Source organism: Microcoleus vaginatus HSN003, assembly GCF_022701255.1.
GTDB classification, from domain to species: domain Bacteria; phylum Cyanobacteriota; class Cyanobacteriia; order Cyanobacteriales; family Microcoleaceae; genus Microcoleus; species Microcoleus vaginatus_B.
On sequence record NZ_CP031705.1, the window covers coordinates 5,252,910 to 5,714,282 of the forward strand.

General features: G+C 46.1%; 366 protein-coding genes, 2 tRNA genes, 10 pseudogenes, 1 CRISPR repeat array and 2 riboswitches (2 of these 381 running past the window's edge). Of the genes and pseudogenes, 181 read left to right on the forward strand and 197 right to left on the reverse strand.

The window, feature by feature from the left end; genetic code table 11:
- A protein-coding gene (locus D0A37_RS22740; protein WP_242717773.1) for a coiled-coil domain-containing protein crosses the window boundary here: on the forward strand, nt 1-574 show its 3' portion. Its footprint begins 365 nt before the window's first position; only the last 574 of its 939 coding nucleotides appear in the window; its start codon lies beyond the left edge, outside the window; it ends in the stop codon at nt 572-574.
- Between the two features lie 75 nt (nt 575-649).
- Here the strand turns inward: D0A37_RS22740 and D0A37_RS22745 are convergent, their stop codons facing one another.
- The 3 genes from D0A37_RS22745 to D0A37_RS22755 all read right to left on the reverse strand — a co-directional run bounded on the left by D0A37_RS22745 (nt 650) and on the right by D0A37_RS22755 (nt 3,045).
- Nucleotides 650-1,606: a DUF6282 family protein gene (locus D0A37_RS22745; protein WP_242717775.1), complete on the reverse strand. Its 957-nt coding sequence runs from the start codon at nt 1,604-1,606 to the stop codon at nt 650-652.
- Nucleotides 1,607-1,674: 68 nt separating this feature from the next.
- Entirely contained in the window at nt 1,675-2,580 is a 906-nt protein-coding gene (locus D0A37_RS22750; RefSeq protein ID WP_242717776.1) for an alpha/beta fold hydrolase, read from the reverse strand.
- Between the two features lie 18 nt (nt 2,581-2,598).
- Nucleotides 2,599-3,045, reverse strand: coding sequence for a SufE family protein (locus D0A37_RS22755; protein ID WP_242717778.1), 447 nt, complete (start codon nt 3,043-3,045; stop codon nt 2,599-2,601).
- Between the two features lie 196 nt (nt 3,046-3,241).
- Here D0A37_RS22755 and D0A37_RS22760 point away from each other — a divergent pair, with 196 nt between their 5' ends.
- The 3 genes from D0A37_RS22760 to D0A37_RS22770 all read left to right on the forward strand — a co-directional run bounded on the left by D0A37_RS22760 (nt 3,242) and on the right by D0A37_RS22770 (nt 6,385).
- Entirely contained in the window at nt 3,242-4,240 is a 999-nt protein-coding gene (locus tag D0A37_RS22760) for a FecCD family ABC transporter permease (protein WP_242717780.1), read from the forward strand.
- Nucleotides 4,241-4,373: 133 nt separating this feature from the next.
- Nucleotides 4,374-5,159 carry an ABC transporter ATP-binding protein gene (locus D0A37_RS22765; protein WP_242717781.1) on the forward strand — a complete coding sequence of 262 codons (786 nt, stop codon included), beginning with the start codon at nt 4,374-4,376 and terminating at the stop codon, nt 5,157-5,159.
- Between the two features lie 320 nt (nt 5,160-5,479).
- A complete protein-coding gene (locus tag D0A37_RS22770) occupies nt 5,480-6,385 on the forward strand; it encodes an ABC transporter substrate-binding protein (RefSeq protein WP_242717782.1) in 906 nt (301 codons plus the stop codon).
- Between the two features lie 152 nt (nt 6,386-6,537).
- Here the strand turns inward: D0A37_RS22770 and D0A37_RS22775 are convergent, their stop codons facing one another.
- Nucleotides 6,538-6,903: a hypothetical protein gene (locus D0A37_RS22775; protein ID WP_242717783.1), complete on the reverse strand. Its 366-nt coding sequence runs from the start codon at nt 6,901-6,903 to the stop codon at nt 6,538-6,540.
- 325 nt (nt 6,904-7,228) lie between these two features.
- On the opposite strand from D0A37_RS22775, the gene D0A37_RS22780 reads away from it, so the two are divergent.
- From D0A37_RS22780 to D0A37_RS22800, 5 genes are all read left to right on the forward strand, one after another.
- The gene (locus tag D0A37_RS22780; protein WP_242717784.1) at nt 7,229-7,960 is read left to right on the forward strand and encodes a response regulator; all 732 of its coding nucleotides are present in this window, start codon (nt 7,229-7,231) and stop codon (nt 7,958-7,960) included.
- A 6-nt stretch (nt 7,961-7,966) separates the two neighbouring features.
- Nucleotides 7,967-8,566: an adenylate/guanylate cyclase domain-containing protein gene (locus D0A37_RS22785; RefSeq protein ID WP_242717785.1), complete on the forward strand. Its 600-nt coding sequence runs from the start codon at nt 7,967-7,969 to the stop codon at nt 8,564-8,566.
- A 186-nt stretch (nt 8,567-8,752) separates the two neighbouring features.
- Entirely contained in the window at nt 8,753-9,688 is a 936-nt protein-coding gene (locus tag D0A37_RS22790; RefSeq protein ID WP_242717786.1) for a fused MFS/spermidine synthase, read from the forward strand.
- Between the two features lie 236 nt (nt 9,689-9,924).
- Nucleotides 9,925-14,193 (forward strand): HEAT repeat domain-containing protein, encoded by a 4,269-nt coding sequence (locus tag D0A37_RS22795; protein ID WP_242717787.1) that lies wholly within the window; start codon nt 9,925-9,927, stop codon nt 14,191-14,193.
- A 185-nt stretch (nt 14,194-14,378) separates the two neighbouring features.
- On the forward strand, nt 14,379-14,600 hold the full coding sequence (locus D0A37_RS22800) for a HEAT repeat domain-containing protein (protein WP_242717789.1): 222 nt from the start codon (nt 14,379-14,381) through the stop codon (nt 14,598-14,600).
- A 78-nt stretch (nt 14,601-14,678) separates the two neighbouring features.
- Here the strand turns inward: D0A37_RS22800 and ccmS are convergent, their stop codons facing one another.
- The 3 genes from ccmS to D0A37_RS22815 all read right to left on the reverse strand — a co-directional run bounded on the left by ccmS (nt 14,679) and on the right by D0A37_RS22815 (nt 18,116).
- Nucleotides 14,679-15,110: a beta-carboxysome assembly chaperone CcmS gene (gene ccmS / locus D0A37_RS22805; protein WP_242717791.1), complete on the reverse strand. Its 432-nt coding sequence runs from the start codon at nt 15,108-15,110 to the stop codon at nt 14,679-14,681.
- Nucleotides 15,111-15,272: 162 nt separating this feature from the next.
- The gene (locus tag D0A37_RS22810; protein ID WP_242717793.1) at nt 15,273-17,069 is read right to left on the reverse strand and encodes an ABC transporter ATP-binding protein; all 1,797 of its coding nucleotides are present in this window, start codon (nt 17,067-17,069) and stop codon (nt 15,273-15,275) included.
- A gap of 207 nt (nt 17,070-17,276) precedes the next feature.
- Entirely contained in the window at nt 17,277-18,116 is an 840-nt protein-coding gene (locus tag D0A37_RS22815) for a prephenate/arogenate dehydrogenase (protein ID WP_242717795.1), read from the reverse strand.
- Nucleotides 18,117-18,154: 38 nt separating this feature from the next.
- On the opposite strand from D0A37_RS22815, the gene D0A37_RS22820 reads away from it, so the two are divergent.
- From D0A37_RS22820 to D0A37_RS22845, 6 genes are all read left to right on the forward strand, one after another.
- On the forward strand, nt 18,155-19,717 hold the full coding sequence (locus D0A37_RS22820) for a pentapeptide repeat-containing protein (protein WP_242717797.1): 1,563 nt from the start codon (nt 18,155-18,157) through the stop codon (nt 19,715-19,717).
- Nucleotides 19,718-19,813: 96 nt separating this feature from the next.
- Nucleotides 19,814-21,376 (forward strand): pentapeptide repeat-containing protein, encoded by a 1,563-nt coding sequence (locus D0A37_RS22825; protein ID WP_242725710.1) that lies wholly within the window; start codon nt 19,814-19,816, stop codon nt 21,374-21,376.
- Nucleotides 21,377-21,456: 80 nt separating this feature from the next.
- Nucleotides 21,457-22,986 carry a pentapeptide repeat-containing protein gene (locus D0A37_RS22830; RefSeq protein WP_242717799.1) on the forward strand — a complete coding sequence of 510 codons (1,530 nt, stop codon included), beginning with the start codon at nt 21,457-21,459 and terminating at the stop codon, nt 22,984-22,986.
- A 22-nt stretch (nt 22,987-23,008) separates the two neighbouring features.
- A complete protein-coding gene (locus tag D0A37_RS22835; RefSeq protein ID WP_242717801.1) occupies nt 23,009-24,517 on the forward strand; it encodes a helicase C-terminal domain-containing protein in 1,509 nt (502 codons plus the stop codon).
- Nucleotides 24,518-24,582: 65 nt separating this feature from the next.
- Nucleotides 24,583-24,795 carry a DUF2839 domain-containing protein gene (locus tag D0A37_RS22840; RefSeq protein WP_242717803.1) on the forward strand — a complete coding sequence of 71 codons (213 nt, stop codon included), beginning with the start codon at nt 24,583-24,585 and terminating at the stop codon, nt 24,793-24,795.
- 125 nt (nt 24,796-24,920) lie between these two features.
- Nucleotides 24,921-24,992, forward strand: a tRNA-Val gene (locus tag D0A37_RS22845).
- A gap of 141 nt (nt 24,993-25,133) precedes the next feature.
- Here the strand turns inward: D0A37_RS22845 and D0A37_RS22850 are convergent.
- Genes D0A37_RS22850 through D0A37_RS22865 form a run of 4 tightly spaced genes read right to left on the reverse strand, consistent with a single transcriptional unit; the run spans nt 25,134 to nt 30,880 of the window.
- Nucleotides 25,134-26,216: a hypothetical protein gene (locus D0A37_RS22850; protein ID WP_242717805.1), complete on the reverse strand. Its 1,083-nt coding sequence runs from the start codon at nt 26,214-26,216 to the stop codon at nt 25,134-25,136.
- A gap of 1 nt (nt 26,217) precedes the next feature.
- The gene (locus tag D0A37_RS22855; RefSeq protein WP_242717807.1) at nt 26,218-27,855 is read right to left on the reverse strand and encodes a restriction system-associated AAA family ATPase; all 1,638 of its coding nucleotides are present in this window, start codon (nt 27,853-27,855) and stop codon (nt 26,218-26,220) included.
- The gene (locus D0A37_RS22860; protein WP_242717809.1) at nt 27,852-29,426 is read right to left on the reverse strand and encodes a restriction endonuclease subunit S; all 1,575 of its coding nucleotides are present in this window, start codon (nt 29,424-29,426) and stop codon (nt 27,852-27,854) included. Before D0A37_RS22860 ends, D0A37_RS22855 begins: the two co-directional genes overlap by 4 nt.
- Nucleotides 29,423-30,880, reverse strand: coding sequence for a class I SAM-dependent DNA methyltransferase (locus D0A37_RS22865; RefSeq protein ID WP_242717811.1), 1,458 nt, complete (start codon nt 30,878-30,880; stop codon nt 29,423-29,425). The genes D0A37_RS22860 and D0A37_RS22865 overlap by 4 nt, the downstream gene beginning before the upstream one ends.
- Nucleotides 30,881-31,118: 238 nt before the next feature.
- Between D0A37_RS22865 and D0A37_RS22870 the strand changes: the two genes are divergently transcribed.
- Nucleotides 31,119-32,069, forward strand: coding sequence for a nucleotidyltransferase domain-containing protein (locus D0A37_RS22870; RefSeq protein WP_242717813.1), 951 nt, complete (start codon nt 31,119-31,121; stop codon nt 32,067-32,069).
- 45 nt (nt 32,070-32,114) lie between these two features.
- Entirely contained in the window at nt 32,115-32,876 is a 762-nt protein-coding gene (locus tag D0A37_RS22875) for a nucleotidyltransferase domain-containing protein (RefSeq protein WP_242717815.1), read from the forward strand.
- Between the two features lie 183 nt (nt 32,877-33,059).
- Here D0A37_RS22875 and D0A37_RS22880 read toward each other — a convergent pair whose 3' ends face one another.
- Nucleotides 33,060-33,845, reverse strand: a complete 786-nt coding sequence (locus tag D0A37_RS22880) for a DUF8692 domain-containing protein (protein ID WP_242717817.1) — start codon at nt 33,843-33,845, stop codon at nt 33,060-33,062.
- 96 nt (nt 33,846-33,941) lie between these two features.
- Here D0A37_RS22880 and D0A37_RS22885 point away from each other — a divergent pair, with 96 nt between their 5' ends.
- Both D0A37_RS22885 and D0A37_RS22890 read left to right on the forward strand, forming a co-directional pair.
- Nucleotides 33,942-34,193, forward strand: coding sequence for a hypothetical protein (locus D0A37_RS22885; protein WP_242717819.1), 252 nt, complete (start codon nt 33,942-33,944; stop codon nt 34,191-34,193).
- 82 nt (nt 34,194-34,275) lie between these two features.
- Nucleotides 34,276-34,464, forward strand: coding sequence for a helix-turn-helix domain-containing protein (locus tag D0A37_RS22890; protein ID WP_242717821.1), 189 nt, complete (start codon nt 34,276-34,278; stop codon nt 34,462-34,464).
- A gap of 335 nt (nt 34,465-34,799) precedes the next feature.
- On the opposite strand, the gene D0A37_RS22895 is transcribed toward D0A37_RS22890, so the two are convergent.
- Both D0A37_RS22895 and cobJ read right to left on the reverse strand, forming a co-directional pair.
- Complete coding sequence (locus D0A37_RS22895; RefSeq protein WP_242717823.1) at nt 34,800-35,585, reverse strand: DUF8692 domain-containing protein; 786 nt, start codon at nt 35,583-35,585, stop codon at nt 34,800-34,802.
- Between the two features lie 525 nt (nt 35,586-36,110).
- A complete protein-coding gene (gene cobJ / locus D0A37_RS22900; RefSeq protein WP_242717825.1) occupies nt 36,111-37,865 on the reverse strand; it encodes a precorrin-3B C(17)-methyltransferase in 1,755 nt (584 codons plus the stop codon).
- Between the two features lie 219 nt (nt 37,866-38,084).
- Here cobJ and D0A37_RS22905 point away from each other — a divergent pair, with 219 nt between their 5' ends.
- Entirely contained in the window at nt 38,085-42,083 is a 3,999-nt protein-coding gene (locus D0A37_RS22905; RefSeq protein WP_242717827.1) for a cobaltochelatase subunit CobN, read from the forward strand.
- Between the two features lie 170 nt (nt 42,084-42,253).
- Here D0A37_RS22905 and D0A37_RS22910 read toward each other — a convergent pair whose 3' ends face one another.
- Complete coding sequence (locus D0A37_RS22910; RefSeq protein ID WP_242717829.1) at nt 42,254-42,868, reverse strand: COP23 domain-containing protein; 615 nt, start codon at nt 42,866-42,868, stop codon at nt 42,254-42,256.
- Nucleotides 42,869-43,227: 359 nt separating this feature from the next.
- On the opposite strand from D0A37_RS22910, the gene D0A37_RS22915 reads away from it, so the two are divergent.
- The 3 genes and pseudogenes from D0A37_RS22915 (at nt 43,228) to D0A37_RS22925 (ending at nt 47,418) form a co-directional block, all read left to right on the forward strand.
- Complete coding sequence (locus D0A37_RS22915) at nt 43,228-44,913, forward strand: potassium channel family protein (RefSeq protein ID WP_242717831.1); 1,686 nt, start codon at nt 43,228-43,230, stop codon at nt 44,911-44,913.
- Between the two features lie 169 nt (nt 44,914-45,082).
- Nucleotides 45,083-46,941: pseudogene (locus D0A37_RS22920) on the forward strand (N-acetylmuramoyl-L-alanine amidase).
- A gap of 81 nt (nt 46,942-47,022) precedes the next feature.
- Nucleotides 47,023-47,418 carry an SH3 domain-containing protein gene (locus D0A37_RS22925; RefSeq protein ID WP_242717834.1) on the forward strand — a complete coding sequence of 132 codons (396 nt, stop codon included), beginning with the start codon at nt 47,023-47,025 and terminating at the stop codon, nt 47,416-47,418.
- Nucleotides 47,419-47,534: 116 nt separating this feature from the next.
- On the opposite strand, the gene D0A37_RS22930 is transcribed toward D0A37_RS22925, so the two are convergent.
- The gene (locus D0A37_RS22930; RefSeq protein ID WP_242717836.1) at nt 47,535-48,095 is read right to left on the reverse strand and encodes a Uma2 family endonuclease; all 561 of its coding nucleotides are present in this window, start codon (nt 48,093-48,095) and stop codon (nt 47,535-47,537) included.
- A gap of 78 nt (nt 48,096-48,173) precedes the next feature.
- On the reverse strand, nt 48,174-49,151 hold the full coding sequence (locus D0A37_RS22935; RefSeq protein WP_242717838.1) for a metallophosphoesterase: 978 nt from the start codon (nt 49,149-49,151) through the stop codon (nt 48,174-48,176).
- 63 nt (nt 49,152-49,214) lie between these two features.
- On the opposite strand from D0A37_RS22935, the gene D0A37_RS22940 reads away from it, so the two are divergent.
- Both D0A37_RS22940 and D0A37_RS22945 read left to right on the forward strand, forming a co-directional pair.
- Nucleotides 49,215-50,411 (forward strand): CapA family protein, encoded by a 1,197-nt coding sequence (locus D0A37_RS22940; RefSeq protein ID WP_242717840.1) that lies wholly within the window; start codon nt 49,215-49,217, stop codon nt 50,409-50,411.
- Nucleotides 50,412-51,025: 614 nt separating this feature from the next.
- Nucleotides 51,026-51,664, forward strand: a complete 639-nt coding sequence (locus D0A37_RS22945; RefSeq protein WP_242717842.1) for a prepilin-type N-terminal cleavage/methylation domain-containing protein — start codon at nt 51,026-51,028, stop codon at nt 51,662-51,664.
- Between the two features lie 232 nt (nt 51,665-51,896).
- On the opposite strand, the gene D0A37_RS22950 is transcribed toward D0A37_RS22945, so the two are convergent.
- The gene (locus D0A37_RS22950) at nt 51,897-53,822 is read right to left on the reverse strand and encodes a peptidoglycan D,D-transpeptidase FtsI family protein (protein WP_242717844.1); all 1,926 of its coding nucleotides are present in this window, start codon (nt 53,820-53,822) and stop codon (nt 51,897-51,899) included.
- A gap of 304 nt (nt 53,823-54,126) precedes the next feature.
- Complete coding sequence (locus D0A37_RS22955) at nt 54,127-54,702, reverse strand: hypothetical protein (protein ID WP_242717846.1); 576 nt, start codon at nt 54,700-54,702, stop codon at nt 54,127-54,129.
- A gap of 337 nt (nt 54,703-55,039) precedes the next feature.
- On the opposite strand from D0A37_RS22955, the gene D0A37_RS22960 reads away from it, so the two are divergent.
- The 3 genes from D0A37_RS22960 (at nt 55,040) to glgB (ending at nt 58,760) form a co-directional block, all read left to right on the forward strand.
- Complete coding sequence (locus D0A37_RS22960; RefSeq protein WP_242717848.1) at nt 55,040-55,255, forward strand: serine protease; 216 nt, start codon at nt 55,040-55,042, stop codon at nt 55,253-55,255.
- A 257-nt stretch (nt 55,256-55,512) separates the two neighbouring features.
- Nucleotides 55,513-55,815 (forward strand): hypothetical protein, encoded by a 303-nt coding sequence (locus D0A37_RS22965; RefSeq protein WP_242717850.1) that lies wholly within the window; start codon nt 55,513-55,515, stop codon nt 55,813-55,815.
- Between the two features lie 650 nt (nt 55,816-56,465).
- Nucleotides 56,466-58,760, forward strand: a complete 2,295-nt coding sequence (gene glgB, locus D0A37_RS22970; RefSeq protein WP_242717852.1) for a 1,4-alpha-glucan branching enzyme — start codon at nt 56,466-56,468, stop codon at nt 58,758-58,760.
- Between the two features lie 379 nt (nt 58,761-59,139).
- Here glgB and D0A37_RS22975 read toward each other — a convergent pair whose 3' ends face one another.
- Complete coding sequence (locus D0A37_RS22975; protein WP_242717854.1) at nt 59,140-60,057, reverse strand: glycosyltransferase family 2 protein; 918 nt, start codon at nt 60,055-60,057, stop codon at nt 59,140-59,142.
- Nucleotides 60,058-60,143: 86 nt separating this feature from the next.
- A complete protein-coding gene (hpsJ-B, locus tag D0A37_RS22980; protein ID WP_242717856.1) occupies nt 60,144-60,974 on the reverse strand; it encodes a hormogonium polysaccharide biosynthesis protein HpsJ in 831 nt (276 codons plus the stop codon).
- A 793-nt stretch (nt 60,975-61,767) separates the two neighbouring features.
- Here hpsJ-B and rfaE2 point away from each other — a divergent pair.
- From rfaE2 to D0A37_RS23015, 7 genes are all read left to right on the forward strand, one after another.
- Nucleotides 61,768-62,262: a D-glycero-beta-D-manno-heptose 1-phosphate adenylyltransferase gene (rfaE2, locus tag D0A37_RS22985; RefSeq protein WP_242725712.1), complete on the forward strand. Its 495-nt coding sequence runs from the start codon at nt 61,768-61,770 to the stop codon at nt 62,260-62,262.
- 117 nt (nt 62,263-62,379) lie between these two features.
- A complete protein-coding gene (locus D0A37_RS22990) occupies nt 62,380-63,249 on the forward strand; it encodes an STAS domain-containing protein (protein WP_242717858.1) in 870 nt (289 codons plus the stop codon).
- A 56-nt stretch (nt 63,250-63,305) separates the two neighbouring features.
- Nucleotides 63,306-63,683, forward strand: coding sequence for an STAS domain-containing protein (locus D0A37_RS22995; protein WP_242717860.1), 378 nt, complete (start codon nt 63,306-63,308; stop codon nt 63,681-63,683).
- Between the two features lie 288 nt (nt 63,684-63,971).
- The gene (locus tag D0A37_RS23000) at nt 63,972-64,370 is read left to right on the forward strand and encodes an anti-sigma regulatory factor (RefSeq protein WP_242717862.1); all 399 of its coding nucleotides are present in this window, start codon (nt 63,972-63,974) and stop codon (nt 64,368-64,370) included.
- A gap of 210 nt (nt 64,371-64,580) precedes the next feature.
- Nucleotides 64,581-65,600, forward strand: coding sequence for an ATP-binding SpoIIE family protein phosphatase (locus D0A37_RS23005; RefSeq protein WP_242717864.1), 1,020 nt, complete (start codon nt 64,581-64,583; stop codon nt 65,598-65,600).
- Complete coding sequence (locus D0A37_RS23010; protein WP_242717866.1) at nt 65,597-67,153, forward strand: ATP-binding protein; 1,557 nt, start codon at nt 65,597-65,599, stop codon at nt 67,151-67,153. Before D0A37_RS23005 ends, D0A37_RS23010 begins: the two co-directional genes overlap by 4 nt.
- Before the next feature lie 697 nt (nt 67,154-67,850).
- Nucleotides 67,851-69,323 carry an MBOAT family O-acyltransferase gene (locus tag D0A37_RS23015; protein ID WP_242717868.1) on the forward strand — a complete coding sequence of 491 codons (1,473 nt, stop codon included), beginning with the start codon at nt 67,851-67,853 and terminating at the stop codon, nt 69,321-69,323.
- A gap of 491 nt (nt 69,324-69,814) precedes the next feature.
- Here D0A37_RS23015 and D0A37_RS23020 read toward each other — a convergent pair whose 3' ends face one another.
- On the reverse strand, nt 69,815-70,639 hold the full coding sequence (locus tag D0A37_RS23020; protein WP_242717870.1) for a sulfurtransferase: 825 nt from the start codon (nt 70,637-70,639) through the stop codon (nt 69,815-69,817).
- A gap of 25 nt (nt 70,640-70,664) precedes the next feature.
- On the reverse strand, nt 70,665-71,666 hold the full coding sequence (locus D0A37_RS23025; protein ID WP_242717872.1) for a hypothetical protein: 1,002 nt from the start codon (nt 71,664-71,666) through the stop codon (nt 70,665-70,667).
- A 504-nt stretch (nt 71,667-72,170) separates the two neighbouring features.
- Here D0A37_RS23025 and glmU point away from each other — a divergent pair.
- Complete coding sequence (gene glmU / locus D0A37_RS23030; RefSeq protein WP_242717874.1) at nt 72,171-73,559, forward strand: bifunctional UDP-N-acetylglucosamine diphosphorylase/glucosamine-1-phosphate N-acetyltransferase GlmU; 1,389 nt, start codon at nt 72,171-72,173, stop codon at nt 73,557-73,559.
- 185 nt (nt 73,560-73,744) lie between these two features.
- Here glmU and D0A37_RS23035 read toward each other — a convergent pair whose 3' ends face one another.
- The 5 genes from D0A37_RS23035 to D0A37_RS23055 all read right to left on the reverse strand — a co-directional run bounded on the left by D0A37_RS23035 (nt 73,745) and on the right by D0A37_RS23055 (nt 77,211).
- Entirely contained in the window at nt 73,745-74,488 is a 744-nt protein-coding gene (locus tag D0A37_RS23035) for a hypothetical protein (protein WP_242717876.1), read from the reverse strand.
- A gap of 385 nt (nt 74,489-74,873) precedes the next feature.
- Complete coding sequence (locus D0A37_RS23040; protein ID WP_242717878.1) at nt 74,874-75,362, reverse strand: hypothetical protein; 489 nt, start codon at nt 75,360-75,362, stop codon at nt 74,874-74,876.
- 73 nt (nt 75,363-75,435) lie between these two features.
- Nucleotides 75,436-75,573 carry a hypothetical protein gene (locus D0A37_RS23045; protein WP_242717880.1) on the reverse strand — a complete coding sequence of 46 codons (138 nt, stop codon included), beginning with the start codon at nt 75,571-75,573 and terminating at the stop codon, nt 75,436-75,438.
- A 31-nt stretch (nt 75,574-75,604) separates the two neighbouring features.
- Nucleotides 75,605-76,675, reverse strand: coding sequence for an IS630 family transposase (locus D0A37_RS23050; RefSeq protein WP_242717882.1), 1,071 nt, complete (start codon nt 76,673-76,675; stop codon nt 75,605-75,607).
- Between the two features lie 44 nt (nt 76,676-76,719).
- Nucleotides 76,720-77,211 carry a DUF3021 domain-containing protein gene (locus D0A37_RS23055; protein WP_242717884.1) on the reverse strand — a complete coding sequence of 164 codons (492 nt, stop codon included), beginning with the start codon at nt 77,209-77,211 and terminating at the stop codon, nt 76,720-76,722.
- Nucleotides 77,212-77,398: 187 nt separating this feature from the next.
- Here D0A37_RS23055 and D0A37_RS23060 point away from each other — a divergent pair, with 187 nt between their 5' ends.
- The 3 genes from D0A37_RS23060 (at nt 77,399) to D0A37_RS23070 (ending at nt 78,898) form a co-directional block, all read left to right on the forward strand.
- Nucleotides 77,399-78,271, forward strand: coding sequence for a WD40 repeat domain-containing protein (locus D0A37_RS23060; protein WP_242717886.1), 873 nt, complete (start codon nt 77,399-77,401; stop codon nt 78,269-78,271).
- A 21-nt stretch (nt 78,272-78,292) separates the two neighbouring features.
- Entirely contained in the window at nt 78,293-78,649 is a 357-nt protein-coding gene (locus tag D0A37_RS23065) for a WD40 repeat domain-containing protein (RefSeq protein WP_242717888.1), read from the forward strand.
- Between the two features lie 75 nt (nt 78,650-78,724).
- Entirely contained in the window at nt 78,725-78,898 is a 174-nt protein-coding gene (locus tag D0A37_RS23070; RefSeq protein WP_242717890.1) for a hypothetical protein, read from the forward strand.
- 83 nt (nt 78,899-78,981) lie between these two features.
- Here the strand turns inward: D0A37_RS23070 and D0A37_RS23075 are convergent, their stop codons facing one another.
- The 6 genes and pseudogenes from D0A37_RS23075 to D0A37_RS23095 all read right to left on the reverse strand — a co-directional run bounded on the left by D0A37_RS23075 (nt 78,982) and on the right by D0A37_RS23095 (nt 81,783).
- Nucleotides 78,982-79,254, reverse strand: coding sequence for a hypothetical protein (locus tag D0A37_RS23075; RefSeq protein WP_242717920.1), 273 nt, complete (start codon nt 79,252-79,254; stop codon nt 78,982-78,984).
- A gap of 413 nt (nt 79,255-79,667) precedes the next feature.
- Nucleotides 79,668-79,895: a hypothetical protein gene (locus D0A37_RS23080; RefSeq protein WP_242717922.1), complete on the reverse strand. Its 228-nt coding sequence runs from the start codon at nt 79,893-79,895 to the stop codon at nt 79,668-79,670.
- 23 nt (nt 79,896-79,918) lie between these two features.
- A pseudogene (locus tag D0A37_RS29570) lies at nt 79,919-80,077 on the reverse strand (IS630-like element ISAcma32 family transposase); the annotation flags it as partial.
- Nucleotides 80,078-80,300: 223 nt separating this feature from the next.
- Nucleotides 80,301-81,236, reverse strand: coding sequence for an isoaspartyl peptidase/L-asparaginase (locus tag D0A37_RS23085; RefSeq protein ID WP_242717923.1), 936 nt, complete (start codon nt 81,234-81,236; stop codon nt 80,301-80,303).
- Between the two features lie 72 nt (nt 81,237-81,308).
- The gene (locus tag D0A37_RS23090; RefSeq protein ID WP_242717924.1) at nt 81,309-81,464 is read right to left on the reverse strand and encodes a DUF2256 domain-containing protein; all 156 of its coding nucleotides are present in this window, start codon (nt 81,462-81,464) and stop codon (nt 81,309-81,311) included.
- A gap of 142 nt (nt 81,465-81,606) precedes the next feature.
- Nucleotides 81,607-81,783 carry a hypothetical protein gene (locus D0A37_RS23095; protein WP_242717925.1) on the reverse strand — a complete coding sequence of 59 codons (177 nt, stop codon included), beginning with the start codon at nt 81,781-81,783 and terminating at the stop codon, nt 81,607-81,609.
- A gap of 55 nt (nt 81,784-81,838) precedes the next feature.
- Here D0A37_RS23095 and D0A37_RS23100 point away from each other — a divergent pair, with 55 nt between their 5' ends.
- The 3 genes from D0A37_RS23100 to D0A37_RS23110 all read left to right on the forward strand — a co-directional run bounded on the left by D0A37_RS23100 (nt 81,839) and on the right by D0A37_RS23110 (nt 84,982).
- Nucleotides 81,839-82,627, forward strand: a complete 789-nt coding sequence (locus D0A37_RS23100) for an RNA methyltransferase (protein ID WP_242725714.1) — start codon at nt 81,839-81,841, stop codon at nt 82,625-82,627.
- Nucleotides 82,628-82,925: 298 nt separating this feature from the next.
- Entirely contained in the window at nt 82,926-84,515 is a 1,590-nt protein-coding gene (locus D0A37_RS23105; RefSeq protein WP_242717926.1) for a serine hydrolase, read from the forward strand.
- Nucleotides 84,516-84,580: 65 nt separating this feature from the next.
- Nucleotides 84,581-84,982 carry a hypothetical protein gene (locus D0A37_RS23110; protein ID WP_242717927.1) on the forward strand — a complete coding sequence of 134 codons (402 nt, stop codon included), beginning with the start codon at nt 84,581-84,583 and terminating at the stop codon, nt 84,980-84,982.
- Between the two features lie 130 nt (nt 84,983-85,112).
- Nucleotides 85,113-85,514: a CRISPR direct-repeat array (repeat unit 28 nt; unit sequence GTTTCAATCCCTGATAGGGGTTTAGGTT).
- A 278-nt stretch (nt 85,515-85,792) separates the two neighbouring features.
- Here D0A37_RS23110 and obgE read toward each other — a convergent pair.
- From obgE to D0A37_RS23125, 3 genes and pseudogenes are all read right to left on the reverse strand, one after another.
- Nucleotides 85,793-86,833, reverse strand: coding sequence for a GTPase ObgE (gene obgE, locus D0A37_RS23115; RefSeq protein WP_242717928.1), 1,041 nt, complete (start codon nt 86,831-86,833; stop codon nt 85,793-85,795).
- 566 nt (nt 86,834-87,399) lie between these two features.
- A pseudogene (locus D0A37_RS23120) lies at nt 87,400-88,295 on the reverse strand (Mo-dependent nitrogenase C-terminal domain-containing protein).
- Between the two features lie 416 nt (nt 88,296-88,711).
- On the reverse strand, nt 88,712-89,785 hold the full coding sequence (locus tag D0A37_RS23125; RefSeq protein WP_242717930.1) for a class I SAM-dependent methyltransferase: 1,074 nt from the start codon (nt 89,783-89,785) through the stop codon (nt 88,712-88,714).
- A gap of 373 nt (nt 89,786-90,158) precedes the next feature.
- Here D0A37_RS23125 and D0A37_RS23130 point away from each other — a divergent pair, with 373 nt between their 5' ends.
- On the forward strand, nt 90,159-90,302 hold the full coding sequence (locus D0A37_RS23130; RefSeq protein ID WP_242717932.1) for a hypothetical protein: 144 nt from the start codon (nt 90,159-90,161) through the stop codon (nt 90,300-90,302).
- A 196-nt stretch (nt 90,303-90,498) separates the two neighbouring features.
- On the opposite strand, the gene D0A37_RS23135 is transcribed toward D0A37_RS23130, so the two are convergent.
- Nucleotides 90,499-90,798 carry a 30S ribosomal protein PSRP-3 gene (locus D0A37_RS23135; RefSeq protein ID WP_242717934.1) on the reverse strand — a complete coding sequence of 100 codons (300 nt, stop codon included), beginning with the start codon at nt 90,796-90,798 and terminating at the stop codon, nt 90,499-90,501.
- Nucleotides 90,799-90,987: 189 nt separating this feature from the next.
- On the opposite strand from D0A37_RS23135, the gene D0A37_RS23140 reads away from it, so the two are divergent.
- Together D0A37_RS23140 and D0A37_RS23145 are read left to right on the forward strand one after the other, a co-directional pair.
- Nucleotides 90,988-91,776 (forward strand): TIGR01548 family HAD-type hydrolase, encoded by a 789-nt coding sequence (locus D0A37_RS23140; RefSeq protein ID WP_242717935.1) that lies wholly within the window; start codon nt 90,988-90,990, stop codon nt 91,774-91,776.
- 439 nt (nt 91,777-92,215) lie between these two features.
- Nucleotides 92,216-93,487 carry an RNA-guided endonuclease InsQ/TnpB family protein gene (locus D0A37_RS23145; RefSeq protein WP_242717938.1) on the forward strand — a complete coding sequence of 424 codons (1,272 nt, stop codon included), beginning with the start codon at nt 92,216-92,218 and terminating at the stop codon, nt 93,485-93,487.
- Between the two features lie 119 nt (nt 93,488-93,606).
- Here the strand turns inward: D0A37_RS23145 and D0A37_RS23150 are convergent, their stop codons facing one another.
- Together D0A37_RS23150 and D0A37_RS23155 are read right to left on the reverse strand one after the other, a co-directional pair.
- Entirely contained in the window at nt 93,607-94,425 is an 819-nt protein-coding gene (locus D0A37_RS23150; protein ID WP_242717940.1) for a tetratricopeptide repeat protein, read from the reverse strand.
- A gap of 87 nt (nt 94,426-94,512) precedes the next feature.
- Nucleotides 94,513-94,653 (reverse strand): hypothetical protein, encoded by a 141-nt coding sequence (locus D0A37_RS23155; protein WP_242717941.1) that lies wholly within the window; start codon nt 94,651-94,653, stop codon nt 94,513-94,515.
- Between the two features lie 118 nt (nt 94,654-94,771).
- On the opposite strand from D0A37_RS23155, the gene D0A37_RS23160 reads away from it, so the two are divergent.
- Nucleotides 94,772-95,551 (forward strand): cobalt-precorrin-6A reductase, encoded by a 780-nt coding sequence (locus D0A37_RS23160; RefSeq protein ID WP_242717942.1) that lies wholly within the window; start codon nt 94,772-94,774, stop codon nt 95,549-95,551.
- A 293-nt stretch (nt 95,552-95,844) separates the two neighbouring features.
- Here D0A37_RS23160 and D0A37_RS23165 read toward each other — a convergent pair whose 3' ends face one another.
- From D0A37_RS23165 to D0A37_RS23185, 5 genes are all read right to left on the reverse strand, one after another.
- The gene (locus D0A37_RS23165; RefSeq protein ID WP_242717943.1) at nt 95,845-96,432 is read right to left on the reverse strand and encodes a prepilin-type N-terminal cleavage/methylation domain-containing protein; all 588 of its coding nucleotides are present in this window, start codon (nt 96,430-96,432) and stop codon (nt 95,845-95,847) included.
- Nucleotides 96,433-96,477: 45 nt separating this feature from the next.
- Nucleotides 96,478-97,533 (reverse strand): hormogonium polysaccharide secretion pseudopilin HpsC, encoded by a 1,056-nt coding sequence (gene hpsC / locus D0A37_RS23170; protein WP_242717944.1) that lies wholly within the window; start codon nt 97,531-97,533, stop codon nt 96,478-96,480.
- 64 nt (nt 97,534-97,597) lie between these two features.
- On the reverse strand, nt 97,598-98,284 hold the full coding sequence (hpsB, locus tag D0A37_RS23175; protein WP_242717945.1) for a hormogonium polysaccharide secretion pseudopilin HpsB: 687 nt from the start codon (nt 98,282-98,284) through the stop codon (nt 97,598-97,600).
- A gap of 46 nt (nt 98,285-98,330) precedes the next feature.
- A complete protein-coding gene (gene hpsA / locus D0A37_RS23180; RefSeq protein WP_242717946.1) occupies nt 98,331-103,550 on the reverse strand; it encodes a hormogonium polysaccharide biosynthesis protein HpsA in 5,220 nt (1,739 codons plus the stop codon).
- 441 nt (nt 103,551-103,991) lie between these two features.
- Entirely contained in the window at nt 103,992-104,159 is a 168-nt protein-coding gene (locus D0A37_RS23185; protein WP_242717948.1) for a hypothetical protein, read from the reverse strand.
- 47 nt (nt 104,160-104,206) lie between these two features.
- Between D0A37_RS23185 and D0A37_RS23190 the strand changes: the two genes are divergently transcribed.
- Nucleotides 104,207-104,836 (forward strand): sulfotransferase domain-containing protein, encoded by a 630-nt coding sequence (locus D0A37_RS23190; RefSeq protein ID WP_242717950.1) that lies wholly within the window; start codon nt 104,207-104,209, stop codon nt 104,834-104,836.
- 273 nt (nt 104,837-105,109) lie between these two features.
- Here the strand turns inward: D0A37_RS23190 and D0A37_RS23195 are convergent, their stop codons facing one another.
- The 3 genes from D0A37_RS23195 to D0A37_RS23205 all read right to left on the reverse strand — a co-directional run bounded on the left by D0A37_RS23195 (nt 105,110) and on the right by D0A37_RS23205 (nt 105,966).
- A complete protein-coding gene (locus tag D0A37_RS23195; protein WP_242717952.1) occupies nt 105,110-105,517 on the reverse strand; it encodes a hypothetical protein in 408 nt (135 codons plus the stop codon).
- A 64-nt stretch (nt 105,518-105,581) separates the two neighbouring features.
- A complete protein-coding gene (locus D0A37_RS23200; RefSeq protein ID WP_242717954.1) occupies nt 105,582-105,722 on the reverse strand; it encodes a hypothetical protein in 141 nt (46 codons plus the stop codon).
- Nucleotides 105,723-105,777: 55 nt separating this feature from the next.
- Nucleotides 105,778-105,966 (reverse strand): plasmid partition protein ParG, encoded by a 189-nt coding sequence (locus D0A37_RS23205; protein WP_242717956.1) that lies wholly within the window; start codon nt 105,964-105,966, stop codon nt 105,778-105,780.
- A 257-nt stretch (nt 105,967-106,223) separates the two neighbouring features.
- Between D0A37_RS23205 and D0A37_RS23210 the strand changes: the two genes are divergently transcribed.
- The 3 genes from D0A37_RS23210 (at nt 106,224) to D0A37_RS23220 (ending at nt 108,812) form a co-directional block, all read left to right on the forward strand.
- Entirely contained in the window at nt 106,224-106,436 is a 213-nt protein-coding gene (locus D0A37_RS23210) for a hypothetical protein (protein ID WP_242717958.1), read from the forward strand.
- A gap of 142 nt (nt 106,437-106,578) precedes the next feature.
- Nucleotides 106,579-107,439 (forward strand): 3-deoxy-7-phosphoheptulonate synthase, encoded by an 861-nt coding sequence (gene aroF / locus D0A37_RS23215; RefSeq protein ID WP_242717960.1) that lies wholly within the window; start codon nt 106,579-106,581, stop codon nt 107,437-107,439.
- Between the two features lie 1,175 nt (nt 107,440-108,614).
- Nucleotides 108,615-108,812, forward strand: coding sequence for a heavy-metal-associated domain-containing protein (locus D0A37_RS23220; protein ID WP_242717962.1), 198 nt, complete (start codon nt 108,615-108,617; stop codon nt 108,810-108,812).
- 121 nt (nt 108,813-108,933) lie between these two features.
- Here D0A37_RS23220 and D0A37_RS23225 read toward each other — a convergent pair whose 3' ends face one another.
- Entirely contained in the window at nt 108,934-109,344 is a 411-nt protein-coding gene (locus D0A37_RS23225) for an ArsR/SmtB family transcription factor (RefSeq protein WP_242717964.1), read from the reverse strand.
- Nucleotides 109,345-109,490: 146 nt separating this feature from the next.
- Between D0A37_RS23225 and D0A37_RS23230 the strand changes: the two genes are divergently transcribed.
- Nucleotides 109,491-109,658, forward strand: coding sequence for a metallothionein (locus tag D0A37_RS23230; protein WP_242717966.1), 168 nt, complete (start codon nt 109,491-109,493; stop codon nt 109,656-109,658).
- A gap of 287 nt (nt 109,659-109,945) precedes the next feature.
- On the forward strand, nt 109,946-110,206 hold the full coding sequence (locus tag D0A37_RS23235; protein WP_242717968.1) for a DUF7219 family protein: 261 nt from the start codon (nt 109,946-109,948) through the stop codon (nt 110,204-110,206).
- A 259-nt stretch (nt 110,207-110,465) separates the two neighbouring features.
- On the opposite strand, the gene D0A37_RS23240 is transcribed toward D0A37_RS23235, so the two are convergent.
- The gene (locus tag D0A37_RS23240) at nt 110,466-111,542 is read right to left on the reverse strand and encodes a metal ABC transporter solute-binding protein, Zn/Mn family (RefSeq protein WP_242717970.1); all 1,077 of its coding nucleotides are present in this window, start codon (nt 111,540-111,542) and stop codon (nt 110,466-110,468) included.
- A 90-nt stretch (nt 111,543-111,632) separates the two neighbouring features.
- On the opposite strand from D0A37_RS23240, the gene D0A37_RS23245 reads away from it, so the two are divergent.
- Together D0A37_RS23245 and D0A37_RS23250 are read left to right on the forward strand one after the other, a co-directional pair.
- Complete coding sequence (locus D0A37_RS23245; protein ID WP_242717972.1) at nt 111,633-112,352, forward strand: metal ABC transporter ATP-binding protein; 720 nt, start codon at nt 111,633-111,635, stop codon at nt 112,350-112,352.
- 320 nt (nt 112,353-112,672) lie between these two features.
- The gene (locus D0A37_RS23250; RefSeq protein ID WP_242717974.1) at nt 112,673-113,509 is read left to right on the forward strand and encodes a metal ABC transporter permease; all 837 of its coding nucleotides are present in this window, start codon (nt 112,673-112,675) and stop codon (nt 113,507-113,509) included.
- 347 nt (nt 113,510-113,856) lie between these two features.
- Here D0A37_RS23250 and D0A37_RS23255 read toward each other — a convergent pair whose 3' ends face one another.
- The 8 genes from D0A37_RS23255 to cynS all read right to left on the reverse strand — a co-directional run bounded on the left by D0A37_RS23255 (nt 113,857) and on the right by cynS (nt 121,547).
- Nucleotides 113,857-114,537, reverse strand: coding sequence for a CADD family putative folate metabolism protein (locus D0A37_RS23255; RefSeq protein WP_242717976.1), 681 nt, complete (start codon nt 114,535-114,537; stop codon nt 113,857-113,859).
- Between the two features lie 121 nt (nt 114,538-114,658).
- Complete coding sequence (locus D0A37_RS23260) at nt 114,659-115,747, reverse strand: WD40 repeat domain-containing protein (RefSeq protein WP_242717978.1); 1,089 nt, start codon at nt 115,745-115,747, stop codon at nt 114,659-114,661.
- A gap of 122 nt (nt 115,748-115,869) precedes the next feature.
- Nucleotides 115,870-116,046 carry a hypothetical protein gene (locus D0A37_RS23265; RefSeq protein WP_242717980.1) on the reverse strand — a complete coding sequence of 59 codons (177 nt, stop codon included), beginning with the start codon at nt 116,044-116,046 and terminating at the stop codon, nt 115,870-115,872.
- A gap of 46 nt (nt 116,047-116,092) precedes the next feature.
- Nucleotides 116,093-117,064: a CobW family GTP-binding protein gene (locus D0A37_RS23270; RefSeq protein WP_242717982.1), complete on the reverse strand. Its 972-nt coding sequence runs from the start codon at nt 117,062-117,064 to the stop codon at nt 116,093-116,095.
- A gap of 182 nt (nt 117,065-117,246) precedes the next feature.
- Entirely contained in the window at nt 117,247-118,281 is a 1,035-nt protein-coding gene (gene cobW / locus D0A37_RS23275; RefSeq protein WP_242717984.1) for a cobalamin biosynthesis protein CobW, read from the reverse strand.
- Nucleotides 118,282-118,647: 366 nt separating this feature from the next.
- Nucleotides 118,648-119,106 carry a DUF1636 family protein gene (locus tag D0A37_RS23280; RefSeq protein ID WP_445242433.1) on the reverse strand — a complete coding sequence of 153 codons (459 nt, stop codon included), beginning with the start codon at nt 119,104-119,106 and terminating at the stop codon, nt 118,648-118,650.
- Nucleotides 119,081-119,227: riboswitch (cobalamin riboswitch) on the reverse strand. It overlaps the preceding gene by 26 nt.
- 266 nt (nt 119,228-119,493) lie before the next feature.
- Entirely contained in the window at nt 119,494-120,876 is a 1,383-nt protein-coding gene (gene clpX / locus D0A37_RS23285; protein ID WP_242717986.1) for an ATP-dependent protease ATP-binding subunit ClpX, read from the reverse strand.
- Between the two features lie 227 nt (nt 120,877-121,103).
- Nucleotides 121,104-121,547, reverse strand: coding sequence for a cyanase (cynS, locus tag D0A37_RS23290; RefSeq protein ID WP_242717987.1), 444 nt, complete (start codon nt 121,545-121,547; stop codon nt 121,104-121,106).
- A gap of 444 nt (nt 121,548-121,991) precedes the next feature.
- On the opposite strand from cynS, the gene D0A37_RS23295 reads away from it, so the two are divergent.
- From D0A37_RS23295 to D0A37_RS23305, 3 genes are all read left to right on the forward strand, one after another.
- Nucleotides 121,992-122,336 (forward strand): slr1659 superfamily regulator, encoded by a 345-nt coding sequence (locus D0A37_RS23295; RefSeq protein WP_242717988.1) that lies wholly within the window; start codon nt 121,992-121,994, stop codon nt 122,334-122,336.
- 147 nt (nt 122,337-122,483) lie between these two features.
- Nucleotides 122,484-124,619: a sensor histidine kinase gene (locus tag D0A37_RS23300; protein WP_242717989.1), complete on the forward strand. Its 2,136-nt coding sequence runs from the start codon at nt 122,484-122,486 to the stop codon at nt 124,617-124,619.
- 676 nt (nt 124,620-125,295) lie between these two features.
- Nucleotides 125,296-125,448 carry a hypothetical protein gene (locus D0A37_RS23305; RefSeq protein ID WP_242717990.1) on the forward strand — a complete coding sequence of 51 codons (153 nt, stop codon included), beginning with the start codon at nt 125,296-125,298 and terminating at the stop codon, nt 125,446-125,448.
- 77 nt (nt 125,449-125,525) lie between these two features.
- Here the strand turns inward: D0A37_RS23305 and D0A37_RS29175 are convergent, their stop codons facing one another.
- Nucleotides 125,526-125,651 (reverse strand): hypothetical protein, encoded by a 126-nt coding sequence (locus D0A37_RS29175; RefSeq protein ID WP_278187103.1) that lies wholly within the window; start codon nt 125,649-125,651, stop codon nt 125,526-125,528.
- 124 nt (nt 125,652-125,775) lie between these two features.
- Here D0A37_RS29175 and D0A37_RS23310 point away from each other — a divergent pair, with 124 nt between their 5' ends.
- Nucleotides 125,776-128,163, forward strand: coding sequence for a PAS domain S-box protein (locus D0A37_RS23310; RefSeq protein ID WP_242717991.1), 2,388 nt, complete (start codon nt 125,776-125,778; stop codon nt 128,161-128,163).
- 93 nt (nt 128,164-128,256) lie between these two features.
- Here D0A37_RS23310 and D0A37_RS23315 read toward each other — a convergent pair whose 3' ends face one another.
- The 10 genes from D0A37_RS23315 to D0A37_RS23360 all read right to left on the reverse strand — a co-directional run bounded on the left by D0A37_RS23315 (nt 128,257) and on the right by D0A37_RS23360 (nt 143,921).
- Complete coding sequence (locus D0A37_RS23315) at nt 128,257-128,718, reverse strand: VOC family protein (RefSeq protein WP_242717992.1); 462 nt, start codon at nt 128,716-128,718, stop codon at nt 128,257-128,259.
- A gap of 492 nt (nt 128,719-129,210) precedes the next feature.
- On the reverse strand, nt 129,211-129,696 hold the full coding sequence (locus tag D0A37_RS23320) for a glutathione peroxidase (RefSeq protein WP_242717993.1): 486 nt from the start codon (nt 129,694-129,696) through the stop codon (nt 129,211-129,213).
- A gap of 296 nt (nt 129,697-129,992) precedes the next feature.
- A complete protein-coding gene (locus tag D0A37_RS23325; protein WP_242717994.1) occupies nt 129,993-130,886 on the reverse strand; it encodes a YsnF/AvaK domain-containing protein in 894 nt (297 codons plus the stop codon).
- Nucleotides 130,887-131,107: 221 nt separating this feature from the next.
- Complete coding sequence (locus D0A37_RS23330) at nt 131,108-131,968, reverse strand: DUF2382 domain-containing protein (RefSeq protein ID WP_242717995.1); 861 nt, start codon at nt 131,966-131,968, stop codon at nt 131,108-131,110.
- Nucleotides 131,969-132,358: 390 nt separating this feature from the next.
- Nucleotides 132,359-132,874 carry a DUF1499 domain-containing protein gene (locus D0A37_RS23335; protein ID WP_242717996.1) on the reverse strand — a complete coding sequence of 172 codons (516 nt, stop codon included), beginning with the start codon at nt 132,872-132,874 and terminating at the stop codon, nt 132,359-132,361.
- A gap of 68 nt (nt 132,875-132,942) precedes the next feature.
- Nucleotides 132,943-134,601: an adenylate/guanylate cyclase domain-containing protein gene (locus D0A37_RS23340; RefSeq protein WP_242717997.1), complete on the reverse strand. Its 1,659-nt coding sequence runs from the start codon at nt 134,599-134,601 to the stop codon at nt 132,943-132,945.
- Nucleotides 134,576-136,558 (reverse strand): PAS domain-containing hybrid sensor histidine kinase/response regulator, encoded by a 1,983-nt coding sequence (locus D0A37_RS23345; RefSeq protein ID WP_242717998.1) that lies wholly within the window; start codon nt 136,556-136,558, stop codon nt 134,576-134,578. The genes D0A37_RS23340 and D0A37_RS23345 overlap by 26 nt, the downstream gene beginning before the upstream one ends.
- Before the next feature lie 227 nt (nt 136,559-136,785).
- On the reverse strand, nt 136,786-137,589 hold the full coding sequence (locus D0A37_RS23350; protein ID WP_242718000.1) for a cache domain-containing protein: 804 nt from the start codon (nt 137,587-137,589) through the stop codon (nt 136,786-136,788).
- Between the two features lie 457 nt (nt 137,590-138,046).
- Nucleotides 138,047-140,788: a family 10 glycosylhydrolase gene (locus D0A37_RS23355; RefSeq protein WP_242718002.1), complete on the reverse strand. Its 2,742-nt coding sequence runs from the start codon at nt 140,786-140,788 to the stop codon at nt 138,047-138,049.
- A 382-nt stretch (nt 140,789-141,170) separates the two neighbouring features.
- Complete coding sequence (locus D0A37_RS23360; RefSeq protein WP_242718004.1) at nt 141,171-143,921, reverse strand: DEAD/DEAH box helicase; 2,751 nt, start codon at nt 143,919-143,921, stop codon at nt 141,171-141,173.
- Nucleotides 143,922-144,164: 243 nt separating this feature from the next.
- Here D0A37_RS23360 and D0A37_RS23365 point away from each other — a divergent pair, with 243 nt between their 5' ends.
- Nucleotides 144,165-145,298: a succinylglutamate desuccinylase/aspartoacylase family protein gene (locus D0A37_RS23365; protein ID WP_242718005.1), complete on the forward strand. Its 1,134-nt coding sequence runs from the start codon at nt 144,165-144,167 to the stop codon at nt 145,296-145,298.
- A 68-nt stretch (nt 145,299-145,366) separates the two neighbouring features.
- Here D0A37_RS23365 and D0A37_RS23370 read toward each other — a convergent pair whose 3' ends face one another.
- Entirely contained in the window at nt 145,367-146,728 is a 1,362-nt protein-coding gene (locus D0A37_RS23370) for a protein kinase domain-containing protein (protein WP_242718006.1), read from the reverse strand.
- A 237-nt stretch (nt 146,729-146,965) separates the two neighbouring features.
- On the opposite strand from D0A37_RS23370, the gene D0A37_RS23375 reads away from it, so the two are divergent.
- Nucleotides 146,966-148,393: an IS4 family transposase gene (locus D0A37_RS23375; RefSeq protein WP_242718007.1), complete on the forward strand. Its 1,428-nt coding sequence runs from the start codon at nt 146,966-146,968 to the stop codon at nt 148,391-148,393.
- Nucleotides 148,394-148,802: 409 nt separating this feature from the next.
- Here D0A37_RS23375 and D0A37_RS23380 read toward each other — a convergent pair whose 3' ends face one another.
- Nucleotides 148,803-150,296, reverse strand: a complete 1,494-nt coding sequence (locus D0A37_RS23380) for a serine/threonine-protein kinase (RefSeq protein WP_242718008.1) — start codon at nt 150,294-150,296, stop codon at nt 148,803-148,805.
- 375 nt (nt 150,297-150,671) lie between these two features.
- Here D0A37_RS23380 and D0A37_RS23385 point away from each other — a divergent pair, with 375 nt between their 5' ends.
- Nucleotides 150,672-151,529, forward strand: a complete 858-nt coding sequence (locus D0A37_RS23385) for a transposase (protein WP_242718009.1) — start codon at nt 150,672-150,674, stop codon at nt 151,527-151,529.
- 1 nt (nt 151,530) lies between these two features.
- The gene (locus D0A37_RS23390; RefSeq protein ID WP_242718010.1) at nt 151,531-151,953 is read left to right on the forward strand and encodes a transposase; all 423 of its coding nucleotides are present in this window, start codon (nt 151,531-151,533) and stop codon (nt 151,951-151,953) included.
- Between the two features lie 176 nt (nt 151,954-152,129).
- Here the strand turns inward: D0A37_RS23390 and D0A37_RS23395 are convergent, their stop codons facing one another.
- The 3 genes from D0A37_RS23395 to gcvH form a co-directional block, all read right to left on the reverse strand.
- Complete coding sequence (locus D0A37_RS23395) at nt 152,130-153,557, reverse strand: IS4 family transposase (protein WP_242715793.1); 1,428 nt, start codon at nt 153,555-153,557, stop codon at nt 152,130-152,132.
- 214 nt (nt 153,558-153,771) lie between these two features.
- Entirely contained in the window at nt 153,772-156,738 is a 2,967-nt protein-coding gene (gcvP, locus tag D0A37_RS23400) for an aminomethyl-transferring glycine dehydrogenase (protein WP_242718011.1), read from the reverse strand.
- A gap of 311 nt (nt 156,739-157,049) precedes the next feature.
- The gene (gene gcvH / locus D0A37_RS23405; RefSeq protein ID WP_242718013.1) at nt 157,050-157,439 is read right to left on the reverse strand and encodes a glycine cleavage system protein GcvH; all 390 of its coding nucleotides are present in this window, start codon (nt 157,437-157,439) and stop codon (nt 157,050-157,052) included.
- A 60-nt stretch (nt 157,440-157,499) separates the two neighbouring features.
- Between gcvH and D0A37_RS23410 the strand changes: the two genes are divergently transcribed.
- Nucleotides 157,500-158,333, forward strand: a complete 834-nt coding sequence (locus tag D0A37_RS23410; RefSeq protein WP_242718015.1) for an alpha/beta hydrolase — start codon at nt 157,500-157,502, stop codon at nt 158,331-158,333.
- Nucleotides 158,334-158,442: 109 nt separating this feature from the next.
- Here D0A37_RS23410 and gcvT read toward each other — a convergent pair whose 3' ends face one another.
- The 3 genes from gcvT to D0A37_RS23425 form a co-directional block, all read right to left on the reverse strand.
- Nucleotides 158,443-159,594 carry a glycine cleavage system aminomethyltransferase GcvT gene (gcvT, locus tag D0A37_RS23415; protein WP_242718017.1) on the reverse strand — a complete coding sequence of 384 codons (1,152 nt, stop codon included), beginning with the start codon at nt 159,592-159,594 and terminating at the stop codon, nt 158,443-158,445.
- Nucleotides 159,595-159,787: 193 nt separating this feature from the next.
- Nucleotides 159,788-159,860, reverse strand: a tRNA-Ala gene (locus D0A37_RS23420).
- Nucleotides 159,861-160,013: 153 nt separating this feature from the next.
- The gene (locus D0A37_RS23425) at nt 160,014-160,217 is read right to left on the reverse strand and encodes a hypothetical protein (RefSeq protein ID WP_242718019.1); all 204 of its coding nucleotides are present in this window, start codon (nt 160,215-160,217) and stop codon (nt 160,014-160,016) included.
- A 361-nt stretch (nt 160,218-160,578) separates the two neighbouring features.
- Here D0A37_RS23425 and D0A37_RS23430 point away from each other — a divergent pair, with 361 nt between their 5' ends.
- The 5 genes from D0A37_RS23430 (at nt 160,579) to D0A37_RS23445 (ending at nt 162,173) form a co-directional block, all read left to right on the forward strand.
- Complete coding sequence (locus D0A37_RS23430) at nt 160,579-160,839, forward strand: hypothetical protein (protein WP_242718021.1); 261 nt, start codon at nt 160,579-160,581, stop codon at nt 160,837-160,839.
- Between the two features lie 83 nt (nt 160,840-160,922).
- Nucleotides 160,923-161,066 carry a DUF8810 domain-containing protein gene (locus D0A37_RS29665; RefSeq protein ID WP_508632748.1) on the forward strand — a complete coding sequence of 48 codons (144 nt, stop codon included), beginning with the start codon at nt 160,923-160,925 and terminating at the stop codon, nt 161,064-161,066.
- Between the two features lie 283 nt (nt 161,067-161,349).
- Nucleotides 161,350-161,583: a hypothetical protein gene (locus tag D0A37_RS23435; RefSeq protein ID WP_242718023.1), complete on the forward strand. Its 234-nt coding sequence runs from the start codon at nt 161,350-161,352 to the stop codon at nt 161,581-161,583.
- 6 nt (nt 161,584-161,589) lie between these two features.
- Entirely contained in the window at nt 161,590-161,988 is a 399-nt protein-coding gene (locus D0A37_RS23440; protein ID WP_242718025.1) for a type II toxin-antitoxin system VapC family toxin, read from the forward strand.
- A 32-nt stretch (nt 161,989-162,020) separates the two neighbouring features.
- Nucleotides 162,021-162,173, forward strand: coding sequence for a hypothetical protein (locus D0A37_RS23445; protein WP_242718027.1), 153 nt, complete (start codon nt 162,021-162,023; stop codon nt 162,171-162,173).
- A 238-nt stretch (nt 162,174-162,411) separates the two neighbouring features.
- Here D0A37_RS23445 and D0A37_RS23450 read toward each other — a convergent pair whose 3' ends face one another.
- Nucleotides 162,412-162,858, reverse strand: a complete 447-nt coding sequence (locus tag D0A37_RS23450) for a hypothetical protein (protein ID WP_242718029.1) — start codon at nt 162,856-162,858, stop codon at nt 162,412-162,414.
- A gap of 230 nt (nt 162,859-163,088) precedes the next feature.
- Between D0A37_RS23450 and D0A37_RS23455 the strand changes: the two genes are divergently transcribed.
- Nucleotides 163,089-163,322, forward strand: a complete 234-nt coding sequence (locus tag D0A37_RS23455) for a hypothetical protein (protein ID WP_242718031.1) — start codon at nt 163,089-163,091, stop codon at nt 163,320-163,322.
- A 279-nt stretch (nt 163,323-163,601) separates the two neighbouring features.
- Nucleotides 163,602-164,909, forward strand: a complete 1,308-nt coding sequence (locus D0A37_RS23460; RefSeq protein WP_242716831.1) for an NF041680 family putative transposase — start codon at nt 163,602-163,604, stop codon at nt 164,907-164,909.
- Nucleotides 164,910-165,090: 181 nt separating this feature from the next.
- On the opposite strand, the gene gltB is transcribed toward D0A37_RS23460, so the two are convergent.
- On the reverse strand, nt 165,091-169,818 hold the full coding sequence (gene gltB, locus D0A37_RS23465; protein WP_242718033.1) for a glutamate synthase large subunit: 4,728 nt from the start codon (nt 169,816-169,818) through the stop codon (nt 165,091-165,093).
- A gap of 581 nt (nt 169,819-170,399) precedes the next feature.
- Nucleotides 170,400-170,675, reverse strand: a complete 276-nt coding sequence (locus D0A37_RS23470) for a hypothetical protein (protein ID WP_242718035.1) — start codon at nt 170,673-170,675, stop codon at nt 170,400-170,402.
- 879 nt (nt 170,676-171,554) lie between these two features.
- Between D0A37_RS23470 and D0A37_RS23475 the strand changes: the two genes are divergently transcribed.
- The 5 genes and pseudogenes from D0A37_RS23475 to D0A37_RS23500 form a co-directional block, all read left to right on the forward strand.
- Complete coding sequence (locus tag D0A37_RS23475) at nt 171,555-177,047, forward strand: trifunctional serine/threonine-protein kinase/ATP-binding protein/sensor histidine kinase (protein ID WP_242718037.1); 5,493 nt, start codon at nt 171,555-171,557, stop codon at nt 177,045-177,047.
- Nucleotides 177,048-177,162: 115 nt separating this feature from the next.
- Nucleotides 177,163-179,421 (forward strand): phosphodiester glycosidase family protein, encoded by a 2,259-nt coding sequence (locus tag D0A37_RS23480; RefSeq protein ID WP_242718039.1) that lies wholly within the window; start codon nt 177,163-177,165, stop codon nt 179,419-179,421.
- Nucleotides 179,422-179,541: 120 nt separating this feature from the next.
- Nucleotides 179,542-179,862: pseudogene (locus D0A37_RS23485) on the forward strand (IS1 family transposase); the annotation flags it as partial.
- Between the two features lie 351 nt (nt 179,863-180,213).
- The gene (locus tag D0A37_RS23490) at nt 180,214-181,086 is read left to right on the forward strand and encodes an MBL fold metallo-hydrolase (RefSeq protein WP_242718041.1); all 873 of its coding nucleotides are present in this window, start codon (nt 180,214-180,216) and stop codon (nt 181,084-181,086) included.
- Nucleotides 181,087-181,203: 117 nt separating this feature from the next.
- Nucleotides 181,204-181,452 (forward strand): annotated as a pseudogene (locus D0A37_RS23500) (IS1-like element transposase); the annotation flags it as partial.
- Nucleotides 181,453-181,467: 15 nt separating this feature from the next.
- Here the strand turns inward: D0A37_RS23500 and D0A37_RS23505 are convergent.
- From D0A37_RS23505 to nfi, 13 genes are all read right to left on the reverse strand, one after another.
- Complete coding sequence (locus tag D0A37_RS23505; RefSeq protein WP_242725869.1) at nt 181,468-181,632, reverse strand: hypothetical protein; 165 nt, start codon at nt 181,630-181,632, stop codon at nt 181,468-181,470.
- 61 nt (nt 181,633-181,693) lie between these two features.
- Nucleotides 181,694-182,932 carry an HhoA/HhoB/HtrA family serine endopeptidase gene (locus D0A37_RS23510; RefSeq protein WP_242718043.1) on the reverse strand — a complete coding sequence of 413 codons (1,239 nt, stop codon included), beginning with the start codon at nt 182,930-182,932 and terminating at the stop codon, nt 181,694-181,696.
- 863 nt (nt 182,933-183,795) lie between these two features.
- Complete coding sequence (locus D0A37_RS23515) at nt 183,796-184,878, reverse strand: AI-2E family transporter (protein WP_242718045.1); 1,083 nt, start codon at nt 184,876-184,878, stop codon at nt 183,796-183,798.
- A gap of 261 nt (nt 184,879-185,139) precedes the next feature.
- Nucleotides 185,140-186,210 (reverse strand): D-alanine--D-alanine ligase family protein, encoded by a 1,071-nt coding sequence (locus tag D0A37_RS23520; RefSeq protein ID WP_242718047.1) that lies wholly within the window; start codon nt 186,208-186,210, stop codon nt 185,140-185,142.
- A gap of 185 nt (nt 186,211-186,395) precedes the next feature.
- Complete coding sequence (locus tag D0A37_RS23525; RefSeq protein ID WP_242718050.1) at nt 186,396-186,611, reverse strand: hypothetical protein; 216 nt, start codon at nt 186,609-186,611, stop codon at nt 186,396-186,398.
- Between the two features lie 132 nt (nt 186,612-186,743).
- The gene (miaB, locus tag D0A37_RS23530) at nt 186,744-188,087 is read right to left on the reverse strand and encodes a tRNA (N6-isopentenyl adenosine(37)-C2)-methylthiotransferase MiaB (protein ID WP_242718052.1); all 1,344 of its coding nucleotides are present in this window, start codon (nt 188,085-188,087) and stop codon (nt 186,744-186,746) included.
- A 195-nt stretch (nt 188,088-188,282) separates the two neighbouring features.
- Entirely contained in the window at nt 188,283-189,422 is a 1,140-nt protein-coding gene (locus D0A37_RS23535; protein ID WP_242718054.1) for a DNA cytosine methyltransferase, read from the reverse strand.
- Nucleotides 189,423-189,593: 171 nt separating this feature from the next.
- Nucleotides 189,594-190,022, reverse strand: coding sequence for a hypothetical protein (locus D0A37_RS23540; RefSeq protein WP_242718056.1), 429 nt, complete (start codon nt 190,020-190,022; stop codon nt 189,594-189,596).
- 411 nt (nt 190,023-190,433) lie between these two features.
- Nucleotides 190,434-192,437 (reverse strand): FHA domain-containing protein, encoded by a 2,004-nt coding sequence (locus D0A37_RS23545; protein ID WP_242718057.1) that lies wholly within the window; start codon nt 192,435-192,437, stop codon nt 190,434-190,436.
- Nucleotides 192,434-192,610 (reverse strand): hypothetical protein, encoded by a 177-nt coding sequence (locus D0A37_RS23550; protein WP_242718058.1) that lies wholly within the window; start codon nt 192,608-192,610, stop codon nt 192,434-192,436. Before D0A37_RS23550 ends, D0A37_RS23545 begins: the two co-directional genes overlap by 4 nt.
- Nucleotides 192,611-192,668: 58 nt before the next feature.
- Nucleotides 192,669-193,199 carry an FHA domain-containing protein gene (locus D0A37_RS23555; protein WP_242718059.1) on the reverse strand — a complete coding sequence of 177 codons (531 nt, stop codon included), beginning with the start codon at nt 193,197-193,199 and terminating at the stop codon, nt 192,669-192,671.
- A gap of 464 nt (nt 193,200-193,663) precedes the next feature.
- Nucleotides 193,664-193,894: a KGG domain-containing protein gene (locus D0A37_RS23560; RefSeq protein ID WP_006631632.1), complete on the reverse strand. Its 231-nt coding sequence runs from the start codon at nt 193,892-193,894 to the stop codon at nt 193,664-193,666.
- 454 nt (nt 193,895-194,348) lie between these two features.
- Nucleotides 194,349-195,002: a deoxyribonuclease V gene (nfi, locus tag D0A37_RS23565; protein WP_242718060.1), complete on the reverse strand. Its 654-nt coding sequence runs from the start codon at nt 195,000-195,002 to the stop codon at nt 194,349-194,351.
- 653 nt (nt 195,003-195,655) lie between these two features.
- Here nfi and D0A37_RS23570 point away from each other — a divergent pair.
- From D0A37_RS23570 to D0A37_RS23580, 3 genes are all read left to right on the forward strand, one after another.
- Nucleotides 195,656-196,489, forward strand: coding sequence for a prohibitin family protein (locus D0A37_RS23570; protein ID WP_242718061.1), 834 nt, complete (start codon nt 195,656-195,658; stop codon nt 196,487-196,489).
- A 269-nt stretch (nt 196,490-196,758) separates the two neighbouring features.
- The gene (locus D0A37_RS23575; RefSeq protein WP_242718062.1) at nt 196,759-199,770 is read left to right on the forward strand and encodes an EAL domain-containing protein; all 3,012 of its coding nucleotides are present in this window, start codon (nt 196,759-196,761) and stop codon (nt 199,768-199,770) included.
- Between the two features lie 163 nt (nt 199,771-199,933).
- Entirely contained in the window at nt 199,934-200,671 is a 738-nt protein-coding gene (locus D0A37_RS23580) for a Uma2 family endonuclease (RefSeq protein WP_242718064.1), read from the forward strand.
- Nucleotides 200,672-200,730: 59 nt separating this feature from the next.
- Here the strand turns inward: D0A37_RS23580 and D0A37_RS23585 are convergent, their stop codons facing one another.
- The 3 genes from D0A37_RS23585 to D0A37_RS23595 all read right to left on the reverse strand — a co-directional run bounded on the left by D0A37_RS23585 (nt 200,731) and on the right by D0A37_RS23595 (nt 205,006).
- The gene (locus D0A37_RS23585) at nt 200,731-202,191 is read right to left on the reverse strand and encodes a DUF1802 family protein (protein ID WP_242718066.1); all 1,461 of its coding nucleotides are present in this window, start codon (nt 202,189-202,191) and stop codon (nt 200,731-200,733) included.
- Nucleotides 202,192-202,193: 2 nt separating this feature from the next.
- Nucleotides 202,194-203,999 carry an ATP-binding protein gene (locus D0A37_RS23590; RefSeq protein ID WP_242718068.1) on the reverse strand — a complete coding sequence of 602 codons (1,806 nt, stop codon included), beginning with the start codon at nt 203,997-203,999 and terminating at the stop codon, nt 202,194-202,196.
- 284 nt (nt 204,000-204,283) lie between these two features.
- Nucleotides 204,284-205,006: a hypothetical protein gene (locus tag D0A37_RS23595; RefSeq protein WP_242718070.1), complete on the reverse strand. Its 723-nt coding sequence runs from the start codon at nt 205,004-205,006 to the stop codon at nt 204,284-204,286.
- A gap of 378 nt (nt 205,007-205,384) precedes the next feature.
- Here D0A37_RS23595 and D0A37_RS23600 point away from each other — a divergent pair, with 378 nt between their 5' ends.
- Nucleotides 205,385-205,897, forward strand: coding sequence for a rhodanese-like domain-containing protein (locus D0A37_RS23600; RefSeq protein WP_445242434.1), 513 nt, complete (start codon nt 205,385-205,387; stop codon nt 205,895-205,897).
- 301 nt (nt 205,898-206,198) lie between these two features.
- Here the strand turns inward: D0A37_RS23600 and D0A37_RS23605 are convergent, their stop codons facing one another.
- From D0A37_RS23605 to D0A37_RS23625, 5 genes are all read right to left on the reverse strand, one after another.
- Nucleotides 206,199-206,633, reverse strand: coding sequence for a bis(5'-nucleosyl)-tetraphosphatase (locus D0A37_RS23605; protein ID WP_242718072.1), 435 nt, complete (start codon nt 206,631-206,633; stop codon nt 206,199-206,201).
- A gap of 89 nt (nt 206,634-206,722) precedes the next feature.
- Nucleotides 206,723-207,454 (reverse strand): peptidase, encoded by a 732-nt coding sequence (locus D0A37_RS23610; protein WP_242718074.1) that lies wholly within the window; start codon nt 207,452-207,454, stop codon nt 206,723-206,725.
- A gap of 238 nt (nt 207,455-207,692) precedes the next feature.
- Nucleotides 207,693-207,932 (reverse strand): preprotein translocase subunit SecG, encoded by a 240-nt coding sequence (gene secG / locus D0A37_RS23615; protein WP_190659521.1) that lies wholly within the window; start codon nt 207,930-207,932, stop codon nt 207,693-207,695.
- Between the two features lie 459 nt (nt 207,933-208,391).
- Nucleotides 208,392-209,993 (reverse strand): 2,3-bisphosphoglycerate-independent phosphoglycerate mutase, encoded by a 1,602-nt coding sequence (gene gpmI, locus D0A37_RS23620; RefSeq protein WP_242718076.1) that lies wholly within the window; start codon nt 209,991-209,993, stop codon nt 208,392-208,394.
- Between the two features lie 426 nt (nt 209,994-210,419).
- A complete protein-coding gene (locus tag D0A37_RS23625) occupies nt 210,420-211,091 on the reverse strand; it encodes a retropepsin-like aspartic protease family protein (protein ID WP_242718078.1) in 672 nt (223 codons plus the stop codon).
- Nucleotides 211,092-211,320: 229 nt separating this feature from the next.
- On the opposite strand from D0A37_RS23625, the gene D0A37_RS23630 reads away from it, so the two are divergent.
- The 4 genes from D0A37_RS23630 (at nt 211,321) to D0A37_RS23645 (ending at nt 215,844) form a co-directional block, all read left to right on the forward strand.
- Nucleotides 211,321-213,261 (forward strand): hypothetical protein, encoded by a 1,941-nt coding sequence (locus D0A37_RS23630; RefSeq protein ID WP_242718080.1) that lies wholly within the window; start codon nt 211,321-211,323, stop codon nt 213,259-213,261.
- A gap of 216 nt (nt 213,262-213,477) precedes the next feature.
- Entirely contained in the window at nt 213,478-214,230 is a 753-nt protein-coding gene (locus tag D0A37_RS23635; RefSeq protein ID WP_242718082.1) for an MORN repeat-containing protein, read from the forward strand.
- A 102-nt stretch (nt 214,231-214,332) separates the two neighbouring features.
- Nucleotides 214,333-215,046, forward strand: a complete 714-nt coding sequence (locus D0A37_RS23640) for an MORN repeat-containing protein (protein ID WP_242718084.1) — start codon at nt 214,333-214,335, stop codon at nt 215,044-215,046.
- 177 nt (nt 215,047-215,223) lie between these two features.
- Nucleotides 215,224-215,844 carry a DUF6391 domain-containing protein gene (locus tag D0A37_RS23645; protein WP_242718087.1) on the forward strand — a complete coding sequence of 207 codons (621 nt, stop codon included), beginning with the start codon at nt 215,224-215,226 and terminating at the stop codon, nt 215,842-215,844.
- Between the two features lie 278 nt (nt 215,845-216,122).
- Here the strand turns inward: D0A37_RS23645 and D0A37_RS23650 are convergent, their stop codons facing one another.
- Nucleotides 216,123-216,851 (reverse strand): Uma2 family endonuclease, encoded by a 729-nt coding sequence (locus tag D0A37_RS23650; RefSeq protein WP_242718089.1) that lies wholly within the window; start codon nt 216,849-216,851, stop codon nt 216,123-216,125.
- Between the two features lie 194 nt (nt 216,852-217,045).
- On the opposite strand from D0A37_RS23650, the gene cax reads away from it, so the two are divergent.
- On the forward strand, nt 217,046-218,146 hold the full coding sequence (cax, locus tag D0A37_RS23655) for a calcium/proton exchanger (RefSeq protein ID WP_242718091.1): 1,101 nt from the start codon (nt 217,046-217,048) through the stop codon (nt 218,144-218,146).
- Nucleotides 218,147-218,283: 137 nt separating this feature from the next.
- On the opposite strand, the gene D0A37_RS23660 is transcribed toward cax, so the two are convergent.
- Both D0A37_RS23660 and D0A37_RS23665 read right to left on the reverse strand, forming a co-directional pair.
- A complete protein-coding gene (locus D0A37_RS23660; protein WP_242718093.1) occupies nt 218,284-218,625 on the reverse strand; it encodes a hypothetical protein in 342 nt (113 codons plus the stop codon).
- Between the two features lie 504 nt (nt 218,626-219,129).
- On the reverse strand, nt 219,130-220,794 hold the full coding sequence (locus D0A37_RS23665) for a DUF655 domain-containing protein (RefSeq protein ID WP_242718095.1): 1,665 nt from the start codon (nt 220,792-220,794) through the stop codon (nt 219,130-219,132).
- A gap of 191 nt (nt 220,795-220,985) precedes the next feature.
- Here D0A37_RS23665 and D0A37_RS23670 point away from each other — a divergent pair, with 191 nt between their 5' ends.
- The 4 genes from D0A37_RS23670 to D0A37_RS23685 all read left to right on the forward strand — a co-directional run bounded on the left by D0A37_RS23670 (nt 220,986) and on the right by D0A37_RS23685 (nt 224,284).
- Entirely contained in the window at nt 220,986-221,387 is a 402-nt protein-coding gene (locus tag D0A37_RS23670) for a DUF7682 family zinc-binding protein (protein ID WP_242718097.1), read from the forward strand.
- Nucleotides 221,388-221,461: 74 nt separating this feature from the next.
- Complete coding sequence (locus D0A37_RS23675; protein ID WP_242718099.1) at nt 221,462-222,634, forward strand: cysteine desulfurase family protein; 1,173 nt, start codon at nt 221,462-221,464, stop codon at nt 222,632-222,634.
- 97 nt (nt 222,635-222,731) lie between these two features.
- Nucleotides 222,732-223,511: a Uma2 family endonuclease gene (locus tag D0A37_RS23680; protein ID WP_242718101.1), complete on the forward strand. Its 780-nt coding sequence runs from the start codon at nt 222,732-222,734 to the stop codon at nt 223,509-223,511.
- Nucleotides 223,512-223,627: 116 nt separating this feature from the next.
- Nucleotides 223,628-224,284 (forward strand): hypothetical protein, encoded by a 657-nt coding sequence (locus tag D0A37_RS23685; protein WP_242718103.1) that lies wholly within the window; start codon nt 223,628-223,630, stop codon nt 224,282-224,284.
- A gap of 71 nt (nt 224,285-224,355) precedes the next feature.
- Here D0A37_RS23685 and D0A37_RS23690 read toward each other — a convergent pair whose 3' ends face one another.
- From D0A37_RS23690 to D0A37_RS23705, 4 genes are all read right to left on the reverse strand, one after another.
- Nucleotides 224,356-224,694 carry a hypothetical protein gene (locus D0A37_RS23690; protein WP_445242435.1) on the reverse strand — a complete coding sequence of 113 codons (339 nt, stop codon included), beginning with the start codon at nt 224,692-224,694 and terminating at the stop codon, nt 224,356-224,358.
- Between the two features lie 61 nt (nt 224,695-224,755).
- The gene (gene thiL / locus D0A37_RS23695) at nt 224,756-225,553 is read right to left on the reverse strand and encodes a thiamine-phosphate kinase (protein WP_445242436.1); all 798 of its coding nucleotides are present in this window, start codon (nt 225,551-225,553) and stop codon (nt 224,756-224,758) included.
- Nucleotides 225,554-225,902: 349 nt separating this feature from the next.
- The gene (locus D0A37_RS23700) at nt 225,903-226,217 is read right to left on the reverse strand and encodes a hypothetical protein (protein ID WP_242718105.1); all 315 of its coding nucleotides are present in this window, start codon (nt 226,215-226,217) and stop codon (nt 225,903-225,905) included.
- A gap of 238 nt (nt 226,218-226,455) precedes the next feature.
- Entirely contained in the window at nt 226,456-227,580 is a 1,125-nt protein-coding gene (locus D0A37_RS23705) for a peptidylprolyl isomerase (protein ID WP_242718107.1), read from the reverse strand.
- Nucleotides 227,581-228,019: 439 nt separating this feature from the next.
- On the opposite strand from D0A37_RS23705, the gene efp reads away from it, so the two are divergent.
- The 3 genes from efp to D0A37_RS23720 all read left to right on the forward strand — a co-directional run bounded on the left by efp (nt 228,020) and on the right by D0A37_RS23720 (nt 229,764).
- Nucleotides 228,020-228,577: an elongation factor P gene (gene efp, locus D0A37_RS23710; RefSeq protein ID WP_242718109.1), complete on the forward strand. Its 558-nt coding sequence runs from the start codon at nt 228,020-228,022 to the stop codon at nt 228,575-228,577.
- 206 nt (nt 228,578-228,783) lie between these two features.
- On the forward strand, nt 228,784-229,341 hold the full coding sequence (gene accB, locus D0A37_RS23715) for an acetyl-CoA carboxylase biotin carboxyl carrier protein (RefSeq protein ID WP_242718111.1): 558 nt from the start codon (nt 228,784-228,786) through the stop codon (nt 229,339-229,341).
- 30 nt (nt 229,342-229,371) lie between these two features.
- On the forward strand, nt 229,372-229,764 hold the full coding sequence (locus D0A37_RS23720) for an ArsR/SmtB family transcription factor (protein ID WP_242718113.1): 393 nt from the start codon (nt 229,372-229,374) through the stop codon (nt 229,762-229,764).
- A gap of 270 nt (nt 229,765-230,034) precedes the next feature.
- Here D0A37_RS23720 and D0A37_RS23725 read toward each other — a convergent pair whose 3' ends face one another.
- The 5 genes from D0A37_RS23725 to cobG form a co-directional block, all read right to left on the reverse strand.
- Nucleotides 230,035-230,802: a GerMN domain-containing protein gene (locus tag D0A37_RS23725; RefSeq protein ID WP_242718115.1), complete on the reverse strand. Its 768-nt coding sequence runs from the start codon at nt 230,800-230,802 to the stop codon at nt 230,035-230,037.
- Between the two features lie 435 nt (nt 230,803-231,237).
- A complete protein-coding gene (psbA, locus tag D0A37_RS23730; RefSeq protein WP_242718117.1) occupies nt 231,238-232,320 on the reverse strand; it encodes a photosystem II q(b) protein in 1,083 nt (360 codons plus the stop codon).
- 227 nt (nt 232,321-232,547) lie between these two features.
- Nucleotides 232,548-233,258 (reverse strand): precorrin-2 C(20)-methyltransferase, encoded by a 711-nt coding sequence (locus D0A37_RS23735; protein ID WP_242718119.1) that lies wholly within the window; start codon nt 233,256-233,258, stop codon nt 232,548-232,550.
- A complete protein-coding gene (locus D0A37_RS23740) occupies nt 233,255-233,884 on the reverse strand; it encodes a precorrin-8X methylmutase (protein WP_242718121.1) in 630 nt (209 codons plus the stop codon). The genes D0A37_RS23735 and D0A37_RS23740 overlap by 4 nt, the downstream gene beginning before the upstream one ends.
- A gap of 148 nt (nt 233,885-234,032) precedes the next feature.
- Nucleotides 234,033-235,616, reverse strand: a complete 1,584-nt coding sequence (cobG, locus tag D0A37_RS23745; protein WP_242718123.1) for a precorrin-3B synthase — start codon at nt 235,614-235,616, stop codon at nt 234,033-234,035.
- Nucleotides 235,617-235,624: 8 nt separating this feature from the next.
- Nucleotides 235,625-235,704, reverse strand: a riboswitch (adenosylcobalamin-variant (AdoCbl-variant) riboswitch).
- Nucleotides 235,705-235,913: 209 nt separating this feature from the next.
- Between cobG and psbA (D0A37_RS23750) the strand changes: the two genes are divergently transcribed.
- Entirely contained in the window at nt 235,914-236,996 is a 1,083-nt protein-coding gene (psbA, locus tag D0A37_RS23750) for a photosystem II q(b) protein (RefSeq protein ID WP_242718117.1), read from the forward strand.
- A gap of 316 nt (nt 236,997-237,312) precedes the next feature.
- Here the strand turns inward: psbA (D0A37_RS23750) and fabF are convergent, their stop codons facing one another.
- Both fabF and acpP read right to left on the reverse strand, forming a co-directional pair.
- Nucleotides 237,313-238,566 carry a beta-ketoacyl-ACP synthase II gene (fabF, locus tag D0A37_RS23755; protein WP_242718124.1) on the reverse strand — a complete coding sequence of 418 codons (1,254 nt, stop codon included), beginning with the start codon at nt 238,564-238,566 and terminating at the stop codon, nt 237,313-237,315.
- Between the two features lie 97 nt (nt 238,567-238,663).
- Nucleotides 238,664-238,918 carry an acyl carrier protein gene (gene acpP / locus D0A37_RS23760; RefSeq protein WP_006633716.1) on the reverse strand — a complete coding sequence of 85 codons (255 nt, stop codon included), beginning with the start codon at nt 238,916-238,918 and terminating at the stop codon, nt 238,664-238,666.
- 385 nt (nt 238,919-239,303) lie between these two features.
- Between acpP and D0A37_RS23765 the strand changes: the two genes are divergently transcribed.
- From D0A37_RS23765 to glmS, 3 genes are all read left to right on the forward strand, one after another.
- Nucleotides 239,304-240,209 (forward strand): CoB--CoM heterodisulfide reductase iron-sulfur subunit B family protein, encoded by a 906-nt coding sequence (locus tag D0A37_RS23765; protein ID WP_242718126.1) that lies wholly within the window; start codon nt 239,304-239,306, stop codon nt 240,207-240,209.
- Nucleotides 240,210-240,478: 269 nt separating this feature from the next.
- The gene (gene psaC / locus D0A37_RS23770; protein ID WP_015175986.1) at nt 240,479-240,724 is read left to right on the forward strand and encodes a photosystem I iron-sulfur center protein PsaC; all 246 of its coding nucleotides are present in this window, start codon (nt 240,479-240,481) and stop codon (nt 240,722-240,724) included.
- 161 nt (nt 240,725-240,885) lie between these two features.
- A complete protein-coding gene (gene glmS / locus D0A37_RS23775) occupies nt 240,886-242,808 on the forward strand; it encodes a glutamine--fructose-6-phosphate transaminase (isomerizing) (protein ID WP_242718128.1) in 1,923 nt (640 codons plus the stop codon).
- Nucleotides 242,809-242,954: 146 nt separating this feature from the next.
- On the opposite strand, the gene D0A37_RS23780 is transcribed toward glmS, so the two are convergent.
- Nucleotides 242,955-244,514, reverse strand: coding sequence for an O-antigen ligase family protein (locus tag D0A37_RS23780; protein ID WP_242718129.1), 1,560 nt, complete (start codon nt 244,512-244,514; stop codon nt 242,955-242,957).
- A 43-nt stretch (nt 244,515-244,557) separates the two neighbouring features.
- Nucleotides 244,558-245,403 (reverse strand): YaaW family protein, encoded by an 846-nt coding sequence (locus D0A37_RS23785; RefSeq protein ID WP_242718130.1) that lies wholly within the window; start codon nt 245,401-245,403, stop codon nt 244,558-244,560.
- A gap of 272 nt (nt 245,404-245,675) precedes the next feature.
- Here D0A37_RS23785 and D0A37_RS23790 point away from each other — a divergent pair, with 272 nt between their 5' ends.
- Entirely contained in the window at nt 245,676-246,743 is a 1,068-nt protein-coding gene (locus D0A37_RS23790; protein ID WP_242718131.1) for an NAD(P)/FAD-dependent oxidoreductase, read from the forward strand.
- 39 nt (nt 246,744-246,782) lie between these two features.
- Complete coding sequence (locus tag D0A37_RS23795; RefSeq protein ID WP_242718132.1) at nt 246,783-247,349, forward strand: Uma2 family endonuclease; 567 nt, start codon at nt 246,783-246,785, stop codon at nt 247,347-247,349.
- A gap of 58 nt (nt 247,350-247,407) precedes the next feature.
- Here the strand turns inward: D0A37_RS23795 and D0A37_RS23800 are convergent, their stop codons facing one another.
- Nucleotides 247,408-248,313: a Uma2 family endonuclease gene (locus D0A37_RS23800; protein ID WP_242718133.1), complete on the reverse strand. Its 906-nt coding sequence runs from the start codon at nt 248,311-248,313 to the stop codon at nt 247,408-247,410.
- Between the two features lie 74 nt (nt 248,314-248,387).
- Between D0A37_RS23800 and D0A37_RS23805 the strand changes: the two genes are divergently transcribed.
- Nucleotides 248,388-248,570, forward strand: coding sequence for a hypothetical protein (locus tag D0A37_RS23805; RefSeq protein ID WP_242718134.1), 183 nt, complete (start codon nt 248,388-248,390; stop codon nt 248,568-248,570).
- 148 nt (nt 248,571-248,718) lie between these two features.
- Here D0A37_RS23805 and D0A37_RS23810 read toward each other — a convergent pair whose 3' ends face one another.
- On the reverse strand, nt 248,719-249,657 hold the full coding sequence (locus tag D0A37_RS23810) for a polysaccharide deacetylase family protein (RefSeq protein ID WP_242718136.1): 939 nt from the start codon (nt 249,655-249,657) through the stop codon (nt 248,719-248,721).
- 496 nt (nt 249,658-250,153) lie between these two features.
- Between D0A37_RS23810 and D0A37_RS23815 the strand changes: the two genes are divergently transcribed.
- Nucleotides 250,154-250,309 carry a hypothetical protein gene (locus tag D0A37_RS23815; RefSeq protein ID WP_242718138.1) on the forward strand — a complete coding sequence of 52 codons (156 nt, stop codon included), beginning with the start codon at nt 250,154-250,156 and terminating at the stop codon, nt 250,307-250,309.
- A 104-nt stretch (nt 250,310-250,413) separates the two neighbouring features.
- Here the strand turns inward: D0A37_RS23815 and D0A37_RS23820 are convergent, their stop codons facing one another.
- On the reverse strand, nt 250,414-252,003 hold the full coding sequence (locus tag D0A37_RS23820; RefSeq protein WP_242718140.1) for a bifunctional pantoate--beta-alanine ligase/(d)CMP kinase: 1,590 nt from the start codon (nt 252,001-252,003) through the stop codon (nt 250,414-250,416).
- 194 nt (nt 252,004-252,197) lie between these two features.
- Nucleotides 252,198-253,298, reverse strand: coding sequence for a septal ring lytic transglycosylase RlpA family protein (locus D0A37_RS23825; RefSeq protein WP_242718142.1), 1,101 nt, complete (start codon nt 253,296-253,298; stop codon nt 252,198-252,200).
- A 468-nt stretch (nt 253,299-253,766) separates the two neighbouring features.
- Here D0A37_RS23825 and purM point away from each other — a divergent pair, with 468 nt between their 5' ends.
- Nucleotides 253,767-254,795 carry a phosphoribosylformylglycinamidine cyclo-ligase gene (gene purM, locus D0A37_RS23830; protein WP_242718144.1) on the forward strand — a complete coding sequence of 343 codons (1,029 nt, stop codon included), beginning with the start codon at nt 253,767-253,769 and terminating at the stop codon, nt 254,793-254,795.
- 962 nt (nt 254,796-255,757) lie between these two features.
- On the opposite strand, the gene D0A37_RS23835 is transcribed toward purM, so the two are convergent.
- Both D0A37_RS23835 and D0A37_RS23840 read right to left on the reverse strand, forming a co-directional pair.
- The gene (locus D0A37_RS23835) at nt 255,758-256,381 is read right to left on the reverse strand and encodes a DedA family protein (RefSeq protein ID WP_242718146.1); all 624 of its coding nucleotides are present in this window, start codon (nt 256,379-256,381) and stop codon (nt 255,758-255,760) included.
- 57 nt (nt 256,382-256,438) lie between these two features.
- On the reverse strand, nt 256,439-256,702 hold the full coding sequence (locus tag D0A37_RS23840; RefSeq protein WP_242718148.1) for a hypothetical protein: 264 nt from the start codon (nt 256,700-256,702) through the stop codon (nt 256,439-256,441).
- 25 nt (nt 256,703-256,727) lie between these two features.
- Here D0A37_RS23840 and D0A37_RS23845 point away from each other — a divergent pair, with 25 nt between their 5' ends.
- On the forward strand, nt 256,728-257,072 hold the full coding sequence (locus tag D0A37_RS23845; RefSeq protein ID WP_242718150.1) for an STAS domain-containing protein: 345 nt from the start codon (nt 256,728-256,730) through the stop codon (nt 257,070-257,072).
- Between the two features lie 44 nt (nt 257,073-257,116).
- Here the strand turns inward: D0A37_RS23845 and D0A37_RS23850 are convergent, their stop codons facing one another.
- From D0A37_RS23850 to psbN, 7 genes are all read right to left on the reverse strand, one after another.
- Nucleotides 257,117-257,767, reverse strand: coding sequence for a hypothetical protein (locus D0A37_RS23850; protein ID WP_242718152.1), 651 nt, complete (start codon nt 257,765-257,767; stop codon nt 257,117-257,119).
- Nucleotides 257,760-258,314, reverse strand: coding sequence for an Npun_F5560 family protein (locus D0A37_RS23855; protein WP_242718154.1), 555 nt, complete (start codon nt 258,312-258,314; stop codon nt 257,760-257,762). The genes D0A37_RS23850 and D0A37_RS23855 overlap by 8 nt, the downstream gene beginning before the upstream one ends.
- A 397-nt stretch (nt 258,315-258,711) precedes the next feature.
- Nucleotides 258,712-259,311, reverse strand: a complete 600-nt coding sequence (locus tag D0A37_RS23860; RefSeq protein ID WP_242725720.1) for a class II aldolase/adducin family protein — start codon at nt 259,309-259,311, stop codon at nt 258,712-258,714.
- Nucleotides 259,312-260,161: 850 nt separating this feature from the next.
- Complete coding sequence (locus D0A37_RS23865; protein ID WP_242718157.1) at nt 260,162-261,085, reverse strand: GumC domain-containing protein; 924 nt, start codon at nt 261,083-261,085, stop codon at nt 260,162-260,164.
- Nucleotides 261,086-261,718: 633 nt separating this feature from the next.
- Complete coding sequence (locus D0A37_RS23870) at nt 261,719-262,630, reverse strand: MBL fold metallo-hydrolase (RefSeq protein ID WP_242718159.1); 912 nt, start codon at nt 262,628-262,630, stop codon at nt 261,719-261,721.
- A 1-nt stretch (nt 262,631) separates the two neighbouring features.
- The gene (gene aroC, locus D0A37_RS23875; RefSeq protein WP_242718161.1) at nt 262,632-263,732 is read right to left on the reverse strand and encodes a chorismate synthase; all 1,101 of its coding nucleotides are present in this window, start codon (nt 263,730-263,732) and stop codon (nt 262,632-262,634) included.
- Nucleotides 263,733-263,980: 248 nt separating this feature from the next.
- On the reverse strand, nt 263,981-264,112 hold the full coding sequence (gene psbN, locus D0A37_RS23880) for a photosystem II reaction center protein PsbN (protein ID WP_193971847.1): 132 nt from the start codon (nt 264,110-264,112) through the stop codon (nt 263,981-263,983).
- 212 nt (nt 264,113-264,324) lie between these two features.
- Here psbN and psbH point away from each other — a divergent pair, with 212 nt between their 5' ends.
- The 4 genes from psbH to D0A37_RS23900 all read left to right on the forward strand — a co-directional run bounded on the left by psbH (nt 264,325) and on the right by D0A37_RS23900 (nt 265,866).
- Nucleotides 264,325-264,528 (forward strand): photosystem II reaction center phosphoprotein PsbH, encoded by a 204-nt coding sequence (gene psbH / locus D0A37_RS23885; RefSeq protein WP_242718163.1) that lies wholly within the window; start codon nt 264,325-264,327, stop codon nt 264,526-264,528.
- Between the two features lie 151 nt (nt 264,529-264,679).
- Entirely contained in the window at nt 264,680-264,940 is a 261-nt protein-coding gene (locus D0A37_RS23890) for a TatA/E family twin arginine-targeting protein translocase (RefSeq protein ID WP_172189683.1), read from the forward strand.
- A complete protein-coding gene (gene pth / locus D0A37_RS23895) occupies nt 264,941-265,603 on the forward strand; it encodes an aminoacyl-tRNA hydrolase (protein ID WP_015176009.1) in 663 nt (220 codons plus the stop codon). It abuts the gene before it with no gap.
- Complete coding sequence (locus D0A37_RS23900) at nt 265,600-265,866, forward strand: DUF3146 family protein (protein WP_006633689.1); 267 nt, start codon at nt 265,600-265,602, stop codon at nt 265,864-265,866. Before pth ends, D0A37_RS23900 begins: the two co-directional genes overlap by 4 nt.
- Nucleotides 265,867-265,947: 81 nt before the next feature.
- Here the strand turns inward: D0A37_RS23900 and D0A37_RS23905 are convergent, their stop codons facing one another.
- Both D0A37_RS23905 and D0A37_RS23910 read right to left on the reverse strand, forming a co-directional pair.
- On the reverse strand, nt 265,948-266,322 hold the full coding sequence (locus tag D0A37_RS23905) for an S-layer protein (RefSeq protein ID WP_242718165.1): 375 nt from the start codon (nt 266,320-266,322) through the stop codon (nt 265,948-265,950).
- 84 nt (nt 266,323-266,406) lie between these two features.
- Nucleotides 266,407-267,237 (reverse strand): CPBP family intramembrane glutamic endopeptidase, encoded by an 831-nt coding sequence (locus D0A37_RS23910; protein ID WP_242718167.1) that lies wholly within the window; start codon nt 267,235-267,237, stop codon nt 266,407-266,409.
- A gap of 495 nt (nt 267,238-267,732) precedes the next feature.
- Here D0A37_RS23910 and D0A37_RS23915 point away from each other — a divergent pair, with 495 nt between their 5' ends.
- Nucleotides 267,733-269,181 carry a GTP-binding protein gene (locus tag D0A37_RS23915; RefSeq protein ID WP_242718169.1) on the forward strand — a complete coding sequence of 483 codons (1,449 nt, stop codon included), beginning with the start codon at nt 267,733-267,735 and terminating at the stop codon, nt 269,179-269,181.
- 356 nt (nt 269,182-269,537) lie between these two features.
- Here D0A37_RS23915 and D0A37_RS23920 read toward each other — a convergent pair whose 3' ends face one another.
- A complete protein-coding gene (locus tag D0A37_RS23920) occupies nt 269,538-270,746 on the reverse strand; it encodes an argininosuccinate synthase (RefSeq protein WP_242718171.1) in 1,209 nt (402 codons plus the stop codon).
- Between the two features lie 308 nt (nt 270,747-271,054).
- Between D0A37_RS23920 and D0A37_RS23925 the strand changes: the two genes are divergently transcribed.
- From D0A37_RS23925 to argZ, 3 genes are all read left to right on the forward strand, one after another.
- Nucleotides 271,055-271,993 carry a glycosyltransferase family 2 protein gene (locus D0A37_RS23925; protein ID WP_242718173.1) on the forward strand — a complete coding sequence of 313 codons (939 nt, stop codon included), beginning with the start codon at nt 271,055-271,057 and terminating at the stop codon, nt 271,991-271,993.
- Nucleotides 271,994-272,564: 571 nt separating this feature from the next.
- The gene (locus D0A37_RS23930; protein WP_242718175.1) at nt 272,565-275,327 is read left to right on the forward strand and encodes a PAS domain-containing protein; all 2,763 of its coding nucleotides are present in this window, start codon (nt 272,565-272,567) and stop codon (nt 275,325-275,327) included.
- Nucleotides 275,328-275,709: 382 nt separating this feature from the next.
- Nucleotides 275,710-277,824: a bifunctional arginine dihydrolase/ornithine cyclodeaminase gene (gene argZ, locus D0A37_RS23935; RefSeq protein WP_242718177.1), complete on the forward strand. Its 2,115-nt coding sequence runs from the start codon at nt 275,710-275,712 to the stop codon at nt 277,822-277,824.
- A 216-nt stretch (nt 277,825-278,040) separates the two neighbouring features.
- On the opposite strand, the gene D0A37_RS23940 is transcribed toward argZ, so the two are convergent.
- The 9 genes and pseudogenes from D0A37_RS23940 to D0A37_RS23980 form a co-directional block, all read right to left on the reverse strand.
- The gene (locus tag D0A37_RS23940) at nt 278,041-279,351 is read right to left on the reverse strand and encodes an IS701 family transposase (protein WP_242718179.1); all 1,311 of its coding nucleotides are present in this window, start codon (nt 279,349-279,351) and stop codon (nt 278,041-278,043) included.
- A 38-nt stretch (nt 279,352-279,389) separates the two neighbouring features.
- A complete protein-coding gene (locus D0A37_RS23945; protein WP_242718181.1) occupies nt 279,390-280,511 on the reverse strand; it encodes a hypothetical protein in 1,122 nt (373 codons plus the stop codon).
- A complete protein-coding gene (locus D0A37_RS23950; protein WP_242718183.1) occupies nt 280,501-284,016 on the reverse strand; it encodes a sacsin N-terminal ATP-binding-like domain-containing protein in 3,516 nt (1,171 codons plus the stop codon). Before D0A37_RS23950 ends, D0A37_RS23945 begins: the two co-directional genes overlap by 11 nt.
- A 375-nt stretch (nt 284,017-284,391) precedes the next feature.
- A complete protein-coding gene (locus D0A37_RS23955) occupies nt 284,392-285,537 on the reverse strand; it encodes a citrate synthase (RefSeq protein ID WP_242718185.1) in 1,146 nt (381 codons plus the stop codon).
- A gap of 234 nt (nt 285,538-285,771) precedes the next feature.
- Nucleotides 285,772-286,266: a phosphohistidine phosphatase SixA gene (gene sixA / locus D0A37_RS23960; protein ID WP_242718188.1), complete on the reverse strand. Its 495-nt coding sequence runs from the start codon at nt 286,264-286,266 to the stop codon at nt 285,772-285,774.
- Nucleotides 286,267-286,359: 93 nt separating this feature from the next.
- Nucleotides 286,360-290,004 carry a diguanylate cyclase domain-containing protein gene (locus tag D0A37_RS23965; protein WP_242718190.1) on the reverse strand — a complete coding sequence of 1,215 codons (3,645 nt, stop codon included), beginning with the start codon at nt 290,002-290,004 and terminating at the stop codon, nt 286,360-286,362.
- Between the two features lie 289 nt (nt 290,005-290,293).
- Nucleotides 290,294-291,249: pseudogene (locus D0A37_RS23970) on the reverse strand (IS630 family transposase).
- Nucleotides 291,250-292,095: 846 nt separating this feature from the next.
- Nucleotides 292,096-293,373: a DHH family phosphoesterase gene (locus tag D0A37_RS23975; protein WP_445242437.1), complete on the reverse strand. Its 1,278-nt coding sequence runs from the start codon at nt 293,371-293,373 to the stop codon at nt 292,096-292,098.
- A gap of 235 nt (nt 293,374-293,608) precedes the next feature.
- Nucleotides 293,609-294,106, reverse strand: a complete 498-nt coding sequence (locus tag D0A37_RS23980; RefSeq protein WP_242718192.1) for an HNH endonuclease — start codon at nt 294,104-294,106, stop codon at nt 293,609-293,611.
- 345 nt (nt 294,107-294,451) lie between these two features.
- On the opposite strand from D0A37_RS23980, the gene D0A37_RS23985 reads away from it, so the two are divergent.
- Entirely contained in the window at nt 294,452-294,916 is a 465-nt protein-coding gene (locus D0A37_RS23985; protein ID WP_242718194.1) for a COP23 domain-containing protein, read from the forward strand.
- Between the two features lie 288 nt (nt 294,917-295,204).
- Here the strand turns inward: D0A37_RS23985 and D0A37_RS23990 are convergent, their stop codons facing one another.
- The gene (locus D0A37_RS23990; protein ID WP_445242438.1) at nt 295,205-297,061 is read right to left on the reverse strand and encodes a WD40 repeat domain-containing protein; all 1,857 of its coding nucleotides are present in this window, start codon (nt 297,059-297,061) and stop codon (nt 295,205-295,207) included.
- A complete protein-coding gene (locus tag D0A37_RS29575) occupies nt 297,061-297,978 on the reverse strand; it encodes an AAA-like domain-containing protein (protein ID WP_445242439.1) in 918 nt (305 codons plus the stop codon). Before D0A37_RS29575 ends, D0A37_RS23990 begins: the two co-directional genes overlap by 1 nt.
- A 117-nt stretch (nt 297,979-298,095) precedes the next feature.
- Here D0A37_RS29575 and D0A37_RS23995 point away from each other — a divergent pair, with 117 nt between their 5' ends.
- A complete protein-coding gene (locus tag D0A37_RS23995) occupies nt 298,096-298,842 on the forward strand; it encodes a 5-formyltetrahydrofolate cyclo-ligase (RefSeq protein ID WP_242718196.1) in 747 nt (248 codons plus the stop codon).
- Between the two features lie 50 nt (nt 298,843-298,892).
- On the forward strand, nt 298,893-299,402 hold the full coding sequence (locus D0A37_RS24000) for an O-acetyl-ADP-ribose deacetylase (protein ID WP_242718198.1): 510 nt from the start codon (nt 298,893-298,895) through the stop codon (nt 299,400-299,402).
- 304 nt (nt 299,403-299,706) lie between these two features.
- On the opposite strand, the gene D0A37_RS24005 is transcribed toward D0A37_RS24000, so the two are convergent.
- A complete protein-coding gene (locus tag D0A37_RS24005; RefSeq protein WP_242718200.1) occupies nt 299,707-301,569 on the reverse strand; it encodes an AAA-like domain-containing protein in 1,863 nt (620 codons plus the stop codon).
- A 276-nt stretch (nt 301,570-301,845) separates the two neighbouring features.
- Between D0A37_RS24005 and D0A37_RS24010 the strand changes: the two genes are divergently transcribed.
- From D0A37_RS24010 to D0A37_RS24020, 3 genes are all read left to right on the forward strand, one after another.
- A complete protein-coding gene (locus D0A37_RS24010; RefSeq protein WP_242718202.1) occupies nt 301,846-302,019 on the forward strand; it encodes a hypothetical protein in 174 nt (57 codons plus the stop codon).
- A gap of 44 nt (nt 302,020-302,063) precedes the next feature.
- Nucleotides 302,064-302,396 carry a hypothetical protein gene (locus tag D0A37_RS24015; RefSeq protein ID WP_242718204.1) on the forward strand — a complete coding sequence of 111 codons (333 nt, stop codon included), beginning with the start codon at nt 302,064-302,066 and terminating at the stop codon, nt 302,394-302,396.
- A 291-nt stretch (nt 302,397-302,687) separates the two neighbouring features.
- Nucleotides 302,688-304,019 carry a serine hydrolase gene (locus D0A37_RS24020; RefSeq protein WP_242718206.1) on the forward strand — a complete coding sequence of 444 codons (1,332 nt, stop codon included), beginning with the start codon at nt 302,688-302,690 and terminating at the stop codon, nt 304,017-304,019.
- 213 nt (nt 304,020-304,232) lie between these two features.
- Here D0A37_RS24020 and D0A37_RS24025 read toward each other — a convergent pair whose 3' ends face one another.
- Nucleotides 304,233-304,604, reverse strand: coding sequence for a DUF4342 domain-containing protein (locus tag D0A37_RS24025; protein WP_242718208.1), 372 nt, complete (start codon nt 304,602-304,604; stop codon nt 304,233-304,235).
- Nucleotides 304,605-305,104: 500 nt separating this feature from the next.
- Between D0A37_RS24025 and D0A37_RS24030 the strand changes: the two genes are divergently transcribed.
- Nucleotides 305,105-305,452: a hypothetical protein gene (locus D0A37_RS24030; protein WP_242718210.1), complete on the forward strand. Its 348-nt coding sequence runs from the start codon at nt 305,105-305,107 to the stop codon at nt 305,450-305,452.
- Here the strand turns inward: D0A37_RS24030 and D0A37_RS24035 are convergent.
- Together D0A37_RS24035 and D0A37_RS24040 are read right to left on the reverse strand one after the other, a co-directional pair.
- Nucleotides 305,427-306,443 carry a histone deacetylase family protein gene (locus D0A37_RS24035; protein WP_242718212.1) on the reverse strand — a complete coding sequence of 339 codons (1,017 nt, stop codon included), beginning with the start codon at nt 306,441-306,443 and terminating at the stop codon, nt 305,427-305,429. The genes D0A37_RS24030 and D0A37_RS24035 overlap by 26 nt on opposite strands.
- Nucleotides 306,444-306,496: 53 nt before the next feature.
- Complete coding sequence (locus tag D0A37_RS24040) at nt 306,497-306,649, reverse strand: hypothetical protein (protein ID WP_242718214.1); 153 nt, start codon at nt 306,647-306,649, stop codon at nt 306,497-306,499.
- A gap of 44 nt (nt 306,650-306,693) precedes the next feature.
- Between D0A37_RS24040 and D0A37_RS24045 the strand changes: the two genes are divergently transcribed.
- Nucleotides 306,694-306,891 carry an XRE family transcriptional regulator gene (locus D0A37_RS24045; RefSeq protein ID WP_242718216.1) on the forward strand — a complete coding sequence of 66 codons (198 nt, stop codon included), beginning with the start codon at nt 306,694-306,696 and terminating at the stop codon, nt 306,889-306,891.
- Between the two features lie 180 nt (nt 306,892-307,071).
- On the opposite strand, the gene D0A37_RS24050 is transcribed toward D0A37_RS24045, so the two are convergent.
- Nucleotides 307,072-308,229, reverse strand: a complete 1,158-nt coding sequence (locus D0A37_RS24050) for a PIN domain-containing protein (RefSeq protein ID WP_242718218.1) — start codon at nt 308,227-308,229, stop codon at nt 307,072-307,074.
- A gap of 198 nt (nt 308,230-308,427) precedes the next feature.
- On the opposite strand from D0A37_RS24050, the gene D0A37_RS24055 reads away from it, so the two are divergent.
- On the forward strand, nt 308,428-310,350 hold the full coding sequence (locus D0A37_RS24055) for an ABC-F family ATP-binding cassette domain-containing protein (protein ID WP_242718220.1): 1,923 nt from the start codon (nt 308,428-308,430) through the stop codon (nt 310,348-310,350).
- Nucleotides 310,351-310,621: 271 nt separating this feature from the next.
- Here the strand turns inward: D0A37_RS24055 and D0A37_RS24060 are convergent, their stop codons facing one another.
- Nucleotides 310,622-311,743: an IS630 family transposase gene (locus D0A37_RS24060; RefSeq protein WP_242718222.1), complete on the reverse strand. Its 1,122-nt coding sequence runs from the start codon at nt 311,741-311,743 to the stop codon at nt 310,622-310,624.
- A gap of 485 nt (nt 311,744-312,228) precedes the next feature.
- Here D0A37_RS24060 and D0A37_RS24065 point away from each other — a divergent pair, with 485 nt between their 5' ends.
- Entirely contained in the window at nt 312,229-313,470 is a 1,242-nt protein-coding gene (locus D0A37_RS24065; RefSeq protein ID WP_242718224.1) for a hypothetical protein, read from the forward strand.
- 186 nt (nt 313,471-313,656) lie between these two features.
- A complete protein-coding gene (locus D0A37_RS24070; RefSeq protein ID WP_242718226.1) occupies nt 313,657-314,232 on the forward strand; it encodes a TIGR04376 family protein in 576 nt (191 codons plus the stop codon).
- A gap of 201 nt (nt 314,233-314,433) precedes the next feature.
- Here the strand turns inward: D0A37_RS24070 and D0A37_RS24075 are convergent, their stop codons facing one another.
- The 4 genes from D0A37_RS24075 to cbiD form a co-directional block, all read right to left on the reverse strand.
- Nucleotides 314,434-315,423 carry a pirin family protein gene (locus tag D0A37_RS24075; RefSeq protein WP_242718228.1) on the reverse strand — a complete coding sequence of 330 codons (990 nt, stop codon included), beginning with the start codon at nt 315,421-315,423 and terminating at the stop codon, nt 314,434-314,436.
- A 62-nt stretch (nt 315,424-315,485) separates the two neighbouring features.
- Entirely contained in the window at nt 315,486-315,701 is a 216-nt protein-coding gene (locus D0A37_RS24080) for a hypothetical protein (RefSeq protein ID WP_190659239.1), read from the reverse strand.
- Between the two features lie 383 nt (nt 315,702-316,084).
- Nucleotides 316,085-317,698 carry a glutamine-hydrolyzing GMP synthase gene (guaA, locus tag D0A37_RS24085; RefSeq protein ID WP_445242440.1) on the reverse strand — a complete coding sequence of 538 codons (1,614 nt, stop codon included), beginning with the start codon at nt 317,696-317,698 and terminating at the stop codon, nt 316,085-316,087.
- A 335-nt stretch (nt 317,699-318,033) separates the two neighbouring features.
- Nucleotides 318,034-319,197, reverse strand: coding sequence for a cobalt-precorrin-5B (C(1))-methyltransferase CbiD (cbiD, locus tag D0A37_RS24090; protein WP_242718230.1), 1,164 nt, complete (start codon nt 319,195-319,197; stop codon nt 318,034-318,036).
- 709 nt (nt 319,198-319,906) lie between these two features.
- Between cbiD and D0A37_RS24095 the strand changes: the two genes are divergently transcribed.
- From D0A37_RS24095 to D0A37_RS24110, 4 genes are all read left to right on the forward strand, one after another.
- Nucleotides 319,907-321,349 (forward strand): MFS transporter, encoded by a 1,443-nt coding sequence (locus tag D0A37_RS24095; RefSeq protein WP_242725727.1) that lies wholly within the window; start codon nt 319,907-319,909, stop codon nt 321,347-321,349.
- Nucleotides 321,350-322,353: 1,004 nt separating this feature from the next.
- Nucleotides 322,354-323,673 carry an IS4 family transposase gene (locus D0A37_RS24100; RefSeq protein WP_242725472.1) on the forward strand — a complete coding sequence of 440 codons (1,320 nt, stop codon included), beginning with the start codon at nt 322,354-322,356 and terminating at the stop codon, nt 323,671-323,673.
- Between the two features lie 167 nt (nt 323,674-323,840).
- Nucleotides 323,841-326,603: a phospholipase effector Tle1 domain-containing protein gene (locus D0A37_RS24105; RefSeq protein WP_242718232.1), complete on the forward strand. Its 2,763-nt coding sequence runs from the start codon at nt 323,841-323,843 to the stop codon at nt 326,601-326,603.
- 395 nt (nt 326,604-326,998) lie between these two features.
- On the forward strand, nt 326,999-328,201 hold the full coding sequence (locus D0A37_RS24110) for a catalase family protein (RefSeq protein ID WP_242718234.1): 1,203 nt from the start codon (nt 326,999-327,001) through the stop codon (nt 328,199-328,201).
- 235 nt (nt 328,202-328,436) lie between these two features.
- Here the strand turns inward: D0A37_RS24110 and rpsD are convergent, their stop codons facing one another.
- Nucleotides 328,437-329,045 (reverse strand): 30S ribosomal protein S4, encoded by a 609-nt coding sequence (gene rpsD, locus D0A37_RS24115; RefSeq protein WP_193975783.1) that lies wholly within the window; start codon nt 329,043-329,045, stop codon nt 328,437-328,439.
- A 195-nt stretch (nt 329,046-329,240) separates the two neighbouring features.
- On the opposite strand from rpsD, the gene D0A37_RS24120 reads away from it, so the two are divergent.
- Together D0A37_RS24120 and D0A37_RS24125 are read left to right on the forward strand one after the other, a co-directional pair.
- Nucleotides 329,241-329,870, forward strand: coding sequence for a hypothetical protein (locus D0A37_RS24120; RefSeq protein ID WP_242718236.1), 630 nt, complete (start codon nt 329,241-329,243; stop codon nt 329,868-329,870).
- Nucleotides 329,871-329,989: 119 nt separating this feature from the next.
- Nucleotides 329,990-330,337 (forward strand): rhodanese-like domain-containing protein, encoded by a 348-nt coding sequence (locus tag D0A37_RS24125; protein WP_242718238.1) that lies wholly within the window; start codon nt 329,990-329,992, stop codon nt 330,335-330,337.
- Nucleotides 330,338-330,429: 92 nt separating this feature from the next.
- On the opposite strand, the gene D0A37_RS24130 is transcribed toward D0A37_RS24125, so the two are convergent.
- Together D0A37_RS24130 and D0A37_RS24135 are read right to left on the reverse strand one after the other, a co-directional pair.
- Nucleotides 330,430-330,843 carry a GGDEF domain-containing protein gene (locus D0A37_RS24130; protein ID WP_242718240.1) on the reverse strand — a complete coding sequence of 138 codons (414 nt, stop codon included), beginning with the start codon at nt 330,841-330,843 and terminating at the stop codon, nt 330,430-330,432.
- A 27-nt stretch (nt 330,844-330,870) separates the two neighbouring features.
- Nucleotides 330,871-331,575 (reverse strand): AAA-like domain-containing protein, encoded by a 705-nt coding sequence (locus D0A37_RS24135; RefSeq protein ID WP_242718242.1) that lies wholly within the window; start codon nt 331,573-331,575, stop codon nt 330,871-330,873.
- A 302-nt stretch (nt 331,576-331,877) separates the two neighbouring features.
- Here D0A37_RS24135 and metK point away from each other — a divergent pair, with 302 nt between their 5' ends.
- The 6 genes from metK to D0A37_RS24160 all read left to right on the forward strand — a co-directional run bounded on the left by metK (nt 331,878) and on the right by D0A37_RS24160 (nt 339,725).
- The gene (gene metK, locus D0A37_RS24140; RefSeq protein ID WP_242718244.1) at nt 331,878-333,140 is read left to right on the forward strand and encodes a methionine adenosyltransferase; all 1,263 of its coding nucleotides are present in this window, start codon (nt 331,878-331,880) and stop codon (nt 333,138-333,140) included.
- 204 nt (nt 333,141-333,344) lie between these two features.
- On the forward strand, nt 333,345-334,520 hold the full coding sequence (locus tag D0A37_RS24145) for a glycoside hydrolase family 10-like protein (protein WP_242718246.1): 1,176 nt from the start codon (nt 333,345-333,347) through the stop codon (nt 334,518-334,520).
- Between the two features lie 126 nt (nt 334,521-334,646).
- Nucleotides 334,647-334,769 carry a hypothetical protein gene (locus tag D0A37_RS29180; protein WP_278187104.1) on the forward strand — a complete coding sequence of 41 codons (123 nt, stop codon included), beginning with the start codon at nt 334,647-334,649 and terminating at the stop codon, nt 334,767-334,769.
- Nucleotides 334,770-335,139: 370 nt separating this feature from the next.
- Nucleotides 335,140-337,056, forward strand: a complete 1,917-nt coding sequence (locus D0A37_RS24150) for a HEAT repeat domain-containing protein (protein ID WP_242718248.1) — start codon at nt 335,140-335,142, stop codon at nt 337,054-337,056.
- Nucleotides 337,057-337,182: 126 nt separating this feature from the next.
- On the forward strand, nt 337,183-337,329 hold the full coding sequence (locus tag D0A37_RS24155; protein WP_242718250.1) for a hypothetical protein: 147 nt from the start codon (nt 337,183-337,185) through the stop codon (nt 337,327-337,329).
- A 431-nt stretch (nt 337,330-337,760) separates the two neighbouring features.
- Nucleotides 337,761-339,725 carry a sensor histidine kinase gene (locus D0A37_RS24160; RefSeq protein WP_242718252.1) on the forward strand — a complete coding sequence of 655 codons (1,965 nt, stop codon included), beginning with the start codon at nt 337,761-337,763 and terminating at the stop codon, nt 339,723-339,725.
- 115 nt (nt 339,726-339,840) lie between these two features.
- On the opposite strand, the gene D0A37_RS24165 is transcribed toward D0A37_RS24160, so the two are convergent.
- The gene (locus tag D0A37_RS24165) at nt 339,841-341,355 is read right to left on the reverse strand and encodes a mCpol domain-containing protein (protein WP_242718254.1); all 1,515 of its coding nucleotides are present in this window, start codon (nt 341,353-341,355) and stop codon (nt 339,841-339,843) included.
- A gap of 304 nt (nt 341,356-341,659) precedes the next feature.
- Between D0A37_RS24165 and D0A37_RS24170 the strand changes: the two genes are divergently transcribed.
- The gene (locus D0A37_RS24170) at nt 341,660-341,974 is read left to right on the forward strand and encodes a tetratricopeptide repeat protein (protein ID WP_445242441.1); all 315 of its coding nucleotides are present in this window, start codon (nt 341,660-341,662) and stop codon (nt 341,972-341,974) included.
- A gap of 42 nt (nt 341,975-342,016) precedes the next feature.
- Here D0A37_RS24170 and D0A37_RS24175 read toward each other — a convergent pair whose 3' ends face one another.
- Complete coding sequence (locus D0A37_RS24175) at nt 342,017-342,601, reverse strand: hypothetical protein (protein WP_242718256.1); 585 nt, start codon at nt 342,599-342,601, stop codon at nt 342,017-342,019.
- A 66-nt stretch (nt 342,602-342,667) separates the two neighbouring features.
- On the opposite strand from D0A37_RS24175, the gene D0A37_RS24180 reads away from it, so the two are divergent.
- Both D0A37_RS24180 and D0A37_RS24185 read left to right on the forward strand, forming a co-directional pair.
- Nucleotides 342,668-344,239 (forward strand): phytoene desaturase family protein, encoded by a 1,572-nt coding sequence (locus tag D0A37_RS24180; protein WP_242725730.1) that lies wholly within the window; start codon nt 342,668-342,670, stop codon nt 344,237-344,239.
- A 310-nt stretch (nt 344,240-344,549) separates the two neighbouring features.
- Entirely contained in the window at nt 344,550-346,316 is a 1,767-nt protein-coding gene (locus D0A37_RS24185) for an Rqc2 family fibronectin-binding protein (protein ID WP_242718258.1), read from the forward strand.
- A 577-nt stretch (nt 346,317-346,893) separates the two neighbouring features.
- Here the strand turns inward: D0A37_RS24185 and D0A37_RS24190 are convergent.
- A complete protein-coding gene (locus tag D0A37_RS24190) occupies nt 346,894-349,035 on the reverse strand; it encodes an iron uptake porin (RefSeq protein ID WP_242718260.1) in 2,142 nt (713 codons plus the stop codon).
- A gap of 301 nt (nt 349,036-349,336) precedes the next feature.
- Between D0A37_RS24190 and D0A37_RS24195 the strand changes: the two genes are divergently transcribed.
- From D0A37_RS24195 to D0A37_RS24220, 6 genes are all read left to right on the forward strand, one after another.
- The gene (locus D0A37_RS24195; RefSeq protein WP_242718261.1) at nt 349,337-350,506 is read left to right on the forward strand and encodes a glycosyltransferase; all 1,170 of its coding nucleotides are present in this window, start codon (nt 349,337-349,339) and stop codon (nt 350,504-350,506) included.
- Nucleotides 350,507-350,746: 240 nt separating this feature from the next.
- Entirely contained in the window at nt 350,747-351,478 is a 732-nt protein-coding gene (locus D0A37_RS24200; RefSeq protein WP_006631924.1) for an undecaprenyl-phosphate galactose phosphotransferase family protein, read from the forward strand.
- 456 nt (nt 351,479-351,934) lie between these two features.
- Complete coding sequence (gene gmd / locus D0A37_RS24205) at nt 351,935-352,966, forward strand: GDP-mannose 4,6-dehydratase (protein WP_242718263.1); 1,032 nt, start codon at nt 351,935-351,937, stop codon at nt 352,964-352,966.
- Nucleotides 352,967-353,369: 403 nt separating this feature from the next.
- Nucleotides 353,370-354,314, forward strand: coding sequence for a GDP-L-fucose synthase family protein (locus D0A37_RS24210; RefSeq protein ID WP_242718265.1), 945 nt, complete (start codon nt 353,370-353,372; stop codon nt 354,312-354,314).
- Between the two features lie 680 nt (nt 354,315-354,994).
- Entirely contained in the window at nt 354,995-358,219 is a 3,225-nt protein-coding gene (locus D0A37_RS24215) for an efflux RND transporter permease subunit (protein ID WP_242718267.1), read from the forward strand.
- Between the two features lie 513 nt (nt 358,220-358,732).
- The gene (locus D0A37_RS24220; RefSeq protein ID WP_242718269.1) at nt 358,733-360,880 is read left to right on the forward strand and encodes an intein-containing RctB family protein; all 2,148 of its coding nucleotides are present in this window, start codon (nt 358,733-358,735) and stop codon (nt 360,878-360,880) included.
- A gap of 12 nt (nt 360,881-360,892) precedes the next feature.
- Here D0A37_RS24220 and D0A37_RS24225 read toward each other — a convergent pair whose 3' ends face one another.
- Both D0A37_RS24225 and D0A37_RS24230 read right to left on the reverse strand, forming a co-directional pair.
- A complete protein-coding gene (locus tag D0A37_RS24225) occupies nt 360,893-361,195 on the reverse strand; it encodes a DUF433 domain-containing protein (RefSeq protein ID WP_242718271.1) in 303 nt (100 codons plus the stop codon).
- Nucleotides 361,192-362,147 (reverse strand): annotated as a pseudogene (locus D0A37_RS24230) (IS630 family transposase). Before D0A37_RS24230 ends, D0A37_RS24225 begins: the two are co-directional and overlap by 4 nt.
- Before the next feature lie 330 nt (nt 362,148-362,477).
- Between D0A37_RS24230 and D0A37_RS24235 the strand changes: the two are divergent.
- Both D0A37_RS24235 and D0A37_RS24240 read left to right on the forward strand, forming a co-directional pair.
- Nucleotides 362,478-363,143, forward strand: a complete 666-nt coding sequence (locus D0A37_RS24235; protein WP_242716793.1) for a hypothetical protein — start codon at nt 362,478-362,480, stop codon at nt 363,141-363,143.
- A 112-nt stretch (nt 363,144-363,255) separates the two neighbouring features.
- On the forward strand, nt 363,256-363,621 hold the full coding sequence (locus D0A37_RS24240) for a hypothetical protein (RefSeq protein ID WP_242716792.1): 366 nt from the start codon (nt 363,256-363,258) through the stop codon (nt 363,619-363,621).
- Between the two features lie 79 nt (nt 363,622-363,700).
- Here D0A37_RS24240 and D0A37_RS24245 read toward each other — a convergent pair.
- From D0A37_RS24245 to D0A37_RS24265, 5 genes and pseudogenes are all read right to left on the reverse strand, one after another.
- Nucleotides 363,701-364,027: pseudogene (locus D0A37_RS24245) on the reverse strand (transposase); the annotation flags it as partial.
- A gap of 47 nt (nt 364,028-364,074) precedes the next feature.
- Nucleotides 364,075-365,671, reverse strand: a pseudogene (locus D0A37_RS24250) (IS1182 family transposase).
- Nucleotides 365,672-365,767: 96 nt separating this feature from the next.
- Nucleotides 365,768-366,943, reverse strand: a pseudogene (locus tag D0A37_RS24255) (IS5 family transposase); the annotation flags it as partial.
- Nucleotides 366,944-367,116: 173 nt separating this feature from the next.
- The gene (locus D0A37_RS24260) at nt 367,117-367,542 is read right to left on the reverse strand and encodes an NACHT C-terminal alpha/beta 1 domain-containing protein (RefSeq protein WP_445242559.1); all 426 of its coding nucleotides are present in this window, start codon (nt 367,540-367,542) and stop codon (nt 367,117-367,119) included.
- Between the two features lie 15 nt (nt 367,543-367,557).
- Complete coding sequence (locus tag D0A37_RS24265) at nt 367,558-370,665, reverse strand: NACHT domain-containing protein (RefSeq protein WP_242718275.1); 3,108 nt, start codon at nt 370,663-370,665, stop codon at nt 367,558-367,560.
- Between the two features lie 235 nt (nt 370,666-370,900).
- Here D0A37_RS24265 and D0A37_RS24270 point away from each other — a divergent pair, with 235 nt between their 5' ends.
- Nucleotides 370,901-371,197 (forward strand): hypothetical protein, encoded by a 297-nt coding sequence (locus D0A37_RS24270; RefSeq protein ID WP_242718277.1) that lies wholly within the window; start codon nt 370,901-370,903, stop codon nt 371,195-371,197.
- 110 nt (nt 371,198-371,307) lie between these two features.
- Here D0A37_RS24270 and D0A37_RS24275 read toward each other — a convergent pair whose 3' ends face one another.
- The 10 genes from D0A37_RS24275 to purC all read right to left on the reverse strand — a co-directional run bounded on the left by D0A37_RS24275 (nt 371,308) and on the right by purC (nt 382,073).
- A complete protein-coding gene (locus tag D0A37_RS24275; RefSeq protein ID WP_242718279.1) occupies nt 371,308-371,679 on the reverse strand; it encodes a DUF4278 domain-containing protein in 372 nt (123 codons plus the stop codon).
- A 241-nt stretch (nt 371,680-371,920) separates the two neighbouring features.
- Nucleotides 371,921-372,265 carry a BON domain-containing protein gene (locus D0A37_RS24280; protein WP_242718281.1) on the reverse strand — a complete coding sequence of 115 codons (345 nt, stop codon included), beginning with the start codon at nt 372,263-372,265 and terminating at the stop codon, nt 371,921-371,923.
- Between the two features lie 485 nt (nt 372,266-372,750).
- Nucleotides 372,751-374,013, reverse strand: coding sequence for a DNA cytosine methyltransferase (locus tag D0A37_RS24285; protein WP_242718283.1), 1,263 nt, complete (start codon nt 374,011-374,013; stop codon nt 372,751-372,753).
- A gap of 136 nt (nt 374,014-374,149) precedes the next feature.
- Nucleotides 374,150-375,322: a lipid-A-disaccharide synthase gene (gene lpxB / locus D0A37_RS24290; protein WP_242718285.1), complete on the reverse strand. Its 1,173-nt coding sequence runs from the start codon at nt 375,320-375,322 to the stop codon at nt 374,150-374,152.
- A gap of 9 nt (nt 375,323-375,331) precedes the next feature.
- Nucleotides 375,332-375,934, reverse strand: coding sequence for a Uma2 family endonuclease (locus D0A37_RS24295; protein ID WP_242718287.1), 603 nt, complete (start codon nt 375,932-375,934; stop codon nt 375,332-375,334).
- Between the two features lie 41 nt (nt 375,935-375,975).
- The gene (lpxA, locus tag D0A37_RS24300) at nt 375,976-376,770 is read right to left on the reverse strand and encodes an acyl-ACP--UDP-N-acetylglucosamine O-acyltransferase (RefSeq protein ID WP_242718289.1); all 795 of its coding nucleotides are present in this window, start codon (nt 376,768-376,770) and stop codon (nt 375,976-375,978) included.
- A 245-nt stretch (nt 376,771-377,015) separates the two neighbouring features.
- Complete coding sequence (fabZ, locus tag D0A37_RS24305) at nt 377,016-377,537, reverse strand: 3-hydroxyacyl-ACP dehydratase FabZ (protein WP_242718291.1); 522 nt, start codon at nt 377,535-377,537, stop codon at nt 377,016-377,018.
- A gap of 89 nt (nt 377,538-377,626) precedes the next feature.
- Nucleotides 377,627-378,484, reverse strand: coding sequence for a UDP-3-O-acyl-N-acetylglucosamine deacetylase (gene lpxC, locus D0A37_RS24310; protein ID WP_242718293.1), 858 nt, complete (start codon nt 378,482-378,484; stop codon nt 377,627-377,629).
- 197 nt (nt 378,485-378,681) lie between these two features.
- Nucleotides 378,682-381,159: a BamA/TamA family outer membrane protein gene (locus D0A37_RS24315; protein WP_242718295.1), complete on the reverse strand. Its 2,478-nt coding sequence runs from the start codon at nt 381,157-381,159 to the stop codon at nt 378,682-378,684.
- A gap of 185 nt (nt 381,160-381,344) precedes the next feature.
- The gene (purC, locus tag D0A37_RS24320) at nt 381,345-382,073 is read right to left on the reverse strand and encodes a phosphoribosylaminoimidazolesuccinocarboxamide synthase (RefSeq protein ID WP_242718297.1); all 729 of its coding nucleotides are present in this window, start codon (nt 382,071-382,073) and stop codon (nt 381,345-381,347) included.
- A 257-nt stretch (nt 382,074-382,330) separates the two neighbouring features.
- Here purC and D0A37_RS24325 point away from each other — a divergent pair, with 257 nt between their 5' ends.
- The 5 genes from D0A37_RS24325 to D0A37_RS24345 all read left to right on the forward strand — a co-directional run bounded on the left by D0A37_RS24325 (nt 382,331) and on the right by D0A37_RS24345 (nt 389,531).
- Nucleotides 382,331-382,762: a response regulator gene (locus tag D0A37_RS24325; protein WP_242718299.1), complete on the forward strand. Its 432-nt coding sequence runs from the start codon at nt 382,331-382,333 to the stop codon at nt 382,760-382,762.
- Nucleotides 382,763-382,887: 125 nt separating this feature from the next.
- Nucleotides 382,888-386,304: a response regulator gene (locus D0A37_RS24330; RefSeq protein ID WP_242718301.1), complete on the forward strand. Its 3,417-nt coding sequence runs from the start codon at nt 382,888-382,890 to the stop codon at nt 386,302-386,304.
- 211 nt (nt 386,305-386,515) lie between these two features.
- Nucleotides 386,516-388,828 carry a DNA phosphorothioation-associated putative methyltransferase gene (locus D0A37_RS24335; protein WP_242718303.1) on the forward strand — a complete coding sequence of 771 codons (2,313 nt, stop codon included), beginning with the start codon at nt 386,516-386,518 and terminating at the stop codon, nt 388,826-388,828.
- A 123-nt stretch (nt 388,829-388,951) separates the two neighbouring features.
- Nucleotides 388,952-389,248, forward strand: a complete 297-nt coding sequence (locus D0A37_RS24340; protein WP_242718305.1) for a BrnT family toxin — start codon at nt 388,952-388,954, stop codon at nt 389,246-389,248.
- Nucleotides 389,249-389,282: 34 nt separating this feature from the next.
- Nucleotides 389,283-389,531, forward strand: a complete 249-nt coding sequence (locus tag D0A37_RS24345; RefSeq protein WP_242718307.1) for a hypothetical protein — start codon at nt 389,283-389,285, stop codon at nt 389,529-389,531.
- 331 nt (nt 389,532-389,862) lie between these two features.
- On the opposite strand, the gene D0A37_RS24350 is transcribed toward D0A37_RS24345, so the two are convergent.
- The 4 genes from D0A37_RS24350 to D0A37_RS24365 form a co-directional block, all read right to left on the reverse strand.
- On the reverse strand, nt 389,863-391,035 hold the full coding sequence (locus D0A37_RS24350) for a TRC40/GET3/ArsA family transport-energizing ATPase (protein WP_242718309.1): 1,173 nt from the start codon (nt 391,033-391,035) through the stop codon (nt 389,863-389,865).
- Nucleotides 391,036-391,247: 212 nt separating this feature from the next.
- Entirely contained in the window at nt 391,248-391,649 is a 402-nt protein-coding gene (locus tag D0A37_RS24355) for a hypothetical protein (protein ID WP_242718310.1), read from the reverse strand.
- Nucleotides 391,650-391,662: 13 nt separating this feature from the next.
- Nucleotides 391,663-391,971, reverse strand: coding sequence for a hypothetical protein (locus D0A37_RS24360; protein WP_242718312.1), 309 nt, complete (start codon nt 391,969-391,971; stop codon nt 391,663-391,665).
- Nucleotides 391,972-391,993: 22 nt separating this feature from the next.
- Nucleotides 391,994-392,386 (reverse strand): C6orf136 family protein, encoded by a 393-nt coding sequence (locus D0A37_RS24365; protein WP_242718314.1) that lies wholly within the window; start codon nt 392,384-392,386, stop codon nt 391,994-391,996.
- A gap of 137 nt (nt 392,387-392,523) precedes the next feature.
- On the opposite strand from D0A37_RS24365, the gene D0A37_RS24370 reads away from it, so the two are divergent.
- Nucleotides 392,524-393,132 carry a glutathione S-transferase N-terminal domain-containing protein gene (locus D0A37_RS24370; RefSeq protein ID WP_242718316.1) on the forward strand — a complete coding sequence of 203 codons (609 nt, stop codon included), beginning with the start codon at nt 392,524-392,526 and terminating at the stop codon, nt 393,130-393,132.
- 258 nt (nt 393,133-393,390) lie between these two features.
- Here D0A37_RS24370 and D0A37_RS24375 read toward each other — a convergent pair whose 3' ends face one another.
- The 3 genes from D0A37_RS24375 to ahcY all read right to left on the reverse strand — a co-directional run bounded on the left by D0A37_RS24375 (nt 393,391) and on the right by ahcY (nt 397,046).
- Complete coding sequence (locus tag D0A37_RS24375) at nt 393,391-394,815, reverse strand: NADP-dependent isocitrate dehydrogenase (protein WP_242718318.1); 1,425 nt, start codon at nt 394,813-394,815, stop codon at nt 393,391-393,393.
- A 176-nt stretch (nt 394,816-394,991) separates the two neighbouring features.
- Nucleotides 394,992-395,594: a DedA family protein gene (locus D0A37_RS24380; protein WP_242718320.1), complete on the reverse strand. Its 603-nt coding sequence runs from the start codon at nt 395,592-395,594 to the stop codon at nt 394,992-394,994.
- 174 nt (nt 395,595-395,768) lie between these two features.
- The gene (gene ahcY, locus D0A37_RS24385) at nt 395,769-397,046 is read right to left on the reverse strand and encodes an adenosylhomocysteinase (protein ID WP_190658315.1); all 1,278 of its coding nucleotides are present in this window, start codon (nt 397,044-397,046) and stop codon (nt 395,769-395,771) included.
- A 396-nt stretch (nt 397,047-397,442) separates the two neighbouring features.
- Here ahcY and D0A37_RS24390 point away from each other — a divergent pair, with 396 nt between their 5' ends.
- On the forward strand, nt 397,443-397,604 hold the full coding sequence (locus D0A37_RS24390; RefSeq protein WP_445242442.1) for a mechanosensitive ion channel domain-containing protein: 162 nt from the start codon (nt 397,443-397,445) through the stop codon (nt 397,602-397,604).
- Between the two features lie 577 nt (nt 397,605-398,181).
- Here D0A37_RS24390 and D0A37_RS24395 read toward each other — a convergent pair.
- Both D0A37_RS24395 and D0A37_RS24400 read right to left on the reverse strand, forming a co-directional pair.
- Nucleotides 398,182-398,874 carry a PEP-CTERM sorting domain-containing protein gene (locus tag D0A37_RS24395; protein ID WP_242718324.1) on the reverse strand — a complete coding sequence of 231 codons (693 nt, stop codon included), beginning with the start codon at nt 398,872-398,874 and terminating at the stop codon, nt 398,182-398,184.
- A 626-nt stretch (nt 398,875-399,500) separates the two neighbouring features.
- Nucleotides 399,501-400,100 carry a sulfite oxidase-like oxidoreductase gene (locus D0A37_RS24400; protein WP_242718326.1) on the reverse strand — a complete coding sequence of 200 codons (600 nt, stop codon included), beginning with the start codon at nt 400,098-400,100 and terminating at the stop codon, nt 399,501-399,503.
- Nucleotides 400,101-400,411: 311 nt separating this feature from the next.
- Here D0A37_RS24400 and D0A37_RS24405 point away from each other — a divergent pair, with 311 nt between their 5' ends.
- Nucleotides 400,412-400,645: a hypothetical protein gene (locus D0A37_RS24405; protein ID WP_242718328.1), complete on the forward strand. Its 234-nt coding sequence runs from the start codon at nt 400,412-400,414 to the stop codon at nt 400,643-400,645.
- A gap of 339 nt (nt 400,646-400,984) precedes the next feature.
- Here D0A37_RS24405 and D0A37_RS24410 read toward each other — a convergent pair whose 3' ends face one another.
- Together D0A37_RS24410 and D0A37_RS24415 are read right to left on the reverse strand one after the other, a co-directional pair.
- Nucleotides 400,985-401,683, reverse strand: a complete 699-nt coding sequence (locus tag D0A37_RS24410) for a potassium channel family protein (protein WP_242718330.1) — start codon at nt 401,681-401,683, stop codon at nt 400,985-400,987.
- 140 nt (nt 401,684-401,823) lie between these two features.
- Entirely contained in the window at nt 401,824-403,158 is a 1,335-nt protein-coding gene (locus D0A37_RS24415) for a TrkH family potassium uptake protein (RefSeq protein WP_242718333.1), read from the reverse strand.
- Between the two features lie 221 nt (nt 403,159-403,379).
- Here D0A37_RS24415 and D0A37_RS24420 point away from each other — a divergent pair, with 221 nt between their 5' ends.
- The 4 genes from D0A37_RS24420 to D0A37_RS24435 all read left to right on the forward strand — a co-directional run bounded on the left by D0A37_RS24420 (nt 403,380) and on the right by D0A37_RS24435 (nt 415,462).
- Nucleotides 403,380-404,333 (forward strand): methyltransferase domain-containing protein, encoded by a 954-nt coding sequence (locus tag D0A37_RS24420; RefSeq protein ID WP_242718335.1) that lies wholly within the window; start codon nt 403,380-403,382, stop codon nt 404,331-404,333.
- A gap of 98 nt (nt 404,334-404,431) precedes the next feature.
- Nucleotides 404,432-405,427, forward strand: coding sequence for a homogentisate phytyltransferase (locus tag D0A37_RS24425; protein WP_242718337.1), 996 nt, complete (start codon nt 404,432-404,434; stop codon nt 405,425-405,427).
- Nucleotides 405,412-405,582, forward strand: a complete 171-nt coding sequence (locus D0A37_RS24430) for a hypothetical protein (protein ID WP_242718339.1) — start codon at nt 405,412-405,414, stop codon at nt 405,580-405,582. The genes D0A37_RS24425 and D0A37_RS24430 overlap by 16 nt, the downstream gene beginning before the upstream one ends.
- A gap of 58 nt (nt 405,583-405,640) precedes the next feature.
- Nucleotides 405,641-415,462 carry a tetratricopeptide repeat protein gene (locus D0A37_RS24435; RefSeq protein WP_242725733.1) on the forward strand — a complete coding sequence of 3,274 codons (9,822 nt, stop codon included), beginning with the start codon at nt 405,641-405,643 and terminating at the stop codon, nt 415,460-415,462.
- 114 nt (nt 415,463-415,576) lie between these two features.
- On the opposite strand, the gene D0A37_RS24440 is transcribed toward D0A37_RS24435, so the two are convergent.
- Nucleotides 415,577-418,015: a class I SAM-dependent methyltransferase gene (locus D0A37_RS24440; protein WP_242718341.1), complete on the reverse strand. Its 2,439-nt coding sequence runs from the start codon at nt 418,013-418,015 to the stop codon at nt 415,577-415,579.
- Between the two features lie 184 nt (nt 418,016-418,199).
- Between D0A37_RS24440 and cobA the strand changes: the two genes are divergently transcribed.
- From cobA to D0A37_RS24455, 3 genes are all read left to right on the forward strand, one after another.
- Nucleotides 418,200-419,771 (forward strand): uroporphyrinogen-III C-methyltransferase, encoded by a 1,572-nt coding sequence (cobA, locus tag D0A37_RS24445; RefSeq protein WP_242718343.1) that lies wholly within the window; start codon nt 418,200-418,202, stop codon nt 419,769-419,771.
- A gap of 183 nt (nt 419,772-419,954) precedes the next feature.
- Complete coding sequence (locus D0A37_RS24450; protein WP_015177921.1) at nt 419,955-420,146, forward strand: hypothetical protein; 192 nt, start codon at nt 419,955-419,957, stop codon at nt 420,144-420,146.
- A 16-nt stretch (nt 420,147-420,162) separates the two neighbouring features.
- Nucleotides 420,163-420,525 (forward strand): type II toxin-antitoxin system death-on-curing family toxin, encoded by a 363-nt coding sequence (locus tag D0A37_RS24455; protein ID WP_242718345.1) that lies wholly within the window; start codon nt 420,163-420,165, stop codon nt 420,523-420,525.
- Nucleotides 420,526-420,582: 57 nt separating this feature from the next.
- On the opposite strand, the gene D0A37_RS24460 is transcribed toward D0A37_RS24455, so the two are convergent.
- Nucleotides 420,583-420,747 (reverse strand): hypothetical protein, encoded by a 165-nt coding sequence (locus D0A37_RS24460; protein WP_242718347.1) that lies wholly within the window; start codon nt 420,745-420,747, stop codon nt 420,583-420,585.
- A gap of 144 nt (nt 420,748-420,891) precedes the next feature.
- Here D0A37_RS24460 and D0A37_RS24465 point away from each other — a divergent pair, with 144 nt between their 5' ends.
- The 4 genes from D0A37_RS24465 (at nt 420,892) to D0A37_RS24480 (ending at nt 424,131) form a co-directional block, all read left to right on the forward strand.
- Entirely contained in the window at nt 420,892-422,076 is a 1,185-nt protein-coding gene (locus D0A37_RS24465) for a tetratricopeptide repeat-containing S1 family peptidase (RefSeq protein ID WP_242718349.1), read from the forward strand.
- 87 nt (nt 422,077-422,163) lie between these two features.
- Nucleotides 422,164-422,742 (forward strand): Uma2 family endonuclease, encoded by a 579-nt coding sequence (locus D0A37_RS24470; protein WP_242718351.1) that lies wholly within the window; start codon nt 422,164-422,166, stop codon nt 422,740-422,742.
- Nucleotides 422,743-422,835: 93 nt separating this feature from the next.
- Nucleotides 422,836-423,453 carry a hypothetical protein gene (locus D0A37_RS24475; protein ID WP_242718353.1) on the forward strand — a complete coding sequence of 206 codons (618 nt, stop codon included), beginning with the start codon at nt 422,836-422,838 and terminating at the stop codon, nt 423,451-423,453.
- A gap of 57 nt (nt 423,454-423,510) precedes the next feature.
- Nucleotides 423,511-424,131: a restriction endonuclease subunit R gene (locus D0A37_RS24480; RefSeq protein ID WP_242725737.1), complete on the forward strand. Its 621-nt coding sequence runs from the start codon at nt 423,511-423,513 to the stop codon at nt 424,129-424,131.
- 79 nt (nt 424,132-424,210) lie between these two features.
- Here D0A37_RS24480 and D0A37_RS24485 read toward each other — a convergent pair whose 3' ends face one another.
- Nucleotides 424,211-429,361 carry a CHAT domain-containing protein gene (locus tag D0A37_RS24485; RefSeq protein ID WP_242718355.1) on the reverse strand — a complete coding sequence of 1,717 codons (5,151 nt, stop codon included), beginning with the start codon at nt 429,359-429,361 and terminating at the stop codon, nt 424,211-424,213.
- 204 nt (nt 429,362-429,565) lie between these two features.
- Between D0A37_RS24485 and coaE the strand changes: the two genes are divergently transcribed.
- The 4 genes from coaE to patX all read left to right on the forward strand — a co-directional run bounded on the left by coaE (nt 429,566) and on the right by patX (nt 432,604).
- Nucleotides 429,566-430,297 (forward strand): dephospho-CoA kinase, encoded by a 732-nt coding sequence (gene coaE / locus D0A37_RS24490; protein WP_242718357.1) that lies wholly within the window; start codon nt 429,566-429,568, stop codon nt 430,295-430,297.
- A 414-nt stretch (nt 430,298-430,711) separates the two neighbouring features.
- The gene (locus D0A37_RS24495) at nt 430,712-431,377 is read left to right on the forward strand and encodes a hypothetical protein (protein ID WP_242716793.1); all 666 of its coding nucleotides are present in this window, start codon (nt 430,712-430,714) and stop codon (nt 431,375-431,377) included.
- Between the two features lie 112 nt (nt 431,378-431,489).
- Nucleotides 431,490-431,855: a hypothetical protein gene (locus tag D0A37_RS24500; RefSeq protein ID WP_242716792.1), complete on the forward strand. Its 366-nt coding sequence runs from the start codon at nt 431,490-431,492 to the stop codon at nt 431,853-431,855.
- A 542-nt stretch (nt 431,856-432,397) separates the two neighbouring features.
- Nucleotides 432,398-432,604, forward strand: coding sequence for a heterocyst-inhibiting protein PatX (gene patX / locus D0A37_RS24505; RefSeq protein ID WP_242718359.1), 207 nt, complete (start codon nt 432,398-432,400; stop codon nt 432,602-432,604).
- A 307-nt stretch (nt 432,605-432,911) separates the two neighbouring features.
- Here the strand turns inward: patX and D0A37_RS24510 are convergent, their stop codons facing one another.
- Nucleotides 432,912-434,318, reverse strand: coding sequence for a TldD/PmbA family protein (locus D0A37_RS24510; RefSeq protein WP_242718361.1), 1,407 nt, complete (start codon nt 434,316-434,318; stop codon nt 432,912-432,914).
- A gap of 268 nt (nt 434,319-434,586) precedes the next feature.
- On the opposite strand from D0A37_RS24510, the gene D0A37_RS24515 reads away from it, so the two are divergent.
- On the forward strand, nt 434,587-436,203 hold the full coding sequence (locus tag D0A37_RS24515; protein WP_242718363.1) for a sensor histidine kinase: 1,617 nt from the start codon (nt 434,587-434,589) through the stop codon (nt 436,201-436,203).
- A gap of 506 nt (nt 436,204-436,709) precedes the next feature.
- Here D0A37_RS24515 and D0A37_RS24520 read toward each other — a convergent pair.
- The 3 genes from D0A37_RS24520 to D0A37_RS24530 all read right to left on the reverse strand — a co-directional run bounded on the left by D0A37_RS24520 (nt 436,710) and on the right by D0A37_RS24530 (nt 444,397).
- Complete coding sequence (locus D0A37_RS24520) at nt 436,710-442,226, reverse strand: trifunctional serine/threonine-protein kinase/ATP-binding protein/sensor histidine kinase (protein ID WP_242718365.1); 5,517 nt, start codon at nt 442,224-442,226, stop codon at nt 436,710-436,712.
- A gap of 167 nt (nt 442,227-442,393) precedes the next feature.
- Nucleotides 442,394-443,896: a UDP-N-acetylmuramoyl-L-alanyl-D-glutamate--2,6-diaminopimelate ligase gene (locus D0A37_RS24525; protein ID WP_242718367.1), complete on the reverse strand. Its 1,503-nt coding sequence runs from the start codon at nt 443,894-443,896 to the stop codon at nt 442,394-442,396.
- 195 nt (nt 443,897-444,091) lie between these two features.
- Nucleotides 444,092-444,397, reverse strand: a complete 306-nt coding sequence (locus D0A37_RS24530) for a glutaredoxin family protein (RefSeq protein WP_242725741.1) — start codon at nt 444,395-444,397, stop codon at nt 444,092-444,094.
- 351 nt (nt 444,398-444,748) lie between these two features.
- On the opposite strand from D0A37_RS24530, the gene D0A37_RS24535 reads away from it, so the two are divergent.
- From D0A37_RS24535 to sbcD, 3 genes are all read left to right on the forward strand, one after another.
- A complete protein-coding gene (locus tag D0A37_RS24535; RefSeq protein WP_242718369.1) occupies nt 444,749-446,026 on the forward strand; it encodes an ATP-dependent DNA ligase in 1,278 nt (425 codons plus the stop codon).
- 89 nt (nt 446,027-446,115) lie between these two features.
- Nucleotides 446,116-446,691, forward strand: coding sequence for a Uma2 family endonuclease (locus D0A37_RS24540; RefSeq protein ID WP_242718372.1), 576 nt, complete (start codon nt 446,116-446,118; stop codon nt 446,689-446,691).
- 109 nt (nt 446,692-446,800) lie between these two features.
- A complete protein-coding gene (gene sbcD / locus D0A37_RS24545) occupies nt 446,801-448,042 on the forward strand; it encodes an exonuclease subunit SbcD (RefSeq protein WP_242718374.1) in 1,242 nt (413 codons plus the stop codon).
- Nucleotides 448,043-448,126: 84 nt separating this feature from the next.
- Here the strand turns inward: sbcD and fmt are convergent, their stop codons facing one another.
- Nucleotides 448,127-449,125, reverse strand: coding sequence for a methionyl-tRNA formyltransferase (gene fmt / locus D0A37_RS24550; RefSeq protein ID WP_242718376.1), 999 nt, complete (start codon nt 449,123-449,125; stop codon nt 448,127-448,129).
- 173 nt (nt 449,126-449,298) lie between these two features.
- Nucleotides 449,299-449,454 carry a hypothetical protein gene (locus D0A37_RS24555; protein ID WP_242718378.1) on the reverse strand — a complete coding sequence of 52 codons (156 nt, stop codon included), beginning with the start codon at nt 449,452-449,454 and terminating at the stop codon, nt 449,299-449,301.
- Nucleotides 449,455-449,528: 74 nt separating this feature from the next.
- Here D0A37_RS24555 and D0A37_RS24560 point away from each other — a divergent pair, with 74 nt between their 5' ends.
- From D0A37_RS24560 to D0A37_RS24605, 10 genes are all read left to right on the forward strand, one after another.
- Entirely contained in the window at nt 449,529-449,735 is a 207-nt protein-coding gene (locus tag D0A37_RS24560; protein WP_242718380.1) for a hypothetical protein, read from the forward strand.
- 123 nt (nt 449,736-449,858) lie between these two features.
- Nucleotides 449,859-450,452: an RsmB/NOP family class I SAM-dependent RNA methyltransferase gene (locus D0A37_RS24565; RefSeq protein WP_242718382.1), complete on the forward strand. Its 594-nt coding sequence runs from the start codon at nt 449,859-449,861 to the stop codon at nt 450,450-450,452.
- 79 nt (nt 450,453-450,531) lie between these two features.
- Nucleotides 450,532-451,872 carry an ABC transporter substrate-binding protein gene (locus D0A37_RS24570; protein WP_242718384.1) on the forward strand — a complete coding sequence of 447 codons (1,341 nt, stop codon included), beginning with the start codon at nt 450,532-450,534 and terminating at the stop codon, nt 451,870-451,872.
- A 572-nt stretch (nt 451,873-452,444) separates the two neighbouring features.
- Nucleotides 452,445-454,958 (forward strand): sensor histidine kinase, encoded by a 2,514-nt coding sequence (locus D0A37_RS24575; protein ID WP_242718386.1) that lies wholly within the window; start codon nt 452,445-452,447, stop codon nt 454,956-454,958.
- Nucleotides 454,959-455,526: 568 nt separating this feature from the next.
- Entirely contained in the window at nt 455,527-456,768 is a 1,242-nt protein-coding gene (locus D0A37_RS24580; RefSeq protein ID WP_242718388.1) for a response regulator, read from the forward strand.
- A complete protein-coding gene (locus D0A37_RS24585; protein ID WP_006631823.1) occupies nt 456,761-457,135 on the forward strand; it encodes a response regulator in 375 nt (124 codons plus the stop codon). The genes D0A37_RS24580 and D0A37_RS24585 overlap by 8 nt, the downstream gene beginning before the upstream one ends.
- A complete protein-coding gene (locus D0A37_RS24590) occupies nt 457,132-458,196 on the forward strand; it encodes an adenylate/guanylate cyclase domain-containing protein (RefSeq protein WP_242718390.1) in 1,065 nt (354 codons plus the stop codon). The genes D0A37_RS24585 and D0A37_RS24590 overlap by 4 nt, the downstream gene beginning before the upstream one ends.
- Before the next feature lie 34 nt (nt 458,197-458,230).
- Nucleotides 458,231-458,749 (forward strand): Ycf51 family protein, encoded by a 519-nt coding sequence (locus D0A37_RS24595; protein WP_242718392.1) that lies wholly within the window; start codon nt 458,231-458,233, stop codon nt 458,747-458,749.
- Nucleotides 458,750-458,919: 170 nt separating this feature from the next.
- The gene (locus D0A37_RS24600) at nt 458,920-460,251 is read left to right on the forward strand and encodes an AAA family ATPase (protein WP_242718394.1); all 1,332 of its coding nucleotides are present in this window, start codon (nt 458,920-458,922) and stop codon (nt 460,249-460,251) included.
- Nucleotides 460,248-461,373, forward strand: the start of a protein-coding gene (locus D0A37_RS24605) for a tetratricopeptide repeat protein (protein WP_242718396.1). Its footprint extends 1,187 nt past the window's final position; the window shows 1,126 of its 2,313 coding nt (coding positions 1-1,126); the start codon lies at nt 460,248-460,250; its stop codon lies beyond the right edge, outside the window. The genes D0A37_RS24600 and D0A37_RS24605 overlap by 4 nt, the downstream gene beginning before the upstream one ends.

The window sequence follows — 461,373 nt, forward strand, 5'->3', positions numbered from 1 at the left end:
TGAGTCGCAGTTAGCAGAAGTGGCAGAACTTAAAAATCAGTTAGAAGTTGGGGAGCAGGAGCGATCGCACCTTAACGCTCAATTACGGGAAATGCAAGCAGAATTAGAGACGGTTGATGCAGAACGTACTCAATTTCACGCTCTGCTGTCGGAATTTGAGAGTCAGTTGGAAACGGCTAGTCAAAGCAGATTGCAGGTACAGTACCAGTTGTCGGAAATTCAAATTAAGTTCGATCGCTCGATTGAAGAGCGGGAGCAACTTCAGTCTCAACTGTCGGGTTTGCAAACTCAACTGCAATTAGTCGAAGCAGAGCGATCGCAACTGCAATCTCAGTTAGAAACAGCTAACACAGAGCGATCGTATCTTTACTCTCAAATGTCGGAATTTCAAAGTCAAATCCATACAGCTAATCAGGCTCAAAATCAACTGCAATCTCAAGTAGACGAATTAGAAAATCATTTAGAAACCGTCTATCAAGAACGTTTGCAGCTAAATTCGCAGCTAGCCGAATTGCCAACCCAATCCCCAGCGGGCGAGCCAGAATCTCAAGAACCTGAAGTAGAGTCAAATTGACGAGAAATCAAAGATATGACAGACTTCTTCAGTACAAACTTTAAAATAGTTATGCCATCCGACATAATATTACTCCTAAATCCCTAACAATCGAGCTGGGTTTTCCTTCATCATTAAATCAATTTCAGGTTGAGAAATGCCTTTATCCTTCAACTTTTTAACAAATAATTTGTAACCTTCCGCAGGTAAAGGATCGGGTTTTCTTCCCAAATCGGTACTCATAACAAAATGCTCCGCTCCGATTAGTTTAATCGCTGCTGCCATCTGACTAATAGAAACTTGATGCCAGTTTTTGTGTCCGTCATCAGCGGCATTTTCTCCCATCAAATCGTTGACAAATGCGAGTTCTAAGAAAGCTCCGGCTGCGGCGGCTGTTTGCATATTTTCTAGGGACAAACCGGGTACATCCGCCATTGCGTGGGTAATCAAGATGTTCTTAATGTTGAGAAGGTTAGCTTCAGTTACAACTGCCATCACTTCTTCTGAGGAAATATGACCAGTTTCCAATATCAAATTCTCTTTGGCTACAATCTTCAACACCGCTACTGTTTCCGGTAAAACCTTGCCCTTTTCCGCAACTTTAATCCCTATTCCCGATTTGTGAAAAACCTGCAAGTGATGCTCAGCATCAACCGTTGGCAGCCACACTACTTTACCGTATTTGCCACCGATGCGGTGCATTGCTTCGACAGCTTGGGGATTAATGCCGCCGACAGCATAATTGAGAACAACTCCCCCGAAAACTTGGATTTCTGGTACTATTTTATTCACCAAAACTGCCCGTGCTGCTGTGCTGGCATAATGATTTTTTAATACAACAGCTTTCATCTTCGCCCTAGCAGCTAATTTCGCTACTTCAAAATCATCCAACCTGCGAGGAATCACATCAGGAGAAGAATGAATGTGAAAGTCGATCGCACCTTGGATCGTACTCTTTGGCAAATTGATTATCGGCGACTCTCCCATAGCATAAACTGGCAGACAAAACCAATAGCAAACAATCCAAACTAACGTTAAAAAAACAGCTTGCATTCCTCCCCTCTTCCCTTCTCCCCTCTGCGTTCTCTGCGCCCTCTGCGGTTCATTCCCTCTTAATTCTCTCAAATAAAAGATTTAACCGCATTTGCCAAAGCTTCTGCATTCTCTTCGTGCATTCCCAAAGAACCGGGAACAACTCGCGATTCAACACCCGGTAATTCCGTTAATGCTTCCATTTCAGCCTTTGATTTGGGCGGCGCACTTTCAGCAATTACAACCATCACCGGCACTGCTAATTGTTGAAAATTATCTGTAAATTCCGATCGCACTTTTGCCGGATCTAAACCACCAGTCACAAAGGCAGCGGGACCGTAGCGAGCACCTGGTTTTTGCGTAATTTTCCACTTATTTTGAATGAAATCGGGCGTGACTTTTGCAGCATCCACATAGACGTGGCGCCGATACATCAAACTCAGGAAAGACGGCGCAGTGTTGAGTTTGTATAGGAATTGTCCCAGTAAGGGCGATCGAACTAATTCTCTCACGATTCCATGCCACCCGCTTTGCTGTTTGCTCATCGTCGGCAAAGGCCCGCGCCAAGTCGGCGCAGCTAATACAATCTTTGACCAAACATTGGGCTTGGATTGCGCTAATTGCATCACATAACCCGCAGCGTGACCTGCCGCAACTACAGCAACCGGACTCTTAAAATTTGCCTCAACAAAATCCTTGAGAAATTGATGATATAATTGCGGTTGATAGTCGGTTCGCGGGCGATCCGATTCGCCGAAACCCGGCCAATCTAAGCTCACAACTTGAAAGTTAGAAGCTAACAATTCTGCTAAAGGACGCATTTCTTCTCGCGTGGAAACCGTACTGAAAGCAGGCAGCAGCAATACTGGATTGCCCTGTCCTCTGGTTTCGTAAATAACTTTAATTTGCGTTTCTTTCCAATTCCACAGATATTCTTGAACTGCGGCGGGATAGTTGCCAAAATTGGATTTTGTTAAATCTGTAGTTTGAGTCATGGCTGTTGATTCTTTCTTTTAATTTGTTTCAGCTTGCTTGCTCAATTCACAAGCAAGTGCCTTATTTTTCATCATTTGAAAGATGTTATAAAATCCGTTAGCGCGGGAAGGTGTGAGACTCACATTTAATCCCGTGTCTTGAATAAAATCTGGGGTGATGGTAACAATTTCAGCAGGCGTTAATCCGCTCAAACCTTCCACCAACAACCCAACTAATCCTTTGACTAACTGAGCGTCTGAATCGCCTTGATACAAAACTTTTCCTTCTGCCAAGTTTGCAGTAACATAAACTTGCGACGCGCAGCCAGAAACTTTGTTTTCCGGCAGTTTGTCGCTTTCGGGAAATGCTGGGAGTCGCTTGGCATACCACAGCAGTTGTTCGTACCGCTGTTTCGGATCGGAATGTCGCTGAAAGCGCTGGACGATTTTAGCTAGGGCTGCGGGTAGCGCGGTGTTTGCAGACATGATTCACTCGTAGCGGTTTACTTCGTTAATATTATACATTTAATTTTGCCGGCGGGTGCGATCGCCTGCTCATGTCCTCCCACTGAAGCCGTCTTCAGGTGAATCGGTTATTGTTATTGTAGTTAACGAGTTCGAGCATTCAAAACAGAGGAAATATGGGATTTAGTGCTGTTAAGGAAGATTGTGGTGTAATGTAGTGACTCTGCAAAAAATCTGGCTAAAATATCGAATTCTTCAGGCCGTTGTATTCTTAGGATTGGGTTTGCTGTTAACCATAGCCCTTTCGCTTTCTTTTGGTGCGGTGCCGATGAGTGCCGATCAATTGTGGCAAGCATTTCTGCACCGAGGTGATGCTGTCAATCAGACTATTTTCTGGGAATTGCGTTTGCCCAGAGTTGCCGCAGCGCTGACGGTTGGTGCGGCTTTAGGAATGTCGGGGGCTTTGCTGCAAGGGTTGCTCCGCAACGGTTTAGCCGATCCTTTTGTATTAGGAATTTCGGCGGGGGCAGGGTTGGTTGCGATTACCATGCTGACTTTGGGAATATTTCAAACTTGGGTGCCTTTGGCGGCTTGGATAGGTGCTATTTTAACTTCGATGCTCGTCTACTTTTTGGGAAAAACTAAAACGGGGATTTCCGTTGAACGTTTGGTTTTAGCTGGTGTGGCTGTGAGTTCTCTGTTTGGGGCCATACAAACTACACTGCTGCTGTTAGCTGAAGACAGCCGTTTGCAAGCTGCTTTGAATTGGTTAATCGGCAGTTTAAACGGTCGCGGTTGGTCGGATTTGCAGGTAGCTGCACCTTATATTTTGACTGCTTTGTTGTTAGGATGTTTTTTGGGTCGATCGATAAATTTGCTGGCTTTGGGCGACGATTTAGCTGTTGGTTTGGGGGTGTCGCTGGTGCGATCGCGCTTGTTGATTGGGGGTGTTGCTACTTTGCTAGCTGCGAGTGCTGTCAGCATCGGCGGATTGATTGGTTTTGTGGGATTGGTTGTGCCTCACGGGGTGCGTTTGTTGGTTGGTAATGATTATCGGTTTGTGTTGCCGCTGAGTGCGATCGGCGGTGCTTGGGTGTTGACTTTTGCTGATTTTTTGGCTCGTTTGGGTGCGGTAGAATTGCCCGTGGGTACGGTTACGGCTTTGTTGGGCTCTCCGCTGTTTGTCTGGCTGCTTTATCGGCGTTCTAGTTATTAAAAAGAAGGAAGAAGGAAGAGGGAAGAGGGAAGAAGGAAGAGGGAAGAGGGAAGAAGGAAGAGGGAAGAGGGAAGAAGGAAGACGCAAAATTAATTACCGATTACAAATAATCAATAACCAATAACAAAATATAATGTCTTTAGAAATTCAAAATTTAACTGGTGGTTACGGCGAAGTTGCGATCGCCCACAACATCACTTTATCTTTACAACCAGGTGAATGGTTGAGTCTCATTGGTGCCAACGGTTCTGGTAAGTCTACTTTCTTGAAGTTAGTTAGCCGCATCCTAACTCCGCAGCAAGGAAGTGTGTTGCTTGATGGCAAAGCAATTCATACTGAACCTGCTGCTGTTGTCGCTCAAAAATTAGCGATTTTGCCGCAGCAGCAAACAGTGCCAGAAGGTTTGACGGTAAGGCAATTAGTTAGTTTGGGGCGTTCTCCTCATCAGGGTTGGTGGCAGTGGGAATTGAGCAAGGAAGATGCAGAAAAGGTGGAAGTTGCGATCGCTCAAACTGGGATTGAGGATTTTCGCGATCGCCCTGTGGAACAACTCTCAGGAGGCGAACGCCAGCGCGCTTTCCTCGCCTTAGCTTTGGCTCAAAATCCGCAAGTTTTGCTATTAGATGAACCTACTACTTATTTAGATATTTGCTATCAGTTGCAATTGTTAGAGTTGCTTAACCAGCTCAATCTAAAACACAAAATGACGATTATTACGGTGCTGCATGAAATTAATTTAGCTGCTAGGTACAGTTCGCGGATTGCTATGTTAAATAAAGGGGAACTTTTTTGTGTAGGAACTCCGGCACAAGTTTTAACTCCTGATAATTTAGCTCAGACTTTTGGCGTAGAAGCTATCATTTTAGAAACTTCTGTAGGCTTGCAGATTTGTGCGATCGCTCCTACTATTCACACTTAATTAATTTATACTAAGCATAAGTTAACCCTCGCACGAAGTTCTCAATCTCTTCATAATTATTTCAATTTACTTATGCGCGCAATCTGCTGTTCTATCGGAGTGCCACAGGCTTTAAACTATTGCCTAGTATTGATTTCAAAGGATCGAATAAAACTTAAGAGATACTTAAAAAATCCGAATTCAGACAATAAATGCGGCTTTTTATACAAAATATCCAGTAAACTATTGATATTTAAATCATTAAGCGCTCACGTGCGCTCGAACTTCCCGTCAATTCTGTCTCAACCTGGTCTAAACTTGCTGTAACTCCAGCCTAAACTATGTACAAAACTTTTTTTTCTCGTACCGCTATCCTGTTGCTGAGTTTAGCATTTACCGCTTGCTCCGCCGCCACTTCACCCCAAATTCAGCAATCAACTCCTGCTGGTTCGCCAGCCAATCGACCACAAACAACTAACAGCGAATCAGCACAAAAAGTTGTAGCTTTAACACCTTTAACCGCCGATATTATTTATCAACTCGACCCAACCAAACTTGTAGGAATTCCCGGCAGCGCATTAGTCAGCAGCAACCCCAAATTTACAGGGATTACCGCAGTCACTGCCGAACGCACCCCTCCTAATTTGGAAAAAATCATCGCATTGAAACCGGATTTGGTCGTAGGTGCGTCGGGATTTCATGACCAAACAATGCAAAAATTGCAGCAGCTTGGAATTAAAACTTTACTCACTCAAGTTGATAGCTGGAAATCCCTAGAAGAGTTAACAACAACTTTAGCTAAATCCCTCAATGCCACTCCAGAACCTCTTTTAAAACGCTACCAAACATTTTTAGCAGACATCCCAAATCAAAGCCCCGCCACTTTAGTTTTGGTAAGCAGACAACCGATTTTATCGCCCAATCAAAGCAGTTGGGCTGGAGATTTGCTGGGTAAGTTTAACGTGAAAAATGTCGCAGCCCAATTGCAAGGAGATAGCCCCGTTCGAGGCTACGTGACGCTTTCAGCGGAAAAGGTTTTAGAGGCTAATCCGGAAGTAATCATTATAGTCGATCGGGGAGAAGGAATTTTAGACCAATTTAAATCTGATTCATTTTGGAATCAACTAACAGCCACAAAAAATAATCGAGTTTATGTTTTTGACTACTACGGATTGGTCAACCCAGGGAGTATCGAAAAAATTGAGCAAGCAACTGCTCAACTTAAACAAGTTCTCGCTAAAAAGTAGAGACCCGATTTTGAAAGATAAAAAAACTCTAGAAATCAGGGAACAAATTGACTACAATTTCTCTAAATGTGAGAAAGCTAAAGGCACTCAAAAGCGCGCAGCGATCGGAAACCTGGTTTTTAACCCTGACTTCCTATGCTGTCGGATCGCCCTCAAGAAGCTAGATCCAGAGGCGGCAAACCGCGCAACTGCCGCAGCGAGTTGATACATAACTGACAATCGCAGCCAAACAACGCCGAGGCTGCATTACTTTCTTCTTCCGAAAAATCCAGCATTGCCACCTGCTGATCATCGGGCCGCTGCCAACTGATTTTTACTTTAGAATTAGCAGCAGCAGCTTTGGCTGGGAGGCGCACGCAAGTCAGACGCTGACCGTGGGGCGATCGCACGCATTGGGGCGAATCAGCCGATTGGCTTGGTGTTTCGCCAATTAGAGCGGGATTTGCGATCGCGCTCAAAGACATCACAGATCCAAAGAGCGTGGGACTTACCAATAAAGTGAGGAGCAATCGATTCATTTGTCGTCCTTCAGAACTTCAACGTATACAGTAGCCGATTATCTGTTGCAATTCAACAAGGTTTTCGTTCGAGATCAGTACGATTTGCCGTTATTAAGGCTTAAAAGCCGAATATTTACCGCCTAAACCTTCAACAATTATCAGGGTATTAGCAATCAGCATTTTTTGATAAGTATCACCTTCGCTCCCCAGTTTAAGATTTGTTGCAATTTGAGTAAGTTTAGCTCGCCAGTGATAAGAAATTCCTCCAAGGCGGGTAAACTGATGTCAGCAAGGGTGACTCGAAGCAGCGAACAAGTTTACCTCAAAAACCAGGTGGGGAGTGATGAGAACAGTTTTAGTGGTGGAAGATTCCCGCAGCCAGCGGGAGTGCATTTCACATCAGTTGAGATGCAGCGGATTGAATGTAATTCAGGCTTCTGACGGTGTGGAAGCGCTGGCTAAAGTTGAGAAAAATGGCCCCGATTTAGTATTATTAGATGTCATAATGCCCCGTCTCGACGGCTACGGGGTTTGCCGTTTAATTAAAGCTAATCCCGAAACTCGGAACATACCGGTGGTATTTTTAACAGGCAAGGGACAGCAGTTAGCTTTATTTTCGAGGTTCCAGGGCGATCGCGCCGAGGCTTATGTTAGCAAACCTTGGCAGCCGAGGGAACTTTTGGCAACGATCAAAAAAGTTTTGCTCAATGCCAATATTAAGTTCGATCGAGCTTCAGCCGACGCTTGGACGGAATATGGAATTTTAAACTTAAACACAGTCGAACTTTATCAAAGCCATGCCGATGCTTGGACAAAATACAGCTCCCAAATTATTAAATTGTACGATTCCAGCTTAGCAGCTTTCGAGCAAGCTTTGGCAATTGAACCGAGTCACTCGAATGCAAACAAGTATCGCAACCGAGTCCAGACAATCCGGGCAATTTTGATGAAAAAATTAGAGCAAACTAAACCCTGCAAAGTGTGCGATTATTATTACGGCAAGGACGGCATCAATTGTGCGGTGCATCCTGCTGGCCGCCCTCAAGAACTGTGTCGCGATTGGGAATTTAATTAAACCAAAATGAAAACAAATAACCGCGCTAACTTGGAAAAGTTGCTGCAAGAAAGAAACGAACATCCCGAAAGAATGGCTGAAATTGATGAAAAAATTAATGCCACTTTCCGCAAAAGTTACGCAATTTTAGTAATGGATATGTCGGGATTTTCGCGCACGACAGTCCGCTACGGAATTATTCATTTTTTGGCAATGATTCACCGGATGCACGGAATTGTCAAACCGATAATTTCAGAATACGGTGGCACTGTAGTTAAGGAGGAAGCAGACAATGTTTTTGCAGTTTTTGCCGATGTAAAATCGGCGGTGGAAGCTGCGATCGACTCTTTGAAACAAACTGCCGCTGTCAACACGACACTGCCACCGGAGATGGATATTTACCTCTGCATTGGTATTGGTTGTGGCGATGTTTTGATGCTGGAAGGAGAGGATATGTACGGATCGGAATTTAATCTGGCATCCAAGCTGGGAGAGGATTTGGCGGAACGGGGAGAGATTTTGCTAACCTCAGCAGCCTTTGAAAAGTTGGAAGGTGACAAGCAAGATTGGGAAAAAGTGGAACTTTCGGTTTCAGGTTTGGAATTGGTGGCGTACAAGCGGCTGTAATCGGGTGACTTTCTCTTGTCTTCTCGTTCTTTGCCCTCCTGGAAAATGAGAACATGACTTGCCCCAGCCTTCACTAGAAACCCGGTTTGTTCGCAGATATCGGGCGACTCAGCCATTTTGGTAGAAACCGGGTTGATGAGGCTATATTCTTAGAGAATATCGACTTTAAATAAAATTTAAAATCAGATGATTGATGAACACCAAACTTGGCAATCTATTAATTTATCCGCTATTGGACAGCGGCTGGCTTGGCTACAGCAACAGCCAGACAAAGTTATTTTTTGCAAAGAGTCGGGCGTTCACTATGTTGCAGTCACAAAAGAGCGATCGCACATTAAGCTATCTTTAGTAGAAAAAGTCAATCAGCACACAGATTTACTGCAATCTGTTTTCGATTTCAACAATCCTTTACATCTAGTGTCTGAATATACTCAGGCGATGATGTTGGGTTTAGTGTGGGAAAGCCAACCTCAAAGAATCTACATGGCTGGATTTGGTGGCGGCAGAGTTCCCTTAGTTTTGCACCACTATTTGCCGCACACTGTTATAGAATGTGCGGAGGTCGATCCGATCGCGATCGAAGCAGCTACACAGTGTTTTGGGGTAAAATTGGACGATCGGCTAACTGTAACAATTCAAGACGGCCGAGAGTATTTAGAGCAGCAAAAATCAGATACTCAGTACGATATCATCATGATCGACGTAGCTTTTGGCAACGGCTACTTTCCGCACCGCCTATCCACCAAAGAATTTTATCACATCTGCGAAAAACACTTGTCAAGCGAGGGAGTGGTGCTAGCAAATCTGCTGCACAGAGATGAGTTTTATGCCGAAAAAATCACAACTTTTCAAAGTGTGTTTTCTCAGGTGTGCGTGTGTGTTTGCCAAGAAAGTAATAGCATTTTAATTGGTAGCAACAGCCAGATTTTGGAGAAAGATGAGATTGTTGATAAGGCAAAATATTTGCAAGATAGCCATCAATTTTCCTTTCCATTAACAGACAGGGCGCTTGAGGTAAAAGTAGGTAGAGAATTGGCGGAGGCTGTACCTACTTTAGACAAAGCTCAAATTTTTCATGACGATTCGCCGCCCGCTGGTTATTTTGATTGCTGGTTATTCTGATATTGATAATAATATCTCGGTTTTATCGAAGTTTCGATCCCCCTCGTATCCCCCTTAATAAGGGGCACTTTGAATGAATGCTCTTGTCCCCCCCTTGTGTTTTGGGGGGTTAGGGGGGAGCGAGATGATGGTTACTCACACAGAATATTGATGCTACTTTTTCCCGGAATTTTCAGCGCCGCTCGCGTATCTAGAAAAAATCTATAATCAATCCATATTCTAAAATCTATAATCAAATGGCGACACCAGTTGATTTTCCTAAATATCTGCAATCCCTGGTTGAGTCTTATAAAAAACAAGAGCATCTCTACACGCTGACGGATTTACAGGTGGAGGTGCGGGTGGAAAAGCCACCGGAGGATCGATCGCAACCTCGATCCGCAGAAAATAAACCAGAAACGAAAATCGAGCGGCTGGAAGTGCTGGCGGGACTCCGCAAGTACGTGCAGCAGGGAAAAGTGCTGCTAGTGGGCAAGCCCGGTTCGGGAAAATCGACGGTATTGCAGCGTTTTCGGTGGGAATGGGCACTAGAAGCGCTGGAAAATGGCGATCGACAGATTCCGGTGTTGGTGCAGTTGAGGAGCGATCGCTCGATCGTAGATGCAATCTGTGCCGAATTTCGACAAGCAAAACTCAGAGTTGGCGAGAAAGAGGTGGATGATTTGCTGCTGGATGGCAGGTTGTTGCTGTTGCTCGATGGCGTGAATGAGATGCCATCGCAACAAAGGCGGCAGGATTTGCAGCTATTCCACGACGACAATCCCGATACGGCGATGATTTTCACGACGCGGGATTTGGCGCTGGGCGGATCTTTGGGCATTGAGAAAAAGCTGGAGATGTGCGCGCTGACGCAACCGCAGATGCGGGAGTTTGTGCACAAGCATTTGCCGCAACATGGGGATTCGCTGCTGCGACAATTGGGCGATCGCCTGCGAGAGATTGCCGAAACGCCGTTACTGCTGGAAATGATGTGTAAGGTGTTTAAAAATAGCGGGAAAATTCCCCAGAGTAAGGGCGAGTTGTTTCAGGAGTTCGATCGCCAGTATGACGAGTTTAAGCGCGGTGCGTGGGTTTCGGATGATTTTCGGCGCTTCAAGTCGGAGGTTTTGCAGCAGTTGGCTTTTGTGATGTTGCAGGGTGACTCGCAGCGCCCCACGGATGGTTGGGTGGCGATTTCTCGCGATCGGGCTGAGAGGATTTTGGAGGGTTGGTTGCGCGATCGGGGGGTGGTGGATGCGCCAACCAAGGCGAAGGAGTGGCTAGAGGATTTGCTGGAGCACCATCTGTTGCAGGTGGCGGCAAAACCGGAGGAAATAGAGTTTCATCACCAATTATTTCAGGAGTATTATGCGGCGCGGGCGTTGCGGAAACTGTTTGATGATAAGCATCCTGATGCGATCGACGATCGACGGTTGCAGCATTTCTATTTGAATTATTTTAAATGGACGGAGCCTCTGGCGTTCATGCTGTCGTTGTTGGAGGATGAGAAGCAGGCGGTGCGGGTGGTGCGGCTGGCATTGGATGTGGATTTGAGCTTGGGGGCGCGGCTGGCGGGGGAAGTGCAGCGGGAGTTTCAGCAGCGCACGGTTGGGTTGGTGGATGGGTTGGAGGTGCCGGGGTGGTTGAAGGCTGCGCTTTTGGGGGAAGTGCGATCGGATGAGGCGATTTCGGGATTACTTAGACTCCTTGAAGATTCAGACTCTTATATGCGTAAGAAGGCGGCAGATGCCTTAGGCAATATCCGTGATGATCGGGCGATTCCGGGATTACTTAAACTCCTTGAAGATTCAGACTCTGATGTGCGTTGGAGGGCGGCAGATGCCTTAGTCAAAATCGGTGACGATCAGGCGATTGCGGGATTACTTAAACTCGTTGAATATTCAGGCTCTGATGTGCGTTGGAGGGCGGCAGATGCCTTAGGCAAAATCGGTGACGATCGGGCGATTGCGGGATTATTTAAACTCGTTAAACATTCAGATTCTGATGTGCGTAAGAAGGCGACAAATGCCTTATGCAATATCGGTGGTGATCGGGCGATTCCGCGATTACTTAAACTCGTTGAACATTCAGAGGATTATGTGCGTAAGAAGGCGACAGATGCCTTATGCAATATCGGTGGCGATCGGGCGATTCCGCGATTACTTAAACTCGTTGAACATTCAGACGATTATGTGCGTATGAGGGCGGCAGATGCCTTATGCAAAATCGGTGACGCTCAGGCGATTCCAGGATTACTTAAACTCGTTGAACATTCAGACGATTATGTGCGTATGAGGGCGGCAGATGCCTTATGCAATATCGGTGACGCTCAGGCGATTCTAGGATTACTTAAACTCCTTAAAGATTCAGATTCTGATGTGCGTATGAGGGCGGCAGATGCCTTATGCAAAATTGGTGACAAGGCGGCAATTCCCGGATTACTTAAACTTGTTGAAAATTCAGACTATGATGTGCGTAAGAGTGCGGCAGATGCCTTAGGCGAAATTGGTGACAAGGCAGCAATTCCCGGATTACTTAAACTTATTAAAGATTCAGACTCTTTTGTGGGTTGGAGTGCGATATATGCTTTGGGCAAAATCGGTGACAAGGCAGCAATTCCCGGATTACTTAAACTTGTTGAAGATTCAGACTCTTTTGTGCGTAGGAATGCGGCAGATACCTTAGGCAAAATTGGTGACAAGGCGGCAATTCCCGGATTACTTAAACTTGTTGAAAATTCAGACTATGATGTGCGTAAGAGTGCGACAGATGCCTTAGGCAAAATCGGTGACAAGGCAGCAATTCCCGGATTACTTAAACTTGTTGAAGATTCAAACTCTGATGTGCGTTGGAGTGTGGCAGAGGCCTTAGGCAAAATCGGTGACAACACAGCAATTCCCGGATTACTTAAACTTGTTGAAGATTCAAACTCTGATGTGCGTAGGAACGCGGCAAAAGCCTTAGGCAAAATCGGTGACAAGGCAGCAATTCCCGCATTACTTAAACTTGTTAAAGATTACCACTATGATGTGCGTTTGAGTGTGGCAGAAGCCTTAGGCAAAATTGGTGACAAGGCAGCAATTCCCGCATTACTTAAACTTGTTGAAAGTTCAAACTCTGATGTGCGTAGGAATGCGGCAGAGGCCTTAGGCAAAATTGGTGACAAGGCAGCAATTCCCGCATTACTTAAACTTGTTGAAAGTTCAAACTCTGATGTACGTAAGAATGCGGCAGAGGCCTTAGGCAAAATTGGTGACAACGCAGCAATTCCCGCATTACTTAAATTTGTTGAAGATTCAAACTCTGATGTGCGTAGAAATGCGGCAGAGGCCTTAGACAAAATTGGTTACAAGGCAGCAATTCCCGCATTACTTAAATTTGCTGAAGATTCAAACTCTGATGTGCGTAGGAATGCGGCAGAGGCCTTAGACAAAATTGGTTACAAGGCAGGGATTCCCGCATTACTTAAATTTGTTGAACATTCAAACTATGATGTGCGTAGGAATGCGATATATGCTTTGAGTAAAATCGGTGACAAGGCAGTAATTTCCGGATTACTTGAAATTGTTGAATATTCAGAGTATTATGTGCGTAAGAGTGCAATAGATGCTTTAGGCGAAATTGGTGACAAGGCAGCAATTTCCGGATTACTTAAACTTGTTGAACATTCAGACTATGATGTGCGTAAAAATGTGGCAGATACCTTAGGCAAAATTGGTGACAAGGCAGCAATTCCCGGATTACTTAAACTTGTTAAAGATTCAGTCTCTTTGGTGAGTAGGAGTGCGGTAGATACCTTATGCAAAATCGGTGACAAGGCAGCAATTTCCGGATTACTTAAACTCCTTGAAGATTCAAACTCGGATGTGCGTAGGAATGTAGCATATACCTTAGGCAAAATCACTAAGCAGCACACAGAAGGAGTCGTCCCCTATCTCCCGCACCTCCTCACCTTAATTCCCTCCGAATCCGGCAAAGAAGTTCACGGCCTCATCCTTGCCATCCAAGCCGCCTGCAAATACTACAACTATGAGATTTGTCAGTTGTCCCTAGCACCGGACATTGGCAGGCATCCGGCGAATGTTTCTGCTAGCGTATATATACAATCTCTCAAGGAACTCACAGTGATGTCAAACCAATCACCCATCTTTAACCAACCAAATGCCAACATAGCCCTTAACTATGCCGCTGAAAACAGCAATCCCAACGTTACTCAAAACATCCAAGCCGCCCAGCAATTCTCCCCAGAAGCTGCACTGAATGCAGTAGTGCAAATCATTCAGGCATTAGAAAAAAAGCATACAGAAGTGCAAGACGAGCAACAAGCACGCAATATTATTGATGCAAAATTTAAGGTAATCAAAGAGCAAAAACCCATCGAGTGGCAAAACCTAATCAGCTTCAAACAGGTTTACAACGGTGGCAAAAAAGCAGCGCTGAAAGTTGGCGAACACTTCGCCGAATCAAACCCCTGGGGCAAAGGACTTGTTGCCTTCATTGAAGGCGTATCCGAAGACGTGAAATAGCCAACTAACCCAAAAGTTTGCTGAAATATTGCAACATTTTTAATAAGGCTTTCAGGGCGGGCGAGACTCCCACCCCAGAAGAAAATTTACTCTTTGTGGAACAGGCCGAAAAGCCTGTTCCTGACAGAGATGCAAGATGTAAAATAAAACAGCAGTAAGCTCTATGCAAACCCGAGGCTCACAGCATGATTCAAAATCCCGCATACTATCAGATGGTGCTAGACACTTTGTGCACCGCCCTAGAGGATGCCCGCCCCGCTGTCAGGGCGAAAGCATCAGAAGCACTGGGAAAAATAGGAGATGTGGCGATGGTGCCCATATTAGTTAAAGCCTTCAAAGACACCTCGCCAGAAGTCCGTTCCAGCGTCATCCAAGCCCTCGGACAACTGATACTAAATGAGGCTTAAATACTCCTTTCATTTCTTAGTCCCCCTCTGCTCGGACTTCCTTTGTGTAGACGCGATTTCAAGATCCGAGTAATCTTATCATTTCATACATTCAACCATCTGCTGTTCCAGCTTAGCCAACAATGTATCAACATCTGTTGCAGCTTCCTCAAAACAAACAGGAGGTTCAGGCTTAGGTTCAAAAAGAATCAACTTAATTTGACCTTCGCCGATCGCCAAAATCGCCACTTCCTTCTCAGGCTTGTGAGCGTTCAACACACCTACAACTTCCTGAATATGACTTCTCACTTGACGGTTCAACTCCTCAACCGCCTCTTTCTTACAATACACAAAACGCGCAGTTTCCGCAATATCAATTGCTAAAATCTCCTCGCTTTCCTCTCCCCTTTCCAGAAATAGCCCCCAAGCCAAAGCAGCCAATTCATTTTGATTAGCTTTCACGAATTTATCTAATTTGCGGCTCCAGCTATTTTCGTTGGGTTTGGACTCAGGGCTATCAAATAGAAACATTTTCTCTTCTTGTTTGTATAAACTAATATTTTACAGTCAGCAGTCAGTAGTCAGTTGGCAGTTGGCAGTTGGCAGTTGACTGTTGTCATTAGTTACCCATGCCCAATGCCCCATCCCCAATTCCCAATTAGCAATTCCCAATTACCCAAAACCGCTGCGTTTCTATCTTATACCAGATTGCACGCGCCAGAGCGCCGCATAAATTCCGTCCTGTTCGATCAGTTGTTCGTGCTGCCCCGATTCTACCACTAGCCCCTCTTCCATGACACAAATGCAATCGGCATTGCGGACAGTAGAAAGACGGTGGGCGATCGCAATTGTAGTGCGATTCTTGGTAATTCGTTCGAGCGATCGCTGAATTGCCGCCTCAGTCTCGTTATCCACCGCTGAAGTAGCTTCGTCAAGAATCAAAATCGGCGGATTCTTCAAAACAGCCCGTGCAATTGCAATTCGCTGCCGCTGACCCCCCGACAATTTTTGACCGCGTTCCCCAACAATAGTGTTGTAACCGTCCGGCAATTGGGCGATAAACTCGTGCGCTTCTGCAATTTTAGCAGCATTTACTATCTCTCGATTACTTGCCTCAAAACTGCCGTAAGCAATATTTTCTGCCACCGTACCGTGAAACAAAAACACATCTTGACTCACCAATCCGATCGCTCTCCGTAAATCTTTTAAATTCAGGTCATTTAATTCTATACCGTCGAGGTAAATATTGCCATACTGTACCTCGTACAGCCTTAAGATTAGTTTCACCAGCGTACTTTTTCCCGAACCAGTAGCGCCAACAATCGCAGTAGTTTTTCCAGCAGGCAGAGTCAACGAAAAATACTGCAAAATCGGCTTTCTTTGATTGTAAGAAAAAGTAACATTTTTAAATTCCAACTCACCCTTAATCGAACTAACAGGCCGCCGAATATCACCCGTGCGAATTGCGATCGGAGTATCCAACAAATTCATCACCCGATTAGTAGAAGCCATAGCGCGCTGGTATTGATCCAGAGTATCTCCCAGGCGAGTCAGCGGCCACAACAACCGCTGGGTCAAAAACACCAAAACGCTGTAAGTTCCCACAGACAACCGGCCCGCCACAACCTCCAAACCGCCCAGAAATAGCGTTGCAATAAACCCCAAGAAAATCACAACCCGAATCAGCGGAATAAAAGCTGCCGAAAGTACGATCGCCCGTCGGTTGCTTTGGCGGTAAGCTTGGCTTTGTGTTTCGATGCGCTGAATTTCATAATCTTCGGAAGTAAAACTTTTAATAGTAGTAATTCCCATCAAATTATTCGAGAGTTGCCCGTTCAGAAAACTCACCTTTTCCCGCACATCAGCATAAAAAGGAGCCAGGCGATTTTGAAAGGTAATCGAACCCCAAATAATAAAAGGTATCGGCAGCATTGACAGCCCAGCCACACCAGGAGAGGCAGCAAAAAAAGCGGCCCCAATCACGATAACCGTTGTAATTACCTGAATCACCTCATTAGCACCGTCGTCCAAAAAACGTTCCAGTTGATTGATATCATCGTTGAGAATAGAAATCAAACCGCCCGTGCTGCGTTCTTCAAAATAAGCTAATTCTAATTCCTGCAAATGGCTGTAAGCTTCCAGACGCAAATCGTGTTCAATATCCTGAGCCAAATTGCGCCACAAATAATCATAGGCATATTCAAAAACCGATTCCAACGTCCAAACAATCGCGCTCACAAAAGTGATAATTGCCAGTTGCCAAAAGACATCTTTTATGCCCCACTGAGCGAGCATAGAATCTTGCTGTTTCACCACCACATCAACAGCAATACCGATTAAGGCTGGCGGCGCTAAATCAAAGAATTTATTGAGCAGCGAACAGATACTTGCCAGCCAAGCTTTCAGGCGGTAGCGACGCCCGTACTTCAGCAGCCGCTTTAGGGGATGGACAGGTTTTGATGGATTTGGTGATGCTTGAGAATCATTCATAGGGCATGGGGAATGGGAAATAGGGCCGAGAATTAAAAATTAGTAGGGTGCTCCGCGCGCACCTTACTCTTGTTTAATTTTAAATTCTCAAAAGCCCCGTTCCTAGGCTTCAAACGTTAACACTGGCTTCATTTTAGCGACTACACCAACTATTTGCGCCTCAATCGGAACGTGAATTACTGGTTGAATAGGGTTGTAAATTTTGGCTCACAAGTTGTAATTCTGTCTCGCTTGTTGAGTCTGCTTCAGCTTGTGTTCGAGAGCTTGCCAATTTTCGGCTTCGATATCAGTGATGAACTCGTCAAGACTGTCGCGGTAAATAGAGAGCGATCGCAACAATTCCTCTCGATTGTACTTCGCCACCATCACTCCCAGCTCGGGATTGCCGCCCCCAACGCGGCTCGTGTCCCGAAAACCCGAACTCGCCAAATGTTGGGCTAAATTAACAATATGCCGATCGCCCTCTCGATCGCAGGCAGCAACCAGCGTCGCGCTCGCCATTAGCGGCAAATGAGAAATCCAAGCCACAGCTCGATCGTGCTCTTCCGGCTCACATCGGTAAACTTTAGCACCCAGCAACCGCGCAATTTCCTCAACCTTATCCACCGCAAGCGTCGGCGTCTGGGGAGTCGGCGTCACCACGTAAGGCCGCCCGACAAACAAATCCGACACCGCCGCCTCGATTCCGCTTTCAGCAGTCCCCGCCATCGGGTGTCCCCCCACAAAGTTCGGCCACAGAGAAGACACAGCCTGCACTATGGGTGTTTTTACGGAACCGACATCCGTTACAATAGTATCCCGGGAAAGATAGGGAACCAAGTCTCGGACGATCGGCTCGATCGACCCCAGCGGCGTGCAAATAAAAACCACATCGGCTGCTGCCATTAGAGACAGGTGTATGCTGGCTTCATTGACAACACCACGAGCTTGCGCCCGAGAGCAAGTCTGCTGGCGACTCGAAACCCCAAAAACATTAAACCCGCGCAATCGCAAATCCAGCCCGATCGAGCCACCAATTAAACCTAGTCCTACAATACCGATATTCATAGCAATAAAATGGGGATATTTGATACGGTGCCGCCCCCATGACAGTCGAGGAACTCCTGAAAAAATATGCCGCCGGAGAAAGAAATTTTGCCGGAATCAACCTGACTGAGGCCAACCTCAGCGGCGTCAACTTGAGCGGAGCCAACCTCAAGGGTGCGAATCTGAGTGTAGCAAACCTAAGCGGAGCAAACCTCAGCAAAACCAACCTCACAGGTGCCAAACTCAACATCGCCAGACTCAGTGGCGCCCATCTAGGTGGCGCCGACCTCACCGACGCCGACCTCAACGTCGCTTATCTAGTGCGAGTTGACCTCAAAAAAGCCATACTCATAGGAGCGAAACTGATCAGAGCCGAGCTCATTCGAGCCGAACTCAGCGGCGCCGACCTCAGCGGCGCAAACCTCAGCGGCGCCACCCTCACCGAAGCCACCCTTCGAGGAGCCAACCTCGCTCAAGCCAACCTTCGAGGCGCTCATCTCAGCGGCGCGTGCTTGACAGAAGCCAACCTCGAACAAGCCAACCTGCAAGGAGCCGACCTTAGCCGGGCCGACCTCAGCGGCGCCGACTTGCGAGGCACAGAACTGAGACAAGCCAACCTTACTCAAGCCGTACTCAGCGGCGCCGACCTCAGCGGCGTCAATTTGCGTTGGGCCATCCTCAGCGGCTGCAATCTCCGCTGGGCCGACCTCAGCGAAGCCAAATTGAGCGGTGCCGACCTCAGCCGAGCCGACCTCTGCCACGCCAACTTGCTGAATGCCAGCTTAGTTCACGCCGACCTGTCAAATGCCTATCTGATCCGCGCCGACTGGATTGGAGCCGACTTAACCGGAGCCACCTTAACCGGAGCCAAACTCCACGCAGTTTCGCGACTCGGCATCAAGACCGAAGGCATGACCTGCAAGTGGGTTGATCTCAGCCCCAACGGCGACCACAGCCAAATTTACTGGTTGAACTCTGGAGGAACGCAGGACTTTTTTCACGAAACCTTGCCCACAGTTCGGATTGTGATTGACTCGCCCTTAGACCAAGGCGCTCATTTTGCACTAGCTGCAACTTATTACCAAATTGCCCAACAATACCCGAGTTTAAGTCAGCCTCCCACTATCGAAGTCAGCTCCAGGCGCACCGTACTCGCCTTTAAAATGGACAGCGACGATAAATTATTTGCCACCGCTTACGTTGCCATCATTCCTTTTAACGACGCTGCCATCACTCAAAAAAACCTAATAGCTTTGATGAAAATGATTCAATCCCACGATGCAGGAAAACTTAGCGTCAAAGAATCTAAACACGTCCAGTTATGCAGCAAAGCTCTCAACCAAGCTATTAGCAAAGTAGACCAAATCAAAATTTCCAGTTCTTTTCCAAAAATCGGCGAAAGCATCAATTTTTTTCAAATTCCAACACAAATGAGCTTAATTAATTCCCGCGATCAAAGACTCAGCGTATATCACCACCCTGCCTTCGGGAAGCGCCTGATTAAAAAATACGAGCCAAGTAACTTACCATCTGGTAAGTTAGCCGAAAGCACAAAATTGGCTCAAGCTAATATCACTAGCATTTTGGATTTTATAAAAGGCTTCCACAATATAGATGTCTAGGCATATTGCATCAAGTTACAAAAAATGCTTATTCTAGTTTAAAGGTTGGCACAACAAAGCTTTGTTCTAGCTAACACATCAGGGAAATTGAAAAGCATGGATGCCGAAGAACTCATCACCAAATATGCCGCAGGAGAAAGAGACTTTTCTGCTATCCTCCTTTGTGAGGCAAATCTCAGCAGGATCGATCTCAGCGGGGCTAATTTCAGTGAGGCAATCTTGAGCCTCACCAACATGAGCGGCACCAATTTGTCAAACGCCAACATGAGAAAAGCCAAACTCAATGTTGCCAGACTCAGCGGTGCTAATCTCTACAAAGCTAACCTCAGCGGCGCTATCCTCAACGTGGCTAACTTGATTCGAGCCGACCTCAGAGAAGCCCAACTCGTCGAAGCTACAATGATCAGATCCGAACTGATCCGAGCAGACCTCAGCAGTGCAAACTTGAGCGGTGCAAATCTCAGCGAAGCAGATTTGAGAGAAGCCACCCTTAGAGAAGCCAATCTAGAGCAAGCCGACCTCAGCGGGGCCCACCTTAGAGGCGCTTCCCTAACAGCGGCCAACTTGGAACGGGCCAACTTGCACAGAGCCGACCTCAGCAGAGCAGACTTGCGAGGAGTCAACCTCTGCAATGCCGAACTCAGACAAGCTAATCTGTCTCAGGCCAACCTTAGCGGCGCTGACTTGCGAGGCGCTAATCTCCGGTGGGCTGACCTCAGCGGGGCGAACCTGACCGGCGCTGACCTCGATGAAGCGAGATTGAGCGGGGCCAACTTGTACGGAGCAAATTTGAGCAATGTCAATCTGTTGAACGCTACTCTGGTACACGCGGATTTGACTCAAGCTAATTTGATTCACGCTGATTGGGTGGGCGCAGATTTGACGGGGGCGGCCCTGACGGGGGCAAAAATTTACGCGGTGTCGAGGTTTGATGTGAAAGCAGATGACATTACCTGCGATTGGGTTGACCTCAGTCCTAACGGCGATCGCAGCCACATTCAGCGCTTTACCCCAGAAGAATCTCAAAGGTTTTTCAACGCTACACCGCCGACAGTTCAAATTATTGTCGATCGACCCCTCGACCCCGATGCTAACTTTGTCCTCGCGGCTACCTACCGCCAAATTGCCCGTCAATACCCTGGTTTGAGCCATCCTCCCAGTATCCAAGTTAATTCCAGACGCACAATCATATCATTTAAAATAGAGCAGGACGAGCAACTATTTCCCACAGCTTTCGTTGCGATTATTCCCTTTAGTGATGCAGCATTTACTCAGAAAAATTTGATTACTCTGATTAAGATGATTCAACCCCAAAGTGGTAATAACCTGGGCGTGAGAGTCTCAAATATGGTAGTGCAATTAAACGTAGCTCTGACCAAAACAATGAGAAAAATAGGTGAAATGAAAATTCAGCCGATTCGCCTCGATCGCGAACCGATGTCCAGTTTTTTCCAATCGCCTACCCAAACTGTACTGGCTAACTCCAGCGCCGAAAATTTGATGATTCACTATCACCCAGACTTTGGCAGAAACTTGACCAATTTGCCGGGAGTCAACAAAACCTCTATCAGTCCTGCAATTAAAGCCCAAAGATTTACCACCCCGCCGCTAAATACGGTCATTGAGTTTGTCAAAAGCTTTTATCAGCTCGGTGAGTAAATACTATAAATTAATTTGATATCCTTTCTCTTCATGCCATATAAAAGTTAGCTCATTGCCATTTCATTCAAGTAAAAAAAATGCAAGCTGAAGAACTGCTCAAACGATTTGCACTCGTCAAGAGATACACAGAAGGTGACAGAGATTTCACAGGAATCAACCTGAATGAAGCTAATCTCAGCCGCATCAACCTCAGCCAATCAATTTTAAGGCGGGCTAGCTTATTTGTCACCAACCTCAGCGGCGCTAACTTGAGCGAAGCTAACTTGAGCGAAGCTAACCTGAATGTGGCTAGACTCAGCAGTACCAACCTCTCGCGGGCAATCTTAAACGGGGCTACTCTCAACGTATCAAACTTAGTGAGAGCCGATTTAAGTGCAGCTCAATTAATCCGAGCATCCCTGATTAGAAGCGAATTAGTCCGCTGCGAGCTCAGCAAAACTAACTTCAGCGGCGCTAACATGACTGAAGCAGATTTAAGAGAGGTAAAACTGACTGAAGCTAACCTGTGCGGTGCTAATCTTTCCGGTGCAAATCTCAGAGGTGCTTCGGCTTCTTCAGCTAACTTTCAAGAAGCTAACTTGCATGGCGCGGATTTGGCGAAAGCAGAACTTAGTGGCGTCAATTTGAGCAATGCTGATATGAGGCAAGCTTCTTTGCAACAGGTGAATCTCAGCAGAGCCAATTTGAGCGGAGCTAACCTCAAATGGGCTGATTTGACGGGAGCTAACCTCAACGGCGCCGATCTGAGCTGTGCTAAATTGAGCGGAGCTAACCTTAACGGAGCAGATTTAAGAAATACTAATTTAGCAAGTGCTAGTTTCGTTCACGCGGATTTGACAGAAACAAATTTGATTAATGCTGATTGGGTGGGCGCTGATTTGAGGGGAGCAACTTTAACAGGAGCAAAACTGTATTTAGTTCCTCGGTGTGGTATCATTGCAGATGATATTACTTGCCAGTGGATTGACCTCAGCCCGGCTGGCGATCGCACTCAGATTCAACAATTTAATTCGCCGTCAGAATCGAGAAAATTTTTCAATCACACGCCTGGGTTAGTGCAAATTGTGGTTGACGCACTTTTAGACTACTCAGCAAACAGCACTTTAGCAACAGCTTACAGCGAAATAGCTCGGCATTACCGGGCTATGAAGTTTCCTCCTAATATTGAAGTCGGCTACCGCCGCACAACTCTAACTTTTAGATTGGAGAGCGATGAGCATTTATTGCCAGCAGCTTTTTTAGCGATTCTTCCTTTTAAGGATGCTGTACAAACTCAGAGAAATATTATGGTTATCGGCCAAAATATCGAAAGTCAAAATTTGGAGGAGAAACGAATAGTGCAGTTGCGTGAAGCATTGAGTGCAGCTACAAATAAATTAAATGAGTTGATAAATTTTGTCTCTAATATATCAGGGGTTAGTCAACCAACAAAGTTTTTTGAGTCACCTACCCAAACTATTTTAATTAGTTCGGGACAGGAGAGTTTGATTGTGAATTCTCACGGGAATTTTGGGAAGGGAGGGGCGACTCATCAGGAGAGTAAATTCAGTTTGCCTCTCGGTCAAAAAGTAGTTGATTTTCTGGCGAGTTTTGATTATGTTGAGTGAGAAATATCAATTTTAAAACCGCTTGATTGAGGTAGAAGTCCACAACTCATTGCTCCGCTTCCTGCGATCGAACTCCGAGCCGCACTGGCCACACCATTTAACGATGGCGCGGCTCGTGGCGCGGGCTTTGCGCTTGGGGCGCAGCGCTCTGATCCAAACAGGGCTTCCCGCTGGAGCTTACCGACAGCGGTATCGAGTTAGCTATTTGATGCCGATTTTGATGTGGCCGGAGCCTGTGATTTTAGTGGCGCCGACACCGCTGATTGAGCATTTGAGAGCAGTGGAAATTCCGCGTTTGCAAGAGTGGCTGCAAACAGAGGGGTCGATCGAGACTTATTCGGATCGTGCCACTGGACGAGGATTGATGCTAGCAGATCCGCAGTCTTGGCTGGCGGCTCGCTTGGCGGGGAATTCGCAACTGCACAGGAATATTCCGACAATTATCGACGGTGTGGATGACTTGGAAGTTTGGACGCGCCAGCAATTGACGGCGGGTTTGCAACCGGCTGATTGGAATGATTTAATGCAATCTCAGCCTTTGGAAGCCGATGCAATCCTCCAAGGGCGGGTAATGCTAACGCGGGCTTTCTTTCGGCATCCGGCGAAACCTGAGGAGTGCTATTTGCTGGAAACGGCAGAGCAAAATATTTTGCAGGGGCTGTTTGAAAAAATCGAGCCAAACCCCCTCATTCCGGCTGCTTGGAGCAATTTTTGGCAGCGGTGGGAAACAAACGGAAAACTGCGGTGGGCGGAAATTCATCGGGAGGCTGGGTCATTTTCTCTGTACTGCGCGCCGGTGCAGGTGGGAGAGGTTTTGAGCAAAATTTGGGACGATCAGCCCGTGGTGTTGATTGGTGGGGCGGTGGATGTGGAACCGAAGGCTCCGATTTTCCGAGAAATGCTGGGACTTCCAGAATTGACGAGCGTTAAGTTTTCGCCCGATCGACAAAGCGAATTAATTCAACTGTACATTCCCAACTGGCTGCCGCTGCCAAATACGCCGGAATTTCAGGGTGTTTTAATAGAAGAAATTCGGACTTTGCTGTTGATGAGTGTGTCGGTGGCGGGTTTAACGGTGCTGATTGTTGGTGATGTACCGCTGAAGGCTCGGCTGGCGGCAATTTTGGCTTCTGAGTTCGGTTCTCGGGTGCAGGTAGAAAAGACTGATGTGGGCGAGAATGCGATTTTGGTGACTGGGTGGGAGTTTTGGCGGGAACATCAGGGGGAATTGAGGGCGCCTCACTTGCTGGCGATCGCAACTTTGCCGCTACCTTCTTTGGAGAATCCTTTGGTGACGGCGCGTGTGGCTTATTATAAGGAACGGCGCAAGGATTGGTTTCGGTTGTATTTGCTGCCGGCGGCGCTGAATGAGTTGCAACGGGCGATCGCGCCGGTGCGAGAACGTCAAGGGGTGGTGGCGATTTTTGACAGTAGGGTGATTCACCGCAGTTATGGACAGCAGGTTTTAGCGGCTTTGAGTCCTTTTGCGAGGATTGATTATTTGGATACGACTTGGCTGACGCAGGCTTGAGATCACCTGTTGGCGTATAATTTGGTTAGGTATCCAGTTGAAATCTAATTTAGTAGACAAAGATTATGGGTGAAGCTAAGCGTCGCAAAGAGTCGATCGGCGACGAATACGGTAAAGAAGGACGCATCGTTTCCTGGCTGCCAATCACGAAAACCCAAAGCGAAGATTTTGTGAAGTGGACAAGTCGCGGAAGCTGGATCGGGATTAGCGTTTTGGTGGCTTGGTGGGTGCTAGTGCGATTTGTCGGCCCCGCGGCGGGTTGGTGGCAGGTTAACTGATGCCAGACTCGACAAATGCCTGTATTCTTGGCATTGTGTCGAGTTTAACTCGGAAACCAGTGGCTGAATTTTTAGGAAAATTTTAGTTGCGAATTTGGACTTGGTATGGTATCTTAGTTATCTGCGGGCAATTAGCACAGTGGTAGCGCACTTCCTTCACACGGAAGGGGTCACAGGTTCAAATCCTGTATTGCCCATATTTTTCTTTGGTAGACTGACAAATTAAATGTCATTGTTGATACATGGATGTCGTCAAGACAAATTAGATGTCGTTATGACAAGAGGTTGAAGTTTCTCTGTATCCTCTTGGACGTTACCTAAAGTTATGAAAGAGGCAATCATTTCTTAGTTGGCGGTATCAGCACATTCCTAATAAAGGAGATGAGCCTTCGATCGCCGTTATTGCAATGTGTGTGCAGCATTCGGAATACAGCAGCTTTTAAGAAAGCTCGATCGCTAATTCCCATTTCCTCATATAAAGTTGCATAACGATCGATCCCATCCACCAATTCTTGGTCAGAAAATTCTTGGTCAGAATTAGGTAGAATGTTTGCTGATTTACACCAATGCTTAAAATCATCGAGCCAGCTCTTGAATTTGGGATCTAGCACGTCTTTTTCATATCGTTCTCGGATGTGGAACACCTCATCCCAAGTAAGTACCTCTTCGGTGTTCTGCTCAAACTCGATTTGCCATCTTGGTACTTGACCAGTTGTTGTAACTGTGCCAGCAAAAGGCTGACTGTTTTCGAGAGAGGGTCTGATTCCTATACAGTTATATGGATCAAACGACTTGCGACGAGTACCGTCATCCCTAGTGAGAATGTCTTTAGCGAGCTTGTAGCGAGAATTGCATTTATTGCCCATGGGAACAAGGTTACGCAAATTTGAAGCAGCAAATGGGTATTTGCTTTCTGCCAGGTAATGATCCAATGCCTCGCGGGGTACTCTTGGTGCATCAAAGTTCTCACACCCGCAGAAAGGACATGTGTGAGACGGAACTGCATCATAAATCTCTTTGTAATGCTTATCACGAATTTCCAGATCAGTGAGAAGTTTAAACGCAAATTCAAAAAGTTCTTTCACTGGTTCACGAATAAGTGTTGGCAGGTCAGTGATAGCCTTACAGTTACGCTGGCAAGACAAGAGAAGAGCAATCTCATTTTGGTCATGGAGCGCTTGAAGAATTCGTTCTTGTTCTGCGATTGTAAGCTGTTCCACTGCTATCTGGTAAGTCTTCAACCTGTCTTTAAGTCCTGTACGTTTTTGCAGTCTGTTGCGATATGGGTCTGGAATAATTTCAGGCCATGGTGGCGGCGTTTTTGCTGCCTGTATACTGGCATGAATTGAACACAGAATCTCGCACAAGCACTCGTGGAGCCAGTTTGCCGCTGTTGCTGAAATGGGATAGCCAAAAAGCATCCTACACCCCATCCCTATTTGTTAGCTGCCGCGCTCGATCGGCAAGAAATGCTTTCTCGACAGAATCACCTAAATGCTGCATCCCTACCCTGATGTCTTCGGGATTTTCACTTTCCATAAGCCTTTTAATCTCATCATGAGCAACGTCCGAGATAGGCGGACGGATGTTAAAGCATTCCTCAATTATCGTGCCAAATGTATTGCCGAATGTTTCAATATTGGGATTTTCGACTTGAATCTTCCCTTCTTCGTCTTTGCTGAAAATAAAAACTTTCTCTCTGTGCAGATCTGAGGGAACGAAGGGCGAGTGTGTGGTCAGCAAACACTCTTGTTCAGTAGCTTTTGAAGATTTTCTGCGATCACCATCTTTCGTAGGTAGATCGAGTATTCGGGAAATGAACTTCACCCGCCATAGCGGATTGAAATGCGACTCAGGCTCATCCAGCAAGAAAAGCACATTAGCAGATGACAACATACAGAATGTTCCCAGAATCTGCCCAAGCTGATGTTCGCCATCAGAAAGCGATACATAGTCTACCTCTTTACCAACCCTTTTGGCCTTAAACATAACCCGTTCAAATCGGAAAACCTTATCCTCATCTTGAGGTTCTGGAAGACGTGAAGCAAACCTTCTTTCTTTAGTCTCTTTCTGAAATCGCTTGCGTGTCTCCCTCGGAAGTGCCAAGTCATTTAACATTGCAAGCTTGTGGAATGACGAGTATAAATCGAGTGTGTTGTTCCAAAAGGCTCGAAACGCTTCCCTCGTGTGGTCATTAATCCAATAGTCAAAGGTGTACGTTTCTGTCTGTTCTTCATAAGTGTAGCAAGTGGCACAGCGTTTGAGATGGTCGAGATATTTTTCCAGTTCTTTAGTGAGTTGCACTCCTTTTCGACTGTTTTGTGAGCCTTTTCTGCTTGGAAGTTTCGGAGCCGCCCTGTGTGCAAGTTGCACTATGCAACGAAATGAATGCAGGTCTTTTAGTTGCGCGTCCTGTAACAGAGCCACCCACTGTGGAGCATCACCCAACAAAAGGTTAGCCACAAGAACCTCAAGATGTGTTCCATAATCGATCAGCATTAATCTAGTATCGGGAATAGGCCTATCGCGCATTGCTGCGTTCAATGCTCCTCCACCCACTTCGTCTGCATATCCACTACGGCTAACTAAGAATGGTAGGCTGAGTGTTTCATTATCACCTGATGTATAGCCAATAATCTTTTCAGGCAATAATGCGCGAGTCTTAGGATCGTTTAGGTCACAGTCTATCCACTCGTATTCCTCTTCATCTCTCCGCTCAATAATAAGGGTCGGACGCTTTCTACCACTGGCTTTCCGTGAAATGCGGACGCGGACAGGTAGCTGCTCATCGTCTGGGTGAATGAGGTATTCAAGCTCGAATTGCAGGTCAGGATTTCCTTCAAGACGTTCCTCCTCGCTAATGCACTTGTGGAACACACACTGAAAAATCTCTGCTAGTACCTGCAAAAACTGAGATTTACCTGCACCATTCGGCCCAATTAGACATAGAGGATCGAACGCGGAATAGTCACTCAATGGGCTTCGTAACCGTAAGTCGAGCCCATCAAGTAACCCGCCGCAGGTTTTAGCTGAAATGATATGAACCCTTAAAAGCTTCATTTGCCCGGCCGAACGAAACGCATCGTTTGCTCCTCTCTATCGAAGACTTGCGTAAGACTCGGCTCGGCTTCACTGAGGAGTGCGAACAGGATGTCCTTGAGTGAGTCGTAATCACCAGAGATGTTTTCACGCAGTTCATCAAATGAAAACTTGTCCTTGGGTAATTGGCTAATTGCTTCCTTAACAGATTCTTCGGTCATCTTGGTCATGGTTTGTTTTCTAGAAGCCTGGGATCTCTTTGGTTTGGCTGGTTGTGCTGCTCGTTCAGCACGAATCCCTTCCAACAACACCGACGCTGGTTCATCGTTGGGGTCTTGGGGCACCAGTTCGCCACGAAAAGCTTTAGTTAAAAGTGCGGGTGTCAAACGATCTACTTGGGTGCGGGCGGCTTGATAACGAGCTTCGAGGCGATCGGCATAAGCCAATAATGCTTCGGTGCGGCGAACGATCTCTGCTTGTTCTTCTATAGGTGGCAGTTCAAACTGAAATGCTGCTAGCTTCCTCGCATTGATATTTGACTGACTGATAGCATCAGACTTAACCTGCCAGCAGTAATCGCGTCCTGCTGGGCTGTTGAGGCAGTAGTTAAGATAGTCAGGAAGTAGATCGGCACTACAACGAACACGAATCAGGTAGCCTGCATAGATAGCTGGTCGCTCGCCTTTATAGACTGCTGTCTTGCCCACTAATTCAGGACTATTGGTTCGATTAAATAGTACATCTCCAGTGAGCAATTGGTATTTCTCGATCTCCTTTATATCAGAAGTGAAGACCAGATTATTCCAATCTAGTTTGGCATCTTGAATATTACCCATACGTAATACGGGAACAGAACCTGATGGCGATGACTTGGCGGATGAGCCATAGCTAAACTCTAATGCAACATCCTCAAGCGAAACCCAACGTACTATCTTGTTAATGCTTTGCACGTCCCGCCAATCTTCCGTAAGCTGCCCTGATGTTGCCGCAGCAAGGATAGCTTGGCGGAAGCGTTTGAGGATACTGGGAATGCGGTCGAGCCTCTCTCGACAAGCATCTACCCGCGCAAGTAGAGCATCGAGCTTATCAGCGATGCGTTTTTGTTCGTTGAGGGGAGCGATCGGAATCTGTATAGAAGCGATGGCTAGCCGACTAAGTTCTATTTGATTCGTTGTACCAGTAGCAAGACTCGAAATGTTTTCTTGGATTTCAGGGCTTTGAATCCAGGAAAACAAGAAACGAGGCTCTATTGCTGCCTGGTTGGGTCTGACAATAGTGACGTGGCTGTCTACGACCTTTGGTGGTTCTACGTCGCGTTGCGTGACTAAACATGCTCGTCCAATTGTTCCTGTACCCGTGCTGTTCCAAAGTACATCCCATATGCGGATAAACCGCTCCGGTGTCCAGAGATCGAACTGAGCGGGATCAACGTATTTAAGATGTTCCTGTTGAATACCGAACCATCGGATCGCTCTTTGATTTACCACCGGAAGACTGCTGTGATGGGTATATTTCGGCGACTTGCCACGAGATATGTATTCGGTGACATCGGCGAGCGTTGCTGTTACCCATCCTGGAGGTTGTTTGCTCACACTTCTACCTCCTCACCCAACTCCTCCAGAATTCCGCGCAGTTGTTCCATCGCGGCTTCCAGTTCACCGATCGCTTCTTGTGCGAGTGCTGCTGGTTCAGGCAGTTCATCAGTTCCGCCTTCGCTTTCATCATTGAGCCAAGAAATGTCCAGACTGTCACCAAGTTCTGCTATCGAGTCGCGGGTAAATTTTCTGAAACGCCCTTGCTCCCCAGTATCTACACGCTTGGCAAGACTCGCAGGGCTACCGAATGCGTCATCGCCAAAGGCAACTTCAAACTCGACAAAGTGCTGGCGGGTGAGTTGGGTGCGCTTGCCAAACTGCGACATATTGGTACGCAGGTCGTATACCCAGACTTCTTGGGTGTTACCTTTTTCCTTCTTGCCACGAGTAAAAAACAAGACATTAGTCTTAACTCCCTGTGCGTAGAAGATGCCAGTCGGTAGGCGCAGGATAGTATGTAGATTACACTTGTCCATCAAGTCAGCGCGAATCTGCTTCCCCGCATTGCCATTGAACAGTACATTGTCAGGCAACACCACCGCAGCGCGACCACCCGGCTTGAGACCTTGGTATATGTGTTGCAGGAAGCAGAACTGTTTATTGGTGGTAGGAAAAGTAAAATCCTTGCGAGTAGGGAAGCCACCCCCTTTCTTGGAACCGAAGGGTGGATTGGAGAGAATTAGCGTTGCTTTTGGCAAGGCTTCTCCCTCCGGCGAGAGCGTATCGCCGTAGCGAATACCAGCCCCTTGTGGGTCAAATTCAATTCCATGCAACATCAAGTTCATTAATGCTAAATGGTGCGTGTCCTGCACATGTTCCATACCGTAGAAAGTGTTGCGGCGGTATTTGCGTTGCTGTTTTTCTGTCCAGTTATCTGGATCGCTGTTTTCGCGTATGTAGCGATTAGCCGCAATCAAAAAGCCGCCCGTACCTGCTGCCGGGTCTTGAATAATGTCTTCTAGCGTAGGACGCATGATATGCACAATGCTATCGATCAGCGGACGGGGTGTGAAGTATTGACCAGCACCGGACTTCTTTTCATTAGCATTCTTCTCCAGCAGCCCTTCATACACATCGCCCAGACCTTCCTGTTTGGCGCTGTACCAGTCAAGCTTATTAATCTCAGTGACCAGTGTAGAAAATGTGGTGGACTTTTTGATGGAGGAACTAGCATTAGAAAAAATTTCTTTAACGAGTGTAGAACCGCGATTACCAAGGTGGATCAACAGCAGCTTGTAGAACTCCAGGCGCTCAAGTGCGGCTTTACCTTTTAGGTCATCCCAGCGATAACCGTCTGGAAGTTGGTTCTCCGTGCTGGTCTCCTTGGCCATCTTCAGGAACAGCAGGTACGTGAGTTCGATTACGTACTGGTGATAGGTCACTCCGTCGTCCTTGAGGACGTTACAGAGATTCCAGAGTTTGGCAACGATGTCGTGGGTGATGTTATTCATAAGCAAAGTTATTGTACCTCTTGCTCTGCTCAGGCAACAGGTTTTTGCCCCAGTTTAGGGAAATTAAAACTCGTCCATTCGTTTCCCACATCCCAGAAATAACGTCATATCCCCATTACTTACAAAAGCAAAGGCGCGAAAACTCTGGTGCTTCTTAATTTTCGTTACTTAGTACCCTTATATACTACACATATGCTACACTAACATTGTAGCTCGTGCCCCCGCAGGAGGTTTCCTCATGGCAAATGCCAATATTCCTCAAAATTTCAACTTAATCATCCCCGCAGGAACCCAAATTGTCACCAAAATCGAGGTCAAAAACCCCGCCAGTGACCAATCTTGGAAACCGGGATTAGTAGGCGTCATCGTTCAATCGCCTACGGACAATTCCCACGCATATTTAGTCAAACTCCCAGACGGAACAGAAGTTAGTCTGCGGCGGCACGAACTCAGCATCCGCAAGCAGTTTCAGAGCGAAGGATTGCAGTCAGGAGGAGATTTTCTTGCAGAATACAACCTCTATGATTCTGTAATTTACCGCTGCATTCTTGGTTCGAGAGCTTATGGTCTTGATAACGAGCAATCTGATACAGACAGACGCGGGATTTACCTGCCGCCCGCAATACTTCATTGGTCGCTTTACGGCATCCCAGAACAATTGGAAAACAAGGAAAATCAGGAATGCTATTGGGAACTGCAAAAGTTTTTAATCTTGGCACTAAAAGCTAATCCAAATGTGCTAGAATGTTTGTACACGCCTTTGGTAGAAACGGTTTCTCCGGTCGCACAAGAATTGCTGGAAATTAGGGAAATCTTTCTTTCTCAATTGGTTTACCAAACTTACAATAGCTACGTTTTATCTCAATTTAAAAAAATGGAGCAAGACCTCCACAATACCGGGGAAATTCGTTGGAAGCACGCGATGCACTTAATTCGCTTGTTGCTGTCAGGAATTACGGTGCTAAAGGAGGGGTTTGTGCCTGTTCGGGTGCAGGATTATCGATCGCAACTTTTATCTATTCGCAACCAAGAAATATCCTGGGATGAGGTGAATCGCTGGCGGTTGAGTTTGCACGGTGAGTTCGATCACGCTTTTGCTGCAACTAAATTGCCAGAACGTCCTAATTACGAGAAAGCGAATCTGTTTTTGATTAAATCTCGCAGAGGTGCGATCGAAATCGGATCTTGAAATCGCTTCTTGTGAAACAAAGCCCGCCTGCATGGACTGGAATAAATGACAGAATACCTCTCGAATCTCGCCCAAATTATCTCGGTTCAACCTTATCCGCTGCTGTTTGCGACTGTCAGCGGTTCGCATTTATACGGCTTTCCTTCCGCCGATTCTGACTTCGACTTGCGGGGAGTACACATCTTACCGCTACCGAAAGTAATTGGACTGATTTCTGCAGAAGAAACGATCGAAGTTTCGGAAGTTCGGGATGGAATGCAACTCGATTTAGTAACTCACGACATCAAGAAATTTTTTGAGTTGCTGTTGAAGCGCAACGGCTACGTCTTGGAACAACTGTATTCGCCGCTCATAGTTTACAGTACAAAGCAACACGAGGAATTAAAGGATATCGCCTCGAACTGCATTACCAAGCACCACAGCCACCACTATCTGGGTTTTGCTAAAACTCAATGGAAATTGTTTGAGAAAGAACGCCCGCGTCGGGTTAAGCCGCTGCTGTATGTTTACCGGGTGTTGCTAGCTGGGATTCACTTGATGCAAACGGGGGAAGTCGAAGCGAATTTGGTGAAACTTAACGAGAAGTTCGAGTTGTCGTATATTCCTGATTTGATTGATCGCAAGCTGGCTGGGGAGGAAAAATCAGTGCTGGAAGATACAGATATTGAATTTTATCAGCAAGAGCGCGATCGGCTAATTAATATATTAGAAGATGCAAGTTTTACAAGTCATTTGCCGTCAAATCCTCATGCAAAGGTTGCTCTTAGCGATTTTCTGGTAAAGGTGAGGATGTCATCTGTGAAGTAAGCTGTTCCACCTCTAATTAGTCTTTTCGTGCAGCAAGCAGCCTATATATTAGTCGTTGTGTGCGCTGGCGATCGCAGAACCTCCAGTCCCGCGCGCATCAGTACCAAAGAAACCGGGTTTTTTATCCTGAGCAAAGGGGATAATGCAGCATTTTCGTCTACATTAAAGCCGGTTTTAAGTGATTCACTTTAATAGATTTGTGTGGGCTGGTTCGCTAAGGGCAGGTAGGCCGATATTTTGATAGTCGGTAGCTTGTGAGTTTTTTCCTGGGATGTAAATATTCCAACCTACGCCGCCTAAATATGTCTTGATATATGAAATCAAGGCGTGGATAAATACAACGATGCCAAGCATTTCTAATGACTCTTCAATGGTGGTTACTAGGGCGTAGGCTAGACTCCCCTCCCCCGTTGTAGAAGATAGGTATCCGCCTAGCATTTCCATCCCGATTCCTCCTCCAATATAAAGAGCGCAGGCTGCAACAAACAATTTTTTTGTAGAAACCGGAAGGTGGAACACAAACTTACTATAGGATAAGAGAAATATCGCTACCAGAAAACCGATCGGCACAACCCAAGTAAAGTAAAGAAATCCTGAGGCATTTAGCAGGCTTCGCATCGGCTCCATAAGCTTTTCGTGCAAACTCCCCGCTTCGTCTAAACATAGAAATAAAAATATGAATGATAAAATTTTCCAGTGATTCTTGTAGGGATCGCTATCCAAATTTTTCGCATTGGCGATCGCGCCCAGCAAGAGAGAACTAAACAGCAGTGCCAAACATGAGTATAAGGTTGGAACGTTTTTCTCGGCATCCAGGTTGAAGGCTTTTGCAAAGAAGTTTGCCCACTTGACCTCTGGCAAGAAGTACACACTCATCTGACTTAAGAAAGATAGTACAACTAGACAGGCCACCAGTCGAAGCAAAAATTGGGTTACAGCCCCAGGAGTTAACGCAATTTGAGATTTCATATTTTTTTTAACCTTAGTTTAACATATGTTTAAGGAAAGCGTATCAATAAGCCAAAAACATTCTCTATACCTAAAGATAGAGAAGACTCCGGGAGAATGTCAAGGAAAGCAGCCCAGGTAGAAATTGGAGTTGGGAGCCAGAAGCCAGGAGCCATAAGGAAAGAGGAAGAAAGAAGGAGCCAGAAACAAGGAGCCAGAAGCCCGGAGCCAGAAGAAGTGTTTTTACAAATTGGAGATGCTCCCGAATACTCCTCCGGGTGGAGGCAATCTTTTTGTTACCGTAGAATTATCGTAGGATTAAGGAATTTAGCAGACCTCGATCGCCTTCTATTTACTCTGAATATATAATAATAAAATATTTACTGAGAAGTAAATTCCAGCAGATTCCATGTATATAGGATGCACTGTATGTAGTACATCAGCGAAAAAAATGAAACCTTATTCGAGCGATTTTGGTGAGGAAATAGTTAAAATCTATGCACAAGGTGATACATCAATTAGGAAATTAGCCACTCGATTTGAGGTGAGTAAAGGGTTTGTTCAAAAAATTTTAAAACACAAACAAACGACTGGTCATGTTCAGCCCAGAAAACAGGGTGGAAGCCCCAAAACTGTGTGACACTCGCGCAGAACTGAATTGACCCAGAGGGTAAAAAAATATCCGGATAGCACGTTGTCAGAATATTGTGAATATTGGCTTATGAACTACAAGGAAGCTATCAGTCCTAGCATGATGTGTCGTGAACTAAAAAAACAAAATTTGACGCGGAAAAAAGACCATACGCAGTAGCCAGTCGGCCACTGAAAGAGTGCAAACTTATATGTGTGAATTATTGGGAGAAAGTGAAAAAAATTGACCCTGACAACTCAGTACCAAAGAAACCGGGTTTTTTATCCTGATCAAAAGCCATAATGCAGTATTTTCGTCGTCCATTAAACCCGGTTTTAAGTGATTCACCTTAATAGATTTGTGTTGGCTGGTTCGCTAAGGGCAGGTAGGCCGATATTTTGAGGCTCGGTAACTTGTGAGTTTTTTCCTGCTATGTAAATATTCCAACTTACGCCGCCTACATATGTCTTGATATATGAAATCAATCCGTGGATAAATACAACGATGCCCAGCATTTCTAAAAACTCTTCAAGGGTCGCTACTATCAGGTAGGGTACACTCTCCATTCCCATGGTAGAAAATAGGTATCCCCCTGGAAGTTCCATCCCGATTGCTCCTCCAATATAAAGAGCGCATGCTGCAACGAATAATTTTCTTGTGGCAACAGGAAGGTGGAACACAAACTTACTATAGGATAAGAGAAATATCGCTACCAGAAAACCGAACGGCACAATCCAAGTAAAGTAAAAAACTCCTGAGGCATTTAGCAGGCTTCGCATCGGATTTATAAACTTTTCGTGCAATTGACCAGCTTCGTCGAACGATAAATATAGAAATATGAAGGATAAAATTTTCCAGTGATTCTTGTAGCGATCGCTATCCAAATTTTTCGCATAGGCGATCACACCCAGCAAGAGAGAACTAAACAGCAATGCCAAAAAAGAGTAGAAGGTGGGAAGGTTCCGCTCGGCATCAACGTTAAATATTTTTGCAACGTACTCTATCAACGGGTAGTCCGGCAAGTAGTACAGACTAATCTGACTTAAGAAAGAGAGTACAGCTAGACAGGTCACCACTCGAAGCAAAAATTGGGTGACAGCCCCAGCAGCTAAAGGAATTTGGAATTTCATGCTTTTTTAACAGTTTTCTTAATCTTTGTTTAAGGGGATCTTATCAAAAGAAAAAAAAAACTCGGTCTACCCCAAGACAGAGAAGACTCTTCCGGGTGAAGACCCTCTTTTTGTAACCGTAGGATTATCGTAGGATTAAGGAATTTAGCAGACCTCGATCGCCCTTGATTTTATCGTGACCATAAAAAAACATTTTTGTTTCCTGAGGAGTAAATTATATCTCTCCCAAAATGAAGCTGAAACCCTTACTAGGGTTGAGTCTAGTTCTAAATTCGCTCGATGTCTGCCAGAAAAACTCGGCTTCCGCAAGCCGAGATCCCTGATTACCGAGGATTTCTGTAATCAAAGGCGATTACTGATCAATCGAGAGTGACAACTATGAGATGAAATAAGAAGTCGATCGCGATCGAGTGATTCAGCACCATTTGTTAACCTAGACTCCCCCCAGCGAGAGCAAAATATTTTATTGTCAAAGTCAATTAGCTTTCAGTCAATTGCTGATTTCCTAAGTTTTTGCTGCTTTACTTATTTTTCATACCTGCGCGGCGTGTAAACCCAAACATCTCCATATTTGCGGGGAATAATCCGAGTTTGACTCGAACCGACAATCACTAAAGTTCTCATGTCGGCGTCTTGCGGCTGGAATTCGCCGAGGGTGCAAACCCGCACAGATTGACCGGGCCGGCCGAGGTTTCGCCCCAATATGACGGGGGTTTTAGCATCGCGACTTTGCAACAAAATCTCGATCGCCCTTGAGAGTTGCCAAATCCGCTGTTTCGAGATCGGATTGTAAAATGCGATCGCGAAATCTGCGATCGCAGCAGCGGAAATCCGCTGTTCAATGACCTCCCAGGGCTTGAGAATATCCGAAAGCGAAATCACGCAAAAATCGTGTCCGAGGGGTGCTCCGATCGCAGCAGCGGCCGCCTGCATGGCTGAAATGCCCGGTGCTACCCGAATATCGATGCCTTGCCATTCGGGTTTGGCATCAAAGTCGATCGCCTCAAACACTGCCGCCGCCATCGCAAAAATACCCGGATCTCCCGACGAAACCACGGCTACAGATTTGCCGGATGCTGCTAAATCTAGGGCAAAACGGGCGCGATCGATCTCTTCGCGGTTGTCGGAATCGTGCCGCTTTTGTCCTTCCCGCAGGGTTCCGGCTAAGTCGAGATAGAACTTGTAACCCACCCAATCCGTGGCTTCGCGCAGAATTTCCTTAACCTCCGGCGACATCCAGGGCGCGCCACCAGGGCCCGTACCGACGATCGCGAGTTTGCCGCGACTAAATCCGATCGCGTTAGCATTTATGGGTTCGGCGGTCAGGGCGATCGCGCAATTCAGGGATAAAGTGCGATCGCATTCGATTAACTGACTGTTTGCACCTGCTGCTGTTAGGGCAATTTGTGCAGCCTGATTTTCGATGAATTCAATAGAGTTTAATTCGACAAGTTCGGAGAGATTGAAAAAGCGGACGGGGACTTTAAAATATTGTGAAAGTGCTTCAAGTGCCGGATTTCCCATCTCATGTTTTAATGCAAAAAATCCAGCAACAGAAGCTGCTGCTAAATTGGTTTTTGCCAGTAATTCCTGCACGCAATACAGGGCTATTTCTGGCTGAATATTCGATAGGTTCGCGAGTGCAACTGCTGCAATTTGCGGATGGTAAACCAAACAATCGGGCGTTGGCGCAATTGCTTTTTCGGTGACGCGGATAGTTAATTGGGCGTCGGGGGCGATCGGCAAATTGCTCTCGGAAAGCCAGCTTGCAGCACCTTCTAGGCGTACTTTTGCCCCGGCGAGCAAATTTGAAATAAAAGTCTTCGCATCTTCTGGATTCGCCAAATAATAGCCTTGGGGAGGACTCAGCAAGGCGGTGCGAAACCGAATATCTCCGGTGGTGGTAATTGCAGGTTGTACGCCTAGGGCTGCTGCAATCTCTCTGGCCAAATCATTAACGCCGTGCAAACCGCCCAGCAGCGGTACGACGGCGCTTCCGTCTTCTGCGACGGCTAAAACTGGCGGTTCGGCGCGTTTGTCTGACAGCAGCGGGGCGAGGGTGCGGATGATTATTCCGGCGGCGCAGATGGCGATGATTGGGGTTTCTGTTGCAAATAATTCCCGCAATGTTTCGCCGAAGTTGCTAAAGTTGATGTCTGTGTCGTTCGTGCGATCGATTAAACCGTAAATCTGGGAACCGGGGAAATGTGCGGAGATTTTTTTGGCGATCGGCAGGCTGTTTTGACCTAATATGATAATGGCGGGAGGAATTCGCTTCACTGTTTTAATTATGCTTGTGTTTGGATTGGTTTGATTATTTTAATCTTTTGTTACTTTCAGAATAAATATTTGACGAACCGCGAAGGCGCGAAGGGCGCGAAGGAAGAGTAAGAGGTGAAGCAAGAAGTTTTTCTGTTTTATTAGGGGCACAGGCATCTTGCCTGTGATTTTCTGCAATTAGTCTATCATTAAAAGAAGCAAATATTTCGAGGTAGGGCTGTGAAACGCATTGTTTTAATTGCAGGGTTTGAATCTTTTAATGCTGATTTGTACCGCAAAGCTGCCGAGTTGGCTGTTTCTGGGTGTCAGGGATTGGAAGTACGGGTTTTTAGCGATCGGGCCCTCGCAGATGAACCCGATGCTGTAGCAGCCGCCCTCTCTAATGCTGATGTGTTTTTCGGGAGTTTGCTGTTTGATTACGATGCGGTAATGTGGCTGCGAGAAAGGGTGCAACATATTCCAATTCGCCTGGTTTTTGAGTCTGCTTTGGAATTGATGAGTCTTACTCAAATTGGCGCTTTTAAAATTGGCGACAAGCCGAAGGGAATGCCGAAACCGGTTAAGTTTATTCTGGATAAGTTCAGCAATGGGCGAGAAGAAGATAAGCTGGCTGGTTATATCAGCTTTTTGAAGGTGGGGCCGAAGTTATTAAAATATGTGCCGGTGCAAAAAGTCCAGGATTTGCGTAACTGGCTGATTATTTATGGTTACTGGAATGCGGGCGGGGCGGATAATGTTGTCTCGATGTTTTGGATTATTGCCGAAAAGTATTTGGGGCTGAAGGTTGCAGAAATTCCGCCGCCTGTGGAAACTCCCAATATGGGTTTGTTGCATCCTGATTATAATGGTTATTTTGAATCGCCTCGGCAATATTTGGATTGGTATCTGAGTCATCAAAGTGCTAGGGGCGGGCAAGATGCCCGTTCCACAAAAGAGGCTAGACATCTTGATAGAAAGGGTTATAACGGGCAAGATGCCCCTTCCACAAATTTTGAGACTAATTTGTCGGAAAATTCTGACCAGGTTTCTAACGGGCAAGATGCCCGTTCCACAAAATTTGGAACCAATTGGTTCCCTAATTTTAAGCAAGTAAAATCCCCTGTTGTGGGCATCTTGCTTTACCGCAAGCACGTTATCACCAAGCAGCCTTATATTCCTCAATTAATTCGCTATTTTGAAGATGCGGGAATTGTGCCTTTGCCGATTTTTATCAATGGCGTTGAAGGCCATGTGGCGGTGCGGGATTGGATGACGACTGCTGATGAAACGGCGCGCCGAAAACAAGGCAATATTGAAACTCTTTCGCTTTCTAAAGATGCTGTGGAAGTTGATGCGATTGTTTCTACTATTGGCTTTCCTTTGGTTGGCGGGCCTGCTGGTTCGATGGAGGGTGGAAGGCAGGTGGAAGTTGCTAAGCGGATTTTAACTGCTAAAAATGTACCTTATTTTGTGTCCGCACCTCTGCTGATTCAGGATATCCATTCTTGGACTCGTCAGGGGATTGGGGGTTTGCAAAGTGTGGTATTGTATGCTTTGCCTGAGTTGGATGGCGCGATCGATCCTGTTCCCCTGGGCGGTTTGGTGGGTGAGGATATCTATCTGGTGCCCGATCGCGCGAAACGCCTGACAAGTAGAATTAACAATTGGGTGAACCTGCGCCAAACTCCGCCATCTGAAAGGAAAATTGCGATTATTCTCTACGGGTTTCCTCCCGGTTACGGTGCGGCGGGTACGGCTGCTTTATTAAATGTACCGAAATCGCTGCTAAATTTCCTGCACAAACTTCAAGCAGCAGGTTATACAGTTGGAGAAATTCCGGCAGACGGTGAGGAGTTAATTCGCAGGGTGAAAGAGGCGGATGAACCTACTTGTGACGGGCAAGATGCCCGTACCACAAAAGAGACTGTTAATGTCAAAACTTTAGAAAAATGGCTGGGCTATCTGTTAACAAGTCGTATCGAAAAACAGTGGGAATCTCTGACTGGTACTGGCATTAAGACAGACGGCGACGAGTTCCTAATCGGTGGCATTCAACTGGGGAATGTTTGGATAGGTTTGCAGCCGCCGCTGGGAATTTCTGGCGATCCGATGCGCTTAATGTTCGATCGCGATTTGACGCCTCACCCTCAATACGCTGCTTTTTACAAGTGGCTGCAAAATGATTTGCAAGCCGATGCTGTGGTTCACTTCGGAATGCACGGCACTGTTGAATGGTTGCCCGGTTCTCCTCTGGGAAATACGGGCTATTCTTGGTCGGATATTTTGTTGGGAAGTTTGCCGAATCTTTATATCTATGCTGCCAACAATCCCTCGGAATCGATGTTAGCAAAACGGCGCGGTTACGGTGTTTTGATTTCTCACAATGTGCCGCCCTACGGTCGCGCTGGCTTGTACAAGGAATTGATGGCTTTGCGGGATTTGATTGCGGAATATCGGGAAGATACGGCCAAGAATTATGTGCTGAAAGAGGCTATTTGTAAGAAAATTTTAGATAGCGGTTTGGAGGCGGATTGTCCGTTTGATGAGGCTCGCCAGTTGGGGATTGCTTTTAGTTTTGAGAATGTGGGAATGTTCAGTGCTGATGCTTTTAATCGCTATTTGGTGAAGCTTTACGAGTATTTGCAGGTGGTGGAATGTCGTTTGTTTTCTTCGGGTTTGCACGTTCTCGGGGAACCGCCTAATTCTGAGGAAATGACCTCTTATCTAGAGGCTTATTTTGGGGATAGGTTGTCGGAGGAACAGGTGAAAGCAATTGTTTCGCAAGCAAGCACAGGCAAGATGCCTGTGCCACAAACAAGCACAGGCAAGATGCCTGTGCCACAAGCAAGCACAGGCAAGATGCCTGTGCCACAAGCAAGCACAGGCAAGATGCCTGTGCCACAAGAGGGGTTTGGTGGGGTTTTTGAGGAGGGTTTGTTAGTTAGAGATTTGTTGTTGCAAACGACGGATGAGTTGACTAATCTTTTGCGCGGTTTGAATGGGGAATATATTCTGCCTGCACCGGGTGGGGATTTGTTGCGGGATGGGGCTGGAGTGTTGCCAACTGGTCGGAATATTCACGCTTTAGATCCTTATCGAATGCCTTCTCCGGCGGCTTATGAAAGGGGGCGCGAAATTGCTCGGAAAATTATTGAGAAGCACCTTGAGGAACAGGGGAATTATCCTGAGACTGTGGCGGTGATGTTGTGGGGTTTGGATGCGATTAAAACACGGGGCGAATCTATTGGAATTCTGCTGGAATTGGTGGGGGCTGAACCTCTGAAAGAGGGAACAGGCCGCATTGTTCGCTATGAATTAAAACCGTTAGCTGATGTCGGTCATCCCCGGATTGATGTGTTGGGAAATCTTTCGGGGATTTTCCGTGATAGCTTTGTGAATATTATTGAATTGTTGGATGATTTGTTTGTGCGGGCGGCGGATGCTGATGAACCGGAATCGGAGAATTTTATTCGCAAACACGCTTTAATTTTGCAGGGACAAGGTGTGCAGAATTATTCGGCAAGGTTGTTTTCTAATCCGGCTGGGGATTTTGGTTCTTTGGTTAATGATCGGGTTGTGGATGGTAGTTGGGAATCGGGGGATGAGTTGGGGAAAACTTGGGAAAGTCGCAATGTTTTTAGTTACGGGAGGAAGGATAAGGGGGAAGCGAGGCCGGAGGTTTTGACGCAGTTGTTGCAAGGGTGCGATCGCATAATTCAAGAAATTGATTCTGTGGAATACGGTTTGACTGATATTCAAGAGTATTATGCGAATACTGGCGGTTTGAAGAAAGCCGCAGAAAAGCAGCGTGGCAAAAAGGTTAACACGAGTTTTGTAGAAAGTTTTTCTCAGGATACCACTCCGCGCAATTTAGAAGATTTGCTGCGCTTGGAATATCGAACTAAGTTGCTAAATCCTAAGTGGGCTAACGCGATGGTCAATCAAGGTTCGGGCGGCGCTTATGAAATTTCGCAGCGCATGACGGCGTTAATTGGTTGGGGCGGAACGGCTGATTTTACTGATAGTTGGGTTTACGATCAAGCGGCTGATACTTATGCTTTAGATCGGGAAAGGGCGCAGAAGTTGCGGGAGGCAAATCCTGAAGCTTTTCGCAATATTGTCGGCAGAATGTTGGAGGCTAACGGGCGAGGTTTTTGGCTGCCGGATGCGGATAAGTTGCAGCAGTTGCGCGAGTTGTACGAGTTGACTGATGAGAAAATTGAAGGGGTGACAGTGTAGTTTTTTTAGTCTAAATATTTAGGGGCGGGCTAGAAGCCACCCCACAATAGTTTCAAAATTTTTCAGGTGCAAGCATTGGAATTAATATTACCCACAGCCAGGACACGGCAGTGCCGTGTCCTCTATGTCATGTCTCAATGCAACCGGGAACGATATTAGAGGCGCGGCTATTAAATACCCCGATCGCCCTGCGGTTTTGCTACAGGAACTGACGGTTTCTTATTGGAAGAATTAAAAGCTCGATCGACCATATCTCCAAAGGGAACAAACTGCGGCGCAGACGATTGAGCTCCGGTTCTGAACACTGTCACGGGCCCGCTGCCGTCTTGGGCAAAATTAATCAATCTCGTTAAAGCATCACCGGGATTTTTAGCATTTCGCTTGTCTAAGGTGAACAGCAGATTTTGAGAGTTGCAGCGCCCCCGTCCGTTCACGTAACAAACTACGGGCAAGTTATTAACAATTCCTGTTGTTAACTGCAAGTTGCTCAATCTTCCACCATTCTGGGCAACAGCTTTGGTCAATCTATTGGAAACAATTTGACAGCGCTGCCAAGGTGTATATTCGCGACCGAACTCGGTAGATTTCCAAAGAATCATCGGATCTGTCGTGACATTTCCCCGGCGCGCAATTGTAACAAAATCCCGACCGGAAGTAACGCACTGAAATGTTGTTCTAGTGCTATTCCAAGAGTTGCTGGCTGGAGCTGCTTGCACTTGGCTTGCAAAGGCGACAGTACCGGCGAACACTAAAGCGGATGCTAATAAGGGTGCAGTGAATTTCATAATAACTCCTGCCACTAAGGCAGCTAAATTTATGTAGGAAGTCATAGTTGTAGGGACAGGGCTGTGTCCCTACCTATTCAATTTCTGCTGGTTGGCTGTCGCACCCGGATATTTTCCATTAAATTACGTTATTGCACCTCATATCTGTAGGTACAGAGCACTGCTGTGTCCTTGTTTCAAAACTTGGGAACGCGACTTTAGGCACACGGCACGGCCCTTTCCTTGTTCCAAAACTTCGAGACTGTGGAACAAGCATCCTAGATAGTGTTTTTAGCTACATTCTTCAAAGCCAGAGCCGTCAACAATGGTAGGTAAAACTACAAAGCACAGCTCCGAAATTGGCTGGCAAATAACTTTTTATGAAACCTCGAATCATTGTTTGCGGGTTGGGCCACACGGGACACAAGATTTTTTGTTTGTTGAGACAGCAAGGAGCGATTGTGGTTGGTATTAGCGATCGCCCAATTCGTGGCGAAACTTCTGATGTGGTTGTCGGCAATTTGCAAGCAGCTTCTACCTTGTTGGCGGCAGGCATTCAAACCGCTCACACTTTAGTAATTGCAGCAGACGATGATGCTGTGAATTTGGCCATTTTGATGCAGGCGAGGATTCTCAATCCTCAGATTCGCATCATCAACAGATTGTTCAATACTAGCTTGGGCGTCAGGATTGACCACACTTTGCCTGATCACGCTTCCATGAGCGTTTCATCATTGGCGGCCCCGGTTTTTGCCTTTGCGGCTCTCGGAAGTCAGGCGATCGGACAGTTGCGTTTGTTCGATCGCACATGGCCGATTCACGAAGAATATATCGATGAAACACATCCTTGGAAAAATCGCAAACTGAGCGATTTGTGGGACGATCGATCGCGAATGTTGATTTATTATCTGCCGGCTGCTAACAAAACTGATTTAGTATCGGCGGTGCTGGCCGAGCGGCAGTGTCAGCAGGGCGATCGGCTAATTGTTGCCACTCAGCCGACTATCCGCAGCTCCCAAAAAACTTTAACTCAAAAACTGCTCAAAACAGTAACTAGGCTGCACAGATTTCAGCAGCACAGCCAAGCAGCAGTAATTGTTGTATTGACGCTGCTGTCAATGATTGCCGTTGCTACTGCTACCTATATTTGTGTTGACAATAATATCTCACTTGTTGATTCTCTCTATTTTTCAGTAGGGATGATTACGGGAGCCGGAGGTCATGAAAAAGTAGCCGAACAAGCTCCCGAAAGCATTAAACTATTTACAGTTGTGATGATGTTAGTGGGAGCCGGAATCATCGGCATCTGCTACGCACTGCTCAACGATTATGTATTGGGAACTCGCTTTACCGAATATTGGGATGTGGCGCGAGTGCCGCAGCGCAATCATTACATTATTTGCGGACTCGGAGGAATTGGCATCCAAATTGCTAAAGAACTGCACACTAACGGTTACGATATTGTGGCGATCGAACAAGATCCGAACAGCCGATTTCTGAGTACCGCTCGCTCAATGAAAATTCCGGTCATTCAGGGAAGTGCTAGTTTGCCGGCAACTCTGGAAGCTGCTAATGTTAAGCAAGCGGCAGCACTTTTGGCGGTAACTAGCAGCGATATGTCTAATGTCGAAATTGCCTTGAGCGCTAAAGGATTGGCACCAAAACTATCAGTTATTGTCCGCAATCAAGACCCACATTTTGCTTTGATGGTGCAGCAAGTTTTTGAGTTTGAAGGAGTGTTGAACCCGACGGAATTGGCGGCTCCTGCTTTCGCGGCGGCGGCGATTGGAGGCAGAATTTTGGGCAACGGGATGACTGCTGATAGTCTCTGGGTTTGCTTGGCCACATTGATTACGCCAAAACATCCTTTCTGCGGCCAGCGCATTCAAGATGCTGCTAAGTCTGCGGATTTTGTGCCTCTTTATGCGGAAACTAAGTGTCAAACTCTCCACGGCTGGGATTTACTGAATTGTTGTTTGAGTACGGGGGATGTTTTGTATTTGACGATGCCGGCGAATCGGTTGGATCAACTGTGGAGAACGACCTCGGAATTAATTAAAACTTAATGGTTTGACGCGGGAATTTATGTTGGTGATCGCTCAATTGCAACTACAAACCTGATAAAATGAGCCGTGTCTAGTAAATAAGACTTACGGCTAATCCTCAGAAATCCGGTTTCTGAGGGCAAGTTCTAGTATAAATAACCAACAGAGTGTCAATTAGTTGCGATTTAGAATGAGAAAATTTTTAGGATTATTTGTGTTTGGGATGATCATGGCGATCGCCTCTGTAGCTGTGGCGGCTCAACCTTTGTTCGTCTCTTATCCTCCACCCAACCACAAAACTACAGCAGATCGCATTTTTTTAATCGGCACAGCGCCCGCACCGGGACAAGTGTTAGTAAATGGCAACCAAATTTCGCGCACCGCAGTCGGCCATTTCGCCCCGACTTTTCCGCTGCAACTCGGGGAAAATGTCTTTACATTGCGTTACGAAAATCAGGAAGTCAAAATTAAGGTGACGCGCCAGTCGAATCAGCCGGAAGTCCCTGTAGGATTGGCTTTTGCTAAAGATTCCCTGACGCCTAAAGTCGATGTGGCGAGTTTGCCGGGGGAATATATTTGCTTTGGGGCGATCGCACCTGCGAATGCTCAAGTTTCGGTAAAATTGGCGGGCGTTACTATTCCTTTAAAAGCGCGATCGCAAGTCGAACTACCCGACAACAAATCTGTACTGTTAGGTGAAAACTCCCCGATCACAAAAGGCGGCAGCGAACAGTATCAAGGCTGCGCTCAAACCCCCCCAACCCCCCTTTGCTAAGGGGGGGCAATGAGTCTAATGCTTCCTTCGTCACGGGGGAAAATGAGTCTAACTCCTCGCTACCAAAAACGGAAAAAGTGGATTTAGGAGTGCCTGTATTTGAGCTAACAATGAATAATCAAACTATCAGCCAGCAGGGTACTGGCAAGATTTCTATTCTTTCTCCGGCTGACTTAGAAATAGCCGAAGTAACAGCCGAGCCAGGTGTTGCCCGAACCGGGGCGAGTACAGATTTTTCTCGGATGACACCGCTGCCGAAGGGCACGCGAGCAACAGTTATCGGGCGCGAGGGAGAATGGCTCAGACTCGATTACGGTGCTTGGATTAAAGCATCAGAAGTGCAAATTGTCAAAGATGCCGTGCCTCCGCGATCGATTATTCGCAGCGCCAGTTCGCGTCAAGTTTCCGGCTGGACAGAGGTCTTATTTCCCTTAGAAATACCCGTCCCAGTCACTGTGCAAGAAGGAGAACGCACTTTCACTTTAACTCTGTACAATACTACCGCTCAAACTGACATTATTCGCATCCAGGATGACCCCGTAATTTCGCGTTTGGAATGGCAACAAATATCGCCGCTGCAAGTACAATACACTTTTAATCTCAAATCCGCCCAGCAGTGGGGCTATAAGTTGAGATACGAGGGCACAACTTTAGTGTTGTCTTTAAAACACCCGCCAGTCAATACAAGCGCGGTGCCCAATTCGCAAGCAAAGCCGCTGTCGGGAATTAAGATTCTCATCGATCCGGGACACGGCGGGCCGCAGGATGGAGGTGCTGTGAGTCCAGTGGGGATTAGAGAAAAAACAGTAGCTTTAACTGTGTCAAAATTGGTGCGAGAAGAATTGGTAAATCGGGGTGCGAATGTGCTAATGACGCGGGTAGAAGATGTCGATTTGGATTTGCCACCCAGGGTGGAAATGATTCAAAAAGAAGAACCTGCGATCGCAATTTCAATTCACTACAATGCTTTGCCAGATAACGGCGACGCCATTAAGACTAAAGGCGTCGGCGCTTTCTGGTTTCACCCGCAAGCGCACAGTTTGGCAACCTTTTTGCACAATTATTTAGTTGCCAAGTTGAACCGTCCAAGCTATGGTGTATTCTGGAACAACTTAGCCATGACTCGTCCTGCCGTTGCTCCATCTGTTTTAATGGAATTGGGATTTATGATCAATCCCGAGGAGTTTGAATGGATTGTGAATCCGACAGAACAGAAGAAGTTAGCCGAGGCGATCGCCCAAGGTGTTACCGAATGGTTTGCCTCTGTCAAATAGCAGTTAGTAGTAAGGGCTGAAGTCTTGCTCAAAAAGTTCATAGTCAGGACTTCAGTTCTGCCAATCCAAGGAAATGAAATAATGCTAATTTTTACTCAATCAAAAGCCTTTTTTATTGCAGCCGTCGTTGCAAGTTTTAGCTTCTCACTTTACAGCTTTCCTGTTTTCGGCAAGCAGCAAAGCCTTGCTCCCGCAAAAGCAGAAGCTTTAAAAAAGCAAACTCAATGCTCGTTTATTACAGGTGAAGGTGGCGCTGTTAACATTCGCAAAGGCCCAGGGAATCAGTACCCGGTTGTAGCTAAATTGAAAAGAGGAGACGGAGTTAGGGCTGTCAGCAGACAAGGTAATTGGGTGAAAATTGCCGCCAGATTTTCGGGTAATCCTCCTAATGAAACTTTGACAATCCTTGACGGTTGGGTGAACAATCAATTTATTAATGGGTGTTCCGAAGACCAATTTGAAAGGTGGCGGCAATAGGGGATTTGGTTTGTAGTAAGGATTTCAGTCCTTAGTTGAGATGAAAGCTAAAGTTTTCACTACAAACCACACCGGAAGATTTTTAAAAGTGGTACAAAAAAGACGATCGCCCTGATTCATTGTTGCATTCTCAACCAGCTAAACACCTGTTCGGCGGTGATATTCAGGGGAATCATTTCGGGAACAGGAAGGACATCGCTACCTTCGCAGAATTGCGGTTGTTGGTTGGGCAAAAATGCTAAAATCGATCGATCGTCTGGATCGATTAGCCAGCCCAACTGACAATTATGTTGAAGACAGTGAATAATTTTTCTAGTTACGCGATTTGAGCTTTGCTGTGGCGACAGGATTTCGATCGCCCAATACGGCGCAATTCGCACATCATCCACTGGTTCGCCGCTGTCATCAAATTGAATCTGTTCCCACAATAGTACCGCAATATCTGGAACAATCGATCGACCGCCAAAGGTACACCGCAACTCTGGAAAAGCGTAAGCTATCTTGGGTTCCTCTACCACTTCATTAATGACACGCAGGAATTGCCCCTGGAGACGAGAATGTTTAGTTTTCGGCATAGGTTTTTGGATAATCTCCCCCTCAATATATTCGCTAGCAGGTTTAGTTTCTGGCAGTTTCAAAAATTCTTCCAGGGTGAAGCGCCCAGTTGCGATTGTCATAAATAAATTCCTCGATTCTACCTATCTTCAGTGTAATCCAAAAATTATTTATCTTGCATAAAAATGGTGTTACATAGCCTAATTTTCCGGGACAATCTGCTGTTTAAATTCAAACAAATTAGGATTTGTAGGGTCATAAAAAGCCCGCAACCAATGCACGTTGGGAGAACCAAAAGTTTCAACTCTAGTAAAATTTTTCATTCTCGGTAGTTGAGTCTCATCGGTAAAAAGGGGTAAAGGCTTATCGATGCGGAAATAGTGAGTATCGCCGTGGACGAATACAACTTGTCCTGGGAAATTGCCTGTTTCTGTTTCCAGAGTTGCCATAAAATCGTTGTAGCCACTTCTTCTTTTGTCCGTCGGATCGAGTTCAAATCCCGGATTTGCCTGTGCAACTAACACAATTCCTTTGCTGTTGCTGCGTTTGGCTAAAGCAAAACATTCTTTGATCCAGGCTAAGTTAGCTGAATTGCGATCGGCATATTCTGCATCTCCTTCGGGAGTGCGGCCAAAATTGTTGTTGCTTCCCGGCATATTAATCGCGAAAAACACAACTCCATGATAAATCCAGCGAACATTTTCGCGGAATTTAGCAAACTGCAGGTTTTCGCTTTGACGGGTGAGAGTTAAGGTGCGCTTGCCCAAACTTTGATTACCGTTGCTAAATATTTCCCGCAGTTTAGCGAGTCTTTCTACCGGATCGTAACTGCCATTTTTTGATCGGTGGCAATCCGTCCATTCATTATCGCCATAGGCAAGAATAAACGGCATCTCAAAATTGTCAAATAACTGCTTGCGGCTGACAAAAGTTGCATCATCGCAGACACTAGAACCGTTTTTAATGTCGCCGTCGTGGACGACAAACGCTGCGGGCGATCGATTGATATCTGCAATCAAACTCGGAAATTGTGCTTCCTGTTCGGCACTATAAGGCAAATCGCCAATTAAGGCAAATTCAAAAGGTCTATCGCCCGAAGTTTGAGCATAAGTTAAAACCCCAAAACCCGTAATTGCTACAAAAACAATCAAGGCAAGAATTAGATAGTTTTTTTTCATTTTTTGAGTCGGAAGTAAATTATTTATGATACCATATTAGCCGACAAATCACTCTAAAAAATCATGAATTTTCGTCGGTTGCTCTCGGTAATTGCCATGCTTTCGATCGCAGGCTGCAATCTCGAAACGCCACAAACCAACACACAGCCTACAGAAAGTCGATCGCCAATTGCAACCCCTGTTCCCGCCCAACCAAAGTCTGAGATCAAAGAAGCAAAACTAATTGCTGTCGGCGACATCATGATGCACAGTACCCAAACGCGATCGGGCTACGACGCAAAAAAGAAAACATACAATTTTGACAATTTCTTCGCACCAGTTAAAAGTATCCTATCAACAGGCGATTGGGTCATCGGAAATCTCGAAACACCTTTAGCGGGCCAAGATGCGGGCGGATATACGGGATATCCGCTATTTAACGCACCGGCTCAATTAGCAGATGCTGCTAAAAAAGCCGGATTTAATATCTTGACAACGGCGAACAATCATGCTTTAGACCGTGGAGAAAAAGGAGTAATTAGGACGATCGCCAATCTGAGCGATCGCAAAATTGCGTTCACAGGAACAGCCACATCAGCCGCCGAAGCTTCACGCACTTTAATCAGCACCAAAAACAACATTTCACTAGCCCTGCTAGCCTACACCTACGGCACAAACGGCATTCCCATACCCAAAGGCAAAGATTACTTAGTTTCCCTAATCGACCAAAAAAAGATAATCAAAGACATTGCCAAAGCCCGAAAACAAGGAGCAGATATTATCGCAATTTCCCTGCATTTTGGCGATGAATATCAGCGACAACCAAACACCCAACAAAAACAATTAGTTGAAAACCTATTAAAAGCTGGTGCAGACATCATTCTCGGCAGCCATCCCCACGTCGTCCAACCTTACAAAATTTTTAACTTTCCCGGAAAAAATGGCAAAACCCGCAAAGCTGTAGCAATTTATTCAATGGGAAACTTCATTTCCGGTCAGAAGAAAAAATATACAGACTTAGGCGTAATTTTGCAAGTAAATATTCGCAAAAAATTTCCTGAAAAAACCACAGAAATTACAGATGTAAAAACACATCCTACTTGGGTGCACCGCTATGCTTTGAACAATAAAACGAACTATCGCGTTTTGCCCTTAGAAACAACGGTCAGCCAGAAAAAAGATGCACTACTAGCAACTTCACAGTATCCAATTTTATCAAAATATTTGCAGGATATGAACAATCATCTTAACTCTTTGAATAGTCCGAAAAAATCCAAATAATTTGGCATTGGAAATTGGGAAGTGGGCATTAGTTATTGGAATTGGAGGCCTAGCCGAGCGATTTGTATTCCCAGGCAGTGCCCATTGCGGCGTTGCTGGATACAGGTATCAATTCAAGATTTCGCAAGTGCTATGGGCCAAGTCGGGTGAGTTTTGTAACATCAAGCGAAAAGTTGATTCATACCGTGAATCAGCAACGCCCGACTGTGTTATCATCATATGTCGCCAGATTCCCAGCTTTGCCTCTTGACCTCCAAGGAGTCCTGTACCGAGCTGTGCCTCACTTAAAAAAGGGCAGCAATTAGAGACCAGGGTTGAGTTCTCCAAAGCCACTGTTTTCTCTACTTAAAACTCAAAAAAGTTTTCTGCACCACTAAGCTACATACCTTCGGGCTCTGATGCGATCATCGGGCGATCGACAAAATTGCTGTAGGGAAACCGCACTACCTTTTCCTGACTGCCGTTTCCTTACCCGCAGTTTTTTTAAAGTCGCATAAATTTTCAGTAAATTCCGATCTACACACTCCCCAAATCCAAAGTTAAAATATACCCAATAAAAAATAGCTTCTCCTAGCTGTTTTTTTGGCAAGCTAAATATCAGGGAGTTCATCTACGTGTCAATAAATAAAACGCTCCAAGGCAGAGCCACTACACCTGCTGCCGGTTTTACAATGATTGAGCTATTGATAATTATTTTAATCATAGGAATATTTTGTGCGATCGTCGCCCCCTCTTGGCTAATGTTCATCAACCACCACCGTTTAAAGGCATCGCTCGATCGAGCTTATTGGGCAATGGAACTTGCCCACAGCAACGCCAAACGCGACAAAATTTCATGGCAAGCCAGCTTTAAACCAGTAGGAGAAAATGTACAAATAGCCGTTCACCCAGCCGACATTCCCCCAGGCCAAGTACCAGCCAGTCAATGGAAAAACCTAGAACGGCAAATTCAAATAGATACAGTTATCAACGACAAAGGAGGTTATGAAACAACACTACTTCCAGTAAATGAAAATAACGAGCAAAAAGCAAACGGCACAATCCGGCGCGTCATGTTCAACCACAGAGGTTGCCCCGTCTCTCGAAGCGACCATGACTGCACGCTAACGAGTATAAGAGCCAAAGGAACCCTAACACTATTTCATCCCAACTTAAGAAACAGCCAACGCTGCATCATCATCTCCACTCTTTTAGGACATAAACGCACCTCCCAAAGACAGCCCAAAGCTCAAGACAAAAGATATTGTTACTGAGTCACTGATGTAGGGTGCGTCAGGGAAAACAATATTACCCGAAATCTGGACACGGAAGTGCCGTTTCCCTACAAATTGGGCGATCGTTACATCTGATCGCCCGATCGCCCGGAACCCGGCAAGCTACGATTATTTTGGAGTAGGGAAACGGCATTGTCGCGTCCTCAATAGCCTTGTTATCGATCGTTATATTCGATGTCAATTCCTGACGCCACATCTCAGCTCTAATCAACTACTTCTTACTCGGCGCAATCTTCTCAATAGAAATCAGCGCCTCCATCACCGACTCCACAATCGGCGCCGCCACCGTACCCCCCGAACCGTCCTTCGGCTCATCAATCACCGCTAAAACCACATACCGAGGAGCCTCCACAGGCATGATCCCCACAAAGCTAGTAATAATCGCCTTGTCAGAATAACCCCCACCAGCATTAGCTTTTTGAGCCGTGCCCGTTTTTCCAGCAATCCGATACCCAGGAATTTGTGCAGCTTTCCCCGTACCACCATCAACCACAGTTTCCATCATTTCTAACACCTGCTTAGTAGTTTCCGGCGAAAAAACCTGCTTTGGAACCGCCCTCGGAAGCTTCCAATAAGCTTCACCGTCCCTATCAAAAAGTCCCCGCACAACGTGAGGAGTCACCAACTTGCCACCGTTAGCCAAAGCGCCGTTAAGCTGCACCAACTGCATCGGAGTAATCGAAAAACCTTGCCCAAAAGCCGTAGTAGCAACTTCCACCGGAGAGTTAATAAATTGCTCTCGATTTTTAAGCTGACTGGTTACTTCAAAAGGCAAATCTGTTCCCGCAGTTTGTCCGAGTCCGAGTTTTTCTAAAGCTTTATAGTAAAGAGAAGCTTTCATACTTCTCATTACGTGCACCATCCCCACATTGCTAGAATGTTTCAAAATCTCAGTAACAGTAGAAGGGCCGCGCGCGCCTACGAATTTGTAATCGGAATTTTGGATAGTCCAGCCATCCATGAAAATCCGACCTTCGTCCTTAAAGACAGTATTAGGTTTCACCGCACCCGCTTCCAGAGCGATCGCCACATTAATCGCTTTAAAAGTCGAACCAGGCTCATAAACATCAGTTACAGCCCAATTTTTATAGCGCGACAAATCGAAATTAAAATATTGATTCGGGTCATAAGAAGGTTCCGCTACAACTGACAGCAATTCCCCGTTACGGGCATCCATCACAATCACTGTGCCCCGCTTCGCATCGTGTTGCTTCATTTTTTCCTTAAGCGCAGTTCGGGCAGCCCGCTGCAAGCGACTGTCGATCGTCAATTGCAATTTCAAGTCATCAAGCTGCACAAATCCGGCCGTCAGTCGATCGGGAACCCAATTGCCATTGCTCGACCTGCTAAACTGAATCGACGGCATCGATCGTTCCAACAAATTCTGCTGGCTGTATTCCACCCCGGCTTGTCCCTTCCGTTCCCCGTCCACATAACCGAGGATATCCGCCGCCAACTCCTGCTGTGGGTAAAAACGCTGCTGCTGTCGCAGCAACTCCAAGCCATCGACCAGACTCTCTTTAATTTGCATCTGAGCGACGCGATCGGCAACCTCTTGGGGCAGAGAGTCCGCAATTGTAATACCGCTTTCCGCAAGATTAAACCTGCGTATCAGTTCAGTTTCCGACGTAGTGCCCGGACTGCGTTCGATCGCCAGCATCGGAGCCAATTTAGCAGCAATTTCCGCCTTTGAGTGGTTAAACAACTTCGGGTGAGCGTAGAGCGTGTACACCTGTCTGTCGATCGCCAAAACATTACCTGCGCGGTCAATTATCGGGCGTCTCGGTACAAACGGCTTCGTTTTGAGAGTTTGCTGCTGCTCGGCCTGTTTACGCAGCGCCGGAGCTCGCGTCACCTGCAAATAAAACAAATTCACAGCCAGCCCCAGCCCTCCCAGCATCAACACCGCCCACACCGCCCACAAACGGAACTTGCTGCGCTTTAAACGCTCCACAGGTCGCCCCCAAGAGGCAGCCGTCTGTTGTGGTGATCTGCCGGAACTGCCCGGATATCTAGGTTTAGCTGGTTTTTCCCACCCAGTACGCGCGGCGAAGCTATCCCGTAGGGAATCGCCCGACTGTTTTGGGCGTTTGAAATTCGGCGATCTGTAGCGGTCAAAACGGGGATCGTAGCTCATGGCATTAAAATTTCAATAGCAAGTGAGAGCGTTTTAGAATTTATAATTTAGATTTTATAATTTAGATTTTATAATATAAATTTCAAGACTTGGGAATGAGCAATCCCTATCAGGGTTTGGATCAGACCTAGAGTTGCATTCTTTTTTTTGAAGAGGTTTTAATTATTTTTAAATTGTAACTTCCGGTGGGAAGCCGAAAATTGAGCGCGACTTGCTGCAAAAAAGTCAAAAAGGAAATTAGCTCCTCAAATTCTCAGGCCCTCGGACACTCAGGCCCTCGGGCGCTCTCGGCTTTGACACAGGTTTAATAGCCCAGTGGTGTTTCCACACCGGCTCGATTCTTGAGAACGGGCTCAGAATTTGGTGCCGCAAGGGGCGATCGGGTTTCAGGCGCCGGCTGCAAGAAAATCGTGTCGCCAGGATTTTGCGGAGCCAAACCGGTTTCGGGATTTTGGGCTTCTTTAGCAAGTTGGTGTTTCAAGACTTCGCTAGAAGAACTCAACTGCTGTTCCTGGAGACGCAGAGTTTCCAGTTTTTGATAATCCTGACTCCAGCGCTGCTCGCCGTAAACTGTCAAGCCGTAGAGACTCAGAGCACCGCCCAAAAGCATAAGTGCTCCCACTGAGGAGGCGCGCTGTACCTGCAGGAGCGATCGCAACCACACTGGCTGCTGCTGGCGATCGGGCAAAACTTTCAGCACCGATGCGGACGACCGAGCATTCGCCTGTTCGTCGGCTGGCGAGTAGTTGGGCAATACCGGCCCTGTCTTCGCCCGCCTAGCTTTGGCAATAGAAGTAACTTTGCTTTTGGCTGGGCCCGCAGCGGGCTTGCGGGTCGATCGGGAGCGGGGAGAATCCGGGGATCTGATAGCAGCGGTCATAGAGTTCACCAATACGTAAAGTGGGGTAGCTTCAGCTTGATTGAGGTTAAGAGTTTTTTGTCTCCCAGATCGCCAGTTGTGGCAATCTGCGTTCGATCGGTTATCCTTACCAAAGATACCTCACAAGCCAACCAACCCATCCTACCACTGGTCTCTTTGACTTCAGGATTTGCAAAAAAAAAGAAATCTTTGCTGGTTAGCGATAATCTATGTGAAATTTATTAATAAATGCAGTATTGTAATCAACGAGCGAATCGTTGATCTATTCGTGCCAGCATTGTTTCTCAAGTACACTATCCCCTTCCTTGCGATGGGTTTTCAATCTTAAGGAGTTTTTATGAACAAGGGATTAATTCGTTTGACTTTGGTAGTGGGCTTGGCAGTAGCCCTCGGCGCCTGCGGAGATACCGGCAGCAACGGTAACTCTAGCCCCTCTCCGGGCGGCGCTGGCGGCGCTGGTGGCACTGGCACTACTACTCCTCCTGTTTCTTCTCCATCTCCAAAGACAACTCCACCTACTAGCCCTGCCCCTGCTCCTAAAAAGACTCCCTAACTAGGGTTCTCCCGGATTCGGTGCCCAACGAGCCTAGCCTCGGGGTGAAAAATGGTTCGCTCCTCGCATTTTTTCATCTCATCGGTCTAGGTCTCAAGTTGGGTGGTAGTGATGATCTGATGCTTTTACTACTAAAGTTCAGTACGTCCCCTTACAGCAGCAAAGTCCGCTGATTCCCTGCGTTACAAGAGCGTTCCCTTTCAAGTAGAAAATTTGACTCCCGGCCTGCACTTTTTGAAACTCAAGCCTGTGACAGGATGTTTGAGGACATTGCCGGTGCTGCTGCCTCAACTGAATATCAACCGGAGGATCTCGCAGACTCGACGCAAATTTTGCACTATCGATCGAGTCTCGCTTTCTTTCCCCGCCACTGTGGCTCGCAGACGAGAAGAAAGCAAGCTGAGCCTTGGATGCTCGTCGAAGACTTGCTCGATGACAGCATCGCCATGGCTACTCGATTTGTTGACTACGAGTTTCGTGTCGGTGCGGGCAAGCAAATCTACCCGTCTGTTTTGAGCCAGTTTAGTGATTCAATTGGCGCCCTGCCAGTTCGGTATTAACCCTGCCTCGGCAAAACTCACTTCTGTTACGCATGAGTTCTGCTTTAAACCTCTTGCACCGTCGCTGGTAGGATGGTGCTAGTTTTTTGGTAGGCGATTCCTTGAGCATGGCAGATATTGCTGGCTGCTGTCGCCCTGCTGAGTGCTTTAGCTTTGATTCCTAAATACCGAGTTGAGCATCCTTCGCTGTTTGAGCGTATTGCAAAAATTCACCGACTTTGTGGGGAAACCCAGCCTCCGGGATGTGAAATTCTACCGATCGGGGGATCGCCCCTGCCTGAAACTTCCAGGTAAACTATTAACTGCTGCTCAACACTTACAGGGTTGACCCTCCTACAGTGTCAAATCGACAATAGGAAAAATTTTCATATCACATATTAAATAAAAAGTCAATGATATTTGGGAAAAAATATAAATTTTTCAATTTGTTTTAATATTTCTATACTTAGAGGTTAGCAGTAAAACCCCAGCTCGGCCGCCGGCAAGGCAACAGCCTGCTGTGTGTGCAAGGGCGCGCGCTGGAGCTGCAGCAGGCAAGATTATGCTAATCAGTGGTAGGATCAGCGATCAAAAATGTATCGAAATGTAAAGTGCAGCGCCACTCTAGGTTTTGAAAGCCATTTAGTTAAAAGATTGAGGTAAATAGTTTTATGCCCGCGACCGTCCCCTTTGAACAGATTGACCGCATTATTGGGAATCAGCACCACGATCCATTTGAAGTGCTAGGCCCTCACGCGATCGAAGAAAATGGCAAAAAAGTCTGGGTCGTCCGAGCTTATCTGCCGAATGCGAATGCGGTATCCGTAGTTGTGCCGGAGGCCAGGGCTGAATACCCGATGAAATCAGAGCATCACCCTCACTTTTTTGAATGTACGATCGACACCCCAGAACTAGCAAACTATCAATTGCGGGTCAAAGAAGGGGAACACGAGCGCTTCATCTACGATCCCTACGCCTTTCGATCGCCCAAACTCACAGAATTCGACCAGCACCTATTCTCAGAAGGCAATCACCACCGGATTTACGAAAAGCTCGGGGCGCACCTCACCGAAGTAGACGGCATCACAGGAGTATATTTTGCCGTTTGGGCCCCGAATGCCCGCAACGTCTCTGTTTTAGGAGATTTCAACTATTGGGACGGCCGCAAACATCAAATGCGGAAATCGCAAAACGGCATCTGGGAATTATTTATTCCGGGAATATCCGTGGGAACTTCCTACAAATACGAAGTGAAAAACCAAGACGGACATCCCTACGAAAAGTCCGATCCTTACGGTTTCCAGCAAGAAGTGCGGCCGAAAACAGCATCAATTGTCACCGACTTAAACACCTACACTTGGAACGACAGCGCTTGGATTGAAAAGCGGCGGCACACAGACCAACTGACGCAGCCGGTTTCGGTTTACGAATGCCACATCGGTTCTTGGCTGCACGCCGCTACTGACGAACCCGCCGTGCTACCAAATGGGGAAATACAACCCGCCGTGCAGGTTTCGGAACTCAATCCCGGGGCACGCTTTCTGACTTACCGGGAATTGGCCGATCGGCTGATTCCCTACGTCAAAGATTTAGGATTCACCCACATCGAAATGCTGCCCATCGCCGAACATCCTTTCGACGGTTCTTGGGGCTATCAAGTCACCGGTTATTTCGCCCCAACTTCCCGCTACGGCACACCTGAAGATTTCATGTATTTTGTTGACCAGTGCCACGCCAACGGCATTGGCGTACTGGTGGACTGGGTACCGGGACATTTCCCCAAAGACGGCCACGGTTTAGCTTTCTTTGACGGAACTCACTTGTACGAACACGCCGACCCCCGCAAGGGCGAGCACAAAGAGTGGGGAACCCTCGTATTTAACTACGGCCGCAACGAAGTGCGGAATTTCCTAGTATCAAACGCTCTGTTCTGGTTTGACAAATACCACATCGATGGGATTCGCGTAGATGCCGTAGCCTCGATGCTTTATTTGGATTACTGCCGCGAACCCGGAGAATGGCTGACCAACCAGTACGGGGGCCGGGAAAATATCGAGGCGGCAGATTTTCTGCGTCAGGCGAATCACGTCATTTTTAGCTATTTCCCAGGTGCGTTGTCGATCGCCGAAGAATCTACCTCTTGGCCGATGGTATCATGGCCGACCTATGTAGGGGGTTTGGGCTTCAACCTGAAGTGGAACATGGGTTGGATGCACGATATGCTCGACTATTACCACATGGACCCGTGGTTCCGCCAGTTCCACCAGAACAACATAACTTTCAGTATGTGGTACAACCACAGCGAGAATTTCATGCTGGCTTTGTCCCACGATGAAGTAGTCCACGGCAAAGCCCACATCATCGGGAAAATGCCAGGAGACGAATGGCAAAAGTTTGCAAACGTGCGGTGTTTGTTTACTTTTATGTTTACTCATCCCGGAAAGAAAACGATCTTTATGGGGATGGAGTTTGGTCAGTGGCACGAGTGGAACGTTTGGGGGGATTTGCAGTGGCAGTTGCTGCAATTCGAGCCGCACCAAAAGTTGAAGCTGTTTTTTAAAGATTTGAACAATTTGTACCGCACCGAAAGAGCACTTTACAGTCAAGATTTTGCTGAGGATGGGTTTGAGTGGATTGATTGCACCGATAATCGGCATAGCGTCGTGGCATTTGTGCGCCGAGAGAAGGATGGCGACGAGTTTGTGGTGACGGTGTGCAATTTTACGCCGCAGCCGCACTCTCACTATCGGGTAGGAGTACCGGAACCGGGTTTCTATACGGAGTTGTTTAACAGCGACGCGCGGGAATACGGCGGCAGCAATATGGGGAATTTGGGCGGTAAGTGGACTGAGGAGTGGTGGTTCCACAACAGTGCTTATTCGATCGACTTGTGTTTGCCACCTTTGGGGGTGTTGATTTTAAAGCTCGATCGGGCAAAAACAACAGCAAAATCTCAAGAGTTTTAAGTGGTGAGTGGTGATGTTTTGAGTTAAGAATCAAAGCTTTATTAAACCTAAAACTTTGAGGGTATTCAGAAACCCGGTTTCTCCAAGAAACCGGGTTTTTTCTGTTTTGTTGTGGCGAAAGAAGGAAGTTTTACAACGGATTCGCTTTCTTCGGATTTAAGGAATTTAATATTAATTCCGGTTGCCTCGGAATGATTTAACCGCAGAGTACGCAGGGTTCACAAAGGAAGAGAAGAGAGAGATGAATAATTTCGATGCACACGGAAAGGATATAATACCACTTCTAAATACTTCGGCTAACCCTCGATTATCGGCGGGGGAACCGCGAGGGTACAAGTTCCAAATACTACGGCTAGGCGAGCTTACCTATTACCCATTTTTAATTTCTAGTATCGGAAGCTCCAAGATTATAAGAAACTTTTGACTGCTCAACTGTTACTACTTCCGAAATAGATGGTTCCTCCACTCCGTCTAATTTGGGCAGCGGCATATGCTTCATTTCCCAAACTTTCAGCAAAATTAGATATTCATAAAAAGCTTGCAGCGTACACCAAGCCAATCCCGCTTGACCGTCAAGAAATCCGCCGAGTAAAATATACATATAGAAAAAGCGCACCACAGGCCGCAAAGGCAAGCGCAAAGAAAAATCTTTCAAAGCGCGGCGCCTTTCCACCTCCGACGCGCCAAACAATAAATCCCACCAATTTACTTGACCCGCTTCTAATTGGCGGAGAGTTTCAGCCGCCTCGTCAGTCGAGTAGCGGTTGTGCTTTTCAATCCAGCGGGAAAGACCTTTGCTGCAAGTATAGTGAGGGTAACTTTCCTTCAAAAAGTGAGTAGGCCCGTTGCAGACTTCCCGTTCAGTGTGACCGTAGTCAGTAAACCACACTCGGTCTTTGCGAAAGAGGCGCATTTGATAGCGGGGATATTGAGTGCTGCGGCGAATCCAGCGCTCCATAAATATTACTTTTTCAGCTACGTAATAGCCGATATATTCTTGAGTTTCGATCGCCTTTAAGCATTCAGCAAACAGTGCAGGCGTCATCCGCTCGTCAGCTTCGAGGATATAAACCCATTCGTATTTGCAGGGGACTTCTTGGAGCATCCAAGTCCGCTGGCGTCCGTGAGTTTCAAAGCGGTGCTGTACTGTTTGCACGGCATAGTTCTGAACAATCTCAAGGGTGCGATCGGTGCTGAAAGAATCAACTACAATGATATCGTCACAAAGCCGTGCCGATTCAATGCAAGCGGCGATATCAATCTCTTCGTTGTAAGTCAGAATATAAATTGAGAACATTCCCAGCTTTCAGTAAGGGCAAACTATTGGGTAAACAAACTATTTCTCAGGGATGTCTCGACCAGCGCGATCCCTGCCAGCGCCGATCAATTTTGGCGGCGGCCGAACCGCAAAATCCCCATACTTCTCAATCCCGTCCAACCAACAGTAATGTAGCCGATCGCTAACAGCAAACTGCTGATTCCCGTCTGCAAACTCGAATTTCTCGATCGAGTTCTTAACTCTTTCTCTTTTTGTTGCTTGCGGGTGCGAATCTCGTTGCGAGCTTGAGTAGGAAGTTCTTGAGCTTGCTGTTCCAGGAACTTGTCGAGGGCTTTCGGGTCCTTTTTCGACTCCTGAAGCACAGCTTTCAATTCCTTGGGAACCTCTGGACTCTTGAGTGCTTGTTGCAGCTTCCCGTCGTCTTGCAGCAGCGCGGCTATCTGGGTGCGACGCTGGCTTTTGAGCTCTTCTACCTGAGCTTTAAATTGAGGGCTTTTAAGTTGTGCCTCAAGTTGACCTTCCGCTTGTCCCGCCTCTTGATCGACTTGAGCCAGAGCATCCTTGAGTTCCAAACGAGTATTGTTGAGGTGAACGGGAACCAGAGATAGGTAAACTAGACCTAACAAGCTGGAAATCAACAGCGCCCAAAATCGCAAGTCCAGCCAAACCTTGCGTCGCTCAATAGAGACTCCACTACTACTGTCAACCCAAAAGCCAGTCATCAGGAGGGCAATACCGATCAAAGGAATAATGCCCCTGTCAACTATCTGAGTTGCAGCAGTCAACTGCCAGCCTCTATTGAGAAGGTCTGAACTTTCTCCCGGCAGCGACAGAACAATGCCGTCAAGCAAAGCAGAGAGAATCAAGATAATCCCGACTACTTTGAGAGTTCGAGCAGCTACTGAAGAAAATTGACGGCTATTACTTGCTTTCATAAATTCGTGTTAGATAATTCTACACCGTTAGATTCAAGGGGGTAGTTGAGTGGATTTTGTTGAACGAGTTAAGCTATTTTCCACCAAAATAGCTGTTTCGGGTACCGACCTCGACTTTCCTCTGGGTTTTCACAGGCTGCGGTTGCGACCCAAAAGGTCGAGTTTCTGCACAGCTATACAGAGTTGGACACAGGAGGCTGTAAGCTTCTGGGGTGGCTGTAAGGCTTGGTCAAGATAGCGCCCAGACACTGCAGCAAGCAACTGCTGGCTTCTTCTATAGTCTGACGAATCCAGCATAAAGATGAGTTCTGCACGCTTGGGTTCCCGCTTTTAACTAGCTTTCGCTCACGCGGCGGTGTCAGAAATAATAGACACAGGAGGAGCGCGTTTTGCTGGGTTTCACCCCCTAGGGTTCTCACAACCCGATCGTCTGCCCGAGGGGGTGAAACTAAATCCCATGTCTTATAGTAATTGATATAAGAGAGGGCGGGAATAAATAATTGTTTCCCAACCTTTTTAACCCCCAATTACCAACAGCACGATGCGGCAATCACACATACAGGAGTAGCAGTTTTTTTGGGGGAATTCTGTTTTCCCTATCAGCTTCGGTTTCAATCATTTTGAGTTTTTCATTCTTGCTTAAAAGGAATCAATTACTAAATACTCATTACTAATCACCAACTACTAATTATTGGCATTTTGAGGGATGAATTATTCAAGAGCAAAAGTGCAAAATTTCACATTTTTTGGTAGGATATTTTATCGCTGTTAAAATTTGTTGGTAATGACTGCAATGATTTCTGGTGTTTACACGTTGAGAGAACTGGAAAGATCGATCGCATCCGCTCCGGACAACTGGCGTCCGCTCGTGTTTACTAACGGCTGCTTCGATATCCTGCACTGCGGCCACGTCCGCTATTTGCAAGCGGCAAAAAAATTGGGGCGATCGCTCGTGGTGGGCTTGAATAGTGACGCCAGCGTGCAAGCTATCAAACCGCAGCAGCCAGGATTGCCACCCCGCCCGATCGTACCAGAAAATCAGCGAGCCGAAGTGTTAGCTGCTCTCAAACCAGTAGACGCGGTAGTAATTTTTTCCGAGATTACAGCAACTAAACTGATAAATATCCTGAAGCCTGATATATACGTTAAAGGAGGCGACTATCAAGTCGAAACTCTGCCGGAAGCACCGGCCGTTATCGCCGGAGGTGGCAAGATTTCCTTGATAGAAATAGAAGTTCCGAGTTCTACCAGTGCGATTGTCAAACGCATTTTACAATTAGGTACTTAACCCTTGATCGCAAACAGCAAACAGTGAGCTAAACTCAGAAGTTGCCCCATCAAAAAACACGCTTGGTGCGATCTCTCGTACAACTTCATCCCAATTGCTAAGCAGGAGATAATTTTAATGGAACTCACAAGCAATACCACGATCGCGGAAATCCTACAAAGACACAAAGCAGAGTTACTAGCAGACTGGCTCAAAGAACTGCAAAATACCGGGCTGCGGCGGGACGACTTGATGAGAGCCAAAGAATTGCGCTCCGAGTGTCAAGAGTTTCTGCAATTGCTCCACATTGCAGTCGGGCACGGTAACTTTAGCGACATCCAGACACCCGAATGGGAAAATATGCGACTGCTGCTAGCAGAAGTTTCGCGATCGCGCGTTCAGAGAGGCTTTACTCCCTCAGAGATAGCGAGTTTCATTTTATGCTTCAAAAAGCCATTGTTCGATCGGCTTTGTCATGAACTGACAGAAAACCGCGACGCACTTGTCGAACAACTTTGGCTTTCCACCAGTTTATTAGACCAGCTTGGCCTTTGGGTGACAGAAATTTTTCTCAAAGCTCGCGAAGAAGTCATTGAACGCCAGCAGCAAGAAATGCTCGAATTGTCAACACCCGTAGTCAAACTTTGGCAAGGCATTCTCGCTTTACCCATGATCGGGACTCTCGACAGTGCCCGCACTCAAATAGTCATGGAAACTCTGTTGCAGGAAATCATGGAAACCGGCTCCGAATTTGCGATTTTAGACATTACAGGCGTGCCGACTGTTGACACTTTAGTTGCTCAACATTTATTAAAAACTGTCGCGGCCGCCCGTTTAATGGGTACTGAGTGCATCATCAGCGGCATTCGCCCGCAAATAGCTCAAACCATAGTTCATTTAGGAGTTGACTTGCAGGATATTCTCACAAAAGCTACTTTAGCAGATGCTTTTAAAGTCGCTTTGCAGCGCCAAGGTTTAACTATAAAAAATCTTCAAGAGGAAAGATAAAAAATATTGCCTATTTGCCTAAAAGATTAAGTGAAAATTAAAATAGAGGTGGATTTGTGGAACGGATACCGATACTTCAAATGGGAGAATTTCTGCTAGTAACAATTCAAGTAGATATGCACGACCGCTTGGCAATGACGCTGCAAGACGACCTGACAAACCGCATCGTCAAAACAGGCGTCAAAGGTGTTTTAATAGAAATCTCTTCTCTAGAAATAGTAGATTCTTTTATCGGTCGTATTATCAACAATATCGCTAGTATGTCGCGAATTTTAGATGCTGAAACAGTTGTTGTCGGGATGCAGCCAGCAGTTGCGATCACGCTCGTTGAGTTGGGGCTTTCCCTGACAGGAGTTCGCACAGCTTTAAGCGTTGAAAAAGGCATGATTTTGTTGAGAAAATCCTTGGGTTTCTCTCCTGACGAGCAACCGTAAGCAGTCGATTAATTGGCCCATGACTGAGGCACAGGCAGTAAAGAAACCTAGTTTGTTTGTAGATCCCTTGTTGACAAACTGAAGATTTCTGAGGAGAGGGCTTACGCACTCAAGAGGGTTAAATTAAGGGTTTGAGACTTGGGTTGAGCGTAGCCGAAACATTGCTTCACTATGTTCTCTATTGAGAGAAAATCGTAGTAAGTGCGTAAGTCCTATTAGGAGAAACTAAGTTGACAAGCGTAAGTCCTATATTGTGTGGAGAAGTTCTATTTTGGTACAGTAGCCGCCATGTCAAAACGTGAGACACTAGAAATCCGATCGTCATCCGATATAGTCCACGTCCGACAGCAAGTGCGAAGTTGGGCTGTAGCAATGGGATTCGGTTTATTAGACCAAACGAAAATCGTTACCGCAGCCAGCGAACTCGCCCGCAATACTGTAGACTACGGCAAAGGGGGAACTGTAACTCTCGAAACGCTGCAATTAGGAACCCGCCAAGGGCTGCGGCTGATATTTGAAGACAAGGGCCCGGGAATTCCAGACATCGAATTGGCAATGACTGACGGTTATACTTCTAATCACGGTTTGGGTTTGGGGCTGAGTGGTTCCAAGCGGTTGATGCACGAATTTGAGATTGTTTCCAAAGTGGGTAAAGGGACTAAAATTGCGATCGTCCGCTGGCGCTGAAGAAGTAATACGATTCGAGAGTTGAGATTTTAGATTAAAGAATTGGGAATGAGTGAGGACGATCGGGGTTTGGAGCTTGCGTATAGTTGTATTATTTTTTAAATTGGTATAAACAGTAACCAGCAAAGCCAAGAAGTGATTCTTGGAATCCCACACCATACTCGGAGAGGGTTGGCGTATAAAGGATTTCATTATGAGAGCTGATAAAAAATGATAGATGCTGTAGCCCTGCCCGTCACAGAAGAAAGTCAAGTAGGAGAAGCGCGGCGAATCGCAGTCGCCCTGGCGGCCGAAGTCGAATTTAACGAGACCGATCGCGGTAAAGTGGCAATTGTTACCACCGAAGCAGCAAAAAACCTGGTCAAGCACGGGGGCGAAGGAGAAATTTTGCTGCGAACATTCAAAACAGCGGCAGGATATAGCATTGAAATAGTAGCGCTAGACCGGGGCAACGGAATGGCAAATGTCGCGCTGTGTATGCGGGACGGTTTTTCTACAGCGGGAAGCCCTGGAACTGGACTGGGGGCAATTAAACGCCTCTCTACTTTTTTTGATATTCATTCTGTACCAAAAGTGGGGACAGCCTTATTAGCGCGGCTGGAACCGACCCAAAATAGCCGGGAAGCGTCCCAAAACAGCAATTACTTAGAATTAGGGGTGATCCACTTACCGAAAGCAGGAGAGAAAATTTGCGGCGATTCGTGGGCGGCAGAAAATCACCTTGACAAAAACCTGATCTTAGTTGCAGACGGGCTCGGCTACGGGGATTTGGCGGAGGAAGCGTCTAGCGAAGCAGTGCGGGTATTTGAGGAAAACGCCAAACTCGGGCCGAAAGCAATTTTAGAGAAGGCGCACGCTGCTTTAAAAAATACCAGAGGAGCGGCTGCGGCGATCGCCCAAATCGATCGTACTCAACAAACAGTTTGTTTTGCCGGAATTGGCAACATCAGCGGTGTAGTTGTCACAGATAACCAAAGCCGTAGCATGGTTTCCTACAATGGCACAGTTGGACATATGATGCGAAAAGTAGCAGAATTTGTCTATCCCTGGTCGCAGCAGTCCCTACTCATCATGCACTCCGACGGTTTGGCGGCGCAGTGGAATTTAAACCGCTACCCGGGTTTAGCCTCCAGACATCCTGCTTTAATCGCAGCCGTGCTCTACCGGGACTTCAAACGCACTCGCGATGACATGACAGTTATAGTAGCCAAGGTGAGAGAAGCAGCGTGAGTTATCCAATCCTGACGACGGAAGTCCGCTTTGAACAAGACATCGTACAAGTACGCCAAAGAGCTCGCCAAATAGCTAAAGGGCTGGGATTCGATTCCCAAGTACAAACCCGCATCGCCACAGCAGTTTCCGAAATTGCCCGCAATGCTTTTAAATATGCAGGCGGTGGCAAAGTAGAATTCATTGTGGAAGGGGAATCGCCCCAAATTTTTCGGACTCGGATTTCCGACACGGGGCCGGGAATTGCTGATTTACCGGCTGTGTTAAGCCCCAATTTTCGATCGCAAACCGGTGCGGGACTTGGTTTAGCAGCAGCCAAACGGTTGATGGACGAAGTGCAAATCGACTCGGCGCCCGATCGCGGAACGGCTGTACAATTAATTAAACAGTTTTCCAAGCATATGCCTGCGCTGAGTGCGATCGAACTAAATCAATTAGTTGACAAACTAGCGCGCCAAATTCCCGAAGATCCCTATGCCGAAATTCAGCAGCAAAATCAAGAATTACTACGCACTTTAGACGAACTCCGCCAGCGTCAAGAAGAACTCGTACAATTAAATCAACAACTAAAAGATACCAATCGCGGAGTTCTCGCACTTTACGCTGAATTGAACGACAAAGCCGAATCTCTCCGGCGCGCCAGCGAACTCAAAACCAGCTTTCTCTCCAATATGAGCCACGAGTTTCGCACTCCGCTAACGGCAATTATGAGCCTTTCCGAAATATTGTTAAATCGCCTCGATGGAGAACTTTCAGCCGAACAGGACAAGCAAGTAAATTACATTTACAAATCCGCCGAGTCTCTCGCGGAACTTGTCAACGACTCGTTAGATTTAGCCAAAGTGGAAGCCGGAAAACTAACGGTTCGCGTGGCTGATTTTGAAGTCGAAGATTTGTTCAGCGCGCTGCGAGGAATGATGCGCCCCCTGCTTCCCCAAAACTCTGCCGTTTCTATAATTTTTGAAGATCCTCTCGAACTTCCAATCCTCACAACCGACGAGGGCAAAGTTTCTCAGATTTTGCGAAATCTGATTTCTAATGCCCTCAAATTTACCGAAGCAGGTGAAGTTCGAGTTGCTGCGGAAATGGGAGAGGAGGGAACAGTTACTTTTTCAGTAGCAGATACGGGCATCGGCGTTGCCCCAGCCGATCAAAGGCGGATTTTTGAAGAATTTGTCCAACTCGAAAACCCCTTGCAGAAGGGCGTCAAAGGCACGGGATTGGGATTGTCTCTGTGCAAAAAACTCGCGGAATTTCTGGGGGGAAGCATTGAAATCACAAGTTCACCCGGAGTGGGTTCGACTTTTTTGGTCACACTGCCGATTCTGTATCCTGGAGAGGAAGAAAACCCTTTGGAAATGTCCGCTGCTAAGGGAGATGAAATATTGCTGAAAAGCGCAAATTCTCGTAGCTTGCGGGGCTCCGGGCCATCGCCAGCGACGGATTCAGCAGCCAAACTTTTGCGTGGGGAGGATGAAGATAGTTTTTCGGTATTTGCTGAAAAACTTGCCACCAATTCATTGTATTGCGATATAGGTCGCCAACGGTGCTGAAGGTTTGGGTGCGGCTGCTCTTTGAGCAACCGCAAGCAATTTTTATCGACATTGTGATACCGGATCTGACCGAATTGGAGGTTTGAGAAGGGTTGAAATGCGATCGCACTACTTGTCAAATACCTGCTATCGTGATGAATTCAAAACATTTTGGGTTACATCAATTTTTTGCTGTGCGGGATGCTAAGCTGTTGTGCATTTAATTTGTATGTTGAGGGCGGGCAGGATGCCCACCCCACAAGAGGAAAAAATTATTTTACTATGCAATTTAAATGCGGATTAGCTTAGGCCTGCACGGTGAAAAATATTATTCCGATGCAAAGGGAAACGATATCAGGCATTGTAGCTTTTGAGGACTGAAGTCGGATCCTGCGAACCTAATTATATTTTTTTCACCGTATTTTATATTGTTCGTAAGCGAGTTAATTTATAGCAGGCAAGATTTATTTAATTTGCAACAGCATTTAACCTTTGTGCTGTAAAATGTAGCAGTTCTCAGTTGCCGACTATATAGTAGGAACTTACCGAGGGCCTGTTTTCGTGTGGGCGATCGGCTAAAACCCATGATAAATCTCGTTCTTAGCAAAGTCTCGATTATTAAAAATAATGCAACAGTAAACCCGCGATCCAAACCCATATCAAATAAGCCATTCTCAATTCTAAAATCGAAAATCTAAAATCCAAAATCTAAACTGGTATGACTTTCATTTCCCTTCAATATGCCCTGTTTCTATTGGTTTTGTTCGCGGCTTACTGGTTGGTTCCGCTGCGGTGGTGGCGGCTGTTCATCATGTTGGTGGGTAGTTTGATTTTTTACGCTTCGCTGCAAATTTGGTACATTCCTCTGCTGTTAGTTGGTGCTTTGTTTAATTACTGCTTGGCGATGGCGATTGGGGAACCTCTGGATTGGCGGATTGCTAATGAATCTTGGAACCGCCGCCGTTTGTTGCTGCTGTGGATAGGCATCTGCCTGAATGTGTTGCTGCTTCTGGGCTTTAAGTATGTGCCTTTTTTATTGAGTTCGATCGGCACTTTGTTCAATTGGCCTTTAGCTATCGACGGGGCTGACTGGGTGAAAAGTCACGTGATCGCACCCCTGGGATTGAGTTTCTTTTGCTTTGAGTGCATTGCTTATTTGATTGATGTGTACCGAGGCGCGCCTGCTGCTACTTCGTTGCTGCACTTTGCTGCTTACAAGTTGTTTTTTCCCAAGCTGATTTCCGGCCCGATTACTCGGTATCACAACTTGATCTATCAACTGAAAACCCAGCAATTCCCGACGCCCGATCGCATTTCTGAGGGACTTTGGACGATCGCCTTTGGTGCAGTAAAAAAAGGTCTTTTCGCCGATAACTTGGGAATTTATGTCGATTTAAGCTTTACGAACTTGCAGCGGGCGGGTAGCGGGGATTTGTGGCTGGCTATTTTTGCTTACGGGCTGCAACTTTATCTCGATTTTAGTGGCTATGTTGACATGGCGCGCGGTACTGCTTTGCTGCTGGGTTGGTATTTGCCGCCAAATTTTGATTTTCCTTATTTTAGTGCCAGCATAGCTGATTTTTGGCGACGCTGGCACATGACTTTAGGCGATTGGCTACGCAATTATTTGTATTTTCCTTTGGGCGGTTCGCGAGTCGGTTTGTGGCGCACTTGTCTGAATTTGTCGATCGTCATGTTAATTGCGGGAATGTGGCACGGGGCAGCTTGGGGATTTATTGTGTGGGGGGGTTTACACGGTTTAGCTTTGGCGGTTCACAGGCTGACTGATGTGGTGTTTAAACGGTTGCGGATCGAGTTTTTGTGGGAAAATCCGATCGGGATTGCGATCGGTTGGCTGTTGACTCAGGCGATGGTTTTTGGTAGTTGGATATTTTTCCGCCTTCCCGATTTAAAGGATTCTGGATGGGCGATTTCGCATTTGTGGGGACACGCTGCTGACGTGCAGTTTGCTGAGAAAGTTTATGGCGAAGCTTTGGGTTTGCAAAGAGTGCATTTAACTTGGATGTTGGCGGCTTTGGCTGCGGCGATGCTGGGGAATTATGCGTTGAGTCGGGGTTTGAAATTGGAGTTAAATTGGCCGATGAAATTGGTGTTAGTGCCGCTTTGTTTGTATGCGGTTTGGCTGTTGGCTCCCGAAGGGGGTTTGCCTTATATTTATTTTGATTTTTAGGGTATTATTTAATTCGCCGTAAGGTGCAGCGCACCCTACAACTACATTGAGGTGCGCCGAAGTGATTACCCGCTACCTATTAGTGTTAACTTAAGCTTTGAGTTCGCCAGTTTTCCCGCTCACCCAACAGTCCGCCAGGGAATGAATTCCCTGTCTCATAGCTAAAGTCCTCTCAAAGAGGACTGAAGAACTCCTTAGCCCTCATAAGCTGTCGCGCATTTAAATTGTATATTCAGGGCGGGCGGGACGCCCACCCCACAAGACTTTAAGTTTTTTTGACATACAATTTAAATGCAGAACAGCTTAGCGAGGAATTTCGTTTTGAGGCTCTTGTTTCAACCGCTGCTGGACTGAGGGTTTAACGTTAAGTTGGCATCAATGCCGGCTACCCTACAACTCACACTCAACAGTCAACAGTCAACAGTCAACAGTTAACAGTTAACAGTCAACAGTCAACAGTCAACAGTCAACAATCATCTTGCTCCTGCACCCTACAACTGATAAGAACACCAGTCACTCCAACTACCGACATAAAGTTTAGCATCGGGAATTCCGGCGATTTCTAAAGATAGTAAATTGACGCAAGCCGTCACCCCGGAACCGCAATAAACGATAATTTCTTCGGCGTTTTCTAATTCCGTCCAGCGATGTTTTTGTTCGGATGCCGATCGCACTTTTCCAGTTTCATCCGTCACCCCTTGCCAAGGATAGTTAACCGCACCCGGAATGTGACCTGCAATGGGGTCGATCGGCTCCCGCAAACCTTCATATCTCTCGCTTTCTCGCGAATCAACCAAAACCTTTCCCGGCAAGTCTTTACGCTCTTTCACAGCCTCAATATCTACCGCCAAATTCTGCTGCAAGTGGGTCACAAATTTACCCTCGCGGGGTTCTGGCAAAATATTTGTTACCGGATAGCCCGCCGCTTTCCAGCCGCTGAAACCGCCGTCTAACAAAGCGACTTGGCTGTGTCCCATATATCGCAGCAGCCACCACAAACGAGCCGCAAAAGCCAGCCGGGAATCGTCATAAGCTACGACTAAAGTTTCTGGTGAATTAATACCGATCGCGCTCAATTTCTCAGCTAATTCTTCAATATTTGGCAGCGGATGTCTACCGCCGTGTTTGCCCACTGAACTCGCGAGATCGCGGTTTAAATCTAAATAAAAAGCTCCGGGAATGTGACTTTCTTGATATTGTTTTTGTCCCAATTCAGGGTCGGCAAGGGAAAACCGACAGTCAATAATTACGACTTGCGGATTGTCGGTATTGGTGGCTAACCATTCAGGAGAAACGATTAAAGTGTTGTCAGTCATAATTATTCAAATCTATATTTTAACATTATCTAGAAGGAGATTTTTTCTCTGGTTCTGCTTGGTCGGAAGGAGATTTCTTAGAATTGGCTTTCTCTGAAGCTCTATTTTCAGAATTGGATTTTTTAGGAGTTGCTTTTTCCGAAGTTTCTTTGGGAGAATTGGATTTTTTAGGAGTTGCTTTTTCTGAAGGTGATTTTTCGGCGGGTGCGGGAGTTGGAGTTGGCACAGGGGGAGTTACTGCTGCTTCTTGAGCGTAAAGTAGATATTTCTGATACTCAATTACTTTTGCTTGAGCTAGTTGATGGTTGGGGCTAGAGACTGGTACTCTTCTCATTAATGAGACTGCTTCTTGCCAGCGATCGATAACTGTAGTCCAATCTTCCTTGGTTTTTGCCGCTCGCCCCAATTCTGCTGCTTTGAGTGCGCTGTTAACGGCTTCTCGAAAAGTATCTGGTGCAGTTGCTAAATCTACTGTTTCATCGGGATTATTCCCCGCAGTTGCTGTCGGCTCGTTTAAAATCTTACCGACAAATGCCGCCACCGCGATCGCCAACATACCCGTCACCAGCCCGACTACAATGAAAGTCGATCGCAGCCGATTCTCAAATGCAACAAGTTCCGGCTGTTTCTCCTCCTCAATAATATTGTTCTCCATCTCTGTGCGATCGTCCATATTAGCAACAGCAGTATTTGGTACAGCTTCTCCTGCAAAGCTCTGTCGTTCAAAAGTGCTGTTCTCCAAACTAAAGTCTTGACTCCAAGCAGCAGCAATCTGACCGCTTTCTCGGCCCTCAACCTTCACTTTGCGAATCGAATCCGGCTGCAAATTCGTCAGCTCGGTGCGGACAAAATCAACTAATGTATTTTCTCTGGGTACCTGCTCGGCCTCAAGAATTACATCCAAACAGTCGCCGTCGAGATTCGCGGAGGCGGTGATGCCTTCAGATTGCAACTGGCTATTGAGCCAAGATGCGATCGCCTGCGGATTTCCCTGCTTGGCAAGTTCCTGAAAATTAACCTCTGTCATAGCTGGACACCTGATAACGCAGAAGATAGAAGGTAGAAGGAAGAAAAAATCCAAAAGTCAGAAAGAGTTTTTTGGAGTTGAAAACACAATAACTGAAATTCAACAAATAGTATAATGTATCGTGGCAAATCCCAGCCCAAAGATGCAAATTATCACTCGCGCTAGCCCTGGCATCCCTTGGGAAAAGACTTCAGTCGTTTCTGCGAACCGAACTCTGGTTTGCAGGACAGCCAAAAATCCTCTCGCTAAGTCGCCAAATACCCTTGCTTCAAGCTGGTAATTGATACCGGGGGCGCAACATCAGATACTGCAACGGCATTAAGTTGAACCGCAAGCAGCGTCCCTAAAACCGACATCCGGCTCAAAAAAGCCTCGATCGCGCGGATGCCAGATGGGACATTTTAGATGAAAAATTTGTGCGATCGCAGTGCCATCGGCGGACAGCGAGTGATATCATCAGTTAGTCAATATTCAAGTTTTTATAGCAAATAACTCGATCGTACAATGGTAGCAATAGCAATTTTAGCTGCTGGACGCGGCACGCGCATGAAATCTGACTTGCCCAAAGTTCTACACGAATTGGGCGGTCGATCGCTGGTTGAGCGAGTCCTGCAAAGTTGTCAAGAAATTCAAATTACCAGGCGACTTGTCATCGTCGGTTATCGAGGCGAACTCGTTAAAGAATCTCTGATGAGAGGTCAAGAAATATCAGGGAAAAATCCTCAATCTCCTCCCCTAGAATTTGTCGAACAAACCGAACAATTGGGAACAGGTCACGCCATTCAACAATTGCTGCCTCACTTAGAGGGGTTTCAAGGAGATTTGCTGGTCTTAAATGGGGATGTACCTTTGCTGAGGGCAGAAACTATCAGACAATTGATGGCAATTCACAAACAGCACCAAAACTCTGCTACTTTATTGACAGCTAATTTGCCTAATCCTCAAGGGTACGGGCGAGTATTTACCGACAGTCAAAACTTAGTCCAGCAAATTGTCGAAGACCGCGATTGCACACAAGCTCAAAAGCAAAATCACCGAATCAATGCAGGTGTTTACTGCTTTCACTGGCCGGATTTAGAGAAAATTTTGCCAGAATTGAAGGCAGATAATGACCAAAAAGAATATTACCTAACTGATACGGTAAATTTCCTCAATCCGGTGATGGCGGTGGATGTGGAAGATTATCAAGAAATATTGGGAATTAACGATCGCAAACATTTAGCCACAGCTTGCGATATTTTGCAAACGCGGGTAAAGGACAAATGGATGACGGCGGGAGTCACGCTGCTCGATCCCAACAGCATTACGATCGACGATACCGTGGAGTTGCAGCCGGATGTGGTAATTGAACCGCAAACTCACTTGCGGGGAAATACTTCGATCGCCTCTGGGAGTCGCATAGGCCCCGGCAGTTTGATCGAAAACAGTCAGATTGCAGAAAATGTGACTGTGCTTTATTCGGTAGTTTCTGACAGTATGGTTGCTGAAAATTCCCGAATTGGCCCTTACGCCCACTTGCGGGGACACGCAGAAATTGGGGCAAACTGCCGCGTCGGCAATTTTGTAGAATTGAAAAATACTCAAATCGGCGATCGAACTAATGTTGCTCACTTGTCTTATCTAGGCGACTCGACTTTGGGAGAAAAAGTCAACATCGGTGCTGGGACAATTACGGCAAATTATGATGGAAAAAACAAGCACAAAACTCAAATAGGCGATCGGAGTAAAACGGGTTCTAACAGCGTGCTGGTTGCACCGATAACTTTGGGAGAAGATGTTACTGTAGCGGCGGGTTCTGTGGTGACAGAAGATGTACCGAATGATTGTTTAGTAGTTGCCCGTTCCCGGCAAGTTGTCAAGCCAGGCTGGAAGTTGAAAGAACCAAAAAAGTGAACGATTGTTAACTTTTTAGATGATGAGTTTCCACCCGATCGCGAGTTTCGCACTGGATACCAAAGAAACCGGGTTTTTATAACGGGAGCGATGGCGCACTCGGGTGAAATTGGGGTGGAAAACCCGGTTTCTGCGTAAGTCGGCAAGCTTGAGAAATCGGGTTTTGGGCGATCAGCTATTTTGTCTTATTTTTGGGCGTTCAGATAGTGGTTAATCGCTTTGGCAATTTTTTCTTGCTGGTAGAGGTTCATAGTGTTGGGCATGGATATGCGAGATCCTCCACCAACTAACAGTCTGACTTGGTACCAAGTGTCATTTTGCAGATCTTTGGTTCGATCGACTTCCACGCCATAAATCTCGCACAGAGAGTATTCAATTACTTTCCGTGCCCACAAACCCCGCTGTTCAACAGTCAAGGTGTTTAAAGTTCCATCGAAGCTGTAGGTTTCATTATTTCTCAAGACGATCACTGCGGCTGCTGCGAGCAAAAATATGCCTCCTGTCCATCCCAACCAGCGATCTTCTTGACTTAAGCGCAGCAATCGATCTTTTGCATTTTTAACATAAAAATTGATGTCCGAAGCAACAGCGTCTTGGGTTCCCCAATTAGTGGAGTTAGCAGTGAAAGGAACATAGCCAACAGAAGTCAAAAGTAGAACTCTGGTTTTATAGCCGCATCTTTGAACTTTAGCTCCCCGCAAAGAAGCCAGCTCAATTTCTTGGGTGTTTGAGCCCAGTAAATTCGATCGCACCAACTGGCAACTGCCTTGTTTTGCCTGCAATCGCTGGCAGATCAGGGTTGCTTTATGATAATCAAAAGCCAGCCCGAACACTCCAAAGGCCAGGAATAAACAACTAGGCAACCAAAAATCAAATATGCTTTGAGTCTGAATTATTAATTCACTGGCTGTTTGCTTGATTATTTTCATTTATCTCGCCCTTACATTCCCAAAAGGATGTTACAGATCGCCTTGCTAATCCCGATCAGCCGAATTGTTAACTTATATATTATTTGAAGTCGTCCTCTGCCATGACCCTTTTTGTTTTGGTAAAAGGTTAGCACTAGAATTTCGCACTGACAACAAATGTCGCGAGTTTACCTGCCGCTTAGTTTAAGATAGCTTTCCATGATTTAAAATACATGAATCTTAAAAATATATTAATTATGTTATGGGAATGAAACGTTAGCTTCGTGCTCCGTAGGAAAGTAATCACCTAGGTGAGGACAGGTTTACATTTTGTTACATTATCAGGTTTATGTGCGCCTCCTTAATTATCGTTAGTTATTAATTTGGGGGATTCCCTACAGGATAGCTACGATTCACGGACTTGCAGGGCAAATACATTGCTAAGGGTGCGATTATCCCTAATCGAGATATAGCTGCGAATCAAGTCAGCCATTTTGTATTGTTCTGTTAGTGAATAGCTTCTTAAACAGATGATATCGCCCCCGAACATCCACAAATCAACATAATAGCTACTATTTCCCTCGCTATCTCCCACTTCCTCTAATTCCACCGCAGAAATCTCGTGAGTCGAGCATTCGGCAACATCATGAAGCCACACACCCCGCCGTTTAATGGTCATTTTGCTAAAAGTTTTATCAAAAATGTATGTTTCCTCTATCGCGCCGTCCAACAAAGACAGTGAGAACAACAGAAATATGCCTCCCCCTATCCAATTTGAAGCTAAAATAATCTGCAATAGTCCAATCACGATGAAGGGAGAAATTAATAGCCAAACATCCCAGACGCTAGAAGTTTGAATTGTTAGTTCATTCGGTGTTTGCTTGAGAATTTTCATCAGTTTATTTTGGGATATTAAAAACAAGGTGAATTACTGATACTGCCGCTGTCCCAAATTTTTCAGGCACGGCTTATTTGACACTGCTTTGGACGATCGCACTTTTGGTGTTGTAAACAGCCTTGACAGCATAAGCATCGCCCGGACGTAGCTGTAAAGCTCTGTTAAAATTGATTAAAGCCGTTTGATAGTCTCCCTGTCCGTATAGCAATCCTAAATGATTTTCTATATCTAGAGCAATCCTAAATGATTTTCTGTGTGTAAGTATATTGACGTATTTTGGGGAAATCAAATTTATGTTCGTTAGTAAAAAACTCAAACAGAAACTTGACAATCTTAAAAGACCTACATAAATACCAATACTTTCTTAAAAAGTTTTTAGCTTGTAACCAAATATCTTCAACGGGGTTCTGTTGGGGAGCATTGGGAGCAAATAAAATACAAGTAATTGACCAATTAGCAGGTTCTTTGGCAGCATTGAGTTCTAATAAAAAGTCTCTAAATTCTCCATATTTATGATAACTAGCTCCATCCCAAATCAAGATAATCTTGCGATTTTTATATTTATCTTGTAAGTATTTTATGAATTTAACTGTTGATTTTCCATCACCAGATGGATGGCTCTGAACATGGAATTCTTTGCTTTGATAATTGAGTGCGCCAAAATAAGTTTGTCTATCTTTTTCATTGGTAATTGGGACTTCAATTCGGATTTGGGATTGACCCCAAACATAACCAGTCAGATCACCATGAAGTAGATGACATTCATCTAAAAACAATACTATTATTTCCCCAGACTCTATACCAGCCTTGTTTTTAAATAAAATATCGTTAATTTCTTCCGTCTTTTTTTTTACCAGTTCTTTATCAAATTTAGGATTAATTTTTTGAGTTTTTTTCCAACTAATTTTCGCCCGGTCAAAAAGTTCATAGTAACTCTGTTTTGATTTATATATCACACCAAATTCTTGTTCTAAATAAGTAACTAGCTCATCTAAATTCCAATATTCTTTATTTCTTAACCACTCGATTACTTCAGTATTTTGTAGAGCTGTTAAATACCCTTTTGAGCCTTTATGTCCTAGTTTGATTCCGGCGATGCCTTTGGTTTTAAATTGTTTTTTCCAATAACCAATAAAAAAATTACTTACACCTAAAATTTTGCTGATCTCATGGTAGATATTACCTGAGAGCGCCATCCTTACAGCTATTGCTCGTTTTAGTTCTCTGGCATCTATATCGCTTTTAATGAAAGATTCTAAACAATCTATTTCTTTTTGCCTATCTTTTTGTTGCAGTTGTAAGTTATTCATTTTTTTATGGTCACGATCGAGTATTGCATATAATTGTATCACAATCATGATAATGATTTAGGATTGCTATAGTAGGTATAGCCGAGTTTCATCGATTGTTTGAAGTCATCTTTTGGAGCAGCAAAAGGTGCTGCGGAAGCAGGAGATGACTCGAAAGCAGGAGATAACTCTTGATAGGGTGATGGAGAAGTGTTGAAATCAGAAGGAAAAGAAGACGGTGATTGCTCGTTATACTCCTGCTCTAAATTAGGCGGCGAGTCAGAGGTTTTTACAAAATTTTTGCCATAAAATACTGAAGCAGTCATGCCTCCCAATAAAAACATTAGCAATCCTGCACATTGAATTAAGAAGGTTTTTCTGATTTTTTTATTGCTCCAATTTTTGATATAAAAAACCAAGGAGGCGAATGGGACAAGCCAGTAAAGCACTCCCCAAATAGTTTCCTCTCCAAAAGCTTGAACTAATCCCCAAAAATAGCCAACAAGACTTAAAACTAAACCTAGGATGAAAAATAAGCCGATCGCAATTCCAGGCATTTTGTATTTCTCCGATTGATGTATAGTTATTTTGCAAACTGTAAAGGAGCGGATTTTCTACCTGAAACTCATTCCCCTGTTTGCTGTGTTAAAAATAGATTAGCGGTGAAAACAGTTCGATCGCGCACAGCGAATGTTAGGATTTTGGTTAGGATTTTGACTAGGAACTCGATCGCGACTGCCGCAAATGATACCCTCTACCCTCGATCGACCAGAAGAACCATTTGCACGGGCAAGCAACGGCTGGGACATCCAAAAGCTTTATACCGACTTGGCAAATGCCAAACAACAATTCGCCCCCCACACCAGAAGAGGGCTGACACCCGTAGAAAAGCGGCATCTCTGTGGCTTGTTGTGCGGCTACAGCCCAGCGGAAATTGCGGTTTTTCTCAACAAACAAATCAAAGGTGTCGAAGTTGATTTGTCAAAAACTTTGTACCGATACATAGAATTATTGACAAATCGACCCCGAAATGCCCTCAAAAATTGGAGAGATGCGATCGACTGGCTGGAAATAGCGGGATATAAAACGCAGCCAAAAACCTCAACCGGCGCCATCTTAAAAGCTACTCTTCACCATTCAGACAGGATTTTGTCTGCAGCTATCAGTCCGGACGGACAATTCCTCGCAACGGGCTCAGAGGACAGTACAGTGAAAATTTGGAGTTTGCACAGCGGGGAACTGCGGCAGACGATTTTCGGACATTCAACAGCCGTGTTGCTAGTGGCTTTCAGTCCCGCCAGCAAAACCCTGCTGACAGGATCGCGCGCGGGCACAGTCAAACTCTGGAACCTGCAAAACGGCGAACTGCTGAAGCGTTTGGCAGACGTACACCGCCACGAATCTGTCGCCGTCAGCCCCGACTGGCAAATTTTGGCGATCGGCACCACCCGCGGCACAATCAAGCTTCTGCACCTCAACAGCGGCCAACTGCTGCAAGTTTTAGAAGGCTATCAAGGGGATGACATTAGTGCGATCGCCCTGAGTCCCAACGGCAGAATGCTAGTAGCCAGCGGCCTCAATGCAGCCAGCGGTTTCTGTCGCGCCACAGTCACTTAGTGGGAATTGCCGGGAGGCGAAGTGAGACGAACATTTGGCAGCGAAAATTATGTAGCGATTTCTTCCGATAGCCAAATTCTTGTCAATCATGGCGGCAAAACTATCAAGCTGTGGAATTTGCAAACAGGCGAATTATTGCATTCGCTGCATACAGGAATTCGCATCACTTCCGCCGCCGCAATTAGCCCTGATGGGAAATACTTGGCAGTGGGGTGTTTTGACGGTACTGTTAGACTTTGGAATCTTCGCGGCGAATTGCTGCACACTTTAGATGGACATTCTAGCCCTGTGTCTGCGGTGGCGATCGGGCTTTTGGGCGAAACTCTGGTCAGCGGCGGGGAGAATGGTACTGTTAAACTTTGGCAACTGCGGATTTAAGATTAGAGAGGTTAGGGGCGATGATTAAATTATTGCAGTATAATTGATTTAAGGTTTTTTAGAGGAACCCAGACAATGCAACTGCCAGAAGAAAGAAATCGTGCATTGAAACAGAAGCTTCTGGCAGAACTAAAACAGAAAATTGCTAGTGGCACCGAGCAAATTGCTCAGGGAAAAGTAACTGATGGTGAATTAATTTTTACCAGATTGCAGGAAAAAATTCGCTCGATTTCTGAGTCTAAGGAATAAAAAATGAGGACACGGCATGGCCGTTTCCTACCCCAAAATAATCAATCTTCCTCGCTCGGATATACTCCCTTCCCGCTGTCAGATTATAGAATCAGGTTGTAGATCTGCTGAATTGTCTTTGCGATTTGACTTTGTGTCGGCAATTGTTCCGTTTCAAATAATTCTTTTATTCGTTTTTCTACCTCTTCTATGCTCGTTCCCACTGGCAAATGGTGTAGTAGCCTCACTCTTAGTAAATGAATTTGATATTCTGCTAGATTGAAGTTCGGTGAGTATGTTGGTGTATAAATTAACTCTACTGTGATCTTTTCCTCTATCTCTAATGCTATTTGATCAGCTATTAAATATTTCTTCATCTTCTTTCTCTAGGTCGAATTATTATCCAACAATATTTTTATATGATGCGCTTTTTGTTTGATACTTTCTTGGGACAATTCTCCTATATATAATGCTATATCTTCTGTTTGTCCTGTGGGTGATAGCCTGACAAACTCCTTTACATAGCATCTATCGCTAATAGTCCATTCAGCTTCTCTCTTTTTTTCCCTTCATTTGATGCCACTTCTGGTCGCGTATTTTTTTCTGCCCATCCATAGTATAGGCTTGGTCGATTCGTGACTGCAAATTCATCAAAAAATACTATTTTCTCCCCACTCTTTATCTCTGCTTTTTTTTTAGGACTTCCACAAACTCCTTCTGTTTCCCTGGCAATGCCTTTGCCTAATCTCGATGCGCTTTTTGATGAGATATATTTAGAGCGGCTAAAATTTCAGAGATTATCGACGTTTTTAGCTCTACTTTCCACCGTTGCTTTATTACCGCCGCCCTGATTTTTCCTTTCCAAATTTCTCTGTCTATCCCATACTTTGTTGGTTTCTCCTCTAAAATCATTCTCTTTAATTCTTGCCGTTTTTCTTGCTCCAGTCTTGATTTTACCTGGTGCTTGATTGGTTGGACTCTTCCCTCTAACCGGATTTCTAAGTACGTTTTGACCCATCTTGCCAATGTTATATCTGTGCAGCCTAATAGCTTCGTCACTTGTGCACGACTTTTTCCTTCACTTAGATGCCTAATTGCCGATAACCTTTGCCTGATATAGGATTGCTGATTCTTGTAGTACAGTCGTGGCCACTGCTTTTTCTCTAGGCTTACCAACCGCAATTGTTGGCTCAGATTCATTTCTCTTACTCCCTTTTTTTCTCATTTTACCTCTATCTATATTCTTTGGGCGGGAAGGGAGTAAGCATCGCCCGATTAATTGTAGGTAAACGGCACCGCGTCGTGTCCTGAGTGTGGATAATATCAATTCTGATGCCAGCGGATTTGATATAAAGCTAACGACATCGAGATCCCCGACTTCTTGGAAAAGTCGGGGATCGAAATCACCGATCCAGAAGTCTTTTTAAGCAATAAAAATCAGCTTTCCCTTGCTCATTTCCAAAGTATCGCCCATTTGCATACCGTTGTGAAAAGCACCCAAAATCACCTCGCTAGTTTTGCCGAAAGCGATCGCCCCGCTAGCATCAATTCCAATTGCGCCAAAATCCCGTTGACGCTCGTCAGCTTCAGTAAAAGAACGCTCAAAAGCAGCTTTCAAACTCAAACCATCCGTTACTCGAATCACAATTCGCGGGGCCAAACACTCGTCCATAATGTGCTCGCCAATCCCCGTACAGCTTACCGCCGCACTTTGGGCCGCGTAATTTCCCGCCGGCATCGCCGAGTCGCTAACCCGCCCGATGCGCTCAAAACCCTTGCCGCCAGTCGAAGTCCCAGCAGCCAAGCGTCCATGAACATCCAAAGCTACGACTCCGATGGTTCCAACACCGGCCGGTTCGGCAACCACGTCAGCCATTGCTTTACTAAAATTGCCTTGGCGTTCCTGCATCCACTCGTGCAAACGCAAATCCGTCATCGGATCGTAAATCGGCAATTGAAGTTCTCGCAGCAATTCCGCCGAACCAAAATCAGAGAGAACTCGATCGTCCGAATGCTGCAAAAATTGAGCAAGTTCGATCGGATGTTGAACGCGAGAAACATTAATCGCCCCGCTGAAACGCTGCATCAAACCGTCCATCAGCGAAGCACTCATCCGAATTTGACCGTCCGACTGCACCACAGAACCCGTACCGGCATTAAATCGCGGGTCATCTTCCAACAATTGGCAGCCCCGCACCACTGCATCTACGGCACTGGTACCGTTTTTCAGCAGCGGATAAACTTCCTCCAAAACATCGTAAAGCGATTTCCGCACCGCCTCAATTCCGCCTTTACTATGTAGAGAACTGCCCGCACCGCCGTGAATAACTAGCTTTGGTTGCACTTGTTGCGATGCCATAATTTATAACCTAATAACCTAAAATTTTTCCTTTGCAATCTTAGCTTTGATCGAGCAACTTGCCCTAAATTCTTAATCTTGAGCCGCCAAACGGCGGCGACGACAACGTTCGGAGCAGTATTTGACCTCATCCCAGCAGTCGGCCCATTTTTTGCGCCAACTAAAAGGTCGATCGCACACCGGGCACATTTTTGTCGGTAAATCAGATTTCGATCGCTGCTTTGCCATGCTAATTTGGAAAGTACATTACTAACTCACATCTTGTACCATTTTCAGGAACAGGCAAGATGCCTGTTCCACAAGAGTTGAATTTGATTGTGGAACAGGCATCTTGCGATTATGAACAGGCAAGATGCCTGTTCCACAAGAGTTAAATTTGATTGTGGAACAGGCAACTTGCGATTATGAACAGGCAAGAAGCCTGTTCCACAAGAGTTAAATTTGATTGTGGAACAGGCATCTTGCCTGTTGCTGAGGAAACAACCTGCATCTTGCCTGTTGCTGAGGCCTGTTCCACAAGAGTTAAATTTGATTGTGGAACAGGCATCTTGCCTGTTGCTAAGGAAACAACCCAATTTCTGCCAAACACCTCCCAAATAAAAATGCTCGAAACGGCCGACGCCAATATCCGAATAGTCTTAGTCGAACCTGCTGGCCCATTGAATGTCGGTTCTGTTGCCCGCGTCATGAAAAATATGGGTTTGCACCAATTAGTTTTGGTTAATCCCCAATGCGATTATTTAGGGGAAGAGGCCCGGCTGATGGCAGTTCGCGCCGCCGACATATTGGAAACTGCCAAAGTAGTCGAGAGTTTGCCGGCTGCTTTGGTTGGGTGCGTCAGAGCGATCGCAACTACAGGGGATGATTGTCGATCGTTGCCAACACAACTAGAAGAACCCGCAGATGCCTTGCCTTGGCTCCTAGAAGCCCCCAGCGCCCTCATTTTCGGCCGAGAAGACTGCGGCTTGACCAATGCCGAATTAAACCGCGCTCAACGCCTGATCCGCATTCCTAGCAGCGATGCCTACACTTCCCTAAATCTCGCCCAAGCCGTCGCTATCTGCTGTTACGAACTATACAAGTCAGTTGTCAGTTGTCAGTTGTCAGTTGTCAGTTGCCCGGAGGAATCGGCTCCTTTGGAAAATTTAGAGGGATATTACCAGCAACTAGAAACTTTGCTGTTAAAAATAGGATATTTGCAGCAGCACACAGCAGCAAGCCGGATGGAAAAATTTCGGCGTTTGTATACCAGGGCCTATCCGACAATGGATGAAGTCGCCATGCTGCGGGGCGTCCTCCGTCAAACAGAATGGGCAATCAAAACTTACCAACGAGAGACAAATTTTGATACTCTGGATGGGGCGTTGCCGGAAAATCCAACGGATAGCTAGGAGAAATACTGATAATTGGGGATGTGAGATTGAGGATTTTTTTCACAGAGAACTTTCCTGCACCCACTTGTCATTTTCATAGCCGGGTTTCTTGACTAAAAACCTAAGCTTTGGGATAATTTGCAAGCAATAAACCCGGTTGCTGATACCATGCAGCGTCTGGGGTAAATCTAAAATCTAAAATCTAAAATCTAAAATTGATTGGCTGGCAGGCTGAAAAATCTTAAACTTGAACTTTACATTACTGATGAAGGAGTAAGACGTGGCAGAGCGGTTTCCCAAAGGATCGATATTATCGGTGATATCCTCGTCGATATCCTCTCCCAACTCCGGCTCAAAGCAGCCTAAGTCCGGCAAAGCAAGTCAGTCTGGCAACTCCGGCCGCCGCCGTCCTCCGCAACCGCAAAACGGCAATCCAGAAATTCGATCGCCCGAACCTGCTACTTTGCCAGTGCAACAGGGCCGCGGCAGCAGAAATGGAGCCAATTCTCCCACATCTTCGGAAGAATTTCCTACACAAGACTTTTTATCCGATCCCCGATCGGCAATTAACCCCAGAACACCCAGAACCAGCAAAACTCCGCAGTCGAAGACTCGCCAACCACGCAAAAAAGGCCTCGCTGCTGTCGATATGTTCGAGTTTCCGGACCCGACTCTGGAGCGGGAAAATGTGAGTTCGATCGCCAGCAATCCCAACAGCCAGCTCCCAAAAGCCACTCCCCCTACCACCCGGGGAAGTCGTCCCAGTTCGCCCCCAGTTCGCATTTCAGAGACGGTAATCCCCGCAGATGCCAAAAAACCACCCGTGCCTAAACCGCGCCCACAAGCGAGTCAGAGACCGGGTAAACGCTCTGCACCTCCGAGCGTGCCGCCGTTGGTGTATGCTACTCGCTTGCTGATTTTGGGAGTTGGCATAGCGGTGATTTGCGGTACGCTGCTGTCGGTGGTAAATGCCGTCAGTCGAGCATCCACTGTAGCGGCAGAAGAACAAACCACCGCAGGGCAGAACAACCCAGCCGATAGCGCATCTGCTGCACCCGCGACCCCTGAAGCGCTGCAACTGACTCAAGAATTAGGAGCTTTGAAAACCCAAGTTCAGGTTTTAGCAACAGAAAATCCTAGTTTGACAACCGGAATATTTCTAGTCGATTTAGATACTGGAAGCTACCTAAATTTTAACGGCGATACTGCTTTTGCTTCAGCTAGCACGATTAAAGTGCCAATTTTAGTAGCTTTTTTCCAAGCAGTAGATGAGGGCAAAGTGCAGTTAGATCAGATGCTGACGCTGAAGTCCGAACACATTGCCGGCGGTTCTGGAGATATGCAAGACCAGGCTCCGGGCAAGAAGTATTCGGCTTTGGAAGTTGCCCAAAAGATGATTGTTGTCAGCGACAATACGGCGACAAATATGATGATTGAGTTGTTGGGAGGTGCTGAAGTGTTGAATCAGCATTTTGCCAATTGGGGTTTGAGGGCGACGGTTCTCCGCAATAATTTGCCTGATTTGGAGGGAACTAATACTACCAGTCCGCAGGATTTGATTAATATCATAGCCCAGATCGATCGGGGTAATTTGGTATCGGTGAAATCGCGCGATCGTATTTTGCAAATCATGCGCCAAACTAAAAATGATTCTTTGCTGCCGAAAGGTTTAGGCGAAGGTTCAATTATTGCTCACAAAACCGGCAACATTGATACAATTCTTGCGGATGCGGGGATGGTGGATTTGCCGAACGGTAAGCGTTATTTGGTGGCGGTGATGGTGAAGCATTCGCCGGAAACAGAGAAGCCAGCTCAAGCATTGATTCGGGAGATTTCTCGGATTAGTTACCGCTATTTGTACGGTGGGGAAACGCCAGCGGATTCACAAGTGAAAATTAAAAATTGAAAATTCAACCGGGTTTTTTCCCGCTAGTCTCGTAGATTTTATCAAACTATAAATCAGTTTGTATTATGAAACTAAACATCGGACTTGCTTGCCTGGTAGCGCTCTCAACTTTAACCGTTGCAGTCTCCCCCACCTTGAGTAATGCTAATCCTGCTCCTGAATATGAGACCGACGGCGTGAGAGTGATCAACAATAATATCGAACTCAATCGGGCAAAAAACTTAGCCCGTCAAGCAGCAGAAAGGGCTAATGGGGGTTTGGGGAAATATCGAGCTGAAGCTTCTATGCACGGTACTTCTAAGGAATCGCCGTTTGTTGACAATGGGGATGGAACTTGGACTTTTACTTTTAAGGGTTCCAAGCCGGGTTCGTCTGTCTATACTGTAGAAACGGTTGTTACGGTTTCCCAAGATGGCCGAATCAGAGTTGATTACAACGGGCAAATTCGCGACTCAAACGCAATTTAATAATACTTGCGATTTACTCCTTGGTGTTCAGAAACCGGGTTTTTCACGAAATACTTTGTTACAGCCCCAGAAACCGTAAAAAACCCGGTTTCTTGGTGTTGATGCGTCCAGGACTCAAATGTTTATCGATGTTTCAATCCCTGATAGGGATTTAGGTTTATTCCGGCTTTGACCGCAGGGGCTATCGCACTTTGACTCACTTTGTTTCAATCCCTGATAGGGGTTTAGGTTTATTCCGGCGGTTTGCCCCCCTCTTCTCCCCAGCTCGCGATCATCTTGTCGTTTCAATCCCTGATAGGGGTTTAGGTTTATTCCGGCAAAGTACATCGGGATTACAACCGGGACATGAAGCGGTTTCAATCCCTGATAGGGGTTTAGGTTGATTCGGACTTGCGCCGCCTGCTGGTTGGGGTTTCGTTTCTCTCGGCGGTGTTTCAATCCCTGATAGGGGTTTAGGTTGATTCCGGAGGGTAAGTAATAAGTCAGCGCCAAACTTCGGATTAAGTTTCAATCCCTGATAGGGGTTTAGGTTGATTCCGGCGCCCCTGCCAGAAGCCTTACAGTATTTAGTTTTCAAGGTACTGTTCCGTCAAGCATCCAAAAAATATCATTTCAGGCACCGACCTGTCAAGAGGCAAAATTTTCAACAAATATTAAAGCTATACACAGCAATGATTGCAGCGTTTCCGTGAACCTCCTTTTTCAGCAGAGAGGCTCAAACCCTTGTCCTACAAGCCATACAGCCTAAAGATTTGACCCCCTCAAACAAACACCTACCCATTCACGGAAATTCCACGAACCGGAAAGCGATTAAACACTCGCGACTGCTAACTGTTCCGCAGCCTCTTTCTCGTTCATCTCGTCGAGTTTTTGCCACACTTGCTGCATCAATTCATCCAATCCAAGTCTACTAACGGCGGAAATCAACAAAACAGGAGCGCCGCTCATTTCTTTAAGTCTGCTGATTAAATTACGGATTTCTTCGCTTTCGAGGTCGATCGCATCTACCTTATTAAAAGCCAAAATCTGCGGTTTATCGGCTAAACCACGCCTGTAAGCCTTCAATTCTTCCTGAATTGTGACGTAATTGGCGATCGGGTCTTCATCCGTAATATCGATCAAGTGCAGCAACAACCGAGTCCGCTCAATGTGCCGCAAAAACTCGTAACCCAAACCAGCACCTTCGTGCGCTCCTTCAATCAATCCCGGAATATCTGCAAACACCGTACCGTCTCCAGTCGGTTTTCTGACTACGCCCAAATTCGGGACTAAAGTTGTAAACGGATAATCTGCTATTTTGGGGCGAGCCGCAGACAAAGCTGAAATTAAGGTGGATTTGCCAGCATTTGGCATCCCAAGAATCCCCACTTCTGCTAATAGCTTCAATTCCAAACGCAAAAATTTGTGTTCTCCTTCTTTTCCCGGCATCGCATAATCTGGAGCTCGGTTAGAATTGGTCAGAAAACACTTATTCCCCAAACCGCCTTTGCCGCCTTGGGCCACGCAAAAAGTCTGTCCGGGCGTTACTAAATCTGCTAAGATTGCCTGAGTTTCCGCGTCGTAAACTACTGTACCGCAGGGAACTTCGATCGTGCGATCGTCCCCACCGGCACCGGTCATATTTTTCGGCGCGCCCCGCTTCCCGTCATCGGCTTTAAAAATCCGGTTGTACTGAAAATCTAGCAGGGTTTGCAGGCTTTCCACTGCCACCATATACACGGAACCGCCTTTGCCGCCCGTCCCGCCGCTCGGCCCGCCCGCCGGTACATACTTTTCTCTGCGAAAAGCTACCATACCGTCGCCACCTTTGCCGGCTGCGACTTGAATATCTGCTCGATCGATAAATTGCATAATTTAGTCAGTAGTCAATAGCCCTTACTTATTATGATACCAGATCCCAGCCCAATATTCGTCTCTGCCTTTAGTCCGGGTCGGCGGACGACAGCCAAGTTTAGTCGCGATTTACAATTGTCGGAAAAATATAATTATACCAATTCTGAAAAGTAGTGCAGAGTGAGAGATTGTACGCGAGCATCTGTAGGGAAACGGCACTGCCGTGTTCGGCTCCTAAATATGCGACTTTTAATAATTTGTATAAGATTGAGGATTGTACCCAGACTTTTGTTGAATTAGTATTATCAAAGCAGATTTTATATTAGCAGGACTCACGCATAAAAACTGAATAAGCCGGATTTTTATAATGAGGCGGATATCTGTAAAAATATTTTTTTTTGCCAAAAATAGGTTTTTAAATCATCGAAAATACTCTACTGAAAATTAGTAATTGCTAATTACACGAGTTCTGCAAATACTGATTTAACGTGCTAATTATAGCGGTAAGGTGCTTATGGGCGCATCCTACAGATAGAGGTTCTGCGCCCTGGAATGAATTACCAATTAGCAATTACCCCTTCCTATTAACAGTAGGACGATACATCTTCGTTACATTCATCTGCCAAATAGCAGAGAGCTCGAAAGCGCATCCCGACTAACTGTTCGTAAAGTGGGTTAATCTGGCACATCGCCGGAATGTGGATGATTTTGCGACCAAATAACACGACATCTCGCTCAAACGGACACTGCGACGGAATAATTTTACAGACAAAGTGTGCCACTTTGGGGTCGTGAATTTCCCAGGCGTCAAGCCAGTCTTTGACGGGTTGCAGGACATTTTTTTGGTGAGGTTTAGGTAGCGGAGATGAAAGGGGTGTTCCGGCGGGGGGGGGACATTCGCATCAAAGACGATTTGGCTGCTGGGCCCCTGCGGCTCATCGCACTTGCTGTCTTCGATGGTGTGTCGCAGAGCTTCGAGCGCCTCTACATTGTGACCCAAAGCTGTGCAAAACTTATAGATTACCTCGTCTTCGCTGAGCGAGTAGGTACCGTCTGCCAAGGCTACCATGACTGCTGTCCTCAAAAAATCCTCGCCTTTGGGGGTGTCTTCCCCTAACACAGCGGCTAATTCCTCTGGGGCAATAGGTTCAAAACCCGCCTCAAAAGATACCGGGTGTAGTTCATCCTGAGTTAGATTTGCAATCATTTTTTGCTCGTCTTCGTCAAAGTTGCCGTCTGCCCAAGCAATTGTCAGCAATCCCCGCAGCCAAGCAGTAATCTCTTCATTGGTGCAGGAAGATTTAGCGTTACTCATTAGCATTTCCACTTGGATGTACCAGTCAATTTGTTCGTTTACAGCGGGCTCAATATTCCCCTCCCAATAATTTTTACTGGTTTCTTGGTCGATGGATGATCTATTTGTGGAAGGTTTGTGCCCGAAGATTGCTCCAAACGCTTGTAGTGGACGTGTTAAAAGCATATTTGTTTCTCAGCAGCATCGCTTACTAGCGAGCTAATCTATTGGCTAATCCTATTCCCTAAAAAGTCATCTATCGGGAGGAATAGGTTGGTTGAATTCATCTTAACTCTAGTTGCACCCATCGAGATGACGATCGAATTTTATGCAAGCTCGATGGCCATTAGCAACCCAATTTTTCGCAAGAAATCAAAGGTTGGCAAGCGTTGGATCTAATCAGACACTGGGTTTGTCACCCAGGGACGATCGAACTTCGCTCTCTTTACATTTTAATATATATTTTTGTAAATTTTTGTGTCCCGGCTGGGCAATATTAACAGCGAGCCGGGTTTAAGCTGTTGAAATAAAAATATCTGAGGAAACTGTTACTGCCGGTTAACAGTTGTGATTGCTGTGTCTGCCTACAAATGACAAAATTTTTAACTTCGCCGGCACAAAATCCAGCGCAATTCCATGGGCGGGCGTGCGTTTGCCATGGGGAAGACATCTCGACCGGTGGCCCAACTGGGAAACCAGGGCGTCGGTGGCCAGGCTCCTTCGGGCAGGTGGTGGCGTTCATATTCAAACACCAATTCGTTGGATATTGGGACTAAGGGCAACCCTTCCATGGCGGTGGCGAGTTCTTGGGGGGTAAATAAAGTAGACCAGGAGAGTTGGGCAACTTGTCGCACGAGGGCATCTGGCTGGTAGTCGCCGACGGTTAAAAACGTGCTGAACAGCAAAAGACCTCCGGAACACAGGGAATCGCACATTTTAGCGAGGAAAAGCCGTACTTGATCGCTGTCTCGAAAATGTGAGATGACTTCGGCGGCAACTGCCAACTGATAGCGGGCCGGTTTCATCCGCATTAAGGGGTCGAGCACATCGCCTTCAGTAACTGTCACGGGAAGATTTTCGGCTGTTACTGCCGCTTTCAATTGTTCTGCAAAAGCTGGGGTTAGTTCGATCGCATCTACAGAATAGCCCAATCTCGCCAGCGGCAAGGTATTGCGGCCGGTACCAGCCCCCACGTCCAAAATCCGCACTCGATCGGGTGTACCCAATTTAGCAGCCGTTGCCATCAATTTTGCGTCTGGATGAGAACCGAAAAGCGGAGGTTCTCTGGTGTCTACCCAGCTTTTGTACTGTTCTCCAACTGTTGAGGTAGTAACAATCACTTTGCAGGCTAAACCGGTTTGTGGCGGCTGCACAGATTCGTATTGCAGGATCAGCATCGAGGCTGTGGAGGTGCGGTAGCCTTGTTCTAACTTGGTGGCTAAAAGCTTGCTTAGTTCCTCTCTGCGGTCTTCGGGCAGGGGTCTGTCGAGAGTGCTAAATAGATTTTCTATGGACTTGAGATAGTGGCTTAGCATTCCCGGTACGCAGGGGAAAACTAATTCTCCGCGAGCGATGATGCGAGTATTAATTTTGTAGAGGATAGCTTGCTGGAGAATGTCGGGATTTACTACCAGCGGTAGCTGTTCGGTCTGGTTGATTGTACTTTCGGCGCCCATAGATTCCGCGAAGAGGTGATTAGTTGTTAGTTGTTAGCTGTTAGTTGTTAGCTATTAGTTATTAGTTATTAGTTATTTGTTATAACTCACGTCTTGCACCCTTTCCTAGAACAGGCAAGATGCCTGTTCCACAAAGAGGGAATTTTCTTGTGGAACGGGCATCGGGCCCGTTCAAAAGGCTTATTGAAAAGGGTGCAACATCTCATTTATAACTCACATCTTGCACCCTTTCCTAGAACAGGCAAGATGCCTGTTCCACAAAGAGGGAATTTTCTTGTGGAACAGGCATCGGGTCCGTTCAAAAGGCTTATTGAAAAGGGTGCAACATCTCAGGTATAACTCACATCTTGCACCCTTTTCAATAACAGGCAAGATGCCTGTTCCACAAAGAGGGAATTTTCTTGTGGAACAGGCATCTTGCCTGTTCATAAAAAGCTATAAGCAGGGCGTCAAAACACTTTTCGCGTCAGTATTAATTATCAAAAAAACGCCGATTTTAGAGCTTTATTTTCACTAAATCTCACCTCGACCCAGCCCAAAACCCGAGTAGGTTCCCAAATCGGAGTTAGTATCAATATAAGCTGTAGCGCATTTAAATTGTATGTTTTACGGCGAGGTGGAAAAAGCGTCAAATCCTCTCGCCTTCTCCCCTCTCTCCTTCCCCTCGTCAGCCATAACAGGCAATTTATATGGGTAGCAACTTAAAGCTGGGCTTAGTTGCTGCCGGTAAAAGTCACTAGGGGGAACTTTGACTGAGCTTCAGTCATCGGGCGCCGTCTGCCTTCCTCTTGCCAGTAGTTGATGACTTCTGTGGCTTGGTTGAGGATTTCGACGCGATCGTTATCAGCAATCCAGTGTTTGGCTTCGAGTTCGTTTTTGAGGTCTTCCCAGGCATCTTTGCGAGGCCAGAAAAAGTAGGATGTCAGCGGGCTAGTTCCTTTGCCGACAACTTGGTCAACGGCGAGGGCAACATTCTCTTCTAGCCAGAGAACTTTTAAGATGAACTTGGACAAGCAAACCTCCAGGGTTCCGATCGAACTTGTTAAAAATTTCTACAATCGCTAAGCGTAGCACACTCTGTTCGATAATTGGTCATCGGCCATGAAAAGTTTTGTGGCACGGCTGGTTTTAGCGCCACTCAGGGGCTGGGAACAGATAAAATTTGGGTTCTCACTGGCCCTAGGTACAAGGATAGTTAAGTTGTGAACAAAGTTATTGTAGTCTTCGACATTGACGGTGTGGTGCGGGATGTGTCCGGTTCTTATCGGCGGGCGATCGCCGATGCGGTAGAGCATTTCACGGCGGGTGCTTTTCGCCCGAATTCTCTCGATATCGATTCTCTGAAGTCGGAGGGAGTGTGGAATAATGACTGGCAGGCGTCTTTCGAGTTAGTTTGCCGTTATTTTGAGGGGATTGGGCGATCGAGAAACGAACTCGCTCTCAACTATGAGGAATTAGTGGCTTTTTTCCAAAGTCGCTATCGCGGGCCCGATGAAGAAAATTGGACGGGTTACATTTGTGAGGAACCGCTGCTGTTAAGTCCGGCTTACCTGGAAAATTTAACAGTTGGGGGCATTGTTTGGGGCTTTTTTAGCGGGGCGATGCGGGATGAAGCTGCTTATGTTTTGTCAGGGAAACTGAGTTTAAATTCCCCGGTGTTAGTGGCGATGGAAGATGCACCGGGAAAACCCGATCCGGCTGGACTTTTCGCGGCAATTGAACAGTTGGAAAAACTGCACGGTTTAGAAAAAAATTTGCCGGTGATTTACGCGGGAGATACTGTTGCGGATATTTACACGGTTGTGAAGGCGCGGGAAGTGCAACCAAATCGGGTTTGGCTGGGAATCGGAATTTTGCCGCCTCATGTTTTGGATGATGCTGTGCGCTGCGATGCTTATGCTGCGGTGCTAAAAAATGCGGGTGCAGCAGCGGTTTTCAGGAAGGTCGAGGAGTTGACGGCTGCGCGGATTCGAGAATTAGTCAGTTGTTAGTTGTCAGTTGTTAGTTGTTAGTTGTCAGTTGTCAGTTGTCAGTTGTCAGTTGTTAGTTGTTTGGGGAGCATCTCATATTTGTAAAAACACTTCTTCCTCCTTCCTTCTGACTCTTTCCTCCTGACTCCTGGCTCCTGGCTCCTAACTCCAATTTCTAGCTTGGCTGCAAAAGTGAGATGCTCCCGTTGTTTGTTATACCAATTAGGAAAATTCGTGCTACTCGTGAAATTATCGAAAATTTGGGTTTAAAACCCCGTCCTTATAGGACGGCTTTATAAGTAGAAGTATAAACTTAAATCCTCTTTCTTAAATAAACGTAAAGAATAAAAACACACAGGCATTTCACTATATTCTAATAGAATCTCAAAAAAGGGAGGAGTTTAACTTGTTAACAAACTATGTATACAAGTTGCGCCCAAGTCAAACACAAGACTTAAAGATGTCCAATTGGCTGAGTATGTTACGAAGTCACTTTAATTGGTCTCTTAATGACAGAATCACTCAATACAGCCAACAATTTATTCAAGGCGACTATTGCGAGATTAGAACGCAAAGTGAAGCCTGCCCCTTAACCAGTTGTGTCTCCAAAAACGGCGCGACTGGTGAACCTTGGAAGACGGGTAAAACAGATAAAGAGGGGAAAGCTAAAAACCCTCGACGCAACCCAGGTGACATTCAAATAACCGCGTTGCCCGAATTGAAAGCAGCTAGGCCCTGGTTCAGTGGGATAGATTCAACTGTTCTACAACAGAATATTAGACGGTTAGACACTGCCTATAAGAATTTCTTCGACGGGCGTGGCTTTCCTAAATTCAAAAACCGCAGCAACTTTACTTCTTTTACTTTCGTGATGGGAGTAAAGATACAGGGTAGTAAAATTTACCTACCAAAGTTAGGTTGGATGCGGTTTCATAATTCACGCCTAATCCCCAACGGCTTTACTATCAAAGCTTGTGCGGTAAGAAAGCGACAAAATGGTTGGTATGTCTCGATCCGTATTGAGGACAAATCTATCCCCAATTACACGAGTAAACCTCTTGAGGATGTTGTCAAAGTAATTGGTTGCGATATGGGAATTACAAAATTAGTTCATCTATCCGATGGAACTCAAATCGAAAATCCCAAGTTTTCAACCAGCAAGAAAGCTAAGCGCACTCTGAAAATTAGGCAGAGACGGGTTAGCCGAAAAGCGAAAGGTAGTAAAAATCGGAAAAGAGCTACTAAGAAACTAGGACTTTTTCACCAGAAAATTAGCGACAAGCGCCAAGCTTATCAGTGGAAAATTGCGAATAAAATAGTTTCTCGTAACGTTGACGCGATTGCTCTGGAAAACTTGAACATCTCCGGCATGGTGCGGCGATGTCGGGTGAAGGTTGACGAAAAAACAGGTAGATTTCTTAAAAATGGGCAATCAAGGAAGAAGGGTCTAAATCGTTCTATCTCTGATGCTAGTTGGGGCGAATTAATTCTGAAGATCGAGTATCTCGCTGCAAAGCAAGGGAAGGTTATAATCAAAGTTAATCCTAAATATTCCAGCCAAGAATGTCGGAACTGTGGATATTTCGATAAGTCCAATAGAGATGGCGAAAAGTTTATTTGCACTGAATGCGGACATCATGAACACGCCGATATTGGTGCAGCAAAAACTATTCGCGATCGAGCTTTGAATTTGGTACGCGGGGACTCCGCGAAACCTGGCGTTCGCGCCTAAACGCTCAGAATATATCCTCACGCTCGTTTGAGCAAACGTGAGGAGTCTGGGAACCCTAGAAATAGGGAAATTGAGGCAGAAATTCCTCAAGAATCCTCGCGCTTTCAAGCCGAGGAGTGTCAATGCAAGTGCAAGAATTTGTCTAAGGCGCTGACTACAACTGGTGGCCAGCGACGGTTATTGGCAACCCAATCGAGGTCTTTGTAGCGGGCATCGAGGCCGACTGCTGCTACCCAATTGCTCTCTGCTTCGCCGCGCTTTCCGGCTTCCCAAAGACAGGCGGTGAGGGCGGCTCTCATGTCGGCAAATTGGGGGTATCTGCGGACGATGTTTTTCATGTTGCGAATTGCTTCTTTGGTTTGCCCGTTTTGATAAAGTGCGAGGGCGTGGTTGGCGCGGGCAAAGGCGTATTCGGGGGCTAATTCAAAGGCTTTGCTGTAGTCGGCAATTGCTTGTTCCCATTTTCCTAAACCGGCTTGGGCGTTGCCTCGGTTGTTGTAGGCGGCTGGATCTTGGGAGTCTAATTCTAGTACATGATTGTAGTCGGCGATCGCGTCTTGCCAGCGTCCTAAACCTTCTAAGGCGGTGCCGCGGTTTAGGTAGGGATCGGGGGCGTCGGGTGCTAGCTCGATCGCTCTTTCGTAGTCTGAAATAGCGGCTTGTAGTTTGTTTTGGCTGACTCTAGAATTGCCTCGGTTGCTCCAAGCGCCGGCTTGTGAGGGAAATTTGTCAATGATTTGAGTCCAAAAAGTTTCAGCGGCGGGAAATTTGCCTTCATTTGTAGCTTCAAAAGCTTTTTGAACGAGTTCTCCTAATTCCTGTTGAGGATCGGCGATATCTGTTGGTTGTACTTGTGCAGCAACGGGGGCGATATTTCCCAACCATACTAACCCGGTTACAATTAATACTGTAAAAAATGTGAAAAGTGAGCGAATCATCGTTGTTGGCGGTTTAAACTTTATTAAACATATTATTAACCGAATTGGCGGGCGTTGGTTAGAAGATGTTTGAAAAGTCTCGGTGATTTAAGTCGCAGCTACACAGACAAAACCTGCCTCTGCAGGTTCTGGATTTTGTTTAGTCGGCGTAGGCGGACTTTGGTTGTGTAGTTGCGGGTTTAACTGAGATGTTGCACCATTCTCAATTACTTGTTTAGGAACAGGCAAGATGCCTGTTCCACAAAGAGTGAATTTTCTTGTGGAACAGGCATCTTGCCTGTTAAGCGAGAATGGTGCAAGATGTGAGTTTTAACCGCCACTTTGTGTAGTCGGTAAGGATAATTTGGTGAAAAAACGGTTGCTAATTTTGGGGGGGACGGGGGATGCTGCTGAACTGGCGGCAAGAGCGTCTCAAATCGCTGAAATAGAGGTGGTATCTTCGCTAGCAGGACGCACTCAACAGCCTTTTACCCCAAAAACGGGTACGGTGCGAATTGGGGGGTTTGGTGGGGCGGCTGGGCTGGCCCAGTTTTTGCTCGTTAGCGCAGCCCTCGGAGAGGATCGCCCGATCGACTTGTTGATTGATGCTACTCATCCGTTTGCGGCTCAGATTTCTGCTAATGCTGCTGTTGCTGCTGCTGAGTGTAATGTGCCCTATTTGATGCTGGTGCGTCCAGCTTGGGAGAGGGTGGAGGGCGATCGCTGGATTGAAGTTGCGGGCCACTCGGAGGCTGCAAAGGCTTTATTAGGGCAGTCTCAGCGAGTGTTTCTCACTATTGGTAGGCAGGAATTGGCTGCTTTTGCTGGTTTGGATGCTATTTGGTTTTTGATGCGGGCGATCGATCCTCCGGCACTCAATTCTCCTATTCCTAATGGTAAATTGTTGTTAGCAAGGGGGCCTTTTTCTTTGGAAGATGAGCGTCAATTACTATTAGAATATCAGATTGATACGATTGTTAGTAAAAACAGCGGGGGGGGTGCTACTTATGCGAAAATTGTTGCGGCTAGGGAACTGGGAATTCCGGTGGTGATGGTGCAGCGGCCGCCGATTGCCGATGTTGAGCAGGTTGCTGATGTTGCAGGGGCGATCGCTTGGTTAGTTAAGCAGTTATCAGGACTTGGGTAACTTGGTGTTCGATTAGCGGAACCATGATTTCTAATGTTCTTTTGCTGTATGAAAGTCTGGATGCGCGACTTTCTCCTAATTCTGTTAGTAGGGTTTCAAACATCGGCCAGGTTATGTCTTTAAGTTAATAGTTGGTTTCCTGGCTGGATGACTATTTGTTTTAGTTGTAGCTGCATATTTTGATGGTTTTAATAGGATTTGAAATATAAAATAATTTAAGTTAATAGATTTTAGCAATTCAGAACTTATGCGGAATTGCTGTTAGACATTCAGATTAAATTTATTGAAAGCTATTAGGGGCACCCAGTTACGGGATCATTTCCTTCAGCAGTTCTCATTCCTCCTATGAGAGTTTCTACCCTCGCGCACTGCTTAGCACCACCGCCAGATGGAGCAACTGTGACCACAAACGGAGTTGTGGAGGGATTACCCTGGTAGTCAAAAACGATCGAGTTTGGAGGCGTGGTAGGAGCAGGTGTAACGGTAAGCACAATAGTGCCGGGTTTAATTTCGCCTCCACCATCTAACGTCTGTGTACTACCACCCGTAGCTAGTGGGGGGTCAAACGTAACTGTTGGCGGATCGACCGTTGTATCAAATGTAACTAGGACACTGCTCTTAGTTCGCTTTGCTTCGCTTTGTGCAAGTCGTAATGATTGGAAAACGCGATCGTTCACAGTGCGAACTCTTTGTCTGTTGATGAATCCCAGCCAACTCGGAGCGGCGATGGAGCTGAATATACCTATGATCAACGCTATCACCAGCACTTCCAGAAGGGTGAAGCCCTGATCGGCTTTTCTGGATGCAGTTTTGTTGAAATTAGGACGGGGCTTGGCAGCCGAGTTATGCAAAAGTTTTAATAATATGGGTGGGGTTTTCATTGTATTCTCCTATTGTTTATCGGCGGGCAACGATTGAGAAATCAGTTATTTTCCTAACCCACCTAAACCTTGTACTTGCACGGTTGCTGTTGGGAAATATGCGGATTTTTGGGCAGTATAATCAGTATTGTTCGGTTGAAGACGACGGAGGCTGTTTCCTCTGATAGTAACTCTGGCTATGTTTCTCGCTGTATCTACACAAGCGTAGAAGCTATTATTGGTACTTCCGTCATTTACTTTTAGCCTTGCTTCGTCTAGAAACTTTGTTTTATCTTTTGGGTCGGTAGGATTACCAAGAGCCGTCTTGCATTCAGTGGGTGATAATGTCGGGCCTGGTGTAGTGGAGTCAATGTAGTTAACCAGAACTTGCGGATTTTTTGCTCCCGATTGGGAATTTGTCAGTCCCGTCGCCAGTGTCACGTTTTTTGTGGGTTCAGTAAAGGCAAAATCTTCCTTAAAAGCTGGATCTCGTCGTTGAGATTCTATTGTCTCACTATCGCTATAGTAAGGAGCGGCTGGATCTGTCGAGTAAGGATTTTTTACTCCATCCCTAATTTCATAACGAGCAATACGGGTAGGACAAGTGCCACCTGAAGGCTGACACCAAATAGACTGCTGATCAGTTTCTTTAAATTGGTAGTAAGCAACTAATGATAGTACATAGGTGTCATTACATTTGTCACTATTATTTGCACAATCTAGGGGCTTTGTACTCGCGTCAATAGGAAGTGCTTTTTTGATGAGCTGTCGTTTCCAAAATACAAGTATCGGAATTTTCGTGTTTCCATCTGCAGCATCTGGAAGTTGATTTCTAATTAAATCAATATCCGTTTTATCGTAAATATAAACAGCTTGACTCAAATCTTGGGAGATGAAATCAATGGCTGCTTGAACGTCTTGCTCGGTACTTGACTTGACTTGTTCCGTCCTGTCGGTATTCAGCATATCGACTACAAAACCGAGCATCGGCGTAATGATTATAAACGCCATAATTGCTCCAACTAATAGCTCAACCAGAGTCATGCCCTTTTCTGTTTTATTTGGGCCAGAGCGGTTTCGCTGATGCTGACTTTTGAGAAGCAACCTGAGTAAAGTTTTCATTTTGAGTGTTTCCTCTGCCAAATGGGGGGAGCGATTTTAAATTTAATAACGGGGACTTTGATGATTACTGACAGGTGCCGCCATTGATGCGAGTACACAAACTGTTGTAAGCACCTTGTCGATCGCTAGCACCTATTTCTGTTCTCATTTCTACCAAAGGCGCTCTGAGATTTCCTAGTCCAGCAGTGCTAATTCCTTGCTGTACTTGTAGCTTTTGAACTTCTTGATCTTTCTGAGTTTTTAGTGCTCCGACGCCACTAGCAAAAGAATTAGCCCTGTAAACCCGAACAATTAAGCTATAGCCTGTTTTTGCCGGATTTGTAGCAGCGGGTAAGTTGTTAAAGTAGTAGCCCTGAACTACAAAGTCTTGATTGCTGTCAGCCTGACAGGGTGGATCCTCATTATCATCTTTGTTTATATCGTCATATGTGTTTATGCAGTAAAGAGCGGTGATATCGGTTGGGGCGGGGGTGTCCTCTAATTTATTGCTGGTTGTGTACTGAGCCGGAAACCCGTTAGTGTTTGGTTTGAGCGCCTCAGATCTGAGCGCCTCAATATAGGTTTTGGCGGCTTGAGTTGCCATTTCTATCCGTTTGGCTTGGACGCGAGTTGCTACTGAGAAAGCCATCACAGGGGCGATCGCAATCATCAGCACCGAAACTACAATCATCGCTACCAATGACTCGATAATCGTGTAGCCGGCTTCTTGAGACTTATGTAAACTACTGTGTGGCTGTTGGCGTTTGATCATAGTAAGCACTCCGCATTTGGAACTCAGGAATGTGAGGGTTTAAAGGTTAGGAAAGGTTAGGACAGTCTGTTCTTGGTTTTGTAGCGCTATCATTGGCAGCATAGTTACCAGAGAGAGTGCGATCATTTTGCAATTTTTCAGCGCACAACAAAGCTTTTACCCAATCATCATCGCGGCTGATTTCTCTGAAGTATTCGTCAGGTGTTTTCTGAGTAGCAGGGAGAGTAAATTTTTGGGCGAACAAGTCAGGGGGCTGTGAAAGCAAACCTACATCAAATCCCCATTCCCGATCGGGTGCAACGAAATAGCCGATCGCACCTAATGCGTTTTGAACTCTGTAAATGCTGCGGGTATCCGCTGGAATTTCGAGGCGACTGTCGAATATTTTGGCATTAAAAGGAGTAGTAGTAGCGATATCCAGAACTGATTGGTAAGGAGCAGTTGCGTAAGCACTGCGCTTGAATTGGATAAATGAACCCGCGATCGAGGTAGTTAGTCCTTTCCAATTTTCCATAAAGCGCGGTAAGTTTTGCATCCCACCATTGGTTTCCCCAAGGGTGGAAGAGAGAGCCCGTGAAGGAACGTCATTTGAGGCGACTATGAGGTTAAACTCCGTAGTTCGTGCTCTTTGCATCCATCGCGTTCCGTCGTTGGCGTTGGGGCCTTGTATAGGAACCAAACCAGCCACAGGATTAGAATTTGTGGCCTGAATCTGCAAAGTAGGTCTTAGCTGTGGCTGCTCAACTGTAGCTGTGGGTAGTTTGGCGTAAAACAGAGGGTTAGCATTGCCATAGTCAATTTGGGTCGCAGCGTTGGGAGTAAGGGGTGTTTTGGTGGTCGCATACCAAAGAGCGTTATCTGCTAGCTGAGGCTGACCAGTGACAGGAGTTATGGGGGTACCGTCCACAGTGACAGGATTTGTGGAAGTAGCATAGAAAGCTACTGCAGTGGGGCTAGCAATTCCCAGCGCGATAGGGAGGTTGTTGCTGCTATCCAAAACCAGCTTACCTAAGCTGTTTCGCACAAAAGCTACGCGACGGGGATATCGTCTATCTGCTGGATCGATAGCTGGTCTAGCTGTTGTACCTGATAAAAGTAGACCGACGGCTGTAGATGGTGGGACAAGGCTTGCTTTTTGTATTTCAGCAGGTTCAAATACTCCAACAGTACCAGCATCAATACCAACTACCCAGTCATTAGGCCCGCAAGCTGAAACAGGCAACTTCCGGCAGATTTCCATGACATACTGTGGAAATTTAATGGCATCATTAGCCCGTCGCTGAACTGGCGTAATGAAATTGTTGAAGTATGAACTGTTGGGAGCCGCACCTGTGGTAGTGCGGTAGTTTTCGTCTTTTGGTGAAACGGTAGTTCCCGCGCTTTGCCCGAACTTTTCTTGGTTGATAATGTCAAAATGTGGGATTACTGCTGTAGCACCGCTACTCAAACCGTTAGTGACGTAGTTGTTAGCACCAAAACCGTTAATCCTGCGAGCGGCTTTAGCCGTTACATCCGTCTCTGGAACGTTCGTATCGTTCGTAGTCCCATTTCCATTGATGTCAAAGCCGAAGTCAGCTTCATTAGCTGTATCAATAGTTGTATCAAGAGGAGGAATGCCATCGCCATTGAAGTCATAGCCGACAACTGCGCTACCTGCATTATTTCTCAGGTCAAAATCTCCGTGATTGCGGACACCGTACCGGAAGCCTTCCTGTAAATTAGCGGACTCTGGCTCAGAGAGCAGCGTGATCGCATCCGAGAGCACTGTTGCCCCTCGCCAATTATCGCTGTCAGCACATTTGCCAGGGTATCGGGGATCGCCGAGGCGACAAGCAAAATTGGGATCGAGGTTTGCACCTAGGCGACCGTAGAAATCGCTGGGAGTCCAACTAAAAGCCCCTGTAAATTCCCTCTTTGTGTGTTGGTTAAATGCGCCTTGGATGTATACCGGCAGATTAGAAGTCAACAGCAGACCCTTCTCTTTGAGTACGTCTGTCACCGTGCTTACAGTTGTCGGGCGACCCAAGCTACGTCCGTTAATCAGCATAATTCCGTGGGGGCGGCGGCTGGGGTCTAGCCGAGAATCCGTTGGGCTGCTTAGCTGGCTGCGGGTTTTATCAATAGCATTGCCAAGACTATTCGGAGTGCGATCGCTCTGATCGGGTGCTGCATCATCACGGCTGGCGTAAATTAGGCCGCTGTAAGGCAGCATATACTCTGGGTCAAGGGTGTTGATCTTGGGCTCTCGGTTGTAGGGGATGGTTTTTGTGCCTCCCCTGAGCTTATCGATATCTAATTGCGTGACTCGGATTTCTAGGGGTTGTCTTTCTGCTAGGGGAAGGTCGTAATTTCCTGTTAGCTTCGCGCTCTGAGTGCCACCACCTAAAGGACTGCTGAGGCTGTAAGTCTCGTCCACCGCAGTAGCTGGGTCGTCCTTGTCGATCGCCTTAACTTCCCTAGGATTGAGAAAAGCAACTTCCCGAATTGTCCCGTGAGTCAGATAGGTTTCGTCAACCGCTGTCGGATTAGCCAAAATTTTAAAAGAGCAAAGAGTAGAGTCGATCGCAGCCTTTTCCGACAAGCTGCGTTCGGTGTCAGGCACCTGCAAAGCCTTCCTTAAGTTCTCGTTGACAAACCTACCGTCCGGGAAAACGATACTGGCTTGATAATTTAAGCGATCGTCTGGTGTTCCTGCTGGATTGAGACCTGATGGGTCAGTCATGAGAGCTGCCGTCAGAATTGCACCCGGCCTGGCTGCGGGAGGGCCGTAGACGATGCCGTTGTTAGATTTACCATTTGCGTTGCTTCCCGATGCCAAACCTGGACGGTTGAGACTGGAATCAAATAAAGTTCCACCTTTGCTGTATCGGTAGCTCGGATCGTAATAGCTGCTGACACAAGCCAGCGGGGTATCAGCTAATTTACCAGCTTGATCGCTTGGGTTGTTTGCGTAGTGATAGATCGCAGTTGCGCGCATCCGCAAGTCCCCCTTACCATACTGGGGAGTATTGGGGTCAATGGTACTGGCTGCTCCTCCTGGTGGAGTTCCGTTGGTGGGCAAAGCGTTCCAAGCGGTCGCCGTCAAATCAGCCCAGCCAATAGTACCAGCAGGATTATTGTTATAAACTTTAGAATTCGGGCCGGGTGACATCGGCATGGAGTCGGGCCAAACAACGGGGAACTTTTCTACATCAGTAGTTGCCGGGTCGTCGTAGAACTCCGATACTGCACCACCCACCGGGTTTAAGACTTTGGGAGGTGGCAGAAAAGAGTTTGTGCGCTCGTAAACACCCGCACCCGTGATTACCCGCAGTCCGCCGATGCCATCAACTGCTGTTTGAGGTGCTTGGGCCGCACTTATTTCCCAGAAGCCGTCCCTCTGTGCTCCCCCTACATCAGCGAACTGCTTCACTTGGGGTTCTCGGTAGCGGTCCTCGGCGTCTGGAGCCTGCTTATCCAGCCACTTAACTCCTGTCAATATGTCTCTCCCTTCCTCACCTTCACCGACAAATTGGGGAGGGTTCAAATCGCTTCTCCACCTCAGTGCTGGCAGGTTGTTCCCTACGACTATGCGATCGCCTAACTCGGATTCTTTCTTATCTTCCTGTACCTTTTCGGGGCTGTTGGCTTGCAGCCTGACTGTTGTATTGAGTCCTGTGTTGGCATCCGAAGGTATAACCCAGGCATCCACCGGTCGCAGTTCATCCCCTGTACCGACTAATGGAGATGTAGTCACCACTTTTGTTGTAGGGTCAACAAAGCCAATCAATGCGTCTCCTGTGGCCGACACTTCTGCAAAAGGCACCTTCCGCGTCCGCAATCTAAAGTAAGATTCCAGCTTTTCTCGGCGAATCTCGTTTTGACGCTCGGCGCTGGGAGCTGTGGGGTCAGTTTCTTCTTCAACTTGTTTGGCAATGGCATTTATAACTTCCTGGGGATCGGGAGTAGCTGCCTTTTCCTGTTCGGAAACTAACAGACCGATGCGATCGGAATAAGCCTTGTTATTGTATATGACCCCCAAAGCACCATCTTTGTAGGCTACAGACTGATTATCGGGGCCTTTGATTGATTTTCCTAGTTCTGGATCGCTAGCAGTTGTCCCAAATAGATGAACTCCTATTTCAGTGGAAGTGTTGCCAGAACCTCCCGAAGTGCCGTTCACCACATTACCGCTAATGACTATTTTGCTATTTTCTAGGTTGTAGAAACAAGATTCTTTGCTGCTAACGAGATAAAACGCCACCGGCCCCGTGTTCGTGTGAGTTACAACAAAGTTACTATTAGTAAATATTCGTCCGTTCAGACGTAGCGGCGGGCCGGGAGATACTTCTAAGTCATCTTCATAAACCACCGCATTATTTTGTAGTGGAATGCGTTTTTGGTCTTGTTGGTACTCCAAAGCTGAGAAACTTGGAGATCCTTTAAATTTTTCGTAGTTGACTGGTGTAGCCACTCCCGTATCACTAATCGGCACGTTCACCGTGTAGACAAAGAAGCTTTTTTTGAGTACGCCCTCTCCTTTGTACCAGTCCGAACTGCCTACCAAACTAGCGCTAGTACCTGCGGCTGCCTTGCAGATCGCGCTGAGAGAACCTTGGCTTGCCATCGGAGGGGTTCTGGCTTCTAAACCCTTTCTAGCTCTATTAAACTCTCCTGTGTCCGCATCGCGAGGTGGACTGCGAAAATATATCCCGTATAGAGTGTAGGTATCAAATTTACCATTGTTGTCAGTATCTACAGGGAACCTCCAAGCGGTATTTATTCTCTCACTTTCATTAATTTTAGTTAGATCGGCAGGGGCAGGCTCAATTACATTTGAATTATCAATATCAACCTTAACCTGTAAAACATCCTCATCTCCAAATTTAAAGCGAGCTGAATCCAGTGCTTGGTAAACGCTCAAGTCTGATGGCGTCTCAAGTGTTCCGCTTCCTTGAGGGGATAAGGCATACTGAATTTTTGCTTTTGCCCGATCGAGCGCGGGAGTGGCGGCCGCCAGCACCTGCTGGTTCACGCGCACGTTACGCGCCGTATTAGCCCGATCGAACGATCGCAGCGTAATCGCCACTGTCAACAATATCACTACCAGCAACACCATCGTCACCGTCGGCAGCACAAACCCCGCCATCGGTAGTCTTGCCCTGCGGCCCATAGCCATCAGCGCTTGCAGCATTGCTCTCATCAGCCGCTTCGCCCCGGATCTGGTAACACCAGCAATCCGCCGCAGCAGGGATACGATAATTTTGGATAATTTGCTCTTAAACATTGACGCCTTCCTGAATAATTTCAGTGATGGTATTGCAGGTAGTTACTGCTCGACAGTACAATCCCATCTTTATTGTTCCCATTTTTTGCAACTTGCATATCACCCTGTTGCACAAATTTAAATCTGTACTTTGGCTGAGAAATAAAACCCACCAACGCCCAACCAAAACTACCGCCGATCATATATTCTTCAGCGAAAGAATTGCCCAGCAAGGAGGAGAGTTCCCTAACTCCACTCTAATCTAGTTAAATAGAAATGTCAGTAACAAGAGGGAGAGTGAATTAGATCACCCCAAAACAGTGATCCCGATCTTATCCGACCTATTGCCCCGCCCTTGCGGAATTTATTTGTGTGCTCGCCTTGCTAGCAGTTTCCATCACCGGAATCTACAATTTAGATCGGGCAATGAAATTATGGTTAGGCGTCTCGGTGCAATCAAATTTAAATGGGGTGATCGAATTGCCGTAATGCCCCCAAGTGCGATCGAATTGCCGTAATGCCCCTAAGTGCGATCGAATTGCCGTAATGCCCCCAAGTGCGATCGAATTTTCGTTTGCCCCCCAACCCGCCGGCGGTTTTAACCCCGCGGACAATCGGTACAAATGCCAAATCCGAAACACTGTCAGTACAACTGCAAAATATAAAACCTACAACCTATGAAACAAACTCCCAAACCCCCCGACTTCATCATCATCGGCGCCCAAAAAGGCGGCACCACATCGCTTTACGCCTATCTCACGGCACATCCCCAAATCGCCCATGCCACCGAAAAAGAAGTACATTATTTTGACTTAAACTTCGACAAAGGCCCAGACTGGTACTATGCTCAATTTCCCCTGCCCAAAAACGGCCCCAAAAAAATCACCGGAGAAGCCAGTCCTTACTACATATTTCACCCCCACGTTCCCCAGCGAATTTATGATTTATGTCCCAAAGTTAAAATCATCGCCCTGCTGAGAAACCCCGTCGATCGCGCCATATCCCACTACTATCATTATATCAGAATAAAATACGAAACTCTCTCATTAGAAGACGCGATCGCCGCCGAACCCGAAAGACTCAAAGGCGAAATGGAAAAACTCCTAGCCAACCCCAAATACTATAGTTACGAACACCAACACCACAGCTATCTAGCCCGCGGCATTTACGCTGATCAACTCCCAGCCTGGATGAAACTTTTTCCCAAATCACAAATCTCAATCATCAAAAGCGAAGACTTGTATAGCAACCCAGCAAAAATCTGCAACACCGTCCTCGAATTTTTAGACTTACCCCCCACCAACTAAAAACCTACGGAAAGCTCAACGCCAGCGAATATCCCCCCATCAGCGAGACACTATACGACCAATTGAGAGCATATTTTCGATCGCACAACCAAAGACTAGCCGAATTGTGCGATCGAGATTTCGGCTGGGATTAATATCGAATATCCGTAGTGTCCAATAGTTAAAGATTTTTGAGGCACATAGTTGCCAAGAGAGCGCTCTTTCATAAATATTAAGAGCGCTTAAGCGCAACTACGTACCTTTTTTGTGCCAGTTGCGCTCAGGACTAAAATATTAAGCAGCCGCCGTAGCATTTGCTTCCAGAGGCTCGATTTCCTCCGGCGTAGCGTGACGGCGCGGATCATCAAAGCTGCGTGCCGCTAGCCAGTTAGGATTTTGCGCCGCCTCGCAACCAATCACGTAAAGCGAAGATTGGTTAAAAGCAGCCCAGAGAGCATCACAAGCCTGTTTATCCATCAGTGAATCGGCGATCGGGCGATCGTGAATCAGAGCAAATAAATCAAACTCATTTCGTTTTGGATTCCACTGATATTGCAAAGTAGGAGCATAACCCATTTCGATCAATTGTGCGATCGCGCGATCGGGCGTATATCCGTCCAAATGCACCCGATTGAGATAGATAGACACTTGGACATACTCATCTCTGGCAGGTAGCAGTCGGTAATTCGAGTTAGTCATCATTATTTGTCTCCGTGCAGTAGTAATAAGAACGGCCTGCAATATCGGGGCGTTTTTCAGCCTTCATTTAATGCTGAGCACATCGTCGCTTAGCATAAAGGTCTTTTTCAATTTCAGTCTCGCCAGGGGCATAAAAAGGACGGTGAGGAAGCAGTTCGGCTTCTAAATCCTCCCAAGATTTCTCTGGGTTGTCTGAATCTCTCAGCATTTGTCCCTCGCCGTTTGTTCGAGGATGCCATTTATTCGATATAGTCGATCGGTCATCAGTCTGTTTCCTCAGTTTTGGCCCTCGTCTTGACGCGCTGCGGCTTTGGCTCTAAAACGGGTTCGTTTTCCTGTAACCAAGTTTCGATGTACTCCAACAGAACCTCATTCATGCTGAGGCTACGCATGGCGCAAGATGCTTTGAACTTGGCTCTTGTCTCTTCAGGTAGATAGATTTTTACGGACACAGTTTTACTTGTAGTCAAAGTTTCCATATCGCTATATCGATTTGTCTATGTGTCTAGCCTGACACACAGACGCGCGATCGGATAGGATCCCTTGTCGATATAAGGACTTATCGTTTTGTCCCTATGTCGATATAATAACAGACATAGCCAAAAAAATGACAACCGCGCCGAGTTAAACGGCATTGCCGTTTCCATACATTTTGCAAAAAAAATGCTTGACATTCCTACCAGTGTGTGCTAATTTATCGAGTAGTATTGTGTTTAATCCACAAATCGCAGCACCTCAACTATGTTCACAGCCAACAGCTATTTTTATTTTTGGTACAGCCAAGTTCGCCCGGAGTGAATTGGCAATTCACTGTGAACATCCGGGCGAACCGCAGATTAACACCTGCGGTTTTGTTTTTTCTACTTCTTTTCCCAACAACCAATCCAGTACAAGCGAAAACAGCAATGACATTATTCAGTAACTGGTACGACAGCTTTTATTTTTGGCCCAACAAAAGTTCTGGGTAAATTGTCGCGCTGTCTTTTCGCACCAACCCGGAACTCCTAAAAGTTCCGGGTTTTTTGTTGTCAACCACCCACTTAAAATTCCAGGAAAATACCCTCATGTTAGAAGCCAAACTCGTAACCAAATCTCATCCCGAACACCAAACAATTGTCAAACTCTCAGAAACAGTCTCAGTCGGCGGCACAGAATTATTAATCATCGGTGGCCCCTGTACCGTCGAAAGTTCCGCACAAATGGAAACAGTCGCCCGCCAACTATCTGCCGCCTCCGTGCAAGCTTTGCGAGGCGGAGTCTACAAACCCCGCACATCTCCATATTCTTTCCAAGGCATGGGAATTGAGGGACTGGAAATTTTAGCCGATGTCAGCCGCCGTTACGGTTTACCCGTGGTGACAGAGGTAATGTCGATCGCCCAAATCGAGCCAGTTGTCACCTATGCTGATATGCTGCAACTAGGCAGTCGCAATATGCAAAACTTCGAGTTACTAAAGGCGATCGGTCAAGCCGGAAAACCAGTCCTACTAAAACGCGGCTTATCAGCCACAATCGAAGAATTTGTGATGGCCGCCGAATACATTCTCAGTCACGGAAATCCTCATGTAGTTCTCTGCGAAAGAGGCATCCGCAGCTTCGACAATTACACTCGCAACGTATTAGATTTAGGTGCAGTCGTAGCGCTGAAACAGTTAACTCATTTGCCAGTAATTGTAGACCCTTCTCACGCCGTCGGCAAGCGAGAATTAGTCGCACCACTAGCCAAAGCAGCAGTTGCTTGCGGTGCAGACGGATTAATTATTGAGTGTCACCCGCAACCCGAAAAATCGGTTTCTGACGCGCGGCAAGCTCTTTCTTTGCCAGATATGGTAGATTTAGTTGCGAGTTTGCGCCCTGTAGCCGCCGCCGTTGGGCGGCGCATACCGGATACTAATTTACCTTCCAAACTATTAAGTTTGAAGTAATATTATTAGGACTAATGCCAACGGTCACAACTACCCATTAACTCTTAGGTACGTAGTTGCGCTTCAGCGCTCTTCCCCGGAGCCTCTCATATTTGTAAAAACACTTCTTCTGGCTCCTTCTTTCTTCCTTCTGACTCTTTCCTCCTGGCAGGTACGTAGTTGCGCTTCAGCGCTCTTCCCGGAAGCATCTCATAGTTGTAAAAACACTTCTTCTGGCTCCTTCTTTCTTCCTTCTGACTCTTTCCTCCTGGCAGGTACGTAGTTGCGCTTCAGCGCTCTTCCCGGAAGCATCTCATAGTTGTAAAAACACTTCTTCTGGCTCCTTCTTTCTTCCTTCTAACTCTTTCCTCCTGGCAGGTACGTAGTTGCGCTTCAGCGCTCTTCCCCGGAGCCTCTCATATTTGTAAAAACACTTCTTCTGGCTCCTTCTTTCTTCCTTCTGACTCTTTCCTCCTGGCAGGTACGTAGTTGCGCTTCAGCGCTCTTCCCCGGAGCATCTCATAGTTGTAAAAACACTTCTTCTGGCTCCTTCTTTCTTCCTTCTGACTCTTTCCTCCTGGCAGGTACGTAGTTGCGCTTCAGCGCTCTTCCCCGGAGCATCTCATAGTTGTAAAAACCCTTCTTCTGGCTCCTTCTTCCTTCCTCCTGACTCTTTCCTCCTGGCAGGTACGTAGTTGCGCTTCAGCGCTCTTCCCGGAAGCATCTCATATTTGTAAAAACACTTATTCTGGCTCCTTCTTTCTTCCTTCTGACTCTTTCCTCCTGACTCCTAACTCCAATTTTGGGCTTAGCTGCTTTCATTGAGATGCTCGCGCTCTTTCCTAAGCTAAGAGCGCTGAAGCGCAACTACATACCTTTGTTTAATCTGCCCGTTGGCATTAGTCCTAAATGTATAACTTTTAACGTCAAACTCTCAAGTCGGTTTTAACTGAAATATTGCACCATTCTCAATTACTTGTTTAGGAACAGGCAAGATGCCTGTTCCACAAGAAAACTCATTCTTTGTGGAACGGGCCGGAGAGCCCGTTCTTGAGAAGGGTGCAAGATGTGAGTTTGAAGCGAATTGAGCTTTGATGCAGGGTTTAAACCACTGGCAGAATCGGCGAAAGCGCGTGTTTCACGAATTTAGATTACAATAAAAAATAATACTGTCATCTACGAAATTTTGCTGAATTATGGCAATACTACTTAACGTTCCCTCGATCGTCTGTTCCGGCTGCGGCGATACAATTACCAAAGCCATCAAAACTGTTGACTCCGAGGCTTCTGTCAATGTGGATGTCGCAGCTAAGACTGTTACGGTTGAGGCTCAAGCTTCTGAAGAATCAATTAAACAGGCGGTTGTGGTGACAGGCCATACCGTCAAAGATTAATATCTAGTTAGGTGGGGGCGGGTTTACGAGATTATTGGTCTTAAACCGAGATTATTGGTAAAAGCCGCCCCTACAAAATTTTAAATCCATTACCAATGCCCACTGCCCCAGGCCCAAAAGCTTAATCGGCTTCGTCTAAGTGTTCGGCGACTGCTTGGTAAAGTTCAAAAACGTGGCGATCGAGTAAACTATAAAAAACTTGTCTCCCAACCTTGCGGTAACTTACCAACCGCATCGCCCGCAATGCCCGCAACTGATGCGATACTGCTGACTCGCTCATACTCAACGCCGCAGCCAAGTCACACACGCACAGTTCTTGTTTTGCCAATACAGATAGCAGCCGCAGGCGGTTGGCATCTCCCAACAGACTAAAAAACTCAGCCATCCGCTGGGCTTTTGCCGTGTTGAGAACTTGTGTTTGGATTTCGCCGGCTCGCCAACTGTCAACTAAGTGCGGTCGATCGCACGTTGGTGTATCCTTTTGTTCGTGAGACTGACTTATCGCTCCATTAACAGCAGAGTTGGGTGACATCTTTTCCCGGCTAGTTTTAATTCTCATTTTCATTTTAGTGCGATCGACAAACCTTTTGTAACAAAACTTTTACATTCCCTTGACTAATATCTGAATATATGTTCAGATATTAGTAGAGACAAACAACCCCACCAGGAGAATTTAAAATGACTACCGCCACCCAAACAAAATGTGCCTGTCCTTCATGCTCGTGCGTTGTCAACGTCAGTGAAGCCATTGAAAAAGAGGGCAAAACCTACTGTTCCAGTGCTTGCGCTGACGGCCACCCCAACGGCAGCGGCTGCGGCCACACCGGCTGCGAATGCCACAAATAAATATTTGGCTTCAAAAAAGATTAATCAACCACTCTAAAATATATCGAAAGGGAGATGCGAACAGCGCATTTCCCCTTTTTTGCTTTTAGGTTAAAGAAAAGTTAAAATAAAGCTAAATTAAGGTTAAAATTGCATTAATAAACTCAATACCGAGCGAAAAAGCACAATTGCTACTTACGCCATACAATAGAAGCAAGTTAGCGCCGCGATACTGAGTACCAATAGTGCTATTAAAAACAGAGACCGAACCAAAAGCTGAATACCAAAAGTTTAATTAGGAGGGGGCAATGAAAGAGCGGGAAGATTTTTTACATCCTCGCAATCGCTACTACGGTGATTTCACGCCAGAAAACTTGGCGTTTAATGCCAACTTGCAGGAGTTTGCTCAAAAAATAACTTATATTTGCTCGCTGGAAACAGGGGGAAAAATTAGCGCTGAGAAAGCCTATAAAGATATTAAGATGCTTTGGAAAAACTTAAAATCCTCTAAGAAGCAATTGGGAATTGGCCAAAAACCCCCCAGTACCGAGGAGCCAAATTCACCTTAAAGTCATCGCAGCAAACGCAGCGTTTGCAATCGAAAACCCCTGCGATTGCGAGCGCTGCTTTTTGCTGCGTAGCGAGCAAATATAAGGCAATACGCTTGGGTTAAAACTATTTATTCCTCGGAGATCCCCCTCGCATCCCCCTTAAGAAGGGGGACTTTGAGTAAGTTCTTGTCCCCCCCGGGAGGGGGGTGCCAGGGAGATCGAGCTTAACTGAACCGTATTGAAATGTAAAGTGCTTGCTAGGCGCACTTTAGGAAGTCTATGGTTTGGGATTTGGTGCAGTTTCTGCTGCAAAGGCAGTACAATTGCCACCGAGGCCAGAAATAATCGTGCAAGTATTAGTTGTCAGCATTCCCTGATATGTATCAGCACCAGTGCCGGGGCCGCCCAAGTCGTCGCTGTACAGTTCCTTGTCGGAAATTTTGACATTTGCCTCCCTCGCCACAGTCTCCATCAACTTCGGATTAGTTGTAATTTCGGCAAAAATTGTCGGCACTCCTGCAGTCTTAATTTCTGAGGACAATTCGGCAATTCTTGCTGCGGTGGGCTGTTCCTCTGTCGTCACACCCTGCAAAGCTCCAGCAATCTCCAAACCGTAAGCATCGGCATAGTAACTCAGAGCATCGTGAGTTGTTACTAACTTGCGTTTTTCTGCTGGAATAGTCGCAATCTGAGCTTTTATCCAAGTATCTACTTTTTGCAACTCATCTGTTAAGCTGGCTGCATTTTTTGTATAAAGTTGAACATTGCTGGGGGAAACTTTGATCAATTCATCGCGAATTGTTTCTACCATACCGATGCCATTTTCAGGGTTATGCCAAACATGAGGGTCAGGGACTGTTTCGCCTTCTGCAGGGGGTTTGTTTTCCGCTTCCTCTTCACCATCTTCGTGCTCGTGTTCGCCCATCAGCGGTTTGGGAACGGCGAGTTCGTGGACGGCGATTTTGGGCGCGGAATTACTGCTGGATTTAATCAACTTAATAATGCTGGGTTCGTGGTTGTAGCCACCGTATAAAATCAGATTTGCTGTTTCAATCGCTTTGCGGTCTTCCGGCTTGGTTTGATAGGCGTGAGGGTCGTCTCCCGGCTTGATCAGACAGGTGGTGTCGATCGAACTTTGAGCGATTTCTTTAGTTATGTTGCAGATAACGCCAGTCGTGGCCACGACTTTGGGCAAGTTGGCGGCCTGAATGGCTTGAGTTTGAGTTGCGGCGGGACTCGCTGGCACTCCATTACTTGCATTCTCTCCTCCACTGCATCCAACCAGCCCGCAGCCAATTGCCAAAACAGCCGTACCCCACAATCTGCGGGTTTTTCCAGCCAAGTTCTTTAACATTTTCACTTTTGGAACGATAATCGTTATTGCTTTTTCGAGTTATCCTATTCTAGTAGCTACGAGCAAGAATCGTTCTCAAAATCTCGAATTATGTTAGAAGTGCAAGACTTGGCGGTCAATTATCGCGGAATTTCGGCCCTCAACAGCGTGAATTTCCATTTAGAATCGGGGCAATTAACTGGCGTGTTGGGCCCCAACGGCGCGGGGAAAAGCACGATGGTGAAAGCGATGCTGGGATTGATACCCACCTGTCGGGGTTTGGTCAAATATCAGGGGCGGCTGCTGAAGGAACAGTTGTCGCGGGTGGCTTATGTGCCGCAGCGATCGCAAATTGACTGGGATTATCCGATTACGGTGTGGAATGCGGTGATGATGGCGCGAACCGTTCAGACTGGTTGGTTTCGATCGCCCTCGAAGCAGTCCCAAGAATTGGTGAAAGCTGCTTTGCTGCGGGTAGGAATGTGGGATTTGCGCGATCGGCAAATTGGCGAACTGTCTGGTGGACAGCAACAGCGGATTTTCTTAGCAAGGTCGATCGCCCAACAAGCCGATTTATTCTTTTTCGACGAACCTTTTAACGCGATCGACAAAGCCACCGAAGAAATTATTTTTGATATTTTTGCCGAACTCAAAGCAGAAAATAAAACGTTGCTAGTAATCAGTCACGATTTAGGCGAAACTTTAAAACAGTACGACAATTTATTATTGCTAAATAAGCAGTTAATTGCAACTGGTACCTGCCGGGAAGTGCTTACCGCCGCCAATATTCAAAAAGCCTATGGATACGATTTAAGTTTAGTTTCTGCGTAAGCAAAAAAAGATTTATCTTTAAAATTGATAGTGGCACGGGCGTCCCGCCTGTGCAGTTGAAGGTGGCACGGGCCTCCCGCCTGTGCAATGGATAGTGGCACGGGCGTCCCGCCTGTGCAGTTGATTGTGGCACGGGCCTCCCGCCTGTGAAATTGATAGTGGCACGGGCCTCCCACCTGTGCAGTTGATAGTGGCACGGGCGTCCCGCCTGTGCAATGGATAGTAGCACGGGCGTCCCGCCTGTGCAAGGGATAGTGGCACGGGCGTCCCGCCTGTGCAATTGAAGGTGGTTGAAAAAATCCTATTATTGACGTAATTAAATGTTAAACCTACTAATTGAGCCGCTAAAATTCGAGTTCATGCGAAATGCGATCGCTGTCGGCGTTTTGCTAGGAATTCTCTGCGCCGTTGTCGGCTCCTACTTAATTGTACAGCAAATGGGAATGATGGTTGACATGATAGCCCATTCAGTATTAGCAGGATTGCCGGTGGCTTTTTCTTTAGGTTTCAATATTTCGATCGGCGCGTTTATATCGGGAATTATCAGCGCCGTAATTATGGCGTGGATTCAATCGCAATCGCGCCTTAAAATTGATGCAGTTATGGCATTAATCTTGTCTACATTTTTAGCAATTAGCGTGACGCTAATTAGCCTGTTGCGGACAACCAAATTAGACTTAGACGGGTTTTTGTTCGGGAATATCTTGTCAGTTGCACCTGCTGACGTGCAGCAGACTTTTGTCATTACTTTGATTATTTTGGCTACCGTTAAAATGTTTTATAAAGAACTGCTATTTTATACTTTTGACCCGCAGGGAGCGCAAGCGTGCGGTTTGCCTGTAAACTGGATTTATTTGGGGATGATTTCGGCGATTACGCTGACGATTGTTGCGAGTTTGCAAACTGTGGGGGCGCTGTTAGTAATTTCGCTATTAATCGGGCCGGGAATCACGGCGTATTTGTTGGTAAAAGAGCTACATTTAATGATGGGATTAGGAGCCGTTATTGGGATTATAGCTAGCGTGACGGGTATGTATCTCAGCTATTATTTGAATATGCCATCGGGTGCGGCAATTGTATTAGTTGTTTTTGGGTTATTTTTACTAGCTTTATTGTTCAGTCCCAGTCAAGGCATTTTGACAAGAAAGAGAGGATAACATTTCTGGACGCACTCTATCTGTTGTGCGTTTTTTACGCTTACTTACGCAAAAATTTTCCAGTAGGGAAACGGCAATGCCCATAGGTGTCAACTTAAGATATAACCCATAGTCCGGCAAGGGTTGAAACCCCTGCCTCAAAGCTAAAGTCCTTTTAAGAGGACTGAAAAAAAGAATTTTCAACTCATTAGTCCTCTTCAGAGGACTTTAGCTATTAGACAGGGAATTCATTCCCTGGCGGACTGACGGGCTGACTGGCTGACTTTTCGGTTTAAGTTGACACCAATGGGCATTGCCGTGTCCCTACAAGGGCTACATATAGAGATTCTGCGTCCAGTACAGCTTACTTACTTAGCTTGACAATAAGCTTCGTAAACACCGTCCAGCAGTAAGTTGATAGCAAAAGTTGCTTTCTCGGTGGCTAACAGCGCTTCCTGTTTTGCTTCTTCAGTTTGGCAAAGTTCTAACAGCGCTTCGCGAGTAGCTTGCGAGTGGAACTCGTCGGCTTTTTCGTGGACTTTAAAGAAAGACAAAGCAGCTTCGGAATCGATGCCGTAAAATTCCTTCAAACCAGCGATTTTGGTTGTAGAAACTTCTGGGATTTGCGCTTCGTAAGCGTAAAGGGCTGCTAAACCTTTGACGGGCGATTCGCTGCGCGCTAAGTCTTTGAGAATGCGAACGGATTCGCTGGTTTTTTCTAAGTGTTCGTGATTGAGAACTGCATTTCTGTCTAAACCCAAACCTTCGGCAAATCGCAGCCACAGTTCGGGGTGATTAACAGTGCCTCTCTCTTCTTCTATCAGGTTTTCGAGGAGCATTTGACGAATTTTGATGTCGTCACAGGCGGCGTGCGTAGCGCTGACATAGGTGGGGAAGTTGTGGACTTGCAGATAGTATTCTTTGGCGTACTCTTGCAGCATTGCGAGGTCGAGTTTACCTTCGTTCCACATTTGGTAGAACGGGTGTTTCAGCAGGTGGTTTTGGTCAAGAATCGTGTTGATTTGTTCGAGAAATTGCTGTTGAGTCATAATGGTCGATCGCCTTTGAGGATAGTGCAGCCACTAAAATGGTATTGTAATCTAGCATTTTGTCAAGACCAAGTTTTCAATTTTTATGTTTTGGTCAAACAGGTGCGCCCATTATGCCAACTTAGCGCCGCCCGAAGCCTGTGCCGCGCATAGACTTTGACCAAACCAGCAATTCGCCACCGCATCCGCCAGCGGCGAGAAACTGGCCTTCGGGATGCCATGCGAGACAGGAAAAACCGCCCTCTGCACCTTCTAGAATTTGCAGCAATTGTTCTGCTTCCCCCCACAAACAAACTTGACCGTCTGCGGCGGCGGAAGCTAATAAAAATGTGCTAGGTTGAAAGGCGATCGCATTTACCACATTTTCATGCACCTCTAACGCCCAAGAATCCCAACCGACTCTTTCATCAGCGTCTCTTTCCCAGACAGAAATACCTTGAGAACTCGAAGCAGCTAACAAAGGTGCACCCAAAGAATTAGTTTTATCCGACCAAGCTAACTCCCGAACCTTCCCCGGAAAACCCTGCATTACCCACGGTTCAAAATTTCCCCATTCATTAACAATGAGAGTATTGTCCATATTGCCACAAGCTAAATATTCTCCTTGTGGCGACCAAGCAATTGCACCGGTTGCGGAGGGTACTGATAAAATTTCCGGGTCTTCGTCCCAGTCTTCGCCATGCCAAACTTTGACGCCTTGATAGCCGCTAACTGCCAGATATTGAACCATAGGATGCCATGCTAAATCGAGGATAGATGATGACTCGAAATTCAGCGTTACTTCAACAACATTATCCTCAACATTCCATACCTGAACGTAGCGGCCCATACTGAAAGCTAACTGGTTGCAGTTGGGACTCCAAGCTAACTTATCAACCCAGACACGCTGGTTATCCAAATCAGCAATTAATTCCCCAGAATTAACCCGCCAAATTCGCACTTTTCCATCTTGTCCGCCAGCAGCTAGGAATTGACTGTCGCGGGAAAAAGACAAGCAATCGGCTGATTTACCCGTGGCAGTTTGTAGCCTTTGCAAGGACAATTCATTAACTGCCCCTACTTTCGCCAGCATCACTTCTCCCGCAGCGGAACAGACTGCTAAAGTTTTGCCGTCAGGCGACCAAGTAACAGCAGTTACGTAGTCAGACAGCATTTCTTTAGCGTGAAATTGCAGGGTTAGTTCAGTTTTATTTGTCTTTTTGTTACCCATATTTATTGAATCTGAGATGTTGCACTCTTCTTAAGAACGGGCAAGATGCCCGTTCCACAAGAGATGAATTTTCTTCTTGTGGAACAGGCATCTTGCCTGTTCCATTCCACAAGAAATGAATTTTATTCCTGTGGAACAGGCATCTTGCCTGTTCCATTCCACAAGAAATGAATTTTATTCCTGTGGAACAGGCATCTTGCCTGTTCAGTTCCACAAGAAATGAATTGTCTTCTTGTGGAACAGGCATCTTGCCTGTTCAGTTCCACAAGAAATGAATTGTCTTCTTGTGGAACAGGCATCTTGCCTGTTCCTAAAAAGCTTATTAAAAATGCTTCAATATGTCAGTTAAACCAGACATTTCCGAAAATCCTCTCGCAATTGATTTTCGTTTAAGTCGCGACCAATGAATACGAGTTCATTTTTCGGAGTTTCTGTAGCGTGCCAAGGCCGATCAGGTCTGCCATCAAATAGCATATGTACTCCTTGAAAAACAAATCTCTTGTTTTCTCCGGCCATATTCAAAATGCCTTTTGTGCGAAAAATATTCGTGCCTTGAGTTCGCAACAATTCGCCGATCCAATCGCTAAATTTGTTGCCATCAATAGCACCGGCTTCGACTATTGCTACGGAAGTTACTGTTTCGTCGTGTTCGTGAGTGTGTTCGCCCAAAAAGTCGGGTTCGATTTCTAATGCCCGGTTCAAATCAAATGCTTTAACGCCCAACAAAGCATCCATTGCTAATTCAGCGTTGCGGGTGCGGTGAATTTTTGCCATTGCATTCATTGCACGAATTCGCTTTTCTAATTCTGCCAATTCTTCGTCACTCACTAAATCAGTTTTGTTGAGTAAAACTACATCAGCGAAAGCAATTTGTTCTTGAGCTTCGTCTGCGTCCCAGTGCTGCCAGATGTGCTTGGCATCGACTACCGTGACAACTGCATCTAGCAGTAATGTGTCCCGCATATCTTCGTCTACAAAAAATGTCTGAATTACGGGCGCGGGGTCGGCTAAACCTGTGGTTTCGATAACTATGTGGTCGAATTTGTCGCGCCGCTTCATTAAGTTACCGATAATCCGAATTAAATCACCTCGGACTGTACAGCAAATGCAGCCGTTGTTCATCTCAAAAATTTCTTCGTCAGCATCAATTATCAGTTGGTTGTCGATGCCTACTTCGCCAAATTCGTTGACGATGACTGCAACTTTTTTGCCATGTTCCTGTGTTAAAATGCGGTTCAGTAGCGTAGTTTTGCCTGCACCCAGATAGCCTGTGAGAACAGTAACAGGTACTGATTCGATCGCCCCAGCAGTCACCATACTTGACCTCGATTATTGTACAATGATAACCATTATCGCTATTCTACACCAGACCTGCTGGCACCGCCCACAATATTAAAGAATGTTAATAAATTGTTCGTGAGAGCTTGTCGGGGCGAGTTTGACCAATAATATTTGCTGCAATTCCAAATATCGATCAACCCGTCCCTATCAGATGACAATTAGTTGTTAATCATAGCTGCAATTCGATCGCGCTCTAACTCTCTACCGATCAGCACTAATTTGGTTTGGCGGAGCTCGGAAGGTTGCCAAGGGCGATCGTAAAAATATTCTATCCGCGAACCCACACCTTGTAACACCATCCTCATCGGTTTCTTGGGAACCGCTACAAACCCTTTAATCCGATAGATTTCCTCCTGCTGCATCAAGGATTGCAGTTTTTTCACCAATGCTTCAGGTTCAAACTCGCGATCGGCAATAAAGAAAGTCGAGTTAATATCATCATCATGTTCATGTTCCTCCCCAGTATCGTGGTGACTCGGGCGAGACTCCAAATCATCCTCAACCGCCGCATTAAATCCCATGAGCACATCAGGGTTAATTTCGCCACCTTTGCAGGGCACAATTTTCACACTCGGACGCAACTCTTGCTGCAACCAGCTTTGGACTTTCTGGTGAGTTTCGGCATCTACGCGATCGACCTTCGTTAAAAGTACCATATCGGCACAGGCTAACTGGTCTTCAAACAATTCCTCGATCGGAGTTTCGTGATCCAAACTATCATCAGCCTGTCGCTGTGCCATCAAAGCATCGATATCACCGACAAAAGAACCGCTAGCAATAGCTTCGCAATCGACAACAGCAACCACACCGTCTACAGTAGCACCCGTGCGAATTTCCGGCCAGCGAAAAGCTTGAATCAAAGGTTTAGGAAGTGCGAGGCCAGAAGTCTCTATTACAATACAATCAATTTGTTCTCTACGCTTCAACAATTCCTGCATAGTCGGCAAGAATTCCTCTTGAACAGTGCAGCAAAGACAACCATTGGTTAGTTCAACAATATTGCTGCTGACATTTTCTTCTTCGTCACAAACTTGACAATCGCGCAGCAGTTCTCCGTCAATTCCAATTTCGCCAAATTCGTTAACCAGAACAGCAATGCGGCGACCTTGATTATTTTGCAATAAGTGGCGAATTAAGGTAGTTTTGCCGCTACCAAGAAAACCAGTGATGACAGTAACAGGAATTTTGTGCATTGATAATGTTGTGCTTATTTGGTGATGGGATATCTCGTTCCCAGGCTCTGCCTGGGAATACTTATCTAGAGGCTCTGCCTCGCTGGAATAAAAGAGCGCTTTTAATACGAGCCTCTGGCTGGGTATGCGTTACCAGGAAGAGATAGTAGGTGACAACTTAAGACTGAAGCCTACAATAAAAGTCGCTTTTCGGCGAAGTCTAGATCCCCCTAAATCCCCCTAAAGAAGGGGGACTTTGAGAACATTTCTTGTCCCCCCCTTATTAATGGGGGTTAGGGGGGATCTAGATTTCGATAAAAACAAGAGAGACTGTCGGTTTGACGTTAAGTTGTCACCACTGGGCAGATCCTAGGAACGAGAAAAACTCTAATTAGGAAGTGGTGGAATCTTTGCTAAAACGCCTTTTTTCAGAACTTCAGGACGCTCAGACCAAGGCAACAAACCGTCTGGTTTAGCATAGTATTGACCCGCACATTCGAGTACAGCTTCCGCAGTTTTTGACTCATTGGCTGGTAAATCGCCAAACAGATAAGTGTACTTTCCAACAGCAGCAAAAGACACCGCACAAGAGTGACTGCAAGCACTCATGCACTCCACTTCTTGAATCTCAAATTTATCAGAAAACTCCCAATCTTGAGCAAGTTGCGATAAGTCTTCCATAAATTGTTGACCGCCGCTTTTGCCTTCTCGCTTGCCGTTTTTCCAAACACTAGCGCAAGCAGTGCAAACAAACAGACTGTGCTTTGTGCGTACAGCCGCATTAATTCCATCCATCATCCGTACCTCGCAGATGCGTTCAAAAGTGAGTGAGATATCGGCGGGCATTCTGACTTGAAAAACCCCAAGGGTTTCATTACAGTTGCGGGACAGCGCCGGACTTGCACCGAACTTTCCCCGTTTCCTCTAGCGGCTGCTCCCCGCTAGAACCGATCGAGAATTCACATCATACCTCATATGTTGCACCATTCCCAATTAGCCTTTTCTGAACAGGCTTTCCGGCCTGTTCCACAAGAAAATTTATCTTTTGTGGAACAGGCCGGAAAGCCTGTTGCTGACAATGGTGCAACATCTCAGGTCATACCGCACTTGCCACCAATCGATTTTAGATTTTAAATTTTAGATTTCAGATTGGAGAAAACGACCCCAGGGATAAATCTGGGGGCTGGTTTAGTCGTTTTTAGGGTGCGCTATCGGCAGTTTACAGATTACCAATTATGCAGTTTCGTGCTGTTTGTGCCAAGCGGGATGCCACAGCAATTCCGCAGTCGATCGCTTCTCCACCATTTCAGGAGTAATCATACAGTGGGCCACATCCTTACGAGAAGGCAACTCGTACATCACATCGAGCATTAACTCCTCTAAAATGCTGCGGAGAGCTCTCGCGCCTGTTTTACGACGATAGGCTTCCTGGGCGATCGCCCGTAGCGCTTCCGGCTGGAATTCCAATTCCACGCTGTCCATCTTCAACAGCTTTTGATACTGCTTCACCAGCGCATTCCGGGGCTCGGTCAATATCTGCATCAAAGCTGCTTCATCCAGTGGCGAAATCACCGTTACCACCGGTATCCGCCCGACAAACTCAGGAATCAAACCAAACTTGACTAAATCGTCCGGCTGTACCTGTTGCAAAATATCAGCGGCCCGCTTGTCTTTCGCCGGCAAAGTCGAGTTGCTGTCGCTTTCTGTTGGCTGAATAAAGCCCAAGGATTTTTTACCCATACGCTGTTCAACTATTTTTTCCAAACCGACAAAAGCACCGCCACAAATAAATAGAATTTTGCTCGTGTCAACTTGAATAAAATCTTGGTAAGGATGTTTGCGGCCGCCTTGCGGGGGAACGTTAACCACGGTTCCTTCCAACATTTTTAGCAGCGCTTGCTGCACTCCTTCTCCCGATACATCTCTAGTGATCGAAGTGTTTTCGCTTTTGCGAGCAATCTTGTCAATTTCATCAATATAAATAATGCCCCGCTGCGCCGATTCCACATCAAAATCGGACATTTGCAACAGCCTCAACAAGATATTTTCTACATCGTCGCCGACATATCCAGCTTCTGTCAGTGTCGTCGCATCCGCCACCGCAAACGGAACTTCGAGCATTTGCGCCAAACTTTGCGCTAACAAAGTTTTGCCACAACCTGTGGGGCCAACTAGCAGGATGTTGGATTTTTGCAGTTCCACATCGCTGTCGGCGGAAGACTTGTCGTTATCTTTAGCTTGGTCAACGCTCAAGCGCTTGTAGTGGTTGTAAACTGCTACAGAAAGGACTTTTTTTGCTGAATTCTGGCCGATGACGTGGTTGTCTAAATGCTGCTTAATCTCTGTTGGTTTCGGAATTTGAGCTAAAACAATTTTCGATTTATTCGATCGACCTGGACGCCGCGTTCCTTGTCCCTGAGACTCTCGCACCTCTGATTGGGGAATCTGTTGACCAATTGTTTTACTGGAGTCAAAGAACTCCTCCTCTAAAATTTCATTGCACAGTTCCACGCATTCATCGCAAATGTAGACGCCGGGCCCAGCTATTAACTTGCGGACGTACTCTTGCGACTTACCGCAAAAGGAGCATCTGAGATGGGAGTCATATTTTGACATATTTGCCTCTTAATTTACGGTTGCGGTTGCTTGTTTTGACTGGGGAAGTTGCCGCGGGAGCGACCTTAGCTTTGCCCTAGAAGGGTTTCCCGATCCGACACCCAAGCCAGTCAAGCTTCGCGATCTCTATTTCTAAGTTAACACTTTTGAGGCTTTATTCATTAGTCATGAGTGATTCGAGCCAAGTTGAATTTTTAATTTTCACGGGAAAGTAAAGTGGCACGGGCTTACCATTTTTTGTATTCCAAAAATTTTCCAGACATAATTATTTTCACTCGATCGCCTTTTGGGTCTGCTTCTTTCTCGACATCCAAAGTAAAGTCGATCGCGCTCATAATCCCGTCACCAAATTTTTCGTGAATCACTGCTTTGAGTGGCATCCCGTAAACCTGCATAATTTCATAGAAACGATAAATCAGGGGGTCAACCGGAACCGAGGATTCCAAAGAACCTTTTAAGGGAGGTTCACAGAGAACCGCAGCCATCTCGCTATCTAGTCCCAAAGCCGAGATAATCTTCTCGGCTTCATCTGCTGAGGCGGTAGCTTGACGGTAAATAACCGCCGCAATCCAAACTTCGTCGCGCCCCAAAACTTTTTCCAAATCTGCAAAACTAATTCCCTTAGCTTTTTTAGCCGCCAAAAGCTTCTCTGTAATTCCTGAAATTGCCATTAAATATTCTCCCCTTCACTTCTGTGTCAGATGTGAAATATGTCTCATGTTTTGGTGATTTTGTCAATACCAAGTTGAGAAAAAAAATCGAATTGATAGCTCGGAACATCAGCAAAAGCTGCTCTCGTCAACCCACAACTCATACAATTTGAGATGGGAGATTTGAGATGTTAGATTGGCAATGACTGAGGACTATCAGGGTTTGGAGCTAGTCAACAGTTGCATTATTTTTGCCAACTGGTATCACAACTGATAAATCCTCAAATAACTCATAACTGCCCTGTGGCAATGGTAGAGTTGGCAGTATATGTAATAAAAGTTACACAGGCAAAGGCATCGCGCCTTCGGCAAACGGCTGAATTTTGATCGTGCTAGCCTGAAGCTCAATCCTCGCTCACGCAGCCAAAGCCCCTTTACCACTCAAAACCGACAACTGACAAAAGTATGGAGATTCAGACCAAAGATTATACGATCCAGTACGATCGCGCTACGCAAACAGTCACCTGTAGCGGCTCGTTCCGACTCAGCCAGGTGGAAGATTACGCACCGATCGTCGATCTGCTCAACGAAGTGGCTGACTCCTGCCCAAACACCGTTACTCTAGACTTGCGAAAGCTAGAATTTTTAAATAGTTCTGGAATTAATATTGTCTCAAAATTTGTGATCAAAGTGCGCCAGCAAAAAAATATTCAAATCGCCATCAAAGGTTCTAAACAGATCCCCTGGCAGAGCAAATCCCTGAAGAACTTGCAGCGGCTGATGCCTTCCTTGCACTTAGAATTGGAATAGTAGCGAAAAAGGTAAAGATGAATCCCCGGCTAGGTCGGGGAACCAGGAGGAGGGTAGCTGAAGTTAATCGGAATAAGTCATAGTTAAACTAGCCCAAAACCCTAAAAAACTTCAGAACAGACTAAAAATTACCAATTTTCAATTGCTATGCAGGAAGAACCATCGACAGAACAGCTACTTTTCGACGTTCAACGGCTGAGTGCGGAACTTGAAAACTTGAAGCGCGAAAAGGTTGACCTAGAAATTTTGCTGGAGACTACCACCGAACATTCAGATACGATGGAAGCTCACTTGCTAAGCAAAGCTCAGTTGGCCCTGCGTTCAAGCGAAGAGCAGTTTCGGGCGATCGCCTCGGCAACTCCCGTGCCAGTATTGGTTTCTCGCCTCTGTGACGGCTTAATTCTGTATGCGAACGCTCAATTGGCTTCTCTCCTGAACATACCCCTAGAAAAATTGATCGGCTGCAGCACTCCAGACTTTTACTTCAACCCCGCCGATCGCCCAAAGGTACTTGAGGCACTTGCTAAAGAGGGATACCTCCAAAACTACGAACTCCACTGCAAAAAATCAGACGGCACCGCTTTCTGGGCGATGATCTCGGTTCAGTCGCTGGTGTTTAACGGGCAGCAGACGGCATTGTGCGCCTTGTACGACCTCACCCAGCGCAAGGAAGCAGAACAAACCCTCCAAGAAAGCGAAAAGCGGCTGCGCCGCCAGAGTTTGGCTTTGTTGCAGCTAGGTAGGCAGAGGACTCTCAACAGCGGTGCGCTGAATGTGGGAATTCGCGAAATTACCGAGGCTGCAGCACGGACTTTGGATGTGGAAAAAGTCAGCGTGTGGCTTTACAACCATGGAAGATTTGGAACTCGCTACCCCAGCGATCAGCTAAATTTTACGGAGAGAGTGCTCGCCCACAACAAAACAGAGCCACTCGATCCAGGGGCCCCTGCCCCAGAGCAAAACGAGGGGGTTAATCCTTCTAAGTTTAAAATCCCCAACCTCAAATTAGTTTGTCTCGACGTGTACGATCGCACCCAGGAGAATCATTTGAGCCGGGAGTGCATATCGGCAAGCGATTTAAATTTTTCACTGTTAGATGTTGAAGGCGACGCACCGGGCGAAAATTTGCGATCGGACAATGCTTTAGAACCTGAGCCACAGACTCAAAACTCTCTACAGACAGATTTGTCTCACTCATCTTCGCTAGCCGAACATTCCGCTGTGCTGTCGAATGCCAGCAAGCCCAATTCCTCCATATTAAATGTAGCAATTAGACTCGGCGGCCAGATCGTGGGCATCCTCTCTCTCGAACATATCGGCGCACCCCGCCAATGGGCTCTGGAGGAGCGCACCTTCGCCGATTCTTTGGCAAATTTGGTAGCGCTGGCGATCGAAGGATTTGAGCGCCAGCGGGCTCAGGAAGCACTCTCCAAAGCCAAAGCGCAGCTAGAAATGACCGTCGATCAGCGCACCGCTCAACTCACCGCCGCCAATAAACTGCTCCGCATCGAAATTGCCGAGCGAAAAAGAGCCGAAATAGCCTTGCAAGAAGCCTTACACAAAGCTGAAGCAGCTTCGAGAGCTAAAAGCACTTTTTTAGCCAATATGAGCCACGAGCTGCGGACGCCGCTCAACGCGATTATCGGTTACAGCGAAATGCTACAAGAAGAAGCACGGGAATCGGGACTCGAAGAGATCATTCCCGATACCCAAAAAATTTATAACGCCGGCAAACACTTGCTGACTTTAATTAACGATATTCTAGACCTTTCTAAGATAGAAGCCGGTCGGATGGAGCTTTATTTAGAAAAATTTGACCTCAGTAATTTAATAGAAGAAGTCGTTGCAACTTTGCACCCTTTGGTCGAAAAAAATCACAATCAATTGCAAGTTTCTTGCTCGGAAAATTTGGGAGTGATGTACGCAGATTTGACTAAAGTCCGGCAAATTCTGTTCAATTTGCTCTCGAATGCCCTGAAGTTTACCGAAGGTGGAACGGTGCTGTTGAGCGCGACTCGCGAACCAGCAGGCGGCAGCGATTGGGTTTATTTGCAGGTATCTGATACGGGGATTGGAATGTCGGCCGAACAGCAGCAGGGTTTGTTTCAACCTTTTATTCAAGGAGACGCTTCGACTACTCGCAAGTACGGCGGCACCGGTTTAGGATTGGCCATTAGCCGCTTGTTTTGTCAGATGATGGGCGGCGATATCACTGTTGAGAGTCAGTTGGATGTTGGCTCTACTTTTACTGTTCATTTAAAGACAAAGGTTGAGATTAGTTAAAAGCCACTTCGGTAACTAGCAATGTAAGGAATTTAACAAACTTAACGGGTGGGGGTTTGGCCAGGAATTGTGTACCGGATTTAACGGATTTAACGGATTTAACGGATGGCAAAATAGGGAATAATTCCCGCATTACCAATTCGCCCCTTACCAATTACCCATTACCAATTACCCATTTCCTTTTTAATTGTGACACCGATCGCGATCAACATCTGTTGCCGATCACACAGTAGCATTTTTTCTCAGCCTAGAATACCTATATTATCCCCAAATTGTCCTGCAGGCACGATCGGGCGCCTCGCTGCATTCACAAGTCCCACCTCAACCTAATTAAGGCGGTGGGGGGTTGCTTCCAGAAAGGCAATTTGGTAAAAGTAATGCTATGGTCGCGAAGCAGTAGAAGGCAAAAGTTAACAGGAAATCAGGAAGTTTCAAAAGTCTCTGGACGCAGAAACACAATTCTGCTTTTTGCCTTCATACTGCTTCTACTGGCGAGATAGCACTGCTGCTGAAAGCAATGCACAATTTCTCAGAATCAAAGGAGTGCATCTACATGATTAAACCTTGCAGTCAACCGCTAAAAATAAACCCTTTTACTTGTTATCGCGATCCGGCTACAGGCAGGTGGACTACTGTAGTTACAAGTGTTCCAAACACTTGCGAAACAGACTCTAGTTTGAAAGCAGAAGCCGCAGGCGAAAACCAAGGTAAAGCAGAAACGATCCTTTCTGCTTCGCCTGCTGTCTCGGTGTCGAAAAAAGTCCTTTCTTTCTCCGTGCCTCAGTATAAACACCGTGCAAAAAAATCTGCTGTTAGTGTCAGCAGGTAGCTATCGCAGGGGTCTAATCTAGTTTCCACGGTTAGTCCCCGACGAACGCCAAATAAAAAAACGAACTTATCCATAGCCTAAACTGCCAAAAAGCGATATACTGGCAGCAAACTTTCTTTTTCAATATCCGTGAAGTATTTGCTCGATCGCGCCGTCCAATTTGTATGGACAGACCGACCAATTCGCCAACGGGGAACAATCATCGTTTCTATCCCCGTGATTTGTCTGTTTGCTTCCCTGATAGGAATTGCATGTCTCCGCGATAGTGCCCTACACCTCAGAAAACGAGCAGATACTAATAGAATAATACTTCAGGAAACTAACCGCTTGTTAGCGACGATGGTGGATGCAGAGACGGGCATTCGGGGGTACGGGTTGACGAAACGCCGCGAATTTCTATTACCCTACTTAGAAGCAAAGAAGAGTTTGCCTCCGTTGCTGGCTACACTCAAGGTTAGCGTTCAAGGAAACCAACGGCAAGCTCAGAGACTTGAAAATATAAAAAAAAGTAGCGAACAGCAAATAAATTTTTTGCAAACCAGTTTGAATAAGCTCGACACTGCGGGAACAACGGTGCAGTCGCCGGAAATAATTAAAGTGTTCGCTCAAAGCAAATTGAACCTGGATAACCTGCGCGCACAAACTAAGACGTTTGCTGATGCCAGCAAAGCCTACCAAAAAGTTGTAGATAAGCAAGTACGGGAGTTGAGCGATTTCACTAATTTCCTGCAATTTGCTGGTTTGCTTTTCAACTGTTTGGGTGCAGGGGCTTCCTGGTATTTATTTGATAGTTTAGAGAAGGAATTGAGGAAGCGGGAAGCTGGCTTGGAAGAAAGTAAAAGTCGCATTCAAGCTGTGGTTGACAATGCGGCGGACGGTATTATTACTTTGGACGAACGGGGAAATATTGAGTCTTTTAATAGGGCAGCAGAAAACATTTTTGGCGTGAAAGCCGATCGAATAATTGGCTCAAACTTGCGGCGGCTGATATCTCCACCGCAGCCGTACAGCACCGTGGGGGATTATTCCATCGAATATTTTGTGTTACATCCCGATACTACGCTGAAGACTTACCAGCAAGAAACAGTTGGAGTTCAACACGACGGAACTAAGTTTCCGATGGAGTTGGCTGTCAGTGAAATGCGTCTGGCCGATCAACACTTGTTTATTGCTATTTGCCGCGATGCCCGAGGACGGAAACAAGCCGAGGAAACTCTGCGAAAGCAAGCGCAAATGCTGGATTTGGCAAACGATACGATCGCGGTACTAGACTTGAAGGGGGAGATTTCTTATTGGAATTCGGGGGCAAAGTGGCTCTACGGCTGGCGGAAGTCGCAAGCAATAGGAAAAAATATTCACAAGCTTTTACAAACAGAATGGACTCAACCTTTTGAGGTAATTCAAAAAGTATTTTTCGAGCAGGGCTCTTGGCAAGGAGAACTGGTGCGAACCAAGAAAGACGGCACAAAAATAACGGTGGCAAGCCGCTGGACTTTGCAGTACGACGATCAAGATCAACCCGTGGCTATTTTGGAACTCAGCAACGATATTAGCGATCGCAAACGCTCAGAAATTGCTTTAGCCCAAAGCGCGCAGCGGTTTCGCGCTACTTTTGAGCAGGCGGCAGTCGGCATGGTTCAAGCGAGTGTGGAAGGCAAATTTCTGTTAGTCAATCAAAAACTTTGCGAAATTTTGGGCTACAGCCGCCAAGAATTGCTGGATAAAAGATTTCACGACATTACTTGGCCCGGAGATTTGGCAAGCGAACTGGAACTTGTGCGTCAATTGTTAGCAGCAGAAATTGAAAATTTCTCTCTGGAAAAGCGTTACATCCGCAAAGACGGAGAGTTGGTGTGGGCAAACTTAACGGTTTCGCTGCTGCGAGAACAAGATGGCATTCACTTTCTGATGGGTGTGGTAGAAGATATTAGGGATCGCAAACAAGCGGAGGAATCGCTGCGGTTGCGCGCTCACGAATTGAGGTTGACAGCCCAAAACCTGGCTCAAACGACGAATGTTTTAAGAAAGCGGAATCAAGAATTAGACCAGTTTGCTTATGTAGTTTCTCACGATTTGAAAGCGCCGCTCAGGGCGATCGCAAATCTCAGCAGTTGGATAGAAGAAGACCTCAGCGAGGCGATGACAGAGGATACTCTGCACCAAATGAACCTGCTGCGCGGCAGAGTTCACAGGATGGAAGGTTTGATTGAGGGACTGCTGCAATATTCCCGCGTCGGACGCATTCAAGTGCCTTCAGAAATGGTAAAAGTTGAGAAGTTATTAGCAGAAATTATTGATTCGTTGGCGCCACCATCGGGATTTCAGGTGAAAGTTGAACCGGGAATGCCAAATTTTGTGACAGAAAGATTGCTGTTGCAGCAGGTTTTTTCTAATTTAATTAGCAACGCAATTAAGCACAACAGAGCTGAATCGGGTCACGTAACAATATCGGTTAAGGACTTAGATGATTTTTACGAATTTTCTGTAGAGGATGACGGGCCGGGGATTGCTCCTCAATATCACGATAAAGTTTTTGTGATTTTTCAGACCTTGGAAGCTCGCGATAAAGTAGAAAATACTGGGATTGGTTTGTCGCTGGTGAAAAAAATTGTCGAAGGTCAAGGGGGCAGTATTTCCCTCGAATCTGCCGAAGGTGAGGGAGCAACTTTTCGGTTTACTTGGCCGAAGCAACCTATTAGCCAAGACGGAACATAAAACAACTTTAAAGCTAGGATGTTTACGGATCACCCCGCTCCAAAGAGTAAATGTAGGGTACACCCGCACTACCAAGAACCAGATAGCGAGTGTTTAAACTGCATCACAACGGATTTCGATGATAAATCCATCAGGATCGTAAAAGTAAATGCCGCGTCCTGTAGCGCGAGTGACGGGGCCGCTGTCGATCGCAATTTGATTTGACTTTAGCACTTCTAGAGCGCGATCGAACAAATCCGGATCAATATCGAAGGCTAAGTGGTTGGCGCGGGTAAAAGCTTTCTCCGGGTCTGGGTTTGGCGGTTCCAAGTCTGGCTGCCAAAATAAGTCAATAACAGTGCCGTCTGGGGTGACGAAATTAGCGACTTTACCAGCGGCTACCATTTCTGTTAAAGTTGCGGGAATTTCTGCACCTGTTAGTTCGTGCAGGCCAAGAATTGTACCGTAGAAGTGGCGAGAAGCTTTCATGTCGCGCACGTTTAAAGCGATATGGTGAACGCGGCGCAAATTCCCCGGCGCGAGGGCAAGTTTGACGTTGTTTTCGGTAGTTTGCATGATTGTAAAGTGCGAATGGTCAAAGTGAATGCTGTTAGATTTATTCAGCTCGTGTCCTGTAAAATAACCGTTTTAAGTTGGTAGTGAAAACTTAAGTTCGCAGATTTCTCTGAGGACTTAAGTTTTCACTTCAAGCATTTTTATTATGGTCGTGCCATCACACATAATATCCATTAGTATTATTTTTCTTTAGGAAAGGAGGCCATGCCTACAAATAGCATGAATAGACCGCCTGCAAGAATTGCGAAGGCAAGTACACCTACAACTAAATCTAATCCCGATGTATTTTCCATTAAATTAAACCGTTCTCCACTTAAATAATAAAAGCATCGGTAATTGTTAATTGCTGAGTGCTTACCAACACTGGGGAAGATAAGAAAAAAATAAGCTATCAACCTATTAGAAAAAAAGCCTATTAATTTCTTCCCTCTTCCCTAAACAGCCATCCGTTAAATTCATTAAATCCTGTACAATGCTGCGTTGGCGAACTTCTTATTTTGCCAATTCTTGATCGATAGCAGCGATAAGTTCTGGCGAATCTGGGCCGACGCTGCTGGGGAATCTGGCCACCACTTCACCCTGTTTGCTAACTAAGAATTTCTCAAAATTCCAGGATACCTCACCCTTGGGATCGACTGCACTCGTAAGCTTAGCGTACAGCGGGTGCTGCTGAGTACCTTTAGTGCGTACTTTGTCAAATAATTCAAAGGTGACGCCGTATTTTGTAGTACAGAAATTGACAATTTCTGGATTACTTCCGGGTTCTTGAGCTCCGAAGTCGTTACAGGGAAATCCTAAAACACGGAGTCCAGCCGCGCTGTACTTTTGGCTCAATTCTTCGAGCCCTTTGTATTGAGGTGTATAGCCACATTTGGAAGCTACATTAACTATCAAGAGTACCTGGCCAGCGTACTCTCCTAGCTGCTTGTCTTCGCCTGCGATCGTTTTTACTTTAATGTCGGAGATTGTGCGGGGCATTTTCAAATACTTTTAAATTTGACCACCACAATTTTACCGCAAGTCGGTACAATTTTGTCTAGATGTCGATCGCTAAAAATTTAAATATCCCGGTAGGGGCGGGTTTACGGATCTCAGGCTTATATTATAGATATAGATATTCGTGAACCCGCCCCTACCAAAATTACGGTTAATTTACCGAACATGATCTTAGTAGATGGCGGTGAACTTTCTCCCCAGTACGACTCGCCACAGTCCGCTCTTAGATTTAAGTTTCTCGCTAATAGCTAAAATCTAGAGCGAAAAGGACGAATATTTTAACTATCTGAGTGGTGTTCCGTCATCCATTTTTGGTAAGTGTCTTCCAGTTGCTTGTCTTCCAAAACCAGTTCTAGGCGGACTTTAACGCAACCGTGGCGGGGTTGAGAGGCGATCGCATTTAAGATTTTGCTAGCTTTCTGCACAGAGGTAAATTCAGCCTTAACTGTCGGTTCCTGGCGATCGCTCTGAATCTCCGTCAAATCTATACCGGTGATGCTTCCCTCGCCTAAATCTATTTCTGCTAACACCTTCGGATCATCGCCGACTTGTTCGACAATCAGCTTTTCCCACTGGATAGGTACTTGTACCATCCGAGTTTCAATTTCTTTACGCACTATCACTTCGCCGACTTTGCGCTTGCTGCGATTGATCACCAATCGTTCTTCTAGCAGGCGAATTACTTCTTGATCGACTATATCGAAGTTTTCCTCATCCTCATTTGTCTCCAAACTTTCATCGGTGAGATCGGCATCTGTTAGATTTGACATAGCTGTTGAGGGATTTGTTAACTCACTGTTGCTGAATTCACTATGCTCTTCTGAGGCATTTTCTAAATACTGACTCCCCGCATTGGCCGAAACTCCCGGCAGCAGTTCGACTTGAGCTGAATTGATACTTACAAACAGGGCTTTTTGGTGATAATCGACTTTTTTTAGCAGCTTAATACTTAATAAAAAAATGCGGGTATTTTCGCTGCCTAGCCCTGCCACCACAAAGTTTAACTGACCGCTAGCATCAAAATAGACATCTTTAACTTTGCCTACTAAGTGACCTTGGTTGTCTTTGACGGTAAAACTTTTTAGCTTAGTTCTGACTTTTTCCGGCACCCGGTTGAGACGGGTTATTGATTTAGCAGTTGCTATCTTTTCTGCTGATGCTTGACCGTTCATTTTTTAAACTTTCCTGCTTAGGGATTTTTATTATGAATTGGTAAGGGGAAATTGGTAAAGGCGGGGAAAGTGCATAAACGTTGCCAAAACCAGACAAGTTTTGTACCCCCCCCGCCGCTCACATATGAATTGCGCGATCGCCACCAATCCAATCAAACCTGCGCGCTGACAGAATTATGTCATTAAGGCGCAATTCCTATGCAATAGCTGTTGCGGTTGGTTTAGATCTTTTTATTGGTATTATCTACAACCGCAGTTCCATCAGTCTTAATGTCTAATTCTTCACGACGCAAGGTTTCTTCGCCCTCAACCGTGCTGCGAACAACTTCTTTTCTGACGTTAACTTCTTCGCGCACGAAAGCTTCCTTGTGGATGTCGGCAGTTTCTTCGTAGACTTCCATGCGTGCAACTTCCCCTGATTGGAAGTCAGCCTCACCGGGTGAAACTACTCGACCCGCTTCTACCGGGGTTACTCGATCAATTACGACTCGTTCTTTTTCAATGGGTACTGAAGCTCGCGCTGTTTCAGTTTCCACGCGCTTGCCAACTGCTACTTCACCTGTTTTTGCGCGGTGTTTGTTGGCAATCAAGCGTTCTTCATAAAGCTTGAGATTTTGGTGCTGCTGTTCGTTGGTTTCGTAGAGGGGGCGGTCCATATCGTAGCTGTAGTTGCTGCGATCGTAGCTAGCAGCACTTGCAGTGCTTGTAGCGGCAGTTCCTTCATTGCGGTAGACGCCTCTTACCTGTTCTTCGCGATCGTAATCTAAGGGTTCTAAATCATTGTAAGCCGGCAATTGTTCTGCTTGAGCTTTGTTGCGAAGACCTGTGGCGTGGACGCGACGGGCTCCGTAGTCGAAGCGGGCCGAGCCGATTGGCAACAATACTTTTTTGCCAAAAATCCAAATACCGGTATCAATTACCAGATAGCGGAAACGACCAGTGTCATCAACCAAAGCATCATAAACCGTGCCTACTTTTTCATCAGTGTCGCCAGCATAAACGTCAAATCCCTTGATGTCGTCTCCAGCAAAGATTTCTTCCTGATAATTAGGATAAAATTCTGCTAACTTTTGAAGTGCCATGTGTTTTTTCCTCTTTGCTCTACTTACATTAATAGTAGAAATTAATTCGTTCACTTCCCTCTCCCTAAAGTCAGAAGTGTATAATTTAGGTTGTTTAATACTATAGGAATACTACGGCATCTCTGCTTCTGTGCTAGCGCGCTCAGCTATTTTAAAGATTCTAAAACTCTACAATCATCAATCTTATAACAAGTATTAAAACTCAAAGCCAACCGTAGGGACACCGCATTGCTGTGTCCTACTCCCCCTGCGGGACACTCCTTTGCGCTGTGCCTACTGTTAATAATTGTTAACTAGGGGGTGAAATATCAATTTTATATAGTAATAAACAAAAATCAAAGCCCCTCATCTTGCAGGAGAGGGGCTTCGGGAAAGTTAGAAATTTTCAATTCAGAGTTGATTGAATTGAGTTCTGATAGCTTCTATCCGACTGCGGTTAACTCCCATATCCGCCTCTCCCAGACGCGAAGCCGATCGCACATTGATGACTTTTGCTGCATCATCTACCAAAAATTCAACGTCATCCACAAACCCCATCAAAGCGCTGGTGAACTCCGCATAGAGGTAATTATCAGTGGCCGTGATAATTTTAGTTTTTCCATAGGAGTCGATCGCCCCTTTGAGCTTTACCATCGCTTCACTCTGGGACGAAGTGTATCCCAAAGGCTCTATTTTGTGTTCGGCATCTTGACTGAAGCTGCTGACGCAGTTGGCGGAACTCGGGCACACTGCGAGTTTTCCTGACTGAATCCCGATATTGGCAGGTCTTGTTCCAGCAAACATTGTTTTTTCTCCGGGTATAGCAATAAAACTAGCGATCGACAGTACGGCTACTGCTAGCAGTGATATTAAAATAACCAGGACTTTTTTCCCTGCAGTCGGCGATTTTGTTTTAACAGTTTGCAAAGGATGAACCCTCCTGAAAGTATAAATGCGGTCTACTTTTCATATTAATTGAAATTTACATCAAAAAACTAAAAACTTTTCTTTTGTTCTTCTATTAACCAGTAAGTCAGCATTCTTCCTTTACCTTTAATCGGGATATAACCCCGTTCTTCCAAAACAAACTGCTCTTTCAAACGCTGGTAAGTCGCCGCCGTCACTTGAATTTTACCAGGCAATCCGTTAGACTCCATGCGGGAAGCAACATTAACAGTATCCCCCCACAAATCATAGCTAAATTTACTAATCCCAATAATTCCGGCCACCACCGAACCGCTGTGAATTCCGAGCCTTAATTGAAAATTTTCTCCCATTTTGGCATTAAACCTCCTCAAAGCTGCCTGCATCTCCAAAGCTAAAAGTGCGATCGCCTCAGAGTGATCCTTTCGCGGCGTCGGCAACCCCCCAACCACCATGTAAGCATCCCCAATCGTCTTAATCTTTTCCAACCCGTGCAATTCAGACAACCTATCGAACTCCGAAAAAATCCCGTTCAAAATTTCTACCAACTGCGTCGGACTTTTGTGAGCCGAAAACTCTGTAAAACCCACCAAATCAGCAAACAAGACGCTCACATCATCAAAATGATCTGCTATCAACTTTTGCTCTTTTTGCAAGCGATCTGCAATAGGTTTCGGTAAAATATTCAGCAGCAATTTCTCGGTTTGTGCTTGCTGCACTTTCAGCGCTGCTTCAGCTTGTTTCCGCTGAATCAACGAACCTAGCTGCGTAGCAACTGCGCTCACTAATTCCAACAAGCGCGGCTGACATTTCAGAACTTTTTCGCGATAGAAAATCAAAATAGCTAACACTTGGTTGTCGGCCAAAATTGGCACCCCAAAAGCCGCTTTCAATCCCACACTCACCGCAATTTCCGCGCGTAAAAAAACTTGTTCCGGTGCAGTAGAAACATCATCGATCCATTCAGACTGCTGCGACTGCCAAATCCTACCTGGGAGTCCCACACCGGGAGCAAAAATCAACTGCCAACTTGTTTGTCGGAATTGGGCAAAACTCGAGTCACTGACGTACCTGCCTGTAGCGCATTTTAAAAAGCCCTCACTGCAAGGAATCCAAGCTTCGCCCAGATTCCATTCAATAGTTTTGCAAATTAAACCTAAAATTACATCTATAGCCGACTCAAAATCCTCAGATTTGCTAATAGCTTGAGTGGCTTGCAGCAGCAATCTTGTTTCCATTTCCACCTGGTGGCGTTCCGCGATTTCCTGGTGCAACTGGATATTTTGAGCCGTCAATTTTTGATTTTTTTCTTGCAATTGCATTTGCAATGAACGCACAGTAAGTTGATTGCTCACTCGCGCCAATACTTCTTTCACCTGAAAAGGTTTGGTGATATAATCGGCTCCGCCCACTTCAAAAGCTTTTGCTTTATTTATTCCTTCTTCTAGCGCGCTGAGAAAAATGATGGGAATTTCCTTAAATTGCGATTGTGATTTTAATTTTTTACATAGTTCGTAGCCGTCCATATCCGGCATCATAATATCGAGTAAAATCAAATCGGGGGCGCTAGATTGAATTGCATCTAACGCCGAAAAACCATTAGTAACCGGTCGAACTTTATAGCCATTTTTTTGCAAAATTCTAATCAACAAACGCAGATTATCTGGCGTATCGTCAACTACTAAAATATCTGCTTGATAGTTTTCAGTTTGTTCCGCCTTCATCTGCATTATCTGATTCCTCCGCCTCGGCAATTACATTGAGAATTTTCTGGTAATCAAAATTATCGAGATGACCCTGGAGGATTTCCGCCAATTCAGGATGAGGCTCCCTTATTTCGTCGATTGTCCTGACAATTAAGTCAAAATCAGCACTGCGGATTACTTGCTTCATGTTGTCTCTCCATTCTGTGGGAAGTGTAGGTAAATAAGCAAGCGCAGCATTAGGGAGGCAGCCAGATAAATTATTGCGATCGCCTGTTGAGAAGAAGTCCGTTGAGTTAGAGTAGACATACTTCACCCCCAAATGTTTGGTGAGGGTATCAAATATATCTGTTTTGCAGAAAGGTTTGCTAATAAAATCGTCGCAGCCGACCAATAAAGCAAACGCTTGCCTCCCTTCAATTGTACTAGCTGTCAAAGCAATAATCTTTGGTATCGGGGAGTCGAAAGGGGAAATATTCGTTTCCCCCTTTCCTTGCTCTCTCTGCTTGATTCTAGCCTTAATTTGTTTAGTAGCTTCGTAGCCGTCCATTACTGGCATTCGCACATCCATCAAAATTAAGTGCGGATGCCAATTTTCCCACATTTCTATTGCTTCCTGACCGTTGGTGGCTTGTTCCACCCCGAAACCCAAAGGAGAAAGCATTTTGACTAAAAGTTGGCGGTTGTCTTCGCGATCGTCCACAATTAAAATCCGGTAGCACGATTGATTTGGTTCCAACCCAGTAACTTCGGGGTGAATTTGCGGATCGGGAATCTCAGCAGCATCAACCGCACCGACGGGAATTTCAAATTTAAAAGTAGTACCTACTTCTAGTTGACTTTCTACGACTATTTCTCCTCCCATCAGGCGGACAAATTGACGGCTAATCTTTAATCCTAAACCCGTGCCTTTCTGAATCTTTTGACCGGAAGCTGTTTGCACAAAAGCCTTAAAAATATTTTCCAATTCTTCAGTAGCAATGCCAACTCCTGTATCTTCGATTTCAAACAGAAGGAAACAACCTGATCCAGTTGTTAAATCCTCAGCCTCATCGCTCCATTCAACCTTGGCAAAATTACTGCTAGTTCTCGCAAAATCCCGAATACTTCTTGTGGTATCAAAACAAGCTGTGGGACTATCCAATAAATCCATAAATCCCGAGTGTTCTAATTTTATAACTCTTAAGATGATTTCGCCTGTTTGCGTAAACTTAATCGCATTACTCAGAAGATTGATCAGCACTTGCCGTAATTTAATATCATCGGTTCGCACGTACTGAGGAACGTCAGCATTCCGCTGGAAACGCAACTGCAATTGTTGATTATGTACGCGCAGTTGAAACATATCTTGCAAATCGTCCAGCAAGCGGTAGAGGTCGAAGTTTTTTGGGTTGAGCGTCATTCGCCCCGCTTCGATTTTTGACAAGTCTAAGACTTCATTGATCAAGGTGAGTAAGTGTTCGCCACTACGGCGAATAATTCTCATATTTTCTCGGTTTTCGACAGTAAGATCCGGGCTGGGTTCCATGATTTGTGCAAACCCGAGTATAGAATTGAGAGGGGTGCGTAACTCGTGGCTCATATTGGCAAGAAAGGTACTCTTCGCTTTGTTTGCTGCTTCGGCCGCTTCTTTCGCCTGCTGCATTTTAATTTCCGCTTGTTTGTTATCAGTAATGTCTTTAATAAAACCTTCGTAGTAAAGTAGATTTCCGGCTTCATCACAGACAGCGCGACAATTTTCCGAAATCCAGATTATGCTGTCATCTTTGCGGTAAATTTCCGATTCAAAGTTTGATAATATCCCGTACTCGTTCATCAGCGCTGCAAATTCGTCGCGGCGGTTCGATTTCACATAAAGCTGGTTATTGAAATTCGGCTGTGCTGCTATTAAATCGGCAGGCGAGTCGTAACCATAGATGTTAGCTAAAGCGGGGTTAGCGCTGATGTATTTCCCGTCAATAGCAGTTTGAAAAATTCCATTCAAAGCATTTTCATAAATGTTGCGGTACTTTTCTTCGGCTTCCCGGAGGGCGTTTTCTGCTTTTTGGCGATCGGTAATATCACTGGGGCGTTGCTGATTTAGGGTATGAAAGGCTAAATATGCGAGTCAGAGAAACCAGTATCGACAAAGCTTGGGGATTTTCACCTTATTTTTTTCATACCCTGATTAAGCAACGCCCACTGGAAATAGACAAAAAACACGCTTCTCTCTCAATCCACCACGAATTCTGCACTCGCCGTTGAAGTAGCAATTAACATCCCCGATCGCTCCATGACAAAAGTTTGTCCCGATTTGCCAATTTTGAGGCTAACCAGAAATTCTTTGATGCGGGAAAACAGCAAATCGCTGCCAGCTACGCCTAACAGCTTGCCAGCGTCGTCGTAGATAGGCAAAGCAGCAGTAATTGCCAGTTCCCTCGTCAAAAAATCTGTATAAATTGGAGTCCAAATAGGTTTTTTTGCCGTAGCAGCAGCTATGTACCAAGGGCGAGTTAGCGGATCGTAAATATTTGCTGAAATTTGCACTAATTGAACGCGGTTTCCCTGAGAGTCACCCGTATAGCGAGCTAATTTATTGCCCGTCGAGGTGTCGGCAGCAGATATCAAATTCCGCTCTTTAGTGCGGATTGCTCCCGAATGTTCTCCATTTTCTTTGCCTGTGTAAATGATGCTGATCGAATCAAAATATTGAATTTGTTCTAGGAAATGATGTTGTAGTTTTTGGTTGTCTTCTAGGTTCAATTGCCCCAATTTTATGCCTTGAACGTTCAGGTGATTGACAATGTGGGGAATTGACATATAATTTTCCATGCGGTCTTTGATGCGATCGCTAATTTCTCCCCGCAACTGAGCGGCAACATCGTTTACCGCCCGCTGACCGTTTTGGAACGATAGCCAACCTACAACTCCTACCGTGCCGACAATCTGCACTAAAAAAGGAACTACAAGCACAGTTTGTAATGAAGCTTTGCCGATAATTTTGGTAGCAAAGCGATTGAAGGGTTTAGGAAACATAGCCATCCTAAGAGGAATTGGGAATTGGGCATGGGGAATTGGGCATTGGTAACTGTTGGGAGTTTTGAGTGTAAATTATGTTCCCTTTGCCCTTCTTTTTATCCTGATGCTGTAGTTTACTGACGATAGTAGCGTCGAGCAATTTAACTCAATATAGCGGATTTATACTCAGAGTTTTTTCGTAACTACTGATACAGATAAGTGGGCGTTATCAGCCTAAGCCGAAATCATCTGATCTATTGCACCATTCTCAATTACTTATTTAGGAACAGGCAAGATGCCTGTTCCACAAGAGATGAATTTTATTGTGGAACAGGCAAGATGCCTGTTCCACAACAACTACATTTTCTTGTGGGGTGGGCATCCTGCGCGCCCAGAGAAGGGTTATTGAGAATAGTGCAACATCTCAGTTTGAACCAAGAGTAGCTAAACAAGAACTCCGCCCAAAAACCTATATTTACCTGCGATTCAACTCCATCTTTTCGCCGTAACGTAACAGCATATCCAAACTCTCTAAGCGATTTTGCCAAGTTTGAACTTGATAGCTATTATCTGCCGAATGCAAGCGCATTGAAGATTGAAATTGAGATTGAAAACTCCTTAACAATCTTTTAGCGGTTGCTAAACTTTCCGTAGAAGGATTTGCCGCCAATTTGCTCAAAGCTTGCGCCAATTCATCGGCTCGACTTTGCAAAACTTTCAGTTCAGATTCCGACACCCGCAACTGATTGTTAGCCAACAAAAAACTCCATTCCTGCTTGAGAGCAGTATACCGCGAAGCAGCCGCCGCAAACGGCTGTCGGTAAGGTATGGGCTCTGCTGCAGAAGTGGAACGCACTGGCGGGCCTTGAGTGCGGTTAAAAAACCCCTGCATCGCGCTGCTGATACTTTCCACCGCAAAAATAGCATAGCCCCCAGTCGGCAAATCGCGCAAAGCTTGAATTTGGTCGATCGCCACAACTTCCGGGAGAGTCAACAACTTAACCGACGGAGAAATCAAAGCCGAACCGAGCATTTGTTCGTTTACCAACGGTTCGGTGATGCGCTGAAGTCGGTTCGTATCCAAAGCATAAGTCATCGGCACAATCAAATCTACAATGCCCTGACGAGCCCAAACTTCCCAATTTTGCTGAATTTTGTAAATCCGCTGACTTTCCGGGTGGGGAAACACCGCCACCGACAGAATTGTGCGCGGATAATTCTGTCGCAAAAGCTGAGAAACTTCCGCTACAAAACTATTAATTTGATTAGTTTTAAACTCAACCCACTGCCGCCACAAACTGGCGTCCCTGGGGGAAATACTCACCGGATCTGCACCAGTTAACTGCCGAAATTGCTGCCGCGCCGCAATACCGTAACCGTAAGTAAAATTCGCATTGTCATCTTGAAAAGGATAGCGAATATAGTCTAATTGCACCCCATCTACTTTGTAGTTGTTGGCAATTTCGCTGACAATTCGCAGCAAATAATTACGCGCTTCCGGGTTCGCCGGATCGAGATAAAATTTACCATCGTTAGGATTTTGCGTGCGTCCTTTATTGTCAATATTTGCCCACTGTGGATAAGCGGAAAGCACCGGCCCGGGATAAGAACTAGGCTTACCAATTAAAGTATTGTGGCGCTTATTTCCTGTGGCAAAAACCCAAACCCAAGCGTGCAGTTCCATGCCTCGCTCGTGAGCTAATTTAACCGCAGATGCCAGGGGGTCCCAGCCAACGGTGAGGGGGTTTTGTTGCGGTGCAACTTGACTGGGATAAATCGTATATCCGGCATTTAAAGTTTCAAAGAAAACAGTATTGATACCGGCGGCTGCGAGCCGATCGAACACTGCGGCCAAACCCTGCTCAGATCGCGCTGCAACGATCGTCCCGCGATCGAGCCAAACCGCCCGAATTTCCGCCCCAACGCGCTGTCCTTCCTGGGGGTAATTTTGCCACAGCAACTGCCGCGCTTCCACCCACTGCTTTCTAGCCTCCGCGTAGTTTTGCTCTTGCAGAAGTTGCTCGAAAGTTTGCAAAACCTGCCGCGCTTGGGCGATCGCCCCCGTCCTGCTCGCTTGCAGAATAGTCAAGCGACTGGCTGCCGGGCCGCCGCCCCCCTGTTCTGCAGCCACCAGTTGAGGGGTGGTAGCAGCATTGAGATTGACGGCGGTATTGGCTGAATTAGATGCTGTCAGGGCGCTTTCAAACCGGCCGAGGAGGTTAGTGAGTTCTTGGCGCATCAAGTACGCTTCAATGCTGACGATCGGCTTATTGGAATTTGGCTGCACGTCCAAACCCATCGGCGCCGACTGATCGGAAGGGTCTGTAAAAGTTGCAGGTACTGGATCGGGAAGCGCACCCGAGGGAGAAAGTCGGCTCAGCGGGGTACTACGCGGCGAACTAGGGCTGTTTCTAGTAACTCTGGAGGGGGGAGTTGGCAGTGGGGTCGTGGCAGCACTGGGCGGTGCTAGAGGCCCAGAAGCGATTGTGCCTCCCCAGCGGGCGATCGAGGCTTGCAGCCAAGCCTTATCTACATTTCCCGAACCCTCGCTACCCCAGCGCCAGCCGAGATAGGTAGCGCGATCCGTGGCGATAGCTGCGGAGGAACCGGAACTATCTTTCCAAGTAGCAATAGTTTGACTGTTCGCATCAGCCGGAATCAATACACCACCTTGGACTGAGGCATTTTTTTGTTCTGGTGGCACCCAATTGCTAGAAGTAGTGCAAGCAAGATCTCGACAGCGGCTGCGTGGTTGTGGCGTCGCCGGCTGGGTTAACGGAAAAGCCCAATAGGCCCCAAGGAGCGATCGCAAAGATTGGCGCACCAAGGCCGGGGAACTGCGACCGACGGGACCCGAAGCAATCAAGCGCCCGCCCTGGGATGCCCAAGCTTCTAAAACTTTAATTTGCGCCGGAGTCAAAGTTTCTATATTGGGCAAAAACAGCACGTTAACGCCTGCTAAATCCGCCGTACTTTTGATTTCTTCCAGATTGATTGGTTTGTAAGCAATGCCGCTTTCCCAGAGGCGCGTGGTAATCTTCACCCAATCCGGAGAATTCTCGGAACTGCGAACAACGCCCAGAACTACTTCTGCGAAACTCGGAGAGGGAAATATGATGAAGAGATTGAGTAATGTACTTGCGAGAGTTCCAATTAAGACTCTTTGCAAGAAAGTGAAAAAGCGAATTTTTTGAGCCTGAGAGCAGGCATCAGGCATTTGATCAGGCTTATTGATTTGTTGCATAAATATGAAAATTACCCACCACACCGCTAGAGAAAAATTCAATAACAATTAAGAGCGATCGATCCGCACCATACAATTTTCTATCCTGTCCTGCAACCTGAATCAGGAAAATGTGCAAGCAATCGATTTTAGATTTGGGATGTTAGATTGGGGATTTTAGATTTAAATCTGGGTGTAGTCCTGATGACTGTTGACTGTTGACTGTTGAGTGTTGACTGTTTGGATTTGGACATTTGAACAATATCGATGCAACCGGAAACGATATTAAATTAAAATCTGCGTGCATTTGGGTTGAAAAACCAAAAATACAATTTAGATGCAAGACAGCCAACAGCCAACAGTCAACAGCCAACACTCAACCACTTTCTGGCGTTGCAGCTTCATTCACGGGGAATCGATCGATTAACTGCATCGCCCGACAAGCATTCCTCCGCAAAGAATCCGAAACATGAGGAACATGAGGAATCTGAGACAAGAAATCCAAAGTCCGGCGCAAAATCCGCACCACATCCCCTTCATCCAAACTCGTATGGCTAATCAGTTCCAGCCATTCAACGCCCAGAGCCCACTGTTCGACCAAAGTCACTAAATCCCGTTCCAGCCAAATCGGGATTGCAGCTTCATGACGGTACTGCACTTGAAACAATCGGCGACGCAAGCCTTTTTGTAGATTGTCCAAAGGTGCCAAAACTTCTGGCGACAGCGAGTAGTGAGTCCAACTGTCGGGCCTGGAAACTTCTGTAACTAAGGCCGCGCAAGCAGCAGCGAGGTGGTGGGGGTCGAGTTCGTCAAACTCCGCAGACATCAGGGACAAACCCAGCCACAGTTCGTTATCGCCGCGAATGGCGGCGCAAGCTTGACCCAAGATTGTGGGTACCAATCTGTCGGAGGAATCATCTCGGTTTCCATGTGCCGAAACTACTTTTTCCAAGCAGCCGAAATTCAGCAAGATGTCGATTAAGTTGAGAAATTGCTCCCAGTAGCGAGATCGCTGCTTTTCTAACTCTTGTTCGCTTTTGCGGATTTCTTTTTTCAATTCTTCCCGGCGGCGCTGGCGTTTGAGCAAAGTACCGGGATTACCCCATTCTAGAACCGGGTGAATTTCTAGCTGAGCTTCTAGGGCTGCGATTTTCTGCTGTTGTTCGATCGCCTCTGGGCTCGGTTCTGGTGCGGGCAATTCTGGGATCGATGCAGCAATTGAAGCAGTTTCTTCATTTGCCAAGCGGCACTGGCCGAGTCTCAGGGGCATTTCCGACGGCGGGTTCAAGGTATCTGCAACGGTCAAGCGGGGTAATTCCGCGTGCAGGGTAGCAACATCGCTAATGGCGACGACATACCAGCGGTTATCTTTGCCCAAGCACACCAAATTTGGTGCTTGGCCGGAACCTGCGATTTTGGCAACCAATACGGCGGGTACAGGATTTGTGTGCGATCGTTTGGCTGTCGGAACGTGTTTACCTTTGAGGCTCAGAACCGTGCCGAGCACTGCAAAAGCCACAACTACGGACATCTCTTTAAATCGCGCTTCTTCAGCTTGCTGCAATAGAATTTTGAGCAAACGTTTGTCTTCTTTGAGTCTTCCCTGCAATTTTTCGTAATGGGCCAGGTGTTTTTCCAGGGTGGAGACATTTCCTCCAGCGGCCAAGGACTGTTCGAGCACCGCCAATTCTGTTTGCAGCCGGTCTAATTCTGATTGCTGCGGCTGCAAGTACAAGGTAGACAGGTATTGACCAAAACTTCGCTCTACCAACTCTTGAGCTTCGTCGAGAGTGTGAGTTTGCAGCAAATTCAGCACCATGCCGTAGCTGGGCGTAAACTGACTGGCGAGGGGGTCGGCTTTGGCTGTTGCCAAATACGAGGCTTCTTTTGCGCCTTCAAAGCGCGTCTGAACTGCCACGACGTGCCCCAGCTTGTCCATGCCCCGCCGACCAGCCCGACCGGCCATTTGCAGGAATTCTGAAGCGTTTAGCAGTCGGTGCCCCTTGTCGGTGCGCTTGGACAGAGTGGAAATGACTGTGGTGCGGGCGGGCATATTAATCCCGGCTGCTAGGGTTTCGGTGGCAAATACCACTTTAATCAAACCTCTGCCAAAGAGTTCTTCTACTAAACCTTTCCAAGCGGGCAAAATGCCTGCGTGGTGGGCGGCGATGCCTTTTAAAAGAGCTTCTTTTTGACCGAAGCGTTCTGCTTCTGGGTTTCGCTGTAAAAAATCGTCAATGATGCGTTTGAGTTCGGCTGTTTCGGCTTCGTTAACCAGGGAGAAATTGCCGACTTCTGCGACTGCTTGGTCGCACCCGCGACGGCTGAAGATGAAGTAAATTGCTGGTAGCATATCTCGATCGTCCAACCGGGCCAAAACATCGGTCAAACTCGGAGTGGGGATGCTGCCTCTTTCTACTTTTTGCTGCTTCTTTTTGGGGACTAAGCGGACATTGGCTCTTTTGCCGGTGTCGTCTAGCAGGGGAAATATCCCTTTTTGGTTGGCGAAGTGGAATTGCAGCGGCACTGGCCGAAAGTCTGAGTAGACGAGCTCTGTGGGCCCGTGGACTTTGTTAATCCAGTCTGTGAGTTGCTCGCTATTAGCAACGGTTGCTGAGAGGGCGAGCAGTTGAATTTCGCTCGAACAGTAGATGATCGATTCTTCCCAGACGGTACCACGCTGGCGATCGTTCATGTAGTGACACTCGTCGAGTACCACGGTTTCGACTCCGGTGAGGGAAGTACCGACTTCTCCTATAGGCGTACCGTAGAGCATATTCCGAAATATTTCGGTAGTCATCACCAAAATCGGCGCATCTCGATTGACGGAGATGTCGCCCGTGAGCAAACCTACGTTGTCGTCTCCAAATTGACTGCGGAAGTCGCGCAGCTTTTGGTTAGAAAGAGCTTTGAGGGGAGTGGTGTAGAAGACGCGCCGCCCCCTGGAGAGTGCTTGATGGATGGCGTATTCCCCGATTAACGTTTTCCCCGAGCCTGTGGGAGCGCACACGACAACGGATTTACCTGCATCGAGGGCGGCGATCGCCTCTCTCTGAAAGTTATCTAGCTCGAAGGGAAATATGGTCTTCAGATCCAGCTCTGGGCGGTTCTGGGCAGTGTCTTGCACAAGGATTATTATAAGGTTTCAGGGTAAGTATGCTTAAATCTTGCTCAAAGCAAGTCAGCAGGGGACTGTATTGATTTTAGACCTTCGTCAGCAAATCGGCTATGAAGTCATTAGTCATTAGTCATTAGTCATTAGTCATTAGTAACAATTACCAATTACCAGTTACCAATGCCCCATGCCCCATGCCCCATGCCCCATGCCCCATGCCCAATTCCCCATTCCCCATTCCCCGTTTCCTTGTCTATGATTCCAGTTATTTCGACTATTCCTGTGGTGCAGCTTGCTTCGGGCGATCGGCTTTCACTGCAAGTCTATCAGTTCCAAGGTGCGATTCCCGGCAAAAAAGCTTATCTCCAATCTAACCTGCACGGTGCTGAGATTAGCGGTAATGCTGTGATTCACCAATTAATTGAGTTTTTAATGTCTTTGGACAGCAGCCAGTTAAGCGGGGAAATTTGGCTAGTTCCTGTTTGCAATCCTGTGGGTGTCAGCCAGCGATCGCACCATTTTTCCCCAGGCCGTTACAATCTGTATGATGGGGTAAATTGGAACCGGATTTTCTGGGATTTTGAAAAACAAGGGGAAGATATTCTTGGTTTTGCTAAGTCTCACATCCATCTCGATGCCGATACTGTCAAAGTTAATTACAGAAAAGCGATTGCTTTGAGTTTTGCCAAAGAGTTGGCAAAAATTAACGCTCCTAGTTGCCGCCCCTACAGCGAACTTTACCGATATCAGCTACAATCTTTGTGTTTGGATGCGGATTATGTGCTGGATTTGCACAGTTCTACGAATCAAAGTTTAGATTACCTTTACTGTTTTAATTCCCGCCAGGAGAGTGCGAAAGCTTTTTTGCTCGATCGCGCAATCTTGATGAACGAGTACGACGGCGATGCTTTTGACGAGGCGTTTCTCAAGCCTTGGCTGGCTTTGGAGAAGATGTTAGCAGAGTTGGGAAGTGCGCTCAAATTTGACGTGGAAGCTTGGACTTTAGAATTAGGTTCGGGGATGGAAATGAATCCCGAGTCGGTGGCAAATGGCTTGCGGGGCATCAAAAATTACTTAGCAAGTAAGGGTTTATTGAAAATAGATGGATTTCCCCTCCCGGAAACTGCGGCGCATCAAGTTATTTTCACACCCAAGAATTCGGCGCTCAAATACTACGCGCCGGCGGGCGGGATGATTCAAAATCGAGTGCAAGTGGGGAGTTATGTCAAAAAGGGCGATCGGCTTTATCAAATTCTCAGCTTTAATAAGAATGGGGAATTTCCGAGTTTGGTTGATGTTTGTGCTGAGTCGGATGTTTTCATTTTTGATGTTTCGACAAATCAGTCAGTAAATCAAGGAGAGTATGTGTTGTCTGTGATGGCCGATTGAGAATACCAAGAAACCCGGTTTTTGAATAAATCGGGTTTCTGAAAAGCTATGGGTAGTCGAACCATAAATTACGATATACTATTGAATAGGGCTTGTTTAAATTCCGCTGCACTTTTATAATAAATATTAGGATTGTCAATTAAAGCGCGATCGATAACTGTGGCTAGCGGTTGAGGAATCGCAGAAGTGCGATCGTCCACAGGAACCGCATCAGTTGGCAACACCGCCAAAAACGGGTCTTGATCCGGGAAATTGCGCGGGGAATATCCCGTTATCATCACATACAAACAAGCCACCGCCGCCCAAACATCACCATCCGGTTGCGCGTACTTATAATCTACTACTTGCTGTCGCGGCAGAAAATACGGCGTACCCACAACATTACCAGTCATAGTTTGGCCACTTAAACCTGCTTGGTCAAAAGCCTTTGCTAACCCATAATCCCCAATTTTGGCAACTTGTTTCCCACCCACATTCGCCAAAAAAATATTCCCCGGTTTCAAATCCCGGTGAATCAAACCCCGTCCCTTTACAAAACTACCATCAGCCAATCTGACATTGGGAATTTCTGCATTGTGCGTGTAAGTCAAACCATCTAAAACTTGCAAAATAATAGCCACAGCCTCACCAATCGGCAAAGTGCTGCAACCTCGTTTTTCCATCAAATCCACAACACTGCCACCGTCGCAGTATTCCATCGTGAAAAAGAAAGTTTCATCAGCATAACCAAACTCTTTTAATCCTACCACATTGGGATGTTTTAAAACTTTCTTATTTTCAACTTCCCGCAAAAACCAATTAACAGCCCGCTGATTTGCCGCTACTTTTGGCAGCATCACTTTCAGCGCAACTTGTTCGTTAGTTTGTTTGTGGCGCGCCAAATAAACTAAACTAAAACCTCCCCTACCCAATTCTTTGAGCAAAACGTAATCGCCGAGAACTCCGATATTGCTTTCATTCGCCACTGCTTTCAACAGAAAAGCTTTGAGCATTTCCCACAGATTCGCTTGAGTTGAGGGAATGACAGGGGGTATTTGATGTTCGGCAGTTTTGACCATTTCCGGCTCAATGGCAATGCCAACTCGAAAAGAAGTATCGCTTAGTGTAAATTCATCTCCCCCTTGCAAGTCGTATTCTGGAAATTGAATTTGAGCAGCTTCTTCGGGAGTTTGATTGGGTTCTCGCTGACCGATTTTTTTGCCATTAACAAAAGTGCCATTTTTGCTACCGAAATCGCGCACCCGGATATCGGGAGGATTGATATCCAGCAAGCAGTGATAGCGGGAAATGGTGCGGTGTTTTTCGTCGTCGGGAATCTTAGGATAGCAATCTTTAGCGCGGCCAATAATGCAAGTTGTGCCAGTGTCAAAGGTAAATTCTCGGCCTTTGAGATTCCCGGAAGTGATGGTGAGGGTAACTTTTGAGCTCATATCGATTTCGTATTTGGGATTTTGGACTATCGAAACTCTTACTCCCCCCCCTTAACAAGGGGCTAACTCTTACTCCCCACCTTAGCAAGCTATGCCTTACTCACATCTTTCTTAACAAAGGCGCTCCGGCTCAAGCCGGAGCGACCTCCGGGCGCTCGCTCCCTTGGAGTAGGATTGACAACCAGGAACCGAATCAAGTAAGCCTGAAATTACGGTATCAGAGGCGAGTGAGGAACTATGACGGCAGAATGGGCAGTAGCAGAACTACAATTTGCTTGTTTAGGCGATCGGCGTCGCCAGAAAAGACTGGTGCGAATTGTCTCAGACTTAGCCTCACAGCCCCATGCCACTATGCCACAAGCATCAGGGGATTGGGCAGCCACCCAAGGGGCTTATGACTTTTGGTCATCTCCACGAGTCTCGTCAGATGCGATTCGCCAAGCCCACCAAAGAAGTACCATCGAACGAATCAAAGTACACCCAATGGTTCTGGCGATTCAGGACACCACAGAACTGAATTTCACCCACCATCCCAGCAAGAAAGGAATGGGACACTTGGATAGTGCCACCAGTCGGGGTCTGAAAGTTCACTCAGTATTTTGTAGCTCTGCCAATGGAGTACCATTAGGAGTGTTGCACCAACAAGTATGGGCGCGAGATCCTGCGACTATTGGTAAGAAGCATTCCAGAAATCAAACCGAAACCAAAGACAAAGAAAGCCAACGTTGGTTAACAGCTCTTGATGCGACCCAGAAGGTGATGCCAGAATCAATTACTGTACTAACGGTAGCCGATCGCGAAGCCGACATCTATGACTTTTTAGCGACTGAAAGACCTGAGAATTCTCAGTTGTTAATTCGCGCCTATCACAACCGTCAAGTCAAGAACTCTGATGGTACAAAAGAAGTAGAGCGACTACAAGGTGCGATCGCCAAAGTACCGATCGCCGGACAACTGGACTTGGAATTGCGAGCTAATCCGCAGCGAGAAGCTCGTAAAGCGACTCTGAACCTGCAGGCTACAACAGTCGAAATTCTACCTCCTCAAAGCCACCCTCACCACCAAAATTTACAGCCGCTGACAGTGCAAGTGATTCTGGCTAGTGAAAACAACCCACCGACCACAGAGAAGCCTGTAAGCTGGTTGTTATTGACCACCTTGCCCATTAATGGTTTCTCTGATCTTGTCCAGTGCTTACGCTGGTACAGTTACCGTTGGTTAATCGAACGCTATCATTACGTTCTTAAAAGTGGATGCGGTTTAGAACAGCTACAATTAGAAACTGCCGAGCGCATCGAACGGGCAATCTCAACCTACACAATTGTGGCATGGCGGTTATTGTGGATGATTTACGAATCTCGTCATCATCCTGAGCTGGGAGGGGACACCATTCTCGAAACCCATGAATGGCAAGCACTTTACTGCACAATTCATGGGACTCCTATCCCTAGTGAATCACCCCCAACTTTAAGTAATTGCATTCGTTGGATTGCAAAATTAGGTGGATTTTTAGGACGTTCATGTGATGGTGAACCGGGTGTCAAGACCCTGTGGCGAGGCTGGCAACGTTTGCATGACATTGCTGGTACATGGAAATTAGTTTCCACCCATTCCCCCCCGGATGTCAAGCCTGATTTTGTTAAGAAAGATGTGAGTAAGGCATAGCTTGGTAAGGGGGGGAGTAAGAGCGTTTTTTTAGTTTGTTCGTTGGTTGTTTGGTTTTTTAACTGCCGAAACCATCCGAATGCTTCGCCCAATTCACGCGAGTAAACTCGAATCTTCAGGGTTATCACTAATCAGGGTGCGTTTACCAATATCTGCGGTGGGAAATCAGATAAATCAAATTCTAAAACATCGGAATTGTATCTGGCGCGGAAGCCTGGGCGAAGCATTCGGGCCATATATTGTCGGTTTTGAAGCTCATATTTTTCGCGGAATGCTTCGCCCCTACAGTTAATAATAAAGTTTATCTTATAGTCATGGTAACTCGGGGTTTTAGGTATTAACTTAGAAGTGGCGATCGTGGTTTTGGGCTTTGTTATAAATCTTTATGAAATCCTGAAACGCTTAGATGTTACAGTCTACAAGTCTCGACGCGAGAGAAGAGATACCAAACCTTCAGGTTCCACAAAACACTCGCCTCCCAAACCTCTGCAAGGTTCAGGCCAGGGAGATGACCTTCTGGTGCTTTCTCTGAAAAAGTGAGGTTGTTGTAGGACAGCCATTCGTTATTTTTTCTCCAGCCTACCCGATCGGCAAACGTTTTCCAATCTTCCCAATCATTTTCCAAATCTTCCGTATCATATTTCCTGGTTCTCCCCAGACTTTGATAGATGCGCTTCTGCACGCTCCTTTTCCAATCTTCCCAATCATATTTCCTGGTTCTCCCCAGACTTTGATAGATGCGCTTCTGCACGCTAAAGCCGAAGCGCCCATTGCTGTATTTTACCCAAAGTTGGTCAATGGTACGCAAGTCCTCGCAGGGGAATTTTTCTATACTTATTTCATCCAGCCATCCTTCTTTCTCCCTACCCGCCACCTTCAGCATCACTCTCGCGGTTTCCTCATCGGCTTCTTTCCACTTTTTCGCCGCCAATAAATTTCGCAAGTTTATATAATCCATCCCCACGGCTGAAATCAATTGCACCGTCTCCGCCTTTTTAGGTATCCCTAAATCTAACAAATTAAATTGCACCGTCTCCGCCTTTTTAGGTATCCCTAAATCCAAAGCAGCTTTCTTAGGCATCACTAAATCCAACCATTCCTGCACCGACTGCGGGCGATTTTGCGGTTCCAACTCCATCCCTTTCATAATCGCCGCATTCACCCTGTCGCTAATCTTAGAATTGTGTTGCTTCGGCGGAGTTACAGGGTCAATTGGTCTTCTGAATCTTGACGGACAGGGTAACTCACCTGTCAGCATTACGTAAAGAGTTACAGCCAAGGAATAAACATCAGTATAAGGGCCGCGTTCTGCCCGTCTTTCATACTGTTCGATGGGGGCAAAACACTCGGTACCAAAAACGCTACTACTTTTCAATTGCCCCGGTACTGTCAACTCCCGCGCCAATCCAAAATCAATCAAAACTGCTTCTAAACCCCGCCGTCTGAGCATAATATTTAGGGGTTTAACATCGCGGTGAGTCAGGTTTTGCTGATGCACAAAACTCAGGGCGCTTCCTACTTGTTGAATCATTGGCAAAGCTTTTTCTTCCGACAAAATGCCGTTATCTTCGAGATATTCTGCTAAATTAGTGCCGTCGATTAATTCCATCACCATGCACCACAATTGAAGATTTCCTACCATTTCGGGAAATACTTCCTCAACTCGGACGACGTGGGGATGGCTGCAGCGGGCTAAAGATAAAGCTTCGTTGAGAAATTTGGTTTGTAATTCCTGAAAGTTTGGTTTACCTTGAACGTTGGCATTTAGGGTTTTGATGGCGACTACTTCGCCTTTTTTGAGGTTTTGGGCGCGGTAGGTGACACCGAATCCGCCACCGCCCAGGATTTCTTCGATGATGTATTTGCCGTTGTGTATTTGTTGTCCGGGGGGCCAGTGCCTCATGGCGGGTATGTGGGGGTGGAGAGGATGGTTTTGATTGTAGCTGAGATGGGGAAATTTTGTTGAGGGTTTTCGTGGGGTGTTGAGGGTTTCGACTTCGCTCAACCACCGGGGGTTTTTCGGAGTTTTTGGGTTGTAGTTAGTTATTGTCGTAAAAACCCGGTTTCTTGAGGGTTTCGACTTCGCTCAACCACCGGGGTTTTTTCCGAGTTTTTGGGTTGTAGTTACAATACTCCGGACAGTTTTTAAAGAGGGATACGATCGCTTTTGCAGCAGAGAAGTGAAAAAAGTGAGTGCAATCTGAACCCACAATCAACAGAAAAAAAGGCACTCTTTTCGGTTAAGCTATAAAAACACACAAGCTCAACAGATTGCCTTATGAAAATCATTGAATCCATCTTACAACAAATGCCAGGGATTAGTCAACCCCAAAAGAAGTTTTTAATCACTTTATTCTCAACTATCTTGCTGGCTTATGGCAAGGTCAACTTCACAAATCTCAGTCGTTATAGTTGTTTGAGCGAAAAAACCTACCGTCGTCACTTTCTCAAAAGCTTTAATTTTCCACAATTTAATCAATATTTCCTCGAACAAGCTTTAAATCCTGAACACACAGTCATTGCTGTTATTGATTGTTCTTTTTTAAGAAAAAGTGGCAAAAAAACTGACGGCAAGGCTTATTTTTATAATGGTGTAGCTGGTAAATCGGAACAGGGATTGGAAATTTCTGTGATTTCTATTGTCGAAATTGAGACTCGTTTATCTTATAGCTTAAGCGTGCAACAAACTCCATCACGTCCTCAAATAAAGCCCGGGAAAAAACTGCCACAAAAACCGAAGAATAGCTGCTCAAAAAAATCTCGCAAAAAACAGGAGTCTCAAAGCTCAACGCCTGACATCACAAGAGTTGATGATTATGCAAAACATCTAAAGAATACTCGTTGTTCCTTCCCAACTTCTGTACGTTATTTGGTGGCTGATGGCTATTATTATCGCTCTAAATTCTGGGATGCTGTGCGGGAGTTGAATTTAGACTTTATTGGCAAGCTAAGAGTTGATGCTAACCTACGCTATCTCTATACAGGTGAACAAAATAAACTGGGAGCACCTCGCAAATATGATGGTAAGGTTAACTGCCAAGATCTGAGTCGTCTTAAGTTTGTTAAACAAATTAAACCGGGAGTTTCATTATATACATTAGTAGAAGGCGAGTTGTTGTTTAAATTGCCAAATTAGCTTGGCTTGTATTTCTGAGGTTCAAGCCAATGGGAAAATCAAAAATACTTTATTATTTAGCACTGATATTCATCTACCACCTGAGCAAATTGTTGAATATTATCAGGCTCGTTTTCAAATCGAATTTATTTTTCGTGATCCTAAACAATTTACGGGATTGTCTGATTGTCAAGCTCGTCATTTACCACGGCTTGATTTTCATTTTAATGCCAGTCTGATTGCCTTAAATCTAGCCAAATATGAACTCTCTAGTTGTCATTCATCTGCCAAATCTTTTGTGTTTTCTATGGCTTCTTATAAACGTCTGGAATTCAATAAGCATCTACTTTCTACCTTTATTGATAAGTTAGATTTAGACCCGGATTTGATTTTAAATCACCCTAACCTTCCTTCAGTCTTGTCTTATGGTACTCTGGCTGCTTAAAAACTGTCCGAACTATTGTAGTTAGGTATTGTCGAAAAAACCCGGTTTCTTGAGGCCTTTCGTGGGGTGGATTTCGGCATCTATCAAACCCGGAGATCCCCCCTAGCGGGCGGGCACGGGGGCACCGCCCCTACAAGGGGGGAACCGGAAGCGTTCTCAAAGTCCCCCTTCTTAAGCTATGCCTTACTCACATCTTTCTTAACAAAATCAGGCTTGACATCCGGGGGGGAATGGGTGGAAACTAATTTCCATGTACCAGCAATGTCATGCAAACGTTGCCAGCCTCGCCACAGGGTCTTGACACCCGGTTCACCATCACATGAACGTCCTAAAAATCCACCTAATTTTGCAATCCAACGAATGCAATTACTTAAAGTTGGGGGTGATTCACTAGGGATAGGAGTCCCATGAATTGTGCAGTAAAGTGCTTGCCATTCATGGGTTTCGAGAATGGTGTCCCCTCCCAGCTCAGGATGATGACGAGATTCGTAAATCATCCACAATAACCGCCATGCCACAATTGTGTAGGTTGAGATTGCCCGTTCGATGCGCTCGGCAGTTTCTAATTGTAGCTGTTCTAAACCGCATCCACTTTTAAGAACGTAATGATAGCGTTCGATTAACCAACGGTAACTGTACCAGCGTAAGCACTGGACAAGATCAGAGAAACCATTAATGGGCAAGGTGGTCAATAACAACCAGCTTACAGGCTTCTCTGTGGTCGGTGGGTTGTTTTCACTAGCCAGAATCACTTGCACTGTCAGCGGCTGTAAATTTTGGTGGTGAGGGTGGCTTTGAGGAGGTAGAATTTCGACTGTTGTAGCCTGCAGGTTCAGAGTCGCTTTACGAGCTTCTCGCTGCGGATTAGCTCGCAATTCCAAGTCCAGTTGTCCGGCGATCGGTACTTTGGCGATCGCACCTTGTAGTCGCTCTACTTCTTTTGTACCATCAGAGTTCTTGACTTGACGGTTGTGATAGGCGCGAATTAACAACTGAGAATTCTCAGGTCTTTCAGTCGCTAAAAAGTCATAGATGTCGGCTTCGCGATCGGCTACCGTTAGTACAGTAATTGATTCTGGCATCACCTTCTGGGTCGCATCAAGAGCTGTTAACCAACGTTGGCTTTCTTTGTCTTTGGTTTCGGTTTGATTTCTGGAATGCTTCTTACCAATAGTCGCAGGATCTCGCGCCCATACTTGTTGGTGCAACACTCCTAATGGTACTCCATTGGCAGAGCTACAAAATACTGAGTGAACTTTCAGACCCCGACTGGTGGCACTATCCAAGTGTCCCATTCCTTTCTTGCTGGGATGGTGGGTGAAATTCAGTTCTGTGGTGTCCTGAATCGCCAGAACCATTGGGTGTACTTTGATTCGTTCGATGGTACTTCTTTGGTGGGCTTGGCGAATCGCATCTGACGAGACTCGTGGAGATGACCAAAAGTCATAAGCCCCTTGGGTGGCTGCCCAATCCCCTGATGCTTGTGGCACAGTGGCATGGGGCTGTGAGGCTAAGTCTGAGACAATTCGCACCAGTCTTTTCTGGCGACGCCGATCGCCTAAACAAGCAAATTGTAGTTCTGCTACTGCCCATTCTGCCGTCATAGTTCCTCACTCGCCTCTGATACCGTAATTTCAGGCTTACTTGATTCGGTTCCTGGTTGTCAATCCTACTCCAAGGGAGCGAGCGCCCGGAGGTCGCTCCGGCTTGAGCCGGAGCGCCTTTGTTAAGAAAGATGTGAGTAAGGCATAGCTTCTTAAGGGGGATGCGAGGGGGATCTAGACTCGGAGACAAACGAGATTTACATGGATTTCAATCTTAAGTGTAAGCCTCCATAGGCAAACAAGAACAGACAAAATTACGATCGCCAAACGCATTATCTATCCGACCCACCGCCGGCCAAAACTTATGTTCGCGAGTCCAAGGTGCCGGATAAGCCGCTTGCGCGCGAGTATAAGGACGATTCCACTCATCAACCATCAGAGATTCTGCCGTGTGTGGCGCATTTTTCAAAACGTTATTTTGCGCGTCAACATTACCGTTTTCAATCTCCGCAATTTCGCCTCGAATCGCAATCATCGCCTCGCAAAAACGGTCTAATTCCTGCTTCGATTCGCTTTCCGTCGGTTCCACCATCACCGTACCAGCGACCGGCCAAGAAACCGTCGGCGCGTGATAGCCGTAATCCATCAACCGTTTAGCGATATCTTCCACTTCTATAGCCGCAGACTTTTTGAGCGATCGCAAATCTAGAATACACTCGTGCGCCACCAAACCCGCTTTCCCTTTGTACAAAACCGGATAGTAAGATTCTAAGCGTTTTGCCATGTAATTAGCATTAAGAATTGCTACTTTTGTTGCCTCAGTTAAACCCACTCCTCCCATCATCCGAATGTACATCCAAGAAATAGGCAAAATGCTAGCACTTCCCCAAGGCGCGGCGGAAACAGCACCAACTGATGTTTGTTGACTGTTGACTGTTGACTGTTGACTGTTCGCTGTTGACTGTTGACTGTTAAGAACAGAATTACTGGGCAAAAATTCTACTAAATGAGACATTACCCCAATCGGCCCCATTCCCGGGCCGCCGCCACCGTGAGGAATACAGAAAGTTTTGTGCAGATTCAAGTGACAAACATCAGCACCAAAATCACCGGGGCGGCACAAACCAACTTGAGCATTCATATTCGCGCCGTCCATATAAACTTGTCCGCCGCAGTTGTGGACAATCTCGCAAATATCTTTAATTTCTTCCTCAAAAACGCCGTGCGTAGATGGATATGTCACCATCAAAGCCGCCAATTCATTTTTGTGCTTCTCGGCTTTTTTCCGCAAATCGGCAACATCAATATTGCCCTGATAATCGCACTCGACAGCAACTACTTTCATCCCCGCCATCACCGCGCTAGCCGGATTTGTACCGTGGGCTGACTGGGGAATCAAACAGATATTTCGGTGAGATTCGCCTCGGTGTTCGTGGTATTCGCGAATAACTAACAAACCCGCGTATTCGCCTTGGGAACCAGCGTTTGGCTGCAAAGAAATTCCCGCAAAACCTGTGATTTCTGCCAGCCACTGTTCTAGTTGCACGAACATCATTTGATAGCCGCGAGTTTGATCGCGGGGTGCAAAGGGATGTATCTTGCCAAATTCCGCCCAAGTCACCGGCATCATCTCTGCTGTTGCATTCAATTTCATTGTGCAAGAACCCAAGGGAATCATCGATGTGTTTAGCGATAAATCTTTGGCTTCTAAACGGTGCAAATAGCGCAAAAGTTCAGTTTCTGAATGATAGCTGTTGAAAACTGGATGGGCGAGATAGCTGCTGGTGCGATCGCAAAAATCTGGTAATGTCAAATAGCCACTCAATGCGTCTGCATCCAGCGGAATGTTGAGAGCCTTCTGCCCGTCCGGCCTGATATAATCGTTATCCCGGGCAAAAATTTTCCACAACTCTTGCACATCTTCAACGGTGACAGTTTCATCTAACGTGATTCCCACTGTCGAATTATCGAAAATTCGGAGATTAATTTTGCGAACTTTAGCAGCTTCTAGAATTTCTGACAGCGGTTTATCTCCCAATTCTACCCGCACAGTATCGAAGAAATGTTGAGAACCAATTGTGTATCCAAAACTTCTTAAACCGGATGCCAAAAGTGCCGTTAAACTCCATACTTTCTCAGCAATGTCTTTCAGTCGAGACGGGCCGTGATAAACAGCATACATACTCGCCATCACTGCCAGCAAAACTTGAGCAGTACAAATATTGCTGGTTGCTTTTTCGCGGCGGATGTGCTGTTCGCGAGTTTGCAAAGCCAAACGCAAAGCAGATTTGCCGTTAGCATCTTTAGAAACGCCGACAATTCGCCCGGGAACTTGCCGTTTAAACTCTTCTCGCGTGGCGAAATAGGCTGCGTGGGGCCCTCCGAATCCCATCGGCACTCCGAAGCGCTGAGTGCTTCCTACGGCTATATCCGCGCCGAATTCGCCGGGGGGTGTGAGCAAGCAAAGGCTCAAAATGTCGGCCGCAACTGTGACTAATGCGCCGACTTCGTGAGCCGATCGAATAAAATCGGTATAGTCGTAAATTGCGCCGTCTGTGGCGGGGTATTGCAGGAGAGCGCCGAAGATTGTACGATCGAACTCAAAGCTTTGATGGTCGCCGACAATTACCTCAATTCCCAACGGCTTAGCGCGAGTTTGCACCACTTCAATAGTTTGAGGGTGGCAATCTTGGGAAACAAAAAACGCTTTTGCCTTATTTTTACTGGCGCCGTAACTCACCGCCATCGCTTCCGCCGCCGCAGTCCCTTCATCCAGCAAAGAAGCGTTGGCAATTTCCAAACCCGTGAGGTCAATTATCATGGTTTGGAAGTTCAGCAAAGCTTCCAATCGCCCTTGAGCAATTTCGGCTTGGTAGGGAGTGTAAGCTGTATACCAGCCGGGATTTTCTAGGATATTCCGCTGGATGACGGGGGGAGTTATGCAGTCGTGATATCCAGTGCCGATGTACGATCGAAATACCTGATTTTTTGCAGCAATTTCTTTCAATTCTGCCAAAGCGCTGTACTCGCTTTGCGCTGCGGGAAGTTGTAGGGGTGCAGAAATGCGAATCGCCGCTGGAACCGTTTTGTCAATCAACTCATCGAGGCTGGAAATGCCCAAAACATTGAGCATTTGCTGGATGTCGCTGGGTGTCGGGCCAATGTGCCGCGCCGCAAAACCATTAATCGGGGAAAAGTTTTGCTGCTGGCTGGGTTCAAGGGGCGGGCTGTAGAGTACCAAGGCGGATTCTCCTGAATAGACTTGTGCTTCTTTGTTTGTAACATTTTGCTAAGAAAACCAGGAAGATTTTCTGCGTCTATCAAAGTCCGACAGTCCGACAGGGGTTGAAACCCCTGTCTCATAGCTAAAGTCGTCTGAAGACGACTGTAGATTAAGGCGCACTTATCGCCACTCCCCACGCAACTGGTTAGTATTTCAGTCGTCTTTAGACGACTTGTGCTAAAAGCCCCGTGGGTTTCAACCCCTGGCGGATTGTGGAGGAATCAACGAGCCCTATGCCCAAATTCCCACTCAAAACTCCCCACTCAAAACTATTCCCCTTCCACCATTTTGCGATACTCCGGGGCCGAGAAAGCCTCGTCTGCGTCGCTGGTGTTGTCAACGCGCACTTTCAGCAGCCACCCAGCGCCATAGGGGTCTTCGGCCAAATTTTCGGGAGACTCTACAATGTCATCATTGCGTTCTACGACTGTACCGGTAACGGGCGCTTTCAAATCTTCAACGGCTTTTACTGACTCGACTGTACCGAAAGCTTCGCCTTTTTCCAACCCTGCACCGACTTCGGGTAAATCTAGAAACACGATATCGCCGAGTTGGTCAACTGCAAAGGCACTAATGCCGATGGTGGCTATTTCGCCTTCGAGTCGAATGTATTCGTGAGTGTCTAGGTATTTCAGGTCATCGGGGTATGTTAGTGCCATGTCTTTTCTCGCAATAAAGAAAGTATCAAGTAAATCTTAGTGAACTATGAGCCTTTAGTGATGGCTAACTGGAACAAAAAAAATATTAAACGCTTGCTTTTTGGAGAATTTTCTGTCAAACGACTGATGCGATCTATAATTTTTATTTACGCATTTCTGTGTTTTTACGGTTTCTTTTTTTCAGAACGGCTAATTTTTCAACCTCCGCCATCTAGTCAGAGTGATAGCAGGGAATTTATCAAAGTTAGCTCAGCTAATGGCGTGAAAATTTCTGCTGTTCATTTTCCTAACCCGCAAGCTAAATATACCATACTTTACAGTCACGGGAATGCGGAAGACTTGGGCGGCATTTTGTGGCTACTCGAAGAGATTCGAGATAGCGGGTTTGCTGTGTTTGCCTATGATTATCAAGGTTACGGCACGAGTCAGGGAAATCCTTCTGAGTATAATACTTATCGTGATATTGATGCGGCTTACAATTATTTAACCCAACAGTTGGGAGTACCTGCACAGCAAATTATTCTTTATGGCCGTTCGGTGGGGGGTGGGCCGGCAATTGATTTAGCTTCGCGGCAAAAAGTCGGCGGTTTGGTGGTTGAAAGTTCCTTTGTTTCGGTTTTTCGGGTGTTGACGCGGATTCCGATTTTACCCTTTGACAAGTTTGTGAATATTGATAAGATTGGCAAAGTGCGATCGCCTGTTTTGGTGATTCATGGTAAGGCTGATGAGGTGGTGCATTTTTGGCATGGAGAGCAGTTGTTTGCCACCGCCAACGAGCCGAAATTAAATTTTTGGGTTGATGGGGCCGGTCATAATGATTTGATGGATGTGGCGGGCGATCGCTATGCTGAAACTTTGCGACAATTTGCTAAGCTTGTAGATCACTCTTCTTGACCAATATGAGCAACGGGCTAGAAGCCCGTTCCACAACAACACGTACACTTCACTTTTTTTTCGGTCGTTGCTCCTAGTCGGCCCCTGAATTAAGGCTTACCTACTTAATTTAACTCGGGCGGTTTTGCGATCGATAAAATGGTTTTTTCACCACACTAGCCGGATAGTTTTTCCCGCGAATTTCCACCTCTAATTGCTGACCGATTTTCGCTAATTTTGCCGGAACAATCGCGAGGCCCACCGCCCGATTCAAAGTAGGCGATAATGTACCGCTAGTAACTTCTCCTACTGTTTCGCCTTCAAATATTACCGGATAGCCGTGGCGCGCAATGTGCCGCCCCTGCATTTCTAACCCTACCAACCGCTTTGATACTCCACTCGCTTTCTGCTGTTCCAAAACCTCGCGACCAATAAAATAGCCTTTGGTATCGAGGTGAACTACCCAACCCAATCCAGCCTCTAAAGGCGTGATATTGTCGTCGATATCTTGACCGTAAAGAGCCATTGCTGCTTCTAAACGCAAGGTATCTCTGGCACCCAAACCGCAGGGAACAACGCCAGCAGCTAACAATTTTTGCCACAGTTCTTTTCCTACTTCGGCATCCACCATGATTTCAAACCCATCTTCGCCGGTGTAACCCGTTCTGGCGATAAAACTCGGCTGTCCCAACAGATTTGTTTCTAAGTGACCGAATGCCTTAATTGGTGCGAGGTTGTCTTCCACAAAAGACTGGAGATAGTTAACAGCTTCCGGGCCTTGAATTGCAATTAAAACTTTATCTTCGGAGATGTCGGTAAAACAGAGTTCGCTCAATTCTAAGTGCGTGGTGATCCATGCTTTGTCTGAAAGGCGAGTGGCGGCGTTGACAATAATTACTGCACGTTCTTCGCTAGTGATAGCGTCGGGTTCTTGCCAGTAGAAAATAATGTCGTCTAAGATGCAGCCTTTGGCATTTAGCAAGACTGTATATTGAGCTTGACCGGGTTGCAAGCGGCTCAAGTCTGAGGGTACTAATGGTTGAAATTTTTCTATTATTTGTTTCCCTCTCAAACCAAATTTTCCCATGTGGGAAATGTCGAACATTCCTGCTTGCTGGCGTACTGCTTGGTGTTCGCTGCTAATCCCTGCGTACTGCACCGCCATCTCCCACCCGGAAAAGGGCACCATTCGGGCTTTGAGTTCTAATGATAGGTCGTACAGAGGCGTGCGGGCAAGTTGGCTCGGACTCTCTGGATTGTTGGGTTCAGTTGACTTTGCCACAGGTAGCGCTTTGGTTGCGGGTAGACTGTTTTGATTTTACGGGAAAATTGGTTTTCGCGGTGTGTAGCGCGATCGAATTTAACGACACGCCAATGCTTTTTCCCTATCACTAAGTACACGGCGATGAGGACAGGGCAGTGCCGTTTCCCTACGAGTAAGGGTACAGGAGTAATTTATCCCTAATCTTGATTTATGGAGAATAGCGGGCTCGAACCGCTGACCCCTACAATGCCATTGTAGTGCTCTACCAACTGAGCTAATTCCCCTTTCTTTTCGCGCTCTCAATCATGCCTTAACTGACCAATATTTGTCAAGCTTTTTGGGGAAATTAGTTTTGAGCCTTCGGCTGGCAAGGCTTTGGGCTTTTTTTCCACAAAACTCTCCTCGCTTCTGGACAATGGTCAATCCCCTACTTTGATCTAGTAAGTGTGTTGGGATATTTCGGTCAAGTGGCTCAAACAAGACCCCATGAGAAAGTAGACGACTACCAGAGCGGCGGCTGAGACAGCAACTAGAGCACCTGCTAGCATTAGTGAAAATTCCCGTTGCGCGATCGCCTCTTGCATCAAGTGCAAAGACCAGGCAACGAGGGCAACGTCAATTATTAAAATAGAAACCAGCATAAGTTACGATTTGTAACAGCTTACCTATTGTAACAAAACTTTTCGCTCCGTGCAGATCAGCTCAGGCGTATTTAACTTTTGCTGTCAAACCCGCAGGGAGCAGCGAAAAGCTACTGAGAAAAAATGATAGCTTTCGTGGCTAATTACAATATGCAAAGTAAATGAGAGCTAGCTCAGCTTTAGAGGTGGCGTTTTTGACTCTTGAGCGAGCGATTCCCTAGGGGATAGCCGCGTTTCACACGCTTTTTTGAGGCGGAAGGGTGCGATCGACCTTTGAGTATAACTGATTTGATAACAGAAGGTCTGAGCCGCTGTTGCACTTGGATGCTGTAAAATTAACTTTATTAACCTGCTTGAAAAGATGACAAATCGCTCTACTCGCGCCCTTTTTCACAGCAAAACACTCAACACTGCTTTGCGTGCTTTTAGCTTTCCGCAAGATATGGAAGTGCGCCACCAAAAATTGGGAACGTGGATTGCTGCACTTAAAACTGGTACGTTAGACGAAGTTAAAGAAATTTCGCTGCACGGCAATTTTATTAAGGATATTTTTCAGGATATTTTGGGATATTGCTCGGTAATTCAAGGTGGACTGACTCAATTCGTGCCGAAGTCGAATTAATTGTCAGCCGTTTAATTGAAATCGCCAAAACTAATCAAGAAACTCACCGAGATGTCTTGCAATGGCTATAAATCACTTATTTAATTGATAAACTCGGACAAAAACTCGAAGATTTTTCTGCCCTTTCCTTTGCAGAGTTCGTAGCAGAAATCAGAAAGCGAATGCCGAAAACTAAATCCTCCGATCCTCTGGGCGTTGCTGGATTAAAAGCAGTCCGCGAAACTTAGAATGAATATGCACCGGCCATTCAATCTCGCAAAGCGGAGGCGTTGAGACTAGAACACCGTTTATCGGACTTAGTTAATCAAGCTTACGGATTGACACCGGAAGAAATAGATTTGATGTGGAAAACAGCACCTCCGCGAATGCCGATCGCCCGACCGATTTGATATAATGTTATATTTGCTGAAACTATTATATCAAAAATTTGTGTTTTTTGGGGAAGATTTGTTAGACTGGGAGTGTTAGCTAGCGAGTCGATAGACCATATTGTACGCGAGGTGAATCATTATGCTCCAAGCATTTGAAGGAATTTACAGAAATGGAGTCATCGAACTGTTAGAATTTCCTGAAAACATTTATGAAAGTCGCGTGGTGATTACTTTTTTGGCTGCGCCATCCATTCCTCGAACGCCTACATTTATCCAGTTTGGAATGTTTGCAGGTTCTCATCAATCCACCGAAGCTGATTTCGAGATTGCCGAATTTCAAGGGGATACTGACGATGAATTAGATTGGTCATAGCTGCCGATGAAATATGTCATTGATACCCACGCGCTGATCTGGTTTCTCGAAGGAAATCAAAGATTGGGGACTCAAGTCCAAGCCATTCTCTCCAATTTGGACAGTCAGCTTGTTTTACCTGCGATCGCCTTGGCTGAAGCTGCATGGATTGTAGAACGAGGAAAAACATCAATTCCATCTGTTAATGCGTTGTTCAATGCGATTAATAGCGATTCTAGAATCGCAGTTTATCCACTCGATCGAACTATCATCAATCAAACGCTCAGCTTATTGAGCATCCATGAAATGCACGATCGTCAACTTGTAGCAACCGCAATGATTTTGCAAAATCAAGGTGAAACTGTGGCGCTGTTGACGTGCGATGGAAATATTACGGCTTCCGGTGTAATTTCTGTTATCTGGTGATTAATAAAACAACGGTTAAAAGAGGAAAGCCAATGGTGACGAACCTAAAGGTGGATACGGCACTGCTGCAAGAGGATCTCGAACTGGAGCGAGAAATTGCGATCGAAACCTTAGTGGAAATCGCCTTGCGCGAATACATTCAACGGTTTGCATTGGATCGGATTCATGTCTTTTGTCAGTTCTAGCCCTTGGGTTGGAGTGCCTATGGTTGTAGGACTTATACCTGTGTTAATAATTGTACCTACTTTATTCTTAATAGTATTTAGTAGTCTAATGTCCGGTGCTGGTAACTCAAATAATGGTGATAGATAAGTTGAAAATTGCGAAAGTTTTTGACTTTTTAAATCAAAAAATAATCACTTTTAAATCAAAGGATAACCACTCAAAAGTACATTGTGACCTAAGAATTTATCTTCATGGTACTCAGTATTTCAGCGTTTCTTTGACTCCGAGTTTGCTTGGCTCAAAGATAGAGACCATTCGACAGAATTTATGGAATACTGTGTAATACTCTTCCCCACTATCAAGATCGTGCCAAAATCTTTGGTTGTGCATTGCTTCTCTTGCATAATAGCCAAATGTGTACAGTGCAATTTCCTTTTTCATTATACCCGACATAATCATAAAGTAAATCTCTTCCAAAAAGCAGATAAATACCTCTTTTTCCTGTTTGGTGACGGATATGCGGCTAGAGCTATCATGCAAAAGCTTACAGACTTTCTGAATTGACTCGTTCTCATCGAATCTTTTGCTCATCTCATGAAACTTCTCATATCTACGTATCCTATTGAGGTCTACGAACTCAATAATACCTTTCACAAAAGCTATGATTCCTATTAGTTGAGCAATAACTTCAATAAAGTTTTTCATGATTATATATCAAGTGGGAAGAGATGATAATTATTCCCTATTATACTGCAACACTCCGGACAGTTTTTGGAACAATAATACAAGCTTTACAGCCCAAGGATCATAAATAAAGTCCAATTAAATGCAACGAGCGGGGTGAATCTGACATTGATTTAATTATCCACAGTGGCTCAAAGTCCTACAGAATAAGCCATTGGGCAATATAAAAACTGTCCGGACTATTGATACTGATGATCGGCAAAAAAGTCATGGTGGGGCTCACCAGTATTTATACTCATCGCAAAAATGACACGCTCCCATTCAACGTCGTAAACAGCCGCAGCATCTCAAACTCAGCTTTGGAGAATCTCAAGCGTGCATTTCGTGAAAAATATCAACTGCATGAACTGGGTTTAAATCCTGATGAAATTTGGGGAGATATTCGCGATCAAACTTTTGCAGGAGGCGAGGTCATTTTTGAATGACGCTAAGGAATGATTAAACCGCAGAGAGCGCAGAGGGCGCTGAGGAAGAGAACTGGAGTTTAGACTAAGCACCTCTTAAAGCACGGTTAGATTTCAACTTAAGAACGGCAATGGTCGCTGGTGAAGAGCTATGAGGCTCAACCACTAGCATAGATGCCGACGACCGTTGACGTTCTCTTCGGCTGACAACCTCAAAAAAAAACTGTCTGCGATAGTTTCAACAGACAGCGTAAGGGTAGAAGATTGAGAATTCAGCTAAAAATCTCAAATCTACCTGCCATGAAGTTTGAACAATTACGGGAATTTCGTCAACAAGCTTATGAATGTCTCGGCAATGCCAAAGACGCCACCTTTGAACTAGCAGACGCGATAATGACGACTCGCCACGTCTCATGTTTAGGAGATTTAGCCCTCAATCCCTTATTTCGGCGTGAGTGGTCAAGCGTCTACGAAGCGCTGCAAGATTGTAGACCAGACCGAGACCAATTGATGCAACTATATATCCAACAGATGTCACAAGTGGAACGTCCAGTATTAGCGATCGATCATACAGCATGGTTGAGACCCCATGCACCTACTCTCAAAGAACGGACCTATGAACATCAACCCACAGCCTTACCTCACGGCATACCTGTTGGTATCGGTCAAGGATATAGTACGATCGCACTGATACCAACGATTAGCGGGAGTTGGGCGCTGCCATTAAGACACGAACGTATTACCAGTTGGGACAACCCAATCGGTAAAGGCGCTGAACAATTGGCACAAGTCTGTGAATATCTTCAGAATAGACCCATCGCCCTATTTGATAGTGAGTATGGGTGCGCCCCTCTGGTTAAAGCTACTGCTGCGATCGCCGCTGATAAACTAATGCGTATTCGCTCCAATCGTTGCTTATGGTCAACACCCCCAGCCTATAGTGGTAGAGGACGGCCAAAAATTCATGGAAACCAGTTTAAGCTTAACGACTCCTCAAGCTGGTGGGAACCAGAACAAACCCTGGAATCCCTTGAGCCGAAACTCGGACGAATCAGGTTGAGAACATGGGATAACTTACATTTCCGAGGTAGTCCCAAACATCCGATGACTCTGATTTTAGTAGAACGCTTAGACACTGTAACGGGTCAATTAAAAACTCAACCTTTGTGGTTAGTTTGGGTTGGTGTTCAAATGCCACCTCTTACAGAAATTTGGCAACTATATCTACGTCGTTTTGCCATCGAACACTGGTATCGCTTAGCGAAACAAACATTGCATTGGACAATTCCGAAGCTAAGCACTCCAGAACAATGTGAACGATGGAGTGATTTGATGCCATTGCTAACTTGGCAATTATGGTTAGCTCAAGATTTAGTCAGGGAAATTCGTCTACCCTGGCAAAAGCCTCTCCCTGAATTGACACCTGGAAGGGTTGCACAATCAATGCTTCCACTTTTAATTAGGATTGGGAGTCCGGCTGTTGCTCCCAAATCCCGAGGAAAATCGGCTGGATGGTCATCCGGTAAACTGCGCGCTCAAAGATGTCGCTATCCCGTGGTCAAAAAGGGTAAAGGTCGGTTCCAAAACTCTCCCAAATTCGTAATTTAACCTTAGAAAACTCTTTCTAAATTCACTAGAATTTCACTCAGCGTTAGCTGAGTCAATTTGTGCTTAGTCTAAACTCCAAAGAGAAGAGAGAGATGAATAATTTCGATACCAAGGGATTTGATATGAAGATGAAAAAAGGGGCAACTTGCGTCGCCCCTCATCTATTTAATCAACTGCAAAATTAAACTTCCACAGCTATCTTTTGTTCCGAAGCCTCCGGCGAATTCGCTTCACTCGGCGGCACAACTTGCCAGAACTTAGGCAAATATTCCGACCAATTTGCTAAAATCTTCTCAGCTTTCTTGCTACCAGTTCGATCGCACTGAGCCTCAATCAACTCCTTCAACTGCGCCTCCCCAGCGGCCGTACAAACCCGCTGCATCTTCACAATCTCCCCGTTGACGTGAGCCGGGAAAGTCCCATCTTCATCGAGGAAATAAGCCAAGCCGCCAGTCATTCCAGCGCCGACATTCCGGCCGACTTTTCCTAACACGACAATCACGCCGCCAGTCATGTACTCGCAGCAGTGATCGCCCGCACCTTCAATGACTGCTTTCGCCATCGAGTTACGCACCGCAAACCGTTCGCCAGCTTTACCCGCAGCCAACAGAGTTCCCCCCGTCGCACCATACAAACAAGTGTTACCGACGATCGCATTTTCGGAAGCATCATAAGTTGCACCAGCCGGCGGTGCGATCGCAATTTCGCCACCGTGCATCCCCTTACCAACGTAGTCATTGGCTTGGCCTGACAGTACCAGCGTCATCCCCGGCAAATTGAACGCGCCGAAGCTTTGGCCTGCGCTACCAGTGCAATTGAGGGTGATTTGACCGCTAAAGCCGGTGTTGCCGTGTTGCTGTGCGAGCGCACCTGCTAAACGTGCGCCTACAGTGCGATCAGTATTCACCAATTTTACATTCTTGCTAACAGTGCCGTGATTGGCGATCGCACTTTGAATCTCAGCATCCGCGAGCAAATCATCGTCTAACACTGGCCCGTTTGTGTGTACCTCGCCGTGCACCAAGAAAGATCGATCGCTCTTAGTATCCGGTAACTTGGTCAAACAATCCAAATTAATTGCTTGCGTTTTAGTTAGTTGCACCCCATCGCGCATTTTCAGCAAATCCGCGCGGCCGATGATATCTGCGATCGACTTATAACCCAATTTCGCCAGCAAACTCCGCACTTCTTGTGCTACGAAATAGAAGAAATTAACAACGTGTTCCGGCGTTCCGGGGAACCGTTTCCGCAAGTGTTCTTGTTGAGTTGTCACCCCCACCGGACAACTATTCATGTGGCAAACGCGAGCCATAATACAGCCTTCTGCAATCATTGCCACCGTGCCAAACCCGTACTCTTCGCCGCCCATCAAAGCGCCTACAATCACGTCCCAGCCGCTTTTAAAGCCACCGTCAACGCGCAGCAAAACTCGATCGCGCAATTTATTTTCCATCAGCACCCGGTGAACTTCTGTCAAACCGAGTTCCCACGGAGAACCTGCGTGCTTAATCGAACTCAGTGGCGAAGCACCGGTGCCGCCATCGTGGCCGGAAATTTGAATCACATCAGCATTTGCCTTGGCGACACCAGCCGCTACAGTCCCGATGCCGACTTCCGACACCAACTTCACCGAAACTCCTGCTTTCGGATTGATTTGGTGCAAGTCAAAAATCAACTGCGCCAAATCCTCGATCGAATAAATGTCGTGGTGAGGAGGAGGAGAAATCAGCGTGACACCCGGTTTCGATCGGCGCAAATAAGCAATATACTCGCTCACTTTCGCCCCTGGCAATTGACCGCCTTCACCTGGTTTCGCACCTTGTGCGATTTTAATTTCGATTTGTTGGGCGTTCATCAGGTACTCAGGAGTCACCCCGAAACGTCCAGAAGCTACTTGTTTGATGGATGAAGAAGCTGTATCGCCGTTCTGCAAACCTTTTAAGTGAGGTAGCGTTTGTGAGAAACCCGCCTCGCTCACATCGTTTAGCACTTTGTAGCGCACCGGGTCTTCCCCGCCCTCGCCGGAGTTGGATTTGCCGCCGATGCGGTTCATCGCAATCGCTAGCGTTTCGTGGGCTTCCGGGGACAAAGCGCCGAGAGACATACCGCCGGTGGCGAACCGCTTGACAACATCTGCTACAGATTCTACTTCTTCGATGGCAATGGGAGGGCGATCGCTCGCAAAGTCGAGCAAATCCCGCAAAGCCGTTACCGGGCCATTTTCTAGCTGTTGCTTGTAAACCTCATAATGGTCGTAGGCACTTTCACCATTTTTGTCCACCGTCGTGGAAGTTTTTGCTTGGGCCCCGTTACCGTTACCGTTAGTCTGAGCCTTAAAAGTAGTCACAGCCTTGTGCAAAGCCTTCGCCATTTCCGGGCTGTTCCTGTGATATTCACCACCCCGGCGGTACTGCACGAAGCCGAAGTTTTCCAGCTTTTTGAGGTGCAATTCTGGGAAAGCCTGACTGTGGAAAGACATTACCTCGTTAGCCAGTTCCGCCACACTCAAACCGCCGATGCGGGAAACAGTGCCTTTGAAACCCAAATCGAGCAAATCACCGCCAATGCCGATCGCCTCAAAGATTTGTGCTCCCTGATAGCTAGACAGCAGCGAAATCCCCATTTTCGAGAGAATCTTCAGCAGCCCATTTTCCACCGCTGTGCGGTATCTAGCTTGAGCCTGCGTCACGGTAATATTGGGAACTTTGCCGTGCTGCATCAAATTTTGAGTCTTGGCGTCAGACCACCAGGCGCGCACGCTTTCCAAAGCCAAGTAAGGACAAACAGCGATCGCCCCGTAACCAATCAAACAAGCGAAGTGGTGAGTGCTCCAACATTGGGCGGTATCCACAACCAGCGAAGTTTGCATCCGCAGGCCGACGTTAATTAAGTGGTGGTGAACCGCACCAACTGCCAGGAAGGGCGGAATATAAGTGCATTCTGCACTCAATCCCACAGAAGATTCGCCTTCTTGCTTCGAGACTCGATCGCTCAAAACCAGAATTCTCGAACCCTCGCGCACCGCTTGAGCCGCGTTTTGACAAAGTTGCTCGACTGCGGTTTTCAAACCTCCAGGCCCGGCAGCAATTTTGTAAAGCGTTGACAATTCGGTTGCGGGGAAAGACTTTTGCTCTTTCAAGAAAGACAGTTCAGCGTCGTTGAGTACGGGGGAATCAATTTTCATGCGCTTGGCATTTTCTGGTACTGCTTGCAGTAAATTGCCCCGCAGGCCCACATTCATCGTCAGCGACATCACCATCCCCTCGCGCAGGGGGTCGATCGGCGGATTTGTCACTTGAGCGAACCGCTGTTTGAAATAGTTGTACAGCAACTGAGGCTTTTCTGACAACACAGCTAAGGGAACGTCATCGCCCATGCAGAAAGTCGGTTCTTTCCCAGAACTCGCCATCTCGACGATTACCATGTCCAAATCTTCGGCTGTATAACCGAAAGCAGTTTGGGTTGCTAACAGCGTTTGCGAGTCGAGGGTTGCTGTTTCGGCAAAAGGCTGCGGTTCCAAGGTTTCGCGGTTTTGTTGCAGCCATTCGCCGTAGGGATGCCGCTTAGCAATTCGCTGTTTGAGTTGCCAATTTTTGAGAATTTCTTGAGTTTGCAGGTCAACTGCAATCATTTGTCCGGGGCCCAAACGGCCTTTTTCGACAATATCGGCTTCGGGAATATCCACAACTCCGGCTTCGGAAGCCACAATTACCAAACCGTCTTTAGTAATGCAGTAGCGGGCCGGCCGCAAACCGTTGCGATCGAGCGTAGCACCTACTTGTTTGCCGTCGCTAAACACCAGCAGTGCGGGGCCGTCCCAAGGTTCTTGAATGCCGCTGTAATATTCGTAAAAATCAACAATTTCTGGATAGTCAGCCAAATCCGGCTGATTTTTGTAAGCTTCGGGCACCAGAATTGTCAAGGATTCCAGCGGGGTGCGGCCGGAGTGTACCAGCAACTCCATCACGTTGTCCAAGTTTGCCGAATCGCTGCTGTCGGGATTGACAATTGGGTTAAACGTGTCGATATCAGCTTGACTCCAATTGGGGTGAGCTAAATTCGCTTGTCGCGCCCTCATCCAAGTAATATTGCCCAACAGCGTGTTAATTTCCCCGTTGTGTCCCAGCAAGCGCATCGGCTGGGCTAAGTGCCAGCGGGGCATTGTGTTGGTGCTGAAGCGCCGGTGATAGACGGCAAAGGAGCTTTTATAAGCGGGATTTTTCAGGTCTGGGTAAAATTCTGCCAGTACGGCCGATCGCACCATGCCTTTATAGACGATCGTGCGGCAGGAAAAAGAGCAAGTATAAAAGTCTTGGCGGGTGAAGTTGGGGCGATTTGACAGCGCGTGTCCGATCGTGCGGCGCGCCAGAAATAGATGTTTGTCGAGTTCGTCTCCGGCTAAGTGCGGTGAACTGACAATTACTTGTTCGATTTGAGGTTGATTTTCTAGCGCTTGCTCGCCCAAAACCGACGGTACAATGGGAACTTTGCGCCATCCCAAAAGTTTCAGCCCGCGATCGGTCAGAACTTGCTCAACCACCTGCCGCGCTATAGTCGCTTGAAATTTATCTTGAGACAGAAACAGCATTCCCACGCCGCAGTTTTCCCGCGCCGGAGGCACAATTCCCTGTTCGGCAAACCAAGTATCCAGCAATTCCCAAGGAATCGCGGTCATCAAACCCGCACCGTCGCCGGAATCTTGGTCGGCACTGCAACCGCCGCGATGTTCTAGACAAGTTAAAGCTGGGAGCGCTTTCTCAATAATCGAGTGGGTGGCTTCACCGCTTTGGTTGGCAATAAAGCCCACACCGCAGGCATCTCTTTCTTCCACTAACCAGCTTTGGCCGGCATAGGGAGTTCCTCGCTGAGTCTGATGCACGTTTCTGTTTGGATCGATCGTGTTACCCATGTTGATTGAATGTTATTTCCGTGATTGTGTGGTGGATGTGTTTTTATAGCTCGGAGAGAGAAGGCTGCCGAGCGGTGGGAGCCTAGTAAACTTTAAGACAGCACATTGGAAGCTGATTTGATTAAAAATTTACGTCTATGCGGCCTGTACTTAGCACTGAAACCCTGTTTGCAGATTTTAAATTATCTCGCTCGCATCGCCTCGGAGATGTCTCCTAGAATACCCTGCTGTTAAAAAGCAGTGATTCTTTGGGCAATCGCCGCCCTGCAACTAGATACATTGCAGGCGATTCCCTACGGGATAGCTGCGCTTCACGAGTTTTTTGTGTGTTTTTCTCCTGAGTCCGCAAGGGTAGCCTTGCAGCGAACACAGGTAGATAGTAAATCTAGCGTTATTTTGCTTGCTGCGCTGTTGAGTTGCTTTCGTCAGCGCCCGCAGACACAAAAGCCACCTGCCCGCTCAGTCGGTAGGTGCAATGTTGTAGCAGCGCGGTTCACAACTGGTAAAACCTGTCTTATTGTGCAGTCAACCCTCGGGCCGCGAACATCAAGTGTATCAAGAAATGGATAAAATTTCACCGCTTACAGTCCGAGTTTGCACGCAAGTCTAGTCAGCGATCGTCCAGAACCCAGGCTAAGAGGCCTAGCCGAAAAAGGTTGACAGTTGTGCATAACTCTAATTTGTATTTTTTTACCCACAAACGTTTGTAACTCATCAATGAAGGTTATTTCAACGATTTCTGACAAATTAGGAGCATCTGGTAGATCCAGCGCAGCCTTTTTGACCACGCCCAAAAACGGATGCTTGACTTTCTCACAAAAGCCGGGGAAAGGCAAAAATTTTAGACTCTTGTTCAAGCTTCCAGGTTCATCTCTCCCGTAATTCTCAAATCTCAAATCTCAAATTGACTGACGCCCACAAACTTGACCTTGGTAATTTTATTTAGCTCAATGGTGGCCGTTTTTGCGGATTTGAGTGGATTGCATTTGGGAGATTTTATTTCTATCTTTTATAAAAAAAGGTCGGTAAACGGAAAAGGAGCGAGACTTTAGGCGGCTTGCAAGGGACACGGGGGAATTCACTCTTGAGTGAATAGTTGTAAAATATGGAGATTAATTGCACAATTTTTATAATTTTATGTTATGATAAACTAAGCGTAATTAATCGGCTAAATGCTTTATAAAATTCAAAAATTACGGCAAACAACAAAAGTTTATTGCTGTTAATGAAGCTTGAGAGACAGTGTGTTTGCGATCGCCCTCATAATGCAGCTAGAAATATCCTCCAGAAGAAAAGGCGTACCGTAGGGCCTAGGGGAACTTGGGGTGACACCCTAATGCTTGTGGACAGATGACCTCTACGGAGGCTGGAGAAATCCTGTATCAACAAGCCGCCTCTTTTAATCGAGAATCTCAGTTTCTTTAGGGCCCAGAGTGTCAAAAGTCATCCCCTAATGATGCCACGCCTATTAATTAGCTTCTTAAATTCCTATTTAATGAACCGTTGTCGTTCAATCAGCGTTAGCAGCCTTCATTTTCTACTTAGTCTCAACTCTAGTATCAACATCTCTTACATAAAATATTAAATTTTGTTGGGAAAATAGCTTTTTCATAATTTAAGCTACAAAGTAGATTAAACTAAGTATAGTTAATCAATAGCACGGCCCATAGAGCGAAAATAGTAAATAGTAACTCTAAAAAGCTTCAGCTAGACAGAAGCAGTAGGAAGACGTAAATATGGCTAGCATAACAAATATTTTTCTCGGATACCATATTAACGAGCAAATATACGCAGGTAATCGAACTCTAGTTTATCGTGGCCTTCGCTCTTCCGATCAGCAGCCAGTCGTGATTAAACTGCTACGAAATGACTTTCCTCGCTTCAACGAACTCGTTCATTTCCGCAACCAGTACGTCATTGCTAAAAACTTACAAATCCCCGGCACTGTCAAGGCATACAGCCTGGAGACTTACAATAACCACTATGCTCTGGTAATGGAAGACTTTGGGGGAATTTCGTTAAGTAGCTACCTCGCTAGTTTAGTGTTCGCGAGCAACGAACCCCTCAAAGGCTTGCCTATTAACGAGTTTCTTCCCATTGCAATTCAAATTGCTAACTCACTCGATGGACTTTATCGCCACCACGTCATCCATAAAGACCTCAAACCTGCCAACATTCTAATTAACCCCGCCAGCAAACAAGTGAAGCTGATTGACTTCAGCATCGCTTCCCTGTTGCCGCGCCAAACCCAAGAAATTCAAAATCCCAACGTCCTCGAAGGCACTTTACCTTACATATCTCCAGAACAAACTGGGCGGATGAACCGAGGCATTGATTACCGCACGGATTTCTACTCTCTGGGAGTCACATTCTACGAACTGCTGACGAGACAGTTGCCTTTCCAAAGCGACGATCCGATAGAGTTAGTACACTGTCACCTTGCCAAGCAGCCTCTCCCAGTCCATCACCTCAACAAAGGCGTTCCGTGGGTGGTGTCTGAAATTGTTAGCAAATTGATGGCGAAGAATGCTGAAGATAGGTATCAAAGTGCGATCGGACTCAAGTTTGATTTGGAAACTTGTTTGCACGAATGGGAAGAGACAGGTCAAATTACTTCCTTTAAATTGGGAACGCGAGATTTGTGCGATCGCTTCATTATTCCCGAAAAATTATATGGTAGAGAGAGCGAAGTATTCTCCCTACTCGCCGCCTTCGATCGCGTGAGTGCAGGAAGCGCCGAAATGATGCTGGTGGCTGGCTTCTCAGGCATTGGCAAAACCGCCGTAGTCAACGAAGTTCACAAACCGATTATTGCAGCTAGAGGCTACTTCATCAAAGGCAAATTCGACCAATTTGGGCGCAGCCAACCCTTCTCAGCTTTTGTACAAGCTTTTCGCGATTTAATGAACCAATTGCTGAGCGAAACCGATGCTAAAGTTGAGGAGTGGAAGACTCAAATCCTGGCAGCATTGGGCGAGAATGCTCAGGTAATCGTTGAGGTAATTCCCGAACTAGAGCGGATTATCGGCGAGCAACCACCTGCACCAGAACTCGTCGGCAGTGCTGCCCAAAATCGCTTCAATCGGTTATTAGAGAAGTTCATTCAACTTTTCACCACCCAAGAACATCCCCTCGTCATCTTCTTAGACGACTTGCAATGGGCCGACTCAGCCTCATTGAACTTGATTCAACTTCTGACGAGCGATCGCGATCGGCGCTATCTCTTATTAATTGGAGCGTATCGAGATAACGAAGTCAGTCCCGTACACCCTTTAGTGCTGACATTATCAGAGATCCAACAAACGGGAGCTACAGTAAACACCATTACTCTCGCGCCGCTCGATTGCTTCAATTTAAATTGTTTAATTGCCGATACCTTAGTTTGTTCTAGAGCGTTGGCTCGGCCCTTAACAGAACTGGTCGATCAAAAAACCCAAGGCAATCCATTTTTTAGCACGCAATTTCTCAAATCTTTGCATGAAGATGGGTTAATTACTTTTAATTTTGAGGCGCGGTATTGGCAGTGCGATATCGCCAAAGTGCGAACCTTAGCCCTGACAGATGATGTTGTCGAGTTCATGGCGCTTCAATTGCAAAAGTTGCCACCCGAGACGCAAGAAGTTTTAAAGTTAGCTGCCTGCATTGGCAACGAATTCGATTTAGCAACGCTGGCGGTAGTTTGTGAAAAATCTTCGTCAGAGACGGCAGCAAACTTGTGGCCTGCTTTGCAAGCAGGATTGATTCTTCCCCTGACTGAAGTTTATAAGTTTTTCACTTCAGAGGAGTTTGAATTCATCAATCAGAATTCAGAAGGAGAAAGAAATACTTCTGACTCCTGGTTCCAGAATCCCGACTCGTGTTATTACAAATTTCTGCACGATCGCGTACAGCAAGCAGCTTACGTTTTGATTCCCGAATCCCAGAAACAATCCACTCACCTCAATATTGGTCAACTTTTGTTGATTAATACTCCGAGAACAGAAAGGGAAGAGCAAATTTTTAATATCGTCAACCAGTTGAATTATGGTGTTGATTTAATTGCCGAACCCACCCAGCGCGACGAACTGGCTGAGTTGAATTTGATCGCGGGACGCAAGGCGAAGACTGCTACCGCTTATGCTGCGGCACGCAAATATTTAAGTTTTGGCAGGCAAATCCTAGCTGCCGATAGCTGGCAAACTCACTATGAAACAGCCCTCGAACTCCACGTATTAGGGGCAGAAACTGCATACCTGAACTATGATTTTCAGGACATGGAGGAATTAGCTCATTTAGTCCTGCACAATGCCAGAACGCTGCTGGATAAGGTGAAAGTGTATGAAATCGAGCTTTCTGCTTGTACGGCGCAAGTCAAACCCAAACAAGCCGTTGAAATGGGCTTAGCAGTTCTCAAACTCTTGGGAATCTGCTTCCCAGAAAATCCAACTCCGGCAGATATTCAGCAGCGATTAGAACAAACCGCGTCACTTTTTGCGGGTAAAAAAATCGCGGAGTTTATTGATTTGCCAGAAATGGAAAATCTCCAAAAGCAAGCAGCCTTGCGGATTCTATCAGGTTTAGTTTCTCCAGCCTACATCACGGCTCCACTTCTCCTGCCGTTGGTTATTTTGGAAATGGTTAATTTATCGGTTAGTTATGGGAATGCTCCCTTATCGGCATTTGCTTACGGCTTGTATGGATTGGTATTAAGCGGGGTAGTTCAAGACATTGAAACAGGCTTTGATTTTGGGCAATTGGCGTTAAATATTGTGGAGCGATTTAATGCCAATTACCTCAAAACCAAAGTATTTTATACAGTCGGGGTTCATATCATACATGGTAAACATCATGTCAAAGAAACTATCCCTCTTTTAAAAGAAGGTTACGCGATAGGACTGGAAACGGGAGAACTTGAATTGGGATATTCAGCCAAAGAAATTTCTCAATATTCATATTTAATCGGTCGAGAAATCGCGGGGCTAGAAGAGGAAGTAGCGACCTATTGCCATGCGCTGGTTCAATTCAAACAAGAAGCAGCGTTAAATTATACTCAAATCGTTCATCAGGCTTTATTAAATCTGCTGGGGCGCTCAAAAAATCCATGTCAATTTGTGGGAGATGCCTACCATGAAGAAAAAATGCTCCCCTTTCACATCCAAGCAAACGATCGCAACGGACTCCACTATTTTCACTTTCATAAAATGCTTGTGTGTTACCTGTTTGGAGAAACAGCGCAAGCTTTAGAAAATGCTCGGCAAGCCGAACAGTATTTAGACGCGGTGACGGGTATGCTCAATGTGCCGATGTTCTACTTTTATGACTCTCTAGCACGGCTGGGAGTTTATAGGGAGGAGGGTTCCTGCGAAGAGAAACACGAACATCTGGAAAAAGTGAAAAGCAACCAAGAAACCCTTCATAAATGGGCGCATCACGCCCCCATGAATTTCTCGCACAAATTTTACCTAGTGGAAGCCGAACTGTTCCGAGTGCTGGGTGAAAATGTGTCGGCGATGGAGACTTACGATCGCGCCATTTTTCTTGCTAAAGAAAACGATTATCTCAACGAGGAAGCTCTGGCGAATGAATTGGCTGCTAAATTTTACTTGGCATGGGGGAAGGAAAAAGTTGGTCAGGTATATCTAATAGATGCTTACTATGCTTATGCGCGGTGGGGAGCGAAAGCAAAAATCGAGGATCTAGAACAACGCTATCCCCAACTTCTGGCCCCTATCTTAAAACCGGAAAAAGCTCATTCCTTCGACGCAGGTGCTACCTCCAATGAGACTTCATTCATTTCTAGTAATCACCAAACAATTAGTGGGAGTACCAGCATCGCAGTCCTAGATTTACCCACGGTTATCAAAGCTTATCAAGCTCTGTCTAGCGAAATAAAGCTTGAACAATTGCTCACTACCCTGATGGAAGTGGCGATTCAAAATGCAGGCGCTCAAACAGGAGTATTGATTTTGAAAGAAGAGGACGACTGGAAAATTGCTGTCCACTGTAGCGATCGCCAAGGCTGTCTTCTGCAAGAAACTATTGCGATCGAGGAGAGCCAATCAATTCCCCAGACAGTCATTAATTACGTCAAACGCACCCACAAAACCCTAGTTTTCGATGATGTCAAGACTGAATTAATATTTACTTCTGACCCCTATATCAAGCAGCACGAACCTAAGAGCATCCTATGTACTCCGATTATCCATCAAGGCAAAATGATGGCAATTCTGTATTTGGAAAATAATCTGACAATGGGGGCATTCACTGGCGATCGCGTCGCCCTCCTCAACATCCTGTGCTCCCAAGCTGCCATCTCGTTGGAAAACGCCCGCCTGTATCAGCAATCTCAACAGCTTTATCAACAATCTCAGGATTACGGTCAAAAATTAGAGCACTCTATCAAGGATCTCAAACAGATGCAGTTGCAATTGGTGCAGGGTGAGAAGATGTCTGCTCTGGGAAATTTAGTCGCAGGGGTAGCCCACGAAATTAACAATCCCGTAGGCTTTATCGCCGGTAATTTGCAACCTGCTCAAGAATACGTGGGGGATTTATTCAATTTGATTGATTTGTATCAAGAAAAATTTCCCAATCCGGGAGTGGAAATTGAAACAGAAATTGAGGATATAGACTTGGAGTATTTGCGAGAAGATTTGCCCAAATTGATTGGCTCGATGAAAGAGGGAGTCGAGCGCATCCGCAATATCAGTACGAGTTTGAGAACGTTTTCGAGGGCAGATAGCGATCGACCCGTTTCTTTCAATATTCATGATGGACTCGACAGCACTCTGCTGATTCTCAAGCACCGTTTAAAAGCGAGCGAGTTCCGCCCTGCGATTGAAGTTGTGAAAGAGTATGGTAACTTGCCCCTAGTGAAATGCTTTCCCGGACAGTTGAACCAGGTATTTATGAATGTGCTGGCTAATGCGATTGACGCTCTGGAAGAGTCAAATAAGGAGCGCAGTTTTAGGGAAATTAAAGCCCTACCTAATCAAATCACGGTTCAAACTGCTCTCAGCGAAGACAAAAATCAGGTTTTGATTCGCATTAAGGATAATGGAGTGGGGATGTCGGCGGAAGTCAAGGAAAACATCTTTAACCACTTATTCACCACCAAGCCTGTGGGTCAAGGAACCGGATTAGGATTGTCGATCGCCCACCAAATTGTTGTGGAAAAACATGGAGGTACGTTACTCGTGAATTCTTCCCTGGGTCATGGTTCGGAGTTTGTGATTTCTATTCCGAGGTGAGAATTTCCTAGTAGGGGTTTAGCGCAATTAGCGCCGTTTAGTAAAAAGAAACATACGGATATTCCGGGTTTCTAGACACCCATGCGTTTAGAAGTGAAATAGTGAGTTGTAAGCTGTGAAACGTAATTTGTCCTCTTGGCGTCCCATATTCTCAGTTTCGATTTTACCCGTACTGGCGATCGCCCCGTCTTTGCTCTGGAATCAACCCGGAAGATCACAACAGGGGGACAGGGCTGGGCTGATTCATGCTTCGATCTCCCGCCAGGGAATGAATTCCCTGGCTGATAGCGAAAGTCGCTTAAAAGTGAGATGTTGCACCATTGTCAATTACTTGTTTAGGAACAGGCAAGATGCCTGTTCCACAAGAGATGAATTTTATTGTGGAACAGGCATCTTGCCTGTTCTTGAGAATGGTGCAACATCTCAGTTAAAAGCGACTGAAATATTGACCTATAGTCCTCTTGAGAGGACTTCCGCTATGAGACAGGGGTTTCAACCCCTGTCGGACTCTAGGCTTTTGAGTCAATCCCTACCGCCAGCTTCCACAATCAAACAAGGCCGCCAAGTTTCTCTAAACGGCCGCATTCTGCCCCTAGCTTGGACTCAGCAGCCGGCAAACAGCACTTCTGGGAATTTCCGAACTTGGATTGCTGATGTTGGATTGATGCAAAGTGCGGGAGTGGATTTGCTCAGCAGCGCCGACAGTGCCAAACAACCAGTGCAGTGGTTTTCGGTATCTTTAAGCGGCGCTCAAAGCTTAGCAGCGAGGGCAACAGGCTCGTATCGTTACTTAGATGTTACCGATTTTGCTAGACTTGCGGGCTGGGAGATATCTGCTGAGGGGAATATTCTAAAAATTACTTCTCAAACTGCAAGTGTTACCGGAATTCGGCAAGCAGAAATAGAATCGGGCGATCGCATTGTAGTAGATCTCGATCAACCCGCCCCTTGGCAAGTCAACTTTGTCGCTAAACCAAGCCCGTCGCCGACACCCACACCCAACCCCCCCGACGACCCCACAAAGCCCGTTATCCAACCGAGAACCCCCGCAGCGCCAAACCTTGAAACACCAGACGACCCGACCAAACCCACTCTCCCGCTGCAAATAACGCCATTACAGCCGATCGTCGGTCAAGAATGGTCGATCGCGATCGATGCCAAAGTCGCTCCCGCCTTACTTCAGGGCACTTTTCAAACCAGCAAACAATTGCTATCACTAAAAGTCGAACCTGACGGCGATCAAACTAAAGTCAAAGTGAAGATTCCTTTAGGTTGGCGGCCGCAAGTTTTCAGCCTGGGAAATCCCAATCGATTAGTTATCGACATTCGGCCAGATTCGTTAGTAGAAAAAAACATTGTTTGGGCGCCCGGTGTGCAGTGGCGGCAGCAGTATCAAAATTTAGGAACTGCTCGTTTTCCAGTAGTTTGGTTAGAAGTTAATCCGCGTCAATCCGGTGTAAAAATTAGACCAATTCTCAGCAATCCGCCGACAGATCAAGGCACTGCACCTTTATTGCAAACAGCAGAAGTTTCGGGTGCGGCTGCTGCGATTAATGCAGGTTTTTTCAATCGAATTAATCGCTTAGCTTTAGGGCCAATTCGCCGTGACAATAAATGGCTTTCCGGGCCGATATTGAACCGGGGGGCGATCGCCTGGAACGATCGGGGCGAATTTGCGATCGATCGTTTAACTTTGCAAGAAACTTTGATCACTCCGGCAAATCAATTTTTGCCCGTTTCTCATCTCAATAGTGCCTACCTACAACCGGGAATCGGTCGCTACACTCCTGATTGGGGAACAACTTATACTCCGTTGTCTGGCAATGAAATAGTTGTGACAGTTGCGGGCGATCGAGTTGTCAGCCAATCGCCCGGAGGTGCGCCGGGAACAACAACTTTTCCCATTCCAGTTAACGGTTATATTTTGGCTTTGCGTTCGGATTTTTCCCCTGCATCTGAACTCTCCATCGGCACTTTATTGCGTCTGGAAACTAACACTTTTCCTGCTGATTTTAACCGTTTTCCTTACATTCTCGGCGGTGGGCCTGTGTTGGTACAAAACAGTCGAGTTGTGCTGGATGCTAAGGCGGAAGGGTTTAGCGATGCCTATGTTCGACAGACAGCAATTAGAAGTGCGATCGGGCGAAATGCTGCGGGGAATTTGCTGATTGTAGCCGTGCACAATCGCGCAGGCGGGGCGGGGCCAAATTTCGCAGAACTGGCGCAGATATTGCAGCAAATGGGTGCTGTGGAGGCTTTAAATTTGGATGGGGGAAGTTCGACGAGTTTGTATTTGGGAGGTAGTTTGCTCGATCGACCTCCGTCAACTGCTGCGAGAGTTCATAATGCGATCGGCATTTTCATTCAACCATAAGTAGTTAATCTTCGACATTAATTTTCGGCGGCTAGAAACCGCTACTACACAAACAAAGTCCACCTAAGTAGGTAGGAGCGTAAATTATCTTTTTAAACTTAAATTAAACAGGTTGTGTACCTAGGAAACCATAGTGCCAAGACATTTGAGCCTTCATGGGAGTTAGTTAGTCAATGGCAATACTATTTTTATGTCACCCATGGCCCGAAAGTTTATCCAATGTTGATTCCCGCAGAAAACCCAATTATTTGTAAAACTTACATGACCCAAGTTGAAGGTAAAAACACAAGATTAAGACATTATCTAGCTCGAATGCACAGAAAAAATCTGTGTTATTCTAAATTAGACAATTAGTTGCTCAGATCTTCTATCAAGTTACTAATTCATTATCTGAAATTCGACGATGTGCCGATTCCCTATTCGAGTAATTATTCATTTTAAGGAGTATTCAATCCCCTCTATTTATACGTCATACCTCTATTCAGCAACGCCGAAAATTTATCTTTTGTGGAACGAGTCCCAGAACCCGTTAAGCGAGAATGATGCAAGATGTGAGTTTTAACTGAGATGTTACACCATTCTCAAGAACAGGCAAGATGCCTGTTCCACAAGAGATGAATTTTCTTGTGGAACAGGCATCTTGCCTGTTCATAAAAAGCTTATTGAAAATGGTGCAACATTTCAGTTTTAACCGACTTGTGCTGTGAGACGGTTTCAACCCCCGTCGGGATGTCGGCGGTTCTAGTTATAGTAAGTTACCATAATTTATATGGGTTATTGAGAGGTAGAAAAATGGCTAACATTAATCGGAGGCGTACTGAAAATGTTAACGGTAACTTTTATGTAGACAGTACCTGCATTGACTGTGATACTTGTCGGTGGATGGCACCTGAAGTATTTAGTCAAGAGGGAGAACAGTCTGCGGTTTACCACCAACCAACTAACGAGATGGAAGAAATGCGATCGCTCGCGGCTCTTTTGTCTTGTCCCACCAGTTCGATAGGGACTGTAGAAAAACCCAAAAGCATCAAAGAAGCCCAGCAACTGTTGCCCGCCCTCGTAGCAGAAAATGTCTATCACTGTGGCTACCACTCAGAGAAATCCTACGGCGCAGCCAGCTATTTAATTGTCCGCCCCGAAGGAAACATTTTAGTTGATTCTCCCCGTTTTGTGCCGCCGCTAGTTAAAAATATCGAAGCAATGGGTGGCATTCGCTATCTGTACTTGACTCACCGCGACGACGTAGCAGATCATCAACAATACCACGATCATTTTGGGTGCGATCGCATTCTCCATGCTGACGAAATTAACGCGGGTACTCGCAGTGTAGAAATTCAATTTTCTGGTAGCCAATCGCCTCAAATCGCAGATGATTTGTTGATTATTTCTGTTCCAGGTCACACGAAAGGTCACACTGTTTTGCTTTACAATAACAAGTTTTTGTTCAGCGGCGATCATCTTGCTTGGTCGGAAAGTTTGCAGCAGCTAGTTGGCTTTCGCCAAGCCTGTTGGTATTCTTGGCCCGAACAAATCAAATCTATGCAGAATTTGGCTAATTACTCGTTTGAATGGGTGTTGCCGGGACACGGCGCCAGGTATAATGCCGATCGACAAACAATGAGCAATCAAATGCAACAGTGTATTGCTTGGATGCTCGATGCTTAATGCGATCGGGTTCATCACTCCGACTCAGCCACATTCAGTTGACCCCGGTAGCCTGTGAAAATCCGACTGTCATCTTTCAGAATATGAATCTCCATCTGATCGCTCACCCAAGTGAGGGGTAGGAAATTCAGAGAATGCTACCAACCCCATAAGGGTTACTCTCAAGGAGTTAAGCATGAATGTCTAAAAATGTATGTCAATGGTATGGGTTTTCGAGCGATAGAGAGAATCAAAGGTGTTCATCATACGACAATAATTAATTGGGTCAAACAGGTGGGATAACTTCTACCACAGGCTTACGAACCAGATACAATTCCCGATGTCGGAGAACTAGATGAATTAGAAGCATTTAGTCGCTCAAAAAAAATATCATACCTGAATTTAGCAACGCCAACTTTTCTTGTGGAACAGGCCGGAAAGCGTGTTCATAAAAGGATTATTGACAATGGTGCAACTTATAAGTTTGAACTTAAATCTTGCACCATTGTCAAGAACGGGCTCTCCGGCCCATTCCACAAGAGATGAATTTTCTTGTGGAACAGGCATCTTGCCTGTTCCTAAACAAGTAATTGAGAATGGTGCAAAATATAAGTTTGAATCAACTATTCTACCGCTGCTGATCCGCTGGAAAAGCACCCGCTTTCACCGCCACAGTAACAGGTTGTCCGCTGCGGCTTAATTCAAGCTGCAGATCGCTGCCCACTGTAGCTTTCTCGACAATTTGCTGTACGCTGCCAGCATCACTGACTTCTGTACCGTTGATTTTCTTGATCACATCGGCAAGGCGAACTCCAGCTTGTGCCGCCGGAGAATTTTTCGCAACTCCCAAAACTAACACGCCTTTATCTTCAGTCAGCCTCAATTTAGTGTTGGGATTGTTATTAAATTCTCTCTTGATTGCGGGAGTAATGCTCAACATCCGAACGCCGAGATAAGGATGTTCGGCTTTTCCTGTTGTGACTAATTGGTCGGCAATTTGTTGTGCTCGATCGATCGGAATCGCAAAACCCAATCCTTGAGCGCCTTGAATAATCGCTGTATTCATGCCGATAACTTGACCGCGCTGGTTCAGCAGCGGGCCACCAGAATTGCCGGGATTGATCGCAGCATCGGTTTGAATAAAGTTGACGCGCTTGTCGGGAACACCGACATCGGCGCTAGAACGCCCTGTAGCGCTAATAATGCCCACAGTCACAGTATTGTCCAAACCGAGGGGATTACCGATCGCGATCGCCCATTCTCCCGGCTGTAACTCTTCAGATTTGCCCAAACTCACCACAGGCAAATTGTTAGCTTCAATTTTAACAACAGCCACATCAGTAACTGTATCTACGCCTAAAACTTTGCCGACAAATTCGCGGCCATCCTTCAGTTTTACCGTCACCGTATCCGCGCGGTCAACGACGTGAGCGTTAGTCAAAATGCGACCGTCGGAACCAAAAATAAAACCCGAACCCGAACCCCGTTCTACTCGATTTCCCGGTGCAATCGGAGATTCGGAACCGAAGAAGCGGCGGAATTGCTCAGGTATCTCATCTGGAACTTGGTTCGTCACCGTGCGAGAGGAGTTGATCCGCACCACCGCCGGGCCGACTTCCTGCACAACTTTACTGACAAAATTAGAGTCTTGAGAGGGCAGTATATTGGCTGGCAACGCTGAGATTGGTGCTGGACTTGAAGGTTCAGCTTGAATGGCGTTAGAACTTCCAGGAACTTGAGAAGTTAGGGCGTTGCACCCAAAAGTTGCGGTGGAGCCGAGCAAAATGAGGGATAAAAAAGCAAGTTTTTTAGGCAAATAAAAACGGCTAGAACGCTGAGCTGAAGCAGGCATATTTTGGGTTGACATAGTATTAATTTGGTGAGAGTTAGAGGGAGAGTTATAATTAGGGTTTTGCATTTTTAGCACCTACTGTAATTAAGTTAGAAGTAAAGGGTCTTTAATTTTAATTCAAGCATTTATAGTATCTGGTTGACTGGTGGGGTTTACCCTACAAGCTGGGGTAGAAACCAGACAGTCGCAGGCAAATTGTGTGTGGATTCGACCTTTGGAGTGCGATCGAGCTGGGTCGGCACTGGTGAATTGCTGTCTGATTGCGATAATATAAACTACGCTAGCCACCTCGCATATTCCGCATTTCTCCCGAAAATTTCACAGGATTGATATCCGAAGTCAACAACAATCCTAGAGTCAAAAAAACCAGGTTTTTACGCCAAATATTCGTTGTGAGCGATCGACCTTAACGTAGAAACGGGAGCATCTGACTTTTGCAGCCAAGCTAGAAATTAGAGTTGGGAGCCAGGAACCCGGAGGAAAGAGTCAGAAGGAAGGAGGAAGAAGGAAAGAGCCAGAAGAAGTGTTTTTACAAATATGAGATGCTCCCGTAGAAACGGGATTTTTGACCCCGCCTGCATCGAGGCATGATAGCAGCTAAAGCACCGGAAAGCCTCACCCTAAAGCAGGAAGTAAAAAACCTCTAAAGCCTCCAGCTAAACTACCAACTATACCCCAGTCAAAATAGCCTGCCAAAACTCTCTTCATATCGTTTCCGGTTGCATCGAAATAATAAAATCGAGTCAACAGTTAACACTCAACCATTCAGTTTTTCGAGCCGCCCGTCAACAGTCAACAGTCAACAGTCAACAGTCAACAATAATTCCGGTGCAACCGGAATTGATATCAACTCTAAAATTTGAACCTATGGAGGAATTTTATTGCTCCATAGGTTCAATGGAACTAACCGAATCGATTTCGCTCGACTTGTTCCTCGAACTCTCAAAAATATCAACAGTATTCTTAATAAAACCAGCCATCGGCACAGCCACTAACAAACCCGCTACTCCGGCCACCTTAATCCCCACCAGCAGCGCCACTAAAATCCACACAGGATTGAGACCGATAAAACTGCCTAATAACCGAGGAGCAACCCCGCTTTCAATTATTTGCTCAATTACTGTAGCGACAGCTAAAACTGTGACGCCGAGCCAAAAGTTGTTTAATGTGATCAGCAAACTGACAATGCAAATACTGAAAGGTGCCCCGAAGGGAATCATAGTCATTACACCCACACCCAAACCGAACAGAAGTCCGAAGGGAACTCGCAAAATTAAAAAAGCAACAGTTATAGACAGTCCCATCAAACCCGCCAAAGTTGCTTGCCCGACGAAGTAGTTGTGGAAGCTTCGCGCCAGCAACTCTCGCAATTGAAGGCTCAGCTTGGAAGGAAACCATTTAAACAATCCTTCCCAAACGCGATCGCCGTGCAAGAGCAAGTAGAATGTCACGACTATTGTGAGGAGGAAATTCAACAGACTGTCTGCCGCACCCAAGCCAAATTTGAGAACTTCGCCAGTGAGAGACTGCAACTGAGCTGAAAGTCGATCGCTCAATTTGGTAGTCAAACCGCTAACATCAATGCGGAGATTGCGATTTTCCGCCCACTTGTTGAACGCTTCAATCTGTTCTGTGCCAGAAACTATCCAAGTCGGCAGTCGGGTGGCAAGTTCAGTAATTTGGTTTAGCAGAATGGGGGCGAGAGTCAGACCTAAAACCACCAATAGCAGTAAAGTCAAAAACAATACCGACAAAACTGCTCGATCGCGCTTCAAGCCGTATCTGTGCAGAAAGCGCACTGGATAATCTAGCAAAAAAGACAGAACGGTAGCAACTACCAACACTGTAATCAAGGCGCGAAAATATTCAAAGACTAGGAGAGCTAACCAGCAGTTGAGTACCGCTAGGGGAAATACCAGCCCGTAAGTCCACCACTGCGGCAGTTGAGTGAAACGTCTCATCTAAGTTAACCGAGTTAAAATTTGAGATGCAAGATGTGAGATTGACACTGCTATTTGCCGTTCTCCGTTAACCATTTTATGTTGTATTTATTTATACCCGACTGCTGAAAGTTCCCAGTTGCTCGACCCGCAGCGGAAATTAGGTTGTTGGCAGGCACTGCCTGCCACAACCATGTTATATCGTTTCCGCTGGTATGGATATATTAACTGCGAAAAAAATATTTTTTGCTGTTGGCAAGGCAGCAGTTTGCAACTGGCAATTCAACCTTTTTCCCCGTGCCGTTCGAGAGCTAATTGAATTAAACGGTCTACTAATTCAGGGAAAGAGATGCCGTCCGCTGCCCACATTTGCGGATACATACTGGTAGCTGTAAAGCCAGGAAAAGTGTTGATTTCGTTAATCAAAACTTCTCCGGTTGATTCAATGTAGAAAAAGTCTACTCGCGCTAAACCTGCTGCGTCTATAGCCAAAAATGCTTGCACTGCCATTTCTTGGATTTTCGAGACGATCGCAGCGCTGACTTTTGCCGGGATTGAGCAGTCGGCTTGTCCCTGGGTATATTTAGTTTCGTAGTCGTAGAAATCGCTTTGAAAAGTAATTTCTCCCACCGTTGAAGCTTGAGGATTATCGTTACCCAAAACTGCACATTCTAATTCTCTAGCAACCACACCCGCTTCGACAATTATCCGCCTGTCGTAGCTGGCGGCGCTATCGAGAGCTGCTTCTAATTCAGCGCGCGATCGAGCTTTAGAAATCCCCACAGACGATCCCAGATTAGCGGGTTTTACAAAGCAAGGATAGCCCAACTCAGCTTCAATTTTGTCGCACAGTTTGGGGAAAACGCAAGGATTAGACCAGATTTCGGAACGGTTGACAGCGATGTATTTTACCTGCGGCAAACCAGCCTGAGCAAAAGCCATTTTCATGGCAATTTTATCCATTCCCAGCGCCGAACCTAAAACCCCGGAACCGACAAAAGGAATTTGCATTAATTTCAGCAATCCTTGCACCGTACCGTCTTCGCCGTTTGGCCCGTGCAAAACAGGGAACCAAACATCTACGGCATTAAAATTAGGAAACTGTCCAGCGGGAGAGTCATTTTGTGCTGTTTGTTCCTCTATTTCCAGAGGTTTTCCGCTGGCTAAGACTTGTTGAGGTAATGTTCCCGACAGCCAGCGACCGTTTTTTTGGATGTAAAAGGGCAGAACTTCGTATTTAGAGGCATTTTCGTCAGCAGCGAGGGCACGGGCGATCGCCCGCGCTGAACTAATTGAGACTTCGTGTTCGCCCGATCGCCCCCCGAACAATAGCCCGATCCGCATCGTTGTCATTTTTCCATACTCCCGGTACTTTTTGACAAATATACACGCAGTTAGCGCAGCCAACGCAGAAACGAACCGCCTTAAAACTACTTATCTCCTCCCTCCCACTCTTCCTCTGTGTTCTCTGCGCTCTCTGCGGTTAAAATCCCCCTCCCGCCTGTCAAAAGCCTGAATTCCCCCCCGGTCACTTTCAGTTAAAACGTCGCCACAATCCACAGCAAACAGCCACATTTAATCGAAAATTGCATCATTTCCCTCCGCATTCGATTCGGGTTTCTTGCCCTGGCTTGAAACAGTTTATTTCCTTCATCGTCTTTTCGCGCACTTAGATAATCCCGGAACTCAATACTCCAGCCATGCTTATTTTTAAGAAGAGGTGTTTGCAGGAAAATGCGACTTAGTTTCAGCATGATTGGCTGCTGATATTAAATTACTTTTTCCCACAAATCTAGTTGCGATTTAACACCCTACGCTTTATGTTTTGAGTATTGAGTTGGCTAACATTATTTTTGGTAATTCAACCCAAAACTCAAAACTCAAAACTATTCCACCATTTCTCCTGTTAAACTAAAAGCGCGAATATCTGTAACTTTAACCCGCACAATTTTACCCGCCAATTCCGCAATATCGCCCTTAAAAAATGTGAGACGATTGCCGCGAGTGCGTCCCATCACCTGAGTTGGATCTTTGAGATTTTGGACTTCCACCAAAACCTCTTCAGTGCGTCCGAAATAGCGCTGCGATCGTTCCATCGCCGTTGTTGTGACTACATGATTGATTCGTTGCAGGCGATCGGCTTTCACCTCCTCACTCAACTGATTTTCCCACAAAGCCGCCGGTGTCCCAGGGCGCGGCGAATAAGCAGCAGTATTCACCAAATCGAAACCAACATCTTCGATTAACTTCAAAGTCTTCTCAAACTGGGCTTCCGTCTCCCCAGGAAAACCGACAATCGCGTCCGCCGTAATCGACGCATCCGGCATATAACGGCGAATTGTATCAATAATCCGGCGATATTTTTCCTGAGTATAACCCCGCGACATCGCTTTCAAAATATCATTATCTCCCGACTGAAAAGGAATGTGAAAATGTTCGCAAACCTGCGGTAATGCAGCACAAGCCTTAATCAATCTCTCTGTAAAATAGCGCGGGTGGCTAGTAGCAAATCTGAGGCGATCGACTCCCGGCACATCCTGCACAAAATAAAGCAAATCCGTCAAAGTATGCTGGTTGCTGCCGTCCGCTTTTGTCCCCGGCAAATCGCGTCCGTAAGCATCAATATTTTGCCCCAACAAAGTTACTTCCTTGTAACCTTGACGGCCCAAATCCTCCATTTCCGCGCGAATTGCCTGCGGCATTCGCGACTGTTCAACCCCGCGAACATTCGGCACAACACAATAAGTGCAGCGTTCATTGCAGCCGTAAATTACATTCACCCAAGCAGTCACCTTGCTGTCGCGGCGCGGCTTAGTAATATCCTCCATAATCTCAACAGCTTCAGTCGCCACAACTTGATTGCCCTCAAAAACTTGTTCCAGCAAATCTTCAAGTCGGTTAGCGTGTTGTGGCCCCATTACTAAGTCTAATTCCGGCACTCTCCGCAGCAGCGCTTCACCTTCCTGCTGCGCCACGCATCCAGCTACAATTAAAGTTAAACCCGGTTCTTGGCGTTTACGATGAGCTTGCCTTCCGAGGTTAGAATAAACTCTTTGTTCGGCATTGTCGCGAATCGTGCAAGTATTGTAGAGAATCAAGCTAGCTTCGTTCGGGTCTTCCGAGAACTCAAAGCCCATATTTTCCAGAATGCCGGCCATCCGTTCCGAGTCGGCTTTATTCATCTGGCATCCGAAAGTAGTGATGTGATAGCGGCGGGGTTTAACGGTCATGGCGAATTGCAGGCAAATAAAAAATATAGGTTTTCAACCTTAACACTTTATTATAACACTTCTCTGTTCAACGACATACGTCTGGGAATTGGGAATTTTAATAATTATAGGGTGTGCAATGCGCCCCTTATCCCTACAAATAGTTTTAGATACCGACAAAATCTGCGAAGTCTAGTATCTGGCTATTCTGTTTTTTTAGTGAGATAAAAACTGTAAAATTGTTTTGGCAATACCTTGTGCAGCCAAATAAGGAACCCCATTGCCAACCGTTTTAAACATATTAGTCAACGTCATCTTAGCCGGCAGTGCAAACTCTTTTGGCAGTGACTGAATAGCCAGTGTTTCTGCAACAGAAAGCCGGCGAAGTTTGTAAGGGTGCAAGTGAACTTCGTTATTGCCGTAACAAGCTGTTGGCGAATAACGCCATCGGTGCAATCGCTTGTAAGATTTTTTTGAATCATCTCCTTCATCAACGGAAGCAAATCGCTTCAGGCCAGCTTTTGGTTGAAAATAATGTTGGGCATTGGGATGGTTTACAACATCATTTTTTTGGAACCAAAACTCAACCGTTAAATTTTGGGGCAGGTGATCAGGACAAGGCAAGAAATCATCGGCTGCAAAGGCGTTTCTCTCAGGCCAAGGATGAGAAAAAACTTCTGATTTGGGATATAATATGTGACTTAGCCAGGGAAATAATTTTTCCGGTAACATTTGGCTTTTTGGGTCTAGGGAAATGCCTAAATTTTTGATGATATTGTTTCTAAAGCCAATCAAAATAATTCTGTCTCTATCTTGGGGTACACCGTATTCGATCGCATTAATTAAACGTTCGACAAAAACGTATCCCGAATCAGCCAACTGATGTTTTAGTTCGTCGTAAAAAGCTTTATGTTTTTTGGTTTTCCACAAACCTTTGACATTTTCAAATAAAAAGAAATCGGGCTGCTGCTGACAAATCAATTCAATGTAGGAAGCTGAAAGTTGACCTTTATCTCCTTCCCCACCCCGGTTTTTGCCACCAATAGAAAAGTCAGGACAAGGCGGCCCCGCGATAAATCCTACAATATCGTGATGCTTGCGCGCATCCTGCATCAGTTCCCGCAGGCGAAAAGCTGGTTCTCCCCCTACAAGTCGAGTTACATCTGCTTCCTCTCCTTCGCAATATCCGTATTCGGGTAGCGGCAAATTCAGGCACTGCCGAGAATAGCGGTATGCTTGCATGAAAGGTGGGAAAATTTCATTGACATACGCTACATTAAAGCCGATCGACTCAAAACCCAGATCGAGCAAGCCAGAACCCGAAAAAAATGAGAAAATACAAGGAGGACGGCGCATTGAAGGATCACAGCAATTTTGAGTTGAGCTTACTATAAATTATGTTGGGAGTCTAGGGATGGGTACACCTTACTAGAAATTCTATGGGGAATTAGGAATTGGGAATTGGTAGAAGAGCCGGGGCGGGTTTGAGGCGATTATTGTTGGTAAAACCCGGCGCTACAGGTATTATTACAACCATTGCCCGCCTCGGAAACGCCAGTGGGGAAACAAAATTCGCATCAGTGTTTGCGATGCCAGATAAATAGCCAGCCACACTAAACTATAATGCAAAGCAAAAGCTCCCAAGTCAAAATGTTGTGCAGGTATCCCCGGCAAACCGATAATTTTGATTAAAAATAACACAAAAAGTGCTTCCCAAATTCCAGCGAGTAATTGAAACGCGCCGGGCCAATCTCGATCCCAGCGAAACTGCTGGATGTATATATATAAAGCATCCCAGCCGAAGCCCAAAATCGCTACATATCCTAAAATCCAAAAAAAGATTGAGCCTGATTGGGCGGTAATTAAACCCAGAAAAAAGGGCAGCGTTACTAAAACGCCTACGGTTGCAAATAACAGTAACCGAGTTTGCCAACGGCCGAGTAAGGTGGGAGTCATGCGATTTTAGATTTTAGATTTTAGATTGAATGGGAAGGTTGTTCGATTTTAGATTTTAGATTTTAGATTGAATGGGAACCTCGTTTAAATCAGTTAAATATGACATTTTTTACCATTTTTAAGAACAGGCAAGATGCCTGTTCCACAAAGAGTGAGTTTTATTGTGAGGTAGGCATCCTGCCCGCCCGTAAAAAAACTATTGAAATAGTGCAATATCTCAGTTAAATCTATTAAATCTGAGATGTTGCACCATTCTCAAGAACAGGCAAGATGCCTGTTCCACAATAAAATTCATCTCTAGTGGAACAGGCATCTTGCCTGTTCCTAAACAAGTAATTGACAATAGTGCAATATCTCAGTTAAATCCATTAAATCCTGTACATTGCTTGTTGCCCAACTTCGTCCTTCAAGTTAGCCGGGAGATTTATTGAAAATCCATTTCAACCATTGCACGAACGATCGCCAAACGCTCAATTTCCGCACGCCAGGAACTCGGTTGGCGGCCAGACTTTCAACCGAACGCAAGGCGGCGTATTGCAAGCCCAAAAAACTGTCTACGGGCGCGTAAGGCCCCCCCAAAGTAATCGCGCCTGCTGCGTATATCCGGCCTTCTGTGTTGCTAGCAGAAGAATTCCGCAATTCGGGCACTTCAAAATCGTTGTTAACACTCAGCCGGCCCAAACTGTTGAGGGGAAGATTATATTGAGCTACCAAATCGTTTAACAGGGGACTGGTTTTTACCTTAGCGTCCAAACCCGTAGCATCAATAATAAAATCAGCCTCTAACTTAATTTGCCCCTTGAGTTCCTTCTCCTGAATGTACGTCACCGTGCGGTTTTGAATGTCGCGCTCGACTCGCTCGACTTCACCGAAGGTAATTTGATACCATCCTTGACTTAAACCTTCTTTGACAATCCGCCGCCAGTCGCTGCGCTGGGCTGTAGTAGTGCCGCCCCAGTCGGTGAGCAACTGCGGCCGAAATTCCGGGGCGGCTTGTTCCAAAAGTACGCGGAGTTCCCCGCCCCAGCAAGCTTTCGGCCAGTTGAAAGGTTGAAATTCGTAGTGATTTTCGACTCTTCGCTGAGCGAGTTTAAATTTGTTACCTTGAGGTTTGGGCGATCGCATCAAATGCAAGACTTGAATATTACTGTTCCGCTGTCGCGCTTCGTAAATTCGCTGCACCACCCGCGAAGCCACAATTCCCCGGCCTCTAATTAACACGCTGCCGCCACTGGCCTCCAATTTTTCGTAAACGCCGTCGTGGCTTTCATAAGCGTTGACAACCGACTCAAAATCCTGGGTTTTTTCGCGGTAAGCTTGCAAGTCTGGCAGAAATTGAATGGCGGGATAGCCGGTGGCTAAGTGTACGTATTTAGCGATTAAAAAAGCGTGCTCGCGGTGATCCGCATCCGATCGAGAATAAGCGATCGCGTACCTGCCGTTATCTGTTTTGCGAATTCCCCGCACTCTACCGTAGCGAAACATCTGATTCCACCCAATTCGATCGACTTCCCTGTCAATAGAATCAAACACATTCCCCGCGCGAGGCGTATAAGTTTCGGCAAAAGTCGGTTCAGCAAACACCTGCCACATCAACTTTAACGACATCCCCAAACGCCCTTTGAGCAATTCCTGCCAAGCTTCCCGCAAAGCATAGGGAGGCCAGCCCCAAATGTTGTCTGGACAAGAGTCAGAATTCGATCGTAGGCGTTCCCGCAGCGGAATTTGAGAATTCAGGCACAAACGCAGGTAGCGCGCATAAGGCTGGTTTTCCATGCCCAAAACCGCAATTCGATCTGTTTTCACCCCGCAAATTCTCAGCAAATCCACCCAAATAAAGCTGCCCAAACCGCCGCCAACGGCAGCCCAATCAACTTCTGTCACAGGGAGTCCCATAGATTCGAGCGATCGCATTGACACTTGAGAAGCGTGCAAAAATGCGATCGGCGGAAATTCTCCCCTACTAGCTGTTTGAGGAAGCTGCAACACCGTTTGCTGGCCCAACGCGGGATCTGGCCCATTGGTCTGCGGGTTAAAGAAAATGTGAAAATTGACCGACGGCGTTTCAGGCGAATTCACAGCAAAAGAAATGCCGATCGCGTAGGGCCCAACTTGCAGCATATCCCCGTTTGCCAGCACGCACCGGGTTTGGCGAACGCCGTTAACAAAAGTACCGTTGCGACTACCCGTGTCAGTGAGTACAATACTGTTGCCTTCGCTGCCAATCACTGCATGAAAGCGAGAAACTTGACTGCTGCTGAGGGCAATTCGAGAAACTCGTTCCCCGTTGATTGTGGCCGGCATAGCTTCAAAAATTCGTCCCAAAGCGATGGGTAAGTCGAGTATCGGGGCTCGACAATCCCCCGTAGCTGTATCTGTCCAAGTCAGTCGCAGGCGCAAGGGTTGAGAATTCATGATTTTTTAAACATCAGGCGTCGGCTTTGAGCTTTCTGCAAAAAAAGATTTTTGAATTTGAGAGTGTTTAGCGGATAGCCCGATTTTCCCTTTTTCTTAAATCTTGCACCACTGTCAAGAACGGGTTCTCCGGCCCATTCCACAATAGATGAATTTTCTTGTGGAACAGGCATCTTGCCTGTTCCTAAACAAGTAATTGAGAATGGTGCAAGATGTGAGTTTTTCAAACTTTCACGGAGAGATCATCACACTCGCCGCCGCCGCCAAAGAAGTACCGCACCACGGACACCCCGCATTCAACTGCGCGTAAGGCGAAATTCGGCTGCACTTAGGACACTGCAAACCATATTTTGAAGGCCCCGTCTGCTGAAAGTTACCAGGTGCGGGAGGCCCAGACAGCAAAACTGTCTGCGGCGCGGCTACCTGCACCGGTGTCACATTCACCACCTCGATTTGCACTTGGCCTAAATGGATATGGCTTCCCGAGTTCAATTTTGCTTCGCCTCGGGCGAGAATTTGTCCATCTACCAGCGGCGGATTGCTTTCGCGCAAATTCCGCACTGCATACTCCTGCAATTCCTGATTAAAAAATATTTCAACGTGCAGCCCCGATACGCTGGGATGCGAAAATACTAAATCGCACTTCGCCGGATCGCGCCCTAGTCTCACGGTTCCCGGATTTTTGCTCGGCTGTCCGTTTTGAATTGTCAGAGTTTGACGCACCCCAGCTTCTGTCCATGCTAAAGTGAGCTGGTTTGTCATGATTTTATAGTTAGCTCAAAAATATAAAAAAATATTAGCTGATTTATTTTGAGGACGGACTTTCTCACCAAAAAACTTAATTAGAATTATTGACGCAGACTCGATCTTGCGTTCTGAAAATATTATGTGCAGCTAAACAAAAAAGCCCCGAAGTCGGGGCTTTTAGTGCTCGTATTGGCTTTTTTTGAGAGACTGACTCGCGCTTGCCAGCTTTTCTTTGCCGCAAAATCATAGACCCCAGCGCAGCTTTGTTAAAAATTTGCCAGCGATTGCTAAAAACTAATTGCTGTGGGGTTTTCCTATTTGCGAAGCTTGGGTGCGCTAGTAAGGATTTTTGGAGGTGGGGCGATCGAACTCGCTCTGGAAATTCGATGCCCCACCTCCTCAAACCCTCACTGTCTAGCGTGATGAATCTTAGACTGCAACTGTGCAATCTGAGAGTTGCAGTCTGAGAGTTGAGAGACTTAAGCTTCGCTCTTGCGGCTTTTCCGACCGCCTTCGCGACCAATTTGAGCCATGTGTTCGCGATTTCTGCTGACAGCTTCGCCGCCTTTTTGGCCAGCTTGTCTGGCTTCTTCAGGGGTGAACTCGTGTGCAGTTCCTTTCTCGTGTGCAGCTTTTCCGCCTTTGCTAGCAATTGCGCGCTGTTTTTCTGCATCCATAGAAGCGAATCCGCGTTTGCTTTTCTCAGCCATGACTGTCTCCTTGTTTGTTTCTGATTTTTTAGCTCGATCGCGCCTTCGCCTCCCACTGTGTGGTTACTTCCACTAAGTGGTGAGATATCCGACGGTAAATTATGAAACCTTATCAGACGAATCTCAGCTTTGGGTTTAACTCGCAGAATTAATTTTTCATAACTTACAAATGTGAACTAAAAATAGTTCACGCCCGGGCACTAGAGTTAGAGCCACCAATGTTTTAAGCTGGTTACTGTCTTTCAATCATTCTATAAACCCCCCCTACTTTTATACCTCTTTCTCAGGTATAGTAATTCTTTAGTTCGCTGGAAGGATGGAACTCAAAGCTGATTGGCGGTAGACTCAGAGAATTTTTTCGACTCGGGTGGCGACACCTCAAAAAAATTAAAAGTCCAAAGACAGATGCTTTTTGTGTCTTTTTACTTTTTTTTGCTGCTTTGGCGTTTGCCAGTTATCCCGATGTTAGGTGGTCTGCCGATCGAGTTGTTTCTGGTAAGCGATATTTTGGGGCGCAGCGCAGGACGTACTCGATCGCACTTATCAAGTTTACCTTATGACCGATCGAAACATACATCGGCTTGACCCCTGTTTGCGTCCTTAGCGCTGCGCCTATCGTTGATCCCTCCAGCAGCAAGGGTTGCCAACTGCCCCGGTCGAGTCCGACTTCTGAATGTTCTCCAATAAATCGATTTTTGGCAACGCCGATCGTGGCAATCCCTGTCAAAACCCCCAAATGGCAGGCAAGACCGAACCTGCGGGGATGCGCTAGTCCTTGACCGTCGCACAATATCAAGTCTGGCCTCAAACTGATATTTTCCAACGCCTCAAGGACTGCCGGCACTTCTCGAAAAGACAGGAAACCCGGAAGGTAAGGAAAAGTTGTAGGACTGCGAACCACAGCTTGCTGCTGCAATTGCAAGTCAGGAAAGCTCAGAACTGTTACAGCGGCCCGCGATACCTCGTTTGCACTGTCGTAGCCGACATCCACACCCGCGACGTACCGAACTGTCTCCAGTTGATTTTCGGTAATTACCTCTGACCGAAGTTGTTCTTGAATGGCGATCGCCTCTTCAATTGTCTGCGGCCAAGGGTGTCGCTGCAACATTAGACCTCTATTTAACCGTTCTCATCTAAGCGTAACTTATTTTCGGCCATTTTTAAACTGAGAGTTTTATCGTTTTTCGCTATAAATTCCCCACTTGCCCAAGGAGTCTTTTTTTCTACTCAGGAGGGTTGAGCAAGGCTGGCCCAGGCCAATTCTATATATAAAGTCTGTACGTCGTAGACTGAAATTTTCTCTTTCGCCTGTGCTTGCACCAACCCCTAAAGGTTTTACCTGCACGCACCTGCCATTTTCTACTCAAAATTTACAAAAAATACCTATTTGATGCTGATTTTTTAGCTTTCTAGAAAGCTTTCTCTTTCCGATCGCCTTTTTATCGCTTGCCAAAGAGCGATCGAGCTATCTATTTACTTCTTCTTTATCTAAAATCCTCCCTATTGTCAAGATCATTGAAACATTTATTAATCAATAATTTCAACTAGGTACAAATGCCATTGTTCATACCAGAGCCTCAATGTAACGGCAATCTAATATCTTTTTGATTTAAAAAGCTTTCCGACCCTCAAAATTCTATGACTTTTATGATAAAAATAAAGGAATTTATGAGTTGTTGCACCATTAAAAGGGAGTTATAATCTTAGATAAGAGCGAATAGAAAACTAACATCAAGTAAAACAACCTAGCTGAATTAAAATATGAAAACCATGCAAGGTGTTCGGTACAACCTAGCTCTCTACATCGTCGGTGGCATCGTCTTCATCATCGCCGCCTTAAATTTAAAACCTTTTGCCCTCGTCGGCGCAGGGGAACGCGGCGTTATGATGCGCTTCGGGAAAGTTCAAGACGCGATTTTAGATGAAGGCATCCACCCGATTTTACCGATCGTCACCTCTGTAAAAACTCTCAGCGTGCGGGTACAAAAAACAGATTTGAAAGCAGATGCAGCCTCCAAAGATTTGCAAAGCATTACTGCAGATTTGGCAGTTAACTGGAATGTTGACCCCGCCAAAGTTAATCAAGTTTTTCAACAAGTGGGAGACGAAGAACAAATTGTTACCAGCATTCTGAGTCCGGCAATTTCGGAAGTTCTCAAAGCAGCAACCTCTAAAAAAACCGCCGAAGAAATTATCACTAAGCGCACCGAACTCAAAACAGAAATCGACAACAGCCTCAAAAAGCGCTTGGAACCTTACGGCGTCATTGTCAGAGATGTTTCTTTAATAAATTTTGGCTTTTCTCCAGAATTTAGCAAAGCCATCGAATCCAAACAAATAGCAGAACAAGAAGCTAAACAAGCAGAATTTACAGTTCAAAAAGCCACCCAAGATGCTCAAGCTGAAATTAACCGTGCTAAAGGTAAAGCTGAAGCTCAACGCTTGCAGCGGCAAACTTTAACTGCCGAAATTTTGCAGCAGCAAGCGATTGAAAAATGGAACGGCCAGTTTCCGACAGTAATGGGAGGAGGGGGAACTTTGCCATTAATTAATATTGCGCCGCCGAGTTCTCAAGCTGCAACTCCTGCTAAATAAGCTGCTGCGGATCGTGATGGCCAGGGCGCGGGGAGAAGGGGAGAGGGGGAGAGAGTCTGAGGGGGAGAAGAATTGAGGGGTTTTCAGTGGGGAAGTGAAGAGGTGCTTTTTTAAATGCCCAACAGCAAGCGTAGAAAATACAAGTAACAACTAACGTGAAATCCAGCTTACTTAAATGCCGAGATACAATTTAGGTTGCGCGAGTCCGGAAAAACGTTAGAGTAAGTAACAATTCGGAAATTGTAAAGGTTTGCTTGAAAGTTCGGCTGATGGGAGATCGGGAGAACCAGTCAATTTCTAATTTAGGTGAAGTGGGGCGTGTCGGCGATCGCCATACTGCGTCAGGCGCACTGGGGCTGAGCGATCGAGCTTTGGCCGCTACTAGCAGCGGCATTGTGATTGCTGACGCCAATGCACCCGACTGTCCCATAATTTATTGCAATCCGGCCTTTGAACGGATGACAGGTTACTGCGCGGATGAAATCTTGGGGCGCAATTGCCGATTTTTGCAAGGCCCGGATACCGATCGAACTACCGTGGCTAAGATCCGCGACGCCTTGCGCCAAGGTCAAGAAATCCAGACAACAATCAAAAATTACCGCAAAGACGGCACTCCTTTTTGGAGCAAATTGTCGCTATCTCCGATGCGAGACAACAACGCTAATTTGACTCACTTTGTAGGAGTTCAGTCTGACTTGTCGGAACCAATAGGTGAAGTGCAGCAAGCATTGCAGCAAGCTAACGACCAACTGCAAACGATTTTGGAAGCAGTTCCGGGAACAGTATCTTGGATTACCTCGGATTTGCGCTATTTGGGGGTTAACCAGCACTTAGCCAAACTGCATGGTTTGCGGCCCTCGGCTTTTGTCGGTCAAGATATTGGTTTTCTGGGCGCGAGCTCGGATTTTAACTCTTTTGTGGTGGAGTTTTTTGCCGGCGATGCTACGGAAGCGGTTAAAGAACTCAACGTTAAGGTACAAACCGACGGGGGAGAGTCGGAGGGATACTATTTGATTGTGGCTCAAAAGTACGATCGGGGCAAAGCAGCTTGTCTGGTAGGGATTGACATTACCGATCGCAAGCGGGTAGAACAAGCTCTGGTGCTGACTCGCAAGGCGGTGGAAAGTTCGAGTGACGCGATCGGCATCAGCGATGCGAACGGCACTCACATTTATCAAAATCAAGCGTTTTCTCAGCTATTTGAATGGGACACCGCAGAGGAACTTAAGTTAGCTGGAGGTATAGCGACAGTTTTTGCTGACTCTGCAGTCGCCAGTGAGGTTCTCGATACGATCGCCCAGGGTTATTCTTGGTCAGGTGAAGTTACCAACCGCACTAAAATTGGCCAAATTTTGCCAATGCTGCTGCGGGCAGATGCGATTAAAGACCCCACAGGGAAAATTATCGGTCTGATTTACATGAATACCGATATTACCGACCGGAAGCGCACGGAACAAGAGCTGCGGCAAAGCGAGAAGCGCTTTCGCTCGTTGATTGAAAATGCTAGAGACATTATTGTAATTCTCGACGAGAAAGGCTTTTGCCGCTATGTCTCTCCTTCCCTAGAGCGGATTTTGGGCTACCCGACGGCGGAAGTGCTCGGCAGATCTATATTTGACTTGATTCACCCTGACGAATTGCTGATAGTGGATCAAGTGTTCCAAGGTGTCATGCAAATGCCCAGAGTTAGCCTGGGAATGGCGGAATACCGAGTGCAGCACAAGGATGGTTCCTGGTGCGTGTTGGAAGCGGTGGCGACGAATTTGCTCAAGGAACCTTCGGTGCGGGGAATTGTGGTCAACTGTCACGACGTGACTGAGCGCAAGATGGCTGAAGAACAACTGTTGCACGATGCTTTGCACGATGCGCTGACAGAGTTGCCAAACCGCGCTTTGTTGACTGACAGGTTGGGACAAGCTTTTGCTCGCGCCCAACGACATCCGAGCTATCAGTTTGCGGTGTTGTTTCTGGATTTGGACAGGTTTAAGGTGATTAATGACAGCCAGGGACACCGCACGGGCGATCGGCTGTTGGTGGCTGTGGCTCGCCGTCTCTTGACTTGTTTGCGATCGGGCGATACGGTGGCTCGTCTGGGGGGAGATGAGTTTGTGATTTTGCTGGAAGAAATTCACGGTGTGGATGAGGCGATCGCCCAAGCAAAGGAAATTCTCAGAACGATCGAACGACCGCTTTATTTGGAAGGTAATAAAGTTTTAATTACTGCTAGTATCGGCATTGCTTTGAGTACGGACAAATATCAGTGGCCGGGAGATATTTTGCGCGATGCTGATATTGCGATGTACCGCGCCAAAGCTCTGGGTAAGGCTCGCTACGAAGTATTTACCAGTGCGATGCACACTAAGGCTGTGGCTTTGATGCACTTGGAACACGATTTGCGGGAGTCAGTTGAAGAACTAAATTTTAAATATTCGATAGTGGATTTCGCCTGTGGGACGGCGCCAGAAAACTCGCAGATGAGCGAAACCGATCACAAGTTGGAGCATCCGAAGTCGCAATTTACTCCTTTTAAATTGGCCTGTCCTTTTACTGTTTATTATCAGCCGATCGTTTGTTTAAAAAGCGGCTCAGTTATCGGATTTGAGGCGCTGGTGCGCTGGCTGCACCCGGAACGGGGTTTAGTTTCCCCAATGGAATTTATTGCGATGGCGGAGGAAACAGGGTTAATTACGCCTTTGGGTTTGTGGGTTTTGAACGAAAGCTGTCGCCAAATTATTAAGTGGCAGAGTTTGAATTTACCTGTGGAAAATTCGCCGCTGACAGTCGCAGTAAATCTTTCGGGGAGGCAGTTTGCAGAACCCGAGTCGATCGAACAAATTAAGCAAGTTTTGCTGGAAACAGGTGTTGACGCCCGCTGTTTGAAGTTGGAGATTACTGAGAGTGTGGTGATGGAGGATGGAGAAGCGGCGGCGGCGATGCTTTCGCAGTTGAGAGACTTGGGTATTGGGCTGTGTATTGATGATTTCGGCACTGGTTATTCGTCGCTGAGTTATTTGCACAAGTTCCCGATTAATATTTTGAAGGTCGATCGCTCTTTTGTTACCCGCATCGGGGAAATGGGCGAAAATTTGGAAATCGTGCGGGCGATCGTCATGCTGGCCCGCAGTTTGGGGATGGAGGTAGTGGCAGAAGGGGTCGAAACCGCCGCCCAATTGGCTCAAATGCGGGCGATCGGCTGCGAGTACGGTCAGGGGTACTTTTTCTCTAAACCTCTCGACAGTGAGGCAGCTACAGCCTTATTGAGGCGATCGCCCAAATGGTAAACTGAACCAAATATTTAATTTGTATTTTGAAAAATATTAAAACTATTGCGGCCTGTGCTTATTGGAAAGTCAATAAGGGCGATCGATCTTTTGGTAATCGATGTCTTGAGTGTTAAAATTACAATTGAGTATAATAGCAAACTATAGAGATAGGTAAAAATATATGTCTCAATCTATTGTGCCAGCAGTCGAAGAAAAACAGCTCGATACTTCCCCGACATTAACTTTTGAAGAATACAGAGTTTATCAAAGCAATGACGATGTAAAATACGAACTGTACAAAGGCAAATTAATACCGATGGCAACGGCTAGCGCATTACATACCAGCATCTGCGAATATTGGGTTTACAAATTGCAGCGTTACCTAGCTGAACATAATCTCGATTTAGTCGTAAAAACTTCTGTAGGAGTGAGAACAGAAGAGGCTACATCTCGCATTCCCGATGTAGTTGTTTGCACAGAAAGTTTGTGGGAACAAGCTCTTGCAAGACGCGGATCGGGAATACTTGACTTTGATGAAACGCCGTTATTAGTAATAGAAGTAGTTAGCCAAGATCGGCGGGCAGACTATATAACTAAACGAGGAGAGTACGAACAAGCTAACGTGCCGGAATATGTAATAGTTGACCCAGCAGCAAACAGACAACGAGTGCGAGTTATGGCATTTCTCGAAGGTGATGACATTTATACAGAGGTAAATTACTGGCCGGGTGAGGAAATGGTATCTGTAGTATTTCCCAATTTGAGATTATCAGTCAATGAAATTTTATATCCGCCATTGGTGGAAGGGTTAATTAAGGCAGAACAAGCTCAATTGCAGCAACTACAAACAGTCGAACAACGCGCTGAAAGATTGGCGGCGAGGTTGCGAGAATTGGGTGTAGATCCTGATAGTGTGTAGGAAATTGGATGAAGTGCGCGCGGCGAAGCTATCCCGAACGGAATCGCCCTTGACGCATCTCAATCATCCAGCGGCAAATCGCGCAGGAAATAAAAGCGATCGCGCCCTAAATTCTCGCCTTTCATTCGCCCTGCATAACCTGTCAGCGGAGAAGAAAGTTCCACTAACATTTCGTGCAACTCTTCGCGGGACAACTTCTTGGGTGGGTTAGACATTGAATACGCACCGCTAAGAGCATCCACACTTGCTTGTTCAGAACCAGAATTTTCGTGATACTTTTTCAGAATTGAAAGAACGTGCGATCGCACTTTAATTTCTTGTTCAACTTGCTCAATATATTTAGCAACCTCATCATCAGATTGTCCCGGTTTTAAGTATTCTTTCAGTTTAAATAAGTCCACCGAGTTAGGATAGTTGCTTTGAAGTTTAACCAGTTTTTCCAGCGTCTCAGGGTTCATAATTGCCATACCGTGTACTTTTGCTGCATCCATAAGTTGAGTAGTTGGAACGCCAGGGCCAATAATCAACTTAGTTGCTTTTGCGAGTATTTCATTATCTTTGAGCCGTAGCGTTCCTAAATTCAGCAATTGAACTGCTGTATCATTGGGGATTTTTTTACCCGCTTTGCACTCGCCAACTAAGGGGTAAGGTTTGGAGCATAATAAATCTAAGCCACCAGCACCACCTTTGTGGGCATAATCAATGGTAAATCCCAAAAACTCAAGGCTATCGCGCACTACAATTTCAAAGTCTGTTCCTGCTTGATAGTTGCTTTTGTCTTTATCTAGTTCTTTGGTGCGATTTCCCAAAGCTGCTATAGTCTTTATCCAAGATAAATCCGGTTTGATTGGTTTTACAGGCTTATCGCTACTCCAACCTAGAAACATTTTGATTTCTGCGTCTAGTTGTTTGGCTTTTGGGTTGGTGGTGGATAAATGCACTAATGCACTTTGCAACTCTTCCAATTCTGGATGTTCAGGAGGCTCTAGTTTTTCCAGCTTTTGACGGCGTTTGGCAAAGATAGACTCGCTCACCACAGGCGTTGAATCAGTAACATTTAGGGATTTTGGCAAAGGTACAAAATTCCCGCTGGGATGCACAGACATTTCCAGGGGCTGAGGCAGCAAATAAACCCGCAGGTAAGCTACAAAAATAAAAGGACGCTGCTGGAGAATTTGCTGTAATGCCTCTGTTTTCCAGACTGTTAACAGCGACAAAGCCTCTAATGATTCAGGTTCATTCACCATTTGGCACAATTCGCACCTAGCCCAAGCTTTGATCGAAACTTTATCTGAATTTAACTGAGTAAGTGCCTTTTGAGCAACGGGCAAAAAATGCGATCGATAATATCGATCGCCCGATAGCAAATCAACCGAAAGATTAGCTGGATACAAAGCAAATGTCCGCCCCGGATTCAGAAACATCCGAGGCATAGCTGCAATCATTCGTCCTTGGATTAAAGCTTCAATATCTGGATTTGGTAAAGCCAGAGCTGTTTGAAGCAAAATTAATTTGCTCATGGTTAACTAAATAGGTCACTTAGATCCCCATCATCTGTATCATCATTGGTGGGAGGGTTGAAAATGTCTTCTAAAAGTAGGCTTTCATCAGACGGATCGCTAACCGCAGGAATTTGAACGGACGGATCGCTAACCGCAGCATTTTGACCTGACGGAGCGATAACCACAGGCATTTCACCGGAGGGATCGCTCAAAATTTCCCGCAGTAAAGAATTTTCAAAAGTGAGATGCTTCTGAGATATGAACTCAAAAACCTGGTCTTCTGTTAAATTGTAATCTCGGCATTTTTTACAAACAGCACGGAGAGCCAGCAGCGGTTTTATTTGCTCTTCAATCAAATACACTACCTCACCGCCTTTTTCAACTGAAACAAGTTCTTCTAGAAGCTTATAGGCTTTAGAATTTTTCTTAATTGTCTCTATTTTTGATTGGGAACGGACTAAACAACCCCGCGTTAAATCAAATTTTTGATAATCAGTTAAGCGCTTTAGTCCAGCAACTAATTCTGATTGAGAAAATTGCATAACTGCAACCCCAATCCTGATATCTCTGCCGTTTTCTGTACCAATAATTTTGAATTTTATCCAATTCGCATTTGGTATTTTTGGTTGAATTTCTGTGGTAATATCATCAATTGTTACCTTGTCCACAGTCTGACCTTTCAAGGTTTCAAAACCAAAGTAAATAGCCTTAGCAATTGTGGCATCATTCTCCATATCCTCTCGGATATCTTCCTCAAGTTCCTTGGTGAAAGCAAACTCAAACCGCTCAACAGGATCTTCTGGAAGTTCAGGCATTGGAGGCATAAAAACTTTAAAATTCTCAGCACACCATGTCAAAGCTTCCCGTACAGTTGGCTTACCTCTGCCATATTCTCTCAATTGACTTTCATCAAATGGATAGAGCGGATGAGGAGGGTTTAAATTCCTGACTTGATAAAAATCTTGTAACCATAACTTGACTAAATCAACTAAAGAATCGCCATTCAAGTGTTTTAACTCTATTGGTTTTCGCTTTGTGTATGTTGAAACTCGCTCAAGTATACTGGTAGGCATCAGGTTAACTGTTGTTATCCACGTATCTGGTGCCATTACTGTGATAATAACCAAACCTTGACCGAGATCGGAGTGTTCGAGAGTATCGTACAAACGCTTAACAAGATCGACAATTACCTGCGGTGTTGTCAAGCCATCATCTCTACAACTTGTATTTGCATCTATTTCATCAAAACAAATGATTACAGGACTGTAGTAACTCACCAAATTTAAAATTTGCTGGACATTATTCAGGGATTCTGCTTCTCTGTCCTGATTAGTCTTGCCGGAATTAGACGGCAATCCTAATTTCTCAGCTTTAGAGTTATCTAACTCTTCACCAGATAACCATTTGATAGCAAAAGGTGTTTCAGATTCCGATAAAGTCCACAAAACAGCTCGAACAATATAAGGATCTGCCTTTGATTTGGCTTTGAGAACTTGCTTAGTTAGGGTGTTCATGAAATTCCTATTTTTAGTTGCCCAACTAGCACATACTTTGTCAAATCGATCTATCAGTTCTTGAGCAGAAAGATTTTGGGAAGCAGAATTGATAGCTTTGAAACCTTCGTTTGCCATTGCTGCGGCTGTTTCCTGCCATTGCATGACGCTTTGGCTACCTGTGTGGCTCAAACTGTTAGCTAAAGTTTGCTGAAATTGGTATTTTATCAAGTTTAAGTCCGTGTAATTGTTCACACTGGCATAAACAAATAAAGCACCACCATTAGTTTCTAGTCTGTGGCGAGTACGACTTAAAATGTGGCTTTTCCCCACTCCCTGTTGAGCGGTTAATACCAGTGAAGTGACCTTTTCTTGGCTAGATTGACTTGTCTGTACTTTTTCAACTGCCTGAAAAATGGCATCGGAAGCGTGAGCATTTAAACTCGGAATATCGGGGAACCCTTTTCCCCAAATGTCTTGTTCTTTGACAATTCCAGCTTTGGTAAATGGATTGTGATTTTGGATTGCAGCATTGAGGGCTTCTATCGGAGAAACTGGTATATTGTTCATGGTTATCGGGTGTGAGGTAACGAACTACAAAAAGATTGAGAACAATTTTATGGATTTAAGCGCTTGGCGTAGTAACGCAATGTACCACCAGGAATGATGATTGAGTCTTCACGTTTATCTGGGGTGATATCTCGCATATCTCCAGCCATTAGCTGAAAAATATCATTAGCCTGCATTTCCAACAGCCACTCATTGAACTCCGATCGCCCTACCATTTCCCCGATCGCCCGACGCATCCGATAAATCGGCACTAAATCGTCTAAGTTATAATCCCGGTTTAAGCTGTCATACACATCGATCGCCACAGCCTTAAAATCGTCATAGGATGCGATCGTCCCTACATCCGCCTTCCCCTTATCAACAGCAACACTCGCCGCACCATCCTGATGGCGAATCCACTTCAACAAAGAATTTCCCAGCCGAGTACCAATTTGAGAACCATCAAACTCAAACAAAGAATCCCGACTTTTCAGCCCCTGCGCTAAAACTTCTTTCCCTTTCGCCGTCAATTCCACCAGCGTCACCCGATTTACCAGCGAATACTCGATCGCCCCAGTCGCCTGCAACTCACCGAGCACTTCCACATATCTCTGACTCGTCTCATTAGTCCGCACAATCCGCTTAGTCAAATCCCCCTTTTTCACCATCATCTTCCCGCCGCCCAAATCCCACAAATTCAGCAGTACCCGAACTTTTGCCTTCCCATCCCACACCGCTTGCTCTTCCGGTGTCAAAGTGTTAGACACCGCAATTTCATCTTTCTCAGACATATTCATACCTTTAAATACTTGTTCTTAGTATCAAATATTATCATAAATCTTCCTGCCAAACATCTCAACTTTACCGTAAAATCCCGCGCTAGGCTGTACACAACTTCCGCCAATTTCATTTTAAAATAATTGTGATTGACTAAAGGGAAATGGTTTGATAGAATACCTAATCTAACGAGCGATCGCACTTCAAATTCTCCACAGCAAATGCGATGAAACAATCTGAAGCACAGCCCGCTTTCCTCCAGCAAACTCTACAAATCTAGCGATCCCAACCGCAGCTAACAACCTGTAACCCAGCTTAACTGCGACTTTAGTTCAATGCCAGGTTCAGCCTTTAGAAAGACGAATTCAACCTCAACCTCTTGTTACATTGCAATGGCAATCAAAAAATTGAACAACATTTTACCCATGAAAAATATTCCCGACCAAATTTCCGACATCAAAGAAAAACTTCCCGATTTGACTCCCACCCCTCCTGGTTTAAAAGCTCAAGCATCTAGCCACGACCTCAAAGCCCGTTTAGATTGGGGCGAACCCGGACTCACAATCATCGACGCTCGTGATTTTGAAAGCTTCACCAAAAGCCACATTACCGGCGCCGTAATGATGCCAATGGACGAAGTAGTAGAGCGAGCAAAATCCAGCCTAGAACCCATCCGCGATATCTACATCTACGGCGAAAACGACCAACAAACCGCCGAAGCTGCCAATCTTCTCCGCGCAGCAGGCTTTCAAAAAGTAGCCGAACTAAAAGGCGGAATTCCTGCTTGGAAAGCCATCGATGGCCCCATAGACGGCGCTCTCGAACACGATACTCCTGGCCCCGACGCCTACAACGTTTTTTCTCGCTTGCAACACCACGCGCAAGCTCAGAAAATCAACAAATAACCTCAGATTGGCGACAAGATTCGCCCATAAAATCTGAAACTTAAAAAACCCGGTATCGCAAAAGTTACCGGGTTTTTCTATCAGAACTTATACCCCAATACGCTTGGGTTAAAACTGTTTATTCCCCGGAGATCCCCCTAAATCCCCCTTAAGAAGGGGGACTTTAAGTAACTTCTTGTCCCCCCCTTCTTAAGGGGGGCTAGGGGGGATCGGGCTTAACTGAACCATATTGACTTATACCAAATCCTGCCTCAATTTTCTTAGTCTCTTACAGAGTGACTTCCTTTGTATAGCCTCGCTTTCAACCGCCGACTCTTAACTTCCTGCCATCTAAATATACCTTAACTTCCCCGAACATTCGGCGGTTTGCCTCAAAAGTAATCTGCTTAACAGCTTCCTCAAAAGAAAGCCAAGCAGAATTTTGAACTTCCTCCTCTTGCAAAACAACTTCCATCGACTTGACAAAACCTAAAAAATAAGTCACCGTCTTTTCAATCTGCTCCCCATCCTTAACAAAAGAATAGTGTTCCGTAAAACTCGGCTCATCAAGCATTTCAAAATCCGATATACCAGTTTCCTCCTCAAATTCCCGCCTTGCCGTTTCCGCTGGAGATTCCCCCGGATTCGCGTGACCTTTGGGAAACGCCCAATGTCCGGCTTGATGTTGAATCAACAAAAACAAAGTATCAGCTTCATTAGAAAAAATCGGCACAATCCCAAAACATTCATCTTTCATTTTTATTTTTTTTCCTATTACCTATCTGGTTCTTAGAGTCCGCGAAGGCGGACTTGGTTTGACAAGAAGCGAAATCCATTCGCCCATAACTACAATTCCCACCCTAACCGAGTCTGCTGTCCATAAACCCGCTTCAAAGTATTAACATCCCTCGCAGAAATCGGCGGAGGATTTCTCACCTGAGAAAAATAAAGCACATCAGTTTCCATCAAACTGTGGCCCCAAATCCCCAAAGCGTGACCCAACTCGTGCCGCGCCGTCGCCGGAATATACTTACCTACTTGATTCGGATTCAAAAAAACCGAAAACCGATGAGATAACACCGTTTTATCCCCATCCCGACGGGCGTACAATTCATAGGTAGCTTCTCCAGAGCGCGATCGCAAAACCCCTTGACGCAAAGGCGGAGCCCGACGTAAAATCCTAATATCAGCCACCTCCGAACTATCCACCACTTCCAAAGGCAAATAAACCCCCCATTCCCGGACAACATCCAACACAGCCGCCACCCATTCTTCAGACTTATTAGCATCAACTGGACGCTCAACATAAACCTGAATCGGAAACTTAGACCACAACAAATGACCGAACTTCGGTGGCTTAACCTGGTCAAAATAATCACCACTATCTGTGGAATCTTGCCAATTAGCCAGCGTTGGTGGCAATGGGTGAATCTGTGGATGCGGCAAACTATTCGGGAGAGAAGAAAGACTCACCGCCGGAGTATTAACCTGAGTAAAAATTATCAGGCTAAAACAGCATACAGCCAATCCCAAACCACACAGCAATCGAGGGTTTACTGTGACTTTCCACAACTGCATTTTTCTGACTGTACTTAAATTTCATCTTTAGGGCGGGCTAGAAGCCCACCCCACAATATTTATTTATGTGGTACGGGCGTCCCGCCCAGGAGCTAATGTGGAACGGGCGTCCCGCCCGTGAGCTAGTGTGGCACGGGCGGGACGCCCGTAAGCTGAATGTGGAACGGGCGTCCCGCCCGTGAGCTAATGTGGCACGGGCGTCTCGCCCGTGAGCTATCTGCGGTTAAAAATCAAAATCTTATAACTTAGGCGCCAACCAACCAGCACTCAAAATCACAGTCAAACCCATAAAAACAATAGACAAACCCCAAGTAATCCGGTTCAGACTTGTTTCTGCACTCTTGGCGCTGGTAAACAATTGAGCTTGTCCGCCAATCCCTCCAATACCATCACCTTTAGGACTGTGCAGCAACACAAAAATCACAAGTCCTAAAGCAGACAAAGACCAGATAACTTGTAACACAGAAACAATATTCATAATCGGGAGTAATTGGTAATTAGTAATCGGTAATTTATTATCATATCAAATTCGGTCGATCGCCCGCAATTTATGCAGGGACACTCCAAGATCCCATTGGTGTCAACTTAACGTCAAACCCGCAGTCCGGCAGGGAATGAATTCCCTGCCTCAAAGCGAAAGTCCTCTTAAGAGGACTGAAAAGAAGAATTTTTGCTACTGCTGAATCCCAGTATGATTTTGCCTGATGGGGTAATTCTAAGTGCTTACCCTGTCAGCGCTGGGGCAACCACGGGGGGATTGCCCCTACAAATTTCCTACCCCAATTCAGCAATGCCGAATTTTTAAACTCATTAGTCCTCTTGAGAGGACTTTCGCTATTAGACAGGGAATTCATTCCCTGGCGGACTACCGGATGGGCGGGAGGACTGGGCGGATGACAGCTTAAGTTGACACCAATGCACGGCGCCTTTGTCCCTACTACAATCGAACTCGCACCGGAGTGCGATTGGCACGAACTTCAAACTCAGGCGATCGAATCATAGAGCGTCCCGTCATCTCCGGGGGCTGAGGCAACCTCAACAGCTCCAGAATCGTCGGCGCAATATCAGCCAAAGAGCCGTCCGCCCTCAGAGGAACATCAGTTCCGTGACCCGGAATCTTCAGACCTTCGCCTTCTACCAGAATAAACGGCACCGGGTTAGTAGTGTGAGCCGTCCAGGGATTCCCGTCCTCGTCAAACATCTGCTCAGCATTTCCGTGGTCAGCAATAATAATTGCCGTACCTCCAGCTTTACTAATGGCGCTCAACAGCCGCCCCAAACATTTATCCACAGTTTCGCACGCAATTATCGTCGCATCCACCCTCCCCGTATGACCAACCATATCCGGGTTAGCGTAGTTAATCACCATCAACGAATAGATGCCTTTTTCCAAAGCCGTCACCACCCCATCCGTCACGAGATCCGCCGACATCTGGGGCGCCTCATCGTAAGTCCCCACCATCGGGCTCTGCACCAACTCGCGGTGTTCCCCGACAAAAGGATCTTCCAGACCCCCATTAAAAAAATAAGTCACATGAGCGTACTTTTCAGTTTCCGCCGTCCGGAACTGCTGCAAACCGTGGTTAGAAATCACCTCGCCCAGAATATTGTTCAAATTCTGCGGTTCAAAAGCCACCATTACCGACGACAACTTCGGGTCGTACTGAGTAAAACTCCCAAACGTCAGCGGCTCAATTAACTGCCGTTTAAACCCCTTAAAATCCGGCGCCACAAAAGCCTGAGTTAATTCTCTAGCCCTGTCCGGGCGAAAATTAAAGAAAATTACCCCATCCCCGGATGCCACCGCCCCCGGAGAAATCCGAGTCGGAACTGCAAACTCGTCGGTCACTCCTTCAGCATAGGAGGCCTGCAACACCTCAACAGCCGATCGACCGTCAGGCGCACTCTCAGTCGTCATCATCTCGTAAGCGCGCTGCACCCGATCCCAGCGCTTGTCCCTGTCCATCGCGTAGTAGCGGCCGCTAATGGTCGCAATCCGACCGACCCCTACCTCTGCGATATAACTTTCAATCTTGCCTAGAGCTTCGACACCTTCTTTCGGAGTAGTATCACGACCGTCAGTAATCGCGTGAATGCAAACCTCAGAAATTCCCTGTGCTTTTGCTAATTGCAGCAAACCCTTAATATGACTGAGATGGGAATGAACCCCACCTTCAGAACAAAGACCAGTCAGGTGCAACTTGCCGCCCGTGGCGCGGACTTTCTCGCAAAGCTCAACCAGCGCCCGATTTTGGAGCAAAGAACCGTCTTCCACTGCATCCGAGATCCGCACCAACTCTTGAGGAACCACGCGGCCCGCGCCCAGATTCAAGTGACCGACCTCTGAGTTGCCCATTTGCCCCTCTGGCAGCCCTACCGCCCGGCCCGATGTGTGAATCAGAGTGCTGGGATAAGCGGCCCAGATACTGTCCATCACGGGTGTTGTCGCAGCGGCGATCGCATTTCCGTCTTTTTCTTCACTAAAACCCCAGCCGTCTAGAATAATCAGCACTACAGGAGATACAGACGCTTGTGCCATGTGAATACCTTATTTACAATAATTAATTTCTTGATCGTCATGATGGCCGATTTTGCGGAACATCTGCCGCTAATCAGTTTACATATTTTCTAAGCTCCGGCTGAACAATGCCAACCAAAATTCCCTCAGCCACTGCATTTTGGGAACTAATTTCGACCTGCTTTGGGAATTGTTTAATTGATTGCCTTGCTCTGTACTGTGAATGCACAGTCGGAGACTGTTACCGATCTCACCAACAACGACCCTGCTTTTGCGGCCGCATTTTCACGAATTGTTCAACGGTAGGTTGCTATTGAAACACTAAGAAGAGTACCACAGATGGCGGACTTTTACTACTGCCTCAAGGAATAGATTAAACAGCTTTGACTGGGCTGGGAATAACTTTAAACGAGTTGAGCAAAAATCCGTTTCCGAATCGGCTCACTTTCAGCGAACATAAAATTCTACAACATCTTTTTTAATTTTGACATCGTAATTGCCAAAGAAATCGTGACCGAGCAGACCTATTGGCATTTGTTTGGCGATCGCCACTTCGACATTTTGGATCACAGCACCGCCAACCCGAATCGATCGCACTAGACCGATCGGGAACTCGACAACGCTACCGTCAGCGATCCCCGCTCTCACGGTACGCACCGGCCTCACTCCCAGTGCAGTAGCCATCCGCTGAGAAATCAAAGTGCCACTCGCCCCGGTATCGAGAATCATCTCAAAAGTCTTGTTGCCATTAAATACGACATCAATCACCGGCGTCCCGCCAGCGCGACGCTTGATTTTAGCTTGAAATACCTGTGGATTCCCCCGTGGCTTACCCGGTTGATTTGCTGGGGGTTTAGCAGGATTGGATGGGTTCCAAAACTGAGAGTACAATTTGCCAGTTGTGAATCCCGATCCCGTTATAGTGCGATTCCCTTCGGGATAGCTCCGCTTCACGAGCTGCTGGGAACTCACATCTGGCACCAACAATGTCATCACTTGGGTTTCTGGCTGAGGTGAACGAGAATACACCTCGCTGCCCCCTACCGATCCCACACCCACCAAAACGGTCGCAAAAACAAAGCCCGATCGCCAAATCCGCTTGAGAATCACTTTTGCCATTATCTAAATACCTTAATTAATTCAATATGTCGAACAACGACCGCCACTGATATCCTAACCCGCTCCCAAAAACCGATCGCCCGATCCCCAGATCAGATCATCAGGAAAACTTGGCAATTTTCAAGCGATCGCATAACATCGAACACAGATAAACTTATAAACGGCAACAGGCTGTAATTGCAGAGCCTTGTTGGATATCTTGAAATTAAGGATTTGGGGGCGATCGGCAATGCACAAACTTTTATATTTTGCGACTATAGGACTACTAGCTTTCTCGATCGGAGGATGCGGTGGCGACGAAGCCACCAACACAGCCAGCCCCAGCCCCACCCCCAGTGCAGCCTCTCCGTCTCCGGCCGCCTCTGCCAGCCCCACCCCAGCAGCTCAGAGTTTCCCGTCCCCAGTAGTAGCCGCCCAGCCTCCAGGGTTAATTCGATCGACCAACCCAGACGAACGAGCAAGACAGGCTCAAACAAATATCGGCAACACAAGGGAGAGGAATCCAACGCTTCCGCTTCAGCCGGTCCCAGAAGGCCCTGTGACAACTAATCCTTCTCAGTTAGATCCCTTTGGGCCGCTGCCGCCGATCGAAGTTCAAAACCCTCCGGGAGTTGGCGATGTCCCGGGCGGAGTCCCAGCAGGGCCGATGACAGCCAATCCGTTGCCCGAACTGCCACAGCGACAGGTGGCCATGATACCTAAACTGCCAGAACTATCCCGCCCAGTCCAAATTGGAGGAACTAAGCTTAAAGGCCCGGCCGCTCCCGAAATCAATCTCAGCCCCACAGCAAGAGGCGTTGTCAGCGAATTCAGGACGCTTCAGGCTCTGCTGGATGACACCACACAATATTCTGAGTACCGTACAGATCTGGGTACATTGGTTGATACTATTTACGGAAAAGAAGGACAAAAGAATTCAACCAGACGAGAGTTACTCCTAACTAACCGGCCATTCTTCAGAAGAATACAAAAGACTCTCGATGAATATCGGACAGCCTCAAGTCTGTGGAACCTTTACGGAGATCAATCGCCTGCTGATGCTCTGCGGTGTTCGATAGTGCCGGAAATTGCCGAGGCAATTGAGGTATATCGACCGCCGACAGTAAGAAGGGGGGAACTGTCCTGCGTGACGCGAATCAATTTGCTGCAAGCAGTTTGGCGGCAGGGTAAGAATAGACTTGATGCAGCCCTCCGCGATCAAGACTATGAGGCGCGAACAATCGCAAAAGCGCCTCTTCTGCCAGTTCTATCCGCAACCCCGACAAATCGTGAGCCCGCAGGCGAGAGGGCCCTGGGTCGGGAATTAGCTTCGTTGCCAGAAGTGCCTGGGCTAAGCCCCCCGCCAGTAGGGCGTCGCCCAGCGGGATCTCCGTTAATAGCAGCGGGCCCCGGAGATCCTTCTCTGCCGGGAGGCGAAGGCGCGCAAGTTGGCTCCCCGCGCCAAGTTCCGGGACTCAATGCCCCTCAATTGGGCAGTCGCCCTGGACAGCCTGGTTTTCCAGGAGGCGAAGGCGCGCAAATAGGCTCGCCGCGCCAAGTTCCGGGGCTGAATACGCCTCAAGTGGGCAGTCGCCCTGGACAGCCTGGTTTTCCAGGAGGCGAAGGAGCGCAAATAGGCTCGCCGCGCCAAGTTCCGGGGCTGAATACGCCTCAAGTGGGCGGTCGCCCAATTTCAACACCAACTACCGGTAGGAATCCGCGCCGTCCAGCACCCCCGCGCCCGCCCCAGCCAATTGCAGCTAGACCCATAGGAGTGCCGGATCTGCCGGAACTGCCAGTAGACAAGCGCCCGCCCCAGTGGAGAGACCCCAATCCCCCACCTCCTCCCCAGATACCAGTAGTTCCTGCACCGCCGCCACCGCCTTCTACTGACATCGCTACAGGCACTGAAGTCAGCGGCGTGGTAAAAGTCGGGAACGAGACGCAAGTGATTGTCAAAGTACCGAATGAACCAACCAGCCGATATGTCAAAGTCGGGCAACGCTTGTCTAACGGGCAAGTGTTGGTGAAGCGGGTGGATATCAAGCCCGGAGCCGATCCAGTCGTGATTCTGGAGGAAAACGGCGTTGAGGTAGCCAAAGGTGTTGGCGAAAAACCCGCAAGTCGCCAACAACCCGCCAATGCAGTTATTAGCCGTCTGTCAAATCCGAATAGCTCAGCGCGACGGTGACAATAGACAGCAAAGTATGAAAAATGCTAAGGGCAAAAACTATAATTTTTGCCTTTTTGCATTTATGGCTGATATCGAATCTGAATGTAAAATTAATATAGAGTGAGTTAGTCGCTTCTGGGAAGAAACATTAGGGATTAAAAAATAGAAGACTTTTCAGCGAGTCTTAGCTTCTATAAAATCCCTATTAGTAATGGAAGTCAAAGGAGATTTCTCATGCTCGGTTCAATTAAAAAATTAGGGATGGTGATATTAGTTGCTTCTTGTATCGGCAGCGCCACTAATCTCTTGAATCCCCAGCCATCAATGGCTCAACCAACACCTGATCCAAAACCCGAAGAAGGAAAACGCTCTCCCTTCTGCCAAGGAAACCCTCCTACGGGAAGAGTAAAATGCAATTACGAGGGAGGCGATAACTACGAGGGAAACTTCGTTAACGGTCTTCCCGACGGCAGCGGAGTCTACGTGTACGCTAATGGCGATCGCTACGAAGGACAATTTCGGAAAGGAGTGCCAGATGGTAGAGGGACATTCATTTTTAAAGATGATGCCCGCTACACAGGCGTGTTCCAAGACGGCACGATGAGATCTGGGACGGTCGTTTTCCCCAACGGCGAGCGCTACGTGGGAGACTTCGCAGTCGTCAGGAACGTTCAGACTGATGCCATTAGCAGCCAACCCGCAGGGCGAGGTCAATTTTTTTACTCCAATGGCGATCGCTATGAAGGACAATTCTTTGCAGGTTCGCCCTTTGGCCCAGGGGTATTAGTACGCAAAGACGGCACTCGCTGTTCAGGCAGGTTTTTTAATCAAGAACTAGACGCTAGTGTCACCTGCACTTTCCCCAACGGTACGCGCTATGAAGGAGAATTGCGAAAGGGAGTGCCTCACGGTGTCGGAACGATGATAGATGCTAGCGGCAGGCGCTTTCCGGGGGTATATCGCAACGGCAAACGCGGAGTTTCGTAAAGCATAAATTGAGGTTTTCAGGCCACTTTTGACCAGAAATCGGACAAAAGACAAATGACGAAGCAAAATAATATCCAGAAGCGTATAGGAGAGACTTAGTTAATGATTTCCCGTTTTAAAACCAGTGGAATCGCTCTATTAGTTGCATCAGTGTTGGGAATTGGTAGTTACGCGACTTATCCCTTGCCCTCAATGGCGCAAGGAACAGGAGCTAAAACCGGTCGCTGCGTCCCAGCTATCGCTACAGGTAGAGTTAGGTGCGATTACGACGATGGCGATAGCTATATCGGAGACTTCGTTAACGGTTTGCCCAGTGGCACGGGGGTATACGTATATTCCACGGGCGATCGCTATGAGGGGCAGTTCCGTCAAGGCCAGCCAAACGGTCGAGGACAATTTATATTTAAGGACGACGCTCGCGTCGAGGGCATATTCCGAGATGGCAGAATCAGCTCCGGGACAGCTATTTTTACTAATGGCGATCGCTATATAGGGCCGTTTTCTCTGGATTGGAAAGTGGGTACGCCGACTGGACAGGGGCAATTCATTTTTGCTAACGGCGATCGCTTTGTGGGTCAATTTTTAGGGGGCAAGCCTTTGGGTACGGGAGTGTTCACCCGCGCTGACGGTACCCGGTGTTCGGGACAGTTCTTTAATCAAGAACTCGATGCTAGGGGTAGCTGCGCGTTTTCTAACGGTATTCGCTATCAGGGAGAGTTCCGTAAGGGATTGCCTCACGGCAAAGGGACAATTATCGATACCAGTGGCCGGCGGTTTCCGGGAGTATTCCGTGAGGGCCAGCGGCTAGAACGATAAACTCGGAATAAGTGCGATCTTTTAGTAAGGGCAGGTTGAGGGCTAATAATTTTGGCACCAAACCTGCCATTGCTAGGTTTTAAAGTCAAAACTATTGATAATTTGTCACCGGCTTTTTCTCAACCGAATTGCTAATGTTAAATATCCACTTAATGGAGTTAATGGAGGCGTTTTGATATGACAACTACTGCTTCTGCTTCCGGCCACACCGGCCAGTTTCCTTTCGACTTTGCCCCGCAGCGCACTCAAGATGCTGATTTGTTGCGACAACTCAATTTTGTGCCTGGCTTGAAGGAAATATTGGCTTTGCGACAAGTTCATGCTTTGGAACACGCTACTGTCTGGGTACTGGGCCAATCGGTTGGTGCGACGACAGCAAGAACCGATAATGAGTTATTGGGCGGGATGTCCACAGACCAAGGGTTTTATCTTTATGGCCACGTTAACATTGCACAGTTGCGTCAGGCAGTGCGCGAGGCTTTGCAGCGGATTGCCAGCGGAGAGTGGGATTTAGCTGTACATCCCCGCTGTGGCACGAATTTGTCGGTGGCGATGCTGCTAACGGCAGGACTTGCTGTCGGCATCCATTTAGCCCTACCTCGGGGGCCCATTCTGCAACTTTTAGGTTTGGGTGCGGCGGCTGCTGCTGCGGCTCAGTTAGCTCCTGATGTGGGTTCTCTAGCTCAGCGTTATGTCACAACTGCTATTCCGTTTAATTTGAGTGTTGTTGATATTACCGCAAGTCACGACTTCTGGGGACGCGAAGCTCATTTTGTGCGGGTGCGTTGGGTTGAATAGTTGCACAGTATCAAGCCCGATCGATCGCAGTCATGGACGCAAAAAAGTGTCAACAATCACGGACTGTGCAACCGGATTGGATCTAACTCATCTGCGTTAATCTGTGTTTATCTGCCTGTATCTGCGGTCAAAAGAAGATAATTTCTTCACCGCAGATGACAATGGATTGACGCGGATTCACGCAGATGAAGAGAATAGATATGTGAATAATTCCGATGCAGCGCGGATTTGATCTAACTAATAACAACTAACTCATGACTTCTGGCTCATCCAAGCTCCTAAATACGATCGGGATCTACTCCTAACTCTCGCAACCTCGTCGCCAATCTTTCAGCACGTTGTTCAAGTTCCTGGAACCGAGCTTGTTCCGCTTTAATCAACCCTTCAACTAATGGCGGAGACAGTATTTCATTCACTGATAATGTCAGATTGGGAAATACTACAGATACCATTTGTTGCCCCGCCCTAAAATCAGTCTGGGTATAGATGTCTTCACCTTCAGGAAAGGCTAAAACTCGCACCAGTTCTTTGTTAGGTGTAGGGTCAACAATTACATATTCTGGCACATTAGCTAGTTCGTACTCAGCTCGTTTAATCACATAATCGGCGCGCCGGTTTTGACTCACTACCTCTATGACTAACAGCGGCTTTTCCTCAAAATCGAGGATACCAGAACCTGGTCTAGCAGCAGCTTGTTCCAAAAGACTTTGAGTACAAACAACTACATGCGGAATCCGAGAGGTATCTTCTTCTGTTCTTACTCCCAGGCCTGTTTTTGCTACTAAGTCAAGATAGTGTTCAGCTAAATAACGCTGCAATTGGTAAACTAAATATTCGCCAATTTTGATATGTAAAACTGTTGCGGTTGGCCTCGGAATTAATTTGCCTTTGTACAGTTCATATTGTAGATCGGAATCAGTTTGATAAAATCGGTATTCTTCAAAGGTCAAGGTGGGTGAAGTATCAATTTGCTGGGATTCAACAACTGGCACTACAGATTGAGACATATCTTTTCACCGATGTCGATATAATTCTATTATATTGAATATGCCTCGATCTGCCTGCATTTGCGGTTAAAAATTCCCAATTATCGATCGCACTCGGCACCATAATTGTCAGAGAATAGTTGAATAGTGTAAAATCAACTTTGCGATCGCCCCGACAACTCGACCTCACCCTTCCTTACACCATCTGAGTTCTTATGTCAATCAAAAAAATTCTTTCCATAGTGCTGTTAATTTTCATCCCCATTTCCATCGCCGCTGAGTATTTGCACTGGGGTTCCCTCGCAGTTTTCATCACCTCCGCTTTAGGCATTATACCTCTGGCGATTTGGTTGAGCACAGCAACAGAAGAAGTGGCGATCGTTACAGGCCCCTCCATAGGCGGCTTATTAAATGCAGTCTTCGGCAATGCTACAGAATTAATTATTGCCATAGTGGCTTTGAAAGCTGGCTTAATTGACATTGTGAAAGCCAGCATAACCGGTACAATTATCAGCAACTTGCTCTTAGTCATGGGATTTTCCATGCTGCTAGGAGGAATCCGCTACAAAGAACAAGAATTTAAACCGATTATCGCGCGGGTGAACGGTTCCACAATGACTCTAGCAGTGATTGCAATTCTACTGCCGACAATGGTAATTTATACCTCCAATGGAGTCGAACCCGCAGCCATTCAGAATCTTTCCTTAATAACTGCGATCGTCCTAATTGCAGTTTACGCTTTAACTCTGCTATTTTCATTAAAAACTCACAGCTATCTTTACGATGTTGGCTTACTAGAACTAGAGTCAGAAAATCCTCAAAATATCAAAGAGGAATCTACTACGCACAAACCGAATTTGTGGCTGTGGGTAGGGGTGCTAGTTGCCTCAACTGTTGCCGTTGCTTTTGAATCAGAAATTTTCGTTGGTGTGGTGGAAGAAACTACCAAAGGATTGGGATTGACGCCGCTGTTTACAGGGGTAATTCTGTTGCCAATTGTTGGCGGCGCGGCGGAATATGTAACTGCGGTGGGAGTTGCGATGAAAAACAATATGGATTTGTCAGTTTCTGTCGCAATGGGTTCGAGTTTGCTAGTTGCTTTGCTGGTAGCGCCGGTGTTGGTGATTATCGGATTAGTGATTCACCAGCCGATGGATTTAAACTTCAATCCATTTGAAGTAGTTGCAGTTGCCATTGCCGTGACAATTGCTAATCTAATTAGTCTCGACGGTCGCTCTAATTGGCTCGAAGGAGTGCTCCTTTTAGCAACATACATCGTGTTAGGCGCAGCATTTTACTTTCACCCGATTACTTAAACCAATAATTTTGTTGGAGGGGCACTCTCCCGTGGTTGCCCCTCTTCACCGGAAAATAACTTCTATTTTTTCTTGTTTGTTATTTCTCTGTCTCTTCAGCGGTTAATTAAAGTAAATAATTTTATGACAAAAAGTAGTTACGGACAGCGACACTGTTGAACAGGAAAACACTGTCGTCTGCAACTTCTTTTTCTGCCTTTACGGTCGCGACAATCAGAAGTCTCTCGACATTCTACCCTATCTTCACAAATTTGCTGACGCGGAAAAATCCCTAAGTTTTGTACAGAAACTTCAGCGGTAAGCGTACCCTGTTCTATAACCTGGTCATTTTCTTTAATTTCATAGAGAAACTTATTTTCTCCCTCTAAAACCGAAAAAGTTCTTGTTTTGTGACTGTTACCCAACTTAAATCCAAAATCCTCGGAAAATTCACCTTTGTCATAACCTCTGTTTGTGTAGGGATATGGGTTAGTTTCCATTCCCTCAGTCACATTTTTAATTATCACCCTTCTGTTAGGCCCGGGGGGAGTCTTGCTGGAAACAAATCGAGCGCTTTGCGAATCAGGAGAGAAGACAGTACCTGCACATGGGCCTACATATTCAATGCGCTTAAATTGAATCAAATTAATATTAAAAGCATTTTCGTTTTTGACCCTAAATTGTGCGTCGTTAGTCTGCTGGGCGCTGACTGTGAAAGCTGCTAGTGTCAAAAAAAGGGTTCCGAGAAAAATAGCTAGAAATTTGATTTGTGGCCTCCCCGTAACAAATCTGGTGTGCTCCATCTCTCTCTACCTCTCATGTGAATAGATAGCATTTTGTTGACAAGTTATTATTTTAACTTGAGAGCAGATATGCTGTCAAAGTCGCTCGGATAGTTTTCTAGTGAGGATTTTAGTCCTTGATGCTGAGTGGCGAAAGGGAAAAGTGAAGTCCTAGGTGCGAACTTTGTGGAGTCAGGAATGAAGTCCTGAGTACGAACTTAACTACCAAGTTACTCGATCGCGCCATCTCTCTAAAATCTTGTCCCCGACTCCCTGTACCCGTGCCACATCCTCCAAAGAGGTAAAAGGTTGCTGTTGCCGCGCTGCAATAATTCTCTCGGCTAACTTCGGGCCAACCCCGGGCAAGGTTTCTAATTCTTCCTGAGTGGCTGCATTCAAATTAACTAACTTTTTTGCCGCAGCAATTTGAGGTTTAGCACTCGCAGATTTGGATGCTGCTTTTAGTGAATCGCACTCTTTTTTCTTAGCGTCAATTCTTTGTTTGATTCGGGCGGGAATTCCCAAGACGGCACCTTTGTAAAGCCGATCGAACTCCCGCTCAAAATGGGCTGCAACTGTGGGACTCTCGATCGCCAGCAGCGTCTCGTCATTCCCGTGATTTGCAGCCTCACTCCAGTTGTGAGAACCTGTAAGCACCGTTTTGCCGTCTACAACGCCGAATTTGTGGTGCAGGCGATCGCCCATTGGTAACAGTGGCACTCCCACCGTAGTCAGCGGCTTTCTCCAAGGGCGATTGTCAGTTTCTAACCCGCAATCTTGCATCAAAGTCGCCCCCATCATATCCAACCCTTCACTGTAAGAGCGATAAATAAAATTAGAGTCTATTAAAGCTCGCACCGCAACTCCCCGGCTAGCTTGAATTTCCAAAGTATTTGACAACCGCTGAGCCGAAAATACAAACAGGGCCACATCAACCGACTTTTTCGCACTACCCAAAGTTCGATTTATCAAACCGTTGGCGCTTTTTTCCCAAGGCAAAGTCGCCGTCGTCGGCGAAAATTGCACCCCAACTGTCGAATTCCCTACTATCACTTTTTGTACTTGACGAAACGGCTTTTTGATGCCAAATTTGCTGTCAGGTTTGCCTTTGGGCCCGTCGCCCCACATGATGTTAAATTCTTGAGTAAACAGTTGCGCTAGTTGAGCATTTTCAATTTTCAGTAAATTGTTCGCATTGCCGCGACTCGCTGCTGTCTTGAAATCGCCGTGTATATCGCTTGTGGTAAAATTAGCCGAAGTGACGATTACGGTTTTGCCGTCAATCACCACAAATTTGTGGTGCATCAAACCACTGCCTTTACTGCCGTCAGCAGTATCATCAATTACAGGAATCCCCGCATCCTTGACAATTACCAAAGCATCATTTTGCTTGATTTCCTCGACCGTTAATTTACCATCTTTATTGCGATCGGCAAGTTGCACAAATTCGCTATAACGATCGCGCTCTCTTTCGGGTAATTTCGCTAACTCCTGCGCTGTAAAATCGCTCCAAGGGCGACTATACATATGTTCGACAATTAATCTCACTTTAATTCCCGCCCGCTGCCGATCGGCCAAAACCCTTGCAATAGTGGGCAAGCGAAACTCCTGAACCGCTACATCTACCGTCGATCCAGCACTGGCGATCGCAACAGCGATCAAGTTTTCTAAATCATCTCCAGGTCTAGTTTGCTGGCGGTAAGGCTCTGTATAACTCGAAGCGATCGACTGATTGAAGTATACTTGCAACAAGGGGTCTTGAGGCAGTGGAGCCAGACTCAGAGGTAAATTCTGCACGTCTTGCTTTGTTTGTCCGCAGCCCGCCAGATTAAGTGCCACCAGACCAGCACAACAGAAACCGAGTAAATGATAATACAATACAGTCACAAAATTTAAAAAAAAATAGAGGTTATTAGCCTTCCCAAAGTTCACATCTATTGGATCAAGTAAAGTTACAACCTATTAAATTTATGCAAGGGAATAGATTTTGCGTCTTGTAGAACTGCCTCGATGCCGGAAGCATCACTGGTAGGGTAGCAGCATTCAGGGGCGTGGGTCAAACCCTATACCGCTGCTTTATGGCTAAAAGAAAAAGAATTTTTCCGTGCGGTCACAAAGGATATGGTAAAGCGTGCCATCGCTGCACGCAAGAGTTGGTGGCGCAGCAGCATTACGTTGAAGTGCTGACACAAAAACAAACCAAAAAACAAGAGAGGGAAGCATCATTTGCTAGAGATATCATCGATCTCAGAGGTCTGCCCGACCACGTAGTTACTAAAGCCCGGGCAATTATAGCAGCTTTGGGCGAAAATAAGAATTACAGAGATTTCGGCGGCAAACGCCTGCGTCACAACCGTTTGATAATCAGTATTCCTGTAACTCGCCACTACAGAATGCTTTGTGAAGATTGCGGCACTTTCTTAATTCCCCAAAAAGTTTTGTCGCACGAAGACTACAACGTCTGCAAACCAGGAAGTTAGTTATTGGTTATTGGTTATTGGTAGCCACTCACCACAGTCAACACTCAAGATTCATTAATTAGTTATTTAAAATCATGCAAATTTACCTCGACTATAGCGCCACAACACCCGCCCGCCCAGAAGCGATTCAAGCCATGCACCAAGCCCTGACTCAGCAGTGGGGGAATCCTTCCAGTTTGCACGAGTGGGGACAAAGGGCCGCGACAGCTTTAGAATTAGCAAGAATGCAGGTTGCTAGCTTGATTAACGCGCTACCGGAATCGATGATTTTTACCAGTGGCGGCACTGAAGCGGATAATTTGGCAATAATCGGAATTGCCCGTCTTTATACAAAGCCGCAGCATATTATTATCTCCAGCGTAGAGCACTCTGCCGTAGCAGAAACCGTGCGACAACTTGAACAATGGGGATGGGAAGTGACGCGCCTACCCGTGGATAAATTTGGGCGCGTTCACCCTTTGGATTTGCAAGAGTCGCTGCGATCGAATACAGTGTTAATTTCGATCATTTACGGACAAAGCGAAGTTGGTACGCTGCAACCAATTGAGGCCTTGGGACAGATTGCGCGCGATCGCAATATCCTATTTCATACGGATGCTGTTCAAGTTGCCGGCAGACTGCCGATAGACATCCAGAAACTGCCCGTAGACTTGCTTTCCCTTTCCAGTCACAAACTTTACGGGCCACAAGGTGCGGGGGCGCTTTACGTGCGTCAGGGCATTGAATTAGCGCCAATATTGACCGGGGGTGGTCAAGAATTGAAACTGCGTTCTGGGACGCCCGCAGTGCCGATAATTGTCGGTTTTGGTGTGGCGGCGGAATTGGCCTTGCAAGAAATAGATGGGGAAACGGCGAGGTTAATTGCATTGCGCGATCGCCTTTTTGACCGATTATCTCATGTACCCAGTTTAGTACCAACTGGCGATCGATATTTCCGACTCCCCCACCACGTCAGTTTTTGCATTGTTTCTCCCGACGGCGACACAGGGAAAGTGACAGGCAAAACTTTAGTGCGACAGCTCAATTTAGCAGGAATAGGGATTAGTTCTGGTTCTGCTTGTAACAGTGGCAAAATAACTCCCAGTCCGATTTTATTGGCAATGGGATATAGCAAAACTATGGCAGTTGGCGGAATTCGCTTGAGTCTCGGACGAGAAACCACAGAAGCCGATATTGATTGGACAGTAATTGCGATCGAGCAAATTTTGGATAGATTAATGCCAAAGGTAGCATTATCGAGGCGTTAGGAAGGATTCCGATCTTGAAAACACGTCTCCCCACAAAAAAGCCGCTTGATATCATTTACACTAAAATAAAATCACCATCTATTTTGGGGAAAAAGCAATGGTTACAAAACTGCAATCTCCCGACAAACAAAATATCATCTACCCCGACGATAACGGCGAACCAATGTCAGAGAATACCGAGCAGTTTCGATTAATCGTTTGGATTAAGGAAAATTCCGAACTATTGTTTGCGAATGACCCGACTGTTTTCGTTGCCGGCGGCTTGCTTTGGTATCCCGTTGAAGGAAATAATAAACTTTGCCAAGCACCAGATGTAATGGTAGTTTTTGGTAGACCAAAAGGTTATCGTGGTTCCTATCAACAGTGGAATGAAGATAATATTGGGCCACAAGTTGTGTTTGAAATTTGGTCGCCGGGAAATCGGCCCGCTCCGATGATTCAAAAGTTCAAATTTTACGAACGTTATGGTGTGGAAGAATACTATTTGTACGACCCACAAACATTAGAGTTGACTGGATGGCAACGTCAAGAGGAACAATTAGAAACGATCGAACAAATAGACGGTTGGATCAGTCCCAGACTGGGCGTGCGGTTTCAATTATCTGAAACGGGACTCGAAATGTTTGGGCCGTCTGGAGAAGCGTTTATGAGTTTTGTGGAACTCGCTCAATTGCGACGACAGGCGGAAGCGCGGGCTATTGAGGCAGAGCAACAAGCTCAGCAAGCCGAGCAACTGCGACAACAAGCCGAGCAACAAGCTCAGCAAGCAGAGCAACGCGCCAGTGAGACAGAAACTTTGCTGGAACAAGAACGATCGCGATCGCAAGCTTTAGAATCAAGACTGCGAGAAATGGGAATCGATCTAAATCAATTGTAATAGATGATTCGGCGGTGGAAATCGCCGAGTCGCTTCGTGTGTGTAGACGCAGTTTCAACTCCCAAACCATCGAATCATGATAAAATAAATCCCGGTGTTATTCACAACTCCCCACAATGGAAGAAAACCGCGCCCAAGCCTATCTGCAATTAATTCACACCCTGCTGAATGCCCCCAACGGAGAGGAACCGCAGATTTTACAGGATAACTCAGAATTACTCGATCGCGGATTTCTGGAAACGTGCGAGTTAGTAGCATCAACCTTAGCAGAGCAAGGTGGGGAAAATGGCGCTAAATTCCTCCGACATCTAGCCCGTTACCTAGCGCCACTCATCGATATGAACGATGACGGAGATAGCAATAACTCTGCTAGTGAAAATTTCCAAGAGTATGCAAATTTTTTCCTAGAATTATTGCAAGCCGAACAAGATAGCAAGGGGGATATAGCAGTAATTTACCCCATGCTGGAAGGGCGACAACATCTCCTGAATGCCAGTTTTGCTGAGACTTTACAGCAAGTGTCACAGAAGTTAATTGCCGGCGAAAACTCAGAAACAATTAGCTCAATTATCGGTCTTATTGAAAATTTGAGTATTCATATGAGTGATTTTCCTAGTGGGAATAGAGCGAATAATATTGAAATTGCCATTACTGGTTATCAAATAGTTTTAAATAATCGCGAACCCGGTAGTGAACAATGGACGAAAACCCAAAATAATCTAGCTACTGCCTACAATAACAGAGTCAATGGTTCGCTGGCGGAAAATCTGTAACGGGCAAAAACCAGGCGGTTGAAACCGCGTCTACACAAACCAAGTCCGCCTATGCGGGCAAGCGAGATAATTCAGAAGTGTTGAAATCCTCGCTCGAGCTTTAATACAATATCAGGATAAATACCGCTGCTATCAGTCAACCAAATATCGGTGCTCTCGGTAGCGGTTCCCACAATCGCGGCTCCATTTCCTATTTTTTCTACCAATAACTCAGCATTTGCCATCGGCAAAAACAGCACTAACTCGAAGTCTTCGCCGCCGTATAATGCCCAATCTAAAGATTTTTCGGTTGATACGATTTCGCTGAAAATATTGGGAATTGGTATTTTTGGGCGATCGACTTTTGCGCCAACACCGCTAGCCCGACAAATTTGAATAATCGCATCTGCTAAACCGTCGCTACTGTCCATTCCGGCGATTGCAATTGGGGATTGAACCCCCCCCGGCCCCCCCTTGCTAAGGGGGGGAGAATTAACCCCCCCCGGCCCCCCTTGCTAAGGGGGGGAGAATTGAAATCTTGCTTCCCCCCCTTAGCAAGGGGGGGACTGAGGGGGGGTTCCATCGCACCTGAAGAATTGAAATCTTGCTTCCCCCCCTTAGCAAGGGGGGGACTGAGGGGGGTTCCATCGCGCCTTCACAACCCAATATTTCCCAAACCACCGGCAAAACATCCAGCCGCGGTTTAGGGCGCTGGTGGGCGAGAATTAAAGAAGCCCGATCGACCTTTTCCAGATTTTGCCCGAATTCTGGATTTAACAGCAATTCTAATCCCGCGCGGGAGGCTCCGTGAACCCCAGTAGCCACAATCGCCCAGCCCGATCGCGCATTTGACCGACTAATGGTACGATCGCACTCAACCTCCCCAAAAGCAGTAATCGCTACAGTCACAACGGGTGATCGCACAACATCGCCACCGACGATCGGCGTATGATATTCTTGCAAGCAAGCCGTCATCCCCCGATAAAACTCTTCAACCCACTCCACAGCCGTATCCGCCGCCACAGCGAGGGCTACAGTCACCGCCAGAGGCGTTGCTCCCATAGCGGCCAGATCCGACAAATTCGCGGCTGCGGCGCGCCATCCTGCGTAATAAGGCCCCGTAGTTCGATCGCTGAAATGCACTCCATCCACCAACATATCTGTAGTGATAGCGAGAGATTTGTTGGGATTTGTAGCCATGACAGCGCAATCATCACCAACTATCTCTGCGGGGCAGAATTTTTGTAATATTCTTAAAAGACCTTGTTCGCCGATATCTTTAACTTGCATAAATTTGAATTAGTCGCAGAGGGGAAAGAGAGTTTTTATTAATTTGATAATATTATATTTGATTTTATGTAATATCGTGTGCGGTTGTTTTTGAATGATTTAACCGCAGAGGCCACAGAGGGCACGGAGGAAGAGAAGAGAGAGATAAGAATTCCGATTATAATTGATTTGATATAACTCAATCTAAATAAATAGAATATAGGATACCAGAATTGTTAAAAAAGTCTGGCATCCTATATTTATATTCTGATTCATTCGTCAGTTGTCAGTTGTTATTTGTTGGTTCCAATTCCCAATAACTAATAACTAATGACTAATAACTAATAACTAATAACTAATGACTTCCCAATTACCATTCCTTAGCCGAACTGGGCGGCAAGCGCAACCTAGGAAACCTATAAAAAGTATCCCCTTCATCATCTACCTCTAAAATCGCCGAAAAAATCTTCACTTGCCGAGTTAAATACTGCTGAGCAACTTCAGCCTCAACCCTAGCATTAGCCGCCAGTTGAATCAACGAAATTTGACTGTTTTGAGTTTCCAACAACTCATAAAAAGCCTCATCCAACCGCTGCTTTTGCTTGCTTTCATTCACATTTTTTACAATCAACAATCCTGTGAATCCGCCCAAACCTATTACCAATAAAAATTGTAAAATAGCCATATTCTCGATTTAATTCCTAATTTCAATAACGAAACTATAAAAATTATCTCTTCTTGCAGCCCGCTGATGCGGGATTTATCTGTGCAGAAGCGGTTTCAATCTCTTTCACCATCTAGAAACTATTTCAATCGCAGTCGTTCTTGATTTTTTCAGCCCGCACAGGCGGGCTTTGTTGGTCTAAAAGCGATTTCAATCGCCGTCACTTTTGACAAGCAGCGATTTCAATCGCCGTCATTAATTAAACTTGAGGTCGCACCAAATTTTCGATTCCTTTAACTACCTTAGCAGATACAATCTTGTCTCCCTGCTTCAGTTGCTCCAAAACTTCTTTTCCTTCAATCATGTAACCAAAAACAGCATAGCGACCGTCCAACAAATTTAGACCGGCGGGCGTGAGTTCAGGTTCAAACAAGAAAAAGAAAAACTGAGAAGAAGCGCTATCAGGGTCAGTTTCAGTGCGGGCCATTGCCACAGTACCGAAAGCAGAAAAAGGCAAAACAGGCTCGTCGCGATAACGCCCCGCATCTTCTAGAGTAATCCCGTAAATAGGCTCCTTTTCGTCCCTGACGAGCACTTCTAGCGGCACATTCCGGTATTTGCCAGTAGCTGGGTCAATAAAACCCTCTTCCTTGCCTTCGGGATCTCCTGTTTGCAAAACGTAGGATTCTTCCGATCGAATAAACGGCAAACCGTCATAAAAACCTCGATCGACTAAATCCACAAAGTTACCAGCCGTAACCGGGGCGCTGTAGCCGTCAACCACAACAGTAATTTCCCCTTTTTCAGTTTGTACAGCCACAGTAGCGCGCCCTTTGAGTTGAGGCAGATTAGCATACTTTGCCGGCACTTCAAACGGAAACTTTGTCACCATCAACTCTTCGATTTCGCCTACCGCACCCAGGATTGGGGCTTTCAAGTCCGTCACTTTGTCCCTGTCTTTAGCCTCAACAGCCTTTTCCAGTTGAGCAATTCCCTCCTTGATTCGTGCAAGTAGCGCCTCAGCTTGTGGCTTTTGCGCCTCGGGAATACTCTCTAAAATGTCAGACTCCCGAAGGTTGAGAATCCTGGAAGCCTTGCTGACATCGCTGCTAATGGGGCCCCAACGTTTGGCCCGTATGTGGTTGTTAATGTCTTCGAGACTGATTTGCAAATCTCGCACAGTCTGATTGTCAATAGGTAAAGCGAAGCGCAGCAGCGCCCGGCCGTCGGTAATCGCATTCCCTGCAGGCATACTGCTGCTGGGGCGTTTGGCATGGGAGACTGCACTGAAACTCAGGGAGAGAGTGAACAGCAAGAGCGCTAAAGCGACGGTTTTGACCCAGCGCTTGCACGTATCGATCGAGAAATTAGGCCAATGCAACATAACTTTAACTTTTATTGCCTCTATTATCTTCCCACAGCGCTGTCGGCCTTCTGAGCTGCTACCCATCTAAAGTGTCTGTTCGTTGGGCCCGGGAGGGAGTTGCCCACTAACAACAGTCAACAGTCAACAGTCAACTGACAACAGCTCACTGCCCACTGCCATTAACATTTCAGTACAGCACTTGCTCCCTTTGAACGGTAAAATAAAATGCCAATTGCTTTTTGATGCCGTCAGCTAGACTGCAGCTTTAACCTGACCGGCTCAAAAACGGATACAATCCCCAGACTCCTGTCGTGGAGAGATCAAAATTTTAGACCAAGGTTCTATCTCCCAAATTCATCTGTGGAGTAAATCTAAAATCTAAAATCTAAAATCTAAAATCGACTGACTGTAGTTCCCCCGTGCCCGCAAGGCGACGGGATTGCCCGCAAAAATTTATATGATCTCCAGTAACGACTTTCGACCAGGTGTTTCAATTGAATGGAATAACGGCGTGTGGCGGGTTATCGAATTCCTCCACGTCAAGCCAGGAAAAGGCTCGGCTTTCGTGCGGACAAAATTAAAAAACGTCCAAACCGGAAACGTAGTAGAACAAACCTTCCGGGCGGGCGAGACTATGCCTCAAGCCAACCTGGAAAAGAGCGTGATGCAGCATACCTATAAAGAGGGCGACGAGTTCGTCTTTATGGATATGGAAACTTACGAGGAAAGTCGCCTCAATGCTAAGCAAATAGGCGATCGAGTCAAGTACCTCAGTGAAGGGATGGAAGTCAACCTCCTTCGCTGGAACGACCAAATCCTGGAAGTGGAACTGCCCAACTCTGTCGTCTTGGAAGTGTTGCAAACCGATCCCGGAGTCAAAGGAGATACTGCCACCGGTGGCAGCAAACCAGCGATCGTCTCCACCGGAGCTCAGGTTATGGTGCCTCTATTTATTTCCATTGGAGAACGGATTCGGATTGATACTCGTGAAGACAAGTACCTCGGCCGAGAGTAGAAACGAGGAAGGAAAAGGGAGTTTTTAGTTTTTAGTTCTGAGTTATGAGTTAAAGAAGTCCAAATTCAATACTCATTGCTCACAGCTTAAAAACTATCCCTTTTGCCTCCAAAGTCGTTCATGCTCCTAGCTTCGCCTGATTCTGAATTTTCAATTTTCAATTCTCAATTTTCAATTCTCAATTCTCAATTACCCTTGAATCTGCTGTGCAACTAGACTTAAACCAGCTTTGCGAACTGCTAACTGTATTAGACAAAACTGGCATTTCGGAACTGACCTTAAAAAGTGGGGATATTGAACTGACAGTACGCAAAGGCAGTCTGGCAAGTTCATCAAGCACCGATGCTGCGCTCCCTGCTGCCGTGGCGACAGTCGCTCCGATCGCGTTGGGCGCTGTTGCTAGCCCCACCTTGGCGTCCGCTCCTGCTGTTGACCAAAATTTAGCAGTGGATTTGGCTGCCCCTGTACCCGTCGCCCCTGTCGCCGTACCTGCTGCCGTAACTGCTTCTGTTGATACGAAATGGGTGCCAATTATCTCGCCGATGGTAGGAACCTTTTATCGCGCTGCTGCTCCTGACGAGCCGCCTTTTGTCAATGTGGGCGATCGTATCAAGGTGAGCCAGACAGTCTGTATTATCGAAGCGATGAAGCTGATGAACGAGATCGATGCTGATGAGGTGTCGGGTCAAGTGATGGAAATTTTAGTTCAAAATGGCGAACCTGTCGAATACGGTCAAGTTTTGATGCGAATTAATCCGGATTGAAGGATTACTTTATTGTTATGGACAGAATAAATGCTAATATTTCCCGATCACTTCTCTCCGGTGAGTTTGATGAAGTCATCCCAGCCTGTCCCGCAAGAGGTTGTGCAACAAGTTGCTGAGTATTTCAGTATTTTGAGCGAACCCATGCGTTTACGAATTTTGAACTTGCTTCGCGACGGCGAAAAATGCGTGCAAGAATTGGTGGAAGCTACTCAAACGAGTCAAGCCAATGTTTCTAAGCACCTAAAACTCATGCTCCAAGCTGGTATCCTCACTCGCCGGAGTGAAGGGACTTCAGCTTATTATAGGGTGCAAGACGAGTTAATTTTCGAGCTGTGTAATATGGTGTGCGATCGGCTTGCCAGCCGGATCGAACAGCAAGCCCTCCACTTTCGGGCATTTAGCCTAACCACCAAACACTGAAAATGAGTCATCAATCATTAGTTAGAAGTCATTAGTTAGGAGTGATCAGTTATCAATCCCTACTCCCTAGTGGCAGCATCTCAATGCGAGGAAAAAGCATTTTTTATGAATGCGAGCATCCTGCACAGTAAAGCCTATATCTAAGCGCGAGCAAGAGGGTCGCACAGAGTGTGAAAGCTCTAATGGGGACGCTCCCATCCCTAATCTCTGCCTTCAGACTAATGACTAATGACTGATGACTAATCACTCCTAACTAATGACTCATAATTACTAAAGGGGAAAATTTTTGTCAAAACTTTGGCGGGTACTCGGCTGAGCCACCTCCAAACCTTCGCCACCCAAAAGTTCTAAAGGCTTGCCTTCCACCGAAATCCAAACCTTTGTATTCGGTTGTAAACTCGTAGCCGTATAGATAACTTGCCCTAACCGGCCAGTCATCGAATTGCTCCCTCCCCCCGAAGTAAATTCTGCCGACAAATCGACATAAACTCCGTCATTCTTAACACTCAAACCCCTGAGTTTGGTCCCATTAGGAATTTCGCTAGAAACATTTCCATCCTTCGGCCCAGCCAACAAACTGTTAAAAGCAGCTTGTAAAGCTGCATCAGGCTGGTCAGCTTGTTTGACAGCTACTTTCGTAGGAACTCCCTCAAATTTGCCGCTCGCATCTTTAACCCAGTAGACTTGCACTATCTGGACATCGGTTTGCTGCGGCTTTGGCTGTGGCGACCTCGGCACCAGAGCGTTACGCGTCTGAGCATTAGGCGTCTGAGTGTTAGGCGTCTGAGCGTTAGGCGTCTGAGCGGTAGGCTCTTGGACAGGAGTTGGAGGGGGCACCGGGATAATTACCACAGGGGATTCCGCAGGACTTGGGGACAGCGCTGGAGCGGTAGTCGGAGCGGAAGACTGCGTATCTGCGGGGGTTGGCGAACGATTCGCCGTCCACCACGCAATGCCCCCTCCCGCCACTAAAGCTAACCCGCAAACACCGGCAATCACTGCGGTGGAGACGCGGCGTGCTTCTTGTCCATCTTTCATAATACAAATTCTCCTTACAGATAGAGCGCTTGGGACGGTGAGGAGCGACTCCTGATCAGCTACATTTGTCTATGGTTAGATTCGGGAATTGACACAATTGCATTGCTGCTAGCGAACACTTTATAGCAAGCCCAACATATTCTGAATCCGACTATTGGAATCCTAGACCATAATATAAGATTTAGCCCTTGGAGTATGTCACAGTATCTCGATCAGCCTAGTGGCTATATTCTATAGTAATCATAAAAAATTAAAGAATAAAGGAAGAAAAAATAAGTAAAAAGGAAGAAGGAAGACAACGGATGGATGTAACGGAGGTAAGGGGGGTAACGGATTTAAGCGATTTAACGCATAGAAGCCGGTCTCTAAAATTTTTCCCCAAACAAAAAGCGCCCCTATTACTAGGAGCGCTGTTTGTCAATCAAAAGCTAAAACTTAGCCATTGATAGAAGGAGCAACCATTGCTACGGGAGTTGTAACACCTGCAGCCAAATCAAGCGGGAAGTTGTGAGCATTGCGCTCGTGCATTACTTCCATACCCAAGTTAGCGCGGTTGATGACATCAGCCCAAGTATTGATAACGCGACCTTGTGAGTCGATAATCGATTGGTTGAAGTTGAAACCGTTCAAGTTGAAAGCCATTGTCGATATACCCAAAGCGGTAAACCAGATGCCGACAACTGGCCATGCACCTAACAAGAAGTGCAAAGAACGGCTGTTGTTGAATGAAGCGTATTGGAAAATCAAACGACCGAAGTAGCCGTGGGCTGCAACGATGTTGTAGGTTTCTTCTTCTTGACCGAATTTGTAACCGTAGTTTTGCGATTCGGTTTCGGTTGTTTCACGAACCAAGGAAGAAGTAACGAGAGAACCGTGCATTGCGGAGAACAAAGAACCACCGAAGACACCAGCAACTCCCAACATGTGGAACGGGTGCATCAGGATGTTGTGCTCGGCTTGGAACACGATCATGAAGTTGAATGTACCGGAGATACCCAAAGGCATACCGTCAGAGAACGAACCTTGACCAATCGGGTAGATCAAGAATACTGCGGTGGCTGCTGCAACTGGTGCAGAGTAAGCGACGCAGATCCAAGGACGCATACCTAAGCGGTAAGACAGTTCCCATTCACGACCCATGTAGCAGAAGATGCCGATGAGGAAGTGAAATACTACCAATTGGTAGGGGCCGCCGTTGTACAACCACTCATCGAGGGAAGCTGCTTCCCAGATTGGGTAGAAGTGAAGGCCGATGGCGTTGGATGAGGGAACAACTGCACCTGTGATGATGTTGTTACCGTACATTAAGGAACCTGCTACTGGTTCACGGATGCCGTCGATGTCCACTGGAGGGGCAGCGATGAAGGCGATGATGTAGCAGATGGTGGCGCTGAGCAAGGTAGGAATCATCAAGACGCCGAACCAACCGATGTAAATCCGGTTGTCTGTGCTTGTTACCCACTCACAAAAGCGTTCCCAGACATTGGCGCTTTCGCGCTGCTGTAAGGTTGTTGTCATTTGTTTATGATTGCTTTATTTGGTTTTCAATGTTCGTGACGGCTTTGTGTTCCGCCATGTTAATAACCATAAAGCATATTCTAAGGTTTGTAAAGTATTTTAACAACAGATTAACTAATGATAGACATAAGATTGACTTATCAATAGCAGGAATGGTGGATAAATCAGAAAGAATGGACAAAAAGTAGGGAAAGCCTGGAAGCGCGTCGCCTTCAGGCATAGAAATATTAGGATACAGACTTTTGCTGGCTGGGTATCATAATGAGAGCCCAATAGGGAACTTCAGCGGGCTCGACCTCTGCGATCGCCCGAATTCGCTGATTCGGCATAGTTGCGCGTTCTATATACAGTGCTCGATCGAACTGTCCCAACTCAATCAGTACGTCCCGGACTTTCGCAAAATGCCTCCCCAGCTTAATAATCACAGCCGCATCAACAACCGCCAGTCGATCGCGCAAAACCTCAGCCTCCAGCGTCGCAGGCATAATACTTAACACATCGTTACGATAAGTCAGCGGCACTCCCAACGCAGCCGCACTCGCCATTGTCGAAGAAATTCCCGGCACAACTTCAGTGGTAAATGTCCCCGACAAGCGGTTGAATAGATACATAAACGAGCCGTAGAGAAAAGGTTCGCCCTCACATAGCACCGCCACATCCCGTCCCTCGCTCAGATGTGCGGCAATTTTCTCGGCAGCAATATCATAATAAGGTTGAGACGATCGCGTCGGACTAAAAGGCAACGGCATCGGAATCTCAATTTGCTCCGGGCGCAGATAATCTGCGACGATCGCCCGCGCCAGCACCTTACCATTTTCCATCGCCGGATAAGCAATCACCGGCACCGATTGCAAAATCCGATAAGCTTTCAAAGTAATCAACTCTGGATCGCCAGGGCCAATACCCAAACCGTACAATTTACCAGTAGCCTTAGTCATAATTCATCCTTTTTCGCTAACGCATTCACGGCCGCCGTTGCCATTGCACTGCCACCGCGCCGCCCGTGCAACGTAATAAATGGCACTCCCCGACTGTTGGCGGCCAGTTCGGCTTTGGATTCGACAGCCCCCACAAATCCTACCGGGAAACCCAGAATTAAAGCCGGTTTGGGTGCTCCGGCATCCAGCATTTCCAGTAGTCGGAACAAAGCAGTCGGGGCATTGCCAATCGCCACAACCGCACCCTGCAATTTGTCCAGCCATAAATCCAGCGCCGCCGCCGATCGAGTATTTCCTATTTGCCGCGCCAACTCTGGAATCTCGGAATGCCAGAGGGTGCAAATCACCGCATTGTCAGCGGGAAGGCGTTTGCGAGTGATGCCTTCGGCCACCATCCGGGCATCGCACAGAATCGGCGCCCCTGCGGCGAGGGCTTGGCGTCCGCAGGTGGCCGCACCGGGCGAAGCTGCTAAATCTGCAACAATATCCGTCATGCCGCAACTGTGAATTAGTCGCACGGCTACCGATTCTAAATCGGGCGGCAAGCTTGACAAATCTGCTTCGGCTCGAATTGTGGCGAAGGATTTAATGTAGATTTCTGTTCCGTCTCGAATGTAGTCAATCATTGTTTAAAACTGCTGTGGGAAGTTTGTTGAATTTTTGAAATAGATTTTTTGAATGAACCGCGAAGAGGGAAAGGACGCGAAGGAAGAAATCTCAAGAGAGATAGAAAGAGAAATGCTTAAAATTTGTCAGTTTTAATGGGATATTTTTTCACTTTAAATTCCGATTTTCGCTGCTCAACAACTCCTGCAATTGGTCGATCGCCTGCCGATCAACAAACTCACCAAATGACTCCACAGGCTCTCGAAACCGCTGATACACCCGCAACATTCGCTCGATCGTACTGGGCATCTCGATCGCACTCTCCGCCGGGAAAATTAGTCGCCCGAAGGGCAAATCTTTTCTACCTGCATAAATGTCGTAACCTTCGATCGTCTCGTCTCCTCGCTCAATCTGAATTCCCACCAGCGTGATATCAATTGGCTGGTGCTGGGCGCAGGACTTTTGGCAACCGCTGAAATGAATGTTAATCGGCAGGTCGATCGTCAATTTTTGCGCTAAATCCCTCACCATTGCTAAGGCGTGACTTTGAGTATCTGTCGCCGCCGATGCACAGCCACTGCTGCCTGCACAAGCCACCAAGCACGAATCTAGGCGAGTCGCCGACGAGTGCAATCCCAAATCGGCGATTTGCTGTTTTACCTCAAAAAGCTGGGAGTTGGGGATATCACAAATCAACAGATTTTGCCACGGCGTAAGTCTCAGGGTACCGCTGGCTAGATTTTGGGCTAAGTTTGCCAAATTCCGCAGTTGCTTTGATTCTAGCCTACCGAGAGGCAGTGCAATTCCCATGTAGGAGAAATCCGGCTGTTGCTGAGGGTAAATGCCGAGATGTCGGTGATTGGTGATGGATTTTTCAGAGGAGCCGATCAAGCGGGCGGGCAAGATGCCCACCCCACAAGGAAATTCACTTTTTGTGGAACAGGCATCTTGCCTGTTTTGGGGAGAGGTGTCTGATGTGAATTGCAATAAAAATGGTAAATTCCTCTCTACCCTTTCTAGATAACTTTCAGCGCCCCAATCTGCCAGCAGGTGACGCAAACGTGGTTTTTTGCCATCAATTCGAGGTCTATTTTTGGTGTATTCAAGATAGGTGCTAGCGAGGGCGGCTAATACTGAAATACATTGCGATTCTTGGATTAAAATTCCTGTATCGCCGTTTAAATGCAGCCGAAAAACGATTTCTGATTCGGTTGAACGACCGAATGCAGCTAATAAAATATCGTTGCGTAAAGCCTGGATCGAAACCGATTCCCCGCCGTCGAAGCCAATACTGAACTTAGGCGAAAGTTCCGACAACTCGGAATGTGTTTGCAGGTAATCATCCCAAGCTTTGACTAGCGGGCGAGTATCGAGTAACTGGTGGCGATCGATCCCTGCTGTCGGACTTGCCATAATATTGCGAATCGGGTCAACTTCCACGCGACGAGACGCTATACCCAATTCCTGCAAGCGGTTCCAGACTTCCGGGGCAATTTCCGAGTGCACTTCTCGAATTTGCAAATTTGCCCGATTGGTCACTTGCAAACAGCCGGTACTGTATTGATCTGCCAAATCGGCGATCGTGCGACACTGCTGCGCGTTTAAAATTCCCCCCGGAACCCGCATTCTCGATAAAACTCCGTCTCGGGCTTGGGAACCGTAAAATAAACCCGGACAAGTCGGCAAATCAGTCAAAGCTAACAAATAATCTCCTCCCCGTGCTACGCAGGGAATCCAAAAGTAAACGCTCACAAAGCGCCCCCGAAATCGGCATTCTGACTTTTACAGTTGCGGCACAGCGCCGGAATTGCACCGGACTTTCCCGCTTTCAGGTTTGAGAAATATATCACAAGCCGACCCGCAGAAAGCAAAACCCTCAACTTTCTTAACAAAACTTCTGGCGATCGCCCCTCTCTCTCTTTTCATCAGCTTTCCTAATCGCAGTCATCAGTTTAACTGTCGCTCAGCCCCTTTACAAACCTTAACAATACCGTTAATAATATAAACATCATCCGAACATTGAAAACCAAATAAAGCAATCATAAACAAATGACAACAACCTTACAGCAGCGCGAAAGCGCCAATGTCTGGGAACGCTTTTGTGAGTGGGTAACAAGCACAGACAACCGGATTTACATCGGTTGGTTCGGCGTCTTGATGATTCCTACCTTGCTCAGCGCCACCATCTGCTACATCATCGCCTTCATCGCTGCCCCTCCAGTGGACATCGACGGCATCCGTGAACCAGTAGCAGGTTCCTTAATGTACGGTAACAACATCATCACAGGTGCAGTTGTTCCCTCATCCAACGCCATCGGCCTTCACTTCTACCCAATCTGGGAAGCAGCTTCCCTCGATGAGTGGTTGTACAACGGCGGCCCCTACCAATTGGTAGTATTTCACTTCCTCATCGGCATCTTCTGCTACATGGGTCGTGAATGGGAACTGTCTTACCGCTTAGGTATGCGTCCTTGGATCTGCGTCGCTTACTCTGCACCAGTTGCAGCAGCCACCGCAGTATTCTTGATCTACCCGATTGGTCAAGGTTCGTTCTCTGACGGTATGCCTTTGGGTATCTCCGGTACATTCAACTTCATGATCGTGTTCCAAGCCGAGCACAACATCCTGATGCACCCGTTCCACATGTTGGGAGTTGCTGGTGTCTTCGGTGGTTCTTTGTTCTCCGCAATGCACGGTTCTCTCGTTACTTCTTCCTTGGTTCGTGAAACAACCGAAACCGAATCGCAAAACTACGGTTACAAATTCGGTCAAGAAGAAGAAACCTACAACATCGTTGCAGCCCACGGCTACTTCGGTCGTTTGATTTTCCAATACGCTTCATTCAACAACAGCCGTTCTTTGCACTTCTTGTTAGGTGCATGGCCAGTTGTCGGCATCTGGTTTACCGCTTTGGGTATATCGACAATGGCTTTCAACTTGAACGGTTTCAACTTCAACCAATCGATTATCGACTCACAAGGTCGCGTTATCAATACTTGGGCTGATGTCATCAACCGCGCTAACTTGGGTATGGAAGTAATGCACGAGCGCAATGCTCACAACTTCCCGCTTGATTTGGCTGCAGGTGTTACAACTCCCGTAGCAATGGTTGCTCCTTCTATCAATGGCTAAGTTTTAGCTTTTGATTGACAAACAGCGCTCCTAGTAATAGGGGCGCTTTTTGTTTGGGGAAAAATATTTTTATAGTTCTTCTTCTGTTAACAAATAGAGTGATATCAAGTCCGCTTGAGTAGTTGTAATTCTGAGTCCTGAAGGAACTGAAGAATCTCGCCCTTTCGGCAACTCGCTTACTTCGTGGCGCTTGACTCATGACAAGTAAGCGTTTTGAATCAAGCGATCGCCCAATCTAAAATTTATCTAAAAATTAAAAGGTGAAAAATTAATTTTTCACCTTTTAACTCTCGACTCTCGATTTTAAAATTGTCCGTTACTGAACAAACTTCTTGAATGCCAGTGTCACGTTGTGGCCGCCAAATCCAAAAGAATTCGACAGCGCCACATCAACTTTTAGATCGCGGCTTGTATGAGGAACATAGTCCAAATCGCACTCAGGATCGGGATTGTCCAGATTAATTGTCGGCGGGATTTTGTCATTGGCGATCGACATTACCGCCGCCACCGCTTCAATTCCCCCAGAACCGCCCAAAAGATGGCCGGTCATCGACTTGGTAGAACTAATTGCTATTTTGTAAGCATGGTCTCCCAAAGTCTTTTTAATCGCTTTCGTTTCCGTAGAATCGTTGGGAAGCGTGCTCGTGCCGTGAGCGTTGATATAGCTCACTTGATCCGGCGTCAAACCCGCATCCTTGAGCGCTAAAGCCATCGCCCGCGACGCACCCTCACCCCCCGGTACCGGAGAAGTCATGTGATACGCATCGCAAGTTGAACCGTAGCCGACGATTTCTGCATAAATCTTCGCGCCACGCGCCAGAGCGTGTTCCATTTCTTCTAGAATCAGAATGCCAGCACCTTCGCCGACGACAAAACCATCACGATCGCGATCGAACGGACGAGAAGCATGAGTCGGGTCATCGTTGCGAGTCGAAAGCGCCCTCGCCGCAGCAAAACCCGCCACGCACAAAGGTGTCACCGCAGCTTCGGTACCGCCGCAAATCATGGCTTGCGCGTAACCCCCCTGAACTAGGCGAAACGCATCGCCCACCGCATTGGACCCAGCAGCACAGGCCGTCACCGTGCAAGAGTTTGGCCCCTTAGCACCCGTTTGAATCGCCGTCAGCCCCGCGGCCATATTCGCAATCATCATGGGAATCATAAACGGGCTGCATCGATCGGGGCCGCGAGTTAGATAGATCTCTTGCTGCTCTTCCAAAACCTTCAGGCCACCAATGCCAGTGCCAAGAATGACACCCACCTGTTCTGCGTTCAGGTCGTTAATCTCGAACTTTGCATCAGCAATCGCTTGTTTGCTCGCTGACACCCCAAATTGAGCAAAGCGATCCATCCGCTTTGCTTCCTTGCGCTCTAAATAGTCGTGTGGGTCGAAACCCTTCACCTCTGCGGCAAAGCGGCAGTCGTGCCGCGACGAGTCGAATAAGGTGATCGGGCCTATACCATTCTTCCCGGCAAGCAACCCGTCCCAATACTCGGACAAGGTATTGCCGATCGGTGTAATCGCGCCGAGACCCGTGATAACAACGCGCTTACGCTCTAAATTTGTCATGATTTCAGTTTCAAAAAATTAAACACCCAGAACGCAGAACAAAAGAGGAGTTTCCAGTTTTCTAACTTCTCTCCTCTTAGGGGAAAAGACAGGTATTTTATGCTTTTGGAGCTGCAAGTTTGCTGCTGATGAAATCTACAGAAGCTTGAACCGTAGTAATTCCTTCGGCTGCTTCGTCGGGAATTTCAATATCAAACTCTTCTTCCAATGCCATGACCAGCTCTACTGTATCTAAGGAATCGGCTCCTAAATCGTTAGCAAAGTTGGCTTCGGGCTTGACTTCGCTCTTATCGACTTCCAGTTGCTCTGCCACAATTTTCTGGACTCTAGCAAAAATGTCGTCTTGGCTCATAACATCGTGTCCTCATTGGTTGCTGCGTATCTAATCTTATCCGAAAGGGGGATCTGCAGGGGAAACGCTGGCCGCTTTTCTAAGTGACACGGGCCAGCGACAATTGGGACACGGACAAGCGCAGCAACTCTAAGACTAAGGCAAAAAAAAACCCAATAGCCCAAAATCAATCATCTCGTTTAGCGACCTGATAACGTTGAGGAACCGGATTTTTGGTCGATGGTGCGTCAGTCATCAACTCAAAATGCTTCAGAAAAGCTGACAATTAGCTCCTAGCTAGGCGGTGATACGTTAATTATAAAGAGGGAAAACTAAGCAGGAAGCCTCCCGACTTCGATGGCTCAAGTTTCTTTTCCCGAACCTTGTGTCCCCAGCAGAAACGACTATGCCATCCCAAACTCTCAAATATGCTTACTTTCCCGGTTGCGTTGCCCAGGGGGCTGCCCGCGAACTTTACCTGTCTACCCAAGCGCTAACTCAAGCGTTGGGGATTGAACTGGTGGAACTCAAAAAAGCTTCCTGCTGCGGTTCTGGCACTTTCAAGGAAGATTCGCAGTTGCTCGAAGATACTGTCAACGCTCGCAATATTGCTTTGGCTGAGGAACTGAATCTGCCTTTGCTGACGCATTGCAGCACTTGTCAAGGGGTAATCGGTCATGTGGACGATCGCCTCAAGGATTGCCAAAAAACCGATCCCAACTACATAGAAAAAGTCAACGGTTTACTCAAAAAACAAGGCTGTTCGCCTTATCAAGGCAGTACCGAGGTGAAACATCTGTTGTGGGCGATCGTTGCCGATTACGGGCTCGACGAGGTGCAGAAGCGAGTCACCCGCAAGCTTTCGGGCTTAAAGTGCGCGTCTTTTTATGGATGCTACCTGCTGCGAGCTCAGGATAAGCTGCTTTACGATGACCCGCACCAACCGGAATCGATGGAAAATGTATTTCGGGCGATCGGGGCAACTCCTGTTTATTATCGAGGGCGGACGCAGTGCTGCGGCTGGCCGTTGGCGAGTTATGCCACTGACCAATCTTTTGGGATGGCAGGCAAACATATTCAAGATGCTCTTGACAATGGCGCTGATTGTATGGTAACGCCTTGTCCTCTGTGTCACTTGAATTTGGATTCGCGACAGCCGGAGGTGGAAAAAGTAATCGGGCGCAAATTGGGTTTGCCGGTGTTGCATTTATCGCAATTGGTGGCTTTAGCTTTGGGTGTGGAGCCGAAAAAACTAGGACTCGATCGACATATTGTTTCAACTAAGCCCGTGTTAGAAAAATTAGGCTTTTAGTCGATCGATTTACACAGATTTGTAGTAAAGAAGTTTGTCCTTGATAACTCCGCTCTAACCACGGACGTGCTCAGTAGCAACCTACTTTGATAAGCCTCCCAGCATGAATAACTGTGAAGTTTTGTCGCTTTTTCGCGAAGTGCTTCCAGGCACTGCGGTAGACTAACCTTTAATTCTCTGTGCAGGCTATAGCGGTGTCACCTCGCCGTCAAATCTGTTAATTCGCAGAGCAAGGAAATTTTTAGTGACTCGTTGGGAGCCTTTATTCAATGTCTCATTCAGTCAAAATTTACGATACTTGCATCGGTTGCACTCAATGCGTCCGCGCTTGTCCGACTGACGTTTTGGAGATGGTGCCCTGGGATGGCTGCAAAGCAGCTCAGATTGCCTCATCTCCCCGCACCGAAGACTGTGTAGGCTGCAAGCGTTGCGAAACTGCTTGCCCCACCGATTTTCTGAGCATCCGGGTTTACCTGGGAGCCGAAACCACTCGCAGTATGGGTCTAGCCTACTAAATATCGATCGACACACCGATCGAATTACGGGCACAAGAGAGGGGGCGATTACATTGCCCCTTCTTTTTTTTGTCGCGGAATCGGCATTCTGGGGCCGGAAGAAGGTAAAAATGATAAAACGTGAGTTTTATTGCGATCGCTAAGCAGGAGTAGTACGTTAAATGTGCGGAATCGTTGGCTATATCGGCACGCAAGCAGCAAGCGAGATTTTGCTAGCAGGATTGGAGAAACTAGAATACCGGGGCTACGATTCAGCGGGCCTCGCTACCATCTCGGAAGGACAAATTACCTGCGTCCGAGCCAAGGGCAAATTGCACAATCTCCGGGAAAAGCTAGCAGAGATAGACTCTCCGGCTCCCATTGGCATCGGACACACCCGCTGGGCAACTCACGGCAAACCAGAGGAATATAACGCTCACCCTCACCTGGATAATAGCGGGCGAATTGCGGTAGTTCAAAATGGAATTGTCGAAAATTATCGCGATTTGCGGAAAGAATTGAAAGCAAAGGGACATAAATTTGTCTCGGATACCGATACAGAAGTTATTCCTCATTTAATAGCGGAGTTTTTTGCCGAAGTAAAAAAGGAGAAGGAAGAAGAAAAAGAAAAAAAAGCCGAAAAAATTGCTGATTTGTCATTTTTGGAAGTCGTTTCACAGGTGGTAAATAGGTTAGAAGGAGCCTTTGCGATCGCCGTTATTTGCGCCGATTTTCCAGACGAAATAATTGTCGCCAGACAGCAAGCTCCTTTGGTGATTGGCTTTGGTGCAGGCGAATTTTTCTGCGCTTCCGACACGCCGGCGTTAGTATCTCACACCCGCACTGTTTTGTCGTTGGAAAATGGCGAATTGGCAAGGCTAACTCCGATGGGAGTCGAAGTTTACAGCTTTACAGGAGAAAGGCTGAAAAAAAGCCCGCGCATCCTTGGTTGGAGTCCGGTTTTAGTCGAAAAACAAGGCTTCAAACACTTCATGCACAAGGAGATTTACGAACAGCCAGCCGTAGTCAGAGCTTGTTTGGAGGCTTATTTAGACAGCGAGTGGCAGCCGGGAAATCCGCACTCTCCCATCAATCTCAACTTGCCTAAGGAACTTTGCGCCGATGTCGAACAAATTTCAATTCTTGCCTGCGGAACGAGCTGGCACGCCTCACTAATTGGCAAATATTTGTTGGAACAATTAGCTAATATTCCCACTGCGGTGCAGTACGCTTCTGAGTACCGCTACGCACCGGCACCGCTGACGGCAAATAATTTAACTATTGGGGTAACACAGTCGGGAGAAACGGCGGACACGCTGGCTGCTTTGGGGATGGAACAGCAGCGCCGCGCGGGTTTTACTGATAAATTCCGGGCGAGAATGTTAGGCATTACTAACAGGACTGAAAGTTCGATCGCCCACATGATGCCGCACGTGATCAATACCCACGCCGGTATAGAAATCGGCGTTGCTGCGACTAAAACTTTTGTTACTCAGTTAATGGCATTCTATTTCTTAGCTTTGGATTTGGCGCACCAGCGGCAAACAATCAGCACTGAGAGATTGGCAGAAATTATTACTGGTTTGCGCCAGTTGCCCGCAGAAATTGAGAAGTTTTTGGAGATTCAAGAACAGTATGTGGAGGAATTGTCCCACCAGTTTACAGACACCCAAGATTTTATTTTTTTGGGGCGGGGCATAAACTTTCCGATTGCTTTGGAAGGGGCGCTGAAACTGAAGGAAATCAGCTACATTCACGCCGAAGGATATCCGGCGGGAGAGATGAAACATGGCCCGATCGCCCTTTTGGACGCGAAAGTTCCTGTAGTGGCGATCGCCATGCCCGGAAGCGTCTACGAAAAAGTGCTTTCCAACGCTCAGGAAGCGAAGGCCCGCGACGCCCGTTTAATTGGCGTCACGCCCAAGCAAGGTGTGGCGGAAGCCGAGATTTTTGACCACGTTTTGCCGGTGCCTTTGGTGGATGAATTGTTGTCGCCGATTGTGACAGTGATTCCGCTGCAATTGTTGGCTTATCACATTGCCGCGCGTCGCGGTTTGGATGTGGATCAGCCACGCAATTTGGCGAAGTCGGTGACAGTGGAATAAAAGAATTCAGTTGGCAGTTGGCAGTTGGCAGTTGACTGTTGACTGTTGACTGTTGACTGTTGACTGTTGACTGTTAGCAGTTGTTATTGGTTATTTGTTATTTGTTATCAATAACCTTCCACGATCTGCCTCCAATGCGCTATCGTCTATTCCCTCTGGCTGACTCCGCAAATTGCGGCTAATAGCAACCAGCTTGTAGTATTGAGTCGGAAATCAAACAGCGTCACATCTACAGTGTTAAAAAGCGTACAGGCGGCGAAGGCTAATAAATAACTGAAAAAAATTAGGCGATCGGTCGCTCTTACATCTTGACAAGCTACCCAATTTTTGCTACCCCTTATAGATTTTTGATTGAGTTCTAAAGAATTTTCCGCTACTTCCTGTGTTGCTATTTTCTCGTGTTTAATTTCCCCAGGAAAAAGCGGCCAATTCGCCAGCAGCCAAACACCCCTAGCCAAAACCCAACCAACTAAACCAAACAACAAAAGCGTTGCTGGTATTCCCGTTTCTGCAGTCAACATTAGCATCAAACTGTGAGGATGACCGAGCCATTCTTGCATCTGAGCTTGATAGAGAGGCGTAAAATTTCGCAATCCCCAACCAGTCCAAGGACGCTGCTGAGTCATCGACCAAGCAAATTCCCACTGAGTAGTTCTCAAAGTAGCAGTTGGCCGATTTGGAAACATCTCGTCGGTGAGTCTAGCCCAAAAGAAAGCCGGAACAATTCTTCGTAAAGATTGTCGCAGTGGTTCCGGGCCAAAGGCAGACAAAAAAACTGTGCTAGCCACACTAAAAACCACAGCTAATAGTTTTTTATAACCCGCATAAAATGCAAAAGCCAAAACTGCCATAACTGCCAGTCCCCAAGCATTGCGAGAATTAGTAAAAATCAAAGCAACAGCATTTCCGAGCACAGCCAAACTTAAAAATAGGCAGCGGTAATTGAGAATTGGAAATTGGGAATCTGGCATTAATATTCCTTCTTCCCTCGAATCTCTTCTTTCTGACTTCTGACTCTTGACTCCCGAGTTTTGCTCAATAATTAATCCGTGTATCCCTGTCCAAATCCGTGTCGTGCCTTCCTGATTTCGGATTTCTCCTATCCAAAGCCCTAGCCCTAAAATAAAAACAATTGTCAGATAGCAAGCTAAAATATTAGCATACATAAATACAGAAGCCATGCGACCAGGGGGATTGCCTTGGGGTTCGAGTACCCAGCCAACAACAGGCTGCAATTGAGCGATGCCGCTCCAACCTAAAAATTGCTGTCCCAGACCTAAAATTATTACCGGAATTGAACTAATTACAATAATCCAAGATAATTGTCGCAATTGAGCAGCAGTTTGAATTAAACTGCTCAAAGCCGCAAACAATATAAAGAACGGCAAGAAATTGTACAACCCTACAAAAGCCTCAATGCGGTTGTGGGCAAAAACCGCTGTGATGACTAGCAGCGCGCTCAGAATTGCGAATCCTCGATTCAACGGCCGGCGACTAATTTGACGGAACTTTTGCTTGCAAGTGCCGGCCAATCCCAGGAATAAACCTAAAGCTCCCAAAATCGGAATTAAGGGAAAAATCAGCATCCCCACTTGGGCGAAATTCCAAGGGATTTGCAGGCGGGGATCTGGATGTTTTTGGAGGCGAGACTTGAGATTTTCGGCTGTCAGTTTGGCAGCTAATTTCAACCGATTTTTGATATTCACCCACACTCCCAATCTCAAATCTAAAATCTACAATCTACTATCGTTAAGCTAGTTCCCAAACGCATTCCGATCGCGTCAGGCGAATTTGAGCTAAGGCAAAAATGGTCGGGATAATGCGCCCATAGTTAGTGGAAATCGATCGCCAACCCAAATCCGCGAAAAACCAAGTCCACATCACCGGGCCGATCAACGAAAATACGCTCCGCGTCGCACCGTAACGAGCTGCACTCACCGCCATACCGCGCCGCGCCGTCTGAATTGCGACATAATTTTGAAACTGGGTTGCTGCGGTTGCAGTACCTGCAAGCACTCCTTGTTTTGCCATTTGATAGGTGGCAAAATGCAGCGCAAATTGATTAGCCATTAGTTTGAGCAGCATTGGTTTTAAGATGGAACTAACAGCTAAAGCGCTGCCACCTTTGAACAGTAAACCCAACGGGTCTTTTTCAGCAGAAATTGGCAGGGGCTCTGAGAGTTTAGAATCAACGATCGCTCGCTGTACGCGCAGTGTCAGTGCTTGCTGTTCCTCTGCCGGCAAACGCTTCCACGCCCGCCCCATTAAGTGCAGAAATACTTCTGCCTCTAAGTCGGTGGTTGACAACTGTTTGGGATAAGGGATTTTGAGATAGCGACAAACTTGAATTAGTGCTTGTCTGTAAGTTACTTGTTCGGTTCGCCCTCTGAGTACCGTCAACCCGTCGGCTGCAAGATAACGAAACCGCTGTTCTACGGCGTCGAGCCATGCTTGGCGATCGCGACTTTGTACATCTATCGGTGCGGGGGTTTGCACGTAATCTAAAGGGTTAAACTTGCGGCTGAACAGAAGTTCTGTTAGTTGCTGCAATTCTTCTTCTGTTGTCAATTCGAGTGCTGCTCTGAGTTCGTCCAAAATTTTGCCCTCCCCTATTCGATTTTAGATTTTAGATTTTAGATTTTAGATTGCTGCGGATTGACAACCATTAGGATTTAGGATTTACCTACAGTCGCATTTTTTGATCTGGTCTTAATCATGGATTCGTGCTGTCCTTTATTCTACTACTTGGTGTAGGGCGATGGCGTCCCGCCCCGCAAGCTACAGCTCTTTTGAGTCATCGGTAAGGTACAAATTCAGCTCGCAGCCTTTAAGCTGATGTGTAGATTCATAAGGCTGACTGATTGATTATGTTCGATGTTGCGGTGATTGGTGCGGGGATGGCGGGGCTCAGTTGCGCTCAACGGTTGCGTCAAGCTGGTTATTCTGTGGCGGTTGTTGAGAAATCTCGTGGCGCGGGGGGGCGTGTTGCTACCCGCCGCGTACAGGGTACTAGGGCCGATCACGGGACGCGGTATCTGGAACCGCAGGGGGATGCAGTGCAGAGGTTAATTGAGGCTTTGGTCGATCGACACATCCTCAAACTCTGGACTGATACTGTCTGGGAATTCAGAGAGGGAAAACTTTCTGCTATTCCTAGTTCTTGTTATGTGGCACCTGCTGGCATGAATGCTGTCGGTAAGTATCTGGCTGAGGATTTAGAGATTTGGTTTGGTCGTCGCTTACACGCTATTTCTACTACAGATAACCAAATGTGGCATCTTTCCCTAGAAGTCACTGATGACAATTTACAGACGCCTCAAGAATTGATTGCTAAGGCTGTTGTAGTAGCAATTCCGGCTCCTCAAGCTTTAATGTTTTTGAATTCGGAAATTGGTTTTAAACCTGATTTTCTTGACCAATTGCGTTCTGTGGAGTACGACCCTTGCATTACTGTTATGGCTGGCTATTCTGCGGCAAAACAGCAAGATTTGAGCAATCTAAATCCGCAGTGGAAATCTGTTTCTTTTCCCGATAATTCTGATTTAGCTTGGGTTGGTTGGGACAGCAGCAAACGGCTCGATCCGCAGCAGCCGGTGTTTGTGGTTCACAGCAGCGCAATTTTTGCAGAACGCTATTTAGAAGCTGTTGATTTGGAAACTGTCGGTCAAGAATTGCTCGATCGCACTTCTGAATATTTAATCCCTTGGCTCAAAGAGCCGGAATGGTTGCAGGTTCACCGCTGGCGCTATGCCTTGTGTCGAAATCCTTTGCCTGTTTCTTGTTTGGCGGCTGGGGGAACTTTGCCGCTGGTTTGTGCCGGGGATTTGTGCGGGGAAGGTCAAATAGAAGGTGCTTTGCGATCGGGTTTGGCGGCGGCTAATTGGGTGAATTCTCAGTTGCAAAATTTGCCGTTAGATTCAAACCTAAATTGGTAATATGGCTAAAATTAATGTATCGATTTTGCCTCTAACGCTATGATTGCTATCCCGTCTGGGTTTAGTCCCGAAGATTACCTTGCCCTCGAACGTGATAATACCGTCCGGCATGAATATCGGCGCGGCTTGGTGTACGCGATGGCGGGAGGTAGCGATGACCACAGCCGTCTCTGTATTAATTTTATAACTGCGATTAACCTTCACCTACGCGATGGTGACTGTCAGTTTTTTTCGGCTGATGTCAAGGTGAATTATGCGGATGCGTTCTTCTACTATCCAGATGCGTTTGTCACCTGCGATCCGCGCGATCGCGAAGATCGTTATGTGAAGCGTTATCCCAAGTTGATTGCTGAGGTTCTATCCTCTTCGACTGAAAACTTCGATCGCGGTGAGAAGTTTGAGGATTATCAACAGCTTGAATCGTTGGAAGAGTATGTTTTAATCGCCCAGAACCAGATGCGGGTGGAGTGTCGTCGTCGGGTGCAGGATGCGAGTTCCGTGCGGTGGGAAACGGTGGTTTATGAAGCAGGCGATCCGGTGATGCTGCCGAGTATTGGGCTGGAGATGCCGATCGAGGAGTTATATCGGGGTGTGAGCATACTCTGAACTCCTGAGATTCGATCGATTGAATTGCACTAACGGTTTCCTTTGGAGTAGTCACCCTTTATCCCAATCGCTGCACCTCTTCCACCGACAGAGAAAGCGCCTGGGCAACTTGTTCGACGGTTAAACCCATTGCCAGTAGTTGGGGGATGGCATCTCGTTGTGTTTGCTCCACGCGATCGGCCCGTTGACTTTCCGCTTCAGCGCGCTGACGCTCAGCTTCAGCCCGTTGACGCTCAGCTTCAGCGCGCTGGCGTTCCTGTTCGGTGTGGAGGCGTTCGAGTCGAGCTTGCTCGCTCCCCGTCAGCAACAAATTCCCCTGGTTATCCCACCAGCGCAACCAACGCTGTGTCTGATTTTGATAGCTGCCTTCCCATACGCCTAACTCTACTCCCATGCGCTCGATCGGGTAATGTCCGCGATCGTTCGGTTCCAACAGGCGATAGCGGGCGTTCACCCAGTTGTAGACTTCGAGTTGGCTGGTTTTAATTGTATAGATGGCGTAGTAGGGAATGCGGATAATCTGTTCGTATACCCAAAACTTCCCTGGTTTCTGAGTAATACCTTCTGGCAAACGAGATAAGGGGGTGTTGTCGCGTTCTTCGGAACCATCCCCACTGGCTAATTCGATCGCAATTATCGGCACCATATACTCGCGCCACAACACGTAAGAGCGGCGAATTTCTCCGTCTAATAGGGGCGGAACGTTGGGGACGTAGAACCAGTCAGGGGCTTCGGCTCCGCGTTCGGGTGGGTCGGTTTCGCGCCAGTATATCCCGCTATCTTGTCCGATCGCGTATTGTCCGTCGGGGTGAAGCGTTTGCAGTGTGCTTTCTAGGGAGTCGGTGAGCAGAATACTCTGGGGATGTTCTAGAAAGTTCTTCACGAACGTGCCGTCTGCTTCGGGGAGTTGGGTGTGATCCGGGAAGGCGGGGGGCAACCCTGTCGCCCTGAGACTTTCGGTCATGGCTGGTACGCGATCGACTCGCGATCGAACTGATGCTCTGTTATAGCCTAGCGATTGTCGATTGATTTGTGTAGTTGAAGAAGGAAGAAGGAAGTTCGGCAACGGATTCTGTAACGGATGTAACGGATGTCAGTCCGATGGAAGTCGGAAGTTCGGCAACGAATGTAACGGATGTAACGGATGTCAGTCCGATGGAAGTCGGAAGAAGGAAGAAGGAAGAAGGAAGAAGGAAGAAGGAAGAAGGGAAATGCAATTAAAGCAATGGTTTCACCAGTCAAGAACGTCGCCGGGATTCGGGCGCGGTTACTACTTCTTCCTTCTTCGTTCAGCTAGAGTTATGAAAAATTAATCGAACCACATACAAAAAAATGGAAAAATGGTGAAAACTCCCACTTTTCCAAATTTTTATTGTTGTGCTGTTTCCTGCTGTTGTAAGTCTTGTTCTTGCATGTGCAATAACTCGGGAACTGTTACGAAAATGTACCCTTCATTTCTCAATCGAGCAATAATATCAGGTAAAGCTTTTACAGTTCTTGCTCGATTGCCGCCGCCGTCGTGCATCAGCACAATGCCGCCGGAATTTGCCTGCCTCATCACGTTGTCTATCAAAGATTCCGTAAGAGTTCGCCAATCAAAAGAATCAGCAGACCACATCACAACTGCATAATTTTTCTTTTGAGCATAAGTGGCCAATCCATTGTTTAAAATGCCTCCCGGCGGGCGGAACATGGATGTTTGGACGCCGGTCAACTCCTCAATTAAGGATGAAGTGCCATCGATCTCGCGAGCAGCACCGTATTCGTTATACTGAAGGTATTCATGGTTCCAAGTGTGATTGCCGATCGCGTGACCGGCTGCTACGACCTGTTGGCCAATTTCGGGAGAATTTTTCAGGTATTTTCCTACCCAGAAGAATGTAGCCTTAATATTATTTTCCTTGAGAATATCGAGGATTTGTGTAGTTGTTTTCGGCCAGGGGCCGTCGTCAAATGTCAGGGCGATCGCCTTGCGCTGGGAATTGAGTTTCCCATGACGAATGGTTGTACCTTGAAACTGACCCGGTACGGCTGATTGAAATCGGATTGCCTGCAATTGGGCTAGAGACTGTTGGGAAAATTCTACTCGATTGGCGATCGCCTTGGAGAACTTATTAATAGTGGACATGGGCTGTTGTTCTTGGGGCTGGGATACCGCCAAGACTTGGGCCTGAATCGGTTGCAAGGGCTGATTTGCCCGCAAGAAGTTAATCGGCCATGTCACACCCAGCAAAAAACTTCCTGTGGCTGCCATAAAAGCAACGATGAAATTTTTTCGCCGCCTCCACAGTAGTTTCAATTTTGTCACGTCATTCTCTCCTTCACACCTTGCACAGTTAATTTGAGATTTTATGTTGATATCAAGTTAATCCACTTAAGAGGATAATCTTAAATTGGACTGTTCCTAAAAATGCTACTGGAAATAACCGATCGCGGGGAAGTCCGTCCGGATAAAAAAATTTAAGATTTGTGTGCCACGAATCCCCTAACCTATAAAAACGTGGGATGGGTGAACTTTTTCCCCACCCAGGGGACGGCGATCAAGTCGGATTCATGGCACGATATTCTTAGGGACTCAGCCCGCATCTGCCCGCGTCCCTACCTGACACTGCAAGATGTGAGTTTAACCTGAGATGTTGCACCATTCTCAATAAGCTTTTTATGAACAGGCAAGATGCCTGTTCCACAAGAAAATTCACTCTTTGGGGAACAGGCATCTTGCCTGTTAAGCGAGAAGAGTGCAAGATGTGAGTTTAACCTGAGATGTTGCCCCATTCTCAATAAGCTTTTTATGAACAGGCAAGATGCCTGTTCCACAAGAAAATTCACTCTTTGTGGAACAGGCATCTTGCCTGTTAAGCGAGAATAGTGCAAGATGTGAGTTTAACCTGAGATGTGGCACCATTGTCAATAAGCCTTTTATGAACGGGTTCTGGGGCCCGTGCCACAAGAAAATTTAGTATTTGTGGAACAGGCCCGAAAGCCTATTCAGCGAGAATGGTGCAAGAGGTGAGTTTAACCGGATTTGATAGGAGGGCGATCGCCCGCCCCCAGCGTCGTAAAATTAACTTTTAGGGCCGATTCTCTCTTTGTACAAGCCGACAATCCGATCGATAACTTCGACCACAGTCAGATTGTCTGTTTGAATTTCCACAGCATCGGCCGCTTTACGCAAAGGTGCAACCTCGCGGGTGCTGTCCTTTTCGTCCCGCAGGGCGATGTCTTGTTCCAATTGGGCCAAGCTAATATTAGCCCGATCGGTATCTTTAAGTTCTAACAGCCGCCTGCGCGATCGCTCTTGTACCGAAGCCGTCAAAAAAATCTTTAGTTCCGCATCGGGAAACACGTTAGTGCCGATATCGCGGCCTTCTGCTATAATTCCGCCTTTTGTGCCGCAGCGCCGCTGTTCCTCCATCAGAAACTGCCGCACGGCGGGAATCGCCGCCATTTCCGAGACGCGGGATGTCACTTCCAAACTGCGAATTGCCTCGGTTACGTCTTCGCCGTTAATCTTCAACATCTTTGATGCGGGATCGAGGTTGTATTCCAAATAACTGGAACTGATTAATTCGGCGATCGCGCATTCGTCGGAAATCGGCGTGTCTGTTTTCAATGCCAGCCAAGTCAGCGCCCGATACATCGCGCCGGTATCCAGATAAAACAAATTCAAAGCAGTTGCTGCAAGGCGAGTGACGGTAGATTTGCCTGCTCCTGCCGGGCCGTCGATCGCCACAATGGGCCGGCGATTCCTGAGAATTATATTGTCAATCAAACGAGTAGAGCCAACTCTGGCGGCCACGGCTAAAAGTCCCGCTGTTTCCACAACCTGCAACGGCGTCAAAGTGTCGGGATCGACGAGTTCGGCGTATTCGAGAGCAACTGCGGGCTCTCCGGCGACTGCTGCGTGAGCGGCAGCGAGTGCGCCCGCTGCGGTGCGATCCCCTGAAGCAAAAGTTTCCGAGGCTTGTTGCAGCGCGCGGTAGAGTACGGAGGCTTGCTGTTTTTGCTCTACAGTTAAATACAGATTGCGAGAACTCATTGCCAGTCCCGACTCTTCGCGGACGATCGGACAAGCGACAATCTCTACAGGCAAATTAAAATCAAAGACCAGCTTCCGAATAATTGCTAGCTGCTGGGCGTCTTTTTGACCGAAATAAGCTTTTGTCGGCTGCACCAAACTCAAAAGTTTAGTAACAATTGCCGCGACGCCCTGAAAATGACCGGGCCTTGCTTTGCCGCACAAAACCGATGTCATCGCCGGTGGCGGGACTACTTGAGTTAAGGATGAAAGGTGAATCTCTATCTGTTTTTGGGCGGTTTGCTCTGTTTCTGTGCCGACTGCTTGATGGCCAAACATTTCCGTTGCTGAGGGAGCAAATATGGCATCAACCCCAGCTTGTTCGCACAACAGCCGGTCTTGCTCGAAATTCCGAGGATAATCTTGAAAATCTTCTGTTGGTCCAAATTGCAGCGGGTTGACAAAAATGGTGACCAGGGCGATCGCATTTTCTTGCCTTGCGCGCTGGATCAAGCTCAGATGCCCTGCGTGCAAAGCTCCCATCGTCGGCACCAAACCGACTGTCAAATGAGGTGCAGCAGACTTTTGTAAATTTAAGTAGCAGCGAAGTGCTGCAATGGTAGTAAACAGGCGCACCGGTAGAATCTCCTGAAGGCATTCGGCAGAATGCAGAGTTTATTTGTCAGAATTTGTTCGACTTGACATCTTGCATCATCCTCCAGAACAGGTAAGATGCCTCTTCTAAAAACAATGGTGCAAGATGTCAGTTTTATTCTACTTTCTGCCTTCTACACTTCGGATAACTTTTGTATTCTGCCTTAGACTACCGTTCAGCGTTCAACTTTTGTTGGCTGCGGCGGTTCGATCACTTCGATTTCCACTCTCGCAACGCCGCTACTCATCATTCCCAGCACGCTGGCGGCGCCGGCGGACAAGTCAATGACCCGATCGCCCACATAGGGGCCGCGGTCGTTAATGCGGACGACTACGGTGCGGCCGTTGTCGAGATTTCTCACCATGACTCTAGTTCCAAAAGGCAAGTGGCGGTGGGCTGCGGTCAAATCATTTTGGTTGAAACGCTCGCCGCTGGCGCTGAGGTTGCCGTCAAATCCCGGGCCGTACCAGGAAGCCCAGCCGCTGAGGCGCACTTGAACTGGGCCCATAGAGAGGACGGCGGGTTCTGGTTGGGGTTTGCCTGCGACTTCTTCCAGGGGTGGGGCGTTGCCCAGAAGCCGGCGGAGGCGATTGGTTGCTTGCAGGGCATCTCGGCTAAAGTTGCTGGTGGTGTCGGGGAGGATTGTTTCGGCGTTGATGTTTACCAAGTCCTCGCCGTTTGCCTGGATAATGTAGCGATCGCCTTTTTCCCACTTAACGGTAATGCTGTTGGGATCGATGTTGTTGCGGGCTAGCTGGTTGAGTCTTGCTGCTAAGGTTGAGGCCCGCCAAACTGAATCGGGTTCTTGGTTGCTAGAGTTGCTGGCAATGTTTCCGACTTTGGGATTTTCTTTCGCGCCCGTTACTTTCGACGGACTGCTAGCACCGGCTTGGCTGTTGCCAGTTTCTCCCATTTTCGTGTTTGTTTCCGGATTGGCGTTCAGAAAGGTGATGACTGGAATGTTTCGCACGTAGACTGTCGCTGCTTGTCGCCCGTCTAACTCGTGGGGCTGGATTTTGGCGATCGAGTCTCGGGCAATGTCAGCTCTTGCTTGATACTGATACTGTCCGACTTTTTGCGCTTCGACCCGACTTGCGTTTAACTGCCGGGACGGTTGGGTGGCAATTACTTGCTCGGAAACCGGAGAGTTTTGGTTGTCGGCATCTGTTGCTTGTGCGTGACAAGAGGATGCCGTTCCTACCACAGGAACTAACAGGACAGCGAGTAGACCACCAACAAATTTTTCCTTCATACGTCCATTTTTGTGAATAGCCATTGCCAACCGAGATTGGAGGATTGGCCATTTGGCGGCGGGCCTCAAGGATTTCTCTCTTGCCCTTCGCCATTCCCCCGTGAGTCAAAGCAAAGTATCCGGGTGCGTTTTTGCTTTAATGCTTCCGCCCAAAAAAAATTTGGCGGAAACTTCCCTGACACTTGACAACTCATGCTCGATCCGCAATTTGTGTTTTGTTCACGAACTGCAACAGACTACCACAAACTTTTGTGGTTGGGGATCGCTGCGATCGCGATTTTCACCAAATCTTCATCAAATTTTCTCAAAACCCTCTATCATAAAATCCTTTAGTGCCAGTGCTTACAGCCGTTTCAGTTATTCCAGAAAAATTTACAAAAATTTACAGAAATTTATTGTCTTTTGGGGGCTGCCGAATGGCTAGTGTGAAAAAAGCTGTTTGTCAACTGTTATGGGAATAAACTAAAAACTGGAAATCGATTTGGCGGACTTATGGATTATCGAGAAGCAGGTGTGGATGTTGAGGCGGGCAGAGCTTTTGTCTCGCGCATCGGGAGTATGGTCAAGAGCACGCACCGATCGGGAGTTTTGGGCGGATTCGGCGGGTTTAGCGGGTTTTTCAGCGTTCCGGAGGGTTTAAAAGAGCCGATTATGGTTTCGGGTACTGACGGCGTTGGGACTAAGTTGAAATTAGCCCACAATCTCGATCGGCACGACACCGTAGGTATCGACTTGGTGGCGATGTGCGTCAACGACGTGCTGACATCCGGGGCAGAACCCCTCTTTTTTCTCGATTATTTAGCGACGGGAAAGTTAAATCCCGAACAATTAGCTGCGGTGGTGGCCGGCATTGCTGACGGTTGCAAGCAAGCGGGCTGTGCTTTGCTCGGAGGGGAAACGGCAGAAATGCCCGGTTTTTACCAAGCGGGTGAGTACGATTTGGCGGGGTTTTGTGTGGGAATTGTCGAAAAGAGCAAATTGTTGGATGGTTCGCGGGTGCAGGTGGGAGATGTGGCGGTGGGGCTGGCCAGTTCAGGCGCGCACAGCAACGGTTTTAGTTTGGTGAGAAAAATTGCGGGCGATCGGGGTTTTGACTGGAATTCCCAACCCGAAAAGTTAGGTGGCCAAAGTTTAGGAGAAGTGCTGCTAACTCCGACTACAATTTATGTTAAACCAGTCCTCGAAGCAATTAAGAGCGGTTTAGATATTCACGGCATGGCTCACATTACGGGCGGCGGTTTGCCGGAAAATTTGCCCCGCTGTTTGGGAGTTAATCAATCTGTGAAAATTGACAGCAATAGCTGGCCAAATTTGCCCATTTTCCAGTGGATTGCTGAAGCGGGCCAAGTTGCCCCAGCCGATATGTTCAATACTTTTAATATGGGCATTGGGTTTGTGCTGTTGCTCGATCGCACAAAAGTAGAAGAGGCTGTTACATGGTTTGAATCTCAGGGGATTGGTGCGTTCGCGATCGGGGAAGTGATTGAGGGGAAAGGAGAATTGATCATGGATAACGGTTAATTGGTAATTAGTAGGAAGCAATCGCAGGGGGTGAAGATTGCTTCGCTTTGTTTTATGCACTAACAGACAATCTCAACCTGCATTCATTTGTGTAGATAGATCTGCGGTTAAATTTATAATTTTGAAAGTAACCGCAGAGGACGCAGAGGAGATAGAGGAAGAAAGAGAAAAAGGAATTCACAACAGATGACTCGTTGCTACAAGTTTAAATGAAAGTGAAATAAGTTATTGTGTCTTTCAATACGGTATAATTCAAAATTAATTCCGTCACTGACTGCAAAACTAGCCGCTCAAAAGTATCTGAATCCCAAAAAAACAGAGCAACTGGAATAAGCATTAAAATAGGAACAAAAAGGAGATATTAGAGGAAAAATTATAATTTTGTTATTGTTAAATAACCGACATTATCAAGCTAAAATTGCTGATTTTTTGGGTTTAATCTTACAGAAGGTGTTTAATTGGTGTATTCAGGGACATCCAGATAATCTACACACGTACTACTATTTTCTGTCAGAAGAGAGCCTCGTGAAGCAATCTCAAACCCTTGATTTAACGCGCTGATTACGTCATTCCTGAATATATTGCTAATGGACTGTTTAAAGTAATTGAAGATTTAGAGTATTTATTACATGGCATTTCAGCGAACAGGCTGATTATTGCGATCGCACTTCCTCTCCTCCTATGTTCGCAGCATTCGGGGAATTATAATTATAGCGATCGAGTTTTTGAAATCCTATTTAACTCAATCCAGAAACATCCTCATACTAAGCAGAGATTGGACTGAGGACAGAAGTTCGCGCTACAAACTTGATGATTTTGAGGACAGAAGTCCTGACTTATTAATAGGCGATCGCCAATCATTAGACTTTTTGCAAAAATAGATAATATCTGCGTTCATTTGCGTTCATCTGCGGTTAAAAACAGAAAATCCAGAACTCTTGCAAAAAGTCTAACCACTAATCTTACTTAGTCTTGTCCAAAGTCCGCGCTTCCAACCAAATAGGAACTGCAATCCAAGCAACTGCTAACAGCAAAGCAAATACCGCAAATTGAGCGGCCCAAGCTACCAACTTTTCTAAAGACACAACTTGTCCCAAGAAGTAGGATAAACTCACCATTACCGATGCCCAGCTTGCAGCACCCAGAACATTGAACAGTGAAAATTTCCAAAAAGGCATTTCTGCAATACCCGCTAGGGGGCTAGCAAAAATTCGCAGTAGTGCGATGAAACGACCCAAAAATACGGCTTTAGCTGCATTTTTGCTAAACTGTTCTTTTAAGTCAAACAGTTGTTCTTCTCGAAAGCGGAAAAATTGTCCCAACTTCAGCAGCAGTGGCCAGCCACCGTACCTGCCGATCGCATAACCAAAATTTCCCCCCACTGTAGCACCCGCGATCGCACTGCCGAGCACAAACCAGTAATTCAGTTCCCCGCTGCCAGCTAAAAACCCGCCAGCAATCGTAATTGTTTCGCCTGGAAGAGGAACTCCCAGATTTTCCAGCAGAATTCCCAGAAATACTGCCCAGTAGCCGTAATCACGCGCAAACTGCTGAATAGTCTCTAACGATAAAAACTCAAAAGACATTCGATACTGCCTTCGTAAACTTTTGCAAAGCTCAATACATTTATATATTGGCTCGATTCAGCCAATAGTGCAATCTTTCGCTGTGATGAAGAACACACTGTTGTCGCGATCGCTAATCCAACTAAAAATTAGCCTTTCAGGCATACTAGAGGAATAGAGAATTGTTGCGGTTGCGTTCCGCGCGATCGCTAGCCAATTTCCTACTAAATTTATCACAACGGCTCTCCCCACCGATTCCCTAGCCCGATCGCGCATCCTAAAACATACGCTGAAATCCCCTGAGTCTCTCAACAGAGTCAGCAAAGAAACTAACTTATTCATACTTTACGATCGTAGGATAACTGCTATGGAATTTCCAAACTTCAACCCACCCATCGTCCTTCAACCTCACAACTGCCTCGACTCCCAAGCTGGCAGCCTCCTGCAGCAACAGCTAGCCGAGATTGTGCCCGAGCGCCACAAACTCTGGGTAATAGACATGGCCGCCGTAGATTTTATCGACAGTTCCGGGATCTGTGCCTTAGTCGGCGGACTCAACGCCGCCCGCCACCGGGGATGCCGCCTCGTCATCTGCAACCTCTCAGCCACAGTCAAGCTAATTTTTGAAATTACTCAACTCGACCAACTCTTTGAAATCTTCGACAGTTTCGAGCAAGTTATCTCCACTGAAACTCCGGCTTTAGTTGCTTGATTAAAATGAGATCCCGAGTTGAAATCTCAAGTTTGCAAGAGACTTCAAGCAACCGCAGAGTTAATTTCAATATCATAAATAGGTTTATTTGTCAAGCAATACCAATGACAAACAAATAAATCCGGCACTTGAGCGCCGGCAGAAGCGATCGCAGGTGCAGCCGGAAAAGGCCAAAGTCGATCGAAACAAATCCTTTCCCCTACGAACCCAAACTGCATCAAATAAGTCGCCGGCGGCGCATTTAAAAGATTTAGCAAGCGGTAAGCCAACTCGTACAACTGCTGGCGCCAAACATCCGACAAATGCACCGGTTGAGAGTAACTCAACTCGCTAGACTGCTTGTCAGGTTCCCCACCGATCACCTCAGCATACAGTGGCCCCTTTGCCGTCAACACCACAGGCAGCCAAAAATTGCCCTCGCCGACGGGAAAAAGCAGCTCCTGAGCCACTCGATCGCGCGCCGACGAAACATTCCGGCAAAATCGATACACATCCCGACCCGGAAAAACCAGATTTTCTGGCACATCCAGCGTCAAAGGACAAACGATCGCCCCACCCGGAGCGATCGCGGCAGAATAGAGTTCAGAAACCCCACAGATATTGACTTCAGTTAAAGGATTAGATTGAGCGATCGCCGCCTTGAGATTTGCCGCCGGACTTTGCTCACCACCCGCCACAATCAAAACCTTAGACATTGCCAAAGCTCGGCATTTGAATTCCTCGATCGTCCGTTTCATCGACGCTCGGCAGATCCAAGCCCTTAGCCTTGCGGCTCCGCACAGCGAGACGGTAAGTGACGCTTTGCAACTCAGTGTGCAACTGGCGGTTTTCCTTTTGCAGTTGATCCAATTTTTCCTTAATTGGCTCGATCCGCTCGGCAAACTTCTGGCGGTAAACCCCGGGCAATTCCTGCACTACCTGTTCCAGCATCCGAGAGCGATCCGTCAATTCCTGCACTGACTGACGCAGTTGGTAAACCTCAGCATCCCGCTCGGCGATTTGTTCCTGATAAAAACCCACCTGTTCTTCAACAGCTTGGAGTTGTTCGCGCATTGCCTGCATTTGAGCTTGGTGGCGATCGGAAACTTCCGGCGCCGGCACAAAATTAGAATTGCCCTTCACCAGCCTGAAAAGTTCTTGAGACAACTGCTGCACTAATTGGTCGCGCATTTGCAACTCTTCGGTGAGACGAGATACCTCTGATTGCAATTCTTTTGAGCTTACAAGTTTAGTTGGATTCACGATGACTCTCAGCTTTTGTTATATAATCTGTTTCTCTTTAAAAATATCTTTCCCTTACCGCAGAGGCAAGAGGCACTTCAAAAGTTTTGAACCCATTAGGCTAAATCGAGCTAGCGGCCCGATGTCAAGGGTAAAGCTCAGTCTAACTCAAATCAGGCATTCACGTCATCACCTTAGTTTCTTGTCACTGAGATGTTGCAGTATTCTCAAGAACAGGCAAGATGCCGGTTCCACAAAGAATTAATTTGTTGTGGGGTGGGCAGGAGAACCCGCCCAAAAAAGGATTAAGGATTATTGATATTGCTGCAACATCTCAGTTGCCATAGACACAGGTAAAACCCTAGGTTTTTTGTCAATAAACCCGGTTTTTTAGCTTTTTTGAGAATAGTGCAATATCTCATGTGTAACCAATCACAGCCGAAAGCACTTTGCCAGCTTCGTCCACGGTGCTGCCAAAACAGATAATCCCGTCCTCGTGACCGGCCATCGCCAGAATTTGGCGCTCTGCCAAGTTCTCCTCCTCAAAAAGTCTAAACATTTCTAAGGCCATCTGAGGAGTGCCGTAAGGTATTTCTTTTCTAGTAGTAGGAATCTTAAACAGCAGTTGCTGCCATAGCTTAGGATTATGGACGTGAATTATCCCGCCCACCTCCTCTCTCTGAAGGTACAGGGCCCCGTGAGTCAGGGACTCCGACGAAGCTTGTACGGGGCCCCGGCAGCCGAGGTAATTTTGTTCTAAGTTAAATTCGGTAACAGTACAGTAGGATTCTGGTCCCAGAGTTTTCAAGTGTGCAGTCTGGGTTCCCGAAATCACGAATTGGCAAGAATTGCCGAGCCTGACGCTGACGTTGCCAAACCCTATGCCATTTTCGTAGACGCCAATTAATCCCCAAGCGTGGAGCCGATCGCGCCAGTGCATCAAATCTGCTATGTTCCGGGCAGCTACAGGGCCTGCTTTTTCCCAGTCACAGCGGTACTTAACGACTCCTTCATCCATCCATTTTTCGGTCAGAGCGGACACGACAGATACGATCCAAGCAGAGACTTAATCGAAGTTGTCAAACTGCTTTGTTTTGCCTGCTGCCTTCTGTCTCGGTGCATCAGTGCCTTAACTAATCTACATTCCAGTGTCGCCGTAATTAGCGACCGACATTAGCAAAAAGTAAGCTAGGAAAGAAGAACCAATTATTCCCAAAATCATGGTGTAGCCTCTAGGTGATTACAAAAGTTCAATATGAAAATGTATGCTTTCTGTTGGGGAGTTTGAACCCAGGCTTTTGCCCGATCTCCAGTTTCTGAGGTGAAACTACATAACATCCCTGAATCCGTTATTGTTCTACCCTACAGCATTTTTACTGAGGGTAGTTCTACCGTAAGAAAGATTTAAGAAGAAATTAACCCCTAATCATGTAAATCAGGTAAAAAGCAACCGTACATTTACTGATTTTTCATCATTATACATATATTTAAGCAAAAAGCAAGCGGAACACAAAAAATATTTTTTAGCCTGTCTGGGAGGAACTGGCACAATCTTCGGGTGCTCTACGTTAGTCCACACCTCTGTCGATCGAGCAATTTTTAGCTCCGGGGCATCCTACAAGCTAAGAAAGCGGGTTAAGCGTAATATCATGTCGGGTAAAATCACCACAACGCCAGCTCGCGTCGGCGGGTTCACCAAAATCTGTTGTAGTAGTATAAGTTATAGATCCCCTCAACCCGCGCCTACCTAAAGGGGGATAGTCGATCGACCGAACCTGATATAATTTTTTAACAAAAAAACAAGCCGATCGAGCAGTGATGACTCGATCGGCTAAAGTCTTCTGTGGAGTGCGATCGCTCGCAGCCATTTAAATGTGGAAGTGATACAAGATACTGCCGTCGTCTTTAATTTCGCAATTGGCATTAAAGACTTCAGCTTGTTGGTTCAAAAAACGCTGAGCCACATCCGGCGACAGCCGCGTTTCCATTGCAAACCGCACCAGAGTTATTTCGCCCCGACCTTCTTTGATCAGTCGGTACAAAGCACTTTGGAGCCTTTCGCTCTCTTCTCGCTGAAAAGCTGCTTTGTACTTCCAATCCGCCACCGAAGGAATCAAACCTCGGCTGACCAAAATCGCCAACAGCAAACCAATTCCCAAAATCAGAGGCACTGTCGGATCGCTCGTGGGCGTGGCCACAATTTGTGGCACTGTAGCGGCGGCCAAACTGCTAACCATTTCTTTTTCCGAAGCTTGCGTATCCGCCATTGCAAGCTGAGTTTTGTTGTAAAAGTCTTGCTGAAGCTTCATTTGCTGCAACAGGCGAGCGCGTTCTCTTTCGTATTGGTCGAGTTTTTGCTGAGCTTGTTTCAGGTCTTGAGTGACTTGTGCCAAGCGTTGGTTGAGCGACTGATTGACTGATTGCCACCGATATCTGTTAATCAGGCGGCTTTTTTCCACCATGCCCTTCATCAACATATCCACCGTTTGGATTGCTTGCTCCTGATCGAGCGAGCGATACCCAACCACAATTTCTAGGGGTTGTTCCGGCTTAGAAATCTTGACACTAGCATTTTGTCGAACTTGCTGGGGCGACAGCTTAACTGCATCTGCCACTGCTTTGACAACATTATCTGCCAGCAGAACCTCTGGGGTGAGTTGCTCTCCCTGCTTGAGAATTGTCGTGCCCGTACTCGAAAATTTGACTGGCGGATTATTAGAAGAGAGAGTGCCTTGAGCCATGAATCCGGGGGGCGGGGCGAGGCGGTAGGCCAGGGCGCCTGAAATACCCATAATTACAGCAAAACTGCCTAAGGCAATCCATCTGTATTGATGTGCTGAAGATCTAAAACGTAAATTTCCCATTTTGATAGTCAAGTCATAACATTCGCTTGCCGCAGCTCCTGCCAAACCCAAGAGCCATCGTTTCTTTCTGGTTAGTCAAATTGACTGCTGAAAATTTTCTCAGTTTCTACCTAAAAGCTATTAGCTTTTGAGAGTTGTCAATATTCATGATCCGAAAAAACCGATCGCGCTTTTATTTGATCTGAGCTATAACTTCAGTTTTTGTCCTTAATAATTAATCTGTAACAAGGCTTCTGGAAGTCTACTGGCATCAGACTAGCACTCAGGCGTGCGATCGCCTCGCCTCCCCGTGTTTGTTGACATTCAAAACAGTCTCCTTTTCACCCTTGGCAATTCTCCAATTATCTTACGTCTTGGCGTCTTACGGACGCGGTTGAAGAATAAAAAAAAGCTTAAATACTCGGCCTAAAAACTTAACAAGCAAGAATTATACCATGCAGTTAAGAGTTTGCTGCGTATTAAAAAAAATTGTGGAGCTGGTTTCGCCCCCAGATCCACATATTCACATAACAATTATGGTTCGATCGGTTGATGGTTCGATCGAGCCTCAGAGGCGAATGTTCAGAAGCCGATCGGCAAAATAAGACCCTCGCGGGCCATGACAGCCTTCGGAAAAGCGATTTGCACATCTTCGGCGATGCGATCGAGAAAATCGTCAGTATGAGCCGGATCATGGTGAAAAATCACCACTCGTTTCACCCGCGCCTCCTTAGCCATTCTCACCGCTTCCTGCCAAGTCGAGTGTCCCCAACCCACCTTCGGAGACTTGGGGTTGTGATATTCCTCGTCTGTGTACATCGCATCGTAAATCAGCACATCAGCGTCGAGGGCTAAATTGTAGACATTCTCATCTAGGCGATCGGGAAAATGTTCAGTATCCGAACAATAAACAACAGATCGTCCCTGCCAAGTCACCCGATATCCCATAGCAGTATTCGGGTGATTCAGAGAACCCGTCCTAATCTCAATATCGTCCAGCATCATCGTCTGGTTGTGATGGAGTTCGTAGAAATTCAAATCTGCCTGCAAACCCATCAGTGGCACCGGCGAATTCGAGTGCAACACCCGTTCGACAAAGTGCCTTTTCATGCAATCTCCATCCGGCGGAGTCGCCCCGTAAATATCAAAGCTATTGCCGCGGATGAAAGCTGGGGCGAACAGCGGAAACCCTTGAATGTGATCCCAGTGATAGTGAGTAAAAAACATATAAGCTTGCACGGGCATTTCTTGCACCAACTGGTCTCCCAGCATCCGCAAGCCTGTTCCGCCGTCAAAAATCAAGCGTTTGCCAGCGACTCGCATTTCCAAACAAGAAGTATTGCCGCCGTAGCGAACAGTTTCCTCTCCGGGTGTCGGAACACTGCCCCGCACGCCCCAGAACTGTACTACAAAATCATCTATACCTTTTATTGATTCGGAGGGTTGAGGGCAATCAACGGGAGTTGCCGCTACAGAGGACAAGCTGATTTCCATTTTAACATTCAGGCTTTAAGGTTCCACATTGTCCGTGATGGCGCAGCAGATGGTCGCACAACACTAAAGCTATCATTGCTTCCACCATTGGCACAGCTCTTGGCAAAACGCAAGGGTCGTGCCGTCCCTTGGCAGCCAGCAGGGTTTCTTCGCCCTCTCGGGTAACTGTACGCTGCTGCTGGCGAATTGTCGCAGTTGGCTTGAATGCCGCCCGCAAAATGATATTTTCGCCGTTAGCAATCCCACCCTGAATTCCGCCAGAGCGATTCGTCACTGTACGAATTACACCCTTATCATCAGTATAGTATTCATCATTATGTTCGCTGCCCTTGAGCAGAGTCCCGGCAAACCCGGAACCAATTTCAAAGCCTTTGCTGGCGGGCAAGGACATGATGGCTTTGGCCAAGTCGGCTTCGAGTTTGTCGAATACCGGCATTCCCAGGCCTTTGGGTACGTTGCGGGCGACGCATTCGACTACACCGCCGATCGAATCTCCACTGTCGCGAACTTTTTCGATCAGTTCAATCATTCTTTCGGCACATTCGGCATCGGGACAGCGGACGATGTTGCTTTCTACTTGTTCTAAGGTAACAGTGTCCGGGTCGGCGACACATTCTAAGTCTTTGATGCGTTTGACGTAGCCGACTATTTCGACTCCTGCTGCTTGTTTGAGAATTTTTTTAGCGATCGCCCCTGCTGCTACTCTACCAATGGTCTCTCTCGCGGACGATCGACCTCCGCCTTGCCAGTTACGAATTCCGTATTTAGCATCGTAGGTAGCATCAGCGTGAGAAGGGCGGTAAGTTGTCGCCATTTCGCCGTAATCTTGGGGGCGGGTGTCTTGATTGCGAACTAAAATTGCGATCGGCGTTCCCAAAGTTTTGCCTTCAAACACCCCTGACAGAATTTCGCAGGTATCTGCTTCTTTGCGAGGTGTGGTAATTTTGCTTTGGCCGGGGCGGCGGCGATCGAGTTCGGCTTGAATTTCCGATGCGTCGATCGACACCAGGGGCGGGCAACCATCAATTACTACTCCCACACCGCCGCCGTGAGATTCCCCAAATGTCGATATCCGAAATAAATGCCCAAAGGTATTGCCCATTCTGCTTTTGCCTGAAACTTGATAATTTTTACTTTAACTGGGAGATAGATTTTTCAAATATAGATTTACTGTATTTCTTCTGAAGAATATAGCATTGACTGGGAAGATCCCGGTTGATCGCGCCACAAAATACACTCGCTTCCCGGTAGAAGAATATCTACGAGGGACAGGGGAGAGGGGGAGAATTGGGAGAGGGGGAAAACTGTGAAAATCTTCCTTCTTGCTTCTTCCCTCTTCTTCCTTCTTCTTTAGTCTTCGTGTTCTTCAAAAGGATCTCTCAATTCCTTAGCGGGAGGGCCGAAAGCCGTGTAGATCGAGAAACCGGTGATTGCCACCAGACACATACCGAGAGAAATGCCGAGAACTGCTGCTGGTTCCATATTTTTGTAATATTATGAGTGCTCCACTCTATAATATTACAAAAAATAACAATCCGTCTGAAAGTCTAGTGATTTCAGGCGCAGTACGGTATGGCAGCCAACCCCCACTCCCCGTTCTCCCAGTCCCCCTGCCGCATTTCTGAGAAATTGCGATCGCAATTAGCGGTAGAAATATGTCAAACTTTTCTGTAGAGATTCATTGCAGGTGACTTATGGCACAACGGACTTGGTTAGGAGATATACTCAAACCCCTTAACTCAGAATACGGCAAGGTAGCCCCCGGCTGGGGAACCACGCTGTTGATGAGCGTTTTCATTGGACTGTTTTTCGTGTTCTTGTTGATTATTTTGCAAATCTACAACTCTTCTCTGATTCTGGAGAGTGTGGATATGGATTGGTCGAGTCTCGGCAGCTAAAAATTGAGCGCAAAACAGTAAGGCTAAAAGTAAAAGCTGAGGGTTGAGGAGAAAGGGTAAAAGCTAAGTTTTCCCGTTTTTCCTTACCCTTTCCGATTACTTTTGCCCTAAATAAACAGGAAGTAATTAAACAAATTGCAGGAGAAAAAGGATGAATATTTTTGGCATTGGTTTGCCGGAAATGGCAGTTATTTTTACGATCGCCCTATTGGTATTCGGCCCCAAAAAATTACCTGAAATCGGCAGGAGTATGGGGAAGGCAATTCGGGGATTTCAAGATGCTTCGCGGGATTTTGAGTCGGAGTTCACGCGGGAGGCCAAGCAGTTAGAAGAAGCAGTAGCAACTAGCAGCAAACCGGAAACTGAAAAACTCGCGGCGGCTACTCCCAAGGAAGATAGCACAGACAGTTAAATGAACAACACTCAGAAGTCGGAAACACCAGCGGAGTTAGTGATTCCCCAGCTAATAGTTGGGTTAGGCAATCCCGAACCTAAATACGATCGCACCCGACACAACATCGGTTTTAATGCTGTCGATGCCTTGGCTAAATCTTGGCAGATTTCCCTGTCGGAAAATCGCAAATTTCAAGGCATATTTGGCGAGGGAAACCGGCCGCGGGGACAGAAAATCCGCTTGCTGAAACCGCTTACTTACATGAATCTGTCGGGCCAAGCGATTCGGGCGGCGACGGATTGGTACAAAATACCTGCGGAGTCGGTATTAATAGTATACGATGATATGGATTTGCCGATCGGGAAATTGAGAATGCGGCTTGCCGGTTCAGCCGGCGGACACAACGGCATGAAATCGACAATTTCTCATTTGGGCACAGACAAATTTCCCCGCTTGCGGATTGGCATCGGCAAACCTCAAAACGATGCTGCTAAAAATGAGAAAGATACGATTTCCTTCGTTTTAGGAAAGTTTTCCTCAGAGGAAAGTCAATTAGTAGAGAAAGTGCTTAAACTGGTTGTAGAAGCTGTGGAACTAAGTCTACATCAAGGAGTAGAAAAAGCCATGAGCCTTTACAATAGTCGCACAATTGCAGAAACAAACGCGGAAACAAAAAGGTGAGTTCGAGACGTTTGCCTGAAACAACTGCATATGTCCGGGTTACTGGTCAATCTTGGCAAAAAGGCACGATTGAGGGTGAAGTGACTGCCGGCAATTTTGAGTGGCAGTTTCAGTGGCGTTTCACGTCAGAAAAAACACTGATACTTGAGCCTTCTCAAGGTAGGGCATTGATTCAGGAACCGCTGCACCGCTTTCTGGAAAAATGGGATTATCAGCTTGAACCGGGCGGGGATTATTCGTTTACGGTTCGGGCTCAGTTTTAAAATCTTGGTAAGGGGAAATGCGGCAAAGGTAATCGGGAATAAAAACTTCCTCTAGTAAAATATCCTAATTCCAGTAAGGATTTAATTAATCAAGGGGAATCGCTGTAATGGGAAATTGGGAAAAGGTAATGGGGAATGCAAACTTTCTCTAGTAGTATCTCCCGATTCCAGTAATTCTTTAATTAAAGCAGGGGGTGTCGCTTCTCGGTAAGGCCCGCAATAATACATTGTCAAAACAGCTTTGTAAGCCCAGTGATTGGAAGGTACATCGGTAAAAGGATTTGGCAGGGTTTCAGCCTGATTCTGGACGCAAGCATTGAGAATTTGTTCTGGCGCTGTCTGCACTTGAACTAAAGAATTATTTGGCTTGAGTGGTGCGGTATTTTGTGCGTTTGCAGGAGCTAACAAACCTGTATAAATTAACACTGTAGTAGTGGCAAAGATGCTGAGTTTCATAAGTTTATAAATTTCTGAATAAGTTGGGTGGTAGTGAGGACTTGAGTCCTCAAAATCGTGGGAAATAAGGGCTGTTCGTCCTTACTACAAACCTTTGGAATGTTCAGACATTTTTCGCATTCCCAAGGCCAAGACACTCAAAAACAACAGGCCGATCGCCCCAGCTAGCGGATTGCCGTTAACTCCTGTCACCCACTCGGGAACAGATGCCGAATATCGCACTAACTGCCCGATGTTAATCATGTAATATCCCCAGACTAAACCTGCATGAAGCCCGATCGACAAACCGAGGCGATTTTGGCGCGATCTTTTTCCCCAAACCAGAATCAAACCCAGCAACAACAACCCCGGAAACTGCGGCCAACTCTGCAGCATGGCCGCGACAGGTTTGATAAAATGAGATAGGGCAAACACCAGGCTATTCGCCCACAGAGATATTTTATAATTGTAATCCCGCTGCAACTCGTCCAGCAACCAACCACGGAATACCAACTCCTCCGCAAAACCGACTCCAAGGGCGCTTAATAGCCCTTCTGCGATGATTCTCGGCAAATTATCAGAATTTTGCCACGCGACTAAGCCGAACAGCCCTTGCACCGCAAATAGAGTGAAAGTGAGCAAAAGCCCGATCGCCAATCCGATTAAAAGCTCAAAACCGTTTTTTCGCGTATTGATTACACCGTAACTCTTGAGTAATTGGGTTTGTCCGTAAACCTGCTTTCCCCAGCGCGGCACTAGGAACAGAAACTCAGTAAACAACAATCCCATTGTCAGAATAGTTGCTAGGTTACTATCTTTAACTAAGAGATAAATTGGTGCTGCTAACGGCAGCCAAATTACTAGCAAGATTAATAGGAAAATTATTACACGTAAAGGAAATGGATAACTGGCTATTATTTGGAGGCGGTTAATCATTGTTGTAAATTAAACAGGTTTTACATGATATCTGTAGGGAGACAGCATTGCTGTGTCCATCCCCGGATTCTAAACACGCCATTGCCGTACCCCTAATGTACAAAGCAGACGGAAAAAGCTAGAATGGCATGGTATCGGTTGAAACTTTAAGTCAGGAACCTTAGCCTAAAGGCATAAGGCTTGAAAGAGAAATCTAGAAAGCCATCCTGACCAGCCTAAGTCCTTCGCGGACTACGTTTTTTGAGTCACGACACCCTGGAATGCGTAGCTAGTTCCTTGCTCTGTCGCTGAAAGTTAAACAGTTCTAAGGTCACTGGAACAGTGCTTTTAGCCTAACAAGCTCACTAAACATTGGCGAAGCTAACTTTACTCCGCAAGGAGAACGGGACAACCATATCCCGGCGGGGAGGCAACCATACCTCCCCAACCCCGCAAGGGGATTCCACTCAATGTAAAGCCGTCCTAAAAGGACGGGGTTTCAAACCCATAGTTTTGATGACTGAAGCCTCGGATTTTTCAAATGTCGATCGCGAATTAGATGACACAATTTTAAGCTTCGCAGACATTCAGGCAGAACTCAACCTGCGCCACGCTAAAGATGCTCTGCGAGATATAGTAGAAAATCTCGACTTGACAGTTCAAGAGCGAACTGGACTAGAACCGGAAATTGGCGGGTTGGAGAAAATGCTCGACAAGCTAGAGCGCGCTTGCGTGCAAATAGCTGTGTTTGGGATGGTGGGAAGGGGAAAATCTTCGGTTTTGAACGCGCTGCTAGGTCAAAATGTGTTTGAAACTGGCCCGACTCACGGGGTGACTCGCACGACGACTATTGGCCAGTGGGATGTCGGAGAGGGAATTGATGAGAAGTTACCCGATCGACTTTCGCCAGTTATTTACCGTTTGTCGCAAGTAGAATTAATCGACACTCCGGGAATAGATGAAGTTGACGGCGAAACTCGCGAACTTTTAGCCCGCCGCGTTGCTCAACAAGCAGATTTGATTTTGTTTGTAGTTGCTGGCGACATTACGAAGGTGGAATACGCAGCACTTTCGCAGTTGCGGGAAGCCGGAAAACCGATGTTATTAGTGTTTAATAAAATTGACCAGTATCCTGATGCAGACAGGCTGGCAATTTATCATAAAATTCGAGACGATCGCGTAAGAGAATTGTTGTCTCCCGATGAAATTGTGATGGCGGCGGCTTCGCCTTTGACGGCGAGGGCGGTGCGCCGTCCCGACGGAAGTATGGGCGTGCAAATGACTCGCAGTTTGCCACAAGTGCAAGATTTAAAATTAAAGATTTTGGAGATTTTAGACCGGGAAGGCAAATCTTTGGTCGCGCTGAATACGATGCTGTGTGCGGGGGATATTAACGAGCAGTTGGTGCAGCGAAAAATGGAAATTCGAGATGACGCGGCTAATCGAATTATCTGGAATGGGGTAATGACTAAAGCGGTGGCGATCGCACTTAATCCAATTACTGTAGTTGATATTCTTAGCGGTGCGGTAATTGATGTGGTGATGATATTAACTTTATCTAAAGTTTACGGCATTGCCATGACGGAAGCGGGCGCGGTGGAATTGCTGCAAAAGATTGCGATTAGTATGGGGGGAATTACTGCGGGCGAATTGTTGGCTAATTTTGGTTTGAGTTCTTTGAAAGGATTGTTGGGTTTGGCGACGCCAGCGACGGGGGGTTTGGCTTTAGGGCCTTATTTGTCTGTGGCGGTGACGCAAGCTGCGATCGCGGGGGTTTCTTCCTATGGTATCGGTCAAGTTACTAAGGCTTATTTGGCTAATGGTGCTTCTTGGGGAGATGATGGGCCAAAGGCTGTGGTGAGCAAGATTTTGTCTTCTTTGGATGAGGATTCTATTTTAAATCGGATTAAGGAAGAGTTGCGGGCTAAGTTGGATTTGGGAAGTGTGGAAAAACAGAAATCTTAGCGATCGGCTGTTTTACGTTGACCCAGCAATCCTGGCACAGCCCTGCCGCAATCCGGCAGGGGTTTAAACCCCTACCTCAAAGCTAAATTTGTGTGAAGACAATTTAACAAATTATTAGGATAACAACCTGTTACCAATTACCAATTATTACTCTATCTTACTAACTCATGACTTAGGCAATTGGCAGAGGTTGGGCGATTGCGGCAAATAAGGTGTGCTGTGCACACCCTACTCTAATTCCGCGAAGGCGGACTTGGTTTGTGTAGCCGCCAATTCGATTCGGTGGGTTAAGATCGAATTTTTAATCCGAATTCGATTCGGCGGCTTAACATCAGGTTTTTAACCCTAATTCGCTGCTATTTATAACCTCTATTTTTCTCCGACCAAATGCGGGTTGGTAGCCCCCAAACATAGACAAATCCTTCGGCAGCTTTGTGATCGAATTCGTCCTCTGCGCCGTAGGTTGCTAAGTCAAAACTGTACAGGGAATTTTCAGATTTGCGGCCCACAATCGTCGCATTTCCTTTGAATAGTTTGAGCCGCACGGTTCCAGTTACTCGCTTTTGCGTGTCCTGAATAAATGCGTCTAAAGCAGTTTTCAAAGGATTGTACCAAAGACCGTTGTAAATCATTTGGCTGTAGGTTTCTTCGATGCCGCGCTTGTACCGAGTCACATCTGCTGTCAACGTCAAACTTTCTAAGTCTCGGTGCGCGTGCATCAAAACTAAAATCGCTGGTGTTTCGTAAATTTCCCGCGATTTAATCCCGACTAAGCGGTTTTCAATCATATCAATCCGGCCGACTCCGTGGTTTCCAACTATTTCGTTTAGTTGGGAAATTAGGGCGACTGGTGATAAATCTTTGCCGTTTAAAGTGACAGGATTTCCGCAATCGAAACCGATTTCTATGTATTCGGGTGTGTCGGGAGTTTGTTCGATCGCCTTTGTCATCAAATAAACTTCTTCCGGCGGTTCCGCCCAAGGATCTTCGAGGATTCCGGCTTCGATTGCCATTCCTAATAAGTTGCGATCGATACTGTAAGGGGAAGACTTTTTCACCGGGGACGGAATGCCGCATCTCTCGCCGTATGCGATCGTTTCCTCGCGGCTCATTTTCCACTCCCGCGCTGGTGCTAAAATCTTAATCTTGGGGTTGAGCGCGCCGATCGACACATCGAACCGTACCTGATCGTTTCCTTTACCTGTGCAACCGTGGGCGATCGCATCTGCACCGTATTTTTCCGCAGCTTCTACTAACAATTTAGCAATCAGCGGGCGAGCGAGGGCAGTCGAAAGGGGATAACGGTTTTCGTAAAGTGCGTTAGCTTGAATCGCTGGAAACGCATAGTCTTTGACAAATTCTTCGGTAGCATCAATAACTAAAGATTCCGAAGCACCGGATGCTAAAGCTTTTTTGCGGATCGGTTCTAATTCGTCTCCCTGTCCCAAATCCGCAGCCAGAGTAATTACCTCTTCCACACCCCACTCGTTTTTGAGGTAAGGAATGCAGACGGAGGTATCGACTCCGCCGGAATATGCTAGCACAACTTTTTTAGCGCGACTCATTGCGATTTACATCCTGAATTTAACTGACATCTTGCACCCTTGTCACTAAGCTTTTCAGGGCGGGCCAGATGCCCACACCACAAAAAAATATCATTTTTGTGGAACAGGCATCTTACCTGTTCTTGAGAATGGTGCCTAATGTGAGGTTTAACCGACTTTTCATTATGCACCTAATTGAGATCGATTCTTGTCAGAAATAGCACAGATTTATATATTCTTTTTTTGCTAAACTTTGCTATTTGGCGGGGGAGTTGCTGCGAAAAATCTGCTACCGTGGGATACGGTAACTGTGGCGATGGGGAAAAACCGTGTTTTTTAGTGTTGTGATTCCGACGTACAATCGTAAACCGATTTTGGCGAAATGTCTACTGGCTTTGGAAAATCAGCAGTTCGGTGAGATTGTCAGAGAGTATGAAGTAATTGTGGTGGACGACGGATCGACCGACGGGACGCTGGAGTGGTTGGTGACAAATGCTGAGTTGTTGCCTCATGTGCGCTCGATCGCCCAATGTCACCAAGGCCCCGCCGCTGCCCGGAATTTGGGCGTTGAAGATGCTAAGGGCGATACGATTATTTTTATTGACAGCGATTTGGTGGTAACAGAGCATTTTTTGCAAGCACATGCAGATGCTTTGCTACAGGGTTACAAAGATACTGATGCGGTTTTTACTTACGGCAGCGTGATTAATACTTGCAATTTCGAGAATCCTACTTCGGAACCTTACAAAATAACCGATTTTTCGGCTGCTTATTTTGCTACGGGAAATGTGGCGATCGCCCGCCACTGGCTGCTGGCCGCTGGACTCTTTGACACTCGCTTTCAACTGTACGGATGGGAAGATTTAGAATTGGGTGTCAGGTTGAAAAAATTAGGTTTGAAACTGATTAAATGTCCGGCTGCTGTCGGCTATCACTGGCATCCACCTTTTAGTTTAGAGCAAGTTCCCGGCATGATCGACCGAGAAATTCAGCGCGGGAGAATGGGAGTTTTGTTTTATCAAAAACACCCTAGTTGGGAAGTGCGGATGATGATTCAAATGACTGTTTTGCACCAAATACTGTGGGGATTTTTATCATTGGGCGGAATACTGAACGAGCGGACGATGACTCCTTTTTTGCAGTGGTTGATTGACCAAGGTAAGCCGCAGTTAGCTTTAGAAATCGCTCGGATTTTTCTGAATTGGTATAACGTGAAAGCCGTGTACGCTGCTTGTGGGGAATTGCAGACCGACACAAACATACCATAAATCAGCCGGACGGTGCAAATAAAATATAAGATATTGTAGGAGTGTTTCAGGGCCCATTGGTGTCAACTTAAGCTCAAATGTAGTAACGGTATACTGTGTGACACTTATGCCTAAATTCTCCTAGCCTTGCTTAAGAAAGGGGATTTACCGGACTCAAGACTTGGATAGAAACCAGAGAAACAAAGGATTTTAGTCTTAAGTTGACACCACTGATCAGAGGGTGTTTTAATTGTCATTCCGACTAAGGATATTTGCTTAGAAAACACAATAGCGAGCCACCAGGTAAAGGCAGGCGAAACCGGTTTCTAGACCTTGTAAAAATTTTACCTTTAATCAAAATTGCTTGCTGAGTCTGTGATTTGAGGCATCTCGGCTGTTTTCTTGATGGGCTGCGAGAATTAGATTTCCACACATTTTCCAACTATTCTTATTTTTGATATAATTACAGATAATTTAGGAGTGTGCTATCTACCCAAGAGTTGTGCTGGTTTACCTGAGAGTGTTAGCTACAAACGGTTAATAACTTAAAAGTATTCCCACATAGAAAAGTTGAATAATTTGAGGGTCTGCTGTGAATAAAACTGACGAAAAAAATCCCAGACGAGAAACAATTAGACTTCCAAACACTGCTTTACAAGAAAATATTTTAATGGTGGACGACAATCCAGAAAGCTTGCGACTTGTATCCCGGCTTTTGTCTAGGCGGGGATATAAAGTGCGGCCGACACGAGATGGCAAATTGGCCCTCAACTTTGCTGTATCGAGTCCACCGGATTTGATTTTGCTGGACATCATGATGCCCGGTATGGATGGCTATCAAGTCTGCGAACAGTTAAAAGCGTCTCCGAAAACGAAAGATATTCCTGTGATTTTTATCAGCTCTTTAAATGAAGTTTTTGATAAGGTCAAAGCTTTTTCGTTGGGGGCGGTAGACTACATTACTAAACCGTTTGAAATAGAAGAAGTCGTGGCCCGCGTCGAAAATCAACTGCTGCTCAGTCGGCTTTCTAAGGAACTTTTAGCGAAAAATGCGATGCTAGAAGCTGAAATAGAAGAACGCAAGCGGATCGAAGCACAACTACGAGAAAGCCAGCACTGGCTGTCGGCAGTAATTAAAACGAATCCTAATTTATTGTACGTTTATGATTTGATAGAAGAGAGAAGTCTCTACGTCAACCGCGAAATCTATAGCGATATTGGCTACACTTTTGAAGAAATACAGGAGATGGCAGCCACATTTATTCCTAAGTTAATACACCCTGACGATATCCCTGCATTCTCAGAACAAAGAAAAAAAATTGAGACAGCAAAAGATGGCGAAAGCTTTGATTTTGAATACCGGATACAGCACAAGAATGGTAAATATCGGTGGTTTTGCAGCCGGGAGAGCGTGTTTGCCAGAACAGCCCAGGGCAAACCTTGGAAAATTCTGGGAACTGCTACTGAAATTAGCGATCGCAAACAAGCAGAACTCGAACTTAAAACAGCTTTAGCTGCTTTGGAACGGCAAATCAAGCAAAGATTTCTGCTAGAAACAATTACTCTCGAAATCCGCTACAGCTTAAATCAAGAGCAAGTTTTTCACACCGCGACGGCCCAAATAGGTCGAATTTTTAATACCGATTGCTGCTTGCTTCACACCTACACAGAACACCCACTTCCCCGAATTTTTAATGTCGCTGAGTACAGGAAAACCGCAGCAAAATCGCTTTTAGATGTAGAAATTCCCGTAGATGGCAATCGTCACACTCAGTTTTTATTGTCCCAAGATCAACCTGTAGTTTATGACGATGTTTTTGCCGAACCCCTGCTAGAAAACGTCAGAGATTTGTACTGTCAAATAGGTTTGAAGTCGATGATCTCCATCCGCACCTCCTATCAGGGAAAAGCCAACGGAATGATATGCTTGCACCAGTACGATCGCCCGCGTCACTGGACACAAGATGAGATCAGATTATTGAAGGCTGTAGCGGCACAGATGGGAATTGCGATCGCTCAAGCCAATCTTGTCGAACAAGATAAACAACAGCGACTTAAACTTCAACAAAGCGAAGCTAGTCTAGCAGCAGCCCAGAAAATTGCCCATATCGGCAGTTGGGAATTTGATTTAGTCACCCATAAAATTACTTGGTCAGAAGAAGTATTCCGCATTTTTGGTCTTGACTCAACCGCAACTGAACCGACATCTGCCCAACTTTTAAAGATGTGTCATCCCGAGGACAGACACTTGTTTCAAAAAAGTGTCACCCTCACTATGTCGCAAGGCATTTCCTACAAAAGAGAGTTCCGATTTTTTCATCCTAGCGGTCAAATCATATATGTGGAAGGAAGAGGAGAAGCTGTTTTTAACGAAACCGGGGAAGTAATCAAACTGTTGGGAACAGTAATGGATATTAGCGATCGCAAACAAGCCGAAGCAGATTTGCTGCTTAGCGAACTGCGAGAACGGGAAAAAGCGCAACAGTTAGAACAAGCTCTGGAATACTTAAAAAATGCTCAATCCCAGCTCATTCAATCCGAAAAAATGTCAAGTATCGGGCAAATGGTAGCGGGAGTGGCCCACGAAATTAATAACCCTGTCAACTTCATCTACGGCAATATTATTCCCGCCAAACAGTACGCTGGCGATTTAATAAAATTGCTCCAGCTCTACCAGCAATACTATCCTGAACCCGTTCCTGAAATAGCCCAAGAATTGGCAGAAGTCGAGGTGGATTTTATCGCTGAGGATTTTCCGAAAATCATGGCTTCAATGCAAGAAGGTGCGAATCGAATTAAGCAGATAGTGCTGTCTTTGCGAAACTTTTCCAGACTCGATGAAACCGCTCGCAAAGTAATAGACATTCATGAAGGGATAGAGAGCACTTTGGTGATTTTGCAGCACCGATTGCAGTCACAGCCAAAACCTCGGGAAATTCAACTTATTAAAAATTACGGCACACTGCCCAAAGTCGAGTGTTATCCGGCTCAATTAAACCAGGTATTTATGAATTTGTTGTTGAATGCGATCGACGCTGTGGAAGAGTCATCAGCAAACTGTACTTGCAAAGTTAAGCAGATTAGCATTGTTACTGAAGTCAGCCGAGAAAATCAAGTGTGTGTGCGGATTTCTGACACCGGGCCCGGTATCCGTCCCGAAGTTCAGTCAAGGATATTTGACCCGTTTTTTACTACCAAACCCATCGGCAGTGGGACTGGTTTGGGGTTGTCGATTAGTTACCAAATTGTTAAAGACACCCACGGCGGTAAGTTGGAGTGTTATTCAGAAGTAGGTCGGGGAACAGAATTTGCGATCACACTACCGATTTCGCAAAAGTTAAAAGTTAAAAGTTAGGATAAGCTGTGAAATCATGTGCGGTAAATTAACGATAATTATTGTAGCGGCGGGTTCACCAACAATCTAATCTATAAGATAAGCCAGAGATGAGCCGCAACCCGCCCCCACTCTCTGATTGGGAGCAATTCAAGGGAGAGCATATTAATCGTCTATCAGAACCTATTTTAGAGTGCGTCATAACCTGATATTTTCACCAGTATTTTATCAAAACGGTTGGTGATTTAGTTTAATCTCATCCTAAGCATGATATAATTAAGAGTTAGCCTTTTGAGGCTCCAGACGTTGGGCTGCTAAAATTAGTAGTGAATATTACAGTTGCTATTATACAAACTCTGTCAACATACGTCTGCTGTAGCGTCTACCACATTTTAACTGAATTATGACTGACTCAATTCGTTTCCTCATGTGTGCTCCTGACCACTACGATGTGGATTACGTGATTAATCCGTGGATGGAGGGCAACGTACACAAATCATCGCGCGATCGCGCCGTCGAACAGTGGGAAAAACTCTACCGCGTCCTCAAAGACAACGCCGTTGTAGACCTCGTACCGCCGGCAAAAGGCTGGCCGGATATGGTGTTCACCGCCAACGCAGGCTTACTTTTAGGCAATACCTTCGTCCTCAGCCGTTTCTATCACAAAGAACGCCAAGGCGAAGAGCCCTATTTCAAAGCATGGTTTGAAAGCAAAGGTTTCACCGTGCACGAACTCCCGAAAGACTTGCCGTTTGAGGGCGCTGGCGATGCTTTGCTCGATCGCGAAGGACGCTGGTTGTGGGCCGGATACGGCTTCCGTTCCGAACTCGACTCGCACCCGTTACTAGCAAAATGGCTCAACATTGAAGTGCTTTCGCTGCGTTTAGTTGACGAACGTTTCTATCACCTAGACACCTGTTTTTGTCCTCTGACAGGCGGCTATTTGCTCTACTATCCAGCAGCATTTGACTCGTATTCCAACCGCTTAATTGAAATGCGAGTTGCGCCGGAAAAACGCATTGCCATTGAAGAAGCAGATGCCGCTAACTTTGCCTGCAATGCCGTCAATATTGACAAAGTTGTGGTAATGAACAAGGTTAGCGAAGCCTTGAAAACGCGCATTACTCAGGCTGGTTTTCAAGTAATTGAAACGCCGATGACCGAATTTCTGAAAGCGGGCGGCGCCTGTAAGTGTTTGACGCTGCGGGTAACAGAACCGGTGCAAGAAGATCGATCGGCAAACGTGATGGTAGAAAGCCGCACCATTCGCATGGACGGCCACCTCCTAGATGCCGGTTTAATCAGTCGCGCTTTAGACTTAATTATCGAAAACGGTGGCAGTTTCCAAGTGCTCAATTTCAATTTAGGAGAGCAGCGGCAAAGCACGTCATCTGCAGACGTTAAAGTTTCTGCTCCTTCCCATGATGTGATGGAAGAAATCATGGGAATGCTGATTGACTTGGGTGCAGTGCCCCCGCCGCAAGAGATTTGCGATGCTATTTTAGAGCCGGTAGTGCAAGATGGTGTCGGCCCAGACGACTTTTATGTAAGTACGATTTATCCCACAGAAGTGCGGGTAAATAACCAGTGGGTGAAAGTGCAAAATCAGCGGATGGACGGTGCAGTTGCTATTACTGAAACTGCCGATGGCCCGGTGGCTAAGTGCAAATTACTGCGAGATTTAAAAGTAGGTGAAAAAGTCGTTGTAGATGTAGTGGGTATCCGCACCATCCGCAAAACCGAATCGCGGGAACAGCGCAATTCTCAAGAATTCAGCTTTATGTCCGGCAGCGTTTCTAGCGAGCGCCGCGTAGAATTGGTAGTAGAACAAGTAGCGTGGGAATTGCGCCAAATTCGCGATCGTGGTGGCAAAGTTGTAGTTACGGCGGGGCCTGTTGTTATCCACACCGGCGGTGGCGAACATTTAGCACACTTAATTCGCGAAGGTTACGTACAAGCGTTGTTAGGTGGAAATGCGATCGCCGTTCACGACATGGAACAATCGAATATGGGAACCTCTTTAGGGGTTGACATGAAACGTGGCGTAGCTGTGCGCGGCGGACACCGCCATCACTTGAAAATAATTAACACTGTGCGGCGTTACGGGAGTATTGCAAAAGCTGTTGAAGCAGGCCTGGTTACTAACGGTGTGATGTATGAGTGCGTAAAGAACAATATACCGTTTTCCCTAGCAGGTTCGATCCGCGATGACGGCCCACTTCCCGACACGCAAATGGATTTAGTTAAGGCTCAAGAAGAATATACTGAGCTGTTACGCGGTGCGGATATGGTGTTAATGCTGTCGTCTATGCTGCACTCAATTGGTGTGGGAAATATGACGCCGGCTGGTGTGAAGATGGTCTGTGTGGACATTAATCCGGCGGTGGTGACGAAATTGAGCGATCGGGGTTCGATCGAATCTACTGGAGTTGTTACCGATGTGGGATTGTTCCTAAGTTTGTTGGTGAATCAATTGGATAAATTGACTAGCCGTCATCATGTAACTCAATCTGTTTAGATTCGGCGGTTGAAACCGCGTCTATACAAACGAAGTCCGCCTGCGCGGACTGAAGAATAGAGGCTGGTAGGGTACGCATTGCGTACCTTACAGAGCCGATAATAATGCTCATTATCATCGCTCAAAATGCGCCCCAATAAATTGAGCGATCGCCCTTTCGATCGCCGTTTTCTCCTGCAGACGATGTAATTTCTAAATTAGCCCTCTTTTGTCACTCTACGCAGAGGAAAACTTGCCATAAGGGATATTGAGGTTTTGAAAAATTGAACGAGTTAAATTATTGACAAGCATTTGAAGCTTAAAAAAGCCCTCGGATAACTTAGGAACAGTAAAAACTTGTAGCCAAGGTTTAATAAAGTTAAATAGTACAAATGGTTGAAGTATTAAACGGAGGTTGTTAAGAATATTCTTCCACCCCTTTCCTTTATCCCACCAAGGATGTGATGAAAAATTAGATTCAGATTGTGGTGGTAATTTTAGCAGTTGTTCAGAGTGGAGGCTAACCATCAAATAAGCGCTAAAAATAATTTCCCACCATTTTTCTATTTGTGGATAATTAGTTAAGCGAAAATCTGCCCATCCTAATTCGTTTTTACTTTGCTTCAAACCATATTCTACCCAAGTTCTTAAACCATAAAAATTACCTACTTCTCTGGGTGTAATGTTGGGAAATTTACTCATTACATACCAAGTAGTGTTTTTGGGAAGCTCCTCTTTATCAGTTGTGATTTGACAATATTTAATTTCCGGATTATCACCACAAATAATCTCTCTTATATATCTGTCTTCCGAGCTTAAATCAGAGAAGACACGTTTGAATCTTTGCCACTCTGAATATTTGACTTTCGCGTCTGTAACTCCCCATGCTTTGTGGTTAGAGCGAATTGCCACAATAAAATTTAGATTCAATTCATCTAGTATTTGAATAAAATTTTTACTGCTCTCTCCGTATAAACTATCTGCTAGGACAAGATTAAATTTAAATCCCATCGCACGCAATTGTTTGATCATTTTCGCTGCAATTTCAGGTTTAGTTAGGTATTGATCTCCTGGTTGCAGTCTTTCTCTAGGTTTATAAACTTCAAATAATAGAGGAAAAGTCATGCCAGATAAAACACCATACGCTGTAACTGCAACGATACCATTATCTGTTTTACCTAAATTTCCAATGTACTGTCGTTTTACATAATCAGTCGCATCCCCCTTTTTTTTATCTCCGGTTTCATCAATTATTAGTACTATTGGGCGCCCTTGAAGTACATATAATATTAATTCTAATCGTTGCTGACTTAATTCTTGTACATCCCAAGGTGATTGTGTTAAAAAATGGTGTAATCCTTGATGATTATCTAGCCCTATAACTTTCGCTATTGATGGTAGTGTTTTGCGTTTTATGTCCGATATCATACCGATATGTAAGTACTTAAAAGCTTCAAAGCTCCTAACTTCTGGAAATATGTTTTGGTAAATTTGACAGTATTCATCTATAAATTTGACTGTGGGTACTGGTTTACGAGGCTCTACCATAGGACTGGCAATGCTTTTGGGGTGTGTCACTGCTTATACTACCACGAGAGTGACAAAAGACGGTTAGGGGCGGTGACGGGAGACAAATCGCCCGGTAAAGACCTAATTCGCAACTCATTTAGCAAAGCATTAATATTGTTCGGCTCAGCATCCAGAATGCTTGCCAGCGGCAGCAGATTTTGCACTGCATATTCGCCGAGTCGAGCATTAATACTCTCTGCTAAATAGCAGAGCATAATGTATCTGCTACTGCTACTGATAATATGAAATATTTTATTCAACTCATCAAAGTATTGAGTCCCCGGTATAGATGCCGCGATTTGGGTTTCACCCTTCCAGAATAAATCTACATGAATTTGACTAGCTGGCGAAACTTTAGCCTTGGCAATCCAGATGATATCGAGGATTGGTTCAGAGTCGCGCTCGTGGAAAATCAGCCGCTTTAAACCCGATAGAAATTCTGGGGAATTTAGCGTATTTTGCCATTCTAGACACCAATCATTACTTTTAGCATTTAGGGCATTTTTTACCGTCGTCGGACGTTCAATCACATCTTTTAATAAAGAAAGACTTCCCGCAGCTTGGGCAAATTTTGGGGAGATTTGCTGGTGCAGTATCTGGTTGGGATCAATGTAATCTTTGCGCCAAGGTGCGTCCGGGATGAGAACTTCACAGGCGGGAGCAAGTGTGATGTTAGCAGTAAGTATCGGTGGGTTTTTAACTGTGCAGCCTTCTAATGACTGTTGAGATTCTAGACGGCCGATGACCTCGATCGCAGAGTTTTTATCTGCTGCGTTTAAAGGTGTGTTGCTGTACTCTGCTGCTAATTCTTCGAGAAAATCTAGGTAATCTTGCACAACAGGCGATATCCCTTGCCCTAAAAGCTGATAGACTTCGGAAAATGGATTAGAAACCGCTATAGTTGTGCGGCGGTTGCCGAAAAAAGGCACGTCATCCAAAAAAGCGTATTTTGGCCGCCAAAACTTACCCCTAGACTCATCCCACAGACATTGACGGTGAGCAAAGCGCTTTTGAATTTGCTGGCGTTGTTCGCTGGAAATACTGCCTTGGATGAAAGTATCATCGAGATACTTGTAAATTGCCTTTACTGATTGTAAATGTGCGTTTAGATCGTCGGATGTCGTGATTTCAACTGTCATTTTCCCAAGTTTTGATTAGTGTATCAAAGTGGTAGATAACTGTAGTGGTATCTACAGGCTCAAAACCAAGTGCAGTTCTGATTTCGGGCTTCAGCAAGTCGCACTCAGGGCGTGCAAATAAAAATTTTTGGCTAGCAACTAGGCGAACATCTTGAATGAAACAGACATCTTTAGCGCGATACAGCCTTGGTTCAGGTATCGCCGCGCCGGGATATTGGCTTAACTTTTGAGGATTTTGCTCGACAGGAATCCAAGGCTTATCTGCGAGTGTTTCAGCCAGTGTTTTGTTGGTATTGGCAATTTTCGTATGTTTTAGTTCATCCCAATTATCATTATCAACGATGTAGTTAAAAACAGCAATGCAAGCATCGGTTACTGCCGCTGCACCTGAACGATTTGCGGTTTGAATTAGATTGTCAACACAAGCTACAATGTCATCTGCACTCAAGGTTCTCCGCATACCCAAAGCCTCGAAAAAATCGAGCCAGAGTAGCTCATCCTGCGAGTAAAATTCCATGTCTGGAATAGCTGCTAAATTTCCGACAATGTTGCGGATTACTTGATTTTCAGGAGTGTAAATTAATTCGGCCGATCGTAATCTGCGATCGCTACAGCGTACCAAACGCGCCTTTTTAAGCTCTTCCTTGAATGAAGAAGCATCCTCTCCTCCCTTTTCTAGTTCTTTGCAAGCTTCACTCAGATGATCTCGAATCCACGCCAGCGCCATTAATTGTTCTTCCGGGGCAAACGACGCATACTCAGGCAACAAGCACTCGCGAATTAGTCTAGCGCGATTCAGTACCGGAACTTGCAAAAGTTGGAATAGCCGCAGCCATTCCCGATTTTGTTCTAGGCGTAAAAGCCTCAACGTACCTGCAATTTCTGGCGGTTCGTATCCGCCGCCAGGAAGGTAGACATTTTCATCGTTGAGGGAAACTATTTCGTTGGAAGTTGTGGGGTAAATTGGAAGTTGACGCAGCTTGTTGAGGCTATCTTGGTTGTAATCTATTGGCTCTGAATTTGCCAGGAAATTGAGGAGAGATGTATAATGCTTTTGGTGGTAGGGTGGCAAACCTCGGGCGTAGCGCGAAGATACTGTATCTAGGACATCTGGACCAACCACAAACGAAATTAACTGATTTTTGTGTCGTTGGGCAAATTGTGCGATCGCACTTTCAAGTTTTACCGGTGCTTTGACAAGCGTCACCCCAAAATACTGTACAGCTTCGATCATTTCTCCTGCAATATTATCGCCGCCCAACAAAGGAGTGTCAAGTTTTCCTCCTTTGTAAAGCTTCCCATCATTTCCCGGAACCAGCGGAACTTTCTTCAATTCATCGATTGTTTCTTGCGACAGATATCTGGGTGAGATATTGAAAAAATAATTGTATACGAGAGTCAGCCACTCTGCATTTGGTGGATGTGGTGCATCAGCTTGCCAATCACATTCTGACTGCGTTGAACCAATTACGTGCACCAATTTCTTCGCTACTTCTGCGGCATTCATCTCTGAAACGCCAATCATGTTATGTGGAGGCAATACATTGGTTAAATCTCCGTGCAAAAACCATTCTAGATGATTGGCAAATATCTGCCTTGGTGCATACTCTGAAATGTAAACTGTTCCTATGGGGTTATAACCAAATACTTGTAAAGTATTATTAGCGAGAATAGCTAACGGCAAACCGCGCAAATCTCGGTGATTGTCGTTGATGCAATAGCGCAGCATATTCGCAACCCAATGTCTATTTTGCAAGCTTGGTTTCGGTGCATTTTGCAAAGGTACACCTAACTCTTTATTTTCGGTTAAGTGCTTTCGCAAGTTCGCCGCAGTGAATGTTTGCAAGGGCAAACCTGCATCTTTGAAAACTCCCAAAATTGACTCTGGCAATGGCGGTTCGGGAATGTCAATTTTGTCGGCGCGCAGCGGTTCTAATAAGTTGTCCCACAACTTTTTAGAAGGTAGATTTCTGACTGTCGGAGGCGTCACCCATCTTGTTTGCGACATCACTATCACGCCCAATAGACGTTCATTTACAGCGTGTTCTACAGCGGAGCGCACAACTTTTTTATGATATAATAACTCGATTACAAAGCGCGGCAGTTCTTCTAGAACTTTGCTGACAGTAATTTTGCTAACCGGCCAAAATTTATAAAATTCCTCTGCCTGATACCTGCCAATATCTTGCACTAAATCAACAATTAAGTTAGCATAAGCGTGGGACAAAACGTGCTGCGCGAGTAGTTGGTTCCAAATAGATCTCGGTCGGTCTTTTCCAGTTTGTCCGCTGTCGCTGCTGAGGTTGTCCCGCGAACTATTTAAATTAAAAAAACCGTTGATGTGAACGGGTAGCCCAGTTTCCAGGGGAAGTGGCAAAAAACAGTAAACTTTCCCGCCCACAGGTTGAGGGTTTTCCTCGGTACTAACAGCATTAATCCTAGCAGCAGCGCCCGCCCAAGGCAAGACTTTTTCTTGGCTTTCGTACATTGCTTTTATGACTTTTGCCAACTCACCGCCTTCATCTGTGCGAATTAAACTTACTGTTCTCCAAGTTGATTTGGTATTCCGATTCCCGCTAATTGTTTCTATCTCGTGGCGGTAAGAAACTGATATTAAACCGGCGGGATTCTTGTGGCACAATTCCAGCAATTGGTCTGCTGTTTTGGGAATTGCATCGAGGAGTTGTTGCCGCGCTTCTCTTACTTCTTGCTGGTTCTGGGTAACAATCGCCAGAATTTCTTGCCGAGTTTCTTGACTGTTGGCGGGGATTTCGTAAACTCTAATTTCCTGAACAGATTTCAGGAATAGCAGCAGTTCTTCACCTGAATTAATCAGTGCGTCTAGTAGTTCCTTGACGTTGGATTCGGTAAAAGCTTGTTTGCAAATTTCGCTATTTTTAGCGTGTTCTGCGGTTCTCAAGGGCAACCGAAACAAAGTGCCTTGAAAATTTGTATCTCCTAATGGCAATCCTCCCCCTGCGTAGACTTGCATAAAATCGGGATATTGTTCGTACCATTTAGCGTCTGCTAAATTCCACTCGCGTCCGGGTTCTTGTCGGGAAGTCCCGGGAATAGCTGCACCGTGAGGATCAAAAAAGATGATGCGATCGCGCGATACGAAACTCGGATAATCTGTAACGTGATATATTGCATTAAACCCGACGCCAAATCTACCCGTTTTCTGCAAATCTCGCGCTTTTTCGCTTTGTCCCAGACTGCGAATGCTCTCAAAATCTTTATCTGCAAACACGCGATCGTTGTAGACTAACATCGCCGGCCCCATTAGCACTACCATACGATCGTCAGGCAATTGTTTGACCGGATGGTGGCGCCAATCAAGAATAATTTCTACCCGCGTTGCTTTAGCGTCGTCAGCATTTTGGATCAACTCTTTGATAATGCCAACGCCTTCGGGATAATCTCGGATAATCCCTCTCAAGCGGGCTATCAAGGGTTCGGATTGGTAGAAAGACTTGCCCTCAATTTCGCTGTTGCTGTAAGCCATAGATGTTCTGACGACTAAAAGCGGGAGGAATTTAAATGCGATCGCGCATCTTAACTTTGTACCTAATACTATACAAGCGAAGCGTAAATACAAGTAGGGTGCGCGCGCAGCAACCTACCGAAAGCTATTCGTAATATTGCAATAAAAAGCCTCAGACCCGCAAGCCTGAGGACCGGAGTTCCTGAAAATCGTCACTTGTTACTATTGTCGCCAACAAACAGCACAACCTACAAGAGGGGTAAAACCCAGCAGGGCAGATCGTGGCAGACAGAGATTGCTTCCTGACTCGCAACGCGAAAGGAATTTTTAATTACCACTTCACGAAAGCAAAACAATTCTTCTCGCCATCTTCATATCTGGGTTGATAATTTTGCTTTAGGATGGGAGTCTGTCCTCGATCGCAATATAAGGAGCACCGTGAGTGCCGGTATATATTTGAGTCGGGCGGTAAATGCGGTTTGCCTCTAGCTGTTCCTTCCAGTGGGCCAGCCAACCGGCAACGCGGGCGATCGCAAAAACCGGCGTAAACAAGTCCAGGGGAATTCCCATTTTTCGGTAAACCAGGCCAGAATAGAAATCTACATTTGCATAAATTCCTTTGTGACCCAATTTCTCCTCAACCACTTCTTCTAACTCGACAGCAATGTCGTAATAATCGTCGTGACCGAAGTTCTCAAACAACTGTTCTGCTAACCTCTGAAGAATAGTTGCTCTCGGATCTTTCACCTTGTAAACTCGGTGACCGAAGCCCATGATTTTGTCCTTGTTTGCAACGCACTTCTCGACAAAAGGCCGGACATTTTCTACCGAACCAATTTGCTCCAACATATCAATCACTTCTTCATTAGCTCCCCCGTGCAGCGGTCCCGCCAAAGTGCCAACTGCTGAAGCAATTACCCCGTAAGGGTCTGTCAGCGTCGAAGCTGTTACCATTGCCGAAAATGTAGAGGCATTAATTGTATGTTCAGCGTGAAGAGTCAGACAAGTGTCAAAAATTCTAGCTAACAGCGGATCGGGTTCTTGCTCGTTGAGCATATAAAGAAAGTTAGCCGAGTAGTCCAAGTCATCCCTCGGCCGCACCGGGTCATTTCCCCGTCGCATTTGCTCGAACGCTGCTACCATTGTGGGAATTTTAGCTAGCAGCCGCACTACAGCTTCTCTAATGTATGCTGGGTTAGCCAGAGCTCTGCGCGAGTAGAACAAGCCCAGAGCAGCCGCTGAAGCTTGCAGGGCGTCCATTGGATGTCCTCTTTCTGGAAAGCATTTCATCATGTCCCGGATGCGATATTTGATCCGGCGGTGATAGCGAATTTCATGCTCGAAAGCTTCGAGTTCTTCCTTTGTCGGAAGTACCCCCCAGATTAATAAATATGAAGTTTCCAGAAAGGAGCTTCTCAGTGCCAGTTCCTCGATGCTAATCCCGCGATATTCCAGCAACCCTTTTTGTCCATCGACGTAGCTAATGCTGGACAAGGTGGCGGGAACACCTTCTAAACCTGGTTTGAATTCGCCGACGACCATTGCGATACCGTTTTGTATGAGTTCAATCTACTAAAAGTACATTACCAGAAACGAAGATAGTGTCACAGTCTTGACAGATAATCATTTAATTGCGGTTCAGAAACCGGGTTTTTCAACACGCCAGCCCGATCGCACCGCTGCGTATTGTCGCTTCTTTTTCCCGGTTTCGCCGTCCCCGAATGCCGTTTTAAGAGGGCTGGCGCGTCCTGTTAATGTCGGGGCGGTTCCCTGTTTCTAGGGGAGCAAAAACTTGGGCGCAGTTAGCCAAAACATTTGGCTGCGGCCCACTGGGGAGCCTGTTTCGGGGAGGATTAAGCCGATGATACCTGCTTTTTTGAGAATCAGGGCATCTTGCGATCGAGCCCAAAGCAAAGTTTCTGCCCAGTGGCCTAAGTCTGGTTGGTGGCCCACCATGGCCAAGCTGCGGCTACCTGTTTCTTGCCACTGTTTGTACCACTCCAGCCAGTTCCCGATGTCTCCCGAGGGTGCGAGGGCGCCGGATTCTTCTATTTTGGAACTCAAACCGACTGTTCGCAGGATTTGGGCGGTTTGCTGCGCCCGCACTAGGGAACTGGTGAGAATCAGGTCAAACTGAATTTCGAGTTCGTACAGCCGCTGGGCGATTTTCCGGGTTTTACGATCGCCCTCTTTAGTCAGCGGGCGTTCTGAGTCTGTATCATATTCTTCGGGTTCGGCTGCGATACCGTGACGGATCAGATATAAATGCACTGTCGCTGTCCTTTTGATAGCTGTGCGATGGCTACGCCCCGGCTTACGCCTACGAACTTATGCGTGAAGTTTGGCGCGATCGACATCTTTTGCCTATTCTACAACTGCATTGAAATCTGCCACCCTCATCGGGTTTGCGTTAGAGGCGTAGCGATCGCGCCCTTGTCGTTTCGCATCATACAATGCTCGATCGGCGACGGCAACGAGTTCATCCGGTGACGTTCCCAAGCAGGGAATCACAGTCGCAATTCCCATGCTAACAGTCACGATCGCGCTCACATCAGATTGCTCGTGAGGAATTGCCAAATGTCGGATTGCCTGACGCATCGACTCAGCAACCGCGATCGCCCCTGCAGCATCCGTACTCGGCAGGATAGCAGCAAATTCTTCGCCCCCATAGCGCACAAACAAATCGGTAGAACGTTTAACCGAGGCTGCTGCGGCCTTCGCCACTTGCACCAAACAAGTATCCCCAGCTTGATGTCCGTAGCAATCGTTATATCGCTTGAAATAATCTACATCCAACATAATCAACGAAAGCTGTTGTTTCCCCTGCATCAGCCGGTGCCATTCCGACTGCAATCGCTCATCAAAACAGCGGCGGTTTGCTACTTGTGTTAACCCATCTGTCGTAGCAATTAATCTTTCTTGTTCCGCCCGGTGTCTGAGCATCTCCTCGGCCCGCTTGCGTTCTGTAATATCAGCAAAAGTCGTCACTACTGCATAGGGTTGAGACTGATTGAGATGGAACAGCGGTTGAGAATTAATCAAAATCCAAGTCAGCGTTTGATCCGATTTGTGAATACCCATCACCACATTTGATAGCGGTTTTCCCGTCTGTAGGGTGATCATTGCCGGATGCTGTTGGCCGGGGAAGGGAGAGCCATCTTCTCGAACAGTTCGCCAGTCTAAATCTACGGATGTACGACCCATCATTTGTTCGGGGGTCAGCCCTAGAATTCTTTCGGCACTAGCATTACAGGTACTAATTTGTCCGTCTGCTAACTGAAGTACGACGCCTTCTGTCATGCTCGCAATCACAGAACGATACCGTTGCTCACTTTCCTGTAATTGACTCAGGAGGATGTTTTTAGCATCAAACTCTGAAGCCAGATGGAGGCTACCAGCCAAAAACCCCGCCATCAGTTGTAAGGTATGAATATCTGACTCTGTAAAGGCACAGGGTGTAGCTGAAACAACTTTTAAGACGCCAACCCGATCGTCCTGATAGAACAAGGGAACAACCACCATTGACCGGAGACCAATCCGCTGACAGGCAGCCCGATCCACCCGTGCATCGGTTTCTGAATCGTGGCAAAGCATTATTTGACCGGTCGCAATACATTTTCCCGATAAACTTGTCTCTACTTTGAGGCGTAATCCAACATAGGGGGTGACAATACCGCTGGCTGCCCGATACACCAACTCATCCCCTTCAACCATTTCAATCACCGATCCATCGGCGCGGGTCAAATCTTGAGTCCTCTCTGCAATCACCGCCATCACTGCATCCAGGTTAGGATTGCGGATGGCGATTTCCTGTTGGGTGGCAATCACCACAGCCCGACGCTGGAACTCTTGCTGTAATAATGCTTCTGCTTGCTTGCGAGCGGTGATATCCTTCATAAAGCAGTGATGCCCGATCGATCGCTCCTGCGAGTCGTAGGCTGCCAACAGCACCACCTGCTTGTAAAAGATCGAGCCATCTTTCCTGATACCACGGGCCTCAACCTCCACTCGGCCCTCGGCTAGCATTTTTTGATAAGCCGCCATCATCCTGTCACAGTCGTCGGGATGAACTGTTTTGTGCCAATTCATACCAACCATTTCTTCAGGCTGATAACCTGCTATATTCGCGTAGGCTTGATTAACGTTGATGTACCGTCCGAAAATATCCAGCCGCGAGATACCCTCAACTGCATTAGCAAGAGCTGTACTCAATTCTCTGAGTTCTGTTTCCGCCTTGACAAGATCCGTAATGTCTTGGGATGTACCAAACAACCGAATGACTTGTCCCTCTGCATTGAGTTCGACTTGTCCTCTGGCTTCGGTATGGCGGATAGAACCATTCGGGCGCAGGATTTTGAGCCGCAATAGATAAGGCTCTCCGCGAGTGAGCGCTCGTTGAACTACCATGTGTAGCTGTTCGGCACTTTCGGGATGGTAAAGCCGCAGGTTTTCTTCATAGGTAGGTTCGCCCAGGGCCCTGGATCGTCCCAAAATCTCAAATAGTTCGGGAGACCAGGTAATTGTACCGGCAATCACGTCAAATTCCCAGTTACCTATGTGGGCAACCTGCTGGGCTTCTGACAAGCGGGTTTCACTCTTTTGCAGGGCTGTTTCTATCTGCTGCCGATGGGTAATATCCTTTTCGTTCACGAGCAACATCGGGTTGCCTGTTACCGGGTCATTGGTACACCGCACGTCCAGCCCGTGCCAGCGAACCCCCGCCAGAGTAATCACTTGAGCGTCGGTGCTAAAGACCTCACCGGAGTTAAGAACTGCCATTGCTCGCTCCCCTACCTGAGAGTCAACAAAGCGGCTTAGAAAAGCATTGTCTGTCGCAGAGCGAGGGTGCAGCGCATCCCCATAACAGCGCAAGGCCGCCGGGTTTTGCAGCAGCGGCACACCTTCGAGGGTATATAGCGAAACTATGAGCGTCGTGTGTCGGAGTGCCTCGATCGATCGCAGGGTTTCCGGCTCGATTTGAGGAGCGGTTTCGACCTTACCCTCGACCAGGATTGCCAAACCCCCGCTATCCATCCTGATGCCAGAGCACCGACAGCAGACAGAAACAGGCTCACCGCCCGGATAAAACGTCCACTGCTCGGACAAGGTTTGACCTTGCTCCAACTGCTGCAGATAGCTCTGCAAGCGAATCCGAGTTAACTCTGACAACATATCCCTAAAGTTGCTGCTCGCGAGTTGCTGGCGCGTGGAAGCATTCCACAGGTACAAGGAGGCTTGGTTTGCCCACTGGATTTGCCAATCCTTAATATCAAATATCCAGATCGGGTTTTGCAACAAGTCAAAGGCTTTGAGGTGGACAATATCCCCGCTTAGGGAACAGGCAAATTCTGGTTGCAGGGAATTTTGAGGATTGACTCTTGGGAGGCTTTCTGTGCTAACAGCAGTTTGATTCGGTTCTGTTTCGAGTTGCGGCGGTTGGTTTAGCCCCAGCACCGGGGGGTGAGATTCCAGGTGCCGCATCCTCAAACCGATGTGCAGTGCAATGTGTTGCAGGATCTGAATGTCGAGAGGTTCCCACTGACGCGGACTTCGGCATTGATGAGCAATCAACAGTCCCCAAAGCTTGGGAGATTGCTGCTGTTTGCCATTTAGCAAGATTGGCGCAACTAAATTTGCCTCAGCTTGGATGCGATCGAGCCATTCGACATCACAAGCTTGAAGATGGTCGCTGTAAATATCACAAATGCTGCTCGTTTGTCCCTGGCTGTAACGCTCTACCCAGGTGGCTTCAAAGCAAGGATCATAAATCTGTTTTCCTAGGATTTGCCGCCACTGGGCATCAACCGATTCAGCAAATACTACGCCATCTCTAGGCGGTAGGAAGCGATAAATAATCACGCGATCGGTTTGCAGCAGCACCCTGGTTTCTTCTACCGCACATTGTAAAATTGTCTCCACCTCCGCGAACTCGTTGAGTTGAAGTGCAATTTCTGAAATTTTTTCTAGAATTTTCTCTAACGACAAAGAGGAAGTCGGTTTTGTAAACATCTCCGTGTTCCTTTTTTTTTTAAGCTATTTTTTACTATTCTAACCCGCAACAAATAAATATTAAAATTTGTTTCACGTCTTACCAACGGGTTGTTTGCTTGAGAAAAACACCAAAACTTTATGTTTAAAATACGAGTTTTATGCAATGATATAACTTTTAGTTTTTATGTGGTTTAGCCAAGCATTTATCTTTTTCCCTCTCTATTTGGCTGATTGTACGGCGCTTTTTTATCCAAGTTAGCCCAAATCTCCTGCACAAACTCGGACAAAATGTGATTTATAGCCTTTCTCAAAAAGATGAGGTACAATAACAGCAGTGTGTAAACCAGTTAAAAATATTTGACGATGTAACTTGTCCGAACGCAAAATCTAGGGCTTTTCCTAATTCTTGATAATTAGTAGTCTTGATAGAACGGAGAATGATTTTAAGTTTTGACCACAGATTTTCAATTGGTGAAAAATCTGGTGAATAAGGTGATAAGTATATTAATTTTGCCCCTGTTTTTTCGATCGCTTTTTTCACTTCTTCTCCCAAGTGAATGGGACAATTATCCATCACTACACAAGCACCTTTCCAGAGTTTTGGCACAAGTTTTCTGATAATAAAAGCTTCAAATGTAATTGCATCAGTTCCGCCTCTTAGATTAACCGATGTCAAAATCTCATTGACTGACATTGCTCCAATTATTGAGACATTTTTGCCACGTTTAGTTGGTTTTGACCCCTTGGCTCTTTCACCTTTTTGCATACCTAGCATATAACCTAACCATTGCCAAATTAACTCCCGATTCGTCAATGAATATTAAGTCTTTCAAACTAATCTCTTTAATTGTTTTCCAGAACTCACATCGCAGGATTTGAACTCGCTCTGTCCCTTTCCCTGAAGGGAAGAGAGTTTTTTTTGACAGTAATGTCTAAGAGTTTTATCATTCTTCCTATTGTTGCTCTACTAACAGAAAATCCAATTCTCCCATAAAGTAAATAACGGAGTTCTTCAAGAGTTGCATCATTATTTCCTTCAATCAATTCCGCCAAGATGAGTAGTTGCTCCGCATTCAGTTTGCCTTTGACTCCACATCGGTCAGTTCTCGGAGTAATGTTTTTTGTTTCACGATATTGTTTAAGCAATTTTTGTACAAAACTCAGGGCTACAGAAAAACGCTTAGCTATTGCTTTTTGTGAAATGGGTTCAGTATGATAAGTATCAAGGATTTTTTGCCTAAAATCAATCGAATAAGCTTTCATTTTTAACAATGTATGAAGTTTGGTACAAGTAAACGTGTTGTGAGTCAAGCATCGTGTGCTTTCAAAAAAATGCTATTATGTGTGGTATCGCTTTCGCGTGGCTTTACTCAACCATGTAATTATAGTTCATTTGATCTTATCTTCTCTGTTTGACCCTCACGAGTGAGTGTCAGTAACATCATACCTCATCTTTCTGAGAAAGGCTATATATCAATTCCGGTTGCACTCCTTATGATGTTGACTGTTGACTGTTGACTGTTGACTGTTGACTGTTGACTGTTGACTGTGAATCGAACAACTGAAAATTTCGCCGAGATAGGTGGCGACTTGTAAAAATCATTCATGAATAGCCCTCTAATTTATCACCTGACGATGTAGCCGGAAACGAGATTATTTAGCGGTTTTAGAGAAAAACTTCCAAAAAATAACCCTGTAAAATTATTAAAGTTTTAAAATTATGTTGTAGAGGTTAGTAATCTCTATGAAATTAAATTTGCCCCCAAACCTGGTTTTTGTTAGCAAAATACTTCGTTGCATTATTTGATAATAGTTAAAAATACGGTTTCTTGAGTGTGTAATTTTTGGAAATTGGTATAAAATTTATTACTCTTAGTATTGGACGGAGCAAGGGGATTTTTTAACCCCCTTACTTCGTTCAAACCCTTAATAAGAGTGAAAAACCCCGTTGATGAAAGTTGGAGTGTGTGCAGGACTGATTGTCAAGTTGAGATTTTGCCCGGAATGAGAAAAAAACTCAGCAAAACCTGGTAGCATCCGGAGGTCGAACCCAAAGATAGCATTTCCAGGCTGTTGCTGGAACCAAGACCCCATCTACAAACTCCAGAGTTAATGATCGTAAACTGGATTGTCTTTAGGACTAATTAAATTCAGCAATTTTTGCTTAATCTGAGCATCAAATACTTCCCATTTGTGCCTTGCATACTCGCTATTCTCATTCCCGCCGGAAAGAAATCCCACCGGAATTTCAAAACCTCCCGCTTGACTTCTGCCGCCACCAAAAAAGCGTCCTTGAGCATCTTGTCCGAAGGCTTCTTTAATGAATTCGTCGGGGTCGAGAGTGAGTTTATTAGTTCGCAGCGACCCAATTACTACTTCAATCTCCTCATCTTTGTCGTGAACGATTCCGTAAACAACGGCTGTATGTACGTTCTCCTCTGTTACTAAAAAGTCCGCCGCTTGGGGAATAGAATCCCGATCGTCATAGCGGAGGTAGCCGATGCCGGCGATCGAAAAATTGTTCTGGACAGTGCGGTGTTTGAGCGATCGCTCGATCGCGTCCATAACCCATTTAGAACGAGACGACTGTAACACTGCATTCAGCAACTGCGGGTCGTAAAATCGGCTCAAATAAGCCGCAGCTAAAAAGTCTTCCTCCTGAGCTTGTCTGAGGGCGATCGTATCGGATCGCAAACCGTGCATCAAAGCTGTAGCGCACTTGATGTGCAGACTGACGCTGGCGTCGAGAGTTAGGAGTCCAGCCTGTAAATACTCGGCAAAAATCGTGGCTGTAGCGCGGATTTGAGGGCGCAAATCGATAAATTCTGCGTTTATTTCCCCCTGCAAATTGTGATGATCGATGACGGCAGCGATCGGAACTCCAGCCGCTAAAATATACTCGGTTAAATTACAAGTCGTCCCTTGATTGTCGATGAGAGCGCAACCCTGAAACAGCGACAAATCCTTAGTTTTTAATGTTTCCACCGTCCACCGCTGCAACGGCAACCCTGTCAATTTAACTAAGGCAATATTTTCTTGGTGGCTGAGGGCGCCGGCGTAGATAATCTCGCATTGGATATCGTACTGTTCGGCAATTAATTTGTAAGTCCAAGCGCTTGAAAGTGCGTCGGGGTCGGGAAAATCTTGCAGTAATATTAACTGGCGAGTGCCTTTGTGGCGATCGAACATTTGGCCCAATTGCTCGACTTTGCGATCGTGCAATTCCTCGCGGAGACGGCCGCGATTCTCTTCGGAAGCAACTTCGGCTTTGCTGCGCCGTTTCGCAGGCGCACTCACTGCGGGTACAACCTCGCTGCTGGTATCAAGTTCACCTTCGCGGTTGCCCGATGTTCCATCGGAATTGGTAAGGGCGTGGTCTTTCATCATTAAAAATTAACAATTTAACTATTTCAGGATGTGCGCGACATTCTATCTTAAACCCGGTTTCTTTGTAGATGCCTGTTTGTCAAAGCCCCTACTTTTTACGACAAACCTGATTTAAGAGCGCAAATTCTCTCTTTAATTTTTTAATTCACGCAGAGTGTGTGTGTTGCCCTGAACGAAGCAATCTCAGAAATAATAACTCCCGCAAAAAACCCCCGCGCTTGCGCTGACAGGGGTTTTAAAGGCCTATTACATATTTTTGCCATTCTTTGTGCATACCGCTCTTAACGTGTTTAGTGACTTCAAAATAAAGGCCGCTGTGAGGTTTCCTAGGCGGATAGCGCAGCGACATTCCCGCTTCTTTCGGCGTGCGGCTGCCTTTATTGACATTGCAGCGCACACAAGCGGTGACGAGGTTTTCCCAACTGTCGCCTCCTCCGCGCGATCGGGGAATTACATGATCGAGGGTTAAATCGTCGCCCGTATAACTACAGTATTGACAAGAGTGTGCGTCCCGGTGCAGGATATTCCGCCTGGTCAGCGGAATATCCTTATAGGGAACTCGGACATAATGCCGCAGTCGGATCACAGTTGGTAGCGGGAAGTTTGGCGCAATATATTTCCCGTTGTGTTCTACCTGTTCTGCTTTTCCTTTCAGCAACAAAACTACCGCCCTTCGCCAATTGGTGATGTTAAGGGGTTCGTAGGAGGCGTTCAGCACCAGAACATTGCCCATTGTTGATTATTAAAGAGAATATTTTTTTCGATGTTAGCACAGGTTCCCCTTTAGGTGGGACAACCTCAGAAAGAGCCAGGGGAGCGCAAAAAACGGTGCAAAACCACTCCTTTACCCTATACCTTCCCGCTTGCACCCCCTGTGGCTGCACCTGTTTTCTGCCTTTCGTGTTTGTCAGGGAGCTTTTTTCCCGGAGTTTTGGCTGAGATGAGGCCAGTGTGTGCGATCGCAAAAATTGGCAGAATAAATTTTATTTTTTTCTCTAAATGCCTAATCTTCCCGGCAACAAACAGTTTAACTTTTTAGACTATTAGTAACCTTAAATGAAAAAGCTTATTACTGCTCATGGAATTTCGGCTCTTAAAGTCAGCTTTTAGCGCGTCAATTATTGCCCTTGTTGCTCCGATTTTAGCAAACAGTCCCGCCTTTGCCCAAGCGCCTGCATTCTTCTGCGGCGCTGCTGGCGGCCACCCAGCTACAATTGCTGTCCAACAAGGCAAAAATATTCCCGTTATTTTGTGGCTAGCTGATAACTATTTCAATGAATCAGGAGAAGATGCGATTACTCGGTGTACCAGAGTCTCAGGAATTCTCAACAACTCGCAACCGCAAGGAAAATGGGATAATATTGTCACAGCAGGTGCATCGTCCACCGGTCAACTAATTATTTGTGCAGCTAATCCTCAAGACGGTTCCTGTAGATTATTATATCAAGTACCCAAAGGTCAAAATCCAGAACAAGCCCGACAAGAACTCTTAAAAAGAGTTACAAATCCTAATGTAAGTGTTTCGCCTGTTAAAGTAAATTGATAGTCATAACTCATTAGCTACGGGTAGGACATGGCAATGTCCATTCGTGTCAACTTAAGCTTTTCGTCTGCCAGTCCTCCCGCTCACCCGGCAGTCCGCCAGGGAATGAATTCCCTGCCTAATAATAGCTAAAGTCCTCTCCAAGAGGACTGAAGAACTCATTAGTCCTCTTGAGAGGACTTTAGCTTTGAGGCAGGGGTTTCAACCCCTGTCGGACTATCGGTTTAACGTGTTTGTTGACACCTATGGGCAATGCTGTGTCCTACTTGCTAAAGTCATGTATGAACCCTACTTGCAGATAGTTGAAACTCTTGTAAAATACTTCGGTTGAGTAGTGAAAAAATTGCAGCTTTGCTTCAGCAATTCTTCTAAACCTTCAACCTGCCTCAGCCAGACAGTGCCGTTGCTTCCAGCTACAGCAATTTGCTCTCCGTCTCGACTCCAACTGACACTAACAACATTCTCCTCGAACTCAAATTGAGCAACCTGCCGCCCCGCTAAATTCCACAGCCGTACAGTCTTGTCAATTCCCACTGTAGCAAGCCGTTCTCCGTCGGGACTAAAACTAATTGATTTCGCATCAAAATGCAAGGTTTGAAATTCCTTAACTAATTCTTTTTCGGACAAATTCCACAGCCCAACTTTGCCATTCAATGTTACTGTAGCAAAGCGATACTGGTGTTGAGCCGGAGTGAAACTGAGCCCAATTGCCTGAATAGGCAGTGTTTTTTTCAGCTTGCCCGACAAATTCCAAAGTCGCACTGTAGATTTGCCATCTAAAGTCGTTATGAAATCGCCGTTTGGGCTAAAATTTACGCTTCTCACTAAGCCGTTGTGACCTGGGAGTTTCAGGCTAGACGATACTAATTGTGGCAGTTTAGACAAATCCCAAATTGCAGCATAGCTGTCTATCCCTGCTGCCGCTAATAACTTTCCTTCGGGACTAAAACTGATGCTGGTAACAGAGCCTTGAATTCCTTTCAAAGTAGAAATATTTTTACCTGATAAATTCCATATTTTAACAGTGCTGTCCCTTCCTGCTGTCGCTAAAAACTTACCGTTCGGGCTAAAAGTTACCATATTAACTGACTGCTGTAAAGCTTTCCATTCAGCAATTTTTTGCCCGGAAAAGTTCCATATCCTAACTTGATCGTCTATTCCTGCGGTTGCTAAAATTTGCCTATTTGGGCTAAAACTGACGCTGGTAACTGCACCTTTATGAGCTTGCCACTTTATCTTTATTGGCGGAATTAATGAGGCTTTGAGCTGCTGTGTGTCACTAATTTTATCTAGAATTATTTGTAAGGCTAACAGCGGTCTAGTTGCCGGGTATTGTTCTAGCTTAGGTTTGTTTTTAACCAAGGTTTTTAATTTTTTACCGGAGGCGATCGCCCTCAGTAAAGCTTCTGATAAAGCTTCGCTATTTTCTGTCTTTTGAGAAACAGCCAACAATAAAGCATCGCTGCCATTTTGTTCGATTTCAATACTTGCTTGTGCTAGTTTAAACCGCTGGTAAGCGAGAGTTGAAAAGCCGATCGCTGTCAGCAACGATGCTGCCAGTACCGCAGAACCGATGCCGATCCACTGTTTGGCTTTTTGTTGGGCAGAGTCAGCTTCAATCAAAGCTTTTTCGGCATCGTAGACAGCTTTTTTGGTTTCTAGTGTAGCTGAATGCAGCAGTTGATTTTGGTCGCTCAAAATAACTTTCTGGCTGGCAGTCAAAAACTGAAAATCTTCGTTTCTCAAACTTTTTCCGGCCGCCCAAACTAATGCTGCCTGCAAATCATCCCCTCGCAACAGTTGGGAATAATCTTCACAGCTAGAATTTAGCCAGACTTTGATCGCTTCCGAGTAAGGCGACAGTTTTTCTAATTTTTCTTCAATTAAGTGTTGGTTAAATACAGCTTGATAAATAGGATTAGAAATTGTTAATTTTTCCCCGCGCTTAACAATTAATCCGCTTAATCGCAACTCCATTTGTTCGGCACTGCCATCGGGGACAATTTCAGTTTGTTCTAAAATTTGCTGATACAATCCCAGTCTCCTGACAATGCGCTGGTTTTCTTTGAAAAGCCGATCGCGAATTGTGGACAAATGTTCTGGGACATCCTGAGATTCCCAATTCTCCACTATTTTCAAGCGCACTACCTTTTCAACCCACTCTTTAGAAGTGTTAATTTTATCTTTTCCCCCCCTTGGGCACGGGCGGCTGCATCTTCCTCTCCCCGTTGGCTAGGGGTGGCTGGTGGGGGTAAATTCGGGATTAATTGTGGATTTTCCAACAATAGTTTGCACAGCTTTTGAGTCAAAAAAGGCTGCCCGCCCGTCCAATACAAAACCTCTCTCAAAACTTCATGAGGGCTGTCTGTCAGCTCTGCCAAACCCGCTGCTAGCGGTTGAGCTTCTGTTTCGTCAAAACCAGTTAATTCGATCGCCTTGCCAATATTAAAAGGGGTATTGCTGCTGACATTTTTCTCGTGGCACAAATCCGTCGGCGATGCTACACCTAAGAGGGCCCAAGTTAGGCGATCGAACTCTGAATTGTGGGCGCGCTTGTTGTAGCACGATCGAATTAAGGCTAAAAAATCATCGGCGGGAAAATCTAGGGCGAGAATGCTGTCGATTTCGTCAATAAAAATGACAATATTGCTGGAAATGTTGGGTAGCAGTACGGTTTCGATGAATTCGCTCAACCTTTGAACCGGAGTTAAAAAATTGCGATCGCGCCACCAAGTCCGCACGTTGACAATATCGGACAGGTTAAAGTTATTTTCGAGAATGCGTAGCAAACCAGCATACCACTGTTCGGGAGTGACGCCACGGTTGCCAATTTCCGAAATGTCGATCGCAGCACAAGCAATTTCTTCATTTCTCAGACGCTGAATTGTCCGCACCTGCAAGCTAGATTTGCCCATTTGCCGGGAATTCAAAACATAGCAAAATTCCCCTGCTTTCAATCCGTTATAAAGGTCGTCATCGGCTTGCCGCTTCACATAATTGGGAGCGTTATTGGTGAGACTGCCGCCGACTTGATAGTAACTGGGCTTTCTGGTAAAATTCATATAAGTTATTCGGCGGTTGAAACCGCTACTAAACAAACAAAATCCGCCTTCGCGGACTGAAGAACTGAGGCGGTATTAAAGCATAATTCTGTATGATAAATTGTAACACAATACAGTATGAAAACTGATTGGACGGGATATAACGACGACAAAGACAAGTTAAGAGCTGAAATTTGGTCTTTGCTGAAGCACCAAGCCGCATCTATTGGCGATCCGTTCGGTCATATTCCAAATTTTGTCGGTGCTGAGTTGGCGGCTGAAAGATTGGCAACTTTACCAATATGGCAACAAGCAAAAACGATTAAGTGCAATCCAGATTCGGCGCAAATTCCGGTGCGGATGCAAGCTTTGCAAGATGGAAAACGCCTGTATATGGCAGTACCGCGATTGACAGACGATCGCTGTTTTGTTGAGTTGACTGCTGAGGATTTGCAGCGGCAAAATATATCTATTGCCGAAAGTGCGATCGCCCGCAAAGCACTTGTTTGCGGAAAATTGGTAAGTTTTGCAGAAATGGAGCCGATTGATTTAGTAATAGTCGGCTGCGTAGCAGCAGGGCCGGGCGGTGGAAGAACCGGGAAAGGTGCAGGTTTTGCCGATTTGGAATTGGCTATGTTGAAAGAATTCGGGTTAGTAAAAATCGATACGCCAATTGTCACAACAGTGCATCCTTTGCAAATAGTCGCAGATTCGCGTTTACCAATGCAAGCTCACGATTGGGCGCTGAATTGGATTGTTACTGCTGAGGAGGTAATTGAGACTAATACAAATTATCCGCGTCCAATTGGGTTAAACTGGGATAGTATACGGCCGGAACAGTTGGAACAAATTCCAATTTTGGGAAAGTTGAGACAGCAAGACTAGATAACGAGTTTTTTTGGTAAACTTGCCTATAGTTTACTATTCCAAAAAATATGAAAGTTATTTTGGGCGACATCACCAAACTGGAAGTTGATGCAATCGTGAATGCTGCCAATACCAGTTTACTTGGGGGTGGCGGAGTAGATGGAGCAATACACAAAGCAGCAGGTTCAGAACTTGTTCACGAGTGCCGATTGCTCGGAGGATGTAAGATTGGGGATGCTAAGCTAACTAAAGGATATAACTTGCCTGCGCGCTTCATCCTCCACACAGTAGGGCCAGTATGGCGGGGAGGTAATCATGGAGAACCTGAACTCCTGGCCGAGTGTTACCGCAAGTGTATGCAAATCGCCGCCCATCAAGAGTTAGAGAGTTTGGCATTTCCTTGCATTAGCACTGGGATTTACCAATATCCTAAGGCTCTAGCAGGGGAGATTGCAGTGAAGATATGCTCACAACAAATACAAAAGAATGGTGGTTCTCAAAGAGTAATTTTTTGCTGCTTCGATCGAGAGAATTATGAAATTTATGAGAGGATTCTATCTAACTACAGTCTGAGGTAGTGAATTTAGTTAGGGTTTTACCCTAGTCTTAATATCTACATTTTTTACTATTTATTTAACGAACCGCGAAGGCGCGTTACGCGAAGCGGCGCGTAAGCGCTAGGACGCGAAGTAAGAAAGAAGAAGAAGGTAATTTCATAATATATCTACTTTGTGGTGAACACGCGCCATGCAATGAAAGCAGTAAAACCTAGATAACCAAACACGGTGATCCAATCTAGCCAATTATCGGATGTTATCAAAAAAATATCGTTCATGGGTATCATTCACCTGATTATTACTTGCCGCACTTACGCACAAAATTTTACACGATCGCGCTTAAGTGCGATCGAAAATATTGCCGGTACAGTTCGCACCTCGGCACGCACTCGTTCCCCTGCAATCTCACCAACCCCAAACTGTCTAATTTAAACGCCTGCATCGCCTTTAACTGCACCGGAGAGTCCGCAGCCACAATCTCTCTCATCCCCTGCGCCAACTCTGGATATTCTTCTAAATTCCACAGTTGGCGACGCAAATGGTCGCTGTAAATTCCCGCATCTGCGATCGCAGTTTCTTTTAATTCATCGAGTGTCAAATCCGAGCGCGAAATGTGATATAATGCAACTCGCACTAAATACGGATGTCCGCCGACAATTGCCATTAATTCTTCAACTTCTGCATCCGACCAATTCAAGTTGTGGCGCGCTGATAAATCTTGTATTTGCTGAGAGTTGAATTCGGGCAAATCTACGGGCAGCCCGACGTTGAAAGGCGATTGATTGATGTTCATCGGGATGTAAACTTCGGTGGAGTGAACTACAATTAATCGCAGTTTTTTCCAGATGTCGCGCCGCTTCGATTCTTCGTGCCACGCCCGCAGCAGTCCTAAAAAGTCTTCGGCAATGTCGGGATATTGGAAAACGCGATCGATCTCGTCTAATCCTAAAATTAAAGGACTGTCGATTTGTGGTAAAATGTATTTTTCAAAGTAATCTTTGCAGTTGACTTTGCTGCCGAATATCTCGTCCCAATAATCATCTAATTGATTGGGTAAGTGCAGTTCGCGGCCGACGTAAGCGCAAAACCACTTTAAGAATTTATCTAAGTTGGCGAATACGGCTTTATCTACTAACTGAAAAGTTAGTGGCACTGTGCAATAGCCTTGACGGGCTCCGTGATGCAAAATCCTTGCCATCAAGGAAGTTTTGCCCATTTGTCTCGGTGCTTTGATTCTAATTAACGCGCTGGGCTGCACAATAGTTTGATAGCAGCGTTCTTCGATGGGCTGGCGTTCTACATAAAATTGAGAAGCGACATCGACTTGTCCTCCCGGTAATTCCGGTTCGGCGGCGGGTAGAGGTATTTCGTCGTTGCTAATTTCTAATAGCTGTTTTTGTGTTAAATCTTCCGTTTCTTCTATGACTGGTGCGGGAGTTTCTGCTAACAAGTTCAGCACTTCTTCGATAATAATTGGAGTGTCGGCGGTGGTTTTCCATTCCCTCTGTTTGATGCGGTACAGATAGCCCCGCAAGTCGTGATTTAGAGGCGCGTTCAGGGGAAAACCTACGCGGATGGGGAGAATTATTGGTTTTCTGTCAGGGCGGGAGTCTTGCAGTTCTTTTGCCTGCTGAACTTGATATGTTAGCAGTTCGCTTTGATTTCCCGTTGGCGGCAACAGTAGCAGCAAATAATCGCATTCTTGAAGGAAGAAATTAATGCGATCGAACCAATTATCTCCCAATCTAATGTTATTTTCTGCTGTGAAAACTGTATGACCGATCGCGCTTAAGGCCGTTTCCAACTGTTTTCCTAACTCGCGATCTGGTTCGGCGCTGCGATAACTGACAAATACTTTAACAATTCTGCTGCTGGCTGTTTCCCCCGCCGCCAAATTGTCCAGCTCGTCTAAATTCTCCGGTTCCTCAAGTTTAGCCGATCGATGGTCGCTAGCAGCCAGAGTCATTTCAAAAGCCGCGAACAACTGTCGAATTTTACTCAAATCCGCACCTTCTCTACCCTGCTTAATTTTGCTGACTGTATCCGCACCGACGCCAGACTCAGCCTCGATTTCAGTCAGAGTACCTCTAATGTTATTTCGGTCAGACCATTCTTGGAGCGCCTCGTTAAGTTTCTTTAAGCCAGAGGCAGTGAGAATGCGACCGCGATCGCGTTTTGACTTGAGCACTTCGCTTGCAGTGAAAGGGGAACGAATCTAGAAATTTTAACCCCTTAAGTTCCTATTTTGGGCGATCTTAAGGAAGATAATCAGCCAGCCGGAATTTAAGGAATTTTACTTGGGGAGGTTTTTTGGGCGCTCGACTCCTCAAACTCTGTCCTGATAACGGCTTCAACAGTTGAATATATTTTAGGATAAAAAGTTTTTCTTAACTCCCCAATCTCCGCCGCTAATCACCACTTAACTTTTTAGAGTAGATACACCAAGCAAAAAAGGAGCAGCCAAATGAGCAAAATGTTACACAGACTGGCAATGGCCGCTTTGGGAACCGCCGCCATTTTCACAATTAATACACTTAATAATTTAACAGAAGCATCAGCCGCTGGTAAATTTGACCAACCAGAAATTTATCAAAACACAATTTTTCCACTTGGCGTACCGGGTCAGTTGCATAAATAGCGCAATTCATTGATTGATTGATTTAATTGAATTAAGGAGAAATTATGAAGTCTACACTGTGTTCGCCACAACCTATAGCTACCAAATCTGACTCGGTTGATGCTGAGGCTATCGATGCCTGCACTGCACTTGCATGGATGGAATTGGTAGCATTAGATGCCAGCGCCCTCACGGGGGATGATTGGCTGGCTTTGTGCGATGATATAGATAGCGGGGAAATCTACCGCTGCTGGTTTTTGTGGCGCGATCGCGAAGTTAGCGGTAATTGGGAAGCTTACGATCCTTTGAGCGATCGCCGATTTGTTGCTAAAGGAAAAGTCTTTCTCAAAGCCGCGATTGACTCGCTCGAAGATGCTAGAAATCGGGAAGTCGCCTAACTTGAATTCATCTCAGGTGAATAAAATTTGTGCCTACAAAACAAGAATTCTGCCAACAGAATTCACGACTGTACAAACTTTCGTCCGCCTGCGCGAGACTGGAAGAAAAAGGGGTAATAGAACCGGATCTAATATCAGTCCCGGAAACGGAATACTCTCAAAGCAAATAAAAAACTTACGGCTGCGGGCAAGAGTTGACTGTATGATGCTATGTGCTTCGTCTCGAAAGCGGTTGATAAGGTTTTTTCAGCCGCTTTCTCGTTGCAGCCGTTAAACTCTTTCTCTTCAAACATGACTCTAAAACTGCGATGGCTGTTGCCGGCCGCCCTTAGTCTTTTCTCGATCGCCCTGCCCGCAAAAGCTGATACACTAACATCTTGGCACTTCGATCCCAGGGGAAATCAGCTCAATTTAACCACAGATTCACGAGTTCAGCCGCAAGTTAAACTAATTGCAAATCCCACCCGCTTAGTAATAGATTTGCCGGGAATAGTCTTGGAATATCCCGAAACTCCTCAAAGCTACAACTCAGCTATTCAACAAATTAGAGTCGGACAGTTTGACACCGAAACAACCAGGTTAGTCATACAATTAACTTCCGGTTATAAGTTAGACCCGCAAAAAGTCCGAGTCATTAGAGAATCTGCCACGCGCTGGTCATTTCAGTTGCCAAATCCCGAGCAAATAGCCGGCAACGAGTCTTTTCCACCCACAGCTATTACCCGCATAGAACAAGCAGCAGGTCAAGTTACGCCCACTGTTTCGCCGGGAAATCCGAGAAACTATTCCCATGATTTGGGGATGTCAACAGGCTCGGAAATGACAGCCATCAAGCCTCAAATCGAAAGTGCGATCGAACAGTATAGATCCCTGAGCGCCGGAATGTTTTTTCTGGATTTAGATACAGGCAACTATTTGGATATCAAGGGCGATCGAGTATTTCCGGCCGCGAGTACCATTAAATTACCAATTCTGATTGCTTTTTATCAAGATGTAGACGCGGGCAAAGTTAGCCTAGACGAAACATTAGTTATGAAGTCTGACTTAGTAGCCAGCGGTTCTGGCACTATGCAAGACAGACCAAATGGTACTCGGTTTAGCATCAGAGAAACCGTAGATAAAATGATTACCATCAGCGACAATACAGCCACCAACATGATTATTGAACGTTTGGGGGGAATTGCTAAACTCAACGAGCGTTTTCGCAGTTGGGGATTAACTGATACGAGAATTCGCAATTGGCTCGGCGATTTTCAAGGAACAAATACCACAAGTTCTGTGGATATGGTAAAGTTGCTGGCGATGCTGTCTGGCGATAAATTAGTGTCTGAATCGAGTCGGGAACAAGCTTTAGAATTACTGCGGCACACCACAACTAGAACGCTTTTGCCTTCCGGTTTGGGGCCGGGAGCCGTGATTGCTGACAAAACCGGAGATATCGGCTTTGTGGTTGGCGATGCAGGAATTATTGATATGCCCAACGGTAAGCGTTATTTAGCCGCAATTTTTGTTAAACGTCCTTACAATGATCCGATTGTGAGAGATTTTGTCCGTCGGATTTCGCGGATTGTTTACAATTATTTAGACCAACCTGCGGCGAAAGTACCGGATAATTTGCGTTGATCAGACCATTCCGTTATTAAAATCGCTACTAAACAAACAAAGTCCGCCTTCGCGGACTTGAAGATAAGATTTTTAATTACTAATCACTATTAGACCTCTTGCAAAAATAATTAGGACGGGCTCTCCGGCCCATCCCACAAGAGTTATTTTTTCTTGTGGGATGGGCCGGAGAGCCCGTCCCATCAATTGAGGAAAAGGATTTTTGCAAGAGGTCTATTCTTTGCGCTCGATGGCTACAGTCAAATGAGCCACAACTGCTCCCACTGTAGCAAGTACAGCAGCAATTGGAAAGACTACTGAGCCTGCAACGCCGCCCACCAATCCAGCCATCAGCGGAATGTCTGCCAAAGTCCGCCCTTGCGAGTTTTTGATGACGAGGCGGCGGAGTTTTCCTTGCTGAATTAGTTCTTTGACTTTACCAATTAGGCTGTCGCCGCTAATCTTAAATTCTTCCACTCTGACTTTTTCCTCTGTTGCAAATTCTGAGGCGTATAAAGGAGTTTCAACTGTTGGGTTGGCTGAATTTCCAGTCGCTGCTGTTTCGTCTTGTAGAATTGTTACTTGTTGTTCTTTTTGTAAGTTCATTTTGTGTAAGGGCGGGTGAAAACCAGCCGTTTAATTTCTATACTCTTATCTTCGGCGATCGCGCTTGGGAATGACAGGCAAGGAAACCCTACAATCTGCATTCGTACTTTCCACCCCTGCCTTTTTACTCAAAACTTTATTTTTGTGGCGTTAAATTAGGGCGGGTTTATCTATTCCTAAAGATAGAGAAGATATTTTTGAAACAACCCGTCTCTAGATACAAGTAAGGTGTGTACTGCTAGCCAGGGTCTTGGTGGCTGCTGTGTTGAATTTTTAAGTTGGACACCTAGTTAACTAAAGTCAGGGAAAATTATTAAAATTAAAACTTTATATTTCTAGAATGACTTCAAAAGTGATTGCTATCTAGGCACAATCGACCTATGTCTTGCAATGCGAGTTCCCAAAAGCATCCCAGAGATAGCGATCGCATTGGCGGAGCACAATAAACTCAGAAGCGCAAACCAAGTACATCAACTAACATCTGAATCCAGATATTAAATTTGCAGATTTACCTCCATTGCTGGATACGAGTCAATTTCATTTCAGCCATCTATTTAAGCAGTCGCCACATCCCCCTACAAATACCCGATCGCCCAACGGGTAAAACGGGCAAAGCAATTGTTGAAACTTTCGAGATCGATCGATTATCGACATTGCCTTCGAGTGTGGGTTCAACAGCCACAGTTATTCGCAGCACACAGTTTCGGCAATTTACGGGCATGACACTGACACCCGGAGCGATCGGGGAGTCAGACCGAGTTTGGTTTTACAGGTTTAAAGCTTTACACTTCGTGCTCAAGCGGGTTGTCACACAGCAGAAAACTAAACATAGGTTGCTAAAGTTCTGACGTGAGCAGTAGCGGCTGCAACTGTAACTGGTAATCTGTAGCCACCTCCGTGAGTAGAGAGAACTGGACATCCACATCTCTTAGCAAAATCTAATACTATTTCCGTCAGTTTACAGAAATCAGCATTTGTCCAATCTGTGATTCCCTTTCCACAATCATCTCTGTGTGAATCGTAACCCGAAAAAATAGCAACTAAGTCAGGTTGCCAGGGAAGGTTTTCTAGAGCTTCCTCAAAAGTGCTAATACTCTGATGCCCGCAGTAGAATCTGCCAGTTATACCCTCTGACTCCAAAACTTTAACAGGAAAAGATTCACTAACGATCGGAATGTTACAGTGTCCCACAGCTTCAGCAACAGTTGTTGTTCCAACCTTCAAGTCTGATGCTTTAGCCATGTAGAGATCGACGCCACTATGAATGCTAATACAATAGATGCTGGGATCGTTAATAAAGATTGACTGAGTTCCATCGCCATGATGAATATCCCAGTCAACAATCAATACTTTTTCAAATCCTTGAACTTGAGCATATCGAGCAGCAGCAGCAAGAGGATTTAAGAGACAGTAACCGTGTCCCCAATTAATATGAGCGTGATGCCCAACCATACTGAAGCAGTAAGCGCGTTCTAGGTTTCCCTGTTTCATTTGGTCGATCGCTTCCATCATTCCTCCCAAACCGTAGAGATAACCGGGCAGACAAGACTCCAAGCCTTGACATTCAATACTCAATTGTGGTAAGGATATGCTGATTTCATCCAGAGGTCGATCGAGGGCTTGCAATATAATCTTTTGAAGATATTCGCGACTGTGAACCCTAAGATAATCACTTATCCTAGCCTTTCTTAAGGGTAATGCAGGATAGTTTTTCAGAAATGTTTTAAGAGTCTGTCTAACTTGGTTGTAGTAAGTAAAAGAATAGCCTGTAAAAGAAATTTCTTGAATGAGTTTGGAAGTACAAAATGTTTGTGGGTGCAGATAGGTGGCAAATCGCATGGATTTATTTCATCGGTAACGAGCAAATACACTGCTTCACAGGAATTCAAGCATCATATCAAATCCGGGTTAGCTACCCCCTCGCTCGTGGGGAGAACAAAACTCACTTCTTGCGATCGCCAGAGAATCTGCCAGATTGCTATTTTTCCCTCAGCAGGATTGTCATATTCCCGCAGATGGGTAGCAAGCCCAGACTTCCGGGTCATAAAATATGCAAAAAAATCATAATTTTAGTTAATTAGTGAAAACCTTGACGCAGATTCAAGCAGCAAAATGCCGGGAAATCGAGCGATCTAAAATAACTGATTTGCTGCGTGGCAAACTATCTGAGTTTTCAATAGATCGCCTGTTCCGGTTCTTAAACGCGCTTGGTAGTGATGTGGAGATTCGGATGATTGCAAAACCTGAATCTGATTCAGACGGTAAGACAAGAGTGATTGCTATTTAGGCACAATCCAGCTCTGACAAATCGATTATAGACATTGCCGTATTGGTGTGGGTTCAACAGCCACAGCCATTCGCCGCACAGAGTTTCGGCAATTTACGGGCATGACACCGAGAGCCGGATCGAATTGAGCGATCGAGGTTTTGTACACTACACAGTTTGTTATGCCGCTTTTCAGTAGTCCTAATCTTCCTCTCCCCAATCTGGATCAATATCCCCAAAATCAATGCTGACAGGTGTTTTCATCTCCACTTCAACCTCATCTACTTTGACCTGTGCGCCAACCCTTTTAAAATCACCTGCAAATGTAATTAAAACCTCCACCTCCAAATTGTCTTGAGTATTTACGCTATAGCCTCCTATTCCAACATAATCTTTGTCGATATGATCGTAGACATAAAATGAAAAACTGCACTCAACATTGACATCAACACTTAATTTTGATTCAACTATCAAGCTATTGTCATCAAAATTAACGGGTCTAAATATTATGTTAGGAGACTCAAGCAATTCAAATTCAAATTCCGTGACCTTGATTTGTGTTACTTCTTGTTCATAATTAAAAGAAGAGTTAGCCTCTGGATAAATATCCATTTCACAAACTTTATAATCTAAAGCATTAAACACAGCTTGTTTTACATCTTCAAGAACGCCATTTTCATATTGCTGGGATAAATGTCTACATAGATCATCAGCATTTTGAAACAGTCCTAAAACGCCGGCAAAGTCATCACTAGAGTAAAGTCTTTCAGAGCCTTTGCAGAAATTTTTCCAGTCATTGTCAGATGTAACAACAATAATTTTTGTTTTGTTTTTATTAGCCCAACTCTCAAGAGAGATTAAAGCAATTGCATCAGGAAATTCATTTTTTTTCTTACCATTTTCAGAAAAAGGGGGCTTGGCTCTAAAATATTTTTGTATTAGTTCGGTGACTATTAAATAATCTTGAGCTTCGAGAATCTCCAGAGATGTAGCCTCTATAAACTGACTAAATCGCTCAGACGCAACTTCTTGTGCTTCACGTCCACCGAAAAGTGAGTTTTTTATGTCTTCAATATCACTATCCTCAACTTGCCAATAATCCTTAGCGTCTTTGAGGGATTTATCAATGTCCCTTTGTGCATCTTTGGTTTTTTTAGTTAAGTGCGATAATACTTCCTCTTTAACCACCTCGGAGATAATCAACTTTGTAGAATTATCTAGAAATTGGTCTAATTGCTTAAGCAGCCCAGACTCTAGCTTTAACCCTTGAGACTCAAAAATTGATGTATCCAAACTAATTGCTCCAAACTCTCCCATTCTGACAAGCTCCTTAAGTTCATTTAGTTCCATATGTTCCATATATTTAAGTCACGAAAATATAAGATATTAATATATAAATTTTATCACATTCTTAACATTTATTAAAGTTTATATCCTCATAAAAATCAAGTTCGCCCTTGTCTTGAAGAAGTTTCATCGGAACGACAGACCATACCGATGCAACCCGAAAGGATCGAACTAAGTTAAACTAAGTCAGGTAAATGACTTTCTATACAGATGACTATTTTTACTCTGCGATCGATCAAAAAAGACTTCGGCATCAAGGAACTCTTGACAGATGCGAGTTTCAGCCTGGATGAAGGCGATAAAGTCGGACTCATCGGCACTAACGGTTCCGGGAAATCAACCCTGCTGAAAATGATTGCGGGTATGGAGTCGATCGACTCTGGCGATCGCTGGGTCAATCCAGGGTCTACAATTGTCTATCTCCCCCAACAGCCGGATTTAGACGAAAATCACACGGTTTTAGAGCAAGTATTTGCCGACAGTGGCGAACAAATGGCTTTAGTGCGCGAATACGAGGAAATTTCCGATCAATTGTCCCACGGCAAAGGCGATACAGACAAGTTGATGGCGCGTCTGTCTGCAGTGTCTGAACGCATTGATGAGGTGGATGCGTGGGATTTGGAAACGAAGGCGAAATTGATTTTAACCAAGTTGGGGATTGAGGATTTTGATGCGAAAATTGCCGATTTGTCCGGCGGCTACCGCAAGCGAATTGCCTTAGCAACGGCTTTGTTGTCCGAGCCCGATGTGTTGCTGATGGATGAACCGACAAACCACTTGGATGCGCTGTCTGTGGAGTGGTTGCAGAACTATTTGAACGGCTATCGCGGTGCTTTGCTGCTGATTACGCACGATCGCTATTTTCTCGATCGCGTTACCAATCGCATCCTAGAGATCGATCGGGGCGACCTTTACAATTATGCTGGCAATTACGCTTATTACTTGGAGAAAAAAGCCCTAGCTGAAGAATCGGCCGCCAGCACTCAGCGCAAATTCTCGGGAGTATTGCGGCGCGAGTTGGAATGGCTCAAGAAGGGGCCGAAGGCGCGCAGTACGAAGCAAAAAGCCAGAATTGATCGCATTAAAGATATGCGAGCAGAGGAATTCAAAACAGCCAACGGCAAAGTCGAGATTGCGACAGCGGGCCGCCGGATTGGTAAGAAAGTGATTGAGTTATTGAATATCTCTAAAGCCTATGGCGATCGCACTTTAATTAAAGATTTTACCTACAATTTCACTCCCGAAGACCGGATTGGAATTATTGGGTGCAACGGTGCGGGAAAATCGACGCTGATGGATATCATCACCGGACGCATTCAGCCGGATTCGGGTACAGTCGAAATTGGGACAACCATTCACATCGGTTATTTTGACCAGCATTCAGAGGATTTGACGCCCAACGAAGACCAGCGAGTTATTGAATACTTGAAAAGTGTGGCGGAGTTGGTGCAAACGGCGGATGGGGAAATCATTACCGCTTCTCAAATGTTGGAAAAGTTTCTGTTTCCACCGAACCAACAGTATGCACCGATTAACAAACTTTCCGGCGGGGAAAAGCGCCGATTATTTCTGTTGAAAGTGCTGATGAGTGCGCCGAACGTGCTGATTTTGGACGAACCGACAAACGACCTGGACGTGCAGACTTTGGCGGTTTTGGAGGATTATCTCGAAGATTTTAACGGCTGCGTAATTGTGGTGTCCCACGATCGCTATTTTCTCGATCGCACGATCGACATGGTTTTCGCCTTAGAACCGGGCGGCAATTTGCGTTTGTATCCCGGCAATTATTCGGTGTATTTAGACTACAAAAAAGCCGAAGAAGCCAAGGGAATCAAAGGGCAAAAAGAAAAAGAAAAACTTACACGCACCGCTGAATCTAGTAATTCACAAACCCCAACTTCCACTCAAAAAACTACCAAAGTTTCCTTTAATGAGAAGCGGGAATACGAACAATTAGAAAGTCAAATTCCGAAGATGGAAGCTGAGAAACAAGAGATTGAAAAGAGGTTGTCTAACAATGCTCCCAGCGGGTTTGCCGAGGTGAAGAAGTTATCGGATCGTTTGGCTCAGTTGACGCAGCAGATCGATCGGGCGACTGAGCGCTGGTTGGAATTGGCGGAACGGGTGGGTTAATTTGGGTTGTCCGAGTGTTGTGTTTAGCTCCTGCTCACAATGACAGGAGCGACAGGAATTATGAGTGAAAAAATCCCATGCTGAAACGAATATATATTGACAAATTACAAGAATTTTTTTTATTACAAATGTTGTAAAAAAAAAAATGTAAAAAAATATTAGGAATAATGCTTATTTAGCAGACGATTTTGCAACCTTTGACAATTTATTACCTAAGTGTGATGAAGCTATGGTACTATTAAAGTTATAAAATCGGTTGCTTGTTAAGCTGCTACGCAGCTAAACCGGATAAAATAGCATTGCCTTTATTTTTGATTTTTCGCTCCCATTTGATAACCATTTCTCCTTCATTTAATAATCTATGTAGTAATTCTGACAATTCTTCTACTGACTTAAACAGTCGATGTGCTATATATTCTTTCGCTGAATGCCAGACCAATTCAATCAAATTATAATCGGGGCTGTAAGGTGGCAAAAATTCTAAAATAATATGAGGCATTTCGGCTGATATTTGGCTCAGAATATCTTTCTTTTTATGAAAACTAGCATTGTCTAAAATAATTACAATCTTTATTCCTGATTCGGCAAAACTTTCAGCTTGATTACCCAGTTCTCTCCATTCTTGGACAATCGAATCATTTAAGGCATTAATTTGCTCATAAAACGTATTCGAGTCTCCTTTTTTTATTACAAAATTTAACCTTTTTTTGTCATAATATCTCAATCCACCCATGATATTTACTCTGCCTCTTCTCCTTTGACCTGTGATTTTTTTTCGACTACCTTTTTTACCCCAAGTTTTTCTTCTTATCACTCGCAAGCTAAATCCACTTTCGTCCCAAAACCATACCTGTAAAAGCTCTGGGGTTTGTTTTGTTATTTTTAAATACTCGGATAGCTTCTGTTTAAATACTTCTCTTTCAACGGGATTTTGTTTGTCCTCTAAACTATATTTAGCCCAAATGTAAACGTATTTTTTTTTATGTAATATCCTGGATATTTGGGAACCACTCAATTTAATTCCTGTGACTTTTTCTAAATATGTTGCTAGTCTGGCTGCCGTCCATCTCCCAAATTCATATCCATATTCTGCCGGAGCTTTATCGATTGTATCTATCAATATTTTTTCATACTCTGGAGTGACTTTGCGAAAATTACCTTGGCTTCTTTTATCTAAAAAACTATCCAAATTATCTGGGTCGCCATGAACTGACCAATAAGCTACCGTTGTGTAAGCAATCTCCATGAATTCACTGATTTGTTGATAACTTTTTCCGTCATTTATTAGCAATAAGATTAGAACTTTTTCCCTCACATAATTATCCTCAGACTCTTTTAATAGTTTAATGAGTCTCTGTTTTTGATTTTGAGATAGATGGTTTTTGGCTGGCATACATTATAACTAATTATCGCTTATTTTATATTTATATTATACAATCTAGCTGCGTATCAGCTTACTACTGTCAAGCAAATTGACCAACAAACTTAAGACGAATAAAAGTCGGAAATCCTTGTTAAATCTGTAAGCCGCTCGGAAACAGCGACAAAAAACCCGCTTTATTTGCGAGAGCCTCAAGTAAAGCTGTGTGTCAAGAACTGCGACGCCCCGGAGGTTGGGGTTGACAAAAGCAGTAGAATATGCACTAAAGGTCAGGGTGAGCAAATAAGACTGGCAGCAGAAAACAGGGGCGAAAAGACCCAAAACAGGTAAAACAAAAGTCGATAGGGCAAAGTAAGTTGGCCGAAGACTAAACATTTGGTGATCGGTGAGGTACAATTCACCTATTAAGGGGAACTAAGGTAAATTTTAAGATTATCCTGTAGAAGTCAAAAGTTAAGAGTCTCAGGGTTGTCGAGCAGCGCGAATCAGAGAAAACTATGCCTCAAAAAGTAATCGCCAAACAGATGTCTTTGGAATCAGCGTCAGAGCCGATCTCCGTGGTTGCGACCGTCGAAACAGTGCCAGCCGAAGCAGTGGCAGTAGAGTCCTACGCCGATCGGTTGATGGACGAACTGTTTGAAGGAGTCGATCAAGCATTCGACGGCAGTGACGGACTGCCATCCGAGCCGGTGCAGCCAGAATTCGTGGCGCTCAGGTCGATCTCGGTACCTCCAATAGTTTTGTCGCAGTTGGCGCCCCAGCCTCCGCGAGCCGAAAAAGACGTAGAAGCGATCGCCCGCCAAGTCGCCCTAGAAACAGCCAAAAAACAGCAGTCCAAACAATCATTCGACAGAATGCTGCTGGGAGCAGCATTTGGGTCGCTGCTGCTAGTCATGGGGTTGTGGTTGGCAAGCAGGTCGGGACTCGTGCGCTTGCCCGCCGCCCCTACACCAGAGACGCCCGTAGCAAGTGGCAAAACAGCACCAGACACCCCGTTTGTCGAATACGTGCAGCGCTCCCTAGAAGCGATCGAACAAAAAAAAGCACCCCAAGCTAACCCCCAACTTGCAGGAGTTCCCGCAGCCCCCACCCCAGGGACGCTGCCGAGCATTTCAATTTCCGGTGCGCCGCCGGCAACCGCAGGTCTTTCCACCGCAGTCAACCGCATCGCCGATGCCCTAGAACAAGCCGGCGCCCAGCCTGGAGCACCTGCACCCCAAATCGTAGTCATCCCTCCCCCCGCTCAGGTGACTGTGGCTCCGGCTGCTCCGGTAGCTGCGGCTCCGGCTGCTCCGGCTGCTCCGGCTGCTCCTCAAACCGCTGCAGTTTCCCCCTCGCCTGCTGCTCCAGGCTCCGGTCGTGCGCTCGCCGCTGCAGGCACTCGATCTCCCCTCGCCGCTTCCCCTTCCCCCTCGGAGTCTCCCGAACCGAAGATTTTGGCTCGCGAAACCGAACCGGCACCAGCGCCCCCAGCCCAGCAATCCGCGCCCGCGCCCGCGCCCGAGCAATCGGCACCGGCCGTCACCAGCGCCCCCACTTCCGCGCACACGCTGGTAGGGATTTTGGAGTTGGGCGATCGATCGGCTGCTTTGTTTGAAGTAGAGGGCGTAGCCCGCAGAATTTATGTCGGCGAAAGCATTGGCGCTAGCGGTTGGACGCTCGCAGAAATCAAAAATCAAGAAGCAGTGATTCGCAAGGGAGGAGATGTGCGATCGGTTTTTGTCGGCCAGAAATTTTAATTAGTCAGTTGTTAGTTGTTAGTTGTTAGTTGTCAGTTGTTAGTTGTCAGTTGTCAGTTCTTAGTAGCTAATAAATTAATCACTGGGGAATCTCAACTGCGAAAAACTAACAACTAACAACAAATAACCAATAATTAATAACTAATAACTAATAACTAATAACCAATAACATAGGACTAATAAAAAATGGGCTTATTTGACGATTTCAGCCGATTTCTAGAAACCCGATTAGAAGAATTTTTACGCAGCAATCCCCATCTGGAATTGCAGGCAATAGAAGAACAACTGAAGGAACAAGAAGAAGACACTCTGCGGCTGATTCTCGATATCCAAAAACAAGAGAAAAAACTGCAAGCCGAAATTCTCTCCGCAGCCCAAGAAATTCAGCGTTGGAACGATCGCATCAACAAAGCTAAAGCTGCTCAAAGGCTCGATTTAGCTCAAGCCGCCCAAGAGCGGCAAGCCGCTTTGCTGCGTCAGGGAAATCAGCGCTGGGGTCAAATGCAAGGCTGCAAAGAACGCATTGAAAAAGCCAAAGAACTGTACCGCCAAATTCAAGTACGGCGAAAAGAAGTCCGAGCAAAAGCCGCCGAAGCTGCAACTCGCCCTACCACTAAAACAGAGCCAAATTGGGATACAAGGGGTTGGAATCAGAGTTCAAATTATAATAGTTTTAATGCGGCAGATCCTTTAGAGGAAAAGTTTCAACGCTGGGAAGCAGACGAAGAACTAGATCAAATGAAGCGGAATATAAGCCGATAGGGCGTTGCTGATTTACGGTATGAAAGGCTAAATATGCAAGTCATATAAACCAGTACCCACAAAGCTTCCCGATTTCCAACTGATTTTTTTCATACCCTGATTAAGCAACGCCGATTTTGGAATAATATCTGCTAAGAGTCGAGTAAAAAAGAGGCATTCTGAATCAACAAACAGTTTTTTAATTTAAATCGCTGCGGTTATTCACAACGGTTGCTCTGCTTGAGAAGGTGGCTCTTCTGGCAGCGGAATAAACTCTGTCTCTTGAGGAACCTCAGCAAACCGTCCCTCTCTCCAATCGAGTTTAGCTTGCTCAATGCGCGAGTGGCGACTCGAAACAAAATTCCACCACTTATGCCGCTCACCAACAGGTTCACCGCCAATCACAATACAACGAGCCTTGCCTGAAGCAGAAATGTTTACTTCAGTGCCGGAAGTGATAACTGCCAACCGATGTTGTTCCAGAGGCACTCCATCGATCAAAAGCCCCTCTGTTACGCTGTAAACTGCCTGTTCGCTGTAATTGCCCGGTAAGGTAAATTGCTTGCCAGGAGTCAGTTGCACGTCCAGATAAATCATGGGTGAAAATATTTGAACTGGGGAAGTACGACCATAGGCTTCACCCGCAATTAGGGTGAATGAAACTCCTGCATCCTCCCAAGCAGGCAGTTGAGTTGCCGGATGATGCCGAAACCAGGGGTCGGTTTCTTCGTATTCATCGGGAAGTGCTATCCAAGTTTGAATGCCATGCAGGATGGCTTCTTTGCTGCGCTCGTCGTCAGGCGTGCGTTCGGAGTGGACAATGCCTCGCCCTGCTGTCATCCAATTCACGGCACCAGGACGGATTTCTTGAACGCTGCCCACACTATCACGATGCAGCAAAACCCCTTCAAACAGGTAGGTGACGGTTGCTAAGTTGATGTGCGGATGCGGTCTGACATCCACGCCCCGGCCGGGTGGAAACACCGCAGGGCCGAGATGGTCAAAAAAGATGAACGGGCCTACCAGTGCTAAAACGTCTGAGGGAAGCAGGCGGCGGGCTTGGAATCCACCCAAATCTTGAATGTGTGGCTCAATGAGATGCTGGATCGTATCCCTCATAATGTTTATGAAGTTGGGAACGCTAATTGTGTATGTCAAAAGTGCATTATACAAAAAGCTATCCTGGTAGAGGGCGATCGCAATATCAGTCACTGGTCTAAACTTTCCCAAGAGAAAGCTCTTTTAGAGTGTCGAGTTCTCAAGGAGCTTTCTGCTTACGAGACGATGGAGAGTTCATCACTGACTTGAATGCGACCTTTGACCAGAGAGCGAATCAGACGATCGAGTGAGCCACGTTCTTCTTCACTGATGGACTCATCGAGGATGGCGGCCATCATGCCGTACCGGTCAGCCTTGGTAACGCGGTGAGTATCGGTGACAGTGGCAATTAATTCGTTGATAGCGCCGGGGAGAAGATTAACTTGAAACATGAGATTATTTTGAACTCGACACCTTAATCATCTCGTGGTTTCTTCTAAGAGCAAGTGATGGTGCTGGTTTTTTTCCGTGATAATACTGAGAATATTGGGTGAACCAAGTCCGTGTTACCAGTGATCGAAGTCACAACATTGAAACCAATGCAGCGGTGGAACAATTACAACCCACATTCGGCTCTTGGACTGTCACACTGTGATAATTTTCGTCTTTCACGAGTCTGAACTTCCTGCTGTGCAAAAGTTTCAGACCTTCATCGGAAGAGCTACCTCTTCTTCAACCAATTCTCAACAAGTAACGACTGTTGACTTTTTATCCCAAATCAAAATAAGTAGACAGACAAAAAAATTAGTCCGCCTACTTAATCGCTAACTACAAATCACTCCCACTCGATCGTTCCCGGTGGCTTAGAAGTAATATCGTAAACCACCCGGTTCACTCCCTTAACCTCATTCACAATCCGATTCGAGATCAGTTCCAACAAATCGTAAGGAACCCGCGCCCAGTCAGCCGTCATCCCGTCTTCACTCTTAATAAATCGCAAGACGATCGGGTAAGCATAAGTGCGCTGATCACCCATCACCCCTACACTGCGAATCGGTAGCAAAACTGCAAAAGCTTGCCAAAGTTCACCGTACAATCCGTGTCGGTTAATTTCTTGGCGAACAATGAAGTCAGCATCCCGCAAAATATTTAGTCTCTCGGAGGTAACTTCTCCTATAATCCGAATCGCCAATCCCGGGCCAGGGAAAGGTTGTCGGTTCACGATTTCTTCGGGAAGCCCGATCGATCGGCCGACTTTTCGCACTTCATCCTTAAACAGTTTTCGCAGCGGTTCAATCAGCTTAAATCGCAAATCTTTCGGCAAACCGCCGACGTTGTGGTGGCTTTTAATTTTAACAGCAACTCGTTCGCCGCTTTTCGGGTCTGCATTAGTGTCAGCCGACTCAATCACATCAGGATAAAGAGTACCTTGTGCGAGGTAGTCAAAGGGGCCCAGACGCTTCGATTCTTCTTCAAATACGTTGATAAATTCGTGACCGATCCGCTTGCGTTTTACTTCAGGATCGGTAATCCCTTCAAGTTGAGCTAAAAAGCGTTCGCGAGCATTAACATACTCAACGTCAATGTGGAATTGCTCTTTAAATAATTTTACCAACCGTTCTGGTTCATACTTCCGCATAAACCCTTGGTCGATAAACATACAGGTAAGTTGGTCGCCGATCGCCTTGTGCAGCAAGAAAGCCAAAGTAGAAGAATCTACACCACCGGATAGAGCCAGCAAAACACGTTTGTCTCCGACTTGCGCGCGAATTTCGCGAATCGATTCCTCCACAAAAGTAGCTGTCGTCCAAGTCGGTTCGCACTCGCAAATGTGGTAAACAAAATTGCGAATTAAAGCTATTCCCCCGATCGAGTGAACGACTTCTGGGTGGAACTGAACGCCGTACAAATTTTTATCGTGGTGAGCAACAGCAGCAGACGGAGTATTGTCCGTGTGAGCGAGGATCTCAAAACCCGACGGCAACTCGGAACACGAGTCTCCGTGGCTCATCCACATCGTGCTGCCTTCTTCGACATTTGTCAGCAAATCCGTAGGATCGTCAATAAATAGCGATGCCTTGCCGTATTCGGCTAACTTAGCCCGCTCAACCGTTCCTCCGAGCTGCTTTACCATCAACTGCATCCCATAACACACTCCCAACACCGGTATTCCCAACTTCCAAATTTCTGGGTCGCATTGGGGAGCTCTTTCATCGTATACAGAACTCGGGCCTCCTGACAGAATAATTCCTTTAGGATTGATAGCTTTTAACTGTTCTGCCGTAGTGCGGAAAGAAATAACTTCTGAATATACTTGAGTTTCGCGAATGCGGCGAGCAATCAGTTCGGAATATTGCGAACCGAAGTCGAGAATCACGATCATCTGGCGATCGCTCTGCCCCAGAGAAGATTTTGTGAGGTCTGATTCAGTTTTTATTTGAGTAGTCACGGTTATTGCGTAATTGCTAATTGCTAATTGGGCAGAAAGTAGGGGAGGTATTTGTCGCCGCTTCACTACAAGACTGAGGAAGGCGAGCAAGCATTAGTCGCTAGGAATAAATCTTATTTATACTAGATTGCAGTCAGCGCTCGTAGTCGATTAATAGGGTCGAGGGCAAGCATAGATTTACTTCAATCCTTACCCTAATTAATTGAACTCTGTCGTCAAAAACTGCGTCCCCAAGCAACCTAGTATAATTAAGGTCTAGGGACAAAGAATTATTACTTGTTAAATATTATCCCTGAGCGATGTTTTAAACAGAATTCAGGGATATTCACACTACATTAACAAATTTGGGTCAAAAATGTATCTCCTATATCACTTTTAACAATAATTTTGCGATCGCGCCCGAACATCACCGATCCCACGGGGATGTGCAAGTTAGTGTGAGTAAAAATGCAATCCGATGACCGCAAGTCTATTTGTCGGGCGATGTCGCCGTAAATTCGATCGACCCAATTGCTCCCAAACTCGGCGTCTAAAGCCCGCAGTTGCCCGAGAGCCTCTTCGGCTGTCGCTGCGGCAAAAATTGCGGAACACGCATCGGCGGGCATTCCAGCCTTAGCACAGTAAGCTGTGAGAATTTCCCTGCGCCCGTCAGCGAGGTGGTGGTGAGTGTGAAAAATCCCCGCAGCCAATTTCATCAGTTTCCCGTGATAGCCAAACAGTAAAATTGACTGTACCCCCTGACATCCTGCTTCTACCAGCAGCGGGCCGAGCCAATTAGCGGTTTTGACGAGCCTCTCAGGATTAATCCCCAGTTGTCGCGCCAAATCCAATCCGTTTTCGCCGATGCAGAATACTAAAGTGTCAAACACTTCTGCTTTTTGTTGCAATTGTTCGCGGTAAAGTTCCAACTGTCCAGGGGCACTCAGCGGTTGAGAAATGCCAGTTGTACCCAGCAGCGAAAGTCCTTCTACCACGCCGAAAGCTTCGTTAGAAGTGCGGGCGGCTAGTTGCCGCCCAGATGGCAGAATTAGGGTGACAGTAATTTTTTCTCCCCCTGCGAGTTCTTGGCTCAGATTCGATCGCAACAGCCGCATTGCGTAATCATAGATTGCGGCTCCTCCACCGACTGTGTGACGCCCTATACCTTCACCGCCGAGAATCACAATCTGCTCTCCCTCTCCCCGATTCTCTCCCTCTCTCCCGCTTTCCCTCTCTCCCTCTTCCCAATTCCCCAATTCCACCATTGCCCAAACGGGGGTATTGCGAGTCAGATCGAGATTGTCCCCCGGATCGGAGCGAGTCACTCCTAAAGCGGTACCAGTTTTGAGTACAGACGCCTGTTCGATCGGAATTTCTGCCGTTATTTGGGGTTCCAGTAAATTTACTGATACGCTATCAACAGACTGGATACCCTCACGCAAGCACCGCAAAGCTGCAAGTGCGGCCGCACAGGCAAATACTGGCAATGTATAGCCGGATAAAGGTTGAGTTTTTGTCACGATCAAATGCAGAAATCCGTAAATTTGCGGAAGATGACATCACGCAGTAGGAGTGATGCCCCTCAAACATTTAAGCTTAATTTTAAGGTTTGCTATTATCATCAGTTAGCGTAATTTTTGTCAAGTAAGAATTTTTTCCTAGCAGTTCCCGATCTCAGCCACACTTTTGTTGAGGTGCGTTAGCGGAGCCCTCGTAGAGGATCGCCAATAACCCACTCTGAAGCCTTACGGGCACGTGCGGGCGATTTTCACAAAAAACCCGGAATCTCGATCGCGATTGCTTGGACTGAACAAACGGATTCCAGGAATTAGGTACCAATAGTTAGCCGGTCTACTCGGCAAGTCGATCGTCTTTCATTCTAGAGATTTAGCTAGCCGTAAAGGTGCCAGAGGCGAGTCGAGGATCGGGCGCTAAATTTGCTTTGGTCTTTGGGGAACTTGTTTGAGGCGGAATTTGAGCAATTTTTGGCAGGCGAAATGCTGGGATCGCTTCTTGGTTAAGCCCTACAACCTACTTTTTTACAATTACCAAATTTATATCTCCCAAGCGGTTGATGTCCTAGCGATTGCCAGTCATTTATATTGATATGAATTACCCGGACGTGCCAGTCCTACTTTCGAGCTAGCCTCTTGAAGGTGGGACTGGTTTTATCTAACCTTATTACTTCAATCCTCGCATCAACAATCTAAAATCTAAAATCGATTGACTATGGTTGAACCCGTTGCAGAGGTAAATGAACCTCTATCTTTTCAGACTCCAGAAATAGTAGAAATAGTAGACCCGAAAATTTTTCAGCTCGTTCTCTCTGCAAAAACAGCTCTCAAATTTTCTAAAAAAGACGTTCGATCAACCCTGAAAGCCTCAACTCTCGACGGTGTTTTTGCCACTATCTTCGAGTCGGCGACCACCGGCGTGCTGCTGAGCAACTTTTTGCTGCAACTCGGCGCGAGTAGCGTGGAAATAGGTATATTTTTTGCTATTCCGATGGTGGTAAATCTCCTGCAACCACTAGGAGCCTACATCGCAGATCGCACAACCAGCCGCCAGTGGTACAACCTATTTGTATTCGCCGCGTCGCGGCTGCTGTGGCTGGCGCTGGCGGTGGCAATTGTTTGGGGTTCCCAGCACGCAGACCTCCACCAACTGCTGCAATGGACGCTGGTAACAGTCGTAGCAGCGAGTGTGCTGGCAGCTTTGGCCAATTCTAGCTGGTTCAGTTGGATGGCTGCTGTGGTTCCTCAGCGCTTGCGGGGACGCTATTTTGGCTTTCGCAACAGTGCTGTCAGCCTGATCACTTTGCTGGGAGTGCCGCTGATGGGATTGGGAGTGTCAACTTGGGAGGGCGGTCCAATTTTTGGCTATGGTATTGTTTTATTGGTGGGTGTTTTGGCGGGAATGATTAGTTTGGTGTGTCAATCCTTCATGGTTGATGTGAATCCCCAGGTATACAAAAAAGATGCACAGAGCGATCGACTTACAGAGAAAAAAGAAAAGCAAATAACAGATTTTGTGCCTTCTGTGCTGAAAGATTCTAATTTTTTAATGTTTATTCTTTACTTCAGTGTGTGGACATTTGCTGTCAATCTTAGCGCGCCTTTTTTTAATATCTACCTGCTGAAAGATTTAAGCTTGGATGTGAGTTTGGTAACGATTTACACCAGCTTAAGTTCCGGCGCAAATCTACTGCTGCTGATGTTTTGGGGCAAGTTGGCCGATCGCTGGGGAAATCGCCCCCTGCTAATTGCGGTGGGGCTGGTGGTGGCGATAACGCCTTTGCTGTGGTTGGGTACGGGCAATTACCCGTTTGCCCTCTGGGTATGGCTGCCGCTGCTGCACTTGCTAGGGGGAACGACTTTAGGCGCGATCGCGCTGTGTAGTAACAATATTCAAATGGAGATAGCGTCGATCGAGCAACCTTCGACTTATTTTGCGATCGCCGCAGCAGTTTCGGGAGTAGCTGGGGCTTTGGGAACTACCGCCGGCGGCTTTCTTGCCGAACTTCCTGGCATGAGTTTGGGAGCAGTGTTTGCCCTCTCGGCTGGTGTTCGCTTGATTGCCCTTGTGCCTTTGGTTTTGGTGCGAGAACCTCGTAGCCAGTCGCTGCGGTTGATCGTCCCCACTTTGGGACGTTTCAATTTAAACCGCGGCTAGGAAATTTTCGCACAAATTTACCGATCGAGAAACCAGAAAAACCCACAGATTGTTAAAAACTTCAAGCACATCGCAGAAAAGCTGAGAGTGACTGAAACCAAATTCAACCTCATATCGTTTCCGGTTGCATCGGAATAATAAAATCGAGTCAACAGTTAACACTCAACCATTCAGTTTTTCGACCCCGACTCAACTGTCAACAGTCAACAGTCCACAGTCAACAATAATTCCGGTGCCACCGGAATTGATATCAAACATCGCCCAAATCTGATATTTGTGCGCCAAATACCTCACTATTATCTTGCAGCCAACTGACAAATCGATCGAATATAGCTATTTTAAAAGCTGACAAGGCAGAGCGTAAATGTGTTTAAAGGTTTGTTACCGAGGGCCTCGGATCACTACTTCTGTTAAGAGAATCGAGGATTTTCCCAGAAGCAAAGCTACTATTTCACGCTCTGAATTTTTTACGTTTTAGGAGAATCGAGGATTTTCCCAGAACCAAAGCTACTATTTCACGCTGTAAATATTTTAGTTGTATAAATATAAATAAAATTAACATTTTAATACAGCCAACTAGACTATAGGGTATTGTGGGACTAATATCCTGAGAATCGAAATAACTAAAGATCATTGGTAACAACTTAGAAGGGAGTAAATTTTGTCAATACTCCTTTGTATAGAAAGATAATTGAATAATAATGATAATCAAACAAGGGGGTAAAGGTGGGATAGTCTGAATACGGCGGACTATCCCACCGACAGCGATTATCATTATTAATAAGTGGTGTACTCGACTGGCGTTGGGGGCCGGCGCTGGTAGTTGGGGGCCGGCGCTGGTAGTTGCGGGCAAGCGCTGGTAGTTGCGGGCCCGCATGATAGTTGCGGGCGTTGGTATTATCAAACGATAGAATTGACAAAAAATTGAGCAATTGTGTAGGTCAGTAAATATGGCTAAGAGTCAAAAAACCAACCGTGACCATGCCAAAAAAACCACCAGACCGATGGTGGAAGACGAGGTGATTGCCTCGCAACTATCGGCATTACTTACACCAGCCATCACCTCACAAGAAAATTACTACCGTCAACTGGGTTTACGAGGGAGAATTCTTAACCTACCGTTGATGGTAGCAGCGGTATTAACTTTACTGTGGCGAGACGTGGCGGGAGTGACAGAACTCACAAGAATGCTGGCAAGAGAAGGTTTTTTGTGGTGCCGACCCACAACTGTCACTCAACAAGCAATGTCTCAAAGATTTTTAAGTTTTCCAGCTCAACTATTTGAGGGAGTCTTCAAAAATTTATTACCGAGTTTAAGAACATCTTGGCACCAGAGAAATCAACGACCCCTACCAGAAAGCATTCAATTTACCTTGCGGAAATTTTCACGAGTTTGGATAGTAGATAGCTCGACCCTCGAAGCATTATTTTGCAAGCTCAAAAGCCTGGAAGATTTGCCCAAAGGGCAGTTGGCCGGGAAAATGGCAACAGTTATAGATTTAATGACCAGGCTGCCTGTCGAAATTTGGTTTCTGGAAAATCCCAAAGCTTCTGATGTGAAGTTAGAAGAAAATATTCTGCAATTGGTTGAAGGCCAAACATTACTTTTACTGGATAGGGGTTTCTATCATTTTAGCTTTTGGCTCAAATTAATCGAACGAGAGATTCACCTAATTACTCGGTTAAAAAAAGGAGCCTCAATTAAAATCGAGCAAGTATTCACCCAGAGTTACGACCTCCGAGATAGTCTAATCCGTTTGGGTTCAGGAACCACAAAAACGCCATATATCACCTTACGTTTGATTGAGGTTCGTTCGGGTAACACCTGGCATTCTTATTTAACAAGTGTACTTGACCCTAAGATATTACCTCCCTACGTTGTGGCAGATTTATATCGCAGGCGGTGGCGAATTGAAGAAGCCTTTAATACCGTTAAAAGACTCTTGGGCTTAAGTTATTTGTGGACGGGTTCTCTCAACGGTATTCAGTTACAAATTTGGGCCACTTGGCTATTTTATGCTGTCTTGGTCGATTTAGGTGATACTGTTGCTGACCAACTCTGTTTGCCAATAGATGCCATCTCGTTAGAAATGATTTACCGCGGTCTTTACCATTTTTACGTCGCCCATCAACAAGGTAAGGCAACGGACCCGATTTCATATTTCACTTCCAGAGAAAATCAAGATTTAGGTATTGTTAAACGACAACGAAAACCAAATATTAAGTTAATTGTCGCGCCTTTTCCAGAACGACAGCGAGACCCTGAGCAATTTTTCTTTAAGGCTGCTATGGAAATCCCCTTGACAACTGCCATGCAGCCTTAACTTGTTACCAATGACTAAAGATTGCCCAGCCACATAACAACAATTTCGAGCCAAAAACTAGCGGGGAGCGCCTGACGCGATACAAAAAGGAGAATTGGCAATCTCAAGTAACCGATTACCAAAGACAGCTCACTCTCAAATTTCAGATTCATAGAGAGAATTAAAAAATGAAACGTCTGATTGTTTGCTGTGATGGAACTTGGCAACAACTAAATAGTAGTTACCCAAGTAATGTGATTAAGCTTGCCCAGGCAGTGAAATCGACCGCCAGTGACGGGGTTCCGCAGATCGTGTTTTATGACGAGGGAATTGGATCGGATAGTAACAAGATTTTGGGCGGAGCGACTGGACTAGGAATCGGTAGAAATATACAAGATGCCTATCGTTTTCTTTCTCTCAACTATCAGCCTGGTGACGAAATCTATTTATTCGGGTTCAGTCGCGGTGCTTACACAGTCAGGAGTCTAGCCGGGATGATTTATTGCTCCGGTCTTCTAGCCCGCCCTCATATTACCAGGGCATCAGAAGCTTACGAGCTTTACCGTAACCGAGACATTAAACCAAAGGATCGGGTAGCAGCCAATTACCGTGAAGATTATGGCGATCGCGTCCCGATTACCTTACTTGGTTGTTTCGACACCGTTGGAGCCCTTGGTATTCCTACTCTACCCGCCTTCAAGAAGTATCACGAACAGCTCAATAAGAGATACAGATTCCACGACACCACTTTAAATCAGTCAGTTCAGAATGCGTTGCACGCCGTGGCGATCGACGAAATTCGTGAAATCTTTGATGTTACCCCGATGAAAAAAAATCCTGATGTTGAGAACCAGCGGGTTATTCAAGTTTGGTTTCCAGGAGAACATGGCTGCATCGGGGGTGGAACAGAAGAATACAGCGGGTTATCAGATCCAGCCTTGCAGTGGATGTTGGATTCAACCCGCAACCTTGGATTGGGGATTGAATTTGATCCAAGCGTCATTCCCACAGGTATCAATCCTAATTATGAGATTGATTTTAAAAACGATCCTGGGGTCTTCAAATTGGCAGGAATTAAGTTCCGCGATGTAGGCGATGCCATTGAGAATCTTCATGAAAGCGGGATCAAGCGTTTGGAACGCCGAAAAGACTACCGCCCCAAGAATCTAAAAAGCTTTTACTCAAACTTAAATCCAATTGAAGAGGAGATAGAAGAATTTATCAAGCTGCCGGAAGAGACGGTTAGCAATCAATCGAATCCACCACAACCCAAAGAACAAACAATTATGTCTTCACAAATAAACCCCTCTATGTCTTCAAAAAGAGACACATCAAGAGACGGATTTAAAAACAAAGTCGAGACTTTCCTTTTAACTAACTTGAAACCGTTTTGGAACTTCATTCAAAGCAACGAGGGGCTGAGCAAAAAAGTTAACAAAACTCTGATTAACAATGCCATTCTCAAAATTCCAACTCGCCCCTATCCTTTTAGTGCCATGTCTCCCTACACCTCTTGGGATTCGTTAAACGATCGCACTTATTCGGGACTCCAACTACCGCCTACTGATTGGAAGCCCTTAACGAATAAAAACTACATAGGGGTTAATTTAGCACCCACAGATAATTTTGAAAAAAATCTTCCTGATGTCAAGGAACTAGAGGTCTTGTATCGCAAAAGAGGAGAGACTAAATACTCGCCCAAATCCTCTCTGATTTTTCCCTATTTCGTGCAATGGTTTACCGACAGTTTCCTGCGGACAGATCGGCTAGATCAGCGCAGAAATAGTTCCAACCACCAAATCGATCTGTGTAACGTCTATGGGTTGAACGCCAATATTACTCGCCTGCTGAGATCTCATCAAGGAGGAAAGCTAAAAAGCCAAATTATTAATGGCGAAGAATATCCTCCTTTTTATTATGATGACAACGGACAGCCTAAGGAAGAATTCACAGGAATTCCGCATCTAATGGTCGGGGAAAACGAAAAAAAATCGGATAAAATCCCCTATGAAAAAAGAAAAAAATTATTTGTAATGGGGATAGAGTTAGAGCGTGTCAATGTGCAAGTGGGCTATGTAATGCTCAATGTTCTTAGCTTAAGAGAACATAATCGCGTGTGCGACCTCTTGGCAAAAAACTATCCAACTTGGGATGATGAACGCCTTTTCCAAACCGCCAGAAATATAGTGATGGCAGAGTTTCTGAAAATTGTGCTAGAGGATTATATCAACCACATTACTCCCTATAACTTCCAATTCTTCACAGATCCCCCAGCATTTAATCATGAAAAATGGTATCGCACCAATTGGATGTCGGTAGAGTTTACTTTAGTTTATCGTTGGCATAGTATGCTGCCCGATAAGCTGATCCATGACGGCAAAGAAATGTCTATGCCGGAGACGATGTGGAACAATGATATGATTATCAACAAGGGTTTGGGAGCTATGTTTGAAGAAACTTGTTCCCAACCCGCAGCGCAATTGAGTTTATTTAATACGCCTGAGTTCCTAATTCCAACCGAGACCGCCAGTATTCGTGCAGGTCGTGCGGCGAAATTAAGAAGCTACAACGATTACCGCGAACTCTGTAAGTATCCAAGGGTGACTGATTTTGCTCAAATTACTAGCACTGAAGATGTCCAAAAAGAATTGAAACGATTGTACGGTCACGTAGACAACATTGAGTTGTATGTGGGACTCTACGCAGAAGATCTGCGGGCAAATTCAGCCTTACCTCCTTTAGTCGGACGACTGATAGGAATTGATGCCTTTTCTCAAGCTTTCACTAATCCTCTGCTAGCCGAAAATGTGTTTAATCCAGAAACTTTTTCACCTGTAGGTTGGGAAGAGGTTATGAATACCAAGACCCTCTCGCAGGTGTTGAATCGTAATGTTCCTCCCGGCAAAGAGTACAGAGTTTCTTTCTATAATGAGGGTTGGCAACGAGCTTAACGAGGTGACTGAAATAAAGTTGGGTTACAAATTGTGAAGTGCACGCCCTTCTTTTAAATGTATAGCTTCAGTTCAATAGACCTCCCAGAAAAGCCAGTCTTGAACAGGCAGGATGCCTGTTCCACAATAATTATTGGAGAGGTCTAATAGACCTCTCCAGAAAAGCCACTCAAGGGCAGGCAAGATGCCTTACCCCTACTCCCCACAATAATTGTTGGAGATGTCTAATAATAGCCGACAGTCCCAGTGGTGAGTTGTTCGTGGCTTATAGAATTACGCAATGAACCGCGAACAACTTAAACCTGAGAGCCCTAGACATCCCGTTAAAAATTAGGTAAATTACAACGGGAAAATGCCAACCATTATCCCCACAATCAGCTTTTAAAAGGTTATTTATGAGCAAGAAGTTATTTACCGAATATCCAGAACAGGACGAGCTCAAATACTACGATCTTTTGGTTGAGCAAGCCAAGCTTCGGATGGATAATCTTTACGGGGTTAAGGAGCGGGCACTGCGAGATACTCACGCCAAAACTCATGTTTGCGTTAAAGGAACTCTGGAAATTTTTGACTTTGATGAGGAAGCGATTAAACGGGAATTGGGCAAACGCGCTTCGTTAAGTTCTTCGCAACTGAATGCGATTTCCCTTAAGCAAGGTTTGCTAGCAAAACCCAAACATTATCCTGTTTGGTTGCTATTTGCTAACGGGGCTACCAAAGTAGCCAATGATTTCGCCCGAGATTCGCGCTCAATTTCAGTGAAAGTCATGGGGGTGGAAGGGGAACGACTGGCGCAAAGCCACGAGTCAAAAACCCAGGACATCATTGTTCACAATTCAGAGATATTTGTGAGCCAAACCATCAAAGATTACTACGGCTTTTTTTCTGCTCCTGTGGAATCACCAGATACATTGAAAAAGTGGCTAATGCGACATCCCAGACACTTTCTAGCGGTGTCAACGCTTACGGGTAGCCGGACTCCGAAGAGTTTGCTAACAGCAAAATATTGGAGCGGTTCACCCTCTGCTTTGGGTCTCAATCCCGATTTCGATCCCTCGCAGCCTGGTCTAGTTCCTGTCGAATATCCGGCTGTAATTAAGTATGGGTTTACTCCGGTTTCATGCGAACCACCGCACGACATAATTCCAGAACAATCTAGACCGGGAATTCCTAAAATGCCCTTTGTCGATCGCGCTAAAGCCTTGGGTTTAGATCCCAATCAACCCGATAATTATTACCGGGATGACCTAATTCAAGCCCTGGCGAAACCTGACGCTCAATACTGTTGGGATTTTGGCATTCAGTTCCAAACCAGCCTAAAAATGCCGATCGACGATGGCATCAATGTCTGGAAGGAAAAGGAATCACCCTTCTTGAGAGTAGGTCGTCTCACCGTCAAGCATCAGATTATTGATTTTGAAAAACAATCTGATTTCAACGAAAACCTGAGATATTCTCCCTGGAACGGTTTGGCCGTCCATCGTCCAGTAGGCGCGATCAATCGGATACGCGGTGTTGTTTACCCAGTTGTAGCGAATTATCGGCTTCAAAAGCGAGGTCTTGTCCACCAAGAACCAACCGGAGAAGAAACATTTTAAGGGAATAATTTTTGTCGGGGACATCATTCCGGAAACGATATTAACAAGCGAAACCTTCAAAAAATCCCATCCCTTTTTAGGGGTGGGAGTGTTGAAAATTATTAATTTTTAGTGCTCAGTCCTTAGTCCTCATTATTCAGTAGCAATTAATCAATAACTGGGTTCGTACCCAATTATTAATTATTGTGCTAGCAACCAACTGATGACTAATGACCAACGACTGAGGACTAATAACTTAAGCTTGCCGTGAGTAGTATTCCACCACTAGCAGTTCGTTAATCTGTAGAGCAATCCACTCGCGTTCGATAACGCCGTTAACTTTGCCAATTAGTTTTTGCTTATCAAATTCCAAGTGATTCGGCAAGTGAGCCAAGCCTGGGTCTTTGAGATTAGCTTCTACCATTGTGCGCGAGCGCTCTCTATTTTTCACCGCAACTACATCACCAGGCTTGCACTGATAGCTGGCGATATTGACTTCACGGTCATTGACAGTTATGTGACCGTGATTTACCAATTGTCTAGCGGACGGAATGGTTGGAGCCATTCCCATCCGAAACACAGTATTGTCCAAGCGCATTTCCAAAAATTGCAGTAACACTTGACCTGTGGAGCCCGTGACACGGCGGGCTTTGCGGACGTAACGGAGCAGTTGGCGTTCCGTCACACCGTAATTGAAACGGAGTTTTTGCTTTTCTTGCAAGCGAACCGCGTACTCAGAGAGCTTTTTGCGGTTTTGACCGTGCTGTCCAGGCGGATAATCTCGTCTGGGAGTTTTGCGGGTTAGACCCGGCAACTCTTTCAGGCGACGGACGATTCTCAATCGGGGGCCTCGATATCGAGACATTTATTTTCCTCTCTAATATCTGTATGCAATTTTATGCAGACTCTATATTATAGGTTGGTAACGGTCAAAATTCCAACAAAGATCGATAAAAAACGATCGACCGCCGGGCGATCCATAATGTGCGGTAAATTCTGAAGGAAAAGCCGATCGATCGATCGCCCCAATCAGCCAAAAAAACTCACTACTCGATCTGCCATGCACAACCGCAATTTCTCCCGCACTTCTTCCCCAAAGCCAGCACCGACAGGCTCAAGCCCTACCGCGCGCTGGATTTTGGCTCTCGGCACGCAGCTAGCAGCACTTGGTTTGTTAGCCACAGCACTGCCAATCTCACCAGCCTCAGCCATCACTATTAGAATCCCTCGCTCTAGGAATCCCTATCGCGTCTGCGCCCTGGAACTAATCGACGCCGGAGTGGGAGCAGAGGCCGCCGCCGCCGCTTGTGCTGACGCCCTCCGCCCCCGCGACATATCTAGATGCGCCCTTCAAATCAACCGCAAAACCAATATTTCTGGTGTCGAAGCGCTCTCTAGCTGTCGGCGGGTGAGGCGTCCCAAGGAATTGGCTAGTTGCGTAGTGAATATTAACGGCAAAAGTCGAACTCAACCTGCGGCTCCCCTGGTAGTGCTTGATGGATGCCGCCGCAGTTTATTGCCACAACAGTTTGCTGAATGCGTAGTCGGTTTGAGCGGCAGGCTCGACTTTCCCACTGACCGGTTAATCGCCACTTGTCTTGACCCCAGCGACAGCGTGAGCCAGTTCGACGGGCGCCCTGCACCTACCCCTCCTGTGGAGCTAATTCCACCGCCTTTGCCCCTCAATTAATAATGGTTGACTGTTAACGGTTGACTGTTGACTGTTGACTGTTGACTGATGACTGATGACTGTTGACTGTTGACTGTTGACTGTTGACTGATGACTGATGACTACTTTTTCCTAATCAAATGTCAGAAATTTTTGCTCAAATTACAGTCGAAGAATTAGGTCGCCAATTAGCAGAAACCAATGCTGAGAAATTGCAGCTTGTAGACGTGCGGGAACCTTACGAAATTGAACTCGCGGCGCTGCCGGGATTTGTAGCTTTTCCGCTGAGCGAGTTTGCCGAATGGTCTGGTGAAATTGACGCTAGACTCGATCGCGACACAGAAACCCTAGTTCTGTGCCATCACGGAGTGCGATCGGCTCAAATGTGCCATTGGTTAACCCAGCAAGGATTTACCAACGTTAAAAATATCGTTGGTGGCATTGATGCTTACTCAATGGTGGTCGATCGAACCGTCCCCCGCTATTAACATCAAATCCACTTCTTAACTCTCGTTTTCTTCAGAGTCCGCGCGGGCGGACTTTGTATGTGTAGAAACGAATTATATTCCCCCAGAATGAGCTAATTAACAGCAGCCAATCGAAAATTTAAAAGCGTACTCATAGTGAGCCGATCGCGCCCCTGCCTTTTCGAGTCATAAAGAGCCTCATCAGCCGCCAGTAGCAGCGTTGTCGCATCATCTTCCTCGCTCGGAACAACGCTGGCAATTCCCAAACTAATCGTTACCACAGAATTAGGCAAACCGTCAAGGCTCTCCGGGTTAAAAACAATATTCAAATCTTTCACTTTCGCTCTAATTTGTTCGGCAACAACCACAGCCGCCGACGCATCAGTTTCAGGTAAAATCACAGCAAATTCCTCGCCCCCGTAGCGAGCAGCTACATCAGCAGGACGCTGGAGCGATCGGCGAATTGTCTGAGCTACCAATCGCAAACACTCATCTCCTGCTTGATGTCCGTAGGTATCATTGTTCATTAATTGCTGTATCGGATCGCGATCGCTTCAGTTTAGTCCGTATCTGCCCGCCAAATCTTGGACTTTTTCCGCAGTAAATTCTGAGAGTTTAATCGGTCTTCCTACATTAAATGGAGATTGATTAACATTCAAATCAATATAAATTGCTGTCGAATGAATAACCACGGTGCGGAGTTTTTGCCAAGTTGGGCTAGCGCGAGCTTGTTCGTACCAAAAACGGATCATCGACAGAAAATCTTGAGCAATATTGGTGCGTTCAAATACTCGATTTATTTCGTTGATCACCAAGACAATAGGACTGTCAATTTGTGCGAGCAAATAGTTTTCAAAGTAAATAGTGCAGCTTACCTTGCTGCCCATATCTTCATCCCAGAAGTCATCAATATTTGGTTCGAGTTTGAGTTGCCGAGCGACATTGACACAAAGCCAGCGTAAAAATTTATCTAAACTACCAAAAACCGCTGTGTCGGCTTGCTGAAAGTCTAAAGTTACTGTGCGGTATCCACGATCGACTGCCGCGTCAATTATCCGCAGCATCAGCGAACTTTTGCCCATTTTTTTGGGAGCTTTAATGCGAACAAGGCCTCCGGGTTTGCTAATTTCTGCACAGGCCAGGGCTTCGGCCCCTGAGCGATCGATATAAAATGAAGAGTCAAGCGGTATGGGGCCGCCGGGAAAATCTAGCTCGGCAACTGTTTGGATCGAGTTTGGTGATTTTTCGAGTCCTGCCATAGTCCTTGCACAAGGCGATACCCTGACTGTATCTTACCTTTGTCAGGTTAGGAGCTAGACCAGCGGTGTCCAAGATCGATCGACAATCCTAAAAAATCTAACTTTTTAGGGACTTCCCGGAACTGACTTTGCTATAGTAGTGTCACTTTACCCAGTCTCAAACCCTGCTTCAACACGGCTCTGCAGATCGACAAAAATTCGACGGTAGCCCAGACGCGATCATTCTTGGCCTTTACCGGAAAAATAACTCGTCGGTCGTAGATGTCGTGCAGGAAGAGTCCCCATCAAAGGAGAAATAATCATTGTCACGTCGCTACCTGTTTACCTCTGAATCGGTCACTGAAGGCCATCCCGATAAAATCTGCGATCAAATTTCAGATACGATTTTAGATGCCTTACTGACTGAAGACCCCAAAAGCCGCGTCGCAGCCGAAGTTGTCGTCAACACCGGCTTAATGCTGCTGACGGGCGAAATTACCACTAAAGCTCAGGTAAATTACATAGAATTAGCCCGGAAAAAAATAGCCGATATTGGCTACATCCACGCTGACAACGGCTTTTCGGCCAATAGTTGCTCAGTGTTGGTGGCTCTTGATTCTCAGTCTCCCGATATTGCTCAAGGGGTGAACACAGCCCACGAAAGCCGGGAACAATCGAGTGAAGAGGAGTTGGACGCAATCGGCGCTGGCGACCAAGGTTTGATGTTCGGCTTTGCTTGCAACGAAACGCCGGAAATGATGCCTCTGCCGATCAGTTTAGCGCACCGGATTTGCCGTCAACTGGCAGCAGTCCGCAAAACCGGCCAGTTATCTTACCTGCGTCCCGACGGCAAAAGCCAAGTTACAGTCATCTATGAGGACGGCAAACCTGTTGGCATAGATACGATTTTAATTTCTACGCAGCACACTGAAACGATCGGCGACATCACAGACACAGCGGCTGTTCAAGCCAAGATCAAAGAAGACCTGTGGACTGCGATCGTTCAACCGGTGTTTGCCGATATTAGCGTGAAGCCGGATGCAGAAACTCGCTTCCTTGTCAACCCCACCGGCAAATTTGTGGTCGGCGGGCCTCAAGGAGATTCGGGTTTGACGGGCCGCAAAATTATTGTGGATACCTATGGCGGCTATTCCCGCCACGGCGGCGGTGCTTTTTCTGGGAAAGACCCCACCAAGGTAGACCGCAGCGCAGCTTATGCTTGTCGCTACGTTGCTAAAAATATCGTGGCGGCTGGTTTGGCCCAAAAGTGCGAAGTGCAGTTGAGTTACGCGATCGGCGTTGCGCGGCCTGTTAGCATGATGATTGAAACTTTTGGCACTGGAAAAGTTGATGACGATCGCCTTTTGGAAGTTGTGAAGCAGCATTTTGAACTGCGTCCTGCGGGAATCATTCAGGCATTTAACTTACAGAATTTGCCTGCTGAAAGAGGCGGCCGTTTCTATCAAGATGTGGCGGCTTACGGTCACTTCGGACGCACTGATTTAGATTTGCCTTGGGAGGAAACTGATAAGGCGGAACTTTTGAAAGAAGCTTTGAGCCAGAAGTTGTCGGGAGTAGCTGGATAGTACGATTTGGGGGTGCGCGCCGCGCACCTTATCCATAAATAAGATCGGGTGCTACCAATGAATGTAGGGTGCGTACTCCGCACCTTATCCATAAATAATATAGGCGGTTCTTCGGCGCATCTTATTCATAAATAATACCGGGTTCTACCAATCAATAACGTAGCGGGTTCAGTACCCACCTTCAAAGAAAAAAAGAATAAATAAATGCGACTTTTCACACCTTTCCAATCAGCAATTCGCAGTTTTGCCTCTTCCCTCCAACAGCGGTTGGCGACGGCTGGATTTTCTGCACCAAATCCAGCAACGCTGCCAAGTTCGTTTGCGACTAACAATCCTGGTGGAATTCGCGGCATTTGGATACCCACCACTGACTCCAAAGTTCTCACATCAAAAGAGCGAATTGCTGAGGCAATGGACTTTCTCGCCGATACGGGATTTAATACCGTTTTTCCTATAATTTGGAACCAGGGTTATACGGCTTATCCTTCTCAAATTATGCGAGAAAAATTTGGAGTGGAAATTGACTCGCGCTATCAAGGTCGCGACCCCTTAGCAGAAATATGTGTTGAGGCCAAGAGAGTTGGTCTAAAAGTGATTCCTTGTTTTGAATACGGATTTGTGAGTTCTTACAATCGCAAGGGCGGTCATTTGCTGGCGAAAAAACCTGAGTGGACCGCCCGTGATGCCAGCGGCAATTTACTTAAGAAAAATAACTTTGACTGGATGAATTCTCTTGACCCGGAAGTGCAAGACTTTGTGGGGGGGTTGATGCTGGAAGTTGCTAAGAATTATCCGGTAAACGGGGTTCAAGGAGACGATCGCATTGCGTTTCCCGTAGAAGGCGGTTACGACGAAAAAACGGTTAAACGCTATCGAGAAGAATGCGGTAGAGCCGCACCATCGGATTGTAAAGAACAACATTGGGTGCAGTGGCGCGCTGATATTATTACTGAGTTTGTGGCTCGTTTATACCGAGAAGTGAAAGCGATTAATCCTGATTTGTTGCTATCGATGTCGCCGAGTCCTTATGACTGGGGGCTGGTGGAATATTTGCAAGATTCTAAAGCTTGGGTTGACAAAAATGTGGTCGATCTCTTTCACCCGCAGTTTTATCGCCGCGATTTTAATGCTTACAAACAATTGGTCGATAAAATGATGTCGCGACAGCTTAGCGGGGATCAAGTAAAGTGCGTGTCGCCCGGTGTTTTGTTGGCGAATCGAGGCACCAAATATAGCATAACTCCCGAGCTGTTGTTGCAAGTAATTGCCTACAACCGCTCTTGCGGGATTCAAGGAGAAGTGATGTTTTTTTACGAAGGTTTGCGAGATAACGATAACGCTTTGGCTAAGGTTTTGAAAAAAGGGCCCTATGCTCGTTGAGAGATTGTCCCGCAATCAAGCTGTTTCCGCTTGGCTGCGGTCAACCCCGCCGATCGCTATTTCAAACCAAGTTGGTATAAAATAAGACGTTGCACCATTCTCAATAAGCTGTGATTAACAGGCAAGATGCCTGTTCCACAAAGGATGAATTTTCTTGTGGAACAGGCATCTTGCCTGTGGCTGACAATGGTGCAAGATGTGATATCAATTCCGGTTGCATCGGAATTATTGTTGACTGTTGGCTGTTGACTGTTGACTGTTGACTGTTGACTGTTGACGGGCGGGTCAAAAAACTGAATGGTTGAGTGTTAACTGCTGACTCGATTTTATTATTCCGATGCAACCGGAAACGATATGAGTAGAAAATGATATAGCAGAGTTAGGCTATCTCAAAACCCAGCAATGCCAAGCAGCAAGCGCAACTAATTGTCAAGCCGATCGCCCAAACAAACCCGATAATTAATAATTGGGGAGTTGCAAAAATAGGGGAATGAGACATATTTTAGAAGTGGTGCAAGCTTTTTTTGATTAGAAGTAGCGTTTTGTAGATGCCATATTTTTTTTAAAAAGAGTTTAAAAGAGCAATCTCAACCGCTCGCCAAAATATCAGGATAAATCAGTGAACTCAGCAGCAACCCTCATCCAACAGCTACCCGAGCTCAGCGATGCTCAATTTCATCAAAAATATTTGAAACAAAAACAAGGGATGCGAACCTTGGCAACAATATTGCCGCAAGTAGAACAGCAAAGTCTGGCTTTGCGGGCAGTAAAATTAGCTCTAAAAGTAAATTTAAAACTCGGCTCCAAGCTAGCAGGAACGGTAAAGCCAGAATTTCAAATAGCCACAATAAAATTAATCGAAAAAATCCCCACTTCGCCTCTGCTCAAAATTCAACTGCTGGCCCTAACAAGTTCGGATATGGCAATTCCGATACTGGTGGCGGCATTGAACCACAAAGAAAGTGCAGTGCGCCTGGATGGGATTCGAGCGATCGGGAAAATCGGCTCCGAAGCGGCAGTAATTGAATTAGCCCGATCGCTCGAATCCAAAGATTCCCAAATGCAAGCTTGGGCCGCTTGGGCTTTAGGAGAAATTGACTCGAAACCAGCCGCCGTCGCACTGTTCAAAGCTATCAAACACCCAGAGTCCAAAGTGCGCGCCTGGGCTGTTTGGGCCTTGGGCAAAATTAACCCGAAAACAGCCGTCCCCGCGCTGCTGAGAGCCCTCAAACACCAAGATTCCGAGGTGCGCTGGCGGGCGGCGGTCAACTGCGGGAAAATCGGCGTCTCTGAGGCAGTACCCGGGCTGCTGAATGCCCTCAGAGACGAAAATCATATCGTCCGCGCTAGGGCCGCGGCGGCTTTGGGGAAAATCGGCGTGTCTGAGGCAGTACCCGGTTTAATAGAATTGCTTCACGATGATCCCGACTCCTATGCAGTTTCTTGGAGGGCCGCCGAGGCCTTGGGACAAATCGGCACGGAAACGGCTGTGGCTGGGCTGGTACAAGCCCTCAACCATGACGACTCAGACGTGCGTGGCAGTGCAGTTTCTGCCTTGGGGGAAATCAGCAGCGAGGTTGCTATGGTGGCGGTAATGCAATCGCTCTCGGATCGAGACATTTTCGTGCGCGGCAGGGCGGCGGTTGCCCTGGGAAACATCAATACAGAGGGAGATGCTAAATTGCAAAAAATGGTGGTCGCGGGACTGGCGATCGCAATTGGCGACAGCGAATCTTATGTCCGGTGGAGAGTTGCTGCTGCTTTGGGGCAAATAGGGACAGAAGAAGCTGTGGCAGGTTTGGTGCGGCTGCTGGGGGACGAAAATTCTGGAGTGCGCCAAAAGGCTGTTAAATGCCTCGGTCGCATTGGCTCAACGGCTGCTATTGTTGCTCTGGAAACAGCTTTAAATCCCGAATTTGCTGACGTTCGGGCGCTGGCTGCCCAATACTTGGCGGATGTCACCACTGAGGGAGAAACAGTTGATTGTGAAGCCTCTGTTTCCGCAGATTTCTCCGGTGAAAAGCTGCCGAAAATCCTGATTGCTTCGCAAGCAGAAGCCAGCGAATACATTGTCGATCGCGCTGTGGGGCGCCAGATCAAATACCTGATCTCGATCGGCAGTCCAGGCGTCCCCGAACCCAAAACTTTTGATCAAATCCCGAACCGAATGTGCCTGAAGTTTAACGACCTCGACACCCCGGTTGACGACCCCGATCAAATTTTGCCTACCCTTGAGGATGTACTTAAAATTATTGACTTTGCCCTCAAAATGTCGCCACAGGGAGGCAGTTTGCTGATCTGCTGCCAAAGTGGGATCAGCCGTTCAACTGCCACAGCTTTGACGGTTTGTGCTGCGCTGTTGGGTCGCGGCAAAGAACGGGAAGCTTGGGCCGTTGTGCTCGCCGCCAAGCCCCAAGCCAAGCCGAATCGCTGGATGGTACACTTGACGGATGAAGCTTTGGGTAGAGACGGTAAGCTAGCACTGGCGATCGAATTGACCACCGCAACTCCAGAACTCGCAATCGCCAAAAATTGACCGAAAGCATCCAGGATACAAGCCCCCGGATTCATCGGTGGAGAAATAAAAAACCTGTATCCGATGAAACTTGCCCCCCGAATTTATCCGTGGGGTCAATGCTTCAATTCTTTAATCTAAAATCGATTGACTCCCAGAAACCGGGTTTCTTTTCGCAAAGCCTACAGTTATACTCAACTAACGACACTTCACCTCAGACTTGTCTGTGCGGGGCAACGATGCCAAAAGTCGATCGCCAGGGTGCAAAAGTTCGATCGGGTGCTGTATTTGTGACATTCTGTGCTAGAAAGTCGTCGGATGCTCAACAAAAAGCGTCAAGCAATCGTCGCATTGCTGGCTGCCAAACTCCAAAGCTGAGGAATCGGGTGCATTGTCCACAGACAATATCAGCTTGGGGGAACTCACAGGCAAAACCTATCAGACAGAATTTTCTGGCTGTAAGATTCCACGCGGGGATAATTCACTGCCGGGATAAATTTTTATTTATTTTGCCTGCTGCAGACTTTTACGAGTCGAAAAAGTAATTTGGCAACAGCCATCAACAGCCTAATTATCTCTTAGACATCAACCGAATTTAAGTTTATCCTCTGACTCGACAAGAGTTTTAGATACTTTTTCGCCGAGGTCTACTAGAAAATAGACAAGCTTTTCCGTTTGGAGAATTTAAGAGCGTGGTAAATTTTAACAGAATACAGTGGTTGCATATGTCAAAAATTAACTTGCTCAAAAAAACAGGGGACGAAGCAAGTCTATCGGTAGCCGTTTGCGAAGGCAAAGGCAAAGCAAATTCCGACTTAGAACCATTTAATCAGCAGGAAAAACCTGTAGGAACGCCAAAATTTAACCCAAATAATAGCAATGTAGGTAAACTGATGCGGCTCTTTATTTTCGGACAAGTGGCTTCTGTAGAAACCGCGAGTCCCAAAAGATCCAGCCAGGATTTGGTACAAAAATCATCCTTAAAAAGCAGCACAAGCTGGCCATCTAAAATTGGCAGTTTGCCTATCCATCAAAAAATTGGTGGCGGGTATTTGCTGGCAATAGGAATCGGCTTTGTTGGCTCCCTGAGTGGACTGCTAATCGCCGACTACTACCAAGGACAAGGAGTAAACCAACTCAATGATGCTCACCTGCAAGCCCAATTGCTGGCCAATTTTAAAGATGCAGCGCTGGCGGCGCAATTGCAGGGAGCACAGCTAGATTCTTTTGTAGATAATTCGGTCAAGCTAAAACAGCAAGAAGAGCAGTTGGTTAAGAGTATTGTTCAGGCAAAAAATCTGCGGTTGCGTATAGAAAAGTTTGCCGACAGCCAACCCGCTTGGCTGGCGGCAAAACCGGAAGTTCTCAAGTTTTTACTGCAAGATTGCACGAAGAATTTAGAAGCCTATGCCGATAATCTAAAGTCAACTTTGCCGAAAATCCAGCAATCGCAACTATCGCCTCGGGAGATAGAGTCGGCCAGAAAATTGCTCGCAATCGAAAGCGGAGAAGGTGTCCAACAGCTCAACAGCAGCCTTGAGAAATTGAGCAAAATCCTGGAGATTGCCCAGCAGCAAGAGGGGCAAGGCGGTCAGGTGATGGAAGACGCCCAAGGAATGGAAAAAGCCATAATTATAATTAGTATGCTGCTGTCGGTAGCAGTGGCTGGAGTTGTGGCTGAGCGCACCAGTCGGGCGATCGCCCAACCTGTGATCAGCGTCACTCAGGTGGCCGAACAAGTAGCTGCTGAGTCTAATTTTGACTTGCGAGCCCCCGTCACGGCACAAGGCGAAATAGGCTCTCTGGCTGTCTCTCTCAATCACTTAATCGAGCGAGTTTCCGAACATACAAAAGAATTGAAACAAGCTAAGGAAGCGGCAGTCACCGCTAACACTGCTAAAAGCCAGTTTTTAGCAAATATGAGCCACGAATTGCGGACGCCTTTAAATGCGATTATCGGCTACAGTCAATTACTTTCAGAAGATGCCCAGGATGCGGGATTTGATGAGTTTGTACCCGACTTGCACAAGATTCAGACTGCCGGGACGCACCTCCTATCTTTGATTAACGATATCCTCGATTTGTCAAAAATTGAAGCGGGGGGGATGAAACTCGAAATCGATGAATTTGCCATCGAATCCCTGGTTGATAATGTTGCGAGTGCCGCGAAACCGTTGGTAGAGAAAAATGGCAATGTTTGGGAGATTGAGTGCGATCGAACTGTGGGCATAATGCACGCAGATTTCAAGAAAGTGCGGCAAATTTTGATGCACCTGTTGAGTAATGCTGCTAAGTTCACCAAAAACGGGAGGGTGAAACTGAGTGTCAGGCGCATTGAAGGAAGCGGAAAATTGAATGCAGCAGGGCGATCGGCGATTGACGATTCAATGCCTGCCGATGAAACTCATTCTGCGGCGATCGCTTGTCCCCTGCTGAATGTTGAAGAGTTGGATTGGATTTGCTTATCGGTTAAGGATACCGGAATTGGAATGTCGGAAGAACAACAGCACAAATTGTTTGAAGCTTTTGTGCAAGCTGACTGTTCATCAACGCGACCGTATGACGGCGCCGGATTGGGGCTGACACTTAGCCGCTACTACTGTCAGATGATGGGCGGGGAAATTTTGGTAGAAAGCGAGGAGGGGAAAGGATCTATTTTCACTGTCCGCATACCGGCAGGAAACGGATGATGTGATGTTTGGGCGAGAGATGTAGGGGGTAGGCAGAGGGGCGAAAATTGATGTTTCAAACCTCTGGCTTTATGTCCAAATGCTTTAGTCTTGTCAGTGGTTAGTCTACGGTTAGCTATGTGTTATTTGTTTCTCCCGAATCGAGTAAAGCTATACCCATAATGCTGTCTCCACCTTTGGCCTTAGATAAACGCATTGCCAACGAAACCTCTGGCAAAGTTTTGCCATATCCTATGCTGCCAGTTAATCCAGTTTGGACTGTATAAATTCTTTGCATCTCATTGAGTAAACTAACTTTATAGCGCGATTTGAAAAGAATATTATCTCCTTCCGCAAAAAATACACTTTTATCATCTTTGGTTTCTTTGTATATCAGCTTCTTCAACGCCTCAATTGCGCCCTTTACTGTCTTACTACGTTTTCTCACTTCTTCTTCACTTGATTCTTCAAATGCTCTATCTAAATAGTCTCCAGTAGAATCACCATCAAAACCAAAATAAAACACTGTTTCATCCTCTTCTATGGGAGCTTCCAGATTTTTGATGTTTACAAGTTGACCAGTTTGATCTATAAAAGCAGCTAATGTTTTAGTTGTAAATTGCAGAAAGGTAAATGCCAATTGAGAAGATAAACTGGATTGAATTGCTGTTATTTCTTTTGAATGTCCATTTTCGGTAGAGGGATGAGCAATATCATTACGTATCGAAGTAATTAGCTTAGTAAGGTTTTCTAGCATTTCTATATTAACAAAGTATTTAGGATTTTTAGCAAAAACCTCTCTCACTTCACCTAGCTTTTGACCAAGTGTTTTATTTTCCAAATCAGCATTTTTAACAACACTAAGAATGATATTTGCGACTTCCTCAATGCCAGCCGAGGATGCAAAAATGGAATGACGGTAACTGTATGATTCTTTAGTAACCTCACCCAGCAAGCGATAATGCACGCCGGACAACAGTGACTCTCGCAAATGCTCAATATCACGTCCCGAAGGCAACAATTTTTTCAAATCAATCATAAGCTGGTTAATCATTGAACGATGTCGTAAAACTTCTGTGTAATTGAACTTGCCAATAGTATCAAATTCTCCAATCGGTGGAAACTTGCGATATTCTATGCTTACGCCTACTTCTTGTTCAAGTTCGTGATAAAAAAGACTAGCTTGCTTTTTTCTTGTAACTGGATCATCAGAAAAATCGGTTTCCAGCGAATAGATATTATCTATATCAAGTACATAAGCAAAAACAGCAAGGATAGATTTGAGAGATGAAATACCGTTTGTTAAATCAACGTAGTTTTGTGTGTTGTCAAGCGGATTAACTATCGTGCGTAATTGTTCTACAAGATCTCTAAATCTATCAACATTAGAATCCTCGATTTTTGTGACATGATGTACCAAACTGGTTGAGGAAATCTTATAGTGGCTCAGAGCGTCTTGCCAAGATGTTGAATCTGTCAGAGCTTGCAATGATTGCTCTGTATGAAAGACGTGTACTTGACGAAAAGTTAAATCGTCATTGTGTGTATCGATTCGAGCCTGAAGGGTAGCTCTAATAATCGCATTTATCATTGCAGGTACATTTCTGTTCCCTGCCAAGATCAATTTAAAGGATTTTTGATGGACGTTCATTTTTATATTATTGAAAAGTAATTACCGAGGCAATAAAATAACAAAAGCTCCTTAAAGAGCCTGCGTCAAAAAATAAATTTTGCTATTCAGAACGTTTTTACCGGAATTTCCTCGACCCTAGTGGGTAACGGGATGTCATGCTTAGAGCATTTCTGCTGCATCCATGTCTCTAATATAGTTTATGATTTGGCTCTGTGTCAATTCCCTAGTCGAAATACTAGAACTGCTTACCAACACAGGATATAACTAATCAAGATTACCCGCAGTCGATACCTTTGGCGAGCGCAGGGGGGAATCTGCTACTGTGAATAATATTGGTTTAGTGTACGACACCATCTCGCAACCGCAAGAAGCATTGAAATATTTTAACCAAGCTTTACCAATCAACCGGGAAGTGGACGCTCGCAGCGGGGAAGCTACTACTTTGAATAATATTGGTGCAGCGTATGACAGCCTTTCCCAACCGCAAGAAGCATTGAAATACTATAACCAAGCTTTACCAATGTGGCGGGAATTGGGCGATCGCGCCCGGGAAGCTGCTACTTTGCGTAATATTGATGCAGTAAACAACAGAAGTCAACCGCCAAGCAGAACAAATATCCCGCCAATTCCCAAATGAACAAGGTTATTTCCCTGCTGTATTGCAGGCAATTAAGAACCGCTAAACTCTCCCCCACAAAGCCAATCCGCCACCTCTTCCCCTAGCTGCAATTATCCCATCTTCTACCAAAAAATATGCAAAAAATGCCTGCTTTCCCACACTCAAACTAAAAAATTCCGCCTCCCGCGCTTCTCCACCGCGAATAAATCCTTGATACACAGTTTTACCCAACACTTTCACAGTAATTCTGGTAAAATCAAAAGCTAAAATATTGTTAGGCAAAAACTTAGTCGGCCCGGAAAGAGTTAGTACGATCGCCCCAACCTGCACCGAATTCTCCACCCTGCCGGTTTCGCTAGGCGCTTCCCCTTCAGCAACAGGTTCAGCCGAATAAGCAATTTGAATTTTCGCAATCCACTCAGGGATGTAACGTCCCGCACCCAAGACAATTCCCGCTTTTTGTCGAGTCTTTTTGGTGCCGGTGATAAAGCAGAGTTGCCAGTTGCCGATTAATTGCTCGAAGGAATAGCGAATTTTGGTTTTTTTCGCGCTTTTCTCAGCTTCTAGGAGGGCGGCAACTACGGCGTTGGAAGATGGTTTAGAATTAGATTTAGCGGCTTGTTCTAGAATAGATATATTTTCCATTTAATATACAAACCAGTTTTATTGTTGGTAACAGAGATAATATTAGCTGATGTAGCGGAGAAAAACATGGTTGCGATCGCCCCCACAGACACAGAAATCATCGTCATCGGCAGCGGAATAGGCGGCTTGACTTGCGCTGCAATGCTCGCCCGCTATGGCTTTGAGGTTGTGGTTTGCGAAAGCCATTCGATCGCGGGCGGGGCCGCACACGGTTTTGAACGCGACGGATTTAGCTTCGACTCCGGGCCCTCCCTATACTCAGGATTATCCTACAGCCCGTCTGCGAATCCGCTGCGGCAAGTTTTGGATGCGATCGGCGAAAAACTCCCCTGCATCACCTACGATACCTGGGGTTGCTGTTTGCCAGAAGGCGATTTCGACACATCCGTTGGTGCGAGTCAATTTGGCGAAGTGCTCGCACAACTGCGCGGCGCCGAAGCAGTCGCCGAATGGCGGCAACTCCAGCGCATCATGGAGCCCTACGCCAAAGCTGCCACAGCCTTGCCCTCCCTGGCTTTGCGCTTCGATTTGGGCGCTGTTTTTACCCTCGGCCAATTTGCGCCGGCTTTCCTGCAAAGTGCTGGCGAGGCGATCGCACTTGCAGGCCCTTTCAGCAAAATTATGGACAAAAATGTCAAAGATCCGTTTGTCCGAAATTGGCTGAATTTGTTGTGTTTCCTGCTGTCTGGACTTCCCGCCGACGGAACGATCGCAGCCGAAGTCGCTTTCATGTTCTCCGACTGGTATCGCCCCAATGCAGTTTTAGACTATCCGATCGGCGGTAGTGCAGCTTTGGTAAATGCCCTGGTACGCGGTTTAGAGCGCCACGGAGGGCAGTTGCTGCTCAATTCCCACGTTGCAGAAGTTTTGGTGGAAAACAACCGGGCTGCGGGCGTGCGGCTGCGATCGGGCAAAATTATTCGATCGCACAAAGCCGTCGTCTCCAACGCTTCCGTTTGGGATACGCTGAAACTGTTGCCTGAAACCTCTGTCCCGCAAAGGTTTCGGCAACAGCGGCAGGCGACGCCCGAGTGCGACAGCTTCATGCACCTGCATCTGGGAATTGATGCTGCCGGAGTGCGATCGGACTTGGCTTGTCACTACATCTTCGTCAAAGACTGGGAAATGGGCGTTTCCGCCCCTCAGAACGTCGTTCTCGTCTCGATTCCCTCCCTGCTCGACCCCGACCTCGCGCCTCCGGGAAAGCACGTTATTCACGCATATACCCCCGGAAACGAGCCTTACGATTTGTGGCAAAAGCTTGATCGCACCAGCGAAGACTACAAGCTGCAAAAACAAGCGCGCGCCGAGGTAATGTGGGAAGCGTTAGAGAGAATTATCCCCGATATTCGATCGCGCGCAGAAGTCACCTTAGTTGGGACACCCCTAACCCACGAACGGTTTTTGCGCCGCCATCGCGGTTCCTACGGGCCCGGAATTCGGGCGGGTAGCGGCTTGTTTCCCGGGCCGAAAACGCCTTTAGCGGGGCTGTTTTGCTGCGGAGATTCGACGTTTCCGGGAATTGGTTTGCCGGCTGTTGCTGCTAGCGGTGCGATCGCAGCCAATACGATCGCACCTTTGTACAAACATTTGCAATTGATTCGGGAAGTTATATCGATTCCGGTTGCACCGGAATGATGTTGACTGTTGACTGTTGACTGTTGACTGTGAACTCGAATTTACTATTCCGATGCTAACGGATTTGATATTATTAGTTAGTTGTGATTAGACATCTCCCATAATTATTGTGAAACAGCCACCGTGCCTGTTCAAAATCTGCTTTTTAGGAGATGTCTATTAGTTATTTGTTATTTGTTAACGAAATTATAGAAGCGCTTTCCTAGGGAAGGACGCGAAGCAAGAGTAAACAATAATTTCATATAGTTGGTAAAATGTGACCGATATCTGTCAGCATAGAAATAGATAGTTCGATCGCCCTGAGAATACCGTGCAACCCGTAGACTTTACAACTTTAACCGCCACTTGCAGCGAACTGCGAGCCCAATGGCTGCCAGCGCGCTTAGAACAAGTCTACCAGCGCGATCGCTTCACCGTGTCCCTGGCCTTCCGCACCATGAAAGGGCGCGGCTGGATAGACCTTTCCTGGCATCCTGTGGCCGCCCGCATCTGCGTCGGCGACCCCCCGCCCCGCGTTCCCGACACCTTCACCTTCAGCGAACAACTGCGGCACCAACTCAGCGGTTTAGCCTTAGTTTCCATCGCCCCTGTTTCATCCTGGGAAAGAGTCATAGACTTGCAATTCGCCAAACGCCCCGGAGAACCCGCCCTCTGGCACCTCTACGCCGAAATCATGGGCAAATATAGCAACGTCATCCTCACCGCCCAAGACAACCTCGTTGTCACGTGCGCCCACCAAGTCAGCGCCAAACAGTCCACCGTCCGTCCCATCCAAACCGGGCAACCCTACGAAATGCCCCCGTCTTTGACCGATGCAGTGCCGAGTCTGAGCGAATCTCAAAACCGCTGGCAATCACGAATTAGCCTGGTTCCTGGGCAATTAAAGGGCAATCTGTTGAAGAATTACCGAGGGACGAGTAAAGCCTTAGTTTTGTCAATGATTCGATCGGCTTCTTTAGACCCCGAACAATCCACCGACAGCCTCAATCCCGACCAATGGCAGCAACTATTCCAGCGCTGGCTATACTGGCTGCAATGCCTAGAAAACTCCAAATTTCAACCGAGTTTTACCCCCGAAGGCTACACAGTCATCGATTGGCCCGCACCAGATGCAAAAGAGGCAGAAACTGCAAACGAATCTAACTCCTCTGTTCCTTCTTCCTCCTCTTCTGTTCAAGAAATACTTAACAGCTACTACACAGGCGAAATCAATCAAGAAGTATTCGCCCAACTGCGGCATCAGCTTACCCAAAAACTCAACAACGTCCTGGCAAAACTGCGCCTCAAAGCCAACACATTTAAAGAACGCTTGCAGCAATCTGCAGATGCAGACACGCACAAATCCCAAGCCGACTTGCTGATGGCAAATTTGCAGCATTGGGAACCAGGAATGAAATCAATTTCTCTCCCCGACTTTGAAACCGAGAAACCAGTTATCATTGCCTTAAACCCGGAAAAAAACGCCGTTCAAAACGCTCAAGCCCTCTACAAAAAACACCAAAAACTTAAAAGAGCTCGCATTGCAGTAGAACCTTTGTTAGCCGCTGTACAGGAAGAAATCGACTATTTAGAACAAGTTGAAGTCGCACTTTCGGTATTGGAAACCTACCGCAACACCCAAGATTTGCAAACCCTCGCCGAAATCCGCGAAGAACTGATCCAGCAAAAATATCTAGATGTACCAGATTATCGCAGTACCGACAAAAATGCTGCGATCGAATTTCACCGCTACCAAACCCCCAGCGGCTTTGAATTATTAATCGGGCGCAACAATCGCCAAAACGACCAACTCACTTTTCGCACCGCTAACGACTACGACTTGTGGTTCCACACCCTAGAGATTCCCGGAAGCCACGCTTTGCTGCGTCTCAAACCCGGTACTGTGGCTGAAGAAACTGATTTGCAATTTGCCGCTGACATGACTGCTTACTACAGTCGCGCCCGCCACAGCGAACAAGTTCCTGTGGTTTATACAGAACCGAAATATGTATACAAGCCGAAAGGTGCGAAACCGGGTATGGTTGTATACAAGCAGGAGCGGATTGTCTGGGGTAGACCGCAGCAAGCTCCGGCTTGATTTATATAAAGTGAGTTAAAAGGTCGATCGGCAAGCGAAACTTCGTTTTTACCCCAAATAACCTCTTTAAAGCCGATAAACCTAGGCAGGAACCGGGTTTTTGAACCCAAGCTTCCTTATACAAAGTGACCGAGAGGGCGATCGTCCTTCAAAATTAAAATCCGTCTGTAATGTAAAGTTTTATTACAAAAAATTAAATTTTGTTGTTATAATACCACTTAAGAGAGATGATATTTCTTTTAGAACCCGGTGCAAAGAAACGTGCAACTTGGGTTTCCTCACTGTGAGAAAAACACTGTGGGAACACAACGGATTTAACTATTTGTGCAGACCAGCTTTTGCTAAAGCTGGTCGTTTTTGTTGAAACATTAAACCCAAGCTTGGACCATTTTAGATTTTAGATTTTAGATTTTAATCTAAAATCTAGGACTTACCCACGGGTGGTGAGAAACCGGGTTTTTATGGCGAAAATACTGTATCCCGACCTTTAAAACTGGTAAAAACCCGGTTTCTTTGGTATTTATGTGTCCAGGACTCAAATCTAAAATCTAAAATCTAAAATCCCTAAGGGTTGCTCCTAGAAAGTAAACGTCGTTCTGACAACCCCAATCACCAAATCAGAATTATTCTTATTGTGGTCAGGAGCAGTCAGCCAAATCAAACCAGGGGTAATAGCAATATTGTCGCTCAACTTAAACTGATAGAAACCTTCAACGTGCAGCGAAGTATCCTTATCTTCCGGCAAAGTCCGATTAGTAGAACTCGTTACCCGCGGCTCCATACCTACGACAATCCCCGCCACATTTCCTTCTTTCAACAAATCGGGAAAAGCCAAAGTAACGGCCCAGTTCCAGATTTTTTGATCGCCCCGCTGCACAGAACCCGTAGGAGTAGCCAAGTTGGATAAAATGCGCTGGTTGGTGTAACCCGCCCAACCGCCAATTGCAAATCTCCGATTCAACTGCCACGAAGCTTGCGCCCCGTAGGAATTGCTAGAAACTGGCAGAGTGGTATCGCTGTCGAACCCGAAGGAACCAAGACGCTGCGGAAAATTAGAAGCATTGCTGCCGGTATTGGTAATTAAGTTATAGGAATTAACGTAAGTTAAACCTAAAGCCATGCTGTCGTTCGGTGTAAAAGTCAACTGAGCCAAACCGCCGTAAGAACCATTAAACAAACCATTTCCCCGCGTCGGGTCCGCAGCATTGCCGGCCAAATACCCCAAACTAAGCTCTAATTTTTCCCCAAACTGATGCCGCAGAGCGATGCCAGAACCACCAAGCAAATAGTAAATTGGGTTGCGAGTACCGAAGTTAGAAAGAGCGCCGTAGCTGCCGTCTCCGTCAAAGTAAGGGTTGACAGTGTTGGTAAAATCGTCAGCAGCGCCGGCGTTGGCTTCGAGAAATACAGTAGTGCTTTTGCCGATAGGGAATTGGTAAAGCAGCGCATCTAAAGCTACTATATTGTTAGCCTCGCCAAAAGGCCCGACATTAAACCGCAATTCCCCTTCAGCAGTTTTCGTATTATTAGTAGAAAACGCACCCAGATTCAAAACTTGCAGTCGAGTTCTGAGCAAATCTTCTCCAGAAAAACTCGTGTCAAAATTAATCCGAACCCGGCTGCCAAAAGCCGTGGCTTTATCAGCTTCGTTACCTTCAGCATCATCTCCCCTGGCGATACCCGTCAAACCAAATATCACTTCGCCGTTGAGTTTAGTCGTAGTCGAAAACTGATTTGCTTCTAATTCAGAGGCGCGCGCTTCCAAAGCATCGACGCGGCCGCGCAAGGTTGCCAATTCCGCCGCAAATTCTTCTTGCAACCTTTGCACCGAAGCCAAATCTTCTCGCGTCGCCAGATTTCTGGAACCGCCTTGAATTAGCTCGCTAACTTTATCCAAACACGCATTTAAACCTGCTGCAAATTCGTAGCGAGTCATCGCCCGGTTGCCGCGAAAAGTGCCGTCAGGATAGCCAGCTATGCACCCGTAGCGCTCTACTAGGGATTGCAAAGCTTGGAACGCCCAATCGGTTGGTCGAACGTCGGAAAGTTGAGAAACTGAGGTTACTTGGCCGGCCGCATCTTCGCTGCTACTGTCTTCGGCGCTGTATTGGTTGATTTGTTCTAAAAGATTAGACTGTGCTTGAGGTTGGGCACTTGAATCAGTGGATTGGGAAATCTGCTCGGGCTGTGCGGCGGATTTTTCTGCGTTGAAATTAGCCAGTGGTGCGGGGGGTTGCGTTTCGCTTAAGTTTGCGGGCGCTACTGAGGGGATTTGCTCCGCGACAGGGTGTTCGGGACTTAAGTTTGCGGGCGCGACTGCGGGGATTTGCTCGGCGAGTGGTTGTTCGGGACTTAAATTTGCGGGTGCTACTGCGGGTTTGGTTTCGCTTAAATCTGCTGCTGCAACTTCCGGTGCTTTTGCTTGTTCGGCAACTGGGGCGATCAAATCGTTAGTGAAGCCCTCGTAGAGGTTCGCAATTTCTTTCTCAATAGTTTCAACAGTTGATTTGCTAGCTAGTGAGGCTGGTTCGGCTGTCTCAGGCTTTGCCGTCTCAGACTTGGCTGCCTCGGTTGCAGCACCTGCTAATTGCAATTTCTCAGCTTGAGCTGCCGTGGCAATTTCTACAGGTTGCTCTGCTAGCGCCGTCGAAGATATGACTAAACTTGCTGCCAATACACCCGGACTAACTAAAAGTCCTTTCCACAAAAATTTGGACATTTTTTCCTCACACCACATTAGGGTCGATCGCCGGTTCCGAAGATTTAGGCGCTCGCAAATCACCTTTAGTATTCCGCCTAATAGTATTTCTTGTCAACAATCGCGGAAATCACTGCCGGAGAGTGCAGTTTGGCTGTGGCTGATTTGACAAAAACTCCGTTTATTCCCAAAATCCTTGGTTTGAGCTAAATACCTAAATAGAAACCTGGTTGATGGCGGGATATTGCGTCAGTTATCCCTCAGTAAGACTAATATTGACAGCACTGGCGCTAACAAATCGTTTGATCGGCTACAAATACAAGTGAAAAAACTCAAATACGCCCTAGTTCACGAATGGTTGACGCCCTTAGCTACTGGCGGTTCAGAACTGGTAGTACAGGAAATCCTCAAACACGTAGACGAGGCCGATGTCTATGCCCTCATCGACTTTGAATCGGCCAATCCCGAAAGCTATCTTTTCGGGCGACAGATTGGCACAACATTTTTGCAGCACTTTCCCGGAGCCCGCAGCGGTGTCCAAAAATATTTGCCATTTCTGCCGATCGCGATCGAACAACTAGATCTGCGAGAATACGACATCATCCTCTCATCGTCCCACGCCGTCGCTAAAGGCATCCTCACCCGTCCCCAGCAACTGCACCTCTGCTACTGCCACACGCCCATGCGCTACGCTTGGGACTTAACTTTTGACTATTTGCGTAGCAGCAAAGCCGGACGGGGCATCCAGGGTCTGCTGACGCGATATTTATTGCATCGACTGCGGCAGTGGGACGTAATTGCCGCCAATCGCGTTGATTATTTCATCGCTAACTCTCAACACACCGCGCGCCGAATTTGGCGGTGCTATCGGCGGCGGGCCCAGGTGATTTATCCGCCGGTCAACATCGAGCGATTTTCCTTGATGCGGCAAAAACAAGACTTTTACGTCACAGTTTGTCGGTTGGTAAGTTACAAAAACGTAAGTGCGATCGTCCAAGCATTCAATCAACTCGGGCATACTCTCATTGTCATCGGCACCGGGCCAGAATTAGAAATGATTCGGCGAATCGCCAAACCCAACGTGCAAGTGCTCGGCTGGCAGCCCGCCTCCATAGTTGAAAAGTACATTGCAGAGGCGAAAGCCTTTGTCTATGCAGCTTGCGAAGATTTTGGCATAGCTTTGGTAGAGGCTCAAGCTTGCGGAACGCCGGTAATTTCCTATGCAGCAGGGGGCGCTTTGGAGACAGTGCTCGACATTCGCCAACACCCAGAGACAGGGACTGGTTTATTTTTTTCCTCGCAAACCGCAGCAGCATTAGTCCAAGCTGTCGAGGAATTTGAGCAGTTGCAAGGCAAATTTCGGCCAGAAATCTGCAGGTTGCGCGCTGAACAGTTTGCCCCCGAAGTTTTTGGGCAGCGCTATCTAGCTTTTGTGGAACGCTGCTATCAGGAATTTCACTCGCGTGATTTTACCGAGTCTGGGGCTGGATAGTACCAGAGCCCCATAGCGGGACAATCTCCCTTCTGCCTTTGTATAAGTGCCTTCAGAAGACCTCTGGATAAGTGCCTTGTGCCTTCTTCCTTCTGCCTTGAGAAGCCCTCTTCCTTCTTCCTTGTGCCTTTTGAAGCCTTCGGAAAGCAGAAAATTGAGTATTGGAAACATAATTCAGAGAACAAAGCGTCTTGAGGCTTTATGATCAGGACTGTGTGTGGTGTGAAGTGAAGGAGTAAGATGACTGCCGACAGCCAACTAATCTCCGGCAAGGTAATTCGAGCGATCGCAAGACGCGGTTTTGGGTCTGTCCTGCAAGGAGATAGACGCATAAGTCGTTCTCTACAGAACCTCGACGGAGAACTTTTCAAGCGGTTATTTGACATCCTGTTTTCCTTATCGGTTCTGATCCTGTTTGCTCCGGTTTACCTGCTTTTGGCTTTCTTAATCGCCTTAAGCTCGCCCGGCCCTATTTTTTACGTACAGGAACGAGTAGGCAAAAACCGTAAAAGGTTTTATTGCCTTAAATTCAGAACGATGGTGGAAAATGCGGACGATATATTGCTAGAAATCATGGAAAATTCTCCGCATTTGCGTCAAGAGTTTGAGGACAATTTCAAGCTGAAACAAGACCCTCGAATTACCTGGATTGGAAGATTTTTACGAATGACCAGTTTAGACGAGTTTCCCCAGTTTTGGAATGTTTTAAAAGGAGATATGAGTGTCGTCGGGCCGAGACCTTTAGTTGAAGAAGAACTGCCGAGATACGGCCGTCACATCAACAAAATTCTCACCATAAGACCTGGAATTACAGGCTTGTGGCAAGTATCTGGTCGCAACGACATTCCCTATCCCCGCCGAGTCCAAATCGACCTCTATTACGCAAATGACAAAAACCTTTGGATGGATATGTGGATTGTTTTCAAAACAATAGGAGTTGTGATTTTTCCCAAAAATAACGGCGCATATTAATTTTTGTCCGCAGTCAGCCATCGGTAGTTAGTTTTATTTGTTACTGACCACTGATGCTGACTACTGACAATCAGCGACAAACTCTTGGTCAAAACTAAACAGTTCCTGGATGCCGATCGCAGAATTGTGAGCTTAACTAAAGGGGCAAATACTTAAATAAACCTACCTCTTATTCATCTAGAAAGATCAGTTCTTCTAGATAGACTACTTTAGGTTTAGGTGTTAAACTTAACTCTATAACCTTTGGCTTAAGGGGGATAGCCTACTTATCTTGGGATAGCCCACTACCCAACAGCGTAGGAAGTAAACTTCAAGTGGCTTTAGGTAACTAAAGTTAAGTTTGAGTAAGTTTTATAAAGCAGTTAACGTAGAGTTTGAGAATACGGCCGGCAGGGAGCAACAGCCTCTGCCAAAAAGTTTATTGTGAATTAACACAGCCTGTCAAAGGAAAATCAGATGACGCAACGTAAGCGAGCGCTAATAACAGGTATTACAGGTCAAGACGGCTCCTACTTGAGCGAATTACTGTTAGAGAAAGGATATGAAGTTCACGGCATTATCCGGCGCAGTTCGAGTTTCAATACCGATCGAATTGACCACATCTATGTCGATCCTCACAGCGAGGGTGCGCGCCTGTTTCTACACTACGGCGACTTGACGGACGGCACCACTCTCCGCCGGATATTGGAAGAAGTTCAGCCGGTAGAAATTTATAACTTAGGCGCTCAATCTCACGTTCGAGTCAGTTTTGACTCGCCGGAATATACGGTTGACACAGTAGGGATGGGAGTATTGCGCCTGCTAGAAGCAATTCGGGACTATCAGCACCGCACCGGCATAGAAGTACGGTTCTATCAAGCAGGTTCTTCGGAAATGTTTGGTTTGGTACAGGAAGTTCCGCAAAAGGAAACAACTCCTTTTTATCCCAGAAGTCCTTACGCCTGCGCCAAAGTTTACGGGCACTGGCAAACAATAAATTATCGCGAATCTTACGGACTTTTTGCCTGCAACGGCATCTTGTTCAATCACGAATCTCCCCGCCGTGGCGAAACTTTTGTAACTCGCAAAATTACTCGCGCCGTTGCCCGAATAGTCGCCGGCAAGCAGAAAAAGATTTACTTGGGCAATCTCGATTCTAAGCGGGACTGGGGCTATGCTAAAGACTACGTGCGGGCGATGTGGCTGATGCTGCAACAAGACAAGCCTGACGATTATGTCATTGCTACCAACGAGACCCATTCCATTAAGGAATTTCTCGATTTGGCTTTTACTTACGTCAATTTAGATTGGCAAAAATATGTGGAGTTTGACGAACGCTACTTGCGGCCGGCAGAAGTCGAACTGTTGATAGGCGATGCGACTAAGGCGCGCCAGCAATTAAATTGGGAACCTTCTGTAACTTTTCAGGAGTTAGTACATTTAATGGTAGATGCTGACATGAAAGCTTTAGACCAGCAAGGTCGAGGTTCGGGCAACGGATTTGATTAAGTCGCTAAATTAAGCCGTCAGCGCGAACAATTTGTAGGGGTAGGGCCCCGTGTCTACCCCTTTGGCGAAAGGCGCGCACCGGGGAATAGCCCCTGCAAACACTTCACCACTGATCAGAGGATTGTCACAGCTATTAGCACGATCGCCATTCCAAGAAGCAGCTTAATTGGTCGCAAAATTTTCGGCTGTGCGGGCTAAAAAAAACATTAAAATGATAGTTGAGGAGTCGCGCCCCCTATATCTAACTTTCGGGTGTGCACGGAGCAAATTGTCCCGATATGCAGCAGCTAAAATAAATTTCTGGACAGCCTCATCCTGTAGCTGAAAGCTTTTTTTGCTAAAGCAACAATTTTAGAATTGAAATTGTCGATCGCCCCTTATTCAAAATCCCGAGGCTAAAATTATGACAAGCTTGGATTTAAGCAGCAAACGCATTCTAGTCACTGGCGGCGCCGGTTTCTTGGGCCGTCAGGTAATCGACCAGCTAGTGAAAGCAGGGGCCGATGCTGATAAAATTTCGGTAACTCGATCGCGCGAGTGCGACCTCCGCGTTATGGAAAACTGTAAGCGCGCCGCCGACACACAAGATATCATCATTCACCTCGCCGCCCACGTGGGCGGTATCGGCTTAAACCTAGTCAAACCCGCTGAATTATTTTACGATAATTTGATGATGGGCGCGCAACTAATCCACGCCGCCTACGAAGCAGGAGTCGAAAAATTTGTCTGCGTCGGCACTATTTGCGCTTATCCCAATTTAACCCCAGTTCCTTTCAAAGAAGACGACCTCTGGAACGGCTATCCAGAGGTAACTAACGCACCTTACGGAATTGCCAAAAAAGCCTTATTAGTGCAACTGCAATCCTACCGCCAGCAGTACGGATTCAACGGTATCTACTTGCTACCAGTTAATCTGTACGGCCCGGAAGATAACTTTGACCCGAAAAGTTCCCACGTCATCCCCGCATTAATTCGCAAAGTCCACGAAGCCCAAGAAAGGGGAGACAAAACACTGCCAGTTTGGGGCGACGGCAGCCCTAGCCGCGAGTTTTTGTATTCCACAGATGCCGCGCGGGGAATTGTGATGGCGGCTCAATCTTACAGTGAATCTGACCCGGTTAATTTGGGAACGAATAGCGAAGTTAAAATTCGCGAGTTAGTGGAAACGATTTGCGAATTGATGGGATTTGAGGGAGAAATTGTCTGGGAAACAGACAAACCGAACGGTCAGCCGCGCCGCTGTTTGGATACCCAAAGGGCTAAGGAAAAGTTTGGTTTTGTGGCGGAGGTGAAGTTTAAGGAAGGATTGAAAAATACGATTGATTGGTATCGAAAACACGCAATTTGAGTGTGAAAAACCCGGTTTCTTGAAGAAACCGGGTTTTTTTAGGAAAGGTGGTGAATAGAAGTAAATCAGCAGAAAGAAGTTTTTAGTTAAGCTGGCTCTTCCTTGCTTAGTGTGCCAAAGGATTAGTTTAAGTAGTTAAAACTCAAGCTATGTATGAATCGAAGGGAAAAATGGCTCCAAATTAACTAAAGTAAGACCGGAAACCCTTGCTGTGTAAAAATTTATGCCATTAATTTCAGATAAATTAGCACACTAAGTACGGAAGACCCAGCATATTTAGCCTTTCATACTGTCAATCAGCAACGCCGAATAAGAATGGAGGGGCGGGTTTTACAAACCATCTGTGGGTAAGACCAACAATATAGTAAAGCTGCCCCCACGATAGCGGTAAATCGCAATTGCTTTCGATCGATAAAAAAGCCGATCGCAATTTCTGTCAATCTGCGTTTTGGGCGATCGACTACCTCTAAAGGAATATTATAAAAAACATTTTTGACAATATATTAAAATTTATTATACTACTTGTCAGGTGCGGAGCGTAAATAGTCTCTCACTCCCTATACAAAATCAAGCCTGACGGAAAACAATTTAGTCACTAGCCCCGCGATTCATTCCTTTGCAGGCTGACTGACGGTGTAAACTTTCCAATCTAAAATCTAAAATCTAAAATCTAAAATCAAATGACAGCCGACAAACCCGGATTCAGCATTAGCGCGACCGCCATTCGGCGCCACATCGGCACCCTCATGCTGACACTTGCTATTATAATCGTGGGCTTTTTTTACATCACCCAACTGCCCGTTGACTTGCTACCCTCCATCACCTATCCCCGCATCGGCGTGCGCTTAAACGCCCCGGGAGTCTCCCCAGAAGTAGCAATAGACGAAGTTACCCGCCCCCTCGAACAAGGACTTTCCGCCACTGAAGGCGTCATGCAAGTTTTCTCCCGCACTCGCGAAGGACAAGTCAGCGTCGATTTATTCTTCAAACCCGGGGGAAACATCGACCAGGCCCTCAACGACGCGACAGCCGCTGTCAACCGCATCCGCAACCGACTTCCCGATACAGTTGAATCGCCCACTCTCTTCAAAGTTGACCCTTCCCAGCAGCCGATTTACGAATTTGCCCTCACTTCCAACTCCTTGCAAGGAGTTGATTTGCGCGTATTTGCCGATGAAGAATTATCCAGAGAACTAAACGTAATTCCTGGAATAGCAGCAATTGACGTTGCCGGCGGCGTGCAAGAAGAAATTCAAGTAAATATTGACTTAAATCGCTTGCAATCTTTAGGCGTCAGTATTTCCGACGTTTTATCAGCCCTCGAATCCCGCAACCTCGACACTTCCGGCGGGCGGCTGCGGCAAGAAGCAGCGGAACCTTTAACCCGTACCGTCGGGCGATTTAAGAACGCCAAAGAAATTCAGGCAATTTCTTTTCAAGCATCGGGTTCCAATCCGCCAAAACGAGTGTTTTTGCGAGATTTTGCTCAGGTAATTGACGGTACAGAAGAAGAGCGAGTTAAAGTATTTCTCAATCAGAAAGCAGCCGTAAAAATTAGCATTCAAAAGCAGCCTGACGCCAATACAATCTCAGTTGTAGACGGCATCAAAAAGCGGCTAGAAGAATTAAAAGCATCCGGGGCAATTCCCGAAGGTACTACTATCGTCAATACCTTCGACGAGTCTAAGTTTATCCGCGATTCTATTAGCAACGTCCTATTTTCTGGTTTAACCGGGGCTGTTTTAGCGGGGGCAGCAGTTTTGCTGTTCCTCGCTTCCCTGCGCCAAACTTTGATTATTGTCCTGGCAATTCCCCTCGCCACTTTAATGGCGATTATTCTGATGGGAGTTTTTGGCCTATCTCTGAACGTTTTCAGTTTGGGCGGTTTGGCGCTGGGCGTGGGAATTGTGGTCGATAACTCGATCGTGATGCTGGAGAATATTGTCGAAGGAACCAGCAATAAAAAAAACGCCAACGGTCAGCGCTTCAGTAACAAGCAGTTGATCCAGCAAGCAGAAAAAAGCAGCCAAGAATTAGAATCAGCTTTATTTGCTTCCACGCTCACTAACTTAGTTGCCGTACTGCCATTTTTGCTAATAGGCGGCTTAGTTTCCTTACTTTTCAACGAATTAATTCTCACCATCACCTTTTCCGTCGCCGCCTCTCTGATTGTCGGATTGACAGTTGTACCGATGATGGCTTCTCGACTGCTAGCGCTGCGGGTATCCAGCGGTTTGAGCAACTTTTGGCCGCTGCGCGCATTCGATCGAGCTTTTACCAATGCTACCGCAGGCTATGGGAAATTTTTATCGGGAGTAGTGCGGTGGCGGTTGATTATCATTGCAGTAGCGATTATTGGATTGGGCGGCGGCAGTTGGCTGATGGCTGGTCAAATTCCCCAGGAAATATTGCCCAGAATTAATACCGGTCAAGCGAGATTGTTTGCTTTGTTTCCGGCCGGCACCAATTTGGCCACCAACCAAAAAATCATGGCAGAAGCTGATAAAATTATCCTCAGCCAACCAGAAACTCAATACACTTTGACGACAGTGGGCGGGCTGTTGTTCGGTAACAATACGATTGAGAATGTGCTGCGCGGCGGCTGCAACATTACGCTAAAACCTGGCACCAATACATTGGATTTTGTGCAGCGAGTTACGAAAGAATTGAATAAAAAAATTGATTTGCCCAAAAATACTCGTTTGCGCCTGATTCCAGAAAATGTGCGGGGTTTGGTTTTAACTAATTCGCCAGTGCGCGGCGCTGAAGTTGATGTCCTGCTTCAGGGCGAAAACGAACAAATATTGCAGCAAGCCGGCCGCGAGATATTGGCAACTTTGGATGAGAAGGTAAAGTTAGCTACTTTCCGCCCGGATGGAGACCCGCAGCAAACGGAAGTGCAGATTCGCCCCAACTGGGAACAAGCAGAAATCTACGGGTTGAATGCGAGGCAAATTGGAGAGGCGATTCAGACAGCAATTCAAGGTTCTGTTCCCACGCAATTACAGCGGGGAAACCGTTTGGTTGATGTGCGGGTACAATTCGATCGTGCTGCTGTTCAATCGATTTCCGCACTAAAATTTATTCCTTTAACTGCTAGGGATAACAGCATTATCCGCTTGAGCGATGTGGCGAATATTGAACTGGGAAAAGCGCCTGGGGAAATTCAAAGGCTTAACCAGCGCCAAGTTTTCATGATTGCTGGGAATGTTAATAAGGGCGCGAGTTTGGGCGATGCTTTGAAACAAGTGGATGAAGTTTTGTCGGAAATCAAATTGCCGCAGGGAGTACGAGTTATACCGAGTGCTGCTGCGGAAACTAACCGGGAATTGCAAAGTTCGCTGATTGTTTTGGGTTCTTTGGCGGCGTTTTTAGTATTTGTGGTGATGGCGGTGCAGTACAATTCGCTTGTCGATCCGCTGGTGATTATGTTAACGGTGCCGCTGGCTTTGGCTGGGGGGATTTTCGGGTTGTATGCGACTAAAACTGCGATCGGCGCAACGGTGATTGTGGGGGCGATTTTGCTGGTGGGAATTGTGGTGAATAATGCGATTATTATGGTGGAGTTGGCGAACCAAATTCTGGAAGATGAAAAGGTCGATCGCACCACAGCAATTCTCAAAGCGGCACCTCAGCGCTTGCGTCCGATTTTGATGACAACTATTACTACAGTTTTGGGTTTATTTCCCCTAGCTTTGGGAATTGGAGACGGTTCGGAATTCTTGCAACCTTTGGGGGTTGTGGTGTTTTCCGGTTTGTCGCTGGCGACGCTGCTGACGCTGTTTATTATTCCGTGTTTCTATATTTTGCTGCACGACTTCTTTGGGATTTTTGCAGCGAAGAAGAAACCGCAGGCGGTTGCTATTCCTGTGCAGAAGGCGGGGAGAAAGACTCCGAATTTGTAAAATGTAGCGTCAGCTTTTTACGCACTTCGACGCAATCCTGCAGGGCTTTAAACCCCTGCCTCAAAGCAAAAGTAAGTTAAAACTGAGATGTTCCACCATTCTCAAGAACAGGCAAGATGCCTGTTCCACAATAAAATTGATCTCTTGTGGAACAGGCATCTTGCCTGTTCCTAAACAAGTAATTGATATTGGTGCAATATCTCACTTAAAACCGACTGTAGATTTTGAGGAAAAATACGATCTATTTCAGTCCTCTTTCAGAGGACTTTCGCTATGAGACAGGGAATTCATTCCCTGTCGGAGTGTCGGATTTACCCACAATACCGCTACTGCATTTGATGTAAAGTTGACGCCGCAAGAATTAGTGGGTAAGGTGCGTCAGTAAACATTCTATGACTCCCAAAAGAAATTCCCGACTGACGCACCCTACGAGAATTAGTGTGTTTGACATCCGAAATTATTTATGTTACAATAATAATACATAACAAACTGGCAAAACCAACTTAAACAAAAATGCCCTACGAAAAATTAGACATATCAGCCCCAAAACCCGTGCTATCTTGGGCACATCACGCCCTGGGCGAAAAAGAAACCAAGATGACCGCCAATGTAGCATCTTTGCCTTTTGTATTCAAACACGTCGCCCTAATGCCCGATGTACATTTAGGAAAAGGTGCTTTAGTCGGTTCAGTAATTGCCACAAAAGAAGCAATTATTCCCGCTGCTGTCGGAGTTGATATTGGTTGCTTTACGGATGATACACAAATTCCTCTAGTTGATGGCAAATCTTATGCGATCGGGGAATTGGCTATGAGTCAAAAAGAATTTTTTATCTACTCCTGTACAAAAACAGGCCGAATTGTTGCTGCTAAGGCTACAGCCAAATTAACTAGAAACAATGCCGAACTGGTTAAAGTGGTACTGGATAATGGAGAAGAAATCAAATGCACTCCCGATCATCAATTCATGTTGCGGAATGGTGAATACCAAGAAGCGCGGGATTTGACAACTGGAACCTCATTGATGCCCTTTTATTCCAAACTAGATAAGGATGGGTATACCTTAGTACAGCAAAACTATTCAGGTCGATCGCAGAAAGCTCATTGGATGATTGCTCGTTGTGGTTTGTTAGGAGACATACCATCTTTCCCCAATCAGAGAACTGTGATTCATCACAAAAACTTTGATACCGCCGATAATAGACCAGAAAATTTAAAATTCATGGGTCATAATGACCACTCTGCCTATCACCGCTCATTGGTTGATAGAAACACCTATTGGCAATCCCTGGAATTTGAACAGAAAAGAAAGCAAGCCCTAGCTAATAAAGCTCAAACCTCAGACGGACACAGATATTATGCAGAACGCGGAACGAAAAATATCCTCAAGTATATGGAGAACAATCCCGAACACTTCAGAGAGTCAGTTGCAGGGAATGGCGAACGAGGAAAGCAGTATCTAATTAATTACAATCAGAGTGAAAAGGGTAAAGCCAAGAGTAAAGAAATTGCTAATCGGCTATACCCTTGTGAGACTTGTGGAGATCAAATTAAAACTCCTATCGGGCTTCACAATCATCGGAAAAATCAGCACGGCTACAACCACAAAGTAGTTGCTGTTATTCCTTTAGTTGAAAAGGAAGATGTCTATTGCCTAACAGTTCCCGAATACGGCAACTTTGCGTTAACTGCGGGAGTATTTGTCCATAACTGCGGTATGATGGCTGTGAAAATGCCTTTCACTGCCAACAAATTAGAAGGCAAACTCAAACAAATTCGACTCGATATCGAAGCGGCGATTCCTGTGGGATTGGCGGAAAATAAGGAAGTAGAAAAAACTGTCACTAACTGGCAAAAATGGGGTGAATTTAAGGAACTTCATCAAGGTGTGCAGCATCAAAACAATAAAGCCTTAAAACAAATGGGTTCCCTCGGCGGCGGCAATCATTTTATTGAGGTTTGCGTTGATACTGAAAACTTTGTTTGGCTGATGCTGCATTCCGGTTCTCGCGGCATTGGAAATTTGCTCGCACAGCAGCACATCGAGACTGCTAAGGATTTAGCTAAACTGGCAGAAATTAATCTGGCTGACAAAGATTTGGCTTATTTTGTAGCGGGTACGCGGGAGTTTGCAGCTTACTGGCACGATTTGCAGTGGGCGCAAGATTATGCTCGTTTTAATCGCGATGTGATGATGAATCGGTTTAAGCGAATTGTGGAAAAGCACGTGGCGGGCGGCAAATCTGTTAAGCCGTTATTAGAGGTGAATTGCCACCACAATTACGCGGAAAAAGAGGTGCATTTTGGGGAAGATGTGTATGTGACTCGCAAGGGTGCCGTGCGCGCGGATGTAGAGGATTACGGGATTATTCCGGGTTCGATGGGGGCGAAGTCTTTCATTGTTAAGGGTAAAGGTAATGTTGAAAGTTACTGTTCCTGTGCTCACGGTGCGGGGCGCTTGATGTCTCGCACTCAAGCGAAGAATGTATTCACTCTCGATGATTTTGTGCGGCAGACTGAGGGGGTTGAGTGCCGCAAAGATGAGCAATTTTTAGATGAAATTCCGGGGGCTTACAAGTCGATTGATGAGGTGATGACTCAGCAGTCGGATTTGGTGGAAGTTGTGGCGACTTTGAAGCAGGTGGTTTGTGTCAAGGGTTGAATGTAAGGGAAGCTACAAAGGCAATAGCCCTTGATCACGTAGTCTAGCAGCAAAAGGAGATTCGCCAGCTTCAATTTCTGCCTGTTTAACATACTCTTCTCGTCGCTTGATTTGTGCATCGAGTTCTTGTTTGCGATCCCAATAATAAGCTAAGGCAGAAAGAATTTGGCTCATAGTTAAGTAGCGATGATTGAGGTGTAATTCTGCTGGACTCCAACCATAAGCTATCTGAGCTTCGAGTAATTCAACGACTTTCATCGTAGTTCCGGCTATGATGGGAACATTGTCTTCGTTGAGTTCTATAGCCTTTCTCAAAAAGATGAGGTACAATAACAGCAGTGTGTAAACCAGTTAAAAATATTTGACGATGTAACTTGTCCGAACGCAAAATCTATGGCTTTTCCTAATTCTTGATAATTAGTAGTCTTGATAGAACGGAGAATGATTTTAAGTTTTGACCACAGATTTTCAATTGGTGAAAAATCTGGTGAATAAGGTGATAAGTATATTAATTTTGTCCCTGTTTTTTCGATCGCTTTTTTCACTTCTTCTCCCAAGTGAATGGGACAATTATCCATCACTACACAAGCACCTTTCCAGAGTTTTGGCACAAGTTTTCTGATAATAAAAGCTTCAAATGTAATTGCATCAGTTCCGCCTATTAGATTAACCGATGTCAAAATCTCATTGACTGACCTTGCTCCAATTATTGAGACATTTTTGCCACGTTTAGTTGGTTTTGACCCCTTGGCTCTTTCACCTTTTTGCATACCTAGCATATAACCTAACCATTGCCAAATTAACTCCCGATTCGTCAATGAATATTAAGTCTTTCAAACTAATCTCTTTAATTGTTTTCCAGAACTCACATCGCAGGATTTGAACTCGCTCTGTCCCTTTCCCTGAAGGGAAGAGAGTTTTTTTTGACAGTAATGTCTAAGAGTTTTATCATTCTTCCTATTGTTGCTCTACTAACAGAAAATCCAATTCTCCCATAAAGTAAATAACGGAGTTCTTCAAGAGTTGCATCATTATTTCCTTCAATCAATTCCGCCAAGATGAGTAGTTGCTCCGCATTCAGTTTGCCTTTGACTCCACATCGGTCAGTTCTCGGAGTAATGTTTTTTGTTTCACGATATTGTTTAAGCAATTTTTGTACAAAACTCAGGGCTACAGAAAAACGCTTAGCTATTGCTTTTTGTGAAATGGGTTCAGTATGATAAGTATCAAGGATTTTTTGCCTAAAATCAATCGAATAAGCTTTCATTTTTAACAATGTATGAAGTTTGGTACAAGTAAACGTGTTGTGAGTCAAGCATCGTGTGCTTTCAAAAAAATGCTATTATGTGTGGTATCGCTTTCGCGTGGCTTTACTCAACCATGTAATTATAGTTCATTTGATCTTATCTTCTCTGTTTGACCCTCACGAGTGAGTGTCAGTAACATCATACCTCATCTTTCTGAGAAAGGCTATATATATTTAGGGCTGGGGGGGTGACGACCCGCCCCAAACCCATATTTAGTAAGGATTGAGCCAACTTGTGGTAAAAAAAGATAGGCAGCAGAGTTGTTACACGCTTGCCTATCCAAAAAAATAATGATACCAAGATTCTACCAGACTCATTTACAAAAACACCTGACGCCATCTCAGTTTTTGGTGATGACAATTTTGCTATCCTTGATGCAATCAGAAAAACAAGTGAGATTAGAGCGGCTCTCCCGAGTATTTCCCTGTCTAATTACAGCCGAAAGTCGGCGACGTAAATTACAAAGATTTTTAGATTTACAGAACTTAACAATCGAATTAATTTGGTTCCCATTAATTACTTATTGGTTGACCACTTATTGCCGTGTTGGTACTCGCTTATCAATCGCAATTGATCGCAGTCAATGGGGCTGTATTAATCTGTTCATGGTTAGCTTAATCTGGGAGCGAAGAGCAATTCCATTGTACTGGTCATTGTTGCCGAAATTGGGCAGCAGCAACTTCGAGGAACAAACTACAAATCTACAGCAAGTTTTACCATTGTTTTCAGAATATAAAGTCATCGTTTTAGGAGATCGTGAATTTTGTTCGGTCGATTTAGGAAACTGGCTGAAGGAAAAGGGTGTGTCTTTTTGCTTAAGAATAAAGAGGAATCATTGTATCGAAATAGAACATTTAGTTTGGCAGCGGTTAGATGAATTAGGAATAGTAGCAGGAACCTCTTTATATTTTCAAGGTAAAAGAGTTAGGAAAACACGGGCGTCCCACTGGATTTGATGTTGCTTGTAAGTGGAAAAGAAACTATGGAGCCTGGAAGGTTGATGAAGCATGGTTTATTCTCACAGATTTAGGTTCATTATCGGCAGCTATCGATGCTTACAAGCAACGGATGGGCATTGAAGAAATGTTTAGAGATTGTAAAACAGGAGGCTACGATCTGGAAGGAACTAGCTTAAAAGAAAATCGACTTATTAACATAATTCTGCTCATGACACTCGCCTACAGTTCGGCAATATTTGAAGGCACATCTCTTCGGAAAAAGCAGGTAGAAAAATATGTATGTCGGCGTCAAGAACCTAAAAAAAGATATCGAAGACGGAGTACATTTGGTGTTGGCTTAGATGGAGAAAAGTGGGTTAATTATCTCGAACAATATTCTGATGTGGTGGAACAGTTAATAAAGTTAACTCCAAATAAACGTCGCTTTTATCAACAAGGTATGCGGGCTGCAACCCTGATGGGGTCTATCTCCTAGGCCTCTTTGTCACCCCCCCAGATATTTAGGGTTTGCTGAATAATCGATCGCAAACTAAGAACAGGAGCGATCGATATATTCAAGCAGAGTTAAATATAAGTTTTTTCTGTATCGAGTCCCCCCATCTATAATTGGGGATTATCTTCAACCCAAAAACAGGTGTTCTTTTTCCAAATAGACATAAAAACACACAAAAAAGCCGACGCCACCAGGTAGCAAGGTTCATTACCAAAAAACTAATTGCAATAACTGTACCAGATGTATTATCAAGTTTTGCCATCACTCGATTGAGACCGAATCTTCGTTTCCCTTGCCCAAACTTGCCCTCAATTGCATTTCTAATTCTCTCATCTTCCAACGCTTGCTTCTTTTTTGATTTACTCACATTTGCTGGGGGTCTTCCTAGGGCATCGGTACAGTATTAGGAGTTGACAACAAAAGAGATGTATGCAACTAGCCGGCCAATGAGTTCGACTCTATGCCCGGTTGAATTGGCAAAACCTTAGATATTCGAGCAATGACATGGAGGTTATGGACAACAGCGACTCGACGTAAATCGAAGAGATTTTTCCGTTGTCCAAGATACCGGGCACGGTCTCCCTGCCAATGACCAATATGGGCTAAAGAGTGTTCAACTGTAGTACGCCTTCTCAAGTCGAGACGACCAGAGGCAGTAGATTGACGCGCTCGCAACTCTTGCATTAAAGCTTCATCAGGATGAATTGATACACTACGTCCTCTTTTACTGTTTGTGCAGTCGGATCTCAGAGGACAAATTGCACATTCACTCGGAGGAAAATGAACAACTTTTCCTGGTTCAAATGGGATGCTTACTTGATTGGGACAACTCATTAAATGCGTATCCCAATCCAGGAAAAAGGAATTTTTATCAAACCGGCCAGAATTTCTGACCGGCCACGCCTTGCAAAATATCTTTAATTGCTTATCCCGCTGTATGACCCAATGACTAGATAAATAAGCCCGGTCAATATGTAACTCAGTTAGGTGAATATTTTGGAGTCTTAAGTCACGTTCTAGGTCAAGTGTAGCAGCAGATTCGGGAGTATTTGCCCTCCTTCAATGCCACCGCGCAAACTACACCGCTATCTAAATCTTTAAGGACGTGGCGTTTATACCCATCTATTTTTTTAGACTGGCTTTTCCGTCCATGCCGCATATCTGGGTCTTCAATAGAAATTCGACGGTCTTTTGCTACCCCTTTGCTTAGAGTAGGAACTCCTTGAGAGTCTAATGTCACATTTTGGGATTCAATGACTCGGGCAACATTGAGGGTCTCTTGGGCGAGGTCAAACCCATGACAATGAGACTGACCTTGCATCCATTCTTCTACCGAATCTAAGCTGTTTAGGATGATTGAGAGTGCCTTTTGACGCTCGATTGGATTATCCCAGTTCAAATCTAATGCCGTTTTTAAGCTAGAACTATTGAGGATGGGCGCACCGGCTTCATCGGCAATTTCTGCTGACTCCCGCCCCTGTCCAGCAGCTATCACACTCACTGCTTTACGCAAAGCATGACCCAATAGATTATATGTATCTTCGACTTTCCCGGCTCCCCATAAAGGGGAGGAATCTAAGGCAGCTTTGAGTTGAGATGAGCCAAACCCACCTTTTTGTTTGGCAATCTCTACGGTGCGGTCAATTAAACGTTGGTCCAGTTCTTTTTTAATTAAGCCCTTTCTGAATCTAACCAAAGTGGCTTTGCTGAAAGGGGGACTTTCACACTTGAGACAATCGAGAACTAACTGCCAACGTTGATCCATCAGCATTTCTTCAATTACTTCATCATCAGAAATCCCCAAATATGCTTGTAGAATAATTGCCAAGGCAAGTTGTGCAGGAGGAACTGGGCTGTGACCCACTGTGCTGTCTTTAAAAATTGTAGCGAGTTCGTCTTGAAACTCATCATTAAATATGAATGAACGGTTGAGTCGAAGAAACGTGAATAGCTTGGCTCTTTTGATGCGTTTGATAATCAACTCTTCATGGTCTGATAGTTCAATTGGAGGATGCCATAAGGGAGGACGCATAGGGTTTTTTCTTTCTTCCTGATGGTGAGAATTTAACAGGCTCCTCACTTCACTTATCATATCTACCCGGTTTTGTCAATGTCTAATACTGTACCGACGCCCTAGAGGGGGCCCACTGAGCCTAATTCCTCTTTCTTTGCACCACGCTCGGTTTGATATTGTACGATAAATGCGATCTGCATGAACTGACTCTGGATAATATCCTGTAAATCTATAATAAGCTTCTACTTGTGCTTTTAAGTCCCCTGATTCGTTAAAGTTATCCCAGCTCATCCGGTCTAAAAATACATATCCTTCAAAACAACTGGCTGACAGTTTGGCTCCAAACTCTACGCTTTTCCCGGCTTTTCCTCTGACTATAGGACGAATATGGGGTTGACTTAAACTTACTATTCTATCCTCAATACTCTGTTTATCGTTGTCAAATAACCACTGTTGTTGGCGAGCGACTTCTGTGAGGACTAGCAAAGTTTTATATTGCTTTTTATTTAGACCTTCTATGGTCGCACCTAAATCGATTAGCTGTTCAATATGAGCTAGGTTTCTTTTGATGTACTGAAGTTGTTTTTTAATTGCCTGTCTTCTTTTGTTTCGGGTGGGTCGTCTTTGTTTGGCTACTGCTAAGTAATCTTTTCGGGCGAGATTACGGTAGGTTCTTGGTTTTTTATGGGTTTTTTCTTTGATTTGTTTATAGAGAATGTCTAGGATTTTTTCTGTATGAACTCTGGCTCCGTTTAATAGTCCTAAGTCGGTCGGATAACTAATATCGGCTGGGGCACAGGTTGCATCTACGATCAACTTACCGCGATTGGGTGACTCATTTTTGCCGTCCGAAGCCTTTTTTTTTTCTGGTTTGATTGGGGTGAGAGAGCGCATTTTTTCGACCATGCGTTCGTTGACTTTATTGATGAGGTTCGGACTGATTCGTTGCCGAAAGTGTACTAATAGAGATGGGTCAAATGCGAGTTCATTACTGTAGCTTGATTGACCGATAAAGTATTGCAGATAGGGGTTTTCGCGAATCTGTTCTACCGTTTCGCGAGCGCTAATTCCCAGTTTTTCTTTGATGATTAATGCTCCCAATGCCATCCGAAATGATTTGGCTGGTGCGCCCTTTTCTGTGGGGAAGTTTTGGGCATATTCTGCTTCAAACTCTGACCAGGGAATTAGTTCGGCCATTTTTACCCAACGGTTGTCTGATGACAACCTTCCTCCAAAGGGCAGTTCAAACTCGGATGGAGGACTTGAGGCAAGCTCAGCTTTTCTGTACACGCTCGCACTGGGTGATGCAAGGCTTTTGTACTATTTTACCTGTTTATCTTGCACACTTTCCTTGATCGGACGATCGCATAACCAAGCCGTGTAACCTTTCTGCACTTATCCAGCAAGCCCTATTTATACTCGGTCTTTGTAAGTGTCATGGTTCCTGCTTTGTCGATCGGCTCTTAAAGAGGATGTCTATTTTCTAGTATACTTCGCCGAATCCAGGCTACAACAGCAGCGACTAAATCGGGTTGGCTGGGTGAAAAAGTTGGCAAGGGAATATTTCCTTGTTCGCACACCACACAAATCGCGCGATCGAATTTGCTGAAAGCTTTCAGAAATGAATCGCTAAATCCTGTGGGTGTGGCTAAGAGTGCGGTGGAATCGTAGCCGATGAAAATGAGGGGAATTTCGCTTTGGCGACGCAGGGAATTCCAATAAATTTTGAGTTTTTGCATTGTATCGGGATACCCATTTTGCCACTCTGGACAATTTTGATTTAGCATCTCATCGTAAATTTCTTGGGCGGGGTTATCCGGGTCGATGAATTTGCTGATGTCGATACAAATTAGCTTTACTTTGCTGCATAAATCGGGTCGATCGTTAATGGCTTCGGCAAGGACTTAGGGTAAGTTTGCTAAGTTGAGATTTGCTGTTGCGGAGTTGGTAGGGGTTGCTTGGTGCCAAGCTTGATAGAAGTCGGGGTAGGGCATTTTTTGGGCGTAGTGCCAGAGAATCGTATAGTAGTAGCTGTATTCCCTAGAACCTTTCTCAAGGGAATTTATTAAATTTTTTAAACTTGTTATAATCCTTTTTATATTTTCTATTGAAATTAAAGTTACGAGTTTTTTAGCAATTTCCTGTATTTGCGCTCCATTTAGAGGATAGTAAGAGTTATCTGACAGGATTGATTTTTGAGACTGAGGGCAAAGTAAATCAATAATAACAGATGTCAATTTCAAGTGCTTTATTTCAAATTTTAATAATTTACTAAGGGCATCAATATAAATTATATATTTGTTTTTTGTATTGTCAATTTTGGAGGGAACTATATATATTGCTACATCAAAAAAAAATGGTGAATCAGAAAATAGTTTCTCAAAACTCTCAATCATTCCCAATTCTGATTCAAGTATATGTAAGCTGTGGGTAGGAAAACCGTTACTTTCTTCTGCTGTATTGAACCATTGTATATATTCGATTCTTTCGCTTTCAGAGGTTTCACAAGTATTTAGAATACTAACTAATACTTCTGCAATCTCTTGCTTATTTTTGTTTGATCGTCCTAACATAACTTCTTTTTGTTCTGAACTTAAATGCTGACTTAAAAAATCTTCATACCTTTCTTGATGTGCAAGAAATGCCTCTTCTGCATCAAAATCAAAAGGTGGGGGTTCTAATTGCTTTAATACAGAGATAGCATCTGAATCGCTGGGATTAATTTCTTTTAAACTTTGAGCAGCAGAATAAGCAATCATTAATGAATCATGTTGCAAAAAATTTTTTAAAACATAAATCACATCAAAATTATCACAAGTAATTTTTCCCAATAGATCGATAACTTGAATAATAATTTGTTCATTATGGCAAACTTCTAATAAATTGCTAAGGGTATTAAGAGCAGTTAAGTTACTAGCATCAACCTGAATTAATGAATCAGCAAATTGCCAACGCAACTCCTCATCTCTAAGGATAGACAGTCTCTCAGTCAGCGCAGTAATAACAGCATCATTATTACAACCTATTTTACTTAAAATTTGAACTGCACACTTAAGGCTTTTGCCTCTCTTACTGCCATTTACAATCGAAATTAATGCAATTATTGCTAAATTTCTGTCAGTCTCCAGTAATGCTTCTTTGGATGATTCTGCTATAGAATCTTCTATGAAATCATCAAAGTCATAACACGCCAATTCAGCTACTGCCTTCACAATGTTAGCAGCATCACTATGATCTATAAACTCTGCTACTCCCACTGCTGCGAGAAGGTATGACCTGCCGCGGTAGAAGTTTTGACAATCATCTTGGAAGTTCTGCAGTGCGTCAATAAACTCCTTCCTTTGTTCTGGTGAAGCATACTCATCTTTACGCCCCAACCAAAGCAAAATCACCTCTCGCCACTGCCTCTCAAAAATCAGGTAACTGCAAGAAGAAACAGGGGGAATTTGGTGATTTAAGAAAAAGTGCCAATCCCCAATTGCACAAGCGGCGAAATATTCCTGAAACGTGGGATGGAAGAAAGCGTAAATAGGCTTTTTCGTGCGGGTATCCCTGTCAACTAAAACCAACCATCCCAATTCATCCGCTAAATCAAACCACTGTTCCTCCATCTGCTCGATCGCAAATTCTTGCTCAATCCGAAACCGATTGGCGCTTTCCATTGCCGCTAAAGCCAACTTTGCCAAAGCTTGTTGAATCTGTTTTTTATCCGTTTCCTTTAATACTCGGTGCTTTTTCTGAAATTCCTCTTGTTTCCACTCAAAAAAATAAGTAGTAAACTGCTCGTAAAGTGCCGCCTTCGTTGACGGCAAATCCCGTTCAGCTACGCACCAAGACTGACACAACATCGACAACCGCAGGGGATTGCGTACCAGTTCCCGAATTCGCTCTTTTCCCGATGCTTTTAACTGTTGCTGTAACTGTTTTCCCTGTTTCTGCCAAAAACTTTCATTACCAGAATTGCGCCGTTTCTCATCCTGACTTGCTTGCTCAAACCACTGATGAATAAACTTATCCACATCATCGGGTTCAAATTCCAAGGTTTTATAAGTCTCAAAATTCGTCAGGGTATTGCTAATCGTCGCATCCCAAACATTCAAACGGCAAGTTAGCACCACCCGCGCCTTACCCAGCCAGTCTGTCAGTTGTTCCCGAATTTTCGCCAACGCCTGCACGGGGGATTCCGCCGCCATTTCATCCACGGCATCAAGCAGCAACCACACTTTACCTTGACAGAACAGTTGTTTGAGAGCTTTTCTGATTTCTGGCGTTACATTTTCCGCATCAGCATCGATAAAATATAGCGCTTTTTTCAGCCAATTATCCAGTAAATAATCTTCAATGGTGCTTTCCCGTAAATCTGCCAGTCGAATACAAATCGGAAAATCCGGGGAATTTTTCGGCAACCGTTCCGCCAATTCTCCTAACAGCGTAGTTTTTCCCGCACCGGGCTCGCCAATAATCGCGATATGCTTGCCTTTTTCGGTGCGATTTTCGGCAATCACTTTCTGGAAAAAAGCATCATCTTTATAAGTTTGGACGATTTGCAGTTCTGGTTCTTTCTGGCGTGACTCTTCGCCTGTGGGGTTTGGTATGGGGTTTGGTGTTTTGGGACGTTCCATTAATCCCAAGGGAACGTAAATATTTAATTCATATTGTTGTGCTGTTGCTTGGCGGCGGAGTTGTTGAGTGGCTACAACTTTGTCGCAGATCTCGCGCCAGTCGATTTCTGTTGGTGTGAGTTTCGATGTAGGTGGGTTTAACTCGTTTGCATCGACTATATCTGTTACTTCCAAACCTAAAGCTTTGCAAATCGAAATTGCAGACTCTCTATCTACGGCTTCTCCCCGGAAAAACCGCTTAACGGTTGTTTCGTTCACTTCCGCTGCTGTGGCGATGTCCAAATAAGTCCAAACTTTGTCGTTATGGTTGCGTTTAGCAGCTTTGGCCGTTGTGAGTTTTTTTCGTCCTTCTTCCGTTGCGCGAATACCACGTTTGCGGGTTTCCTTCATCGGTAGTAGCTCAATACCATTGTAGATATCAATACATTAACCGATCGCACCGATCGCCCGCCAGTCCGAAAGCCCGCCAGGGGTTTAAACCCCTGGCTAATAGCGAAAGTCCACTTAAGTGGACTAAAAATATTTCGGACTTGCTGGCGAACGTAGCAAGATATCAGAACAGGGAACTTAATATCTGAACTGAACTGCCTTAATTTCAACCTCTACACTTCAGTATCACTGAATCATGACCTTCAGAGATACACAAAATATGTTTAACCGGATTACAAAAAACGAAAAAAATCAAGACAATCGTCAAAAGTTTGTGGGGCGAGTTATAGAGATCGCATTTGTCACACAAGCCATCATTATCGGCATCAACGGAAATCTCGATGTGCTTTCAGGTAAACCCGTCCTCGATGTTATCCCGTCGATGATTACTCAAGCTATAGAGTTAATCGTCAAAACCCATCGCACCCAAAAGAGTGCTGAGGAGATCGATCGCATTAAAAAAGATCGCATCGCCCAAAATCCCGACGATTGATATCGCTTCGAGGGTGCAAGATCGATCGCACAAACAGCATCAAAAGGGGGAAATTGAGCTTAACTCAACCTCCCCCTCTTGACAAACGCTTTGTTTTTTCAGGCTGTTCTCTAACAGGCCATCTGCTGCCACTCAAGTTCTAGCAAGCGCAGCAGTCTTTCATCGCCCTTGGCCTTGGCTGCTTGCTGTCTACGATCGAGAATATTGCAAATATTCGCCCGGTGCACTTGCGCCACTTCCACACCTGTTGGATAAGATTCAACCGTCGCGGAGGCGCGAGCTGCTGCGACATCCCGATCGCCAGCTTGAGAATCTCGCTTTTTGGTATTGTTGGTGCCGCCGTATTTTTTGGGGTTGGGAATGTGTCTCGGATACCGATAGTTCCAGTTTTGGCCCCGGTATTTGCCCGCGACTTCGCCTTCGATCATATCGACTGTCGGAATGTCGTACTCGTAGTTTGCGCCACGATAAGTGAGTTTCATATTTTTTGATCCTTATATGTATGGAGATAAAAAGGGCAGTCAGGTCAGCTTGGGTTTTCTTCGCTAAAACTTTTTTAGTTTCTGTATTCAATTATACTGTTTTTTAAGATGAATCCGTTTGATTTACAAAAATTAATATTTTGAGGGGGAGACGGCAAGAAAAAACCCGCCGCAGCGGGTTTAAGGGAGTTTTTGACTAATTCGAGCAGCACCGGAGCGAAACTGCTTCGGTTCCGAAGAACTATCCGACTGTCACCTGATCGGTTTGCACGCCTGCGGCACCTTCTTCAGCAGAGGCGATCGCCACCAACTTGTCGAGAATTTCCTGACTGGGAACTTGACCTTTGAGAACAACCGTGCCGCTGAGCTGAGCCACATAAACAGTCTCGATATCAGCAACTTGTGGATCGCTGTCAAAAGCTAAAGCCACCCGCTTCGCCAGGCCGCTTTCGTCAAAATTTCCGTCTGGGCCGACTTTAGCAGGAGCGATGGATTGCGCTTGTGCTGCTTGCTGTACTACTTGTGCCATCGGTTCAGCCTGGGGTGCAGGCTTTTCGAGTCCGAACAGTCTTTTAAACCAACCCATATTAGTTGAGTCTCCTGAAAATACACTTTTTACACGATAGCTCTAGAATTCCAAAAGACTTGTAATTGTTGCAAAACTCAGTGAAATTTCTCAAAATGTTTTCCGGCAGACTTTCACAATCTCAAATTTCCCCTGATATCTAGATGTTGATTTGGCTATTTTATGTATATGACATCGCGACGCCTGGGATTGCATACCAGTAGTCGAAATAGTTCCCACTTTTACCTTGAAAAACCTGCACAGCGCGCCGGAATACATTCCCGGTTTGTTTAACTACCCAGGACATCTTGTGCTGGTCATCGAACTGCGCTCACTGATACAGGGAATTTGCCCTGCCATTAATTGGGAGTAGTCCTACATAAGTAGTGATGCGATTTGATGTAACCCGCTTTGTATAAGGAGATGAAAAGCAAAAATCACTACTTGTTTACCAATTAGCAATTACCAATTTCCAATTTCCAATTAGACATAATTAAATCTAATTCTTAACTTTTTAGATAATATTGTTCTGCTTCCGACCAATTCAGTTTAAGCAACGAATCATCTCCCCAGGTTAGTTTGAGACTCGGCTTAATTGCTTGCACGCCCAAAGCCCTAATAATCTGCGCTGCTACAGCTTTCGCCAGTAGTGGCGGTACAGAATTTCCGACTTGGCGAAAACCGTGCCATTTTGTAACGTGAAATCTAAACCAGTCAGGATAGGAATGCAGGCGCGCAGCTTCCCTGACAGTAATGCAGCGAGGCGCGATCGGGTGAATCGGTCTCGGCGAAGTATAAGCCCCCCTGGCCCGGTCGGTTCCAGCCCTGAGAGTGTTGCAAACTCCCTGGGGATGAAGCTTGTAAAAACGGCTGATCGGCTCTTTTTCGCCGTGTTTGGCCGCATGAAACCTTTCCATACATTCCTGAGAATGTTTAGTTCGCAAACTACAAGAGAGGATTTGTCGATCGTACTCGCGATCGTAGGAATAATCATCATCCAAACCATCAATTCCGCGCATTATACTCGCATAAGTGCTGCACTTTCCATACTCCGCCCTCACCCAATCTCGGTGCAGCAACTCGCTGTACTTTTCCACTTCCGGCAAATCTCCAATCGCATCCCAAACTGTTGGGACAGCAGGTAAATTAATTTTTTTATAGCGTTTAGGAATTTTAATTTTCGGCAATATAGTAGTTTGCTGAGGGTATTTAGGTAGCTCATAACCTTCTTTGCACCCAATCAAAAACAATCGTTTGCGAGCTTGAGGCACTCCATAGTGCACAGCGTTGAGAACTTGATAATTTTCTTCTACTTTATAACCACATTTCACAAAAGAGCTAATTAAAATTTTCAGGAGTTCTTTGTGTTCTCCTGATGTAATTCCCGGTACATTTTCCATTACAAAAAACTTGGGTTTTAGCTCCAAAACTAAGCGCTGAAAGTGAAAAATTAGAGAATTTCGGGGGTCGTCCACATCGCGCTTGCCCATCATGGAGAATCCTTGACAGGGCGAACCGCTGATTACTACGTCTATCTCGCGCCGCCCGATCGCCGATTTTTTCCGAATTTCTGAACCCGTAAGCTGTGTGACATCTTTGCACAGAATAGAACACAGCGGGAAATTAAACTCGTGTGTGGCGCAGTGAATAGGGTCAATTTCGACTGATGCAAGTACATCAAAACCTGCTTGTTCAAAGCCCAGGGTCATGCCGCCCGCGCCTGCAAATAAATCAACAGCGATCGGTCGCTTTTTCCGATTGCTTGGCATAACATTTCAATAAAAAAGTTGCTTTAATAGAAATTAAAAAAATTAACCGGGTTTTTGGTAATAAATCTCGGCTTGGTCAACCAGCCAGCCACAAAGAAACCGGGTTTATACATAACCTTTTAATACCAAAATTGGTTTAAGAAGCTGTATTTAATTTAACATTTTTCATGATTTCCGCAGCGGCTCGATCGCACACGCCCACATCTCCGAGACTTTCGCGCATTTCCCGATAACCTGCCAAAGTTTGCTGGCGTCGATCGGCATTTTGCAGCAATTCCAGTGCGTGGTTCACTATATTTTCCGCAGTAGCGTCGTCTTGCAGCAACTCCGGGACGATCGGCTTCATTTGCACCAAATTGGGCGGAGACATAAAAGGAATCGAAAATTTCAGCACGTGGCGAGCAATAATCGCCGTAATCGGACTGACGCGATAGAGGACAACTTGCGGAACATCCAGCAAAGCCAACTCCAAATTAACAGTACCAGATTTAGTAATCGCCAGATCGGCAGAGGCTAATATTTCCAGAGTTTGATTTTCTAACAAAGTAGCCCGCAAACCGTAATTCTCGATCGCTTTTTCGATTTTGCTGCGGAAAGCTTGGTTAGCAAGCGGAATCCAGAAATGAACTTCCGGCAATTTAGCTTGAATAATTTGAGCGGCCTCAAATATAACCGGCATCAGGTACTTGAGTTCTTGGTGTCTGGAAGCGGGAATTAGGGCGATCGACACCTGTTCCGGCCCAATTCCCAAACTTTTGCGGGCAGCTTCGCGGCTGGGCGCAGAGTGCATTCTATCCACCAAAGGATGACCAACCCAACTCACTTGGGCTCCTTTTTTTCGATAATAACAAGCTTCTTCGGGGAAAATTGCCAAAAGTTGGTCGCTAATATTGACAATCAGATCAGTATTGCGACGAGAAATCGACCAAACCCATTCTTGAGGTGCGATGTACCAAACCACGGGCAAATCAGGCAAACAGCGGCGGATATAGCTGCCAATACCGAGATTTGGAGTCAAATAATCAATCAATACAACAGCATCGGGGCGGAAGTTTTTGAGATATTGTTTAGCTTTTTGCTGAACTTGGATCGTCGGCCAAATATACGGCACTGATTCTATCAGCCCCATAGAACCAATGCCCACAGTATCGCCTAAAATAGTAGCCCCAGCTTCCGCCATACGAGGCCCGCCCAATCCTGTTATTTCTAGCTCAAAACCAGCGGCGACAGCGTGACGTTTTAAGGCTGCAACTAACAAAGCTCCTTGCAAATCCCCAGAAACCTCACCAGTGCTGATAAAAATTTTCATATTCTGACTTTATACAGGTGAGATGTTTGCTAATAACTCGGTAACAGCATCATATTGATCGGGCATATTAGCACAGCGTAGCAGTAATTCTAAGTCCAGATCGGGAAGGAATGTACTCCGGCCAATTTCCTCATAATTTTCACCTGTTAAGTAATAGAGAGATAACTGACTATTTTGCCAAAACCAGACTTCCCTAACGCCCAATCTTTTGTAAAATTCTAGAGTATTTATCCCACCACTGGTAATTACCACTTCAATAGCAATATCTGGGACTATTTTTTGGGTTCCTATATCATAGGAATCATCCGGCTCTTTTCTACCGCCTAATTCTCTGTTACCCAAAGTCGGCCCGCCCTTGCCGTAAAATCGAATCCCATTTGCTCTCATATATGCCTCTAGCAGCATACAGAGAGTTTTCTTGATTATTTCGTGTTCGGGCGAGACAGTCATAATTTGCAGTTTTTGATCGAGATAGAAAAATTTCACACCTCTGACATCTTTAAAAGCTGCTTCTATCGCTTCAAATTGCTCCCAACTCACCTCTGAGAACCTAATGCAGCCATCTTGTTCTGTTTCAGGAGATGTAGATTTGACTGAAGTATATACATTCATAGGGCAACAGTCGCTTAGTTCCTAGGTTTATTCTACCTCATTCATTTTTTCCCTGGAATCAAACCGCGCCGCCCTTTGGTTATAGATTGCTGCACAAATCTCCGCAGGTGCTGCAAGTGGGGGTTTTCTGGCAACAAATCCAACTGTTCCAAAGCTTGATTTAGAGTGTAGCCAGAATGGTATAGAATACGAAAAGTTTTCTTCAAAACTAGCAAATCTTCTGGGGTAAAACCGGCGCGTTCGAGGCCTATTTTGTTGATTGCTCGCACTCTCGAAGGATTCCCCTCGACTAGCATATAAGGAGGTACGTCTCGATCGATCCTGCTCAAGCCGCCTACCATAGACAAGCGGCCGATGTGGACAAACTGGTGAACGCCCAAAACACCGCTCAATCGGGCTTGAGACTCGATTTTAACGTGTCCAGCTAACGCTACAGCATTCGCGATAATTACTCGATCGGCGATCGCGCAATTGTGTCCTACATGAACATAAGCCATCAATAGATTATGATTGCCAATAGTCGTGCTTTCCCCCGCTCCAGTAGCGCGGTTGATTGTCACGTATTCCCGAATCAGATTGTTGTCGCCAATTTTCACCCTAGTCAGAGAACCCTCGTATTTCAAATCTTGAGGTTCCAAACCAATCGCCGCACCGGGGAAAATTTGATTGCGAGCGCCTATTTCTGTTAGCCCGTCGATAATTGCATGGGCGCCAATCTTAGTATCCGGCCCGATTTTCACTTTTTCCCCAATTACAGCATAAGCTCCCACTTCTACAGTCGGGTGAAGTTCAGCACCGGGATGAATCACAGCAGTTGGGTGAATCAAAGTAAGCATTTGTCAGTTGTTTTGCTGGTAAGTGGGAAGGAAGTTTGGCAACGCGCAGTGTAAAGTATTCAACGGATTTAACGGAAGGAAGAAGGAAGAAGGAAGAAGGAAGAAGGAAGAGGGAAGAAGGAAGAGGGAAGAAGGATTTTTTTTAATTTTAAGATTACTTCCTTCCGAGGATGGGTTCGCGGTTTCAATTTAAATTCAAAACTCACAACTCAAAACTAGCCGCAAGCCCTCAGCAATTCCCAAATTTAATCTACCATCGAAAACGTCAATTCTCCTTCACAAACTTTTTGTCCGTCTACTTCAGCCAGAGCCTGCATTTTTGCGAAGCGACGGCGTTTTACCCACAGCAATTCTACAGTCATGAGCAACTGATCGCCCGGTACAACCTGACGACGGAACTTGACTTTATCAATTCCGGTAAACATCCACAATCCTTGCTCGATTTCGGGCAACTGAGCCAGAACAATACCGCCAACTTGAGCCATCGCTTCGACAATTAATACTCCCGGCATAATCGGCCGTCCGGGAAAATGCCCTTGAAAATGTGGTTCATTGAAAGTCACATTTTTAATTCCTACAGCCTTCTCCGACGGCACGTAATCAACAATCTTGTCAACCAGTGCAAAAGGATAGCGATGAGGCAATAATTTCTGAACTTCTTCGAGAGTAAAAGTAGATTGAACCGCTGGAGAACCCTCACCGTTTTTGGTGGGGACGGATTCAGAATTAGCAGTATTGAGGGTGTTAACTTCAGTCAGCGTAGACATTGCTTGAAGACTTTTGAGTGTGGTATGGCAGAACGAAGAAGGAAAAAGGAAGAAGGAAGATGCAATCTTAACAGATAACCTGTTTTTTCCTAACTTTTATCTAGGGTAGCTAGAGCTTCCGATTTCAGGGCTTGGGCGAGTTGGACGTGCAGATTGTGACTGGCTTTGTAAGCCAAGTAGTGAGCTTTTGGCCAAGTTCCAAGCAGACTGAGGTCGCCTACTAAGTCTAGGATTTTATGGCGCACCGGTTCGTTGGCAAATCTCAAAGGCGGGTTAAGCCAGCCGGATCGATCGCAAACTAGGGCGTTTTCTAGGGTACCACCTTTGATCAAACCTGCTTGTCGCAATTGGTCAACTTGGCGAGCAAGTCCAAAAGTGCGGGCTGGGGCGATCGCCGTCGCAAAACTTTCTGCCTCTGGCGACCAACTGTACCATTGATTGCCGATCGCCTGTTCCTCAAAATCAATTCCGTAACTAAATCGAGTTTCGGCTGAGGGTAAAGCCGCTGCAAAAGCATCCCCGTGACGCACCCAAATTGGATTTTCTAGGACGAAGGAGGAAGTGGAGTCTTGCTTCGATTCTTGAGGAACTAAGCCGGCATGGGCGATCGCCTCTACCCAAACCTGGGCCGAACCGTCCAGCAGAGGCACTTCCGGCCCATCAACCTCAATTCGAGCATTATCCGCTCCCATCCCAGCCAAAGCGGCTAATAGATGCTCTACAGTGCGAATTTGACCATCGATACCTGCTAGTTCAGTTGAAAGTGCAGTTTGGCAAACTGCCTGAATTTTTGCTGGAATTATCGGAGCACCGGGCAAGTCAATTCTGACAAAATAGCGGCCTTCCTCAACCTCCGCAGGCAAAACTCGGACGCGAGTTTGTGTGCCGCTGTGCAAACCGATTCCCGACAGTTCAAATTCAGATTTTAAGGTACGTTGAATAGTCATTAGTCATTAGTCATTAGTCATTAGTTAGTAGTCAGTAGTCATTAGTTAGTAGTCAACTGTCATTAGTTAGTAGTCAGTAGTTAGTAGTCAGTAGTTAGTAGTCAACTGTCAACTGTCAACTGCCAACTGCCAACTGCCAACTCTCAACTGTCAACTCTCAACTGTCAACTCTCAACTGTCAACTCTCAACTGTCAACTTAGAATCGCTCACCAATCCCAAAGTGAATTTGATTGTCGCCAGTGTCGTTGATACCGTAATCGATCCGGATCGGCCCTAAAGGAGATTGAATCCGCACGCCGAGGCCGTAACCGTAACCGCTACCCGGCTTTCCGCGAATACCGGCAGGGTCGCCCGGGACATCTTCGCCCGTGCCCAAGTCGGTGCCAGCATCCAAAAATAGGGCTCCGCCGAGAAACGAAATAATCGGGAAACGGTACTCAACGCTGGCTTCTAGGAAACTGCGACCTGCTCCGAGGTCGCCTTCGGCGTACCCGCGCACCGAGTTGGCGCCGCCCAAGGCAAAGGCTTCGTATGGAGGCAAATCTCCGAATATGGTGCCACCCCTAAAACTGAATGCCAGGGTTTGAGGGCCGGGGGTAAAGTTAGTGTACTGGACTGGTAGGTAAAAGCTGTAGCTGGCCCGCAGGCGGTTTAACAGGATGCTGCCGGAACCTACAGGAATCGATTGTTCCATCCCAAACCTGACCAGCGAACCGCTAGTGGGGCGGAGAGGGTCGTTGCGTCGATCGCGCACAACACCTGCTTGCAGTGTTGTCAAGTCGTCGGAGCCGGAATCGCTAAAACTCAACTGGTTGCCGAGTTCGTCCTCGGATTCGCGCCTGCCTTTGCGATCGGTAATTGAGACTCGCTGGTACTGCAAGCCGACTGAAGCTGTCCACTCAGCATCGGCAAAAGGATTGCGCGACAGGGGACGGGTGAAATTGATGCCGGCACCGGTGCGGACGACGCGGGGTCGATCGTCGTTGGGCAATCGGACTTCCCGTTCGCCACCGTCAAAAATCACGCTGATCGATCGTCTTCTAAACGCATTAATCGTATAAGAAGTCCGGTAAGGATCGCCCGCAATCCAGGGGTCGGTAAAACTCAGGTCAAACAGCGTTTGGCGTTCCCCGATTTGTACTTCAGCCCCCAATTTCTGGTTCCTACCTCTCAAGTTTTGCTGCTGGTAACTCAGCGTACCGAACAAACCCGTCGCGGAACTCAAACCCGCACCCGCCGCCAGAGAACCGGTATTTTTCTCAATGACGTTGACAATTACTCTTGCCTTGCGGGGGTCAGTCGTTCCCGGTTCCAAGGCAAGTCGCACGTCTTCAAAAATTCCCAAACCAAACACGCGCCTCAAATCTCTTTCCGCCTTGGTGCGGTTAAAGATGTCTCCGGGCTTAAGTTCTACTTCGCGGGTGATGACAAACTGACGGGTGTTGCCTCCGATCGGCTGACCCGTCGCATCTGTTGCCTCTCCCTCCTTGTTCAGGAAGCGGACATCAATGGATTCGATCTGGCCTTCTGCCACTACCAGGGTAACTGTGCCGTCGTCTCCTACTTGCGGGGCATCAGTGATTTGACCCAAAACATAGCCGTTCTCTTGATACCACGCATTAATTTTTTTCACTCCCTCCTCAAAGCGGCGGAGGTTGAGAATTTTGCCGTATTGATCGCGGAAGCTTTCGTCAATTACGCTTTGGGGCAGCACTTGCTGACCGGTGATTGTCACTCCCCGCAGCACCGGATTTGGCTGCACAATAAAAGTTACCCGGACGCCCAACGGGGTGTCTTCGGGTACTGCCCGCACGTTTCTGAAAAAGCCCGTGGCAAAAATGGCGTTGATGTCTTGTTGCAGTTGGGTGCGGTTGGTCGTGCGTCCCGGTTGGGTGCTGATGACTCGGTAAATTTCGCTTTCCAGGTCGTCCGTCGCCCCGGTGACTGTAACTTCTGCAACTAGCACTTGCGGTTCGGCAGCCCCGGCGGGTGCGGGGGTTTGTCTCGGCTGCGGTGCTGGGCCCGGGGGCAATGGGGGAACGGTGTTAGTGGGCGGTTCCGCCGGGGCCGGTATTGTCGGAACTTGGGCGTTTTGAGCGATCGTCCCTGATTCCTCTGGTTTCCCTAGCTCTGCTGCGAGCCAGGCGGGCGTTACAGCGGATACATCGGGGGGGAGCGAGCTGGCCTGTGGCGCCTCTGGCATGGCGTTTGGTTTCCCTAGCTCTGCTGCGAGCCAGGTGGGCGTTACAGCGGATACACCGGGGGGGAGCGAGCTGCCCTGTGGCGCCTCTGGCATGGCGTTTTGGCTGCTAGAGGCGGGGGAGGGGTTGGATGCTAGCTCGGGTTTGAGTTGAAAGCTGGGAGGGGAAACCGGGGAGGGGGTGTCTCTAACCCGGTTTGGGGGATCATCGCGGTCGTTCTCTCCTCTGGCAGGGGCCTCAGCTATTTTTAGGGCTTCCCCTTTGCCGGTTTTAGCGGCTTTGCGGTTTTGAGGAGGGTTTTGGGTTAATTCTGGAATGGGGCGATCGGGTAATTCGATCGACGGGGCGGGCGGAACGGCAGCCAAAGCTTCCTCTGCTGATTCAGAGTAGGATGTTTGGCCACTTGCCGAATTTGATAACCCGAATGTTGCTGAGGCAGTAAAAACTGCCACCAATACAGCAGATAAACGCATTTTTGTTCACTTTTTTGGGCAATCCACACACCACATTAGTCATTATTCATTAGTCATTAGTCATTAGTTATATAAGTCGGTTGAATTTCGCGTTGACCGCTAATTGATGACTGTTGACCGCTGATTGCTGACATCGAAAGCAGAAGGGTGACAAACTGTGCAATTCTAGCGCATTACCAAGGCCTCTAGACTTTCTGAGCGAGAACGCGTTGGAGAACTTGCTGGTAAGCGGTTTCTACCGATCCTAAGTCGCGGCGGAATCGGTCTTTGTCCATCACACGGGCGTCGGGGTCGGCTTCTGCGTTGTCCCAGAGGCGGCAGGTGTCGGGACTGATTTCGTCGGCGAGGATCAGATTTTGATGTTGGTCGATACCGAATTCTAGTTTGAAGTCTACCAGGGTGATGCCGCACTGGCTGAAAAATTCTTTGAGTATTTCGTTAATTTCGCGGGCGGCGATTTCTAGTTGGTCTACTTGTTCGGGGGTGGCTAGCTGCATTAGCAGCAGTCTGTCGCGGGTCAGCAGTGGGTCTCCTAAATCGTCGTTTTTGTAATAAAACTCCACCAGGGGCGGATTGACGATTGTGCCGAGGGCGAGGCCGGTTTGCTTGCAAAGACTGCCGGCGGCAATGTTTCTGACTACGACTTCCAAGGGCAAGATTTGGACGCGACAGACTCGCATTTGGTTGGGGGTAGGCGTGTCGATGAAGTGGGTGGGAATGCCTTTGGCTTCTAGCATCCGAAACAGGTGGGCGGATACGGCGCAGTTGATTTCGCCTTTGCCGATGATGCTGCCGCGTTTCTGGGCGTTAAAGGCTGTGGCGTCGTCTTTGAAGTGGGTCAGCAAAATTTCGCTGTCTTCGGTGGAGTAGAGGATTTTGGCTTTGCCTTCGTAGAGTTTGCGATCGGCTGACATGGCGATTAATAATGTAGATGAGTTTTAGATTTTACCGTAGCTCGATCGGGCGTTATTGGCGAGTTTTTGGATTTCGGCTGCGCCCCTGAGAACATGAGGGGCGAGTACACCTGTAGGTAGATACCGTCATCTGCCCCGGCATAAATGATTCTGGACAAAGGACAATAGAGATTAAACCTGCTGGGTTCGCGATCCGTGCTGACTAAACCTGGCCAACGAGACGGGCGCTTAAAAAACATCTATAAAATGGCTGATTTATGCAAGACAAAAAAATTCATATTCTCTTGGTAGAAGATGATGAGGTTGACGTGATGAACGTCCGGCGAGCTTTCAAAAAAAATAACATCGTCAACCCCCTCTACATTGCTGCCAATGGAATAGAAGCGTTAGCCATATTACGTGGAGAAGGAAAAATAGATCCTCCAATGCCTCAAGCGCGCCGATTGATTTTGCTGGACTTGAATATGCCGAGAATGAGCGGGATCGAGTTTTTGCAAGAATTGCGACTGGATGAAGGTTTGAGGTCGATTCCGGTAATCGTCCTCACAACTTCTAATGAAGATAGAGATAAAGTAAAAGCTTATAATTTGAATGTAGCGGGCTATATTCTTAAACCTGTGACTTTTTCTAACTTTGTGGAAGTGATGGCTACCCTAAACAGATACTGGATGCTGAGCGAAATTCCCTAACTAAAATAAGGAAATTTGAATAATTTTTTTTTTCAAGGAGGCTGTGTGATTTTTCAGCGATGCAGTTGTTTTAATTCCTTTTTCTCGACAGCAGCTTTTTCGGAGTAATCCAAAACTCGGTTTTTATGGACAAAATTCTCACAATTCTGATAGTTGATGACGATGCAGTTGATCGGATGGCGATCAAACGTTCGCTCAAGTCCGCTGGTGTTTCGGCAGAAGTTACTGAAGCAGAAGACTGCGCGGATGCGCTCGCCCAACTCTCGGTCAGCAAAAATTCTATTCAGGCTACCTCGAAACTCTCCAAACAAAATAAATCTCAACCTTTAAGCGAGGTTGAGGAGACAGAAAATGGGCTGCTATTAAATCAAATATTTGAGTGCAAATTTGACTGCGTATTGCTCGACTACGGATTGCCGGACGGAGACGGGCTGAGTTTGGTAAAAAATCTACGAGAAGCGGGGCTGAAAGTTCCCTTAATTGTGCTCACCGGTCAAGGCGACGAACAAATTGCTGTGGACTTGATGAAGGCAGGAGCTTCTGATTATATCGCTAAAAATAAGCTTTCTCCAGAGAGTTTGTCTCGCAGTTTGTACAATGCGATGCGCGTTTACCGCGCCGAATATCAGGCGTTTCACACCAGTCAAAAACTCAAGGAAAGTGAGGAACGATACAGGTTAGTGTTAGAGGGAGTGAACGACGGAATTTGGGATTGGGATTTAAGTAAAAATGAGGTTTATTGGAACGATCGCCTTTTGGAAATTATTGGTTTGTCGCGCCAGCAATTTGGCAGGAGTATGGAAGCTCTATACAACCGCCTGCACCCGGATGACAAGGAGGGAATTGTCGCGGCGATCGCCGCTCACTTGGAACAAGAAATAGACTACAATGTAGAATTTCGGCTGCTGCACTCGAACGGTCTTTACCGCTACTGCACTTCTCAGGGAAAAGCTCAGCGGAATTCCCAAGGACAAGCGCTGCGGATGGCGGGTATGATTAGCGACATTACTGAGCGCAAACAGGCGGAAGATGCTCTGGAAAGGGAACGGCAGCAACTGAGACAAATTATTACTTGCGTGCCTGTAGCAATGGCGATGTTCGATACACAAATGCGCTATATGGCTAACTCTAAAAAATGGGTTAGTCAATTTAATTTGGATTTGCCGTCCCTGAATAATCTCAGCCATTACGAATTGTTTCCAGATACGCCAAATCGCTGGAAAGCAATGTACCAAGAAGTGCTCCAAGGCAAGGTAGTTTCTGTGAGCGAAGATGCGTGGGAACGAGCAGACGGATCTGTTCTATACCTGCGGTGGGCTGCTCACCCTTGGTACGATCCAGACGAGCAAGTGGGCGGAATTGTGATGGTTGCCGACAAGATTAATGAGTTGGTGGAAGGGCGGGAAACTGCCTTAGAAGCGAGCCGCGTGAAGTCGCAATTCTTGGCGAACATGAGTCACGAAATTCGTACTCCGATGAATGGTGTTTTGGCAATGGCTCAATTGCTGCTGCGCGCTCCACTGGAATCGAAACAGCGGGACTGCGCTCAGACTATTTACCGCAGTGCTGAACATTTGCTGAACGTTATTAATGATATCCTCGATTTCTCTAAAATTGAAGCGGGAGAAATGCGACTGGAAAAAGCTAATTTTGATTTGGATAACTGCGTTGAGTCGGTGATAGAAATCGTAGCGCACTTGGCCGAAGAAAAAGGTATTGAATTGAATATTTTAGTTGACAGCTCGGTGCCGAGAAAGCTGGTGGGCGACGCGGGCCGATTGAAGCAGGTTTTGCTTAATTTGACGGGGAATGCCATAAAATTTACCGATCGCGGTCAAGTTCTAATTCACGTAACGGTGAAACAGGGCAACCGCTTGGCAGAGGGTAGACAAGGGGCAAGATTGCTATTTTCGGTGCGGGATACTGGCATTGGAATTTCGCCCGAAGGGCAAACAAAGCTGTTCCAATCTTTTACTCAGGTAGACGATTCTCCTACTAGGCCTTACGGTGGTACAGGTTTGGGTTTGGCTATTTCCAAGCAGTTAGTAGAGATGATGGGAGGCGACATTGGAGTTCGTAGTTTGCTAGGCAGCGGTGCGACTTTTTGGTTTGCTGTACCTTTGGAAAAACAGTTGCAAGTTGAGCCTAATGAACCCGAACTTGTGGGCAAGAAGCTGTTAGTAGTCTCTGGAAGCGCTTTGAGGAGGGCAGCGGTGCGATCGCTCGCTCAAAGTTGGGGTGCCCGCTGCGATGAGGCAGAAACTGCTGCTGAGGCTTTGAGTTGGTTGAAAAATTCCCAGGGCGGGATTTCTCAGCATTCGGGGGAGGGGGGAAAAAGCTGGGATGTGGTGCTTGTGGACTTGCAAATGCCGGAGTTGGATGCGGAGGAATTTGCTAGGAAAGTGCGATCGACCTCGACTGTTGGCTCGTTAATCGCCATGACTGCTTTGCGAGAACAGCCGAAGGCTGAATCGCTTTGCAGTCGGGGTTTTAACGGGTATTTGATCGAGCCGGTGCGGCCTAGCCGCCTGCTTGAGGCAATCCTTGCGCCGGTTAAGGGAACGGGATATTTTGGGACATCGGAGGCTGCTAATACTTGCAAGTGGCCAGCAGTTGATTCTCAATATGTTACTTCCAATTCGCCGTCACCGCTGAGAATTTTGGTGGCGGAAGACCACCCGATCAATCAACAAGTTCTTGTCGAACAGTTGGCAGTTTTAGGCTATCACGCTGACTGCGTGGTCAACGGTCAAGAAGCGCTGGATCGGCTGGCAAAAAAAAGCTATGATTTAGTGCTGATGGACTGTCAAATGCCCGTACTTGACGGTTATAAAACGGCGCAAAAGTTGAGACAAATCGAAGGAAGCGATCGGCATACTTTTGTGATGGCTTTAACTGCTCATGCTATGCCCGGGGAACGAGAAAAGTGTCTGGCGGCGGGGATGGACGATTATCTCAGCAAACCTGTAGATTTAGATGCTTTGGCGGCGGCGCTGAAAAAGTATGAAGCCCGAAATGTTGAGGGTGAAAATAAGTATGGAGTTAAAAGTATTAATCCCGAAAACAAATCTCAATTAGCAACAAATTATACAGAAGTTGTGGAAAAAGCGCAGGTTGTGGCTGGGCCGGCACCAAGGGCGATCGCACTTCAAAGTTGGGAACATAGAGACTACGACGGACTGTTCGACAAGAGCAGATTGGAGCAACTAGGACGAGTTAATATTAAATTGCCAGAGCGACTTTTGCAAGCTTTTGTGGCCGACGCCAAAGCAGATGTGGCTGCTGCCAAAATAGCTGTAGAAGCTAAAGATTGGCAAGCTGTGGAATATCAAGCCCACCGTCTCAAGGGAACTTCGGCTAATGTGGGAGTTGCTCTGATGTCAGATTTGGCGGCACAATTGGAGCATCAAGCGCGAGGCTTTCAATCTGAACCACCAGAGGGGGAATTGTTAAATATTGAGAGGGTTGAGAACATATTAGTGAGTTTGTCCAGTCATTTAGCCCGGGTTCAAGAATTTGTGGAAACTCGAATGTTTGGTTAATATCTTACTAGATCGTAGTCGATATTAGTCGGCGAGTAAAATCGCCCTTACAAAAACGAAGTCTCTCTCGCTTGAGACCAAAAAATAAAGCAGTAAGGTACGCAGTGTGCATCCTACATCTAAAAATTCTAGGTAGATTTGTTTCTTTCTTTCTTCACTCCGTGTCCTCTGCGTTCTCTGCGGTTAATTAAAAAAAATAATTAATTTAGCTATGAATTACGATACCAGTACCAACACTATTTTAGATAGCGATTTATTAGAAAATGACGAAAAGCTGCTAACGCCTTTGATGGCTTTTTATCGGGAAGTTTTAGGATATGAAAACCAGGCTACCTGTGAGGAAGATCCTGTAAATGCTGTGCCGTACCCGCCAGATGAAATCAATAATTTAGGTGTTGACAATCTCCTAGCAAAAGTGGCTCGCTGCTGTCGGGAAAGCAAGGTGGGAAAAAAATTACCTACGGCTTTTTACGTTCACGTTTCGGCTTTGCAGACACTCAACCCTGTCCTCGGAATCTACGAAAATTGTGCCAGACGCACTCTCGAAAATATTGAGGAAGCAACTTTAGTTAAATTTTCACTCCATCAACCTAAAATATCTTATCTTTTTTACCCTGATTTCGATACAGATGCTCACCCTGCTTTGCAAACCAGCATCCAAATTAATCTAGCAACAGGGGAAGTTAAATATTTCGATTACAGCAACAGCGAAAATCCTCCTGTTTTGCACCGCAAGGAAACTTTTGTAGCTGCGGATTATCCCCATTACGAAAAGTTTTCGAGCCTGACTCGCTGCGAGGAAGGATGGGGACTGCTTGACAATACTAGCGTTATCGGTACTCGCGATGGTTGGCTCAAATACTTGGGATATTGCGGTGTGGAAATCCAAGATCATGCTGTGGTTGAGCGTTTGAAACAGGAGAATAGCGAGCTATCAATTCCCAAAATCGAGCGACACAAAGCTGCGATGGTACGCAACTCTCTTTCTAAACCTTTGCGTCTGGTTTTAGAAGCTGATTTAGCGATCGATGGGGCGACTTTTTTTGATTACGGTTGCGGTTACGGCGGGGATGTTAAATATATTGCACAAGAGGGTTATGCTATTTCGGGTTGGGACCCATACTATCAGCCGGATACTCCGCGAACTTGTGCGGATATTGTGAATATTGGTTATGTGATTAATGTAATTGAATCTTTGGCGGAACGCCGAGAAGCTTTGCTGAGTGCTTGGGAATTAACTAAGAATTTATTAGTTGTAGCGGCTCAAGTTTTGATTGATGATAGCCAGCGAGGCCAAATTGCTTATGGGGATGGGGTGATTACTTCTCGGAATACTTTTCAGAAGTATTACGAACAAGAAGAGTTGAAGGTTTATATTGACCAAGTTTTGAATGTTGATGCAATTCCTGTGGCTTTGGGAATCTATTTTGTGTTTCGGGATGCAGCGGAGGGTGAAAGTTTTCGTGCTTCTCGGTTTCGATCGCACTTATCGACTCCCCGGGTGCGATCGCAAGTTAAGCGGTTTGAGGATTATGCGGAAATGCTGGCTCCTTTGATGGCTTTTGTGAGCGATCGGGGCCGCCTTCCTGTTAAAGGCGAATTAGCTGAAGAATCGGTAATTAAGGGGGAATTCCACAGTTTTAATCGCGCTTGGAGGGTGATTTTGCAAGCAACGGATGCGGATGATTGGGAGACAATCGCCGATAAGCGCCGCCAAGATTTGCTAGTATATCTCGCTCTCAACGGTTTGGGCGATCGACCTTCAATGCGCCGACTCCCGGCTCAAATCCGCAACGACATCAAAGGTTTGTTCGACAATTATCAAAAAGCTTGCACTTTGGCTGATTTAATGCTGTATAGTTTGGGCAAAGCTGATATTGTTGCTGACTGTTGTGAAGATAGTGCGATCGGCTACAAACAGCCCGGTTCCCTTTCCGTTCACGTCTCCGTTTTAGAAGAACTAGACCCTTTGCTGCGGCTCTACGAAGGCTGCGCTAACCGCACTATTGGCAGGCTTGACGGCGCGACAATCATCAAATTTTACGCTCGCAAACCTCAAATTTCCTATTTATTTTATCCCGATTTTGACACTAACCCGCATCCAGCCCTCCACACGGCTATGCACATACATTTGCGCGACCTTTCTGTCAGCTATCAAGACTATTCTGATGTGTACAATCCGCCAATTTTAGTGAGAAAAGAAGCTTTTGTTAGTCCTAATTATCCCCATTACGAAAAGTTTGCGAAACTCACCCGCCAAGAAGAAAAGTTAGGGCTTCTCGATAGTGGCGTAGTTAAAAAGCATCGGGAATGGGTGAATAGTTTGGAGGAAAACTGCGTTAAAATTAAAGGTCATCGCTTGTTTTGGCGATCGGATGCTGATTCAGAAAAATTGAAAATGGTGCAAAAAGCTGCGTCGGAACGTCAGCAGAAAAAGATTGAGTTTAATGCAGGAAAGAGTGAACAAACCGTAGAGGACACAGATGGCGCCGAGAATGGAAAGGTTAGTGGCGAACACAGTTGAAATTTGTTGGTGAGGCGTTTACAATTGAGGCTGTGGCAGTAGTTTGAAAACCATCGTTTTTTGTGAATTTTTTTGTGAATAACGTATTGACATTGTAAATACATTTTACCTATACTAGGGAGCATGAATGTATACTTCGTGCTCAATGGCATTACCTTCGTATGGGACGACTCAAAAGCGCGGATCAATCCCACAAATCATGATGGGGTTACTTTTCAACAAGCTGCTGAATCCTTCTTTGACCCATTTCTAGTTGTCGTTGATGCCAGCCGCAATGAGGAAGCGCGTGATGCTGTGATTGGGCTAGATAGTCGGTGGAATCTACTGTATGTGGTTCACATTGAGCGTGAAGAAAATGTCATTCGGATTATTTCAGCACGTAAAGCAACTCGTCAGGAGAGGGCAGAGTATGAAGGTTGAAGCATTAAAGCAGCGATTAAATCCAAACCGTCCAATGACTAGCGTGACGATCCGTATGCCCGAAGATGTTGTGGAAGATCTAAAGAAAGTTGCACCATTGTTGGGTTTTTCCGGTTATCAGCCCTTAATTCGTGCTTATATCGGTCAAGGTTTGCGCGTTGATTTAGAACGATTTGAGACGGAGACAGTAACAGCCTTAGTAGCAAGTTTGAAGCGTCGAGGTGTCAGCGATGCAGTGATTGATGAGGCTTTAAACGAAGTCCTTCGTGCTGAGTCCTGTTAATTGTGTCTAGCCAGCAGCATCTCATATCAAATCCGTTGACATCGGAATTATTCATCTCTCTCTTCTGGAGACTCTGCGCCCTCTGCGGTTAAATCATTCCGGTACAATCGGAATTGATACCATTACAAAAGTCACTGTCTCATAAACGCAGACGCAACCATCCTACTTTTGACGAAGCCGTTCGCCTGGGACAAGAATGGCGTAAGTTCTGCTGAAGAGTTCAATACCTGCACGCGGATCAAAAACCCGGTTTCTGCGTGAATATCTCAAGGGATAATCCACGATTTTTCCTAGAAACCGGGTTTTTTAGGTTGATAGTGCGTAAGTCTTGTTAAGCAAACTTAATCTTCAAATAATCATCCTCCATCTTCGCCCCCGAAGGTTGCAGCGCCGCTAAAGCTTGTGGCAACACCAAGTTACGGCGGTGATTTCCAATCCGAACATTCAACTCATCTCCCGTTTTGCTCAACTGAATTTGATCTTTAGCAATTCCGGGCAAATACAGTTCAAGACTATATTGATTGTTTTCCTGCACGATTTTAATCGTATTTTCTTTGTAATAAACTTGACTTGGATCTTCGTCTTTGTAAAGAGTTTCTTTCAACCGTTCCAAAGCTGCCAAACCGCACATTTCTTCTGAATAAAGTGGCACCTCCTTAACTGGCAGCGGCATGAAATCTGAGTGAATTTCCTGACGGTACTGCTCCTGGCTTTCCTTCCACCGTTTAAAAAATGGGTCAGTTACTTCTGCTGGAATAATCCGGTTAGCTACTACTAAATCAGTGGCTACATTGTACAAACTCAAATAGGCATGAGCGCGCAGAGACTCTTTAATTACCATTTTTTCGGGATTGGTAACTAACCTTACCGAAGTGACAGTATTGTCAGTTAAAACCTTTTCCAAAGCTTCGATTTGTTCGTAAAATTCGTAAGGTGCATCCATCACCTCTTTGTCTGGTAAAGAAAAACCCGCAAGTGGTCTAAAAATAGGTTCAACTAAAGGCCGAAGGGCGGCTGATATGCCTTGCAGCGGCTTGTAAAATTTTCTCATGTACCAGCCGCCAACTTCCGGCAAACTTAGCAGTCTCAATGCTGTGCCAGTCGGAGCAGAATCGATAATTAAAACATCAAATTCGCCTTCGTCGTAATGCCGCTTCATTCGCACTAAACCGAAGATTTCATCCATTCCTGGCAAGATGGCTAATTCTTCAGCTTGCACCCCTTCGAGTCCCTGGGCTCGCAAGACTTGACTAATGTAGCGCTTAACGGCTCCCCAATTGCCTTCTAATTCCCTGAGAGCGTCTAATTCTGCTCCCCACAAATTCGGTTTCACCAGCCGCGAATCGTGTCCGAGTTCCATGTCAAAGCTGTCGGCTAAGGAGTGAGCGGGATCTGTGCTCAGCACTAGGGTTTTGTATCCCAATTCGGCACATCGCAGCCCAGTCGCAGCGGCTACAGAGGTTTTGCCGACGCCGCCTTTTCCGGTCATTAATATTAAGCGCATTGATTGTTTAGCTCGCCTGAAAATTCTTTACTTCTTTATTGTAACGTTCTGTAACAAAAAATAATTTGCTGGGGGAATTAATTGGGGCGATCGCCCGGAGGGACATGGCGCATTTCGGGCTATCCACTAAATTGGTGCAATGTCAATATATGGGTTGAGTTGATGAGGGCGATCGTACTTTCCAAACTGTCGTAATCACTCTTTAAACTCAACTACTTTTCTTTCCCTATAAAAGGAGAGTCGATATTTATCTGCCAATTCTCATCAACAAATTGCAGGTTTTCATCATAAACGATCGTCAATTCGCCAAGATTTTGGGTGCTATTAGGATGCGACGAATCTTGAGAATTCACCCGCTCGGCTTGGAGAACAAATTTTAGTTTAATCCAACGTTTTCTGCCTGTAACACCAATCGAACTGCTGACTAAATCGGCAGACAGGGAACGGGGTAAGATAATTTTTTCATAAAATTCATCTTGTTCGTCCCAGTAACCGCAGAGTTTATAATCGCATAATTCCAGATGCTCTGCTACCAGAGAGTTGGCATCTAGATTTTCTAATACTTCTGTTAAATCTTGCCAAACAGGGTGATTTTTTAACTCAATTATCGTCATAGCTTGTGGATGATTAATGTTCAGTGAAAAAACCAGGGAAGTGTAGGACTCCATCTAGGATTTTTCCGTGAAAGCGGCGATCGCCTCCTTTGCCTAGCACTTTGGATTTTAGCTCGTAGTCTTCAACTTCTGAAGGAACAAGACCAATATTACCGCGAGGGGCAACAATTCCTTTTTCAATCGCTTTTAAATGTTTGTTGTTTTGGTCATACTTGATTCCGAGTTGTATTTGAGCTTGACTAAAAGATACTAGCAGCCCATTAGTTGCTTGATATATGGTATCAGGCTGAATATCTGCCCAGCTATTGGGTAGAGGTTCCATTTACTTTAATTAAAAATATTTTTCAAACATTAGTCTGGACTGGAAATACCAATTGTTTGATCACATCCAACCGCGAACAGTCCCAGTAATCGATGTGAGAAACAATTAAATCATCACTGTTGACTTTCAGTTCGCTCCTACCGGCGATCGCCATTTTCGGTTTCCAAGGTAACGGTGCGCTCCAGCTCAGAGTCCAGCGAGTTTCTATAGTATCCCCCGACTGCGAAATCCCGTGCAAATCGAGATTTACCTCCTGAAAAAAAGTCCCCATAAACCCGATCATTTTGCGGTAGCGATCGACTCCTGTAAATCGATTCACCGGGTCTTCAAAATAAACATCTTTTGCATAGATGCTGTAAGTCTGATTATCGGGAAATCTTTGATAATCGTCTTTGAGAATTTCAATAATGTCCATTTCGACCGCTCGTTATTCTTCTATTATTAGAATAGAATTTTAACACAAGGAATCTAAAATTCGCAATTCTCGTCGAAATTGTGATAGTATATCGGGTTATTTCCTGCCTTGCCAACTTTCAACTTAACATCACAACTATGATTGACCTCTACACTTTTACCACCCCGAACGGTCGCAAAGTCTCGATCATGCTCGAAGAAATAGGTTTACCCTACAACGTGCACGTCATCGACATCACAAAAAACGATCAATTTAGCCCAGAATTCATCGCAATCAACCCCAACAGCAAAATTCCGGCGATAGTCGATCGAGATAACGGCATCACCGTCTTCGAGTCGGGCGCTATTCTGATCTATCTTGCCGAAAAAAGCGGCAAATTTCTTCCCACAGACAAACAAAAATACTTTCAAGTTATGCAGTGGCTGATGTTTCAAATGGCCAGCGTCGGCCCGATGTTTGGTCAGCTAAACCACTTCAAACGCTTTGCACCCGAACAAATTCCCTATGCGATTGGGCGTTACGAAAAAGAAACCTTGCGCCTCTACGGAGTATTAGACACTCAACTAGCAAAATCTGAATACATCTGCGGCGACTATTCTATAGCCGACATTGCTACCTATCCCTGGGTTGCTATTTACGAATTTCAAGGATTAACCCTCGACAACCACCCCCACCTTAAACGTTGGGTAGAAACCTTACAGAAGCGTCCCGCTGTTGAGCAAGGCATGGCTGTTCCATCATTATAAACCCCGCATCTAAATTGTATTTTCGGGCGGGCTAGAAGCCTACCCCACAAGCAAGTTGAGTTTTTGTGGAACGGGCTTCTAGCCCGTTCTTAAGAAATAGCGGGCGGGCTAGAAGCCCACCCCACAAGCAAATTGAGTTTTTGTGGAACGGGCTTCTAGCCCGTTTTTAAGAAATAGCGGGCGGGCTAGAAGCCCACCCACAAGCAAATTGACTTTTGTGGAACGGGCTTCTAGCCCGTTCAAAAAAAGCCCTAAAACTCAATCCGCGAAATGCTTAATAATCGCCTCAGCAAACTCCGAACACTTCAACTCAGGCACCGGCGGCTCCATCAACCTCGCCAAATCGTAAGTAACTTCACCGTTAGAAATTGCCGCTCCCAAACCCTTCTTAATCAAGTCTGCTGCTTCCTGCCATCCCATGTATTCTAACATCATCACCCCGGACAAAATCAGGGAACCAGGATTGACTTTATCCAAACCAGCGTGTTTCGGTGCAGTGCCGTGAGTCGCCTCAAAAACTGCACATTCATCACCAATATTCGCACCAGGGCCCATACCCAATCCACCCACAATGGCGGCGGCCGCATCGGATAAATAATCCCCGTTCAGATTCATTGTCGCCAAAATCGAATACTCGGCCGGTCGGGTTTGAATTTGTTGGAAAATACTGTCAGCAATTCGGTCGTTGACCATGATTTTTTCTTTCCAGTGACCGCTGCCGTGAGTCTCCCAAATTGCAAACAAAACGTCGGCTACTTCTTGACGAATCTTGGCTTGTTTTTCTGGGGTCAAAGCATCGTATCCCGGGTCTATTTGGCGAGCATTATCTTCTAAGCTAATGTCTGGATTTTTTTCTTTGTTGGCCAGAATCCAAGACTCTCTTTCCGTTACGCACTGTTCTCGAAATTCGGTGGTTGCTAATTCATAACCCCAATCTCGGAAAGCTCCTTCGGTGTATTTCATGATGTTGCCTTTGTGCACCAAAGTCACCTGCCGCTTATCTTTGGGCAACCGCAAAGCGTGGGTAAGGGCACGCCGTACTAAGCGCTGAGAACCTGTTTTGCTAATGGGTTTAATCCCAATCCCCGAATCGAGGCGAATTTGTTTTTTGCCGTGTTCTGGTGTTGCCGGAATTAACTCATTATTGAGATATTCAATCAATTTCTTGCCGATTTCGCTGCCTTTTGCCCATTCAATTCCGAGGTAAATATCTTCTGTATTTTCCCGGTAAATAATTACATCTAGCAGTTCAGGAGTTTTGTGTAGCGATGGTGTTCCAGCATAATATTTGCAGGGCCGCACGCAGGCGTAAAGGTCAAAGATTTGCCGCAAAGCTACGTTTAGCGATCGAATGCCGCCCCCGATTGGGGTTGTCAGTGGCCCTTTGATGGCGACTCCGTATTCTTTGATGGCGTTTAAGGAATCCTGGGGCAGATATTGGTAAGTACCGTAGACATCGCAGGCTTCGTCGCCTACATAGATTTTAAACCAGTTGATTTTTCGATCGCCACCGTAAGCCTTTTCAACCGCGGCATCCATGACTTTCTGGGATGCAGGCCACAAGTCAACGCCGGTACCGTCGCCGCGAATGAAGGGAATAATCGGGTCATTGGGGACGATCGGCGAACCGTCTTTGAAAGTAATTTTAGAACCTGTTGTTGGGGCTACAATCTTTTCGTACATATCTTAACAGTGGGGATAGGAATGTTCCCTATTTTGCCACGATTGTCTGCCTAAACCTCACTCAATCCTAAATATTTGTATGAATTTTTGATAAATTGATTTTTAACCGCAGATAACAGCAGATAAACGCAGATAAACGCAGATCTTTTTGGGGATGTCTGCATTTATCTAGGATTTTATTGTTTTTGCATATTCTTCTTCACAATCCACAAAATACACCCGATGACTATAATCACCACAACTATTTTGGAAACCGGGCCCAGATAATCCTCTACAAGTGTATAATTTTCCCCTAGTTTATATCCGGCAAAAGTCAGGAAACTTACCCATAAAAGAGTGCCACCTGTTGAGTAGATTAAAAAAGGAATTAAAGGCATATTATTGATGCCAGCGGGCAGGGAAATCAGGGTGCGAACTCCTGGTACGAGGCGACACAAAAACACGGCTTTACTGCCGTGTCTGTTAAACCATCTATTTGCTTTGTCAATATCGGCACCCGATACTGTGATCCACTTACCGTATTTATCGGCTAAATTCCTCAAGCGTTCTTCGCTCAATAATTTACCGGCATAGTACCAGGGAAGCGCCCCCAGAACTGTACCGATTACTCCTGCTGCGATCGCCGGTGAAAACTCCATTCTGTTCTGGAATACCGTGAATCCTGCCAGCGGCATAATCAATTCTGAGGGGATGGGGGGGAAAAGATTTTCTAAAAACATCAACAGCCCTATTCCGAGATAGCCCATCGACTGCATTGTGTTAGTTATCCATTCAACCATTTTGATTCACTAATTTGGTAAGAAGAAGTCAGTAGTCATTAGTCATTAGTCATCGCTCGTTCCTAGGCTGTGTCTGGGAACACATATCTAGAGGCTCTGCCTCGACTCCCCATGAGGGAGGCAGAGCCTCCTTTTATTCATTCCCCGGCACAGCGTGAGAACCATAAACGATGATTAAGTGCCCGAAGTCCAAGAGTTTGTGTACTCAATTTGTTCGGCAGTCAAGGTATCAATGTGAATACCCATTGCTTCCAATTTGAGACGGGCAATTTCTTTGTCAACTTCCACGGGAATTGAGTGAATACCAGGCTCTAGTTTGCCTTTGTTCGTAACCAGATATTCGCAGGCTAAAGCTTGGTTAGCAAAGCTCATATCCATCACGGCGCTGGGGTGTCCTTCGGCTGCTGCCAAGTTGATCAAACGGCCTTCGCCCAACACAATAACCGACTTGCCATTATTGAGGTGATATTCTTGAGTGAAAGACCGGACTGTTTTCACGTCGGTGCTTTTTGCGCCGAGGGATTTGAGGTCAATTTCAATGTCGAAGTGACCGGAATTGCAAACAATTGCGCCGTCTTTCATTGTCTCGAAATGTTCGGCACGAATGACGTGTTTGTTGCCGGTAACGGTAATGAATATATCTCCAACTGTTGCAGCTTCGTCCATCGGCATGACGCGGAAACCGTCCATCACTGCTTCGATCGCCCGAATCGGATCGATTTCGGTGACAATTACGTTAGCACCCATACCACGGGCGCGCAGTGCCGTGCCTTTGCCGCACCAACCGTAACCTGCAACCACAATATTTTTACCGGCTAACAAAATATTGGTAGCGCGGATAATGCCGTCTAGGGTAGATTGACCGGTGCCGTAGCGGTTGTCAAAGAAGTGCTTGGTGTCGGCGTCGTTGACGTTCATTGCGGGGAAAGTCAGCACGCCGTCTTTCAACATGGCGCGCAGGCGCACGATGCCTGTGGTAGTTTCTTCGGTAGTTCCTATTAAGTCGGAAATTTGGTCCGGGCGGTGCTGGATCAGTGCGGCTACCACGTCGCTGCCGTCGTCGATGATAATATTGGGGCGGTGGTCTAGGGCTGTGTAGACGTGACGTTCGTAGGTAGCCGCGTCTTCTCCTTTGAGGGCGAAGACGGAAATGCCGTAGTCTTCAACTAAGCAAGCCGCTACGTCATCTTGAGTGCTCAAGGGGTTGCTGGCGATCAGTACGGCGTCGCCACCGCCGAGTTTGATGGCGATTGCCAAATGAGCGGTTTCTGTGGTTACGTGGCAGCAAGCAGCCAAGCGAATGCCAGCGAAAGGCTTTTCTTTAGCGAAGCGTTCTTGAATTTGCCGCAAAACGGGCATTTCCCGACCGGCCCACTCAATGCGTTGCTTTCCCAAGGGGGCGAGGGACAAGTCTTTGACTTCGTGTTTAATCTTGACGGATGTAGCAACCATGTATGTTATTTCTCAGAAATCATCAAACTTTGTTAGTTTTAGCAGATTAAGCCATCGACGGGCAAGTGCTGTGATTTTACTCGATCGGCCTCGGCGGTGCTAATCTTAAATTTTGATTGTATTTTAACGATTAGCGAGCGAGTCGATGGAGTCACCCGCACAGTGAGAGTAAAACATTTCTGTCCGGCGATCGATGTCAATCTTTTGTGTTAGCGTGGCATTCTTGAATTATTTGACACTCTCACTTGGGCTGCTGGCAGTTTGAGCTCCTGCGTGATTGCGTTCCCGGCTTGGCGTCCGGCAAATATCATTGGTTTGTTATGACTTGGTTCAGTAGGGATTAGTTTCGCGTTCCAAGACATCTTCAAATACTTTTTAGCGAAAATATTGTGGCTGTTGCACAAACCGTTTCAATTGGGCGATCGGATAATTGTAGAAAGCTTTGAAGGTACGGTTAAAAAGATTTCGATGCGTTCAACTCAAATTGTGAGTGATGGAGGAGAGCGAGTTAGAGTGCCGAAGGCAATCGTATTTACCAATTCAGTGCGGGTAAGCTAATCCGCATTTAAATTGCATAGTAAAATAAATTTTTACTCTTGCGGGGAGTAGGGATTGGGCAGGATATTCTGCCCTCAATATACAATTTCAATGCACAACAGCTTACTAATAACCCTGCCGCACAGGCGAACAAACTTACCTTGAAATTTACCCTATGATACCTAGCAATTGAAACATTGGACAAACACCAGGGCTGTGGTGGCGATTAAAGTAGTGTGCGTCTGGGCGGACATTAAAATTCTTTAATCGGTAGCGGTGACTTTGTACGATCGACCACTTTACCATGAGTGAGTTTTGAATTTTGAGTTGGGAGAGGGCGAGAGTGGGATAGTCGGAGAGTGGGAAAAATCCTGTTTCTCCTCTCGGACTTCTTCACTCTTGACTGGTGCCCTCCCCCTCCATCCGTTAAATCCGTTAAATCCCGTACACTGCTGCGTGGCAGAACTTCCCTCTGACTGCTCCCTTCTGACTTTTCAATTCAAGCAAAAGGCGAGCCTATTTCTCATTAGCACGCCTCCAAATAGAATTTTATTTTGTTGTCAAACGTAATTAAGGAGATGGTTCCGGTTGAAACAAATCAGGCATTCGTCTTGCTAGCGCGGCGACGACGTGCTGCAACCAAGCCACCCAAACCGAGAGCCAAACCAGTCATTGTCATCGGTTCTGGAACTGCTTCTGCGCTCACTGCGAAGTCTTGGAAGTCTGAGTCGTTGCTGTTACCGCGATCGTCGAAGCCAATTAGCGTGCCTCCGTTAAACAGAGAATCCAATCCGTTTCTGAATTGTCCGGCTGCTTGGAATGTGCCAGTTGTTTCTTTGTCGAGCGCGTTCCACAGTTGCGATTGCCCGCCAAACACCGCTTGCTGGCTGCCGTTGTTCAAGCTTGAGGTCGAGTAGACACGGCCACCCCAGCCGCTGTCGAGCCCCAAAGTGTAAATTTGATTTGCCAGGAATGTGAATACTACCGAGCCAGAACCCAAGACTGTATTGCCCAGAGTTCCTTTCCATTCGTTTTCCCACTGGTTGTCTGAGGATTTAGTTTCCGAAAACAGGGTGCTAACTAGAGAGGTCGCCGAGTCCCTCACACTGTAGATCCCCAAAGAGGATTGGTACATACCGTGAGATTGTTTGAAGTTAAACTTGACACTTGTATCTTGGCTGAATTGGATGCCGCTGGCACCAAAGGAGAAGGCTTGAGCAGGAGCTGCTGCGCCAAACAGAGCTGTGGCGGCTGCGGTAGCTGTTAGGGCGGATAATAGTTTGGTATTCATAACCTGTTCCTTTTGTGTGAGGGTCTTAATAATTTCATTATGCGATACTTTGTTTGTATTTGGGGCACTTTAGGTAAAGTTTGACATATTCTTTATCAAGCCTTTACATAACCTTCACAAATGCTGTCGTTCGCATCTGCCGACGGGCGATTCATCCCTAAAAATACCCCCTAAATAATTATAAAAACTGTGGATGGAAACCTTGCAGTAGCGGGCATGGGAGCGCGGAGCAGCAAAACTGATTTGGATCTGGTGTATGCTAATTTTTTATTTGATTTTCGAGTCTAAATCCTCAACAGCAAACACTTAAGTAGAAATACGGTAATAGTTGTGTCTACTGACAGTTAGAGAAGTTTTATATTAACCAGAAACTGGGAATATTGGTTTTTTGGGACTTGCGTAGGGGAGTTAAAGTAGTTTATCTATGGGGTAAATTACTTACAAAATGCGATTGTTGGGTCTAGGTATTGTGGTTTAATTAAATAGATCCCGTGGCGTGAGATATCCCAAAGATGCGATCGACAAGAGGCGATTTGTGCAGAGTGAAGCGGTAAAAGAGTGGATTGCCCCTCCACAAAGATTGTATAGAGAAGCTGTGGGCAAGTCCTTGCTCCCGATCGACCGCATCAAAACAGACCGCTGTAGCGTTCCTCAGCCCAAGGTTCGCCCCGCTGGTGGTAGCCGTTGCGTTCCCAAAAACCTAGTTCTTCGGTTTCTGTAAATTCTAGCCCGTTAATCCATTTAGCGCTTTTCCAAGCGTACAAGTGGGGAACTACGAGCCGCATTGGGCCACCGTGGTCTGCGGATAGAGGTTCGCCGAAGACGGTGTGGGCGAAAAAGTTTTCTTCTCGGAGGAAGTCGGCGATCGCAATGTTGGTAGTGTAGCCGCCGTAGCAGTGTTCCAGGACGTGCAGAGCTTGTGGATCGACTTCTACATACTTCATAAAATCTGTGACTTTGACTCCCGTCCACTGCACGTCGAGTTTTGACCACCGGGTGACGCAGTGAAAATCCGCAGTAAAGTTAGTTTGGGGCATGGCCTGAAAGTCCGACCAAGTGAAGGTTTTTGGTTGTGCCAATCCCCAGACTTTAAATTCCCAACTCTCTATGCTGACGGAGGGTGTATCGCCGTAGGTCAAAACAGGAAAGCCGTTGGCGAGGTATTGACCTGGGGGGACGCGATCGATGTTTTCTGATTCTGGCTTGCGAAAAAATTTGCCCAGCATTGATTCACGCTCTACAGTAACTGACTGCAATCCTGAGTATACCTTGCACAGAGGAGCGCATCGCAATTCATCTCCAGGTAGAAAGCTTTCATCACTTCTGCAGAAATAAAAATCCCCAACTCCTGCTTGATGCCCGCCTAATTCTGCCTTCGGAGAGAGGCGAAGCTAAAAATTTTAAAAATTTATCACCCCAACGTATGAATTACCTAACCTTAAATTTTATCGTAATTAATGGTGCATTTCCGAACCTTTGATGTATTGTTACAATATGCTCAGAGGCCATATGTAAAAAAATTGATGGGGTAAAAATCATGATTAGAAGTTGCTTGATTCCGTTGACGATATGCTTGATTGCTTGGTGGGTGACTGCCGGAACTGACAACAGAACGCTAGACGGAATTCCGGCTCCAATAGCTGCAATTGTTGGAATGTGTTCGTTAATTTGGTTGGTCGCAGTGTGTCCTTGGCCTGTTGAACTCGCTCTAGTCTTGGCAGTGGTGGTTTTCGGCAAAGCTTACCTGCAAAAAATCTTGAAAGTCGGCTGAATTTTCAGGGCGAGCGCTCCTATATTTTGGGGGAGCGCGATGATCGAGTGCTGCTACTTTGTTGAAATTCTTCGCGATTTGTCTGGCTAATTTGTCAGATGGGGTAGCAAAGGCGGAATCAACCCTAGAATTGGTGAAATTCAATTTACATATTTCGGTTAAAAATTACAACATAAAAATCAACAAAGAAACCCGGTTGACAAAGATCAACCGGGTTTCTGAGGGTCTGAAATTTTGACACATCCCGCACCACTTGCTGAGTAATTCGACACTTGGAACCCAAGAAACCGGGTTTCTGAGTCCAGAAGTGTTGCTGTATGTGCGTAAAATGGCGAGCTGTTAAATTGGCAAGCGATTGATATCTTTATTAGAACCAATTACTACCATCACCTCGCCCTTTCTCAAGCGTTCGCTGGGCTGCGGATTGATCTCGAACTTGTTGTCGGCGCGACCGACTGCTAGCAAGTTCAAACCATACCTGCGCCGGAGTTCCAAATCGGAGATGGTTTTACCGTCAAACTTTTCAGGAACGAGCAACTCAACAATGCTGTGATCTGGGTCGAGGTCAAAGCGTTCTAAAATGCTGGGTTTTGTAAGAAGGCGAGCTAAAGAGCAGCCCATTTCTCGTTCGGGAAAAACTACATGATCTGCGCCGACTTTTTTCAACAGTTTTAAGTGAGTTTCCGAAGAAGCTTTGGCGATTACGTTACTTACCCCGCCTTCCTTAAGATTTAGGGCGGTGGTAATGCTTTCTCCTAGGTAATTGCCAATCGCCACAATCACTGTTTCAAATTCCAATATACCGGCTTCCTGAAGAGCGCTAGGCTCAGTAGAATCTAACTGCAAAACGTGAGCAGCAATGCGATCATTCAAAGCTTGAGTTACTTTTTTTTCATCGGTGTCAATTCCCAGGACTTCGTAACCCAAACCGTGCAGAGTAGAACACACAGCTTTGCCGAAGCGTCCCAAACCAATAACTGCAAACTGCTTGTTGTCGGCGCGCAAAGTGCGAAAAAAATTTAAAGATGACAGATTCACTGAATATCCAGCGCTGAGCGTCTTGCTGTTTAAATTTTAGCAGAGACAGCGCCGCCTCCTTTTGGTTTTTAGGTAAGTAGTAAAAGTTGATTTGGGTTGTCACCCATTGTTTAGATTATCAGCAAGTAGGCAGGATTTTTTTATCCCACTAACAAACTTTCCTCAGCATACTTAAAAGACCTGGGTTTTGGATCGCCTAATGCAGCACTCATCAGCAGCAGCACCCCAACCCGACCTATGTACATTGTAGCAATCAAAATCAACTTACCGAGCGCTGAAATCTTCGCTGTAATCCCTGTGGAAAGGCCGACCGTGGCAAAAGCTGAAACTGCTTCAAATAGCACTTCGATAAATTTTAGTTCGGGATTGGTCAGCTCAATTAAAATTGCAGATGTGAACGCGACCAACAGGGAACCGAAGACTACGCTAATGGTTTTCAGAATCATTGCTGGCGGGATTTGACGCTGATAGCACTCCACATCTTCCTGGCCTTCGAGAACTGCTGTGGTACAGCAAAACAATATCCTAAAAGTTGTGGTTTTGATTCCGCCGCCGGTGCTGCCAGGACTGGCGCCGACAAACATCAGCGCGATCGTCAGAAATAGCCCGGCTTCGCTCATTTTGCCAATGTCAATTGTATTGAATCCCGCCGTGCGGGGGGTAACAGATTGAAACCAAGCTGCCATCACCTTTTGAGGAAAAGTTAGAGAGCCGAAAGTTCCTGGGTTGTTGTATTCCAGCACCAAAAAGGCTAGCGTTCCTAAAATCAAAAGGACAGCAGTTGTACTGGTAACGACTTTGAAGTTCAGGGAATAAACTGTGCAGATAAGGCTTTTGTTCAAGCGATCGCGCAGCCACAGGTACATTTCCATAATTACTTGATAGCCGATTCCCCCAAATATGATTAAACCCCCGACTGTGAAGTTAAGCACAGGCGAATTGATATAGCGGATCAAATTATCTGAGTAGAGGCTAAAACCGGCGTTGTTAAAGGCATTAATGCTGTGAAATATAGCCGACCACAGACCGTCTTTAAATCCGTATTCTGGGACGAAAACCGACATCAGCAAAAACACTCCCGTTAATTGAAACAAAACGGTTGTTGCTAGAATTGACTGCACGAGTTGCACTACGCCGGCTAGCCCGGATTTGTCGAGAGATTGTTGCAGGGCAATTTTTTCTTTCAAGCCAAAGCGGCGGCCCAATAACAGCAGCAAAATAGTCGTGGCTGTCATGTAGCCCAAGGCTCCTATTTCCACCAGTAAAAGTAGGCATAGTTGCCCCCAAAAAGAGTAATATTTGCCGATATCTACCACCGACAAGCCCGTGACGCAGACAGCGGAAGTAGAGGTAAACAGTGCTGTTATTGGATCGCTCCAAGTTCCATCAATTGTGGAAAAGGGCATCATCAGTAATATAGCACCTGCGATGATGACGGCGAGAAAGCCCAAGCAAATGGTTCGCGAGACAGTCATTCGATTTTAGGTTTTAGATTTTAGATTTTAGATTTGAGAGGGAACCACAAATCGATTTGAGATTTGAGGTTTGAGAGGGAACCCACAAATAGATACTCTGGCTTCAAATAACGACATCTCTGTCTGGCGAGTGCCTGCGGTCGATCGAACTCAATCGCCAAATTCTATGACAACAGCGGGAAAATAACGGTAGAATTCCTTTAATAACTTGCGATCCGGCGATGACATCAACACTTTACCAGCAAATTCAGCAACTTTACGACGCTTCTAGCGGTTTGTGGGAGCAGGTGTGGGGCGAACATATGCACCACGGTTACTACGGCCTGGATGGCAATTTGAAAAAAGAGCGCCGACAGGCTCAGATAGATTTGATAGAAGAACTGCTGGCTTGGGCTGGAGTACCGTCAGACAAGGCACTGTGTGAATCTTACCGCATTCTCGATGTCGGTTGCGGGATCGGCGGCAGCACGCTGTATTTGACCGAAAAGTTTAGTTCGATCGCTCAAAATAATTTAAAGTTGGATGGTGGGGTTGATCGAGAGCGTAGCCGATCGCCCGAACAAAATAAAACGGGCGCTAGCGTTACAGCGACCGGGATTACTCTGAGTCCGGTACAGGCCAACAGAGCGACCGAACGCGCTAAAATTGCTGGGCTAGAAAGCAATGTGAACTTTTTGGTGGCCAATGCTTTGAATATGCCTTTTCCTGACGAATCATTCGACTTGGTTTGGTCGCTCGAAAGTGGCGAACATATGCCCGACAAAATTAAGTTTTTGCAGGAATGCTGCCGCGTACTCAAGCCGGGAGGAACTTTGATTTTGGCAACTTGGTGTCACCGCCCGGTGGGAGAAACGGCGGGAGAATTAACTGATGAAGAGAGAAAGGAATTGGCAGAAATTTACCGGGTTTATGCTTTGCCTTATGTGATTTCTTTGCCGGAATACGAGGAAATGGTTCGCAGTTTGCCTTTGACAAGTATTCGCACCGCTGATTGGTCAAAAGCTGTTGCTCCTTTTTGGGATGTGGTGATCGATTCTGCTTTGACTCCGAGCGCGATTTGGGGTTTGCTCACGAGCGGTTGGACGACTATTCAAGCAGCACTTGCTCTCGGATTGATGAGCCGGGGATATCAGAGCGGGTTGATTCGTTTTGGGCTGATTTGTGCTGTAAAATAACAGGGATAGATCAGAGAAGTTTTGAGTTTTGAGTTGATGAGTAAGGTGCGTATTACGCACCTACAGAATATTATTTGTGTGGTGCGGGTGTGAGATTTATGGGCAATGATTCGATTGGCAAGTCTTGGATTGATAAAAATGGCTCGGCTCCGCAAAGCTGGGTGAGGGCATTTTGGGAGTTTTCTCGACCGCACACCATTGTGGGTACTAGCTTGAGTGTATTGGCTTTGTATGCGATCGCCCAAAGCACGAGTCTGTTTGTGAATCCTGTATTTTTGCCCCTAGCTTTTGCCTGGTTGGCTTGCATTTGCGGCAATATTTATATTGTGGGATTGAACCAGTTAGAAGATGTTGAAATTGATAAAATAAATAAGCCGTATTTGCCGATCGCCTCGGGAGTGTTTTCTCGGAAAACCGGGGAATTAATTGTAATTGCAACGGGAATTATAGCAATTTTGACGGCTGTTTCACAAGGCCCGTTTTTGCTGGCTACCGTTGGCGTTAGTTTGGCGATCGGGACTGCTTATTCTCTGCCCCCAATTCGGCTGAAACGGTTTCCTTTTTGGGCGGCGCTGTGCATTTTTACGGTGCGGGGCGCTATCGTAAATTTAGGGTTATTTTTGCACTTTAATTGGGTGTTGCGTTTGGGAATGGCGAAAAGCGCTTTGTCTGGCTGGAGTTTGGAGAGTGTGTCTTTTCGGATTCCTGCGGAAGTGTGGGTGCTGACGGTTTTTGTTGTGGTGTTTACATTTGCGATCGCCATTTTTAAAGATATCCCCGACATGGAAGGGGACAAGCAATATAATATTACTACGTTTACGATTGAGCTGGGCAAGCCGGCCGTCTTTAATTTATCTCGCTGGGTGTTGACGGTTTGTTATGTGGGCGCGACTTTAGCCGGAGCGATCGTATTGTCTAATGTTAATTTAGTGTTTCTGGCAGTTTCTCATTTGGCGGCTTTGGGTTTGATGTGGTTTTGGAGCGCGAAAGTTGATTTGGACGATAAAATAGAAATTGCTGCATTTTATCAGTTTATCTGGAAGTTGTTTTTCTTAGAATATCTGATTTTTCCCGCAGCTTGTTTGTTGGGGTAGAAGGGGGAGAAGGAAGTTCGGCAACGGATTATGTAACGGATGTAACGGATGTAACGGATGTCAGGAAGAAGGAAGAAGGAAGAAGGAAGGGGGAAGGGGGAAGAAGGGAGAAGGAAGGGGGAAGAAGGAAGAAGGAAGAAGGAAGGAAGAGTTAACACATTAGAACACGTTGGCAATTACCAGTTAGCGAACTCCCAAACAACAAAGACAACTATGGCTTCTCAAAAAAAAATTCGGAAATCTGCCTGTACACTGGGTGCCGAAGACTCTTTGAAATTAGCTTGGGAACATCACCAAGCGGGACGTTTGTTAGAAGCTGAGAATTTGTACCGGCAAATAATAGAAGTGCAGCCGGAATCAGCAAACGTGCTGTGTTTGTTGGGAATAGCGGCGAGACAGCAGGGAAAGATTGCAGAGGCGATCGACTTTTACGAACAGGCGATCGCCCAAAACCGCGATTTTGTAGAAGCACATTTAAATAAGGCTAATGTTTTGCTGGATGTACGCGAGTATCAAAGGGCGATCGCCAGTTACCAACAAGTCATCAAAATGCAGCCAAATTCCGCACTCGCTTACAATAATTTGGGGTGGGCAAAACAACAATTAGGCGAAATAGACGCGGCTATTTTATATTACCAAACAGCGCTGCAATTTGACCCCAATCTGCACGAAACAGCGCACAACTTAGGACATTTATTTAAACAAAAAAATCAATTAAACGAGGCGATAGCTTGTTACCTCCACGCTTTAAAAATAAATCCCAATTTGACATATTCCCTGATGGGCTTGGGAACTGTTTTGCAGCAGCAAGGTAAATTAGCTGAAGCTTTCAACTGCTACCAGCAAGCGGTTACAATTGACCCTAACAATCCCGAAGCTCACAACAATGTAGGCGCCTTTTACCACGAACAAGGTAATGTGAAAGCCGCAATATCCTACTACAGACAAGCATTAAAGTTAAAGCCAGATTTCGTGGAGGCTATTAACAATCTCGGACACGCTTTGGTCGATTTAGGAGAGTTTCAAGAGGCTTTTTCTTGTCACAGTCGAGCTTTGGAATTGCAGCCAGACAACGCCACCGCACACCTGGAATTAAGTTTAACTTTGCTATTGTTCGGAGATTTTCAGCGCGGTTTTGCTGAATATGAGTGGCGGTGGCGCACTCCGCAAGTATCGCCCAGGCAATTTAAACAGCCGGTTTGGGATGGTTCGGATTTGCAGGGGAAAACTATTTTACTCCACGTCGAGCAAGGCTTTGGCGATTCTATTCAGTTTATTCGCTACGCCCCAATTCTTCGGAGCCGAGGCGCTAAAGTTATGGTGGCTTGCTATCCAGAACTGATGCGGTTGTTTGCGACAGTTCCTGGTATTGAATATTTATCAGTTAGTCTGGAAGGTTTGCCAGAATTTGACGTTCACGCACCTCTGATGAGTTTGCCGCGAATTGTGGGGACAACTCTGGAAACAATACCTGCAAATGTTCCTTATTTAGAGCCGCCTGCTGAGTGCAAATTTGCGCTTTCTTCTGATGCCAAATTGAAGGTAGGGATTGTTTGGGCGGGGAGTCCGCAGCGTCGGAAAGACTATCAGCGTTCTTGCAGTTTGAGCGATTTTATTCAATTTTTGGATGTTCCGGGAATTGCTTTTTATAGTTTACAAAAAAACTTGTCCGAGAGCGATCGCACTTTGTTGAACCAACACTTAGTGCCGGATTTGAGTCCACATTTGAGCGACTTTGCTGATACCGCTTCGGCTATATCCCAACTGGATTTAGTGATTAGTGTCGATACGGCTGTGGCGCACTTAGCCGGTGCTTTAGGAAAACCGGTTTGGGTGTTGCTTTCTTTTGCTCCTGACTGGCGTTGGCTGCTGGATCGTGAAGATAATCCTTGGTATCCAACTGCGAGGCTTTTCCGCCAAACTCAGCCGGAAAGTTGGCAAGAATTGTTTGAGGAAGTACAGGCGGCTTTGAGTTTATTTGCGATCGCCAATACTGCTAGTTATTCCGAGGATTATGGCCACGAGCCGCTTGACTTCGTTTCGCTCGCCATGACTGGTAATAATACGCCTGACCTCGATTCTGTGGCTCTCAAAATGACAGGTGCAAGCGTGGTTAAAGAGAGTAAACAAATATTTGGGAGCGCGAGCGAAGGGTTAGCAGAAGGCTCCGCAGCTAAGCAATCGCAGGGGATTGAGACATCGATTGCGATCGCAAGAGGTGGCGATAACCCGGTTGTTTTAGAGGATTTGTTGCGACAAGCAGAACAGTTAATGGAAACAGGAGATCGGGAAGAGGCGATCGCCCTTTATGAACAGATTATATCTATTGAGCCAAATTGCGTTCAAGCGCGGATTAATTTTGGTTTTCTCAAACAAGAAAAGGGCGAATTAGACGCAGCTATTCCGCATTACCGAGAAGCTTTAGCCATCGATCCAAATATTCCTCAAACCGCTTACAACTTGGCAAAGATTTTTGAGGAACAAGGTCAAGTGGAAGAGGCGATCGCACATTACAAGCAAGCTCTTGTAGCTCAACCAGATTTCGTGCCCGCACTGATTAATTTAGCCGTGGCGCTGCAAGAAAAAGGTGAACTTGTAAGGGCGATCGAGCTGTACCGACGAGCACTGGAAATTCATCCGCATAGCTGGGAAGCTTACAACAATCTGGCAACAGTGTTGCAAGAACAGGGCAATTTAGAAGATGCGCTGGAGTATTATCACAAAGCTCTAGAATTGCTGCCTGATTTTGTGGAAGCTATTAACAATTTAGGCAGAACGTTTCTGGAAAAAGGTGCGGTAAAAGATGCGATATCCTGCTACAGACGAGCGATTCATTTAAGTCCCAATCACGCTAGCGCTCACCTGAATTTGTCCTTGGCTTTACTGTTGGTGGGAGATTTGGAGAATGGTCTCACCGAATACGAGTGGCGCTGGCAAATTAAAGAATTTCACACTGGTCACTCGTGTTTTTTGACGGGGCCGGAAAATACAGTTTCGGCGAGAGAATACCGACCGCTGTGGGACGGTTCTGATTTGGTGGGAAAGACTATTTTGCTGCACGCCGAACAAGGTTTAGGCGATTCGCTTCAGTTTATCCGCTACGCTGCGATCGTCAAAAATAAAGGCGGTAGGGTAATTGTCGGCTGTTACCCGCAATTACACCGTTTATTTGCAACGGTTGATGGTATTGATTTGCTAATAGTTAAAGGCGAGCCACTGCCGGAATTTGACGTGCAAGCGCCGATGTTGAGTTTGCCGTATATTCTTGGTACAAATCTGGAAACAATACCGGCAAATACTGCTTATTTATCTCCGCCAGCGGGTGCTGAATTTGGACTTTTGCCCGATCGCAATTTGAAAGTGGGGATTGTCTGGGCGGGGAATCCAAAACACCGCAAAAACAAGCAGCGTTCTTGCAGTTTAAGCCAGTTTCTGCCGCTTTTGGACGTTTCGGGGGTAAGTTTTTACAGCTTGCAGAAAGAGGTTTCCGAGGCCGATCGCGCGCTGTTGAATCAAACGTCGATCGTAGATTTGAGCCCGCATTTTGGTGATTTTGCCGATACTGCGGCTGCGATCGCCAAACTGGATTTAGTTATTAGTGTGGATACCGCTGTCGCCCATTTGGCGGGCGCTTTGGGCAAACAGGTGTGGATTTTGCTGGCGTTTTCGCCGGATTGGCGGTGGCTGTTGGAGCGTGAAGATAGTCCTTGGTATCCAAGCGCAAGGCTGTTCCGGCAGCATCAGCGGGGCGACTGGGAAAACGTTTTCGATCGGGTTGCGGAAGCTCTAGGCGCTGTTGCTGCTGCATTTGTGCCGTCAGATTCGGCGGATGCAGAGTTTCGGTTGGGCGTGGATTTGCAGCAACAAGCCGATTTTGGCGGTGCGATCGAATGTTATGAGCGAGCGATCGCGATCAATCCTAATTACGCAGCCGCGCACAGCAATTTAGGCGTTGTCAAGCAACAAGCGGGCAGGCTCCCAGAGGCGATCGCGCACTACCGACAAGCGCTAGCAATCGACGGGAATTTGGCGGAAACTGCGAGCAATTTGGGTAGCGCGCTCGCAGAAGCAGGGGAGACTGAAGAGGCGATCGCAGAATACGAGCGGGCGCTTTCTTTGAACCCGAATTGCGCGGAAGCGCTGATTAATTTGGGTTTGTTGCGGGAAGAGCAAGGGGATGTGGCGGAGGCTATAAGCTGCTACGAGCAAGCGATTCAAGTCAATCCTAATTGCGCGGTGGCTTATTTGAATTTGGGAATTGCTTTGGAGGCACAAGGGGAGGAAGCGGGCGCGAATTACGAACGGGCGATCGCGAATTATGAACGGGCGATCGCGATCGAGCCAAATTATGTGGAGGCCCTGCACAACTTAGCATACGCCTCGATCCGCCAGGGCAAAATTGACCGCGCGATCGCATACTACGAGCGATCGACTGCACTGCAACCGGATTTAGCAGAAACTCTGATCGGTTTGGGGAGTTCCCTGCAACAGCAAGACAAGTTAAATGAGGCTCTGGCCGTTTGCCAGCAAGCGATTCAGCAATTGCCAGCCAGTGCACAGGCTCGCTGCAATCTAGGAATTGTCCTGCAGAAACAGGGCAAAATTGAAGATGCGATCGCCTGCTATCAGCAAGCTTTGAGCCTCAAACCCGACTTTCCTGAAGCTTTGAACAATCTCGGCAAAGCTTTTGAGGAAGCGGGAAAAATGGCAGAGGCGATCGATTGTTACCGTCGGGCGATCGAACTCAAACCCGGTTATATCAATCCCCTCACCAGTTTGGGAAGTGCTTTGCACGATCGCGGCCAATTTGCAGATGCTGTCACCTATTACAGCCAAGCAGTTAAATTCAATGTCGGGAATCCCGAATCTCACCTAAATTTAGGTTTAGCGTTGCTGCTGGCGGGAGACTTTCAGCGCGGTTTTTACGAGTACGAATGGCGACTCCTAGTTAAAGAAAAACAGTTCCGATTCCACAACTTTATTCAGCCACTTTGGGATGGTAAAAGTTTGGAAGGACAAACTATTTTGCTTTGCCCGGAACAGGGTTTAGGCGATGCAATTCAGTTTATCCGCTACGCAGATTTAGTCAAGCAAAAAGGCGGTAGGGTAATTGTTTGGTGTTTGCCGCACTTGGAGCGCTTGTTTGCACAAGTTTCGGGAATCGATGGGTTAATAGTTAATCCAGAGGATGCGCCGGATTTTCAAGTTCACGCGCAGCTAATGAGTTTGCCTCACCTTCTGGGAACAACTTTAGAAACTATACCGGCAAAAGTTCCTTATTTAGCTCCGCCGCCCGGTTGGGAATTTACTCTTAGTCCAACTCCTAATTTGAAAGTAGGGATTGTGTGGTCTGGAAATCCTAAAAATTCCCAAAATAAGGTGCGATCGTTACCCCTAAATTTGTTGACAAAACTGTTAGATATTCCCGGAGCCGAATTTTACAGTTTGCAAAAGGAAATGACAGCAGACGCTCGCGCTTTGTTAGAGCAAATGCCAGTAACAGATTTAAGCTCTTATTTGCACGACTTGGGGGATACTGCGGCGGCAATCTCGGCTCTGGATTTAGTGATTTCTGTAGATACTTGTGTTGCACACTTGGCTGGTGCTTTGGGCAAACCCGTGTGGATTTTGCTCTGTTTTGTGCCGGATTGGCGGTGGATGTTGCAACGCGAGGATAGTCCTTGGTATCCCACGGCGCGGCTGTTTCGCCAGTCAACAGGGGGAGATTGGGAAGGAGTTTTAGAAGAAGCTGCTTTGGCGCTGAGAGAAAGAATTGTCCAGCATAAACCAGCTATACCGCCAAGAGAAACTCAAACCAATATTGATTTATATCAAAAACAGTTCAATCAGGGAAATATTCTCAAGTCGCAAGGAAGATTGCCCGAGGCGATCGCTTATTTTAAAAATGCTTTAGTTTTGCAGCCGAACTCGATAGAGGCTACCACTAATTTGGCAGTGACGCTGCACCAAACAGGCGATTTAGCCGAAGCTGCCACCTATTATCAGCGCGCGATCGAAATCGACCCTAACTGCGCTCAAGCCCAGAATAACTTGGGTATTTTGCTGCAAGCTCAAGGCAATATAATGGCGGCTATATCTTGCTTTCAAAAGGCGATCGCCCTGAATCCGGTGTACGTCAAAGCTGTCAACAATCTCGGCGCTACACTCCAGCAGCAGGGGGATTTGCCGACTGCGATCGCGTGTTTTCATCAAGCACTTTCCGTCAATTCTAATTACGTGCCAGCGCTCATAAATTTGGGTGAGGCGATGCAAGCAAAATGTCAGTTAACCGAGGCAGAACGGCTTTACGAACGTGCAATTGAAGCAGAACCGAATAATCCTACAGGACACTATCACCTGGGAACGTTATGCTTAGGGGTGGGAAAAATAGAACAGGCAATTTCTAGCTTGGAACGAGCCATATCTTTGCACCCTAATTATCTAGAAGCTCTTACTAATTTAGGCAGTGCTGTTGAACAATTAGGAGACGTAAACCGAGCACTTTTGTGTTACAGTAAAGCTATAGAAATTGATGCAAATTGTGTTAAAGCTCACTTCAATTTAAGCTTAGTCTTGCTGTTGACTGGGGACTTGCCACGCGGTTTAGCTGAATACGAGTGGCGCTGGCAAACAGAACAGGCGAAAAAATTACCACGGTTGAATTTTGAGCAACCAGTTTGGGATGGTTCAGATTTGAACGGCCAAACTATTTTGCTCCGATCCGAACAAGGTTTGGGCGATGCCATTCAATTTGTGCGATACGCGGCAACTGTGCAGCAGAAAGGCGGCAAAGTAATCATTTCTTGTTATCAAGAACTGAAGCGTTTATTTAAGCAGATTCCTGGCATCGAACAAGTGGCTGTTCGGATGGATGAATTGCCGGATTTTCAAGTGCAAGCACCGCTGATGAGTTTGCCTCATATTCTGGGAACAAATTTAGAAAATATACCGGCAAATGTTCCTTATTTAGCTGCGCCGCCGAATTGGCAATTTTCCCTAAATTCCGATCGCAATTTCAAAGTTGGGATTGCGTGGGCGGGAAGTTCGGAACATTTGAAGGATTTTCAGCGATCGAGCGATTTAAGCTATTTCCTGACATTGTTAGATATTCCCGGTGTAAGTTTTTACAGTCTTCAGAAAGAAACGTCGGCGGAAAATCGTACTTTGTTAACTCAAATTCCCGTGATAGATTTGAGCGACAATTTGAACGATTTTGCCGATACTGCGGCGGTGATATCGCAACTAGATTTAGTAATTTGCGTGGATACTGCTGTCGCGCACTTAGCCGGTGCTTTGGGTAAACCCGTATGGATTTTGCTGTGTTTTATGCCGGATTGGCGGTGGATGTTGGAACGCGAGGACAGCCCTTGGTATCCGACGGCGCGACTGTTTCGGCAGCAAACACCGGGCGATTGGGAGGAAGTATTCGATCGCATAAAAACAGCCTTAAAACACCTAATTTCTACTCGTCCCCAAGCTGTGCCTGGTAAGGAAGATACCGAAGCTTCGCCTCGATTTTCTCTATCGCCCGCCCAGGTACAATTTCACATAGCAAATGCCTTAGAAAAACAAGGTAAAAAAGCAGAGGCAGCCGCTCGTTACGAACAAGTAATTGCCGCCTCCCCCAGCCACGCCGAAGCCCACAGTTATTTAGGTTATCTCAAACAGGAAAACGGGCAAATAGCCGAGGCTATTGCTCATTACCAAAAATCGCTAAAAATCAATTCTAACCAGGCTGAAACTAACTTATATTTGGGTTCTGCCCTGGAAGAACAGGGACAAGTCACAGAGGCGATCGACTTTTATAATAAAGCAATTCAACTACGTCCCAACTCGCCCAATTGGCGCTTGAGACTAGCCTTAGCTTTGCTTTTAACGGGAAATTATGAGCGCGGTTTTGCGGAGTACGAATCGCGCTGGCACACTGAACAATTGGATCAGCGCTCTTTTGAGCAACCACTTTGGGACGGCTCGGATTTGCAGGGAAAAACAATTTTATTGCACCCGGAACAAGGTTTTGGCGATACGATACAATTTATCCGCTACGCACCTTTAGTTAAGCAAAAAGGTGGCAAAGTTATTGTTGCTTGTCATGTCTTGCTGAAGCGTTTGTTTGAAGGAATTGCAGGAGTCGATCGAGTAGGAGTCAAGCCGAGCGATTTGATAGATTTTCAAGTGCAAGCCCCGCTGCTAAGTTTGCCGCGAATTCTGGGAACGACTTTGGAAAATATACCGGCGAATATTCCTTATTTAGCTCCGCCACAGGATTTTAAATTTTCCCTAGAGGCGAACAATAAACTCAAAGTAGGTATTGTGTGGGCGGGCGGCCCGCTGCACCGCAACAATCATCGGCGATCGTGTAAATTGAGCGATTTTCTGAAATTTGTAGATGTTCCGGGAGTGAGTTTTTACAGTCTTCAGAAAGATTTGTCAGCGGGCGATTCCCTACAGGATAGCAGCGCTTCACGCACTTTATTAAAGCAATACAAAATTGAAGATTTAAGCGAACATTGTGTCGATTTTGCCGACACCGCAGCAATTATTTCGCAACTCGATTTAGTAATTTGCGTAGATACTTCTGTGGCACATTTAGCCGGTGCTTTGGGCAAACCAGTCTGGATTTTGCTGTCTTTTGTTCCCGATTGGCGCTGGATGCTGGAACGCGAAGATAGCCCTTGGTATCCCACTGCGCGTCTGTTTCGCCAGCAAAAACCGGGTGATTGGGATGGAGTTTGCGATCGTATAAAAGCAGCCTTAGAACACTTAATCTCTACTGGTTCCCAGCCTCAGCCTGCTAACGCCGATTTTTATGCTCCGCCTCAAATCCAACCCCCAGAAACTCCCCCACAAATTACAGGAATCGGCATCAGTTGGCCGATCAGCATCACCAGCGGTTGGGGAATTTACGGCGTGAATTTAACACTACAACTGCTGCAAAATCCTGCCTGGGAAGTTGCACTTTTAGCACCGCCCTCAATTACCTCAGAATCGATGAATCCGCTGCATAAATCGCTGTTATTACCTGTAATTGAAAAGCAAAAAAAATTTCAGGAATTAGTAGCAGCCAATTCCGACAAACAAATCAGTTGTAATTTTCCCGTACTTTACGCTTTGGGGAATAATTTAGCATCCTCTGGAGTAGACAATCAAATTACCAGCGCTTGTCAAATAGGAGTCATATTTTTTGAAGACACGCGAATCACAGCAGAAGCACTAGAAACAGCCAAAAAATATAGCGTGATTGTGGCCGGTTCCAACTGGAATGCCGATGTTTTGAGAAGCCACGGCTTGACTAATGTGGCGATGGTAAATCAAGGAATTGACCCAACAATTTTCCATCCTGCACCTAAATCTAATCTATTTGGCGATCGCTTCGTCATTTTCTCCGGCGGCAAACTGGAATATCGCAAAGGTCAAGATATTGTAATTGCCGCTTTCAAACGATTTCGCGCCAAACATCCAGAGGCTTTGTTACTAACAACATGGCACAACTTCTGGCCTCAGTATATGTTAGGAATCGAACAAACCGGAAACGTTGCGGGACTTCCCAATATCAACCGCGACGGAAGTTTAGGAATTTCCCAATGGTTAGTGGCTAACGGTTTGCCGATTGACTCTTTTATCGACATCGGCTTAATTCCCAATCACCTCGCCGGACAAATTTTGCGAGAAGCCGACTGCGCTGTTTTCACCAACCGCTGCGAAGGAGGCACTAATTTAGTTGCGATGGAAAGTATGGCCTGCGGAATCCCGACTATTTTATCAGCAAATACGGGCCATTTAGACTTAATTTACAGCAACATTTGCTATCCTTTATCGAGCCAAGGACAAGTTAAACCTACTGGTGCTTTTTGCGGTGTAGAAGGTTGGGGAGAGTCTGATGTTGCAGAAGTTGTCGAGGCTTTGGAACAAGTTTATACTAATCGCGAAGAAGCAAAACGTCGCGGTTTAGCTGCGGCTAATTTTATGCTAGATTGGACTTGGGAAAAACAGGTTAAGCGCTTTCTTGATGTGATACTTAATGTGATGAGATAAGACGGCGGTTGCAACCGCGTCTACACAAACGAAGTCCGCCTTCGCGGACTAAAGAATAAAGAGGGTAAAAAGCCCAAATTGGGTATTATTACAGGTAATCTGCCGCACTTAATATTATTTCAACTTTTGAAACCACACTCCTGTTTCATCAATCGTATGCAGAGAAAATGACTCGCCTTTCATCATCTCAAAATCTTGTACTGCTTGCTTGCAGCCCTCCCAGTGTCCGTAATCATCAACTTGAATAAAACCATTAGAAATCACGCTGTCATAAAGCGTATTAAATATATCCATTGTTGATTCATACCAATCTCCATCAGCGTGCAGAAACGCAATACTTCCTATTGCTAACTTGTGTGTGGGTAAAGTCTGGGCGAATAATCCCTTAACCGGTACAACAATATCTCTAACTTGCAGTAATTCACAAATTTTATCCAAATTTTCACTAATTGAAGCTTTGAGAGTTCCTTCGCCAAAACCGGTAAGATTGGCAGGTATTCCCTGATGTCGATCGATCTCCGTAGGTGCGGGCATTCCTTCAAACGTATCAAAAGCATACAGCACTCTCGGACGGCGGCTGTAATGTTTAATTACAAATGCTATCAATGCTGCTGAGCCGCCTTTGCAAGTTCCACATTCTACAAAATTTCCCGGCAAATCTTCCACACATATTTGCTTTGCCAAACAATACAGAGAAAACAGTCTCGATTCGCTAAGCAGCGTATAGGGGCGAACAATTGAAAAAATATTTTTAAAGTTTGTAGGAAAAGTTTGCAGTGATGATGTGCTGCTTTGAATAATTGTCTGTAATTTTGGCTGTTGTAACGTTGGCAATTTTTGTTGAGGAAACTCTTTGCTAACGGGCATACCGCTGACTGAATAATCCTGCAAATGTGCTGGCAACTGCCAGGAAATATTGGGGTCTGGTTGATGTTTTACTGGCTCGACATTACCCCGCCAAGCTGCACCCATAATTTGCATTGTTTGATAAATTACAGTATGCCATCCTCTTTGCTTAAAGTAATCTAAACCTCGCGCCACAGCAGGAGCAGCTAAGTCGTGAAATAAAATTATCGCATCTTGTTCAGCAAGTTTTTCGCAAACAATTGCGTCATTTAATGGGCCCTCACCTTCGTGCTCTCCATCAATAAAAATCAACGACCATTTGCGGTTGAATTGAGCGGCAAAATTTGCTACTCTTTGGGGGCTGTAACCGGGGATTAGCTCGATGGTCGTTTGCACTCCCGAGGCATTGAGAGCTTGTTGAATTGAATCGATTACACTTTGCCTAATATCATCTCGTTCTAATAGCGGATCAACAACATCTAAGGCAACTCCGGCGAGCGCTAAGTGACAGGCAGACCACCCTAGCCAGCAGCCTATTTCTAATGCTTTTTTACCTTTAAATTGCAGAGCTGTATTATAAAGGATGTGTGCTTCGTCTCGGCTGAGAAATCCGACTGAGTTAGCACGGCGATCGACATACCAATTGTGCTTAATCTCCCGGCGCAAATAAGGCCACGAACAAGTCTGAGTATCGCCAACAATCATGTTGGGAAAGTACGCATCTGGGAGAATAACTTTCAATCCAGGCGAGACGTAATCTCCGGTAGGCAACAAAGTATTGTTTGTGATTTCCGATAACCGTGGTAATGTCTTTTTTTCTCCTGTGAACTTAGGAAAGTGTGGCTTGTTTATCGGTGGGTAGCGGAGACTAATTTCTATGTGATTTGCGTCCGTTGTTTCTAATTTTACCAAGTCGTGCTTGTGGCCAGTCATGTGCAGAATGCCGATCGACTTATGCGGCAAATACGGCTCCACAAAACAGGCTTGGTGCTTGTCCCAAACGGGCAAACCAAAGTTACAGCTCCAATTGCACCAAGCCGGCAGCATCTCTGTTTTGTAAAATAATTCTGTGCCGTAAACTAAGCGATTTAAGGCTATTTGGTCAGTCATTAAAGAGACGTGCTGCTGTAATCCTTGTTCCAAATATTCCTCCCAAACTTCCCAGTGCCGAGCATCTTTTTTTAGAGCAAAAACACCAGCATTTATGGTAGGATAGCTGTGCAACTGTTGGGCTACTTCTTCGCCAAAAGCTGCCTGATAATCGCGGTAAACAAATTGCCCGTACCAAGGGAGTTTGCCGTAAGCTAAATAATAACCCCGGTCGAGTTCTGGAACAACTGCTAAACCGCGTTTATCTGCGCCTTTAATTAACAGATCAACAGCTTGCCAATCTTGCACCCAAGCATCGGCATCTATCCAAAGGTAGATGTCGAAATTGGGAAAATATCGACGGAGAAACGGACGCGCTAAAAGTCCTTTGAGATAGTGAGGGGCTTCATTTTTGCCGGGAAAGTTAAAGTCCCAATCTGGCTTTTGAATAAAATTAACTTGTGTTTCCAGCCACTGCAACTGTTGGGGAGTGCAGCCGAGATCGAAAAAGCCGATCGCCACATTTTCACCCTCGGGTTTTTCCCGCACCGATAAAATAGTGCCTCGCACCAATTCAAAGTAATTTGCATCGGCGGCCGTGATGATGATAATCTGCATAAAATTAAATATAACTGAGATATTACACCATTCTCAAGAAGCTTTTTATGGGCGGGTTCTGCGGCACACCCCACAAGAAAATTCACTCTTTGTGGAACGGGCATCTTGCCCGTTCTTGAGAATGGTGAAATATGTGAGATATAACCAACTACTCTGAAATAAAGTATACCACGGAGGAGGAATTGTGAAAAACCACAAAGGGAAAGTTTATCTAGTCGGTGCAGGGCCCGGAGATTGTAACTTGATGACAGTGCGATCGCACAAACTGCTATCCCAAGCCGAAGTCTTAATCTACGATGCTCTCATCGACATCCCGCAACTCGAATTAATCCCCGCAACTTGTCGGAAAATCGAAGTTGGCAAACGCGGTGGCAAACCTTCCACCCAGCAGCAAGAAATCAACCGTTTGCTGGTAGAACATTGCAAGTTAGGCAAACAAGTCGTGCGGCTAAAAAGCGGCGATCCCTTTATTTTCGGTCGTTCTAGTTCCGAAATTCAAGCATTAATCACAGCAGACTGCAACTTTGAAGTAATACCCGGAATTTCTTCCGCCCTATCCGCACCTTTACTAGCAGGAATTCCCCTCACAGATCCGGTGATGAGTCGCTGTTTTGCAGTGATGAGCGCCCATGAACCGGACGCTCTGGAATGGGAAGCATTAGTGAAGATAGAAACTTTGGTAATATTGATGGGAGGACGCAATTTAAGCGAGATCATCTGGCAATTGCAAAAGCACGGACGATCGACCGAAACTCCGATCGCCATTATCCGAGATTGTGGCCGCCCCGAACAGCAAATTTGGCTCGGCACTCTCTCCAACATTGTACAGCAAACAGCAGGTCAATCTCTATCGCCTTGCGTGATCGTAATTGGGGAAGTAGTTAGATTGCGCGAATATTTAATCCAGCCAGAAAGCACAAATATGATCGATACACCTGTCACCACTAATAACAGCAAATTGCCACTAACAGGCAAAACCATTTTAGTCACGCGATCAGTTTCTCAGTCGGCTGAATTTAGCGATCGACTTCAGCAACAAGGAGCCCGCGTAATCGAAATGCCCGCCTTGGTAATTGGGCCGCCGTCCACTTGGGAACCATTAGACAGCGCGATCGCACAATTGTCAAGCTTTCATTGGTTAATCCTCACTTCCCACAACGCTGTAGACTGCTTTTTTCAACGATTACAAGCAAAAGGCAAAGACGCCCGCAGCTTGTTTGGCATTAAAATCGCAGTTGTCGGGAAAAAAACAGCCGAAAGTTTGCGATCGCACTCTCTACAACCAGACTTTATTCCCCCCAACTTTGTCGCCGATTCCCTAGTCGAGAAATTCCCCGACAACTTGCCAAACTGCAAAATCCTATTTCCGAGAGTAGAAAGCGGCGGCAGAGAAGTTTTAGTTAAAGAATTCACTGCCAAAGGAGCGCAAGTAATAGAAGTACCAGCTTACCAATCTTGCTGTCCCGAAACTATCGAGCCCATCGCCCTATCCGCACTCCAAAATCAAGCCGTAAATATTATAACTTTTGCAAGTTCCAAAACCGTGCATAACTTTTGTCACCTCCTAGAAAAAATACCCGAATTTTCATTGTCTCAGAATTGGTTGGAAAGCGTTTGCATCGCATCCATCGGCCCTGAAACTTCCAAAAGCTGTCAGAAATTATTGGGCAAGTTAGACGTAGAAGCCAAAGAATACACGTTAGACGGATTGACTGAGGCGCTCGTTGGATGGGTTGCAGAATATCAAAATGTATAAGTGGGATTGAACAGTAGTTGATTATCTAATCTCTTGGTTGTAAAAATGTTGTAATCTCCTTTAAAAAAAGTTATCTGTAAGGGCACTGCAGTGCCCTTACAGATAATCGCGTACAATTTCTAGGTGGCAAGACTTTTGTGAATTCGGATAAAATAGTTGTAAAATAACTAGGAGGAAAGAAAGATGACCGCAAAAGACCAACTTCTTCAAGAACTCGACCAAGTACCAGAACCCTTGCTGCTGAAAGTGCTTGAATTTGTCCGTTCCTTAAAGACTGAAGAAGAACAACAAAAACTAGAAGCCAAAGCATGGCAGGCATATCTAGATTCAGAACGCGAAAGAAAGGAGGTTTACCGTCGCCTTGCCAACTCCTAATTTTGTCAGCAAAAGTATGGTTTTAAGTATCCACGCCAGACAGATAGAGAGATTTGGCGGCACTCCAGGCGTCAGAGACGAAGGTTTGTTAGAGTCGGCTTTGGCTCAGCCACAAGCAACTTTTGGCGGTCAATTTTTGCATCCAACAATTAGCGAAAAAGCTGCCGCCTATCTCTATCACATAGCCATGAATCATCCCTTTATTGACGGCAATAAACGAACGGCTTTTGCGGTGACAGATACCTTTTTGCGTTTAAATGGTTGCACTCTGAATTTGACGGACGATCGAGTATATGATTTAGTCATGCGAGTCGCAGGGGGAACCATGACTAAGGAAGAACTAACCACCGAGTTCGAGTCATGTATTTTTGAGTTTTAATAAGTAAGTTGGGCAGCCTTCATTGAGATTAAGTAAGCTGCGGCGTACGGGAGCATCTCATATTTGTAAAAACACTTCTTCTGGCTCCTTCCTTCTTCCTTCTTCCTCTTTTCTCCTGGCTCCTGACTCCTGACTCCTAACTCCAATTTTGGGCTTGGCTGCAAAAGTGAGATGCTCCCGCGGCGTACTCGCCCTACCTTGAAATAGCGAATCGCGGAACAAAAAAGCGAGTAAAATTATCACTAAAGAACAAAGCCGAGCTCCTTTGCGTCAAATCAGTAAGAAAACTAAACACAAAAAAGCACAAACCGCCGATCGCCCTTTCTTCCCGAAATCCCGCTACCCAACTACTAATTAGGAATAGCCATGAATATAAATTTTTCTCGTTACGACACCTTAAGCACCCTGCTAGCAGGAACTACCGCAGCCTTAACCATAGTCATCAGCCAACCCGCGATCGCCAAAACGCCTCAAGAAGTCGCCAGCATAGCCGGGCCGCTGACAGTACAAATTAACAGTTCCCTCGGAGACGGTTCTGGGGTAATTATTGCCAAAACAGGCAAAACTTACACAGTTTTAACAGTCAACCACGTCGTAGAAAAAGCAGACGTGAAATACACCGTTCGCACCTCTAAAGGCAAAAACTATCAAGCAACCTCCGTCACCCGCTTGCAAACCGCCGACACTGACCCGGATTTAGCCGTAGTCAAATTTGAAAGCCCCGAAGAATATCCAGTCGCGACGATCGCAGATTCCGATCAAGCCGTCATCGGCACTCAAATCTTCGTTTACGGCTATCCCGCTACGGGCGGACTTTTCGGCGCCGAACGAGAACCAGAACTCTCTCCCGGACTCGTTACCAGCCGCCCTGGCAACCGCCCGGAAGGTTACACTTTGCGGTATCAGGCCGTAACTTGGAGTGGCATGAGTGGCGGCCCAGTTTTTGACTCCGAAGGCCGAGTCATCGGTTTACACGGACAAGGGGAATTCGGTTTCGCGCAAACGAGTTCCGGCGAAGTCGCCCCGATTAAAACCGGATTTAACGCAGCAGTTCCAATCAATACATTTATCGCGAAGCTAGTGGCGGCGGGAATCAACAAATCCGAGTTGAAAGTAGACAATACTCCCGCAACTCAAGGCCCGGTATCCACCGCCAATCCGCAAGACGCCCAAGCTTATTATTTTCGAGGACTTTCGCGGTTAGATCAAGACAATCCTTGGGACGCGATCGCCGATTTCAACAGAGCACTCGCTTTTAAGCCCAATTACACTCCGGAATTGTACTTCAACATCGGCAATGCCCGCACTCTCCTCACCAGCACCAGCATCGATACAACCCGCGCGCCCAGCGCTATTCAAGCATACACGCGGGCGATCGAAGCCAATCCCGGTTTTGCCGACGCTTACTACAACCGAGCTTTAGCTTACCTGGACAACCAAGACCAACCGAAAGCAATTGCTGACTTTCAAAAAGCAGCAGAACTTTACAAGCAAGGCGGAAGAACAAGTGCGTATCTAGACGCGCTCAGCAGACTCAAACAATTGCAGTAGAATGAGAAGTTAATAATTAAGAATTAAAAATGCGATTATTCATTTTTAATTCTTAATCAAGTTCATCCAAACAGCAGGTAAATAAAAATGACTGCTATCACCTTAAACCTCAACTCTATTATTAAACTAACTTCAGAACAGTTTTATCAACTGTGCGAAGAAAACCCGGAATTGAAACTAGAAAGGAATGCCAACGGAGAATTAATTGTCATGCCCCCAACCGGAGGAGAAACGGGAAGAAGCAACTCAAAATTCAACTTACAGATTGGACTTTGGAACGAACAAACCCAACTCGGAGAAGCCTTTGATTCCTCCACAGGATTTACTCTGCCAAATAAAGCCGATCGCTCTCCCGATGCGTCTTGGGTAGAAAAATCGCGCTGGGAAGCTTTAACACCTCAACAAAGAGAAAAATTCATCCCGCTTTGTCCCGATTTTGCTGTGGAAATTCTATCCCCAACGGACAGCTTGAAAAAGACTCAGGAAAAAATGCAAGAATATATGGAAAATGGCTGCCGTTTGGGTTGGCTGATTAACCGCAAAAAACGGGAAGTTGAAATTTATCGCCCCGGTCAAGAGGTGGAAGTTTTACAATCTCCTCTCACTCTTTCTGGGGAAAATGTCTTGCCCGGATTTGTTCTCAATTTGCAAAAAATTTGGAATTGATTTACTGCTGTCAATTGTTTTTAATTTGGGAAAAGCACTAGGCTGCTGAGTAACTACCGCCAATTACCAATTTTCCAATAAATATATTAAACCATGTCCTACAGCGAATTTAGCCTAGAGCGAGTGTTGAAAACCTTTAACCTAACTACCTCAGAAAAAATCAACTTATTTGCCAACACTGCTGAAGCTCAATGCAGCGAAATCTTGATACAAACCCTCGAATACAACGTACCTTTAGCCCTAGCCATCAACACTGAAAAAGCGCGATCGGAACTAATTATTGCTCCTATTTTGCTAGAACTGAGGAGGCAATTGCAAGATAGAATCAGTTTATTTTCAGGAACTGACTTTAATGTTGCACCTGAGTTAGGATTGAATGGAACTTGTGATTTTTTAATCAGCCAAGACTCTGAACTATTGTTTATTCGATCGCCCGTTGTGACGCTAGTGGAAGCCAAGAAGGAAAATATTAACAGCGGTTTGGGACAGTGTGCAGCAGAGATGGTAGCAGCCCAATTATTTAACGAACAAGAAGGAAATAATATTCGCACGATTTACGGGGTTGTGACATCCGGTAACATTTGGAAGTTTATGAAGTTAGAGAAACAAGTTCTTAGCATCGATTTTATTGAATATTACTTGCAGAATATCCCCAAAATTATCGGCATTTTATTGAGCGAAATTTCTGCATCGTATAACAGCGATCCCTGAATTTGCTATAATGGTAATTATCCATAAAATTAGCCGGACTTAGTTAGGGTTCAAACTATTCAAGCTAAAGATGTCACATTAGAAGAATTAAAAACACTTTTTGACCTTCATATTGTCACAGACAACCAATTTTTCCGAGAATGGCAAGACGAGTTGCCAGAAATTACCGACTTTCACAAACGACAGCTAGATCAGATTAAAGCGGGTTACTTCAACTTGTTAGAGTATCCGCCGATGCTGGAAAAAACCATTAGTTTGTCGATCGTCTCTCCGCTGTTATTTGCAGGCGAGTTTTATCTGCATCCTTTCTACATTAAACCAGAAAAATCTGTCGAAATTTCCGAAGAAGATGAAGGCGTTATCATCAAAGGCAGCATCGACACTTTAGTTTTAAAAGAGCAGTTGTGGCTGATGGTAATAGAATCGAAGCGAGTTTCATTTTCGATCGAAGCCGGCTTGGCACAAATCTTAGCTTATATGCTGGCAAATCCTAATCCCGCTCAACCTAGTTACGGCATGATTGCTACAGGCGGCAGTTTCATCTTTGTTAAATTAGTGAAAGGAGAATCACCTCGATATAGCACATCTGATTTATTTGGAATTAGCAATCGCACCAATAATTTACATGATGTACTCCGCATCCTCAAACGCTTGAGTCAAATAGCAGCTAGCAATTAGTCATTAGTCATGAGTCATTAGTTATTGGTTATTGGAACCAACAAATAACCAATAACCAAGAACAAGTAATCAATAAGAATTACCAAGGCGAACCGATCATAGTAAAAGCAGCCCAATAATAAGGATGCGAGAAATTTCGATCGCCCCTGGCGGCCAACTCCGACGGTAAAGGCAGAGCTTGATTGTTGCCCGATCGCACCAAATAACCATCTTGCAACCGCACTTCTCCCCGCAGCATCGCCAACTGCGCTTGCCGCAAAGCCTCAGCCTTAATTGGCGCTGTACGCAACTCCTGGTAAAACTCAGTCATCAGCCCCAAAGTAGCGACATCACTGACATACCACAAACTCGCCAAAGCCGATTTTACCCCCGCGTGCACCGCCAACCCCGCGAACCCCAACTCAGCTTGTTCGTCTCCCACCGCCGTAGTACACGCACTCAAAACCAACAACTCCACCTGCGGGTTAGATAGCTTCAACTGCTCCAACTGATTCAACCGCAACTTAGTATCCCAAAACTGAATGTAAGAATTTTCCGCCCCCCCAGGCTGAAAATCCCCGTGAGTAGCTAAATGAATAATTTTGTATTGCGGTTGATTGCGCTTGTCCTTCAAATTTGCCAAAGTAAAAGCTTCATTGAGAAAAGACAAACCCGGCCAAATCTTGCCGACAATTGTCGATATTTCCAACGGCACTGCAGGCAAAGGATTTTGATCGTATTTGGCAGGAAATTTCGACGCACCCATCGCTAACACTTCAGAACCCTTAACATCGGCATAGCGAGTATCAGTTAAACTCAAACTCGGAATCAGCCCCAAACTGTACTTTTCTACCAAAAACTGCTTGCCGTCGTAAAGAGCAGCCAAAGGCAAAGTTCGCAAACCGGCATCCATCGAAAACACCAAGGTGTCAATCTTGTTAGCCTCCAATTCCGGTTGCAGCGGTGCAATTAACCACTGGTAAAGTTGCTCGGCAGGTTCCTTGTAATTAGTAGCATTCAATCTCCTAGGAGTTCTGATAGCATTAGTGAATTCTTTAGCAACTTGCAGCACTGTCTCGCGGCTTGCAGGCACGCTTTTAAAAACATTTTTGCCGTCTGGCAATAACAACACAAGTTCTAAATGTTTTTCTTTCGCCCACACGTAAAGGATCGCAGGTTTAACTCCAGTCAACCGATTGACGCTGCTGAGAGTATCTCGAATACTTTGCTGCGTGACCGACTTTTGACCGAGATTGCCCCCAAAGTAACGTTCAAATTCCCGCCCCTGAGTTATATCCCTTTGCTGCACTGCATCCATCGGACTTATTTGCGCGATCGAACTCGATCGAGAAATCTCAGGAACCCTGACATTCCCGACACTTTCTGCACTCACCGCACTCGCAGGCTTCTGTGGAGTTGTTGCCACGCTGCCGTTTTCTCTCGTCGCAGGCGCGCCCAAATTGTCTTTTAACACCGACGGCGACAGCACTACCGAGGAGCGGGCCGCAGTCTCGTTCGGTCCCGCATCAACAGACGTAGCAGCAGGTTCTGGCGAGACATTTGTGGTAGTGCCCTTTGGCACCGACACTGCGGGAGGGAGAGTCACCTGAGTCACAATTTGTTGAGAATTGTCTGTAGTTTGCAGTTCCACGCTGCTAGTTGGTGCCGGACTCGGCACGATCGCCAGCGGCCCGATAGCAGTTGAGGATGTGGCAGTGTTCGACTGCGAGTTTCCCGTCCCAACAGTCGCCGTGCAACTTCCCGACGGGCAAGTGCTTTGCAGCAGCAGCGTTTGTGAACCCGATTGAGCCAGCCCGTCTGTAGAAATGCTGACCTCGGCGCGATCAGCAGCCGTTCCTGTTCCCGCTGGGCGAAATTCTCCCCCAGCCTCGATTGCCACATCGCCGCCGGTATTGCCACGAGCTTTGATCGAAACAACTTCAACATCTTTCTGCCCGATAATTTGGCTCGAACCGGCACTTCCCGATTGCGAACTCGAGTTGATTACCCCTGTAACGATCCGGCCCGGCGCCGCAATCGAAATATCTCCCCCGCTTCTGGCACCAAAAGCATCGATATTGCCGGTTTCTACCGCACCGGCGCTGTCGATATTGATAGGGCCCGCCACCCCGGAAGTTGAGCGAGATGAAACCGTACCAGCAGTCAACTTGCCTTGGGTGCTCGTGATGTTAATCCCCGCTTTCGAGGTAACATCTCCAACGGATACAGTACCGCCCATCAGAGAGATCGTGGCGTTATCAGTTCCGACGATCGCACCCGTTCCCACGATCGCGCCTGCACCATTGGGCGATCGAATCGTCGTCGGATCTTGAAATGTCACCGCCACTGGCGTTGAATTCGGCGTTGAATTTGGCGTTCCAGAAGCAATCGAGATCACACCGCTACCGTCAGCGCGCCCGATCGTCATCGAAGCAAACCCATTCCGAAAAGTGTTAAATTCCGCAGCAGTCAAGTTCAGGGCTTCTGTATCGCCAGAACCTTGAATTATAATATTTTGGCTTGGATCAGCCGGTTGCACCACCAGATTGCCGTTGCTGGCGATCGAATTGTTGTCACCTGTCAAGTCAATTTCGTTGCCCGTCAGGGTAATATTTCCCGGTGTTTTCGAGCCACCAGCTTCGATCGCCCCCGCAGTGACTTTATTGCGCCCCGTCAGCGTCACATTCCCCGCGCGATCGCCCCTCGTGTCGATCGCCCCGGCAGTCACCGTGCCCTGTGCGGTAACACTAACATCTCCCGCCGAATTGCGTATATCTTGGGAAGAATTGACAGCAGTGTTGATGGTGCGGGCAGTTCCAGTAAGTAGCTGACCGGTTGTGACATTGCCTGCGGTGCTGGCGATGCGAATTTGCTGATTATTGGTAGTGATATTTCCGGTTCTGATATTGCCGTCAGCTTTGAGAGTAATTGAGGCATTGTCGGCCGCTGTCAAAGAATTTGTGGTAGTGATTGTTCCCAAACCCGCTGGCGATTGAATAATTAGCGGATCATAAAATGTGAAATCGTCGGCAATCAGAATTGAACCGATACCGTTGCTGCGCCCGATCGTAATTCCTGCAAACCCATTTTCCAAACTTCCAAGGTCACTTGCCGTCAGATTCAAATAAATATTAGTGCCAACATCTCCAGAACCGCCGATCGCAATATTTTGACCGGGACTCCAAGGTTGCAGTATCAAAAAGCCAGTACCGCTGACTGAATTTTTGTCACCTTTGAAATTAATTTCATTACCCGTCAAAGTAATGTTTCCCGAGCTCCCTGCGATCGAGCTAACTCCCAGAACATTCCGAGCGGTCACAGTTACATTTCCCGTCGCTTCCGGGCCGCTGGCATCAAGTTTTTGGGCCGTTACGTTCAGGCCCTCCATCACAATATTCCCGCTGCTGCCGGTGCTGGGATTGGATGAAGAAATATTGTTGGCAACGGTTGTTCCCGGACTAATCAAACTAATATTTCCGCCGTTGCTGGACAAATTGCCCACAGTAATTTGACTTCCCGAAATGGCGATCGCACCGCCAGCCGTGCTAATTGTATCGGCTGCATTCATAGAAAAAGCACCCGCACCATTGCCATCGGCATCTGCTCTGAATGTTACCGAACCAGTAGTTGCTTGAAAGCTCAACTGATTGTCCGCCAAATCAGCAATTGTAATATCATTGAGCGCTTCGAGAACCACATTTGCAGTCGCCGACATACTTTCCAAAGCTCTAGCCGAAATTGTCAGCGAAGGCTCAGAATTCTTTTCCTGTCCTGGTAGCGTTCCTGTTGCCAAAATATTATTGTTGGCAATTATTTCCGCATCGCCAGCAGCTTCTGCGGAATCTGTAATTAAAATATTTTCTGGATCTAACAGCAAAGTCCCCAAACCGTTTGTCCCAGAGGTATCAACAGTACCGTTAAAAATCAATCTTTGCTTGCCCGAAACTTCCACAAACCCCCCAACACCTGCGGTGGTTGTTGCAGAAACGCCATTTGCACTGATGCTGCCCAAAAATGCTGTGGTGTTGTCAGCCCAGACAACCACTCTACCGCCATTGCCTGATTCAGTTGCGTTGGCAGCGATCGAACTTTTGCCATCCACGTAAGTCATCCTGGCATTCGGCACAGTTCCCTCGCCTCGGTAATCTCCCCCGATCCGCACCGTTCCGCCGCCGTCCGGCCCCGAAGCCTCAATCTTCGCTCCCAACAGCCCTACCTTGTCGCCCAACACGTTGACGCTTCCTCCCGCGCCCCCCGTAGCAGACACGTTCACAGAACCCGCTACCAGCGCAGTGCCAGCACCTCCTGGCACTGTTTGGCCGCCTGTGAGCACAACTTCACCTTGAGGGTTCGTAGTTATACCCGTAGCGTTAGCCACGCCGGGACCAGAGAGCAGCCCTGGTAAACTCTGGGGAGAGAAGGGAACACCTTCGGAACCCGACACTCCGGCTGCTGGAGAAACTTCTAAACTCAGCAAAAGTCCGTTTTGACTGAATCGCACCAGATTTTTACCAGGGACAGCCGCCACAGTAATTTGACCGCCGGGGGCTGAAAGTTGCCCTGTACTGATGACCGTACCGCCGAGCAAAGTCAAATTTTGCCCGGTTCCGACAGCCAAGTTACCGGCATTGACAATACTCCCCGGCTGTGAGCCAAAAACAAAAGCATTCGGCGTTCCGACTAGGGCTGCGTAGTCGTTCGCCCCTGTACCGTTGAACCAACGGTCGTCAAAACCTATACCGCTAGCGGTGGTAGCCAAAAAAGACCCGGACACATCGAGTCTGGCATTTGTTCCGAAGATAATACCTGCGGGATTCATCAGCAACAAGTTAGAATTGCCGCCACTAACTTGAATTAGACCGTTAATTAAGGAAGCGTCCCCGCCGACAACGCGGCCGAGGATATTTTTAACGGTTGGGTTGGAGATGAAATTGGCAGTTTCGCCAGAATTCAGACCGAACCGAGTAAAACTGTGGAACAAATTTGCTCCGTCTCTGGAGGGAGTGCCGCCCTTAATGTCGTAGCGAGGGGGCGACCCTGCACCTGGGGCGGTGACAGCGGTTCCGGTGCCGTCTGGGGCTGGAGTAATAGATTGTGCTGCAGCAATTTGAGATTGGGGATAAATTGCCACGAGTACCCATCCGCTGCTGTTTTCTTTAAGGAAAACCAGGTTGGGTAAAAAATCTACTATCAAAAATCCAGCAAGGGGAATTGCTGCCAGAATCGACCGCACAGCACGTTGAGCATTCATAAGTTTGCCTCGGTCTAGACCTTAATTCGAGTTTAAAATTGAGATTTTAGGTAAAAAAGAGTCGATCGCACCCCAATGCTGACACTTCCTAACGCGAACCTCGATCGCCAATCTTAAATTTTAAGTCTAAATTTGATTGTGTCACCAACATAGCAAAGACTGACAGTAAGTGTCGAAACACAGGAAGTTTAAACAGAGAAAATTATGAACGATCGAATTGTGCGTCTGATTGGTTTAACTGGGGGCATCGCCACCGGTAAAACCGCTATATCTAATTATCTGAGAGATGCCTGTGGATTTCCGATTTTAGATGCCGATATTTACGCCCGCGAAGCTGTGAACCCCGGTTCGCCAATACTTGACTCTATTCTAGAACGATACGGCGCGGGTATTTTGCTCCCCGACGGCAATTTAAATCGGCCCGAGTTGGGAAATATTATTTTTTGTAACCCAGCCGAGCGCCAGTGGTTAGAACAACAGATTCACCCTTACGTGCGCCGCCGATTAGTTGAGGAAACTCAAAGCTGCATTGCTGCATCAAGTCCGGTATCCCAGGACACACAGAATTTAGGTACAAAGACTCAAGAAACCGGTTTTTTTCACCAAAAGCTAGAACCGAGTATTTTTGAAAAAAACCCCGGTTTCTGCGCCCCGACTGACACGTTAACTTTGGTTTTGGTAGTGCCGCTGCTGTTTGAAGCTAACATGACTGACTTGTGTACCGACATTTGGGTGGTGTACTGTTCACCCGAAGTGCAGTTAGAACGACTAATGCAGCGAGACGGCTTGAGTTACGATCGAGCTCAGGCCCGCATTAACACTCAGTTTCCGCTGGCTCAAAAATGTCAACAAGCTGATGTTATTTTGGACAACTCGTCAACCCTCGACTCGCTATTCCTGCAGGTAGATGTGCAAGTCAGTCGCTGTGAGATTTGATATTTGAGATTGACTCCGCGATATCAGTTTTAAAACCAGTTTTTTTTACTCCCTGCGCGCCAGTTGGATTTGAGAGTTGAGATTTGAGATTGAATCCAGGATTTTGTGAAGGAGCTTTTTTTCCCCAACCACTTTCGACTCCTCCTTCGGAGTGGCGCGTAAGCCCTCTGGTCACAAAGCAAGATCAGAAAAGTCAGAAAAGTCAGAAAAAATCAAAGCTTCACAATTTATTTAAAAATATAATAGCAACGATTTATTACGTTAATCTGAAAAATTAGGCATTGCCCGCTTTAAGGAATCTCCCTGGGGGGGTGACGACCCGCCCCAAACCCATATTTAGTAAGGATTGAGCCAACTTGTGGTAAAAAAAGATAGGCAGCAGAGTTGTTACACGCTTGCCTATCCAAAAAAATAATGATACCAAGATTCTACCAGACTCATTTACAAAAACACCTGACGCCATCTCAGTTTTTGGTGATGACAATTTTGCTATCCTTGATGCAATCAGAAAAACAAGTGAGATTAGAGCGGCTCTCCCGAGTATTTCCCTGTCTAATTACAGCCGAAAGTCGGCGACGTAAATTACAAAGATTTTTAGATTTACAGAACTTAACAATCGAATTAATTTGGTTCCCATTAATTACTTATTGGTTGACCACTTATTGCCGTGTTGGTACTCGCTTATCAATCGCAATTGATCGCAGTCAATGGGGCTGTATTAATCTGTTCATGGTTAGCTTAATCTGGGAGCGAAGAGCAATTCCATTGTACTGGTCATTGTTGCCGAAATTGGGCAGCAGCAACTTCGAGGAACAAACTACAAATCTACAGCAAGTTTTACCATTGTTTTCAGAATATAAAGTCATCGTTTTAGGAGATCGTGAATTTTGTTCGGTCGATTTAGGAAACTGGCTGAAGGAAAAGGGTGTGTCTTTTTGCTTAAGAATAAAGAGGAATCATTGTATCGAAATAGAACATTTAGTTTGGCAGCGGTTAGATGAATTAGGAATAGTAGCAGGAACCTCTTTATATTTTCAAGGTAAAAGAGTTAGGAAAACACGGGCGTCCCACTGGATTTGATGTTGCTTGTAAGTGGAAAAGAAACTATGGAGCCTGGAAGGTTGATGAAGCATGGTTTATTCTCACAGATTTAGGTTCATTATCGGCAGCTATCGATGCTTACAAGCAACGGATGGGCATTGAAGAAATGTTTAGAGATTGTAAAACAGGAGGCTACGATCTGGAAGGAACTAGCTTAAAAGAAAATCGACTTATTAACATAATTCTGCTCATGACACTCGCCTACAGTTCGGCAATATTTGAAGGCACATCTCTTCGGAAAAAGCAGGTAGAAAAATATGTATGTCGGCGTCAAGAACCTAAAAAAAGATATCGAAGACGGAGTACATTTGGTGTTGGCTTAGATGGAGAAAAGTGGGTTAATTATCTCGAACAATATTCTGATGTGGTGGAACAGTTAATAAAGTTAACTCCAAATAAACGTCGCTTTTATCAACAAGGTATGCGGGCTGCAACCCTGATGGGGTCTATCTCCTAGGCCTCTTTGTCACCCCCCCAGGGAATCTCCTTGACCAAGATATGGATATCTAAGGTGCTGATGGCGCGCTTGGGTACTCTCCTGTTATGTCTTGAATCCCTGGATTGCGGCTTCACATCAATAAATTATGAAGTTAATCATAAAAGTAGTAAAACTTTACAATTGGCAGTTTTTGTTTCCTTGTTGGAAGACCGTTTCAAGAGGATTCCAGGGGTCATACCATTTTAGATTTTAGATTTTAGATTTTAGATTGGGGAATGATTTATAACTACCAGGGTTGGCAAGACGGGCATATAAGAGTAGCATGATTTTTTTGAACATGGTCTTGAATTCTGCTGGTTGCCCGCAAGTAGCAGAGAACTAGAAATTACCAGCGAACAAGCGAGCTAGAGGATAGATTTCACCAGCTTTTAACAAAAACTCAAAAAAATTGTAGCTGCCGTCACTTACTAATGAATGATTTCGCCACAATTATTTTTTTTATCCTGATAGCAGAGTACAGACTGCGTATCAAGAAGGGGAAAATACAAACACCAAAATTTATGATGCGCGTTTACTCTTCCATCCTGATGTCAAGCCTGTTACTGAGCGGCACCGCAGTTAACGCTCAAAGCTTAGAAACTCGATCGACCTTTTTTGCTCAAGACAACTCTGCGCCCGAAATTTTAACCGTTCTACCTGACACTCAGAGCTTGTACGACGATAAGGATAAAGATACTAAGGCACCAGAACGAGGCGAGGGGAGATAAAGCCGAAAAAACCGATAATGGCAGGGAATTAGGCGGAGAATAGGAGAATGTAAAATTGGGAGAAGAAGAGAAAAATTGAAGATTTCGAGCCATTAATTGGGGACTGAGGTACTGCGTAGCAAAAAACCGATTTTTCAGCGGTATTTGACGATTCAACGCATAATTGTTCGCTATTCCGGTTTTTTTGCCAAATATCGTCAAAATATCAGACACCACAAACGGGCGCGAAATGTTGCACTCAAAAAATAAAGGTAAAGCGCGAGTAGGAATCTGGCGCTTTACCTTTATTTTTTAAACTTTTGCAGCTTTAATCTTCTTCCGCAGCTTCGCCACCAACAACTACATCGCGAATCCGCAAACTCGGGCCGCCGCAGCCGACGGGCAAACCGCTTTGTCCTGCCTTGCCACAGCCGCCGGATTCATCCCAGTAGAAATCGTCGCCGATCGCCTCAATATCGGCTAAAGTGCTGAAAACATTACCCGAAAGAGTAACATCCCGTACCGGATTGTCGAGTTTTCCGTCGCGGATCATCCAAGCTTCGCCGGCACTGAAAGTAAACATTTCGCCGTTAGTCATGCCGCCTTGCCAATTGCGCGCATAAACTCCTTCTTTGATGCCAGAAAATAAGTCAGCAACTGGCGTGTCACCCCGTTCGATCCAAGTATTCGTCATGCGGACGATCGGCGGATAATGATAATTCAAACAGCGAGCATTGCCAGTAGGCGTTTCTCCCAATTTGCCCGCTGTTTCCCGCGAGTGCAGTCGCCCGACTAAAGCGCCGTCTTTAATTAACTGAGTAGTAGTCGCGGGAGTGCCTTCGTCGTCGTAGAAATAGCTGCCCCGGTGTCCCTCTGGCGCTGCACCGTCGAAAATTTGCAAGTTTTTGGGGCCGAACTGGCGGCCGAGGGTCATAATTTCCAAGATGTCGGGATTTTCGTAGGCCATGTCAGCTTCGGAAAGGTGTCCGAAGGCTTCGTGGACGAATAATCCGGTCAAAATTGGGTCGATGACGACGGTGTAGGTGTTGCCTTGGACGGGGGGTAAGGCTAGGGAATCTACGGCTCTCTGGGCGGCGCTGCGAACTTGAACGTCAAGCTCGGTTAAGTCTTCGTAAGCTTTGCGGGAACCGGTGGTTTCGCGGCCGGTTTGTACGGTTTCCCCACTGCGGGCTGTGGCGGCAAAGCGCATTTCCATGTCTGCCCAACCTTGTTCTAGCATGGTGCCTTCGGAGGTGGCCAGGAGCATCCGCTGGGTGCTGTCGCCGTAGCGCACGGAGATGGTGGCGATGCGGGGGTCAATGCTGCGGAGAATGGCCGCGTAGCGATCGCACAATTGCTTTTTGTCAATTAGGGGAACCAGACGGGGGTCTGTTCCTGTCAGCGGCAGCAAGCAAATGTCTTGTATTGGGCTAACTGGCGCCAGGATCGTTTCTTCCTCGCCGATCAGTTTGGCCGCGGCGATGGCTTCTTCGATTCTTTCGGCGAGGGTGGAAAGTCGGTTAAAACTGGCAAAGCCCCAGCCGCCTTTGTGACAAGCTCTGACTTGGCCGCCAATTGAGACTCCTTCGCTGAGGGTTTCAATTTTTTCGCCCCGCAGCAGGATGTCGGTGCCTTCGGCTTCTTCCAGTCGAATTGCCAGATAATCGACTTGGTTGCGGTAGCGCGCCATTAAGTCTGACAGCAGATTTTTTGAGTCGGCGATCGAGGTGGGCATAAGGAAAGCACGGTGTTTAACTTACTTCATTTTGCACTTTTGTTAGGGCGATCGTGCAAAATATCGCCCCAAGCGCGGAGATTGCGACTTATTGGTACGGTTCTGCCAATATCGTTAGTTAACAAATGTGGATATCCTGTGAGTTAGGAGGAAGGCGCAAGAAATTATGCGGGATTTTTTGATCGTGCTGGTGCTTGACTCCTAACTCCTGAACTTTCCTATACATAAATACTTCACCCTTCATGCCTCCGAAGGTGGGTTTATAACTGTGAATACTTACTTTTTACCGACAATAAGCGAAATTTTAGCCTCCGAAGGCCAAGAAAATGACCTGAGTCTCTTTGATGCTAAGTTGGCGGGAGAAAACAACCGCCATCGATGTTCTGGAAGCCGTGGGGCTGCTCGGCTGAAAGCTGAACAGGAATGGTACGGGGCGATCGCAGCTTTGAATCAAATGCTCGATCGACAAAAAGCAGGACAAAAAACAGATGCCGATCGACCAAATTGTCGATCGACAATCCCCAATTCCTGTCAGGGATTGGTTTTGTCGGGCCCATCTTCGGTTTTGACTGACCCCGCTTTGGCCAACGGCTTTGCCAATTGGATTTTTACCAGTATTCCCGACAACGATGCAGCTTTGTGGTCTTTTCGGGCTAGACAAACTTTAGCTTTAATGCCGGCGGCTGATGTGCAAACATCAGTGCCTGCAGCGGCCCCGGCTTTGGCTTTGACAACTGGCGATCCCTTAGCCAATGAGCAGTTTTGTTTGGTTTTAACTGTTAGTTTTAGCCTGGTGATGGTTTTGGGTGAAAATTCTGCGGGAATTCCGGCTTTTCTATTTTCTTTCGACCCGCAAGTAGTGGCGAAAGCTTGGGAGGTTTTGCGGCGCAGGGTGACTGAAAGTGACTGTTTACTTGCCAATGCTGACGCCAGCTTCAATTTACCAGTTAGCCAATTAACTAATAATTCTACTAAATTAGATGCGCTGTTCCAGCAGTTTTTGCCTGTTGCTCCAAATTATCAAACAGTGATGCAGTTCAGCCGCTTGCTGTTACATAATTTACCGCTTGGGAAAGATGAAGCAGGCAGGATAAAGGATGAAAGAATTGATGATGGTTTGAACCCGATACATCAAAAGTTATCGGCTACAGATATCAACTGCAAATCTCCAATTCCTCTGGCTACTAAAGAGGTGGAATTGCTACAGGCGATCGCCCACGAAGTCCGCACACCTTTGGCTACCATTCGCACGCTGACTCGATTGCTGCTGAAACGTCCCAAACTTGAGCCGATCGTAGTCAAGCGTTTGGAAATGATTGATGCTGAGTGTACCGCTCAGATCGATCGCTTCGGTTTAATTTTCCGCGCCGTGGAATTGGAAATGTCGCAAGCTAAAAATTCGGGCGTGCAGCTAACAGCAATGTCCCTCGGTGAAGTGCTACAAAATAGCATTCCCCGCTGGCAAAAACAGGCGACTGTGCGAAACCACACTTTGGAAGTTATTGTGCCGAAAAAGTTGCCGGCGGTAGTCAGCGATCCGACGATGTTGGATCAGGTTTTAACTAATCTGATTGAGAATTTTACTCGAACTTTGCCTTCGGGGAGTCGCATTCAGGTGGAGGTGACATTGGCGGGAAATCAGTTAAAGTTGCAGTTGGAATCGGAACACCTACCTGAAGGTAATGGCGCATCGACTTTTGCAGCTAAGGCAAATGCTCCTTTGCGCTCGATCGGGCCTTTGTTGATGGTGCAGCCGGAGACGGGAAGTTTGAGTTTAAACTTAAGCGTGACTAAGAATTTATTTCGGGCTGCTGGCGGGAAGTTAGTAATTCGCCAGCGGCCCCAAAAGGGCGAGGTGATGACGGTATTTTTGCCGCTGCAATAGTTATTAATTATTGGCAAAATCTGTAGGGGCGGGTTTAACCAACCATCTATGTCAGAAACGAACAATATAATAAACCCGCCCCAGCCCAACGACAAATCCGAATGGATATTTTTTGAATGATATCGTTTCCGGTTGCATCGGAATAATAAAATCGAGTCAACAGTTAACACTCAACCATTCAGTTTTTCGACCCCGAATCAACAGTCCACAGTCAACAGTCAACAGTCAACAATCATGTATGAGTGCAACCGGAATTGATATGAGATCGAACCTCATGTTAATCTGGGTTATTGGTTGGGTGGGTGCGGGTTTAACCAACCATCTATGTCAGAAACGAACAATATAATAAACCCGACCCAGCCCAACGACAAATCCGAATAGATATTTTTTGAATGGGATCGAACCTCATGTTAATCTGGGTTATTGGTTGGTGGGGGCGGGTTTTTATAGATTGTTTGTGAGCCTGAAATATTGTTGGTTAAACCCGCCCCTACAGCACGATCGCATTAATCAATTAAAATCTCAATGACAAACTCAGTTCCTTCTCCAGGTGTAGAAAAACAACTCAGTTTCCCGCCGTGTTTTTCTTCTACAATTTGACGGGCGATCGCCAGTCCTAACCCAGTTCCTTTGCCCACATCTTTAGTGGTAAATAGATGGTCGAAGATACGATTTTTCACATCTTCGGACATTCCTTTTCCGTTATCGGCGATGGAAATTTTTACCTTTTCACTTTCTACTTTTGTCCGAATAGTGATGTGATTGGGATGGGCGTTAATTTCGGCAAAACTCCGTCCTTGATTCGATTCTTCTAAGGCATCGATCGCATTTGCTAACAAATTCATAAATACCTGGTTTAATTGTCCCAAATAACATTTTACTTTGGGAATCTTGCCGTACTCTTTAATGATTTCAATTTCAGGATGCTTGTCGCTCGCTTTCAGGCGATGGCGTAAAATCATCAAAGTGCTATTGAGGCCTTCGTGGATATTGGCCTCGACTTTATGTGCGGTATCAGCGCGAGAGAAAGTGCGGAGGGATGTGCTGATGTTTTTGATGCGCTCGCATCCTATTTTCATGGAACTCAACATTTTGGGTAAATCTTCTACTAGATAATCTAAATCTATTTCCTCTGCTTTCTTAATCAATTCTGCTTCCGATGGAGGATACTTTTCTTGATAGAGGCGCAAATAATCAATTAAGTCTTGGACTCCAGCATGAGCTTCATTAATGTTCCCAGCAATGAAACCAACGGGGTTGTTGATTTCATGGGCAACCCCTGCCACTAAATTACCTAATGCTGACATCTTTTCACTTTGGATCATTTGCATCTGAGTTTGCTGAAGTTCATTCAAAGTCTGCTGCACTTGGTGATAGAGACGGGCATTCTCCAGAGCGATCGCCGCTTGGCTAGAGAGAAAATTCAGCACTAGGAGGCGATCGCGACTAAACACCCCACTGGTTATCCGATTTTCTAGATACAAAATGCCGACCAAATTCCCCTGATTTAGAATTGGCAAGCCCAGGAAACTCTCCGGTTTGTGGTGCTCTAAATAATCGTCAATCACAGGCAGATCAGTTTTGAGGTGATCGATCGCAACTGTTGCTAGGGTGTTTTTGACATACTGAATTAATTTAACCGGAACAGTGGGATTGTTCTCTAGTGGTTCCCTTTGCAGGCTAATGTTTTCCCAGGTAGCTATCGCCCGCACTTGCCATTGTTGATGTTGGCAGAGCATCAGTGCACAGCGATCGGCTCCCGAGTTTTGTAACATGGTTTGGGTCACAATTTGCAGCAACTCATCCAGGTCGATCGTACTGGAGATCATTTGGGAGATTTCCAGCAGGGTCGTAAAATCTAGAGCCTGGTTGATGGAGGTGCTTGAGGTAGTGTGGTGGGTGCTCGAATGAATTGAGTAGGTGGGATTGGTAAGGGTGGATAGGGTTTCTAAAATAGTGAGGGGTTGGGCGCACTGTTGTAAGATGGGGCGCAGCAGATCGGGATAACGTTGTTCTAGATCATCGGTTTTGGCTTTTGCTCCCCAGCGAGCGTAACAATAGTAGGCTTCCTGCATATAGCCTGCAGCGACTTTTTCTTTGCCGCAACCGAGATAGAATTTAGCGCCGAGTTCGTTGGCTAAGGCTTCTTCGTTGAGGAATTGGTTTTCTTGGGCGAGAACGATGGCGCGATCGTACAACTCAGCAGCCTGCCATTTTTGTTCAGCAACACGAGCCATCTCCGCCTCTAAAAGCAGAAATTTGGACAGACAGTTTTCAGGACAGTTGTGTGCCCAGATTTGAAGTTGTGCGCGATTATTATGCAGAAATTCTTGATAATCTTTTTGTTCTTTCGGGGTGGCTAACCCATAAAGTTGCAATACAGTCAAAGACTGATAAAAACAATGCAGAATACGTTGAAATTGTCCATATAGTGCATTAGAAAACTCTGCCGCCGCTACTAACATTTCATAAGCTTTAGCATACTCACCATAGGTGAAAAACAAAAATGCTTTAGCGAAGTAGTATGTACTACTGCCATAGCCATAGCCAATTTCATTGAATGTTGCTAGCGCCGACTCTTCATCAAATGTTTCAGAGCTAAGGCTATACTTCCCTATCGTTAGCCCTTGCAAGTTCTCTAGGAGGTTGCACTGAAGAATGAGGGCAAATGCTGTCGTAATCTCCGTCCGTTCCGCAAAGCTGATGTACTTTTCATGTCGAGCCAGCAAACTATGAATATCGCTTGATACGATCGCCTGCTGCCAGAAACTGAACAGAGCACTGTGATGACACCAAGAAAAATCCCCTACCTCCATTGCCCCCTGATAAGCAGCTTGTTGCAGATCAAGATTGGAACTGACGTGCTTGCGCCAATGGTTGATAAAGTTGCCGAACGACATATAAATTTTGCCATTCAGGGTGGTGTTATTAAATTTTTCATTCACATTCAACCCTAAAAGTCCAAACTCATAGCCCAGTTCATAGTCTTGAAAGCGTTGGCAGAGAATTGTCCCATACCAAACATAAACAAAACCCGCCACATTTGTATTCCCGTATTGCAAACAGAGATTGGTCATGTGTAAAACAACCAACACTAACAACTCCTGATTAGTTAGGTAAGTGGGCGGTACCATGTTCATTAGTAGTTTGATCAGCATCTGGCGCTCTTCATCGACAATGAGTGGTGCGTCGATTAGTCCTGCAACGGCGCGCTGATTTAAGGTTTTTTTAACTTCCAGAGCCATCCCTTCTAACTCTGCTTCCTGTGGCATAATCGCCAGTTCTAAGCCTAACAGTTTCAGCCCTTCGATTCCTACCTGAATCGCCTTTTGATAGAGTGCCTTATTTTGATAATGAGTTAGCTGAACTGCAATGATTTTGGATTTGTCAAGACTTGTTTTTGCATTTTTAAAGGCTATTTTTATTAATTTTTCAGCTTCCTCAAAATTACCTGCCAAGAACTCAGTCTCAAGGCTTTCGAGATACATAATAAATGTTAATTGGTACAGAGATTTCCATTTATTGCTGGGTAGGAAACTTAAACCGAAAGCGAGATATTTTGTCGCCGATTCATAAGCTGTTGATAGTTTGGCTCTATGCCCTGCAAAGAGGCTAATCTTAGCGAGCTTAGTTCGTTCTTCTTGCTGCGTTATTAGGTCGGAGCTAATGATATAATGATTAATAATATCGAACACTTCTTCTCCTCTTTCAACTTCGGAGAAAGTGGGAAGAAGTAACTGGCCAATTTTGAGATGGGTTGCTTGCTTTTGGTTCTCAGGAATTAATGAATAAGCAGCTTGCTGAACCCGATCGTGTAGAAATTTGTAGTGAGGTAATTGAGCGGCGGGCGTTGGCAATGCGGAGCTGGTTGTCCGCTCTTCTTTTCCTAGATAAAACTTGTAAATTTCACTGGTTGGTAAGATGAATCCTTCTTGCAATGATTTCCACAAATCCGCAGCAGTTTCTTCTGGCGACTTCTCGCTAACTACCGCCAATGTATTCAAATCAAAGTGCGCTCCAATGCACGCAGCCAACTTCAGCACATCCTGAGTTTCTGGCGGCAACTTCTGCAATTGCACCGCCATAAACTCCACTACATCATCGGTGATAGTTAGGGCTTTGACTTTGGCAATATCGCACTGCCACCCCCCTCTTACCCCCCTCTCTCTCCCCTGGGAAAGGGGGGTGGGGTCAAACGCAATCAGCCCATCTTCCTGTAGCGCCCTGAGAAATTGCGTGGCAAAAAATGGATTGCCTTTGGTTTTTTGATAAACTAACTCGGTTAAGGGCTGAGCAAGAAGGATCTCGCACGAGAGCGTATCTGCTATCAAATCGTTAATATCAGTTTGACTCAGAGGTTCCAAGGTAATAGTATTTACCGTTACTTGGGATTTTTCCATCTCTGCTACTGCCAACATAAATGGATGAGCCGGAGATACTTCGTTATCTCGATAGGCCCCAATTACCAGCAAATTCTGACTATTTTTTTCACTCATCAACACTTGCAAAAGCTTCAGGGATGCTGAATCTGACCATTGCAAATCATCCAAAAAAATCACTAAGGGATGTTCTTTGGTGGCAAAAACAGAGATAAATTTTTGAAATAGTAAATTGAAACGATTTTCGGCGGCACTTCCCGAAAGTTCCGAAACCGGCTGTTGTTTGCCAATAATTCGTTCCAATTCGGGAATTACTTCTACAATAACTTGACCGTTTTCGCCAAGAGCATTGATAATTTTCCTTTGCCATCGTTCTAGCTGAGCGTCGCTTTCTGAGAGTAATTGCTCCATCAAATCTCGGAAGGCTTGCACAAAAGCGCTAAAGGGAATGTTACGTTGAAATTGGTCGTATTTACCTTTGATAAAGTAACCGCGTTGGCGAACTATGGGTTTGTGGATTTCGTTGACTACAGCGGTTTTCCCAATGCCGGAAAATCCGGCAACTAGCATCATTTCGCTGTGGGATAAATTCGAGTCACCCCCGCCGTCTTTAGTAAGGGGTGAGTCTTCTTTTTCCTCGTTTCTCTCGTTCCCCGGCTCTTCTGGGTCATGAGAGTTAGAGGGGTTTGCTACTCGATCGAATGCTGCTAATAATGCAGCGACTTCGGTTGCTCGACCGTAGAGTTTTTCGGGTATGATAAAGCGATCGCAAAAATCCCGCCGCCCAATGGCAAAACTCTCAATTTTACCTGTCTCATTGAGTTGTTGCCAACAAGTTTTTAAATCGGCTTTCAACCCTAATGCACTCTGATACCGAGTTTCGGCATTTTTGGCCATCAATTTGCTGACAATTTCCGAGAGAACCAGGGGAATTTTGGGATTAATTTCACGTACAGAGGGCGGGTGATGGGCAATATGATAGTGGATCAATTCCATTGGATCGCTAGATTGAAATGGCAATTTTCCTGTCAGCAATTCGTAAAAGGTTACACCTAATGAATAAAAGTCGGTGCGGTAGTCAAGGCCGCGATTCATTCTTCCTGTTTGTTCGGGAGATAGATAGCTGAGTGTTCCTTCGATTACGTTGGGACTCATCACTATTTGAGTTTCTCGCGGCAGCAAAGATGCAATACTAAAGTCAATGAGTTTGACTTGTTTAGTCTTAGGATTTATTAAAATATTGGCGGGTTTAATGTCTTTGTGAATGATGCGGTGGCGGTAAAGTATATCTAATGTGTTGCTTAGGTCGATCGCTATTTGGAAAAAATCAACCAGAGATGGCACAGTTTTTCCTTTCCCCGTCCATTCCTTTAGAGAAATTCCCCCAAAGTCTTCCACAATCAGCGCATAGCCGTTCCGGTAGGCTTCCAAGCTGTAGGTTTGGATGATTCCGGGCAAATTCAGGTTTTTGGCGATCGTGTATTGATTGCGGAAATGCAAGAGTTCGCTGAAGCTGGGATACTCGTTCCGCAAGACTTTGATGGCGACCGGTTTTCGGTCGTAAAGGCGAGTTCCGCGATAAACTAGGGTGCGAGTGCCTGAATAAATTCGATCGAGAATTTGATAGCCAGTTAATTCTATCATGGCAATAATTATTTTTTAGGAAAATATTTGATTTACTCTTACAACCTAGTGCAAATCAGATTCTTCCTTGGTATTAATACTTAAAAATATAACAAATTTCGCAGCCCGCGAACAGCTAACCGTTAACGGTTAACCTAATTCGGTTAACCGTTAACAGTTAACCGAATTCAGTTAACCGAATTCATTCTCGCTTTCAAGGCATCTCGCGCTTGTTCTCGATCGTCAAAATGGACTTTTTCGGTGCCCAAAATCTGATAATCTTCGTGTCCTTTCCCTGCAATCAGTACGCCATCTCCGGGTTTAGCATCCATAATAGCAGTGCGAATTGCAGCGGCTCGATCGCACATCACGATCGGCTTTACTGCGGCGGGAATTCCTGCTAAAACATCCTCCAAAATGCGATCGGGATTTTCAGTGCGCGGATTGTCGGAAGTAACAACAGTTAAATCAGCTAATTGTGCAACGATTTTACCCATAATCGGCCGCTTAGTGCGATCGCGATCGCCACCGCAGCCAAACACGCAAATCATCTGACCCGGAATAAACGGCCGCGACGCCTTCAACAAGTTCTCCAAACTGTCGGGAGTGTGCGCGTAATCGACAATGACGCTAATATCTTGGTCGGGACTAATTTGCACCCGTTCCATCCGTCCCGGAACTCCGGAAAACTGAGATAATTTCTCCACAATTGCGGACAAATCTAAACCCAATTCCAAAACCGCACCGACAGCAGCCAACATATTTGATAAATTGAACTGACCGACTAAAGGCAACGAAAAAGTAGCGTCGCCCTTCGGCGTGTGCAGCATTCCCTTAACTCCATTGGGCTGATAATCTAAATCAAAAGCATACAAATCTGCCGTTTTCACAACAGTGCTGTAACTCCAAACTCGGTCAGATTGGATGGTTTCAACTATCCGCTGCCCGTAGGGGTCGTCAATATTAATTACAGCGCGATTTGCGAGGTAATCCGAACCAAATAAAAGCGATTTAGCCTCAAAATAATCTTCCATATCACGGTGATAATCTAGATGATCTTGAGTCAAGTTTGTAAAGACAGCAACTTCAAAACTACAGCCTAAAACTCGCTGCTGCGCTAAAGCGTGGGAACTGACTTCCATCACCCCGTGTTTGCATCCGGCTGCTACAGCTTCTGATAATTGCTTTTGCAGGTCAACGGCAAAAGGTGTAGTGTAAAGTGCAGTTTTTTGGAAGCCCGGCCAACGAGTGTAAAGCGTGCCGAAAATCGCCGTCGGCAACTGCATTTCATTGAGCAAAAATTCGATTAAATGAGTTGTTGTTGTTTTGCCGTTAGTCCCGGTAACGCCGACAAGTTTTAATTTGGTAGCTGGATTGCCGTAAAAAGCAGTTGCTATTTGACCGCAAACTTGAGCCATATCGGCTGCTGCGATGACGCAGGGAACGGGGGGTTGGGGGGGTGTTTTCTCGGTTGCTTGGGTGGAAATTATGGCGGCAAGTGCACCAGATTCGATCGCACTTTGCCAAAAATCTCCCCCATCTACCCGAGTTCCCGGCATTCCCAAAAACAAATCGCCCGCCTGACAAGCGTGGGAATTAGTGGATAAACCCTTGACTTCGGCATCGAGGCCGGGATGTTGGGCGTCAAAGGAAATGCTGGGAACTGCTGCTAATAATTCTCTCAATTTCATCTGAAAAACTCCTCACTTGGATGTCTTGAATATGACTTGCGGAACACTTTTTTTGAGTCACTCTCTACAGGTTTTTGCTGGGCGCGGTGCAAACCCTACGAGTTTTGCTGTGTGCCCTACACACCATACAGGCCTAGATTAAAGTGCAGCGCACCCCGATGCGCGGATTAAGGCCTGAGTTTGGCGTAAATCGTATTATTTTGACCGCTCAGTTTGCAAATATTTCTGTAACATTTGCTCCAATTGGGCAACACTACAGCGGGGAGAAGGACGGGGTAACAGTTCTTCAGGGGAGAATGCAGCCTCGCCAGCAGAATTTTTTGGCTGAGGCTGCACTTTAAATAAAACTGGAACTTCGTACTGATAAGCTTCAAACCAATCGTTGCGTTCAGTAATATCTCTAACTTCGAGTTGAAACTTGAGGCTTTCAATCTGTTCGAGTTTTTCTTGCAACCCTTCGCACAAGTGGCATCCGGGTTTACTGTACAAAATCAATCGCATCATAAGATTACAATTAGACTTGATATTAAATTCTCGAACGGGCGATCGCAAGTTGACGAACCCAACGCGAGTAAGACGCAACTCACGGCTTTATTGGTCGCAATGCGCGATCGAAATTATCTTAGCATTGGGGGCGAACCAATTACCACGCTTGACAATCAAAACACTACAACCCCATCCCTCTCTTTCTTCTCTTCCTCTGTGCCCTCTGCGCCTCTGCGGTGAAAAAATAAATCTAGTTCACAAATAAAAGAGTTAAATTTATTCACACCACCTAATTGTCGAATTAAACTTGACTAATAAATCAATGTTTAGTATAGTATATAAATAGCCCTACAGAAAGGAGGCAGTATGGACTGCACCGAATACGCAGAAGCCAAGCGAAAAGCAGCAAAAAAAATTAGCGCCGACATTCGAGAACGCTGGAACAATCGCATCGTCACGCGAGGATTGCACTTGATGGGTGAAGCGGGGGCCGTGCAGTATTTAGCTGATTACGGGCGGGGAATTGGAACGGCAAAAGTTATTGGTTTTGCGCTGTGTGCGGAGTCGGAAGGATACCCGGAAATGGCGATCGGCTTTTGGAAAAGAGCCTTTGAATTGGAAACGGGAGAAAAGCCGATCGCCCTCAATACTCCAAACAATTCTACCGCCGATTTCGCTCCTGCTAAACAATCAACTTCCGACCCAAAAATAGAAACTGCCAACAATCCTATTGTTGCCGAATTGCCACCGCACTTGCAGCCGGGAAGGATTGTAACCATGCAGCCGGTTGACGCGCCGAGCGATCGTTCTTACTATATTGAAAATCCCGATTATTGGGGACAACCAAAGCGCGACGGCAATCGAGTAGTTGTCATCGCGACTCCCGATAAAGTATACTACCAATCGCGATCGACTAACCTGCGACAGCAAGCATCGATTGAGAGCGATCGCACATTAATCGACACAGCCGCTAAAATTGGCACTTTTGTTTTAGACGGCGAACTGTATTACAAAAGCTGTACCGGCAGCGAACACCGCACGGGGGCACAAGCTGCTACAGTTAATATTGAAAGCGGTTTTCCCACAATCCAGCCCAGCGCAATTTATGCCATTTTTAAAAGTTTGTTTTTCAAAGGCAATGACTTAACTACCGTGGCCGAATCCGAACGAATTGCAGCGGGAGTGGAAGTTGGCGAAAGGCTGGCGAATTTATCACCAGCCTTTGAAGTTGTACCGACATTTCGCACCACCGCCGAAAAAACCCTTTTGGCAAATCAGCAGGAATCGGAAAATAGAGAAGGCGAAGTTTGGGTGTTGCACCACTGTCACTATGTCGGCGGCAAAGATGTTAAGAAATATCCGATGGTGAGGACTAAATACTGTCTGGAATTAGACCTGTTTATTGTCGGCTTGACGGCGACAAAAGTGGCGGGGCGACCGTTTAGTGCCGTCAAAGTAGCGCAAGAAATCGAGGGCAAATTAGTGCCAGTAGGAACTGTAGGAACCGGGTTTAGCGGGCAGGAAATGCAGGAAATTGCCCGACTATACGAGGCTAACCCCAAAAGTGTCAAAATTAAAGTGCGATCGCAGGGTTTGACGGAAAGTGGCAAATTATGGCACGCACGATTTCTGGAGTTTTGTTAAATTTGTAGGGAAACGGCACTGCCCTTTCCTTCCCCGAATATTTGAGTTCCCACACATAGTATCAGATAAAATCAGCGGAGTAAAACTCAATGGTTATCAACAAAAACAATTTCTACATCTCTCCAGAAGAGTACCTAGAAGGCGAGCGAGTAAGCCCGATCAAACACGAATACAGACGCGGACACGTTTATGCAATGACAGGGGCAAAAAAGCCTCACATTATTATTGCTAGCAACTTAGTAAGGCGACTGGGAAATCACTTAGATAACACCGACTGCTTAGTTTTATCCTCAGATATAAAAGTCCGATTGGAAGAGGCAAATTGCTATTACTATCCTGACGTAGCGGTGACTTGCGACGAAAGAGACACCTCAACTGCTGAAGATTTCATTTTATATCCATCTTTAGTAGTTGAGGTCTTGTCGCCCTCAACGGCAGCTTTTGACAGAGGTGATAAATTTGCAGATTACCAAACTTCTCGGAGTTTGCAGGAATACGTGCTCATAACTCAATCAGAAATCAAAATAGAGTGTTTTCGACTCAATGCTGAGGGAAATTGGGTTTCTCAGACTTACCGACAAGGAGATGAGTTAGAGTTAATGAGTATAGATTTTCGCTGCCCGATCGCACAAGTTTATCAAAAAGTACCCGGCATCATATTATGATGTATGAAAAAAAACTTTCTTTGGTTCGCAGTCAGGAATGCAAGTCCTTCTTCTGAGGACTGAAGTCCTCACTAGGAACCGAAACGATAGCTAACAAATAGAAAAAACAATGATTAAAATCTTACACCTTTCAGACATTCACATGGGCAGCGGCTTTTCTCACGGCCGGATTAATCCAGAAACCGGTTTAAATACGCGGCTGGAAGACTTCGCGGCGACGCTGAGCAAATGTATGGATAGAGCAATTTCTGAACCCGTAGATTTAGTTATATTCGGCGGCGATGCTTTCCCGGATTCGACGCCTCCACCGTTTGTAAAAGAGGCTTTTGCTCGCCAATTCAGCCGCTTGGTTGACGCGCAAATTCCGACTGTTTTGCTAGTAGGAAATCACGACCAACATTCTCAGGGACAAGGCGGCGCGAGTTTGGGGATTTATCGGACTTTGGGGATACCTAAGTTTATTGTAGGCGATCGCCTGGAAACTCACCTGATTCAAACCCGCAGCGGCCCCGTACAGGTGGTAACATTACCTTGGTTGACTCGATCGACCTTAATGACACGTTCCGAGACTGAAAGCCTGTCTATGGGCGATGTTAACCAATTATTAACCGAAAAGCTGACGATCGCAATGGAAGGCGAAATCCGCCGCCTCAACCCCGACATACCAACCGTACTTTTAGCGCACTTAATGGCAGATAAAGCCAGTCTGGGCGCCGAACGTTTTTTAGCAGTTGGAAAAGGTTTTAACATTCCCGTTTCCATGCTAACTCGCCCTTGTTTTGATTATGTTGCTCTTGGCCACGTACACAAACACCAAAATCTCAATGCTTCCAACAATCCGCCCGTAATCTATCCCGGAAGTATCGAACGAGTTGATTTTAGCGAAGAGAAAGAAGATAAAGGTTTTGTGTTAGTTAATGTGGAACGGGGGAAAGCAGAGTGGGAATTTTGCACTTTGCCGGTGCGGGTATTTCAGACGATTAAAGTGAATGTTTCCGAATCGGAAAACCCGCAAGCCGAGTTAGTTAAAGCTATTGGCAAGAAAGAGATACAAGACGCGGTTGTGAGATTAATTTACCAATTGCGATCGGAACAATTAGATATCATTGATAACGCAGAATTGCACGCACTTCTGGGCGAAGCACACAGCTACACAATTCAACCAGAATTAGTCAGTCAGTTAGCTAGGCCGCGGTTGCCAGAATTGAATGCTAATAATAGCATAGAACCATTAGAAGCTTTGAAAACTTATCTTGCAAGTCGCGAAGATTTGAAAGATGTTGCTGAGAGTATGTTAGAAGCCGCGCAGGGTTTGTTGGGCGGTGCGGAAGAAGTTTTGGTAGAATTTTAGGTCAAGAATTCCGCATCTAATTACAGGATGATTTTGCTGCCAAATATTGTAGGGTGGGTATCTTGCCCGCCCTAAATATACTATTTAACTCCCAAAAATCTCGCCCGCCGCCAACCGAGTTCCGTTGGCAAAATCCACCCCAGACTGCACCTTTTTCCCCGCTAACTGCACCTCCCGCAATAATAACAAACCATCGCCAGTTTGGACGATCGCCCCCAAACCCTTCACAACCTTAACAACTTCCCCATTTGCGCCCGATAACTGATCCAAAACAGGCCATTCGCGTTCCAAAACCCTCAACTCCGGCGGCATTTGCAGCCAATATTCCGGCCCCACTGGCACAGTAGCCATCACCTTCAGAGAATTGCCACGAAAAGTCGTCGTGCAATCCGGGAAAAAGCCCCTAACTTGATTGTGAAGGTCGATCGCACTTTTCGACCAATCCAGCACATAATCCGCACTCTTAATCATCGGCGCATAAGTCGCCTCAGCATCATTTTGAACAACAGCTTTAACTTCCCCATCCCTCAATTTCACCAAAGTTTCCACCAACAAATCCGCCCCAAGTTCCGCCAACCTGTCACCCAAAGAATCAGCATTATCCAACAGCGTAATCCCCGCAAAAGCCTTCAACAGCATCCCGCCAGTATCCATGCCAGCATCCATCAACATAGTAGTAATTCCCGTCGCCTTTTCCCCGTCATAAAGACAGCGCTGAATCGGCGCGGCACCACGATACTTCGGCAAAATTGAACCGTGAACGTTAACGCAAGCCAAATTAGGAATATCCAGTATTTCTTGAGAAAGAATCTGGCCGTAAGCTACCACCACAAAAACATCAGCCGCCGCTTCCCGCAATTTGGCAATTGTTTCAGAATCCTTCTTAATTCGCTGCGGCTGCCAAACCGGGAGACTGTGATTTAAAGCCGCCATTTTTATCGGTGAAGGCATCAATTGATTGCCTCTTCCCCGACGTTTATCTGGTTGAGTCACCACAGCCACTACCTCGAATTCGGGATGGCTTAGCAAACTGGATAAAGTAGGAACAGCAAATTCGGGAGTGCCAAAAAAGACAATTTTCATAGATGTTTAGTTATTAAGTAATTATTCAGTCCTCAGTCCTCACTTAGAGCCTGTAGGCGTCAATTAACCCTGAATCATCGAGCTAATGCCTTTAACTGTCAAAACGAGAAATCTAAGCATCCAGCGGGTTTCTAGCTGCCCATGACTCCAGGACTCCAAGAAGGGTAGTTTCCTCATAGATTATACACTTCGACAATAATTCCGAGTTGTGCGATCGGCAAAAAAGATCTCTCTTGATCCTCCGGTGCAGCCCGACTCAAACGTGGACAAGCAATCGGTTTGATAGATGTAACAACATTTGCATCCCTTCTTCTCAAGTTAAATCTCATTGTTTTACACTAGGAATTATCATCTGATTTACCTGGTTAACTGCTAATCTCAATCTTATCATCTCTCCCAGAACATGGAAAAACCGTCGAATCTCCTGCTTAAACTCAGCCGCAGCTTATTTGGAGACACCGCCGAACAAGAAAAGTTTATTCATGCTGTCACAAATCCCCAACCTTTTAATCCTGCTATCTTGTGGATGCAACCCAAACCCACAGACAACCCATTTACTGTCGAAATTCCATTTTTTTGGCAACCGCAATTTGTAGATAGACTAGCCTGAGAATCCCAGCCGGGAAAACATTCGTTACATCAAGCAGGACATTACTACTATCTAGACTTTTCCTCCATCTTCGCCACCTCCACATTGTTAACAATACCCCACTCAATCAAACTAATCTTAGATATGTGCGCCGCCCCCGCAGGAAAAAGTATATTTGCTTGGAAAACCTTAAACCCAGAGTTGCTGTTGTGCAACGAAGCCATAGGCAAACGCATGGGAATGCTGATCTCTAATTTAAGACGCTGCCAAATTCAACCATCCGCCACCGCTAACGTCGATTCAAAAATACTTGCCGAAGAAATACCACAAACTGCTAATTTAGTAATAGTAGATGCTCATTGTACAGATCAATCACTCTTAGCAAAAGGAGACAAAGCACCCGGATGCTTTCATCATGTCACCATCAACAGCAATGCCAACCGCCAAAAAAGAATCTTAGCCAATTCTGCTAAAATTGTAGCCCCGCAAGGTTATCTTGCATACATGACCTGCACTTATTCAACCGAAGAAAATGAACAAGTCAGCGAATCGGTGTTAAGCAAATTCCCCGAATTTCAGCCAGTCACTGTTCCTCATTTAGAAAAATATCGATCGCACCTGAGAGAAATTCCTTGCTATCGGATGTGCCCACAAGTTAGACTAGGAGCAGGAGCTGTCACAGTTTTGTTTCAAAACACCTCGGATGGAGAGAGAAATCAACTACAGCAGATTTTCTAGATTTAGCTCGTTTTACCAACATCTAACTATCCGCGTGCATCTGCGCTTAAAAAAAATCTTCACTCACTGCAAATAAAAAATGATTTTATTCAAAATATTCCCAGCCATTAAAATGCCACTAAAACTAGCTGTCTGCCTTTTATTTATCTTAAATATCCTGATATTAAGCGGTTGTCAAAACAGCACCACCCCAGCCTCAAAAAACGGCCAGCCGATCGAACTCACACTGTGGCACGGCATCAATCCCCCGCCAAATCGCGACGTATTTAAAACCCTAACAGACAAATTCAACAAAACGCATCCCAACATCCAGATCAAACCAGTTTATATCGGCCAGCCAGACCAACAACTGCCAAAAATATTAACAGCAATAGTGGGAAATGCACCTCCTGATTTGCTTTGGAATGCTGCCACAAGTTCAGGAAAACTAGCAGAACTCAACGCAATTAAGCCCTTAGAAAACTGGCTCGACAAATCGCCTCTGAAAGCCGAAATCTACCCGGCACTCTTCGAGTCAATGGAACTCGGCGGACACACTTGGTCAGTTCCCCTAGCGACAAACAACGTCGCCATCTTTTACCGTCCCAGCTTATTTGCAGCAGCAGGAATCAAAAAAGTGCCGCAGAATTGGGCGCAATTAAAGCAAGTAGCCCGATCGCTCACCCGAGACACCAACGGAGACGGCCGCACAGACCAACACGGCATAGTGCTCCCCCTAGGCAAAGGAGAATGGACAGTATTTACCTGGCTGCCATTCATGTTCAGCGCAGGCGGCGAACTCAAAGGCGAAACACCTCAAAGTCCTGTACCCCAAATAGATAATCCCGGTTCTCGCGCCGCCTTAGAATTGTGGAGCGACTTGTTAAAAGAAGGTTCAGGAATATTGTCAGCACCCGAACGCGGCTACGAACTCGACAACTTCATCGCCGGCAAAGTCGCCATGCAAATTACCGGGCCGTGGACGCTAGCACAGTTGCAGCAAAGCGCGATCGACTACGGAGTAATGCCTTTACCAATCCTCAAACGCCCCGCAGCCGTCGTAGGGGGTGAAAACCTATTTTTAATGAAAACCTCGCCAGAACGAGAGCGAGCAGCCCTAGTATTCTTAGAATACGTTCTCGGTGAAGAATTCCAAACAGCATGGGCATTGGGAACAGGTTATTTACCCATTAACTTAAAATCGAGACAGAGCAAAGCTTATCAAAGCTTTGTGGAAAAAAACCCTGTTTTGCAAGTATTTTTAGAGCAAATGAACTCAGCCAGAGCGCGACCCATTATTTCAGGTTACTCCCGCCTCTCAGAAAACCTCGGTCGCGCCATAGAGGCCACCATTCTGGGGCGCAACCCCCAAGACGCCCTTAAAGAATCTCAAGAGCGTTTGACACTAACCTTAGATATTACAACAGCCAAAGAGAAATAGACAAGAAAAAATAATTTTCTTAGCTGTAAATTATTCGCTTTCACTATATTCGAGCGCCAGACTTGAAGTCTCGATTGATTGGTTAAAAATCTAGTGAAAATTACTCCCGCCTGCACTTCTAACCAGAAACCGTGTTTCTGGCCCAAAACATACCTAAAAGCAGAGATTTTACGTCGCTGTTATTGATATTTTAGGTATTTTAGGTATTTTAGGTATTATTGAGCATGGTGCAAGATGTTAGGGTGAATTGACTTACGATCGCCCAAAACAAAAAGACACCCACGGTCGCTCGGTAATGAATTTCTAAGAAAAACCAAAAAATTACAAACCAATTCCTTAGCCATTAGAGATATATTTACAAAAAAGCGATACTCCCGAAATTCATGGGCAGATTTGATCGAACAAAAAAACCGAACCCTCAACGGCACCACAAAAAGTTAGGTCAAACGCTTCTCCCACTACCTACCACCCATGACCTACCATCACCTAATAGAAACATTTTCTCTACCCTCTGCCTATCCCGCGCCACCTACTGAGACCCCAACAACCTTCCACCTTTTCCCCAAACGACCATGCAGACAAAGTTCCTTAACCCAATCAAAGGACATTCCTGGCGGTACTTCCTCGCAGTAGGCGCGATCGCCCTGGTCTACTATTGGGCGTCGCAATTCGCAATTTCCACCCTCACCCTCAGTTCAGAAATTTACCCGATGTGGCCAGCAGCAGGAGTTGCCCAAGCCGCCCTGCTGCTGTTTGGGCGACAACTGTGGCCGGGAATCGCGATCGGAGGCTTCCTGTTCAGCATGAGCGTACCGTCGGCCAACATCGGCACCGCATTGATCTCGGCAGCCGCCAGAACCCTGCAAGCGTGGGCGGGAACTTATCTACTCCAGCGCATTAACTTTAGCGCCGGGCTCGATCGGCTCAAAGACGTTTTAGGAATAGTCGGACTAGCGGCCTTGGGATCTACCCTGATCAACTCCACCATCGGCAGCATCCTCGTATGCCTGAGCGGTTTATCTAGCTGGAGCAATTTTGGCACGATTTGGGGGACTTGGTGGGTGGGAGACGCTATGGGAATTGTGCTCGTCGCCCCGCTGCTGCTGACGTGGCAACAATTCCCCAAAGTCCCCACCCATCGTCAAAAGATAGCTGAACGAGTGATTTGGCTGCTGCTGCTACTAGCAGTCGGCTGGCTCGTCTTTTGCTCCCGCACCCGCGCCGCCTACGCCCGCTATCCCCTCGAATACTTACCATTTCCCCTAGTAGTTTGGGCTGCCTTTCGATTCGGTCAGCGCTACACCGCCCTCTCCAACTTCATCCTCTGCGGCTTCGCCATCTGGGGTATAGCGCGACGCAGCGGCCCCTTCCTCAAACACGCCAACAGTATGCCCCAAGCACTGTTATCCCTGCAAGCCTTCATCGCCGTCATCGCCGTCACCGGCTTAGTCTTAGCTGCCACCGTCGCCGAACGCCACCAAGCAGAAGCCTCCCTGCGCGCCAGCGAAGCCAGCCTCGCTAACGCCCAGCGCATCGCCCAGCTCGGCAACTGGGACTTAGACCGCAACGCCCAGCAATTGCGCTGGTCAGAGGAAATTTACCGCATCCTGGGACAGCAACCGGGAGCTTTTGAACCCAGCCTTGAAGCTTTCTTGAAATACGTGCACCCTGAAGACCGAGAATTAGTCAAAACCTCGATCGAAGCCGCTGTATTTCAGCAACAGCCTTACAGCATCGACTACAGGCTCATACTCCCCGACGGTAGCAACCGCACAGTCTACGAACAAGCCGACGTTAACTCCCTCTACATCACCAGCACCGTCCAAGACATCACAGACAGAAAGCAAGCCGAAGCCGCCCTGCGTTCTTCAGAAGAAAGATTTTCCAAGGCCTTTCACGCCTCCCCAGTCGGAATCAGCATCTGCACCCTCACAGACGGATGCTTCCTCGATGCCAACGAAAGCTTTTTGCGGTCATTAGGCTGGCGGCGGCACGAATTTATCGGCCACACTCCCAGCGACTTAGGAATGTTGGTCAATTCAGAAGACGGGGGGCGGCTCGCCCAGATTTTGCAATCAAAAAATTCGATCAGCAACCAAGAAATCAAAATTCGCACCAAAGCCGGCGAAGTGCGCGACTGGCTGCTGTCAGTCGAACTGATCGACCTCGACAACACTCAGTGCATTTTAATCATGACCAGCGACATCACCGAACGCTTGCGTTCCGAAGAATTCCGCCGGGCCGCAGTAGCCGCCGAAGCTGCCAATCGCTCGAAAAGCATTTTTCTCGCCAACATGAGTCACGAACTCAGAACCCCCCTCAACGCCATCATCGGTTACAGCGAGCTCCTGCAAGAAGACGCCCGAGACCTCGGTGCCGAAGAATTCATTGACGACCTCCAGAGAATTAACACGGCCGGTCAGCACCTACTAGACCTGATTAAAAATATTCTCGACTTGACCAAAATTGAAGCAGGCCGCATCGACTTCCACCTCGAAACCTTCACCATTTCAACTCTGGTTGAGCAAGTAGTAACCACGATCGCGCCGATCGCAGACAAAAATGGCAATATCCTAGAAATACAATGCCCTGAGGATATTGGCTCGATGCAGACCGACTTGACAAAACTTCGGCAGTCCCTGCTCAACCTCCTCAGCAATGCCTCCAAATTTACTCGCTCCGGCGCGATTACCTTCGCCGTTACCCGATCCCTCGAAACCCCCGCCGAAGCTGCCAAGAGAGGCAAAAAACTTGGAGCGTATAGAGGAGGTGGCCAAGCTGAAAATAGCTTGTCTCTCTTATCTTCCGCTCAAGAGTGGATCATTTTTACGGTCAAAGATACCGGCATTGGCATGAGTCCCGAACAATTAGCCAGAATCTTTGAGCCTTTCACGCAAGCCGATTCCTCAACTACTAAGAAGTACGGTGGCACTGGTTTGGGGCTGACGATTACTAAGAAATTCTGCGAAATGATGGGCGGAGACATTACCGCATTCAGCGAGGTGGATAAAGGTTCTACTTTTACCATTCGGCTACCAGCTATGTTCACCGACCTTTCCATATCAACCGAAAAGGCTGACAAATAATAATTTTTTGACAGTTATTTTGGCTTACGGTCACTTCTATTTGCCTCAGCAACTTGCTGATTGTTTCGCTAACAGGGAGGGAGATTGGGAACATAATTTATCACATTATAAACTCAGTTTTTTGAGTAGGTAATCGTAATATAAAACTCGAAGATTAGGTTGGGCTATCTAACCCTAATTAAGTTATAAGTAAGTACGAAAAGTCCTGAAATCGTTTCCGCGGGCATTAAAATAAAAATTTTTCCAGTCCAGTGCGAGCGTCCCGCGATCGTTTTTTGGCTGTCACCGAGTTTTTGAGCGTAAGTTCACTTGATAAGATGATATTATTTTTAAGCGTGCTGCCGACATTCAGCTCCTTGGTTTGTTGACAATCCTTAAAAGTACAGATAATCAATATAATTAGCGCATTTTGAAAAATTTTGGATAGCAGAGATGCTCCATCGGCTTCTCGATAAAACCTGTGATGCGGGTTCGATTCCCTAATTTTCCCTTAACTGTATAGCTGCGTATATATACTATTAATTAACAAGATATACTGTAGAAAGTTGCCTACAAAGCACCAGAAAATATGCACCCCCACCTCCAGCGCCAACTCGAACAGCTTGGTTTAGCAAGCGAGTCCCCCCCTCCCACTGCCGAGCAGTGGCAGCTATTGTTGGAGAAGGTAAGCTATAGCTACGAGGAAACTCGGAGCCAGCACGAACCCTTGCTGCAAGCTGGTTTGAGAGCCGAGCCGATCGCGCTCCAGGATTTGGCCTCCTCGCCCCAGTCCCATCAAGACTCTCCAACCGCTTCAGAAGTCGATCGACTGCGGGCGAGTGTCAATAGTTTAGGGACCCGATTGTGTATCCTTGACGCGAAGGGGTTTGTAATTTCAGTGAATCCAGAGGCAGAACGCTTGCTGGGGTGGCGAGAGTCGGAACTTGCAGGCGTTTCCCTGCTAGAGCGCATCGGGAAGCAAAAGAAAGGCAAGAAATCCCAAGTTTTAACGGCTCCGAAACACTCGCTAAGTAAAAGTGAAGATGCGACGATCGCACCTACACTAGGTTTACAAGAAGCGAGATCTTCAAGTCAACCTTGCAACAAGTGGGACGAGGAGTTTTTGTGTCGTGGCGAGCAAGCTCTCCGGCTCGCTAAGCAACTACGGCCAGACGCCATTACCCTGGACGTGATTCTGCCCGGAATGGACTGCGGGGCGGTACTCTCAGCGCTGAAGGCAGATCCTGACCTTGCCGAAATTCCCGTAATCCTGCTATCCTTTGTGGGCAACAAAAGCCTCGGCTTTGCATTGGGTGCCTCGGACTACCTCACCAAACCAGTGGACGGCAAACGGCTGGCTGCTTTGTTGAAGAAGTACCGACGCGACCAAGACGGCGTTGCAAGTAACAATTTGACCTGTCAGATTCTAATTGTGGAAGACGACGTGGCCACGCGCAAAATACTGCGACGCATACTAGAAAGACAAGGCTGGGCAGTAACGGAAGCTGACAGCGGAAGCGCTGCTCTCGATCGGCTAAAAGTTGCTCGCCCCCACCTGATATTACTGGATTTGATGTTGCCAGAAATGGATGGTTTTGAGTTGATCGGGGAACTTCGCAAATCGTACTCTGGAGATCCTATACCGATTGTTGTGATCACGGGGAAAGACTTGACACCGGCCGCAAGCCAGCAGCTAAACGGCTACGTCGAGCGGGTGCTACAAAAGAGAGTCTACAGTTGCGATGCTTTGTTGCGCCAGGTTCGCTCTATAGTCAATAACAGGTTCGATCGCAGGTACGACTCGAAAGGCAAGGAGAACACCAATGGCTAAAATCCTGTTGGTCGAAGATAACGAAATGAACAGGGATATGCTTTCCAGGCGTCTGGCCCGCAAGGGACATGAGGTCTTTATTGCTGTTGATGGTGCTGAGGGAGTGTCGATGGCGCTCGCGAAAGTACCCGATTTGATTCTGATGGATATGAGTCTGCCGGTTCTAGACGGGTGGCAAGCAACGCAGCAAATTAAGGCGGCTCCTGAAACTAGCAGGATTCCGGTGATTGCGCTAACGGCTCACGCAATGGCGGGCGATCGTGAAAAGTGTCTTGCCGCCGGCTGCAACGACTACGACACTAAACCGGTCGAGTTTCCCCGACTTTTGGGTAAAATTGAAACGCTTCTCAAAGAGGCCATGACATGAGAGTTGTTGATGAGGGCAGCGTACTGGTTGTTGACGACAATGAGGTAAACCGCGATTTGCTCGCCCGCAGACTTCAACGTCAAGGCCACGTGGTGACTGTTGCTGAAGATGGTCTGCAAGCTCTGGAAATGTTGCGAACACAGCCTTTTGATTTAGTTCTCCTCGACATTATGATGCCGCAAATGAACGGCTATCAGGTGCTCGAAAGTCTGAAGGCGGACGAAAAGTTGCGCCATATCCCGGTGATTATGATTTCGGCGGTAGACGATATCGACAGTATCGTCCGGTGTATAGAGTTGGGGGCGGAGGATTATCTTTCTAAACCGTTCAATCCGGTATTGCTCAAGGCTCGGATTAGCGCTTGTCTGGAAAAGAAGCGACTGCGGGATAAGGAACAGGCATATTTACATGAGTTGGCGCAGGAAAAGGAAAAGTCCGAGCGTTTGCTGTTAAATATTTTACCGAGGGCGATCGCACAGCGCCTCAAACACGGGGAAAGTACGATCGCAGACAGTTTCGCTGAAGTAACAGTGATGTTTGCCGATTTGGTCGGTTTTACTAAGCTTTCGGCTCATTTATCGCCGGCCCAATTGGTGGAGTTGCTCAACGAGATTTTTTCGGCTTTTGATGAGTTGGCCGATCGCTACGGACTTGAGAAAATTAAGACGATCGGCGATGCTTATATGGTTGTTGGCGGTTTGCCGACGCCTAGCGACGACCACGCAGAGTCGATCGCCGACATGGCGCTAGACATTCAAGCAGCAATGACTAAGATGCGTACCAAGGGAGGTCAGCCGCTCAGCATCCGCATCGGCATCCACACAGGCCCGGTAGAAGCTGGGGTAATCGGTACTAAAAAATTTACTTACGATTTGTGGGGAGATACGGTAAATACAGCTTCCCGGATGGAATCTCAAGGCGTCCCCGGCAGCATTCAGGTGACAGTTGCTACCTACGAGCGCCTGCGGGATAAGTACGTTTTTGAGGAGCGTGGCGTGATTCCAGTGAAGGGGAAAGGCGATATGATGACTTATCTGCTTGTGGCCCGAAACGCCTCATGACAAATGACCAAACGACCAATTACCAAATTGACAAATGAACGTAAATTCTAATCTTTTAATGTACGCCCAATGGGCGGGAATTCTGACAGTAGCTTTGGCTATTTTAACAATTATAGCATTTATCTTCAAATGGGGTTTTCGCTTCCGATTGGTAGGAGTGACAAGCTTTATGGGAGTAATTGCTGCGAGTATATTTGGTCTGGGTTTGGGACTGTTTGCTCGCACAGAAATTCCCGGTGCAGTTCGCTATTCTTTAGTTTTCGATACAGGCGGCGCTCAAACAGTAGTTACTGTGCCACCTACGATCACGGAATCGCAATTAGAAGCAACGATGCAGCAAGCGGCTGCGGATTTGTACTCTCCAGGGCGATCGGGGCGGGGCAGAGACTACATGACTATCCGGGTTCGTACAGTTGTACATCCTGAACCTGGGCTGTCGCAGCCACTGTTTTTGGGCGAGGTGAGACGATCGCTCGCGACTCGTTATGATGACAAAATGGCGATCGAAATCTTCCCCGAAAAAGTTGCTATTCTGAAAAAATATCAAGCTTAAAAATAGGGTGCAGCAGCCTTCTTAGGACTTACGCATCGCAGAGCAGAAACCGGGTTTTTTACAAAAATACTTCGTTGTAACGCGCAGATTCGGTAAAAAACCCGGTTTCTTTTGTCGTAGTGCGTAAGTGCTGAAAAAATAATTTAAAACTATAAAAATAATATCAAATTATGACTCAAGAGTCAGAAAAGTTACTAACAAACCTTTACAACGCTTTTGACCCATTCTATCCTTTACCAGCAGGAGATCCGCAGTATGTTGACTGTCGAGAAGTGCGAGGAGATGGCGATATTATCGAAGATTTGGGCAGAAAGATTAAGCTATCGCAGCGAATGACTTGTCAGTTGTATGCTGGACATCGCGGTGCGGGAAAGTCAACAGAATTGCTGCGACTTCAGGAATATTTGCAAAATCAAGGCTGCTTTGTAGTCTATTTCGCGGCTGACGAGCAAGATATTAATCCCGAAGATACTGAATATACTGATATTTTGCTAGCTTGCACCAGACATTTGTTAGAAGAGCTCAGAAATGCCAACTCTAAACCTTTACGCGATTGGATGCGAGATAGGTGGGAAGATTTGAAAGATTTAGCCCTAACCGAAGTGTCTTTTGAAACATTGAGCTTAGAGTCGCAAATTGCTCAGTTTGCCAAACTGACGGCGAATGTCAGAACCGTACCGAGTCTGCGCCAAAAAATTCGAGATAAAATTAATCCCCACACAACGACGCTGATTGATGCGCTGAATGAGTTTATTGGCGATGCTAAAAAAAACTTGCCGGATAAATCTTCGCAACTCGCAGTGATTGCCGATAATTTAGACCGAATTGTGCCGTTTTCCCAGGACGGGAAACGCAGCAATCTCGACGAAATCTTTTTAGACCGCACTGAACAACTCAAAGCTTTAGATTGTCATGTCATTTACACCATACCGATTTCTATGGTGTATTCTAACCGCGCTACTGAGTTAATCAATAATTATAACGACCCGCAAGTGTTGCCGATGATTATGGTGCAGAATCCAGACGGCAGCACCAACGAAGCGGGACTTGCTAAAATCAAAGAGTTGATTGAAAAGCGGGTAAAACAAGTTAATCCGAATCAATCTTTAGAAACAGGATTGTTTGACAGTCGAGAAACTCTAGAACGCCTGTGTTTGATGAGTGGGGGTCACGTCAGAAATTTGCTGTTGATGATGCAAGAAGCAATAACTCGCACCGAGGATTTGCCAATTACTGCAAAAGCAGCGCAAAGGGCAATTACTCAAGCGCGGGATGTCTACCGCAGAACTCCTGAAGAAGGCGAATGGCAAATCTTAGCGAAAGTCTCCCACACTCAGCGCATACTGAACGATGAACAGCACCGCGATTTATTGTTTAGCCGCTGTATTTTGGAATACCGATACTATGATGAAGAAGGAGAAATGCAGCCTTGGTATGATGTTCATCCGCTGATTAAAGGAATTAAGCAATTTAAAGATTGTCTTGCACAACTTGAGCCATGACGCCAGAAATAATTGATTGGGAGGCCGATTTACCGCCAGCAGAACCAGAGGAAGAATATCAAACTCTGGTACGCACTCTCAAACGGACAAATGGTTTCCGGTTGTTGTTTGTTGAGTGTTCGCCTGCAGAAGGTGAACGCTTGATTGCGAAAGTTCAAGGGGATGTGCCACAGAAAAAGATTGAAGCTTTGGCGCTGGATGAGTCGGTTTATAACTTTTATAACATAATTGAAGATTTGCCAGAACGAGATGCAATTAATATCCTGTTTGTGAAAGGCTTAGAATATTCACTGTATGAATATGAAAAAGAAAAAAGAGAAATCGGATGGGAAAGCAAAGATATTTATTCTTATAGTTGGCGGGGTGTGCCGCCTGTTTTAATTAATTTAAATCAGCAGCGGGAAAGGTTTAGAGATGATTTTAAGATTTGTTTTGTGTTTATTTTGCCTCGTTTTGCAGTTAATTATTTGATCCAGCGAACCCCGGATTTCTTTGATTGGCGTTCGAGTTTATTTAAGTTGTCAATGGATAAAGAACTGCTGCAACTAGAATCAAGGCAGGCTTGTTCCGAAAGAGGGAAGCGAGAAGATTATCTAGCTTTGACTTTCCAAGAAAGAAAACGGGAATTGGTGAGGATTCAATCTTTAATTGATGAGGATGGGCAAACACCCGAACAACAAGCAGAATTGTTTTATGAACAAGGTTTATTGTATGGCTATGCTAAAGAATATACAAAGGCGATACCCTCCTTCGACAAAGCCTTAGAAATCAAACCAGATTATGACGAAGCCTGGTACTATCGCGGCATTGCACTGGCTAATTTAGAAAGATGGGAAGAAGCGATAGCCTCCTATGACAAAGCCTTAGAAATCAAACCAGATTATCACGTAACCTGGAACAATCGTGGCAAAGCACTGGGTAATTTAGGAAGATGGGAAGAAGCGATAGCCTCCTTCGACAAAGCCTTAGAAATCAAACCGGATTATGACGAAGCCTGGTACTATCGCGGCATTGCACTGGATGATTTAGGAAGATTGGAAGAAGCAATAGCCTCCTATGACAAAGCCTTAGAATTCAAACCCAATTCATACCAAGCCTGGTATGATCGAGGCAATACGCTGG

Coding starts and splice junctions, on each gene's coding strand:
- D0A37_RS22745 (WP_242717775.1), bottom strand. CDS start 1,606: ATGCAAGCTGTTTTTTTAACGTTAGTTTGGATTGTTTGCTATTGGTTT.
- D0A37_RS22750 (WP_242717776.1), bottom strand. CDS start 2,580: ATGACTCAAACTACAGATTTAACAAAATCCAATTTTGGCAACTATCCC.
- D0A37_RS22755 (WP_242717778.1), bottom strand. CDS start 3,045: ATGTCTGCAAACACCGCGCTACCCGCAGCCCTAGCTAAAATCGTCCAG.
- D0A37_RS22765 (WP_242717781.1), top strand. CDS start 4,374: ATGTCTTTAGAAATTCAAAATTTAACTGGTGGTTACGGCGAAGTTGCG.
- D0A37_RS22770 (WP_242717782.1), top strand. CDS start 5,480: ATGTACAAAACTTTTTTTTCTCGTACCGCTATCCTGTTGCTGAGTTTA.
- D0A37_RS22775 (WP_242717783.1), bottom strand. CDS start 6,903: ATGAATCGATTGCTCCTCACTTTATTGGTAAGTCCCACGCTCTTTGGA.
- D0A37_RS22780 (WP_242717784.1), top strand. CDS start 7,229: ATGAGAACAGTTTTAGTGGTGGAAGATTCCCGCAGCCAGCGGGAGTGC.
- D0A37_RS22785 (WP_242717785.1), top strand. CDS start 7,967: ATGAAAACAAATAACCGCGCTAACTTGGAAAAGTTGCTGCAAGAAAGA.
- D0A37_RS22790 (WP_242717786.1), top strand. CDS start 8,753: ATGATTGATGAACACCAAACTTGGCAATCTATTAATTTATCCGCTATT.
- D0A37_RS22795 (WP_242717787.1), top strand. CDS start 9,925: ATGGCGACACCAGTTGATTTTCCTAAATATCTGCAATCCCTGGTTGAG.
- D0A37_RS22800 (WP_242717789.1), top strand. CDS start 14,379: ATGATTCAAAATCCCGCATACTATCAGATGGTGCTAGACACTTTGTGC.
- ccmS (WP_242717791.1), bottom strand. CDS start 15,110: ATGTTTCTATTTGATAGCCCTGAGTCCAAACCCAACGAAAATAGCTGG.
- D0A37_RS22810 (WP_242717793.1), bottom strand. CDS start 17,069: ATGAATGATTCTCAAGCATCACCAAATCCATCAAAACCTGTCCATCCC.
- D0A37_RS22815 (WP_242717795.1), bottom strand. CDS start 18,116: ATGAATATCGGTATTGTAGGACTAGGTTTAATTGGTGGCTCGATCGGG.
- D0A37_RS22820 (WP_242717797.1), top strand. CDS start 18,155: ATGACAGTCGAGGAACTCCTGAAAAAATATGCCGCCGGAGAAAGAAAT.
- D0A37_RS22825 (WP_242725710.1), top strand. CDS start 19,814: ATGGATGCCGAAGAACTCATCACCAAATATGCCGCAGGAGAAAGAGAC.
- D0A37_RS22830 (WP_242717799.1), top strand. CDS start 21,457: ATGCAAGCTGAAGAACTGCTCAAACGATTTGCACTCGTCAAGAGATAC.
- D0A37_RS22840 (WP_242717803.1), top strand. CDS start 24,583: ATGGGTGAAGCTAAGCGTCGCAAAGAGTCGATCGGCGACGAATACGGT.
- D0A37_RS22850 (WP_242717805.1), bottom strand. CDS start 26,216: ATGCTTTTTGGCTATCCCATTTCAGCAACAGCGGCAAACTGGCTCCAC.
- D0A37_RS22855 (WP_242717807.1), bottom strand. CDS start 27,855: ATGAAGCTTTTAAGGGTTCATATCATTTCAGCTAAAACCTGCGGCGGG.
- D0A37_RS22865 (WP_242717811.1), bottom strand. CDS start 30,880: ATGAATAACATCACCCACGACATCGTTGCCAAACTCTGGAATCTCTGT.
- D0A37_RS22870 (WP_242717813.1), top strand. CDS start 31,119: ATGGCAAATGCCAATATTCCTCAAAATTTCAACTTAATCATCCCCGCA.
- D0A37_RS22875 (WP_242717815.1), top strand. CDS start 32,115: ATGACAGAATACCTCTCGAATCTCGCCCAAATTATCTCGGTTCAACCT.
- D0A37_RS22880 (WP_242717817.1), bottom strand. CDS start 33,845: ATGAAATCTCAAATTGCGTTAACTCCTGGGGCTGTAACCCAATTTTTG.
- D0A37_RS22885 (WP_242717819.1), top strand. CDS start 33,942: ATGTCAAGGAAAGCAGCCCAGGTAGAAATTGGAGTTGGGAGCCAGAAG.
- D0A37_RS22890 (WP_242717821.1), top strand. CDS start 34,276: ATGAAACCTTATTCGAGCGATTTTGGTGAGGAAATAGTTAAAATCTAT.
- D0A37_RS22895 (WP_242717823.1), bottom strand. CDS start 35,585: ATGAAATTCCAAATTCCTTTAGCTGCTGGGGCTGTCACCCAATTTTTG.
- D0A37_RS22910 (WP_242717829.1), bottom strand. CDS start 42,868: ATGAAATTCACTGCACCCTTATTAGCATCCGCTTTAGTGTTCGCCGGT.
- D0A37_RS22915 (WP_242717831.1), top strand. CDS start 43,228: ATGAAACCTCGAATCATTGTTTGCGGGTTGGGCCACACGGGACACAAG.
- D0A37_RS22925 (WP_242717834.1), top strand. CDS start 47,023: ATGCTAATTTTTACTCAATCAAAAGCCTTTTTTATTGCAGCCGTCGTT.
- D0A37_RS22930 (WP_242717836.1), bottom strand. CDS start 48,095: ATGACAATCGCAACTGGGCGCTTCACCCTGGAAGAATTTTTGAAACTG.
- D0A37_RS22935 (WP_242717838.1), bottom strand. CDS start 49,151: ATGAAAAAAAACTATCTAATTCTTGCCTTGATTGTTTTTGTAGCAATT.
- D0A37_RS22940 (WP_242717840.1), top strand. CDS start 49,215: ATGAATTTTCGTCGGTTGCTCTCGGTAATTGCCATGCTTTCGATCGCA.
- D0A37_RS22950 (WP_242717844.1), bottom strand. CDS start 53,822: ATGAGCTACGATCCCCGTTTTGACCGCTACAGATCGCCGAATTTCAAA.
- D0A37_RS22955 (WP_242717846.1), bottom strand. CDS start 54,702: ATGACCGCTGCTATCAGATCCCCGGATTCTCCCCGCTCCCGATCGACC.
- D0A37_RS22960 (WP_242717848.1), top strand. CDS start 55,040: ATGAACAAGGGATTAATTCGTTTGACTTTGGTAGTGGGCTTGGCAGTA.
- D0A37_RS22965 (WP_242717850.1), top strand. CDS start 55,513: ATGTTTGAGGACATTGCCGGTGCTGCTGCCTCAACTGAATATCAACCG.
- glgB (WP_242717852.1), top strand. CDS start 56,466: ATGCCCGCGACCGTCCCCTTTGAACAGATTGACCGCATTATTGGGAAT.
- D0A37_RS22975 (WP_242717854.1), bottom strand. CDS start 60,057: ATGTTCTCAATTTATATTCTGACTTACAACGAAGAGATTGATATCGCC.
- hpsJ-B (WP_242717856.1), bottom strand. CDS start 60,974: ATGAAAGCAAGTAATAGCCGTCAATTTTCTTCAGTAGCTGCTCGAACT.
- rfaE2 (WP_242725712.1), top strand. CDS start 61,768: ATGATTTCTGGTGTTTACACGTTGAGAGAACTGGAAAGATCGATCGCA.
- D0A37_RS22990 (WP_242717858.1), top strand. CDS start 62,380: ATGGAACTCACAAGCAATACCACGATCGCGGAAATCCTACAAAGACAC.
- D0A37_RS23000 (WP_242717862.1), top strand. CDS start 63,972: ATGTCAAAACGTGAGACACTAGAAATCCGATCGTCATCCGATATAGTC.
- D0A37_RS23005 (WP_242717864.1), top strand. CDS start 64,581: ATGATAGATGCTGTAGCCCTGCCCGTCACAGAAGAAAGTCAAGTAGGA.
- D0A37_RS23015 (WP_242717868.1), top strand. CDS start 67,851: ATGACTTTCATTTCCCTTCAATATGCCCTGTTTCTATTGGTTTTGTTC.
- D0A37_RS23020 (WP_242717870.1), bottom strand. CDS start 70,639: ATGACTGACAACACTTTAATCGTTTCTCCTGAATGGTTAGCCACCAAT.
- D0A37_RS23025 (WP_242717872.1), bottom strand. CDS start 71,666: ATGACAGAGGTTAATTTTCAGGAACTTGCCAAGCAGGGAAATCCGCAG.
- glmU (WP_242717874.1), top strand. CDS start 72,171: ATGGTAGCAATAGCAATTTTAGCTGCTGGACGCGGCACGCGCATGAAA.
- D0A37_RS23035 (WP_242717876.1), bottom strand. CDS start 74,488: ATGAAAATAATCAAGCAAACAGCCAGTGAATTAATAATTCAGACTCAA.
- D0A37_RS23040 (WP_242717878.1), bottom strand. CDS start 75,362: ATGAAAATTCTCAAGCAAACACCGAATGAACTAACAATTCAAACTTCT.
- D0A37_RS23050 (WP_242717882.1), bottom strand. CDS start 76,675: ATGAATAACTTACAACTGCAACAAAAAGATAGGCAAAAAGAAATAGAT.
- D0A37_RS23055 (WP_242717884.1), bottom strand. CDS start 77,211: ATGCCTGGAATTGCGATCGGCTTATTTTTCATCCTAGGTTTAGTTTTA.
- D0A37_RS23060 (WP_242717886.1), top strand. CDS start 77,399: ATGATACCCTCTACCCTCGATCGACCAGAAGAACCATTTGCACGGGCA.
- D0A37_RS23070 (WP_242717890.1), top strand. CDS start 78,725: ATGCAACTGCCAGAAGAAAGAAATCGTGCATTGAAACAGAAGCTTCTG.
- D0A37_RS23075 (WP_242717920.1), bottom strand. CDS start 79,254: ATGAAGAAATATTTAATAGCTGATCAAATAGCATTAGAGATAGAGGAA.
- D0A37_RS23080 (WP_242717922.1), bottom strand. CDS start 79,895: ATGGGTCAAAACGTACTTAGAAATCCGGTTAGAGGGAAGAGTCCAACC.
- D0A37_RS23085 (WP_242717923.1), bottom strand. CDS start 81,236: ATGGCATCGCAACAAGTGCAACCAAAGCTAGTTATTCACGGCGGTGCG.
- D0A37_RS23090 (WP_242717924.1), bottom strand. CDS start 81,464: ATGGCAAAGCAGCGATCGAAATCTGATTTACCGACAAAAATGTGCCCG.
- D0A37_RS23095 (WP_242717925.1), bottom strand. CDS start 81,783: ATGCCTGTTCCACAATCAAATTTAACTCTTGTGGAACAGGCCTCAGCA.
- D0A37_RS23100 (WP_242725714.1), top strand. CDS start 81,839: ATGCTCGAAACGGCCGACGCCAATATCCGAATAGTCTTAGTCGAACCT.
- D0A37_RS23110 (WP_242717927.1), top strand. CDS start 84,581: ATGAAACTAAACATCGGACTTGCTTGCCTGGTAGCGCTCTCAACTTTA.
- obgE (WP_242717928.1), bottom strand. CDS start 86,833: ATGCAATTTATCGATCGAGCAGATATTCAAGTCGCAGCCGGCAAAGGT.
- D0A37_RS23125 (WP_242717930.1), bottom strand. CDS start 89,785: ATGGGCGCCGAAAGTACAATCAACCAGACCGAACAGCTACCGCTGGTA.
- D0A37_RS23130 (WP_242717932.1), top strand. CDS start 90,159: ATGCCTGTTCCACAAAGAGGGAATTTTCTTGTGGAACAGGCATCTTGC.
- D0A37_RS23145 (WP_242717938.1), top strand. CDS start 92,216: ATGTCCAATTGGCTGAGTATGTTACGAAGTCACTTTAATTGGTCTCTT.
- D0A37_RS23150 (WP_242717940.1), bottom strand. CDS start 94,425: ATGATTCGCTCACTTTTCACATTTTTTACAGTATTAATTGTAACCGGG.
- D0A37_RS23165 (WP_242717943.1), bottom strand. CDS start 96,432: ATGAAAACCCCACCCATATTATTAAAACTTTTGCATAACTCGGCTGCC.
- hpsC (WP_242717944.1), bottom strand. CDS start 97,533: ATGAAAACTTTACTCAGGTTGCTTCTCAAAAGTCAGCATCAGCGAAAC.
- hpsB (WP_242717945.1), bottom strand. CDS start 98,284: ATGATCAAACGCCAACAGCCACACAGTAGTTTACATAAGTCTCAAGAA.
- hpsA (WP_242717946.1), bottom strand. CDS start 103,550: ATGTTTAAGAGCAAATTATCCAAAATTATCGTATCCCTGCTGCGGCGG.
- D0A37_RS23190 (WP_242717950.1), top strand. CDS start 104,207: ATGAAACAAACTCCCAAACCCCCCGACTTCATCATCATCGGCGCCCAA.
- D0A37_RS23195 (WP_242717952.1), bottom strand. CDS start 105,517: ATGATGACTAACTCGAATTACCGACTGCTACCTGCCAGAGATGAGTAT.
- D0A37_RS23200 (WP_242717954.1), bottom strand. CDS start 105,722: ATGCTGAGAGATTCAGACAACCCAGAGAAATCTTGGGAGGATTTAGAA.
- aroF (WP_242717960.1), top strand. CDS start 106,579: ATGTTAGAAGCCAAACTCGTAACCAAATCTCATCCCGAACACCAAACA.
- D0A37_RS23220 (WP_242717962.1), top strand. CDS start 108,615: ATGGCAATACTACTTAACGTTCCCTCGATCGTCTGTTCCGGCTGCGGC.
- D0A37_RS23225 (WP_242717964.1), bottom strand. CDS start 109,344: ATGTCACCCAACTCTGCTGTTAATGGAGCGATAAGTCAGTCTCACGAA.
- D0A37_RS23230 (WP_242717966.1), top strand. CDS start 109,491: ATGACTACCGCCACCCAAACAAAATGTGCCTGTCCTTCATGCTCGTGC.
- D0A37_RS23235 (WP_242717968.1), top strand. CDS start 109,946: ATGAAAGAGCGGGAAGATTTTTTACATCCTCGCAATCGCTACTACGGT.
- D0A37_RS23240 (WP_242717970.1), bottom strand. CDS start 111,542: ATGTTAAAGAACTTGGCTGGAAAAACCCGCAGATTGTGGGGTACGGCT.
- D0A37_RS23245 (WP_242717972.1), top strand. CDS start 111,633: ATGTTAGAAGTGCAAGACTTGGCGGTCAATTATCGCGGAATTTCGGCC.
- D0A37_RS23250 (WP_242717974.1), top strand. CDS start 112,673: ATGTTAAACCTACTAATTGAGCCGCTAAAATTCGAGTTCATGCGAAAT.
- D0A37_RS23255 (WP_242717976.1), bottom strand. CDS start 114,537: ATGACTCAACAGCAATTTCTCGAACAAATCAACACGATTCTTGACCAA.
- D0A37_RS23260 (WP_242717978.1), bottom strand. CDS start 115,747: ATGGGTAACAAAAAGACAAATAAAACTGAACTAACCCTGCAATTTCAC.
- D0A37_RS23265 (WP_242717980.1), bottom strand. CDS start 116,046: ATGCCTGTTCCACAAGAAGACAATTCATTTCTTGTGGAACTGAACAGG.
- D0A37_RS23270 (WP_242717982.1), bottom strand. CDS start 117,064: ATGGTGACTGCTGGGGCGATCGAATCAGTACCTGTTACTGTTCTCACA.
- cobW (WP_242717984.1), bottom strand. CDS start 118,281: ATGCACAAAATTCCTGTTACTGTCATCACTGGTTTTCTTGGTAGCGGC.
- D0A37_RS23280 (WP_445242433.1), bottom strand. CDS start 119,106: ATGCCCGCCGATATCTCACTCACTTTTGAACGCATCTGCGAGGTACGG.
- clpX (WP_242717986.1), bottom strand. CDS start 120,876: ATGTCAAAATATGACTCCCATCTCAGATGCTCCTTTTGCGGTAAGTCG.
- cynS (WP_242717987.1), bottom strand. CDS start 121,547: ATGGCAATTTCAGGAATTACAGAGAAGCTTTTGGCGGCTAAAAAAGCT.
- D0A37_RS23295 (WP_242717988.1), top strand. CDS start 121,992: ATGGAGATTCAGACCAAAGATTATACGATCCAGTACGATCGCGCTACG.
- D0A37_RS23300 (WP_242717989.1), top strand. CDS start 122,484: ATGCAGGAAGAACCATCGACAGAACAGCTACTTTTCGACGTTCAACGG.
- D0A37_RS29175 (WP_278187103.1), bottom strand. CDS start 125,651: ATGATTGTTCCCCGTTGGCGAATTGGTCGGTCTGTCCATACAAATTGG.
- D0A37_RS23315 (WP_242717992.1), bottom strand. CDS start 128,718: ATGCAAACTACCGAAAACAACGTCAAACTTGCCCTCGCGCCGGGGAAT.
- D0A37_RS23320 (WP_242717993.1), bottom strand. CDS start 129,696: ATGCCCCGCACAATCTCCGACATTAAAGTAAAAACGATCGCAGGCGAA.
- D0A37_RS23325 (WP_242717994.1), bottom strand. CDS start 130,886: ATGAACGGTCAAGCATCAGCAGAAAAGATAGCAACTGCTAAATCAATA.
- D0A37_RS23330 (WP_242717995.1), bottom strand. CDS start 131,968: ATGGCACTTCAAAAGTTAGCAGAATTTTATCCTAATTATCAGGAAGAA.
- D0A37_RS23340 (WP_242717997.1), bottom strand. CDS start 134,601: ATGCAGATGAAGGCGGAACAAACTGAAAACTATCAAGCAGATATTTTA.
- D0A37_RS23350 (WP_242718000.1), bottom strand. CDS start 137,589: ATGTTTCCTAAACCCTTCAATCGCTTTGCTACCAAAATTATCGGCAAA.
- D0A37_RS23355 (WP_242718002.1), bottom strand. CDS start 140,788: ATGCCTGATGCCTGCTCTCAGGCTCAAAAAATTCGCTTTTTCACTTTC.
- D0A37_RS23365 (WP_242718005.1), top strand. CDS start 144,165: ATGATTCCAGTTATTTCGACTATTCCTGTGGTGCAGCTTGCTTCGGGC.
- D0A37_RS23370 (WP_242718006.1), bottom strand. CDS start 146,728: ATGAGCTCAAAAGTTACCCTCACCATCACTTCCGGGAATCTCAAAGGC.
- D0A37_RS23375 (WP_242718007.1), top strand. CDS start 146,966: ATGACGGCAGAATGGGCAGTAGCAGAACTACAATTTGCTTGTTTAGGC.
- D0A37_RS23380 (WP_242718008.1), bottom strand. CDS start 150,296: ATGAGGCACTGGCCCCCCGGACAACAAATACACAACGGCAAATACATC.
- D0A37_RS23385 (WP_242718009.1), top strand. CDS start 150,672: ATGAAAATCATTGAATCCATCTTACAACAAATGCCAGGGATTAGTCAA.
- D0A37_RS23395 (WP_242715793.1), bottom strand. CDS start 153,557: ATGACGGCAGAATGGGCAGTAGCAGAACTACAATTTGCTTGTTTAGGC.
- gcvH (WP_242718013.1), bottom strand. CDS start 157,439: ATGGCACTAACATACCCCGATGACCTGAAATACCTAGACACTCACGAA.
- D0A37_RS23410 (WP_242718015.1), top strand. CDS start 157,500: ATGGCTAACTGGAACAAAAAAAATATTAAACGCTTGCTTTTTGGAGAA.
- D0A37_RS23425 (WP_242718019.1), bottom strand. CDS start 160,217: ATGCTGGTTTCTATTTTAATAATTGACGTTGCCCTCGTTGCCTGGTCT.
- D0A37_RS23430 (WP_242718021.1), top strand. CDS start 160,579: ATGACAAATCGCTCTACTCGCGCCCTTTTTCACAGCAAAACACTCAAC.
- D0A37_RS23435 (WP_242718023.1), top strand. CDS start 161,350: ATGCTCCAAGCATTTGAAGGAATTTACAGAAATGGAGTCATCGAACTG.
- D0A37_RS23440 (WP_242718025.1), top strand. CDS start 161,590: ATGAAATATGTCATTGATACCCACGCGCTGATCTGGTTTCTCGAAGGA.
- D0A37_RS23445 (WP_242718027.1), top strand. CDS start 162,021: ATGGTGACGAACCTAAAGGTGGATACGGCACTGCTGCAAGAGGATCTC.
- D0A37_RS23450 (WP_242718029.1), bottom strand. CDS start 162,858: ATGAAAAACTTTATTGAAGTTATTGCTCAACTAATAGGAATCATAGCT.
- D0A37_RS23455 (WP_242718031.1), top strand. CDS start 163,089: ATGATCGGCAAAAAAGTCATGGTGGGGCTCACCAGTATTTATACTCAT.
- D0A37_RS23460 (WP_242716831.1), top strand. CDS start 163,602: ATGAAGTTTGAACAATTACGGGAATTTCGTCAACAAGCTTATGAATGT.
- gltB (WP_242718033.1), bottom strand. CDS start 169,818: ATGGGTAACACGATCGATCCAAACAGAAACGTGCATCAGACTCAGCGA.
- D0A37_RS23475 (WP_242718037.1), top strand. CDS start 171,555: ATGGCTAGCATAACAAATATTTTTCTCGGATACCATATTAACGAGCAA.
- D0A37_RS23490 (WP_242718041.1), top strand. CDS start 180,214: ATGGCTAACATTAATCGGAGGCGTACTGAAAATGTTAACGGTAACTTT.
- D0A37_RS23505 (WP_242725869.1), bottom strand. CDS start 181,632: ATGCCTGTTCCACAAGAAAATTCATCTCTTGTGGAATGGGCCGGAGAG.
- D0A37_RS23510 (WP_242718043.1), bottom strand. CDS start 182,932: ATGTCAACCCAAAATATGCCTGCTTCAGCTCAGCGTTCTAGCCGTTTT.
- D0A37_RS23515 (WP_242718045.1), bottom strand. CDS start 184,878: ATGAGACGTTTCACTCAACTGCCGCAGTGGTGGACTTACGGGCTGGTA.
- D0A37_RS23520 (WP_242718047.1), bottom strand. CDS start 186,210: ATGACAACGATGCGGATCGGGCTATTGTTCGGGGGGCGATCGGGCGAA.
- D0A37_RS23525 (WP_242718050.1), bottom strand. CDS start 186,611: ATGCTGAAACTAAGTCGCATTTTCCTGCAAACACCTCTTCTTAAAAAT.
- miaB (WP_242718052.1), bottom strand. CDS start 188,087: ATGACCGTTAAACCCCGCCGCTATCACATCACTACTTTCGGATGCCAG.
- D0A37_RS23535 (WP_242718054.1), bottom strand. CDS start 189,422: ATGCGCCGTCCTCCTTGTATTTTCTCATTTTTTTCGGGTTCTGGCTTG.
- D0A37_RS23540 (WP_242718056.1), bottom strand. CDS start 190,022: ATGACTCCCACCTTACTCGGCCGTTGGCAAACTCGGTTACTGTTATTT.
- D0A37_RS23545 (WP_242718057.1), bottom strand. CDS start 192,437: ATGAATTCTCAACCCTTGCGCCTGCGACTGACTTGGACAGATACAGCT.
- D0A37_RS23550 (WP_242718058.1), bottom strand. CDS start 192,610: ATGCCTGTTCCACAAGAAAATTCATCTATTGTGGAATGGGCCGGAGAA.
- D0A37_RS23555 (WP_242718059.1), bottom strand. CDS start 193,199: ATGACAAACCAGCTCACTTTAGCATGGACAGAAGCTGGGGTGCGTCAA.
- D0A37_RS23560 (WP_006631632.1), bottom strand. CDS start 193,894: ATGGCTGAGAAAAGCAAACGCGGATTCGCTTCTATGGATGCAGAAAAA.
- nfi (WP_242718060.1), bottom strand. CDS start 195,002: ATGTTGCAGCGACACCCTTGGCCGCAGACAATTGAAGAGGCGATCGCC.
- D0A37_RS23570 (WP_242718061.1), top strand. CDS start 195,656: ATGAAAACCATGCAAGGTGTTCGGTACAACCTAGCTCTCTACATCGTC.
- D0A37_RS23575 (WP_242718062.1), top strand. CDS start 196,759: ATGGGAGATCGGGAGAACCAGTCAATTTCTAATTTAGGTGAAGTGGGG.
- D0A37_RS23580 (WP_242718064.1), top strand. CDS start 199,934: ATGTCTCAATCTATTGTGCCAGCAGTCGAAGAAAAACAGCTCGATACT.
- D0A37_RS23585 (WP_242718066.1), bottom strand. CDS start 202,191: ATGAGCAAATTAATTTTGCTTCAAACAGCTCTGGCTTTACCAAATCCA.
- D0A37_RS23595 (WP_242718070.1), bottom strand. CDS start 205,006: ATGTCTGAGAAAGATGAAATTGCGGTGTCTAACACTTTGACACCGGAA.
- D0A37_RS23600 (WP_445242434.1), top strand. CDS start 205,385: ATGGCAATCAAAAAATTGAACAACATTTTACCCATGAAAAATATTCCC.
- D0A37_RS23605 (WP_242718072.1), bottom strand. CDS start 206,633: ATGAAAGATGAATGTTTTGGGATTGTGCCGATTTTTTCTAATGAAGCT.
- D0A37_RS23610 (WP_242718074.1), bottom strand. CDS start 207,454: ATGCAGTTGTGGAAAGTCACAGTAAACCCTCGATTGCTGTGTGGTTTG.
- secG (WP_190659521.1), bottom strand. CDS start 207,932: ATGAATATTGTTTCTGTGTTACAAGTTATCTGGTCTTTGTCTGCTTTA.
- gpmI (WP_242718076.1), bottom strand. CDS start 209,993: ATGGCACAAGCGTCTGTATCTCCTGTAGTGCTGATTATTCTAGACGGC.
- D0A37_RS23625 (WP_242718078.1), bottom strand. CDS start 211,091: ATGGCAAAAGTGATTCTCAAGCGGATTTGGCGATCGGGCTTTGTTTTT.
- D0A37_RS23630 (WP_242718080.1), top strand. CDS start 211,321: ATGCACAAACTTTTATATTTTGCGACTATAGGACTACTAGCTTTCTCG.
- D0A37_RS23635 (WP_242718082.1), top strand. CDS start 213,478: ATGCTCGGTTCAATTAAAAAATTAGGGATGGTGATATTAGTTGCTTCT.
- D0A37_RS23640 (WP_242718084.1), top strand. CDS start 214,333: ATGATTTCCCGTTTTAAAACCAGTGGAATCGCTCTATTAGTTGCATCA.
- D0A37_RS23645 (WP_242718087.1), top strand. CDS start 215,224: ATGACAACTACTGCTTCTGCTTCCGGCCACACCGGCCAGTTTCCTTTC.
- D0A37_RS23650 (WP_242718089.1), bottom strand. CDS start 216,851: ATGTCTCAATCTGTAGTGCCAGTTGTTGAATCCCAGCAAATTGATACT.
- cax (WP_242718091.1), top strand. CDS start 217,046: ATGTCAATCAAAAAAATTCTTTCCATAGTGCTGTTAATTTTCATCCCC.
- D0A37_RS23660 (WP_242718093.1), bottom strand. CDS start 218,625: ATGGAAACTAACCCATATCCCTACACAAACAGAGGTTATGACAAAGGT.
- D0A37_RS23670 (WP_242718097.1), top strand. CDS start 220,986: ATGGCTAAAAGAAAAAGAATTTTTCCGTGCGGTCACAAAGGATATGGT.
- D0A37_RS23675 (WP_242718099.1), top strand. CDS start 221,462: ATGCAAATTTACCTCGACTATAGCGCCACAACACCCGCCCGCCCAGAA.
- D0A37_RS23680 (WP_242718101.1), top strand. CDS start 222,732: ATGGTTACAAAACTGCAATCTCCCGACAAACAAAATATCATCTACCCC.
- D0A37_RS23685 (WP_242718103.1), top strand. CDS start 223,628: ATGGAAGAAAACCGCGCCCAAGCCTATCTGCAATTAATTCACACCCTG.
- D0A37_RS23690 (WP_445242435.1), bottom strand. CDS start 224,694: ATGGACAGTAGCGACGGTTTAGCAGATGCGATTATTCAAATTTGTCGG.
- thiL (WP_445242436.1), bottom strand. CDS start 225,553: ATGCAAGTTAAAGATATCGGCGAACAAGGTCTTTTAAGAATATTACAA.
- D0A37_RS23700 (WP_242718105.1), bottom strand. CDS start 226,217: ATGGCTATTTTACAATTTTTATTGGTAATAGGTTTGGGCGGATTCACA.
- D0A37_RS23705 (WP_242718107.1), bottom strand. CDS start 227,580: ATGTTGCATTGGCCTAATTTCTCGATCGATACGTGCAAGCGCTGGGTC.
- efp (WP_242718109.1), top strand. CDS start 228,020: ATGATCTCCAGTAACGACTTTCGACCAGGTGTTTCAATTGAATGGAAT.
- D0A37_RS23720 (WP_242718113.1), top strand. CDS start 229,372: ATGCTAATATTTCCCGATCACTTCTCTCCGGTGAGTTTGATGAAGTCA.
- D0A37_RS23725 (WP_242718115.1), bottom strand. CDS start 230,802: ATGAAAGATGGACAAGAAGCACGCCGCGTCTCCACCGCAGTGATTGCC.
- psbA (WP_242718117.1), bottom strand. CDS start 232,320: ATGACAACAACCTTACAGCAGCGCGAAAGCGCCAATGTCTGGGAACGC.
- D0A37_RS23735 (WP_242718119.1), bottom strand. CDS start 233,258: ATGACTAAGGCTACTGGTAAATTGTACGGTTTGGGTATTGGCCCTGGC.
- D0A37_RS23740 (WP_242718121.1), bottom strand. CDS start 233,884: ATGATTGACTACATTCGAGACGGAACAGAAATCTACATTAAATCCTTC.
- psbA (WP_242718117.1), top strand. CDS start 235,914: ATGACAACAACCTTACAGCAGCGCGAAAGCGCCAATGTCTGGGAACGC.
- fabF (WP_242718124.1), bottom strand. CDS start 238,566: ATGACAAATTTAGAGCGTAAGCGCGTTGTTATCACGGGTCTCGGCGCG.
- acpP (WP_006633716.1), bottom strand. CDS start 238,918: ATGAGCCAAGACGACATTTTTGCTAGAGTCCAGAAAATTGTGGCAGAG.
- D0A37_RS23765 (WP_242718126.1), top strand. CDS start 239,304: ATGCCATCCCAAACTCTCAAATATGCTTACTTTCCCGGTTGCGTTGCC.
- psaC (WP_015175986.1), top strand. CDS start 240,479: ATGTCTCATTCAGTCAAAATTTACGATACTTGCATCGGTTGCACTCAA.
- glmS (WP_242718128.1), top strand. CDS start 240,886: ATGTGCGGAATCGTTGGCTATATCGGCACGCAAGCAGCAAGCGAGATT.
- D0A37_RS23790 (WP_242718131.1), top strand. CDS start 245,676: ATGTTCGATGTTGCGGTGATTGGTGCGGGGATGGCGGGGCTCAGTTGC.
- D0A37_RS23795 (WP_242718132.1), top strand. CDS start 246,783: ATGATTGCTATCCCGTCTGGGTTTAGTCCCGAAGATTACCTTGCCCTC.
- D0A37_RS23800 (WP_242718133.1), bottom strand. CDS start 248,313: ATGACCGAAAGTCTCAGGGCGACAGGGTTGCCCCCCGCCTTCCCGGAT.
- D0A37_RS23815 (WP_242718138.1), top strand. CDS start 250,154: ATGCCTGTTCCACAAGAAAATTCACTCTTTGTGGAACAGGCATCTTGC.
- D0A37_RS23825 (WP_242718142.1), bottom strand. CDS start 253,298: ATGGCTATTCACAAAAATGGACGTATGAAGGAAAAATTTGTTGGTGGT.
- purM (WP_242718144.1), top strand. CDS start 253,767: ATGGATTATCGAGAAGCAGGTGTGGATGTTGAGGCGGGCAGAGCTTTT.
- D0A37_RS23835 (WP_242718146.1), bottom strand. CDS start 256,381: ATGTCTTTTGAGTTTTTATCGTTAGAGACTATTCAGCAGTTTGCGCGT.
- D0A37_RS23840 (WP_242718148.1), bottom strand. CDS start 256,702: ATGAATAAGTTAGTTTCTTTGCTGACTCTGTTGAGAGACTCAGGGGAT.
- D0A37_RS23845 (WP_242718150.1), top strand. CDS start 256,728: ATGGAATTTCCAAACTTCAACCCACCCATCGTCCTTCAACCTCACAAC.
- D0A37_RS23850 (WP_242718152.1), bottom strand. CDS start 257,767: ATGTCTAAGGTTTTGATTGTGGCGGGTGGTGAGCAAAGTCCGGCGGCA.
- D0A37_RS23860 (WP_242725720.1), bottom strand. CDS start 259,311: ATGGATGAAGGAGTCGTTAAGTACCGCTGTGACTGGGAAAAAGCAGGC.
- D0A37_RS23865 (WP_242718157.1), bottom strand. CDS start 261,085: ATGGGTATTTCAGGCGCCCTGGCCTACCGCCTCGCCCCGCCCCCCGGA.
- D0A37_RS23870 (WP_242718159.1), bottom strand. CDS start 262,630: ATGGAAATCAGCTTGTCCTCTGTAGCGGCAACTCCCGTTGATTGCCCT.
- aroC (WP_242718161.1), bottom strand. CDS start 263,732: ATGGGCAATACCTTTGGGCATTTATTTCGGATATCGACATTTGGGGAA.
- psbN (WP_193971847.1), bottom strand. CDS start 264,112: ATGGAACCAGCAGCAGTTCTCGGCATTTCTCTCGGTATGTGTCTGGTG.
- psbH (WP_242718163.1), top strand. CDS start 264,325: ATGGCACAACGGACTTGGTTAGGAGATATACTCAAACCCCTTAACTCA.
- D0A37_RS23890 (WP_172189683.1), top strand. CDS start 264,680: ATGAATATTTTTGGCATTGGTTTGCCGGAAATGGCAGTTATTTTTACG.
- pth (WP_015176009.1), top strand. CDS start 264,941: ATGAACAACACTCAGAAGTCGGAAACACCAGCGGAGTTAGTGATTCCC.
- D0A37_RS23905 (WP_242718165.1), bottom strand. CDS start 266,322: ATGAAACTCAGCATCTTTGCCACTACTACAGTGTTAATTTATACAGGT.
- D0A37_RS23910 (WP_242718167.1), bottom strand. CDS start 267,237: ATGATTAACCGCCTCCAAATAATAGCCAGTTATCCATTTCCTTTACGT.
- D0A37_RS23915 (WP_242718169.1), top strand. CDS start 267,733: ATGACTGAAGCCTCGGATTTTTCAAATGTCGATCGCGAATTAGATGAC.
- D0A37_RS23920 (WP_242718171.1), bottom strand. CDS start 270,746: ATGAGTCGCGCTAAAAAAGTTGTGCTAGCATATTCCGGCGGAGTCGAT.
- argZ (WP_242718177.1), top strand. CDS start 275,710: ATGACTGACTCAATTCGTTTCCTCATGTGTGCTCCTGACCACTACGAT.
- D0A37_RS23940 (WP_242718179.1), bottom strand. CDS start 279,351: ATGGTAGAGCCTCGTAAACCAGTACCCACAGTCAAATTTATAGATGAA.
- D0A37_RS23945 (WP_242718181.1), bottom strand. CDS start 280,511: ATGACAGTTGAAATCACGACATCCGACGATCTAAACGCACATTTACAA.
- D0A37_RS23950 (WP_242718183.1), bottom strand. CDS start 284,016: ATGGCTTACAGCAACAGCGAAATTGAGGGCAAGTCTTTCTACCAATCC.
- D0A37_RS23955 (WP_242718185.1), bottom strand. CDS start 285,537: ATGGTCGTCGGCGAATTCAAACCAGGTTTAGAAGGTGTTCCCGCCACC.
- D0A37_RS23965 (WP_242718190.1), bottom strand. CDS start 290,004: ATGTTTACAAAACCGACTTCCTCTTTGTCGTTAGAGAAAATTCTAGAA.
- D0A37_RS23975 (WP_445242437.1), bottom strand. CDS start 293,373: ATGATGAAAGACCACGCCCTTACCAATTCCGATGGAACATCGGGCAAC.
- D0A37_RS23980 (WP_242718192.1), bottom strand. CDS start 294,106: ATGGGCAATGTTCTGGTGCTGAACGCCTCCTACGAACCCCTTAACATC.
- D0A37_RS23985 (WP_242718194.1), top strand. CDS start 294,452: ATGGAATTTCGGCTCTTAAAGTCAGCTTTTAGCGCGTCAATTATTGCC.
- D0A37_RS29575 (WP_445242439.1), bottom strand. CDS start 297,978: ATGAATTTTACCAGAAAGCCCAGTTACTATCAAGTCGGCGGCAGTCTC.
- D0A37_RS23995 (WP_242718196.1), top strand. CDS start 298,096: ATGAAAACTGATTGGACGGGATATAACGACGACAAAGACAAGTTAAGA.
- D0A37_RS24000 (WP_242718198.1), top strand. CDS start 298,893: ATGAAAGTTATTTTGGGCGACATCACCAAACTGGAAGTTGATGCAATC.
- D0A37_RS24010 (WP_242718202.1), top strand. CDS start 301,846: ATGAGCAAAATGTTACACAGACTGGCAATGGCCGCTTTGGGAACCGCC.
- D0A37_RS24015 (WP_242718204.1), top strand. CDS start 302,064: ATGAAGTCTACACTGTGTTCGCCACAACCTATAGCTACCAAATCTGAC.
- D0A37_RS24020 (WP_242718206.1), top strand. CDS start 302,688: ATGACTCTAAAACTGCGATGGCTGTTGCCGGCCGCCCTTAGTCTTTTC.
- D0A37_RS24025 (WP_242718208.1), bottom strand. CDS start 304,604: ATGAACTTACAAAAAGAACAACAAGTAACAATTCTACAAGACGAAACA.
- D0A37_RS24035 (WP_242718212.1), bottom strand. CDS start 306,443: ATGCGATTTGCCACCTATCTGCACCCACAAACATTTTGTACTTCCAAA.
- D0A37_RS24040 (WP_242718214.1), bottom strand. CDS start 306,649: ATGACCCGGAAGTCTGGGCTTGCTACCCATCTGCGGGAATATGACAAT.
- D0A37_RS24050 (WP_242718218.1), bottom strand. CDS start 308,229: ATGGAACATATGGAACTAAATGAACTTAAGGAGCTTGTCAGAATGGGA.
- D0A37_RS24055 (WP_242718220.1), top strand. CDS start 308,428: ATGACTATTTTTACTCTGCGATCGATCAAAAAAGACTTCGGCATCAAG.
- D0A37_RS24060 (WP_242718222.1), bottom strand. CDS start 311,743: ATGCCAGCCAAAAACCATCTATCTCAAAATCAAAAACAGAGACTCATT.
- D0A37_RS24065 (WP_242718224.1), top strand. CDS start 312,229: ATGCCTCAAAAAGTAATCGCCAAACAGATGTCTTTGGAATCAGCGTCA.
- D0A37_RS24070 (WP_242718226.1), top strand. CDS start 313,657: ATGGGCTTATTTGACGATTTCAGCCGATTTCTAGAAACCCGATTAGAA.
- D0A37_RS24080 (WP_190659239.1), bottom strand. CDS start 315,701: ATGTTTCAAGTTAATCTTCTCCCCGGCGCTATCAACGAATTAATTGCC.
- D0A37_RS24095 (WP_242725727.1), top strand. CDS start 319,907: ATGGTTGAACCCGTTGCAGAGGTAAATGAACCTCTATCTTTTCAGACT.
- D0A37_RS24100 (WP_242725472.1), top strand. CDS start 322,354: ATGGTGGAAGACGAGGTGATTGCCTCGCAACTATCGGCATTACTTACA.
- D0A37_RS24105 (WP_242718232.1), top strand. CDS start 323,841: ATGAAACGTCTGATTGTTTGCTGTGATGGAACTTGGCAACAACTAAAT.
- D0A37_RS24110 (WP_242718234.1), top strand. CDS start 326,999: ATGAGCAAGAAGTTATTTACCGAATATCCAGAACAGGACGAGCTCAAA.
- rpsD (WP_193975783.1), bottom strand. CDS start 329,045: ATGTCTCGATATCGAGGCCCCCGATTGAGAATCGTCCGTCGCCTGAAA.
- D0A37_RS24120 (WP_242718236.1), top strand. CDS start 329,241: ATGCACAACCGCAATTTCTCCCGCACTTCTTCCCCAAAGCCAGCACCG.
- D0A37_RS24125 (WP_242718238.1), top strand. CDS start 329,990: ATGTCAGAAATTTTTGCTCAAATTACAGTCGAAGAATTAGGTCGCCAA.
- D0A37_RS24130 (WP_242718240.1), bottom strand. CDS start 330,843: ATGAACAATGATACCTACGGACATCAAGCAGGAGATGAGTGTTTGCGA.
- D0A37_RS24135 (WP_242718242.1), bottom strand. CDS start 331,575: ATGGCAGGACTCGAAAAATCACCAAACTCGATCCAAACAGTTGCCGAG.
- D0A37_RS24145 (WP_242718246.1), top strand. CDS start 333,345: ATGCGACTTTTCACACCTTTCCAATCAGCAATTCGCAGTTTTGCCTCT.
- D0A37_RS29180 (WP_278187104.1), top strand. CDS start 334,647: ATGCCTGTTCCACAAAGGATGAATTTTCTTGTGGAACAGGCATCTTGC.
- D0A37_RS24160 (WP_242718252.1), top strand. CDS start 337,761: ATGTCAAAAATTAACTTGCTCAAAAAAACAGGGGACGAAGCAAGTCTA.
- D0A37_RS24165 (WP_242718254.1), bottom strand. CDS start 341,355: ATGAACGTCCATCAAAAATCCTTTAAATTGATCTTGGCAGGGAACAGA.
- D0A37_RS24175 (WP_242718256.1), bottom strand. CDS start 342,601: ATGGAAAATATATCTATTCTAGAACAAGCCGCTAAATCTAATTCTAAA.
- D0A37_RS24180 (WP_242725730.1), top strand. CDS start 342,668: ATGGTTGCGATCGCCCCCACAGACACAGAAATCATCGTCATCGGCAGC.
- D0A37_RS24190 (WP_242718260.1), bottom strand. CDS start 349,035: ATGTCCAAATTTTTGTGGAAAGGACTTTTAGTTAGTCCGGGTGTATTG.
- D0A37_RS24200 (WP_006631924.1), top strand. CDS start 350,747: ATGACTGCCGACAGCCAACTAATCTCCGGCAAGGTAATTCGAGCGATC.
- gmd (WP_242718263.1), top strand. CDS start 351,935: ATGACGCAACGTAAGCGAGCGCTAATAACAGGTATTACAGGTCAAGAC.
- D0A37_RS24210 (WP_242718265.1), top strand. CDS start 353,370: ATGACAAGCTTGGATTTAAGCAGCAAACGCATTCTAGTCACTGGCGGC.
- D0A37_RS24215 (WP_242718267.1), top strand. CDS start 354,995: ATGACAGCCGACAAACCCGGATTCAGCATTAGCGCGACCGCCATTCGG.
- D0A37_RS24220 (WP_242718269.1), top strand. CDS start 358,733: ATGCCCTACGAAAAATTAGACATATCAGCCCCAAAACCCGTGCTATCT.
- D0A37_RS24235 (WP_242716793.1), top strand. CDS start 362,478: ATGATACCAAGATTCTACCAGACTCATTTACAAAAACACCTGACGCCA.
- D0A37_RS24240 (WP_242716792.1), top strand. CDS start 363,256: ATGGGCATTGAAGAAATGTTTAGAGATTGTAAAACAGGAGGCTACGAT.
- D0A37_RS24265 (WP_242718275.1), bottom strand. CDS start 370,665: ATGAAGGAAACCCGCAAACGTGGTATTCGCGCAACGGAAGAAGGACGA.
- D0A37_RS24270 (WP_242718277.1), top strand. CDS start 370,901: ATGACCTTCAGAGATACACAAAATATGTTTAACCGGATTACAAAAAAC.
- D0A37_RS24275 (WP_242718279.1), bottom strand. CDS start 371,679: ATGAAACTCACTTATCGTGGCGCAAACTACGAGTACGACATTCCGACA.
- D0A37_RS24280 (WP_242718281.1), bottom strand. CDS start 372,265: ATGGGTTGGTTTAAAAGACTGTTCGGACTCGAAAAGCCTGCACCCCAG.
- D0A37_RS24285 (WP_242718283.1), bottom strand. CDS start 374,013: ATGCCAAGCAATCGGAAAAAGCGACCGATCGCTGTTGATTTATTTGCA.
- lpxB (WP_242718285.1), bottom strand. CDS start 375,322: ATGAAAATTTTTATCAGCACTGGTGAGGTTTCTGGGGATTTGCAAGGA.
- D0A37_RS24295 (WP_242718287.1), bottom strand. CDS start 375,934: ATGAATGTATATACTTCAGTCAAATCTACATCTCCTGAAACAGAACAA.
- lpxA (WP_242718289.1), bottom strand. CDS start 376,770: ATGCTTACTTTGATTCACCCAACTGCTGTGATTCATCCCGGTGCTGAA.
- fabZ (WP_242718291.1), bottom strand. CDS start 377,537: ATGTCTACGCTGACTGAAGTTAACACCCTCAATACTGCTAATTCTGAA.
- lpxC (WP_242718293.1), bottom strand. CDS start 378,484: ATGACTATTCAACGTACCTTAAAATCTGAATTTGAACTGTCGGGAATC.
- D0A37_RS24315 (WP_242718295.1), bottom strand. CDS start 381,159: ATGCGTTTATCTGCTGTATTGGTGGCAGTTTTTACTGCCTCAGCAACA.
- purC (WP_242718297.1), bottom strand. CDS start 382,073: ATGTCAGCCGATCGCAAACTCTACGAAGGCAAAGCCAAAATCCTCTAC.
- D0A37_RS24325 (WP_242718299.1), top strand. CDS start 382,331: ATGCAAGACAAAAAAATTCATATTCTCTTGGTAGAAGATGATGAGGTT.
- D0A37_RS24330 (WP_242718301.1), top strand. CDS start 382,888: ATGGACAAAATTCTCACAATTCTGATAGTTGATGACGATGCAGTTGAT.
- D0A37_RS24335 (WP_242718303.1), top strand. CDS start 386,516: ATGAATTACGATACCAGTACCAACACTATTTTAGATAGCGATTTATTA.
- D0A37_RS24340 (WP_242718305.1), top strand. CDS start 388,952: ATGAATGTATACTTCGTGCTCAATGGCATTACCTTCGTATGGGACGAC.
- D0A37_RS24345 (WP_242718307.1), top strand. CDS start 389,283: ATGACTAGCGTGACGATCCGTATGCCCGAAGATGTTGTGGAAGATCTA.
- D0A37_RS24350 (WP_242718309.1), bottom strand. CDS start 391,035: ATGCGCTTAATATTAATGACCGGAAAAGGCGGCGTCGGCAAAACCTCT.
- D0A37_RS24355 (WP_242718310.1), bottom strand. CDS start 391,649: ATGACGATAATTGAGTTAAAAAATCACCCTGTTTGGCAAGATTTAACA.
- D0A37_RS24360 (WP_242718312.1), bottom strand. CDS start 391,971: ATGGAACCTCTACCCAATAGCTGGGCAGATATTCAGCCTGATACCATA.
- D0A37_RS24365 (WP_242718314.1), bottom strand. CDS start 392,386: ATGGACATTATTGAAATTCTCAAAGACGATTATCAAAGATTTCCCGAT.
- D0A37_RS24370 (WP_242718316.1), top strand. CDS start 392,524: ATGATTGACCTCTACACTTTTACCACCCCGAACGGTCGCAAAGTCTCG.
- D0A37_RS24375 (WP_242718318.1), bottom strand. CDS start 394,815: ATGTACGAAAAGATTGTAGCCCCAACAACAGGTTCTAAAATTACTTTC.
- D0A37_RS24380 (WP_242718320.1), bottom strand. CDS start 395,594: ATGGTTGAATGGATAACTAACACAATGCAGTCGATGGGCTATCTCGGA.
- ahcY (WP_190658315.1), bottom strand. CDS start 397,046: ATGGTTGCTACATCCGTCAAGATTAAACACGAAGTCAAAGACTTGTCC.
- D0A37_RS24395 (WP_242718324.1), bottom strand. CDS start 398,874: ATGAATACCAAACTATTATCCGCCCTAACAGCTACCGCAGCCGCCACA.
- D0A37_RS24400 (WP_242718326.1), bottom strand. CDS start 400,100: ATGCTGGGCAAATTTTTTCGCAAGCCAGAATCAGAAAACATCGATCGC.
- D0A37_RS24405 (WP_242718328.1), top strand. CDS start 400,412: ATGATTAGAAGTTGCTTGATTCCGTTGACGATATGCTTGATTGCTTGG.
- D0A37_RS24415 (WP_242718333.1), bottom strand. CDS start 403,158: ATGACTGTCTCGCGAACCATTTGCTTGGGCTTTCTCGCCGTCATCATC.
- D0A37_RS24420 (WP_242718335.1), top strand. CDS start 403,380: ATGACATCAACACTTTACCAGCAAATTCAGCAACTTTACGACGCTTCT.
- D0A37_RS24425 (WP_242718337.1), top strand. CDS start 404,432: ATGGGCAATGATTCGATTGGCAAGTCTTGGATTGATAAAAATGGCTCG.
- D0A37_RS24435 (WP_242725733.1), top strand. CDS start 405,641: ATGGCTTCTCAAAAAAAAATTCGGAAATCTGCCTGTACACTGGGTGCC.
- D0A37_RS24440 (WP_242718341.1), bottom strand. CDS start 418,015: ATGCAGATTATCATCATCACGGCCGCCGATGCAAATTACTTTGAATTG.
- D0A37_RS24450 (WP_015177921.1), top strand. CDS start 419,955: ATGACCGCAAAAGACCAACTTCTTCAAGAACTCGACCAAGTACCAGAA.
- D0A37_RS24455 (WP_242718345.1), top strand. CDS start 420,163: ATGGTTTTAAGTATCCACGCCAGACAGATAGAGAGATTTGGCGGCACT.
- D0A37_RS24465 (WP_242718349.1), top strand. CDS start 420,892: ATGAATATAAATTTTTCTCGTTACGACACCTTAAGCACCCTGCTAGCA.
- D0A37_RS24470 (WP_242718351.1), top strand. CDS start 422,164: ATGACTGCTATCACCTTAAACCTCAACTCTATTATTAAACTAACTTCA.
- D0A37_RS24475 (WP_242718353.1), top strand. CDS start 422,836: ATGTCCTACAGCGAATTTAGCCTAGAGCGAGTGTTGAAAACCTTTAAC.
- D0A37_RS24485 (WP_242718355.1), bottom strand. CDS start 429,361: ATGAATGCTCAACGTGCTGTGCGGTCGATTCTGGCAGCAATTCCCCTT.
- coaE (WP_242718357.1), top strand. CDS start 429,566: ATGAACGATCGAATTGTGCGTCTGATTGGTTTAACTGGGGGCATCGCC.
- D0A37_RS24495 (WP_242716793.1), top strand. CDS start 430,712: ATGATACCAAGATTCTACCAGACTCATTTACAAAAACACCTGACGCCA.
- D0A37_RS24500 (WP_242716792.1), top strand. CDS start 431,490: ATGGGCATTGAAGAAATGTTTAGAGATTGTAAAACAGGAGGCTACGAT.
- patX (WP_242718359.1), top strand. CDS start 432,398: ATGATGCGCGTTTACTCTTCCATCCTGATGTCAAGCCTGTTACTGAGC.
- D0A37_RS24510 (WP_242718361.1), bottom strand. CDS start 434,318: ATGCCCACCTCGATCGCCGACTCAAAAAATCTGCTGTCAGACTTAATG.
- D0A37_RS24520 (WP_242718365.1), bottom strand. CDS start 442,226: ATGATAGAATTAACTGGCTATCAAATTCTCGATCGAATTTATTCAGGC.
- D0A37_RS24525 (WP_242718367.1), bottom strand. CDS start 443,896: ATGAAATTGAGAGAATTATTAGCAGCAGTTCCCAGCATTTCCTTTGAC.
- D0A37_RS24530 (WP_242725741.1), bottom strand. CDS start 444,397: ATGCGATTGATTTTGTACAGTAAACCCGGATGCCACTTGTGCGAAGGG.
- D0A37_RS24535 (WP_242718369.1), top strand. CDS start 444,749: ATGGACTGCACCGAATACGCAGAAGCCAAGCGAAAAGCAGCAAAAAAA.
- D0A37_RS24540 (WP_242718372.1), top strand. CDS start 446,116: ATGGTTATCAACAAAAACAATTTCTACATCTCTCCAGAAGAGTACCTA.
- sbcD (WP_242718374.1), top strand. CDS start 446,801: ATGATTAAAATCTTACACCTTTCAGACATTCACATGGGCAGCGGCTTT.
- fmt (WP_242718376.1), bottom strand. CDS start 449,125: ATGAAAATTGTCTTTTTTGGCACTCCCGAATTTGCTGTTCCTACTTTA.
- D0A37_RS24555 (WP_242718378.1), bottom strand. CDS start 449,454: ATGAGATTTAACTTGAGAAGAAGGGATGCAAATGTTGTTACATCTATC.
- D0A37_RS24560 (WP_242718380.1), top strand. CDS start 449,529: ATGGAAAAACCGTCGAATCTCCTGCTTAAACTCAGCCGCAGCTTATTT.
- D0A37_RS24565 (WP_242718382.1), top strand. CDS start 449,859: ATGTGCGCCGCCCCCGCAGGAAAAAGTATATTTGCTTGGAAAACCTTA.
- D0A37_RS24570 (WP_242718384.1), top strand. CDS start 450,532: ATGATTTTATTCAAAATATTCCCAGCCATTAAAATGCCACTAAAACTA.
- D0A37_RS24575 (WP_242718386.1), top strand. CDS start 452,445: ATGCAGACAAAGTTCCTTAACCCAATCAAAGGACATTCCTGGCGGTAC.
- D0A37_RS24580 (WP_242718388.1), top strand. CDS start 455,527: ATGCACCCCCACCTCCAGCGCCAACTCGAACAGCTTGGTTTAGCAAGC.
- D0A37_RS24585 (WP_006631823.1), top strand. CDS start 456,761: ATGGCTAAAATCCTGTTGGTCGAAGATAACGAAATGAACAGGGATATG.
- D0A37_RS24590 (WP_242718390.1), top strand. CDS start 457,132: ATGAGAGTTGTTGATGAGGGCAGCGTACTGGTTGTTGACGACAATGAG.
- D0A37_RS24595 (WP_242718392.1), top strand. CDS start 458,231: ATGAACGTAAATTCTAATCTTTTAATGTACGCCCAATGGGCGGGAATT.
- D0A37_RS24600 (WP_242718394.1), top strand. CDS start 458,920: ATGACTCAAGAGTCAGAAAAGTTACTAACAAACCTTTACAACGCTTTT.